This is a genomic window from Aliihoeflea sp. PC F10.4 (genome assembly GCF_054612275.1).
Genome location: NZ_JBTSWH010000001.1, coordinates 1,201,073 through 1,655,116, shown reverse-complemented (window position 1 = coordinate 1,655,116; position 454,044 = coordinate 1,201,073). Strand labels below are relative to the sequence as shown.

451 protein-coding genes, 6 tRNA genes, 2 pseudogenes and 1 riboswitch (2 of these 460 only partly in view) are annotated in these 454,044 nt (G+C 60.5%); of the genes and pseudogenes, 206 read left to right on the top strand and 253 right to left on the bottom strand.

Going from position 1 to position 454,044, the window contains the following annotated elements; genetic code table 11:
* Positions 1–424 carry the 5' portion of an antirestriction protein gene (locus ACX82Z_RS08245; protein WP_037519553.1) on the bottom strand. The gene continues 14 nt to the left of window position 1, outside the view, so 424 of the gene's 438 nt are visible here — the first part of the coding sequence; the start codon lies at positions 422–424; its stop codon lies off the left edge, out of view.
* Positions 425–663: 239 nt separating this feature from the next.
* Here ACX82Z_RS08245 and ACX82Z_RS08240 point away from each other — a divergent pair, with 239 nt between their 5' ends.
* Positions 664–1,023: a hypothetical protein gene (locus ACX82Z_RS08240; RefSeq protein ID WP_202902432.1), complete on the top strand. Its 360-nt coding sequence runs from the start codon at positions 664–666 to the stop codon at positions 1,021–1,023.
* A 6-nt stretch (positions 1,024–1,029) separates the two neighbouring features.
* On the opposite strand, the gene ACX82Z_RS08235 is transcribed toward ACX82Z_RS08240, so the two are convergent.
* From ACX82Z_RS08235 to ACX82Z_RS08125, 23 genes are all read right to left on the bottom strand, one after another.
* The gene (locus tag ACX82Z_RS08235) at positions 1,030–1,266 is read right to left on the bottom strand and encodes a DUF6117 family protein (protein WP_037519555.1); all 237 of its coding nucleotides are present in this window, start codon (positions 1,264–1,266) and stop codon (positions 1,030–1,032) included.
* Positions 1,263–1,676: a hypothetical protein gene (locus tag ACX82Z_RS08230; RefSeq protein ID WP_037519560.1), complete on the bottom strand. Its 414-nt coding sequence runs from the start codon at positions 1,674–1,676 to the stop codon at positions 1,263–1,265. Before ACX82Z_RS08230 ends, ACX82Z_RS08235 begins: the two co-directional genes overlap by 4 nt.
* 71 nt (positions 1,677–1,747) lie before the next feature.
* A complete protein-coding gene (locus tag ACX82Z_RS08225) occupies positions 1,748–1,969 on the bottom strand; it encodes a hypothetical protein (RefSeq protein ID WP_037519563.1) in 222 nt (73 codons plus the stop codon).
* Positions 1,970–2,027: 58 nt separating this feature from the next.
* Positions 2,028–4,166 (bottom strand): ParB/RepB/Spo0J family partition protein, encoded by a 2,139-nt coding sequence (locus ACX82Z_RS08220; protein ID WP_037519566.1) that lies wholly within the window; start codon positions 4,164–4,166, stop codon positions 2,028–2,030.
* Between the two features lie 172 nt (positions 4,167–4,338).
* Positions 4,339–5,535, bottom strand: coding sequence for a hypothetical protein (locus tag ACX82Z_RS08215; protein ID WP_037519568.1), 1,197 nt, complete (start codon positions 5,533–5,535; stop codon positions 4,339–4,341).
* 172 nt (positions 5,536–5,707) lie between these two features.
* Complete coding sequence (locus tag ACX82Z_RS08210) at positions 5,708–6,457, bottom strand: hypothetical protein (protein WP_037519570.1); 750 nt, start codon at positions 6,455–6,457, stop codon at positions 5,708–5,710.
* A 5-nt stretch (positions 6,458–6,462) separates the two neighbouring features.
* Entirely contained in the window at positions 6,463–7,110 is a 648-nt protein-coding gene (locus ACX82Z_RS08205; RefSeq protein WP_037519572.1) for a DUF2971 domain-containing protein, read from the bottom strand.
* A gap of 74 nt (positions 7,111–7,184) precedes the next feature.
* A complete protein-coding gene (locus ACX82Z_RS08200; protein WP_037519573.1) occupies positions 7,185–10,457 on the bottom strand; it encodes an error-prone DNA polymerase in 3,273 nt (1,090 codons plus the stop codon).
* Entirely contained in the window at positions 10,454–11,965 is a 1,512-nt protein-coding gene (locus ACX82Z_RS08195) for a Y-family DNA polymerase (protein ID WP_037519577.1), read from the bottom strand. Before ACX82Z_RS08195 ends, ACX82Z_RS08200 begins: the two co-directional genes overlap by 4 nt.
* Positions 11,880–12,632, bottom strand: a complete 753-nt coding sequence (locus ACX82Z_RS08190; RefSeq protein ID WP_037519580.1) for an ImuA family protein — start codon at positions 12,630–12,632, stop codon at positions 11,880–11,882. Before ACX82Z_RS08190 ends, ACX82Z_RS08195 begins: the two co-directional genes overlap by 86 nt.
* A 172-nt stretch (positions 12,633–12,804) precedes the next feature.
* Positions 12,805–15,435: an AAA family ATPase gene (locus ACX82Z_RS08185; RefSeq protein WP_051886739.1), complete on the bottom strand. Its 2,631-nt coding sequence runs from the start codon at positions 15,433–15,435 to the stop codon at positions 12,805–12,807.
* Positions 15,435–16,202, bottom strand: coding sequence for a helix-turn-helix domain-containing protein (locus tag ACX82Z_RS08180; RefSeq protein ID WP_037519582.1), 768 nt, complete (start codon positions 16,200–16,202; stop codon positions 15,435–15,437). The genes ACX82Z_RS08185 and ACX82Z_RS08180 overlap by 1 nt, the downstream gene beginning before the upstream one ends.
* A gap of 205 nt (positions 16,203–16,407) precedes the next feature.
* A complete protein-coding gene (locus tag ACX82Z_RS08175; protein ID WP_037519585.1) occupies positions 16,408–17,463 on the bottom strand; it encodes a hypothetical protein in 1,056 nt (351 codons plus the stop codon).
* Positions 17,464–17,544: 81 nt separating this feature from the next.
* Positions 17,545–18,393 (bottom strand): hypothetical protein, encoded by an 849-nt coding sequence (locus ACX82Z_RS08170; protein WP_037519587.1) that lies wholly within the window; start codon positions 18,391–18,393, stop codon positions 17,545–17,547.
* A gap of 6 nt (positions 18,394–18,399) precedes the next feature.
* Complete coding sequence (locus ACX82Z_RS08165) at positions 18,400–18,774, bottom strand: XRE family transcriptional regulator (protein ID WP_080727226.1); 375 nt, start codon at positions 18,772–18,774, stop codon at positions 18,400–18,402.
* 3 nt (positions 18,775–18,777) lie between these two features.
* Entirely contained in the window at positions 18,778–19,143 is a 366-nt protein-coding gene (locus ACX82Z_RS08160) for a type II toxin-antitoxin system RelE/ParE family toxin (protein ID WP_037519589.1), read from the bottom strand.
* 40 nt (positions 19,144–19,183) lie between these two features.
* Entirely contained in the window at positions 19,184–19,603 is a 420-nt protein-coding gene (locus tag ACX82Z_RS08155; RefSeq protein WP_037519592.1) for a thermonuclease family protein, read from the bottom strand.
* Positions 19,600–20,853, bottom strand: coding sequence for a tyrosine-type recombinase/integrase (locus ACX82Z_RS08150; protein WP_037519595.1), 1,254 nt, complete (start codon positions 20,851–20,853; stop codon positions 19,600–19,602). The genes ACX82Z_RS08155 and ACX82Z_RS08150 overlap by 4 nt, the downstream gene beginning before the upstream one ends.
* A gap of 117 nt (positions 20,854–20,970) precedes the next feature.
* Positions 20,971–21,702, bottom strand: coding sequence for a JAB domain-containing protein (locus ACX82Z_RS08145; RefSeq protein WP_459587914.1), 732 nt, complete (start codon positions 21,700–21,702; stop codon positions 20,971–20,973).
* A 7-nt stretch (positions 21,703–21,709) separates the two neighbouring features.
* On the bottom strand, positions 21,710–22,534 hold the full coding sequence (map, locus tag ACX82Z_RS08140) for a type I methionyl aminopeptidase (RefSeq protein ID WP_459911671.1): 825 nt from the start codon (positions 22,532–22,534) through the stop codon (positions 21,710–21,712).
* A gap of 150 nt (positions 22,535–22,684) precedes the next feature.
* A tRNA-Glu gene (locus ACX82Z_RS08135) sits at positions 22,685–22,759 on the bottom strand.
* Between the two features lie 113 nt (positions 22,760–22,872).
* Positions 22,873–24,033, bottom strand: a complete 1,161-nt coding sequence (locus tag ACX82Z_RS08130; RefSeq protein ID WP_459587913.1) for a YcbK family protein — start codon at positions 24,031–24,033, stop codon at positions 22,873–22,875.
* Between the two features lie 214 nt (positions 24,034–24,247).
* A complete protein-coding gene (locus tag ACX82Z_RS08125; RefSeq protein WP_459587911.1) occupies positions 24,248–26,071 on the bottom strand; it encodes a PHA/PHB synthase family protein in 1,824 nt (607 codons plus the stop codon).
* 100 nt (positions 26,072–26,171) lie between these two features.
* On the opposite strand from ACX82Z_RS08125, the gene ACX82Z_RS08120 reads away from it, so the two are divergent.
* The 4 genes from ACX82Z_RS08120 to recJ all read left to right on the top strand — a co-directional run bounded on the left by ACX82Z_RS08120 (position 26,172) and on the right by recJ (position 30,946).
* On the top strand, positions 26,172–26,507 hold the full coding sequence (locus ACX82Z_RS08120) for a hypothetical protein (RefSeq protein ID WP_459587909.1): 336 nt from the start codon (positions 26,172–26,174) through the stop codon (positions 26,505–26,507).
* A gap of 78 nt (positions 26,508–26,585) precedes the next feature.
* Positions 26,586–27,803, top strand: a complete 1,218-nt coding sequence (locus ACX82Z_RS08115; protein WP_459587906.1) for an LL-diaminopimelate aminotransferase — start codon at positions 26,586–26,588, stop codon at positions 27,801–27,803.
* A gap of 31 nt (positions 27,804–27,834) precedes the next feature.
* On the top strand, positions 27,835–29,148 hold the full coding sequence (locus ACX82Z_RS08110) for a homoserine dehydrogenase (RefSeq protein ID WP_459587904.1): 1,314 nt from the start codon (positions 27,835–27,837) through the stop codon (positions 29,146–29,148).
* Positions 29,149–29,167: 19 nt separating this feature from the next.
* Positions 29,168–30,946 (top strand): single-stranded-DNA-specific exonuclease RecJ, encoded by a 1,779-nt coding sequence (gene recJ, locus ACX82Z_RS08105; protein WP_459587903.1) that lies wholly within the window; start codon positions 29,168–29,170, stop codon positions 30,944–30,946.
* A gap of 1 nt (position 30,947) precedes the next feature.
* On the opposite strand, the gene ACX82Z_RS08100 is transcribed toward recJ, so the two are convergent.
* Positions 30,948–31,916, bottom strand: coding sequence for a patatin-like phospholipase family protein (locus ACX82Z_RS08100; protein ID WP_459587901.1), 969 nt, complete (start codon positions 31,914–31,916; stop codon positions 30,948–30,950).
* Positions 31,917–32,124: 208 nt separating this feature from the next.
* On the opposite strand from ACX82Z_RS08100, the gene mgtE reads away from it, so the two are divergent.
* A complete protein-coding gene (mgtE, locus tag ACX82Z_RS08095; protein ID WP_459587899.1) occupies positions 32,125–33,534 on the top strand; it encodes a magnesium transporter in 1,410 nt (469 codons plus the stop codon).
* A 72-nt stretch (positions 33,535–33,606) separates the two neighbouring features.
* Positions 33,607–33,993: a MerR family transcriptional regulator gene (locus ACX82Z_RS08090; protein WP_459587897.1), complete on the top strand. Its 387-nt coding sequence runs from the start codon at positions 33,607–33,609 to the stop codon at positions 33,991–33,993.
* A 500-nt stretch (positions 33,994–34,493) separates the two neighbouring features.
* Here the strand turns inward: ACX82Z_RS08090 and ACX82Z_RS08085 are convergent, their stop codons facing one another.
* Both ACX82Z_RS08085 and ACX82Z_RS08080 read right to left on the bottom strand, forming a co-directional pair.
* Positions 34,494–34,970 (bottom strand): methyltransferase family protein, encoded by a 477-nt coding sequence (locus ACX82Z_RS08085; protein WP_459587895.1) that lies wholly within the window; start codon positions 34,968–34,970, stop codon positions 34,494–34,496.
* Positions 34,967–35,956, bottom strand: coding sequence for a DUF1624 domain-containing protein (locus ACX82Z_RS08080; RefSeq protein ID WP_459587893.1), 990 nt, complete (start codon positions 35,954–35,956; stop codon positions 34,967–34,969). The genes ACX82Z_RS08085 and ACX82Z_RS08080 overlap by 4 nt, the downstream gene beginning before the upstream one ends.
* Positions 35,957–36,026: 70 nt before the next feature.
* Between ACX82Z_RS08080 and ACX82Z_RS08075 the strand changes: the two genes are divergently transcribed.
* On the top strand, positions 36,027–36,857 hold the full coding sequence (locus ACX82Z_RS08075; RefSeq protein WP_459587892.1) for an aldo/keto reductase: 831 nt from the start codon (positions 36,027–36,029) through the stop codon (positions 36,855–36,857).
* A 2-nt stretch (positions 36,858–36,859) separates the two neighbouring features.
* On the opposite strand, the gene ACX82Z_RS08070 is transcribed toward ACX82Z_RS08075, so the two are convergent.
* Together ACX82Z_RS08070 and ACX82Z_RS08065 are read right to left on the bottom strand one after the other, a co-directional pair.
* The gene (locus ACX82Z_RS08070; protein WP_459587891.1) at positions 36,860–37,564 is read right to left on the bottom strand and encodes a TIGR02281 family clan AA aspartic protease; all 705 of its coding nucleotides are present in this window, start codon (positions 37,562–37,564) and stop codon (positions 36,860–36,862) included.
* A 2-nt stretch (positions 37,565–37,566) separates the two neighbouring features.
* Complete coding sequence (locus ACX82Z_RS08065; RefSeq protein WP_459587890.1) at positions 37,567–37,803, bottom strand: DUF1289 domain-containing protein; 237 nt, start codon at positions 37,801–37,803, stop codon at positions 37,567–37,569.
* A 128-nt stretch (positions 37,804–37,931) separates the two neighbouring features.
* Between ACX82Z_RS08065 and ACX82Z_RS08060 the strand changes: the two genes are divergently transcribed.
* Entirely contained in the window at positions 37,932–38,921 is a 990-nt protein-coding gene (locus ACX82Z_RS08060; protein WP_459587888.1) for a nicotinate-nucleotide--dimethylbenzimidazole phosphoribosyltransferase, read from the top strand.
* 10 nt (positions 38,922–38,931) lie between these two features.
* On the opposite strand, the gene ACX82Z_RS08055 is transcribed toward ACX82Z_RS08060, so the two are convergent.
* Positions 38,932–40,452, bottom strand: coding sequence for a sensor histidine kinase (locus ACX82Z_RS08055; RefSeq protein WP_459587886.1), 1,521 nt, complete (start codon positions 40,450–40,452; stop codon positions 38,932–38,934).
* Between the two features lie 136 nt (positions 40,453–40,588).
* On the opposite strand from ACX82Z_RS08055, the gene ACX82Z_RS08050 reads away from it, so the two are divergent.
* The 4 genes from ACX82Z_RS08050 to ACX82Z_RS08035 all read left to right on the top strand — a co-directional run bounded on the left by ACX82Z_RS08050 (position 40,589) and on the right by ACX82Z_RS08035 (position 43,033).
* The gene (locus tag ACX82Z_RS08050; RefSeq protein WP_459587884.1) at positions 40,589–41,149 is read left to right on the top strand and encodes a thermonuclease family protein; all 561 of its coding nucleotides are present in this window, start codon (positions 40,589–40,591) and stop codon (positions 41,147–41,149) included.
* Positions 41,150–41,203: 54 nt separating this feature from the next.
* Complete coding sequence (locus ACX82Z_RS08045) at positions 41,204–41,815, top strand: glutathione S-transferase family protein (protein WP_459587882.1); 612 nt, start codon at positions 41,204–41,206, stop codon at positions 41,813–41,815.
* A complete protein-coding gene (locus ACX82Z_RS08040; RefSeq protein ID WP_459587881.1) occupies positions 41,816–42,439 on the top strand; it encodes a uracil-DNA glycosylase family protein in 624 nt (207 codons plus the stop codon).
* A 99-nt stretch (positions 42,440–42,538) separates the two neighbouring features.
* Positions 42,539–43,033: an Lrp/AsnC family transcriptional regulator gene (locus tag ACX82Z_RS08035; protein ID WP_252910794.1), complete on the top strand. Its 495-nt coding sequence runs from the start codon at positions 42,539–42,541 to the stop codon at positions 43,031–43,033.
* An 80-nt stretch (positions 43,034–43,113) separates the two neighbouring features.
* Here ACX82Z_RS08035 and ACX82Z_RS08030 read toward each other — a convergent pair whose 3' ends face one another.
* The 6 genes from ACX82Z_RS08030 to moaA all read right to left on the bottom strand — a co-directional run bounded on the left by ACX82Z_RS08030 (position 43,114) and on the right by moaA (position 48,402).
* Positions 43,114–43,977 carry an NAD(P)-dependent oxidoreductase gene (locus ACX82Z_RS08030; RefSeq protein ID WP_459587879.1) on the bottom strand — a complete coding sequence of 288 codons (864 nt, stop codon included), beginning with the start codon at positions 43,975–43,977 and terminating at the stop codon, positions 43,114–43,116.
* Positions 43,978–43,988: 11 nt separating this feature from the next.
* A complete protein-coding gene (gene mobB, locus ACX82Z_RS08025) occupies positions 43,989–44,504 on the bottom strand; it encodes a molybdopterin-guanine dinucleotide biosynthesis protein B (RefSeq protein WP_459587878.1) in 516 nt (171 codons plus the stop codon).
* Positions 44,501–45,088, bottom strand: a complete 588-nt coding sequence (gene mobA / locus ACX82Z_RS08020; RefSeq protein ID WP_459587877.1) for a molybdenum cofactor guanylyltransferase MobA — start codon at positions 45,086–45,088, stop codon at positions 44,501–44,503. The genes mobB and mobA overlap by 4 nt, the downstream gene beginning before the upstream one ends.
* A complete protein-coding gene (locus tag ACX82Z_RS08015; RefSeq protein ID WP_459587876.1) occupies positions 45,085–46,299 on the bottom strand; it encodes a multidrug effflux MFS transporter in 1,215 nt (404 codons plus the stop codon). Before ACX82Z_RS08015 ends, mobA begins: the two co-directional genes overlap by 4 nt.
* 66 nt (positions 46,300–46,365) lie before the next feature.
* A complete protein-coding gene (locus tag ACX82Z_RS08010; protein WP_459587874.1) occupies positions 46,366–47,286 on the bottom strand; it encodes a DMT family transporter in 921 nt (306 codons plus the stop codon).
* Positions 47,287–47,370: 84 nt separating this feature from the next.
* Positions 47,371–48,402 (bottom strand): GTP 3',8-cyclase MoaA, encoded by a 1,032-nt coding sequence (gene moaA / locus ACX82Z_RS08005; protein ID WP_459587872.1) that lies wholly within the window; start codon positions 48,400–48,402, stop codon positions 47,371–47,373.
* Between the two features lie 109 nt (positions 48,403–48,511).
* On the opposite strand from moaA, the gene ACX82Z_RS08000 reads away from it, so the two are divergent.
* Positions 48,512–48,862 (top strand): gamma-butyrobetaine hydroxylase family protein, encoded by a 351-nt coding sequence (locus ACX82Z_RS08000; RefSeq protein ID WP_459587870.1) that lies wholly within the window; start codon positions 48,512–48,514, stop codon positions 48,860–48,862.
* 11 nt (positions 48,863–48,873) lie between these two features.
* Positions 48,874–49,485 carry a pyridoxamine 5'-phosphate oxidase family protein gene (locus ACX82Z_RS07995; protein ID WP_459587869.1) on the top strand — a complete coding sequence of 204 codons (612 nt, stop codon included), beginning with the start codon at positions 48,874–48,876 and terminating at the stop codon, positions 49,483–49,485.
* 4 nt (positions 49,486–49,489) lie between these two features.
* Here ACX82Z_RS07995 and ACX82Z_RS07990 read toward each other — a convergent pair whose 3' ends face one another.
* Together ACX82Z_RS07990 and ACX82Z_RS07985 are read right to left on the bottom strand one after the other, a co-directional pair.
* Positions 49,490–49,885 (bottom strand): rhodanese-like domain-containing protein, encoded by a 396-nt coding sequence (locus ACX82Z_RS07990; RefSeq protein WP_459587867.1) that lies wholly within the window; start codon positions 49,883–49,885, stop codon positions 49,490–49,492.
* Positions 49,886–49,917: 32 nt separating this feature from the next.
* Positions 49,918–51,537, bottom strand: coding sequence for a fumarate hydratase (locus tag ACX82Z_RS07985; RefSeq protein WP_459587865.1), 1,620 nt, complete (start codon positions 51,535–51,537; stop codon positions 49,918–49,920).
* Positions 51,538–51,825: 288 nt separating this feature from the next.
* On the opposite strand from ACX82Z_RS07985, the gene ACX82Z_RS07980 reads away from it, so the two are divergent.
* Positions 51,826–53,913: a L,D-transpeptidase family protein gene (locus ACX82Z_RS07980; RefSeq protein WP_459587863.1), complete on the top strand. Its 2,088-nt coding sequence runs from the start codon at positions 51,826–51,828 to the stop codon at positions 53,911–53,913.
* A gap of 88 nt (positions 53,914–54,001) precedes the next feature.
* On the opposite strand, the gene ACX82Z_RS07975 is transcribed toward ACX82Z_RS07980, so the two are convergent.
* Positions 54,002–54,076: transfer RNA gene (locus tag ACX82Z_RS07975), tRNA-Val, on the bottom strand.
* 73 nt (positions 54,077–54,149) lie between these two features.
* Positions 54,150–54,851: a phosphoglycolate phosphatase gene (locus ACX82Z_RS07970; protein WP_459587861.1), complete on the bottom strand. Its 702-nt coding sequence runs from the start codon at positions 54,849–54,851 to the stop codon at positions 54,150–54,152.
* Between the two features lie 121 nt (positions 54,852–54,972).
* Here ACX82Z_RS07970 and rpiA point away from each other — a divergent pair, with 121 nt between their 5' ends.
* The 3 genes from rpiA to gor all read left to right on the top strand — a co-directional run bounded on the left by rpiA (position 54,973) and on the right by gor (position 57,739).
* On the top strand, positions 54,973–55,668 hold the full coding sequence (rpiA, locus tag ACX82Z_RS07965; RefSeq protein WP_459587859.1) for a ribose-5-phosphate isomerase RpiA: 696 nt from the start codon (positions 54,973–54,975) through the stop codon (positions 55,666–55,668).
* Positions 55,669–55,697: 29 nt separating this feature from the next.
* Positions 55,698–56,234 (top strand): DUF2059 domain-containing protein, encoded by a 537-nt coding sequence (locus ACX82Z_RS07960; protein WP_459587857.1) that lies wholly within the window; start codon positions 55,698–55,700, stop codon positions 56,232–56,234.
* 113 nt (positions 56,235–56,347) lie between these two features.
* Positions 56,348–57,739 carry a glutathione-disulfide reductase gene (gene gor / locus ACX82Z_RS07955; RefSeq protein WP_459587855.1) on the top strand — a complete coding sequence of 464 codons (1,392 nt, stop codon included), beginning with the start codon at positions 56,348–56,350 and terminating at the stop codon, positions 57,737–57,739.
* A gap of 7 nt (positions 57,740–57,746) precedes the next feature.
* On the opposite strand, the gene ACX82Z_RS07950 is transcribed toward gor, so the two are convergent.
* Positions 57,747–58,460 carry a hypothetical protein gene (locus ACX82Z_RS07950; protein WP_459587853.1) on the bottom strand — a complete coding sequence of 238 codons (714 nt, stop codon included), beginning with the start codon at positions 58,458–58,460 and terminating at the stop codon, positions 57,747–57,749.
* Positions 58,461–58,633: 173 nt separating this feature from the next.
* Here ACX82Z_RS07950 and ACX82Z_RS07945 point away from each other — a divergent pair, with 173 nt between their 5' ends.
* Both ACX82Z_RS07945 and ACX82Z_RS07940 read left to right on the top strand, forming a co-directional pair.
* On the top strand, positions 58,634–60,010 hold the full coding sequence (locus tag ACX82Z_RS07945; RefSeq protein ID WP_459587851.1) for a class II 3-deoxy-7-phosphoheptulonate synthase: 1,377 nt from the start codon (positions 58,634–58,636) through the stop codon (positions 60,008–60,010).
* Positions 60,011–60,021: 11 nt separating this feature from the next.
* The gene (locus ACX82Z_RS07940) at positions 60,022–61,254 is read left to right on the top strand and encodes an FAD-dependent oxidoreductase (RefSeq protein ID WP_459587849.1); all 1,233 of its coding nucleotides are present in this window, start codon (positions 60,022–60,024) and stop codon (positions 61,252–61,254) included.
* Here ACX82Z_RS07940 and ACX82Z_RS07935 read toward each other — a convergent pair.
* Positions 61,171–62,148 (bottom strand): lipid kinase, encoded by a 978-nt coding sequence (locus ACX82Z_RS07935; protein ID WP_459587847.1) that lies wholly within the window; start codon positions 62,146–62,148, stop codon positions 61,171–61,173. The genes ACX82Z_RS07940 and ACX82Z_RS07935 overlap by 84 nt on opposite strands.
* A 137-nt stretch (positions 62,149–62,285) precedes the next feature.
* Here ACX82Z_RS07935 and ACX82Z_RS07930 point away from each other — a divergent pair, with 137 nt between their 5' ends.
* On the top strand, positions 62,286–62,876 hold the full coding sequence (locus ACX82Z_RS07930) for a hemerythrin domain-containing protein (RefSeq protein WP_459587845.1): 591 nt from the start codon (positions 62,286–62,288) through the stop codon (positions 62,874–62,876).
* Here ACX82Z_RS07930 and ACX82Z_RS07925 read toward each other — a convergent pair.
* Positions 62,830–63,420, bottom strand: a complete 591-nt coding sequence (locus tag ACX82Z_RS07925) for a DedA family protein (protein WP_459587844.1) — start codon at positions 63,418–63,420, stop codon at positions 62,830–62,832. The genes ACX82Z_RS07930 and ACX82Z_RS07925 overlap by 47 nt on opposite strands.
* Positions 63,417–63,965 (bottom strand): DUF1003 domain-containing protein, encoded by a 549-nt coding sequence (locus ACX82Z_RS07920; protein WP_459587842.1) that lies wholly within the window; start codon positions 63,963–63,965, stop codon positions 63,417–63,419. The genes ACX82Z_RS07925 and ACX82Z_RS07920 overlap by 4 nt, the downstream gene beginning before the upstream one ends.
* Positions 63,966–64,069: 104 nt before the next feature.
* On the opposite strand from ACX82Z_RS07920, the gene ACX82Z_RS07915 reads away from it, so the two are divergent.
* On the top strand, positions 64,070–65,746 hold the full coding sequence (locus tag ACX82Z_RS07915; protein ID WP_459587840.1) for an NAD+ synthase: 1,677 nt from the start codon (positions 64,070–64,072) through the stop codon (positions 65,744–65,746).
* Positions 65,747–65,748: 2 nt separating this feature from the next.
* Positions 65,749–67,122: a glutamate--tRNA ligase gene (gltX, locus tag ACX82Z_RS07910; RefSeq protein WP_459587838.1), complete on the top strand. Its 1,374-nt coding sequence runs from the start codon at positions 65,749–65,751 to the stop codon at positions 67,120–67,122.
* A gap of 20 nt (positions 67,123–67,142) precedes the next feature.
* On the opposite strand, the gene ACX82Z_RS07905 is transcribed toward gltX (ACX82Z_RS07910), so the two are convergent.
* The 3 genes from ACX82Z_RS07905 to ACX82Z_RS07895 all read right to left on the bottom strand — a co-directional run bounded on the left by ACX82Z_RS07905 (position 67,143) and on the right by ACX82Z_RS07895 (position 71,197).
* Positions 67,143–69,458 carry an NADP-dependent malic enzyme gene (locus ACX82Z_RS07905; RefSeq protein WP_459587836.1) on the bottom strand — a complete coding sequence of 772 codons (2,316 nt, stop codon included), beginning with the start codon at positions 69,456–69,458 and terminating at the stop codon, positions 67,143–67,145.
* 83 nt (positions 69,459–69,541) lie between these two features.
* Complete coding sequence (locus ACX82Z_RS07900) at positions 69,542–70,387, bottom strand: fumarylacetoacetate hydrolase family protein (RefSeq protein ID WP_459587834.1); 846 nt, start codon at positions 70,385–70,387, stop codon at positions 69,542–69,544.
* 30 nt (positions 70,388–70,417) lie between these two features.
* On the bottom strand, positions 70,418–71,197 hold the full coding sequence (locus ACX82Z_RS07895; protein WP_459587832.1) for an SDR family oxidoreductase: 780 nt from the start codon (positions 71,195–71,197) through the stop codon (positions 70,418–70,420).
* A gap of 139 nt (positions 71,198–71,336) precedes the next feature.
* Between ACX82Z_RS07895 and ACX82Z_RS07890 the strand changes: the two genes are divergently transcribed.
* Positions 71,337–72,146 (top strand): UDP-2,3-diacylglucosamine diphosphatase, encoded by an 810-nt coding sequence (locus ACX82Z_RS07890; protein WP_459587831.1) that lies wholly within the window; start codon positions 71,337–71,339, stop codon positions 72,144–72,146.
* A gap of 1 nt (position 72,147) precedes the next feature.
* Here the strand turns inward: ACX82Z_RS07890 and dgcA are convergent, their stop codons facing one another.
* On the bottom strand, positions 72,148–73,131 hold the full coding sequence (dgcA, locus tag ACX82Z_RS07885; protein ID WP_459587829.1) for an N-acetyl-D-Glu racemase DgcA: 984 nt from the start codon (positions 73,129–73,131) through the stop codon (positions 72,148–72,150).
* Positions 73,132–73,208: 77 nt separating this feature from the next.
* On the opposite strand from dgcA, the gene ACX82Z_RS07880 reads away from it, so the two are divergent.
* The 4 genes from ACX82Z_RS07880 to ACX82Z_RS07865 all read left to right on the top strand — a co-directional run bounded on the left by ACX82Z_RS07880 (position 73,209) and on the right by ACX82Z_RS07865 (position 77,524).
* Positions 73,209–74,396: an MlaE family lipid ABC transporter permease subunit gene (locus ACX82Z_RS07880; protein WP_459587827.1), complete on the top strand. Its 1,188-nt coding sequence runs from the start codon at positions 73,209–73,211 to the stop codon at positions 74,394–74,396.
* Positions 74,397–74,403: 7 nt separating this feature from the next.
* On the top strand, positions 74,404–75,237 hold the full coding sequence (locus ACX82Z_RS07875) for an ABC transporter ATP-binding protein (RefSeq protein ID WP_459587825.1): 834 nt from the start codon (positions 74,404–74,406) through the stop codon (positions 75,235–75,237).
* The gene (locus ACX82Z_RS07870; protein WP_459587823.1) at positions 75,238–76,836 is read left to right on the top strand and encodes an MlaD family protein; all 1,599 of its coding nucleotides are present in this window, start codon (positions 75,238–75,240) and stop codon (positions 76,834–76,836) included.
* Between the two features lie 88 nt (positions 76,837–76,924).
* Positions 76,925–77,524 carry an ABC-type transport auxiliary lipoprotein family protein gene (locus tag ACX82Z_RS07865; RefSeq protein WP_459587821.1) on the top strand — a complete coding sequence of 200 codons (600 nt, stop codon included), beginning with the start codon at positions 76,925–76,927 and terminating at the stop codon, positions 77,522–77,524.
* 21 nt (positions 77,525–77,545) lie between these two features.
* Here ACX82Z_RS07865 and ACX82Z_RS07860 read toward each other — a convergent pair whose 3' ends face one another.
* On the bottom strand, positions 77,546–77,842 hold the full coding sequence (locus tag ACX82Z_RS07860; protein ID WP_459587819.1) for a hypothetical protein: 297 nt from the start codon (positions 77,840–77,842) through the stop codon (positions 77,546–77,548).
* A 295-nt stretch (positions 77,843–78,137) separates the two neighbouring features.
* Here ACX82Z_RS07860 and ACX82Z_RS07855 point away from each other — a divergent pair, with 295 nt between their 5' ends.
* Complete coding sequence (locus ACX82Z_RS07855; protein ID WP_459587817.1) at positions 78,138–79,841, top strand: MFS transporter; 1,704 nt, start codon at positions 78,138–78,140, stop codon at positions 79,839–79,841.
* Positions 79,842–79,987: 146 nt separating this feature from the next.
* On the opposite strand, the gene gltA is transcribed toward ACX82Z_RS07855, so the two are convergent.
* Positions 79,988–81,277: a citrate synthase gene (gene gltA / locus ACX82Z_RS07850; protein WP_459587815.1), complete on the bottom strand. Its 1,290-nt coding sequence runs from the start codon at positions 81,275–81,277 to the stop codon at positions 79,988–79,990.
* A gap of 154 nt (positions 81,278–81,431) precedes the next feature.
* The gene (gltX, locus tag ACX82Z_RS07845; RefSeq protein ID WP_459587813.1) at positions 81,432–82,850 is read right to left on the bottom strand and encodes a glutamate--tRNA ligase; all 1,419 of its coding nucleotides are present in this window, start codon (positions 82,848–82,850) and stop codon (positions 81,432–81,434) included.
* A gap of 114 nt (positions 82,851–82,964) precedes the next feature.
* On the opposite strand from gltX (ACX82Z_RS07845), the gene ACX82Z_RS07840 reads away from it, so the two are divergent.
* A complete protein-coding gene (locus tag ACX82Z_RS07840; RefSeq protein WP_459587812.1) occupies positions 82,965–85,328 on the top strand; it encodes a ComEC/Rec2 family competence protein in 2,364 nt (787 codons plus the stop codon).
* A gap of 103 nt (positions 85,329–85,431) precedes the next feature.
* Here the strand turns inward: ACX82Z_RS07840 and lexA are convergent, their stop codons facing one another.
* The gene (lexA, locus tag ACX82Z_RS07835) at positions 85,432–86,136 is read right to left on the bottom strand and encodes a transcriptional repressor LexA (RefSeq protein ID WP_459587810.1); all 705 of its coding nucleotides are present in this window, start codon (positions 86,134–86,136) and stop codon (positions 85,432–85,434) included.
* A 104-nt stretch (positions 86,137–86,240) separates the two neighbouring features.
* On the opposite strand from lexA, the gene ACX82Z_RS07830 reads away from it, so the two are divergent.
* Positions 86,241–86,600: a DUF423 domain-containing protein gene (locus tag ACX82Z_RS07830; protein WP_459587808.1), complete on the top strand. Its 360-nt coding sequence runs from the start codon at positions 86,241–86,243 to the stop codon at positions 86,598–86,600.
* On the opposite strand, the gene recG is transcribed toward ACX82Z_RS07830, so the two are convergent.
* A complete protein-coding gene (gene recG / locus ACX82Z_RS07825; protein WP_459587806.1) occupies positions 86,578–88,686 on the bottom strand; it encodes an ATP-dependent DNA helicase RecG in 2,109 nt (702 codons plus the stop codon). The two genes, ACX82Z_RS07830 and recG, sit on opposite strands and share 23 nt — an antisense overlap.
* Positions 88,687–88,775: 89 nt before the next feature.
* On the opposite strand from recG, the gene ACX82Z_RS07820 reads away from it, so the two are divergent.
* Both ACX82Z_RS07820 and mfd read left to right on the top strand, forming a co-directional pair.
* A complete protein-coding gene (locus ACX82Z_RS07820; RefSeq protein ID WP_459587804.1) occupies positions 88,776–89,063 on the top strand; it encodes an FAD assembly factor SdhE in 288 nt (95 codons plus the stop codon).
* A 7-nt stretch (positions 89,064–89,070) separates the two neighbouring features.
* On the top strand, positions 89,071–92,565 hold the full coding sequence (gene mfd, locus ACX82Z_RS07815; RefSeq protein WP_459587802.1) for a transcription-repair coupling factor: 3,495 nt from the start codon (positions 89,071–89,073) through the stop codon (positions 92,563–92,565).
* A 336-nt stretch (positions 92,566–92,901) separates the two neighbouring features.
* Here the strand turns inward: mfd and rpmG are convergent, their stop codons facing one another.
* The 6 genes from rpmG to topA form a co-directional block, all read right to left on the bottom strand.
* Positions 92,902–93,069, bottom strand: a complete 168-nt coding sequence (rpmG, locus tag ACX82Z_RS07810) for a 50S ribosomal protein L33 (protein ID WP_459587800.1) — start codon at positions 93,067–93,069, stop codon at positions 92,902–92,904.
* A gap of 102 nt (positions 93,070–93,171) precedes the next feature.
* Positions 93,172–94,353, bottom strand: coding sequence for an MFS transporter (locus ACX82Z_RS07805; RefSeq protein ID WP_459587798.1), 1,182 nt, complete (start codon positions 94,351–94,353; stop codon positions 93,172–93,174).
* A 6-nt stretch (positions 94,354–94,359) separates the two neighbouring features.
* The gene (locus ACX82Z_RS07800) at positions 94,360–95,100 is read right to left on the bottom strand and encodes an NUDIX hydrolase (RefSeq protein WP_459587796.1); all 741 of its coding nucleotides are present in this window, start codon (positions 95,098–95,100) and stop codon (positions 94,360–94,362) included.
* Between the two features lie 23 nt (positions 95,101–95,123).
* Positions 95,124–95,552: a DUF983 domain-containing protein gene (locus ACX82Z_RS07795; protein ID WP_459587794.1), complete on the bottom strand. Its 429-nt coding sequence runs from the start codon at positions 95,550–95,552 to the stop codon at positions 95,124–95,126.
* Positions 95,549–97,864 (bottom strand): ribonuclease R, encoded by a 2,316-nt coding sequence (gene rnr, locus ACX82Z_RS07790; protein WP_459587792.1) that lies wholly within the window; start codon positions 97,862–97,864, stop codon positions 95,549–95,551. The genes ACX82Z_RS07795 and rnr overlap by 4 nt, the downstream gene beginning before the upstream one ends.
* A gap of 3 nt (positions 97,865–97,867) precedes the next feature.
* A complete protein-coding gene (gene topA, locus ACX82Z_RS07785; protein ID WP_459587790.1) occupies positions 97,868–100,525 on the bottom strand; it encodes a type I DNA topoisomerase in 2,658 nt (885 codons plus the stop codon).
* Between the two features lie 275 nt (positions 100,526–100,800).
* On the opposite strand from topA, the gene ACX82Z_RS07780 reads away from it, so the two are divergent.
* Entirely contained in the window at positions 100,801–101,001 is a 201-nt protein-coding gene (locus ACX82Z_RS07780; RefSeq protein WP_459587788.1) for a hypothetical protein, read from the top strand.
* On the opposite strand, the gene dprA is transcribed toward ACX82Z_RS07780, so the two are convergent.
* The 4 genes from dprA to ACX82Z_RS07760 are packed head-to-tail and all read right to left on the bottom strand — an operon-like array spanning position 100,963 to position 104,968.
* Positions 100,963–102,108: a DNA-processing protein DprA gene (gene dprA / locus ACX82Z_RS07775; RefSeq protein ID WP_459587786.1), complete on the bottom strand. Its 1,146-nt coding sequence runs from the start codon at positions 102,106–102,108 to the stop codon at positions 100,963–100,965. The two genes, ACX82Z_RS07780 and dprA, sit on opposite strands and share 39 nt — an antisense overlap.
* Positions 102,105–102,686 (bottom strand): glycerol-3-phosphate 1-O-acyltransferase PlsY, encoded by a 582-nt coding sequence (gene plsY, locus ACX82Z_RS07770; RefSeq protein WP_459587784.1) that lies wholly within the window; start codon positions 102,684–102,686, stop codon positions 102,105–102,107. The genes dprA and plsY overlap by 4 nt, the downstream gene beginning before the upstream one ends.
* A 48-nt stretch (positions 102,687–102,734) precedes the next feature.
* A complete protein-coding gene (locus ACX82Z_RS07765; RefSeq protein WP_459587782.1) occupies positions 102,735–104,024 on the bottom strand; it encodes a dihydroorotase in 1,290 nt (429 codons plus the stop codon).
* Entirely contained in the window at positions 104,021–104,968 is a 948-nt protein-coding gene (locus ACX82Z_RS07760) for an aspartate carbamoyltransferase catalytic subunit (RefSeq protein ID WP_459587780.1), read from the bottom strand. The genes ACX82Z_RS07765 and ACX82Z_RS07760 overlap by 4 nt, the downstream gene beginning before the upstream one ends.
* 156 nt (positions 104,969–105,124) lie before the next feature.
* Between ACX82Z_RS07760 and ACX82Z_RS07755 the strand changes: the two genes are divergently transcribed.
* The gene (locus ACX82Z_RS07755) at positions 105,125–106,753 is read left to right on the top strand and encodes an acyl-CoA dehydrogenase family protein (protein ID WP_459587779.1); all 1,629 of its coding nucleotides are present in this window, start codon (positions 105,125–105,127) and stop codon (positions 106,751–106,753) included.
* Here ACX82Z_RS07755 and ACX82Z_RS07750 read toward each other — a convergent pair.
* A complete protein-coding gene (locus ACX82Z_RS07750) occupies positions 106,735–107,673 on the bottom strand; it encodes an AEC family transporter (protein WP_459587777.1) in 939 nt (312 codons plus the stop codon). The genes ACX82Z_RS07755 and ACX82Z_RS07750 overlap by 19 nt on opposite strands.
* A gap of 179 nt (positions 107,674–107,852) precedes the next feature.
* Between ACX82Z_RS07750 and ACX82Z_RS07745 the strand changes: the two genes are divergently transcribed.
* A complete protein-coding gene (locus ACX82Z_RS07745) occupies positions 107,853–108,359 on the top strand; it encodes a hypothetical protein (protein ID WP_459587775.1) in 507 nt (168 codons plus the stop codon).
* The gene (locus ACX82Z_RS07740) at positions 108,356–108,682 is read left to right on the top strand and encodes a DUF6105 family protein (RefSeq protein WP_459587773.1); all 327 of its coding nucleotides are present in this window, start codon (positions 108,356–108,358) and stop codon (positions 108,680–108,682) included. The genes ACX82Z_RS07745 and ACX82Z_RS07740 overlap by 4 nt, the downstream gene beginning before the upstream one ends.
* On the opposite strand, the gene ruvX is transcribed toward ACX82Z_RS07740, so the two are convergent.
* On the bottom strand, positions 108,603–109,103 hold the full coding sequence (gene ruvX / locus ACX82Z_RS07735) for a Holliday junction resolvase RuvX (protein WP_459587771.1): 501 nt from the start codon (positions 109,101–109,103) through the stop codon (positions 108,603–108,605). The genes ACX82Z_RS07740 and ruvX overlap by 80 nt on opposite strands.
* A gap of 77 nt (positions 109,104–109,180) precedes the next feature.
* Here ruvX and ACX82Z_RS07730 point away from each other — a divergent pair, with 77 nt between their 5' ends.
* The 5 genes from ACX82Z_RS07730 (at position 109,181) to ACX82Z_RS07710 (ending at position 113,022) form a co-directional block, all read left to right on the top strand.
* Entirely contained in the window at positions 109,181–109,888 is a 708-nt protein-coding gene (locus ACX82Z_RS07730) for a metal-dependent hydrolase (RefSeq protein ID WP_459587769.1), read from the top strand.
* An 87-nt stretch (positions 109,889–109,975) separates the two neighbouring features.
* The gene (gene gatC / locus ACX82Z_RS07725) at positions 109,976–110,263 is read left to right on the top strand and encodes an Asp-tRNA(Asn)/Glu-tRNA(Gln) amidotransferase subunit GatC (RefSeq protein ID WP_459587767.1); all 288 of its coding nucleotides are present in this window, start codon (positions 109,976–109,978) and stop codon (positions 110,261–110,263) included.
* 2 nt (positions 110,264–110,265) lie between these two features.
* A complete protein-coding gene (locus ACX82Z_RS07720; protein WP_459587765.1) occupies positions 110,266–110,736 on the top strand; it encodes a GNAT family N-acetyltransferase in 471 nt (156 codons plus the stop codon).
* A complete protein-coding gene (gene gatA, locus ACX82Z_RS07715; protein ID WP_459587763.1) occupies positions 110,733–112,214 on the top strand; it encodes an Asp-tRNA(Asn)/Glu-tRNA(Gln) amidotransferase subunit GatA in 1,482 nt (493 codons plus the stop codon). The genes ACX82Z_RS07720 and gatA overlap by 4 nt, the downstream gene beginning before the upstream one ends.
* Before the next feature lie 19 nt (positions 112,215–112,233).
* On the top strand, positions 112,234–113,022 hold the full coding sequence (locus ACX82Z_RS07710; protein ID WP_459587761.1) for a YdcF family protein: 789 nt from the start codon (positions 112,234–112,236) through the stop codon (positions 113,020–113,022).
* On the opposite strand, the gene ACX82Z_RS07705 is transcribed toward ACX82Z_RS07710, so the two are convergent.
* Positions 113,019–113,711 carry a DUF599 domain-containing protein gene (locus ACX82Z_RS07705; RefSeq protein ID WP_459911669.1) on the bottom strand — a complete coding sequence of 231 codons (693 nt, stop codon included), beginning with the start codon at positions 113,709–113,711 and terminating at the stop codon, positions 113,019–113,021. The two genes, ACX82Z_RS07710 and ACX82Z_RS07705, sit on opposite strands and share 4 nt — an antisense overlap.
* A gap of 273 nt (positions 113,712–113,984) precedes the next feature.
* Here ACX82Z_RS07705 and ACX82Z_RS07700 point away from each other — a divergent pair, with 273 nt between their 5' ends.
* From ACX82Z_RS07700 to ACX82Z_RS07680, 5 genes are all read left to right on the top strand, one after another.
* Positions 113,985–114,119 carry a hypothetical protein gene (locus ACX82Z_RS07700; protein ID WP_459587759.1) on the top strand — a complete coding sequence of 45 codons (135 nt, stop codon included), beginning with the start codon at positions 113,985–113,987 and terminating at the stop codon, positions 114,117–114,119.
* A 176-nt stretch (positions 114,120–114,295) separates the two neighbouring features.
* Positions 114,296–115,696 carry an L-serine ammonia-lyase gene (locus tag ACX82Z_RS07695; protein ID WP_459587757.1) on the top strand — a complete coding sequence of 467 codons (1,401 nt, stop codon included), beginning with the start codon at positions 114,296–114,298 and terminating at the stop codon, positions 115,694–115,696.
* Between the two features lie 61 nt (positions 115,697–115,757).
* The gene (locus tag ACX82Z_RS07690) at positions 115,758–116,192 is read left to right on the top strand and encodes a DUF1489 family protein (RefSeq protein WP_459911668.1); all 435 of its coding nucleotides are present in this window, start codon (positions 115,758–115,760) and stop codon (positions 116,190–116,192) included.
* A 46-nt stretch (positions 116,193–116,238) separates the two neighbouring features.
* Positions 116,239–116,967, top strand: a complete 729-nt coding sequence (locus ACX82Z_RS07685) for a VWA domain-containing protein (RefSeq protein WP_459587754.1) — start codon at positions 116,239–116,241, stop codon at positions 116,965–116,967.
* 2 nt (positions 116,968–116,969) lie between these two features.
* A complete protein-coding gene (locus tag ACX82Z_RS07680) occupies positions 116,970–117,656 on the top strand; it encodes a DnaJ domain-containing protein (RefSeq protein WP_459587753.1) in 687 nt (228 codons plus the stop codon).
* A 46-nt stretch (positions 117,657–117,702) separates the two neighbouring features.
* Here the strand turns inward: ACX82Z_RS07680 and ACX82Z_RS07675 are convergent, their stop codons facing one another.
* On the bottom strand, positions 117,703–119,190 hold the full coding sequence (locus ACX82Z_RS07675; protein ID WP_459587752.1) for a serine hydrolase: 1,488 nt from the start codon (positions 119,188–119,190) through the stop codon (positions 117,703–117,705).
* A gap of 231 nt (positions 119,191–119,421) precedes the next feature.
* Between ACX82Z_RS07675 and ACX82Z_RS07670 the strand changes: the two genes are divergently transcribed.
* The 5 genes from ACX82Z_RS07670 (at position 119,422) to ACX82Z_RS07650 (ending at position 123,977) form a co-directional block, all read left to right on the top strand.
* Positions 119,422–119,751, top strand: a complete 330-nt coding sequence (locus ACX82Z_RS07670) for a phasin family protein (RefSeq protein ID WP_459587750.1) — start codon at positions 119,422–119,424, stop codon at positions 119,749–119,751.
* Between the two features lie 287 nt (positions 119,752–120,038).
* A complete protein-coding gene (gene clpS / locus ACX82Z_RS07665) occupies positions 120,039–120,317 on the top strand; it encodes an ATP-dependent Clp protease adapter ClpS (RefSeq protein WP_459911666.1) in 279 nt (92 codons plus the stop codon).
* Positions 120,318–120,325: 8 nt separating this feature from the next.
* On the top strand, positions 120,326–122,779 hold the full coding sequence (gene clpA, locus ACX82Z_RS07660; protein WP_459587749.1) for an ATP-dependent Clp protease ATP-binding subunit ClpA: 2,454 nt from the start codon (positions 120,326–120,328) through the stop codon (positions 122,777–122,779).
* 62 nt (positions 122,780–122,841) lie between these two features.
* On the top strand, positions 122,842–123,624 hold the full coding sequence (locus tag ACX82Z_RS07655; protein ID WP_459587747.1) for an AzlC family ABC transporter permease: 783 nt from the start codon (positions 122,842–122,844) through the stop codon (positions 123,622–123,624).
* Positions 123,621–123,977: an AzlD domain-containing protein gene (locus ACX82Z_RS07650; protein ID WP_459587746.1), complete on the top strand. Its 357-nt coding sequence runs from the start codon at positions 123,621–123,623 to the stop codon at positions 123,975–123,977. Before ACX82Z_RS07655 ends, ACX82Z_RS07650 begins: the two co-directional genes overlap by 4 nt.
* Here ACX82Z_RS07650 and ACX82Z_RS07645 read toward each other — a convergent pair.
* The 4 genes from ACX82Z_RS07645 to ACX82Z_RS07630 form a co-directional block, all read right to left on the bottom strand.
* Complete coding sequence (locus ACX82Z_RS07645; protein WP_459587745.1) at positions 123,968–124,399, bottom strand: HIT family protein; 432 nt, start codon at positions 124,397–124,399, stop codon at positions 123,968–123,970. The genes ACX82Z_RS07650 and ACX82Z_RS07645 overlap by 10 nt on opposite strands.
* A 68-nt stretch (positions 124,400–124,467) precedes the next feature.
* Positions 124,468–125,646 carry a GNAT family N-acetyltransferase gene (locus ACX82Z_RS07640; RefSeq protein ID WP_459587743.1) on the bottom strand — a complete coding sequence of 393 codons (1,179 nt, stop codon included), beginning with the start codon at positions 125,644–125,646 and terminating at the stop codon, positions 124,468–124,470.
* 65 nt (positions 125,647–125,711) lie between these two features.
* On the bottom strand, positions 125,712–126,440 hold the full coding sequence (locus tag ACX82Z_RS07635; RefSeq protein WP_459587741.1) for a glycerophosphodiester phosphodiesterase: 729 nt from the start codon (positions 126,438–126,440) through the stop codon (positions 125,712–125,714).
* Position 126,441: 1 nt separating this feature from the next.
* A complete protein-coding gene (locus ACX82Z_RS07630) occupies positions 126,442–126,912 on the bottom strand; it encodes a RidA family protein (protein ID WP_459587740.1) in 471 nt (156 codons plus the stop codon).
* A 110-nt stretch (positions 126,913–127,022) separates the two neighbouring features.
* Between ACX82Z_RS07630 and ACX82Z_RS07625 the strand changes: the two genes are divergently transcribed.
* The 14 genes from ACX82Z_RS07625 (at position 127,023) to ACX82Z_RS07560 (ending at position 141,110) form a co-directional block, all read left to right on the top strand.
* A complete protein-coding gene (locus ACX82Z_RS07625) occupies positions 127,023–127,841 on the top strand; it encodes a cell envelope integrity EipB family protein (protein ID WP_459587738.1) in 819 nt (272 codons plus the stop codon).
* Positions 127,842–128,011: 170 nt separating this feature from the next.
* Positions 128,012–128,794 carry a 30S ribosomal protein S2 gene (rpsB, locus tag ACX82Z_RS07620; protein WP_029660070.1) on the top strand — a complete coding sequence of 261 codons (783 nt, stop codon included), beginning with the start codon at positions 128,012–128,014 and terminating at the stop codon, positions 128,792–128,794.
* Between the two features lie 94 nt (positions 128,795–128,888).
* Positions 128,889–129,812 (top strand): translation elongation factor Ts, encoded by a 924-nt coding sequence (gene tsf / locus ACX82Z_RS07615; RefSeq protein ID WP_459587736.1) that lies wholly within the window; start codon positions 128,889–128,891, stop codon positions 129,810–129,812.
* Positions 129,813–129,912: 100 nt separating this feature from the next.
* Positions 129,913–130,632, top strand: a complete 720-nt coding sequence (gene pyrH / locus ACX82Z_RS07610; RefSeq protein WP_459587734.1) for a UMP kinase — start codon at positions 129,913–129,915, stop codon at positions 130,630–130,632.
* Between the two features lie 58 nt (positions 130,633–130,690).
* The gene (gene frr / locus ACX82Z_RS07605; RefSeq protein WP_459587732.1) at positions 130,691–131,251 is read left to right on the top strand and encodes a ribosome recycling factor; all 561 of its coding nucleotides are present in this window, start codon (positions 130,691–130,693) and stop codon (positions 131,249–131,251) included.
* 40 nt (positions 131,252–131,291) lie between these two features.
* Entirely contained in the window at positions 131,292–132,011 is a 720-nt protein-coding gene (locus ACX82Z_RS07600; protein WP_459587730.1) for an isoprenyl transferase, read from the top strand.
* Complete coding sequence (locus ACX82Z_RS07595; protein WP_459587728.1) at positions 132,008–132,847, top strand: phosphatidate cytidylyltransferase; 840 nt, start codon at positions 132,008–132,010, stop codon at positions 132,845–132,847. The genes ACX82Z_RS07600 and ACX82Z_RS07595 overlap by 4 nt, the downstream gene beginning before the upstream one ends.
* Before the next feature lie 77 nt (positions 132,848–132,924).
* On the top strand, positions 132,925–134,061 hold the full coding sequence (gene rseP / locus ACX82Z_RS07590) for an RIP metalloprotease RseP (protein ID WP_459587727.1): 1,137 nt from the start codon (positions 132,925–132,927) through the stop codon (positions 134,059–134,061).
* A 215-nt stretch (positions 134,062–134,276) separates the two neighbouring features.
* Positions 134,277–136,691 (top strand): outer membrane protein assembly factor BamA, encoded by a 2,415-nt coding sequence (bamA, locus tag ACX82Z_RS07585; RefSeq protein ID WP_459587725.1) that lies wholly within the window; start codon positions 134,277–134,279, stop codon positions 136,689–136,691.
* Positions 136,692–136,740: 49 nt separating this feature from the next.
* Positions 136,741–137,802 (top strand): UDP-3-O-(3-hydroxymyristoyl)glucosamine N-acyltransferase, encoded by a 1,062-nt coding sequence (lpxD, locus tag ACX82Z_RS07580; protein ID WP_459587723.1) that lies wholly within the window; start codon positions 136,741–136,743, stop codon positions 137,800–137,802.
* Entirely contained in the window at positions 137,795–138,262 is a 468-nt protein-coding gene (gene fabZ / locus ACX82Z_RS07575; RefSeq protein ID WP_459587722.1) for a 3-hydroxyacyl-ACP dehydratase FabZ, read from the top strand. The genes lpxD and fabZ overlap by 8 nt, the downstream gene beginning before the upstream one ends.
* Positions 138,263–138,266: 4 nt before the next feature.
* Entirely contained in the window at positions 138,267–139,091 is an 825-nt protein-coding gene (gene lpxA, locus ACX82Z_RS07570) for an acyl-ACP--UDP-N-acetylglucosamine O-acyltransferase (protein WP_459587720.1), read from the top strand.
* A complete protein-coding gene (locus tag ACX82Z_RS07565; protein ID WP_459587718.1) occupies positions 139,078–139,935 on the top strand; it encodes an LpxI family protein in 858 nt (285 codons plus the stop codon). Before lpxA ends, ACX82Z_RS07565 begins: the two co-directional genes overlap by 14 nt.
* A 2-nt stretch (positions 139,936–139,937) precedes the next feature.
* Complete coding sequence (locus tag ACX82Z_RS07560) at positions 139,938–141,110, top strand: lipid-A-disaccharide synthase (RefSeq protein WP_459911664.1); 1,173 nt, start codon at positions 139,938–139,940, stop codon at positions 141,108–141,110.
* Between the two features lie 61 nt (positions 141,111–141,171).
* Here ACX82Z_RS07560 and glnA read toward each other — a convergent pair whose 3' ends face one another.
* A complete protein-coding gene (glnA, locus tag ACX82Z_RS07555; protein ID WP_459587716.1) occupies positions 141,172–142,581 on the bottom strand; it encodes a type I glutamate--ammonia ligase in 1,410 nt (469 codons plus the stop codon).
* A gap of 49 nt (positions 142,582–142,630) precedes the next feature.
* Positions 142,631–142,969, bottom strand: a complete 339-nt coding sequence (locus ACX82Z_RS07550) for a P-II family nitrogen regulator (protein ID WP_459587715.1) — start codon at positions 142,967–142,969, stop codon at positions 142,631–142,633.
* A gap of 245 nt (positions 142,970–143,214) precedes the next feature.
* On the opposite strand from ACX82Z_RS07550, the gene ACX82Z_RS07545 reads away from it, so the two are divergent.
* Positions 143,215–144,696, top strand: a complete 1,482-nt coding sequence (locus ACX82Z_RS07545; protein ID WP_459587713.1) for an NAD(P)H-hydrate dehydratase — start codon at positions 143,215–143,217, stop codon at positions 144,694–144,696.
* Here the strand turns inward: ACX82Z_RS07545 and ACX82Z_RS07540 are convergent.
* The gene (locus ACX82Z_RS07540) at positions 144,691–145,497 is read right to left on the bottom strand and encodes a DUF72 domain-containing protein (protein ID WP_459587711.1); all 807 of its coding nucleotides are present in this window, start codon (positions 145,495–145,497) and stop codon (positions 144,691–144,693) included. The two genes, ACX82Z_RS07545 and ACX82Z_RS07540, sit on opposite strands and share 6 nt — an antisense overlap.
* On the bottom strand, positions 145,494–148,415 hold the full coding sequence (gene uvrA / locus ACX82Z_RS07535) for an excinuclease ABC subunit UvrA (RefSeq protein ID WP_459587709.1): 2,922 nt from the start codon (positions 148,413–148,415) through the stop codon (positions 145,494–145,496). Before uvrA ends, ACX82Z_RS07540 begins: the two co-directional genes overlap by 4 nt.
* Positions 148,416–149,022: 607 nt before the next feature.
* On the opposite strand from uvrA, the gene ssb reads away from it, so the two are divergent.
* Complete coding sequence (gene ssb / locus ACX82Z_RS07530; protein WP_459587707.1) at positions 149,023–149,541, top strand: single-stranded DNA-binding protein; 519 nt, start codon at positions 149,023–149,025, stop codon at positions 149,539–149,541.
* A gap of 231 nt (positions 149,542–149,772) precedes the next feature.
* On the opposite strand, the gene ACX82Z_RS07525 is transcribed toward ssb, so the two are convergent.
* The 13 genes from ACX82Z_RS07525 to coaD form a co-directional block, all read right to left on the bottom strand.
* Positions 149,773–150,579 carry an MBL fold metallo-hydrolase gene (locus ACX82Z_RS07525; RefSeq protein ID WP_459587706.1) on the bottom strand — a complete coding sequence of 269 codons (807 nt, stop codon included), beginning with the start codon at positions 150,577–150,579 and terminating at the stop codon, positions 149,773–149,775.
* Positions 150,576–151,358: a TatD family hydrolase gene (locus ACX82Z_RS07520; protein ID WP_459911662.1), complete on the bottom strand. Its 783-nt coding sequence runs from the start codon at positions 151,356–151,358 to the stop codon at positions 150,576–150,578. Before ACX82Z_RS07520 ends, ACX82Z_RS07525 begins: the two co-directional genes overlap by 4 nt.
* 2 nt (positions 151,359–151,360) lie before the next feature.
* Positions 151,361–152,908, bottom strand: coding sequence for a methionine--tRNA ligase (gene metG, locus ACX82Z_RS07515; RefSeq protein WP_459587705.1), 1,548 nt, complete (start codon positions 152,906–152,908; stop codon positions 151,361–151,363).
* Between the two features lie 72 nt (positions 152,909–152,980).
* Positions 152,981–154,018, bottom strand: a complete 1,038-nt coding sequence (locus ACX82Z_RS07510) for a DNA polymerase III subunit delta' (RefSeq protein ID WP_459587703.1) — start codon at positions 154,016–154,018, stop codon at positions 152,981–152,983.
* Complete coding sequence (gene tmk / locus ACX82Z_RS07505) at positions 154,008–154,676, bottom strand: dTMP kinase (protein ID WP_459911661.1); 669 nt, start codon at positions 154,674–154,676, stop codon at positions 154,008–154,010. Before tmk ends, ACX82Z_RS07510 begins: the two co-directional genes overlap by 11 nt.
* A gap of 113 nt (positions 154,677–154,789) precedes the next feature.
* Entirely contained in the window at positions 154,790–155,917 is a 1,128-nt protein-coding gene (locus ACX82Z_RS07500; protein ID WP_459587701.1) for a D-alanyl-D-alanine carboxypeptidase family protein, read from the bottom strand.
* Positions 155,918–156,036: 119 nt separating this feature from the next.
* The gene (locus tag ACX82Z_RS07495) at positions 156,037–156,447 is read right to left on the bottom strand and encodes a DUF2177 family protein (RefSeq protein WP_459587700.1); all 411 of its coding nucleotides are present in this window, start codon (positions 156,445–156,447) and stop codon (positions 156,037–156,039) included.
* Between the two features lie 41 nt (positions 156,448–156,488).
* Positions 156,489–157,619, bottom strand: a complete 1,131-nt coding sequence (gene tgt, locus ACX82Z_RS07490; protein WP_459587698.1) for a tRNA guanosine(34) transglycosylase Tgt — start codon at positions 157,617–157,619, stop codon at positions 156,489–156,491.
* Positions 157,616–158,692 carry a tRNA preQ1(34) S-adenosylmethionine ribosyltransferase-isomerase QueA gene (gene queA, locus ACX82Z_RS07485; RefSeq protein WP_459587696.1) on the bottom strand — a complete coding sequence of 359 codons (1,077 nt, stop codon included), beginning with the start codon at positions 158,690–158,692 and terminating at the stop codon, positions 157,616–157,618. Before queA ends, tgt begins: the two co-directional genes overlap by 4 nt.
* Before the next feature lie 6 nt (positions 158,693–158,698).
* The gene (locus ACX82Z_RS07480) at positions 158,699–159,082 is read right to left on the bottom strand and encodes a hypothetical protein (protein ID WP_459587694.1); all 384 of its coding nucleotides are present in this window, start codon (positions 159,080–159,082) and stop codon (positions 158,699–158,701) included.
* Entirely contained in the window at positions 159,082–159,591 is a 510-nt protein-coding gene (locus ACX82Z_RS07475) for a peptidylprolyl isomerase (RefSeq protein ID WP_459587693.1), read from the bottom strand. Before ACX82Z_RS07475 ends, ACX82Z_RS07480 begins: the two co-directional genes overlap by 1 nt.
* 32 nt (positions 159,592–159,623) lie before the next feature.
* Positions 159,624–160,199, bottom strand: coding sequence for a peptidylprolyl isomerase (locus tag ACX82Z_RS07470; RefSeq protein WP_459587691.1), 576 nt, complete (start codon positions 160,197–160,199; stop codon positions 159,624–159,626).
* Between the two features lie 17 nt (positions 160,200–160,216).
* Positions 160,217–160,714 carry a pantetheine-phosphate adenylyltransferase gene (gene coaD / locus ACX82Z_RS07465; protein WP_459587690.1) on the bottom strand — a complete coding sequence of 166 codons (498 nt, stop codon included), beginning with the start codon at positions 160,712–160,714 and terminating at the stop codon, positions 160,217–160,219.
* A gap of 163 nt (positions 160,715–160,877) precedes the next feature.
* Here coaD and ACX82Z_RS07460 point away from each other — a divergent pair, with 163 nt between their 5' ends.
* A complete protein-coding gene (locus ACX82Z_RS07460) occupies positions 160,878–161,009 on the top strand; it encodes a hypothetical protein (protein WP_459587688.1) in 132 nt (43 codons plus the stop codon).
* On the opposite strand, the gene gyrA is transcribed toward ACX82Z_RS07460, so the two are convergent.
* Positions 161,010–163,808 (bottom strand): DNA gyrase subunit A, encoded by a 2,799-nt coding sequence (gene gyrA / locus ACX82Z_RS07455; protein WP_459587687.1) that lies wholly within the window; start codon positions 163,806–163,808, stop codon positions 161,010–161,012.
* A gap of 238 nt (positions 163,809–164,046) precedes the next feature.
* On the opposite strand from gyrA, the gene ACX82Z_RS07450 reads away from it, so the two are divergent.
* Positions 164,047–164,685 (top strand): MarC family protein, encoded by a 639-nt coding sequence (locus ACX82Z_RS07450; RefSeq protein WP_459587685.1) that lies wholly within the window; start codon positions 164,047–164,049, stop codon positions 164,683–164,685.
* A gap of 3 nt (positions 164,686–164,688) precedes the next feature.
* Here the strand turns inward: ACX82Z_RS07450 and ACX82Z_RS07445 are convergent, their stop codons facing one another.
* The 4 genes from ACX82Z_RS07445 to ACX82Z_RS07430 all read right to left on the bottom strand — a co-directional run bounded on the left by ACX82Z_RS07445 (position 164,689) and on the right by ACX82Z_RS07430 (position 166,989).
* Positions 164,689–165,147, bottom strand: a complete 459-nt coding sequence (locus ACX82Z_RS07445; protein ID WP_459587683.1) for a DUF4168 domain-containing protein — start codon at positions 165,145–165,147, stop codon at positions 164,689–164,691.
* Positions 165,148–165,640: 493 nt separating this feature from the next.
* Positions 165,641–166,144, bottom strand: a complete 504-nt coding sequence (locus tag ACX82Z_RS07440) for a hypothetical protein (protein ID WP_459587681.1) — start codon at positions 166,142–166,144, stop codon at positions 165,641–165,643.
* Positions 166,145–166,150: 6 nt separating this feature from the next.
* Positions 166,151–166,558 (bottom strand): helix-turn-helix domain-containing protein, encoded by a 408-nt coding sequence (locus tag ACX82Z_RS07435; protein WP_459587680.1) that lies wholly within the window; start codon positions 166,556–166,558, stop codon positions 166,151–166,153.
* Positions 166,555–166,989 carry a hypothetical protein gene (locus ACX82Z_RS07430; protein ID WP_459587678.1) on the bottom strand — a complete coding sequence of 145 codons (435 nt, stop codon included), beginning with the start codon at positions 166,987–166,989 and terminating at the stop codon, positions 166,555–166,557. The genes ACX82Z_RS07435 and ACX82Z_RS07430 overlap by 4 nt, the downstream gene beginning before the upstream one ends.
* 302 nt (positions 166,990–167,291) lie before the next feature.
* Between ACX82Z_RS07430 and ACX82Z_RS07425 the strand changes: the two genes are divergently transcribed.
* Entirely contained in the window at positions 167,292–167,507 is a 216-nt protein-coding gene (locus ACX82Z_RS07425) for a hypothetical protein (protein WP_459587677.1), read from the top strand.
* On the top strand, positions 167,504–167,677 hold the full coding sequence (locus ACX82Z_RS07420; protein WP_459587675.1) for a hypothetical protein: 174 nt from the start codon (positions 167,504–167,506) through the stop codon (positions 167,675–167,677). The genes ACX82Z_RS07425 and ACX82Z_RS07420 overlap by 4 nt, the downstream gene beginning before the upstream one ends.
* A gap of 62 nt (positions 167,678–167,739) precedes the next feature.
* On the opposite strand, the gene ACX82Z_RS07415 is transcribed toward ACX82Z_RS07420, so the two are convergent.
* The 5 genes from ACX82Z_RS07415 to ACX82Z_RS07395 form a co-directional block, all read right to left on the bottom strand.
* A complete protein-coding gene (locus ACX82Z_RS07415; protein WP_459587673.1) occupies positions 167,740–168,957 on the bottom strand; it encodes an O-antigen ligase family protein in 1,218 nt (405 codons plus the stop codon).
* A gap of 197 nt (positions 168,958–169,154) precedes the next feature.
* Positions 169,155–169,625 carry a Ros/MucR family transcriptional regulator gene (locus tag ACX82Z_RS07410; protein ID WP_459587671.1) on the bottom strand — a complete coding sequence of 157 codons (471 nt, stop codon included), beginning with the start codon at positions 169,623–169,625 and terminating at the stop codon, positions 169,155–169,157.
* 82 nt (positions 169,626–169,707) lie between these two features.
* Positions 169,708–170,022 carry a hypothetical protein gene (locus ACX82Z_RS07405; RefSeq protein ID WP_459587669.1) on the bottom strand — a complete coding sequence of 105 codons (315 nt, stop codon included), beginning with the start codon at positions 170,020–170,022 and terminating at the stop codon, positions 169,708–169,710.
* Positions 170,022–170,477, bottom strand: a complete 456-nt coding sequence (locus tag ACX82Z_RS07400) for a hypothetical protein (RefSeq protein ID WP_459587667.1) — start codon at positions 170,475–170,477, stop codon at positions 170,022–170,024. Before ACX82Z_RS07400 ends, ACX82Z_RS07405 begins: the two co-directional genes overlap by 1 nt.
* Positions 170,474–171,427 (bottom strand): lysozyme, encoded by a 954-nt coding sequence (locus tag ACX82Z_RS07395; protein WP_459587666.1) that lies wholly within the window; start codon positions 171,425–171,427, stop codon positions 170,474–170,476. The genes ACX82Z_RS07400 and ACX82Z_RS07395 overlap by 4 nt, the downstream gene beginning before the upstream one ends.
* A 909-nt stretch (positions 171,428–172,336) precedes the next feature.
* On the opposite strand from ACX82Z_RS07395, the gene ACX82Z_RS07390 reads away from it, so the two are divergent.
* Positions 172,337–173,458, top strand: a complete 1,122-nt coding sequence (locus ACX82Z_RS07390; RefSeq protein WP_459587664.1) for a methyltransferase domain-containing protein — start codon at positions 172,337–172,339, stop codon at positions 173,456–173,458.
* Between the two features lie 5 nt (positions 173,459–173,463).
* On the opposite strand, the gene asnB is transcribed toward ACX82Z_RS07390, so the two are convergent.
* On the bottom strand, positions 173,464–175,353 hold the full coding sequence (gene asnB / locus ACX82Z_RS07385) for an asparagine synthase (glutamine-hydrolyzing) (RefSeq protein WP_459587662.1): 1,890 nt from the start codon (positions 175,351–175,353) through the stop codon (positions 173,464–173,466).
* Between the two features lie 12 nt (positions 175,354–175,365).
* On the bottom strand, positions 175,366–176,658 hold the full coding sequence (locus ACX82Z_RS07380; protein WP_459587660.1) for a lipopolysaccharide biosynthesis protein: 1,293 nt from the start codon (positions 176,656–176,658) through the stop codon (positions 175,366–175,368).
* A gap of 252 nt (positions 176,659–176,910) precedes the next feature.
* Between ACX82Z_RS07380 and ACX82Z_RS07375 the strand changes: the two genes are divergently transcribed.
* Positions 176,911–177,087: a hypothetical protein gene (locus ACX82Z_RS07375; RefSeq protein ID WP_459587658.1), complete on the top strand. Its 177-nt coding sequence runs from the start codon at positions 176,911–176,913 to the stop codon at positions 177,085–177,087.
* 109 nt (positions 177,088–177,196) lie between these two features.
* Here the strand turns inward: ACX82Z_RS07375 and ACX82Z_RS07370 are convergent, their stop codons facing one another.
* From ACX82Z_RS07370 to ACX82Z_RS07250, 25 genes are all read right to left on the bottom strand, one after another.
* The gene (locus ACX82Z_RS07370) at positions 177,197–179,788 is read right to left on the bottom strand and encodes a right-handed parallel beta-helix repeat-containing protein (protein ID WP_459587657.1); all 2,592 of its coding nucleotides are present in this window, start codon (positions 179,786–179,788) and stop codon (positions 177,197–177,199) included.
* A gap of 64 nt (positions 179,789–179,852) precedes the next feature.
* Positions 179,853–181,667, bottom strand: coding sequence for a phage tail protein (locus tag ACX82Z_RS07365; protein ID WP_459587655.1), 1,815 nt, complete (start codon positions 181,665–181,667; stop codon positions 179,853–179,855).
* The gene (locus ACX82Z_RS07360) at positions 181,668–182,042 is read right to left on the bottom strand and encodes a DUF6950 family protein (RefSeq protein WP_459911659.1); all 375 of its coding nucleotides are present in this window, start codon (positions 182,040–182,042) and stop codon (positions 181,668–181,670) included.
* An 11-nt stretch (positions 182,043–182,053) separates the two neighbouring features.
* Positions 182,054–182,644 carry a hypothetical protein gene (locus ACX82Z_RS07355; RefSeq protein WP_459587654.1) on the bottom strand — a complete coding sequence of 197 codons (591 nt, stop codon included), beginning with the start codon at positions 182,642–182,644 and terminating at the stop codon, positions 182,054–182,056.
* Complete coding sequence (locus tag ACX82Z_RS07350) at positions 182,644–183,165, bottom strand: hypothetical protein (RefSeq protein ID WP_459587652.1); 522 nt, start codon at positions 183,163–183,165, stop codon at positions 182,644–182,646. The genes ACX82Z_RS07355 and ACX82Z_RS07350 overlap by 1 nt, the downstream gene beginning before the upstream one ends.
* A gap of 156 nt (positions 183,166–183,321) precedes the next feature.
* Positions 183,322–186,345 carry a tape measure protein gene (locus ACX82Z_RS07345; RefSeq protein WP_459587651.1) on the bottom strand — a complete coding sequence of 1,008 codons (3,024 nt, stop codon included), beginning with the start codon at positions 186,343–186,345 and terminating at the stop codon, positions 183,322–183,324.
* Positions 186,345–186,467 carry a hypothetical protein gene (locus tag ACX82Z_RS07340; RefSeq protein ID WP_459587649.1) on the bottom strand — a complete coding sequence of 41 codons (123 nt, stop codon included), beginning with the start codon at positions 186,465–186,467 and terminating at the stop codon, positions 186,345–186,347. Before ACX82Z_RS07340 ends, ACX82Z_RS07345 begins: the two co-directional genes overlap by 1 nt.
* Before the next feature lie 17 nt (positions 186,468–186,484).
* Positions 186,485–186,889, bottom strand: a complete 405-nt coding sequence (locus ACX82Z_RS07335; protein ID WP_459587647.1) for a gene transfer agent family protein — start codon at positions 186,887–186,889, stop codon at positions 186,485–186,487.
* Positions 186,889–187,341, bottom strand: a complete 453-nt coding sequence (locus tag ACX82Z_RS07330; protein WP_459587645.1) for a phage tail tube protein — start codon at positions 187,339–187,341, stop codon at positions 186,889–186,891. The genes ACX82Z_RS07335 and ACX82Z_RS07330 overlap by 1 nt, the downstream gene beginning before the upstream one ends.
* A gap of 75 nt (positions 187,342–187,416) precedes the next feature.
* Complete coding sequence (locus ACX82Z_RS07325) at positions 187,417–187,626, bottom strand: hypothetical protein (protein ID WP_459587643.1); 210 nt, start codon at positions 187,624–187,626, stop codon at positions 187,417–187,419.
* A 1-nt stretch (position 187,627) separates the two neighbouring features.
* Positions 187,628–187,834 carry a hypothetical protein gene (locus ACX82Z_RS07320; RefSeq protein WP_459587641.1) on the bottom strand — a complete coding sequence of 69 codons (207 nt, stop codon included), beginning with the start codon at positions 187,832–187,834 and terminating at the stop codon, positions 187,628–187,630.
* On the bottom strand, positions 187,831–188,247 hold the full coding sequence (locus ACX82Z_RS07315) for a DUF3168 domain-containing protein (RefSeq protein WP_459587639.1): 417 nt from the start codon (positions 188,245–188,247) through the stop codon (positions 187,831–187,833). The genes ACX82Z_RS07320 and ACX82Z_RS07315 overlap by 4 nt, the downstream gene beginning before the upstream one ends.
* Positions 188,244–188,675 carry an HK97-gp10 family putative phage morphogenesis protein gene (locus tag ACX82Z_RS07310; protein WP_459587638.1) on the bottom strand — a complete coding sequence of 144 codons (432 nt, stop codon included), beginning with the start codon at positions 188,673–188,675 and terminating at the stop codon, positions 188,244–188,246. Before ACX82Z_RS07310 ends, ACX82Z_RS07315 begins: the two co-directional genes overlap by 4 nt.
* On the bottom strand, positions 188,675–189,013 hold the full coding sequence (locus ACX82Z_RS07305) for a head-tail adaptor protein (protein WP_459587636.1): 339 nt from the start codon (positions 189,011–189,013) through the stop codon (positions 188,675–188,677). Before ACX82Z_RS07305 ends, ACX82Z_RS07310 begins: the two co-directional genes overlap by 1 nt.
* Entirely contained in the window at positions 189,013–189,567 is a 555-nt protein-coding gene (locus ACX82Z_RS07300) for a head-tail connector protein (RefSeq protein ID WP_459587634.1), read from the bottom strand. The genes ACX82Z_RS07305 and ACX82Z_RS07300 overlap by 1 nt, the downstream gene beginning before the upstream one ends.
* A gap of 2 nt (positions 189,568–189,569) precedes the next feature.
* Entirely contained in the window at positions 189,570–189,785 is a 216-nt protein-coding gene (locus tag ACX82Z_RS07295; RefSeq protein ID WP_459587632.1) for a hypothetical protein, read from the bottom strand.
* Between the two features lie 63 nt (positions 189,786–189,848).
* Positions 189,849–191,288, bottom strand: coding sequence for a phage major capsid protein (locus ACX82Z_RS07290; RefSeq protein WP_459587630.1), 1,440 nt, complete (start codon positions 191,286–191,288; stop codon positions 189,849–189,851).
* Between the two features lie 33 nt (positions 191,289–191,321).
* Positions 191,322–192,014 carry an HK97 family phage prohead protease gene (locus ACX82Z_RS07285; protein WP_459587628.1) on the bottom strand — a complete coding sequence of 231 codons (693 nt, stop codon included), beginning with the start codon at positions 192,012–192,014 and terminating at the stop codon, positions 191,322–191,324.
* Complete coding sequence (locus ACX82Z_RS07280) at positions 192,014–193,282, bottom strand: phage portal protein (RefSeq protein ID WP_459587626.1); 1,269 nt, start codon at positions 193,280–193,282, stop codon at positions 192,014–192,016. The genes ACX82Z_RS07285 and ACX82Z_RS07280 overlap by 1 nt, the downstream gene beginning before the upstream one ends.
* Positions 193,279–194,991, bottom strand: coding sequence for a terminase TerL endonuclease subunit (locus ACX82Z_RS07275; protein WP_459587624.1), 1,713 nt, complete (start codon positions 194,989–194,991; stop codon positions 193,279–193,281). Before ACX82Z_RS07275 ends, ACX82Z_RS07280 begins: the two co-directional genes overlap by 4 nt.
* Positions 194,978–195,469: a hypothetical protein gene (locus ACX82Z_RS07270; protein WP_459587623.1), complete on the bottom strand. Its 492-nt coding sequence runs from the start codon at positions 195,467–195,469 to the stop codon at positions 194,978–194,980. The genes ACX82Z_RS07275 and ACX82Z_RS07270 overlap by 14 nt, the downstream gene beginning before the upstream one ends.
* Before the next feature lie 110 nt (positions 195,470–195,579).
* Positions 195,580–195,957: an HNH endonuclease gene (locus ACX82Z_RS07265; protein WP_459587622.1), complete on the bottom strand. Its 378-nt coding sequence runs from the start codon at positions 195,955–195,957 to the stop codon at positions 195,580–195,582.
* 138 nt (positions 195,958–196,095) lie between these two features.
* Complete coding sequence (nusG, locus tag ACX82Z_RS07260; protein WP_459587620.1) at positions 196,096–196,767, bottom strand: transcription termination/antitermination protein NusG; 672 nt, start codon at positions 196,765–196,767, stop codon at positions 196,096–196,098.
* Positions 196,736–197,986, bottom strand: coding sequence for a helix-turn-helix domain-containing protein (locus ACX82Z_RS07255; RefSeq protein ID WP_459587619.1), 1,251 nt, complete (start codon positions 197,984–197,986; stop codon positions 196,736–196,738). The genes nusG and ACX82Z_RS07255 overlap by 32 nt, the downstream gene beginning before the upstream one ends.
* Entirely contained in the window at positions 197,983–198,141 is a 159-nt protein-coding gene (locus ACX82Z_RS07250) for a hypothetical protein (protein WP_459587617.1), read from the bottom strand. Before ACX82Z_RS07250 ends, ACX82Z_RS07255 begins: the two co-directional genes overlap by 4 nt.
* A gap of 71 nt (positions 198,142–198,212) precedes the next feature.
* Between ACX82Z_RS07250 and ACX82Z_RS07245 the strand changes: the two genes are divergently transcribed.
* Positions 198,213–198,551: a DUF982 domain-containing protein gene (locus ACX82Z_RS07245; RefSeq protein WP_459587615.1), complete on the top strand. Its 339-nt coding sequence runs from the start codon at positions 198,213–198,215 to the stop codon at positions 198,549–198,551.
* A 41-nt stretch (positions 198,552–198,592) separates the two neighbouring features.
* Here ACX82Z_RS07245 and ACX82Z_RS07240 read toward each other — a convergent pair whose 3' ends face one another.
* From ACX82Z_RS07240 to ACX82Z_RS07195, 10 genes are all read right to left on the bottom strand, one after another.
* The gene (locus ACX82Z_RS07240; RefSeq protein ID WP_459587614.1) at positions 198,593–198,853 is read right to left on the bottom strand and encodes a hypothetical protein; all 261 of its coding nucleotides are present in this window, start codon (positions 198,851–198,853) and stop codon (positions 198,593–198,595) included.
* On the bottom strand, positions 198,850–199,359 hold the full coding sequence (locus tag ACX82Z_RS07235; protein WP_459587612.1) for a hypothetical protein: 510 nt from the start codon (positions 199,357–199,359) through the stop codon (positions 198,850–198,852). Before ACX82Z_RS07235 ends, ACX82Z_RS07240 begins: the two co-directional genes overlap by 4 nt.
* Positions 199,359–199,640 (bottom strand): hypothetical protein, encoded by a 282-nt coding sequence (locus tag ACX82Z_RS07230; RefSeq protein ID WP_459587610.1) that lies wholly within the window; start codon positions 199,638–199,640, stop codon positions 199,359–199,361. The genes ACX82Z_RS07235 and ACX82Z_RS07230 overlap by 1 nt, the downstream gene beginning before the upstream one ends.
* Positions 199,637–201,037 carry an SAM-dependent methyltransferase gene (locus ACX82Z_RS07225; RefSeq protein ID WP_459587609.1) on the bottom strand — a complete coding sequence of 467 codons (1,401 nt, stop codon included), beginning with the start codon at positions 201,035–201,037 and terminating at the stop codon, positions 199,637–199,639. The genes ACX82Z_RS07230 and ACX82Z_RS07225 overlap by 4 nt, the downstream gene beginning before the upstream one ends.
* Positions 201,038–201,042: 5 nt before the next feature.
* Positions 201,043–201,963 (bottom strand): DUF2303 family protein, encoded by a 921-nt coding sequence (locus tag ACX82Z_RS07220; RefSeq protein WP_459587607.1) that lies wholly within the window; start codon positions 201,961–201,963, stop codon positions 201,043–201,045.
* 29 nt (positions 201,964–201,992) lie between these two features.
* Positions 201,993–202,343, bottom strand: a complete 351-nt coding sequence (locus tag ACX82Z_RS07215) for a hypothetical protein (protein WP_459587605.1) — start codon at positions 202,341–202,343, stop codon at positions 201,993–201,995.
* Positions 202,344–202,506: 163 nt separating this feature from the next.
* A complete protein-coding gene (locus tag ACX82Z_RS07210) occupies positions 202,507–203,265 on the bottom strand; it encodes a GcrA family cell cycle regulator (protein WP_459587603.1) in 759 nt (252 codons plus the stop codon).
* Positions 203,265–203,759: a hypothetical protein gene (locus ACX82Z_RS07205; RefSeq protein ID WP_459587602.1), complete on the bottom strand. Its 495-nt coding sequence runs from the start codon at positions 203,757–203,759 to the stop codon at positions 203,265–203,267. The genes ACX82Z_RS07210 and ACX82Z_RS07205 overlap by 1 nt, the downstream gene beginning before the upstream one ends.
* A gap of 119 nt (positions 203,760–203,878) precedes the next feature.
* Entirely contained in the window at positions 203,879–204,211 is a 333-nt protein-coding gene (locus ACX82Z_RS07200) for a hypothetical protein (protein WP_459587600.1), read from the bottom strand.
* Entirely contained in the window at positions 204,208–204,450 is a 243-nt protein-coding gene (locus tag ACX82Z_RS07195) for a hypothetical protein (protein WP_459587599.1), read from the bottom strand. The genes ACX82Z_RS07200 and ACX82Z_RS07195 overlap by 4 nt, the downstream gene beginning before the upstream one ends.
* Before the next feature lie 85 nt (positions 204,451–204,535).
* Between ACX82Z_RS07195 and ACX82Z_RS07190 the strand changes: the two genes are divergently transcribed.
* From ACX82Z_RS07190 to ACX82Z_RS07160, 7 genes are all read left to right on the top strand, one after another.
* The gene (locus ACX82Z_RS07190; protein WP_459587597.1) at positions 204,536–205,225 is read left to right on the top strand and encodes an XRE family transcriptional regulator; all 690 of its coding nucleotides are present in this window, start codon (positions 204,536–204,538) and stop codon (positions 205,223–205,225) included.
* A gap of 81 nt (positions 205,226–205,306) precedes the next feature.
* Positions 205,307–205,594 carry a hypothetical protein gene (locus ACX82Z_RS07185; RefSeq protein ID WP_459587595.1) on the top strand — a complete coding sequence of 96 codons (288 nt, stop codon included), beginning with the start codon at positions 205,307–205,309 and terminating at the stop codon, positions 205,592–205,594.
* Positions 205,594–205,800 (top strand): hypothetical protein, encoded by a 207-nt coding sequence (locus ACX82Z_RS07180; protein WP_459587593.1) that lies wholly within the window; start codon positions 205,594–205,596, stop codon positions 205,798–205,800. Before ACX82Z_RS07185 ends, ACX82Z_RS07180 begins: the two co-directional genes overlap by 1 nt.
* Position 205,801: 1 nt before the next feature.
* On the top strand, positions 205,802–205,933 hold the full coding sequence (locus tag ACX82Z_RS07175) for a hypothetical protein (protein WP_459587591.1): 132 nt from the start codon (positions 205,802–205,804) through the stop codon (positions 205,931–205,933).
* Entirely contained in the window at positions 205,930–206,130 is a 201-nt protein-coding gene (locus ACX82Z_RS07170) for a hypothetical protein (protein ID WP_459587590.1), read from the top strand. Before ACX82Z_RS07175 ends, ACX82Z_RS07170 begins: the two co-directional genes overlap by 4 nt.
* The gene (locus ACX82Z_RS07165) at positions 206,130–206,864 is read left to right on the top strand and encodes a DUF7666 domain-containing protein (protein WP_459587588.1); all 735 of its coding nucleotides are present in this window, start codon (positions 206,130–206,132) and stop codon (positions 206,862–206,864) included. Before ACX82Z_RS07170 ends, ACX82Z_RS07165 begins: the two co-directional genes overlap by 1 nt.
* Positions 206,865–206,866: 2 nt before the next feature.
* Positions 206,867–207,097: a hypothetical protein gene (locus tag ACX82Z_RS07160; protein WP_459587586.1), complete on the top strand. Its 231-nt coding sequence runs from the start codon at positions 206,867–206,869 to the stop codon at positions 207,095–207,097.
* Here ACX82Z_RS07160 and ACX82Z_RS07155 read toward each other — a convergent pair.
* Together ACX82Z_RS07155 and ACX82Z_RS07150 are read right to left on the bottom strand one after the other, a co-directional pair.
* Positions 207,057–208,418, bottom strand: coding sequence for a DUF6538 domain-containing protein (locus ACX82Z_RS07155; RefSeq protein ID WP_459587585.1), 1,362 nt, complete (start codon positions 208,416–208,418; stop codon positions 207,057–207,059). The genes ACX82Z_RS07160 and ACX82Z_RS07155 overlap by 41 nt on opposite strands.
* Before the next feature lie 146 nt (positions 208,419–208,564).
* Positions 208,565–208,649: transfer RNA gene (locus ACX82Z_RS07150), tRNA-Leu, on the bottom strand.
* Between the two features lie 165 nt (positions 208,650–208,814).
* On the opposite strand from ACX82Z_RS07150, the gene lipB reads away from it, so the two are divergent.
* A complete protein-coding gene (gene lipB, locus ACX82Z_RS07145) occupies positions 208,815–209,525 on the top strand; it encodes a lipoyl(octanoyl) transferase LipB (protein ID WP_459587583.1) in 711 nt (236 codons plus the stop codon).
* A gap of 567 nt (positions 209,526–210,092) precedes the next feature.
* On the opposite strand, the gene ACX82Z_RS07140 is transcribed toward lipB, so the two are convergent.
* Together ACX82Z_RS07140 and tpiA are read right to left on the bottom strand one after the other, a co-directional pair.
* On the bottom strand, positions 210,093–210,533 hold the full coding sequence (locus ACX82Z_RS07140; RefSeq protein ID WP_459587581.1) for a Ros/MucR family transcriptional regulator: 441 nt from the start codon (positions 210,531–210,533) through the stop codon (positions 210,093–210,095).
* Between the two features lie 176 nt (positions 210,534–210,709).
* The gene (gene tpiA / locus ACX82Z_RS07135; RefSeq protein WP_459587580.1) at positions 210,710–211,468 is read right to left on the bottom strand and encodes a triose-phosphate isomerase; all 759 of its coding nucleotides are present in this window, start codon (positions 211,466–211,468) and stop codon (positions 210,710–210,712) included.
* A 138-nt stretch (positions 211,469–211,606) separates the two neighbouring features.
* Between tpiA and ACX82Z_RS07130 the strand changes: the two genes are divergently transcribed.
* From ACX82Z_RS07130 to ACX82Z_RS07105, 6 genes are all read left to right on the top strand, one after another.
* Positions 211,607–213,496: a SurA N-terminal domain-containing protein gene (locus ACX82Z_RS07130; RefSeq protein WP_459587578.1), complete on the top strand. Its 1,890-nt coding sequence runs from the start codon at positions 211,607–211,609 to the stop codon at positions 213,494–213,496.
* A gap of 13 nt (positions 213,497–213,509) precedes the next feature.
* Positions 213,510–214,535, top strand: coding sequence for an anthranilate phosphoribosyltransferase (gene trpD / locus ACX82Z_RS07125; RefSeq protein WP_459587576.1), 1,026 nt, complete (start codon positions 213,510–213,512; stop codon positions 214,533–214,535).
* A complete protein-coding gene (gene trpC, locus ACX82Z_RS07120; RefSeq protein ID WP_459587574.1) occupies positions 214,532–215,326 on the top strand; it encodes an indole-3-glycerol phosphate synthase TrpC in 795 nt (264 codons plus the stop codon). Before trpD ends, trpC begins: the two co-directional genes overlap by 4 nt.
* Positions 215,323–215,805, top strand: coding sequence for a cyclic pyranopterin monophosphate synthase MoaC (moaC, locus tag ACX82Z_RS07115; protein ID WP_459587572.1), 483 nt, complete (start codon positions 215,323–215,325; stop codon positions 215,803–215,805). Before trpC ends, moaC begins: the two co-directional genes overlap by 4 nt.
* Positions 215,802–217,013, top strand: a complete 1,212-nt coding sequence (locus tag ACX82Z_RS07110) for a molybdopterin molybdotransferase MoeA (protein WP_459587570.1) — start codon at positions 215,802–215,804, stop codon at positions 217,011–217,013. The genes moaC and ACX82Z_RS07110 overlap by 4 nt, the downstream gene beginning before the upstream one ends.
* A gap of 120 nt (positions 217,014–217,133) precedes the next feature.
* On the top strand, positions 217,134–217,652 hold the full coding sequence (locus ACX82Z_RS07105; protein ID WP_459587568.1) for a BA14K family protein: 519 nt from the start codon (positions 217,134–217,136) through the stop codon (positions 217,650–217,652).
* A 51-nt stretch (positions 217,653–217,703) separates the two neighbouring features.
* Here ACX82Z_RS07105 and ACX82Z_RS07100 read toward each other — a convergent pair whose 3' ends face one another.
* From ACX82Z_RS07100 to pcsA, 12 genes are all read right to left on the bottom strand, one after another.
* Positions 217,704–218,432 carry a peptidase gene (locus tag ACX82Z_RS07100; RefSeq protein WP_459587567.1) on the bottom strand — a complete coding sequence of 243 codons (729 nt, stop codon included), beginning with the start codon at positions 218,430–218,432 and terminating at the stop codon, positions 217,704–217,706.
* Between the two features lie 34 nt (positions 218,433–218,466).
* Positions 218,467–219,261 (bottom strand): transglutaminase family protein, encoded by a 795-nt coding sequence (locus tag ACX82Z_RS07095; protein ID WP_459587565.1) that lies wholly within the window; start codon positions 219,259–219,261, stop codon positions 218,467–218,469.
* Between the two features lie 9 nt (positions 219,262–219,270).
* Entirely contained in the window at positions 219,271–220,212 is a 942-nt protein-coding gene (locus tag ACX82Z_RS07090) for an alpha-E domain-containing protein (RefSeq protein ID WP_459587563.1), read from the bottom strand.
* Positions 220,213–220,226: 14 nt separating this feature from the next.
* Entirely contained in the window at positions 220,227–221,639 is a 1,413-nt protein-coding gene (locus ACX82Z_RS07085) for a circularly permuted type 2 ATP-grasp protein (RefSeq protein WP_459587562.1), read from the bottom strand.
* Positions 221,640–221,823: 184 nt separating this feature from the next.
* Positions 221,824–223,002 (bottom strand): septal ring lytic transglycosylase RlpA family protein, encoded by a 1,179-nt coding sequence (locus ACX82Z_RS07080; RefSeq protein WP_459587561.1) that lies wholly within the window; start codon positions 223,000–223,002, stop codon positions 221,824–221,826.
* 207 nt (positions 223,003–223,209) lie between these two features.
* A complete protein-coding gene (locus ACX82Z_RS07075; protein WP_459587559.1) occupies positions 223,210–223,587 on the bottom strand; it encodes a hypothetical protein in 378 nt (125 codons plus the stop codon).
* A gap of 137 nt (positions 223,588–223,724) precedes the next feature.
* Positions 223,725–224,798: a BMP family ABC transporter substrate-binding protein gene (locus tag ACX82Z_RS07070; protein ID WP_459587558.1), complete on the bottom strand. Its 1,074-nt coding sequence runs from the start codon at positions 224,796–224,798 to the stop codon at positions 223,725–223,727.
* Positions 224,799–224,850: 52 nt separating this feature from the next.
* Positions 224,851–225,765, bottom strand: coding sequence for an ABC transporter permease (locus ACX82Z_RS07065; RefSeq protein WP_459587556.1), 915 nt, complete (start codon positions 225,763–225,765; stop codon positions 224,851–224,853).
* A complete protein-coding gene (locus ACX82Z_RS07060; protein ID WP_459587554.1) occupies positions 225,758–226,852 on the bottom strand; it encodes an ABC transporter permease in 1,095 nt (364 codons plus the stop codon). The genes ACX82Z_RS07065 and ACX82Z_RS07060 overlap by 8 nt, the downstream gene beginning before the upstream one ends.
* Complete coding sequence (locus ACX82Z_RS07055; RefSeq protein WP_459587553.1) at positions 226,852–228,429, bottom strand: ABC transporter ATP-binding protein; 1,578 nt, start codon at positions 228,427–228,429, stop codon at positions 226,852–226,854. The genes ACX82Z_RS07060 and ACX82Z_RS07055 overlap by 1 nt, the downstream gene beginning before the upstream one ends.
* A gap of 129 nt (positions 228,430–228,558) precedes the next feature.
* Positions 228,559–229,536, bottom strand: a complete 978-nt coding sequence (locus ACX82Z_RS07050; RefSeq protein WP_459587551.1) for a quinone oxidoreductase family protein — start codon at positions 229,534–229,536, stop codon at positions 228,559–228,561.
* Between the two features lie 3 nt (positions 229,537–229,539).
* A complete protein-coding gene (pcsA, locus tag ACX82Z_RS07045; protein WP_459587549.1) occupies positions 229,540–230,307 on the bottom strand; it encodes a phosphatidylcholine synthase in 768 nt (255 codons plus the stop codon).
* 149 nt (positions 230,308–230,456) lie between these two features.
* On the opposite strand from pcsA, the gene ACX82Z_RS07040 reads away from it, so the two are divergent.
* Positions 230,457–231,680, top strand: a complete 1,224-nt coding sequence (locus ACX82Z_RS07040) for a UbiH/UbiF family hydroxylase (protein WP_459587547.1) — start codon at positions 230,457–230,459, stop codon at positions 231,678–231,680.
* Here ACX82Z_RS07040 and ACX82Z_RS07035 read toward each other — a convergent pair.
* The gene (locus ACX82Z_RS07035) at positions 231,643–232,602 is read right to left on the bottom strand and encodes an AEC family transporter (protein ID WP_459587545.1); all 960 of its coding nucleotides are present in this window, start codon (positions 232,600–232,602) and stop codon (positions 231,643–231,645) included. The two genes, ACX82Z_RS07040 and ACX82Z_RS07035, sit on opposite strands and share 38 nt — an antisense overlap.
* Positions 232,603–232,716: 114 nt before the next feature.
* Here ACX82Z_RS07035 and hspQ point away from each other — a divergent pair, with 114 nt between their 5' ends.
* Positions 232,717–233,049, top strand: coding sequence for a heat shock protein HspQ (hspQ, locus tag ACX82Z_RS07030; protein WP_459587543.1), 333 nt, complete (start codon positions 232,717–232,719; stop codon positions 233,047–233,049).
* Positions 233,050–233,111: 62 nt separating this feature from the next.
* Here the strand turns inward: hspQ and ACX82Z_RS07025 are convergent, their stop codons facing one another.
* Positions 233,112–233,768, bottom strand: coding sequence for an invasion associated locus B family protein (locus ACX82Z_RS07025; RefSeq protein WP_459587541.1), 657 nt, complete (start codon positions 233,766–233,768; stop codon positions 233,112–233,114).
* Positions 233,769–234,028: 260 nt separating this feature from the next.
* Between ACX82Z_RS07025 and ACX82Z_RS07020 the strand changes: the two genes are divergently transcribed.
* Together ACX82Z_RS07020 and ACX82Z_RS07015 are read left to right on the top strand one after the other, a co-directional pair.
* Complete coding sequence (locus ACX82Z_RS07020) at positions 234,029–235,858, top strand: extracellular solute-binding protein (protein ID WP_459587539.1); 1,830 nt, start codon at positions 234,029–234,031, stop codon at positions 235,856–235,858.
* Position 235,859: 1 nt separating this feature from the next.
* The gene (locus ACX82Z_RS07015) at positions 235,860–236,540 is read left to right on the top strand and encodes a DsbA family oxidoreductase (RefSeq protein WP_459587536.1); all 681 of its coding nucleotides are present in this window, start codon (positions 235,860–235,862) and stop codon (positions 236,538–236,540) included.
* Positions 236,541–236,549: 9 nt separating this feature from the next.
* Here ACX82Z_RS07015 and ACX82Z_RS07010 read toward each other — a convergent pair whose 3' ends face one another.
* A complete protein-coding gene (locus ACX82Z_RS07010; RefSeq protein ID WP_459587534.1) occupies positions 236,550–237,923 on the bottom strand; it encodes a PleD family two-component system response regulator in 1,374 nt (457 codons plus the stop codon).
* A 32-nt stretch (positions 237,924–237,955) separates the two neighbouring features.
* Positions 237,956–238,327, bottom strand: a complete 372-nt coding sequence (locus ACX82Z_RS07005; RefSeq protein ID WP_024585493.1) for a response regulator — start codon at positions 238,325–238,327, stop codon at positions 237,956–237,958.
* 153 nt (positions 238,328–238,480) lie between these two features.
* On the opposite strand from ACX82Z_RS07005, the gene ACX82Z_RS07000 reads away from it, so the two are divergent.
* Genes ACX82Z_RS07000 through ACX82Z_RS06990 form a run of 3 tightly spaced genes read left to right on the top strand, consistent with a single transcriptional unit; the run spans position 238,481 to position 240,815 of the window.
* Positions 238,481–238,795: a DUF3572 domain-containing protein gene (locus tag ACX82Z_RS07000; protein ID WP_459587532.1), complete on the top strand. Its 315-nt coding sequence runs from the start codon at positions 238,481–238,483 to the stop codon at positions 238,793–238,795.
* Positions 238,792–239,445 carry a hypothetical protein gene (locus tag ACX82Z_RS06995; protein ID WP_459587530.1) on the top strand — a complete coding sequence of 218 codons (654 nt, stop codon included), beginning with the start codon at positions 238,792–238,794 and terminating at the stop codon, positions 239,443–239,445. The genes ACX82Z_RS07000 and ACX82Z_RS06995 overlap by 4 nt, the downstream gene beginning before the upstream one ends.
* Positions 239,446–239,504: 59 nt before the next feature.
* A complete protein-coding gene (locus tag ACX82Z_RS06990) occupies positions 239,505–240,815 on the top strand; it encodes a DNA polymerase IV (RefSeq protein ID WP_459587528.1) in 1,311 nt (436 codons plus the stop codon).
* Here the strand turns inward: ACX82Z_RS06990 and ACX82Z_RS06985 are convergent, their stop codons facing one another.
* The 3 genes from ACX82Z_RS06985 to ACX82Z_RS06975 all read right to left on the bottom strand — a co-directional run bounded on the left by ACX82Z_RS06985 (position 240,816) and on the right by ACX82Z_RS06975 (position 245,357).
* On the bottom strand, positions 240,816–241,310 hold the full coding sequence (locus ACX82Z_RS06985; RefSeq protein WP_459587526.1) for a hypothetical protein: 495 nt from the start codon (positions 241,308–241,310) through the stop codon (positions 240,816–240,818). It lies immediately after the preceding gene.
* 78 nt (positions 241,311–241,388) lie between these two features.
* The gene (gene dnaE / locus ACX82Z_RS06980) at positions 241,389–244,844 is read right to left on the bottom strand and encodes a DNA polymerase III subunit alpha (RefSeq protein WP_459587524.1); all 3,456 of its coding nucleotides are present in this window, start codon (positions 244,842–244,844) and stop codon (positions 241,389–241,391) included.
* A gap of 93 nt (positions 244,845–244,937) precedes the next feature.
* Positions 244,938–245,357, bottom strand: a complete 420-nt coding sequence (locus tag ACX82Z_RS06975; RefSeq protein WP_459587522.1) for a DUF2267 domain-containing protein — start codon at positions 245,355–245,357, stop codon at positions 244,938–244,940.
* An 85-nt stretch (positions 245,358–245,442) separates the two neighbouring features.
* Between ACX82Z_RS06975 and ACX82Z_RS06970 the strand changes: the two genes are divergently transcribed.
* The 9 genes from ACX82Z_RS06970 to gcvP all read left to right on the top strand — a co-directional run bounded on the left by ACX82Z_RS06970 (position 245,443) and on the right by gcvP (position 254,490).
* On the top strand, positions 245,443–246,570 hold the full coding sequence (locus ACX82Z_RS06970; protein WP_459587521.1) for an S-(hydroxymethyl)glutathione dehydrogenase/class III alcohol dehydrogenase: 1,128 nt from the start codon (positions 245,443–245,445) through the stop codon (positions 246,568–246,570).
* 116 nt (positions 246,571–246,686) lie between these two features.
* Entirely contained in the window at positions 246,687–247,490 is an 804-nt protein-coding gene (locus ACX82Z_RS06965; protein ID WP_459587520.1) for a hypothetical protein, read from the top strand.
* Positions 247,487–247,948: a YaiI/YqxD family protein gene (locus ACX82Z_RS06960; RefSeq protein ID WP_459587518.1), complete on the top strand. Its 462-nt coding sequence runs from the start codon at positions 247,487–247,489 to the stop codon at positions 247,946–247,948. Before ACX82Z_RS06965 ends, ACX82Z_RS06960 begins: the two co-directional genes overlap by 4 nt.
* Positions 247,945–248,559: a DUF1345 domain-containing protein gene (locus ACX82Z_RS06955; RefSeq protein WP_459587516.1), complete on the top strand. Its 615-nt coding sequence runs from the start codon at positions 247,945–247,947 to the stop codon at positions 248,557–248,559. Before ACX82Z_RS06960 ends, ACX82Z_RS06955 begins: the two co-directional genes overlap by 4 nt.
* Before the next feature lie 8 nt (positions 248,560–248,567).
* Complete coding sequence (gene fghA, locus ACX82Z_RS06950) at positions 248,568–249,416, top strand: S-formylglutathione hydrolase (RefSeq protein WP_459587514.1); 849 nt, start codon at positions 248,568–248,570, stop codon at positions 249,414–249,416.
* A 136-nt stretch (positions 249,417–249,552) separates the two neighbouring features.
* Positions 249,553–249,960: a helix-turn-helix domain-containing protein gene (locus tag ACX82Z_RS06945; RefSeq protein ID WP_459587512.1), complete on the top strand. Its 408-nt coding sequence runs from the start codon at positions 249,553–249,555 to the stop codon at positions 249,958–249,960.
* A 27-nt stretch (positions 249,961–249,987) separates the two neighbouring features.
* Positions 249,988–250,073: riboswitch (glycine riboswitch) on the top strand.
* A 150-nt stretch (positions 250,074–250,223) separates the two neighbouring features.
* A complete protein-coding gene (gcvT, locus tag ACX82Z_RS06940) occupies positions 250,224–251,321 on the top strand; it encodes a glycine cleavage system aminomethyltransferase GcvT (RefSeq protein ID WP_459587510.1) in 1,098 nt (365 codons plus the stop codon).
* A 5-nt stretch (positions 251,322–251,326) separates the two neighbouring features.
* Positions 251,327–251,695, top strand: coding sequence for a glycine cleavage system protein GcvH (gene gcvH, locus ACX82Z_RS06935; protein ID WP_459587508.1), 369 nt, complete (start codon positions 251,327–251,329; stop codon positions 251,693–251,695).
* Between the two features lie 14 nt (positions 251,696–251,709).
* The gene (gcvP, locus tag ACX82Z_RS06930; protein WP_459587506.1) at positions 251,710–254,490 is read left to right on the top strand and encodes an aminomethyl-transferring glycine dehydrogenase; all 2,781 of its coding nucleotides are present in this window, start codon (positions 251,710–251,712) and stop codon (positions 254,488–254,490) included.
* Here gcvP and ACX82Z_RS06925 read toward each other — a convergent pair.
* Positions 254,487–255,656: a GGDEF domain-containing protein gene (locus tag ACX82Z_RS06925; protein WP_459587504.1), complete on the bottom strand. Its 1,170-nt coding sequence runs from the start codon at positions 255,654–255,656 to the stop codon at positions 254,487–254,489. The two genes, gcvP and ACX82Z_RS06925, sit on opposite strands and share 4 nt — an antisense overlap.
* Before the next feature lie 238 nt (positions 255,657–255,894).
* Here ACX82Z_RS06925 and parE point away from each other — a divergent pair, with 238 nt between their 5' ends.
* Positions 255,895–257,949, top strand: a complete 2,055-nt coding sequence (gene parE / locus ACX82Z_RS06920; RefSeq protein ID WP_459911657.1) for a DNA topoisomerase IV subunit B — start codon at positions 255,895–255,897, stop codon at positions 257,947–257,949.
* Here parE and ACX82Z_RS06915 read toward each other — a convergent pair.
* Complete coding sequence (locus tag ACX82Z_RS06915) at positions 257,946–259,058, bottom strand: DUF2336 domain-containing protein (RefSeq protein WP_459587502.1); 1,113 nt, start codon at positions 259,056–259,058, stop codon at positions 257,946–257,948. The genes parE and ACX82Z_RS06915 overlap by 4 nt on opposite strands.
* A 105-nt stretch (positions 259,059–259,163) precedes the next feature.
* Between ACX82Z_RS06915 and ACX82Z_RS06910 the strand changes: the two genes are divergently transcribed.
* Positions 259,164–259,616 (top strand): MaoC family dehydratase, encoded by a 453-nt coding sequence (locus tag ACX82Z_RS06910; protein ID WP_459587500.1) that lies wholly within the window; start codon positions 259,164–259,166, stop codon positions 259,614–259,616.
* Positions 259,616–260,488: an HpcH/HpaI aldolase/citrate lyase family protein gene (locus ACX82Z_RS06905; protein ID WP_459587499.1), complete on the top strand. Its 873-nt coding sequence runs from the start codon at positions 259,616–259,618 to the stop codon at positions 260,486–260,488. The genes ACX82Z_RS06910 and ACX82Z_RS06905 overlap by 1 nt, the downstream gene beginning before the upstream one ends.
* Here the strand turns inward: ACX82Z_RS06905 and ACX82Z_RS06900 are convergent, their stop codons facing one another.
* Both ACX82Z_RS06900 and ACX82Z_RS06895 read right to left on the bottom strand, forming a co-directional pair.
* A complete protein-coding gene (locus ACX82Z_RS06900; protein WP_459587498.1) occupies positions 260,489–261,115 on the bottom strand; it encodes a flavin reductase family protein in 627 nt (208 codons plus the stop codon).
* Entirely contained in the window at positions 261,115–261,699 is a 585-nt protein-coding gene (locus tag ACX82Z_RS06895) for a nitroreductase family protein (protein WP_459587497.1), read from the bottom strand. The genes ACX82Z_RS06900 and ACX82Z_RS06895 overlap by 1 nt, the downstream gene beginning before the upstream one ends.
* Before the next feature lie 279 nt (positions 261,700–261,978).
* Between ACX82Z_RS06895 and ACX82Z_RS06890 the strand changes: the two genes are divergently transcribed.
* A complete protein-coding gene (locus ACX82Z_RS06890; protein WP_459911655.1) occupies positions 261,979–262,965 on the top strand; it encodes a hypothetical protein in 987 nt (328 codons plus the stop codon).
* 10 nt (positions 262,966–262,975) lie between these two features.
* Here the strand turns inward: ACX82Z_RS06890 and ACX82Z_RS06885 are convergent, their stop codons facing one another.
* The 4 genes from ACX82Z_RS06885 to ACX82Z_RS06870 all read right to left on the bottom strand — a co-directional run bounded on the left by ACX82Z_RS06885 (position 262,976) and on the right by ACX82Z_RS06870 (position 266,728).
* Positions 262,976–263,803: a lysophospholipid acyltransferase family protein gene (locus ACX82Z_RS06885; protein WP_459587496.1), complete on the bottom strand. Its 828-nt coding sequence runs from the start codon at positions 263,801–263,803 to the stop codon at positions 262,976–262,978.
* Between the two features lie 75 nt (positions 263,804–263,878).
* Positions 263,879–265,840 carry a threonine--tRNA ligase gene (gene thrS / locus ACX82Z_RS06880; RefSeq protein ID WP_459587495.1) on the bottom strand — a complete coding sequence of 654 codons (1,962 nt, stop codon included), beginning with the start codon at positions 265,838–265,840 and terminating at the stop codon, positions 263,879–263,881.
* A gap of 95 nt (positions 265,841–265,935) precedes the next feature.
* Entirely contained in the window at positions 265,936–266,277 is a 342-nt protein-coding gene (gene yidD / locus ACX82Z_RS06875) for a membrane protein insertion efficiency factor YidD (RefSeq protein ID WP_459587493.1), read from the bottom strand.
* A 4-nt stretch (positions 266,278–266,281) separates the two neighbouring features.
* Positions 266,282–266,728, bottom strand: a complete 447-nt coding sequence (locus ACX82Z_RS06870) for an iron-sulfur cluster assembly scaffold protein (protein ID WP_459587491.1) — start codon at positions 266,726–266,728, stop codon at positions 266,282–266,284.
* A 222-nt stretch (positions 266,729–266,950) separates the two neighbouring features.
* On the opposite strand from ACX82Z_RS06870, the gene folE reads away from it, so the two are divergent.
* Both folE and hisI read left to right on the top strand, forming a co-directional pair.
* Positions 266,951–267,589 (top strand): GTP cyclohydrolase I FolE, encoded by a 639-nt coding sequence (folE, locus tag ACX82Z_RS06865; RefSeq protein WP_459587489.1) that lies wholly within the window; start codon positions 266,951–266,953, stop codon positions 267,587–267,589.
* Positions 267,590–267,605: 16 nt separating this feature from the next.
* Positions 267,606–268,043, top strand: a complete 438-nt coding sequence (hisI, locus tag ACX82Z_RS06860; RefSeq protein WP_459587487.1) for a phosphoribosyl-AMP cyclohydrolase — start codon at positions 267,606–267,608, stop codon at positions 268,041–268,043.
* Here hisI and ttcA read toward each other — a convergent pair.
* From ttcA to ACX82Z_RS06845, 3 genes are all read right to left on the bottom strand, one after another.
* Positions 268,034–268,882 (bottom strand): tRNA 2-thiocytidine(32) synthetase TtcA, encoded by an 849-nt coding sequence (ttcA, locus tag ACX82Z_RS06855; protein ID WP_459587486.1) that lies wholly within the window; start codon positions 268,880–268,882, stop codon positions 268,034–268,036. The two genes, hisI and ttcA, sit on opposite strands and share 10 nt — an antisense overlap.
* A gap of 81 nt (positions 268,883–268,963) precedes the next feature.
* Positions 268,964–269,581 (bottom strand): 30S ribosomal protein S4, encoded by a 618-nt coding sequence (gene rpsD / locus ACX82Z_RS06850; RefSeq protein WP_459587484.1) that lies wholly within the window; start codon positions 269,579–269,581, stop codon positions 268,964–268,966.
* Between the two features lie 210 nt (positions 269,582–269,791).
* Positions 269,792–271,081: a DUF445 domain-containing protein gene (locus ACX82Z_RS06845; RefSeq protein WP_459587483.1), complete on the bottom strand. Its 1,290-nt coding sequence runs from the start codon at positions 271,079–271,081 to the stop codon at positions 269,792–269,794.
* Between the two features lie 120 nt (positions 271,082–271,201).
* Here ACX82Z_RS06845 and ACX82Z_RS06840 point away from each other — a divergent pair, with 120 nt between their 5' ends.
* Positions 271,202–271,663, top strand: coding sequence for a phasin family protein (locus ACX82Z_RS06840; RefSeq protein ID WP_459587481.1), 462 nt, complete (start codon positions 271,202–271,204; stop codon positions 271,661–271,663).
* A gap of 54 nt (positions 271,664–271,717) precedes the next feature.
* Here ACX82Z_RS06840 and ACX82Z_RS06835 read toward each other — a convergent pair whose 3' ends face one another.
* On the bottom strand, positions 271,718–272,263 hold the full coding sequence (locus ACX82Z_RS06835) for an N-acetyltransferase family protein (protein WP_459587479.1): 546 nt from the start codon (positions 272,261–272,263) through the stop codon (positions 271,718–271,720).
* 223 nt (positions 272,264–272,486) lie between these two features.
* Here ACX82Z_RS06835 and rirA point away from each other — a divergent pair, with 223 nt between their 5' ends.
* Positions 272,487–272,951, top strand: coding sequence for an iron-responsive transcriptional regulator RirA (gene rirA, locus ACX82Z_RS06830; protein ID WP_459587477.1), 465 nt, complete (start codon positions 272,487–272,489; stop codon positions 272,949–272,951).
* Here rirA and ACX82Z_RS06825 read toward each other — a convergent pair whose 3' ends face one another.
* From ACX82Z_RS06825 to hemP, 5 genes are read right to left on the bottom strand one after another with little or no spacing between them, the layout of a single operon-like run.
* A complete protein-coding gene (locus tag ACX82Z_RS06825; RefSeq protein WP_459587475.1) occupies positions 272,952–273,740 on the bottom strand; it encodes a heme ABC transporter ATP-binding protein in 789 nt (262 codons plus the stop codon).
* A gap of 7 nt (positions 273,741–273,747) precedes the next feature.
* Positions 273,748–274,839 (bottom strand): FecCD family ABC transporter permease, encoded by a 1,092-nt coding sequence (locus ACX82Z_RS06820; protein ID WP_459911653.1) that lies wholly within the window; start codon positions 274,837–274,839, stop codon positions 273,748–273,750.
* Position 274,840: 1 nt separating this feature from the next.
* On the bottom strand, positions 274,841–275,701 hold the full coding sequence (locus tag ACX82Z_RS06815; protein ID WP_459587473.1) for a heme/hemin ABC transporter substrate-binding protein: 861 nt from the start codon (positions 275,699–275,701) through the stop codon (positions 274,841–274,843).
* Between the two features lie 16 nt (positions 275,702–275,717).
* Positions 275,718–276,770: a hemin-degrading factor gene (locus ACX82Z_RS06810; RefSeq protein WP_459587472.1), complete on the bottom strand. Its 1,053-nt coding sequence runs from the start codon at positions 276,768–276,770 to the stop codon at positions 275,718–275,720.
* 7 nt (positions 276,771–276,777) lie between these two features.
* Entirely contained in the window at positions 276,778–277,026 is a 249-nt protein-coding gene (gene hemP / locus ACX82Z_RS06805) for a hemin uptake protein HemP (protein WP_459587471.1), read from the bottom strand.
* Between the two features lie 171 nt (positions 277,027–277,197).
* Between hemP and ACX82Z_RS06800 the strand changes: the two genes are divergently transcribed.
* The 4 genes from ACX82Z_RS06800 (at position 277,198) to ACX82Z_RS06785 (ending at position 279,500) form a co-directional block, all read left to right on the top strand.
* Positions 277,198–277,686, top strand: coding sequence for a hypothetical protein (locus ACX82Z_RS06800; RefSeq protein ID WP_459587469.1), 489 nt, complete (start codon positions 277,198–277,200; stop codon positions 277,684–277,686).
* A gap of 233 nt (positions 277,687–277,919) precedes the next feature.
* Positions 277,920–278,906 carry an energy transducer TonB family protein gene (locus ACX82Z_RS06795; protein ID WP_459587468.1) on the top strand — a complete coding sequence of 329 codons (987 nt, stop codon included), beginning with the start codon at positions 277,920–277,922 and terminating at the stop codon, positions 278,904–278,906.
* Between the two features lie 7 nt (positions 278,907–278,913).
* Positions 278,914–279,186 carry a hypothetical protein gene (locus ACX82Z_RS06790; protein ID WP_459587466.1) on the top strand — a complete coding sequence of 91 codons (273 nt, stop codon included), beginning with the start codon at positions 278,914–278,916 and terminating at the stop codon, positions 279,184–279,186.
* Positions 279,186–279,500: an antibiotic biosynthesis monooxygenase family protein gene (locus tag ACX82Z_RS06785; protein WP_459587464.1), complete on the top strand. Its 315-nt coding sequence runs from the start codon at positions 279,186–279,188 to the stop codon at positions 279,498–279,500. Before ACX82Z_RS06790 ends, ACX82Z_RS06785 begins: the two co-directional genes overlap by 1 nt.
* 6 nt (positions 279,501–279,506) lie before the next feature.
* Here ACX82Z_RS06785 and putA read toward each other — a convergent pair whose 3' ends face one another.
* Complete coding sequence (gene putA, locus ACX82Z_RS06780) at positions 279,507–283,106, bottom strand: bifunctional proline dehydrogenase/L-glutamate gamma-semialdehyde dehydrogenase PutA (RefSeq protein ID WP_459587462.1); 3,600 nt, start codon at positions 283,104–283,106, stop codon at positions 279,507–279,509.
* 138 nt (positions 283,107–283,244) lie between these two features.
* Here putA and ACX82Z_RS06775 point away from each other — a divergent pair, with 138 nt between their 5' ends.
* The 3 genes from ACX82Z_RS06775 (at position 283,245) to ACX82Z_RS06765 (ending at position 285,273) form a co-directional block, all read left to right on the top strand.
* A complete protein-coding gene (locus ACX82Z_RS06775) occupies positions 283,245–283,694 on the top strand; it encodes an Lrp/AsnC family transcriptional regulator (RefSeq protein ID WP_459587460.1) in 450 nt (149 codons plus the stop codon).
* Between the two features lie 131 nt (positions 283,695–283,825).
* Complete coding sequence (locus tag ACX82Z_RS06770) at positions 283,826–284,437, top strand: PilZ domain-containing protein (RefSeq protein WP_459587458.1); 612 nt, start codon at positions 283,826–283,828, stop codon at positions 284,435–284,437.
* 224 nt (positions 284,438–284,661) lie between these two features.
* Positions 284,662–285,273, top strand: a complete 612-nt coding sequence (locus ACX82Z_RS06765) for a transglutaminase-like cysteine peptidase (protein WP_459587457.1) — start codon at positions 284,662–284,664, stop codon at positions 285,271–285,273.
* A gap of 85 nt (positions 285,274–285,358) precedes the next feature.
* Here ACX82Z_RS06765 and ACX82Z_RS06760 read toward each other — a convergent pair whose 3' ends face one another.
* Positions 285,359–285,883: a gamma carbonic anhydrase family protein gene (locus ACX82Z_RS06760; RefSeq protein WP_459587455.1), complete on the bottom strand. Its 525-nt coding sequence runs from the start codon at positions 285,881–285,883 to the stop codon at positions 285,359–285,361.
* A gap of 112 nt (positions 285,884–285,995) precedes the next feature.
* Here ACX82Z_RS06760 and ACX82Z_RS06755 point away from each other — a divergent pair, with 112 nt between their 5' ends.
* The gene (locus ACX82Z_RS06755; protein WP_459587454.1) at positions 285,996–286,727 is read left to right on the top strand and encodes a hypothetical protein; all 732 of its coding nucleotides are present in this window, start codon (positions 285,996–285,998) and stop codon (positions 286,725–286,727) included.
* Here ACX82Z_RS06755 and ACX82Z_RS06750 read toward each other — a convergent pair whose 3' ends face one another.
* Together ACX82Z_RS06750 and cysE are read right to left on the bottom strand one after the other, a co-directional pair.
* Entirely contained in the window at positions 286,728–286,937 is a 210-nt protein-coding gene (locus tag ACX82Z_RS06750) for a DUF3126 family protein (RefSeq protein WP_459587453.1), read from the bottom strand.
* Positions 286,938–287,033: 96 nt separating this feature from the next.
* Positions 287,034–287,864 carry a serine O-acetyltransferase gene (gene cysE / locus ACX82Z_RS06745; protein WP_459587452.1) on the bottom strand — a complete coding sequence of 277 codons (831 nt, stop codon included), beginning with the start codon at positions 287,862–287,864 and terminating at the stop codon, positions 287,034–287,036.
* Positions 287,865–287,964: 100 nt separating this feature from the next.
* On the opposite strand from cysE, the gene ACX82Z_RS06740 reads away from it, so the two are divergent.
* A complete protein-coding gene (locus ACX82Z_RS06740; protein WP_459587450.1) occupies positions 287,965–288,765 on the top strand; it encodes an enoyl-CoA hydratase/isomerase family protein in 801 nt (266 codons plus the stop codon).
* Here ACX82Z_RS06740 and ACX82Z_RS06735 read toward each other — a convergent pair.
* Genes ACX82Z_RS06735 through ACX82Z_RS06720 form a run of 4 tightly spaced genes read right to left on the bottom strand, consistent with a single transcriptional unit; the run spans position 288,754 to position 291,521 of the window.
* Positions 288,754–289,641: an alpha/beta fold hydrolase gene (locus ACX82Z_RS06735; protein WP_459587449.1), complete on the bottom strand. Its 888-nt coding sequence runs from the start codon at positions 289,639–289,641 to the stop codon at positions 288,754–288,756. The two genes, ACX82Z_RS06740 and ACX82Z_RS06735, sit on opposite strands and share 12 nt — an antisense overlap.
* Positions 289,638–290,399 carry an alpha/beta fold hydrolase gene (locus ACX82Z_RS06730; protein ID WP_459911651.1) on the bottom strand — a complete coding sequence of 254 codons (762 nt, stop codon included), beginning with the start codon at positions 290,397–290,399 and terminating at the stop codon, positions 289,638–289,640. The genes ACX82Z_RS06735 and ACX82Z_RS06730 overlap by 4 nt, the downstream gene beginning before the upstream one ends.
* An 11-nt stretch (positions 290,400–290,410) precedes the next feature.
* The gene (locus tag ACX82Z_RS06725; RefSeq protein ID WP_459587447.1) at positions 290,411–290,917 is read right to left on the bottom strand and encodes a DUF192 domain-containing protein; all 507 of its coding nucleotides are present in this window, start codon (positions 290,915–290,917) and stop codon (positions 290,411–290,413) included.
* A 43-nt stretch (positions 290,918–290,960) separates the two neighbouring features.
* Positions 290,961–291,521: a cold-shock protein gene (locus ACX82Z_RS06720; RefSeq protein ID WP_459911649.1), complete on the bottom strand. Its 561-nt coding sequence runs from the start codon at positions 291,519–291,521 to the stop codon at positions 290,961–290,963.
* A gap of 254 nt (positions 291,522–291,775) precedes the next feature.
* Here ACX82Z_RS06720 and gloA point away from each other — a divergent pair, with 254 nt between their 5' ends.
* Positions 291,776–292,216: a lactoylglutathione lyase gene (gene gloA / locus ACX82Z_RS06715; protein WP_459587445.1), complete on the top strand. Its 441-nt coding sequence runs from the start codon at positions 291,776–291,778 to the stop codon at positions 292,214–292,216.
* Between the two features lie 16 nt (positions 292,217–292,232).
* Here gloA and ACX82Z_RS06710 read toward each other — a convergent pair whose 3' ends face one another.
* On the bottom strand, positions 292,233–292,670 hold the full coding sequence (locus tag ACX82Z_RS06710; RefSeq protein WP_459587444.1) for a hypothetical protein: 438 nt from the start codon (positions 292,668–292,670) through the stop codon (positions 292,233–292,235).
* A 168-nt stretch (positions 292,671–292,838) separates the two neighbouring features.
* Between ACX82Z_RS06710 and ACX82Z_RS06705 the strand changes: the two genes are divergently transcribed.
* Both ACX82Z_RS06705 and ACX82Z_RS06700 read left to right on the top strand, forming a co-directional pair.
* Entirely contained in the window at positions 292,839–293,009 is a 171-nt protein-coding gene (locus ACX82Z_RS06705) for a hypothetical protein (protein WP_459587441.1), read from the top strand.
* 96 nt (positions 293,010–293,105) lie between these two features.
* Positions 293,106–294,152 (top strand): DUF1176 domain-containing protein, encoded by a 1,047-nt coding sequence (locus ACX82Z_RS06700; protein ID WP_459587439.1) that lies wholly within the window; start codon positions 293,106–293,108, stop codon positions 294,150–294,152.
* A 9-nt stretch (positions 294,153–294,161) separates the two neighbouring features.
* Here the strand turns inward: ACX82Z_RS06700 and ACX82Z_RS06695 are convergent, their stop codons facing one another.
* From ACX82Z_RS06695 to ACX82Z_RS06665, 7 genes are read right to left on the bottom strand one after another with little or no spacing between them, the layout of a single operon-like run.
* Positions 294,162–295,028, bottom strand: coding sequence for an alpha/beta hydrolase (locus tag ACX82Z_RS06695; protein ID WP_459587438.1), 867 nt, complete (start codon positions 295,026–295,028; stop codon positions 294,162–294,164).
* On the bottom strand, positions 295,028–296,644 hold the full coding sequence (locus ACX82Z_RS06690; protein ID WP_459587436.1) for an NTP transferase domain-containing protein: 1,617 nt from the start codon (positions 296,642–296,644) through the stop codon (positions 295,028–295,030). The genes ACX82Z_RS06695 and ACX82Z_RS06690 overlap by 1 nt, the downstream gene beginning before the upstream one ends.
* Positions 296,641–297,345: an XdhC family protein gene (locus ACX82Z_RS06685; RefSeq protein ID WP_459911647.1), complete on the bottom strand. Its 705-nt coding sequence runs from the start codon at positions 297,343–297,345 to the stop codon at positions 296,641–296,643. The genes ACX82Z_RS06690 and ACX82Z_RS06685 overlap by 4 nt, the downstream gene beginning before the upstream one ends.
* A gap of 2 nt (positions 297,346–297,347) precedes the next feature.
* Positions 297,348–297,680 carry an XdhC family protein gene (locus ACX82Z_RS06680; RefSeq protein ID WP_459911645.1) on the bottom strand — a complete coding sequence of 111 codons (333 nt, stop codon included), beginning with the start codon at positions 297,678–297,680 and terminating at the stop codon, positions 297,348–297,350.
* Between the two features lie 35 nt (positions 297,681–297,715).
* The gene (locus tag ACX82Z_RS06675; RefSeq protein ID WP_459587434.1) at positions 297,716–298,933 is read right to left on the bottom strand and encodes a vWA domain-containing protein; all 1,218 of its coding nucleotides are present in this window, start codon (positions 298,931–298,933) and stop codon (positions 297,716–297,718) included.
* Positions 298,934–299,863, bottom strand: a complete 930-nt coding sequence (locus ACX82Z_RS06670) for an AAA family ATPase (RefSeq protein ID WP_459587432.1) — start codon at positions 299,861–299,863, stop codon at positions 298,934–298,936.
* A gap of 18 nt (positions 299,864–299,881) precedes the next feature.
* On the bottom strand, positions 299,882–300,409 hold the full coding sequence (locus ACX82Z_RS06665) for a flavin reductase (RefSeq protein ID WP_459587430.1): 528 nt from the start codon (positions 300,407–300,409) through the stop codon (positions 299,882–299,884).
* Between the two features lie 109 nt (positions 300,410–300,518).
* Here ACX82Z_RS06665 and ACX82Z_RS06660 point away from each other — a divergent pair, with 109 nt between their 5' ends.
* The 3 genes from ACX82Z_RS06660 to purB are packed head-to-tail and all read left to right on the top strand — an operon-like array spanning position 300,519 to position 303,930.
* Positions 300,519–301,559, top strand: a complete 1,041-nt coding sequence (locus ACX82Z_RS06660; RefSeq protein WP_459587428.1) for an ABC transporter substrate-binding protein — start codon at positions 300,519–300,521, stop codon at positions 301,557–301,559.
* The gene (locus ACX82Z_RS06655) at positions 301,559–302,569 is read left to right on the top strand and encodes a P1 family peptidase (RefSeq protein WP_459587426.1); all 1,011 of its coding nucleotides are present in this window, start codon (positions 301,559–301,561) and stop codon (positions 302,567–302,569) included. Before ACX82Z_RS06660 ends, ACX82Z_RS06655 begins: the two co-directional genes overlap by 1 nt.
* Positions 302,570–302,628: 59 nt before the next feature.
* Positions 302,629–303,930: an adenylosuccinate lyase gene (gene purB / locus ACX82Z_RS06650; RefSeq protein ID WP_459587424.1), complete on the top strand. Its 1,302-nt coding sequence runs from the start codon at positions 302,629–302,631 to the stop codon at positions 303,928–303,930.
* 171 nt (positions 303,931–304,101) lie between these two features.
* Here purB and ACX82Z_RS06645 read toward each other — a convergent pair whose 3' ends face one another.
* The gene (locus tag ACX82Z_RS06645; protein ID WP_459587422.1) at positions 304,102–304,905 is read right to left on the bottom strand and encodes a VOC family protein; all 804 of its coding nucleotides are present in this window, start codon (positions 304,903–304,905) and stop codon (positions 304,102–304,104) included.
* A 153-nt stretch (positions 304,906–305,058) separates the two neighbouring features.
* Here ACX82Z_RS06645 and ACX82Z_RS06640 point away from each other — a divergent pair, with 153 nt between their 5' ends.
* On the top strand, positions 305,059–305,613 hold the full coding sequence (locus ACX82Z_RS06640) for an RBBP9/YdeN family alpha/beta hydrolase (protein ID WP_459587421.1): 555 nt from the start codon (positions 305,059–305,061) through the stop codon (positions 305,611–305,613).
* Here the strand turns inward: ACX82Z_RS06640 and ACX82Z_RS06635 are convergent.
* Together ACX82Z_RS06635 and ACX82Z_RS06630 are read right to left on the bottom strand one after the other, a co-directional pair.
* Complete coding sequence (locus tag ACX82Z_RS06635) at positions 305,603–306,364, bottom strand: HpcH/HpaI aldolase family protein (protein ID WP_459587419.1); 762 nt, start codon at positions 306,362–306,364, stop codon at positions 305,603–305,605. The two genes, ACX82Z_RS06640 and ACX82Z_RS06635, sit on opposite strands and share 11 nt — an antisense overlap.
* On the bottom strand, positions 306,361–306,678 hold the full coding sequence (locus ACX82Z_RS06630) for a DUF1476 domain-containing protein (RefSeq protein WP_459587418.1): 318 nt from the start codon (positions 306,676–306,678) through the stop codon (positions 306,361–306,363). The genes ACX82Z_RS06635 and ACX82Z_RS06630 overlap by 4 nt, the downstream gene beginning before the upstream one ends.
* Before the next feature lie 247 nt (positions 306,679–306,925).
* Here ACX82Z_RS06630 and purC point away from each other — a divergent pair, with 247 nt between their 5' ends.
* The 9 genes from purC to ACX82Z_RS06585 all read left to right on the top strand — a co-directional run bounded on the left by purC (position 306,926) and on the right by ACX82Z_RS06585 (position 314,028).
* Positions 306,926–307,717, top strand: a complete 792-nt coding sequence (gene purC / locus ACX82Z_RS06625; protein ID WP_459587416.1) for a phosphoribosylaminoimidazolesuccinocarboxamide synthase — start codon at positions 306,926–306,928, stop codon at positions 307,715–307,717.
* A gap of 15 nt (positions 307,718–307,732) precedes the next feature.
* Positions 307,733–307,975, top strand: a complete 243-nt coding sequence (gene purS, locus ACX82Z_RS06620; protein ID WP_459587413.1) for a phosphoribosylformylglycinamidine synthase subunit PurS — start codon at positions 307,733–307,735, stop codon at positions 307,973–307,975.
* Positions 307,972–308,502 (top strand): hypothetical protein, encoded by a 531-nt coding sequence (locus ACX82Z_RS06615; RefSeq protein WP_459587411.1) that lies wholly within the window; start codon positions 307,972–307,974, stop codon positions 308,500–308,502. Before purS ends, ACX82Z_RS06615 begins: the two co-directional genes overlap by 4 nt.
* Before the next feature lie 4 nt (positions 308,503–308,506).
* Positions 308,507–309,175, top strand: coding sequence for a phosphoribosylformylglycinamidine synthase subunit PurQ (purQ, locus tag ACX82Z_RS06610; RefSeq protein WP_459587409.1), 669 nt, complete (start codon positions 308,507–308,509; stop codon positions 309,173–309,175).
* The gene (locus ACX82Z_RS06605; protein ID WP_459587408.1) at positions 309,172–309,579 is read left to right on the top strand and encodes a hypothetical protein; all 408 of its coding nucleotides are present in this window, start codon (positions 309,172–309,174) and stop codon (positions 309,577–309,579) included. The genes purQ and ACX82Z_RS06605 overlap by 4 nt, the downstream gene beginning before the upstream one ends.
* Positions 309,580–309,593: 14 nt before the next feature.
* Positions 309,594–311,813 (top strand): phosphoribosylformylglycinamidine synthase subunit PurL, encoded by a 2,220-nt coding sequence (gene purL, locus ACX82Z_RS06600; RefSeq protein ID WP_459587406.1) that lies wholly within the window; start codon positions 309,594–309,596, stop codon positions 311,811–311,813.
* A gap of 12 nt (positions 311,814–311,825) precedes the next feature.
* Positions 311,826–312,059 carry a BolA/IbaG family iron-sulfur metabolism protein gene (locus ACX82Z_RS06595; protein ID WP_459587404.1) on the top strand — a complete coding sequence of 78 codons (234 nt, stop codon included), beginning with the start codon at positions 311,826–311,828 and terminating at the stop codon, positions 312,057–312,059.
* 278 nt (positions 312,060–312,337) lie between these two features.
* Complete coding sequence (gene grxD / locus ACX82Z_RS06590) at positions 312,338–312,670, top strand: Grx4 family monothiol glutaredoxin (RefSeq protein WP_459587402.1); 333 nt, start codon at positions 312,338–312,340, stop codon at positions 312,668–312,670.
* A 104-nt stretch (positions 312,671–312,774) separates the two neighbouring features.
* Entirely contained in the window at positions 312,775–314,028 is a 1,254-nt protein-coding gene (locus tag ACX82Z_RS06585; protein WP_459587400.1) for a multidrug effflux MFS transporter, read from the top strand.
* 7 nt (positions 314,029–314,035) lie between these two features.
* Here ACX82Z_RS06585 and ACX82Z_RS06580 read toward each other — a convergent pair whose 3' ends face one another.
* The 10 genes and pseudogenes from ACX82Z_RS06580 to fdnG form a co-directional block, all read right to left on the bottom strand.
* Positions 314,036–314,422, bottom strand: a complete 387-nt coding sequence (locus tag ACX82Z_RS06580) for a hypothetical protein (RefSeq protein ID WP_459587398.1) — start codon at positions 314,420–314,422, stop codon at positions 314,036–314,038.
* A complete protein-coding gene (locus ACX82Z_RS06575; RefSeq protein WP_459587396.1) occupies positions 314,409–314,894 on the bottom strand; it encodes a hypothetical protein in 486 nt (161 codons plus the stop codon). Before ACX82Z_RS06575 ends, ACX82Z_RS06580 begins: the two co-directional genes overlap by 14 nt.
* A gap of 17 nt (positions 314,895–314,911) precedes the next feature.
* Positions 314,912–315,007: transfer RNA gene (locus tag ACX82Z_RS06570), tRNA-Sec, on the bottom strand.
* Between the two features lie 66 nt (positions 315,008–315,073).
* Positions 315,074–316,900, bottom strand: a pseudogene (gene selB / locus ACX82Z_RS06565) (selenocysteine-specific translation elongation factor); the annotation flags it as partial.
* 44 nt (positions 316,901–316,944) lie between these two features.
* On the bottom strand, positions 316,945–317,706 hold the full coding sequence (locus tag ACX82Z_RS06560) for a tetratricopeptide repeat protein (protein WP_459587394.1): 762 nt from the start codon (positions 317,704–317,706) through the stop codon (positions 316,945–316,947).
* Positions 317,693–319,087: an L-seryl-tRNA(Sec) selenium transferase gene (gene selA / locus ACX82Z_RS06555; RefSeq protein ID WP_459587392.1), complete on the bottom strand. Its 1,395-nt coding sequence runs from the start codon at positions 319,085–319,087 to the stop codon at positions 317,693–317,695. The genes ACX82Z_RS06560 and selA overlap by 14 nt, the downstream gene beginning before the upstream one ends.
* 5 nt (positions 319,088–319,092) lie before the next feature.
* The gene (fdhE, locus tag ACX82Z_RS06550) at positions 319,093–320,010 is read right to left on the bottom strand and encodes a formate dehydrogenase accessory protein FdhE (RefSeq protein ID WP_459587390.1); all 918 of its coding nucleotides are present in this window, start codon (positions 320,008–320,010) and stop codon (positions 319,093–319,095) included.
* 143 nt (positions 320,011–320,153) lie between these two features.
* Positions 320,154–320,852: a formate dehydrogenase subunit gamma gene (locus ACX82Z_RS06545; protein WP_459911643.1), complete on the bottom strand. Its 699-nt coding sequence runs from the start codon at positions 320,850–320,852 to the stop codon at positions 320,154–320,156.
* Positions 320,853–320,893: 41 nt separating this feature from the next.
* A complete protein-coding gene (gene fdxH, locus ACX82Z_RS06540; RefSeq protein WP_459587389.1) occupies positions 320,894–321,871 on the bottom strand; it encodes a formate dehydrogenase subunit beta in 978 nt (325 codons plus the stop codon).
* Between the two features lie 13 nt (positions 321,872–321,884).
* Positions 321,885–324,965, bottom strand: coding sequence for a formate dehydrogenase-N subunit alpha (gene fdnG / locus ACX82Z_RS06535; RefSeq protein ID WP_459587387.1), 3,081 nt, complete (start codon positions 324,963–324,965; stop codon positions 321,885–321,887).
* Positions 324,966–325,159: 194 nt separating this feature from the next.
* Here fdnG and selD point away from each other — a divergent pair, with 194 nt between their 5' ends.
* The 3 genes from selD to ACX82Z_RS06520 all read left to right on the top strand — a co-directional run bounded on the left by selD (position 325,160) and on the right by ACX82Z_RS06520 (position 327,545).
* Complete coding sequence (gene selD / locus ACX82Z_RS06530) at positions 325,160–326,203, top strand: selenide, water dikinase SelD (RefSeq protein ID WP_459587385.1); 1,044 nt, start codon at positions 325,160–325,162, stop codon at positions 326,201–326,203.
* 62 nt (positions 326,204–326,265) lie between these two features.
* Entirely contained in the window at positions 326,266–326,904 is a 639-nt protein-coding gene (locus ACX82Z_RS06525; RefSeq protein WP_459587384.1) for a hypothetical protein, read from the top strand.
* 212 nt (positions 326,905–327,116) lie between these two features.
* The gene (locus tag ACX82Z_RS06520; protein ID WP_459587382.1) at positions 327,117–327,545 is read left to right on the top strand and encodes a hypothetical protein; all 429 of its coding nucleotides are present in this window, start codon (positions 327,117–327,119) and stop codon (positions 327,543–327,545) included.
* A 19-nt stretch (positions 327,546–327,564) separates the two neighbouring features.
* Here ACX82Z_RS06520 and ACX82Z_RS06515 read toward each other — a convergent pair whose 3' ends face one another.
* Positions 327,565–327,990, bottom strand: coding sequence for a LuxR C-terminal-related transcriptional regulator (locus ACX82Z_RS06515; RefSeq protein ID WP_459587380.1), 426 nt, complete (start codon positions 327,988–327,990; stop codon positions 327,565–327,567).
* Between the two features lie 673 nt (positions 327,991–328,663).
* Here ACX82Z_RS06515 and ACX82Z_RS06510 point away from each other — a divergent pair.
* A complete protein-coding gene (locus ACX82Z_RS06510) occupies positions 328,664–329,071 on the top strand; it encodes a hypothetical protein (RefSeq protein ID WP_459587379.1) in 408 nt (135 codons plus the stop codon).
* A gap of 85 nt (positions 329,072–329,156) precedes the next feature.
* On the opposite strand, the gene ACX82Z_RS06505 is transcribed toward ACX82Z_RS06510, so the two are convergent.
* The 4 genes from ACX82Z_RS06505 to ACX82Z_RS06490 form a co-directional block, all read right to left on the bottom strand.
* Positions 329,157–330,467: an HlyD family type I secretion periplasmic adaptor subunit gene (locus tag ACX82Z_RS06505; protein WP_459587377.1), complete on the bottom strand. Its 1,311-nt coding sequence runs from the start codon at positions 330,465–330,467 to the stop codon at positions 329,157–329,159.
* A 23-nt stretch (positions 330,468–330,490) separates the two neighbouring features.
* Complete coding sequence (locus ACX82Z_RS06500) at positions 330,491–332,872, bottom strand: calcium-binding protein (RefSeq protein ID WP_459587375.1); 2,382 nt, start codon at positions 332,870–332,872, stop codon at positions 330,491–330,493.
* Complete coding sequence (locus tag ACX82Z_RS06495; RefSeq protein ID WP_459587373.1) at positions 332,869–334,626, bottom strand: type I secretion system permease/ATPase; 1,758 nt, start codon at positions 334,624–334,626, stop codon at positions 332,869–332,871. The genes ACX82Z_RS06500 and ACX82Z_RS06495 overlap by 4 nt, the downstream gene beginning before the upstream one ends.
* 77 nt (positions 334,627–334,703) lie before the next feature.
* Positions 334,704–341,462, bottom strand: coding sequence for a peroxidase family protein (locus ACX82Z_RS06490; RefSeq protein ID WP_459587371.1), 6,759 nt, complete (start codon positions 341,460–341,462; stop codon positions 334,704–334,706).
* Between the two features lie 364 nt (positions 341,463–341,826).
* Here ACX82Z_RS06490 and ACX82Z_RS06485 point away from each other — a divergent pair, with 364 nt between their 5' ends.
* From ACX82Z_RS06485 to ACX82Z_RS06475, 3 genes are read left to right on the top strand one after another with little or no spacing between them, the layout of a single operon-like run.
* The gene (locus ACX82Z_RS06485) at positions 341,827–343,137 is read left to right on the top strand and encodes a sensor histidine kinase (protein WP_459587369.1); all 1,311 of its coding nucleotides are present in this window, start codon (positions 341,827–341,829) and stop codon (positions 343,135–343,137) included.
* Complete coding sequence (locus ACX82Z_RS06480) at positions 343,134–343,793, top strand: response regulator (protein ID WP_459587367.1); 660 nt, start codon at positions 343,134–343,136, stop codon at positions 343,791–343,793. Before ACX82Z_RS06485 ends, ACX82Z_RS06480 begins: the two co-directional genes overlap by 4 nt.
* Before the next feature lie 50 nt (positions 343,794–343,843).
* Entirely contained in the window at positions 343,844–344,236 is a 393-nt protein-coding gene (locus ACX82Z_RS06475) for a GFA family protein (RefSeq protein WP_459587365.1), read from the top strand.
* Between the two features lie 18 nt (positions 344,237–344,254).
* Here ACX82Z_RS06475 and ACX82Z_RS06470 read toward each other — a convergent pair whose 3' ends face one another.
* Entirely contained in the window at positions 344,255–345,235 is a 981-nt protein-coding gene (locus tag ACX82Z_RS06470; protein ID WP_459587364.1) for a type VI immunity family protein, read from the bottom strand.
* A gap of 185 nt (positions 345,236–345,420) precedes the next feature.
* On the opposite strand from ACX82Z_RS06470, the gene ACX82Z_RS06465 reads away from it, so the two are divergent.
* Together ACX82Z_RS06465 and ACX82Z_RS06460 are read left to right on the top strand one after the other, a co-directional pair.
* Positions 345,421–345,957: a dihydrofolate reductase family protein gene (locus ACX82Z_RS06465; protein ID WP_459587363.1), complete on the top strand. Its 537-nt coding sequence runs from the start codon at positions 345,421–345,423 to the stop codon at positions 345,955–345,957.
* Positions 345,954–346,577, top strand: coding sequence for a TetR/AcrR family transcriptional regulator (locus tag ACX82Z_RS06460; RefSeq protein ID WP_459587362.1), 624 nt, complete (start codon positions 345,954–345,956; stop codon positions 346,575–346,577). Before ACX82Z_RS06465 ends, ACX82Z_RS06460 begins: the two co-directional genes overlap by 4 nt.
* Here ACX82Z_RS06460 and ACX82Z_RS06455 read toward each other — a convergent pair.
* Both ACX82Z_RS06455 and ACX82Z_RS06450 read right to left on the bottom strand, forming a co-directional pair.
* Entirely contained in the window at positions 346,570–347,214 is a 645-nt protein-coding gene (locus tag ACX82Z_RS06455) for a Vgb family protein (protein WP_459587360.1), read from the bottom strand. The genes ACX82Z_RS06460 and ACX82Z_RS06455 overlap by 8 nt on opposite strands.
* Before the next feature lie 9 nt (positions 347,215–347,223).
* Positions 347,224–348,444, bottom strand: a complete 1,221-nt coding sequence (locus ACX82Z_RS06450; RefSeq protein ID WP_459587358.1) for a helix-turn-helix domain-containing protein — start codon at positions 348,442–348,444, stop codon at positions 347,224–347,226.
* A gap of 101 nt (positions 348,445–348,545) precedes the next feature.
* Here ACX82Z_RS06450 and ACX82Z_RS06445 point away from each other — a divergent pair, with 101 nt between their 5' ends.
* Both ACX82Z_RS06445 and ACX82Z_RS06440 read left to right on the top strand, forming a co-directional pair.
* The gene (locus ACX82Z_RS06445) at positions 348,546–348,839 is read left to right on the top strand and encodes a hypothetical protein (protein WP_459587356.1); all 294 of its coding nucleotides are present in this window, start codon (positions 348,546–348,548) and stop codon (positions 348,837–348,839) included.
* Between the two features lie 2 nt (positions 348,840–348,841).
* Complete coding sequence (locus ACX82Z_RS06440) at positions 348,842–349,552, top strand: DUF899 domain-containing protein (RefSeq protein WP_459587355.1); 711 nt, start codon at positions 348,842–348,844, stop codon at positions 349,550–349,552.
* Between the two features lie 138 nt (positions 349,553–349,690).
* Here the strand turns inward: ACX82Z_RS06440 and ACX82Z_RS06435 are convergent.
* A tRNA-Ser gene (locus ACX82Z_RS06435) sits at positions 349,691–349,780 on the bottom strand.
* A gap of 268 nt (positions 349,781–350,048) precedes the next feature.
* On the opposite strand from ACX82Z_RS06435, the gene ACX82Z_RS06430 reads away from it, so the two are divergent.
* From ACX82Z_RS06430 to ACX82Z_RS06400, 7 genes are all read left to right on the top strand, one after another.
* Entirely contained in the window at positions 350,049–350,576 is a 528-nt protein-coding gene (locus tag ACX82Z_RS06430) for a DUF992 domain-containing protein (protein WP_459587353.1), read from the top strand.
* 177 nt (positions 350,577–350,753) lie between these two features.
* Positions 350,754–351,725 (top strand): glutaminase, encoded by a 972-nt coding sequence (locus ACX82Z_RS06425; RefSeq protein ID WP_459587352.1) that lies wholly within the window; start codon positions 350,754–350,756, stop codon positions 351,723–351,725.
* Entirely contained in the window at positions 351,725–352,471 is a 747-nt protein-coding gene (locus ACX82Z_RS06420) for a class I SAM-dependent methyltransferase (RefSeq protein ID WP_459587351.1), read from the top strand. Before ACX82Z_RS06425 ends, ACX82Z_RS06420 begins: the two co-directional genes overlap by 1 nt.
* 87 nt (positions 352,472–352,558) lie before the next feature.
* Positions 352,559–354,022: a cryptochrome/photolyase family protein gene (locus tag ACX82Z_RS06415; protein ID WP_459587349.1), complete on the top strand. Its 1,464-nt coding sequence runs from the start codon at positions 352,559–352,561 to the stop codon at positions 354,020–354,022.
* Positions 354,019–355,362 carry an NAD(P)/FAD-dependent oxidoreductase gene (locus ACX82Z_RS06410; protein ID WP_459587348.1) on the top strand — a complete coding sequence of 448 codons (1,344 nt, stop codon included), beginning with the start codon at positions 354,019–354,021 and terminating at the stop codon, positions 355,360–355,362. The genes ACX82Z_RS06415 and ACX82Z_RS06410 overlap by 4 nt, the downstream gene beginning before the upstream one ends.
* Before the next feature lie 8 nt (positions 355,363–355,370).
* Positions 355,371–356,219 carry a DUF1365 domain-containing protein gene (locus tag ACX82Z_RS06405; RefSeq protein ID WP_459587346.1) on the top strand — a complete coding sequence of 283 codons (849 nt, stop codon included), beginning with the start codon at positions 355,371–355,373 and terminating at the stop codon, positions 356,217–356,219.
* Positions 356,220–356,244: 25 nt separating this feature from the next.
* On the top strand, positions 356,245–357,498 hold the full coding sequence (locus ACX82Z_RS06400) for a class I SAM-dependent methyltransferase (protein ID WP_459587345.1): 1,254 nt from the start codon (positions 356,245–356,247) through the stop codon (positions 357,496–357,498).
* On the opposite strand, the gene ACX82Z_RS06395 is transcribed toward ACX82Z_RS06400, so the two are convergent.
* Positions 357,499–358,242, bottom strand: a complete 744-nt coding sequence (locus tag ACX82Z_RS06395) for a sulfite exporter TauE/SafE family protein (RefSeq protein WP_459587342.1) — start codon at positions 358,240–358,242, stop codon at positions 357,499–357,501.
* 492 nt (positions 358,243–358,734) lie between these two features.
* Between ACX82Z_RS06395 and ACX82Z_RS06390 the strand changes: the two genes are divergently transcribed.
* The gene (locus ACX82Z_RS06390) at positions 358,735–359,382 is read left to right on the top strand and encodes a hypothetical protein (RefSeq protein WP_459587341.1); all 648 of its coding nucleotides are present in this window, start codon (positions 358,735–358,737) and stop codon (positions 359,380–359,382) included.
* Between the two features lie 124 nt (positions 359,383–359,506).
* On the opposite strand, the gene ACX82Z_RS06385 is transcribed toward ACX82Z_RS06390, so the two are convergent.
* Both ACX82Z_RS06385 and ACX82Z_RS06380 read right to left on the bottom strand, forming a co-directional pair.
* Complete coding sequence (locus ACX82Z_RS06385; protein ID WP_459587339.1) at positions 359,507–361,483, bottom strand: bifunctional 2',3'-cyclic-nucleotide 2'-phosphodiesterase/3'-nucleotidase; 1,977 nt, start codon at positions 361,481–361,483, stop codon at positions 359,507–359,509.
* A gap of 123 nt (positions 361,484–361,606) precedes the next feature.
* Positions 361,607–362,080 carry an Lrp/AsnC family transcriptional regulator gene (locus ACX82Z_RS06380; RefSeq protein WP_459587337.1) on the bottom strand — a complete coding sequence of 158 codons (474 nt, stop codon included), beginning with the start codon at positions 362,078–362,080 and terminating at the stop codon, positions 361,607–361,609.
* A gap of 137 nt (positions 362,081–362,217) precedes the next feature.
* Here ACX82Z_RS06380 and ald point away from each other — a divergent pair, with 137 nt between their 5' ends.
* Both ald and ACX82Z_RS06370 read left to right on the top strand, forming a co-directional pair.
* Positions 362,218–363,333, top strand: a complete 1,116-nt coding sequence (gene ald, locus ACX82Z_RS06375; RefSeq protein WP_459587336.1) for an alanine dehydrogenase — start codon at positions 362,218–362,220, stop codon at positions 363,331–363,333.
* Between the two features lie 127 nt (positions 363,334–363,460).
* Positions 363,461–364,075 (top strand): inorganic diphosphatase, encoded by a 615-nt coding sequence (locus tag ACX82Z_RS06370; RefSeq protein WP_459587334.1) that lies wholly within the window; start codon positions 363,461–363,463, stop codon positions 364,073–364,075.
* 3 nt (positions 364,076–364,078) lie between these two features.
* Here the strand turns inward: ACX82Z_RS06370 and ACX82Z_RS06365 are convergent, their stop codons facing one another.
* The 4 genes from ACX82Z_RS06365 to ACX82Z_RS06350 are packed head-to-tail and all read right to left on the bottom strand — an operon-like array spanning position 364,079 to position 367,222.
* Positions 364,079–364,633 (bottom strand): GNAT family N-acetyltransferase, encoded by a 555-nt coding sequence (locus ACX82Z_RS06365; RefSeq protein WP_459587332.1) that lies wholly within the window; start codon positions 364,631–364,633, stop codon positions 364,079–364,081.
* Positions 364,591–365,436 carry a 3-mercaptopyruvate sulfurtransferase gene (sseA, locus tag ACX82Z_RS06360; RefSeq protein WP_459587330.1) on the bottom strand — a complete coding sequence of 282 codons (846 nt, stop codon included), beginning with the start codon at positions 365,434–365,436 and terminating at the stop codon, positions 364,591–364,593. Before sseA ends, ACX82Z_RS06365 begins: the two co-directional genes overlap by 43 nt.
* A 13-nt stretch (positions 365,437–365,449) precedes the next feature.
* Entirely contained in the window at positions 365,450–366,187 is a 738-nt protein-coding gene (locus tag ACX82Z_RS06355) for an alanyl-tRNA editing protein (RefSeq protein ID WP_459587328.1), read from the bottom strand.
* Complete coding sequence (locus ACX82Z_RS06350) at positions 366,188–367,222, bottom strand: cysteine synthase A (protein ID WP_459587327.1); 1,035 nt, start codon at positions 367,220–367,222, stop codon at positions 366,188–366,190.
* 209 nt (positions 367,223–367,431) lie between these two features.
* On the opposite strand from ACX82Z_RS06350, the gene ACX82Z_RS06345 reads away from it, so the two are divergent.
* The gene (locus ACX82Z_RS06345; RefSeq protein WP_459587326.1) at positions 367,432–368,073 is read left to right on the top strand and encodes a ChrR family anti-sigma-E factor; all 642 of its coding nucleotides are present in this window, start codon (positions 367,432–367,434) and stop codon (positions 368,071–368,073) included.
* 3 nt (positions 368,074–368,076) lie between these two features.
* Positions 368,077–368,904: an SDR family NAD(P)-dependent oxidoreductase gene (locus ACX82Z_RS06340; RefSeq protein WP_459587324.1), complete on the top strand. Its 828-nt coding sequence runs from the start codon at positions 368,077–368,079 to the stop codon at positions 368,902–368,904.
* Positions 368,905–368,907: 3 nt separating this feature from the next.
* Here ACX82Z_RS06340 and ACX82Z_RS06335 read toward each other — a convergent pair whose 3' ends face one another.
* From ACX82Z_RS06335 to ilvA, 4 genes are all read right to left on the bottom strand, one after another.
* Positions 368,908–370,212, bottom strand: coding sequence for an MFS transporter (locus tag ACX82Z_RS06335; protein WP_459587322.1), 1,305 nt, complete (start codon positions 370,210–370,212; stop codon positions 368,908–368,910).
* Between the two features lie 59 nt (positions 370,213–370,271).
* A complete protein-coding gene (locus ACX82Z_RS06330; RefSeq protein ID WP_459587320.1) occupies positions 370,272–371,468 on the bottom strand; it encodes an MFS transporter in 1,197 nt (398 codons plus the stop codon).
* A 61-nt stretch (positions 371,469–371,529) separates the two neighbouring features.
* Positions 371,530–372,852, bottom strand: coding sequence for a DEAD/DEAH box helicase (locus tag ACX82Z_RS06325; protein WP_459587319.1), 1,323 nt, complete (start codon positions 372,850–372,852; stop codon positions 371,530–371,532).
* A gap of 281 nt (positions 372,853–373,133) precedes the next feature.
* Positions 373,134–374,396: a threonine ammonia-lyase IlvA gene (ilvA, locus tag ACX82Z_RS06320; RefSeq protein ID WP_459587317.1), complete on the bottom strand. Its 1,263-nt coding sequence runs from the start codon at positions 374,394–374,396 to the stop codon at positions 373,134–373,136.
* A gap of 102 nt (positions 374,397–374,498) precedes the next feature.
* Between ilvA and ACX82Z_RS06315 the strand changes: the two genes are divergently transcribed.
* Positions 374,499–375,956 carry a TrkH family potassium uptake protein gene (locus tag ACX82Z_RS06315; RefSeq protein WP_459587315.1) on the top strand — a complete coding sequence of 486 codons (1,458 nt, stop codon included), beginning with the start codon at positions 374,499–374,501 and terminating at the stop codon, positions 375,954–375,956.
* 58 nt (positions 375,957–376,014) lie between these two features.
* Positions 376,015–377,184, top strand: a complete 1,170-nt coding sequence (locus ACX82Z_RS06310; protein WP_459587313.1) for an alpha/beta hydrolase — start codon at positions 376,015–376,017, stop codon at positions 377,182–377,184.
* A 15-nt stretch (positions 377,185–377,199) separates the two neighbouring features.
* Here the strand turns inward: ACX82Z_RS06310 and ade are convergent, their stop codons facing one another.
* Positions 377,200–379,005: an adenine deaminase gene (gene ade / locus ACX82Z_RS06305; protein ID WP_459587312.1), complete on the bottom strand. Its 1,806-nt coding sequence runs from the start codon at positions 379,003–379,005 to the stop codon at positions 377,200–377,202.
* A gap of 303 nt (positions 379,006–379,308) precedes the next feature.
* Here ade and ACX82Z_RS06300 point away from each other — a divergent pair, with 303 nt between their 5' ends.
* A complete protein-coding gene (locus ACX82Z_RS06300; protein ID WP_459587311.1) occupies positions 379,309–379,773 on the top strand; it encodes a tripartite tricarboxylate transporter TctB family protein in 465 nt (154 codons plus the stop codon).
* A gap of 10 nt (positions 379,774–379,783) precedes the next feature.
* Positions 379,784–381,289, top strand: a complete 1,506-nt coding sequence (locus tag ACX82Z_RS06295; RefSeq protein WP_459587309.1) for a tripartite tricarboxylate transporter permease — start codon at positions 379,784–379,786, stop codon at positions 381,287–381,289.
* 2 nt (positions 381,290–381,291) lie between these two features.
* Here ACX82Z_RS06295 and ACX82Z_RS06290 read toward each other — a convergent pair whose 3' ends face one another.
* Both ACX82Z_RS06290 and ACX82Z_RS06285 read right to left on the bottom strand, forming a co-directional pair.
* The gene (locus ACX82Z_RS06290; RefSeq protein WP_459587308.1) at positions 381,292–381,459 is read right to left on the bottom strand and encodes a hypothetical protein; all 168 of its coding nucleotides are present in this window, start codon (positions 381,457–381,459) and stop codon (positions 381,292–381,294) included.
* A gap of 39 nt (positions 381,460–381,498) precedes the next feature.
* A tRNA-Leu gene (locus tag ACX82Z_RS06285) sits at positions 381,499–381,583 on the bottom strand.
* Positions 381,584–381,706: 123 nt separating this feature from the next.
* On the opposite strand from ACX82Z_RS06285, the gene bcsS reads away from it, so the two are divergent.
* On the top strand, positions 381,707–382,288 hold the full coding sequence (gene bcsS, locus ACX82Z_RS06280) for a cellulose biosynthesis protein BcsS (RefSeq protein ID WP_459587306.1): 582 nt from the start codon (positions 381,707–381,709) through the stop codon (positions 382,286–382,288).
* 4 nt (positions 382,289–382,292) lie between these two features.
* On the opposite strand, the gene ACX82Z_RS06275 is transcribed toward bcsS, so the two are convergent.
* Both ACX82Z_RS06275 and wrbA read right to left on the bottom strand, forming a co-directional pair.
* On the bottom strand, positions 382,293–383,279 hold the full coding sequence (locus ACX82Z_RS06275) for an alpha/beta fold hydrolase (RefSeq protein WP_459587304.1): 987 nt from the start codon (positions 383,277–383,279) through the stop codon (positions 382,293–382,295).
* A gap of 99 nt (positions 383,280–383,378) precedes the next feature.
* The gene (wrbA, locus tag ACX82Z_RS06270; RefSeq protein ID WP_459587302.1) at positions 383,379–383,978 is read right to left on the bottom strand and encodes an NAD(P)H:quinone oxidoreductase type IV; all 600 of its coding nucleotides are present in this window, start codon (positions 383,976–383,978) and stop codon (positions 383,379–383,381) included.
* 159 nt (positions 383,979–384,137) lie between these two features.
* Between wrbA and ACX82Z_RS06265 the strand changes: the two genes are divergently transcribed.
* Positions 384,138–384,878 (top strand): competence/damage-inducible protein A, encoded by a 741-nt coding sequence (locus ACX82Z_RS06265; RefSeq protein ID WP_459587301.1) that lies wholly within the window; start codon positions 384,138–384,140, stop codon positions 384,876–384,878.
* A gap of 78 nt (positions 384,879–384,956) precedes the next feature.
* Positions 384,957–385,793: a universal stress protein gene (locus ACX82Z_RS06260; RefSeq protein WP_459587299.1), complete on the top strand. Its 837-nt coding sequence runs from the start codon at positions 384,957–384,959 to the stop codon at positions 385,791–385,793.
* Here the strand turns inward: ACX82Z_RS06260 and ACX82Z_RS06255 are convergent, their stop codons facing one another.
* Positions 385,794–386,831, bottom strand: a complete 1,038-nt coding sequence (locus ACX82Z_RS06255; protein WP_459587298.1) for a phosphatidylglycerol lysyltransferase domain-containing protein — start codon at positions 386,829–386,831, stop codon at positions 385,794–385,796.
* Positions 386,828–387,508: a class I SAM-dependent methyltransferase gene (locus ACX82Z_RS06250; protein ID WP_459587296.1), complete on the bottom strand. Its 681-nt coding sequence runs from the start codon at positions 387,506–387,508 to the stop codon at positions 386,828–386,830. Before ACX82Z_RS06250 ends, ACX82Z_RS06255 begins: the two co-directional genes overlap by 4 nt.
* A 168-nt stretch (positions 387,509–387,676) precedes the next feature.
* Here ACX82Z_RS06250 and gpt point away from each other — a divergent pair, with 168 nt between their 5' ends.
* The 5 genes from gpt (at position 387,677) to ACX82Z_RS06225 (ending at position 396,036) form a co-directional block, all read left to right on the top strand.
* On the top strand, positions 387,677–388,174 hold the full coding sequence (gpt, locus tag ACX82Z_RS06245; protein WP_459587295.1) for a xanthine phosphoribosyltransferase: 498 nt from the start codon (positions 387,677–387,679) through the stop codon (positions 388,172–388,174).
* Between the two features lie 202 nt (positions 388,175–388,376).
* Positions 388,377–388,871, top strand: coding sequence for an NUDIX hydrolase (locus ACX82Z_RS06240; protein ID WP_459587293.1), 495 nt, complete (start codon positions 388,377–388,379; stop codon positions 388,869–388,871).
* Between the two features lie 70 nt (positions 388,872–388,941).
* The gene (locus ACX82Z_RS06235; RefSeq protein WP_459587291.1) at positions 388,942–390,495 is read left to right on the top strand and encodes an inorganic phosphate transporter; all 1,554 of its coding nucleotides are present in this window, start codon (positions 388,942–388,944) and stop codon (positions 390,493–390,495) included.
* Positions 390,496–391,053: 558 nt separating this feature from the next.
* Positions 391,054–394,836 carry a vitamin B12-dependent ribonucleotide reductase gene (locus ACX82Z_RS06230; RefSeq protein WP_459587289.1) on the top strand — a complete coding sequence of 1,261 codons (3,783 nt, stop codon included), beginning with the start codon at positions 391,054–391,056 and terminating at the stop codon, positions 394,834–394,836.
* 270 nt (positions 394,837–395,106) lie between these two features.
* Positions 395,107–396,036, top strand: coding sequence for an RpnC/YadD family protein (locus ACX82Z_RS06225; protein WP_459587287.1), 930 nt, complete (start codon positions 395,107–395,109; stop codon positions 396,034–396,036).
* 134 nt (positions 396,037–396,170) lie between these two features.
* On the opposite strand, the gene ACX82Z_RS06220 is transcribed toward ACX82Z_RS06225, so the two are convergent.
* Together ACX82Z_RS06220 and ACX82Z_RS06215 are read right to left on the bottom strand one after the other, a co-directional pair.
* The gene (locus ACX82Z_RS06220; RefSeq protein ID WP_459587285.1) at positions 396,171–397,082 is read right to left on the bottom strand and encodes an ImmA/IrrE family metallo-endopeptidase; all 912 of its coding nucleotides are present in this window, start codon (positions 397,080–397,082) and stop codon (positions 396,171–396,173) included.
* The gene (locus ACX82Z_RS06215) at positions 397,079–397,405 is read right to left on the bottom strand and encodes a helix-turn-helix domain-containing protein (protein ID WP_459587283.1); all 327 of its coding nucleotides are present in this window, start codon (positions 397,403–397,405) and stop codon (positions 397,079–397,081) included. Before ACX82Z_RS06215 ends, ACX82Z_RS06220 begins: the two co-directional genes overlap by 4 nt.
* 248 nt (positions 397,406–397,653) lie before the next feature.
* On the opposite strand from ACX82Z_RS06215, the gene ACX82Z_RS06210 reads away from it, so the two are divergent.
* The 9 genes from ACX82Z_RS06210 to ACX82Z_RS06170 all read left to right on the top strand — a co-directional run bounded on the left by ACX82Z_RS06210 (position 397,654) and on the right by ACX82Z_RS06170 (position 408,680).
* Entirely contained in the window at positions 397,654–398,841 is a 1,188-nt protein-coding gene (locus ACX82Z_RS06210) for a nucleotidyltransferase domain-containing protein (protein WP_459587282.1), read from the top strand.
* Complete coding sequence (locus ACX82Z_RS06205; RefSeq protein ID WP_459587281.1) at positions 398,838–399,281, top strand: hypothetical protein; 444 nt, start codon at positions 398,838–398,840, stop codon at positions 399,279–399,281. Before ACX82Z_RS06210 ends, ACX82Z_RS06205 begins: the two co-directional genes overlap by 4 nt.
* Positions 399,278–400,312 (top strand): CBASS cGAMP-activated phospholipase, encoded by a 1,035-nt coding sequence (locus ACX82Z_RS06200; protein WP_459587279.1) that lies wholly within the window; start codon positions 399,278–399,280, stop codon positions 400,310–400,312. The genes ACX82Z_RS06205 and ACX82Z_RS06200 overlap by 4 nt, the downstream gene beginning before the upstream one ends.
* A gap of 290 nt (positions 400,313–400,602) precedes the next feature.
* The gene (locus ACX82Z_RS06195) at positions 400,603–401,064 is read left to right on the top strand and encodes a hypothetical protein (RefSeq protein ID WP_459587277.1); all 462 of its coding nucleotides are present in this window, start codon (positions 400,603–400,605) and stop codon (positions 401,062–401,064) included.
* Positions 401,065–401,807: 743 nt separating this feature from the next.
* A complete protein-coding gene (locus ACX82Z_RS06190) occupies positions 401,808–402,266 on the top strand; it encodes a hypothetical protein (protein WP_459587276.1) in 459 nt (152 codons plus the stop codon).
* A 70-nt stretch (positions 402,267–402,336) separates the two neighbouring features.
* A complete protein-coding gene (locus tag ACX82Z_RS06185; RefSeq protein WP_459587274.1) occupies positions 402,337–404,580 on the top strand; it encodes a hypothetical protein in 2,244 nt (747 codons plus the stop codon).
* Positions 404,573–405,586: an ATP-binding protein gene (locus ACX82Z_RS06180; RefSeq protein WP_459587272.1), complete on the top strand. Its 1,014-nt coding sequence runs from the start codon at positions 404,573–404,575 to the stop codon at positions 405,584–405,586. Before ACX82Z_RS06185 ends, ACX82Z_RS06180 begins: the two co-directional genes overlap by 8 nt.
* The gene (locus ACX82Z_RS06175; protein ID WP_459587270.1) at positions 405,583–407,493 is read left to right on the top strand and encodes a TniQ family protein; all 1,911 of its coding nucleotides are present in this window, start codon (positions 405,583–405,585) and stop codon (positions 407,491–407,493) included. The genes ACX82Z_RS06180 and ACX82Z_RS06175 overlap by 4 nt, the downstream gene beginning before the upstream one ends.
* A 155-nt stretch (positions 407,494–407,648) precedes the next feature.
* Positions 407,649–408,680: an ROK family protein gene (locus ACX82Z_RS06170; RefSeq protein WP_459587268.1), complete on the top strand. Its 1,032-nt coding sequence runs from the start codon at positions 407,649–407,651 to the stop codon at positions 408,678–408,680.
* A gap of 315 nt (positions 408,681–408,995) precedes the next feature.
* Here ACX82Z_RS06170 and ACX82Z_RS06165 read toward each other — a convergent pair whose 3' ends face one another.
* Positions 408,996–409,214, bottom strand: a complete 219-nt coding sequence (locus ACX82Z_RS06165; protein ID WP_459587266.1) for a hypothetical protein — start codon at positions 409,212–409,214, stop codon at positions 408,996–408,998.
* Between the two features lie 102 nt (positions 409,215–409,316).
* Between ACX82Z_RS06165 and ACX82Z_RS06160 the strand changes: the two genes are divergently transcribed.
* Positions 409,317–409,871, top strand: a complete 555-nt coding sequence (locus ACX82Z_RS06160; protein ID WP_459587265.1) for a PIN domain-containing protein — start codon at positions 409,317–409,319, stop codon at positions 409,869–409,871.
* A 194-nt stretch (positions 409,872–410,065) separates the two neighbouring features.
* On the opposite strand, the gene ACX82Z_RS06155 is transcribed toward ACX82Z_RS06160, so the two are convergent.
* Complete coding sequence (locus tag ACX82Z_RS06155) at positions 410,066–410,395, bottom strand: alpha/beta fold hydrolase (protein ID WP_459587263.1); 330 nt, start codon at positions 410,393–410,395, stop codon at positions 410,066–410,068.
* A 76-nt stretch (positions 410,396–410,471) separates the two neighbouring features.
* Here ACX82Z_RS06155 and ACX82Z_RS06150 point away from each other — a divergent pair.
* A protein-coding gene (locus tag ACX82Z_RS06150) for an IS3 family transposase (protein ID WP_459587262.1) occupies positions 410,472–411,598 on the top strand; the annotation gives its coding sequence in 2 pieces (ribosomal slippage) (positions 410,472–410,712 and positions 410,712–411,598; 1,128 coding nt in all).
* A gap of 38 nt (positions 411,599–411,636) precedes the next feature.
* Here ACX82Z_RS06150 and ACX82Z_RS06145 read toward each other — a convergent pair.
* A pseudogene (locus ACX82Z_RS06145) lies at positions 411,637–412,158 on the bottom strand (alpha/beta fold hydrolase); the annotation flags it as partial.
* Between the two features lie 202 nt (positions 412,159–412,360).
* Positions 412,361–414,076 (bottom strand): AAA family ATPase, encoded by a 1,716-nt coding sequence (locus ACX82Z_RS06140; protein WP_459587261.1) that lies wholly within the window; start codon positions 414,074–414,076, stop codon positions 412,361–412,363.
* An 803-nt stretch (positions 414,077–414,879) separates the two neighbouring features.
* Here ACX82Z_RS06140 and ACX82Z_RS06135 point away from each other — a divergent pair.
* The 5 genes from ACX82Z_RS06135 (at position 414,880) to ACX82Z_RS06115 (ending at position 420,090) form a co-directional block, all read left to right on the top strand.
* Positions 414,880–416,205, top strand: a complete 1,326-nt coding sequence (locus ACX82Z_RS06135; protein WP_459587259.1) for an NAD(P)/FAD-dependent oxidoreductase — start codon at positions 414,880–414,882, stop codon at positions 416,203–416,205.
* Between the two features lie 13 nt (positions 416,206–416,218).
* A complete protein-coding gene (locus ACX82Z_RS06130; protein WP_459587257.1) occupies positions 416,219–416,671 on the top strand; it encodes a thiosulfate oxidation carrier protein SoxY in 453 nt (150 codons plus the stop codon).
* Positions 416,668–416,994: a thiosulfate oxidation carrier complex protein SoxZ gene (soxZ, locus tag ACX82Z_RS06125; RefSeq protein WP_459587255.1), complete on the top strand. Its 327-nt coding sequence runs from the start codon at positions 416,668–416,670 to the stop codon at positions 416,992–416,994. The genes ACX82Z_RS06130 and soxZ overlap by 4 nt, the downstream gene beginning before the upstream one ends.
* Before the next feature lie 186 nt (positions 416,995–417,180).
* The gene (locus ACX82Z_RS06120; protein ID WP_459587254.1) at positions 417,181–418,482 is read left to right on the top strand and encodes a hypothetical protein; all 1,302 of its coding nucleotides are present in this window, start codon (positions 417,181–417,183) and stop codon (positions 418,480–418,482) included.
* 141 nt (positions 418,483–418,623) lie between these two features.
* Positions 418,624–420,090: an ATP-binding protein gene (locus tag ACX82Z_RS06115; RefSeq protein ID WP_459587252.1), complete on the top strand. Its 1,467-nt coding sequence runs from the start codon at positions 418,624–418,626 to the stop codon at positions 420,088–420,090.
* A 305-nt stretch (positions 420,091–420,395) separates the two neighbouring features.
* Here ACX82Z_RS06115 and ACX82Z_RS06110 read toward each other — a convergent pair whose 3' ends face one another.
* The gene (locus ACX82Z_RS06110) at positions 420,396–421,607 is read right to left on the bottom strand and encodes a hypothetical protein (RefSeq protein ID WP_459587251.1); all 1,212 of its coding nucleotides are present in this window, start codon (positions 421,605–421,607) and stop codon (positions 420,396–420,398) included.
* 278 nt (positions 421,608–421,885) lie between these two features.
* Here ACX82Z_RS06110 and ACX82Z_RS06105 point away from each other — a divergent pair, with 278 nt between their 5' ends.
* The 4 genes from ACX82Z_RS06105 (at position 421,886) to ACX82Z_RS06090 (ending at position 427,254) form a co-directional block, all read left to right on the top strand.
* Positions 421,886–422,353, top strand: coding sequence for a DUF2269 family protein (locus tag ACX82Z_RS06105; RefSeq protein ID WP_459587249.1), 468 nt, complete (start codon positions 421,886–421,888; stop codon positions 422,351–422,353).
* Position 422,354: 1 nt separating this feature from the next.
* Positions 422,355–423,689 (top strand): SDR family oxidoreductase, encoded by a 1,335-nt coding sequence (locus tag ACX82Z_RS06100; protein WP_459587248.1) that lies wholly within the window; start codon positions 422,355–422,357, stop codon positions 423,687–423,689.
* Between the two features lie 394 nt (positions 423,690–424,083).
* Positions 424,084–426,816 (top strand): Hsp70 family protein, encoded by a 2,733-nt coding sequence (locus tag ACX82Z_RS06095; RefSeq protein WP_459587246.1) that lies wholly within the window; start codon positions 424,084–424,086, stop codon positions 426,814–426,816.
* A 267-nt stretch (positions 426,817–427,083) separates the two neighbouring features.
* The gene (locus ACX82Z_RS06090) at positions 427,084–427,254 is read left to right on the top strand and encodes a hypothetical protein (protein ID WP_459587244.1); all 171 of its coding nucleotides are present in this window, start codon (positions 427,084–427,086) and stop codon (positions 427,252–427,254) included.
* A gap of 114 nt (positions 427,255–427,368) precedes the next feature.
* On the opposite strand, the gene ACX82Z_RS06085 is transcribed toward ACX82Z_RS06090, so the two are convergent.
* Positions 427,369–427,542, bottom strand: a complete 174-nt coding sequence (locus ACX82Z_RS06085) for a hypothetical protein (RefSeq protein WP_459587242.1) — start codon at positions 427,540–427,542, stop codon at positions 427,369–427,371.
* Here ACX82Z_RS06085 and ACX82Z_RS06080 point away from each other — a divergent pair.
* The gene (locus ACX82Z_RS06080) at positions 427,541–428,563 is read left to right on the top strand and encodes a DNA cytosine methyltransferase (RefSeq protein WP_459587241.1); all 1,023 of its coding nucleotides are present in this window, start codon (positions 427,541–427,543) and stop codon (positions 428,561–428,563) included. The genes ACX82Z_RS06085 and ACX82Z_RS06080 overlap by 2 nt on opposite strands.
* Here the strand turns inward: ACX82Z_RS06080 and ACX82Z_RS06075 are convergent.
* Positions 428,467–430,686, bottom strand: a complete 2,220-nt coding sequence (locus tag ACX82Z_RS06075; protein WP_459587239.1) for an ATP-binding protein — start codon at positions 430,684–430,686, stop codon at positions 428,467–428,469. The genes ACX82Z_RS06080 and ACX82Z_RS06075 overlap by 97 nt on opposite strands.
* Before the next feature lie 43 nt (positions 430,687–430,729).
* On the opposite strand from ACX82Z_RS06075, the gene ACX82Z_RS06070 reads away from it, so the two are divergent.
* The 3 genes from ACX82Z_RS06070 to ACX82Z_RS06060 all read left to right on the top strand — a co-directional run bounded on the left by ACX82Z_RS06070 (position 430,730) and on the right by ACX82Z_RS06060 (position 433,112).
* Positions 430,730–431,188, top strand: coding sequence for a very short patch repair endonuclease (locus tag ACX82Z_RS06070; protein WP_459587236.1), 459 nt, complete (start codon positions 430,730–430,732; stop codon positions 431,186–431,188).
* 330 nt (positions 431,189–431,518) lie between these two features.
* Entirely contained in the window at positions 431,519–431,938 is a 420-nt protein-coding gene (locus ACX82Z_RS06065; RefSeq protein WP_459587234.1) for a hypothetical protein, read from the top strand.
* A 253-nt stretch (positions 431,939–432,191) separates the two neighbouring features.
* Positions 432,192–433,112 carry a DMT family transporter gene (locus ACX82Z_RS06060; protein ID WP_459587233.1) on the top strand — a complete coding sequence of 307 codons (921 nt, stop codon included), beginning with the start codon at positions 432,192–432,194 and terminating at the stop codon, positions 433,110–433,112.
* Between the two features lie 3 nt (positions 433,113–433,115).
* Here ACX82Z_RS06060 and ACX82Z_RS06055 read toward each other — a convergent pair whose 3' ends face one another.
* Positions 433,116–433,364 carry a ParB N-terminal domain-containing protein gene (locus ACX82Z_RS06055; protein WP_459587232.1) on the bottom strand — a complete coding sequence of 83 codons (249 nt, stop codon included), beginning with the start codon at positions 433,362–433,364 and terminating at the stop codon, positions 433,116–433,118.
* 106 nt (positions 433,365–433,470) lie between these two features.
* Here ACX82Z_RS06055 and ACX82Z_RS06050 point away from each other — a divergent pair, with 106 nt between their 5' ends.
* Positions 433,471–434,355 carry an MBL fold metallo-hydrolase gene (locus ACX82Z_RS06050; protein ID WP_459587230.1) on the top strand — a complete coding sequence of 295 codons (885 nt, stop codon included), beginning with the start codon at positions 433,471–433,473 and terminating at the stop codon, positions 434,353–434,355.
* Here the strand turns inward: ACX82Z_RS06050 and urtE are convergent, their stop codons facing one another.
* The 6 genes from urtE to cckA form a co-directional block, all read right to left on the bottom strand.
* Positions 434,356–435,051 carry an urea ABC transporter ATP-binding subunit UrtE gene (gene urtE, locus ACX82Z_RS06045; protein WP_459587229.1) on the bottom strand — a complete coding sequence of 232 codons (696 nt, stop codon included), beginning with the start codon at positions 435,049–435,051 and terminating at the stop codon, positions 434,356–434,358.
* 2 nt (positions 435,052–435,053) lie between these two features.
* Positions 435,054–435,803 (bottom strand): urea ABC transporter ATP-binding protein UrtD, encoded by a 750-nt coding sequence (urtD, locus tag ACX82Z_RS06040; protein WP_459587228.1) that lies wholly within the window; start codon positions 435,801–435,803, stop codon positions 435,054–435,056.
* A gap of 5 nt (positions 435,804–435,808) precedes the next feature.
* Positions 435,809–437,011 carry an urea ABC transporter permease subunit UrtC gene (gene urtC, locus ACX82Z_RS06035; protein ID WP_459587227.1) on the bottom strand — a complete coding sequence of 401 codons (1,203 nt, stop codon included), beginning with the start codon at positions 437,009–437,011 and terminating at the stop codon, positions 435,809–435,811.
* Positions 437,008–438,627, bottom strand: a complete 1,620-nt coding sequence (gene urtB, locus ACX82Z_RS06030; RefSeq protein WP_459587226.1) for an urea ABC transporter permease subunit UrtB — start codon at positions 438,625–438,627, stop codon at positions 437,008–437,010. The genes urtC and urtB overlap by 4 nt, the downstream gene beginning before the upstream one ends.
* A gap of 72 nt (positions 438,628–438,699) precedes the next feature.
* On the bottom strand, positions 438,700–440,004 hold the full coding sequence (gene urtA / locus ACX82Z_RS06025) for an urea ABC transporter substrate-binding protein (protein WP_459587224.1): 1,305 nt from the start codon (positions 440,002–440,004) through the stop codon (positions 438,700–438,702).
* A gap of 187 nt (positions 440,005–440,191) precedes the next feature.
* Positions 440,192–442,762, bottom strand: a complete 2,571-nt coding sequence (gene cckA, locus ACX82Z_RS06020; RefSeq protein ID WP_459911641.1) for a cell cycle histidine kinase CckA — start codon at positions 442,760–442,762, stop codon at positions 440,192–440,194.
* Positions 442,763–442,953: 191 nt separating this feature from the next.
* Here cckA and ACX82Z_RS06015 point away from each other — a divergent pair, with 191 nt between their 5' ends.
* The gene (locus tag ACX82Z_RS06015; RefSeq protein WP_459587223.1) at positions 442,954–443,694 is read left to right on the top strand and encodes a hypothetical protein; all 741 of its coding nucleotides are present in this window, start codon (positions 442,954–442,956) and stop codon (positions 443,692–443,694) included.
* A 4-nt stretch (positions 443,695–443,698) separates the two neighbouring features.
* Here the strand turns inward: ACX82Z_RS06015 and dksA are convergent, their stop codons facing one another.
* Positions 443,699–444,115 carry an RNA polymerase-binding protein DksA gene (gene dksA / locus ACX82Z_RS06010; protein WP_459587221.1) on the bottom strand — a complete coding sequence of 139 codons (417 nt, stop codon included), beginning with the start codon at positions 444,113–444,115 and terminating at the stop codon, positions 443,699–443,701.
* A gap of 161 nt (positions 444,116–444,276) precedes the next feature.
* Between dksA and ACX82Z_RS06005 the strand changes: the two genes are divergently transcribed.
* The 4 genes from ACX82Z_RS06005 to ACX82Z_RS05990 all read left to right on the top strand — a co-directional run bounded on the left by ACX82Z_RS06005 (position 444,277) and on the right by ACX82Z_RS05990 (position 448,028).
* Positions 444,277–444,771, top strand: a complete 495-nt coding sequence (locus tag ACX82Z_RS06005; protein WP_459587220.1) for a SixA phosphatase family protein — start codon at positions 444,277–444,279, stop codon at positions 444,769–444,771.
* Between the two features lie 70 nt (positions 444,772–444,841).
* The gene (locus ACX82Z_RS06000; RefSeq protein ID WP_459587218.1) at positions 444,842–446,299 is read left to right on the top strand and encodes a YcjX family GTP-binding protein; all 1,458 of its coding nucleotides are present in this window, start codon (positions 444,842–444,844) and stop codon (positions 446,297–446,299) included.
* Complete coding sequence (locus tag ACX82Z_RS05995; RefSeq protein WP_459587216.1) at positions 446,296–447,360, top strand: YcjF family protein; 1,065 nt, start codon at positions 446,296–446,298, stop codon at positions 447,358–447,360. The genes ACX82Z_RS06000 and ACX82Z_RS05995 overlap by 4 nt, the downstream gene beginning before the upstream one ends.
* Before the next feature lie 119 nt (positions 447,361–447,479).
* Positions 447,480–448,028 (top strand): hypothetical protein, encoded by a 549-nt coding sequence (locus ACX82Z_RS05990; protein WP_459587214.1) that lies wholly within the window; start codon positions 447,480–447,482, stop codon positions 448,026–448,028.
* Positions 448,029–448,031: 3 nt separating this feature from the next.
* Here the strand turns inward: ACX82Z_RS05990 and folK are convergent, their stop codons facing one another.
* The 3 genes from folK to folP are packed head-to-tail and all read right to left on the bottom strand — an operon-like array spanning position 448,032 to position 449,772.
* Positions 448,032–448,550 (bottom strand): 2-amino-4-hydroxy-6-hydroxymethyldihydropteridine diphosphokinase, encoded by a 519-nt coding sequence (folK, locus tag ACX82Z_RS05985; RefSeq protein WP_459587212.1) that lies wholly within the window; start codon positions 448,548–448,550, stop codon positions 448,032–448,034.
* The gene (gene folB, locus ACX82Z_RS05980) at positions 448,534–448,893 is read right to left on the bottom strand and encodes a dihydroneopterin aldolase (protein ID WP_459587210.1); all 360 of its coding nucleotides are present in this window, start codon (positions 448,891–448,893) and stop codon (positions 448,534–448,536) included. The genes folK and folB overlap by 17 nt, the downstream gene beginning before the upstream one ends.
* Before the next feature lie 18 nt (positions 448,894–448,911).
* On the bottom strand, positions 448,912–449,772 hold the full coding sequence (gene folP / locus ACX82Z_RS05975) for a dihydropteroate synthase (protein WP_459587209.1): 861 nt from the start codon (positions 449,770–449,772) through the stop codon (positions 448,912–448,914).
* Positions 449,773–449,893: 121 nt separating this feature from the next.
* Between folP and ACX82Z_RS05970 the strand changes: the two genes are divergently transcribed.
* Positions 449,894–450,508 carry a DUF922 domain-containing Zn-dependent protease gene (locus tag ACX82Z_RS05970; protein WP_459587207.1) on the top strand — a complete coding sequence of 205 codons (615 nt, stop codon included), beginning with the start codon at positions 449,894–449,896 and terminating at the stop codon, positions 450,506–450,508.
* Here the strand turns inward: ACX82Z_RS05970 and ACX82Z_RS05965 are convergent.
* Together ACX82Z_RS05965 and ACX82Z_RS05960 are read right to left on the bottom strand one after the other, a co-directional pair.
* Positions 450,499–450,819: a 2Fe-2S iron-sulfur cluster-binding protein gene (locus ACX82Z_RS05965; protein ID WP_459587205.1), complete on the bottom strand. Its 321-nt coding sequence runs from the start codon at positions 450,817–450,819 to the stop codon at positions 450,499–450,501. The two genes, ACX82Z_RS05970 and ACX82Z_RS05965, sit on opposite strands and share 10 nt — an antisense overlap.
* Positions 450,820–450,916: 97 nt before the next feature.
* Positions 450,917–451,255: an Hpt domain-containing protein gene (locus tag ACX82Z_RS05960; protein ID WP_459587203.1), complete on the bottom strand. Its 339-nt coding sequence runs from the start codon at positions 451,253–451,255 to the stop codon at positions 450,917–450,919.
* A gap of 252 nt (positions 451,256–451,507) precedes the next feature.
* On the opposite strand from ACX82Z_RS05960, the gene ACX82Z_RS05955 reads away from it, so the two are divergent.
* Positions 451,508–454,044, top strand: the beginning of a protein-coding gene (locus tag ACX82Z_RS05955; protein ID WP_459587201.1) for an apolipoprotein A-IV repeat region-like domain-containing protein. Its footprint extends 2,812 nt past the window's final position; 2,537 of the gene's 5,349 nt are visible here — the first part of the coding sequence; its start codon is at positions 451,508–451,510; the stop codon falls past the right edge of the window.

The following is a 454,044-nucleotide window of genomic DNA, read 5'->3' as shown; positions in this document are numbered from 1 at the left end:
GGAAGATCTCGGCGGACTCGGGGTGCTCCGCCGCATAGTCGTAAAGGCGGCTGTATCCCTCCGCCATCAGGTCGACGGGATATTGGAAGGAGAGATGGGAAAAGGCGAACAGCGTCGCGATGATCCCTGCCGCCCCGGCGGACACCTCGCCTTCATAGCCGTTCGTGTCGCATATGATCTGAAGGCGGGGCTTGGAGGCTGGCGCGAGGTAAAGCGGCTTGCCATCGCGCTGATAGAAGTCCCAGAGACCGCCTCGATAATCGCGCGGGCTGAGACGCTCCATGTGATAATAGACCGTCATCTCTCCGATCAGGAAATGCTGGCGGCCGAAGAGGGTCGGAAGGAAATCTATTCGACGAGCATCCGGAACAAGCACCGCCGAGCGGTCGACGGGTTGTTCAGCGTGGGCTGTAGTCTCGGTCATGGGGGGCACCTCGGAGAGCGGGAAACGGAGGAGCCGTCGGGCGCTCTCTCTCGACCGCACCGGCTCGACCCCGTCTCGGCCGGCCTCTCACTCTGGCGTGCGGAATGACCTTTTGGCCGCTTCATCTTCCGAGGCGGGCCGCGCGCCGCTACACTTGTTCATCCGACACATGGCGGGCGGCAGCCTCGACGATCGAGGGCGCGCGCTTGCTTCACCGAGAGAGGTCAAGGGAGACGGAGATGAAGGGAAGCGCGATCGGCATGCTGGCGGCGGGGTGCCTCGTGGTGGGGTTCGGCGCGGGATTCGTCGCGCGACCGATGATCTCGCCGGGCGGTTTGTCTGCCGCGGCCGTCGCCGGCGTCGCGCAGCCGAGCGAGGAAGAAGCGATCGCCGCAGTCCGCCGTCACCGGCTGTTCACGGGAACGTCGCTTGCCAATGCGACGCTGAAACTCGGCGATTGCTCTCCGGGTGGCGTCGGTCCTGGCGTGACGTGCATGACGCAGCTCACGATGGACACGACGCGGGCCAACGCCACACCGCAGAACCGGCCGGTCGGCTTCGCGCGCGTGAACGGCCAATGGGAAGTCGCGGTCTGGTAGCGGATATCAATCTTCGATGCCGTCACCGCCACTTGGGGGCGTGTACGCCTCGTAGGGATCGCCGTCGGCAAGGTGACCGAATGGCGTGAACACGTAGGCGCCATCATCGCGGCCGACCGCGCAGATGACGTAGCGGGTCTGCCCGGTGGCAGAGTCCGCGCATTCCATAAGCGCGAGGTTGCCGTCCGCTGCGGCGCGAAGCAGCGTCTTGAAATTGGAGCGCGCATGATCCGGGATGCTCATGACGCGCCTCCCGCAGCTAGGCGGTCGGCGAGCCAGCGGCCGCTGCTCATCCATTCGACGGTCTGCCCCGTCGTCAGGTCGAGGACATGGGCACCTCCGGAGAAGCCATCGATGCGCGGCTCGGAGGCGACGCCCGCCCATTGGAATCCCCAGCGTCCGGCGAGGCCAAAGGTCTCGGCGCACCGCGTCACGAAGGTGATGAGGAGCTGGGGGTCGGCGGTGCCGGGATCGCGCATCCAGAGGCGCGTGGCACCATGCTCGGGCTCGATGGACAGTAAAAACGGCTCGGCCGGAGGATCTTCGGCGGCATTCTGCGCCATCAGGTCGTTGTAGATGTCGAGCGCGCGAGCAGCGTTCTCGACCGTGCCCACGTCCAGCAGGCACGAGAAGCGTGTGAAATAGTCCGCCATGGCGGTCTCCTGAAACGAAAAGAGCCCGGCGTAGGGCCGGGCTCGAGGTGGATGTTGGGGTGTGGTTTGGTTCAGTAGCCGAACTGCCAGGACGGCCACGGCTGACCGTCGTCGGAGGCGCGCACCGCGTCCTTGAGGTAGGCGCTGTCGCCTTCGACGACGGTGGGATCGAGCACGGGCGTTTCGTCGATCACCGTCACGCGGCAGACGAGGCCATCTTCGACCTCGACGTGAACCGGGACGAGATATTGGAAGACGACGCGGCGCGGCGCGTCGGTGCCGGATGTTTCCATCTAAGGCTCCTTGAGACAAGCAACGGGGAGCGATCAGCGTCGCTCCCCGCCAAGTGGCCTATTCGGCAGCGATCAGGTCGGACGCATCCTCGTCGGCTTCGATCACCTCGTCATCGTCACCAGCGAGGAAGTCCGGCAGCGCCTCGGCGTCACCGGCGTCGCCGCCCTCAGGCTGATCGGCAACATCAGCGAGCCGCAGCGGCTCGGGCAGCCAGCCACTATCGGCCAGGAGCCGTTCGGCCTCCTTGGCCATATCGCCCTTCTTCAGGTGGTCGATGAGTTGGGCGGCCTGTTCGCCCTTCGCCTCGCGGACTGCTTCGAGGATGCGCGGCTTGGTTACGCGATTGAGGTAGTTGCCGAAGGTCGGACGCCAGCCGGCCTCCACCATGTCCAGCCCGGTCGCGCGCGTCAGGCGGTCGGCCTGGGTGAGCCGCATGTCGAGCGTATGCTGCGACACACCGCTGGAGCTGTGCGGATTCGGCCGCTCGTAAAGGGCGTTGACGCCGTAGCTGACGCAGTGGGCCAGCAGCGCCATGCGGCTGGTGTCGTCCAGGCCAGCCAGCCAATCCCAAAGCGCATCGTCGTCTTTCGGGATGTCGCTCGCCCAGGCGTCGTGCCGCTCCTGCACCGCACGGGCGGGAGGGCTGTCGGCGAGACTCTCGTCCTGCGCGGGGAAGTAGATGTGCTTCACGCCCGCTTCCATGGCGCCGTTATACATGCGGGTCATGAACCGGTCCGAGACGAACTTGTGCAGCAGCGCCGTCATGGCGACATGCGGGTTGTTCGCGACGGCGTCGCGAAGCGCGAGCGTGCGGTAGGCGGTCAACTCGATGACCAGGCGCTCGGGCAGCGGCTTGATGGCGTCGTCTTCGTCGTCATCTTCAGTCTCGGTGGGCTGGCCGCCGATGGTAATGACGGCGCGCTGGACCGTCTGGCCGGCGGTTGCGCCCGATACGCTATCGGTCTCCGAGCCGCTGTCGCCGTCGCCGTTGCCGTCGACCGGGATAACTGGAACGTCCTCGGGGCGGACAAAGCCGCGATCCACCGTCAGCGAGCCGTTGGCGTCGATGCTGACAAACACGCCGGCGATGGCGATGTCAGCCAGCTCGTAGTGAACCGGACGATCCTCGAAGCTCGCGAGCGCGGTCTCGATTTCGCCCAGACGCTGATCCACCTCATCCGGCAGCTCGTCGGCGTCCTGATACTCGGCTTCCAGCTTCGCCATTTCGGCGTTCAGCGCGTCAATGGTCGCCTGCTCTTCGGGCGAGAGGTCGAGCGGCGTGCCGGTGATCTCCTGCAGGCCGCGTGCCGCATCGTACGGGAAGCTCACGGCCACTTCGATCCACTTCCACCCTTCGGCCGCGATCGTCTCGGCTTCGGCCTTCAGCTTCTCGCCAACGAGGCGGTCGAGGAGGCCCGCGTCCTGAAGCCATCCGCCGTCGTCGGACTGGAACAGGTCGCGCATGACGGTGCCGCCCGCCGCTTCATAGGCCTCGATGCCGACGAAGATGGCACGCTTGTCGGAAGCGCGCACCGTCGTCTCGGTCAGCATACGCCGGATCTGGTAGGGTTCCTTGGACCAGGCGTCCTTGATCGTGTCCCAGACCTGCTGCTGGCGCGCATGGTCTTCGGAGACCGTGAACGCCATGAGCTGCTCCAGCGTCATGCCGTCGTCGGCATAGACGTCGAGGAGCGCCTGCGAGACCGAGGCAAGTCGCAGCCGCTGCTTGACCATGTTGACGGGCACGAAGAACGCCGCGGCGATTTCCTCCTCGGTCATATGCTTGGCGCGCATGTCCTGAAAGGCGCGGAACTGATCGAGGGGATGGAGCGGAGCACGCTCGATGTTCTCTGCGAGCGAGACCTCTTCGGCGAGGATCTCACTGTCATTGTCGCGTACGATGCAGGGCACCGGTGCGATCTTGGCGAGGCGCTTCTGCTTCACCAGCAGTTCGAGGGCGCGGAAGCGACGGCCACCGGCCGGAACCTCGAACATGCCGGTCTCAACACCTTCCGCGTCGATGACGGGCTGGACGCTGAGGCTCTGGATCAGGCCGCGACGGGCGATCGAGGCCGCCAGGTCTTCGATCGAGACGCCGGCCTTCACGCGCCGGACGTTGGACTGGGACAGAACCAGTTTGTTGAAGGGGATGTCGCGCGAGGACGACAGGGTGATCTTCTGAACGGCAGTAGCCATCGGGGTAGTCTCCGCGACGGGCGCCGAGAGACTCTCTCTCAGCCCTAAACCCGTCACGAAGCGAAGCGCCGCCCTCTTCCTCTAAAGGGGGCAGCGCCGAGGACCGGAATTGAGGACACGCGGAAGCGCAAAGCCGGAGACACGGAAATCCGCATCTCCGGCTTTGCGGATGTCAGGCGGCTCGATCGAGCAGCTTCTTCGCCTTAGCCTCCATGTCGAGGCGAGCGTCCTGATGGGGCTTGTCGCGTGCGACGGCGGTGATGCCCTGCACAAAATCGAAAATGCTCTCGGGCGGGCGACCTTCCTCCGTCAGGACCGCGTCGATGATCTTGCCGGTCTCGGCCTTCGAGAAGCCACGGCGGCGCAGGAAGTCGGTACGATCCTCGTCGGTGCGCGCCACGATCCGCTCGCGGGCCATCTTGATGCCGTTGACGAAAGGCAGCGGAGAGGAGTTGGCGAAGTTCGCCAGCGCCGGCGCGGCCTCATGGGCGAAGCGATTGGCGGCGTATTTGGAGTGGCGGATCGTGATCTCCTCGAAGTCCTCGACGCCCCACAGATTGCGGTTCTGGCAAACCGCGCGCAGATAGAAGCTCGCCATCCCGAGCGTCTTGGCGCCGACCTCTGAGTTCCAGCAGTAGAAGCCCCGGAAATAGAGATCCGGCGAGCCGTCCGGCAGCCGTCCGGCCTCGATCGGGTTCAAATCGTCGACGAGGAAGAGGAAGACGTCGCGATCTGAGGCATAGAGGGTGGTCGTATCCTTGGTGATGTCGACGCGCGGATTGTAGATCCCGGTCGACCAGTCGAGGACGCCGGGCACCTTCCAGCGCGTGTCGCCAGTGCCGTTGCCGGCGATGCGCTGCACCGCCTCGACCAGCTCGTGATCGAAGATGCGGCCGTAATCCGGCCCGGTGACGGCGCGCAGCTCGAGCCGACCGGTATCGGTTTCGAGCGTCTTGATCTGCTCCGCCCGATTGGACGTCAGGCCATATTGCAGGTTGATCGCGGCCAGCGGCGCCGGGAGCTGGCGCAGATATGCGGCCGGCGCACCGACCAGGCTGGCCAGTTGGCCGAAGCTCCAGTGCGTGGGTGCAATCGGCGTATCTGTGCCCGGCAGGATGAGCGCCAACCGCTCCGGGTCGCTGCGGTTCGCCTCCACATGGATGAGCGGGCTTTCCACAACGCGCGTGCGGCTGCGATCGGCGCGGTTGCGGACGGAGCGCGCCAGCTCGGACAGTGACAGATATCGCTCGTCCGCGGGCCGGGAAAACCACTCTGACGAGACGCGGCCGATCCGCTCTCCGCGGCCGACATCGACCTTGTAGCCGCCGCTGGTGTCGCGGCGCGCGTCTAGAACTGAAACCTGGGTCATGGGACCAATCTCCATGACGGGCGCCGGAGACCTCTTCTCCAGCCCTCAACCCGTCACGGAAAATCCCTCCGCACTCTCACTCTCAGCGGGGCGTTGTGGGGCAGCCGCCCCGCAGAAGGGGTCGACCGAGACCGACGGGCTCGGGCGCAGGGGAAGGCTTTCCCCTCAAGGTCTAGTCCAAGGTAGACGCGGCGGCCGGATAGAATGTACCGATCCATCGCTGCTTGAGCGTAGCGAACGCTAGTCGGCTTGGAAGGCCGCTACCCCACGTCGGTGGAAAGAACACAGTGAGCTGCTCGCCGACCTGAACCGCGAGTTTCCCGATTTCCGAGACAACCGCGTCCAGGGTGGTCGACTCTACAAAGGGACCGATCACGGCGTTGCCTTCGCGCTGTGGCCTGATCATGAACGCGGACTTCATCGTCGGGTGGCCAGCGAGTTCGGAAAACATTTTGTAGGTTTCGTAGCGCTTTTTGCCGGTGAAGCCGTCGCGAGCGTCGATGGCTTCGCGCACCTTTACCGGCCCGAATTCTTTCTGACGCGCCTTCTCATCAGCGAGACGCCAACGTCCAATCAGACTTCGATCGCCGGCGAAATAGCTTAGGAGGAAAGTCGTCTCGAGCACATCGCGAAGAATGAGCGCACTGTTCTGGCTGTAGCCTGACAGCGCGAGTTTGATGCTTGCCCCAAATGCGTTGAACGTGCGCATGCCGAGAATTTGAACGACCTTCAAATCTTCGTCGGCGGTTTGGAACTGTCGCAGTATGTCGGCGAGGTCCATCGCTGCCTCGGTCACCGCCAGATGCAGTCCCAGGCGGTCGTCCGCTGCGATCATCCCCAGAGCCTTCTCTCGAAGCTCCTCTTCGCCGGCGTGTAGCCGTGCCAGATTGGCCGATAGGAGGTCGGCCGCGCTCGGTTCCATCGGTGTCACCTCCAGAGGGTGTCGTTCTTGTTCCTTACTACGTTGAAGCTCCCGAACGCCGGCCGTGCCTTATAGGAGGTCACATGAGTGAGGGCGTCGCCCAGCGCTTCAGCCAGGTCCGCCCTGGTGATCGTCGAACGATCGCCGACGATCACCTCCACCGGCTTCAACTCGTCGGTGAAGGCCTCGAAGTACAAGTTCCCTTCGTGGATACTGTCGGCAAGGCGGCTAAAGCAACGGTATTCGGACTCGTACCTCCACGCGGTGAACTTGGTGAGCAGCAGATCATCGACGTCTGCGCTGATGATTTCGCGGTCGGATGGTGCCGGCAAACGTGCTCGGCGGTACTTCACGGGATGATAAGTGTCGTTCCCGTCCGGCACATCAAAGCCGATAGCCATGCCATGGTGCTTTTCGGCGTAATGGCCCCAAAGCATGGGGTGGGACCATTTGCGGCTAAAACATACGATGCCGAATTCGCGATCCCGTTCATTCTTCCAGTTGCGCATAAACGCGCGGACGCGCTTGTCGCGGAGGTTCCATCCAAGAAATTCGAAGGGATCGTTCAGCTCGTTGATGCGTGCAATCTTCAGACGACGTTGCTTGAGAGCGAGCAACCCATATTTCTGCGAAGTGAAGTGATAGAGGCGCATATTCGTTCAGGTCGCTTCGCTTCCTAGAGTTGCGTGGTCGCGGCATGAGTCGCGCAGAAGCCTATTCTACACTTTTATCTAAAGTCTCGGGTCTTCACCTTGATCGAGTCGATATGCAGATCGCGGACGTACATGTCGCGCGTGCGCAGTCCCTTCGGCGCAAGGCCGCGCGGGTCGGGCGTCGGGGAGGCATGATGGAATTCGTCGCCCCGACCGTGTGGCAACGGAAAGGCCGTGTCGCGCTCGCCGACGCTCGCCAGCTCAGCGGAGAGATCGGTCAGCCGTTGGACTACGAGGTGAACGACTTCGCCTTCGCGCTGAACGCGCCCGCGCACGGCGATCATGCCGGCCGACAGGATGGTGCGTCGGTTCTGCTCGAAGACCTTGGGCCAAACGACGAGATTGGCGATTCCGCTCTCGTCTTCGAGCGTGATGAACATGACGCCCTTGGCGCTGCCAGGCCGCTGTCTCACCAACACGATGCCGGCCGCCTCCAGCGACCGGCCATCTTTCGCGTCCATCGCCTCTTGGCAGGTGACCATGCGACGACGGCGCAGCTCCCGACGCAGGAACGAGACGGGATGGTCCCGCAGCGACAGGCTGACATGCCGATAGTCCTCAACGACTTCACCACCCGCCGTCATCGGGCGGAGGATGACCGCCGGTTCGGCGACCTCCGGCACGATCTCCGTCTCTCGGGCCGACGCGGCGGCAAAGAGCGGGAGCGGCTCATCGCGCAGAGCCTTGATCGCCCATAGCGCCTCGCGGCGTGCCAGGCCGAAGGGCGGTCGAAATCCGTCCGCTTCGGCGATCTGCGTGAGCGCCGCGACGGGGATGCCGGCACGGCGCCATAGATCGTCTACCGAGCCGAAGGGCTGATCCGCCCTGGCCGTGACGATCGCCGCGGCGTGGGCATTGGCGAGGCCTTTAACCATGCGCAGACCCAGGCGAACGGCGAACCGCTCTTCGCTGCCGGCGGGCTCGAGCGTGCAGTCCCATCGGGATGCGTTGGCGCAGACCGGACGGATTTCGACGCCATGATCACGCGCGTCACGCACGATCTGCGCCGGCGCGTAGAAGCCCATGGGCTGACTGTTCAGCAGCGCGGCGCAGAACACTTCAGGATGCCAGCATTTGAGCCAGGCTGAGGCGTAGGCGATCAGCGCAAAGGAGGCTGCGTGGCTTTCCGGAAACCCGTAACTGCCGAAGCCCTCCAATTGTTTGAAGGTCTGCTCGGCGAACGCCTGCTCGTAGCCGTTGGCCACCATGCCGCCGATCAGCTTGTCCCGGAAATGCGAGACGCCGCCCGTGAACTTGAAGGTGGCCATCGACTTGCGGAGCATGTCGGCCTCGCCGGGCGTGAAGCCGGCGCATTCGATCGCGACCCGCATCGCCTGCTCCTGAAACAGCGGCACGCCGAGAGTCTTGCCGAGCACCTTCTCCAGCTCGGGCTTCGGGTAGTGGACGGGCTCAAGGCCCTCCCGGCGACGAAGATAGGGATGCACCATGTCGCCCTGGATCGGACCTGGTCGGACGATCGCGACCTGCACGACGAGATCGTAATAAGTGCGTGGCTTGAGCCGCGGCAGCATCGACATTTGGGCCCGGCTCTCGATCTGGAAAGTGCCGAGCGTGTCCGCCTTTCGTATCATCGCGTAGGTGCGCGGGTCCTCGGCCGGGATGGAGGCGAGGTCGAGATTGACACCCTTGTGCTCGGACAGAAGATCCAGCCCCTTCTTCATGCAGGTCAGCATCCCGAGCGCCAGGACGTCGACCTTCATGAACTTGAGCGCGTCGATATCGTCTTTGTCCCACTCGATGACCTGCCGGTCCTTCATCGCAGCGGGCTCAATCGGGACCAGATCGTCGAGCCTGTCATGGGTTAGGACGAAGCCGCCTGGATGCTGGCTGAGATGGCGTGGCGCGCCCATGAGCTGTCGCGCGAGATCGAGGGTCAGGCGAAGGCGGCGGTCGGCGAGATTGAGGTTCAGCTCCTCAACATGCTTTGGCTCGACGCCTTCCTCGGACCAGGCCCAGACCTGCGACGACAAGGTGCCGATCAGATCTTCGGGCAGGCCGAGCGCCTTGCCGACATCACGCAGCGCGCCCTTAGCGCGGTAGCGAATGACGGTGGAGCAGAGCGCGGCGTGGTCACGGCCGTAGGTGTCGAACACCCATTGCATGACGATCTCGCGCCGCTCGTGCTCGAAATCGACATCGATGTCGGGCGGCTCGCGCCGCTCCTCGCTGACGAAGCGTTCGAAGAGAAGATCGTTGCGGCCGGGATCGATCGAAGTGATGCCGAGGACATAGCAGACTGCGGAGTTGGCGGCCGAGCCGCGACCCTGGCAGAGGATGTCTTTCGATCGGGCGAAGCGAACGATCGAATTCACTGTCAGGAAGTAGGGCGCGTAATCCAGCTTTTCGATCAGCCGCAGCTCATGCTGGAGCGCGGCGGTCACGCTGTCGGGTACGCCCTCGGGATAGCGCTCCGACGCGCCTTCCCAGGTCAGCCTCGCCAGCGTTTCTTGCGGCGAGAGCGCCGGATCGTCACGCTCCTCCGGATATTGATAGGCAAGCTCGTCGAGACTGAAGCGGCAGCGATCAGCGATCTGGAGAGAGCGAGCAAGCGCTTCCGGATAGCGGCTGAACAGCCGGTGCATCTCCTCCGGCGGCTTGATGTAGCGGTCGGCGTGACGTTCGCGCCGATCGCCGAGGGTGTCGATCGTGACGTTGTGGCGGATGCAGGTCACGACGTCTTGCAGGATGCGGCGACCCGGCTCGTGAAAGAGGATGTCGTTCGTCACCACCGCGGGCACGCGCATTTGCGCGGCGAGGTTCGACAGCTCGTGAAGGCGAAGCTGGTCATTGGGGCGACGGTGTAGCGTGAGGGCGACGTAGGCGCGGTCACCGAACGCGTCGCGAAGCCGGCGCAATCTGAAGCCGCACTCGTCATCGGCCAAGTCGGGCACAAGGACGGCGACCAGGCCATCGCCATAAGCTACGAGGTCCGGCCATTCGAGAATGCACTTGGCCTTGCCGCCGCGACCCTTGCCGAGCGAGAGCAGACGGCAGAGGCGCGAATAGGCGGGGCGGTCGGTCGGATAGACCAGCACCGACGTGCCGTCGGCGAGGTCGAGGCGGCATCCGACGATCAGGCGCACGCCGGTCGTCTTCGCGGCCTCATGAGCGCGCACGATGCCGGCGAGGGAGTTGCGGTCAACGACGGCCACCGCCTCGATCCCGGCAAGCGCCGCCTGGGCGAACAGCTCCTCGCAGGACGACGCACCGCGCAGGAAGCTGAAATGCGAGGTGACCTGAATCTCGACGTAGCGGGGCTCACTCATCCGAAGACCCCATGGATGAACCATCGGTGCGAGCCCGTGGCCGTGTCCTCGCCATCGCCAGCGCGGTAGAGCCAGTAACGCTCGCCGGCGTCGTCCTCGACCCGGAAATAGTCGCGCACGGCGACCAGCTCGGCGTCACGCTTCCACCATTCGCCGAAGACGCGCTCCGGGCCGTCGCCGCGACGCAGGCGCCGGCGCACGCCGCGCCAGGTGAAGGAGACCGGCGGATGGTCGGGCAACAGCGCCACCGTCTCGACCAACTCGGGATGAGGCAGGAGGCGCGAGGGCCTCGGCCAATGGCCGGGCCAGCCCGCCCCCGTGTCGGCCGCCATTGCCGGGATGCGGCAGACGGATCGCTCGGGAACGTCGCTTGCGACGGGAGCAAGCCGATAAAGGGCGCGCTCGCCCACCCGGTTCATCAACGTGTCGATGAGATCGGAGACGTCCGGTGTGCTTTCCTCGATGAGGGAATTGACGATCTGTCTGCGCTCAAGCGGCTCGGCGACGCTCGCGGCGAGCGTCATCACCTCGATGCCAAAGCCGGGTTCGATGGTCTCGATCCTGTCGCAGAGCAGACGCGTCAGGCGCTTAACGTCGCGGACCGGCGTTGCCATGCCGACCCTGACGGCTTGGGCGCGGCTGTCGACGCGGTGGCAGATGAGGTCAAGTCTGCGAGCGCCCAAGCCGCCGGCCTCGAGACGCTCGCAGAGCTGGCCGACGAGCTTGGCGATATACCGGGCTATGGTCTCGGCCGCGGCGATCGGCTCGGCGAAGGCGCGGCGCACTTCGATGAGATCGACCGGCCGGACCGGCTCGATCGGCTCGGCCGCCTGGCCGAGGGCTTGATCGATGCGGCGGCCGATTTGGGGGCCGAAGCGCAAGGTGAGCGGCGCCCGAGGCTGCGCGAGAAGGTCGCCGACCGTATCGAAACCGAGTGTCCGCAGGGCGGCGACGGTGGACGCGGCGATGCGCAGCGCTGCGAGCGGCAAAGGCTCCATTATGGATGCGCCATGTCGGTCCGGTGCGATCTGCGGGGCATAGCGGGCCAGAGCGTGCGCAGCGCCCCAGGTGTCGGCGATCGCGCCCCGAGCCGCGATCCCGGACATGGCAAGCCGGCCGATGAGGCCGTCCAGCATCGCACTTTCGCCGCCATGGAGATGATCGGCGCCCGTCGAGTCGATGATGATCCCGTCCGGCGGATCGGGAGCGACGACGGGAGCGTATCGGAGGAGCCAGGCCGCGAGCCGGTCGAGCGCCTCGGCGTCGCCTACCGGGTCGGCGTCCTGCACGATGAGTCCGGGCGCCAGGACCTGGGCCTTGGTGACGGGCATGCCAACGCGCAGGCCAGCAGCGCGGGCAGCGGCGTCAGCCGCCAGCACCACCCGCCTGTTCCCGTCGCGGCCAATCAGGACGAGCGGCGCCTCAGCCGGAGGCGCCGCGTCGCCAGCCTTCCGCCGTAGCCGGTCGGTGGACCAGCTCGGCAGGAAGAGCGAGACGACCCGTGTCATCGCACGCCTCCACTTCGAAATCTGCACTTTCGCCCGCGCGAGCGCGGATCAGTTCGACCAGCCAGCGGGCTCGACCCACGCCCGGAACGGGAAGCGATGTCGAAGGCAAAGCGGAGACGCGCCAGCGCGTCATCGCCGCTGTAGGCTGGCCGAAGTCTGTAGCCTCTGTCTGTCGCCGCCAGCGTCGCAGCGCGATCCCGATCGATCCGGTGCCTTCGGCCGCCAGTTGCAGGCGCCGCGAGGCGGTCATGGAAAGTCGGGCCACTTCACCAAGGACGGCGCCCAGGCCACCGTGGCGCAGGCCTTCCTCCATGCAGGCGAGCACGGTCTTGTCGTCGCCGGCTTCGAGATAGATCACGCGATCGGATGCAAGGCCTGCTTGGGCGATCGCTGGCGCGAAGAGGTCGGGGCGCGTGATGCACCAAAGGATCTTGCCCTTCGTGCGGGCGGCGATCCCGGCGCTGAAGAGGGCGGCAGCGGCTCCATCGATCGCGCCGTTGCCGCCGCCGGCGATCTCATGCAGGGCGCCGAGCGCGAGTCCTCCGCCGGGTAGGCGCGAGTCGACCTCGGCAATCCCGAAGGGGAGAACCGATTTGGCGCGCCGGCTGCGACCTTCGATCTTTTCGATCTGCGCGCGCAAAGACTCTATGGCGGGCTCGGGCCGCAAGCTCGTTCTTGACCTCCAAGGGCGGGTTCTTCGTCATGTTCGCTATTTGTTCTATCTTTCAGGAACGAGAGTCAAGCCCGGATCGGCGTGAGCGAGGGTGCGCGACACGGTTTTACTGTCTCGTGGCTATCTGAGCGCCGCTGGGCGGTCGAGGCGCATGCAGCGAAATCGCTTAAGCATAGGAGGTGACGGGAGCCTTGGCCTCCTTCTGGCGCTGCTGGATGCTACCTAGCCACGTCTCCAGTTTCACGACTTCGGCTATCAGATCGGCATGAGAAACAGTCTCAGGGTTCAGGGTTTCCGCGGACGTATGCATCTCTTCCGACAACCGGCCTCGCGCTGCTGTTACGGTCTTAACGTCGTCATCGCTGATGATCGCGAGCTTGAATAGACTGTTGCCCTTTATGGCGTTATCGAATCGAGCAAGGACCGGAAATACAAAGTCTGCGATGCCTTGATCCCAAGATTCTCGAAGTTGCTCGATGATGCCTTTGCAGAAGATAGTCCGCCGAGCATCCGGCCATGTATCAAATTGGTGCTTTGCTTCTTTCAGCTCCGAGCGCAGGGATTGCGCCAATTGTTGCGCTGATTTCGCCTTCATCGGCAGCTCTGACTCCACAAAGCCGGGTCGGCTCTGTTTGCGACAAACTGTCTGATACTGGATGGAGCGCGTTTTTGCGTCCGCTTCGCGACGCAACTCGAAAAGAAACGTCAGATCGTGTGTAAACACGATGACCTGCCGGTGCTCAGCCTCCTCTACAAGTCGCGCTGCTACCGCCCTGCGATGAATGTGATCGAGCGATGACATAGGGTCGTCGAACACAATACTGGAGTATTGTTTGGATGTGACAAGCTCGGCCAGGAATGCAGCGAGTGCGACGCAACGATGTTCGCCCTCGCTGAAAATCTCGCCCACAGGCTCATCAGGTTTCTCAACGAGACAAACTTGAAAATATGACACAGCATTCGAATCTTTGACTTTCCGAAGCTCGACCGGCATTCTAGCCAACTTGAGCTTATCAATCTCACGCGCGAATCGACCGCGTAAGGCGTTCGTAACAAGCTTGTCAGACAATTCCTTATTCTTAGTCGTAACGGATCGTTTTGCCGTATCCTTTGCGGCCTTGGTTATGATTTCGGCCTCTTTGCGCCTCTCAATCTCGGCTTTAATGTCCGCGAGTAGAGGGCCGAGTGCCTCTCGATCTTTCAGTTCTCGATATTCCTTCACCAAGGCAAGGTGCTCTGGGCTGTTTTGATCGGCTGACAGTTGAAGCGCACGACTCGCAAGGCGGACAGATAGCGCGGCGAGTGCAGTGGCTGGGAAGGCAGTGAGTTGCTCGGGAGCGGTCTTGCTACGGACGAAAGATCGAAGCCGCCAAGCCGCCCGCGTACTGCATTCTCTCACAACACCGGCAAGAGAGACGTCCCCGATCTCGGTCTCAATGAGGCTAACGAACTGGCGGCGGGCCGCAGCGCTCATATGCTTAGCGGCGGCTTGTTTTATCGCATCGCTATAGGCCTCTTCCGCGGCGTCTTCGTCGGCTTTTGTCGAGCCCTTAACGAACGTCTCGAACGTCACGAGGCGCTCAATCGCATCTTTTTCCATGGGCTGTTGGCAAAGCACGCACAACTCATCATGGCCCGTTGGATGCGGGAATGTCCTGCTCGGATATGCGATGCCATCGGAGTATTTCCGGGCGGCCTCCCAAAGAGCGCGCCATGTCGCCTTCCCCACGTCAGGAAGCGGCGAAGCGGCGAACAACGCGTCGGATGCCAATTTCGCGCTCTCGGCTTTGGTTTCCCAGTCGGATTTCAAGGAGGAGCGCATCGCAAACGCCGCAGGAGATGCCGTGTCGACCAGATTCTTGAGCTTGCCGATGCCATCATCAAGGCGTGCTTTCTGCGCGGTGATTTTCGCAGCGGCTCGTTTCGGTTCTTGTGCGAGATCGCTTTCCAGCGCGGCGAGGTGGGAGGTTTCCGCCTCTGACAATTGCGCCAGCAGGTCGAGCTGAGCGATGCTTGATTTTGTGGAGAGGCTGCGCACGAAAGCGCCGGCAGCGGTATCGGCACCAAGTTGGGGCTCTTTAATTGCCAGCGGCGTTTTCGCATTGATGGCGGCAAGCCGATCATCGAGCTTTGCCTTGACCTGATCACAGGCCGTAGCCAACGCTTCCAAGACACGCATTGGCTGGGGAATGTAGGCCACGGCGTTCGTCTTCTCGACGTGCACGTTGGCGCTTCTGGAGTCGAAAATGCTTATCGACGGAAGGTCAGCGTGGCTCGGCGCTTCCGGGCTCCATGCGAATTGATCCTCCGTGGCACCACGTAGGAACACAATGTTGGCGGTCTGCGGGGTAGCTGCCGCATCTTCCACGTCACGCAAGATCTTGTTGTTGCGGTCGCGTGTCCGGCAGGCGTGCTTCAGGATACGGACATAGCCAGATTTGCCTGACCCATTGTCGCCGTACACGATCGACAGTCCCGCCTGCGCGAATTCGAGTTTTTGATCGAAGGCCAGGGCATTGACGCCGGTTGGATTCTCGATACGCAACACGCTGACCGGTGCACCTAAGATACTTTGTGACGAGACATCTGCGTCTGACAACGGCGTGTGAGGCAGCGCTGGATCAAGGCAAATTTCGAGAAGTTCGTCGATCTCCTCGCTGCCAAGGATGCCGCTCTGAACAAGTCGGCGCAAAGCATCTCGTTGCCAAGCCGGACGCGTAGCAGACCAAGCAAGCACCTCGGCAAAAGCGAGGTTTTCGGTCAGCGTTTCTTCGTTGGTAGATTGAGCCTCAGCCATCAGCCTTTGCCACCTTTCTTGTCGGAGTCCCAGGCCGGGAGAATGAACGGCTGGCCATGGTCGATAGGAACGCGAATTGACGTTTCCCCCCACTCGGCGGGCGCTGCAAGCGCGATGATGAAGCGCGACGAGAGGTCGGCATATTCGCCTTCCGGCATGGGCGTATGTCGTTCGGGCAAGCGGCGGAAAAGATGAGTATGATAGACCCAAACGTCATTGCCCCTGAGCAAGACCAAGAGCTGCTTGATCCGGCGGCGAACGGCGATTTCTTCGCTTGGGGCCACCTTCTCTAGGATGCTCCGGACGGACCACGTTAGGCCGTCCAAAATGCCGATCAGCTCTTCCGCGTACTCAGCCGCCTCATCCGTCAGCGAGATCATAATTTCGCAAGCGAAGTCGTTCGAGCTGTTTGCCTGCTTGAACAGCAGACCTTCATCCATCGTCACATTTGCGAGGTCGTAGTCGTACCGGGAAACCAAACGCTCTTCGCGCATCTCAGCAATGACAGCAGAGAAAACCTCGCCGGCGCCCGCGGTCTTTGATTGAGTGGCATCACAAGGAAACGAGATTTGCTCCCGGCGGACGTTCAAAACCTTCGCAAGTCGGTCAAGAACGTCTACTGGTACAGGCGCATTTTTGTTTTCGATCTCGCGAAGCGTCCGTTCGCTGACCCGAACCTCATAGGCCAATTCTTTCTGTGTCGAGACACGCTCGGCGTTGGTGCGGAGCCTCTTTATTTGGCTTCCATCGGGGGTAACTTTCTTCACTGTCGCCTCGGTTTGTAATTGTCGATTTAGGCACAGTATAACAGTCGACCTGCGAGTAGTCGGCAACAAACCGGCAGCTAACCGGCAAGCGCGCGGCAAGCCTGCGAGCGCGGCGGCTTTCACTCGCAGATCGATGCCCCAAAATCCCGGCGGGGCGGTTGAAACAGCACATCGACAGCAGCCGTTCCGAATGGAGGGCCTTGCCTCATCGGCGATCCATGGCCAGATCCTCCTGATACTGATGCCAGCCGTACATATCTTGTATGGGCTCGGCCATGACCTCATCGAGGTCGTCGATTTCCTGATGGAGCCGAGCATAGCAATCCAGGACAGCGAGATCGTCCATGCCGAGCCGCAGCTTGGCTGCTTGCCGACGCCAACTGGCAAACGGCAACTTCTTATGACGGGGCTTCCATTCAGGAAGAAGCCTTTGGTTCGCCTCGATCAGAACGCTGCTTCCGCGGGCGATGGAAAGCCGATCCGGATCGAACGGTTCAAAGGGAGTCTGGGTCGCTTTTAACTGGCGCTCACGCTCACGATGACGGCGCACTACCTCCGCGATCGTGTCGGCCTCGAGTTGAACACGACGTAGGGTCTGAGTGGGGTCATCCTTACCGCTGCGACCCTTAGCGATTATTCCGAAATCGGTTTCCGATTTCCCTGCGAGGCCGATTAAGTGCTCCGCCAATGCATTGCCGAGCAGAAGAGGGTCGGGATCGACGCGCGCGGCGACGCGCATGCAGAACGCCGATACGTCGACCTTGCAAGCATACCGCCGCGTCTCCGCAAGCTCGGGAAAATGTTCGATGATCTCACCCCGGGAGAGTGACTCCTCCCAACGCAGGAAACGCACCGGCCTCAGCAATTGCGGCGCGTAGCTCAGTACGAGTTTGAGGTATAGGCGGGCGAGGGGGCCGATGACAGGGTCGTCGCGCAGACCAACATGGTAGAGCTGATTGCGATAGCCGTGAAGGATCTGAACAGATCTGACGTCAACGTCCGCGAAATAGCCTGCCCGCTTTAACAGGGACGTCTTCGCATCAAAATTTTGCCCACGTCCAGCGAGCTTATCTTTCAGGGTCAATTTTGGGCTTGCTAATCTGCTATCTTCTTCGATCAGTTCTAAGCATCTTTGATGGCACATCAGCTCGAAAGCATTGTCGATTAAGATCAGCGCCATCCGGCTGCTGAGCGGACGTGCCGCCGATAGTTCCGCGGCCGCTCTGTCGAGTTGCTCAGCAAGAGGTAGGATGAAGCGCATCAGACCTCCGGCGAGAGGTACTTGCGAGACAGCATCGCTTTCAAAGTGCGCCGAGCCCCCACGTTTTGATTATTCGAAGCGTCACGCGACCCGCCTAGCCAGGCGCTCATGCTCTGCGATGAGGAAAGTCAGATAGCTTCGTATGAGGTTGCAGTAGAGGCGTGCCTCATCGATCTGGAGCGCAAGGCCCTCCCTGAGATCGACCCCGTGACGGACGCCACCACCCGTCGGCGAGGAAAGATAGCCATGCAACGTCATCATCCATTGCAGGATTTGCTCTTGATGCCCGCGGCCGCGCTGGCGTAGTTCGCCGATGATTTCGTTGAAGTACCGACCCTGGATGCTGCCGTCTAAGATCTCAGGACCACGAAACGCCGTCGAGATCGTCTCCAGCAGCCAAAGGACCTCTTGGACGGCCTGACGGCCGTTGCCTTCGCTCAACGAGTGCTGGGAGGCATCAAGAGATTCGTTGATGATCGCTTGCGCCTGCACATCGAGAGATGGGGGAGCGTCGGGTACGTTGATCGGAATGTGGACCCGCGTTGCGACCAGCATGGGAGGGTCGAGCTGATAGCCAGCGTCTGCGTCCGCGAGGATGCGGTTTATCCGCCCGGCATCCGGCACGACCATGGTAGGATTGCGGGCGCGAAGTTCCTGGCATGCATCCCAGAATGCCTCGATGAATATGGGGGCGTTCGTCTCCGCACGCGCCATATCTCGGTCGAGATCTTCGGATGCGAACCGTTCGTTGGTGCTCGGCCAATACTCTGTGTTGGCTGCGGCGCAGAAGCGAGCCTTGAAATGCTCCAAAATAGCCTTCCGCTGGCCTTGCCCGCAAACGCGGTTGATGAGATCGCGAAAGCCCTCTTGGACGGCGGCTTCTATCGGGCCGGGACTGTCAAAACGCCATCTGCCATCGAACTGGAGCATCGGGTGTCACCGCGCTGCCGCCGACTTTCGGCGTGCTACGGTGCGCATAGGTCTGTCGTGGGAGACGGTTCCATCGCTGAGACGCTGGAGCCGGATGGCCGGCCGCCCCGGCAGATTCACCGTCAGCTCAAGTTTTCCGCCGATCGCCTCAACGTAGCTGCGCAGTGTCGATAGGTACATGTCAGCCTGCTTTTCGATCTTCGAGACCGACGGTTGCTTTATCTTCAGCGCCGCAGCGATGTCCTCCTGCGCCTTCCCGGCGATCTGACGCATCTCGCGCAGGCCCTCAACCTCCTGCTTCAGTTCCTCATAACGGGCTTCGATCTGCTCCTGCTGATCGCGGGGCAGAGAAGCAATGACGTCGTTAAGGCTCCGGCCCATCGATCAATCCTTCTTTGCGGATTTCAGGCTTTCCAGATGTGCGGAAAACCGACTGTCCGCCTTTGCGATAAGCTGCTTGTAGAAGCGCTTCTGGCTGCCGCCGGATTTGTCGCCTGCAACGAGAAGGATGGCCTTCCGTTCGGGATCGAAGGCGAAGGCAGCACGCCATTCGCCGTCGGCGGCAGAGAAACGCATCTCCTTCATATTGGCGTGCTTCGAGCCGTTGAGCGTGTCGGCGTATGGCCGACCGAGCTGCGGACCGAATTCGCCGAGCAGTTTCGCAACTGCCAGCAATTGGGTCTGAACCTCGCGCTCAAAAGCCAGGAACTCCGCCTCGAAGGCGTCATGCAATCTAACATCCCAGGTCATATAGCTTCCAAGCTATGTTGAGTCAATGGCGAGCGGGGCATTAGTTGCCACCCTCGGCCACGCCAGCCTGGCGAAGCAGATCGCCAAGGCTCTTTCCACCGATCCAACATCGCGCAATGACGCGGTCAAAGGAGCGGACGCGGCCGCCGCGCCCACGTTCGGCCGTGCAGGTGATCTCGCGCCGAAGGGCGACGCGTTCGAGCGCCGCTTTCGCCGCGGGACCGCCTGGCGTGTGCAGCTCCGGGGCATCGAAGTCGGCAAGGCGCACCTCGATCCACTCGTTGGGGTCCGATGTACGCCCGACGCAAAGACCGTCGCCGTCGCCGACATAACGGACCAAGCCGGAGAACTCGACTCCAACCTGCGAGGGGACAGGCGCCTCGCATGGATCTGCATGGGCCGGGACCGCAAAGCAGGCCGTGACGAATGCGCCGGTGACAGCGATGAAGCGACCGCTCACGCGGCCTTCTTCAAGGCGCTGCCGCCCTTCTTCTTCGCTAGCAGCGCCCGGACGAACTTATCCCACTTGGCCATGCCGGCGCGCTTTTCGACCATGTAGTTCCAGCGATCGTAGTGCTTCGAACTGACGTCCTGAAGGGCGTGGTTCTGAAGCCGATCGCGGATTTCCTTCGGCACACCAGCTTTTCCGGCGAGCGTCTTGAAAGTGCGCCGGAGATCGCGGTTCGTGACGTAGGGGATCACGCCGCGATCGCGCTGACGCCACATGAACGAGTATAGAGTGCCATGGCTGACCGGCTTTGACTGGTCCGTGGCGGAGGGGAAGAACCATCCATATTCGTTGGGCTTGATGGACTCGATCAGTTCGGCCGCGAGCGACGGGACCGGGACAGCGTGCGGCTGGAGGTTTTTGGTCTTCGACCAGTCGATGATCCGCTCTTTGGCGTCCCACTGGTCGACATGGAAGCGAGCGATCTCCTCAACGCGCTGTCCGGTCAGCATGAGAAGCTGCACGGCGCGGAGGTAGGAGGGAGTGACTGGCACATCGGGGCATTCGAGCCAACGATAGAGCTGCAGGAACTCGTCCTCATCCAGCCAGCGCGTGCCCTGGACCTTGGGCTCCGTCGGGATGCCGGTGGCCGGATTAAAAGGGATGCGGAAGCGGCGAGCCGATTGCTGTCGATAGTCGTTGTCGGATTTCATACCCCAGCCAAAGGCCGCGTGGAGATACGACCGCACATGATCGGCCATCGACTTCGCGCCACGATCATAGATCGGACGGATTAGCTCGATGATCTCCTCGGCCTCGATCTCGCGGGCGAGGCGGTTTCGTCCGAGCGTATCGGCAATCTTGTTCAGGCCTTTTTCCGTCTCCTTCCACGATGGCTTGCCGGCGGCCTTGAGCGACGCGACATAGCCCTCGAATAGGTCCGCGACCGTGCCAGGACGCGTATCCGTTGCGATCTTGATGCTTCGGCCCTTCTGGATCACATCCGCGAAGTCGCGCTTGAAGACCGCGCGCGCGTCAACGAGGGACATCGAGGGATACGCACCGATCTTCTTCTTGGTGCGCTTGCCATCACGCCACTGCTGGGCCATCCAATCGGCGGTCACGCGCTTGGGCATTGGCTTGAGGACAAGGACGAGACGGCCGGTGCCGCGTCCATCGCCGTCGGCGAGATTTTCTTGCTTCTGGCTCACCTCGACGCGCTTGAGCGCATGCCGGATGGCGGTGTCGGTCAGGCTGGGCATCGCGATTCTCCTGTTCCGCAACTGGGATCGGTTCAGGAGAAACAGGGGTCGCTTGCTGGGAGCGGAGAGCCGTTTTCTACCCCTTAAACCGCCCCCAGTTTGCCAAAACCGTCCCCACTACGCAATGCCAAAAATGCCCGAGTTTGCTAGTGTTTCAGCGTGCTTGTGCGTGCTCCAGCGTGATCTTATTGACCGAGTGGGATGGTTGTGCACAAGGATGATCGCCGTTGCCGAGAGCTCCAGCGCGCGCTTGATTACCTCGCGCGGGTAGACGGGGGTGTGATCCACCGTTCCGCGCTGCTGCACCTCGTCGGCGATCAGCGCGTTTTTCTTGTCCAGAAAGAGAATGCGAAACTGTTCCTTGGTCTCGAACGCCATTGCCGCGCGGCAATAGTCGATCACCTGCCGCCACGAGCCAAGCACTTCGCGGGTGCCGACTTCGCCGCGCGCGAGCAGGCTGCCGGCCGCTGCGACGATCTTCAGGTCGAGCGCGGTGGACAGGCCGACGCCTTTCACTTCGGCGAGCAGCGCCACGTCGGCCCCCAAAACCTCGGCGAATGAGCCGAAACGCGCCAGAAGCGCCTTCGCGGTGCCCTTGGTGTCAGCGCGTGGGATGGAGCGGAACAGGATCAGTTCCAGAAGCTCGTAATCGGCAAGCGCGGTCGCCCCAGCGTCGGCGAAGCGGGCACGCAGGCGGTCGCGATGTCCGTGATAATGCGGCTTTTCAGGCTTGGTCCTGGCCTTGGGCTTTGCGACCGGCGGATTTTCGGTAGCAAACGCAAGCGCGTCCGGTGGAAACGGTCGTTCGGCGAAAAAGCCGCGCTCGTCTTCCCCATCCGCTCCCGTCATTGCGATGTCAGCCCAGTCCGGGGCGGTCGAGGCCGCCCGGCGAAAGGGTGAACACTTCGCAGCCATCCTTGGTTACGCCGATGGTGTGCTCGTACTGCGCCGAAAGCGAACGGTCGCGTGTGACGGCTGTCCAGCCGTCCGAAAGCACTTTCACATGCGGGCGTCCCAGATTGATCATCGGCTCGATCGTGAAGATCATGCCTTCGCGCATTTCGACGCCCTCGTTCGGCGAGCCGTAATGCAGGATGTTGGGTGCGTCGTGGAAAAGCCGGCCGACGCCATGGCCGCAAAAATCGCGCACGACCGAACAACGCTCACCTTCGGCGAATGACTGGATCGCCGCGCCGATGGCGCCTGTGCGTGCGCCGGGCTTTGCGGCCGCGATACCGCGCATCAGACATTCATGCGTGACTTCGAGAAGACGCTCCGCCGCGCGCTTGATCTGGCCGACCGGGTACATCCGGCTCGAATCGCCATGCCAGCCGTCCAGAATGTAGGTGACGTCGATATTCACGATGTCGCCCTCGCGCAGCGGCTTGGCGTCGGGGATGCCGTGGCAGACAACATGGTTGATCGAGGTGCAGGAGGATTTGGTATAGCCGCGATAGTTGAGCGTCGCCGGTAGCGCGCCGTGATCCATGCCGAACTCGAACACGAACCGATCGATCGATTCCGTCGTCGTTCCGGGCTTCACCATACCGGCGAGCTCGTCGAGACAGCGCGCGGTCAACTGGCAGGCTTTACGCATGCCTTCGAATGCGTCTTCGTTATAGAGCCGGATCTGTCCGGTATTGCGCAAGGGCGCGGCGTCCGCCTCGAGATAGGTGACCATCGTGCGATATTCCTGCCGATCAGTATGAAAGTTATCCGCGACAAGATTTGGCATCATGCGCGTCTGCATTCAACCCCTGATAGTTCAGAGGCGATCTAGCGCGAATGCGCACTTACGTTGCAATCAGACCAAAATTGAATGGAGGTTTGTTGGTACGCCCAAGGGGAATCGAACCCCTGTCTGCGCCGTGAAAGGGCGCTGTCCTAACCGCTAGACGATGGGCGCGTTCCAACGAGGCGGTTTATAGTAAGCTTCCCGGATGGACACAAGGCGCGAACCGGTAATTTCGAATTTTTTCTGCGCGTGATTGCGTTACGCAACGTCGCAAATGGAGACGTTCAGCCCTTGCGGCGGCAGCGCCAGTTCCAGTCGCGCTCCGGTCCGGTATCCACGTGAATCGCTTCGGTGTGGCAATAGGTGCCGACGCCGCCACGGCGCGGCATGGCGCGCACGAATTCGGCCACTTTCAACTTATGGACGCCCGGCACATGGATGTCAGCCGCCGCGCACGCCATGTGCTGCGAAGCGCGTGCGCCGCGAACGCGCCGGTTATGCTCGGGGCTGCGATAGCCGGACGTGACGATGACCTTCTTGCCGAATCGGCTTTCGACGGCCCTGAGAATCGCGACGAGTTCGGGACGGAAGCAGCCAACTTCGACGTCTTCGCGTTGCCTCAGGAGGCCGTTGGGTGCGAGGCGCGCAAGGCCCGGCGCATACGCGACCTGATAAAGCCCGCCGCCTTCGAGCATGTCGATGTCGCTGTCGTCGTCGATGCCGTTGCGCCGGCTGATCTCGAAAAGCCCAGCATTGTCGCGAACGCCGGGGAGCGCGTCGTTGCCGAAGGAAGCGGCGTCGACCATTGCCGGGCGTGCGGCTGTCGCTGCCGATGCGAGCGCAGGCTGGTTATCTTCCAGATCGACGATAGGGCGCGAGGCCGGAGCCGGTGCTGCCGTATTCTGCTGCGGGGCGAGGGCGGCGGGCGCGGCAGCAGTTTGCTGGGGAGCCAGCGCTGCCGGTGCCGGCGCAGTCTGCTGAGGTGAGAAGAATGCGGACAGGAAGCCGCGTTTGGCAGGTTCGGCTTTCGGCTCTTCCGCTACTGTTTGAGCTTCGCCGCCTGAAGCCGCCGCTTCCCCCTGCACTGGCTCCGAAGGCGGGGCGTCCGCAGTATCGACGGACGTATTCTCTGCCGAAGGAGCGGCGTCGTTCAAGGCCGCCGTTTCAGCTGTTGGGGACGCGTTTTCCGCTTCGCCGGCGGATGCAGCCATCTCGGCTTGCTGCGGCGTGGCCGTATCTGTGCCGTCAGCGGCAGGCGCTTGAGCGGTCTCGGTTGTCTGCTGTGGTGCCTGGCCTGGAACGCCGGCCGCGCCATATTCGGGTGAAAAGCCGAACAGCGCTCCGTCCGTGTCCGACGTCGCAGAGCAGGATGCGAGCAAGGTGGCTGTCAGCGCTGCAAGCATGATACGACCGAAAGCGCTCGGGCGCGCGGCGTTTGCAGACAAGGCTTATCCCCTCGAATGTGCTCCGAAGAGCGAGGCGTTCACATCCCACGAACGCAGGTTCGAGAACCTGACGACTGGTGACCTAGCGGAAATGGACCCGAAACACAACACTGGTCCGGTTTGGTCGGCCGTACTGTCAAATCGCGGTTTCCACCTGCGCAGACTGCGGCCCGTACCGATCAGCGTGGAGTATTGGGTAGTTCGCCCGATCTGTCTATACCCGAACCTTGACGTACTCGCCCGGAGCTTCCGCCAGAATGTCCGTTGACTTGCCGACCTTCCGTGGCTTCGTCATCGCGTCGTCGCGGGCACGAATCCAGGTGTCCCAATGCGGCCACCACGATCCTGCCGCCTGCTCGGCCTCTTCAATCCAATCCTCGAAGTTTCCTGTCGGGGCTTTCCCCGTCCAGTACTGATATTTGCCGGACGTGGGCGGATTGACGACGCCAGCGATGTGTCCCGAACCAGCCATCACGTAATCGACCGGGCCGCCGAAAAGCGCGCTTCCAACGAAAACGGACTTTGCCGGTGCAATATGGTCCTCCCGCGCGGCCAGATTGTAGATCGGGATCTTGATGTCCTTCAGCGCGATCTTCTTGCCGTCCAGAACCATTTTTCCGGCAGCCAGATTGTTCTCCAGATAGCAGTTGCGCAGATAGTAGGAGTGGTTAGCTGCGCTCATGCGGGTCGAATCCGAATTCCAGTAAAGCAGGTCGAACGGCATCGGGGCCTTGCCGCGCATGTAGTTGTTAATGACGTATGGCCAGATAAGGTCACCCGCGCGCAGCATGTTGAAGGCGGTCGCCATCTTGGTCCCGTCGAGATAGCCGCGCGTTTCCATGGCCTGTTCGAGCGCATTTATCTGATCTTCATCGACGAACACCTTGAGATCGCCGGCATAGGTGAAGTCGACTTGCGTGGTAAAAAGGGTCGCGGACACGATGCGTTTTTCGCCGGTTTCCGCAAAAAGGGCGAGGGCGGCGGTCAGAAGCGTGCCGCCGACGCAGTAGCCGATCGCATTCACCTTTTTTTCGCCCGTCGCTTTCTCGATCGTGTCGAGTGCAAAGCGGATGCCTTGGTCGATATAATCTTCCCATCCCATGCGCGCATGTCGCTCGTCGGGATTGACCCAGGAAACGACGAAGACCGTGTGACCTTGCTCGACTGCCCAGCGGATGAAGGATTTTTCCGGGTTCAAGTCGAGGATGTAGAACTTGTTGATCCAGGGCGGGCAGATGAGGAGAGGGCGCTTCAGCACCTCCTTCGTGGCCGGCTCATACTGGACGATCTCGGCGAGCTCGCTGCGCGCGATCACCTTGCCGGGGGTCATTGCGATATTCTCGCCGATCTTGAAACGGGAAGCGTCCGACTGGCGCAGCTTGAGGTCGCCCTTGCCCTCGTTGATATCCTCGGCAAGCATTTTCAGCCCGCGCACCAGATTGGCGCCGTTGCTGGCGACGGTCTCGCGGAAGAGTTCCGGATTGGTCAGGATGAAGTTGGAAGGCGAGATCGCCTGGCTGATCTGCCTGACATAAAATTGCGCCTTATGGCGGGTGTGCTCGTCGAGGCCGTCTGCATGCTCCACCAGATCGCTCGCCCATCGCGAGGTCACGAAATAGGTCTGGCGCAGGAAGTCGAAGAACGCGTTGCGGCCCCAGTCCGGGTCGTTGAAGCGCTTGTCGGCCGGTTGCGGCGCTTCCGGCGCGTCGGGATTGGCCATTTTCGTCAGCGAGCGCGTCCAGGCTTCCATATAGCCCGAATAAAGGCGCGTTTGCGCTTCCAGTGCGCGTGACGGGTCGGAGAGCCAGTATTCGGTCAGCTTGGAGAAGGTCTTGACCATGTCGGCGATCGGCTCGGCGACGGTGTCGCGCACGTCGCCTTTTTCGCGCGGGCTTGTCCAGGCGGAGGCGACTTTTCCCGCTTCCTCCATCATGTGGGAAATGTTGACCGCGAACTCTTCGGGGTTCTTGACGAGATAGTCGTCGATGTCGGACGCGCCGAGTTCCGGCTTTGTTTGCGATGTCTTGCGGCCGGCCATGATTTTTAAGCTTCCTCCCACAAGCATTTTCTTTACACAGTAGCATGGCGTGGCCGAACCGGTCCAATAAAGTGCACGCGAATTGCGGGAAGAAAGAACGATGGTCGGAACAGTGTTTGCCGTGCGTGGGGTCGCCCTGTCGGCGCTTGTCGTCATGGCCGTGGGGTTGAGCGGTTGCGGCACAGCAACGAGCGGGCCGGCGACGGCGGCCTCGACCGCTTCGACCGGATCGGGCGTCTATCCCAACCTCAACGTGCCGATGACGCCTGCCACGGCGCAACTGACGCCGGAGGAGCGCGCCGAGACTGCTGCGGACCTGCGCGGACGCCGGCAAACGGGCGGCTCGCCCGCGCCAGGCTCATCATCGGCGGACGATCTGCGACGGATCGGCAGTACGCATGCGCAGGATGCAATTCGCCGCATTGAAAGCGAGTAGCCCGTTCGCTCGTCTCGACCCTCGCCGAAAACAGGTGTATAGCCGGCGCCGTCGCCCTCCCGTTCCGGAACCGTTGCCATGGAAGAATTTCACAAGGTTCGCCGCCTTCCTCCTTATGTGTTCGAACAGGTCAACCGCCTGAAGGCGTCGGCGCGCGCGCAAGGGGCCGACATCATCGATCTGGGCATGGGCAATCCCGATCTGCCGACGCCGAAGGCGATCGTCGACAAACTCGTCGACGTGGTGCGCGATCCGCGTACGCATCGCTATTCGTCCTCGCGCGGCATTCCGGGTCTGCGCCGCGCGCAGGCCAATTATTATGCCCGCCGTTTCGGTGTGAAGCTGAACCCGGATACGCAGGTCGTGGCGACGCTAGGCTCCAAGGAAGGCTTTGCCAACATGGCGCAGGCGATCACCGCGCCCGGCGACGTGATCCTGTGCCCCAACCCAACCTATCCGATCCATGCCTTCGGCTTCCTGATGGCGGGCGGCGTCATCCGCTCCATGCAGGTCGAGCCGGACGACAAGTTCATTCCCGCGCTGGAGCGCGCCATCCGGCATTCGACGCCCAAGCCGATTGCCTTGATCCTGAACTACCCGTCCAATCCGACGGCCTATGTCGCAACGCTCGATTTCTATAAGGAAGTCGTGGCCTTTGCGAAAAAGAACGACCTCGTCATCCTCTCCGACCTTGCCTATTCGGAGATCTATTTCGACGGCAATCCGCCTCCTTCGGTGCTCGAGGTGCCGGGCGCGCTCGACGTGGCGGTGGAGTTCACGTCGATGTCCAAGACCTTCTCCATGCCGGGGTGGCGCATGGGCTTTGCGGTTGGAAACGAGCGCCTCATCGCGGCGTTGACGCGCGTGAAATCCTATCTGGATTATGGCGCTTTCACGCCCATTCAGGTGGCTGCGACTGCAGCCCTCAACTCCGACGGCGCGGAAATCGACGAGGTGCGCTCGATCTATCACCGTCGCCGCGACGTGATGGTGGACACCTTTGCCCGCGCCGGTTGGGACATTCCGGCTCCGGCGGCGACGATGTTCGCATGGGCGCCCATTCCTCCTGCCTTCCGTCATCTCGGTTCGTTGGAATTTTCCAAGCTTCTGGTGGAAAAGGCCGATGTCGCCGTGGCGCCAGGAATAGGTTTCGGCGAGCATGGTGACGACTATGTGCGCCTCGCGCTGGTCGAGAACGAACATCGCATCCGGCAGGCTGCGCGTTCGATCAAGAAGTTCCTGAGCGCCGCTGCGCCTGCACCCGACAATGTGGTGCAGATCGGCGCGCGCCGCTAATTTTCAAAGCTGGATTGGGGTTTTCGAGGGTATGAGCGAAGCATTGCGCGTGGGTATTGCCGGTCTGGGTACGGTCGGCGCATCGGTCGTCCGTCTTGTCACGGAACGAGCGGCCGAACTCACCCGCCAATGCGGCCGCCCGATCGAAATCGCTGCCGTCTCCGCGCGTGACAAAAAGCGCGATCGCGGGATCGCGCTCGACGGCTTCCAGTGGTTCGATGATCCGGTCGATCTTGCAAAATCGGCCGATATCGATGTTTTCGTCGAACTCATCGGCGGCGACGAAGGGCCGGCGCGGCAGGCGGTTAAGGCCGCGCTTGAAGCGGGCCATCATGTGGTGACCGCCAACAAGGCGCTGCTCGCCAAACATGGCGTTTCGCTTGCCGAAATCGCGGAAAAGCGCGGCGTCCTTTTAAATTACGAGGCGGCGGTCGCAGGCGGCATTCCCGTCATCAAGACCATGCGTGAATCGCTGGCCGGCAACACCGTCCTGCGCGTCTTCGGCATTTTGAACGGCACCTGCAACTACATCCTCACGCGCATGGAAGCCGAGGGCATCTCCTTCGAGGACTGTCTCGCGGACGCCCAGCGTCTCGGCTACGCCGAAGCGGACCCGACTTTCGATATCGAGGGCAACGACACCGCCCACAAGCTGTCGATCCTGACCAGCCTTGCCTTCGGCACGAAGATCGCGGCCGACGACATCTATCTGGAAGGCATATCCAATATCACGCAGGCCGATATCCGCGCCGCTTCCGAGCTTGGCTACCGGATCAAGCTGCTCGGTGTGGCGCAGAAGACCGATACGGGCATCGAGCAGCGCGTCCATCCCACGATGGTGCCGACCGCTTCCGTTATCGCGCAGGTCCATGGCGTGACGAACGCCGTCGCCATCGAGACCGATATTCTTGGAGAACTTCTCCTGTCCGGGCCGGGGGCAGGCGGCAACGCCACCGCTTCGGCGGTCATCGGTGACATCGCCGACATCGCCAAGAGCCGCCCGGGCTTCCAGCACGGCCCGGTTTTCGGACGCCCTGCAAAGGAACTGGCGCCCTGCAAGAAGGCGAAGATGCGCAGCCACGAAGGCGGCTACTTCATCCGCCTGACGGTTCATGACCGTGCCGGCGTTTTCGCCGCGCTCGCCCGCCGCATGGCGGATAACGACATTTCGCTCGAATCGATCGTCCAGCATTCGAACGGAAACGCAATTCCCGACCAGAAGACCGTCATCCTGGTGACCCACGAGACAACCGAGGCCGCCGTGCGCAAGGCCATCGATGGCGTGACCAAGGATGGTCATCTCGTCGACACCCCTCAGGTGATCCGCATCGAACGGGCCGGTTGATGCCCCGCATGGCAAGTTGATGTCCGAACGTCGGCACTTTCTCGATGTGCGGCGTTCGGCGCGCGGTCTTGCCTGGGTGCATCGCCTCGATCCGCGGCAGGAAAACATCGCGCTTGCGATCGCGCAGACGCATGGCGTGACGGACATCGTTTCGCGCGTCCTTGCCGCGCGCGGCGTCGGGCTCGACGAGACCCCGCGCTTTCTCGATCCGACGATCCGCGATCTTATGCCCGATCCGTCGTCGCTGACCGACATGGACCAGGCGGCCGAACGCATCGCCGATGCGATCCAGCGCCGCAAGCCGGTCGCGATCTTCGGTGATTACGATGTCGACGGTGCGTGTTCGTCGGCGCTGATGAAGCGCTATCTCGATCATTTCGGTGTCCAGTCCGAAATCTATATTCCCGACAGGATATTCGAGGGTTATGGACCGAATCCTGATGCGATGCGTGAGCTCGTATCGCGTGGCGCAAGGCTGATCGTCACCGTCGATTGCGGCACCAACAGCGCGCCTTCCATCGATGCGGCGAACGACACTGGCGCCGATGTCGTAGTGCTCGACCACCATCAGGTCGGCGGGCCGCTTCCCGCGGCCCGCGCCGTCGTCAATCCGAACCGGGAGGACGATCTGTCGGGGCAGGGACATCTGTGCGCGGCCGGTGTCGTGTTCCTGACGCTGGTTCGCGTGTCGAGCGTGTTGCGCGCGCGCGGCCGCTCCGATTTGCCGGACCTTCTGGCCATGCTCGATTTGGTCGCGCTGGCGACCGTCTGCGATGTCGTTCCGCTCACCGGCATCAATCGCGCCTTTGTCGTTAAGGGCCTTCTCGCCGCCCGACGTCTCGGCAATCCGGGCATCGCCGCGCTGGCGCGGGTTGCACGCATCGGCGAACCGCTCAACGTCTTTCATTTTGGCTTCGTCATCGGTCCGCGCATCAATGCGGGCGGGCGCATCGGTGACGCGGCGCTCGGCTCGAAGCTGCTCGCCTGCACCGATCCGATCGAGGCCGGCACGATCGCCGAAACGCTCGACAGGCTTAATCAGGAGCGTCAGGCGATGGAAGCGGCGATGCTGCTCGATGCCAAGGCGCAGGCCGACGCCGAACTTGTGCGCGGCGATGGCCCGGCCGTGCTCGTTGCCGTTTCGGACGATTGGCATCCGGGCATTGTCGGCCTGCTTGCTTCGCGCCTGAAGGACCACGCGCGCCGCCCCGCCTTCGCGATTTCCTTCAACGCCAATGGCGTCGGGACTGGCTCCGGCCGCTCCGTGCCGGGCCTCGACCTTGGCCGTCTGGTACGCGATGCGGTCGAGGCGGGCCTGTTGGTCAAGGGCGGTGGCCACGCGATGGCGGCAGGCATTACCGTTCAGCGCGAAAATCTGGGCGCATTGCGTGCCTTCTTCGAAGAGCGGGCAGCAATCGAAGTGAAGCGCCTGCGCGAGGACGAAACGTTGAAGATCGACGCGGCTCTTTCGGCCGAGGGCGCGCGTTTCGAGCTTGTCGACGCGCTGGAGGTCGCCGGACCGTTTGGGGCAGGGCATTCGCAGCCCGTCCTCGTCCTTCCGCGCCATCGCATACTCGACGCCCGCGCCGTCGGCACCGGTCATCTGCGCGTCGATCTTGCGTCGGAAATGGGCGGTCGCATTCAGGCGATGGCTTTTCGCGTGGCGGACAGCGATCTCGGCAATTTTCTCGCGACCGGCCGGGGCTCGACGATACATCTCGCCGGCTCGCTAGGCTCGAACTACTGGAACGGCTCGCGCTCGGTGCAGTTTCGCATCATCGACGCCGCCAAGGCCTAGCCTAAAGCACGTTTTGAAGTCGCGTGAGTTCGCTGATCTGTGATTTCGTTGCCTCGTAGCCAAGCCGGATCAACTCGTCCGCGCGGTGAAAATCAGCAAGTCCGATATGGCCGAGCTTGGGCTGAAGCGACAAATCCGGCGGGTCGCCTGCAAGGCGCGTGCGCGAGATGCGGTCCTGCATGATGTTGAACGCTTCCACCATCACACCAGCGATGCCGAGGCGCGATTCTCGAGCATGCGGTCCCTTGTCGACAACGAGTGGCGTCTTCGCTCCTGCCTTTGCTTCGCCATCTGCGGGCATGTCCGCAGAATGCTTGATGACGGCTGCGCGCCCGAAAAGGTCGTAGTGAAGATTGACGGCGACGACGAGCGGCTGCTCATATGCGCGGCAGACGGAAACCGGAACGGGATTGACCAGCGCCCCGTCGACAAGAACGCGGTTGTTGCACACGACAGGCTCGAACACGCCGGGCAGCGCGTAGGACGCGCGCATCGATGTGATCAGCGACCCGCTCGACAGCCAGATTTCGTGACCGGTTCTGATTTCGGCGGCAACGCAAACGAACGGGCGCGGCAGGTCGGCAAGCGTCAAGCCGTCGAGATGGTCCTGCATTTTCGCGGTCAGTCGCATGCCGCCGAGAAGGCCCGAACCACGAATGGTGAAGTCCATGAGGCCGAACATCCGCCGCCGGGTCAGTGAGCGCGCAAATTCTTCCAGTTCATCGAGCTTTCCGGCGAGATAGCATCCGCCGACCAGCGCACCGATCGACGTTCCGGCAATCATGTTGATACGGATACCTGCTTCGTCGAGCGCACGCAGGACACCGATATGGGCCCAGCCGCGCGCCGCACCTCCGCCAAGCGCCAATGCTATCCCGACAGGCTCACGTTGCGCATCCGGCGGTAAGTCGTCGGCATTTGCTGCCCTTGCGCCTTCATGCCTGTGTCGAAAGGGCACCCAGTCGAGCATTACGCGCTCCAGTTTCGGATCGGTCTCATCTTGCTGAAATAGGGTAACCGAAAGCTGAAGACGAGGTTTCCGATGCTCGTATCGGACATGAAATTCGTTGTCAGGCGACCTTGCGATTTTTCCGCCTTCGGCCTACCCGTGATGCCTGACGCTGGCGCGCGTTCCCGCGTGCTTACTGGATACTCCAGACATATCGATGGAGATGCCGATGACTGCCGCTGAAAACGAAGATCACGGCGGCGATGACGCCTCGCTCGACATCTATAATGAGAACGGCGCTATCCGTGCGGACTTCCTTTCGACGGTAAGCGAGGCGGTCGAAGCCGGCGACGACACGGCGCTCAAGGCAGAGCTTTCGGGCCTGCACCAGTCCGAGATCGGTGATCTTCTCGAGGCGCTCGACGCTGACGACCGGCGCAACCTCGTCATTCTCATGGGCGACGAGTTCGACTTTACGGCCTTGACGGAAGTTGACGAAGCCATTCGTCTGGACATCGTCGAGCAACTTCCCAATGCGCAGATTGCGCAGGCCGTTCAGGAACTCGATTCCGACGACGCCGTCTACATTCTGGAAGACCTCGACCCCGAGGATCAGGACGAGATTCTGGCGCAGCTTCCGTTCACGGAACGGATCAGGCTGCGCCGCTCGCTCGACTATCCGGAAGAGACGGCCGGCCGCCGTATGCAGACGGAGTTCGTCGCCGTGCCGCCTTTCTGGACGGTCGGCCAGACGATCGACTACATGCGCGAGGACAAGAACCTTCCCGACAGCTTCCATCAGATTTTCGTCGTCGATCCAACGTTCCGTCTCGTTGGCGCGGTCGATCTCGACCGCATTCTGCGCAGCCAGCGCACGGTGCGTATCGAGGACGTGATGCACGAAACGCGGCACGCGATCCCGGCCACCATGGATCAGGAAGAGGCCGCGCAGGAATTCGAGCAATACGATCTTCTGTCCGCCGCCGTTGTCGACGAGAACGAACGCCTCGTCGGCGTCCTGACCATTGATGACGTCGTCGACGTCATTCAGGAAGAGGCCGAGGAAGACTTGCTGCGCATGGGCGGCGTCGGCGACGAAGAGCTTTCCGATACCGTGATGACCACGTCGCGACTGCGCGTGCCCTGGCTGCTGGTCAATCTGGTGATGGCTTTCCTTGCCGCATCGGTCATCGGGCTTTTCGATGCGACGATCCAGGAAATCGTCGCGCTTGCTATCCTCATGCCGATCGTCGCTGGAATGGGCGGAAACGCTGCGTCGCAGACGATGACCGTCACCGTGCGCGCGCTCGCCGCCCGCGACCTCGACATCTACAATGCAGGCCGCATCATTCGCCGTGAAATGGGCGTAGGCCTGATCAACGGCGTGCTGTTCGCGATCCTGATCGGCTGCGTGGCAGGGTTCTGGTTTTCGAATATCGATCTGGGTGGGGTCATCGCGGCGGCCATCCTGATCAATTTGTTCGTGGCAGCACTTGCCGGGATTCTGTTGCCGCTCGTTCTCGACAAGTTCGGTGCCGACCCTGCAGTGGCTTCTCCCGTCTTCGTCACGACCACTACGGACGTCGTCGGTTTTTTTGCCTTTCTGGGGCTGGCGACCTGGTGGTTCGGGCTGAGTTAGGCGTGCCTGATTGACTTTTACGTAAGTGCCGTGGCAATTTCATTCAGGTTCAAGTGCCTGATTGGAAACGAGATGCGGGAATTTTACACGATTACCGAGCTCACGCGCGAGTTCGGCGTATCGACCCGCACCTTGCGGTTCTACGAGGACGAGGGCCTGATCCTTCCCGTGCGCCGTGGCCGTACCCGCTTGTTTCGTCCGGCCGATCGTCATCTGATCAAGCAGATCATGCGCGGCAAGCGGCTCGGCTTCTCCATCAATGAAATCCGCGAGATCATCCAGATGTACCGCACCCCGCCCGGCGAGGTGGGACAGCTCAAGCTGATGATCAAGCGGATCGAGGAAAAGCGCGAGGATCTGCGCCAGAAGCGGCGAGATCTGGAAGAGACGCTGTCCGAACTCGACAGTGCCGAGGAAGCCTGCGTCGAGCGGCTTGCGGAACTGGGCGTAAATACCTGATCAGCGCGTCAGGCTGAACCGCTGAACTCCAAAACTTATCCCCCTCTGCTCGACCTCCGCCATACTCCGTCGCATCGCCTTCGTGGGAACCGGTGCGCACCGGGTATCGGGAGGGCGGCGATGACCTCCCCCCGATGGCGTCGGACACCATCGGGCATGTGAAGGGGTGAGGAGTGATCGGCCAAAGGCCGAGAGAAAGCCAACGATTTGGCTTTCTCAACGACGAACGCCCAGAGCCATAGCGAAGGGCTAAAGAACAGGCCGGCGTGGCGGGCCGCTTGCATGTCGCAAGCCGTACACCATGCGGAAAAGCCGCTGAGGCTAATGTCTTTCGGGGCAAAAGCCTTCGTGACCGGTCGAGAGCCAGACAGCCATCGGTGGGGTGCGTGGTTCGCGCCACTCTAAACACCATAGGAAGGCACGGCCCGCGCGCCCCGCTTCCCGTTCTTTGACAATGGGCCGGATGCTGAAATGCAGGCGCGGCGACGAGTAGGTGCGCCTCAGAACCAGCGCCGCACGCGTTTGGAATAATCGCGATAGGCCTTGCCGAAGCGTCGCTCCAAATGCCGCTCTTCCGGACGGATCGCGAGAAAGCTGACCGCGAATGCCGTTGCGACGCCGAAGATCACGAACCAGAGATTCCCGAGGATGAGTGCAAGGGCGAACAAAACCGTCACCATGCCCAGATAGATCGGATTGCGGCTGATCGCGAACGGGCCATCGGTCACGAGATGTACGGCTGCGGCGTAAGGAGCCACAGGCGTCCGCCGGTTGCGGAATTTCACGATCACGACGACGATCAGAACGAGCCCGCCAACGGCAAGCAAGGCACCCAACCCTGCCAGAAATTCGCCGAAGGGACCGTGAAACCATGGCAGCGGGAAGAACGCCCCGGCGACGAGCGCCAGCGCCGCGAATGCGAGGAGGATCGTCACCGGCCAGGGAAAGCGCATCGGCGGCTTTTCGTTCGTCGTCATTGATCCCCCTCAAAACCATCCTGCCCGGTCGAAATCGAGCATTGAGCGGCAATCCCGCCGAGCCATGCATTCATCGCATCGTCAGGCTCGCGCGTGAAAAGCTCGTCAACGCGCGCATCGCCCTCGATCTCCCCCATCACGCAATCGCAATAGGCCGGGCAAAAGGTTTCGTCCTGCGTTTCAAGGCACTGCGCGACGCAGGCGCGTTCGAAACCGACGAGCGGCGGTTCGGCCTGCGGCGGCACGACCTGTGAGAACAGGAAGACGATGCCGATCAAAACCGGCTGGTGGAGGAGATAAAAGGCAAGACTGTGCTGCCCGATGAATTGCAGCGGCCGCGTCCAGCTTGCAAGTGGCTTGCCGGCGGCACGTTCCGTCCAGCCTTGCGCCATGGCGATTTTCGCTGCCGCCACGCCGAGCAATGTCGCGGCGAACCATGGAAAAAGCGGTACGAAATCGTTCGATCGCGGCGGTGCGGCCGCCAGTCCTACCCAGGCTAGAAGCAGCGGATTGAAGAAATCCCCTCTCCAAAAAAGAGGCAGAGCGATAAATGCGACCGCAATCGCGACGAGGACGAGCGCTGGTAGTCGCAAAAAGGCGAGGCCAATGAGGCTGGCCACAGCGATATGATGGAGAATGCCGAAAAAGATGAAAGTGTCGGGCGTAACGAACCACGTGACGGCGGTGATGGCCGCTGCCGCTGCCGCGACCTGCGCCATGCGCTTCCAGAATGGCCGCCACCTGATTCCGCGCCAGTGAGCGAGGAAAAGGCTGAAGCCGACCAGAAAGAGAAATGAGGACGCAATCGAGCGGGCGAAGATGCGCCATCCGCCTTCGGTTGTCATGCCGGCGGGTGCATATCCGAAGAATTCGAGATCCCACGCGAAATGGTAGATCGCCATGGCGATGAGCGCGACGCCGCGCGCGGCATCAATCGCCTCGATGCGCGATTTGTTTTTCTGCGATGGCTGCACTAGTTCGGTCATGGAAGATTCGCGGTTGATATCTGTCGGTAGCATGAAACGCGAACGAAGAGCCAAGGATAAGGATTACCAGATGCACTCGGTGGAAGCGAACGGCGCGAAGATTCCAGCGCTCGGCCTTGGAACATGGACCCTCAAGGACGAGGATTGCTCCGAACTCGTCGTTCATGCCCTCGCGAATGGCTATCGCCATCTCGATACGGCGGCGAAATACGAAAACGAGGAAGCCGTGGGGGAAGGGCTTCGCCGGTCCGGCGTCTCGCGCAACGATGTATTCGTCACCACAAAAGTTTGGTGGACGGATTTGGCGGCCAAGGATTTTCGCCGTTCGGCTGAAGCGAGCCTAAAAAAGCTGGGTCTCGACGAGGTCGATCTTCTGCTGATCCACTGGCCCAATCCGGCGATACCGCTCGATGAAGCGATCGGTGCGCTCAACGCAGCGAAAAACGACGGCCTGACCCGTCATATCGGCGTGTCGAACTTTCCGACTGGTCTTCTCTCGCAAGCGATCGAACTTTCTGATGCACCGCTTGTCGCCAATCAGGTCGAGCACCACCCCTATCTCGATCAGTCCAAGGTGCATGCCGCGTGCCGCGCGGCGGGCATGGCGATGACCTCGTATTGCCCGCTGGCCAGAGGCGCCGATCTCTTCGCCGAACAGGCCGTGATCGATGCCGCGCAAAAGCATGGCAAGTCGCCGGGGCAGATCGTTCTTCGCTGGCACGTGCAGCAGGACGGGGTCGTCGCGATCCCCCGCACCACGAAGAAGGAACGGCTGTTGGAGAACATCGCCATCTTCGATTTTGCCCTGACAGACGCCGAGATGCAGGCGATTTCTGCGCTAGGCGCGCGCAACATGCGCATTTGCGACTTTGACTTTTCGCCGACCTGGGATGCCGCCTGAGATCAGTCGCGTAGGATCAGGCGTTCGCCGCGCATCTCGAAGCCGGATAGCGAACTGATGAAGTTCATGCCGAGGAGCGTTCGGTCGAGTTGGCCGTCCGCTGCGACCAGAGCAGGCAGGCGCGCTCGCGAAATGTCGCCGATGCGGATTTCGTCGATGGTGATGCGTGCCGCCTGCGCCGGTCCGTTTGCTGTCATGATGGAAACGGTGAAGCTCAGCGCTTCCGGATCGATGCCCGCGCGCCTTGCGACGGCGTCGCTCAGAACGGTCACCGTCGCGCCGGTGTCGACGACCGTGTTGACCGCCGTGCCGTTGATTGCGGCCCGGATTTCGAAATGACCGTTCGCCATCCGGTCAACCATGACTGCGGCGCGGCCGTCGTCGGAAATCATCGAAAGCGGGCTGCCGGGCACCAGACCGGCGGTAAGGCGGCTGGCGACGTCCTGCAATTCGTAGCGATATTGGTAGCCGATCATCAGCGCCATGATGATGACGAGCCAGATGGCGAGCGTGCGCACCATCGGCCCGAAACGTTGCCCGGAGCCAAGAAGCCCGACGCCTACGACCGCGCCGAGAACGCCAAGATAGAGCGTACGCGCCAGCCCGTCTCCATCGAGACCGAACAGCGTCCCGCCATCTTCCATCGCGATCAGCCCGATAAGCCCGAGCGCCATAACCGCGAGAATGATCCAGAAGAAGCGGCCCATGGTCAGTTCCCCACCGGTCTGCGCTCGCGCGCCATGCGGCTGCGCTTGGTTTCGCGTCGCGGACGGCGTGCCATAGTCTCTAGTCGGGCGCCAAGAAGCGCCATGGTGTCACGCCGCTCCTGCGGCGTCATGGATGTCCATGCGCCGATTTCCTCGCGCGTGCGTCCGCACCCGAAACAGTAGCCGGTCTTCTGGTCGATCGAGCATATGAGAATGCACGGAGATTCGATCGGCGTCATTGTGTTGTCCTGAACATCCCTCACAGATGGGCCAATCGGCCATGCGAAGCAAGAAGGCCGGTTTCTTCGCCATTGAGATTGCATCGCAGCGGCGTTATTGCGCTAGCCACTCAGACAAGGAGCACCTGATGACGAGCGGCCTGCCATTCGACGATTATCGCGACCTTTTGCGCCGGCTGCCCGAGCCGGACGGCAAGGCCCGGCGCGAAGCGGAGGCGAGGTTACGGCTTCTGGACGCGCAGGGCGTCGGGCTTGGTCGCTTGGGCGAACTCGCGGTCTGGCTGGCCGGCTGGCAGGGGCGCAGCGAACCGCTCATCACCCGTCCGATGGTAACGCTTTTTGCCGGGACGCACGGCATCGCGCGTCACGAAATCAGCACGCGCGGCCGCGACGAGACGCAGGCGATGGTCGAGTTTTGTGCGGCCGGCGGAGCGGCGATCAACCAGATCTGCGCGGCGAACGATTTCGGCCTCAAGGTCTTCGACTTGGCTCTGCACATGCCCGTTGCCGATATTTCGGAAGGCCCGGCATTCGACGAGCGCGGCTGTGCCGTCACCATGGCGTTCGGCATGGAGGCGATCGCCGGCGGCGCGGACCTGATCTGCGTTGGATCGCTCGGCGTTGGGGGTGAGACCGTCGCCGCAGCTTTGTTGATGGCTCTGCATGGCAAGGCGGCGCTCGACTGGATATTGCCGCAGGGCGACGCCGATATGACGGAGCGGCGCATCCGCCTGATTGATCAGGCCGTTGCGCTGCATGGCAGCCACGCCAAGGACCCGCTGGAGGCTCTGCGCAGGCTTGGCGGGCGTGAGATCGCGGCGATTGCGGGGGCGATACTTGCCGCGCGAATGGAGCGCATCCCGGTCGTGCTCGATGGGATTGTTTCGCTTGCCGCCGCTGCGGTCCTGCAAGCCGTGCGCAAAGATGCGCTCGATCACTGCGTTCTCGGCCATTTCACTGCCAATCGCGGTCAGCGAAACGCGGCCGCTGCGCTCGGATTGAAGCCGCTTGTCGATCTCGGGATCGGCGAAGGGGAGGGCGTCGGTGCCGCTATGGGTGCGCTCGTCCTGAAGAACGCAGCGCAGGTTCACGCCTCGATGACGATCCGGCAGAACTGATCGCAAATTTTTAGCGACGGCCTGCAATCGCCAGCTTCGTTGGCAGTGCGGGCAAAGCTTCCATGACGCGCGAGGGCGGCAGAATGGCGATTGCCTCCGTGCCCTCGCGCAATTTCGAGCGAAGCTGGAATTCACCGCCGTGAAGCTCGATCAGGCCCTGCACGATGGGAAGTCCGAGGCCAGTTCCCTGTTCTGCGCTTTTGATCGCGATGGAGCCTTGGCCGAATGCCGAAAGCACGATCGGAATTTCTTCGGCCGGAATGCCGGGGCCGTTGTCTTTCACGGAAATGTATTGGCCGCCGCCCGCCGTCCAGCCGACGCGCACCCGCACTTCCGAGCCGTTCGGCGCAAACTTGATGGCGTTGGAGAGCAGGTTGAGGGTGATCTGGCGAAGTGAGCGTTCGTCGGCAAGAAGGCGTGGCAGGACCGGCTCGAACTGCTGCACGATGCGGATATTCTTCTTGTGGGCCTTCAACTCCATCAGGTGACAGCATTCCTCCACGACGCCGCCAAGCGACAGCGGTTCCTCATTGAGCTGGTAGCGTCCCGCCTCAATGCGCGAAAGGTCGAGAATTTCGTTGATGAGGTTCAACAGGTGCTGCCCGGACGCATTGATGTCGCGCGAATAGTCCCGGTAGGTCTCGTTGTGCATCGGGCCGAGCACTTCATTGCCCATGACTTCCGAAAACCCGAGGATAGCGTTCAGCGGCGTGCGCAGTTCGTGGCTCATAGTGGCCAGAAAGCGGGACTTGGCGAGGTTCGCTTCTTCGGCGCGGCGTCGCGCCTCGTCCGACATCGAATTCGCGGTCTCGAGTTCGCCGATCAACTCGTCCTTTTCGGTTTGATAGGACAGGAGCATCACCGCCGAGCGGTTCATCTCCCGGGCGACGAATGTGAAGAAGCCGAGCGACAGTGCCAAAAGCGCGACCATGACGGCCTCGATCGGCTCCGACACGCTTATTGTTTGCCAGGCGAAGACTGCTACGGGCAGCGCGAAGGTGAAAAAGACGGCGCCTCTCAACGTATGCGTAATCAAAGCGGTCGAGGCGATCGCGATGAGGATGATGACCGTCTTGAGAAAGGTGAATTCGTCGAGGCGGCACTCCGTGCATTCCATGGTCGCGAGATAGGCCCAGCCCAGCCCGCTGACGAAATGGCCGAGCAGAAAACTGCGCTTGACGCCCACCGCGTCGAGGTCGTTGATGTCCGCTTTGTCCACGCGGCGGGCGATGAGCGCCAGACCGAGATAGCAGGCGACGGTGATGACGGCCCAGACCACCATCTGAGGGCCGGTACCCAGGAACACACCAGCCGCCGTGATGACAAACACCATCAGCGGGATCGCCGCTGCCGTGTTGATCATAGCGCGGGCATGAAGCTTCAGGAGTTCGCGATCGAAAACCGGATTGCCGTCGCGCTGCGACAGCCGTTCGCGCGTGCGTCGAACCGCCTTGGCGACATCGGTGTTGCGATGCGCCTGACGACGGTCCACGATATTCTTGTCGGCAAGCTGTGTGCCTGAAAACGCCATACGAAATATCAGTCAATGCGCGCCAATGATCTGCGCAAGATCCTATACGCAGAAGATTAAGAGACCCTTCGCATTGCTTCGTCGAAAAATCCGCAGTCATAAAACGGCTTCGCGTCCCCGCCGCGGTGGCGGCCGCTTGCATGCGCCCAAGTTGCACGACTATGCGCTGACCATTACGTTGTTCATCGTCCTTGGCGCACTCGCGGTGCATTTCGAGAATCGGTCGGCGCACGAGATCGATGGCATCATGCGCGTGGTCGACGGCGACACACTGGCGATGGGTGCAACCCGCATTCGCTTGCGCGGGATGGATGCACCGGAACTCGGCCAACAATGCACGCGCGGCGGTGCACCATATGATTGCGGACAATATGCGCGCCGGGCACTCGTTGCGGCGATCGGCGGCGAAGCGGTGACATGCACTGCGCGGCGCAAGGATCGATATGGCCGCTTCGTCGCGACATGTTACAGAGATAATTTCGACCTGAACCGCATGATGGTGGAGGAGGGTTGGGCAGTCGCGTCCGGGGACTACGACCTTGCCGAGCGCCATGCACGATCGGCAGGACGGGGCATATGGGCGGGCGATTTCGAAAGCCCGCGCGACTGGCGCGCGCGGCGGGGAATGCTGAGTGAGGATGGTGGGTTCTTCGATGCGTTTGTCGACCGCCTGCGTCTTCTTTTCGATAGGTCGTGACCGGCACCCGCCGGGTAAAGACGTGCTAAGAGAGACTGAACCGGGAGAGAGATCATGAAGCTTTACGATGGCGGACGCGCCCCGAACCCGCGCCGGGTGCGCATTTTCCTTGCCGAAAAAGGCATCGAGGTTCCGCTCGTGCCTGTCGACATGGCCACAATGGGCCACAAATCGCAGGAAGTGACGGCGAAAAACCCGCTCCAGCGTCTGCCGGTTCTCGAACTTGACGATGGCACGGTCATCACCGAATCCGTCGCGATCTGCCGCTATTTCGAGGAAATTTACCCCGAACCGCCACTTTTCGGTGAAGGGCCGGTCGGAAAGGCGCTGGTCGAGATGTGGCAGCGACGGATGGAACTGAACTTCGTGTCCGCGGTCGCTCAGGCGTTCCGTCATATCCATCCCGCGATGAAGGAGTGGGAAGTGCCGCAGATCGCCGAATGGGGTGAGGCGAACAAGCCGAAGGCGATCGAGTTCCTCCGCTTTCTCGACGGGCACCTCGCCGACAGCCAATTTATCGCAGGCAACGCCTATTCGATTGCGGATATCACCGGCATGGTCGGTGTGGAATTCATGAAGCCGGCGCGTCTGGCCGTACCGGATGAACTTCAAAACGTGAAACGCTGGTTCGCAGAAGTGTCTTCCCGGGCAAGCGCGCAGGCCTGATTGAACGACCCGCATAAGATCGCTGACAGGATTCGACTGTGCCGAATCTGCCGTGATGCGCCTTTGAAGACGCCGCTGCCGCATGAGCCGCGCCCCGTCGTCGTCGCTTCGTCCATGGCGCGCGTTTTGATCGCAGGGCAAGCGCCCGGAACGCGCGTTCATGCGACGGGGATTCCATTCAACGACCGCTCCGGTGATCGGCTTCGCGACTGGATGGGCGTTTCGCGCGATGAATTCTACGACTCGATGAAATTCGCCATTGCGCCGATGGGATTTTGCTTTCCCGGACAGGACGCCAAGGGCGGCGATCTGCCGCCACGACGCGAATGCGCGCCCGCATGGCGCGCGCCACTGATGACGGCCATGCCGCAAATCGAACTGGTTCTCGCGATCGGCCTTCATGCGCAGCGATGGCATCTTGGGCGCGCTTGCGGCGCATCCTTGACGGAAAACGTCCGCAACTGGCGCGACATCTTCCTGCGCAACGAACAGCCGCGCATCTTGCCGCTGCCGCATCCCTCATGGCGCAATACGGGATGGTTGAAACGTCACCCTTTTTTCGAAACCGAATTGCTCCCGGTGCTGCGCCGCGAAATCCGTTTGTTCGTTACCGAAGAGAGTTAGAACAATTTTGCTCTTGTTTGGCGGTCAGGCTGCTCTTCATGCTTGGCCAATGCGTAAAGTTCGGCCATTTTAGGATGAGTTTTCATCTGGAGCTTCGATATGGATCGACTCGACCGCAAAATCCTGCGTCTTTTGCAGGAAGATTCCACTCTGGCCGTCGCCGATGTCGCCAAGAAGGTGGGTCTGTCGACGACGCCGTGCTGGCGCCGTATCCAGAAGCTGGAAGAAGAAGGCGTCATCCGCAAGCGCGTGGCGCTGCTTAATCCTGTGAAGATCAACGCACGCGTGACGGTATTCGTATCGATTCGGACCAATTCGCACAGCCATGAGTGGCTGCGCAGGTTCTCCGAAGTCATCCAGGAATTTCCCGAGGTGATCGAATTCTACCGCATGAGCGGTGACATCGATTATTTGCTGCGTGTGGTCGTGCCGGACATCGCCGCATATGACGCGTTCTACAAGCGCCTGATCGCCAAGATCGAGATCCGCGACGTATCGTCGTCATTCGCGATGGAGCAGATCAAATACACGACCGAACTGCCGCTCGACTACATGGTTCTGGACAAGGAATCAGCGTCCGCCAGCGCGGCATAGGAATTTTCGTGCAGGCGGGCTGCAAAAGTCCGTCTTCTGAGCTTTTGCTTCTTCCTAATGAAAATTGGCGATCGTGACCCTCAGAGGCGCGAGATCAGGGACGACGTGTCCCAACGCTTTCCGCCCTTGCCCTGAACGTCCTTGTAGAACTGGTCGATTAGGGCGGTGACGGGAAGTTGCGCGCCGTTGCGGTCGGCTTCCTCAAGGCAGATGCCAAGATCCTTGCGCATCCAGTCGACCGCAAAGCCGAAGTCGAATTTGCCATCGTTCATCGTTTTCCAGCGATTTTCCATTTGCCAGGAACCGGCGGCACCCTTGGAAATGACGTCGACGACCTTTTCGATGTCGAGTCCGGCGCGCTTGCCGAAGGCGATCCCTTCGGAGAGCCCCTGAACCAGTCCGGCGATGCAAATCTGGTTGATCATCTTGGTAAGCTGGCCCGCGCCAACCGGCCCCATCAGGCCGACCATGCGTGCATAGGCGTCTATGACCGGCTTTGCCTTTTCAAAGGTCGCTTTATCGCCGCCGCACATGACGGTAAGCACGCCGTTTTCCGCGCCGGCCTGTCCTCCTGAAACCGGCGCATCGATGAAACCGATTCCTTTTCCGCCGGCGGCGGCTGCCAGTTCGCGCGCGACCTCGGCCGACGCGGTCGTGTTATCGATGAAGACCGCGCCGGAAGCCATTGACAAAAAAGCACCATCTTCGCCAAGCGTGATCGCACGAAGGTCGTCGTCATTGCCGACGCATGAGAATACGAAATCGGCGCCACGCGCGGCTTCGGCAGGCGTGGCGGCAGCGGACCCGGAAAATTCCGACGCCCATTTGTCGGCTTTGGACGCGGTGCGATTATAGACGGTGACGTCATGGCCGCCCTTTACCTTGAGATGACCCGCCATCGGGTATCCCATCACACCCAGTCCCAAAAACGCTACCTTGGCCATCGTCGTCTCCCTCAGCTTTTTCCGGCAAGCCCAAATCGGGCTGAAATGAAATCCGCGATATCGGCTATGTCATCGATACCGAAGACGGGCAAGGTTTCGTCCGGAATTGCGCGATCCGAGGCGACGGCGATGATATTCGGATCGTCCTTGGAAAGCGGGCGTGTGTCCTTCGCATCTGTGCGGCGCAACTCGATCTTCGGGTGCGCCTCGCGCTTGTAGCCTTCGACGATGACGAGGTCGCAAGGCGAAAGACACGCGAGAATAGCGGAGAGGTCTGGCTCCGCCTCATCGCGCAATTCGTGCATCAAGGCCCAGCGGCTACCCGAGACGATCGCAACTTCATCGGCTCCTGCCGCGCGGTGGCGAAAAGAGTCCGTTCCCGCCTTGTCGATGTCGAAGGCGTGATGCGCGTGCTTGACCGTCGAAACTCTCAATCCGCGCGCGACGAACTCGGCGACGAGGCGCTCCGTCATCGTCGTCTTGCCCGAGTTCTTCCATCCGGTGATGCCGATGACGCGATGGTTCATGGCGAAAGTTTCGCGATACGTGTGGCCGTCGTCAAATCCTGAGGCGTATTGATGTTGAAGAACGGGTCGAACGGGTTGTCTTCGAAATCGACCGAGACATAGCCGTAATTTTCGAGAAATGTCATGACCCGCCGCGTGTCGCCACCCGCGAGGAACGTTTCGAGGGGTTCCAGAGCGGCAAGTGGCCACAACGCGAACACTGGGTGATGACGGCCGCCGCTTTTAGCCACGACGATTCCGGAAGATGCGTTGTCAGCCAGACGCTCCACCAGATTTGCGGGAAAGAACGGCGTATCGACGGCGATTGTCGCAAGACGCTCGCACCCATTCGCCTTTGCCCAGTTCATGCCGGCCAGAACGCCTGCCAGTGGCCCGTCGAAGGTAGATGTGGCGTCGGGAAGGACCGGAAGTGATTGGCCGGTGATCGGCGTGTTCGCATTGATGGCAATTGCCGTGACCTGCGGTGCCAGGCGAGCGATCGCGCGTTGAAGCAAGGAGACGCCGTCGATTTCGACAAACGCCTTGTCGGGGCCTTCCATGCGTGACGACCGGCCCCCGGCCAGAATGACGCCCGCGATGCTCATTGTGCGAGTTCGCCTTTACGACGCGCGACATTGAGTACGTAGAATGTTGCCAGCACGGCGAAGACGGACGATCCCAACATGACGAGCATGAGCGGGGAAGGTCCGGTGGTCGGGCCGAGAAGAAAACCGGCCAACAGCGCGAGACCGGCACCGCCGCCGATCTGAAGGGAGCCGCCGAGACCAGATGCGGAGCCCGCAATGTGGGGACGCACGCTGACGATGCCGGCGATGGCGTTTGGCAGCGCCAGCCCGTTTCCCATGCCGACGAAGATCATTGGCAGGAATATGGTGAGGGTGTTGACCATGCCGAAGGCTATGAAAGCCAATGCTGAAAGGGGACCCAAGATGCTGACGATGCTTCCTGCCAGCATCATCGAATTGATTCCGATCTGACGCGAGAAGCGGCCCGACAGGAAATTGCCGACGATATACCCCATCGAGACGAAGCCGAAGTAGAACCCGTATTGCGATGGCGACAGGCGCAGTATTTCGCTGGCGACATAGGGGCCGCCGCCCAGAAATGCGAAAAACGAGCCCGACGTAAACGCGGCCGCAAGCGTATATCCCCAGAAGCGTTCGGACGAAAACAGATCCGGATAGGCGTGAAATTGCTGGAGAATCGAACTGGTCGGGGCATCGTTTGTTTCGCCAAGGTCGAGCCAGATAATGAGTGTGGCGACGAGACCGAAACCGAGCGTCAGAAAGAAGGTCGAACGCCAGTCGAACAATTCGTCCAAGACGCCGCCAATGGCTGGTGCAATCATCGGAACGAGCGCCATGGCCATGGTGACGTAGGCGATACGGCTTGCCGCTTCGTCCGGCCCCACAGTGTCTCGGATGATGGCTCGGCTAAGCACGATGCCGGCTGCTGAAAATGCCTGCAGCACGCGGCAAACCATCAAGGCTCCGAGCGATGGCGCGAAGGGGGCGGCAGCCGTGCCGACAAGAAAAACGGCGAAACAGCACAAAAGAACCGGACGCCGGCCGAAGCGGTCGGAGGCGGGACCGATGAGAAGTTGAAGAATGGCGACCGCGAAAAGGTAGAGCGTGACCGCGAACTGCACGACGGCATATGGCGCGTCGAAATGGCGTGCCATCGCCGGCAGCGACGGCAGGAATACATTCATGGCGAGCGCGCTGCTTGCCGTGGCCATGATCAGCGTGAAAATATGGGGAGGCGTCATAGCGCGCCGACTGGGCGCGGCGCTCATCGGGGCACGCTGAACAGGTTAATCATGGCGTTTACCACGCCGTACATCGCCATGTAACAAGCCATCTCAAACTCCGTCCGGTGCCATGGCGGGGCCGGTCGCTTCGGCGGCTGGCTGGCTCTTGCCGACATTGCGCTCCCGGTAGAGCGTATAGATTCCAGAGGCGACCACGATCGACGCGCCAAGGATCATCATTGCGTCCGGCACCTCACCGAACATGACGAAACCGAGCAGGATGGCCCATATGAGAGCCGTGTAGCGAAAGGGCGCGACAAACGAAATGTCGCCAGCGCGCATGGCCATGATGATGAACTGATAGCCGACGATGACGAGAACCGCAGCAGTGAGCAGGGGAACGGTGGTCGGCACGGTAAGATCGGTCCAGCCGCCATAGGGAACGATCAGAGCGCCGCCCGCGAGCGTCACGAACAGAGCGGTGGCGAAGGAGATGGCAAGCGAGGGAATTTCATCGGGTATGCGCCGCGTAATCAGATCGCGCATGGCGCAGAAGGCAACGCACAAGAGCACAAGCATCGAATAGGAGTTGAACCCTTCGAAGCCCGGCCGCACGATGATCATCACACCGGCGAAGCCGACGAGAATCGCGGTCCACCGCCGCCAGCCAACGGGCTCGTTCATGAAAAGCGCCGCCCCCATCGTAACCGCCAGCGGCAACGCCTGCAGGATCGCCGAGACATTGGCGAGCGGCATGTGCGCAAGGGCGGCAAGAAAACAAAGCGTACCGCCGACTTCGCCGAGCGCGCGTACAGCGACCAGCGGCCGGCGCAGCGACGCGAGCGATGACAAAACGCGCGCATGCCAGGCGAGCAGGCCGATCATCGTGGTGGCGAACATACCCCGCACGAACATGACCTGCGCCGCGTTCAACTCGTGGATGACCGTCTTCGTCAGCGCGTCGTTGACCGTAAAACCGGCCATCGAGATGGCCATGAACATCGCTGCACGCAGATTGGGAGATGAGGTCACGGCACGGCCCGGTAACAGGAGGTGCCAATGCCACTAGATTGATCGGAGCGCCCATGCAATGGGCAGCGCACGCAATGCGTTAGCTCAGCCCCCGGTCACGCTCATATGGCGCGAAACGGATGGGCGGTTGGTACGCCTGTCGATGACGAAATCATGCCCTTTCGGCTTGCGGCCGATAGCTTCGTCGATCGTCTGCGATAAAAGTTCGTTGCCTTCCGAGGCACGCAGTGCGGCACGCAAATCCGCCGCGTCGTCCTGTCCGAGACACATATAGAGCGTACCTGTACAGGTCAGCCTCACGCGGTTGCAGCTTTCGCAAAAATTATGGGTCATCGGCGTGATGAAGCCGAGGCGACCTCCCGTCTCGGCGACCTCCACATAGCGCGCTGGCCCGCCGGTCTTGTAGGGAATGTCGCTGAACGTGAATTCTCGTTCCAGATCGGCGCGCAGAACCGAAAGCGGCAGATACTGATCCGTTCGGTCCTCGTCGATCTCGCCCATCGGCATTGTTTCGATGACGGTCATATCCATGCCGCGACCATGCGCCCAGCGGAGCATGTCGGGAATTTCGCGGTCATTGAAGCCTTTAAGGGCAACCGCGTTGATCTTGATCTTGAGGCCCGCCGCCTGCGCGGCGTCGATGCCGGCCATAACCTTGCCGATCTCGCCCCAGCGCGTGATCTGCTTGAATTTGACCGGATCGAGCGTATCCAGAGACACGTTGATCCGCCGTACGCCATGCGCAGCAAGCTCGGAGGCAAAGCGTGAAAGCTGCGAGCCGTTTGTCGTCAGCGTCAACTCTTCCAGCGCACCGCTATCGAGATGCCGCGCGAGATCGCCGATGAGATGCATGATGTTTTTGCGTACCAGCGGCTCGCCGCCGGTCAGACGCAGTCTGCGCACGCCCTTTTCGATGAAGACTGTGCAGAGCCGGTCGAGTTCTTCGAGGCTCAATAGGTTCTTCTTGGGCAGGAACGTCATGTTTTCCGCCATGCAATAGGTGCAGCGGAAATCGCAGCGATCCGTCACGGAAACGCGCAAATAGGAAATCGCTCGTCCGAAAGGATCGATCATCGCCGGGTTGGCGGCCGAAATGGTGTTGCCTTCAATGCCCATGGCCGCAATTTCGTTATCTTTGTCGACTTATGCAAGCCTCGCGCCCTTCAAACTCTGGCAAATCACGCCGAATTCAGGCAAATCCGGATCGTTGATAAAGGGGAAAACCATGCGGGCACCATCCGAATTGCGCGTTTCGAAGGATCGGCGCATGCTGACCGTGATTTTCTCCGATCATGCGCCGATCGCGCTCGACGCCGAACTGCTGCGCGTCACCTCGCCGTCGGCGGAGGTGCAGGGCCACTCCCCGGAACAGCGCGTGACGGTGCCCGGCAAGCGTAATGTCGCGATCTCTCGCATGGAGCCTGTTGGAAATTACGCAGTGCGTATCATCTTTGACGATGGACACGACACCGGCATCTTTACATGGGCCTATCTGCATGAATTGGGGCATGAAAAAGACGCCCGCTGGCAGGTCTATCTGGACGAACTTGCGGCAAAGGGCCTTTCACGCGGCTGAAAGGGGAGACGATGACGCGGATCACTACCGTCGAGCAACTTGAAGAACTGTACGGCCAGCCCGGTCAGGCCGCGCTGGTCAAGGAACTGGACCGGATCATTCCCGAATATGCGGCTTTCATCGAAGCCTCGCCGTTCGTTGCGCTCGCTACGGTTGGCGATGAGGGGCTCGATTGTTCGCCGCGCGGTGACAGGCCGGGTTTCGTGCGCATTGGCGATGAGCGCACGCTCCTGATGCCCGACAGGCGTGGAAACAACCGCATCGATTCGCTGCGCAACATTGTCCGCGATGGTCGGGTTGCGCTGCTTTTTCTGGTTCCGGGATCGGGAACGATGCTGCGCATCAATGGCCGCGCGACGATCGAGACGGATGCTGCGCTGCGTGAGACTTTCGCGGTGAACGAGGCCGCGCCGCGCTCGGTCATCCGTATCGCCGTCGACGCCGTCTATTTCCAGTGCGCTCGTGCCGTCCAGCGCTCGAACCTTTGGAAGCCCGAGCTATGGGATGACATTGACAACCTGCCGACGCCCGGCAGGATTCTGGAAGTCACCAGCAGGCGCGAGATCGACGGTGCCGCTTACGATGCCGAATGGCCCGGCCGTGCAGCAAAGAGCATGTGGTAGGCGATTAGCTCTTCGGCTTAGGCTCCTCGATTGGCAGCCCGGCTTTCTTCCAGGCGCCGAACCCGCCCTCGATATGCTTGACCGGTTCGAGGCCCATGTCCTGCGCTGTCTTGGTGGCAAGGGCGGAGCGAAGCCCGCCCGCGCAGAAGAAGACAAACGTCTTGCCCGAGGCGAAAACGTCCTTGTGATAAGGGCTTTCCGGGTCGATCCAGAATTCGAGCATGCCGCGCGGCGCATGGAATGCGCCGGCGACCCGGCCGTCACGTTCCAGTTCACGCGGGTCGCGGATGTCGACGAGCACCACGTCATCGCGTTTTGCCAGTTCGCTCGCTTCAGCCGGTGAGACCGCCTCGATCTCGGCATTGGCCTCGGCCACCAGCGCCTTGTAGCCCTTCTTCATGTCTTCCTCCCATCAATCCTCACGATTTCATCCTAGCTCAGATTGAGCGCCTTGAAGAAGTCGTTGCCCTTGTCGTCGATAACGACGAAAGCCGGAAAATCCTCAACCTCGATACGCCAGATCGCTTCCATGCCAAGTTCGGGATATTCGACGACCTCGACTTTTTTGATGCAGTCCTGCGCGAGTCGAGCGGCCGGGCCGCCGATCGAGCCGAGATAGAACCCACCATGCCGCCCGCATGCCTCGCGCACCTGGCGCGAACGGTTGCCCTTGGCGAGCATCACCATCGAGCCGCCGAAGGACTGGAACTGGTCGACATAGGAATCCATGCGACCGGCCGTCGTCGGCCCGAAAGAGCCGGACGCGTATCCCGTCGGTGTCTTCGCGGGTCCGGCATAGTAGATCGGATGGTTCTTGAAATAGTCGGGCATCGGCTCCCCGCGCTCCAGCCGCTCGCGGATTTTCGCATGCGCGAGATCGCGTGCCACGATGATCGACCCGGAGAGGGAAAGTCTCGTCTTGACCGGATATTGCGAGAGTTCCTGCAAAATGTCCGCCATCGGGCGATTAAGGTCGATCTTGACGACATGCGAGGTCAGCTTGTCCTCGTCGATATCGGGCATGTAGCGGGCGGGGTTGGTCTCCAGCTCTTCGATGAAGATGCCGTCTTTCGTGATCTTGCCCTTGGCCTGACGATCCGCCGAGCAGGAGACGCCAAGGCCAATCGGCAGTGACGCGCCATGGCGGGGCAGGCGGATGACGCGCACGTCGTGGCAGAAATACTTTCCGCCGAACTGCGCGCCGACGCCCATCTGCTGCGTCATCTTGTGGACCTCGGCTTCCATTTCGAGGTCGCGGAAGGCATGGCCGGTCTCGTCGCCTGACGTCGGCAACCCGTCGAGATAGCGGGTCGAGGCGAGCTTGACGGTCTTGAGGTTCATCTCAGCAGAGGTGCCGCCGATCACGATGGCGAGGTGATAGGGTGGGCAGGCGGCGGTGCCGAGCGTCAGGATCTTCTCTTTCAGGAACTCGAGCAGCCGCTCGCGCGTCATCAGCGAGGGCGTGCCCTGATAAAGAAACGTCTTGTTGGCTGAGCCGCCACCCTTGGCGACGAACAGGAATTTGTAGGCGTCCTCGCCCTCTTCATAGATGTCGATCTGCGCGGGCAGATTGTTCTTCGTATTCTTTTCCTCGAACATCGAAATCGGTGCGAGCTGAGAATAGCGCAAATTCTTTCGTTCATAGGCATCGAGCACGCCCTGGCCGAGCGCGTCGGCATCGCCGCCTTCGGTCCATACGCGGCGCCCCTTCTTGCCCATGATGATCGCGGTGCCCGTGTCCTGGCACATCGGGAGCACGCCGCCAGCCGCGATGTTCGCGTTCTTCAAAAGGTCGTAGGCGACGAAGCGATCATTGTCGGTTGCTTCCGGGTCTTCGAGGATCGAGGCAAGCTGCTTGAGGTGGCCGGGCCGCAGGAGATGGTTGATGTCTGCAAACGCCGTTTCGCTAAGCAGGCGCAGCCCCTCCGTATCGACGGTTAGCACGTCCTGACCACGAAAGCGCTCCACCGAGACGAAGTCGGATGTCAGCTTGCGGTAGGGCGTCTCGTCGGCAGACAGGGGGAAAAGTTCGGCGCTCGCGTAGTCGGCCATGAAATGGGATCTCCTCAGGTAACCGGTCGCGCGCTTCTTAGAACCTTTCTCATCTGGTTTGAAGTGCGATGAGCGTGGCATTCGTGCATGCATCTGCCGCTAAAATGCCGTTGCGTAAAAATGCAAGGTTGCCCGAATCGGCGACCTCGCCATAGCGTCATCGTGATCACGAAGGGGCGGGGGTTTGCAATTTGGAAACCATATCGGGTTCAAGGTCTGCGCTTGTGCCGGCAGGAGAAGTCAAGCTTGCCGTCGTCCATTTCAACTCATGTCGCGGATTGCTTTGATATGAACGCCGATAGACGCCGCAAGGCTCTGGCCCTTGCCTCAACAGCCCTGATTGCCGCTTTCACGGTTACGGACGCATCCGCGCAAGGTTTGCTCGAACGGTTCTTCGGGAACAATCAGCATAACCGCCCGGTGACCCAGCAGGTCGCGCCGCAGCAGGCTCCAGCGCAGGTTCAGCAAACCCGCCGCGCCCCGGCGCAGGCGCCGCGCGTGACAGGCCCGCAATATTACACCTACAAAACCGATACGCTTTCGAAGGTCGATTTTTCAGCCATAAAGATCATGCCTGCGGCCCTCGTTACGCCGGGGATCGATCATGGAACGGTCGGCGCGACGCGCAAGGCTTCGGCTGACGAGACGGCGCGAAGCGTCTCACTCGATGAAGGCAGCCTCGAGGACGCGGTGGAAAAGGTGCTGGCGAACGAAGCCGACGCGCCGTCGAGCGAAATGCGCCGACGCATGAGCGCCCGCGAAGGCGAGGCGGTCAGAACGATCGCTAGCGCCAGCCCGAAGCTTGAGATCGATGTCGTCCGCGCACCAGACATCACCGAAATATCGGTTCCGATGCTGGCGAATGCGCTGGATGATCTCGTTTCTTACGAGCTTTATGCTGAAAAGTCGGTCGGTGACGCGATTGTCGCGCATTATTCGCAGGTTCCCGATTTTATCTGGACGACCGACACGCAAATCAGCGACGCTGGCCGTGCCGTGATGCGCGAGCTTGCTGATGCGGACGCGTACGGTCTCAATCCTGGTGATTATGCCGTGAGGATGCCATCTGGACAGGATGCTGCCGCGCTGGCGAAATTTGAGATGGCGCTTTCGGCGCGTATCCTGCGCTACGCCCGTGATGTCCATGGCGGCCGTGTCGATCCAAACCGCATTTCCGGCTATCACGATTTCGAACTGAAGACTGTCGACTACGCCAAGCTTCTGGCGTCGCTTGCTGCCGGTGACGATACGCGTGAGGTGCTGCGCGCGCTGCACCCGCAAAATGCGTTTTACAAGGCCATGCAGGTCGAGCTGGAAGAACTGCGTGCGAGCCAAGAAAATTCCATCGTCATCGCGTCGGACACGTTCGTACGTCCGGGCCAGTCGAACGTCGAACTGCCGAAAATCGTCCAGCTCATCGAGAAGGAGGCGGATGCCGAGTTCCTTGCTGAACATGGTGCCGCCATCGATCGAAATCGCACCAGCGAATTCTACGGCGATGATCTTGTGCCGGTGATCCGCGCGGCACAGGCCAAGCGCAATTTGCAAGTCGACGGCATTATCGGGCCGCGCACGGTTGTCGCCTTCGCGGGTGAAACAAAGGCATCCCGGATCGAAAAGGTGAAGCTTGCCATGGAGCAGCTTCGCTGGCTGCCGTCCGATCTCGGCGAGCGCTACGTCTTTTTGAACACGCCGTCGGCGAAGGCGACCTATGTGGAAGACGGTCGCGAGAAATTCTCGATGCGTACGGTTGTCGGCTCGAAGGCGACGCAGACCTACTTCTTCGATGACGAGATTTCATACGTCGAGTTTCACCCCTATTGGGGCGTGCCACGCTCGATCATCGTGAACTCACATCTGCCGCGTCTTTACAACGACCCGTCCTATTTCGACCGCAACGGCTTCGAGGTGACAGATCGCAACGGACGACGCATCCCCTCGTCCGCGATCAACTGGACGCAGTATGGCGCGAACATTCCCTACAATGTGCGCCAGCGCCCGGGCCCGAACAATGCCCTTGGCGAACTGAAGATCATGTTCCCCAACGAACATGCGATCTATATGCACGACACGCCCGACAAATCGTTGTTCAAGCGAGACAATCGCGCGCTTTCCAACGGTTGCATCCGGCTGGAAGACCCACGCCTTATGGCGGCCGCCGTACTCGGCTGGGACCGTGCGCGCGTTGACCAGCGTCTGGCGGGAGAGCACGGTCGCAACAATCTCGACATCAAGTTTCCCGTCTATGTGGCCTATTTCACGGCTTGGCCCGAAGCTGGCGGCAAGATGGGCTACTATCCCGATGTCTACGATCGCGATTTGAAGACGCGCGAAGCCATGGAGCGCATTGAAACCGCAAGGGCGCCGTCGATCTGACGGCGTTCGCTAGCCCGCCTGGGCGTCGTGTGGCCAGCGCGCCCGCCGAATGCGTGAGCGCAGCGGATCACCGTGAGATATGAAAGAATGGTGGGCGCGACAGGGATTGAACCTGTGACCCTTCGCGTGTGAAGCGAATGCTCTCCCGCTGAGCTACGCGCCCTCGAACGACTGGCGCTCGAAGACGTCCGGCGAACCGGACGTGGCCCGCGTATAGGGGCAAGCGGCGGCGTCCGTCAAGCGGTCTTGAGCGGTCTTCCCGCTGCCGCAGCGAGCAGTCGATCGGCAAGGTCGATGGTCAGTTCGTCATAGTGCGAGATGATGTGCGACGGCTCGAATTCGCGCACATGCCGGTCGGTATATCCGAAATCGACGGCAACGACTGGAATGCCGGCCGCTTGCGCGGTTTTGATGTCCGTTTCCGAATCGCCGACCATGATCGCGTTGGCCGGATCGCCGCCGGCGCGCGCGATCGTCTCGATCAGATGTCGTGGGTCGGGCTTGCGGAACGCGAAAGTGTCCTGTCCGCAGATGGCGCGGAAGCGCTCGTGAAGGCCAAGGCCGGTCAGGAGAGTTACCGACATCACCTCTAACTTGTTGGTGCAGACAGCGGTCAGATAGCCGGCCGCCTCGAACCGATCGAGTGCGTCGACGACACCGCCATAAGGCTTGGATTCTCCGGGCATGCCGTTCGTGTAGTGTTCCAGAAAGATATCGAACAGTTCCTTCAGCCGGGCGTCGGAAAGCACCTTCTGCTTTGCGGCATAGGCCCGTTCGATCATGACCTTCGCGCCCATGCCGACATAGCGCGTCATCTTGATCTTGTCGGCAATGGGAACGCCGTCCAGTGCAAGGCAATGGTTGAGGCTCGCCATCAGGTCGGGCGCGGTGTCGACGAGCGTGCCATCGAGGTCGAAAACGATGATGGGAGCGGTCATGAGAATCTCACAGATTGACGTTGCGGCGGGTGTATCGGCTCGCTGGAAGGCACGCAAGACGACGGAACCGGTTTGCGCGAAACCTTGAAGATGCTAGAGCCTTGCCGGAAAGAGGACCACCATGGACGCAAGAGCGCTGAAAATCGAAGCCGCACGGATTGCCTTGTCGCATGTCGAGCCGGGCATGAAGCTGGGTATCGGAACCGGCTCGACAGCAGAGGAATTCGTCCGACTGCTCGCGGCGCGCGTTTCGGAGGGGCTGGAGATTATCGGGGTGCCGACATCCGAACGCACCGCGCAGCTTTGTCATGATCTGGGTGTTCCGCTGGCAACGCTGGACGAGGAGCCGGCGCTCGATCTGACGATCGATGGCGCGGACGAGATCGGTCCCGGTCTTTCGCTGATCAAGGGCGGCGGCGGAGCGTTGCTGCGAGAGAAGATCGTTGCATATGCGTCGAAGCGCATGATCGTGATCGCCGATTCGTCGAAACTGGTCGAGACGCTCGGCCGGTTCCCGCTCCCGATAGAGGTGAACGCGTTCGGCATGCGTGCGACGCAAAGCGCTATAGAGGCGGCCGCAGCCGCGCTGGGGCTGTCCGGTGCGATTGCCACGCGCATGAAGGATGGCGCGCCGTTCACGACCGATGGCGGCCATTTCATTTTGGACGCATCTTTTGGCCGTATTCCCGACCCACAGGCATTGTCGGATGCGTTGCATGCGATCCCCGGGGTCGTCGAGCATGGCTTGTTTCTGCAATTGGCCGATCTGGCGGTCGTGGCCGAACCGGATGGCGTGAAGACAATCGACGATCTGTGAGCGTCGACCAACAAGGAGATTTCTCGAAAATGAATTTGAGATATGCCGGCATGGCGTTCGCTGCAGCGGCGGCGATCACGATTGGAGCACAGGGCTCCGTTTACGCGCAGGATATTTCCGCCGGCCATCTGAGCGCCGCGCGCACTGCCGTAGGCGCGATCGGTGCGACGGACGAGTTCGACAATATCCTTCCACAGGCGGCAATGATGCTGAAGGGTGAACTCACCCAGAACAACCCCGACCAATCGCAACTGATCAGCCAGACGGTCGATGAGAAGGCCCTGGGGCTGGCCTCGCGGCGCTCCGACCTCGAAAACGAAGCGGCGACTGCCTTCGCGCGCGTTTTCAGCGAGGAAGAACTGAACGCGATTTCGGAGTTCTACAATTCCGAGACGGGACGCAAGTTGATCGAGCAGGGCCCGCAGGTGACGCGCGAAGTCCTGCAGGCAGCCAATATCTGGCAGTCGGGGGTTATGCGCGATCTCGCGACGCAGGTAGGCACCGAACTGCAAGGCCAGCTTGCCAACCCCGTCGAAGGGGCTCCGGCGCAACCCGCGCCGCAGTAAGCTGACATCCTGCCAAATGAAGCCCGGCTACGCGCCGGGCTTTTCTTTTTGCGGTCGCATACCTATTCCTTCGGCTTCGCGATTGCATTCCATCCGCATAGAAAGGCTGATCCATGACCCAGTATGACTACGACCTTTTCGTCATAGGCGGTGGATCGGGCGGCGTGCGGGCAGGGCGCGTCGCAGCTTCGCTCGGCAAGAAGATCGCAATCGCCGAGGAATATCGTTTCGGCGGTACATGCGTCATACGGGGCTGCGTTCCAAAGAAGCTCTTCGTCTACGCTTCGCAATTTCCCGAGCATTTCGAGGACGCCGCCGGTTACGGCTGGACCGTCGGCGAGCGCAGCTTCGACTGGAAAACGCTGATCGCCAACAAGGACCGTGAAATCGCTCGGCTCGAAGGGCTTTATCGCAAGGGGCTCGACAATGCCGGCGCGACGATGTTCGAGAGCCGCGCCGTTCTGGAGGATGCCCATACCGTTCGCATTCTCGCCGAGAACCGCACGGTCACGGCCGAGACGATCCTGATCGCGACGGGCGGGCATCCAAGCCTGCATCCTGCTCTTCCAGGCTCCGAATACTGCATCACATCCAACGAAGCGTTCCACCTCGACGAACTGCCCAAGTCGATCATAATCGCGGGCGCGGGCTACATCGCCATCGAGTTCGCCAATATCTTTCATGGGCTGGGCGTCGAAACGACCATCGTCTACCGCGGCAAGGAAATATTGTCGTCCTTCGACAAGGACTTGCGCACGGCACTTCATGTCGAAATGGAAGCCAAGGGCATCAAGTTCGTTTTTGGCGAGATTTTCAAAAAGGTCGAGAAGCGCGACGATGGAAGGCTTGATGTCCATACGAGCGGCGGCCGCACACTGACCACCGATCAGGTCATGCTGGCGATTGGCCGCAGTCCGAATACGGTCGGCCTCGGCCTGGAAGCCGCCGGCGTCGGGACCGGCCCGAAGGGCGAAGTGATTGTCGACGAGTATTCGCGCACCAATGTGGAAAACATCTACGCACTCGGCGATGTGACCGATCGCGTCCAGCTTACGCCGGTCGCGATCCATGAAGCGATGTGCTTCGTGGACACGGTCTATCGCGGCAAGCCGAGCAAGCCGGATCACGAGACGATTGCGACGGCGGTTTTCTCCCAACCGGAACTCGGCACTGTCGGGCTGTCGGAAGAAGATGCCGTTAGGCGCTACGACGAACTGGAAATCTACACAGCCACATTCAGGCCGATGCGCCACACGCTCTCCGGCCGCATGGAAAAGATGGTGATGAAGCTCGTCGTCGATGCGGCGAGCCGTAAAGTCGTCGGCGCGCATGTGCTCGGCGTCGATGCGGGCGAGATGGCGCAGCTTCTGGGCATCGCGGTCAAGGCAGGGCTGACGAAGGAAGACTTCGACCGCACGACGGCCGTGCATCCAACAGCGGCCGAAGAACTCGTGACAATGTACCAGCCAAGCTACCGCGTGAAAAACGGCGAGCGGATCGACTGATCCTCGATTAGTCGGTCAGCCCGATTGCCTGGCGCAGCGCGGCATCCGATACGTCGCCGCTGCGAAGGAGGCGGGTGCCGTCCTTATAGGTAACAGCGATCAGGTCGTAGTCTGCGAACAGTGCGAACGTTTCGCATGGGAGCCGTTCACCTGCCGTCGTTACAAGCCCGGCGTCGCCCCGGCACGTAAAATCTCGCAGCGATTGCGATGCCGTGGGCCCGAAGAATATGCCGGCAATGGCACATACGCCGAGAATTACGACCTCGCGCCAAGGGCGTTTGAGATTGAAAGCGACCGGCAGCAGGACGATGGCCGCAAGCACCGTTAAGATGACCATGGCTACTTCCAGCATGACAAAGGCGACGCCGGTAATGACAACGACCGTCATGGCCAGAGCATACCAGGCAAGAAAGCGCCGACGCGCAAATGCCACCCGGATCGCGCGACCCAAATTTTTGAAGGACCGGGATTTCGTCGTGTGCGCACGGCCTGCGCGCCATTGCAGCAGAAGAAAGACGGGTACAGTGAGACGGAACGTGTGCCAGACGAAAATGCCGGCAAGTATGGGAAGGCTGAAGATCTGTGGTGTTCTCAACTCTGGAATGAAAACGATCGAACCGACGATGCCGCCGATTGTAAAAACGAGAGCACCTGCAAGAGACAGGAGGATCGGTGTTTTCTCCCATGATTGCGTTTTGCCCGCTTCATTGCTTAATGCCAATCGATCATTCCTTATGGTGTGGCGACCACTTATCTAACCCATAGCGGCCAAGGCGAAACCCGCACAGGGCGACATTCACGCCGTTTGCCGAACTGGAAACGGGTCTTTGCATGGTGTAACGATGATGCCCAACGGCGCAATGAACGTCGTGAACCATAAGAACAGGTGCAATGATGACGAAGTGGACACCGAATTCCTGGCGCGGCATGCCGATCAGCCAAGTTCCTGCCTATCCGGACTCTGCTGCTCTGGCTGACACCGAACAGCAGCTTGCCAGCTATCCGCCGCTCGTCTTCGCAGGCGAGGCGCGCAAGTTGAAGAAGCAGCTCGCGGCGGTTTCGGCCGGCGAGGCGTTCATGCTTCAGGGCGGCGACTGCGCCGAGAGTTTCGCCGAGCACGGTGCCGACAATATTCGCGATTTCTTCCGCGTCTTCCTGCAGATGGCGGTCGTTCTGACTTTCGGCGGCGCGCAGCCGGTGGTTAAGGTCGGGCGCATCGCCGGCCAGTTCGCTAAGCCGCGTTCGTCCGACACCGAGACGAAGGATGGCGTTACGCTGCCAAGCTATCGCGGTGACATCATCAACGGAATCGAGTTCACGCCCGAGGCGCGCACCCCTGATCCGGCGCGCCAGCGCATGGCGTATCGCCAGTCGGCCGCGACGCTGAACCTTTTGCGTGCTTTCGCGCAGGGCGGCTACGCCAGCCTTGAAAACGTGCATCAGTGGATGCTCGGCTTCGTTTCCGACAGCCCGCAGGCCGAGCGCTACCAGGCGCTCGCGCAGCGTATTTCGGAGACGGTCGATTTCATGCGTGCGGTCGGCATTACGTCCGAAAGCCATCCGGCGCTGCGCGAAACCGATTTCTACACCAGCCATGAGGCGCTTCTTCTGGGCTATGAAGAAGCGATGACGCGCGTCGATTCGACGAGCGGCGACTGGTACGCGACCTCCGGCCACATGATCTGGATCGGCGATCGCACGCGCCAGCCTGATCATGCTCACATCGAATATTGCCGCGGCATCAAGAATCCGCTCGGCCTCAAATGCGGTCCGTCGATGACGCCGGACGGTCTTATCCGGCTGATCGACCTGCTCAATCCGCAAAACGAGGCTGGACGGCTGACGCTGATCGCGCGGTTCGGTTCGGATGCCGTCAGCGAACATCTGCCGAAGCTCATTCGCGCCGTCGAGAAGGAAGGCCGCAAGGTCGTCTGGTCATGCGATCCGATGCACGGCAACACGGTCACGGCGGCGGGCTACAAGACGCGTCCGTTCGACCGTATCCTCAAGGAGGTTCAGTCCTTCTTCGAGGTGCATCAGGCCGAGGGCACGCATGCCGGCGGCATCCATGTCGAGATGACGGGCAAGAACGTGACCGAATGCACCGGCGGTGCGCGTGCCGTTCGTGACGAGGATCTTCAGGATCGTTATCACACGCATTGCGACCCGCGCCTCAATGCGGATCAGGCGCTTGAACTGGCCTTCCTCGTCAGCGAGTTCCTGAACAAGAAGAAGAGCAGCGCGCCGCAAAAGGTCGCCGTCAACGCCTGAGGTTTGATCCTATGGCTTCACCGGCGATCCGCACGACGTGCTGTATCGCCGGTGGTGGCCCGGCCGGAATGATGCTCGGCCTGCTTCTTGCGCGGGCCGGCATCGATGTCGTCGTCATCGAGAAGCACGACGATTTTCTCCGCGACTTTCGTGGCGACACCCTGCACCCGTCCACACTGGAAGTGATGCATGAGCTTGGCCTGTTGGGCGAGCTTCTGAAACTGCCTCATCAGCGGATCGAGGAAATCTCGGCCGAAATGAACGGCCGCCGCTACCCGGTCGGCGATTTTCGTCATCTGCCTGTGACGTGCCCGGCAATCGTGCTGATGCCGCAATGGGATTTCCTCGATTTTCTAAAGCGCAAGGCCGGTGCCTATCCGAATTTTCGCTGCCTGATGAATTGCGAGGCCAAGACACTCGCCAGGCGCAATGGACGCGTCGTCGGTCTTGAAGCAAAGCATGATGATGGGCAGTTAACGATCGAAGCCGATCTCGTCGTGGCGGCGGATGGTCGACGTTCGGTTTTGCGCGACGAGGCAGCGCTTGAGGTCGAGACGCTGGGCGCGCCCATAGATGTGATGTGGTTCAGGGTATCGAGATTAGCGTCAGACACGGACGCGACGGCTGGTCGGTTCGGCGATAAAGGCATTTTCGTTCGCATCTATCGCGGCGACTATTGGCAATGCGGATACGTCGTTCGCAAAGGCGAAGCCGACCACGTCATAGCGCGCGGGATCGATGTTTTCCGCCAAGCGGTTGCCGCTCTGACGCCGTTCGACGAAAAGCGTCTGCGCAAGGACTTGCCGGATTTCGACCCGGTCAGCGTGCTTTCGGTCTCCGTCGACCGGCTGCGCCAATGGCACCGGCCAGGATTTTTGTGCATCGGTGACGCCGCCCACGCGATGTCGCCCGTCGGCGGCGTCGGCATCAACCTTGCCATCCAGGACGCGGTGGCAACTGCGAATATTTTGTCCGGTCCTTTGATGGCAGGGCGGGTAATGGATGCCGATCTTGCTGCCGTCCAGAAACGCCGTCTGTTGCCTGCGCGACTGACGCAGGCAGTGCAGGTCGCTATTCAAAACCGCGTTCTGGCGCCTGCGCTGAAAGGTCGTCGGGCGAATACGGTACCGCTGCCGCTGCGCCTTCTGGACCGGTTTGCGCTATTGCGCCGTATTCCCGCTCGCATGGTCGGCATGGGCGTGCGTCCCGAACACGTGCGGTCGCCGCAAATCATGGCCAAATAGGTCAGGAGCAGCATGCTTTTCGGGTGCGAAAATCGACACCGCGCCAGGATGCACCTTGAAATGCGCGGGCGTCGCGGTGACGATCTCGCCGTCAGTGTTGACAGGCATCGGCCTTTCCGTTTCGACGTCGAATTCGATACAGCGCGCGGTGCGCACCTCGTTCCAGGCACCATGGCGGCCCGAACGGAACGAGCGCATCATCAGCGCGAGCTTCCAGACGTTCGACAATTCGAGGCTGTAGAGATCGAGCGCGCCGTCGTCGATTTCGGCTGATGCCTCGACGACGTTGCCACCACCATAATGACGACCGTTGCCGACTGCGATCTGATAGGTGGACACCTTGATGGGTTCGCCCTTTTCCCTGATGCTCGCCTTGAACGGCCGTGCATTGGTCAGGACGCGGCCGGCGGCAACCGCGTAGCCAAGGCGTCCCCAGCGCTTTTTTGTCTGAGGGTCGAGGGATTGCGCCAGTTCCGTGGAAAGCCCGATGCTGGCGACGTTGAAAAAGGCATGGCCATTCACCGTTCCGACATCGACCTTGCGCAGATGACCGGCCGCGATGACGTCGGCTGCCTGTTGCAAATCCATCGGGATGCCAAGCGTGCGGGCGAGATCGTTGGCGGTTCCCATCGGCATGATGCCCATCGGCAAGCCGCTTTCCATCACGGCAACCGCCGCAGAAGAAACGGTGCCGTCTCCACCGCAAACGACGACGATGTCGGCGATATCGCGAAGCCGCACGACGTCGCGCGCAAGTTCCGGCAACGCTTCGAAGGGCTCGATCGTCACGCTGAGACCGCCGCTACGCAGGCGATTCAATATCGGCTCGATCGGCTCGCCGCCGCGCCGCGCTTTCGGGTTGATCAGGAAAAGGGCATTCTTGCCGTCTTTCACGCGCACATCCTTTTGGTAGCCGGCCCAGCACCGGCTTCGGCGAGATAGGCATCGCCTCCGGTGATTACCAGTCCGAAACCGGGTTACGCGAATGTGCCTTCTGGCGAATGATCGTCCCGGATCGTATGTGAGGCGCCATGACAAACGATCTCGATCCCTCACTGCTGCTGCAGGCGCGTTCCGGCCTGCCGGATGATTTGCGCGTTCTCGTCGAAAAATATCCGCGCGAGGATTGGACCGCACATCCCAATATTCACGGCATGGCGTCGATGTGGCTGCAGCGACATGCCATGTTTCGCGAATTGGGGGGTGTTTTGACAGGCGCGATCACGGATTACCGAGAGGGGCGCAACGACGCCAAGCAATTCGCGCAGTTCTTTGCGCCGCGCCTCAATTTCTTTCTCGGGCAACTCGACGGTCATCACAATATCGAGGACCATCACTATTTCCCGATTTTCGCGCAGGCCGAAAGCCGGTTGAAACGCGGGTTCGAAATCCTCGATTCGGATCATCATCTGATCCACGATGCGCTCGAAATGAATGCACAGACGGCGAATGCATTTTTGCAGGCGCTGGACGGCGATGATGACGCGCAACGCTATGCAGCTGACGCGTATGCCGACGAGAACGCACGGCTTGTCGCGATGCTCGCACGCCATCTCGATGACGAGGAGGATCTGATCATCCCGCTGATACTTGATCGCGGCGACCGCGAACTCGTCGGCTGATGAGGCTAAAGGCGGCAGCGCTGATGAGAATGAGAACCGCAGCGCCGATCAGCTTTTCGTGGGAGCGCAATTCACCGCCGACGAAACGCTCCGCGCCGAGCCCTATGAAGTAGCCGAGGCCGACGAAGAGGAACGTCCACAGAACGCAGGATGCGGCATTGACCGTCACGTATCGCGCGACGGGAATGTCCGACAGGCCGGCGGTGACGGCGCCGACGGTACGCATCCCATAGATATAGCGGTTGAAGAACACGAAGCTGTTCGGATGCGTGCGGACCAGACGCGCTGCATGCGAAAAGCCCGGACGTTCGCGCAGTTTCCGAACGAACGAGTGATTTGCCCACCGCCGCCCGGCCAGGAACATCGCCGTATCGCCGATCAACGCGCCGGCGAAAACCGCTGGAAAGGTAGCGAAAAGATTGACGAGCTTTTGATGGGCGAGAAAACCGGCAGCCAACGCGGCGGTTTCGCCTTCAACGACGCAGCCGATGAACAGGGCGAAAAGCCCGAACCGCCCGATGAGGTCGGTGAGAATGTCGCTCATCGAGGCGTGAGCCTACTCTCGATGCGCTCCAACGCTTCCGTCAGTTGCAAGACGCGCTCGTGCAGAGTGGCGATTTCGCGGTCGCGTATGGCGTCAAGCTTTTCGTGAAGTGCCATGATCTCCAACTCGGCCTTGAGATTGACCGCGTAGTCGTGTTCGGCCTCCAGTCGATCCCGCGCGCCTTGCCGGTTCTGGGACATCATGATGATCGGCGCTTGCAGGGCGGCGACCATCGACAGAACGAGATTGAGAAAGATGAACGGGTAGGGGTCGAACGCGTCGCGCGTCAAGATAATCGTGTTGGCGACGGCCCATACGACCAAAAAGGCTATGAAACCCAGAATAAAGGTCCACGAACCGCCGAACCGCGCGACGATATCGGCAACGCGATCTCCGAACGAGAGCTTTTTATCGTAACTTTCGTTTCGGTTTCGAGTGATTGATCGCCGCTCGGCGGCGGATCTGAGGATGCGGCTTTCGACCTGGTTCGGTGCGCGGCCTTCGCGCTTCGTCCATCGCCTTGCAAGTTCTTCGAGCGTTGCCATCGGTCTTCCATCGTCGCCGGCGTTTCGCGGCGAGAATGCATGGCCGCGCGTCCACCCGCAAGGCGCGGTTGCCGTGCGTTTCGCGGCGCGCTACACGAAGCCGCATGAGCCAGACGCCCGAAATTCTTCGCATCGCCATAGCCCAACTCAACCCGACGGTTGGCGACATCGCCGGAAACCTCGCGAAAGCGCGTGAGGCGCGGGCGGATGCGGCTCGGCAGGGCGCTGACCTCATTCTGTTTACCGAGCTTTTTATCGCCGGCTACCCGCCCGAGGATCTGGTGCTCAAGAAGGCGTTCGTCGCGGCCTGCGAAAAAGCGGCAGGCGAACTGGCGGCCGATACGGAAGACGGCGGACCGGGCATTATTGTCGGCACGCCCCTGAAACGCCAAAGCGGCCTGCACAACGCGGTCATCATTGCCGACGGCGGCAAGATCCTTGGCGAACGATACAAGCTCGACCTGCCGAACTACGGCGAGTTCGATGAAAAGCGCGTATTCCAGCCGGGACCCGACATGCCGGGACCGGTGAATTTTCGCGGCGTGCGGCTTGGCGTGCCGGTATGCGAGGATATCTGGGGCGAGCTTGGCGTGTGCGAGACGCTGGCGGAGGCAGGCGCGGAAATCCTGCTCGTGCCGAATGGTTCGCCCTATTATCGCGGCAAGCAGGATGTGCGCCAGCAAGTCGTTCTGAAACAGGTGATCGAAAGCGGCCTGCCGCTTATCTACGCCAACCAGCTCGGCGGGCAGGACGAACTCGTCTTCGACGGTGCATCCTTCGCGATCAACGCCGACAAGACGTTGGCATTCCAGATGGACCCGTTCGAGGAAGCGCTTGCGCTAACCACATGGCAGCGGGACGGCGAGGGCTGGCACTGCACGGAAGGGCCGTCCGCCACATTGCCCGATGCGCAGGGGAGCGACTATCGTGCCTGCATGCTCGGCCTGCGTGACTATGTGAACAAGAACGGCTTCGACAGCGTCGTTCTGGGGCTTTCCGGCGGCATCGATTCAGCGATCTGCGCGGCGCTCGCGGTCGATGCGCTCGGCGCGGATCGCGTTCGTACCGTCATGATGCCGTATCGCTATACGTCCGAAGGCTCGTTGACGGACGCGCAGGATTGCGCCGCCGCGCTTGGCGTGAGCTACGAGATCATTCCGATCATCGATCCCGTGGAAGGGTTCACCAAGGCGCTCGCGCAGCTGTTCGAAGGCACGAACGAGGGCGTCACCGAAGAAAACCTGCAAAGCCGCACGCGCGGTACGATCCTGATGGCGATCTCCAACAAATTCGGCTCGATGGTCGTGACCACCGGCAACAAGTCGGAAATGTCGGTCGGCTACGCCACGCTTTATGGCGACATGAATGGCGGCTTCAATCCGATCAAGGACCTCTACAAGATGCAGGTCTACGCCCTGTCGCGCTGGCGCAACGCGAATGTGCCTGCCGCGGCGCTCGGCCCGTCCGGCGAGGTGATCCCGCGGAATATCATCGACAAGGCGCCATCGGCAGAGCTTCGCCCGGACCAGACGGATCAGGATTCATTGCCGCCCTATCCGGCGCTCGACGACATTCTCGAATCGCTCGTCGAAAACGAGATGAGCGTCGACGAAATCGTGGCGCGTGGGCACGACCGCGACCTCGTCCACCGGATCGAGCATCTTCTCTACATCGCCGAATACAAGCGCCGGCAGGCCGCGCCCGGCGTAAAGATCACCCGAAAGAATTTCGGCCGCGACCGACGCTATCCGATCACCAACCGTTTTCGCGACAGGACTTGAAAATGACCATCACCGTCCGTTTCGCGCCGTCGCCGACCGGCCATATTCATATCGGCAATGCGCGCACCGCGCTGTTCAACTGGCTGTTCGCGAAGAAAGCGGACGGGAGTTTCATCCTTCGTTTCGATGATACGGATGTTGCGCGCTCTAAGCAGGAATATGCCGATCAGATCCAGAAGGACCTGTTCTGGCTCGGGATTGCACCGGACGTGACTGCGCATCAGTCCGCGCGTTTTGACACATATGACGCGGCGGCCGAGAAGCTCAAAGCGAAGGGACTGCTTTACCCTTGCTACGAGACGGCAGACGAGCTGGAGCGCAAGCGTCGGCTGCGTCTGTCACGACGTTTGCCGCCCGTTTATGGTCGTGATGCGCTGAAGCTGACGGATGCCGAAAAGACGGCGTTCGAAGCCGAAGGACGCAAGCCGCACTGGCGCTTCCTGCTGCCGAATTTCACGTCCGACCCGTTCGCGCCGCAGCGCACGGAAGTTAACTGGAATGACGTGGTGCGCGGTCCGCAGACCGTAGATCTCGCCTCGATGTCCGATCCGGTGCTCGTGCGTGAGGACGGCACCTATCTCTACACGCTCCCGTCGGTGGCGGACGATATCGAGATGGGCGTCACACACGTCATTCGCGGCGACGATCACGTGACCAATACAGGTGCGCAGATTGCGCTTTTCAAGGCGTTGGACGCTGAACCTCCAGCATTTGGCCATCACAATCTCCTGACGACCAGCACCGGCGAGGGGCTTTCGAAGCGCACCGGATCGCTGTCGATCAAGGGATTGCGAGAGGCCGGGATCGAGCCGCTCGCGGTCGCATCGCTCGCCGTCCTCATCGGAACGTCGGAAAGCGTTGTGGCGGTCCACTCGATGGACGAACTGGTGAAGCGTTTCGAGCCGACCGCGACCTCCAAATCGGCATCGAAGTTCGACCCTACCGATCTTGACGGGCTGAACCGGGACATTTTGCACACAATGCCGTTTGCAACTGCCAAGCTGCGCCTGGCGGAACTGGGCATCGACGGCCCGCAGGCGGAAGCGTTCTGGCTTGCCGTTCGCGGCAATCTCGACCGTTTCGATCAGGCAGGCGAATGGTGGACGGTGATTTCGAAGGACGGCCGGCCGTCAGGCGAGTTTTCCGCCGAAGACCGTACCTTTTTCGAGCAGGCTTTCGCCGAGTTGCCAGCTGAGCCATGGGACCAGATGACGTGGAAGGTCTGGACCGATCGCGTCAAGCAGGTGACGGGCCGTAAGGGCAAGGGGCTGTTCATGCCCCTGCGCCTGGCGCTGACAGGTCGCGAATCCGGACCGGAGCTTGCTAGTCTCCTGCCGCTTCTTGGACGAGAGGAGACGCTGGCGCGGCGTCCCTGATTGCCGCACCAGTTCGCTCTTTAGCCTTCGACGGCCTTAGCCGCATTCTGCGTCGCTTCGACCACCGCAAGCGCCGTCATGTTGACCACGCCGCGCGACGTCACCGACGGCGTCAGGATGTGCGCGGGCAGGGCGGTGCCAAGCAGGATCGGCCCGACGTGAAGTGCATCCGTCATCGCCTTGATCGTGTTCAAGGCGATGTTGGCGGCGTCGAGATTGGGGAAGACCAGAAGGTTTGCTTCGCCTGTGAGCGTCGAATGCGGGAATACGCGGTGGCGCAGCGTTTCCGACAAGGCGGAATCACCATGCATCTCGCCATCGGCGACCAGATCGGGCGCGCTTGCCTTCAAAAGTGCTGCCGCCTTGCGCATCTTGAGCGCGCTTGCCGAGTCCCGCGAGCCGAAATTCGAATGTGAAAGAAGAGCAGCTTTCGGCTCGATGCCAAAGCGGCGAATCTCGGCCGCCGCAAGAACCGTCATTTCGGCGATTTCGTCGACCGACGGGTCGATGGTCACATAGGTGTCGGTGAAGAACGTCACGCCGCGCTGGGAGATCAGCATGGAAAGCGCCGACATTTCCGCAACGCCATCACGTCGGCCGATGATCAGTTCGACATTGCGCAAATGCCGTTCGAAGCGGCCTTCGAGACCGCAGATCATCGCGTCCGCTTCGCCGCGCATCATGGCGAGAGCGGCAATCACGGTGTTGTTGGTACGCACCATGGTGCGGGCAGCTTCCGGCGTTACGCCGCGGCGGCCGGCAAGGCGCATCAGAAGATCGACATAATCGCGGTAGCGCGGATCGTCCTCTGGATTGATGATCTCGAAATCGTAGCCGGGGCGGATTTTGAGGCCGTAACGCTGTAGCCGTGTTTCGATCACCGCCGGTCGGCCGATGAGAATGGGAGCGGCGATCTTCTCCTCGATCACGACCTGTGCGGCGCGAAGAACCCGTTCGTCCTCACCGTCCGAATAGATAACCCGGTTGCCGGCCGCATTTCGCGCTGCGGCGAAGACTGGCTTCATCACCAGCCCCGAGCGGAATACAAAGCGCGTCAACCGATCGACATATGCGCCCATATCCTCGATGGGCCGGCTTGCCACGCCGGTCTGCGATGCAGCTTCCGCAACAGCAGGCGCGATCCGCAGGATCAGGCGTGGATCGAATGGCGAGGGGATCAGGAAATCGGGGCCGAAGATCGGGGTTTCGCCCGAATAGGCGCGTGCTGCGACATCCGAGGGCTCCTCTCGCGCCAGTCCGGCGATGGCGCGCACCGCCGCCATCTTCATCGTCTCGTTAATCGCGGTCGCACCACAATCGAGCGCGCCGCGGAAGATGTAGGGGAAACACAGAACGTTGTTGACTTGATTGGGAAAATCCGACCGGCCCGTGCAGATCATCGCGTCCGGCCGAGCCTTGCGGGCAAGGTCGGGCATGATTTCGGGCGTCGGATTGGCAAGCGCTAGGATTAGGGGGCGCTCGGCCATGTTCTCAAGCAATTCGGGCTTCAGGACGCCGGCAGCCGATAGCCCGAGGAAGACGTCCGCGCCGCCGATTACATCGGCCAGTGTCCGCGCGTTCGTATCCTTGAGGTAGGGTTCCTTCCAGCGGTCCATTTCCTCCACGCGGCCCTTATAGGCAACGCCGTGGCGATCCGTGATCCAGATGTTTTCGTGGGCCGCGCCGAGTTCGACCAGAAGGTTGAGGCAGGCGAGTGCAGCCGCGCCCGCACCGGATGTGACGATCTTCACGTCGCCGATTTTCTTTCCAGCAAGCTCCAGAGCATTGAGAACCGCCGCCGCGACGATGATGGCCGTTCCATGCTGGTCGTCATGGAAGACTGGAATCTGCATCCGGGCCTTGAGTTGCTCCTCGACCTCGAAGCATTCGGGCGCCTTGATGTCTTCGAGATTGATGCCGCCGAATGTCGGCTCGAGCGCTGCGACCGTTTCGACCATACGCTCGATTTCAGGCGCGTCGATCTCGATGTCGAACACGTCGATGCCGGCGAATTTCTTGAACAGGACCGCCTTGCCTTCCATCACGGGCTTGGAGGCGAGTGGGCCGATATTGCCCAGGCCGAGAACGGCCGAGCCGTTGGAGATGACGGCGACGAGATTGGAACGCGACGTGTAATCGGCCGCCCGCGCCGGATCGTCATGGATCGCAAGGCACGGCGCGGCGACGCCGGGCGAATAGGCGAGCGCCAGATCGCGCTGATTGCCGAGCGGCTTCGTCGCCTGAATTTCCAGCTTACCCGGCGCGGGGTAGCGATGGTAAAAAAGAGCCGCCTCGTCGAGGTCTGCGGGTGGCGATTTCGACGTTTCATCCATCATTGTGAATCGCACCCTCTGTCCGTGCCGTGTTGCGTCGGCCCGCGCACGAATAGGCGAAGGCCAGTCTTTTGCGCCGACTCTCGTCAGTCGCGCGCGATCACCTTTTGGCGCTGCTCGCCCAGACCTGCAATAGCCAGATGCATCTCGTCGCCGGCTTTCAGGAAGCGCTGCGGCTTCATGCCCATGCCGACGCCGGGCGGCGTACCGGTCGTGATCACGTCGCCGGGCTCCAGGCGCATGAAGCGCGACAGATAGGAGATGATCTCGGCGACTGAAAAGATCATGGTGGAAGTGCTGCCCGTCTGGGCGCGTTCGCGATTGACGTCGAGAAACATGTCGAGCGTCTGCGGATCGTCGATCTCGTCACGCGTGACGATCCAGGGGCCGAGCGGACCGAAGGTCGGCGCGCTCTTGCCCTTGATCCACTGGCCGCCACGTTCGGCCTGATATTCACGTTCCGAGACGTCGTTGCAGATGGCGTAGCCGAGGACATGCGACAACGCGTCGGCTTCCTCGATATATTCGCCGCCCGTGCCGATCACGATGGCAAGTTCGACTTCCCAGTCGGTCTTGACCGATCCGCGCGGTAATACGACCGGGTCGTCGGGGCCGGACAATGAACTCGGCGCTTTTGAAAAGACGATCGGCTCGCTTGGAATTGGCATTCCGGATTCGGCCGCGTGATCGGCATAGTTGAGCCCGATAGCGATGAAATGCCCGATCCGCGATAGCGGCGCGCCGATGCGCATGCCTGCCGGCACTTCCGGCAGCGTCGATAGGTCGGTTTCGGCAAGCGTCTTGACCAAAGCTTCGCCAAGCGTCTCAGGCGCGTAGTCGCTGACGATAGTCGACACGTCCCGAATCGTCCCATTTGCATCGATAATGCCCGGACGTTCCGCGCCCGGATTTCCAAATCGCAACAGTTTCAAATCGTTTCCTCCGCTTTCGCGTAAATTGCGTTAAAAGGCGCTCGTGTAGAGCCCGCCGTCCAGAACAAGGTTTTGACCGGTGATGTAGCCCGCATGCGACGAACACAGGAACGCGCAAGCCTTGCCGAACTCTTCGGCCGAGCCGAGGCGTTTCGCGGGTATGGTCTGTGCCGCCTTGTGCGCCGCCGCCTCTTCGCTTTCGCCCGCTTTTTCGGCGCTGAACCGGATGGTTGTGCGGATGCGATCGGTATCGAACTTGCCCGGCAGGATGTTGTTGATGGTCACGTTCTTCGACGCGACCGTCCGCGCGATCCCCGCAAGAAAGGCGGTCAGGCCCGCACGTGCGCCCGACGAAAGATCGAGGCCGGGAATCGGCTGATAGACGGAGAGCGAAGTGATGTTGACGATGCGTCCGAATTCCTTCTCCGTCATGCCGTCGACGACCGCCTTGATCAGTTCGATCGGCGTGATCATGTTCTGCGTCACGCCTTCCAGCATGTTTTCGCGCGTCAGTTCGCGAAAATCGCGCAGCGGCGGACCGCCATTGTTGTTGACGAGAATATCCGGCGCTGGGCAAGCTTTCAAAAGCGCTTCCTGAATATCGGTCTTCGAAACGTCACCGGCGATTTCGGTCACCGACACGCCGAATTTGCTGCGCAATTCCTCGGCCGTCTTCGCCAGCACAGCCGCGTCGCGACCATTGACCACCAGGTCGCAGCCGGCCTCTGCCAGCGCCATCGCACAACCGCGGCCCAGCCCCCGGCTCGATGCACACACGATCGCCTTTTTCCCGCGTATCCCAAGATCCATGTTCGGCCTCTCCCATTCACGTTTTTCGTTGCTAGGGGTTTATCGTGCCGCGACGGGAAAACACAACCGTCACACGGCTGTGACGTGAATCACGTCATAGGCCGGGTAACGAAATGTTCCCGTTACGCCGAGGCCGATCATGACAGCCAAACCTCGCCGCTTCCGCACGATTTTCCTGTCGGACGTGCATCTTGGGTCCAAGCCTGCAAAGGCCGAAGAACTGATAGATTTCCTGCGCCATCACGACGCCGAAGAGATCATTCTTGTAGGCGACATTGTCGATGGCTGGCGGCTCAAACGCTCCTGGCACTGGCCGCAAACCCACAACGATGTCGTCCAAAAGCTGCTCAGAAAAGCGCGTAAGGGTAGCCGGATCACATATATCGCTGGCAACCATGACGAGTTTCTGCGTGATTTTCAGGGAACGCATTTCGGCGGCATCGTCGTCACCGACCGGATCATTCACCGGGGAGCGGACGGCAGGAAATATCTGGTCATCCATGGCGATCAGTTCGACGCCGTCGTGCATAATATGCGCTGGTTGAGCTATCTCGGCGACAAGGCATATGATTCCGCGATCGTCATCAGCCAGATCATCACGCGGCTGCGCCGCTTGCTGGGCTTGCCGTACTGGTCGTTTTCTTCATGGGCGAAGCTGCGCGTGAAAAAGGCGGTGAACTTCATCAGCGCCTTTCAGCGTGTCTTGGCGGAAGAGGCGCGCCGGAGCGGTGTCGACGGAGTAATCTGCGGTCACATCCACCACGCCGTCATCTCGGAAATCGAGGGTGTCCGCTATATCAATACCGGTGACTGGGTCGAAAGCTGCACGGCGATCGCAGAGCGGTTCGATGGTGGTTTCGAACTGATCCACTGGGCCGATACAGGACAGATGAAGGAGACCAAGCTTGTGCCGATCTCCATTCCTGCCGAATTGGCCAACGCAGCCTGAATCACCCCCAAAGTTCTGGTTCGGGCGGTGAAACCAGCGAATCGGCATAGCTGAGCGCCGGGGTCCGATCTTTTGCCAGAAGAAGCGGCCCGTCGAGATCGACGAAGTCTGCATCCTGCGCCAGTAGCACGGCAGGCGCCATCGCCAGCGACGTACCCACCATGCAGCCGACCATGATCGAAAAGCCGTGCCAGCGCGCGCGGTCGCGCAAATCGATTGCGGCCGTCAGACCGCCCGTCTTGTCGAGCTTGATATTCACCGCATCGTAGAGCCCGACGAGTTTGTCGAGATCGTCGGCTCCATGGACGCTTTCGTCCGCGCATATGGGAACCGAATGCGTGACCGTGCGCAGGAATTCGTCGTGGCCTTGCGGCAGCGGCTGTTCGATGAGCGCGATCCCGTATTGCGCCGCGACGGCGAGGTGTTCGGCGATATTGTCCGGCGTCCAGCCTTCGTTGGCGTCGAGAATGATGCGGCTTTCCGGTGCGGCTTCCGCGACGGCGCGGATGCGTGAACGGTCGTCCGGGGTTCCGACCTTGACCTTCAGCAAGGGACGAAACGCATTCTTGCGAGCGTTCGCCGCCATTTCCTCCGGCTCTCCCAGCGAAATGGTCATTGCGGTTGTCAGCGCCGTTGGTGGCGCGGAACAGATGATATTCTGAACCCGGCGGCCCGACATCTTCGCTTCCAAATCCCAGAGCGCGCAGTCGACCGCGTTTCGTGCTGCGCCCGCTGGCATCAGTTTCAAAAGCGCTTCGCGATCCGCCCCGTCGCGAATCGCGGGCGCAATCGATTCGATTGCGTTTTTCACCTGATCGAGGCTTTCGCCGTACCTTGAATACGGAACACACTCGCCGCGTCCCGTTGCGTTACCATCGGTGATCGTGCAGGCCACGACTTCCGCCTCGGTCTTCGCACCCCTTGAAATCCGGAAACTTCCGGCAATCGGGAACCGTTCTATCTCGGCAGAAATGTCACGCCGCATAAGGAATTCTCCAGTGCTGAAATCGCGCTCCGGTTGATAAAGTGACAGCCGGAACTTTCGTGAGTAAGACTTGCCCCATGTTCAGGAAACCCGGACCGGAAGCAAGTCAGACACAGGCCGAATCCGACCTCAAGCGCCCGACGATCGAGCGGCGCGAAGAGGACGGCCGGCTTGTCTGTGTCCTTTCGGGCGATTGGGATACGCAGACAGTCGCGCTCGTCGATACACAGATGCGCGATTTGGAATCGGCGCAATCCGCCGGAGCCGTCCGGATCGACGTGTCGGGAATCGGTCGCATGGATACGGCGGGAGCCTGGTTAGTCGAGCGGCTTGCCCACGCGCTTCGTAACAACGGTGCCGATGTCGAACTGACCGGGCAGAGCGAATCGGTCGCGACGCTTTCCGAGGCCGTCGGTGCGGTGCTGACGAAGCCGGACGAAACCGGACCGGACGACAGGACGCCGTTTCTGCTGAGACTGCCCGAATCGCTCGGCCGCGCGATGTACAGCATGTATGGCGACTTCCTCGCCTCGATGCACATTTTGGGCGCGACGATTCGCGGCGGACAGCTCAAGCTCGGCCGGGGGCATTCGGTCAACCTCGCAGCGATCTTCAATCAGGTGGATCGCATGGGCGTAGGTGCGATCCCCGTCGTCATCCTGATGTCCTATATCGTCGGCGCGATCGTGGCCCAGCAGGGCGCGTTCCAGCTCCGCTATTTCGGCGCGGAAATCTTCGTCGTCGATCTCGTCGGCATTCTCGTGCTGCGTGAAATGGGCGTGCTTTTGACCGCCATCATGGTCGCGGGCCGCTCGGGCAGCGCCATCACGGCCGAGATTGGCTCGATGAAAATGCGCGAGGAAGTCGATGCGTTGACCGTCATCGGGCTCAACCCGGTCGGCGTCTTGGTATTCCCAAGGCTCGTCGCGCTCGTCATCGCGTTGCCCTGCTTGACGATTCTCGCCAATTTCGCCGCGATCGGCGGTGCGATGACCGTCGCTTGGATCTATTCGGGGATCGCGCCGGAAGCGTTTCTGGACCGCATGCGCGCATCGATCGATCTTGGCACCATCTTCGCAGGCCTTATCAAGGCGCCGTTCATGGCGCTGATCATCGGGATCATCGGTTCGGTAGAAGGCATGAAGGTTGGTGGCAGCGCCGAATCGCTCGGTCAGCACGTCACGTCCTCGGTGGTGAAGTCGATCTTCATCGTGATCGTGCTCGACGGCCTCTTCGCCATCTTCTTCGCAGCGATCAACTTTTGAGGCGGCGATGAGCGAAGCGATCCTCCAGGAAAAGCCATCCGCACCAGAGCCCGAAAAGAAGGGTGACGTCGTTCTCAGCGCACGGGATGTCACCGTGCGCTTCGGCAAGACGACGGTTCTGGAAAACCTGTCGCTTGATGTTTACAGGGGCGAAATCCTCGGCTTCATCGGGCCTTCGGGCTCCGGCAAGTCGGTTTTGCTGCGCACCGTTCTCGGCCTCAACGCCAAGCAATCCGGCACGATCGAACTTTTCGGTGCCGACATCGACAAGATTGCCGAGCAGCAGCGCGTGGCGATCGACATGCGGCTTGGCGTGCTCTTCCAGCATGGCGCGCTGTTTTCGGCCCTTACAGTCAGGGAAAATATCCAGGTGCCGATGCGCGAATATCTGGACCTGCCGAAAAAGCTGATGGACGAGCTTGCCATGCTCAAGCTCGAACTTGTCGGGTTGAAGCCGGAGGCTGCCGACAAATTTCCGTCGGAGCTGTCGGGCGGCATGATCAAGCGCGCCGCACTTGCCCGCGCGCTTGCGCTTGACCCCGATATCGTGTTCCTCGATGAGCCGACATCCGGCCTCGACCCGATCGGCGCGGCCGATTTCGACGACCTTGTCGCCAAGCTGCGCGATACGATGGGCCTGACCGTCTACATGGTCACTCACGATCTCGACAGTTTGTTCTCCGTATGCGACCGAATCGCAATTCTCGGTGGCAAGAAGGTCATGGTCGATGGCACCGTCCGCGAATTGATGGATTACGACGAGCCGTGGGTACAATCCTATTTCCGCGGCAAGCGCGCGCGCCAGATCGATATGTCGGCGCGGTCGAACGAGAGAAGTTGAATGGAAACTCGGGCCAACTACGTCACCGTCGGCATTTTCACGCTCGTCGCGATCCTGTCGGCATTCGCCTTCGTCTACTGGACGGCGGCGGTGGGCGAGCGCGGTGAGACGGCGACTGTTCGCATCCTGATCCCCGGCTCAGCCTCTGGATTGGGACGCGGCAGCGCCATCTTGTTCAACGGCGTTCGTGTCGGTGACATTCGCCGCGTCTATATCGACCCGCGAAATCCAGCGGCTGCAATCGCAGATGCGGAGATCGATCGCCTGACGCCGATCACCCGTTCGACGCAGGTCGATGTCGGTCTGGCCGGCCTCACCGGGCAGGCGAATATCGAACTGCGCGGCGCAAATCTCGACGAGCCGAACCTTCTCGAAGAGGCGGAAGAACAGGGACGTACGGCCGAACTTACCGCCAATCCATCGGCCGTGACGAACCTGCTCGAAACGGCGCAGTCGATCTTCCGCCGTGCCGATGCCGTCTTGTCGGAGTTCGAAGGTTTCGCGACGGATGTTCGCGGGCCGCTGACCCAGTCGGCTCGCAACGCCGAGATGTTCACTGACGCGCTCGCCAACAATGCCGAAGGCATCGACACCTTCCTTGCAAGCGTTTCGGACCTGTCCGGCACGCTGTCGAGCGTGTCCGGCCAGTTGCAGTCGACCCTGGCAGCCGCAGAGGACTTCATCCGTGCCGTCGATGCCGAGCGCGTCAACCAGATCATGGCGAATGTCGAGGATTTCACGGGCGATCTACGCACCGCCGGCAACGGCCTCCAGCAGATCATGACAGATATGTCGACCGCCACTGCAGCCGTGGCGACGATCACGACGCGCGCCGAAGGCACGATGAACACGATCGACGGCGTCGTCGAAAGTGTTCAGGGCGTGGTCGCTGCGGTTGATCCGCAGATGGTGCGCGAACTCGTCGAGAATTTCGATCAGGCCAGCGCCGCCATTCGGGGCGCCTCGAACGACGTCCAGAATATCGCAAGCTCCATCAACGAACGCTCCGGCGATATCGACAAGATCATCGCCGACGCCCGCCTGCTTGGCGAACGTCTCAATCAGGCAACCTTGCGCGTCGACGGCGTTATCATGCGCGTTGACGAACTGTTGGGGTCGGGCGAGACGGATGGGCTGATCGCGGATACGCGCGGGACGCTGCTAAGCTTCCGCCACGTTGCGGACAATCTCAATGCGCGCATCGACGAATTGCTCGGCTCGGCTGATACGGAAGGGCTGATCGCAGATGCCCGCGTCACGCTCGATTCGTTCCGCCAGATGGCCGACACGATCGACACCCGCGTTGACGAGGTGCTGGGTTCCGAAAATACGCGCGGCCTGATTCAGGATGCGAGCGCGACCCTGGCGGCTTATCGTCAGGTTGCCGATACGCTCAACGCCCGGATCGGTGCGATCACCGAAAATCTCTCGCGTTTCAGCGGGCAGGGGTTGCGTGAAGTCGATGGTCTTGTCCGCGACACGCGCCAGTCGATCAACAGGATCGAGCGGGCGATCACCGATATCGAGCGCAATCCGCAGCGTCTTATTCAAGGCGGGGCGGGGGAAGTGCGCCAATATGACGGACGGCAGCGTCGATGAGCAACCAGCCTTGCCATAACGCGCTTTCATGGAAAGACTATACTGCCGGCAGGCAGAACGGATCAGAAGTCAGGTCGGGGGATTATCAGTGAGATTGCATCTTTCCTTTCCGGTTATCGCCGGACTTGCCTTTTCCCTGTCCGGTTGCGCGCTTCTGGGCGGCGGGCCTGCCCCCCTCGACACGTTCGAACTGACGACGGCGGCAACGGCCGCTGCCGGTCCGCAGCGCGGGCGAACGCAAATCCTGATCGCCGAGCCGACAGCGATCGGTTCGCTCGACAGGCAGGAAATCGTCATCCGCACCGCTCCGGGGTCGATTGAGTATCTCGGCGGTGCGCAATGGTCCGACCGTCTGCCGCGCGTCGTGCAGATGCGTCTTCTGGAAGCTTTCCAGGCGTCCGGACGGTTTGCGGGCGTGGGACTGCCGGGGCAGGGCCTTGCGATCGACTATCAGATCGTTACCGAGCTTCGCTCCTTCGGCGTGCGCGTCGATGGTGGCGCACGCGCGGAGGTCGGCCTGTTCGTCAAGGTACTGAACGACCGCAATGGGTCGGTACGCGCATCACGTCTGTTTATGGCGCAGGCACCGGTCACCGGATCGGGAAACGCCGCCTATGCCAGCGCAATCGATCAGGCTTTCGGACAGGCGATCAGCGAACTCGTTCCGTGGGCAGCGTCCGCGATGTAGTGCGGCAGGCAACGACAGCCGTCAGGCTTGTCCGTTGCCATCTTTCTTGACCGGGAAGAAATAGGTCGAAATCGCGACGAGAGCAGCGACGATGATCGTGTTCGTCACGATTCCGGCGACAACGAGATTCCACCAGTTCGGCGCTTCCGGCGCGAAAGACAGCGGTATCAACACGGCGACGAAGAAGATGCCTGCCGCAAGCGGCATGAGCATTCCCGTCACCGCAGAGGTGTTCCGCGCTGTCAGCACAAGAAAAAGCAGCAACCCGGCGCGGAACGGGTCGAAGAACTGCTCGCTGAAAATTTCGCCCCAACCCATGCAAAATTCCTCCAAATGCCATGACCCTCTCAAGGGCCTTTTTCTCATTTTTGAAAGTTGTAGCGGATCGATACCTGCAATGAAAGTTGTCCGCCTAGGAAAAAGAAAAGCAGAACACGACCGATACTGCCACCAGCGCGCGATTTATTAGACTAAAGTCATAAGCATAAAGCATCGCTGCCCATTCGCCCTGAGTTCTGACAGATTCCGACACGATGCCGCCCGAATCTCTGGAGGACGCATTCGTGCGTTAGGGCGGAAATCGCGAATTTTTTCGCCATGGGGAGGATTGAAAATGGCAAATGTTGCCACCGATGCGGGGCATAAGCACCGCGCCATGACCAGGGAGGAGCGCAAGGTCATCTTTGCGTCCTCGCTTGGTACCGTTTTCGAATGGTACGACTTCTATCTTTACGGCTCACTGGCGGCCTTTATCGGCGCTGCCTTCTTCTCGGAGTATCCTGAAGCCACGCGCAACATCTTCGCGCTTCTGGCCTTTGCCGCAGGCTTCCTCGTGCGCCCGTTCGGCGCGCTCGTCTTCGGCCGTCTGGGCGATATCGTAGGCCGCAAATATACTTTCCTCGTGACCATCGTGATCATGGGCGCGTCGACCTTCCTGGTCGGTCTTTTGCCGGGTTCCTCTACGATCGGCATCGCGGCCCCGATCATCCTCATCGTCCTGCGCATGCTTCAGGGTCTGGCGCTCGGCGGCGAATATGGCGGTGCGGCGACCTATGTCGCCGAACACGCACCGGATGGGCGGCGCGGCTTCTATACGTCGTGGATTCAGACGACGGCGACGCTCGGTCTCTTCATGTCGCTATTAGTCATTCTGGCCGTGCAAACACTGATGGGGCCGGACGCCTTCCGCGCATGGGGCTGGCGCATTCCGTTCCTGTTGTCGATCTTCCTGCTCGGCATTTCGGTCTGGATTCGTCTGACGCTCAACGAATCGCCGACGTTCCAGCGCATGAAGGCGGAAGGGAAGACGTCGAAGGCACCGCTCTCCGAAGCATTCGGCCAGTGGAAAAACGCCAAACTCGCTCTTCTGGCCTTGTTCGGCCTCACCGCCGGTCAGGCCGTCGTGTGGTATACAGGCCAGTTCTACGCACTGTTCTTCCTGCAGAACGTACTCAAGGTCGACGGCGTCTCGGTCAACATCATGATCGCGATCGCTCTGGCCATGGGCACACCGTTTTTCGTGTTCTTCGGCTGGCTGTCGGACAAGATCGGCCGCAAACAGGTTATCATGGCCGGTCTGGCGCTCGCCATCCTGACCTACTTCCCGCTGTTCTCGGCTTTGACCCACGCCGCCAATCCGGCGCTGGCTGCGGCCCATGACAACGTGCAGGTAACGGTCACGGCCGCGCCGGGCGACTGTAACTTCCAGTTCAACCCGACCGGAACCGCCCGTTTCACGACGTCGTGCGACATTGCGACCGCGTTCCTGACGCGCAACTCGGTGCCGTATGACGTCAGCCAGACGGCCGCGGCAGGCACGCCAGCGGTTATCACGATCGGCGACGAGACGATCGAATCGTACGACGCCAATCAGGTCGGCGATCAGGCGGCAACCCGCAACACCGAACTGTCGAACGCGACGTTCGCGGCCCTGCAGGACGCAGGCTACCCGCTCGTCCAGAACGACGCCGGTGCCTACACCATGGTCGCCAATCCGGACGAGGTACAGTGGGGCCGCATCATCGCGATCCTGTTCGTCCTCGTTCTCTACGTGACGATGGTCTACGGCCCGATTGCGGCCATCTTGGTCGAGATGTTCCCGACCCGCATCAGATACACCGGCATGTCGTTGCCCTATCATATCGGTAACGGCTGGTTCGGCGGTCTGCTCCCGGCGACGGTGTTCGCCATGAGCGCGGCACGCGGCGACATCTACTTCGGCCTTTGGTATCCGATCGCAATCGCCGCGATGACCCTCGTCATCGGCGTGCTCTTCGTCCGCGATACGAAAGACACGAACCTCGACGCCGTCGAATAGGACAACGTGTTCATACGAAGCGAAAAGGCCCGGGAAATCCCGGGCCTTTTCTTTTGAGGCCGTTGCCCTTCGAACTATCGTCGGCATTGCCGCGGCATAAAAAAACCCCGGCAAATGCCGGGGCTTCGATCTTTGTGGTGAGCCGATCAGCGCTTGGCGATCGGCACGTAATCGCGTTCCGTCTGGCCGGTATAAAGCTGACGCGGGCGCCCGATGCGCTGGCCCGGGTCCTCGATCATTTCCTTCCACTGGGCCACCCAGCCGACGGTGCGCGCGAGCGCGAACAGGACGGTGAACATGGTCGTGGGGAAGCCGAGCGCCTTCAGCGTGATACCCGAATAGAAGTCGATGTTCGGGTAGAGCTTCTTTTCGATGAAATACTCGTCCGTCAGCGCGATCTTCTCAAGTTCCATCGCGACGTCGAGAAGCGGATCGTCCTTGATACCGAGTTCGGCCAGAACTTCATGCGTGGTCTTTTGCATGATCTTGGCGCGGGGATCGTAATTCTTGTAGACGCGGTGTCCGAAGCCCATCAGGCGGAACGGATCGTCCTTGTCCTTGGCGCGGCCGATGAACTCGGGAATACGGTCCACCGAGCCGATTTCGGCCAGCATGTTGAGAGCGGCTTCGTTCGCACCGCCGTGAGCAGGGCCCCACAGGCATGCGATGCCAGCGGCGATGCAGGCGAACGGGTTCGCGCCCGACGAACCGGCGAGGCGAACCGTCGAGGTCGACGCATTCTGCTCGTGGTCGGCGTGAAGGATGAAGATGCGCTCCATGGCGCGCGCCAGCACCGGATTGACCTTATAGTCCTCGCACGGCACGGCAAAGCACATATGCAGGAAGTTGGCGGCGAAGGAGAGTTCGTTCTTCGGATAAACGAAGGGCTGGCCGATATGGTATTTGTAGGCCATCGCCGCGATCGTCGGCATCTTCGCGATCAGACGGATCGAGGCGACCATGCGCTGATGCGGATCGGAGATGTCCGTCGAGTCGTGGTAGAACGCCGAAAGTGCGCCGACGACACCGCACATGACGGCCATCGGGTGCGCGTCACGGCGAAATCCGGTGAAGAAGCGCGACATCTGTTCATGCACCATCGTGTGATGCGTGACGCGATAGTCGAAATCTTCCTTTTGCGCCTTGGTCGGCAGTTCGCCGTAAAGCAGCAGATAGCAGGTTTCGAGGAAATCGCCGTGCTCGGCGAGCTGGTCGATCGGGTAGCCGCGATGAAGCAGGATGCCTTCGTCGCCATCGATATAGGTGATCTCGGATTCGCAGCTCGCGGTCGAGGTGAAACCCGGATCGTAGGTGAAAGCGCCGGTATTCTTATAAAGCGCCGAAATGTCGATGACGTCCGGGCCGACCGAACCTTTCCGTACCTTGAATTCGTGGCTGTCGCCGCCGAAATCCAGTTTCGCCGTCCCTTCAGTCATATCAACACCTCATTCATGCGGAACACTCTTATTGCGGGCGTAATTTAGTGAAATTTCACGCGAACCCGTATGGTGCGCGCTTTAGCTATCGCATTTGGTTCAGCGTGCCAAGTTCGTCGTCAGTCGTATGCTGCAATGCGGCAAGTCATGCAAATCACAACTGATCCTTCAGCCGCGCGAGGCTCTCTTCACGCCCAAGAACGGCAAGAACGTCGAACACACCTGGCGACACCGAACGGCCGGTCAAGGCGGCTCGCAGGGGCTGCGCAGCCTTGCCGAGTTTCAGCCCGGTTTCCTCGGCATAGGACCGCACGGCCGCTTCCGTGGTCTGTGAGCCCCAATCGTCGACGGTTTCGAGCTTCGGCATGAGGCCGGCGAGCGCATCGCGCCCACCATCGGAAAGAATCTGAGCGGCTTTTTCATCCAGTTCAAGCGGACGTTTGGCAAAAAGGAAGCTGGCGCCGTCCTTGAGTTCGACGAGCGTTTTGGCGCGGTCTTTCAAGCCCGCCATCGCGGCGCGTAACTGGTCTCGCTTCGGCAAATCAAGCTTCGCCAGCATCTCGTCGCCATCGGGCAGATAGGGCAGAGTGGCTTCAAGCTGATCCAGAAGCTCGCCATCGTCGCTCTGGCGCATATAGACGCCGTTCAGCGCCTCAAGCTTTGCGAAATCGAAACGCGCCGCGCCTTTGTTCACGTCCTCGATCTCGAACCATTCGATCATCTGGTCGAGCGTCATGATCTCGTCGTCGCCATGGCTCCAGCCAAGCCGTACTAGGTAGTTACGCAGTGCGGCCGGCAGATAGCCCATCTCGCGATAAGCCTCTACGCCGAGCGCACCGTGGCGTTTGGAAAGCTTTGCGCCGTCCGAGCCATGGATCAGCGGGATATGCGCCATTACCGGCACATCCCATTCCATCGCCTCGTAGATGATGCTCTGGCGCGCGGCGTTGGTCAGATGATCGTCGCCGCGAATGATGTGCGTGACGCCCATGTCGTGATCGTCGACAACGACGGCGTGCATATAGGTCGGGTTGCCGTCCGAGCGCAGGATGATGAAATCGTCGAGGTCCTTGTTGGGGAAGCGCACCTCCCCCTGCACCTTGTCTTGAACGATAGTATAGCCATCCTGCGGCGCCTTGATCCGCACGACCGGCTTGACGCCCGCAGGCGCTTCGGATGGATCGCGATCGCGCCAGCGACCATCATAGCGCGGCGGCTTGCCTTCGGCGCGGGCCTTTTCTCGCATTTCGGTCAATTCGTCTTGCGAGGCGTAGCAGTGATAAGCCTTGCCGCGTTTCACGAGCTCCTGGGCGATTTCCCGATGTCGCTCGGCGCGCTCGAATTGCGATACCGGCTCTCCGTCCCAGTCGAGGCCGAGCCATTTAAGCCCGTCGAGAATGGCGGCCGTCGCCGCATCGGTCGAGCGCTCGCGGTCCGTATCCTCGATGCGCAAGAGCATCTTCCCGCCCGTGTGTCTGGCATAGAGCCAGTTAAACAGCGCCGTGCGTGCGCCGCCAATATGCAGATAGCCAGTGGGCGAGGGAGCAAAGCGTGTGACGACGGGACGGGTCATGGATGTTCCTGATTTTCGCAGCCGTATCGCCGAAGCGATATGTGGCGTTCTCGTGGCGCTCATGTAGCATAGGCAAGTCGCGGTGCAAGCACCGGGAACGGCCGTGGGGGCACGATGGGGGACAGACGGGAGACGATCGTCATCGACGAGCGGCGCTTATTAGGCGGTGTTCAGGATCCGTTTGTTTCGGCACAGTCGATCACTGCCGCCGGAAAATCTTCATATGCGGTGCCGGCCCGGTTGCGGCACCGGATCGGTCGGTTCGGGTTCAGTCTCGCTTCACTGCAACGATCGGTGGAATATGAACTTGACCATGGAATGGCGTTCCTGTTCGTGCCGGTGTTGCTCGCATTGGGAACGCTCATCTATTTCAACCTGCCTTGGGAGCCCGGTTTCGTCAGTCTCTTGGTACCGGTTCTGATCAGCCTCGCCCTCCTGCCGGCAACCGTTGCCGGAGGGGTGACGCGCGCCGCCATCGCCGCGATTCTCCTGACGTTTGCGGGAATGATGGCGGCGAAGGTCGAGACGAGGCTAGCCGATACAAAAGTTCTAGGATCGGAGATCACGATCCAGCTCACTGGACGCGTCGTGCGCATAGAGCATCAGGAAAGCGGCCGCGTGCGGCTTACACTCGATGTCGTCTCGACCGGCCGTCCAGAACTGCGCTATGCGCCCGACCGGGTCCGCGTCACGGCGCGTTCGATTCCCGATGGCCTCGTGCCCGGCGCAGGCGTTGTCGGCATCGCCCGCCTGATGCCGCCGTCGGGGCCGGTGCGCCCGCAAAGCTACGATTTCGCCTTCAAGCGCTATTTCGACGGCATTGGCGGTAGCGGCTTTTTCATGAGAGGACCGGACGCAACGGAACTCGCGACGGCATCGACGCGCAAGGAGCGCCTTGGCACATGGATCGAAAGTCGGCGCGGCGATGTGGCCGAGCGGATCGTCGCGCGTATCGGCGGCATGGAAGGCGGCATTGCAGCCGCGTTGATCACAGGGATACGAACAGGCATTCCCGAAGCTGCCAATGAAGCGATGCGGATTACCGGACTCTACCATGTCATATCGATCTCGGGGCTGCACATGGCGCTCGTCGGCGGCACGATCATGGTCTCCATCCGCACGGCGGCTGCGTTTTTTCCCGGTCTTGCCACGCGGCATCCGGTGAAAAAATACGCCGCCGGCACCGCCCTGTTCGGCACAGGATTTTACCTCATCGTGTCGGGCGGGGACATCGCCGCACAGCGCGCGTTCCTGATGCTTGCCGTCATGCTGATCGCGGTTTTGTTCGATCGCGCGGCGCTGACGATGCGCAATCTGGCGATATCGGCACTGATCATCATCCTCGTCTCACCGCATGAGGTGATCGGCCCGAGCTTCCAGATGTCGTTTGCCGCGACCGCCGCGCTGATTGCCGCATATGGCGCTTGGAGCGCACGCAAGCGCGATCGTCTTGAAGATCGCGGCCCACCGCCGAAGGCGGGTCTGCTCCGCTCCGGTTTGTCCAACGCAACGGCACTTGCGATGACATCGATCATAGCAGGGGTGGCAACGGCGTTGTTCACCGCCTGGCACTTCCAGCAGATCTCTCCATTGGGCGTCATCGCAAATCTCACAGCGATGCCGCTCGTTTCCATCATCATCATGCCCATGGCGGTGCTCGCGACAGTCTTGATGCCGGTTGGTCTCGATGGCCTGCCGCTCGACCTGATGGGGATGGGCATATGGGGAATGACGACGATCGCGTTCTGGTTGGCCGAGAGATCGGCGTTCGATGCGACCGGTGCCATACCGCTTTCCGCGGTGCTGGTTCTGACTTGCGCACTCGTCATTTTGACCATGACGGGAGGTGTCCTGCGCTGGGCGGCGGTACCGCTGATCGCTGCTGGCATTGCGCTGCTCGCAACACGCCAATTGCCGGACGTGTTGATTTCAGAAGACGCGCGGCTGGTTGCAGTTAGCACGACAAGCGGCGGCATCGCGGTCAATCGCCAGCGTCCGAACCGCTTCACGATCCAGAACTGGCTACGAGCCTTCGACGTGCAGAATTTCGAACGGCCATTAGGGCCGGAACAGGTCGTGCCTGGGCAGACTGACGGCGTCTTCGTCTGCCATGAAGGGCTTTGCACCGCGACGAGTGCGAAAGGAAACGTCATTGCTTATGCCGAAACAGCAGAAATCGCTGAACAGGTTTGCGGCGAGGCAGGGCTGATCGTCATTGCGGACGCGACCGCCGAAAACCCATGTCGCGCCCCTTCGGTGAAGGTAATAACCGCGCGCGATCTGGCAAGAGGCGGCAGTGCGCAGATCACATGGCGGAGCGAGGGAGCGGCACAACCTCACATACGATATGCGATCACCGAGCCATATCGACCCTGGCACGATCATCGCCGCTTCTCACGCGCCGCGCGCGGAATGGGACCTTACGTCCGTCCCGAACGACCGGCACCAGCCGAGCCATCGCAAGCCGAAAACGACTGATCATTGATGCGTTGGCATATAACCACCCATCGAACCGAACACCGGCTTCCTTCTCGATAACCTCGCTCGCCCTGTGTCAACCCAGGTCGTATCAGCTTCCAGTTCAGTATTTCCGGATCAGCCCGACCAGCTTGCCCTGCACCTTCACACGGTCCGAGCCGTAGATCTTGGTCTCATAGGCCGGATTGGCGGCCTCGAGTGCAATCGACGCGCCTTTGCGGCGAAAGCGTTTGAGCGTCGCTTCCTGATCGTCGACGAGTGCGACCACGATTTCGCCTGGCGTCGCGGATTGGCCCGAGCGGATGATAACTGTGTCACCATCAAGGATACCGGCCTCGACCATTGAATCGCCGTGAACTTCCAGCGCGTAATGCTCGCCACCCGTCAGCATGTCTGGCGGGACGGTAACGGCGCGTGTTGCGTGCTGGATGGCGTCGATCGGCACACCTGCCGCGATCCGCCCCATGACTGGAACCTCGATGGGACCGCGGGTCGCGGGCTGTAGCGGCTGTCGTTCCGGCTTCGCCGCAGGCTTATCCGAGAGGCTGCCCTGAATGACGCTCGGTTGAAAGCGTTTCGGAGGCTGAGAAATCGACTCCGGCAGCTTGATAACTTCCAGGGCGCGCGCCCGGTTTGGCATGCGGCGCAAGAAGCCTCGCTCCTCAAGAGCGGTGATCAGCCGGTGAATGCCGGATTTTGAAGCCAACCCCAGCGCTTCCTTCATTTCGTCGAAGGAGGGCGGCACACCGCTCTCCTTGAGGCGCTGATGGATGAAGAGAAGGAGTTCGTGTTGCTTGCGCGTCAGCATGGCTGGCCTTAAAAGGAATCGTTAAAACAAAACCAGAACAAACCTACCTGTTCCAGTTGTGTTCTGCAAGAGTCACGACGAAATTGCATGAATCAGGGGCTGAAATGATTGAACCGGGGCGGATTCTCTTCGCAATAGGGGCGCTGTTCGGTGCAAGCGGCGTGGCCTTATCGGCGGTTGCAGCGCATCGCACAGGTGGCGATCTCGGCACGGCCGCGTCGTTCCTGCTTATCCATGCACCGGCCCTGCTGGTGGTATCGGCGGGGTGGTTCGGTCGATGGCAGATCGCGGGCGGCTGGACGATCGTTGCCGGCATTCTCTTATTTTGCGGCGATCTTGTCGCGCGCTCGTTCCTCGAAACGCGGCTTTTCCCGATGGCCGCTCCGGCAGGTGGCCTACTCCTGATCGCGGGCTGGCTGCTCGTGGCGCTTTCGGCATTCCTCAACCGGCGCGAATCAACCTGATCGCGTCGTCGCGGCCAAACAGATAGAGAAGCGTGCGGATTGCCTTGCCACGCGGACCGGTAAGGTCAGGGTCGCGGTCGAGCAAAAGGCGTGCGTCGTCGCGTGCGATGGCGAGAAGATCGGCGTGGTGTTCGAGCCGTGCAAGCTGGAAACCCGGCGTGCCGGACTGGCGCGTGCCGAGCAATTCGCCTTCGCCGCGCAGTTTCAAATCCTCTTCGGCGATGCGGAACCCGTCTTCGGTGTCGCGCATGACCGAAAGGCGCTGCTTCGCGATCTCGCCGAGCGGAGATTGATAGAGAAGCACGCAACTCGAAGCCGCATCGCCGCGCCCGACCCGTCCGCGCAACTGGTGCAGTTGCGCAAGGCCGAACCTTTCGGCGTGTTCGATGACGATAATGGTGGCGTCCGGCACGTCGACGCCGACCTCGATGACAGTCGTTCCAACGAGAATACGGGTGCGTCCGGCTTTAAAATCGGCCATCGCCTCGTCTTTCGCCGCGCCCGACATGCGGCCGTGAACCAGCCCGACATCGGAGCCGAAAATCTCGGCCAGCGCTTTATGCCGGTCGGCGGCGGACATCACGTCCATGCCTTCGGCTTCCTCCACGAGTGGGCAGATCCAGTAGATTTTCTGGCCTTCGCTCACTGCACGTCGAATGCGTTCGATCAGGTCCGACAGGCGTTCGAGAGGTAGCGTGACGGTCTGGATCGGCTGACGCCCGGCAGGCTTTTCGTCGAGGCGCGAGACATCCATGTCTCCGAACGCAGTCAGCACCAGCGTGCGCGGGATCGGAGTCGCTGTCATGACGAGAATGTCGACTGCCGCGCCTTTCGCGCCGATGGCAAGCCGCTGATGAACGCCGAAGCGGTGCTGCTCGTCGATCACCGCGAGCGCGAGGTCGCGGAAGGCCACCGCGTCCTGGAAGATCGCGTGCGTGCCGATGACGATATCGATGGACCCGTCGGCGATGGCGGCCAGCGTCTGCGCCCGTTCACGACCCTTTTCCCGGCCAGTCAGGATGGCGGCAGTGAGGCCGGCTTTCTCGGCCAAAGGAGCAATTGTCGAAAAATGCTGACGCGCGAGAATTTCGGTCGGAGCCATCAGCGCTGATTGCGCACCTGCCTCGGCGGCGCGCGCCATCGCCATCAGGGCGACCACCGTTTTTCCGGAGCCGACATCGCCCTGAAGCAAGCGCAGCATCCGGTCGGGCTGGGCAAGATCGGCCTCGATCTCACGAACCGAGCGTTCCTGCGCGCCGGTCAGGCCATAGGGCAGGGCGGCTCGCACCGCCTCGCCGCGCGACCCGTCGCCAGTCAGCTTGCGTCCTGCTAGTTTGCGCATCCGCATGCGCACCATCGCGAGCGCGACCTGTCCGGCAAGGAGCTCGTCATAGGCGAGACGCCGCCATGCCGGGCTTGTCGATTCGCAGTCGGCCGCGTTTTCGGGTCGATGCAGTTCGACAAGCGCCTCGCCGAATGTCGGGAATCGGTGACGGTCGAGGACGGACGCATCCTGCCATTCGGGCAGAGCGGGAAGGCGTTCGAGCGCGGACGAAATCGCCTTGCGCAGGAGCTTGGCCGAAAGTCCCGCCGTCATCGGATAGACGGGCTCGATCAAGGGCAGGGAGGCGGCATCTTCCTTGGCGACGATATGATCGGGATGGACCATGGACGGGCGGCCATTGAACCACTCGACCTTGCCCGAGACGACGATCTCGCTTCCCTCGGGCATCAGCTTTTCCAGCCATTGGCCTTTGGCGTGGAAAAAGGTCAGCGCGATCTCGCCCGTCTCATCGAATGCGAAGACACGGTAGGGCACCGAGCCACGTCCGCGCGGTGGAGGCTGATGACGGTCGACGGTCAGGTTGAGTGTGACGATGGAGCCTTCGCCGGACTGCGCTATGCCGGGGCGTCGCGTCCGGTCGATCACCGCATAGGGCGGCACGAAGAGAATATCGGCGGCGCGCAAATCACGGCCCGTCGTGTCGGCTGTCACGATGCGACGCATGAGGTCAGCCGTCTTCTCGCCGATGCCGACGAGCGAGGTGACAGGCGCGAAAAGAGGATCAAGTTCGGTGGGACGCATGGTGCGATACTATCGACGCGGTTCGAACGCGCAAAGGCTGACATCGGCCCTGTCAGACGCTATATGCGCGGGCCAACCGGATTTTCCCCATGTCAGACATCACCTTTCGCAACGACCCGCTCGAAATCCGCAAGCGCAAGGCGCGCTTTCGCGCCTGGCATCGCGGCACGCGCGAGGCTGATCTGGTCGTCGGCGGCTTTGCGGATCGGGAACTGCCAAGCCTTGCAAACGCCGAACTCGAACTGTTCGAATCGCTCCTCGGCGAGGCCGACGCGGATATCGTCAAATGGGTGACCGGCGAACTGAATGTGCCGGCTCATCAGGACAATGCGGTCGTGCGCCGGATGATCGACCAGGCCCGCAGCCTTGCGAACTGACAGAGCCATGACACTTCTCAATCCCATCCATCTGCCCGCGAAGATTTCGGGCGAGCCGGTCATCGTAGACGGCGTGTCGGACGGTTACGAGGCGTTCGCGATTGCGGCGATTGCGGCGGCACAAGACGGACCGATCGTTTTCCTCGCGCGCGACGGACAGAAGATTCCCGCGCTCGCCGACGTGTTGCGCTTCGCCATGCCCGGCCTGCCGGTTCTGGAACTTCCGGCCTGGGATTGCCTGCCTTACGACCGCGTCTCGCCCGGCTCGGACACGGTTGCGCGCCGTCTCGATGCGATGGCGTCGATTGCTGCGCTGCGCGACAAGCAGCATCGTGCAGTCGTCCTCGTCAGCGCGAATGCTGTGCTCCAGAAGATGCCGCCGCTCGATTTCGTGGCAGCGCAAACTCTCATCGCCCGGCCGGGTAATCAGGTCGATATGAAAGACCTTTCTGCGCGGCTCGAAACGAGCGGTTTCGAGCGCGTAGCGACCGTACGGGATGTCGGAGAATACGCCGTGCGCGGCGGCATTCTCGATCTGCTCGCGCCCGGAGCGGACGAAGCCCTTCGACTCGACTTTTTCGGCGATACGCTGGAATCGATCCGCGCCTTCGATCCGGCGTCGCAGCGCACGACCGGCCAACGCAAGGAAATGCGTCTTCAGCCGATGAGCGAGATTGCTCTGACGCCTGAAACGATCAGCCGGTTTCGCCGCAATTATATCGAGCTTTTCGGCGCGCCATCCCGCGAAGATGCGCTTTACGCTTCGATCAGCGAGGGCAAGCGCTTTGCGGGCATGGAACACTGGCTGCCGCTGTTCTTCGAAAAGGTCGAAACGATCTTCGACTATCTGCCGGACGCGCCAATTGTGTTCGACCATCTATCGAAAGAAGCGCTTTCGGAACGCCACGCGCTGATCCTCGATCACTACGAATCGCGAAAACGGCAATCCGCCGGCAGCGTCGGCGAGGCGGTGCCCTATAAACCGGTGCCGCCCGCGCGGCTTTATCTTTCCGACGAAGATGTAAAGGACGCCGCAACCGACCGCACGGCGCTTGAACTGACCCCGTTTGCCGCGCCCGAGATCGAGCGCCGTCGCATCATCCATGCAGGAGCCGAATCCGGACGCAACTTTGCGGAAGAACGCGCCGATCCATCGATCAACGTGTTCGAACGCGCGGCGCGCTACATCGCCGACATGCGCGCGGCCAAACGCAAGGTCGTCGTTGCCGGCTGGACCGAAGGCTCGGCAGACCGGCTTGCCCAGATTCTGGGCGAACATGAGTTGGAAGGTATTGCGCCAGTCACCTCGCTCGACGAGGTGGAAAAACTCGATGCCGCGAAGGTCGCGCTGGCTGTCCTGCCCCTGGAGACGGGCTTCCAGACAGAAAAGCTGATCGTTCTCGCCGAACAGGATATTCTCGGCGATCGGCTCGTCCGTCGCGCGAAGAAGCGCAAGAAAGCGTCTGACTTCATTGCGGAAGTCGCTGCGCTGAACGCCGGGGACGTCGTTGTGCATGCCGACCATGGCATCGGGCGCTTCGTAGGTCTTCAGACGATTACGGCAGCAGGCGCACCGCACGACTGTCTCGAACTGCGCTATGCAGGCGATGACCGCCTGTTCCTGCCGGTCGAGAATATCGAGCTTCTGTCGCGCTATGGCGCGGAAGGCTCGGAAGCGAGCCTAGACAAGCTCGGCGGTGGAGCCTGGCAGGCGCGTAAGGCCAAGCTGAAAAAACGTCTGCTTGATATGGCTGGCGACCTGATCCGCATTGCGGCGGAACGCACCATGCGGCCCGCGCCGGTGATGATGCCGCCAGAAGGCGTTTATGGCGAATTCGCCGCACGCTTTCCTTACGAAGAAACGGACGACCAGCAAAACGCCATCGACGCCGTCATGGACGATCTTTCGCGCGGGCGGCCGATGGACCGGCTGATTTGCGGCGATGTCGGCTTCGGCAAGACGGAGGTAGCGCTGCGCGCTGCCTTTATCGCGGCGCTCGAAGGCTTTCAGGTCGCTGTCGTCGTGCCGACGACGCTTCTGGCGCGCCAGCATTTCAAGACGTTCTCCCAACGCTTCGCCGGCTTGCCCGTGAAGGTTCGGCAGGCCTCGCGACTGGTCGGTGCCAAGGAACTGGCCGAGACGAAGAAGGGTCTGACGGACGGAACGATCGATATCGTCATCGGTACGCACGCGCTGCTCGGTTCCGCCGTGTCGTTCAAGAATCTCGGCCTTCTGATCGTCGATGAGGAGCAGCATTTCGGTGTCAAGCATAAGGAGCGGCTGAAAGATCTGAAAACGGACGTCCATGTGTTGACGCTGTCGGCGACGCCGATCCCACGCACGCTGCAACTGGCGTTGACGGGCGTGCGCGAACTCTCGCTGATCACCACGCCACCGGTCGACCGCATGGCGGTTCGCACCTTCGTCTCGCCCTTCGATCCGCTGGTCATTCGCGAGACGCTTTTGCGCGAGCGCTATCGTGGCGGGCAAAGTTTCTATGTCGTGCCGCGCATTTCCGATCTTGCCGAGATCAAGGAATTTCTGGACAGCCAGGTCCCGGAACTGAAAGTAGCGACGGCGAACGGCCAGATGCCGGCCGGCGAACTCGACGACATCATGAACGCCTTCTATGACGGGCAGTATGACGTGCTCCTGTCGACGACGATCGTGGAATCGGGCCTCGATATCCCGACGGCGAACACACTGATCGTACACCGCGCCGACATGTTCGGGCTGGCGCAGCTTTACCAGATCCGTGGACGCGTCGGCCGCTCCAAATCGCGCGCCTATGCCTTGCTGACGCTGCCCGCCAAGAAGATGCTGACGCAGCAGGCAGACCGGCGACTGAAAGTTCTGCAATCGCTCGACACGCTTGGTGCCGGCTTTCAGCTTGCCAGCCACGATCTCGATATTCGCGGCGCGGGTAATCTGCTCGGCGACCAGCAGTCCGGCCATATCAAGGAGGTCGGCTTCGAGCTTTACCAGCAGATGCTGGAAGAGGCCGTTTCGGAGGTGCAGGGCGTGTCGGAAGCCGATTCGGGCGAATGGTCGCCGCAGATCGCGGTCGGAACCGCCGTCATGATCCCGGAAGGATACGTGCCTGACCTGCAATTGCGTATGGCACTTTATCGTCGCCTTGGCGAACTGGACACGCCACAGGAAATCGATGGTTTCGGTGCCGAACTGATCGATCGATTCGGCCCGCTGCCGCAGGAGGTCGAGCACCTGATGAAGATCGTCTTCATCAAGGGGCTGTGCAAGCGCGCCAATGTCGAGAGACTCGATGCGGGACCGAAGGGCATCGTCATCCAGTTTCGCAACAAGAGCTTTCCCGAGCCGACCGGGCTCGTTCGTTATATCGGCGAGCAGGGCGTTGCGGCAAAGATCAGGCCGGACCAGTCCATCGTTCTGGTGCGTGACTGGCCGACACCTGCAAAGCGGCTGCAAGGCGCTGCGGTTGTGATGACGCAACTGGCCAAGATCGCTGCCGAGGCAGCGTAGAATAAAAGTCTAGATTGGCTGTGAGCGGGGCAGAAGCGGTCTAAAGGCACGTTTACCCTAATTCGCGTTAGTCGCGATCAGGGTTAAGAAACTATTGATTTTCGATTAACCGTGCGCAACTGTAGCGGAACAGGGCAGCAGACGCCCTGCCGAGTTACCTCATGATGCTCAGGTCCGCCGCATCTCCTGGGTCCGTGAGGTCGGCTGACCGGCGCTGGTGATCTCAGTGGCCTCCTCGTACCACTTTGCCAACGCCGGTCGGCCTCTTACCCAACACCAGAAATGCAAAACGCCGCCCGAAGGCGGCGCTTGATGAAAGATCGAAAGCGAGAACGCTTACTTGATCTTCGTCTCCTTGAACTCGACGTGCTTGCGCACGACCGGGTCGTACTTACGCTTCACCATCTTTTCCGTCATCGTGCGGCTGTTCTTGGTCGTCACGTAGAAGGTGCCGGTATCGGCAGTCGACAGAAGCTTGATCTTGATGGTCGTAGCTTTGGCCATTTTCGTCGTCCGTTTTTAAAATGATATGTTGCCGCATACGAACGGGAGCCAGGCCCGGTGGCGGAAAACTTGGCGCGAGACATACTCTATACCGGTCGATTGTCAACCCCGCACAGGCCGCGATCCGAGTCGCATGAAGCCGAGCGCAAGATATCCGGCAAAAAAGACCATGATTGCGTAGCCGAAACCGTTCGGGCCGAAAAGATCCATCCCGATACCGATCGCCTGCGGACCGGCAAGCATCCCGATTCCATAGCAAAGAACGAAGGCTGCGTTTGCCGAGGCGAGATCGCGGCCGGACAGGCGCGAGCCCAGATGGGCGAGGCCGACGGTGTAAAGCCCCGCCACGACGCCGCCCCACAGAAAGAGAAGCCCGGCGGTCAGATACCAGTCATGCGCGGCGAAGGGCAGGAGGAACATCCCTACTAGGCCGATCGCGGCGCACGCTATGAGCAGATGGCGCCGGTCGCCGATCCGGTCGCTCAAAAGCCCGAGCGGTATCTGCATCATGACGTTGCCGAGCCCCACAGCCGTCAGCAGCAGAGCGGCTTCTGCCTCGGTGTAGCCGATGCGTGTGCCGTAGACCGGGAACAGGGCGAAGCCGCCAGTTTCGACCGCGCCAAAGACGAGGACTGCGCCCGTCGCCATCGGAACGAGCCAGATATAGCCGATGAAACGCGTACCCGTCGGTTGCGCATCGAGGCGCGGGCTTTCCTTCAGCGCGGCCAGCACGGGGATGGTGGCTAGCATGACGATGGCGAAGGTGATGCCGAATGGCAGGAACCCTTGGCTGCCGACCTGCGAGAAAAGCCATGGGCCGAAGGCGAAGCCGAGCGAGAGCACCGTCGCATAAACGCCGAGGATGAGACCGCGCTTTGCGGGCGGTGCCGATGTGGCGATCCAGAATTCGGAAAGGATGAAAACAATGGTGATCGCGAAGTGCAAGATCGCGCGCAGGGGAAACCACATCCAGAAATGCGGCAGGAAATAAAAGCCGGTGAAGGCACACGCGCCGACAACGATCATCGCGAGCATTGTCAGGCCCGTCCCGAAGCGCGCGGCGAGCGGCGTGGCGCAGGGTGCCGCCGCGATGGAAGCGAGGCCGGCGACCGCCGTATTGAGGCCGATCATGGTCGCCGAATGACCGCGACTTTCCAGAATGACGCTTAAAAGCGGTACGCCGAGGCCAATGGCGATGCCGACCACGCTGATCGCCGCAATGGCTGCCGAAACCGACAGCCAGCGGATCGTCTCGTCACCGGAGCCGGGAAGGGCGGTATGCATGGAGACCTACAGGATTTCGCGCTGAAAACGGTTGTTGCGCAGGTAATAGAAGGGCACTTCGCCGCCGGGCTTCAGCTCAGGATCGGCGGCAAGACGCTTTTCCAGATCTCCAAGAACCGTGCGGGTGATCGTGGGGATGTCGGCTTCCTTGGCCTCGCCGATCGACAGCCAGACGAGTTCCTCGAGTTCCTTCGTCGGACCGCCGTTCTCCAGTTCGAGTGCGACCTCATCCTTCCAGACCGAAAGGAAGCGCGTATCGAACCGGCGCACGCGGCCGGGCGGCGTTATTGCGCGGGCGACGAAACGCATACCGGCCAGCGATGGCTGGATGCCGTGCTCGGCAAAGCCCTGCCAGTCCGACTTCTTCGTGGTGAACGGACCGCGGCGGCCGATCAGCAGCCCGGCTTCCTCATAGGTCTCGCGTATAGCCGACAGCGCGATGGCGCGGGCACGTGCGGCGGTAGCCCGGCTTCCCGTACCTATCAGCTTGACCTCTTCCGCGGGATCGAGCGGGGAAACGGCCTCGATGCGGCTGTCGCTCGGATCGGTGCGCCCGCCCGGAAAAACGAATTTGCCCGGCATGAATGCGTGCTTGCGGCTGCGCCGGCCCATCAATACACGCACCTCGCCGCCCAGACGGTCGAGCAGGATCAACGTCGCAGCGTCCCTCGGTCGCTTCGGTCCGGTGCCGAGCGCGAAATCCTTGTTCTCGGCCTTGTCGATCTGACCGCGCGTCCACCCTTCCAAAGCCGATCCTCCCAAAAACGGAGCTAAAGCTCCGGATGCGATTCCAGTTCGTCCTTTTCGCCGCCGAAGCCATGCATGCGCAAGGCCCATTGCAGGCCGATGACAGCGCCCTTGACAGGCTGGAGCAGCGCGACGGACGACATTATGGTGAGCGGCACCCATATCGCCAGATGCTGCCACAGGCCAAGGCCACTCGTCATTTCGACGCCCATGAAGCCGCCAACGACGATGTGACCGACGATCATGATAACGAGATAGGCGGGCAGGTCGTCGGCTCGATGATGGTGAAATTCCTCATTGCAGACCGAGCAGGACGGAGTGGTCTTAAGGAACTTGCCGAAAAGCTTACCTTCGCCGCAATTGGGGCAGCGGCACAAAAAACCACGCCACATGGACCGAATGAGCGGTCGGTCGCCTTGCGCCGCGACGCCGCCATACTGGATTTCGCTCATCGTCTGCTCCTGCTCGATCCGCGCCCGCCACCGCGCGGTTGCTGCGCCCGCCGCCGACCCTTGGTCTTGTGAAGCGAATTGCGCGAGCCGGAAATCGGCGTCGGATCACTCATCATCGCGAAGCGCAGACTGCCAGCCATCGGCGCGATCTCGACGAGCTTCACCTCGACGGTGTCGGCGAGACGGTAGCCCTTTCGGGTACGGTCGCCGATCAGCGCGCGCCCCGCTTCGTCGTAGATATAATAGTCATTGCCGAGTGTTGACACCGGCACGAAGCCATCTGCGCCAAATTGCGGCAGTTGCACGAAAAGACCGGCCTTGGTGACCCCGGAAATCCTGCCTGTGAACGTTTCTTCGAGACGGGTCGCCAGATGGCCGGCGATCAGCCGGTCGACCGTGTCGCGTTCTGCCGCCATCGCGCGCCGTTCCGTCGCGGAAATTAGCGCGGAAATCTCTTCCAGCCTTTCTTCCTCGCCTTGCGTGAGGCCGTCCTTACCAAGGCCGAGCGCCGAAATCAGTGCACGGTGGACGATAAGGTCGGCATAGCGGCGGATCGGGGAGGTGAAATGCGCGTAGCGGCGCAAATTTAGCCCGAAATGCCCGGCATTGTCCTTCGAGTAGATCGCCTGGCTTTGGCTTCGCAGAACGACCTCGTTGACGAGTTCGTCATGTTCGCTGCCCTCGACGGCCTTCAGGATGCCGTTGAACTGGGAGGGCCGCATGTTGGAACCACGCGCCAGCGACAGACCCACGGTGGCGAGAAACTCGCGCAGCGATTCCTGCTTCGCCATCGAGGGCTCGTCGTGGACACGGTAGATCAATGGCTGGCGCTTCGCCTCGAGCGTTTCGGCGGCGGCGACGTTCGCCTGAATCATAAACTCTTCGATGAGCTTATGAGCGTCGAGCCTGTCGGGAACGATGACGCGGTCAACGGTACCGTCATCCTTCAGCACGATCTTGCGCTCCGGTAGATCGAGTTCCAGCGGTTGGCGATGGTCGCGGCCGCGTTTCAGGACGCGATAACCTTCCCACAGCGGTTTCAGGACGTCGTCGAGATACGGCGCGGCTTTGTCGTCCGGTACGCCGTCGATCGCCGCCTGTGCCTGTTGGTAGGACAGTTTGACATGGCTGCGCATCATAATGCGATGGAAGCTGTGCCGGATTTTCCGGCCTTCGGCGCTAAAGGTCATGCGCACGGCAAGGGCAGGGCGGTCTTCGCCTTCGCGCAGTGAACACAGATCGTTGGAAATGCGTTCGGGCAGCATCGGCACGACCCGATCCGGAAAATAGACCGAATTTCCGCGCTTCAGCGCCTCCCGGTCCAGTTCGGAGCCGGTTCGCACATAGGCGGCGACATCGGCGATCGCGACGGTTGCGACGATCCCTCCGGGATTGGCCTCGTCATCGTCCGCAACCGCGTATACGGCGTCGTCATGGTCTTTCGCGTCGGCCGGATCGATGGTGATCAGCGGCAGGTCGCGCCAGTCCTCGCGCCCATCGAGCGTCGCCGGGCGGCACGCTTCCGATTCGGCGATCACGACATCGGGAAAGACATGCGGAATGTCGTGGCTATGAATGGCGATCATCGAGACCGCCTTCTCACTCGTCAGCGAACCGACGACCTCGACGATCTTGCCCTTCGGCAAGCCGTAACGCGCATGGCGCAGTGGCGCTACCTCGACGAGATCGCCCGGCTTGGCGCCGTTCAGATCGTCCTCGTCGATGATAAGTTCGGGCTGCCGCCGCTCGACCGGCTCCATGCGAAACCCGCCGTCGGCGACGTGGCGCAGAACGCCGAGCACCGCGTCACGCTGCTTGTCGAAAATCTTGACGACGCGCGCCGTATAGGCCGCCCCGCCTTTGTCTTCGTTTGGGAAAGTCTTGGCCAGAACGCGGTCGCCGATACCCGGTGCAGGTCCCTTGCCCTGGCGCTGAGTGCGGATCGCGACCATCGGCGATGCGCCCAGATGGGCGGGCCACTCCGCAGGGCGCGCGATCAAAAGGCCATCAGCGTCGCGGCTGATGACATCGAGCACGACCATATGCGGCAGATCGCCTGGACGTTTAAGCTTCTTGTCCTTCTTTTCCAGAAGCCCGTCGTCCTGAAGATCGCGCAGCATGTCCTTCAGCCATGTGCGATCATCGCCCTTGAGGCGAAACGCCTTGGCGATCTCGCGCTTTCCGGCAGCGTCCGGATTGTCGGAAATGAAAGTCAGGATCTGCTCGCGGCTGGGCCGGAAATCGCCGGATACGGTCGAGCCCGGATCTTTAACGGGGCTCGCCGACTTTCGCCCGGAGATTTTTCGCGCCAAGTCCTAGTCCTTCGTCTTCTTGGCAGCAGGCTTCTTTGCGGCCGCCTTCTTCTTGGGTGCCGACTTGGTTTCACCATCCGCCTTGGCGGCTTTTGCTTTCGCCTTCGGGGCAGCCTTCTTTTTCGCGGTCTTGCCGCCGCCCTTCGCCGCTTTTTCCGCAATCATCGCCAACGCTTCCTCGACCGTCACGGTCTCGGGCGCCTTGCCCTTCGGCAATGTCGCGTTGATCTTGCCCCAGTTCACGTAAGGCCCGTACCGACCGTCACGAACGGTGATCTTGCCGCCTTCGTCGGGGTGGTCTCCAAGTTCCTTCAATGCGGTGGCAGCGGCGCGTCCGCCGCCATTGGCAAAGCGCGACTTCTTTTCTGCGATGACCGTGACGGCGCGATTGATGCCGATCGAGAACACATCCTCAATGGATTCCAGATTCGCGTAGCTCCCATCGTGAAGGACGAATGGTCCGTAACGTCCAAGCCCGGCCGAGATCATCTTGCCGGATTCAGGATGCTTGCCGACATCGCGTGGCAGCGAAAGCAGAGCCAGCGCCTTTTCGTGATCGATATCCTCGACCTTCCAGCCCTTAGGCAGGCTGGAGCGCTTGGCTTCCTTGCCTTCACCGCGCTGGACGTAAGGACCGAAGCGACCGCTCTTCAGGACGATTTCCTCATTGGTGTAAGGATCGGTGCCGAGCGACTTGTCGCCGTCTATTGCCGCCCCGTCACCGTCTCCGGCGGGACCGTCAAGCTGACGGGTAAACCCGCACTCGGGATAGTTCGAGCAGCCGACGAACGCGCCGAACTTGCCAAGCTTCAGCGAAAGCTGGCCGTTGCCGCATTTGGGGCAGATGCGCGGATCGCTGCCGTCCTCGCGCGGCGGGAAGGCGATCGGTGCGAGTTCCTCGTTGAGCGCATCCAGAACTTCGGTGACGCGCAACTCCTTGATGTCGTCGACATGGCCGGAGAAATCGCGCCAGAAGTCGCGCAGCACGTCTTTCCAGGCGAGCTTGCCGTCCGAAATCTGATCGAGCTTTTCCTCAAGGCTCGCCGTGAAATCATATTCGACGTAGCGCTCGAAGAAGCTTTCGAGAAACGAGGTGACAAGCCGGCCCTTGGATTGCGGAACCAGCTTGCGTTTCTCGTTGGTTATGTAGTCGCGATCCTCCAGCGTCTTCAGCGTCGCCGCATAGGTCGACGGGCGGCCGATGCCGAGCTCTTCCATCTTCTTGATGAGCGAGGCTTCCGAATAACGCGGTGGCGGTTCGGTCGAGTGCTGGGTGGCGTTGATCGCGTGGCGCGAAAGGCTCTCGTTCGCGCCGATCTGCGGCAGGCGTTTTTCGTCGTCGTCGCCTTCAGGCGCGTCTTCATCCTTCTGCTCGGTATAAGCGGCGATGAATCCATCGAAGCGGATGACCGAACCGACGGCGCGTAAGCCGGCCGTCTTCGCGCCGTTTGCCGCCTCGATCTCGACTGTCGTTCGCTCGATTTCGGCGGGCACCATCTGGCTGGCGATGGCACGCTTCCAGATCATCTCGTAAAGGCGCGCCTGATCGGCATCGAGATATTTGCGAACCTGATCGGGCGTGCGCCAGAAGTCGGTAGGCCGGATCGCCTCGTGCGCTTCCTGTGCGTTCTTGGCCTTGGTCGAGTAGAAACGGGGCTTTTCAGGCCGGTAACGATCACCGAAACCCTTGCCGATCTGCTCGCGGGCAGCAGCGATCGCCTCCGGCGCCATCTGGACGCCGTCGGTTCGCATATAGGTGATGAGGCCGGTCGTTTCGCCGCCGATGTCGATGCCTTCGTAAAGGCGCTGCGCGACCTGCATTGTGCGCGAGGCCGAAAAGCCGAGACGCGACGACGCGGCCTGCTGCAGAGTCGAAGTGGTGAAGGGCGGTGCGGGATTACGCTTTGTTGGCTTAGCCTCGACCGACGCGACCTTGAACGACGCGCCGTCGAGCATCGACTTGATCTCTTCGGCACGTTCCTTGTTGCCGATGTCGAGCTTTGCCAGCTTCTTCCCGTCATAGGCGGTCAGGCGCGCTTCGAAGCGATCCTTGCGCTCGGTGTCGAGGAGGGCGGCGATCTGCCAGTATTCTTCACGAACGAACCGCTCGATCTCGGATTCGCGGTCGCAAACGAGCCGCAGCGCGACCGACTGAACGCGACCGGCCGAACGCGCCCCGGGAAGCTTGCGCCAGAGCACGGGAGAAAGCGTGAACCCCACGAGATAGTCGAGCGCACGTCGCGCCAGATAAGCATCAACCAGCGGTGTATCGATTTCGCGCGGGTTGGCCATGGCGTCCGTCACGGCCTGCTTGGTGATCGCGTTGAAAACAACCCGCTTGACTGGCTTGTCCTTGATGGCCTTCTTCTGACGCAGGACCTCCAGTACGTGCCAGGAAATCGCCTCGCCTTCGCGATCCGGATCGGTCGCAAGGATCAGGCTGTCGGCTTCTTTCATCGCCTTGGCGATGTCACCGAGCCTCTTCGAGGACGGCGAGTCGACTTCCCACGACATGGCGAAGTCCTCATCCGGCCTCACCGAACCGTCCTTGGCCGGCAAATCGCGGACATGGCCGAACGAGGCCAGCACCTTATAGCGCGAGCCCAGATACTTGTTGATGGTCTTTGCCTTGGCGGGGGATTCGACGACGACGACGTCCATGTTTTCGGGAAATCTCCTAGCCGCGGACAGCAATGCGGCCTCTCGCTAATATTGGAATGCGTGGCCCGTCACATGGCGGCGCGGCGCGTCTTGGTCAAGGGAAAAGCGTAACACCTCGCATTGGGCATAGCTGAAATACACGCATTGGTTGTGATAATTTGAAGTTGCAATCTCCTCGTTGCCGATCCATTCTCGATTTATCAGAAGTTGTGACGCGGAATCGAACTGCAACCCATAAAATGCAGTTCCGACGCCGTAACGTCGAGGGAGTGGGAATGCGGCAGGCACTTAACCGGAACGTAGAGACGCTTGAATTCATGCACTCCATGTTGGGCCAGCTGCGTCGCATGGCGGAGAATGAGCGTTACGAAGTTCTGGCCTACATGATCGAAATGGCCTGCATAGAAGCCGACGACATCATGCGGCAGGAAAGTGACTCATCCATCCGAAGCGACAAGGGAGACAGCGCCGCCTGAATGGCGTTCAAGTCGTCCGGCAAGATCGAGTTCAAGCAAAAGAACCGAGACTGTGCGGGACGGCAATCCGGTATGTCGGACGATTTCGTCAAGCGACACTGGCACCGGTCCAAGCGCGTGCATCACGGCATGCTGGGCATCGACGGGGGGCTCGTCGTCCGACGCCTCCTCCGTAGGCATGATGACACTCGCATCCGGCTCACGGAACGATGGCTGTGGCGCCCTTTCGATCATCGGCTTCAGTTGTTCGATCACATCTTCAGCAGACAAGGTCAGCACTGCGCCGTCCTTCAGCAGACCGTTCGAGCCGGCAGCGCGCGGATCGAGTGGCGATCCCGGAACGGCGAAAACCTGACGACCGAGATCGCCGGCAAGTCGCGCGCTTATGAGCGAGCCTGAACGCTGTGCGGCCTCGACAACCACGAGCCCGAGCCCAAGTCCGGCAATCAAGCGATTGCGGCGCGGAAAGTCCCGCGCACGCGGCTCCCAGCCGAACGGCATTTCCGTGATCACAGCACCTTCCCGCGCGATCTTGCCGACGAGTTCCAGATTTTCGGGCGGATAGGGCTTATCAAGACCGCCGGCCAGAACAGCGATCGTGCCGGTTTCGAGACTTGCCCAATGCGCGGCCGCGTCAATACCGCGCGCGAGCCCTGAAACGACCGTGAAATCGGCGCGTCCTAAATCGGCGGCGAGTTGCCGCGCCATCTTCGCGCCGGATGCCGAAGCATTGCGCGCGCCGACGATCGATACGGCCGGTGCTTTGAAGACATCGTCGCGCCCAATGACGGTCACCAGCGGAGGCGGAACGTCCATATGGCGCAGCATGGGTGGATAGTCAGGTTCGCCGATGGCCACGATCCGTCCGCCGAACCGTGTCACGCGATCGAGTTCGGCTTCGGCCTCGGCACGCGTTGCGACACGGATCTTTCGCTTGCCGCCACGTGCCGCAAGACCGGGCACGGCGTCGAGTGCAGCATTGGCCGATCCGTATCGGTTGATCAGGTCACGAAAGGTCGATGGGCCGACATTGTCCGAACGAAGAAGCCGCAGCCAGTTCAGCCGCTGCGCATCAGAAAGCCTGAGCGGAGCAGCTGGCGCGTTCATCCTTTCGAACCAATACGGCTTTCCGTTCCCGATATCAGTCGGCTGATATTCGCCCGGTGCTTGGCAAAGACGATCAGGCTCATGATCGAAAAGGCGATGGCCGCGTCACCGAACCCAAGCATCAAAAGCGTGATAGGCACTGCAACGCAGGCAATCAGCGCCGAAAGCGATGAATAGCGGGTGAGATATGCCGTTGCGATCCAGATGATGGCGAATACGAGTGAAGCGAGGCCAGAAATCGCAAGCAGAATACCGAGATAGGTCGCAACGCCCTTGCCGCCCTTGAAGCCCAGCCAGACGGGAAAGAGATGGCCCAAAAATGCGCTGAAACCGGCGATGATGCCGAGGCCGACCCCATACTGGTTGGCGATGACGACTGCGGCTGTGCCTTTCAGCGCATCGAGAAGAAGGGTCGCGGCAGCAAGCTTCTTGTTGCCTGTTCGCAGAACGTTCGTCGCGCCGATATTGCCCGATCCGATCGATCGCACGTCGCCCAGCCCAGCGAGACGGGTCAGAACAAGACCGAAGGGGATCGATCCAAGAAGGTAGCCGAAAAGAAGGGCAGCAATAAAAATCATCGATTGTCCATGCGCGCGGCTAAATCTGAAGGGGCGGACTCCCCGGAATCATTCATGCGCGAAGACTGTTCGGCCTGCAACCAGCGTACGCATCACGCAGCCCTGCAATCGTGCGCCTTCAAAAGAGGTATTCTTCGAAAGCGAGACGATTTCGGCCTCATTGACCACCCACGGTGCGTCGAGATCGACAATTGCAATATCCGCCGATGCACCGGCGCGCAACGTACCGCCTTCTATTCCGAAGCGTTTCGCAGGGTTCGTTGACAGCACCTCGACGAGGCGCATCAGCCCAACATCGCCATTGTGGTGCAGCCGCAGCGCGACGGCGAGCAGCGTTTCGAGGCCGATCGCCCCGCTCGCAGCTTCCGCGAAAGGAAGGCGCTTGGTGTCGACGTCCTGCGGGTCATGCGCCGACGTGACGATGTCGATCGTCCCGTCACGCAGCGCCTCGATCATGGCGAGCCGGTCGTCTTCGGCGCGCAAGGGTGGCGACAGACGGAAGAAGGTGCGGTACTCGCCGATATCGTTTTCGTTCAGTGCCAGATTGTTGATCGAAATACCAGCGGTGACGTTCGCGCCGTCATCCTTGGCGCGGCGGATCGCGCGGGCCGACATAGCGGCCGAAATTCTGGCGGCGTGGTAGAGACCGCCGGTCAACCGCGCAAGCATCAGGTCGCGCTCGAGCGGAATGGCTTCCGCTTCGCGCGGACTTCCGGGCAGGCCGAGCCAGCTTGCAAAAAGGCCTTCATTCATCACGCCCGACGAGGCGAGGTCCCGATCCTGCGTCGCATGCGCGATCACCGCGCCAAAATCGCGCGCATAGGTGAGGGCGCGGCGCATGACGAGCGCGTTGTGGATGGTCTCGCGTCCCTCTGTGAAGAACGCCGCGCCGGCCTGCTTCAAAAGGCCGAACTCGGTCATTTCGACGCCGTGCAAACCCTTCGTGACCGCTCCCGTCGGCACGATATTGACGCTCGCTGTGTCGCGAGCCGTGCGCAGCACGAACTCGACCAGCGACACATCGTCGATCACGGGATCAGTGTCGGGCATCATGGCGATGGTCGTGACGCCGCCCGCTGCCGCTGCTGCACTCGCTGACGCGATGGTCTCACGGTGTTCCGCGCCAGGTTCGCCGATATGAACGCTCGTATCGATCAGGCCGGGGATGATCGTCAGACCCGCGCAATCGACGATTGCCGCTCCATCGGGCGTACCTTGATTGAGCGCGGACGCGCCCGCTTCGGCGATCTTTCCATCGAGAATGACGACGGTGCCGGTCTCGTCGAGGCTGCGCGACGGATCGATGATCCGTCCGCCCTTGAGAATGATCGGCTTCAAAAGTTTTTTCCTTCGAGCAGCGCTTCCATGACGGCCATGCGCACCGCGACCCCCATCTCGACCTGTTCCTGAATAACGCTTTGCGGGCCGTCGGCAATGGCCGACGCGATCTCGACGCCGCGGTTCATCGGGCCGGGATGCATGACGAGCGCATCGGTTTTCGCATGGGCGAGCTTGGCTTGGTCGAGGCCGTGATAGCGGAAATACTCCCGCACGGACGGCACGAACGCGCCGGCCATGCGCTCGCGCTGAAGGCGTAGCATCATGACAACGTCGGCACCCGAGACAGCGTCTTCCAGCCGCGCGAAGCGCTCGACGCCCATTTGTTCGATGCCGCTCGGCAAAAGCGTCGACGGTGCGGCGACCCGCACCCGCGCACCGAGCGCGTTCAAGAGCACGATGTTGGATCGGGCAACACGACTGTGCAGGACATCGCCGCAGATCGCGACGGTCAGTCCTGCGATTCGTCCCTTTGTGCGGCGGATGGTGAGTGCGTCGAGCAGTGCCTGCGTCGGATGCTCGTGCGCGCCGTCGCCCGCATTGACGACCGCGCAGCCGACCTTCTGCGCCAAAAGCGCGGCCGCGCCCGCAGCCGAGTGCCGGATGATAAGAATATCCGGTCGCATGGCGTTGAGCGTCATCGCCGTGTCGATCAGCGTCTCGCCCTTTTTCACGGACGAACTTGCGACGGACATGTTCATCACGTCTGCGCCGAGCCTTTTGCCGGCCAATTCGAACGAAGCTTGCGTGCGCGTCGACGCTTCGAAGAAAAGGTTGATCTGCGTTCGCCCGCGCAATGTCGCGCGCTTCTTGTCGGCACCGCGCGAAATGGCGACGGCCGCTTCGGCGCGGTCGAGCAAGTTTTCAATATCGAGAGGCGACAGCCCCTTGATGCCAAGCAGATGGCGATGAGGGTAGGGCGGGAAGGGCGCTTGCGCTGTCATGTCAGGCGCTTCCTATAGGCAAGCTGCGCGCGCCCCGCAAGCGAGTGCCGTCTCACGACAAATTTCCTCCCCGGGATTTTCATCGACGGGGCGGGCGTGCTTTGATCGGATGAAGCGCCTGAGACGGCGGATTCGAGGATTCGGGAAGGACGACAAGTGAACCACGAGGTTACGAACCAGACGCCGCCTATCGCGGGATCGAACGCCTGGCGCTCCGACCCGCTCCTGATGCAGCTTGGCGAAAGCTTTTCCGACACGGCGCGCAAGGATCTCGACCTTCTCGGCAAATTCGTTCGCAATGGCGAGGCGCTTGACCTCGCTCGCCTCGCCAATACCGAAATGCCTAAACTGCGTACGCACGACCGGCAGGGGCGGCGGCTCGATCAGGTCGAGTTTCATCCAGCTTACCACGCCCTGATGCGCCGCTCGGTCTCGCTCGGCATTCATTCGTCGATCTGGGAAAATAACGAATCGGAGAAAGGCAAGCGCCATCAGGTGCGAGCCGCCCGCTTTCACATGACTGCCGGGTTGGAATGCGGCCATCTTTGCCCGATCACCATGACGAGTGCGGCGCTTGCGGCGCTGATGGCAAGCCCGAAGCTTTTCCGCGAATGGGCACCACGCGTCACGACTCGCAAATACGACCAGGCTTCGAAACCGCCCGTGGAAAAGACCGGCCTGACGATCGGCATGGGCATGACCGAGAAGCAGGGCGGCACGGATGTACGGACCAACACGACGAAGGCCGAGCGCGTGGGAACGGGCTTTTATCGGCTGACCGGCCACAAATGGTTCATGTCCGCGCCGATGAGCGATGCGTTTCTGGTTCTGGCTCTGGCACCCGAGGGGCTTTCCTGTTTCCTCGTCCCGCGTGTGCTCAGTGATGGTTCCGCCAACGGACTGGAATTTCAGCGCCTGAAAGACAAACTCGGCAACCGCTCGAACGCTTCGTCCGAGGTCGAGTTCAACGGAGCGATCGGCGAGATTGTCGGCGAGCCGGGCGCGGGTATCAAAACCATCATGGATATGGTGACGCTGACGCGGCTTGACTGCGCGCTCGGCAATTCTGGCATCATGCGAGCCGGGCTGGCCGAGGCAGTGCATCATACGCGCCACCGCCATGTGTTCGGTGCGCCTTTGATCGATCAGCCGTTGATGCAGCGCGTGCTTGCGGACATGGCGCTGGACGTGGCGGCCGCGACCGCGCTTTCGCTGCGGCTTGCCCGCGCTTTCGACGAGGCAGCGAACGACCGCACGGAGGCGGCTTTCGCCCGCGCTATGACCCCGGTCGTCAAATACTGGACCTGCAAGATCGCACCGGCATTGCTCTACGAGGCGATGGAATGCCTCGGCGGCAACGGCTATGTCGAGGAAGGAACGCTTGCGCGGCAGTATCGCGAAGTGCCGGTCAATGCGATCTGGGAGGGCTCGGGCAACGTGATGGCGCTCGATGTCCTGCGCGTGCTTCGCCACGGTGTCGGCCCGTTCGAGGACGTTCTGGCATCGATAGAAAAGGAACTGGGCGCGAGTGGTCCCGGCACGACGCAGGTTCTGCGCGCTGCGATGGACGTTGCCATCAATGACGAGGGTTCGGCGCGCATCCTTACCGAACAGCTTGCGCTTGCGGCAGCGGCAGCGGAACTGCGCCGGCTGGGCGCAGGACAGATCGCCGACGCCTTCGCCGAAACGCGCCTCGGCGGCCAGTGGCGCACCACTTACGGAATGCTCGACGCCAGATACGACGCGCGCATGATCGTAGATTCCCTTTATCCCGAGCTCAACTGAGCGGTCACGGCGAGGACGAGAGGGATCGTCAGGAAAGACAACGCCGTCTGGATGGTGGTCGACGCAGCATAGAGTTCTGCGTCACCGCCAAGCTGGCGCGCGAGAAAATAACCGTTCATCGCGGTCGGCACCGCTGCGCATAATGACAGATACAGCAATTGCTCGCCCTGAAGTCCCATCACCAGTCCGAACGCGACAAGAACCAGCGGAAAGAGCAGGAGTTTGATGGCGACCGGAAGCCAGATTGCGAAGCGCAGTGACGCCAGATCACCCACGCGCAGGCCAGCGCCGATGGTCAAAAGGCTCATGCCCAGCGCCGCGTTTGCCACAAGTCGCATGGTTTCGTTGACCGGTCCGTAGATGCCAAATGGCGTGGCCTTGATTGCAATGGCCAGCGCGCAGGCGACAATCAACGGATTTATGAGAACGGATATACCGATCCGCCGCCAGTTGACCTCGGCGCTGGCGAAGCGCGTGACCACGATTACGGACATGATGTTGAGCGGAATGATGATGACCGCCATGACGAGCGCAACCACCGCCGATCCCTCCGGCGGAAAAAGTTCCTGCGCGATCGCCAGTGCCATGAAGCCGTTCCACCGCAATGCGGTTTGAAAAACGGATGAATACTCGCTCTTTTTGACAAGCCCTGTTTTTCTCAGAACAGGCCACATGCCGCCGACCACCACCGTCATAAACGCCAGCGTCATCAAAAGCGCGACGAGCATGCTGTCGATTTCGAGACTGGAGAAATCGGCGTTGTAGATCGAACTAAAGAGGAGCGCCGGATAGAGAATCCAGTAGGATATCTGTTCGAGGCCCGGCCACACCTGCTGGTCGATGATCGGTGTACGGCGCAGGACCATCCCAAGCGCTATGAGCAGAAAGATGGGCAGCGTGCTTTCGAATATCGCGATCATGGAGCTGGGAAACCGGAAATTGTCGGCGCAGGAAGGATTAAGAGGCAAGGCCATCTGCCATAGCGCTCGGTTGCCGATAGATAAACCGTCAATCGGCGGGCGTTAACCTTAATGGAAGGTTTCGTTTGCCGTTAAGGAGTGCGAAGTCCAGTTTCCCTTATGGTTAAGAAAGGGATTCGATGCGTCGCGCGCTGACAATCATCATAGCGTTTCACTGGGCTGCGATATTGTGCGTAGCCAGTCTGGCTCGTGCAGACAGCGGTCTGCTCGCCAATGGTGCAAGCCTGACGGACATGGCATTGCCAATCATCGCCGTCGCCGCTCAGTTTCTGGCGGCGCTCGCATTCTTCTGGGCCTTCGTTTCTGTGCTTTTGCAGAGCGACAGCGAGGCAGCCGGGCAGGGCGACGTGTGCAAGATCGCGATCGGGGCAGGTTTGATGGCGACGACCATCGGTGCACTCACGAGCTTCGCGGATATCGCGGCTTTGCAACTCTACGCCCTGCAATTTGCCGCTCTGCTCGTCAGCCATCTGATCATGCAGTCCGAACGCGCCGTTTCCCGGCAAATGGTCGGCGCAAACGATAACAGCCGGGCGTCCGCCCGCCGTCTGGCAATCCTGGCGGCGACCAATGCCAGGCTCAGCCGGATGACGCGCCAGGCGATGCGCGGGGATCACATGCGATGAAATACATCCTGCTTTTCTGGGCGTTGCCGATGGGCCTCTTCTGGGGCTGGTACTACCTTTCTTACAACGACATGCATTTCGGCTATCTGATGCTGAGCCGGCTGCTGCACGACCACGTCTTCGAGATTTACGGAAACATACTCGGAGTCGATCCCGCGACCCTGCCGCCTCTGATTATCCGGGCGAGCATCGTCGATACGGGCCTGATTTTCGCGATCTTCGCCTTTCGAAGACGCAAGCAGATCAGGGAGTGGGTGCGTCGACGCCGGGAAGGTCGTCCGGTTGCAATCCATGAAGCCGGTCAAGAACGCCCTGCAGGATAAAGGCAGCGGCGGCCGAATCGATGCGCTGTTCGCGCTTTGCCCGCGACACGTCCATTTCCAGTAGCGCGCGTTCGGCCGCAACGGTCGAAAGCCGCTCGTCCCAGAGCATAAAGGGCAGGGCCGTCAACCTTGCCATGTTGCGTACAAAAGCCTTAGTGGCCTGCGCGCGTGGCCCTTCGGAGCCGTCCATGTTGATCGGCCAGCCGATGGCGACCGCCACCACACCGTCTTTCGTCAACTGGTCGATGAGCGCCGCGCCGTCCTGCGAGAACTTCCTGCGCATGATGACGGGACGAGGATGGGCGAAACTGTGCCCGCGATCCGACACGGCGATGCCGATCGTCTTCGTTCCAAGGTCCAGCCCGGCAATCGGTTTGCCCTCGGACAGTTCAGCCAGTCGGTCCAGATCGATCAGGTTCATTTCGTAATCCGTCGTCTTTGACAATCATTGGCCGCGTCCTATCCTTTGTCGCACCGAAAAGCGAAGAGAGGATCGACATGAAGCTCACATGGTACGGGCATTCGGCGTTCAAAATTGAAACCGGCGACGCAAACATCCTCATCGATCCGTTCCTGAGCGGCAATCCTTCCTGGGAAGACGGATGGGAGGGGCCAGCCGAAGGCGTAACGCATGTCCTCCTCACCCATGGCCATAACGATCATCTGGGAGATGCGCTGCCGATCCTGAAGAAGACGGGTGCGATGCTGGTCGCGAACGCCGAGATCGCCAGCTATCTGGGTGGGCAGGGTGTCGCCGGCGACAAGCTCAATCCTGGCAACCACGGCGGCACGGTTGACTGCGGGAGTTTCACGACGACCTTCGTCGATGCGAAACATTCTTCGTCCTGGACGAAGGACGACGGCGGCAATGTCTATCTCGGCAACCCGAACGGTCTCGTGCTGCATTTTCCAGACGGCAAATCCGTCTATCACATGGGCGATACGGACATCTTCGGCGATATGGCCCTGATCAACGAATTACATCAGCCGCAGGTCGGGCTCGTTCCAATCGGCGACCGTTTCACGATGGGCGGTGCGGTCGCCGCGATGGCCTGTCACCGCTTCTTCAAGTTCGAGACGACCGTTCCCTGCCATTATGGCACGTTCCCGATCATCGACCAGAATGCGGACAAGTTCGCCGAAGGCATGAAAGGCACGTCTGGCAAAGTCGTCGTGCCTAAGATCGGCGAAGCCTTCGAAATCTGAACGAAGCGGCTCCTGCGTGTTGCACGGCAAGGCCCGCGCCTTTATAGCGCGGGCTTGTTCTTTGTTCACGCTCGTTGCGGAGACCCAATGTCCGTCGATATCGCCACTGTTCGCCGTGTCGCGCGCTTGTCGCGCATCGCCGTCACCGATGACGAAGCCGAGCGCATGACCAGCGAACTCAACGCTATATTGGGGTTCGTCGAGCAATTGGGCGAAGTGGACGTTTCGGGCGTCGAACCTATGACGTCTGTCACGCCGATGGAGATGAAGAAGCGGGTCGACGCTGTGACGGACGGCAGCAAGGCTGCCGACATCGTCGCCAACGCGCCTGCATCCGACGAAAACTTCTTCCTCGTTCCCAAAGTGATCGAATAGCCATGCCGGTCTCGATCGCGCATGAAAGCCCGCTTCAGGACGATGTGCGCCGGCTCGTCTCCGAACTCAACGCCTACATGCAGCCGCTAAGCCCGCCGCAATTCCAGTTCCAGTTGACCGTCGAGCAGATGGCCGAGCCGGGCGTAACCGTCTTTGTCGCCCGTGACGATGCCGGCGAGGCTGTCGGCATGGCTTCACTGAAGGTTCACGACGCCGAACTCGGCGAGGTCAAACGCATGTACACGCTGCCCAAGGTGCGTGGACAGGGTATCGGCTCCGCGCTTCTCCAGCGCGTCGAAGCGTTGGCGCTCGAAAACCGCTTGCCGCGCCTCGTCCTCGAAACCGGCGAAGCACCTGGCTTCGAGGAAGCTTGGCGCGTCTACGAGCGCGGCGGATATACGCAATGCGGTGCCGTTCTCGATTATCCCGATTCCGGCTTTTCCCGTTTCTACGAAAAGAAGCTTGCCCAATGACCGACCTGACCCGACTGACGATATCCGAAGCCCGCGCTAGGTTGCGCGCAAAGGACTTCACCGCGCTCGAACTGACGGACGCCTATCTTGGCGCGATCGACGCGGCGAACGGCGAACTCAATGCCTATGTGAAGGTCACGCCCGATCAGGCCCGCAAGATGGCCGCGCAGGCTGACGAGAACCTCGCCGCCGGCAAGAATGGCGATCTCGAGGGCATTCCGCTCGGCATCAAGGATCTGTTCGGCACTGAAGGCGTGCACACGCAAGCCGGCAGCCACATCCTCGACGGATTCGAGCCGCGCTATGAATCGACCGTCACGGCCAATCTGTGGGCGGACGGCGCCGTCATGCTCGGCAAGCTCAACATGGACGAGTTCGCCATGGGCTCGTCCAACGAGACAAGCTACTACGGACCCGTCAAGAATCCTTGGCGCGCGAAGGGTTCGAATGTCGACCTCGTTCCCGGCGGCTCGTCCGGCGGCTCGGCATCGGCCGTCGCCGCGTGGCTTTGCGCCGGCGCGACCGCGACGGATACCGGCGGTTCGATCAGACAGCCCGCCGCCTTTACCGGCACGGTCGGGATCAAGCCCACATACGGGCGCTGCTCGCGCTGGGGTGTCGTCGCCTTTGCGTCTTCGCTCGATCAAGCCGGACCGATCGCACGCGACGTGCGCGATGCGGCGATCCTCTTGAAGTCGATGGCGTCCGTCGACGACAAGGACACGACATCGGTGAACCTGCCCGTTCCTGACTACGAGGCGGCGATCGGCCAGTCGATCAAGGGCATGCGCGTTGGCATTCCGAAAGAATACCGCATGGACGGCATGCCCGGCGAGATCGAGACGCTCTGGCAACAGGGCATCGCCTGGCTGAAAGATGCGGGCGCGGAGATCGTCGACATCTCGCTGCCGCATACGAAATATGCGCTGCCAGCCTATTACATCGTCGCGCCGGCCGAAGCGTCGTCCAACCTCGCCCGCTATGATGGCGTACGCTACGGGTTGCGCGTGCCGGGCAAGGACATCACCGATATGTACGAGCAGACCCGCGCCGCCGGGTTTGGCCGCGAGGTGAAGCGCCGCATCATGATCGGTACCTATGTTCTTTCGGCGGGTTACTACGACGCCTACTATCTGCAGGCGCAAAAGGTGCGCACTTTGATCAAGAAGGATTTCGAGGACGTGTTTGCGGCTGGGGTCGACACGATCCTGACGCCCGCGACACCGTCCGCCGCCTTCGGCATCGCAGATCAGGAGATGGCGTCAGACCCAGTGAAGATGTATCTGAACGACATCTTCACGGTAACGGTCAACATGGCCGGATTGCCGGGTATTGCCGTTCCCGCCGGTCTCGATTCCAAGGGACTTCCGCTCGGCCTTCAGCTCATCGGCCGTCCGTTCGAGGAAGAGACGCTTTTCCGTACGGCGCATGTCATCGAGCAGGCCGCAGGTCGTTTCGAACCGACGAAATGGTGGTGACGCATAGGGCGGGCAGCGGATGTTTTTCTATCTTTCCAAGATATTCTGGCTATTCGCTCACCCGCTTAATCTGACGGGAATTCTTGTCGGAGCAGGACTGGTCCTGCTTTTCTTACACTGGACGCGACTGGCCGGGGCGACCTTCACGATCGCTTTCGTGGTTATTGCGCTTTCCACGTGGACTTCGCTGGGCGCTTTGGCGATGCATCCGCTCGAAGATCGCTTCGCACGCCCCGATCCGGCGCCCGCAACGATTGACGGCATCATCGTTCTTGGCGGCGGTTTCGAGGGCGCGGTCAATCTGGCGCGCGGAGGGTACGAACTGAACGCGAGTGGCGATCGCTTCGTGGAGACTGCCATCCTGGCCAATCGCTATCCGAACGTTCCGGTCGTGATCACTGGTGGCAGCGGCTCGATGATTCTGGACGGCGAGGGCGACGCGGACACTGCGCCTCGGCTTCTCGCCGCACTCGGCGTCGATCCCGCGCGGTTCGTGCTTGAGAACAGTTCCCGCAACACCGACGAGAATGCACGCTTCACGCGCGACATGATCGATCCGCAAGCCGGCCAGACTTGGCTTCTGGTAACGTCGGCCTTCCATATGCCGCGTTCCGTTCTGCTCTTTCAAAAAGCAGGCTTCGACGTAACGTCATGGCCGACGGATTATCGAACCGCCGGCACGGAAAGGCTTGGCCTTGCCCAAAGCAATGCGATTACGAACCTGCACATCACGACGATCGCGATCCGCGAATGGATCGGTCTGGTCGCCTATCGGCTGACCGGCCGCACCGATCGGCTGTTACCCTAATCGAGCAGGGCCTGCCGCGCGGCGGAGAAAAACTGACGCCGGACGAGAACGAAGAGCGTGCAGGTCGTCGTGGCGATGAACGCCCATGGTCCAAGAAACCAGCCCAGATAGCCAAGCGCGAAGAATATCGCACGCAGGCCGGCATTGAAATGCTTGCCGCCAAGCTGGTTCATGCGTGCCGCGCGCATCACGGCCGTCTCGAATTCGTCGTCGCTTGCAACATAATCTTCGCGCATAGGAACCGCGCCGATGAGGATCGAGCAATAGTTGAAGATGCGATACGCCCAGCCGAACTTGAAGAACGCGTAGGCCAGGATCGCTGCAAGGCCGAGAATTTTCGCTTCGAAAGCAGGCCCCGCAACCTCGTCCGTAGCCGGCAGGTCCCCGATCACAGCCACGACGCGGTCGCTGGAACCCAGCAGCGCGAAACAGCCGCCAAGCGCGATCAGTGACGACGAGGCGAAAAACGCAGTGCCCTGCTGCAATCCCATCATGATATTCGTGTCGATCATTCGTAAATCGCGCCGCGCCATCGTGCGTATCCAGCGTTCCCGCTGCGTGTTCATCAATGAGGTGAGCGTGGGGCGTGAAAGGCGTCCCTGCGTCGAGTGGGCGAACAGAACCCAGCCGACGAGGAAATAGACGAGCGCGATTATGTCGAGCGGATCGTGGAGGATGGAATCGAGCATCATGCGCACATACTAGGATATTTCACTGCCTGCCGCGCGCCATGCTTTCGCCAAAGCCGTTACTGAATTCTCACCGTGAATTTCAATCTAAGTGACGGATTTTATTAAAATCCAGTCCGTTAAGAATGGTTGAACATCTGCTTACGTCACGAATTCGCCACGATTGTGCATTGCAAGGCGCGCCGAAGACGTCTACCGGTTTGAACGCCGAAGCGAAAAAACGCGATGCGTTTCGGGGACGAAGGCAAACGATAATCATCAAACGGGAATTAAATGGACGATAGCGTTCAGAGATCCTGCTGGGGCGTAACCGCCAAGGCAGTGATCGGTTTCGCCGGTATTCTCCTTCTGGCCTGGTTGGTCGGTGGAGCCGGTGCGGACGCCGCGGTCACTCTCGCCGCCGGCTGATCTCAAGACACGATCCTTAAATGGCAGGTTCTGCCGTAGAAACTCGAGGCCGCGGGGCATATCCCGCGGCCTTTTTCATTTCCGCAATGTCGCGCGCTGATTATGTAACGTCGGACGGCGTCTGGTTTCATGTCGACCGTTGAGCGATGATCGCGCCGCAACCGCGTGGAGTTTAAATGTTCCTGTCAGTATTCGACCTCTTCAAGATCGGGATCGGACCGTCGAGTTCCCACACGATGGGTCCGATGTCGGCTGCGGCAAGGTTCCTCGATGAGATATCGGGCGGTGACTGGCCACGCCCTGCCGGGGCCTCTGTTGACCGGTTGGCGGTCAGCCTTCATGGCTCGCTCGCCTTCACCGGCATTGGGCACGGCACGGATCGCGCGGTCATCCTGGGGCTGACAGGCGAGACGCCGCAAACGGTGAATCCGGACAGCATGGACGCTGCGATCGAAAAGGTCGCCACCGAAAAAACCGTTACGCCACGCGGGCATCCCGCGTATCGCTTCGATCCGGCGACGGATCTCGTCATGGACCGAAAGCAGCCTTTGCCCGGACATGCGAACGGCATGGCGTTCTATGCTTACGACAAAGACGACCGGCTCCTTTTGAAGCGCGTCTACTATTCGATCGGCGGTGGTTTCGTCGTTTCGGAAGAGGAGTTGCAGCGGCTGGCTGCGCGCGGACCGGAAGGCACGGCGAGCGAAGTGCCTTACCCGTTCCGCAATGCGAACGAGATGCTGCAGATGGCGGCAGCATCAGGCAAATCAATCACCGAAATGAAACGCGCCAATGAGGAAACGCGCCAGTCGCGCAGCGAACTCGATGCAGGTCTCGATTCGATTTGGGACGCGATGCGCGGCTGCATCGAGCGCGGACTGAGCCAGGACGGCATCATGCCGGGCGGCCTGAAGGTCCGCCGCCGTGCGCGCCATCTGCACGACACGTTACAGGAACAGTGGCGTCAGAACCGCCCGAACCCATTGCTCGCCAATGATTGGCTCTCCGTCTATGCAATGGCCGTCAATGAGGAGAATGCTGCGGGTGGACGTGTCGTAACAGCGCCGACGAACGGTGCCGCCGGTGTCATGCCAGCTGTCATGCGCTACTGGCTGCATTTTCACCCGGAGGCCGATCAGGCCGGCATTCGCGATTTTCTTCTGACGGCGGCGGCCATCGGCGGGATCGTCAAGCACAACGCGTCGATCTCCGGCGCAGAAGTCGGATGCCAGGGTGAAGTCGGCTCGGCGTCGGCGATGGCCGCAGCAGGGCTTGCGGCCGTTCTCGGCGGAACGCCCGAGCAAATCGAGAATGCCGCCGAAATCGCGCTCGAACATCATCTGGGCATGACCTGCGACCCCGTCGCCGGCCTCGTTCAGGTGCCGTGCATCGAGCGCAATGCGCTGGGTGCGGTCAAGGCGGTGACGGCCGCATCGCTTGCAATCAAGGGCGACGGCAAGCATTTCGTGCCGCTCGACGCAGCAATCGAGACCATGCGCCAGACCGGCCTCGACATGAACGACAAATACAAGGAAACGAGCCTCGGCGGTCTTGCCGTCAACGTCGTCGAGTGCTGATCCTGTGGACAGACGCGCTCCCGGCCTTTGAGTTGCCGCGATGAAGCGCCTAACTACACCGATGGCATTGAACATCCTGAAGCTGTGCGTGGGCTGCGATTCGATCGAGGACCTCCAATCCTGGATCGATGAACGTGGCGCGCGCATGCGGGCGGCGGGGCAGCCCGTCGAGCATTTTCACACGACACGTATGGTGCCGAAGCGCGTCGACGACCTGCTGGACGGCGGATCGCTCTACTGGGTGATAAAGGGCGGCGTTCAATGTCGTCAAAAATTGATCGACGTGCGTCCCTTCACCGACAGCGACGGCGTCGGGCGTTGCCAACTGGTTCTCGACAGCGAATTGACGCCGACCAACTGGCAGCCGCGCCGGCCATTCCAGGGCTGGCGATATCTGCGTCCCGAGGACGCGCCGGCAGACATCGGCGGCGGATCGGCCATGCACGAAATGCCGCCGGAGCTTCGCCGTGAACTGGCCGACCTCGGCCTTCTTTGAAACGCCACACCTTGCCTTGTTCGCTTCCGAACCTCATTTTTCTGAAATGAGCGACAAGACCCCGATCAAGACGACGACGAACACACCGGCGGAGCGGAGCGATCCCGATGCGGTTTCTGCGTTTTTGAAGCAGGCGAGGGCGCTTGCCGAGACACGCGCGCCCGGTGCACGGAAAGGCCGGCTGATTCTCGCGCTCGACGCGACGATGAGCCGCCAGCCGACATGGGACCTTGCCTGCACGCTTCAGGCAGACATGTTCGATGCGGTGGGCAAGACCGGTCGCCTTGAAGTTCAGCTTGTCTACTTCCGTGGGTTTGGCGAATGCCGATCGTCGCAATTCGTTGACGATACCGCGCGGTTGAAGGACCTGATGGTCAAGATCGACTGCCGAGGCGGTCACACGCAGATAAGCAAAGTTCTGGCCCACGCGCTGAAGGAAACCGACAGCCGGAAGGTCGACGCGCTCGTCTATATCGGCGATGCGATGGAAGAAGAGATCGACGATCTGGCCGACAAGGCGGGCAGGCTCGGGCTCAAAGGCGTGCCGGTCTTCATTTTTCAGGAAGGGCACGACGCAAGCGCGGAAACTGCCTTCAGGGAAGTCGCTCGTCTGACACGCGGCGCATGGTTTCGTTTCGATCGAAACGCGGCTTCCACACTCGCCGGACTGCTGTCGGCCATTGCGGTCTATGCGTCGGGCGGATATGCGGCGCTCGATGCGCGAGGCAAGAAGGAAGATCGATTGCTTATCCAGAACATGCGCGGCCAGTCCTGATCATGGCGTCTGCGCTGATCGGAACTCTCGTCGCTCTCGGGCTTCTTTTCGTGTTCTTGAAGGCAGACGCGGCCAAGATCGCGACAAGCCTTAGACTCGTCGGCCCGATCGTCCTCGGCATCTTCGGTCTGGGAATGATTTTGATCGGCCGTGTCGGCATTGGCGGCATGGCGCTGTCGGGAGCCGTAGGCTGGTACGGCGCAGGGCGTGTTCGCCGTAACGCGCGCCCGTCGCCGGGGAAGAGATCGCACGTACGAACCGCCGCTCTGGAAATGGAGCTCGACCATGCCAGCGGCGAACTGGACGGCGTCGTTCTGGCAGGCCGCTTCGATGGCATTCCGCTGGCCAACCTCAGCGAGGAGCAACTCTTCGAACTCCACGCCGAGCTTGAAGGCGACGGCGAAAGTCGCCAGCTACTTGAGGCGTATCTTGACGGCCGACTGCCCCTCTGGCGCGAGCACCCGCAGTCGGACATCGGCGGCGGGGAAGCTGGCGCGCCAGCTTCTGGCCCCATGACCAAGCAGGAGGCCTACCAGGTCCTTGGTCTTGAAGCGGGTGCCAGCGCGGCGGACATCCGCAAGGCCCATCGCCGCCTTATGCAAAGGCTTCATCCCGACCTTGGCGGCAGTTCCTTCCTGGCCGCGCGGATCAATGAAGCCAAGGACGTTTTGCTGTCCACTCACGGCTGATTCTCCTTCGACACGTTTACAAATCCCGGAGAACGGGAACTCGAAATTACATCTGCACCGCGTAGCAGGCGATGTTGTAGTTCTTCAGCGAGCCGCACGCGTTCCATGCCTGATCCTTGTTGGAGAAGCCGGAGAAACGGGCGCGGTAATAGGTCTGGCCGTTGTGCTGGAATGTTTCGGTGAAGGGTTCGGCGCCGCCGAGCACATTCGAAGCACGCGACTTGGCCGAGGCCAGGAACGAGTTCGCTTCGGTCTCGGATGGCATCGAGGCAACCTGAATCACCCAGCCGCTTGCCTGCGTGGAAGCCGTCTGCACCGGATCGACTCTGGCCTGCTCCTTGATCGCGTTCAGCGCCGCCGGCACGGACTGCGAAGGGATGGGAGCGGGCGGCGTTGGGCGCGATGAAGGCACCGATCCAGCAAACGCCATCTGGATTCGTTCGGCGACTTCGTCACGAGCACCTGATGCCGGTGCGACGGGGACAGACGCCGGCATGGGAACGACCTGGGGCACGGCCGGCTGCGGGGTCGATGTCGGAGCAAGCGCGAGTTCCAACGGCGCAGCCTCGGCCGACATCGCCGGGCGGAACTGCGGCGCATCGATGGTCTGAGGAAGCTGCTGCGGCGAAGCGGCAGCGGCGACGATCTGGCTTGCAGCCCCACGGGCAACCAGCATCTGCTTGCCGCCGCGCGATGCACGAGGCAGATGCTCGCGGACCAGTTCGACCATATGGTCATCACGGGTACGGGCTGAACGACCACCCATGACGACGGCGACGATCGAGCGGCCATCGTCCTGAACGGATGAAACGAGGTTGAAGCCGGACGAACGGATGTAGCCTGTCTTGATCCCATCAGCGCCACGCACGCGACCAAGAACGCGGTTGTGGTTGCCGAACTTCTGCTTGCCGAGCGTGAATTCGCGCGTGCTGAAATACGAGTAGTATTGCGGGAAGTGCTCGCGCAACGCGATGCCGAGGATCGCCATGTCGCGCGCCGTCGTCACCTGCTTGTTGTTGGGCAGGCCGTGCGCGTTCTGGAAGGTTGTCGAGTTCATGCCGAGCTGGCGCGCTTTCGTCGTCGTCAGTCGCGCGAAGTTCTGCTCCGAACCGCCAAGGAATTCGCCGATCGCTGTGGCGATGTCGTTCGCGGACCGGGTGACGAGCGAATAGATCGCATTCTCCGCCGTGATCGTCGAGCCAGCACGCAGGCCGATCTTTGTCGGGGGTTCGGCGGCCGCTTTCGCGCTGATCGGGATCGGCGTCGACTTGGCCACGCGACCGGACTCCATCGCCTCGAAAAGCATATAGAGGGTCATCATCTTGGTCAGAGAGGCAGGGAAGCGCTGCGCGTCTCCGTTGCGTGAAAACAGCACCTGCCCGGTCTTGGCATCCATGACATAGGCTGCGTAGAGCGGATTGGCCGATGCTGGGCCGGCGAGGCCGGCAAGCAGGGCAAGCGCTGCGAGGAAGGAAACGAAGGCCTTGAAGATGGCCTGATGATGCGGACGCATTCCGACGAACGACTGACGCACAACTATACCCTTACAGATTTTGTTGGTCGCATTCTGGCGAGCTTTACATTGCCCTAGGATTATCGCCCGGAAGTTACCGATCCGTTTATGGTAACCGCTTCGTTCATAATTTCGGCTCAATCGGAGACTTGTCAGCGTCCATCCGACCGAAATTTGACCGATTGTGCGTTGCAAGATAATGTTTGGCGGCGCAGCATTTTCGCGCATAGCAATCGGAAGGTTCTCTGTTTCATGATTCAATCGTTCGAGGATGCCGGCAAGCTGGGCAACGAGATAACCGATACGGGCCTCAGGAGCTTCGCTTCAGTTTCGAAGAACATGCAGGCGATCGCCGTCGAAGCGACGGAATTTTCGCGCCGGTCCTTCGAGCAGTCGAATTCGGCGGTCGAAAAGCTTTTTCAGGTAAAGTCACCCGAAAGCGCCGCGCAGGTCCAGATGGACTTCGCCAAGCAGGCCTATGAAAGCTTCGTCAGCCAGACGACGCGCATGGGCGAACTCTACGCCGACATGGCGAAGGAGGTTTACAAGCCTTTTGAAATGCTCGGCGCAAAAGTACGGTAAAGACGGCTTTCAACAAGTCTCCGGACAGCGGGAGGCCGTGCGTATGCGCGGCCTTTTTCTTTGCCGTTGGCAGGGCTGAAAAATATTGTCGTCGACGTGATCCCCAGCCGTATTGTCACCACCTGCGAAGGGCTTACAATCGAGTCGTGACGATCCTACATGACGCTTCCGAGGCGGGAGTGGATGGAGTGGAAAGGCGAGTGACGAGCAGCAAATTCGGCAGCAATGCGCCAAAGGCGCAGGCAGGCGACAACGAGAACGGTGGCAACGGCCGCGGAACGGCTGTCATCACCCGCACCAAGGCGAAGACCAAGAAGCCCAGCCTTTACCGCGTGCTGATCCTGAACGACGACTACACCCCGATGGAGTTCGTCGTTCATGTGCTCGAACGCTTTTTCCAGAAGGATCGCGACGCTGCGACCCGCATCATGCTTCACGTCCATAACCACGGTGTCGGCGAATGCGGCGTCTATACTTTCGAGGTCGCCGAAACCAAAGTGACGCAAGTCATGGACTTCGCCCGACAGCACCAGCATCCGCTGCAATGCGTGATGGAAAAGAAATGAGGTATTGAATGCCGGCATTTTCCCAAGGCCTCGAACGGGCGCTGCATCAGGCGCTCACTTTCGCCAATGAACGGCACCACGAATACGCGACGCTGGAGCATCTGCTTCTGGCGCTGATCGATGACGGCGACGCAGCGGCTGTCATGCGCGCCTGCAATGTCGATATCGACGAACTCAAGCAGACCGTGCTTTCTTACATCGACACCGAACTCGACAATCTCGTCACCGGTTATGACGAGGATTCCAAGCCCACCGCCGGTTTCCAGCGGGTCATCCAGCGCGCGGTGATCCATGTCCAGTCGTCGGGGCGCGAAGAAGTGTCAGGTGCGAACGTGCTCGTCGCGATTTTTGCCGAGCGGGAAAGCCATGCGGCTTATTTCCTGCAGGAACAGCAGATGACCCGCTACGACGCGGTGAATTATATCAGCCACGGCATAGCCAAACGTCCCGGTGCTTCCGAAACGCGCGCGGCGCGCGGCGCAGAAGAAGAGGCGGCCAGCCCCGCCGCTGAGAATGAGGAAGGTGCCAAGAAGAAGCAGCAGGACGCGCTGACCGCCTATTGCGTCAATCTCAACGAGAAGGCCAAGACCGGCAAGATCGACCCGCTGATCGGGCGCACCGAAGAGATCAATCGGACCATTCAGGTCCTGTGCCGCCGTTCCAAGAACAACCCGCTTTATGTGGGTGATCCGGGTGTCGGCAAGACGGCGATCGCCGAAGGGCTTGCAAAGCGCATCGTTGAGGGCGACGTTCCTGAAGTGTTGCTCGATGCGACGATCTTTTCGCTTGATATGGGCTCGCTTCTGGCCGGCACGCGCTATCGCGGCGATTTCGAAGAGCGTCTGAAGCAGGTCGTCAAGGAGCTCGAGGATTATCCGGGCGCGGTGCTGTTCATCGACGAGATTCACACCGTCATCGGTGCGGGTGCCACATCGGGTGGCGCGATGGATGCGTCGAACCTTTTGAAGCCGGCGCTGTCCTCTGGTGCGATTCGCTGCATCGGCTCGACCACCTATAAAGAGTTCCGCCAGTTCTTCGAAAAGGACAGGGCGCTCGTTCGCCGCTTCCAGAAGATCGACGTCAAGGAACCCACGATCGAGGACGCGATCTCGATCATGAAGGGCCTGAAGCCGTATTTTGAGGACTTCCACAAGGTCAAATACACCAACGAGGCGATCAAGGCCGCGGTGGAACTGTCCGCTCGCTACATCTCCGACCGCAAGCTTCCCGATAAGGCGATCGATGTCGTCGACGAGACCGGCGCTTCGCAAATGCTTCTGCCCGAAAACAAGCGCAAGAAGACGATCAGCGTGAGGGAGATCGAGAACACGATCGCGACCATGGCGCGTATCCCGCCGAAGACCGTCTCGGCAGATGACGAGAAGGTGCTGGCGACGCTTGAGGACGAACTGAAGCGCGTCGTCTATGGCCAGGATACGGCGATAACCGCCTTGTCGTCTTCGATCAAGCTGGCGCGTGCCGGCCTTCGTGAGCCGGACAAGCCGATCGGTTCCTACCTGTTCTCAGGTCCGACGGGCGTCGGCAAGACGGAGGTCGCCAAGCAGCTTGCCGCTTCGCTCGGCGTCGAACTCCTGCGCTTCGACATGTCGGAATATATGGAGCGCCATACTGTCTCACGCCTGATCGGCGCGCCTCCCGGCTATGTCGGCTTCGACCAGGGCGGGTTGCTCACCGACGGCGTCGACCAGCATCCGCACTGTGTCCTCCTGCTCGATGAGATCGAGAAGGCGCACCCGGACCTGTTCAACATCCTGTTGCAAGTGATGGATCATGGCTCGCTGACAGACCACAACGGAAAGAAGATCGATTTTCGTAATGTGATCCTGATCATGACGACCAATGCGGGTGCGTCGGACATGGCCAAGCCGGCAATCGGTTTCGGTTCGACCAAGCGGGAAGGCGACGACATGGAGGCGATCAATCGCCTGTTTTCGCCTGAGTTCCGCAATCGTCTCGATGCGATCATCCCGTTCGGCTCGCTGCCGGTTCCGGTCATCCATCAGGTCGTGCAGAAGTTCGTCATGCAGCTCGAAGCCCAGCTTGCTGAGCGCCGCGTGACATTCGAACTGACGCCTGAGGCGATCGAGTGGCTGGCCGACAAGGGCTATGACGAGCGCATGGGCGCGCGTCCACTCGGCCGCGTCATCCAGGAGCACATCAAGAAGCCGCTTGCGGAAGAAGTGCTCTTCGGCAAACTCAAGAAGGGCGGCACGGTCCGCGTTCTCGTCGAGGAGGTCGACGGCGCGAAGAAGATCGTTCTCGAAAGCCTGGCCGACGACACTCCGGTCAAGCCGAAGAAGGAACAGCCCGAACAGGCGGTTAAGAGCAAGAAGCCTGCCGCGAAAAAGGCCAAGAAGGTGCCGGCGGCAGTCGGGGCCGGAGCCACTTCGGACAAAGGCGGCAAACGCGCCAGCGTCCCGCAGCTTCCGCGCAAGAACTAAATCTTGACAAAAACCGGCGCCGAGAGGCGCCGGTTTTTTAACATCGCAACGATCGTCACGGCATGGTAGTCAGCCGTCAAATGCCAGACGAGAACGATTCCGCACAAGCCGATATCTCATCACCGCCGACCGCGCAGGAACGCCTGCTGTGGTATTTGCGCGGTTGCCGGGCGATCATCTCGATTCCTGCAGTCATCCTTGCCAGCAGCTTCGTCGGCTTCGGCGCGCTGGCCGTCGAGGCCGGCTTCACGATGGGCCAGGCGGTTTTCATGACCGCCGTTGTCTGGGCGCTGCCGGCCAAGGTCGTCCTGATCGGCGCGGTGCTTGCCGGAAACGGTCTGGCTGCCGCCGCTTTCGCGGTTGCGCTTTCATCCGTGCGTCTGGCTCCGATGGTCGTCGTTCTCGTGCCTGAACTACGCGGCCCGCGCACACGAAATCTGACGCTCTACGTTCTTTCCCATTTCGTTGCCGTCACCTCATGGGTGATCGCTCTCGAACACGTACGCAGCGTCCCGCGCGATTTCCGAACGAGTTGGTATGCCGGCGTCGGCTCATCGCTCGTCCTCCTGAATATGCTCGTCGTCGCGGTCGTCTTCATGGTCGCGGACGATCTTCCCCCGATCATCTCGGCGGCTCTCTTCATGCTGACGCCGATCTATTTTCTTACGTCGCTCTGGGCATCGGCGCGTGAGCGGGCAGGGCATGTGGCCATGGTTCTGGGCCTTGTCATGGGACCGATGTTCCATCTGGTCATACCGGACTTCAGCCTTCTGGCGACCGGAGTAGCAGGCGGTGGTCTCGGCTATGCCTATCATCGCTTCATCGCGAGAAAGGGCACGTCGTGACGTTCACCTGGATCGACGCCTGGTGGTGGCCATATCTTTTCATCCTGATTGCGGGCTGGCTCGCAACGGATAGCTGGCGATTTTTGGGTGTCTATCTGGGTGGCCGCATTTCCGAAGAGTCCGATCTTCTGGTGCTCGTCCGTTGCGTGGCGACCGCGCTCGTCGCGGCCGTCATCGCCAATCTGATCGTGTTTCCCGCAGGGCCGCTTGCCGAAACCACGATCGGCCTACGCGTGTTTTCCGCGGCGACTGGCTTCGCCGCCTTCCTCTGGTTCAAGAAAAACGTGCTCGTCGGTATCGTCGTAACGGAAATCGTACTTCTGTCCGGAATGGTTCTGGCGACCTATAGCTGATCGAGTGCTGCCCGGATCTTTTCGGCGTTGGCTGCCAGAACTTCCGGCTTTTCCATGTCGCCGCTATGCGGCTTCAGGTCCACGCCCTCGAAGCGAGGGATCACATGGAAATGCAGATGGAACACGACCTGTCCGCCAGCCGCTTCATTGAACTGTGCAATGGAGGCACCATCCGCATCGAATGCCTTTACGACCGCATGCGCCAGCTTCTGGACGGTCGCGATAACGGCGGAGAGGCTTTTCGCGTCGACATCGAGGATGTTGCGGGCCGGCTGCTTCGGAATCACCAGACAGTGACCTTCGCCGCGCGGCATGATGTCCATGAATGCAAACGTCGCCTCATCCTCGTAAAGCTTTTCGGCGGGAAGCTCGCCTCGGAGGATTTTGGCGAAGACATTCGTATCGTCATAAGCAGCGGGCATCGGGCACTCCCTCGGTGGATAATCAGCCTGCATAGTGAATGGATGGGGCCGAACGCAACAGGCTGGCCTCATCCCTTTTTGAAGGGAGCGTGCTCGGTCAGATATTCGCCGATCTCCTCGACGTCCCGTCGCTCGCGTTCAAGATAGTCCGCGACGGCGCGGCGAAGGCCCGGATGCGCGATCCAGTGCGCAGAATGCGTGGTGACGGGAACGTAGCCGCGCGCCAGCTTGTGCTCGCCCTGCGCGCCCGCTTCGACGACTGATAGCTTGCGCTCGATGGCGAAATCGATCGCCTGATGATAGCAGACCTCGAAATGCAAAAAGGGATGGTGCTCGATGCAGCCCCAGTTGCGCCCGAACAGCCGGTCGCTGCCGATGAAGTTGATCGCACCGGCGATGTACCGACCGTCACGCTTCGCCATGACGAGCAGAATGTCGTTGGCCATGCGTTCGCCGACGAGCGAGAAGAACTGCCGGTTGAGATAGGGACGGCCCCATTTGCGATTGCCCGTATCGCTGTAAAACTGGAAAAAATCGTCCCAAACGGCCTCGGTCAGGTCAGCGCCCGTGAGGCGGTCGATCGTGATGCCGTTCTCGAGCGCCTCGCGCCGCTCCCGTCGAAGGGACTTTCGTTTGCGCGAGGCAAGCGTGTCGAGGAAATCCTCGTAGCTGCCATATCCCTCGTTGCGAAAATGGAATTGTGTATCGGTGCGGTGCAGATAACCGGCATCCACCAAAAGTTCCGCTTCCGATTCCGGGGCGAAGGTGACATGGGCCGAAGAGGTGCCCAACCGCTCGTTGAGCGTTTTCAGTCCTTCGGCAAGCGCTGCCTGAATCGGAGAAGCGTCCAGATCGGCATCGACCAGCAGGCGCGAACCGGTTGCCGGCGTGAAAGGCACCGAAACCTGGAGCTTGGGATAATAATGGCCGCCGGCGCGTTCGAACGCATCTGCCCAGCCATGATCGAAGACATATTCGCCCTGACTGTGGGATTTGAGATAGCAGGGCGCCGCGCCGATCAAAAAGCCATCCGGTGATTGGAGCGCGAGATGCTGCGGCAGCCAACCGGTTCGGCCACCGACACACCCGCTGTCTTCCAGCGCAGACAAAAAGGCATGGGAAAGAAACGGATTGTATGGTTGAGCGGAAGCGCTGGCGGTACCGGAAAGCCTGTCCCATTCCTCGCGCGAAATGCCGGTCATCCCGTCCATAACGCGGATGACGAACCCGGCTTCATTTTCATTCATCGACCAGACATCCCGACCCGCAAACCTTTAGGTTTAGATACGTGCCGGGATGGCTGTTGCAAGGGTCAGAGCGTTCCGTGACCGTCCGGATCGAAGCCCTCGAAAGTCATCTGATCGGCGTAGAGCTGCGTCACCTGTCGCGATTCTTCATTTCGTACCGTCCATGTGATGACGGGCATCGAAAGCTCATCGCGGACGAAGGCGACGAACGGGCTCGGCAGATCATGCACGCCCCACGAGACGAACGAGATCGGATGCGCGAGCATGGAAAAATGTGCTTCCAGTTCTTCCGGCTTGTTGCCATGGGCGGTCAGCCCCGCCGGGATGCCCGGTGCATGCGTGGCAAATTGGCGGATCAGCCAGTGATCGAACGACATGATGGCTGCGGGGCCGGAATAATCGCCCAGGAGAGCGGCGACAGCCGCGACAAGCCCCTCGTCCTTGCCCTCGATGCCCTTCAGTTCGATGACCAGCGGTACCCGACCGGCAACGAGATCGAGCACCTCCTTCACTGTCGGCGCATGGTCGTCCGTGCCGCCGATCTTCACGGCAGCCATTTCCGCGGCAGTCTTTTCGAAAATCGATCCTTCCATACCGGCAAGGCGCTTCAGATCGTCATCGTGAAAGACCACCGGCACGCCGTCTGATGACAGATGTACGTCGCACTCGATTGCGTAGTCGTGGTCGATCGCGGCGCGAAATGCCGAAAGCGTATTCTCCCAGCGGGTCTTGTTGAGGTCGTGGAACCCCCGATGCGCGATTGGGCGCTTGGTAAGCCAGTCTATGTTTGTCATGTCAGTTCTTTATGATTTCGAAGATCGCTTCGACTTCGACCGCCGCATCGAGCGGCAGCGACGCGACGCCGACGGCAGAGCGGGCGTGTTTGCCGGCTTCGCCCAGAACCTCGACCAGAAGATTCGACGCGCCGTTGGCGACGAGATGCTGTTCGGTGAAATCGGGCTCCGAAGCGACGAACACGGTGATCTTCACCACGCGCGCGATCCTTTCAAGGTCGCCGAGCGCCGCCTTGGCCTGCGCCAGAACGTTGATCGCGCAATAACGCGCCGCTTCCTGTGCGGTCGCGACGTCGAGTGAGCCGCCGACCCGGCCCTTGGCGACCAATGCACCATCCTTCAGCGGCAACTGGCCGGATGTGAAAAGCATGTCGCCACTTACCGTAAAGGGAAGATAGTTGGCGGCGGGCGCGGCGGCCTGCGGCAACGAAATGCCAAGCTTTTCAAGGCGGCTATTGATTGTATCGGTCATCCTGTGATCCTTGTCGCTGGAAGATGGCGGCAGAACAATCGCCTCGCTTCTGCCATGAAAACGCATTCAGGTGCCCGCGTATCACGCTCGCACCCAATCGGGAGAACCGGATGTCCCTGCCACGCCTTGCGATCCTGGCAAGCTGCACGCTGCCGTTCCTGCCAGTCGCGGTCTCGGCCACGCCACTTCTTCCGCACCGTGCGGTTTATGATCTGGGGCTCGCCGACGCAACGGACAGTTCGGGTGTTACGGGACTTTCGGGGCGCATGGTCTACGAGTTCAACGGATCGGTGTGCGACGGATATACGGTGACGTTCCGCTTCGTCACGCGAATCGAGGCGAGCGAGATGGTTCGCACGACGGACCAGCAAACGACCACGTTCGAAGCTGGCGACGGTTCCGAATACACATTCGTCACGCGCTCTTTCGTCGACACCAATCTCGACAAGGAAGTGCGCGGCTCTGCCGAAATGACCGAGACGGAAACGCAAGTGGTCATGGAACAGCCCGAGCCCGTCGAATACGAGCTTGAGCGGTCCCAATTTCCCAATCAGCATCTGCTTGAGGTTCTCGAAAAGGCCAAGAGCGGCGAGAATTTCTACGAGACGACGATCTATGACGGCTCTGAAGATGGCGACAAGGTGCTGACGACCACAGTCATTCTCGGCCAGAAGACAGCGGCGACGGAGAACGATCCCGAGCGCGATGCGATCGCGCCGATCGAGGCCGAAGAGTTCTGGCCCGTGGATATAGCCTATTTCGATCTGAGCGAATCGGTCGGTGAGGGGACGCCGACTTACCGCATTTCGTTCAAGCTCTACGAAAGCGGAATCACGCGCGACCTGACGATGGATTACGGCGACTTCTCCATCCAGGGCCAACTCGTCGATCTCGAGATTTTTGACGCGCCGCAGGATTGCGACGAATAGGTCGCAGCGACGTATCGCTCCGCCGGGTTGCATCCTCGATCCATTGCCGCTATATGCGCGGCCATTCCACACACGGGTGATGGGTTGGCGTCGGGAGAAATCCGGCGCGACCTCCGGTGGCGGTTTTCCGCCTGACATCCGTGGAGGCCAACCGGAAAAGGAAAATAACGATGGCTACGCCTGATTTCAGCATGCGCCAACTTCTTGAAGCTGGTGTTCACTTCGGTCACCAGACGCACCGCTGGAACCCGAAAATGGCACCTTATATTTTTGGCGCCCGCAACAACATCCACATCATCGATCTGTCGCAGACGGTTCCGCTTCTGAACCAAGCGCTGAAGGTCGTGTCGGACACCGTCGCCCGTGGCGGCCGCGTTCTGTTCGTCGGCACCAAGCGCCAGGCGTCCGAGATCGTAGCGGACGCTGCCGAGCGTTCGGCTCAGTATTACGTTAATTCGCGTTGGCTGGGCGGCATGCTCACCAACTGGAAGACGATTTCGAACTCGATCCAGCGTCTGCGCAAGCTCGATGAACTGCTCGCCGGCGAAGCACAGGGCTTCACCAAGAAGGAGCGCCTGACGCTCGACCGCGAGCGCGAGAAGCTCAACCGCGCACTTGGCGGCATCAAGGACATGGGCTCGACCCCGGACCTGATGTTCGTGATCGACACCAACAAGGAAGCGATCGCCATTCAGGAAGCACGCCGTCTCGGTATCCCGGTCGTCGCGATCATCGATTCGAACTGCGATCCGGACAAGGTCGACTACCCGATCCCGGGCAATGACGACGCCGCGCGCGCCATCTCCTTCTACTGCGACCTGATCGCGAAGGCCGCCATCGACGGCATCGCGCGCCAGCAGGGCGCCATGGGCGTGGACGTCGGCGCTTCGGCCGAAGCGCCGGTCGAGCCGGCCCTCGACGAGACACCTGCCGAAGAAGGCAAGGCCAGCTAAGCCGTCCGCTGACCGGACGAGGCGAACGGCGCACCTGGAATTCTCCACGGTGCGCCGCGCCATTTTATGAATTGATGAAATTGAAGAGGCGACGATGAGCATTTCTGCTGCACTGGTCAAACAGCTCCGTGACATGACGGGCGCGGGCATGATGGACTGCAAGGCCGCGCTGGCCGAAACCAATGGCGACATCGAGGCCGCCGTCGATTGGCTGCGCGCCAAGGGCATTGCCAAGGCTGACAAGAAGGCAGGCCGCACGGCCGCCGAAGGCCTGATCGGCGTTGCTGCCGATGCGACGAGCGCTGTCGTCGTCGAAATCAACTCCGAAACCGACTTCGTCGCGCGTAACGACGCCTTTCAGGATATCGTTCGCAAGATCGCCGAAGTGGCGCTGACGACCGATGGCTCGACGGAAGCCGTGGGCGCAGCGACCTATCCGGGTGGCGAGAAGTCGGTCACCGACACGATCAAGGACGCGATCGGCACGATCGGCGAGAACATGAATCTTCGCCGTGCGCAGAAGCTTTCCGTATCGAACGGTGCGGTTGCCAGCTATGTGCACAACTCGGTCGCCGACAACCTCGGCAAGCTTGGCGTTCTCGTCGCCATTGAGACGACCGGCAATGCGGACGCTGCCCGCGCTTTCGCGCGTCAGGTCGCCATGCATGTCGCCGCGACGAACCCGCTGGCGCTGACCGCCGAGGAAGTCGATGCGTCCGCCGTCGAGCGTGAAAAGGCTGTCTTCTCCGAGCAGGCCCGCCAGTCGGGCAAGCCGGAAAATATCATCGAGAAGATGGTCGAAGGCCGCATGCGCAAGTTCTACGAGGAAGTCGTCCTTTTGAAGCAGGGCTTCGTCATGAATCCTGACGTGACGGTCGAAAAGGCGCTGGCCGATGCCGAAAAGGAAATCGGCGCGCCTGCCAAGCTGACCGGCTTCGTTCGCTTTGCGCTCGGTGAGGGCATCGAGAAGGAAGAGACGGACTTCGCTGCCGAAGTGGCCGCTGCCGTCAAAAAGTAATCCCCGCTTCTCGCAGCGAAAAAACATGGAAGGGCATCGCATGGCGGTGCCCTTTCGTGTATCTGACATGCGCCTTTCAGACCCATCATGCGAGAGATTCATGAACGCACCGAAATACAAGCGCATCCTTCTCAAGGCTTCGGGCGAAGCGCTGATGGGCACCCAGGGATTCGGTATCGACGTCTCGGTCGCCGACCAGATCGCATCGGATATCGCTGAAGCACGCTCGATGGGCGTCGAAGTAGGTGTCGTAATCGGTGGCGGCAACATTTTCCGCGGCGTCGCCGTCGCCTCCAAGGGTGGGGATCGGGTGACGGGCGACCATATGGGCATGCTCGCCACCGTGATTAACTCGCTTGCGCTGCGCACGTCGCTGATCAAGCTCGGCGTCGATGCGGTGGTGCTGTCTGCGATCGCCATGCCTGAACTGTGCGAGAGCTTCTCACAGCGCCAGGCGACGGCCTACATGGATCAGGGTAAGGTCGTGATCTTCGCCGGCGGCACGGGCAATCCATTCTTCACCACGGATTCCGCTGCGGCGCTTCGCGCTGCCGAAATCGGCGCACATGCGCTTTTGAAGGGCACGCAGGTTGACGGCGTCTATTCCGCCGATCCCAAGAAAGACCCGACCGCAACCCGGTACGAGACGATCACGCATGAGGAAGTGCTCGTAAAGGGCCTTGCAATCATGGATACCGCCGCGATTGCGCTTGCGCGTGAGAACCACATTCCGATAATCGTCTACTCAATTCACGAACAGGGTGGCCTCGGTGCCATTTTGCGCGGAGAAGGGCGTTGCACGATTGTTGCCGACGCCTGACGAACAGGGCATTCCTGAAAAACAAGACTGACCGGCGTGCCGGAATGAGGAGATGACGATGAGCGAAGGCGTGGACTTCAAGGATCTGCAGCGCAGGATGGATGGGGCGATTTCGGCGTTCAAGAACGATCTCGCATCGCTTCGCACAGGGCGTGCCTCCAGCAACCTCCTCGATCCGGTGATGGTGCAGGCCTATGGCGCGCCGATGCCGATCAACCAGGTCGCAACCGTGACCGTTCCCGAATCGCGCATGCTGGCCGTCTCCATCTGGGACAAGCAACTCGTCGGTGCCGTCGACCGCGCGATCCGCGAATCCAATCTCGGCCTCAACCCCATCGTGGACGGCTCGAACTTGCGCATTCCGCTGCCCGAGCTCAACGAGGAACGCCGCCGCGACCTCGTCAAGATCGCGCATCAGTACACCGAGCAGGCGAAGGTCGCCGTGCGCCACGTGCGACGCGATGGCATGGAAATCGCCAAGAAGGCCGAAAAAGACGGCGCTATCAGCCAGGATGATTCCAAGGTTCAGTCCGAACGCGTCCAGAAGCTGACCGATGAGACGATCAAGCAGATCGATGCGTTGCTTTCTGAAAAGGAAGCGGAGATCATGCAGGTCTAGGGTCGGCCCTGACCGCTCGCATATGTCGATTGGAGGGTTGGTGACCGGTCCCGCACATATCGCAATCATCATGGACGGCAATGGGCGCTGGGCGCAGTCGCGCGGCCTGCCGCGTAGTGCCGGCCATCGGGCGGGCGTCGAAGCCTTGCGGCAGACGGTCCAAAATGTCGGCAATAGCGGCGCGAACTGGCTGACCATCTACGCTTTCTCGTCTGAGAATTGGTCGCGTCCGGCATCCGAGATCAGCGATCTCATGGGGTTGCTGAAGCTTTTCATCCGGCGCGATCTGGCACAGCTTCACCGTAATGGCGTGCGCGTTCGCATGATCGGCAATCGCGATACGCTCGCACCGGACATCCTCGGCCTCATCACGGATGCCGAGGCGCTGACGCGCGCGAACAGCAAGATGAATCTAGTCATTGCGTTCAACTACGGCGCAAGAGACGAGATCGTCCGTGCGACGCGGCATCTGGCGAAGCTGGCTGCGGACAATCGTTTGGACCCCGGTTCCATTACTCCGGAAATGCTTTCGGGGGCGCTGGATACGGCAGACATTCCCGATCCCGATCTCATCATCCGTACCAGTGGCGAACAGCGTTTGTCGAACTTCCTGCTGTGGCAGGCGGCTTATTCGGAATTCGTATTCCTGCCGTGCTACTGGCCGGACTTCGATCGCACGCAACTCGATCGCGCTCTGGCAATCTATGCAGACCGGGATCGCCGTTTCGGTGCGGTTGCCGCACGCGAGGCCGTGACGTGACGGGGACAGGCGGCGCGTTTCTGACCAAAGAACTGCGATTGCGGATCGTCTCGGCGCTCGTGATGATCGTTGTTGCGTTGATTGCAACATGGATCGGCGGACTTGCCTTTCGATTCCTGTGCGTAGCGATCGTCGCGGCGGTTTTCTACGAATGGCTGCAAATGGCCAAGGCTTACATCTCGACTACGGACCAGCAGCTTTCCGTAGGCTTGGTCGTCGCGATTTGCATGGTCATACTGGCGCTGCCGGGCGCTGCCACCGGTTTTGCCATCGTCGTGGCGCTCGCGGCTCTCTCGGCAATGGCGGCTGGAGCGCTGGGCTCGTCGCGCTGGAGTGCGGCCGGTCTCCTTTATTCCGGCATTGCGGGGCTGTCTCTGGTCCTTCTTCGTGACACGGGTCTTCCCGGGTTCAAGACGGTCGTCTTCCTGTTCGTCGTGGTCTGGGCGACCGACATCCTCGCCTATTTCGTCGGGCGAGCCGTTGGAGGCCCGAAGCTCGCGCCTGCGATCTCGCCGGGAAAGACATGGAGCGGCGCCTGCGGTGGAACACTTGCGGCGCTGATCCTTGGACTTGCGGCGGCATTGGGGATGGATACGCGGCTGCCGCTGACGGGGCTGATCCTGCTGATCATTCTACTGTCTGCCGTGTCGCAGGTGGGTGACCTGTTCGAATCGTGGCTCAAGCGCCGTTTTCAGGTGAAAGATTCAAGTCACATCATTCCAGGTCACGGTGGTGTGATGGATCGCGTCGACGGTCTGGTTGCGGCAAGCGTCGTCCTTTATGTCATCGGTGTGATTCTCGCCGATTCCGACGCGCCGGCATTGGCGTTTTTCTGATAGCGATCGAGAGATCACTGAAACGCCGCGATTGACCTTCAGGCAATTGCGGCACACGACATTCGAGGGGCAACGCAGTGGATTTCCTGGCGGGTATATTCGGATCGGGCGGGCTTATCCTTGGCACGCTCGTGCCGTTCTTTCTTGTGCTCGCCGTGGTCGTGTTCGTTCACGAGATGGGTCACTATCTCGTCGGGCGGTGGTGTGGAATCGGTGTGCAGGCGTTTTCCATCGGTTTCGGCCCCGAAATCTTCGGCTTCAAGGACAGGCACGGCACGCGCTGGAAGCTTTCGGCGATCCCGCTTGGCGGCTACGTGAAGTTCGTCGGCGACATGAGCGTGACGAGCGAGCCGAGATCCGACGAAACGGAACGACTGACCGAGGCCGAGCAGCGCGTCGCCTTCCATACGCAGCCTGTCTGGAAGCGCGCGGCTACCGTCGTTGCGGGACCCCTTTTCAATTTTCTGCTGACTATCGCCGTCTTTGCCGTGATGTTCGCCATCTATGGCCGGTTCGTTTCCGAACCCATCGTGGCGGAGGTACGCCCGGACACCCCAGCCGCCGAAGCCGGCTTTGAGCCCGGAGACAGGTTCGTGACCGTCAATGGATCGCGGATCGCGACCTTCGGCGACGTGCAGCGTGTGGTATCGGCTCGCGCGGGCGATCCGCTGCGCTTCGTCATGCTACGGAACGGTCAGGAGATCGAACTGACGGCAACGCCGGAACTGTCGGAACAGACCGACGGGCTCGGCAACACGATTCGCATCGGCATCATCGGCGTCGTCAACAACGAAGAGCTCGGCCAGCCTCGCCAGATCAGCTATGGACCGATCGAGGCGCTCGGTGAGGCCGTGAGCGAAACCGGCTATATCATCGCCCGCACGGGACAGTTTCTCCAGCGATTCGTTGCCGGGCGCGAGGACAGGTGCCAGCTTGGCGGACCGGTACGCATCGCGGAAATGTCGGGGCAGGCCGCTGCGCTGGGGCCGATGTGGCTCGTCCAGCTCATCGCGCTTTTGTCGGTCGGGATAGGTTTTCTCAACCTTCTTCCCATCCCCCCACTGGACGGGGGGCATTTGGTCTTCTATGCCGCTGAAGCCGTTCGGGGCCGCCCGGTTTCCGAACGCGTGATGGAGGGTTTCTACAAGGTCGGGATGCTTGCGGTGCTCGCCTTCATGGCGTTCGTTTTCTGGAACGATATTTTTGGATGCTGAGGACCGCCAGGATCGCAAATCCGGCGAAATTCAAACTCCATTTACCATGCGGGACGATTGGCGTGACGCGAATGCCACGCTTTCGGACTTAGTAAATGCAAATTAACCGGCAGCCTTGCTTGTAGGGAAAATCCGGTTAATACCGTACGGAGTTTTGCGGCTAGTCCGGTCCATTCTCGGCACGGGGACAACGAGAACAAAGGTTTGTAAGCCAAATGAAGGCAGCTTCGAGTTTCAAGAGCGCCGCGTCGGCGATTGCACTTTCTGCAGCGATCGTCGTAACCGGATCGGTAACGGCTCAACTGGCTGCGACGAATTCGGCCTACGCCGCCGTCGTGAACAGGATCGAGGTGCGTGGCAACCAGCGCGTCAGTAACGAGACCATCATCGGCAACCTTGGCATCCAGCCCGGTCAGCAGTTCAGCAACGCAGACATCAATGCGGCTGTCGTTCGCCTTTTCGAGACGCGCCTGTTCTCCGACGTACGGATCAATCAGAGCGGTTCGACACTGGTTGTCGAGGTCTCGGAATATTCGATCGTCAATCAGGTGATTTTCCAGGGCAACCGGCGCGTCAAGGACGATGCGCTGACCGCCGCAGTCCAGCTTCGTCCGCGCGGCGCCTATTCCGCGGATGCGATGAACTCCGACATGGAGGCGATCCGTCAGGCTTATGCGCGGGTCGGCCGTGAAAACACGACCGTGACGGCGCAGACCGTCGACTTGGGCGAGAATCGCCTCAACGTCGTCTATCAGATCGACGAGGGCGGCCGCACGAAGATCGGATCGATCACGTTCGAAGGCAACGAAGCGTTCAGCGACGGCCGTCTGCGCGACATCATCGCGACCAAACAGTCGAACTTCCTGTCCTGGCTGACGCGCAACGACATCTATGACGACAATCGCCTGCGCGCCGACGAAGAAGCGCTCCGTCGCTTCTACTTCAATCGCGGCTACGCCGATTTCCGCATCCTGTCGGCCGACGGCCAGTTGAACGAGCAGACGAACGAATATTCGATCGTCTTCACGATCGACGAAGGCGAGCGCTATACGTTCGGCAACATCGCCGTCGAGAGCACCGTTCCAGGTGTCGAAACTGAAGCGTATCAGCGCAGCCTCGACACACGTGAAGGTCGCGTCTACAGCGCCCAGAACGTCGAAACCTCCATTGTCGGTCTGACGGAAGACGTGGCAGGCTCCGGTTATGCGTTTGCGCAGGTCACCCCGCGCGGCAACCGCAACTTCGAAAACCGCACGATCGACGTCACCTATGTGATCGACGAAGGTCCGCGCGCCTACATCGAACGCATCGAAATCCGTGGCAACACGCGAACGCGCGATTATGTCATCCGACGCGAATTCGATCTGAGCGAGGGCGACGCCTTCAATCAGGTTCTCGTCCAGCGCGCGCGCCGCCGCATCGAACGCCTCGACTACTTCGAAACCGTGAACATCGCAACGGCTCCGGGCTCGCAGCCCGATCAGGTCGTGATGATCGTCGAGGTCGTCGAGAAGCCGACGGGTGAGTTCTCCATCGGTGCCGGTTACTCGACCGGTGAGACGAACAACCGTGGTGCCGGCTTCTCGCTGGAAGGATCGGTTCAGGAGCGCAATTTCCTCGGCCGTGGTCAGTTCATCCGTCTTTCAGCAGGTGGCGGTCGTGACTCGCGCGACATCGCGCTGTCCTTCACCGAGCCTTACTTCCTTGGACGCCGCATTTCTGCGGGCTTTGATATCTTCCGCAACACGCGCCGCTTCGACAATTACGAGAGCGAAGCGACCGGCGGCACGATCCGTTTCGGTCTGCCGATCACGGAGGCGCTGAGCACGCAGTTCGCGTATAACTACACGCAGGAAGAATACGACTTCCGCAATGGCTGTGAGCCGATCGGCGGTGTTCTGCCCCCAGACTGCGCGTTGAACATCTCGCCGATCCTGCAGGATGCGATCGTCAATCAAAGCCCATGGCGCAAGTCCTCGGTCAGTGCCGGCCTCGTGTTCAACACGATCGACAACATGCAGAACCCGCGCAGCGGCATCTACTCGACCTTCACGACTGAAGTCGCTGGTCTTGGTGGCGACGCGCAGTGGGTGAAATTTACCGCGCGCGGCAGCTACTATCATACGCTGTCCGAAGAACTCGATCTCGTCGGCGTCCTGACCGGTGGCGCAGGCCATGTCGAAGGCTTCGGCGATGACGGCCTTCGTGTGTTCGACCTGTTCCGTTCGAACGACCGCATCATTCGCGGCTTCGACTTCAATGGCATGGGTGCTTACTCGCTTGCTGATAACGGCCGGATCGACCATATCGGCGGCACGACCTATTTCCACGCATCGGCTGAAGCGCAGTTCCCGATCCCGGGCATTCCGGAGAGCCTCGGTTTCCGTGGCGCCGTTTTTGCGGATGCGGCAACGCTTTACGGTGTGCCGAATTCGGTTACGGAGAACCGCAGTGGTGGGCCTGACTTCAACGTGCTCGGTGACGCGTCGGCTCTGCGCGCTTCGGTCGGCGTCGGCCTGATGTGGGCCTCGCCCTTCGGTCCGATCCGTGTCGATTACGCAGTGCCGGTTGCCAAGGAAGATTCGGACGACGTCCAGAACTTCAGCTTCGGCATGTCCACGCGTTTCTAGGGACTTTAGAGCTTTCGGGGCGCAAAACGCCCCGAAAGTGCAGGCATGAATGACTGATCCGCTCTTCTTTGAGCCGGCAAAAACCTTCACGGTTGGCGAGATCGCGGCACTGACAGGTGCCGATCTCGCCAATGCCGCTTATGCGCAAACGCCGGTTGAACGTATCACCTCTCTCACCGACGCGGGCGAGGGAGCACTGGTCTTTGTCGATGGTAAGCGCAACGCACATCACATGGCCGGGCTCAAGGCGACCGCAGTTTTGTGCACGGTCGATATTGCCGACCAGGCTCCGTCCGGCATCGCCGTTCTGATTTCAAAGAAGCCGCAATACGCTTTTGCGACCGTGGGTCGCTTGCTGTTCCCAACGGCCGTTCGGCCTGCGCCGCTTACATCAGAAACGGGCATTTCGGACCGGGCCTATGTCGACCCGTCCGCCAAGGTCGAAACCGGTGCCATAATCGAGCCGGGAGCCGTCATCGGCGCAGGGGCGGAAATCGGTTCCGGTACGGTCATTGCTTCGAACGCCGTCATCGGACGAAATTGCCGCGTCGGCCGCGACTGCTATATCGGCCCAAACGCGACGGTGCAGTATGCACTACTTGGCAACCGCGTGTTCGTTTATGGCGGCGCGCAGATCGGCCAGGACGGTTTTGGCTTCGTCACAGGCCCGCGTGGGCCTGAAAAGATGCCGCAGATCGGCCGTGTGATCATCCAGGACGATGTCGAGATCGGCGCAAATACGACCATCGATCGCGGCGCGCTATCCGACACGGTTATCGGCGAAGGCACGAAGATCGATAATCTGGTCCAGATCGCTCATAACGTAAGGATTGGTCGGGGCTGTGTCATTGCAGGCCATAGCGGACTGTCCGGCTCCGTAACACTCGGCGACTACGTCATGCTGGGCGGGCGTGTTGGACTTGCCGATCACGTCACGATCGGATCGGGCGCTGCCGTAGCCGCCGCAAGCGGCGTCATGCACGACGTTCCCGATGGCGGGCGGTGGGGCGGCATGCCTGCCCAGCCGATGAAGGATTTTTTCCGCGAAGTCACCTATATCCGAAAACTCGTTTCCGGCTCACGCAAGATCAGGGAAGGCGACGATGACTGAAACCGCTATGACGACGCTCGACAGGTTGAATGTTCAGGACCTGTTGAAGCTGCTGCCACATCGCTATCCCTTTCTGCTGATCGACCGGATCGTCGAAATTCAGGGCGACGAGTCGGCGGTTGGCATCAAGAACGTCACGATGAACGAGCCGCATTTCACCGGCCATTTCCCCGAACAGCCGGTGATGCCGGGCGTCCTCATCGTCGAGGCTATGGCCCAGACGGCCGGTGCGATCTGCGCCCACAATGCCGGCGGGTCTGCACCACCGCTCGTCTATTTCATGACCATCGACGGCGCGAAATTCCGCAAGCCGGTCGTTCCGGGCGACAGGCTGGAGCTTCACGTCAGAAAGCTTAAGCAGCGCGGCAATATCTGGCGATTTGCCTGCGAGGCGAAGGTTGAAGGCGCAAAGGTCGCGGAAGCCGAGATTTCAGCGATGATGTCGCCCAAGCAGGGCTGACGCAATGCAGGGCGAAACATTCATTCATCCGGCCGCAGTGGTAGAGCCGGGCGCCAAACTTGGTGTCGGCGTCCACATCGGCCCTTTCTGCCACATCGGCCCGGAAACTGTGATCGGCGACCGCGTGAACATGGTCGGCCATGTCACGGTGCTCGGAGCAACGACCATCGGAGCCGAGTGCCGTATTTTTCCGAACGCCGTCCTCGGTGGCGCGCCGCAAAGCGTGCGCCACAAAGGCGGTCGGACGACATTGAGCGTCGGCGCCAACTGCCTTATCCGCGAAGGCGTGACGTTCAACGTCGGCACGGACAGTTCGACCGGTGCGACGACCATCGGATCGAATGGTTACTTCATGGCACAGTCGCACGTCGCACATGATTGCGTCATCGGCGACAATGTCACCATGGCGAATGGTGCGGTCCTCGGCGGTCACTGCGAAGTGGGCGATTTCGTCACGTTCGGCGGACTGTCGGCCGTGCACCAGTTCGTGCGCATTGGACACCACGCGTTTATCGGCGGTCTGTCCGGCGTGGAGCGGGACGTCATTCCCTATGGTATGGTGACCGGTGACCGCGCAAAACTGCGGGGATTGAACGTCATCGGGATCAAACGATCCGGCTATTCGCGCGCCGACCTTCTGGCGTTGCGCGCAGCGTACAAGCTCCTGTTTTCCTCCGGTCGGCCGCTGTCCGATATGATCCCGCTGGCAGCGGAGCAATATGCCGGCTCGGCAGCGGTCGCCGATATCCTGTCTTTCCTGCAAGTGAGTGGAAAGCGGCATTTCACAATGCCAGCCGACCGCGGCGTCGGCGTCGATGAAGACGAGTGAGGCAGGACGCCTCGGTCTGATCGTCGGCAGCGGTCGTCTGCCGGTCGAAATTCTCGAAAGTCTCGGCCGTCAGGACATAAGCCCTTATCTGGTTCTGATAGATGGAGAGGCGGACGATCTTGCCATTTATCGCGATCATGAGCACGTTCATGTGCGGCTTGAAGATTTCGGCACGCTCATTCCACTCCTGAAGTCGGCGAATGTCGGCCGGCTGATCATGGCGGGCGGTGTCGCGCGCCGTCCCGCACTGCGAAATGTGATCTGGACATGGTCGTTGCTCGGCCTGCTCCCGCATCTGGCGAAAGCGCTGAGCTCGGGAGACGATGTGCTCTTGCGCACGATCATCGGACATCTGGAAGCCCATGGCATAAAGGTCGTCGGTGCGCATGAAATCGTTCCCGATCTTCTGGCCGGGGCAGGGACAATCGTTGGCGCCGCGCCGGGTAAAAACGAGATGCGCGATATACGCGCCGCTGCTGAAGCGGCACGCGCAATCGGCGCGCTCGATATCGGGCAGGCTGCGATCGCGATCGGGGGCCGCGCGATCGCGCTGGAAGGGATCGAGGGAACGGAGGGCCTGCTGGAGCGCGTTGCTGCCATGCGCGGTCACGGTCGACTCGCAGGGCGCACAGGCGGTGTGCTGGTCAAATGCGCGAAGCCCGGACAGGAATTGCGGGCTGACCTGCCGGCCATCGGCCCCGATACGGTCGAGGCCGCATTTGCGGCCGGTCTGACAGGTATCGCGATCGATGCAAACCGTGCCTTCATTCTCGATTGCGCATCGACGATGGATCGCGCAAAGCAGCGTGGACTCTTCATCTACGGCATGGAAGGCGACGCTTGACGATGCAGCCATTGAAGATCGCCATCGTGGCGGGGGAAGAGTCCGGCGATTTGCTCGGGCTCGATCTCATTGACGCCATCGCGAAGCATACGGGCCGGCCGATCGAACTCGTCGGTGTCGGCGGGCGGCATCTGGAGGCGAGGGGGCTGCACTCCCTGTTCGATGCATCGCAAATCGCTCTCATGGGCGTAACGGCAGTGCTGCGCGATCTGCCTCGGCTAATTGGTCGCCTCAATCAGACCGCACGCTCGATCGCTGCGGAGCGGCCCGATTGCCTCATTACGATCGACAGTCCCGAATTCTCGTTGCGCGTCGCACGCAAGGTGCGCGCGATCCTGCCGGACGTGCCGACCGTTCATTATGTGTGTCCAAGCGTCTGGGCCTGGCGCCCCGGACGGGCGGCCGAGATGAAGCCATATGTCGATCATGTGCTTTGCCTGCTGCCGTTCGAGCCGGCGGAGTTGCAACGTCTGGGTGGGCCGGACGGCACCTTCGTTGGACATCGCCTGACGCGTGACGCGGGGCTTCAACAAGCGGCGGCTGCGCAGATGACACGGGGAGAACCGTCATGGGGCGTGAAATCGCTTCTGCTCCTTCCCGGATCGCGCCGTTCCGAGGTTAAAAGCCTGATCGGTCCCTTTGGTGAAACGATCAGGGAACTCGCGGCACGGGGCAACCGGTTCGAAATCGACATTGCAACGGTGCCAAAGGTAGCCGCGCTCGTCCACGAGGCGATTGCCGAATGGCCGGTTCCAACGCGCGTTCATGTCGATGCAAACGAGAAATACGCTGCATTCGGGCGCGCTGACGCGGCGCTTGCGGCTTCGGGAACCGTCACACTTGAACTGGCGCTTGCGCGTGTTCCCCTCCTTGCCTGCTACAAAACGGATGCGTTTTGGCGCGCATTGATGCGATACGTGACGGTGTGGTCCGCGTCACTGCCCAACCTGATCGCGGACTGGCCGGTGGTTCCTGAATATTACAACGAGTATGTGCGGCCCGCCTTTCTGGCGCGCGCGATAGAGCAGATCTGGGCGGCAACACCGGCACGTTCGACGCAATTGCACGGCTTCGACATCATCGCGCAGCGGCTCCACACGGAAAGACCGGCGGGCGATATCGGTGCCGAAGCGGTTCTGACGACCATCGCCCAGCGACATCGCAGCTGGAACTGATCAAACGGCATTAAAAAAGGGCGGCTCGAAGCCGCCCTTTTCCTTAGATATCCGATCCGGATCAGACCGAGTAGTACATGTCGAACTCGATCGGGTGCGGCGTCATTTCGAAACGCAGAACCTCGGCCATCTTCAACTCGATATAGGCGTCGATCTGGTCGTCGTCGAAGACGCCGCCGGCCTTCAGGAAGCCGCGATCCTTGTCGAGCGACTGGAGCGCTTCGCGCAGCGACGCACACACGGTCGGGATCTTCTTCAGCTCCTTCGGCGGCAGATCGTAAAGATCCTTGTCCATCGCCTGGCCCGGATGGATCTTGTTCTTGATACCGTCGAGGCCGGCCATCAGCATCGCGGCGAAAGCAAGATACGGGTTCGCCGTCGGATCGGGGAAGCGAACTTCCACGCGCTTTGCCTTCGGCGAGTTGCCGAACGGAATACGGCAGGAAGCCGAACGGTTGCGTGCCGAATAGGCAAGCAGGACAGGAGCTTCGAAGCCGGGAACCAGACGCTTGTAGGAGTTGGTCGACGGGTTCGTGAAGGCATTGAGCGCCTTGGCATGCTTGATGATGCCGCCGATGTAGAAGAGGCAGCTTTCCGACAAACCGGCATATTCGTTGCCTGCGAAGGTCGGCTTGCCGCCCTTCCAGATCGACTGGTGAACGTGCATACCCGAACCGTTATCGCCATAGATCGGCTTCGGCATGAACGTCGCCGTCTTGCCGTAAGCATTGGCAACCTGATGGATCACATATTTGTAGATCTGCATCTTGTCGGCGTTGCGGGTCAGCGTGTCGAACTTGATACCGAGTTCGTGCTGGGCTGCGGCAACTTCATGGTGATGCTTTTCAACGACGACGCCCATTTCCGACATAACCGAAAGCATTTCGGAACGCATGTCCTGCAGCGAATCGATCGGCGGGACCGGGAAGTAGCCGCCCTTGACGCGCGGGCGGTGGCCGAGGTTACCGGTCTCGTAATCGGCATCGTCGTTCGAGGGCAATTCCGTCGAATCGAGCTTGAAGCCGGTGTTGTACGGATCGGCCTTGTACTTGACGTCGTCGAAGACGAAGAACTCGGCTTCCGGACCAACGAAAACCTCGTCGCCGATGCCTTCCGAACGCAGGAACGCCTCGGCCTTCTTGGCCGTGCCGCGCGGATCGCGGTTATAAGCCTCGCCGGAGACCGGATCGAGAATGTCGCAGACGATGACCATGGTCGACTGCGCGAAGAACGGATCCATATGGGCCGTTTCGGTGTCGGGCATGAGAACCATGTCGGACTCATTGATGGCCTTCCAGCCACCGATGGACGATCCGTCGAACATGACACCGTCGGCGAACATGTCTTCATCAACGGCGACGACGTCCATCGTGACGTGCTGCCACTTGCCCTTCGGGTCGGTAAAGCGCAGGTCGACGAATTTGACGTCCTCGTCCTTGATCCGCTTCAGGATGTCATTTGCTGTGGTCATTTATTTTTTCCCTGTAGTTGGCAGTAAAAAAGTTTAGGGGCTCTTCGCGCTATATCGCGTCGACGCCCGTTTCCCCGGTCCGGATACGTACGACTTCCTCGACGCTGGAGACGAAAATCTTTCCGTCGCCGATTCGCCCCGTCTGGGCCGCCTTGCGGATAGCCTCGATCGCCTGCTCCACCTGATCGTCGCCCAGAACGACTTCGATTTTCACCTTGGGAAGGAAATCGACGACGTACTCCGCGCCCCGATAGAGTTCGGTGTGCCCCTTTTGTCGGCCAAAGCCTTTCGCTTCGGTTACGGTGATGCCTTGCAGCCCCACGTCCTGAAGGGCTTCCTTCACCTCATCGAGCTTGAAAGGCTTGATGATCGCTTCGATCTTTTTCATGCGAATGTGGCCTCCGATAAGCTAAAAACGGGGCATTCAGTCCCGTTTCACCCTAGAGTAAGCATGGTTCATGCCAGTTTTTCAGAAATTTGCGTTGGATTTTCGCTTTTTCGCGTTGTTCGCAGACTAGTGCGCCTGCCACGGGTGGGGAACGATTGGGACAAACGAGCAGGTGGCTCAGGTCAAGCAGCCCTACAAATCAAACAGCACAAATAATGCGCCATTTGCACGAAAAATAGGCACTAATGATCAAGCCAGATGAAATCCTTAATCCTGCAGAAATGGCGATCGTCGACCAAACAGCAGCTGGCGATCCGGAAGGCAGCTACAGCCTGATGCTGAGGGCAGGGGCGGCCGTATTGCGCGCAGCCCTGACGTCCTTTCCGGATGCGACGGGGGCCGACGTTTTGTGTGGGCCCGGCAACAATGGCGGCGACGGATATGTCGTGGCCCGGCTTCTGGCCGAAACGGGTTGGAACGTCCGTATATGGGTGTTCGGAACACCAGTGCCGGGAACAGATGCCAGCCGGGCTTTAAAAGAATGCCCGATACGGCCCAAAGAGCTGGAAGATTTCGCTCCATCTCCCGGCGCGCTGGTCATCGACGCGTTGTTCGGAGCAGGTTTATCGCGAAAACTGCCCGACATGGTGGCCGAAATCGCGACGCGTATTGCGGCGGCAGAAAATGCAGTGCTCGCCGTCGATCTGCCATCTGGCGTATCGGGCGACAGTGGTGCGGATTTCGGCAATGCATTTCAGGCCACCGAAACGGTGACCTTTGCTCGCATGAAGCCGGGCCATCTGCTGTACCCCGGCCGCGCACTATGTGGCCGACTTACGGTCGCCCATATCGGCATAGAGGACAGACATGTGAAGACCGTCCAGTGCCGAACATGGCAGAACAATCCGGCGCTATGGACGGATCAGCTTTCCCGGCCGGCCGCGGATGCCCATAAATATCGGCGTGGACATGTGCTTATGCTGTCGGGGCCGCGCCATCAGACGGGAGCTGCAAGGCTTTCCGCCATGGCTGCAGCGCGCAGCGGAGCAGGGGCGGTAACACTCGGATCGCCGCAAGACGCACTAGACATCAACGCAGCACACCTGACCTCGACGATGCTGGTCGAAACGGAGGAAATCGATGATCTAAGGAAGCTTCTCGTCAGCCGGCAGCCCAGTGCTTGCGTGATCGGGCCAGCTTTCGGAATCGGCGAGCGCGCACGCGCATTTGCGGCAGCCATACTGAGCCACGAAAGTGAGATGTCCGTTATTCTCGACGCAGACGCGCTGACCTCCTTCGAGGAAATGCCTGAGACGTTGTTTTCCATGGTGGGACGGTCGGCTTCGACGGTGGTTCTGACACCGCATGAAGGCGAGTTCCGCCGGCTATTCCCGGACATCCAGGATGGGTCCAAACTGGAACGCGCCCGACAGGCCGCAAAGCGGGCTGATGCGATTATCGTTTACAAAGGACCAGACACCGTCATCGCAGCTCCTGATGGACGCGCCGCCATCAATGCAAACGGGTCACCGTGGCTTGCGACTGCGGGATCGGGAGACGTGCTTGCCGGCATCGTGGCCGGGCTTGCGGGACAGGGGATGCCGGCATTCGAGGCCGCCTGCGCGGCAGTGTGGATTCACGCCGAAGCCGGCAACCGGTTTGGCCACGGTCTGATCGCAGACGATTTGCCCGCTCTCCTGCCGCAGATTCTGCGCGAACTTCTATGAATCGACCCGGGTTTGTAGCGCCATCGCGCCATGCGGAGCGCGCTCCTTGCCTTCGGTGATAAAGTAGACGAACACGTCGCGTGGCTTCAGTTCGGCCTTATGATCCGTATCCGTGAGAGACAGGTCGTCCGGCAAGGCCCCCTTTGCCCAATCCGCCACCCGTTCCGCCCATTTGTCGAGGTCTTTGGCAGGATAACAATCGGGGTTCTCATCGCTCCCGCGCTGCAAGCGGGCATAGACGAAGTCGCCGGTGACGTCGGCGATCTCCGGGTATTTTTCATGATGCGCGTAAACGATAGATGCGCCGTACTTGCGTGCCAACCCAACGAATTCGGGAGCGGCGAATTTATCGTTTCGGACTTCCAGCGCGTGACGCAGCTTCACGCCATTCTGCTTTTCTGGCAGAACCTTCAAAAATCCCTCGAAATCGTCGGCATCGAACTTCTTGGTCGGCGCGAACTGCCAAAGGATGGGCCCGAGCTTCGACCCCAGTTCCGCCACGCCTGAATCGAGAAAACGTTGCACGGACTCGCCCGCTTCAGCGAGCACACGTCGATTGGTCGAAAAGCGAATTGCCTTTAGCGAAAAGACGAAATCGTCCGGCGTGTCTGCGGCCCATTTGGCGAACGTCGCGGGTTTAAAGGTCGAGTAGTAGGTGCCGTTGACCTCGATCGTCTTCACCTGCCGGGACGCATAGCGAAGCTGCTTCGCCTTCGCAAGCTTGTCGGGATAAAAGGTCGTGTCCCAGGGCTCGAACGTCCAGCCGCCCATTCCCGCGCGGATCGTGCCGCTTTCGCTCATTCCGCAGCCTCGCGTTTCTGGCCCGGCCGACGCTCCAGAAGTTCTTTCAGGAACTGTCCCGTGTAACTTTTCGGTTCGGCAACGACATCTTCGGGCGTCCCGGACGCCACAAGCTGTCCCCCGCCGTCGCCACCTTCCGGGCCGAGGTCGAGAACCCAATCGGCAGTCTTGATGACCTCCAGATTGTGCTCGATGACGACAACCGTGTTGCCCTGGTCGACGAGTTCGTGCAGCACTTCCAAAAGCTTGGCGACATCGTGGAAATGCAGGCCCGTCGTCGGCTCGTCGAGGATATAAAGCGTCTTGCCCGTCGCCTTGCGCGACAGTTCCTTGGCCAGCTTGATGCGCTGCGCTTCGCCGCCCGATAGCGTCGTCGCCTGCTGGCCGATCTTGATATAGCCTAGCCCGACCTTTTTCAGGGTAGCAAGTTTGTCGCGCACGGCAGGCACGGCTGCGAAGAATTCGACGCCTTCCTCGACCGTCATGTCGAGCACATCGGCGATCGACTTGGTCTTGAACGTCACATCCAGCGTTTCGCGGTTGTAGCGCTTGCCGTGACAAACATCGCAGGTCACGTAAACGTCCGGCAAGAAGTGCATCTCGATCTTGATGACGCCGTCGCCTTGGCAGGCCTCGCAGCGACCGCCCTTCACGTTGAAGGAAAAGCGCCCAGGCTGATAACCGCGCGCCTTGGCTTCCGGCAGGCCGGCAAACCAATCGCGGATCGGCGTAAACGCGCCCGTATAGGTCGCCGGATTGGAGCGCGGCGTGCGCCCGATCGGTGACTGGTCGATATCGATGACCTTGTCGAGAAATTCGAGCCCCTCGATACGGTCATGCTCGGAAGGATGTTCGCGCGATCCCATGATGCGGCGCGACGCAGCCTTGAAAAGCGTCTCGATCAGGAAGGTTGACTTGCCGCCGCCCGAAACGCCGGTGACGGCAGTAAAGGTGCCAAGCGGGATTTCGGCCGTGACATTGCGCAGATTGTTGCCGCGCGCACCGACGACCTTAATCCGCTTGCTCTTTTTTGCCTTGCGCCGTTCGGCCGGCAACTCAATTCCCATCCCACCCGACAGATATTGACCTGTCAGCGAGTTCGGATTCGCCATGACATCGGCTGGTTTGCCTTCTGCGATCACGCGCCCGCCGTGGATGCCGGCTGCCGGACCGATATCGACGACGTGGTCGGCTTGCAGGATCGCGTCTTCGTCGTGCTCAACCACGATGACCGTGTTGCCGAGGTCGCGCAGATGCTTCAGCGTATCGAGCAGGCGCGCGTTGTCGCGCTGATGGAGACCGATTGACGGCTCGTCGAGTACGTAGAGCACGCCGGTCAATCCCGACCCGATCTGCGAGGCCAGCCGGATGCGCTGGCTTTCACCGCCCGACAGTGTGCCGGAGTTTCGCGACATAGTCAGATAATCGAGCCCGACATCGTTCAAAAAGCGCAGCCTCTCGCGAATTTCCTTCAGGATGCGAACGGCGATCTCTGCCTGCTTTGCATTGAAGGACGCGGGCAACTCCTCGAACCAGCCCACCGCGTTCCGGATCGACATTGCGGTCACTTCACCGATGTGAAGGCCATCGATCTTGACCGCCAGCGCCTCAGGCTTCAACCGATAGCCATTGCAAGCCGGGCAGGGGGTTGCCGACATGAAGCGCTCGATCTCCTCGCGCATCCAGGCCGATTCCGTCTCTTTCCAGCGCCGCTGCAGATTGGTGATCACGCCCTCGAACGTCTTCGACGTCTTGTAGCTGCGCATGCCGTCATCATAGGAAAAATCGATCTTGCGCGTGCCGGTGCCGTGCAGGATCGCGTTCTTCGCTTCGTCCGGCAGGTCGCGCCAACGGTCGCCGATCTTGAAACCGTATGCCTTGCCGAGTCCCTCCAAGGTCTGGACGTAGTAAGGCGACGACGATTTCGCCCACGGCGCGACCGCGCCCTCGCGCAGGGAGACATGCTCTTCCGGCACGATCAGCGACGGATCGATCGCCTGCTGATGCCCAAGACCATCGCAGGTCGGACACGCGCCGAATGGATTGTTGAAGGAAAACAGCCGCGGCTCGATCTCCGGGATCGTGAATCCAGACACCGGACAGGCGAACTTTTCGGAGAACAGTATCCGCTCATGCGTCTCGTTCTTCGACTTGTTGACGGCGTCCGCCCCGGTCATTTCCGCGCCGAGCGGCTTGTCGGCGAACTCGGCGATGGCAAGGCCATCCGCTAGCCGCAGCGCGGTTTCCATCGAATCCGCCAACCGCGTCCCGAGGTCGGCGCGAACCACGACACGGTCCACGACAACATCGATATCGTGCTTGTACTTTTTGTCGAGCGCAGGCACGTCGGCGATCTCGTAGAAAGCGCCGTCCACCTTCACGCGCTGGAAGCCCTTCTTCATCAATTCGGCAAGTTCCTTGCGGTATTCGCCTTTGCGCCCGCGCACGATCGGCGCGAGAATATAAAGCCGCGTGCCTTCGTCGAGCGCCAGAACACGATCGACCATCTGGCTGACCGTCTGGCTCTCGATCGGCAGACCCGTCGCTGGCGAGTAGGGGACGCCGACGCGCGCGAACAGGAGGCGCATATAGTCATAGATTTCGGTGACCGTGCCGACGGTCGAGCGGGGGTTCTTCGAGGTCGTTTTCTGCTCGATCGAGATGGCCGGCGACAGACCGTCGATCTGATCGACGTCCGGCTTCTGCATCATCTCGAGGAATTGGCGCGCGTAGGCCGACAGGCTTTCGACATAACGGCGCTGGCCCTCTGCATAGATCGTATCGAAGGCGAGCGAGGACTTGCCGGACCCCGACAGGCCCGTCATCACGATCAGGCTGTCGCGCGGCAGGTCGAGATCGACATTTTTTAGATTGTGCTCGCGCGCGCCGCGCACGGAAATGAACTTGTGGTCCGCCATGGGCCGAACGCCGCCTCTTGATTGCGAAACCGGACCGTAAGCTGTCCGGCAAGCCGCACATGTAGGTATTCACGCGCAGCAGTCGAGGGCGCGCTGTCGATCAAGCGCTTTTCAGCCTTTTCCGCCATGCTTTCAAGTGAAAAGAACGAATAATGAACATGCTCCTGACAATCAATTTGTAATTGACGCAAGGGAATGTCGGGCGCACGGTATGAAAGTCGGCTTCTTGTAGGCGTCCGCGACAAAGCATGAGGTGAGGCATGACTCCACCGGACATACTCTGATTGCCACGATGCAATCGCGCCGAAAAACACTCGGCGATTGATCAAAATTCCAGACAATTATCGAACGGCGTCAAGCCGCTTTCGAAAATCCAGTATAGATAACACCGTCATCGAACGGCTCAGTGGCCCTTGAACCTTAACGGTCAAGGGCCTTTGTCTGCGGACGAACACTGTTTCGGGTCGGGTTGATTTTCCAGTTATACCGAATTAGAACAAATATGGAACATTATTGTTGTGGACCAAGATAATTTGCGGCAGGCGACCAAGGTCGGCATGTCCTATGTTGCGGCCCGACAATCGATCACGCGTTTTTGGAGAGCGATATGGCAGGCAGTGTCAACAAGGTCATCCTGGTGGGAAATCTGGGAGCCGATCCGGAAACCCGCCGCCTGAACTCCGGCGATCCGGTCGTAAATCTGCGCATTGCGACGTCGGAAAGCTGGCGCGATAAAAACTCGGGCGAGCGCCGCGAAAAGACGGAATGGCACCAGGTCGTTATCTTCAACGACAACCTTGCCAAGGTCGCGGAGCAATATCTGAGAAAAGGCATGAAGGTTTATATCGAAGGCGCGCTGCAAACCCGGAAATGGGAAAAAGACGGCGTCGAGCGATATACGACCGAGATCGTGCTGCAGAAATTCCGTGGCGAACTCCAGATGCTGGATTCGCGCGGGCAGGGTGGCGATCAGGGTCAGGTCGGCTATGGCGGTGGCGGCGGCAATTATTCCGGCGGCGGCCGCAGCGACTTTGGACAGTCCGGGCCGTCGGACGATCGCGGCAGCCGTGGCGGTTCTGGCGGTGGCGGCTACGGCCGCGATATGGACGACGAAATTCCATTCTGATTTCGACGAAGGGTCGCTGCACCGTTCGCTTCACTGGAGCTCAAAAGACCGCCGCAAGCCGGCGGTCTTTTTATGTTTCAACTGGCGTTAGCCGGATGCCTGATGATTTTACGACGCCCATAAGCACCCGCATCGATTTCATAGCGGGGAGCGAATTCCCAATACGCAATCGGCAACGCAAGATGCGACACATCAGTCGCATAAGATGGATTATGGAACTATAATGTGTGGTCAGATTTGAAAATCGATGACCATACCGTCATAGGCAGGCTCGACATTGCCTGGCGTTTCCTTTTGCACGGTCTCGTAATCCAGCGGTATGTGCATGTGGGTTAGCACCGCACGTTCCGGCTTCAACCTGTCGATCCACTCCAATGCCTGTCCGAGAGAAAAATGGCTTGGATGGGTTTTGTATTGAAGCGCGTCGACGATCAGCACCTCCAACCCTACAAGCTTTGCAACCGTTGCATCAGGCAAATCACTGACATCGGAACAATAGGCCAGCGGGCCGATGCGAAAGCCGAGCGAGACAATATCACCGTGGAGTTGCGGCAATGGCGTAAACTCGATCGGTCCGCCAGCTCCATCTATATGGAACGGCTCGTCATGAGCGATTACATGCGGCGTCAGGATCGGCGGATAGGCACTTCCGGGCGGTGTTTCGAAGCAATAGCGGAATGATTCTATCAGTCGCTCAAGCGTCGAGGTGTCGGCATATATGTCCATGCGTCGGCGTTGCACGAGTGCAAATCCGCGCAAATCGTCGACGCCGTGAATGTGATCGGCATGCGGATGCGTATAAACCGTCGCGTCCAGACTATCGACGCGCGCACTGATCATCTGGCTTCGAAAATCAGGACCTGTGTCGATCACGACGCGCGTCACACCTGCCGAACCGATCCGTTCCACCATGGCGGCGGCACGGCTACGCCGATTTTTAGGATTGGACGGATCGCAATTGCCCCAGTCGCCCGTGATGCGCGGCACACCGGGCGACGAGCCGCATCCGAGAATCGTGAAGCGATAGCGATCGCTCATTGCGGCCGCGGCATCTTCGAAAAGAGCCGAAAAAAGTTGTCGGTCGTTAGCGTTCGGATATCTTCATCGCTGATCCCAATCGTATCGGCCAGAACGGCCGCCGTACGCGCGACAAAGGACGGCTCATTGCGCTTGCCGCGATACGGGACCGGTGCGAGAAACGGCGCGTCCGTTTCCACCAGCAGTCGATCATGCGGAACCTGCCTCGCAATCTTGCGAATGTCCTCCGAATTCCGAAATGTCAAAATCCCGGAAAAAGATACATATCCGCCCAGCGCGACGCCCGTTCTTGCGAGCTCCGCGCCCGACGAAAAGCAATGTAGAACAAAGGGAAACGCGCTGTTTTTCGATTCGTCTTCCAAGATAGTCGCCATGTCGGAATCGGCCGACCGAGCGTGGATGATCAGCGGCAAACCGGTAATACGAGCAGCAGCGATATGATTGCGAAAGCCCTCAGCTTGAGCGTCTCGCGGCGATTTGTCGTAATGGTAATCGAGACCCGCTTCGCCGATGGCGACCACTTTGGGATGTGAGCTAAGAGACACGAGATCGTCGGTAGAGACGTCGAGTTCCTCGTGAGCATTGTGCGGATGCGTGCCAACAGAACAATAGACCCCGTCATGCGCCTCGGCGATGGCGCGCACCTGATCGAAACGGCGCACACGCGTCGAGATCGTCACCATACGCTCGACGCCGGCTTCGCGTGCCCGCTCGATGATCGCGTCGCGTTCGCTCTCGAACTCGGGAAAATCGAGATGGCAGTGGCTATCGACGAGCATTTTCACGCGTTCGTGGCCTCGCTCTCCACGTATCGCGGGAAAATTCCCTGGGGCACCGGCAATTCCATCCCCTCGCCCAGCCAACCATCGGCCAGCTTCGCGAATTGACGGTCCCTTTCCGACACACCGAGCAGGTCGAGCAATTTCTCGGCCGATTGCGGAATGAAGGCCAGACACAAAATGGCAACCCGACGCAGCAATTCGGCTGTCGTGTAGAGTACCGTTTCCATGCGCGCAGGGTCGGATTTGCGCAACGCCCACGGTTCCTGACCGGCAAAGTAACGGTTAGCCTCGGCAACGACCGCGAAGATCGCGGCCAGCGCATTATGCAGCGCCTGTTGCCCCATGGCCTTGCGAGCGGCATCAAGCGCCTCGACCGATTGCGCGAGCATCGCCTGATCGACGGCTGTCAGCTCGCCGCGCGAAGGCACCCTGCCCGCGCAATTCTTGGCGATCATCGAAAGCGAACGCTGCGCGAGATTTCCAAGGTCGTTGGCAAGGTCGGCATTCGTGCGGTTAACGATCGCCTCATGACTATAATTGCCGTCCTGGCCGAACGGCACCTCGCGCAGCAGGAAATAGCGCAACTGATCGAGCCCATAATGTTCGACCAGCGAGGCCGGATCGACCACATTTCCGACCGACTTCGACATTTTTTCACCACGGTTGAAAACGAAGCCGTGGCTAAAAACGCGCCTTGGAAGCGCGATCCCGGCCGACATCAGGAACGCAGGCCAGTAAACGGCGTGAAAGCGCGTAATGTCCTTGCCGATGACGTGAACGTCCGCCGGCCATTGCGCCCAAAGTGGCGCGTTTTCATCCGGATAACCGACTGCGGTGAGGTAATTCGTCAGCGCGTCGACCCACACATACATGACGTGCTTTTCGTCACCGGGAACTGGAATCCCCCAGTCGAACGTCGTGCGCGAGATCGACAGGTCCTTCAGGCCTGATTTCACGAAGCTAACCACCTCGTTACGGCGCTCGACAGGCCCGACGAAGTCAGGCTGTTCGTCGTACAGCGTGAGCAGGCGATCCTGATATGCCGAGAGGCGAAAGAAATAGCTTTCCTCCTCGACCCACTCGACAGGCGATCCTTGCGGTCCGTATCTCACGCCCTCTCGAACTTCCGTTTCATCCTCGCCGTAATAGGCTTCGTCGCGAATGGAATACCAGCCGGCATATCCGCCCTTGTAAATGTCGCCGTTCTTTTCCATCGCGCGCCAAATAGCCTGAGAAGCAACCTTGTGACGCTCCTCGCTGGTGCGGATGAAGTCATCGTTCGACGCATTGAGAAGTTGCGCCATCTTTTTGAATTCGTTTGAATTCCTATCCGCAAGCTCGCGCGGCGTAATGCCTTCCTTGCGCGCCGTTTGCAGCATCTTGATGCCGTGTTCGTCGGTGCCGGTCAGAAAATGGACGTCCTTGCCGTCGAGGCGCTGGAAGCGCGCCAGCGCGTCTGTCGCGATCAATTCATAGGCGTGACCGATATGCGGCTTGCCGTTCGGGTAGGAAATCGCGGTCGTAATGTAAAATTTCTCGGCGGCCATGCTCTGCTCGGTCCTTCATGCGTGTCGCGGTCACATAGACCACGAACCGGGTTTTGACCAGTCGGAGCCAGCTTAGCGCGCGCTGGAAAGACGGCCGAGCAGGGAGACGACGTGCTGCCGCTTGTCGAGATTGTAGGTGTCGGTATCGCCGATTTGCTGACGGATAGCGGCCCAGTCTTCCGCCAGCCGCGCGGCTGCTTCGGGGTCACCAGTCTCACCCGCCGAGCGCGCCCTCGCCTCGGCAATCGTCGCGATATGCTCGTTGAAAAGCTGAAATTGCACGGTAGCGTCACGGCCACCGACTGCGTCGGCAATCTTGTAGGCACTGGCGACATCGAAGCGAGTTGCCGAGACGAGCGCATCAACCGCTTCTGCAATGTCCAGCCCACCGAAATGCGTCATCAAGAGTGCGTCGCGCACGCTGCCGCCGGCACGCCGGATCAGGGTTTCTGGGCTATCCGTGCCGGGCGAAATGGATTGAAGAGCTTGCCCAAGAGCGCGCTCGTCCAGCGGCTTGAGCTTCACGAGTTGGCAACGTGACCGGATGGTTGGAAGCATACGCCCCACCGAATGAACGATCAGTAGAAATAGGGTGCGCGGCGGCGGCTCCTCGAGGCTTTTCAGAAGCGCGTTCGCGGCATTCCGGTTCATGTCGTCGGCGGCATCGACGATCACAACGCGATATCCGCCATCATGCGACGTCATTGACAGAAAGCGTCCGACTCGCCTGATCTCGTCGACGGTGACGGCGGATTTGAAACCGGTTCCGCGTTCAGCGGCGGGCCGCGTCAGATGAAGCAGCGAGGGATGCGCGCCTTGCGCCATCAGTCGGAAGAGGGTCGACGCCGTATCGACATCGGTCAGCGCCGCAGGCGCCTTCGAGGCGTCCGGATTGAAAAGGATGTGATAGGCAAGTCGGAAGGCAAGTGTAGCCTTTCCAATGCCTCGGGGTCCGGAGAGAATAAGCGCGTGGTGAAACTTGCCGTCTGCATAAGCGCGCGCCAAATCCTCCGCCTCGCCGCGATGACCAAAGAAATGGCCATGCTCAACAGGCTCCGGGATGTCCGGGATCGTGTCATATTGCTCTGGCGCTATCCGCTCAAAGCTCATCTGCCACCTGAAGCAGACTGTCGGACGGGGAGAGGACCTTGGCAACACGATGCCAAACCGCGTCGGCAACAGCGGCTTCATTTTGCGCCGCATCGACGATCACGCACCGCGCGGGCTCTGCGCGGGCGATATCGATGTAGGCTTCGCGTCGTTCTTCATGCAGCACGAGATTTTCCTTCTCGTAGCGGTCGGCGTCCTGCGAACCACGGCGGACTGCGGCTCGGCGCATCCCCTCAGTCGGATCGAGATCGAGGATGATCGTCAGGTCCGGCATCATTCCATTGATGGCGACGGCTTCGAGCGCGCGCATGAAATCCTTGTCGAGCCGCCCTGAAACGCCCTGATAGACACGTGATGAATCCAGAAACCGATCGCACAGGACGATCTTTCTGGCATCGATTGCGGGTCGGATAATCTGCTCGACATGATCGGAGCGCGCCGCCGCAAAAAGCATTGCCTCCATCGCCGGTCCGAATGGTTCGGCAGCACCAGATAGAAGCACGTGGCGTACGGCTTCGCCGCCGGGCGAACCGCCTGGTTCACGCGAGACAACGACCTCGTGACCTTCAGCCTCCAAACGGTCTGCAAGGATACGGATCTGGGTCGACTTGCCGGCACCCTCGCCGCCTTCAAAGGTGATGAAATGGCCCTTGGGCATGCGCATCCTTTCGCCATCCGCCATATCGGACGCAGCCCTTCAAATAGGCGAAATGCGCCATGAATGCGACCCGGGAAAGCAGTGGTGTTCGCGGCGATCCCCAGATAGGGCTCTTAACGCAACCAGCCGATCGCGAGTTCTTCAACGGCGTCGAGCGCACGTTGATGAAGTGCACCCTGCCCGATCGACTCGGCAGCATAGAGCGGCGTTTCCTGGCTGATCGAATCGCCGATCCATATTCTCAGGGCACCGATGGGCGTGCCCTCTTCCACCGGCGCAACAACCGGTCCGTCATAGACGATGCGCGCGACGAGCCGGTCCCGGTTCGTCAGAGGCACGAACAAAGAGATGGGGCCATCAGACCGCAGGGCGATACCGGACTTTGCGCCGCCATAAACCTTGGCTTCCCCCACAATCTCGTCGGCTGCAAAGATTTCGTATTTGTCGAAGGCGCGCATGCCCCAGTCTATGATCTTGCGAGCTTCCTCGGCGCGCTGGGCATCGCTTTCCATGCCGCTCAAGGCCACGAAAAGACGCCGGTCATCACGCGCGACGGACCCTACAATGCCGTAGCCCGACTCGGTGGTGAAGCCAGTCTTCATGCCGTCCGCGCCGATATTCATGCGCAGCAAGGGATTGCGGTTGCGCTGAGTGATGTTGTTCCAGGTGAAGTCGGGCTGCGCATAATATCGATAATATTCGGGATATTCCGACCAGATATGGCGCGCGAGCATGGCAAGTTCCCGAACCGTTACGACCTGCCCTTCCGCTGGAAGTCCGGTCGAATTCTTGAATACCGAACGAGTGAGCCCGATCTCACGCGCGCGCTCATTCATCAACAGGGCGAAGTTGTCTTCAGAGCCGGCCATACCTTCCGCGATGATGATGCAACCGTCATTGGCGGACTGCACGATGACGCCCTGGATCAGGTTTTCGAGCGTGATCGACGAGCGCACTTCCGCGAACATGGTCGACCCGCCGGACATTGCACCGCCGCTGCGCCACGCATTCTCGCTGACATAGAACTCTTCCTGAAGCGTCAGCCGTCCGGTCTTCAGGGCGTCGAAGACGACCTCCATGGTCATCAGCTTTGCAAGCGAAGCCGGCGGGATCAGCGCGTCCGGGTCCTTCGAAAACAGGACCGTGCCGGTATCGGCATCGATCATGAAGCCCTGCTGGGCTCGCGTTTCGAACAATTGGGCAGCAGCGATCTGCACTTGCGAGAAAAGCAAGGCCAGCATGAGCAAAATGCCTGAAAGACTCCGACCAATCATCACTGCCCCCTGTCCGTTGCCCTCGCGACGAAGCTACCACCGGGCCGAAACCCAAAGCAACTCAACTCACGGCGATCTCAAGCACGTTATTTCACGTGACCGAGCCATTGGAGGGCCGCAACCGTTCCTGCAGAAACGGCAGCGCTCATCAAGGTACCCCATGCGGTATCGGCAAACGCCAGCGTCGTGTCGAAATCGCGAACTACGGAAAGATTGGTGAAATTATAGGTCAGATAGCAAAAGAACCCGTAGAGCGCGCCGTTGAATGCGGCTGCTGTCCAGCTAGCATTCGTGATACCGACGGATATTGCGAAATAGACCAGGCCCACGAGATAGAAAATGTAAAAGACCGCCGCCATGCCCCATCGCGGACTGTCCGACATCAGATCGCCCATACGAACGGCGTAAAAATTTCGCGCGACGATGCCGAGCCACAGCCCGTCGATGATGAGAAACAAGACGAGCGCTATGCCGTAGGCCGAAAAATATTTGGTCATGAAGGCAACCTTGGTCAGTATCGATCGCCTTTTCTACGTAGCTAAAGCGTCGGCAGATCGCCTCTATTCCAGCTTTCGGTGATTTCCCCTGCTCGGGCTTCGAAGCGACCGGCCTCGATCGACGTACGAATGTCACCCATGAGGCTCTGATAGTAAGCAAGATTGTTCCACGTCAGAAGCATCCCTCCGAGCGCCTCACCCGACTTCACCAGATGGTGAAGATAGGCGCGGCTGTAGTCACGCGCCGCCGGGCAGTTGCTTTCCTCGTCGAGCGGTCGGTGATCTTCCGCGTGGCGGGCATTCTTCAAATTGACCTTGCCGCGACGCGTGTAGGCAAGTCCGTGTCGTCCGGCGCGTGTCGGCATAACGCAATCGAACATGTCGATGCCCCGCGCGACAGATTTCAAAATGTCGTCTGGCGTTCCCACTCCCATCAGGTAGCGCGGTTTGTCCTGCGGCAGGAGCGGTGTCGTGACCTTAAGCATATCGAGCATCACATCTTGCGGCTCGCCGACGGCAAGGCCGCCAACCGCATAGCCTTTAAGGTCCAGTGCGGCGAGCGCCTGTGCAGAGCGCTCGCGAAGCGCGGGCACATCTCCACCTTGAACGATGCCGAACATGGCTTTGCCAGGCTGGTCTCCGAACGCGACCTTGCAGCGCTCCGCCCAGCGAAGCGACAATTCCATCGCCTTTTCGATCGCATCGGGCGCCGCCGGCAGCGCGGTGCATTCATCGAGCTGCATCTGTATGTCGCTGTCGAGAAGGCCCTGGATCTCGATCGACCTTTCCGGCGACATTTCGTGGACCGTACCATCGACATGCGAACGGAAGGTGACGCCCTTTTCGGTGATCTTGCGAAGCTGAGCCAGCGACATGACCTGAAACCCGCCGGAATCGGTCAGGATCGGATGCGGCCAGCGCGCAAATTCATGGAGGCCGCCAAGCCGCGCCATGCGTTCGGCTCCGGGGCGCAGCATCAGATGATAGGTGTTGCCGAGAATGATGTCGGAGCCGAGGTCGCGCACTTGATCGAGATACATCGCCTTGACCGTACCGCCCGTGCCGACCGGCATGAAGGCGGGCGTGCGCACGGTTCCGCGCGGCATGGTGATCTCGCCGCGGCGCGCCATCCCGTCTGTCGCAAGCACGCTGAACTGGAAAGTTTCGGTCATGAAATATCGGCTTTGAAGAGCAGGCTCGCATCACCATAGGAATAGAAGCGATAGCCACCTGTGATGGCATGTTGGTAGGCGGCGCGCATGCGCTCCTGCCCGGCAAAGGCGCTGACAAGCATGAAAAGCGTCGAACGCGGCAGATGAAAATTGGTCATCAGCACGTCGACTGCCTTGAAGCGGTAGCCCGGCGTGATGAAAATGTCGGTCGGTCCGGTCCATGGCTCTATCGTGCCATCGGGACGCGCGGCACTTTCCAGAAGTCGCAGCGATGTCGTTCCCACAGCCACGATGCGGCCACCGGCAGCCTTCGCGGCGTTCAGGCGCTTGGCAGTCGCGGCGTCGATCGTGCCGATCTCCGCGTGCATCTTGTGATCGTCTGTGTCATCCGCCTTGACCGGCAGGAACGTTCCCGCACCGACATGGAGCGTTACGAACGCGATTTCTGCCCCGGTTGCCTCGACCGACTGCATGAGTTCCGGCGTGAAATGAAGCCCGGCGGTCGGTGCGGCAACTGCCCCCTCCTCACGCGCATAAACGGTCTGGTAGTCCGCGCGGTCCCGCGCGTCTTCGTTTCGCTTTGAGGCGATGTAAGGTGGAAGAGGAATGTGGCCGACCGCGTGGAGGGCTTCGTCCAAAGCGGGTCCGGAAAGATCGAAGGCGAGCGTCACCTCCCCCGCATCGCCTTTTTCGACCACGTCAGCCGACAGCCTGCCTGCGAGGCACATCGAGCCCGAGTGTCCGAACTCGATACGGTCGCCTTCCTTCAAACGCTTGGCGGGACGTGCAAACGCTTTCCAGCGATCGGGCGCAACGCGCATGTGCAAGGTCAGGTCGATCTCGCTGACGGCCTCGCCGCGGCGACGCAGACCCGTCAATTGCGCCGGGATGACTTTGGTGTCGTTGAAGACCAGCACATCGCCGTCACGCAGAAAGGACGGTAGGTCTTTGACCAAACGATCCGAAAGTTCATCGCCGTCAACGACGAGCATACGTGCTGCATCGCGCGGTTCGGCCGGGCGCAAGGCGATGCACTCTTCGGGAAGTTCGAAATCGAAAAGATCGACGCGCATGGCAGATCAGGGGCCGACGCAGGTCAGCGCATAGGCGCCATCGCCTGCGATCCGAAGCGTGCCTGCCATTGCGTGGTCGCGCTCCTCAAGCGCTTCGAAAAGGCGCAATTCGGCAACGATGCGCTCGATGTTCGGGTCGGTGAAATCCACCATGATCCTGTCATTTTCGCGAATGGCCTGCCCGACGACGATGGCTTGGTCGCCATCCGCGCCTATGCCGCGGTACTCTTTGCCCACGGATATTTGCGCCGCCACAATGGAAAGAACCGGCAAGCTGCCGATGGTCAGGTCGACCGAAACATCCGGCTCACCCGCGCAAGAAATCGTGCCGGAAGCGTGAACGCTCCCGGCACTTGTCATCACCAATGCTGCAATCAGCAACAGGCGCATCAGGCGTCAGCCGCAACCTTCATCGAGACAATCGAATCAGGGTCCTGAACTGGCTCGCCGCGCTTGATCTTGTCGACATGCTCCATGCCTTCGATGACCTGACCCCAGACCGTGTACTGACGGTTGAGGAAGGCGGCGTCGCCGAAGCAGATGAAGAACTGCGAGTTCGCCGAATTCGGGTTCTGCGACCGCGCCATCGAGCACGCGCCGCGGCCGTGGTTGGCGTTGGAAAATTCTGCCTTCAGGTCCGGCTGGTCCGAACCGCCCATACCTGCGCGGCTGGGGTTGAAGTCCTTGCCGCCCTTCTTGCCGAACTTCACGTCACCCGTCTGCGCCATGAAACCGTCGATCACGCGATGGAAAACGACGCCGTCATAAGCGCCTTCGCGTGCCAGTTCCTTGATCCGAGCGACATGACCCGGCGCCAGATCGGGATAAAGCTCGATCGTCACCGTACCGGTCGTCGTTTCCATGACGATCGTGTTCTCCGGATCCTTGATCTCGGCCATTTGAAGTCCTTCCTTTTTTAGTTTGGAGTCGATCAATCGTCCGCGGCGATGCGGACATCGATCATGCGATCGGGATCTGTAACCGAGCCGTTCATGGCCGGGTCGCCCTTCTTGATGTTGTCGACGAATTCCATGCCGCTTTCGACTTCACCGACGATCGTATAGGCGCCGTCGAGCGGAGGTGCAGGTGCAAACATGATGAAGAACTGCGAATTTGCCGAATTCGGATCCTGTGCGCGCGCCATTCCAACCGTGCCTCGCACGAAATTCTCCTGGCTGAACTCTGCCGGAATATTGCCGAGGTCAGAGCCGCCGGTACCGGCGCGCTGGCTGTTATAGCCGTTTTCCATGTCGCCAAACTCGACGTCGCCGGTCTGCGCCATGAAACCGTCGATTACGCGGTGAAACGACACATTGTCGTACGCGCCCTGACGCACGAGCGTCTTGATCTGCTCGACATGGCGCGGCGCCAGATCCGGTCGCAGCGCGATCGTCACCTCACCATCCTTCAAGGTGATGATCATCGTGTCCTCCGGCTCGGCAGCAAGCGCCGAGGAAGCCAACAGCGCGGCAACAAGCGTAGATGAGGCGAAGCGAACGAAGGACATGTCGAACTCCCTTGTATCTAATTGAATTTGTTGCGCAGCGCAGGCGCGACGGCCTTTGGAACGAAAGCCGTAATGTCACCACCCATCGAGGCTATCTGGCGCACGAGTGTGGCGGTAATTGTGCGGACCGACGGGCTCGCTGGAATAAAGATTGTTTGCAGATCCGGCGCTATCGTCTCGTTCATGCCGGCCATCTGCATTTCATAGTCGAGGTCGGTGCCGTCGCGCAGTCCGCGGATCATCAACGAGGCTTTCTGCTCCCTTGCGGCGGTCACGACAAGCCCATCGAATGCGACAACTTTCAGCCGTTTAGCCGCATCGCCCATTTCATCGTTGCAGGCGCTCTCGATCAGTTCGACCCGCTCGTCGAAGCTGAAAAGCGGTTTTTTGGATGCCTGAACGCCGATGCCGACCACAACATTGTCGGCAATGGTCAACGCGCCCTTCAGGACATCGAGATGTCCGTTGGTAAGCGGATCGAACGATCCAGCATAAAAAGCGATGCGCTTCGTCATAGCAGGCTTCTACTCAGACAGATGAAGGAAGGCAAATGGATGGAGAAGAATGAACGCTGAATGAATGCGAGGATCAGCGCCGGTTCAGTGCGGTTGAGCGAATGTCAAGCCGTGGATGAAACTTTTTGATTCATTCCTCGTTAAGCCTGCAAGGAGACCTATCATGATGATCATCATGCTCGCAGCCACCATGACCCTCGCAATGCTGATCGCCACAGCATTCAGCCTGCATCAGGAAGCCCAGCGCGTGCGTATCCGGAACAGACAGCGCCAGATTGAGCGCCGCCCGTTCTGATTACTGGTCGCCAGGTTCGTCGGACGCCGCATCAGCGGCAGCCTGCGCAACGACTTCGGCCTCGCTTTCCAGTTCTTCGTCGTCCCCTTGCGGATCGGAAATACGCTCTACCGAAACAACCTTTTCGTCTTTCGCCGTGTTGAAGATTGTCACGCCCTTTGTCGCACGGCTCGCGATCCTGATGCCGTCGACCGGCACGCGGATAACCTGCCCGCCATTTGAAACCATCATGAGTTGATCCTCCGCGTCGACAGGGAAAGCCGCGACCAGAGAGCCGATCTCGCTCAGCTTCGATACGTCCGTGGCACGAATGCCCTTGCCGCCCCTTCCGATAACGCGGAAATCGTACGATGACGAGCGCTTGCCGTAACCCTTTTCGCTGACGGTCAGAACGAACTGCTCGCGCGTCTTCAGTTCTTCATACCGCCCGGAATCGATCTGCGTATCCTCCGAAACTTCTTCGTTGGTCAGCGCGATCTCCTCGTCCTCACCCGTCATTGACCGGCGCTCTGCCGCTGACTGCTTCAGATAGGCAGCGCGCTCGGCCGGCGTTGCATCGACATGATGCAGAATCGCCATCGAGATGACGCGGTCGCCTTCGCCAAGATTGATGCCCCGCACGCCCGTCGAATTGCGGCTCTGGAAAACGCGAACATCCGTCACGGGGAAGCGGATGCACTGGCCGGACCCGGCCGTCAGCAGGATGTCGTCATGCTCGGTGCAGGTGTAGACGCCGAGAATTTCGTCACCTTCCTCGTCGAGCTTCATCGCGATCTTGCCGTTGCGGTTGACCTGCGTGAAGTCGGACAGTTTGTTCCGACGCACGGTTCCGCGTGTCGTCGCGAACATGACGTCGAGATTTGCCCAGCTTTCTTCGTCCTCGGGAAGCGGCATGATCGTCGTGATCCGCTCGCTCTCCTGGAGAGGCAGCATGTTGCGCAGGAACTTCCCGCGCGATTGGGGCGTGCCGATCGGCAGACGCCAGACCTTTTCCTTGTAGACGATGCCACGCGAGGAAAAGAACAGGATCGGTGTGTGCGTGTTGGCCACGAAAAGCCGAGTGACGAAATCCTCGTCCTTGGTCGACATGCCTGAACGGCCCTTGCCGCCACGACGTTGCGCCCGGTAGATCGAAAGCGGAACGCGTTTGATATAACCGGAATGACTAACGGTGACGACCATGTCCTCGCGCGCGATCAGGTCCTCGTCGTCCATGTCCGCACCGCCCTCGACAAGCTCGGTGCGACGTGGCGTTCCGAACTCGTCGCGCACGGCGATCAATTCGTCCTTGACGATCTGCTGGATGCGCGCCCGGGACGACAGGATGTCGAGGAAATCCTTGATCTCGTCCCCGATCGAATTCAGTTCATCCGCGATCTCGTCACGTCCGAGTGCCGTAAGGCGCTGCAGGCGCAGTTCGAGAATCGCGCGTGCCTGCTCCTCGGAAAGGTTGTAGGTGCCGTCCTCCGCATTGATCCGGTGACGCGGATCGTCGATCAGAAGAATGAGCGCCTCGACCTCATGGGCGGGCCAGCGCCGCGTCATCAATTGCTCGCGAGCCGTCTGAGGATCTGGAGCCTTACGGATCAGCGCGATAACTTCGTCGATATTGGCGACCGCGATCGCCAGGCCGACGAGGACGTGAGCGCGCTCGCGCGCCTTGCGCAGAAGAAACTTGGTGCGACGGCTAATGACGTCTTCGCGGAAGAACACGAAGGCGCGCAGCATGTCGAGCAGGTTGAGCTGCTCGGGCTTTCCTCCATTGAGCGCCACAACGTTCGCGCCGAACGAGGTCTGCAGCGGCGTGAACCGGTAAAGCTGGTTCAAGATGACGTCGGCGACCGCGTCCCGCTTCAATTCGATGACGACACGGTAGCCCTGTCGATCGGATTCGTCGCGAATGTCCGAAATGCCCTCGATACGCTTGTCACGCACGAGTTCGGCCATCTTCTCGATCATCGAGGCCTTGTTCACCTGAAAGGGAACCTCGGTGACGATGATGGCTTCGCGATCGTTGCGGATCTGCTCGATGTGAACCTTGCCGCGCATGAGGATCGAGCCACGCCCGGTCTCGTAGGCGCTACGGATCCCAGCCTTGCCCAGAACGATGCCACCGGTGGGGAAGTCAGGCCCGGGGATGATCTCCATCAGATCGTGGAGTTCGATCGCGGGATTGTCGATCAGCGCGATACAGCCGTCGACCACTTCGCTGAGGTTGTGCGGCGGAATGTTGGTCGCCATGCCGACCGCGATACCGCCCGACCCGTTGACCAGAAGGTTCGGAAAGCGCGCCGGAAGAACCTTCGGCTCCTGATCGGATGCATCGTAGGTGTCCTGCCAGTCGACCGTATCCTTGTCGATGTCCTCGAGAAGCTCGTGCGCGACTTTCGTCAGGCGGGATTCGGTGTAACGCATCGCTGCTGGCGGATCGCCATCGATTGAACCGAAATTGCCCTGTCCGTCGATCAGCGGCACGCGCAAAGACCAGTCCTGCGCCATGCGCACAAGGGCGTCGTAGATCGAGGCGTCGCCATGCGGGTGATACTTACCCATGACGTCGGCGACAGGGCGAGCCGATTTCACATATTTGCGGTTCCAGTAGTAAGCGCTCTCATGGCTGGCATAGAGAATGCGCCTGTGGACCGGCTTCAGACCGTCGCGGACATCGGGAAGCGCACGACTCACGATCACGCTCATCGCGTAGTCGAGATAGGAGCGCTGCATTTCCTCGATGATGGAAATCGGTTCGATGTCGTCGGGGCCACCCTGTGGCCCGCGCGGTGTCGTCAGGTCGGTCAACTGGTTGTCACGATCGTGCTGATTGAATCACGTATAATCTATATAGGATCGGCAGTCGAAACACCAAATGCCCGAGCCTTCGACCGGCTAGAATTCTGCCTTTGAAAACAATAAATTAGAATAGCTGCGGCAATTTAGGCAATCAAGTTGGGGAAAACGTCTCGCTTAAGGAGCAACTGGAGAGCGCGACCATCTCCGCAAACTGCGTTAAGAGCGTGAGCCTTCCACTCCAGCCAGGATGAGCCTTGCGGTGATCGACAACATTTTCAACGCTTTCGTGACGCTGCTCGTGACGATCGACCCACCGGGGCTCGCACCGCTCTTTCTGGCGCTGACCGCCGGCATGAATCGCAGCGAAAGATCGCAGGTCAGCTTGCGCGCAAGCCTGATCGCCTTCGCCATTCTCGCCCTCTTCGCCGTGGCTGGAACGACCATCCTGGCTGTGTTTGGAATTACGTTGCCCGCATTCCGTGTCGCGGGCGGCCTGCTTCTCTTCTACATCGCCTTCGAGATGATTTTCGAACGCAGGCAGGATCGGAAGGAAAAGAGCGCGGACGCCGCCATCACAAGAGACCACATCCGCAACGTCGCGGCCTTTCCGCTGGCACTGCCGTTGATCGCCGGTCCGGGTGCTATTTCGGCAACCGTCCTGCTTTCAAGCACCTTTCAGTCGGCGTCACAGCGGGCACTGCTCGTGGCGATTCTCGCCGCATGCATCATCGTGACCTGGCTGTTTCTCGTCCTTGCAGACAGAATCGACCGGTTTTTGGGCGAAACCGGTCGATCAATTCTCACACGGCTGCTCGGCGTCATTCTCGCCGCTCTCGCCGTTCAGTTCGTCGCCGATGGCGTCAAAGCACTGATGACGGCGACCTGAGCTTTATTCGACGGGCGCAGGCTCGGCCGGTGCCGCCGGCTCCGTCGGTGCCGCGCCTTCAGCCGGAGCGCCGACTGCCTGCTGGATATAGCCGTTGATCTGCTCGGCGAGCGCAGGGTCGGTCTGTGCCTGCTGAATGATCTCACCATACTCCTCCACGGTAATGCCATCGACCGATTCGACGGCCTGCATCATCTGCTGGCTTGCCTCTTCTCGAACGGCGCCCTGCGCTTCTTCACCTTCGGCTTGCTGAAGCTGCGGCGCGTAGGTGCGGTTGATCTCGTCAACCTGCAGGAAAGCGACCACAAAGGACTGAAGCTTGCCTTCATCATAAGATGCACCGGCGGGAGCCTCGACCGGTGCCTGCATGGTGTCCTGAGCCAAAGCAGGTGCAACGGACAAACCCGACACGCCGAGTGCAGCGGACAAGATTGCGGTACGAATTGTTCGGTTGAATGCCATGATAAAAACCATTCCCTTCTTTCGGCCGAGTAAATTTCAGCCGGCTGGGTTTATGACGAAAAGACGGGTTAGGTCGTCTTGGGTCTTCCTGAAACCAACATCTCTGCGTCAACTACACACTGACTAGCCCAGCGTGATCGAGCATGGTGAATTTGGCATCCATATCTCGAAATGCCACTCAATTGATCTGAGGGTGTGAGACAAAAATTCAGAATTACTGCCACAATCCGCGCAATTTTCTGCGCGTGCAAAAACGGACGCACGCAAGTGCGCCGATATACGAAAGCTGTGAGAGAGGTGGCCAATAGCCTCGGGCTTCGAACGAAGCCGTCATGGTGCGGTCGAGAAGCAACCGCACCATATAAGCGACATTGAATTTATTAGAGAATAGCTAGGTTTTCTGCTTCAACGTGGCGCGATCTGTGGCACACTAAGTGGCGCAAAGGTGCGTCACGAATTCTTTGGCTTCAGTTTGGATAAAGGGCCGTTCTGACTACGCTTTATCCACCCTCTTGGCTGGACCCTTCGCCTTCTCGTCCCCGCGCTCGCGAAGAACTGGCAGCGGTGGCAACTGCGTTGTCGCAGCCCAGTCAGCAGTAGCAAAGTAGCTTCGGAAATACGGGTATGCAGCAAACGTAGCCACTTTTGAGACGAACGCCCTGACCGCTTTTTCATCGCATCCGGCAAGCCCCTCGTAAATGACCAAATAGTCCCCAGTGCATCCGAGGAGCTTCTTACGCTTCGCGCGAGCCTCCACCTCAAAGCTAAGATAGGCCATGGCCACCCCTCGCTCAGCAGAGAATTCTATGTTCGCGATATCAACGGTGACCGAGAGTCCTTGCCTGACCAATGGGTCGCCAAAGAAGCCTGGCTTCACCTCGAATACCGACTTGATTAGCTGAATTGAAACAAGCTCAGCGTTGTCAACAACTCGGTGATAGTCATCGAGCATCTGCTGCCTTGAGACTTTCAGCTCGTCACCAGTGTTATTTTCCATAATCTATCAGGCCGCCTGCAATTCGAGCTCGGCAAAATTCTCATTAGCCGCATCACTTGTGTGGCGCATGGGCTGCCACTTGAAAGCGGTTGCCCATGCGTGCTCCTCGAAGAAGCGGAAGTCGCTCTTCGCCTCGCGCGAGGAAGCCTCCGACGCAGATGCAGCAGATGCCGTTTTATAGTCTGCGAAAAGTCCCAGAACCTTCAGAGCGCGAGCGGTAAGCTTCAGCGTCGGGTTGGCATCAGGCGAGAGCATCTGGCTAACTCGCGAGTTGGACACGCCGAGAGCCTCCGCCAGTTGCTTCTGACTCCAGTCACGTGCTTCCAATTCATCAAGGATTGCGAACTGGAAATCCATCAGCGCGTTTTCTTCAGCTTCGATGAAGTGATTGTAGGTCGCCTTGACATCGCTCATTTAAACATCCTCACGTAAATCTCTACCGCCCGTTTCACGATCGCCGATTTAGCACTATTCTGCTTTTTCGAGGGATCAACCGAGCATCCGATGAAAGTCCTCTGGCCTCCGCAATCCACCACAACGCCGTAAATTCGGAACTGCCGGCCTTTGAAGGCAAACACTTGCATGGTCACGTAACCAACAGTCTTTTCGCCTTGCGGCTTGAACTGTTGATCCGAGAGACGGTGCCCGTCAGCGTACCGCTTGAAGAACCGTGGTAGCTGCGTTTTCGCTTTTCGGGCATCATCGTCGTTGCGCTTCTCTAGAGCACGATATTTTTCGAGCGCTTCGTCCACCAGCCAAACATCTGCGTGGTTACCGGATGCGACGCGCTCGCCGGCAGACACCAGCAACTGACTGAGACTTTTTTGCTGGGCCTTGTCGGTCATCATCGTCGCCAAGAGTTAAGGCATACCTAAACTCTCCGCAAGTCCCCCATCGGTTTAAACCGATAGATTGTCACCGCAACTCCCATCGGTTTGAGCCGACGGTTAAGCGCCGGCGTGACAGGCCGGTGAAATTCCCTGCCCTTTCTAAGCGCGGTTTCAACATCGCCTTTGCGATATCGGGCGCTAAAACCCGCCCCAGTTGAAACCGATCATCCAGAACGAAATGAGAACAAATTCCTTGCCAACCGATCGTGTCGATGGCAGGCTTATCCGCATCTGAACGTCACGAACTGGATACGGATATGAGACCCGAGCCCATCACGGAATCGGACCGCCAAGCTATGCGCGATGAGATGTCGACCGAAGCTGTGCTGGCACGGTTCGATGGCAATGCAACGGCTGCGCTCGACGCGGCACTGCACGACATCGTCTATCTTCGACACGAACTGATCCTTGCTGGCCTTGCCATGAGCTACGGCTACGCGCGAGGCTGGAAGCCGAAGGTGCTGGCACATTGAGCGAAATCGAGGAGAAGCGTACCGAGATGATCCAGCACGTTCTTGCAGCCAAGCAGCTCGCGCGCGAGGTCAATGAGCAGACGGTTGAATTCTATCTCGAAAATACGTTGGTCGAGGTGCTCGGCGATGGCAAGGCGAGCATTGCGGTCAGACGCCTTGCGGTTGATTAGTCCACTACGGTCCGCGTCGGGCAGTAACTGAAAAAGTCAAATTCTAATGCGACAATTATCCATCACCGACAGACGTTGAAAGTTATCCGGTGCCGAGCCGTGTGCGCCATCAGGACACCGATATACAGGAAGATTGCTGCAATGGTGGTCTCGTGCAGCATCGGATTGTGAACCATCCCATAACTCAGCACCGTAACGGTCACGTAGGCGATGTTTAGCCTGACGGATGTGTCTGCATTTCGGCGGTACAGATGCGCAACTGCCGTCCATAGCGCGCCGAAGAGCAAGACGAATCCGATCAGACCCTGCGAGATCAGTTCGTCGAGAAAGATATTATGAACATGCTGGTACTGAGCGATGGCTTCGTTCATCGCCGGCGCCAAGAGCACGACAGCATCCATGCGCTCCGCCCCCAGACCAATAAGCGGGCTCTGGAGAAACGCCTTCAGTGCACCAAGCCACATATACAGTCTAATGGTGTCAGAGTCGCCGCCGCCCCATTCGGGCGCGTTACCGAGCGCGAATTGGATGGCGGGCACAATCCGTCCGTGGAGAACACTGGAGAACGGATCGATGAAGCTCAGCGCGACGAGCGCGGCAAAACCTGCGGCGGCTGCCGCTGCCCTAACCGTCCAGTTCTTGTTCGAAAGCCACCGCGCGGCTTCCACCAGCACGATGAGTAGAAGCGGTGCAAGCACGGCGCGCGTTTCGGATGCCGCGACCGCCAGGATTCCCGCCAGAAGATAAAGGCTCGAATTGGGTGCCCAGGACGGTGCCGATTTCATCGGCATGATGGCGGCTACCGCACAAATGGAGACGATCAGCGCCCAGGGCGCAGGATTTCCGCCCATTCCGAAGCGAGATTCCCAAATAAATCGAGAGATTACACTAATAATCGCAGCTAAAATAACTCCAATGCGGCTTCCGACTACAAAAGCACAGACGGGCCTTCGAACAAGAACCATTCCACTGCCGCAAAAAGCTAGAATACCTATAAGTAGACTGTAAGTTATCTGACGATTACCTAAAATTGGTTGATCGCGAATGACGATCAGTGAAATACTCCAAATAAAATATCCGACAGTCAGTCCAATATACATCCATGATTGATAACGCGTCGATCGATGACGTGCCGCAGCAAGGTAAATACCAATAACGGCAAAGATAATCGCGATTACAGTAGTGACGCCATTTCTAAATGGCAGACCTGCCGCCCCAAGGCTAAGAAAATAGTGCTCATATCGGCGTCGGAAGAGCAAGAGACGCTTAACCCACATCATGCTCCGCCTTTGCCCTTCAGAATCTCTTTTGCGTTTCCTGGCCTTTCACAGATGCCTCGCAAGAAGGCAGATAGGCGAAAATCCGCCGACCTATTATCAGACAGCAGGCCATGCATCCGCATTTTACTAAAAATAACTTTACGAGGAAGTACGTCAATGACTGCGAAAGTAGCGCATCAATGCAAGCGAACGGATGATTACGACCGCTTTGGGCGCCCGCGCTCAACGGCTCGCTTAGCAGCAGTGTTGTTTCCAGATTTTCGACCGAGACCTATTTCTTTAGCCATGACAGATCGCGCGGCAGCGTAGCTCGGGGCTACCATCGGGTAATCAAAGGGTAGGCTCCACTTCTCACGGTACTCATCTGGCGTCATGCCGTGAGCCGTAAGATGGCGCTTAAGTGTCCGATATTGCTTTCCGTCCTCGAGGCTGATGAGGTAGTCGGGCGTGATCGACTTCTTTGGGTTTACGGCTGGCTGTTGAACTGTCTCCGGCGCGACTTCCGAAGGACTGGATAACGTTTTGAGCATAGAATGGACCGTTGCGATAAAGCCAGGTACATCGCCTGCTGGAATGGGATTATTTGACACAAAAGCCGAAACGATTTCCGTCGTCCGGCTGATGATCTCGTCCGTAGCAGGTGCGGATTTGGTAGTTTCTTCGCTCAACAGCCTATCTCCCTAGAATGTGCTTGCCTTCTAGCATTCCGTTGGGCAAGCGCAAACGAAAGTGTGACTGATCCGTCGCTGGTTAGCGCCGCTGCATTCGCATCTCGGCACGCATTTCGCTCATCTCTCGCGTCATACCCTCCATCGCGTCGACAAGCTCATGCCCGATCTTACGCGCGCGTTCCTGATCCTGCCGATAATGCTCGACGACTTCCGCAAGCTGCCGCACGGACGAGCCGTCAACGAGTGCGCCGGCGACTGCGACAGTCGCATCTTCTGGCTTAGGCTGAGGCGCGCGCTTGCCCGATCGCCAACCCAGCCCGGCTGCTAGACCGACGATCAGGATGACGAGGGCATTGGCAGCCTGGACGAGATCGATCTTCGTCATCCATTCCATCAAGCCCGCTCCGCTGCATTCTTCCCCACGTCCGACCAAGAGCGGTACGTGTTCATGATCTCAAGAAGCACCATCGTCGACCACGCCACCGCGCCCGATGGGGCGCCGCCGACCTTGATCCACGCCATCAGGAAGCCGAGCGAGATCTGAGACCAAATCGCAACGCCGACGATCGAGGCGACGGCGCGGATATGTGGTGAGAAAGCGAATCCCTTGAACGTGCCGTTGATGGTCAGCGCGAGAAGACGCATCAGCCCGCATAGGCCGATGATCGCGGCCCATGTCCGCTCGTCAGCCCAATGCGCCAGATACGCGAATGAGTTCGAAGTCTGAAACATATCCGGCGATGCCTGCAATCCGATCCACAGGCCAAGCGCCGGCCACAGCATCACCCATTCCGACATGCGGATCGGGAAATGATCCGTGACGCCACGGATGACGCGGACGATAATCATGCTTGGAAGCGCTTGTCAGGCGCGCGGTATGACCCAACAAAGTTGCCGACCAAACCGCCAAGCCAGGGCACGACAATACCGAGCGCCAGCATTGCGTCCGGGCTGGTTGTCCATGCTGCTGGAAGCCACCCGGCCGTCGAGGCGAGGACAAGAAGCGCCGCGCCGACGCCGCCGGCAGCGAGGTTGCCTTTGGCACCTTGCACCGGCTTGTTCATCTGCTCGATCGGGGAAAGGTCGTCAGTGATGGCAGGGCCACCATTGTGGCCGACAGGTGCAGGCATGGTGTTGTCCTCGATGATGATCGGATCGTTTGAAGCGACGGGCTCGCCGCCTTCCGGCGATAGCGTCGGCCCGGCCGGCACGGCATCGGGATCCGGCTGCTGATCGAGCACGACATCGGCGGCTTCTGCGAAGGCGTTGCGCAGTTCGGTGGCGACGTTAATCTTGATGCCGCTCGACCAGTCCGGCGCCATGCTGGCGCGCACGCGAGTAAACTCGGTCATCCGTCCGTCATTCGACCACTTGCCGTCGAAGAACAGATCACGCTCCTTGCCGCGCCGAGTTGCGATTTCCTTCGGCGTGATCCAGTTCATGAAGGCCTTGCGCGCCTTCTCGTCCTCGCCGCGCAGCCAGTAACGCACCCACGTCGCGCTCTTGATCGCGCCTGTGTTCCAGTGAAATGAGAGGGCAGCGGCGAACTGCTCCTGCGTCAGCGGGCGAGTAGCGAAAGCTTCCTGCACCTGCCGGGCATAATTCGTCAGCGCCCACGCAAAGACGTTCATGCAATGCTGGAGGCTGGCCGGTTTGCCGATATAGCGCTCGACGCGATGACCGGTCGCGTTCGTCATGCCGACGCACCAGGTCTTCACCTTCTTGCTGTCGAGATACGTCTGGCGCACAAGCGCCTCATGCGCGGCGACTTCCATCGCCACGTTGAAATCAACGCGCATAGCGGTTTCTCCAATGTCAGGTAGATTTAGCGAAGCTGGTCTGTCACAAGCACTCCGGACGCGACTGCCGTTTATTCAAGAACGGGGTCGGGCGACGGATTGACGTCAAGTTGCTGCCGCGAGATCACGCTCGCCGTCCGCGAAATCCCATGAACTCGCGCCTAAAAGCTGAGGCCCTATGGCAATCAAGTTCACTGAAAAAGTTGGCAGCAAACCAGTGTCGGACGAGCGCCGAAAAAAGTCCGAGGTAGCGAAAAAGCCGGCGAAGAAGCCAAAGCGCTCCTAACGACATTAGCGAGTGCCGAAACTTCGGTCCCGCCCCTGACGTAGTTTTCTTTCGCAGTGGGAGAAGCAATCTATGGCAATCAGCGAGGATGTGCGCGAACAGGCGCGACGACTTTCTTACCAACAGCGCAGAGGCTTGAGATTCATCGGGATGGGTCAGCCCCACTGCGTTGGCCCACTGTCCTTGGTCACGATTGTTCAGTCTGGCTGGGCGATAGCCCTCGGCCCTGATGTGACCGATCTACAATTCACCGAGCAAGGCAAAGCGTTGCACGACGCGCTGCACCAACTTGGATGGTTCCCACCCGGGTGACGGGGCTTCCATATTGCTGACCGATTGCTGAAATTCCGCCGGCGACGCAGCAGTTGCCAGCGAGGCCGGTGGCGTAGCCCTCCAGCTGAGAAGCCGGCTTTCGAAAACCGTGATTGGGGGATCAGCGATCCGAAATGCATACTTTGCCGGTGTCTTCCATTGGGTTCGCTAGAATGACCGGAAAAGACGCACCGCGAACTTCACCACTCGAACGTGGTTCGATTGAAAGCAATTGCGCAATCCAATCGATGATGTAGGTTTTCGTCGCGAACCCTTTCAGCGCAAGGCACCATCAATCAGCAGGAAGATTCATGAAACTTTCTAATATTTCGCGGCTATGCTGCCCCATCTGCCGGGGTGAAAATGGTCTGTCACTAAGAGCGTTTGAAGAACCCACAGATGGTGAGGTCGCGGATGGGATTTTGATTTGTGACGGGTGTATGACTTGGTTTCCAGTGATGGGCCGAGTTCCCGTTTTGCTCGACTTCACCACTGATTTTCATAAGACATTTGCAAATCGGTTTGAAGGTAAAATACCTGATAGCCATAGAATGCCTTCTGGTCAGCCGCGCCCTGGGGAGGCGTCGGTGCAGGAGACATTTTCAGACGAATGGGATCTCGTTCAAGAAAACGATTTGTCATTCAGTTATACCGCTGATGATCTAATCAAATTGCATCGTGACGTCTGGCTCGGCTGGATGGATGATAACGTCAAGCCAGCAAGTGTTCTTAATGTAGGTTGCGGTTTAGGGCGCGAGTCAGCAGCTCTACAAGATGCAATAGGAGACCAAGTCGAAGTATATGGAATTGATTTGAATTTTGCCGTCCTTAAAAGCGGCAATGTTTACAAAGATCGGCCAAACTTACATCTTATAGTCGCATCTCTGTTCGCACTTCCTTTTCGGGATTTTGACTTCGACTTAGTATACTCTCAAGGCGTTATTCATCACACCTACTCAACAAAGGCAGCGTTCGATTCCATCTCAAAGCATGCGCGGAAAGATGGGCACATTTTTGTTTGGGTATATGGCTTAGATGATCATCTCGTATCGGGTGGTGTGAAAGGTGCTGTTACTCGAACTATGTGGCACGTGGAAAGCATATCACGTCCGATTATAAGCCGAAGCCCTCGCGCCATTCGAAACGCAATGCTCGCGGTAATGACAGCTGCGGCTCACCCCATTTTTCTCCAAGCGCCATCTGTCAAGCGACTGGATGGCAAGTGGGAATGGAAAAACACTGATCATGCCTTGCGAGATCGGCTGTCACCTATGTTCGCTCATCGGCATAGCTTCAATGAAGTCATCGAATGGTATGAGAGAGGCGGGTTCGATGTCATTGATGTACAACGAGCAAGCAAATTTCTCGATTATTTTGGCCGACCTGTATGGGGTGTTGGCATGACTGGAAGGCGGACATCGCGAGATGCGTAGCATCTTCAGCTCTGCATGCCTGCCAATCGATACCACCTGACATAATTGATCCATCGCCACACCTGCCAAGAAAATGACCTTCGGCCGACGACAACATCATCAAAGGCTTCGAGAAGCTGCTGTTGCCTCAAGAAAGGCACTTCTCCAGATTCTCGGAGCCAACCACGCACTTGAGGGGCGATCGAAAGCAACCATTCGCGTTCAGGCGTAGCAAAACCAATTTTGTCTTTGCGATCTAGGATTGCGGATGGAACGATGCCCCGCATAGCTTCTCTAAACACTGATTTCGTCTCGCCGCCGTCTGATATGAGAAAACTCTCCGGCAACGATAGCAAAAGCTCAGCAAACTGCGGGGTCAAGAAGGGGACGCGGCCCTCGATTGAGAAGCGCATGGCGTTTCGATCGCTATGTCGCAGTAGACTAGGCAGGACACGCTCCTGTGCTTCATAAGCCAATCTCTCCACAACACGGCGTCCATGCCCGTGTGGCGCACCACTCCAAAGTCTTTCCTCAAATTGAACGCCGGCATCAGTTAAGGCCGCCACATCGAGCCACTTTGGTCTCGCGTCTCGACCAAGCAAAGCCCGTCCTCGAGCATGCATGCGGCCACGCAGCACTGTGGCTGCATAATACATTATCGCGCGGTGATAGCTTCGTCCCGGCCACGTGCTCCAGTGTTTGGCGAAGCGGTGTGCCCGGGCGAACTCTTTAGACTCAACAAGGCTGCGAATTCGATAACCTGGATACCCCCAATAGCCGGCCAAAAGTTCATCCGCACCTTGTCCTTCAAGCGTCACAGTCATGCCACTCTCACGCGCGAGCTGAAATACACGGTATTGAGCGTATATACTGGTGCTGCCAAATGGCTCGCCCTGAGCAAGAATCATCGCATCGACATCACGCGCGAAATCATTCGCCGTCGCCGTCACTTTGTGACTTACCGCTCCGACATGTTCGTTGATGCTGTCAATCCAACTCTCTTCCGACAAGCCTGCCCCGGATGCAACGTAGCTAAAGGTATGTATTGGAGCGTCGGGAGCTACATGGCGCATGGCGCAAACGATTGCTGACGAATCAATGCCCCCAGATAAAGCTGCTCCGAGCGGTACATCAGATCGCAAGTGGAGCTTCACGTTGTGCAAAAACGCGTCACGCACCATCTCAGCAGCTTCGCCGAAATTAATATTTGGACGCTCTGCGAACTTTGGCCACCACCAGCGCCTCGCTGACTTGATACGTCCAGATATTATATCAACCTCTACGATATGACCCGGCTCTAGGTGACGCACTCCATCAACAAAACTATTTGGGCCATTGTCGTAATCTCCATTTACAAGGTAGTCGTACGCTCGCTGGAGATTTGCTTTTGGAGGTTGAGTACGCATCGATAAAAGCGCGGGCTGTTCAGAAGCAAATACGAACCCGTTGGTAGAATCATAGAAGAATGGCTTTATACCGAATGCGTCGCGCACACAGGTCACGGTGCCTGCATCTACATCGGCTATAGCAAACGCAAACATACCCTCACAGCGCATCAAGCATGATTCACCCCAGTGAACCCATGCTTTGAGAAGGACTTCCGTATCTGAAGCGGTGCGGAATATGTGACCGCAATCAGCGAGCTCAGCTCGTAACTCTTTGTAATTGTAAATCTCGCCATTAAAGACGATCGCATACTTTCCGTTGTCGCTCCACATTGGCTGATGCCCGCCAGAGCTCAGGTCGATGACCGACAACCTAGTTTGGGCTAGTGCAACCGTGGAGGTAGATACAGTAAATATCTCCACTCCACTGTCATTCGGCCCACGATGACGCATAGCCGCCAAAGCTGAATTAACCTTATCGTCAATCCGATTAACTTCTTCAGCCCATATTCCACCCGCTATACCACACATATCTTATCTTTCTTATACTTTACGATTTTCTAAGTAATAATTATTTGCATGATTTATTATTACAAATATCGACAAACCATATCCAATCGAATTTACAATAGATATAAGCGCTACAGTAAGTATTGGACTTGAAAAGGTTGAACCCACTATAAAAGCCGCTAACTTTCCGAGCAAAACAGTCGAATGGACAACCAAATTTACTCTCTGTCCATCTGTCGCCATCAAGACTACCGAGATAGAACTATAAATGAACTGCACACATATTCCAATGATCATGTAGCTAGCGAAAGTTCCTGCCTGCCCCCACATCTTGCCGAAGATGATTGCAAAAATATGCTCACCGACGAAAAAGAGCAGGATTGCCGGGGGTATTGAAAGCACACCCAGAACCATCGCGACTTTGGTCGCAAGGCGCCCAAGCTCCCCCGATCGGGCACCTTCACCTCCTCGTGAATACAGGACTTGCCCGACTGCTTGGCCAACCAGCGACAGGGGTGCGGAAAGTACGCGATCAGCGACAAGATAGAAGCCGGCCACTGGCGCACTAAAAACTGCTGCGAGCAAGACATTGGGCAGCTGAACACCAACAACGTCAACGAGCGAACCCGGGACATCAAACTTAGGAAAATTCGAATGACGACGTGCAAGTCCGCGCATTCGCCTTCGCAGATTTTCATCCATAAAATTGATGGCTTGGAGATTCGCTCCACGAGCCAGGCGAAACGTACCAGCCGCAAATCCGAAGAGCTGCCCCACCGCCAAACCGAAGGCGCCCCAACCGAGGAGGCCGCCTGCTAGTTGTGCGATGACGTAGGCAATTCCTTGAGCTATTCTCGTATGCGCGATCGCACGAAAATCCGATTGTCGAATTGCCCAGTAATTAAGTGCCTTATAGCAACCGCCACAAAAAACAACGATTGGCAAGAGGAGTAACAGGTTGGCTATTCCATCAACTGCGAACCATTCCTCGATCGCCCTTCGCCATATTAAAATTAATAAAAAAGCGACGATAGATATTAATAAATTGATGAATAGCGATAGTATCAATACGGATCTTGCATTAATCTCTTTTTTATTTAAAGGAATTGCGATCTCATAACGCAGGCTAGATATCACAAGTATTGCCGCACTTATTCCACCAAAAAGCGCAAATAATCCAAAATCGTCCGGTGTATATATTCGCGTCAAAAGCGGCATCGCAGCGACCATTACGAATTGGCCAATTGCGGCAGCAGATGCAAGGATTGAGATAGCGCGAATAAACCGGCTCGTAGTTAGCTGTAGCACGAAGCGCTTGATAGCCATAAATTGCGTTAATCTCCTGGTCGGCGCCCTGAAGAGCACACTCCCACGCACTGACGCGTTCGACTACGGGCTATAAAAGCATCGGTCAAGCCGAGCCACTTCCAGATATCCGGCTATTCGCCGTTAAAGCGTTCTTCAACACCAACCCAGCGAGTGGCAGCTCGTTGGCCTTTCCGGTTCGAGTGTGGATCATCGTTGCAGCCGCCGTGAATGTCGGGTAGCCAGTACATCAGAGAGGCTGGAGACGCACATATGAGCGAAATCGACACTTCAAGAATGATGCGTATTCTGTTCTCAGTTGATACAGGATTAGACTGGGACAAGGCATCGCTAGAGAGTAAGGAAAAATGGCGACAGGACGTTTCAGAAAATCCGGATCGAGTAATTAGGTATGCATCCCTTTATCCCTCTCCGACCGACTTAAACTGAATGTAAGTACTTTAATGCAGCTTGTTTTTCACGTCTCTTGCATCGGCAACCTTGAACGAAGTAGAATGCGGTCAACGTCTTTGGCAACGGATCTCTCTAGCGCAACTTTTTACTGAATGATCCTCGCGCGACATGCCTCTCCACCTGCATTTGCAGAACCGTTCGCCGCCGCAATGTTGAAATCATTGCCATTAGGGCTGGTGTAATACCCCACCGCAGCGTTCCGGGTCGCGAAGGTCGCAGATATAGGTATCAGGTCGATTGTCGCATGTGAGGCGATGCCGCCGTGAGTGATCGTGTTCGTTGCCGCAGCCGTCAGCGTCACGGGCACCAGGAGCGGCGCGGCTGTGAATTGATTGCCCTCAGCGTAGTTGTTGTTCTGACCAAACACAAAACCCTCGATGCCGATATTGGTAAAGCCGCTGCCCTTATTGTTTCGGAAGGTATGACCGCTGCCCGGAACAACGGACATGAACCACAGCCCGCCATCGCCCTTATTGCTTTCGATGACGCAACCCGAGCCACCTTCAAGGCGAATGAGCCGGCCCGTGCAGGCTCGGAACTTATTGTCTTCAACGTAGCCACCAACATTGCGCGAGACGCGGATGGCGTCACCACAAGAGATGAGGCGGTTATTCTTGACAGTATTCGCATAGCCAATGCGTGGCGTCGGTGCGGTCACTTCGATCGCATAAGAGTCGTTAAACCCGAAGCCTTGAACAAGGTTGTCCTCAACCGCGCAAAGCGAGACATCCACAGCATCATTGGCGAGAACACGGATACCGAAGCGTCTGCCGGTAGAGACACCATCCCACGTGATATGGTTTCCTCGCACCTCGTTAAGCGATATGCCCAAAGCGTACGAGGCAGAGAAATGCTGTACGTTGATGCCCGTGGACCCGCAACGAAGGAAGTTATTCCCGAAAATTTTATTGCCACGTCCGTCGAGGCACTGCACCCCGGCTGCGCATCCATCGGTGATATTTCCAAAAACCTCGCAGAATGAACCCCACACACGGATCGCGTCTGTTAGCGTCGGGCCCTGCGTGTAATTGCCGAAAATCCGGTGATAGTCGCCGTAGCCGTACCAAAGCTTCTCCCACGGCCGATCAGCGTAGCAAGAGGACACAACACAGCGATTCGTTACACCGCTGTTGCCGCCGTTAAAAATGCCTTGGGTCACCCGACCGCCGTCAGCGCCAGCGATAAAGCGCAGATTATGGAAGGTGTGCCCTGCTCCACCTGAAGTCGTGATCGCGCACAGATAAGAACCAACATAGTTCGGGTTAGGCGATCCGTCCGGCAGCGTTGAAAATTCAAACGTTGGCGTTCCACCCTCAAAAACGGCGGTATCGAACGTGCCATTGAATGAATTGACGATATAGACGCCGATTTTTGGCGGCTTGATCATCCGCAGATCGCGGTACTTGAAATTGTGCGTTCCGAGAACGTAGACCAATCCCGGATAGATCGCACTGCTGCCGCCCGCGCTGGTGACGTTGTCGAAGCCGTTGCCCTCCAGTGCTCCAGTGCCACAAAACTCGACATTGTGCGCCGTCACCCGAAACATGAACGAAGGGTTTGGCTCATTCGCCGCATAGTTGGACTTTAGATGGCCATCGATCTGGACACGCGTGTTTGGCTTGTCGATGTGAATGGCTGCCGTCAGACCACCCGTCGTATCAACTTCCGCCATGGCTCCAAGGTTGGGAACCAAGAGCGTCATTCCGGCAGCGAGGAAAGACGCCGCGAGCCTTAGACAAGCTTTCGCTGCCAGCGCTGACATCCCCGATTTCAGACCGAACGATGCGGCGCTGATGGTCGGCCCGACCGGCTTGTAGCCGACGACTGTTTCGCCATCAGCAAGCGTGATCGTGATCGGGCCATCACTGGTTCCGGTAGGCGCATAGAGATCACCGGAAGAATTTAGATACGTACTGTCGTAAAAAGCCGTGCGAACAAACGCCGGCGCGGTTTCAGGAGTGCGATCTTCAGCGACGGCCTTCGTAACAAACTCAGTCAGTTCGACTGACGAAAGCGCGTCAAGAGCCGCCTGAGCCGATGCTGCTGCGTCAGCAGCAAGCGCTTCTACGGCAGCAATGATCCCTGCGCTCGCTTGATCCGAGATCAGCCGGAACGTCGAGCCGATCCTGTAGCCGGCGACGAGCATTCCGGCCGGAAGGCCACCAGCTATCACATCATTGCCGCTCGCGGTCTTCACCGTCAGTGCTTGCCCACCGTTGAACGCTACGGTGACAGGCGAACCCGTGTTCTCACGAAAGATGTTCAGCGCGACGAGCGCACCACCGTCAGCGGTTGGAACTGGAGTGCTCGTCGTGGCCTGAATTGCGTTCGGAGTGCCTGCCCCGACGTCGCTGGCGCGGACCGAGGAATACGGCAGATCGGCACGTTTCACCCAACTGCCAGAACCCAAGGCGCCGAGCTTCTGATAAACGCCGTTATTTGCTGCAACTGGATCACCGATCACCCAAGCCATCGTCGCAGCAGGATGAGTTAAGGTGGCGCTTAAGCTTGCGAGCGACGTGAACAGAACGCTGGCACTGGCAGCACCGGCCGAGAGATATCCTTCGAGGTTGGCGCCCCACTCGCGGATTTCGACCTTAAGCGGTTCGTGCTTACCCGAAGCAGGTATGCCGTCAGTGGTGAAGTCGCGAAAGATCGTTTCGGCTGTCTGCGGCATGCGGTTCTCCATGCGAAGGCGGCCCGCAAATGCAGGCTGGATGAGGTGATGCGGTTGGTTCAGATCAGGGCGTGGTGACGGAAGTCGTTGGGCCCCACGCACCGGGGCGACCCTTCTCGGTCACGAGCCGAAGAGCAAAATCATAAACGGTTGCGTCTTCGAGCGAGCCGAGCGTGATACTGGTCGCGTCATTCGAGAGGTCGTCCGTGACAAACCAGTCCTCGCCATTCTCGCGGTAGCGGGCCTGATAGAACAGGATCGGGCTGGGCGATGGTGAGAAGGACAGGCGTGCGCGCGTCGGGCTGGTCAGCAGATCGACGGTCGGCGCGGCCGGCACGGGGATCGTATCGTCGCCTTCACTTTCGTCCATGACTGGCGCGGTGCCTTCTTGGCTCGGGTCCCACTGGCCTGAGACTGCCGGCATCGACTGCACCTGAAGCGTGACGCCTGTCAGGATGCCACCTTCCCCGATGTTGAACCGGAAGTCCTGCACTTCGAAGACAGAGTTGATCCCGAACAGAGGGTACTGGATGCGCACGAAGCGCTTGCCGATCGCTTCCAGCGCGCGAAGGTTCATCTGGAACGTGCCGACCCATGCCGGGTTTGCGCGGTAGTAAGCGAGCTTCATCAGCCGTCGTGTCTGCCCATGCGATGGAGACATGTGGAATTGCAAATCCGAACTGATTTCGCCGCGCTCGGACACATCGTCCTCATCGGCCCATGGATCGGCGTCGGCTGCCTGATAGTCCTGGTTCGGTTCGAGATAGGTCGCGCGGATCGTGTTCGCGGTGGAGAGCACATCACGGCCCCGGCCAAGTTCCGAAAACCCGGTGATCGCATCCGGCCCGAGAACGACGGTCGGTTCTTCCCATGCCCCGATATCCAACGCCAGGCCGCCGTCAGGCGTCGGCACCAGCCTGCCATCACACGATTGCAGCATACGGCCGAGAACGTCGGCCGGACGCTCGTTAAGCTGATACGAACCCCAAAGGCGATAGCGCGGCTCCGTGCCGCCTGCCGCACGTGGAATCGCCTGCGCAGCACGGTTGAACGCAGCGACCCAACCAGCCTGCGCTAGAGGCGTTCCGATAATGGAGGCGGGCAATCGCATGCCGTCGCGGTGCGTGAGATAGTCGCGAATGATCGAAGCGGCGTTGTCGCTCCATGACACCGTTGCCGTAACCGGGTCATGCACCCGCGCGCCGCGAAGCACGACGCGGAAATTGGTGTTGATACCGTTCGAAAATAGGCCAGCGTAGTATTCTGCCGCGACCGCGCGCTGCGTGATGAACAGCGAGGCGACACCATCTCCCCGATGGGCCGAGGTCCAGCCCGCAAACAGGCTCGTCAGTTGCGAGTAGCCCGTCTCAACCGCCTGCCCCAACCTGCTCAGCACGCGGACATAGGATTCGCCTTGCCCACCGACCCACGGACTTTGCTGGATTTCGCCCGACGCCGAGAACGTCACCTGCGTATCGTCGAGCCAGAACTGCTCGATCGCATCGATCGGTCCTTGCCCGAGCGCGATGACCTTGTAGAAATTACCTTGGCTTGCCTCGGCGAAGACCCACGGCCCGGAAGCCTTGACGCGACCGTAATGGCGAACGCGCGGATGTGTCGGCTGGCGAACCGATTGCTGCACGTCTTCCGGCTTCGGTGCGCTTGGTCGAAACAGCGATTGCGCGAGGAAGCTGAGGCCGGTCGAAAGGGCGATGCCGGCGACACCGGTCAGTATCGCAGTCGAGACGCCCAGCGCCGCGCCGGTCACGCCGGCAGACGTCAGTGCGGTAAGGATGATCCCTTCGATGATGCCCGTTCGCGGCGCGTACCAATAGGAAAGCGCCGTCGTCGCGTAGAGCGCGCCATACCGTCCACCCATCTACACCGCCCACGCTTTCCAGAAATTTGCCCACGGCGCGCCGACAAGCCCATCCTCGTGACGGCTAAACCAGAGTGAGCCGACCAAGATGCCGATGCACATGCGCCCGTCGAACAAGACCAAACCGACAGCGCCATCGGTCGGACAGCCAACCTTCGTCAGCCGGCTTGCGCGCATGACGCGGTTGAAGTGAACTTCGAAGTTGCCTTCAGCCAGCCAGGCGCGGGCCTCGGCCTCGTCCGAATGCTTGCGGCCGAACCGATCCATTGGTGAGAACCCACGCCGATGCTGCACCCAACGATCCGCGATCGAGGCGCAGTCCGTCTTTCCCCACGCGAAAGGCTCCGCAGCGACATTGCGGATGAAATCTTCCACCTCTGACACGGCTAGAAGTCAGGCCAGTTGAACGTCTTGAAGAGCAGCGATCCGATGAAGCTGAAAAAAGGGTCACCCGGTGAACGGCGCTGCTGATCGCGGTCCGTGTAGCGGCCATGCGGTGGACGCGAGCGATTGAAGAAAGCGTTTTCGGCGGTCACCGATATGGTCTGGATTGCGCCCTCGGTTTCGGACATTGCCGAGCGGGTCACACGCGGCGGCTGCATGAAGCCCCACCACAGACCGATCGGCGATCCTGCCGGCTGCCAGTCGGCATCGAACAGTTGCACGAAGATCGAGACAAGCTGCTGATCGGCATCTTGCGTTTCGCCGATGGCGGCGGCGAGGAGTTCGGTTGCTGCATCTGGCACACCACTCAGCGTCAACGTGACGGATTCCGACGCACCCGTTCCGGCATATCCCAATCCGTCGATCGAGCCGCGACCATGCAGCGGTCGCCACGTCTGCCCACCTGTCATCAGATCCGTGTTGCCGTTCCAGTATCGACCGGTGCCGGATTTGAATTGCATCTCAAACAGCAGATCGAGCCGCACCGTCGACGCCGACAGATGCGCGACCTGGTCAGGCGTGAAGAAGTCCATCAGACATCCTCGACGAAATTGACGGTCGGCGAGCCGAAGCGGCGCAGCGCCAATTCGAGATCCATGGCATCATCGGTGGCAAGCCGCATGCGACAGACGGGGTCGTCGAAATTGAGCCGAACGCCGGACGCGGCAGCCTCACGCAGCGGCGGCCGGAAGGTGATCGCAGCAGCCTCTGCCCCGGTGTAGACGATCGTTCGCAACGCATACATCCGTTCGCCGATCGAGAACCGCTGGCTGGGCTCCAGCTGGGCTGCGTGGCGCACCGATATCGTTGCCGACACCGCACGGGCAGCGACCGAGGCAGTCAGTGTCGCATCAATCACCTGCCCCTGGTACCCAGAGCCGTCACCGAACGGCGCACCGTCTAAATGTTCGACCGGGTCATAGAGCGCCAGATCCTTGGCGATCTGGGTGACCGGCTGATAGCCCCGGCAGTTCGGCACAAGGATTGCGCCGAGCCGTCCTTCCAGCAATGTTTGAATGCCACGCCACGTCAGCACATGATCGCGCGCGTTCATCACAATGCTTCCGAACGTGGCCTTCCAGATACCCGCATCGGAAGCGGCGACCTGCACCGCGCCGGAAACGGACGGCGGGCCGGAGAGTGACCGCGATGCGATGTCAATCCCAACATTTTGCGGACGCAGGACACGTTCAGGCCAACGAATGGTCATCTACATTTCCCGCGTCTGGGCATTGGCGATCAGGCCCGGAAGCCCACTCTTGACCGCCTGCGTGCTCTTGCGCACCGAGACTTCGACGATTGCCCCGGCCGACGTTTGAATGCGCTGGTCGGCAATCGCAGCCATCCGGCCGCTGTCATCTTGAAGAACCACGCGAATAGTTTCGGATGATCCCCGGCCAGACCCGATCGGCGTGTTGATTTGCACCGGAACCTTGCCGCCGGCCGGCAGGGGGATGACGGCTTCCTGCCCATGGACGACGCCGCGTGCTTCTCCGCGTCGACCGCCGGTGTTCGGAGTGCCCTTGGAAAATCCGAAGATCTTTCCGATCGATCCAAAGATGCCCCCGAAGAACCCACCGCCCCCACCCTTCGGCTCGAACATCGCCGCGAGCGACATTTCGAAGAGCTTGTCGGCAACCTTGCTCAACGCGTTCGCCAGTGCCTCCGCACCCGATTTCCCGGCGCGCAGATCCTTGATAAAGCCGCCGAGGGTCTCGCGGCCGAGGTCGCGCATTTCCTCGGCGCGTTGTCGGATCTGATCCTGACTCTCGCTGAGCTGCGCAGCCTCGACGGTGGCTGCGGCATACTGATGCGCAAGCTGCGCGATCTGCTCGCGCAATTCCGGCGTGACGGTGATGCCAGCCTGCTTGGCCGCATTCAGCAGTTCCTGCTCGGTGCGGGCCTTTTCGACCGCATAGCCGTAATCGTCGAGCAGCGGATTGAGACCACGCTGCACTTCGGTTTCGGCGACGAGATTTGCAGTGCTTTCCGCGATCCGTTCGGCCAGACGCTGATATTCGTCGGCCCGTTCTTTCGTTGATTTTCCACCGCCGCCGCCACGCCCTTTACGGCCAGATGCCGTACGGTCGGCATTGCCACCGAGATTGATTTCGGCGACGCGCCGGATCTGGTCGTCGGTCAGTTGCTCGCCATCTTTCAGCGACCGTTCACGGACACGGGCGATTTCGGTTTCGAGATCGAGCTGCGTCTTGGACAGGCCGGCGCGACGCTCGGCCTCGCGGATGTAAGCTTCGCTGCTGCGGCGCACATCTTCGCCGGCAACGCGGGATGCACCGTATTGGCGATAGCCCTCGATCTGATCGCGCGACAGACCGCCACCGGTCGCTTGCCCGATGGCAGCGGCAGCCGCCAATGCCTCCTGCCGAACGGTGCCGAGCATCGAGACCAGAGGCAGAAGCTGGTTGACGAGATATCCGATCCGCATATTCGTGCTGCCGATCGCGGCGAGCGCGGATGACGTATCGTCGGCGCTGCTTTCGGTTTCGACGAACTGGTCGATAATGCCTTCGAGCTGGCGGCGCTGATCATCGCTGATCAGTTCCTCCGATGCCAGATAGGCCACTTCCTGACGCACCGATGCAATCTGTTCAAGCAGGCCGTCGACGGCTGACGTATCGCCATTGGCGAACGCTGCCGTGCCCAGCTCCCCGAAATACTGGATCGAGGCGATGAGCTCGTCGTTCAGCCTGCGCACCGGCTCGCTGAGATTTGTCGCGCCAAGCTCACGCGCAGCGGCGAGCGCTTCTTCGGTGGCGATCTTCTGGTCGCGCACCGCAGCGGCGAGCTGCATGATCTGCTGGTAGGCCGCACCATCGGCACCGCCCCCGCCGAAGACCAGCTGGTTTCCGGCCTCGCGGACGATGATGCCAAGCTCTTTGGCCTGCCCCTCGATATCACCGAACCAGCTTTCAAACGGGTTCCACGAGCCCGAACCGCGCATGCGCTCAAGTTCGGTGTTGATGTCGCGGAGGATCTGAACGCGCGTCTCGTCGACTGCGCTATCCAAAGCTTCAGTCGTCTCGTCGACACCTTCGGCCGCTTGCTTACCACGAAGGCCCAGCCGCTCAAACTCGACGTTGAGCCGGTTAGTGCGGTCCTCGGCAGCCTGTGCGCTGGCATGCGCGGCGACCAGCGCGGTGGCGAGACCGGCACCGATGACGACGCCGGCTGGTCCGGCAGCGGCCGACAGACCGGTGAAGGCAGCGGAAAGCGAGGCCATCGACCGTGCCACGGTAAGCGCACGCGAGAATTCAAACAGCGCCCGCGAGCCGAGGCCGAGCGTGCGCACCATGCCGGCGATGGAGCGACCAAGGAGGCCCGCAGCAAGAACGGCTGCGACTTGAAGGCCCGCATCTGCGACCTGGTCGAAATTGTCAGCGATGATGACCAGCGCTTCACTGATCCGTGCCGATACGCCTGTCGCCTGATCGCCGTTGCCGACATATTCCAGCAGAGCATTGTTGAGCAGGGTGAAGCCATCGGTGATCGTCGCTGGCATTTCCTCGGCTTCCTGCCGAAGAGTTGCCATCTGCGAGGTCAGCGCCTGAACGACATCACGGCCGGTGATTTTGCCTTCGCTGCCAAGGGCACGAAGGCCGCTGACGGTTGTACCGAGCCCGGCTGCCAGAGCTTCGGCGACACGGCCACCGGACTGGATGACGGTGTTCAGTTCGTCGCCCTGAAGCTTGCCGCCGGCCATTGCCTTGGTGAGTGCTTCGGTAATCTGCCGCGCGCGATCACCGCGCGCGTTCGAGATCACCAGCGCGTTGTTCAATGATTCCGTGTAGTCGAGCTGCTGCCGGGTGGAATATCCCAGATCGGCCAGCGGTCGGGCATTGGCGATGAAGCTTTCGACCGTCTGTTCCAGCGACGAGTATGTCTGCCGGGCAGTGGTGCCGAGCCGAGCGAGCGCATCGTCGCCAAGCTCGACACTGCCAACCGCATTACGCACGCGGCTTTGCAGATCGGTCCAGGTATCGGCCATGCGGCCGAGTTCACGGACGCCGAGCGCCGCGCCGATGCCGGCGAGTGGTGCGACCGACGAGCGGAGCAGGTTCTGAAACGAGCGATTGATGCTCGTGTTCATCTGCGCAAACCGCCGCTCGATCTGCGTCGTGCGCTGACGCGCGACGCCATTGGCCCGGTTCATCGCGTTTTCGAACGAGCGTGTACGGGCCTCCAGCGCAACGATCAGACGCTCGACATCAGCCATCAGAACCCCTCGATACCGAGATCGGCGAGACGCGCGTCATCCATCGAAGGCGCAGGCGCCTCTCCGGTTTGCCGCGATTTGTTGAAGCCCTCGACCGCGCAGGAAAATTCCCACACGGACATGCGGCCGACATCCAGTCTCAGGACGCCGGCCCACTGGTAGAAGTCGGCGAAACGCCATTTGCCTCGGGGTCGCGGGGATCGGCGGTCTTCTCCGTCCCCGCGCCGGCTTCCCCCGGCGCGTCATCCGGGTCGCCGTAGAGGGCGAGCATTAGGATGCCACTTGCCAGCACCACCGATTCTGTCAGCGGCCGGTCTTCGACGAAGCGTTTGACGAGCTTGCGCGCGTTTTCCTTCGCCATGCCGCCACCCTCGAGCCCCAGCCGGATCGTCGAGACGACATCGTCGACATGCCACTGCTTGTTGCTGAGGCGCGCCAGTATCCATTCCGGGCCGGCGTCGCACAGATCCTGAAGCGCGCGAAGATGCTCGATCTTCAGCTCGAACGGATGTTCGCCACCGGCCCAGGTCAGGTCTTTCGACATCAGGCAGCCTTCGGCGTGCGGATCGGGATACCGTCGAACTGGATTTCCAGCTCAGCCGTGACCTTTTGCCCGCGCTCGGCCTGATTGTTCAGATTGACGAGGAAGGCCGGGCCGGTTTCGTATTCGGTATCGCCGACCGCAGCGTTGAGGTGCGCGATGCGGATGTTCTTGGTCTGGCCGGAATACCACCAGTCCATCATCATCTCCTTGCTTTGCCGGGCATAGACGCCCGAGCCGGAGACCGTCACTTCAGACGACTGGACGTTGCGCTCGACAGCGGCCGGTTTGCTTTCGTCGTCGCAGGGCGGAACTTCCGAGGTCTGCATATTGTGGGTGCGGTTCACACCGCGCGAGGTGATGCCGCAGATCTTGGCGAAGGTGCCTTCGGTTGCGGTCTCGACCTCCAGTACCATCTCATGAAAATTCGCGGTCTCGGCGTATTCGGTGGGCATGTCTTGCTCCATGGCAAAGGGGCCGGTCACGACCAGCCGATGACGATGGGCCGAAGCCCGGTTACTGGGGATGGGCTACTTCGCCCGTTTGCGGCCGGTGATGGCCTTCTTCTCGTCGCGGTTGGGCGACGAAACTTCCTCGGCCGCGCCGGCAGTGACGGCAGCCTCGATGAAATCGCGCGGGCGCTCCTGCGGATCGACAGATGCTTTCGCGTTGAACGAATAGATCGAGCGCGGCCGGCGCCAATTGAACTCTGTGCTGAAGATTGCCCAGGCCATAGCCATCCTATTCTCCCTGCGTTGTGGACACATCGAAGCGGATGCCGCGCTGCGCAAGAAACGTCATGCGCGCGTCAAGCCAGTCATCGAGGCGATCATCATCATCGCCAACCGCCCATCCGACCGACCAGGCGAATGCCACCACGAGCCAAAAGAGCGGCCAGAACCACCAGCGAAAGCGGACCGATACCGACATCGATGTGACAGCCATCATGCTCTCTCCTCAATCATCGCGGTGACCATCACGATGCCATGCGACGTGAGGCCATCCGGGTCAGGAAGGGCACGGCGCATCGTGACGCGCATCTGCACCATTGCGTTTTCGGTCAGCTGAATATCCCGATCATGCAGCGCGGCCTTGACCGCATCGGTCATGCGCTTGGCATGGACAACGCCGACCTGACGCGACCAGCAGTCGATCTGGACGGTGTGCGTCCCGCCGATGATGCAATCAGCGTCATCCTCGACGACGTCGTGCGGGCCGAAGCTGATATAGCCATTCTTTGATTCTGGGCCCCACGGGCTATCCGACACCCGGTCATAAACGCCGTTGGCCAGCGCCATGACAGCAGCATTTGCTTTGAGCGTGTCGAGGATCAGCTTTTGCAGTTCCGCCTGCACGCTCATTGCGATCCCTCGCGAATACCTTTGCGCATCTGCCGCTTGATCCGGTTGCCCGCGCGGCGACGAAGCGCGCGCCACGACACAAAGAAGTAGGGTTGAGCCGCCATCTTCTGCGTCCCGAATTCGACGAACCGCGCATAATAAGCATCGAGGTCACCGAGGCTCTTGTCGCGGGTGCCGGCGTAGATCGTGATCATCAGGCCGTCAGAACGCGGATTGCTGCGCGCAATGACCATCGCACCCTTCGGCGCATCACCCCATGTCCAACCGATGCTGTCGCGCAGCGCGCCGGTATCTGCCGGCACAAGGCGGCGCATCATGCCGACGATTTCTTCGGCGCTCTGCTCCATCGCGCGTTTCGTCAGCTCGATCGCCTTCGCCGGAATGGTCTTTTTCAGCTTGCGCTCAAGCCGGTCCAACCCCTCGACCATCAGACAGCAACCCCGGATTCGGCTGTGATCTCGAACCCGGCACGGTCTTTCGTCGGCACGATGGTGCGGATGTTGTAGACCTCATCCGTCCGAGCGTTGCGCGCTTTCCAGTCGGTTGTAATCCCGCGTGTGCTAGCAGACTGACGAACCACGATGACGACTGGCTGACGCCCTTCGAGACGCGAAGCCATGACGGCCTCTGAACCTCGCAGATAGGTCACGCCAGCCCAGACCGTGAACCGATCCTCAAAGGGACCGCTCACCTTGTTGCCGTAACCATCGTCGATGCTCTTGCGGCTGAGAAAGGTGAACCGCTGATCAAGATTGCCCGCTTCCATCAGCGATACACCCGATAAGGCTGCAAGAGCGCGTCGACGGCGAACGGCATTTCATTGACGATGTTGCCGATATTCACTGCCGCGCGGGCCATATACCACTGCGCAACGAGCATCATTACCGCGACCTTGATCGGTGGCGGCGCGGCCACGACCCAATCGCCTGCATCGTCACGCTTGCCATAGCCTGCCCAATATTGAACTCGGATCGACTGGCCTGCGTTCATCTGTATGCCGAAGCCGAATACCGGCGCACCTGGACGATAAGACGAAACGTCGACGGCATCATTGCCGGACCATGCTTCAACAATGTCGAGCACGGGGCCATAAGGCAGCGCCACGAATGGCGAACAAGGGTCATCGTCGCGGAATTCAAGCAGCTGCGGGCCGACAGACCGGCGAAGGATGCCAGCAGGGCCATCGATCCAGCCCTGAGCCGCAGCAATCAGCCCCTCAACATAGCCCCTCTCATCGTCACCATCGAGACGCAGATGACTCGCGGTTTCGTCGAACGTGACGATCGGCGACGGCGGCTCGATGACAACGACGCTCTTCATGATCAGCCGGCCTTATTCTGAGCCGATTGGTCAGCCTTGTTTGCAGGCTTCGGACCTACCTTTTTCTGGGGCGCAGTCTTGGCCGCCTTTGCTCCGGCAGCGGCAAGAACGCCTTTCTTCACCAGGTGCTCCACGTCACCCTCCTTCGCTTCTCGAATATCACCCGGCTTGTAGGATTTGTCGCCGATGTGTGGTCTCAGGACGTCATACTTGGGCATGGTCTTTCTCCTTCGGTTCATAGAGAGGGCGAACGAATCCGCCCTCCTTCATGAGCCGAACGATCAGCCTTCGCCGCCACCAGGTGCAGCAGCGATCGGCGCGACATCGCCGAAGATGAAGGCTTCCGGACGGAAGACAGCGAGCGCGAGCCGTTCCTCGGCAAGGACGGTGACCTTGTTGCGAACGAAGTCATCGTTCTGGAATCCGACTTCGATCCGGCTCTGCCACTGATCGAAGATCTGCGCACCGAGCTTGAAGGCACCCGTCAGGAACTTGCCGACGGTCATCTTCGGTGTCGCAACGACTGGGAGTCCCCAGAGCGTCGGGGACGTCGTTCCCTGCGGATTGCCGATGATGTAGCGGCCGACGTCATCCTTCGTCGTTTCCATGGCCGTCCAGTCGATCGGGTGCATGACATGCCCGGTCGCCGGATATTCGGCCAGCACCGCTTGAAGCTGGGCCACACGCATGGTGTCGATGCTGGTCGCCTTTTCCGGCGGGATGAACCCGGTCGGTACAGCGAATGGCGACGCCTGCGGAATGATTCCGTGCAGATTTTCGCCGGTACCGTCGCCAAGCAGAAGTTGCTCTTCTTCGATCAACGCGAGACCGTACAGCAGACGGCCATCGATGAGCGAGCGGATCTGCGGGAAATCCGACAGGATCTGCTTGGAAGCGCGAATCCAGTGCGCGATAACCTTGGTCGAAATGTCCTTGTCGGTGAGCTTCAGGCTCGACTGCGGCTTGAGCCCGCCCTCGGCAACCGGAGCAGCAAGGTTTGCGAACCCCGTCTCCTGCGTATACTGGATCAGCGGACTGTCGGTGTTGCCGGGGGTCAGCAGATCACGAACCGTCAGGCGGGTCTGCGGAAGCTCCAGGACACCCGGCAATCGGTTGGCGACAATACCGGCACCAGCCGACCCATCGGCGTCAGTGGTCGCGGTCGTGATGTCGGCTTTCACCGACATGCTTGCCGATGCGCCCGAGCGCGGCGAATCGGCCAGCGCTTTCAGTTCGGGCGTCTCGACGAACTGCTGACCGAAGGACTTGCGCTGCTCCAGACCAGCCGAGCCGGCGCGGGCGAGCTTCTGCTCGAACTCTGCAACCTGCTCGGTCAGCCCGTTCATCTTCAGCAGCGCTTCGTCGGCCTGCTCTTTCAGCGAGCTCGACATCTGTTCGCCAGCCTTGGCCTTGCCCAGCGCTTCATCGGCGATCGACTTCACGTCGCCAATCGCCTTCTCATGCGCGGCCTTGATCTCGTTGGCGAGTTCGGATGCAGATTTCGTACCGGTTCCAGTCTCCGGGCCGAAGCAAATTCCCGCGCCAAAAGGCGACGAGGCAACATGCGCGATGCCGCCAGCGACGGCGATGGCAGCATACGGGGCGAGACCGACAAGATCGCCGGCCCCGATCGAGCCGACAGCGGCGTGGGCAGAGCTGACGGCAAACATGCTGATGACAGCAAGCATCGCGACCGCGATGCCACGGAAGTGAAGTTTCATGGTGATGATTCCTGTGTTGAGGGAGAAGGGCTATCAGCCCAGCATTGCCCGACAGAAGTCGAGCGCTTCGTCCGCTGCGGCTGGTTCCCCCAGCCCCTTCAGGTGGTTGCGCGCGGCACGCTCCGCCTGCGAGTTCGTGAAGCCCAATCCCTTGAGCCACAATTCGAACTCCCGCTCCGAAAGCCGGTCCCCGGCCTTGAGCTTGTCTGTCATTTCGTGGACAGCCTTCGCCGCCTTGACGCTGCCGATCGTCGCGTTCTCATTCGCGCCGATCGAGACGATCGACACTTCGCGAAGGTCGATGTTCTCAAGCGTCCAGATGTTCGTGTCAGTATCGACCGAATATTCCTTGATCCGATAGCCGATCGACAGGCCGTCAATGTCGCCTTCTTTCAAGAGCGCATAGGCTTCTCTCGCCCGCTGGACGCTCATGTTGAGCTTGCCCTTCATGAGCAAACCCTTGTCGTCTTCGCTGGCCTCCAGCCATTTGCCGACCGGCTGCATCGGATCATGCTGCCAGAACATTTTCGGCATCGTGCCGGCCGCGCGGTGAGACGAAAGCGATTCTGCAAACGCACCAGGCGCGATCACATCTCCGTAGCTGTCAGGCTCACCACCAAACGTCGAGCCGTACCCTTCGAACTCGCCGGTTTCCTTGAGCGCCTTGATAGCGAGGCACGGCACCGACTTCATGAACGGCCGGGCATTCACGTCTTCGATGTTCATCAATCACTCTCCTCAGCGATCAGCTGGCGCACCAGCTCGCGGGTTGCGTCGTCATCACCATCGGTGATCGGGACGTTCTGCATCTGGATGCGCGGTACATTGCCGCCGTCGACCGGTGACAGGTTCTCGCGCTTGCGGACCTCGTTGATGGTCATGGCGCCGATTGCGGTCATGCGCTGATAGAAGGTTGCGCGGCCGGCGCTGTCGGCGCGCAGAAGCCCCTCGATATTGAACTCAATGGTAATGCCGGCAGCGCGATCGACGGGTGTCAGCAACTGCTTTTCAAGCGCCTGCTCGATGCGCTTCAACCGCCGGCGCAACGTGAACTTCTGAAGGATCAGGCCTTGCTGTTCCGTCGATGACGGCCAACTCGATGTCTTCGAGGTGTGTCCGATCATGACAGGCGGAACCTGAAACAGCATGCAGATCTGCTCGACCGACAGTCCGAGGATCTCCAACATCTGCGCATCAACTGGATTGATGGACAGCGCCTTCAGTTCTGCGCCACCTTCCGCGATGTACGGACGGCCAGCATTCATGGCGCCCATGTACTGTTGAATCAGCCGGTCGTTAACGAGTTCGAACTGCGGCTCCGTCAAGAACTCCTTGAACGACAGCTGGACAGACGGGCGCATGCCATTTCGGAACGTCGACCCAGCCGCTGCCTGCGCAGCTCGCGCCAACCCGAACGCCTGAACGCCGAAATGCAGTGTCGACATGCCTCCCAGCGGATCTCCGCCGAAGCCTCGAATATGCAGCATGGTCTTGTCGGTCTCGACGTAGTGCCGACCGGCCTGCGACCAACGGTATTCGATAGTGCCGTTGGGCAGGCGGCGCGGCACCATCAGGGCCGGGTTGACCGGCAGTAGATTGACCACCTTGCCCGCCGTCCGCTCGACGCGGGCATATGCATTGCCCCACAACTCGAGCGATGTCGCGATGAACTCCCAGAAGTCGACAGCCGTTTGATCGAAATTCGGGCTGTCATGCAGGAGACGGTAAAGCGCGTGATCACGCGCCACCGACCGCTCGCCGGCCGCATCCGTCCGGTAGACCATGAGCGGCAGGCTGGCGACGGTCCCCGCCAGAAGATTCACGCATGCCCAGACCGCAGGCAGGCCAATGACCGTTCGGTCCGAAAGTGTTTCGCCAGCGTCAGAACCACCGCCCTGCTTACGCTGCCATTCGAGACTATCTGGCTCGCGGACTGCCAGATTGCGGACAACGGCGGTCGCCGCTCCCAGCGCCATTTTGCGAAGCAAGTTCATGCAGCCGTCCCCGCCAAGCGCTTGAAGAATGCATCCATGCCGACGCCCTTTGCCTCAGGATTTTGGAACATCAGCATGGCGGCGTTGAAGAGAGCCATGAGGGGATCGATCTTCGCCGCGCCCGAGACTTCCTTGGTCACAACGTAATTCGAGCCGCGAAGCGTCTGTTTCGCATTGCCCACGGACCAAGCCATGATCGGTTGCCCGCCATGCAGGAATCGCCGGTCTTCCAGCTTGAGCGGCACCGAAGATATGGCCGTCTGCAGCTTCCAACCCTGAGCGACGGCTTGGATCAGCGGCTGCTCAAGTCCCTGCTCTTCGAGAGCATCGAGCAAAAGCGCGACGCCGGCGCTATCCAAACCTATGCCAGCCTGTTCCGGCAACAATCCCGCATCGAAAACTCGCTTGCAGATCTCGGCAGCTGACCGCGCCTGGTCTTCGCCAGACTGCGCAATGATCAGATCGCCGCACTCTTCAAATTCGCGCAGGTGGTGCGCAATACCCTTGCGTTGCTCGAACACACTATTGCGGGCCCAAGCCTGCCCCCAGCCGAGCCACCGTTTGTTTTTACGGCATCGGCCAATGACATAGAGCGCGGCGAGGTCGTCCGCGCCACCCCAGTCGATGCCGATCGTCGCGACCTCGCAGCGCGCCAGCAGTTCATCGAGCGTACGCAAGTTCTCATCGAGACACCCGTCCCAGTGCGGCGCCCCTGACCATCCATCCCCGGCAAGACCGATGCCGATCTCGATATTGAGATGCTGGCTGGCCCAGATTTGTTCGGTCTCTTTCGATATCCGACCGTTGTTCTCGTAGTCCTCGATGAGCCTCTGCGGGCTAATCGAGCGGCCGAGGTTCGGAAGCAAATGCTTCCAGTTGCTCTGGTCTCGCCAGTATTCCTGATCCCGCTGTTTCTCGACCGGGAACTCGTAGAGCACCGGGAGCAGGATTGGCGATGGACCACCCTTCCCGTCGCGCACCGCGCGCGCCTTGTCCAACTCGGTTCGCCAGATCCCGGCCGGTGCCTCATCCGACTGCGTGGTGATCATCAGCACCTGACCGCCCTGCATGGTGATGCCGCCGCCACGGATCTGTTGCATGACCTTCGCAGCCTTGGCCTTTTTGCCGAGCTCATGTACCTCATCGATGATCGTCAGGATCGGGATTTCGCCGGTGACGATCGACGTGTCGAAGGTTTTTACGTTCAACTTAGTGCCGGTCTTCATCCGAGTGATGCACTTGAGATGATCCTGCACGTCGAAGATGTGGGTCAACTTCTCGTCCAACTGGATCATGCCCTGCCCCTGCCCGAAGCATCGCTCGGCGATATTCTGGCTGGGCGCGACGAGCAGCATCTGTCGGTTCGGCGCTTCCTCCATGTAGAGCGCAGTCAGGCCAAGCGCGGCGACATATGTCGTCTTCGAATTTTTCTTCGGGATCATGCACAGCAGCTCCCACACCAGCCGCTGCTTTGTCTCAGGATCTTCGCTCGCCAGGAACGCCACAAGGATGTCGCGGAACCAGTCGCCGCAAGCTTCGGCAAGGCGCGGCGTGCCGGGCACATCTGGCAGCCGAAGCCGATTGAAAAACGCCAGTGCTTTCGCGGCCTTCTCGGCGTTGAACGGCACGTCGGCCATCGGCGTTTCGCCAGCCTGAATTTTATCCCACCAGTCTGGGCACGAGAACCGGGGGCTGTCAGTGGCGTCCATGCTGGCTGGCTTCGCTTTCCAGTTCGGCCATCAGATCCGCGTCGGCATCCAGGGCACGCTGCGCATCCATGGCTTTCTTGCCCAGGCGCTCTGTTGGTTTGGCTTGCGCCTCGGGCTTTCCAACTTCCCGCTCAGCCATGCGTCGGCGGCCTTCGACGGCGACTTCACGCAACTGGCGAACTGAAGGTGCGTGCCCTTCACGCGTGCGGCGAAGCAATACGTCCAGAATGACGCCCTCGACCAACACCGCCCCGGCTTCCAGCTCACGGGAAAAATGTTTGCGAAGCGTCTTTTCGTCGATGCCCATGTTCTCAGCAATGCGCTTCTGGCTCCAACCAGCGGCAATACGGACGGACACAAAATCCTGATTTTCCTTGTCTTTCTTGAACAGCGGTCGGCCCCGCCTGTCACGGATCGGGGTCAGCGGGTTCCCGAACATGTCGAAGCCAAGGTCGTCGTCGGAATCTTCGTCACTCACGGGAAAAAATCTCCGAATGAGAGGGGGGCGGGTCTAGCGGTTGGGGCGGTCCAGACTTTCGACCCGCCCCCCCCTTGAGGGGTCTGGGGTCGGTCACGACCCTCGCGGTCTCAGCCGCCTCGCCGCTCTTCGGCCTGCTTGGTGCTGTCGTGATAGGCCTTCGACACGGTCATCAGGTTCGTCTCGTCCCAGAACAACCGCTCGTCACCACGATGAGCATGGACGTGATCGACCACTGGACTGTTCGGTGCGGGATGTTTGCCGACCAGCAGCACGCCCGTCTTCTGGCAGGTGAACAGATCACGCGCGAGGATCTTCTCGCGCAGCTTTTGCCATCGGCTCGTCTTGTACCAAGAGCGCCAGCCGACCGTCTGGTCGCGCATGCGCGATCGCGCCTGCTCGTCACCGCTCGCATAACCGATGCGTGGTGCGAGCGCTCCGACACGCGGAGCGATCGTCTTCAGCCTGCCCATGATGATGATGTCCAATGCTTCCGCACTTGACCTGAGTCGGGAGCGGATCGCTCTCACAGGTCTGGGCGGGCAGGAGCACTTTCGCCGTTGGCGATGGCTACGCTGGTCGGAGGATGTCTCCCCACGGTCGACCGGGTCCATGGGGAGGATTCGCTATCCGAGTCTTTCGAGATGCGCAAGCTTCACGTCGACGACGATGTCGTGGCCAAACAGATAGGTCAGCACGCGCGCTGATCGCGCCTTGGCGTAGCCCTCGAATATGCCGGTGAAATCGGCATAGGGTCCAACATTGATTTTAACGCGGGAACCGACCTTGAGGCCCGTTGGCGTCACCCGTTCGTCGAATGCGCCACGCTCGGCCAAGTGCATGAATCCGTTCATTTCCTTGTCAGCGATCGGATACGCACGATCATCTGAACCGACCGCTGCGACAATGCCACGGACCCGGCGCAGTCCAGCCAGCGCGTCATCGCTCGGCACCACCCGTACGAACACTAGATTGCGTAGAACGGGCTTGTGGACAACCTTGCGCGATCGAGATGAGAACCGACGAGGCGCTGGCACCGTCTTCTGCGGAACGACCGCATCGATCTTCATGCTCACCAGCGAATCGCGGATTTCGATCTCACCACGATTCGCCGTTCGGAAGGCGAACCAGCGACGTTCACCCTCAACCTCCATGCCTGCCGCATCTAGAAGCACCGCATCAATCTCGCGTTGCCGTTCGGCTGTGACGGCCTTGCTAGGCATCACGTAGGGTTTTCCATCGCGATCGAGCCAGACCCGCTCTCCGCTATTCAGCTGCTTGCGCTCGATCGCCATCATCACCGCTTCCCTCGTTGCCCCTCAGGGCGTGTTCAAATTCGTGCAGATTGTCCGGCCCGCCAGCCGGGAAGTAGACGACCGGCATGCTTCCGGGATCAGGTATCCAAGGCCAGCCCTGCGCAGCGTAGAACCGCTTCCACGCGTCAAAGAGTGGATCGGTCGGCTTCACCGGCTCCATCAGATGATCGAACGCCTTGTCGTCGATCGTCGCGGCTATGGACTTCCGGTCCGAAGCGGCAGCGTGCCATGCTCTCACCTGCGGCCATCCATAGTCCGCCTGCCGGCGTAGCCGCTCTGCCCTGCCCTGTTCGTCGTCCTGCTGCACGAGCTGGCGCAGATAGGCCGAGCTTGGAGCAGGCGATGGTTGCGGTGCATCGAGCAGCAAGGCCCGGTGGCATTTCATTGCCCATGTCGGACCCCATGGCCCGGCACTGGCGATCTCACCGGCTGGCCTTGCAGCGGCAGCCTCGGCTTTCGCCTTGAACGCATCGTCGAAGCGCTCCCACGCCTTGTCGCGCAGGAATGGTCCGACGAAGTTCGCCTTGCCGCCGCTGACGAGAAGATACGGGTCACGCCAGCGCTCGGCCTCTGCACGCTCGTCAACCGTGAGCTTGGCGAACTGGCTGACGATCCAGCTGAACGAGGGCTTCTCCCAGCCCGGCCACGGACCGGCCTGATAGCCCTTGCCGTTGCAGAACCGCTGCACACGCTTTTCGAAATCAGCCCGACCGGGCGTTTCCGAAGCAGGCAAATCGTCTTCCCGCTCGCTTCCGCGCGCCCCTCTCTCTATCGGTTCTTCTGATGGTTCCTTTGACGGTTCAGCCTTATAGGGGGGTGTGGGGGGAACGGCACCATTTGCCGGTGGTGACGGCGTCATTTGCCGGTGGTCGCGGCACGATTTGCCGGTGGTCGCATCGCTTTCACCACCGGCAGAATCTGCCGGTGGCCGCCGATCCATGGCGAGCATGATCACGTCGATATCGAAATCGCCGCCCGGCTTGCGCCGCCGCGAAATCGAGATCAGACCGGCGTCGGCGAGCTTGCGCTTCCAGTCTCGGACGGCACGCTCGGAAAGCTCGGTATCGCGCATGATGCGCCCATCGCCGGCGAAGGTGCGTCCGTTTTCGTCTGCATAGTTCGCGAGCGCGTAGAGCAGCAGCTTGCCCGACGCACCACCCGCCTCAATCGTCGAAACCCATGCGGTAGCCTGCCAGCTCATTCCGCACCGCCTTCCGGCTGATCAAGCCGCTGCGCGATGGCTGTCATGCACTCGTCGGCCGTGCGCCGTCCATGACGCCAATCACGCAGGAGCTTGCGCAGCCATGCCCGTGTCTTTTGCGAACGGTCCTCGCGGGTGCGTTTCGGCGCGCTCATCGCCCTGCCCTCGCAACTGATTCGCGCGGCGCGCATTGAGTCGCGTTCCTGTGCGCGTGAGGTGAGTTTCCATGCCCTTCGATGAGGAAAAGCCGTTCGATCAGCCGGTGCGCGTTTTCGCCGATGCCAAGGGCGGGGTGGCGAAGATCCTGACGACGACGGCGCAGGCCGCGCAGTTTCTGCTCGACGACTGGCCGGCGAACAACGACACGCGAAAGCACCTTGCAGCGCGCAAGGCGTGCATTGCGGTGCTGGAAGGCATCAAGGACGCCCGCGCAGCCAGAAAGGCGTTCGAGGCAGCAGCCGACGAGGCGAACATTCTGCTGAAGCCGTTGCCGATCAAGACGCGCGGCACGGACGGCCCGACGCTCTGGAACAAGCGGACACGGAAACTGAAGCGCGACAGGTAGGGTCATGCTGCCTCGCTCCGTGAGCGTGCTTTGAACGCCGGTCATCGGGCGCCATCCTGTCCGGTCCAAGGTGAGCCGGGGCGCTTGTATGGCCGCACGCCTTCCGAGGCGAGCGCCATGCGCTCCAGATGCCACGACTTGAACAGCAACGTCGACGCGTGCCGCTCATCGTCGGTGATGTCGCCATGCTGGCCGTTGCGCAGCTTCAAATCGTACTGCCGCGACCGGCGACGCACGAGACAGCCCTTGCTGGTCTCGTCACAGTCCGGCAGCGTGCATTGCAAGCAAGGATCGTCGTTCACCGCCCCACCCTCTTCCAGTTCGCAAATTCGCTCCGCAGCGCTTTCCAGCGCTCCTGCGCGGCCTCGTCGTTGTTGACTTCGCGGCGGGATGAGACGCGCAGCATCGAGCGCACGCGCGAAACCACGCGTTCGTCAGTTGCCTTGTCTTCCAGCCGGTGCTTTTCGATCAGAAAGGCCTTGAAGGCCGGCTCCTGACATTTCATCGCGATCTCGGCCGCGTAGTCCTTGGTCTGCGGCGGCTCGGCGGCGCGCTTGCGCTTGTTCGCATCCGCAATGGCGCGGTCGATAAGACCGAGCAGAAAACCGACATCATCAGGTGCGGCGACGGCGAACATCTGCTCGTCCACGGTCGATTTGCCGTCGAAGGTCGCGATCCGCACGATCGAGCCGTCGCGCCCGCGCGCCTCGATCATCTTCGCCGCGCCATCGTCCGAGAACAGCCAGGCCGCGCCATCGAGCGCCGCATGACGTTGCCGTATCTGGTTGAGCCGCGCCATGTCCGACATCAGCGATCACCGTTCGCAAATTCGGACATCGCTTGCCGCGCGTCTTCGAATAACGGGTTTTTGTGCCTGCCATCATCACCGCGCACCGCGTGCCAGGATGCCCGGCGCACGTCGATATACTGCCGCCCGATTTCGAACTGCGCCCGCGCGCACGCCCGTTCGAACACCTCACGATGCCGCATCAATACCGTGTCTGACACAGCGAGAAGAACGCGCGCCCGCGCGCGGTCATCGGCGGCATCGTGCATCTGGCGGATGATTGGGAGCAGAGTCGCGCTCATGCGCCACCGCCGATCCCGGCACGCGCCATGAACGCGGTCCAGCGTGCTGTTAGTGCCAGCTTGGCCGCGCCTTCGTTCTTGGCCTTGTGCGATGGGCCGACCGACGCCTCGGGACCGATAAACATGCGCCATTCGAAGCCTGTGTCGCGCGCGAAAATCGCCCCGACCTCAACATCGCCAACCATGGCGAGCAACCGGCCCGGGTCCTCATGCCAGACAAGCCCCCGAGCCGCTTGCTGCACAACCACTGCGCCCTCACCCGGCTCGCGCGCCGGCACATCCTGAAGCTCTTTCCAGTCGACACGGTTGATAGTCGTCGGCCCGCTATATCGGCCGTCGGCATCCAACTCCCACACGAACCACGCGGTGTTCATGCTGGAGGAAACCTTGCTCCCCTCCCAGCCGTCGCGATGCATCATCGGCAGGCGACGCGTGAAGACGTGGACACGCGCGGGTGGATTCTCGTCCATGGCAAAGCAGCGCTCGGGATCTTCGAAGCCGCAGAGGAAATTGAGGTTCAGTAGCAGCGCCATCTTACGCGGCCGGTGCTCGCGCAGCGCATGGGCGACGAAGCTGTTCAGAGCCTCGCCATAGGGCGGATTAGTGACGATATCGCAGCGATGATCCATGCCAACCGCGACAGCGCCGGCACGGTCGATCTGCCGAAAATCGCCGATCCTCTGCATTTCACCGAGCCGGTCGGTCGTCTCACGATCAATCAGATCGGACAGAAAAACCTCATACCCGGCATCTTCCAGAACGCGGCTGATCGCGCCCTTGCCGCAAGCCGGCTCCCATATTTCCAGCCCGAAACTTTCCAGCGCCAGCAATGCGCGCGTCGCTTCGACTGGCGTCTCATAGAAATTGTCGCCGCGCTCTTCCTTCGTGCCACTCTTGGTCCCGATATTGGCCTTCAGGCTCGCGCGCGTCGGCTCTAGGCCTGCCTCAAGACGCGCCTGAATGGCGCGCTCGACGATGCCCGGTGCCCCGCGCTCGGCATCGCGCAGCTTGCGCGCCTCGTGAATCTCCTGCCGCGAAAGGCCAATATCCTCGGACTTTGCCGGAGAAATGCTGTCATCGTCCGCGACAGCTTTTCCGCGCTGCCCCGGCTTGCGCACGTCGCCGCGCTCCTGCGCTGCATCATACTCGTCGGCAATGCGCATCTTGGCGCGCGATTCGATCAGCAGCGCATCACCTTGCAAGCGGCGGGCTTTCTCGACGAGGCGTTCGGCCGCCCCGAAACGATCGGCAAAGCCGGCGGCCGCCTTCGCCTGATCATAAGCGCCGACCGCCAGAAGACGCGCAGCGATGACATCGCCATCATCGAGCAATGCGCGAGCGCGCATTACCACGGCAGCGATATCGGACGCATCTGATATGGCGACCGGCGCATTCATGGCGGTCAGGCCTCCGGCGAACCTTCGAACGACGGAAGGCCCGTTCGTTCGGCTGACTCACGAAGGTCGCGACCGACCTGTTCACGCAGGAAGAATTCCCACCGGTAGAGCTGGTAGAACCACTTGATGTCGCCGCCCGCGATCCGGTAGCGCAGTCGGGCCGGAATGCGCACCGCCTCGCCATCGATGAAGGCTGGAACGGACACCATGAAGATGCCAGGAATCGTGACCTTCTCCCCCTTCGCGTTCTGATGCTCCTCGATGAACTCGACGACCCGCTCACCCGTCTGAAGGCGGACGCCCTGCTTGGCCTTGGATGCGACGAACACTTCCAGATGACGAGACAGTTCAAGCACTTCGGACGGCGTTGCGAAGTGCTCCTTGAACAAGCGCTCATATTCGCTGACTTCGCCATCCATCGGCGCGGCAAGCTCGGCGGCATGCTCTTCGAGGAAGGCCGCGAACACGTCCTGCCCCATCGCGACGCCGCTATTGTTCACCCATGCCTTGAATTCTTCAGTGAGCGGAAACTCGTAGGCCACGCGGTGGTCGCGCCGGCGGGCATCGACGCCTTCGCGGTCGTAGTTCAGCACCGCCGTCAACGCCGGCTTCGGCCACGTGGTTTTGCCGAAGATGACGGAGTTTTCGTCCTTATGGCGATCAATGAGATCGACGAAACTGTCGAGCGTGTCGGCGCGAGCGGTGCCTCGGCGCTCGTCAGGTGCCACGCGGTATTCTTCGATCAGGCTTTTCAAGGAGTGGAAGCGCTGCGTCTTCGCGTCGAATCCGATCTGGATTTCGTCAGGCAGCCCCTTGCCAAGCCCCTCGGTATTCAGCGTCACGACTTCTGCCGTCGCCGCCTCGGTCGCAAGTTCAGAAATCAGTTTGATGGCGGTGCCATCGAGCGTCGTCGTCGTTTCGGCCATTGTCGTCTCCTTTCAGGTGTTGAGGGGGTTCAGCCGTTGACGGCTTCGTCGTCGGGATCCTGAGAGCCGACCGAGCGCGCCGCGAACATGTCGATCTGGTTGGGGTGCTGGACCGAAAGCTGCCCATCGATCACCCAGAAGGGTGTCTTCATGAACTTGGCGGTTTCCGGCAGCTTGGTTTTGACTTCCGGCTTGATGTCGATCCGGCCCAGCTCGTATTCGAGAACCACCTTCACGGTGATCTCGGCCTTGCACTTGTCGGCAGGGCAGCTTTCGAGCGCGACGAGCGCCTCTTCCATTTTCTCGTCGAGATGACGCGAGAAGTCGCCACGCGAGACGAGACCGATCATTTCGCGGAAGGTCCGCAGCATACGGCTCATTGCGTATTCCTTTCGTGGTTACGGAGATGGAGAAGCACCCGCACGGCGCAGGCCGATCCGCATTCGACGGCAGCCATGGCAAGCCGGTCGACATAGGTTTCGGGACATTCCGCAAGCGGTCCGAAGCTGCTAAATTTGGGCTGGGTCGAGCGCGTCCAGGACATCACGCTGCCCTCTTCGCTTCGTTGCGCAGCACGCGCGCGGCCGAGCGTTCGCCTTCGGTGCCACTCCCGACACAGCGAGCGGCATGATGCGCGCAGTAGAGAACCTTGCCGCCAACGACCGGCTTGCCGCAGAACAGATGCGTTTCGCCACGCTCAGCCTCGTTCACCGGAAAGCGGCAATCGCTCCAGTCGAGGTTGGGAAGCGGCAGGCGACGGCTGGCTGCGTCATAGGCGCGGGCCGCATCCTTGGTGACGGTCGGCTGATAGGCATCGGGCCGCGAAAGGTTGGCGACGATCGACGGTGCGGTCGCCCTGCCCCGTTGCAGCTCACCTTTGACCCGCTGCCTGAACACATCCGGCCGGTCGCGAACGAGCGTCGCGATAGAAAACCGCGTGACATGCTTTGCGAATTTGTCGCCGATCACCTCTGCGATGCGCGTTGCCGTATGACCGCGATTCCACATATCGGCCGCGAATTTGATCTCGTGCGGCAGCAGCTTTTCCGAAACCGTGCGCTTGCGCGGCTGCGCCACTTTGTAGACGTGGCCGATCGGGCGGCCGTCATTGCCCTGCCGTTTTTGAAACAGCAGCGATTTGCGGTTGACCAGCCCGGCGACCGCACAGCGCGACCGGCCGGAGCCGAACTCGTCGCACAGTTTCTTGGCGATCTGCGAGCAGGTCAGCCCGTCGACGTTCCAGAGGTGAACCGTCCGCTCGATTTCGGCGTCGGTCCAAACGATTTGCGCAGATGCCGGCATCAGCCCTGCCCTCCACCCGAGACGACCTTGAGCGGCCCGTCGACCTGCACGCCGACCAGCTGATCCTTGATTGCCGGAATCAGACGCTCGGCGCTGGCGAGAAGGTCGAGCAGGCGCGTGGCCTCGGCGCGCGTGACGATGCCATCGGCTTTGGCGCGGGCAGTCTCGACGACGAGGCGGCTCGCATACTCGACCATCTCGGCTACATGCATGGTCAACGTCCCGCACGTAGCGTCGCCCGATGGCGTGACCGTCATCTCGGCACCACTGAAAAGCGCCATTTCACGCGTGACGATCGGGCGACGCGTATAGCCTTCGACGCGAAGGACTTCAGGGATCGACATGATGTCGTCCGCCGTTTCGTCCTTCCATCGATAAACGACGCTTTTCGATTTGTGCGTCAGTTCGATCGTCTTTGCGACGCCGGCCTCTTCGACGAGTTCGGCTTGCGCATTACGGATCTTGCGGCGGGTACGATCGGTAAACTCGATCATCGAATTTCCTCCGGGCAAATGCTTTCCCGCGCCGGGAAAACCCGGCGTGTTTTCCCGTGGCGGGAATGCTTGGATTGATTCAGATTGCGGTCATGGAAAACCGCACGAAAAAGATCAGCTCATGGCGGCCCCTGCGGCAGCGGAAGGACGCCCGATGGCACGCCCTTCCGCTCCATGCTGGGCTCACAAGTGTGGCTTGGATAATCGAGGACCGCCCGCGCCAGGCGAGACAGGCCGAGGGATTTGGCGCGGCCACAGGCAAGCTCGGTGACGAGCTGCTCGACGCTGACGCGATCATGTGCGGCCATGGCTTTGAGCAGAACCATGGTGCCAGCTGGAATGGAGACCGTGCCGGAAGAGTCGCGGGAGGAGACCGCCTCTCCCGGCACGGCGGAGCGCTGCCCGACAGGGGATGGCGGCAGCGAACGGAATGGATGAACCGAGGCGCTCATTCGGCTGCCTCTAAAGTCGGTCGAGCAACATTTGCTGGCCAGAGCGCATCAGCAGGCCAATTCTCAGCGAACCATATGAGCGCAGCGTTGAACCGGCCAACCGTAATATCTGCGCCGCTGCGTAGAGCCGCGAGCTTCTTACTGTCATTGAAGACCCAAAAGCTGAGCGTAACGTCCTTGGTGCCAGTAGCATCAAGGTACGCATCGGCAAGCGTGGTCAGGTTGGCTGTCTCGATCATGCCGCGACCATCGGTCTTTTTCCCGAACTAGTCAACGGTTTTCTTCCCGAATGCGGGGCTACTCTAAATCGGGAATAATACCGGCATGTTAGAAGATATCCTCTCCCGTATCGACCAGAAGCTCGAAGCACTCGGCCTAACAGAATCGCGTGCCGCGAAAGTTGCCGGCTTAAGTGACTCGGCAATCCGAGATATGCGGCGCGCCATTAAGAATGGCAGACAAGATGCTGGCGTCTCGACGCGCACGCTCTTCGCGCTCGCGCCAGTGTTGGAAAGTTCGGTCGAGTGGCTGTTAACTGGGCGCGATGAGCCATCATCTATAGTCTCCCTTGTCGGGCACGTCGGCGCGGGGGCAGAAGTGGAAGAAGATTTCGAACAGATCCCTGAAGGCGGATTGGCAGAGATCGAGGTGCCATTCACTCTACCCGCCGATATGGTGGCTTTTGAGGTGCGCGGCGATTCAATGCTGCCGATGTATGATCCGGGCAACGTCCTGATCGTGTACCGCGAGCAGCGCAAGCCTCTCGAAAGTTACTTTGGTCAACGTGTGATTGTCAGGACCGATGATGGCCGGCGCTTTGTCAAGACAATGATCAAAGGCGACGGCGATACCGTCAGCTTAATCTCTTGGAATGCTAGCCCAATCCAAAACGTCCGCGTCACATGGGTCGGAGAAATCTTCTCCGTCTTTCCTTCGGAGCAGGTCAGGCGTGTCGCGCGCCAGATTGACAGGCAAGGTGGGATACAAGGCCAATTGACGCTCAAACGCGCTTAATTCGGTTTTATTCCCGACATCTATTGCATTTCGGTTTTATTCCCGACATACTCTCTCCATCACACCTGATGGAGAGAGTGCATGCCGTCCGAGTTTTCCTTCCACGCCGACCCGTCCACCGCGCCGGCCATCCACGCGCAGGTTGCTGCTGATCGCCGCGCGAAGATGCTGGCCCGCGCCGACAAGCGCCCGGCCAAGATCCGCATCGCCGAGATCATGGTCGCGCTTGGCGATCCCGACCAGCCGGATCATTCCTGCAACGAGCAGGATCTGATCCTGCGTGGCATCCGCCGCGCCGAACTCACCGAATCGAACATCGCCGCTGCGCAGGAAATCGCGACGCGGCATCATCGCGGGCAGCGCAACTGATGCGCCCGCGCCCGCTCCCGCCCATCGGCGGCGCGGAACTCGTCAAGGCCGGCAACCGCGAGGCGGCCGGCGAGAGCTTCCGCGCCTACTGTCCGCGCATTGTCATCTGGCTGGCGATCTCGCTTGCCTTCGGTCTGGTCTTCACGCTGACGGTGATGACGCTGATGGCGCAGGAGCGGGCCTATCACATCGCGGCGAGGGTCTGACTTGCAGACCGTCGCCATCCTCATCATCGTCCTGATCATACCGGCCATCGCGCTGGTGCTTGTCGTGCGCCAGATCCGCAGCCGTCCGCAGGACGATTTTCTCCAAGATCGAAACGACTGGGGCGCGCAATGAAGATCAAGATGGCCCACGGCATCAACGTCTTCATGTGTGACAAGTGTGCTGCCGTGCATATCGGCCTTTGGCGAAACGGGAAGATGTTTGCCGAGGCGATCCCGTTCGACCCGAAGGTTTTCGCGCAGGATCTTAACGAAGCGATTGCTGAAAGCGAAGCGCTTCAATCCGGCCAGCCGACCGGGAGCAAGCACTGATGATCGAGCGCCACGGAGGCCGCCAGCAGGTCATCTGCGACACCTGCCCTGCCTCCTACCCCAACACATACGCAGATGAAGATTTCCGCGTGATGATCGCCGACGCGAAGACGACCGGCTGGCGCATCACCAAGGTCGTCGCCGACGCCTCGCGCGGCAAGGACACCGCCGACCTGTTCGGCAGCGCGCCGCGCATCGCCGGCCCGACGAAGCCGCAAGACTATTCCCACAAATGCCCGAACTGCCAGCACGCGCAGCCCTGGAAGGCCTGCGCGGCGGGCTTCCATGCCTGCGAGCATCCGCTCGATGTCCTGAAATACTACCCGCCAGCCACCAGCCGGTTCGCGGTCGTCGAGCTTGCCGGTGCCACGGCGCGCGAGAGCGGCGGCGATTCGAAGATCGCAGCGGCCGAGATTACCATCAAAGCGGAGATCCGCTTGCCGGAGCTGATCGCTGCTGCCGTCAAGTTCGTGACTGACCGTGCCAAGTGGATCGACGGTCATTTCGCGACGGGTGAGAAGGAAGGCGTCAGCAACAAGGCCGACGGTGGCTCTGCCACCGCATCGGGATTCGAAGGCAAGGCGCGCGGCAATGCTGGGTGCGCCATCTTCCTCGTAGAGCGAAGCAACTCAGGTGATATCGTCAATGCATGGACTGGCATCGCCGGCCGTGACGGCATCGAGCCGAACACCTTCTATCGCCTCGTCGACAGCAAGCCGGTCAAGGTCGACTGATCATGCCGCGCCGAGGCAAGCCTATCAAGATCACCGCCGAGCGTGTCGAGCTATATCTCGACAAGCTCGCGGAGATCATGGACCGGATCGGAGATCGCGCACATCTCGCCGTACCGCTCTGGAAACGACTGGAGCGCGAGCGCGATCGGCTGCGCGATGAAGAAGACGTGCTTGCGGCGGCGCGCGCCCGGCTCAAACGATCGACGGATCGAAGGGAAGTTCGATCCGCTTGAGTTCGGTGTGCCGCCATTCAAGCGAGCCACCCGAACCATAGCGGGGCCGTTCGATCGAATGGCCCATCAGTATACGGCGCAATTCATCATCGAGATTTGCTTCCTTCATCCGGTCCTCGAACGAATGCCGAAATGAATATATTTTATGAGAAGGCGTCGGAAAGAGCTTGTTTGCCTTGAAGAATTTGTTCAGCGCCGCCGACAGTTCGTTCTCGCGGTTCCGGTAGCGCGGGAAACCTTGCTTGTGACGCTTGAAGACTTCCAGTGCGATGCCGATCAGAGGGACGAGGCGCTCAGACGACGACGTCTTTATCTCACGCGGATCGTCAGGATCGTCACGCGGCTCGATCGCCAGATGCGGGATCTTGTGCGACAGGCGGATGGCCGATGGATGCAGGTTGCAGATTTCACTTGGCCGCGCGCCGGTCTCGATCAAGGCCAGGACGATTCCGCGCGCCTCTTCGTTAAGGCCGGCAAGCGCATCGGGCTTCATGATCGTGTCGATCATCCAGCTTGTGGGGAATGGCGGACGGGACCGCTTTTTCTTGACGAGGAAGCTGAGGCGGTCGAACGGGTTCTGCCGCTCGGTCTCGCCGATATGCGAGAAGTAGGCACCGTAAAGAACACGCAGATTGCCAATGTCGCGATTTCCGGACGACGAAGAGTGCGTCGGCCGGCCTTCCTTGGGCGCGATGCGTTTCAGCCAGTGACGATAGACGCTCATCGCATCATCGCGCGATATGGCGGTCATCGCTTTGTCACCCACAAGGGTCACGAAATTCTTGACCGCTCGCTTTTTGACCTTCTTCCATTGCGCTTTTTGGACCTCGCTTTTCCCGAGCAGTTCGTCCGGCACGATCTCGTCGACGTATATGTCGAAGGCCTCACTGATCGTGACTGGAGGTGTTTCGACGACACCGACAAGGGCGTCTTCAGTCGGAGGCGTCATCCGGCCACTCAACATCGTCTCAAACCGTGCTGCGATATCGTCCATAGACGACGATGCAGCGATCGCAGCGGACGAACGATAGGTATAGCCGAGAGCCTCGACGCGGCGCATGGCGGCACGATAGCGCGCCATGGCGGGATCGGTTGGCTCATCGAGCAGATAGCTTGCCCACAACGCATCGTCTGCCGCTTCGAGAAGATCCCGCTTCGCTCGTGCGAGCGCCAGGTCGCTCGTTTTCAACGAGATTCGCACATGCGGAGCGCGTGGATCGCGATGCGCGATCGAGGATGGCACTCGTCGTTTGTAGTGATAATTGCCCGCCCGTTCGGCCAGATGCCGGTCAAGGTTTGCCTGAGAGCTTTGACGACGCATGTCGCACCCCGAAAACGGCCGCGAGTGGCCAGTTGCGTGGCGCGTAAAGTGGCACAAAAAGGTGCGCTAAAGCAAGAAAGGGCCACGCAATATCTTGCGAAGCCCTTTGTTTACAACGCCTTAAGAGTATAACAGGCGGTTATCATTGGTGCGGTCGAGAAGACTCGAACTTCCACGGGTTGCCCCACAGCGACCTCAACGCTGCGCGTCTACCAATTCCGCCACGACCGCACGCCATGACAAAGCCGGTCTCGACCGGCCCGGCGCAATTAGCAAATCACTTTGGGGCGCACAAGTGCGACTGCGGCTTAAATGGCATTATTTTGCCGAACTGGCGCAGACGTTGCGGAAGACTGCTGGACGCCCCGCCAACGATTTCATACATCCCGCACTATCATGAGCACTCGCGATACCCTGCCGTCCCGCTTCATTCCGATCGTCGGTTCACCCCCCGTCGAATGGCGGACTGAAAGCGGCTTGACCGACTATCCTCAGGCGCTCGCCTTTATGGAAGAGCGGGCCGCTGCCATTCGTGACGGCACGGCGAGCGAACTTATCTGGCTGGTGGAACACCCACCGCTCTACACGGCCGGCACGAGCGCGGACCCAGCCGACCTTCTTGTCGATGACAGGTTCCCGGTATTCGAGGCCGGTCGTGGCGGCGAATATACATATCATGGCCCCGGCCAGCGCGTGGCTTATGTCATGCTCGACCTGAAGCGCCGACGAGAGGACGTACGCGCCTTCGTGGCCGCGCTTGAAGCATGGATCATAGGAGCGCTCGACAGGTTCAACGTCAAAGGTGAGCGGCGCGATGATCGGGTCGGCGTCTGGGTCGTCAGGCCGGACCGCCCACCCCTGCCCGACGGCACGCCTTCAGAGGACAAGATCGCCGCCATTGGCATTCGCTTGCGCAAATGGGTGTCGTTCCATGGCATAGCGATAAATGTCGAACCCGATCTGTCGCACTTCGGCGGCATCGTGCCATGCGGCGTTCGCGGGCATGGCGTGACGAGCCTTGTAGATCTTGGTCTGCCGGTGGCGATGGCTGATTTAGACGTCGCACTTAAAGATGCGTTCCGCGACGTTTTCGGCGACGTATACTGATTACGCAAATCGATCGGCCATTAAACGGCAACAAGCCACAATGCCAGCGTGGTGATGAAAGCGCCGATCGAGACAAGGGAAACCAGATCGTGAATGATAGCGGACATAACGTGTTCTCCTGATGTTTTCCACATTATGTTCATGTTTTGTTCTTTTTGCAAGAGGGCGGGTTGAAATTCGTGCAACCCGTTGCAACGAGCGCCATCCAACGTTTCAGGCTGCTAGGTTGCTCATAAGTGCCCAGCGCGAACGTGCCTCGGCAAACGTTGAGGCGAAGATGATTTGTTGCGGCTTACTTCGGCCATATCGTTGGCTCGGACTGCTGCCGCTGGTCCGCGGATATTTATTGGGACTGGCTGGAGGACGTAACCCGAAAGCAGGATCAGCCGCTGACGTGCGAGCGCCGTCGATGCATCGCGAGTGACGCCTTGCGTAACGCACAAAAGATCTGGCCCGCGCACTCGAAAAACGAATATGCACCGACAGACTATTGATGTTGCTGGATTCGCTGGCGGCGAGCGTCAGGCTTACCCTCGCACGCGCTCCCCCTACCGGCAGGGCTATTCCCTAGTCGTCGGCATTGCCAGTATCGGGCCGCCCCAGTCCCATGGATTTCGCGATCTTGGAGCGTTCGACGGCATAATTGGGCGCGACCATCGGATAGTCGTCCGGCAAGCCCCATTTGCGGCGGTATTGCTCGGGGGTCATCCCGTAGCGTGCCATCAAGTGGCGCGACAGGGTCCGGAACTTGCGCCCATCTTCCAGGGAAATGATGTAGTCGGGCGTTACAGACTTCTTGACCGGCACGGCAGGTTCAAGATCGGCCTCTACCGGCGCAACCCCTGCGCGAGAACCGATCGACTGATGAATCGAACCAATCAGGCCCGGCACTTCGGATGCAGGTACGGGATTATGACTGACATAGGCGCATACGATTTGCGCTGTCAGTTCCAACAGTCGTTCGAGGCGTTCTGAATCAACGCCACCCGCCGCATTTTTTTCGTTCATTACGCATACTCCGCCGCTCGATACAAACAGCGTTCAAGCCAAGCCCCTCAATCAGCTCGCCGAATCGCTATATGACTGCGCCAGTTCTAGATCGCGAATGAAGCCACGTCAGGTCACCTGATATTTCCTCTTGTCAGGTAGTGAATACTAGATGACCGGCAAGCGGATATTTCAATTCAAATCGTCTCGAATTTGTCGGCAATCCCCAGGAAATCTACGGCTTTCAGGCTGGCGCCCCCCACAAGAGCGCCGTTGACATCGTCCACAGCCATCAGTTCTGCCGCGTTCGAGGGTTTGACCGAGCCGCCATATAGCAAGGGGATCGTGGCGGCTGCTTCGCCGAGCTTTTTGGCAAGCTCCGTCCTAATATGTGCATGGGCGACGCCGACATCTTGCGCGGTCGGCGTCAGGCCGGTCCCGATGGCCCAGACGGGTTCATAAGCGACGAGCGTGTTTTCGCCGTTGGCTTGTGCCGGAACGGATGCGCTGATCTGCGCTGTGAGAACATCGAGCGTTTTGCCCGCTTCGCGCTCTGCCTGCGTTTCACCGACGCAAATGATAGCTTTGAGACCTGCGGCCCAGGCGGATTGCGCTTTTTTGGCGACCGTCTCGCTGGTTTCACCGTAATCGGCGCGCCGTTCCGAGTGGCCGATGATGACATGGGTGGCACCTGCGTCGACAAGCATCTCAGCCGCGATATCGCCCGTATGCGCGCCCGACGCTTCGAAATGACAATCCTGTCCGCCGATGGCAACCGCAGCATCCGGCGCAAGCGCATGCGCCCTACTGATCAGCGTGGCGGGTAAGCAGACGACGAACCCGAGGTGGGTAAAGCGCGCTGCTCCTTCGACGATCGTCGACAGTTCAGAAAGGGAAGCGCCAAGGCCGTTCATCTTCCAGTTTCCGGCAAGGACGGGTCGGATTCGTGCGCTCATCTGTCATCTCGCTGTCGGTTCGTGTCTATGGGAACGCTGCTTGGTACCAAAAAGCGTCGACAAAGCAATCGACAGCGTCGGCTCGTAACGGTATTCCGACACTCGACGAATGATTGATCCAATGCGGGAAAGTGGAAAATGCTGACTTGGTTGCGCGGCAAGACCGGCTCTTTGATGGTGAAGCTTTTGCTTGGCCTGCTCGTGATCAGTTTCGCGGTCTGGGGAATTTCCGGTCAAATATTCACCGGCGTCGGCAATCACGTCGCCCAGGTCGGCAACACACGTGTTTCCGCAGACGAATATCGCCTCGCATATGATCGCCAGATGAATCTGCTTTCGCAACAATTCGGAACGCGTATAACGCGCGAGCAGGCGCGGGCTTTCGGCCTCGACCAGCAGGTGATGGGGCAGTTGATCGCTGGCGCGGTACTGGACGAGCAGGCGCGGGAAATGCGCCTCGGTCTTTCCGAAGATCGCCTTGCTGCACTGGTCGGCGAAGACCCCGCCTTCCTCAATGCCAGCGGCCAGTTCGATCGCAATCAGTTCAATTTCGTGCTTCAGCAGGTTGGCATGCAGCCGCGCGATTATCGCCGCACCCGCGAGCAGCTTGCGGTTCGTCAGCAGATCGTCGAAGCCGTCGCCGACGGTATGGGTGTGCCTGATGCGTTTCTGACCGCGATGGCGCTCTATCAGGGCGAAGATCGCACGGCCGAATACCTGATCCTGGACAGCGCGCATATCGATCCTGTCGAAGAGCCAACTGACGATGTCCTTCAGGCCTGGTTCGATGAGAACGCGGCAAGCTACGGCGCGCCGGAATACCGCTCGATCGAGTATGTCAGGCTGGAACCGGAAAACATCGCCGATCCGTCAGCCGTCAGCGATGAAGATGTGGCGGCGTTCTATAAAACGCACCGCGCTTCGTTCGGTGAAGAAGAACGGCGCACCATCAGCCAGATCGTCTTTCCCGATCAGGCTGCGGCCGAAGCTGCTGCCGAACGTCTGGCGAATGGCGAAGCGACCTTCGAGGAAATCGCCGAAGAGCTTGGCCGTTCGGCCAACGACATAACGCTTGGCACGTTCACCCGCGAAGAAATTCCCGATGCGGCAATGACCGACGCAGTGTTCACGCTCGAGGAAGGCCAGACGAGCGGTGTCATCGCCGGGGCGTTCGGATCGCTGATCGCGCGCGTCGATCGGATCGAGGATGAGTCCGTTCGCCCCATCGAGGACGTGGCGGACGAAATTCGCGAGGAACTTGCCCTCGACGAGGCAAACCGTATCCTCCTCGATGTTTACGACGCTTATGAAGACGCGCGTGCAGGCGGCGCCAGTCTCCGTGAGGCTGCCGAGCAACAAAGGCTCGAGGTCGTGACGGTCGAGGCGATCGATGCTGTCGGCCTCGATCCGGACGGTAACGAAATCAACGACATACCGGCCGCACAAGAAGTGCTCCAACAGACGTTCGAAGCCCAGCCCAACTCTGAAAACGCCCCGATCCCGCTTGAAGGCAACGGCTACGTCTTCTTCGAGGTGACCGACATAACGCCCGCCCGCGACCGGACACTCGATGAGGTACGCGATAACGTTCTTGCCGACTGGCGCGCGCAGGAGACGGCCCTTAGGCTCTCCGAACGAGCGAACGAGATCGCCGGACGCGTCGAGGACGGTGCCGCTTTGAACGCTGTTGCCGAAGAGTTCGGCATTGACGTGCAGACCAAGCGCGGGCTGAGGCGTGGCGCGGATGATGTCGATCTTGGACGCGAAGGCGTCGCGGCTGCGTTTGCCGTGCCGCTGCGTGGCGTCGACACCATCGCCTCGAATGAAGGCAACCGGCAGATCGTGTTTCAGGTGACGGAGGTTTTCGCACCGGCCAACGCATCGGGCGATGCACTCGGTACCGATGTCGCCGAGAACCAGGCCGGAGCGCTCGCCGACGATCTGCTCGACCAGCTTATCGAGCGACTGCAAACGCAGTATTCGGTAAGCGTCAATCAAAGCGCGGCTCAACAGGCATTGAACTTCTAGGACCGGCGTTCGAATGGCGGATCTGAAAACACATATCGCACAGGTCGCTTCCGGCCGAAGCCTGTCTTTCGATGCCGCGCGCGAAGCGTTCGATATCATGATGTCGGGGGAAGCCACGCCTAGCCAGATCGGCGGCTTCCTGATGGCGCTTCGTGTTCGTGGAGAAACCGTTCCTGAAATCTCAGGCGCCGTGGCCACGATGCGGGCAAAGATGCTGCGCGTAGATGCCCCGGTCGACGCAGTCGATATCGTCGGTACGGGCGGTGACGCTTCCGGCTCCTATAACGTGTCGACCTGTGCGGCGTTCATCGTTGCCGGCGTGGGCGTTCCCGTCGCCAAACATGGCAACCGCGCGCTGTCGTCGAAATCCGGCGCTGCAGATGCCCTTGCCGCGCTCGGGGTCAATATCGAGCTTGGACCGGCGCAGATCGCTGCCTGCATTCGCGAAGCCGGCCTGGGCTTCATGTTCGCGCCGGCACACCACGCCGCCATGCGTCATGTCGGCCCCAGCCGCGTCGAGCTTGGCACACGTACGATTTTCAATCTGCTTGGCCCCCTTTCCAACCCGGCCGGCGTCACGCGCCAGCTCGTCGGCGTCTATTCTGCCGACTGGCTGGAGCCGCTAGCGGAAGTGCTCCGAAAGCTGGGTTCAGACCATGTGTGGGTGGTACATGGCGATGGCCTCGACGAGATGACGACCACCGGAGTGACGCAGGTGGCGGCGCTGGAAAATGGCGAAATCCGGACATTCGAAATCGACCCGGAACGGCTTGGATTGACACGCGTGCGCCATGAAGACCTGAAAGGCGGCGATGCACAGGTAAATGCGCTTGCGCTGAAAGACGTTCTCGATGGCGCAACCAATCCATATCGCGATATCGCGATGCTGAATGCCGCAGGCGCTCTTGTCGTTGCAGGACGAGCAAAGACGCTCGAAATCGGCATCGAGCTTGCACGCGACTCCCTGGATGCGGGTAAGGCGCGCCAATGCCTTGCCGATCTGATTACTGTTTCCAATCGCTCCGGACGGACCTCATGACCGACATCCTGCAAAGGATAGAAGCCTACAAGCGCGAAGAGATCGCCAGCGCGAAGGCAATGCGACCGCAGCCGGATGTGGAGGCTGCCGCGCGCAACACTGAGCCTGCGCGCGACTTTGTCGGCGCGCTTCGGACGAAGCATGCGGCCAACCAGCCGGCCCTCATTGCGGAAATCAAAAAAGCCAGTCCGTCAAAAGGTCTGATAAGAGCGGATTTCGACCCGCCCGCACTCGCGCTTGAATATGAGGCAGGCGGGGCGGCATGTCTGTCCGTGCTGACGGACGGGCCGTCTTTTCAGGGCGCGGCTGATTATCTCACCGCTGCCCGAAGCGCGACCACCCTGCCCGCTTTGCGCAAGGATTTCCTGTTCGATACCTATCAGGTGTTCGAGGCGCGTGCATGGGGGGCGGACGCGATCCTGATCATTATGGCGAGCGTCGACGACACGCTGGCAAGCGAACTCGAAGAGACGGCGTCGGAACTCGGTATGGCATCCGTCATCGAGGTGCATGACGAGGACGAAACCCAACGCGCGCTTAAACTTCGCTCACCGCTCATCGGCATCAACAATCGCAATTTGAGAACCTTCGATGTCGATCTCGCGACATCCGAGCGTCTCGCCAAACTGATCCCGGACGATCGGATCATTATCGCAGAGAGCGGCATCTTTACGAATGCGGATTGCGTCCGTCTCGGTCGATCCGGCATCGAAACGTTTCTGGTCGGCGAGAGCCTGATGCGGCAAAACGACGTCGCGGCGGCAACCCGCACTTTGCTTGGTGCCGTATGAGTGAGCTCACCCATATCGCACCAGGCGGCGAAGCCCATATGGTCGATGTGGGCAGCAAGGACGTAACGCAGCGTATTGCGGTCGCCGAGGGGCAGGTCCAGATGACGGCTGAGACGCTCGCAGCCATCCTCGCGGGAAACGCGAAGAAAGGCGATGTGCTCGGCACCGCGCGGCTGGCGGGCATCATGGCCGCGAAGAAAACGGCCGATCTCATACCGCTTTGCCATCCGCTGATGCTGACCAAGATCACCCTCGATATCGAACGCGCAGATGATCTTCCCGGTTTACGCGTGCGTGCCGAAGTTCGAACGTCCGGTCAAACCGGCGTCGAAATGGAAGCCCTGACCGCCGTCTCCATCGCATGCCTGACGGTCTACGACATGGCCAAAGCGCTCGATAAGACCATGACCATCGGCGATATCCGCCTCATGGAAAAGAGCGGCGGCAAGTCGGGCGACTTCCAGCGATTACAGCCATGAGCCTCGTTCCGGTCGATGAAGCTCTTGCTCGCCTGCTGGACGGCGTTGAGCGAGTCGAACTTGAACAGGTGCCCCTTCCCGAAGCGTTTGGCCGCATTCTTGGCGGTTCAGTGACGGCACGCCGCACCCACCCGCCTTTCGATGCCTCTGCCATGGATGGCTATGCCGTGCGCGCGGCTGATATCGCATCGGTGCCTGCCGAACTGAACATCATCGGTGAATCGGCCGCAGGTCGCCGTTTCGATGGTCGGGTCGAAGCTGGTCAGGCCGTTCGAATTTTCACAGGCGCGCCGGTTCCAAACGGTGCCGACACGATCCTGATTCAGGAAAACGCACAGCGTTCTGGCGATCTTGTAACCGCGATCGAAACGGTCGCTGAAGGCCGCCATATCCGTCGTGCCGGCTTGGACTTCGAAGAGGGCGAGCAGCTTCTCGGGCCGGGCAGACGCATCGACCCGGCTGCGCTTGCTTTGATCGCCGCAGCCGACCTGACTGAAATCGCCGTGGTAAGGCGTCCAAGGATCGGCATCATTGCGACCGGTGACGAACTGGTCGAACCGGGCAGCACGCGGGCTGACGATCAGATCGTCGCGTCGAATAATTTCGGTGTCGCGGGTATCGTTCGCGAGGCTGGCGGTGAAGCAATTGATTTCGGAATTGCCCCGGACGATGAAGCGGCAATTGGCGCAATGCTCGAAAAAGCGACGGAAGCAGGCTGCGACATCGTAGTCACGCTCGGCGGGGCATCGGTTGGCGATCACGACCTGACGACCAAGGTGTTTGCCGACAGAAGCGTCGATCTTGCATTCTGGAAGATCGCGATGCGTCCCGGAAAGCCATTAATGGCGGGACGGCGTGGCAATACGCATTTTCTTGGGCTGCCGGGAAACCCGGTATCGGCGATGGTTTGCGCCCATTTGTTTCTTCGCCCGCTGATCGCGAGAATGCTCGGAGTTTCCGAGGCGACACATATTCAACGCGCGACACTCGGCGCGTCCATGGCGGAGAACGATCATCGCCAGGATTATGTACGTGCAATTGCGCACGCTTCACCCGGCGGCACCGTGGTGAAGCCATTGTCGATCCAGGATTCGTCAATGCTGAAAAGCCTCGCTACAGCAAATGCCCTGATCGTAAGGCCTCCCAATGCTCCGGCAGCTTCCGCAGGCGATGTTTGTGACGTCGTTGTTCTGCGCCCTTTTATCTGAACACGTACACATCCCACGTAAGTGATGACGTGGCGGAACTTGCGTGGCAGCAAATGCGTTTCACGCATAAAGGGACTTTGGAGGCTTTGTTCGCCTCCGGGCTAACTAAGGAAAAAATCCATGAAAAAGTTGATGTCGAGCATTTGTGCCGCTGCAATGCTGGCGACGTTCAGCATTTCTGCGCCTGCTTCAGCCGCAAGTATCCCCTCGCCCCTGATCGCACCTACCGTGCAAAGCCCGGTGCAGACCGTGCAGCGTGATTGGGCGAACGATAACAATCTCAGGCCGCGCGGAGGCGGTGAACGTTGGAGCGGGCGCGGTAATCGTGACCGTTGGGACGGGCCGCGATACCGGGATCGCGGTCGCGATTATGGCTGGTACCGAGGTCATCGCGGATACCGCGACTATCGTCCGGGGTACCGTCGCCACAATGGATACTGGTTCCCCTCGGCCGCTTTCATCACGGGAGCGATCGTCGGTGGTGCGATCGCATCGCAGCCGTCACGCGAATACAGCCGAGACTATGGCAGCGCGCATGTGAACTGGTGCTATGATCGCTATCGCTCGTACCGGGCTTCGGACAACACGTTCCAGCCATATAATGGGCCACGACGTCAGTGCCGTTCCCCCTATTATTGATCGCCTGTTAGCAGTGATCGGAAAAGCGGCCGCATTGGCCGCTTTTTTCGTTCAGCCGGGAAAATCCGGCAAGCTGCGAAAAGCACTGCGAAGCGCCTCCGACCACCCATCCGATATCTGGCGGTAATAAGGATCGTCGGCTCCGACGCGCTTTTGCAACGCGATCTTGTAGGCGTCACGCTCCAGAAAAAGCATGTCGAGCGGGAGTCCGACCGACAGGTTCGATTTGAGCGTGGAATCGAACGAAACCATCAGGAGCTTCGCCGTTTCGGCAAACGTCATCTGTGGATCGTATGCACGAACCAGGATCGGCTTGCCGTATTTGGCCTCGCCGATCTGAAAGAATGGCGTATCGTCCGACGATTCGATAAAATTGCCTTCGGGATAGATCATGAACAGACGCGGTTCTGAGCCCTTCATCTGTCCGCCAAGAATGAACGAGGCACCGAACGCATCGGCGCTTTGCCCGACGGGTGCCGAATTCGTGATGACCTCCTTGACGGTCTCGCCGACCAGTCGCGCCGTCTGAAACATCGACGGAGTTTCAAGGATTGATGGCGCGCGCTCGGCATGGGCTTTGCTGCGTTCGTCCAAAAGGCTGACGACGGCCTGCGTGGTGGCAAGATTTCCGGCAGAAAGCAGGACGATGACGCGTTCACCGTCCTTCTTCCAGACTTTCATCTTCCGGAAACTGGAAATGCTGTCGATGCCCGCATTCGTCCGCGTATCGGACATGAACACGAGCCCTCGATCGATCTTGAGGCCAACGCAATAGGTCATATGAATCGCTGTCGAGAATAAGCGCTGGAAGCGATTACTGCTCGACAGTTATGCGGACTTCAAGCTCTTCATTTGCTTGTCCCTGCCGAATTCCCGAAATGGGCGTCGCATCGCGATAGTCGCGGCCAAACGCCAGCCGGACATAGCGCTCATCGGGCGACATGCCGTTGGAAATATCGAATCCGACCCAGCCGAGAGCCGGTACATGAGCTTCGGCCCATGCGTGGCTGGCAACCTGATGGTCGGTATGATCGAGCAGCAGATAGCCGCTTACATATCGACCCGGAATGCCGGCAGCACGCAGCACCGCGAGAAAGATATGGGCATGGTCCTGACACACGCCCTGGCCTGCCGAAAGAGCATCGTTCGCGGTCGTCGCAGCTGTCGTCGCGCCTGTGACATATTCGACCTGTGTCCGGATCGCCTCCATCAGATCGTGTAGCCGCGCAAGCGTATCGGTCCCGTTCAGTGATGCGGCGAGATCATCGATCTGCGGCGAGCGTGCAGTCAGCGGCGTTTCACGTTCGAAAAGCCAGAGAGGCGCGAAGCCGGCATGCGGGCCGGCAACCCCCGTACGGTCGTTCGTCGTAACCAGTCCCTTGGCCGTCACGATAATCGATGACGTAGCCGGTTGCGTGCTCAACAATCGGCTCTGATTACCGAAATGGTCTGTGAACTGCGTCTCTTCCTGAGCCCCCTCATAGGTGAGGTCCCAGCGTTCCACTGTCTGTAAGGCATCGCTACGCGGTGTCAGGCGAACACGCTGCAACGCATAAGGCAAACCCTGATCGTAGGTGTAAGTGGTCTGATGGACGATGTTCAAAAGCATGGTCCGGCCTCAAAAGAAACGATAGTCGCGGGCGACCTGATCGCCCAGACGGTTCGTGCGCATGATGACGTCTGTCAAAAATTCGTGCAGGCCCTCATCGAGCACATCCTTGATCCGCATCGCCTTGAGCTTGGCAAGCATGTCCGCGCACATCTCATGCGACGGATGTCGGTTACCGTAGTCGCTCGCCAGATTTTCGAGACTGTCGTCGATCATCCGGAAGCAGAAGGCGAGCGAACGGGGCATACGACGAGACAAAACGAGGAATTCGGCGATGTTGGTGGGCTTATAGGCCGCGTCATACACCCAACGATAGGACCGATGCGCGGAAACGGACCGCAGGATCGACTCCCACTGATAGTTATCCATCGACGAGCCGACCCAAGAGATCGACGGCAGCAGGACGTAATATTTAACGTCGAGAATGCGCGCGGTGTTGTCAGCACGCTCGATGAAGATTCCGAGTTGCGAGAAATCGTAGATTTCGTTGCGCAGCATCGTGCCCTGAAACGCGCCGCGAATCTGCGCCGTTTCTCGCTTGATGGCGTCGAGCACCTCAGGAACCTCCCGCTCGTCGAGCGGACCCGACAACATGCGCCGGAACGACATCCACGCATCGTTGATGCTTTCCCATGTCTCACGCGTCAATGCGGTTCGCACCATGCGCGCATTCATGCGCGCAGTTTCGATCGACGACAGGACGCTCGACGAGTTTTCGGTATCGCGAAGCAGGTAATCGCACACGTTGGCGGCGTTGAATTCGTCGTGCTTGCTGCGATATCCAGCCTCGACGCCGCTCGACATGATGACGGAAGTCCATTCCTCCGCATCGCTTTCGTTGCGCGTCAACGCCATGCGCAGTCCTGCATCGACCAGACGCGCCATATTCTCGGCGCGTTCGATATAGCGGTTCATCCAGTAAAGGCCGTTGGCCGTACGTCCAAGAAGCATGCCCGTCCCTCGCCTTAATCGTCCAGAACCCAGGTATCCTTCGTGCCCCCGCCTTGCGAGGAGTTGACCACGAGGGAACCGGGCTTGAGTGCGACGCGCGTCAGGCCGCCGGGGACGATGCGAATGCGATCCGAGACCAGCACGAACGGACGAAGATCGACGTGGCGCGGAGCAAGGCCCGCATCCGTCAGGATCGGGCATGTCGAAAGCGCCAGCGTCGGCTGCGCGATGTAATTGCCGGGCCGCGCTTTCAGTTTGGCCGAAAAGTCCTCGCGCTCTTTCTTCGAGGCGGCTGGACCGACCAGCATCCCGTAGCCGCCGGAGCCGTGAACCTCCTTGACGACGAGTTCGCCAAGATGTTCGAGGACATAGGCAAGGCTGTCCGGTTCCGAACAGCGCCATGTGGGTATGTTGCCAAGGATCGGCTTGCGCCCCGTATAGAACTCGACGATTTCGGGCATGTAGGAATAGATCGCCTTGTCATCCGCGATACCTGTTCCCGGAGCATTCGCGATGGTGATATTGCCGGCCCGGTAAACGTCCATGATGCCCGGCACGCCAAGGATGGAATCGGGGTTGAAACTCAACGGATCGAGGAAATCGTCATCCACGCGGCGATAAAGCACGTCGATCTGCTTGTAACCTTCGGTCGTGCGCATCGCGACGTGTCCGTCGACCACCCTAAGATCCTGCCCCTCGACAAGTTCAACGCCCATATGGTCGGCGAGAAACGCATGTTCGAAATAAGCCGAATTGAAGCTGCCGGGCGTTAGAACTGCGATGGTCGGCTGCTCGTCAGCCGAGCGCGGGGCGACCGCTGCGAGCGATTGGCGCAGCAACTGCGGATAATTCTCGACCGGGCGAACCTTGATGCGTTTGAAGAGCTCGGGAAAGAGCTGCATCATCGTTTCACGGTTCTCGATCATGTACGAGACGCCTGAAGGCGTGCGCGCGTTGTCTTCCAGAACGAAGAAATCGTTCTCGCCCGTGCGCACGATGTCGGTGCCGATGATGTGCGTATAGACGCCGGCAGGCGGACGAAGGCCGATCATCTCGGGAAGGAAGGCTTCGTTTCCGGCGATCAGTTCCTTCGGAACGCGCCCCGCCCGCAAGATTTCCTGGCGATGGTAGATATCCTCGAGAAAGGCGTTGAGCGCCTGCACGCGCTGCTCGATACCGAGCGTCAGGCGCCGCCATTCCGCACCAGCCAGAATGCGCGGAACGATATCGAAGGGGATGAGGCGTTCGGCGGAGTTCTGCTCGCCGTAGACGGCAAAAGTAATACCGGTGCGTCGGAAGACGTTTTCGGCGTCTTTCATTTTTTGGCCGAGACGGCTGGTGTCCTGCTCGGTCAGCCAGCCATCATAGTCGGAATACGGATTTCGCAGCCCATGTTCTTCCGGCCGCATTTCATCGAATGCTACCACGCGACAACTCCCCTGTTGCCACATTCGACAGTCTTGTTTTTAAAAAAGCAAGTGATCGAGATCGGCAAGCGTCCTTTTTTGCTTGTCCGACAATGGGTTGCACAAGCCTTAGGCAAACGCCTACCGTCAATGCCGGATCATCAGCGAAACGCGCCGTCTAACGACTTGTTCCAGGAAGGTTCGCTCAGTTGCGAACGATCATGGCGTCCGTTGCGCCATTGGCCCATGCATGACGCAGGATGGAATCGAGCGAGGTCGTTCCGTTCTCGGTAACGCTGACGCCATACCACTTCCCGGCAGGATCAACTTCGATCGAAGCATTGCCGACCGAGGCGAATTGCGCAGCAGCCATCGATGCCTCGGCCTTCGATGCGAAAGTACCCGCATTGACGAATGCGGCGACGCCTGTGCCCTGACGGGCAGCATCGGACCGGGCGAACGATGCAACGACCGCATCAGCGTCGAGTTTATGAGCGGAGAAGCTTTGAGCGGCGCTCGCTTCGCCGATGCGTTGATCGGCGTAGGACAGGAGTGCAAGTGTTGTCTCGGGTCGCGCCGGCGCAACCGGCACGACATCCGGAAGAACGATGTGGCCGAAAGCCGAATTGTCTGTCTGGCGAACCTCGAACGGAACCGGCGCAGCATTCGGGACCGGCGCCGTCGGAGTCACGCCGTTCATAGCCATCATTACACCGGTCGGCAGGCCATCGGACGCTGGGTCGGGCGCATTTCCGGAAGGCCGGTACGATGCCATCAGATAAGCGTCATCGAGGCCGTGCAGCGGCGCGCGTCCGACATATTCGACGGAAACCTGCGCTACACCGCTGCCTTTATAGTCGAGCATCTCGGCCGCGCGCTGCGACAGGTCGATCACCCGCCCTTTGGCGAACGGGCCGCGATCGTTGACACGCACGATAACCGAACTGCCGTTTGTCTTGTTGGTCACCCGTGCATAGCTGGGAAGCGGCATTGTGGGGTGGGCGGCGGTCAGATGCGTCTTGTCGTAAACTTCACCATTGGCCGTCAAGCGGCCATGGAAAGCATCACCGTACCAGCTGGCAAGCCCGGTGCTGCGGTAATTCGGATCTGCCTTGGGGTGATACCACTGGCCGCGAACCTGATAGGGGCGGCCGACCTGATCGCGTCCACCGCCACGCGGGAGGTTCGTACGCAGACTGGAAACGCGCGGGCTGGCCTTTACGCCATATTCGGATTCGGCAAAATATTCGGACGACCGCGTCGGCTTCTTGCTCGCGACCTTCGTCGAGCTGGCGGAGCATGCCGCAAGAAATGCCGCACCGGATATGACGAGCACGACGGATGTGAGCGTCTGCGAAATGCGGCGGCGCCTTGCTTCGGCCATACGATGTAGTCCCCGGTCCCCAATGCGGCTGAAATCCGCAGCGCAAAATCTATTGGGACGACAATCGATCGTCCACCGCGTATCGATCTGTGGATCGCACGAATTGTTTAGTTGTGTATTAATCGATTGTGTTCGGATACCGGCAGGATTGAGGCAAGCGTGAGCGCCGTCTCGACATGGTTAAAGTTAGACTAAAATCTGCTGCGATCACTCTATCGTCGCCGTACCTTCAAGACCGTCGTTCCGTTTCCAGACGATCGCGTTTTCGCCCGTTTTCTCGATCGTAAAGCAGAAGGTCGCGCCATCGTACCAGGTCGGAAATTGCTGGCACATGCTCGCACCTTCCGTCCACCACTGGCCTGTTTCGCTGGGCGTGAACATAGAAGCCATGCTGAAACCGGAGATATCGCCGGTCACGCTTCCGCCAGACTCATATCGAAGCGGCAGTCGCAATCCATAGGGTGTCGACAGCAAAACGCGTTTGCCGGATATCATTTCCTCGATCGCCGGGCCGTCCAGTTCCTGTGCAGACGCCGAAACTGCAGACGCCAGTACGATCGAGACGGCAAGACCTGAACGATACATGCGAAACTCCTGTGTTTCCCGCGCATCTGACAGTTACGATAAGAATCCGGCTTTGGTTTCGTGCTGTCCGCATTCAGGCGTTTGAAAGAAAAAGGGCGCCTAGCTAGGCGCCCTCTCCCGATGCAGTGTTGTTGCAATTATTGCGGCAACTGATCGTCGATGCCTTCGACATAAAAGTTCAGGCCAAGAAGAACGCTGTCTTCGGCGACTTCGCCATCGGCGAGCCAGACCGAACCGTCCTGCTTGTTGACCGGTCCGGTGAATGGGTTGAACTCGCCCGAGCGGATGCTTTCCTCGACTTCGCCGGCCGCCGTAGCAACGTCCTCCGGCATGTTCGTATAGGGCGCCATAACGACGTGGCCCTCGGCCAGACCGTCCCAGACATCGACCTGCTCCCAGGTTCCGTCCATGACGGCCTCGATGCGTTCGATATAATACGGACCCCAATCGTCGATGATCGAGGTAAGCTGGGTTTCGGGGCCGAACTCGATCATGTCGGACGCCTGCCCGAAAGCGGGGATGCCGCGTTCGGCCGCGACCTGCATGGCGGCGGTGGAGTCGGTGTGCTGGGTGATGATGTCCGCACCCTGGTCGATCAACGCCGTAGCGGCGTCGGCTTCGCGGGCGGGATCAAACCATGTATTGGCCCAGACGATCTTGAGCTGGAAGTCCGGGTTGACCGACTGCGCGCCGAGCATGAAGGCATTGATGCCCATGACGACTTCGGGGATCGGGAACGATGCGATGTAGCCCGCAATACCCGCTTCCGACATGCGCCCGGCGATCACACCTTGAATGTAGCGGCCTTCGTGGAACTTCGAATTGTAGGTCGAGACATTCGGATGCTCACGCTTGTAGCCGGTCGCATGCTCGAACTTCACGTCCGGGAAGCGGCCCGCGACTGTGTTGGTCGCGTCCATATAGCCGAACGACGTCGTGAAGATGATGTCGCAGCCCGAACGAGCGAAGCGCTCGATTGCGCGTTCGGCGTCCGCGCCTTCCGGAACGCTTTCCAGATAGGCGGTTTCGAGCCTGTCGCCGAAATGCTCCATCGCGTCGAGACGGCCCTGGTCGTGCTGGTAGGACCAGCCGAAATCGCCGATCGGGCCGACATAGATAAAGCAGGCCTTCGTCTGCTCGTCCTGTGCGGAGGCGACCGCCGGAATGAGCACTGCCGCCGAAGCAGCAAGAGCAAGCATGATGTTTTTCATTGAATTCAGTCCTCTGTTGGTCACCCGGGGCCTACCCGTCTCGTTTTATTGGTTAGCGATCTGGAACAAACGGCCGCCCCAAAGATGCCGGTGTGTTCACCATTGTCAGTCGCCGATTTCGAGAGATTAGAACAAGTACGACGATCGTCGCCAGATAGGGAAGCGCCGAAAGAAGCTGCGAGGGCACACCTATCCCCAACGCCTGCGCGTGAAGCTGCCCGATCGACACGGCCCCGAAGAGATACGCGCCCGCCAGCACGCGGAGCGGACGCCATGATGCGAAGACGACCAGCGCGAGCGCGATCCAGCCGCGGCCCGCCGTCATGTTCTCTACCCATTGCGGCACATAGACGAGCGACAGATGCGCGCCGGCAAGCCCCGCGCAGGCACCGCCGAACAGCACCGCCATATAGCGGATACGCACGACCTTGATGCCGAGCGCATGTGCGGACGCATGGTTATCGCCAACTGATCGCAAGGTGAGTCCCGCCCGTGTGTAGAAAAGGAACCACAACACACCGACTGTCAGGAATACCGAGACGTAAAAAATCAGGTCCTGGCTGAAGAGCAGACGGCCGACGATCGGCAGATCCGAAAGCACGGGCACATCGAGGCGCGGTAGTCGCACGCCCGGTCGTCCGACAAAGCTTTCGCCGATCATACCGGACAGGCCGAGGCCGAGCAGCGTCAATGCCAGTCCCGTAGCAACCTGATTGGTGACGAGCGTGAGCGTCAAAAAGGCGAAGAGCAGCGAGAACAGCGCACCGACGATGATGGCCGCGAACGCGCCGAGAAACGGATTGCCGGTCATCAGCGCGACGCCGAAGCCGGTCACCGCGCCCATGATCATCATGCCCTCGACGCCCAGATTAAGAACCCCGGAACGTTCTACCACGAGTTCGCCGATAGCCGCCAGAAGCAGCGGCGTCGCCGCCATGGAAACAGTGAGCAGAATGGCTTCAAACATTGGCGGCCTCCGCTGGTGCGGCGTTCGGTCGAACAAGCCTGATGCGATAGTGGATCAGCGTGTCGCAGGCGAGCACGAAGAACAGGATCGAGCCCTGGAAGGCGCGCACGACCTTGTCGGAAAGCCCGACGGATATCTGCGCCGCCTCACCACCCAGATATGTCAGCGCCAGAACGAGGCCGGCCGCGACGATACCGAGCGGGTTCAGCCGTCCAAGGAAAGCGACGATGATCGCAGTGAAGCCATAGCCCGGCGAAATGGACGGACGAAGCTGCCCGATCGCGCCAGAGACTTCCGAAATGCCTGCAAGACCCGCCATTGCGCCCGACACGAGGAAGGCGAAGATGACCATTCGCCCCGCCGAAAAGCCTGCGAACCGCCCTGCCCGCGGACTTTGCCCAATCAGCTTGATTTCAAAGCCCTTCAGCGTCCGCGACAGAACGAACCACAGCACGAGCGCCGCGATGAGCGCGAAGGCGAACCCGTAATGCGCGCGGCCGGATTCGGCCCAGATTTCCGGTAGTCGCGCATATTCATGGAAGCTGCGCGTTTCGGGAAAATTAAAGCCGCCGGGATTGCGCCACGGACCGCGCACGAGCCAGTCGAGAAATAGCTGAGCGACATAGACCAGCATCAGGCTCGAAAGGATTTCGTTGGTGTTGAAACGCACCTTGAGGATGGCAGGGATCGCAGCATAGGCCGCCCCGCCCGCAATCCCCATCAAAAGCATCAGGGGCAGCACGAGCCAGAACTGGAAGTCGGGAAAGACGACCGGCAGGATCGAGCCTGCGATTGCGCCCATGATGAACTGACCTTCCGCGCCGATATTCCAGTTGCTCGACAGGAAGCAGACCGACAGCCCAACCGCGATCAGGATCAGCGGCGCGGCTTTGATGGCGAGTTCGTGCAGCGACCACGTCTCGGTCAGCGGATCGATGAAGTAGTAATAAAGGGTCTCGATCGGGTCCTTGCCGAGCGCCGCGAAAAGAATCGCGCCCGCGACGATCGTCAGGCCAAACGCCATGAAGGGCGACAGCGCGCTGAAAAGCGTGGAATGCTGTGCGCGCTTGACGAGTTCAATGCGCATCACAGAGCTTCCTTCTCGAAGGGACGCGGCGGATGCGCGTCATCCGCTCCGCCCATCAGAAGACCGATCTTCTCGTAAGTCGCTTCACTTATCGGCATGGGAACGGAAAGCCGACCGTCATGCATGACGGCAATGGAATCGGAAATCTCGAAGAGTTCGTCGAGGTCCTGACTGATGACGAGCACCGCCGAACCGGAACGCGCAAGGTCGATCAATGCCTGGCGAATGCGTGCGGCCGCTCCTGCATCGACGCCCCATGTCGGCTGGTTGACGACCATGACCTTTGGCTCACGGTCGAGTTCCCGACCGATGATGAACTTTTGCAGATTGCCACCGGAAAGCGCGGACGCCTCGGGGTCCTCGGCGCTTTTTCGAACGTCCATCATTTCGACGATTCGTTTTGCCGCCGCCGCGATCCTGCCTGAGCGGATTGTACCGGCGGTGCCGAGATAATCCTTCGCGTCGGTTCGATAGCGGGACAGAAAGAGGTTTTCGGACAGCTTCATCGCAGGCGCAGCACCGTGGCCAAGCCGTTCTTCTGGTACGAACGCAGCGCCTTGCAGGCGACGTTTCGAAATGCCTTGCCGGCCGACCCCTTTACCCGCGATACGCATGGTTTCGGCCTTGTCCTGCAGACTTTCGCCGGAGATCGCTTCGAAAAATTCGCCCTGCCCGTTCCCCGCAACACCGGCGATACCAAGGACCTCGCCGGTCTGAACGCTGACTGAAATATCGCGAAGGGGCACTGAGAACGGCGTGGCAGGCTTGCGGTTCAGATTCTCGATCTGGAGGAGAGGTTCGCGCCCAGTTTCGACGACCGGTCCTTCGCGTACCACGTTCTTGACCTCGAGCCCGACCATCATGCGCGCAAGCGATGCGGCTGTCTCCTGACGCGGATCGGTATGGCCGACGACCTTGCCGTGCCGCAAGACGGTCGCACGGTCGCAGATGCGCTTCACCTCTTCGAGCCTGTGCGAGATATAGAGGATCGACTTGCCCTCACCCTTCAGCCGCTCCAGCGTCTCGAAAAGCCGTTCCGCCTCCTGTGGCGTCAGCACGGAGGTGGGCTCATCGAGGATGATAAGTTCCGGTTCCTGCAAGAGGCAGCGGATGATTTCGATCCGCTGGCGCTCGCCCACCGAAAGGTCGCCGACATGGCTGGATGGGTCGAGCGGCAACCCATAGGCTACCGACAGCGAACGGGCGCGCTCGGCGATCTTCGAGATCGGCGTATCGTCATCGATCGACAGGGCAATGTTTTCAGCGACGGTCAGTGCTTCGAACAACGAGAAATGCTGGAAGACCATGCCGATGCCGAGATGACGCGCCTGCCCAGGACTGGATATGCGAACATTCTCGCCCTTCCAGTAGATTTCGCCGGAAGCCGGTTCGAGCGAGCCGAACAGCATCTTGACCAGGGTCGACTTTCCCGCGCCGTTCTCGCCGAGCAGTGCGTGAATTTCACCCTTGCCGATCGTCAGATCGATATGGTCGCATGCCTTGAGCGTGCCGAATATCTTCGTAAGGCCGCGCACGGCCAGCAAGGTATCGGCTTGGCTCAGCTCGGACTGATCCACTCAACCCCCATTTGGCGACCTTTGGTCTGCCTTCATCTGTTCCCGAACCGACCTTAGGCCCCTGCGGCGGCGAGCGCAAAGCGCCGGTGATTTTGAAAGTGCTTCAAAGCCGGGCCGGGTGATCGTCCGCTACGGAACGAGGACCGTCGTGCCGGTCGTCTTTCTTCCTTCGAGATCCGCATGCGCCTTCGCGACGTCTGCAAGCGGATAACGTTGGTTGATCTCGATCTTTACGATGTCGTTTTTCACCACATCGAACAACGCGGTCGCCGATTCCTCGAGTTCGGGCCGTGTCGCAACATAGTTGAAAAGCGTCGGGCGCGTCATGTAGAGCGAACCCTTCTGCGAAAGCAGGCCCACATTCATCGGCGGGATGGGGCCGGAGGACTGACCGAACGACACGAACAATCCGCGCGTCTTGAGGCAATCGAGCGACCCTTCATACGTGTCCTTGCCGACCGAATCATACACCACGTCGCACTTCTTGCCGTCGGTGATCCTGGCCACTTCCTCAACGAAGTTTTGCTCGCGATAATTGATCACGTGGTCGAAGCCGTGCGCCTTGGCAAGCGCCACTTTGTCCGCCGAGCCGGCCGTGCCAATGACGGTTGCGCCGAGGTGTTTCGCCCACTGTCCGAATATCAGGCCGACGCCGCCGGCCGCTGCATGATAAAGAACGGTGTGGCCGGGCCCGACCTTGAAAGTCCGGCGCAGGAGATATTCTGCGGTCATGCCTTTCAGCATCATGCCGGCGGCTTCTTCGTCCGAAACGCCATCGGGAATTCTGACCAGCCGGTCGGCCGGCATCGTGCGCTCGGTGGTGTAAGCGCCGATTGCGGACGCATAAGCGACGCGGTCGCCAACCTTGACGTTTTCGACGCCCGGTCCGACTTCCTCGACGAGACCGGCGGCTTCATGGCCGGGCGTCAGCGGCAAGCCGTTCGGTGCCGGATAGAGGCCCGTGCGGAAATAGACGTCGATGAAGTTCACGCCAATCGCGGTATGGCGGACTTTGACCTCACCCGTGCCGGGCGCGGCGACATCCACGTCCTCAAGCTTCAATACGTCCGGGCCGCCATGCGTGCTGATGCGGATCGCTTTTGCCATCGGTCAGACCTTTCTCATTCCAAGTTTCGGAAAAATCTGCATCACGATGCCGATGCAGAAAAGATAGATACTCAGGATCGCGATCGAGACCTGCACGAATTCCGGCGGGTCCATATCCATTACGAGCGCATAGAAGGAAAGCGCGCACCAGCCGAGGAACACGCTCAGATTCAGCGGGCGCAGACGCGCCACGCGCACCGGATGGAGGAAATTGAGCGGCAGGAAGGTCATGATTGCCGCGATCACGACGACGGCGAACGACACCCACTCGCCCGGTTCGATGACGAACAGCGTGAAGACCACCATGTTCCAGACCACAGGAAACCCCTTGAAGAAGTTCTCCTTCGTCTTCATGCCCGTGTCGGCGTAATAGATGGCGCTCGAAACGACGATGATCGCCGCCGAGATGAACGAGAGCCCTTCGCCCATGAAGCCGCTTTGATAAAGCGCGAAGGCCGGAATCAGGACATAGGTGACATAGTCGATGATGTTGTCGAGAAGTTCACCCGACCATGTCGGCAGAACTTCCTTGACGTCCAGCTTGCGCGCGATCGGCCCGTCGATGCCATCGACAAAAAGCGCCAGTCCCAGCCACAGGAACATCGCCGTCCATTGCCGTTCAGCTGCCGAAACGAGCGACAGGAAAGCAAGAAACGAACCCGACGCCGTAAGCAGATGCACCGAAAAGGCGCGCGCCTGAGGCCAGGTCACCTTTTTCTTCGGCTTGGGGATGCGCTGCGACAAGGGCTTTCGATTGGTATCCTTACTCACGGGCCACGCCAGTCCAGCTTATACAGAGGCGGAAAGGAAGATCGTTCCTGCCGCGGTTGAACGTTCCCCATCGCAATGGGCCAAATCGCCCCGTTGATCAATCCCGCGGCGAAGAACATATATCGGTTTCAAAAGGAAAGCGGACGGGAATGACGGACCGAAACGAATACGAGATACTTGTCGCCGGCACCGGCCCTGTTGGAATGATAGCTGCCCTCGCGGTCGCACAAGCTGGATTTCGCGCCGCAATTGCCGGCCCTAAAACCTCGACGGCCGATGCGCGAACAACCGCGATCATGCATCCCGGAATCCAGTATCTTGCATCCCTGTCGCTCAATTCCTTTCTTGAAGAGCATGGCGCACCGCTCCGCACCATGCGGATCGTCGATGCAACCGAGCGGCTTATACGCAGCCCGACCGTGACGTTTCACGCTTCCGAGCTTGGCTTGTCAGCATTCGGGCGAAATGTAGCGAATGCGCAGCTCAACGCGGCTCTTGAGAAAGCCGTCCTCGCGCATTCCGGTATAGGTCGCATCGAGGGCATGGTTGAAAGCTGGCATCCGGCACAGACGCACGTCACCGCGACGATGTCGGGCGGAACCGAACTTTCTGCCGGCCTCGTCATTGCGGCGGATGGGCGCGGATCGTCGGCGCGCCTTGCGGCCGGCATAGACGTCGACACCAAGCCGACGGGCCAGACCGCCATCGTTCTGAGCTTCTACCATACACGTCCGCATGAAGGCATATCCACGGAATTTCACACGGCATCCGGGCCGTTCACGCAGGTTCCGCTCGCCGGCAACCGATCGAGCCTTGTTTGGGTGGTTCGCACAGAGGATGCGCCCGCCATCCTCGCGCTCGATCGGCCAGAACTCGCCGACCGGATCGAACAGCAGAAGAGGTCAATGCTCGGGCGTGTGACGGTCGAAACGGAGCCGCAGACCTTTCCGCTGACGACATCGCGGCCACGGCACTATGCAACGAACCGCATCGCGCTCGTCGGCGAAGCAGCCCATGTGTTCCCGCCGATCGGCGCGCAGGGACTGAACCTCGGCATCCGCGACGTGGAAGCCCTGGTCGCGGTTGCCGAACGTTACCGTGCCGATCCCGGTTCGGCAGAGGCGATGGAAGCGTATGCGTCGAAACGGCGTCCCGATATCGCCTTGCGTTCGGGCGCAGTCGACCTGCTGAACCGTTCTCTCCTGTCCGATCTGCTGCCCGCGCAGGTCGCCAGAAGCGCGGTCTTCGAGGCGTTGCGCGCGCTGCCGCCCATGCGCAATTTCTTCATGCGCGAAGGTATGAAGCCGGGCAGCGGCCTGAACGCGTTTCTACCGCTCAGGACCAGGGATCGGCAGGCAGAAGGCCGGACTTGATCGCATAGAGGAAGAACGTGACCGTGGCGATCGACACGACGGTCGTTACGAGCACGCTCGCTGACGCCCGCTGCACCCACACACCATATTGCTGAGCGATGATGAACACGTTGGTTGCCGTCGGCAACGCCGCCAGAAGCATCGCCGTATAGATCCAGACCGGCGGAAAATCTCCGATTGCGGTCAGGATCGCGTAGCAGATCAGCGGATGGACGACGAGTTTCAGCAATGCGATCGGCAGGATATCGACCGGCATCCTCTTGAGCGGTCGTAACGCTATCGTCACACCCATGGCGAATAGCGCGCATGGCGCAGCTGCACGCGCGAGATATTCGAGCGTGGTGTCGAGCGCGACGGGCGGACGCCATTGCAGCCATGCGGCCAGCACACCGACCACGGTTGCGATGATGAACGGATGAAACGCGATCTTGGCGCCGACATCTCGCGCGACCTTCGACCACGTTTCCTTTCGTTCACCCGAAATGGCCATCATGAACGGCGCAACGGCGAAGTGCAGCGCATTTTCGAAGGCAAAGATCAGCGCGACAGGCACCGCCGCCTGCTCGCCGAATGCGAGAAGCGCTATGCCGGGTCCCATGTAACCGATGTTGCCGTATGACGCGGCAAGCGCCTTGACCGTCGACTCCGGTATGCTGCGATCCCCCAGCCACGACATCGCAAACATCAGGCCGAAGACGATGTAGGTTGCGGCAACCGACCCCAGAATGAAGGTCCAGTTGGTCAGTTCCTCGAACGGTGTCCGCGACAAAAGCTGGAAGAAGAGTGCTGGCAAAGCGAGGTAGAGGATGAAGATATTCATCCAGCCGAGCGCTTCGAGCGGCTGTTTCGTCAGCAACGCGACCAGCGAGCCGAGAAAGATCATGCCGAAGAACGGCAGCACGAGTGCAATGATATCAGACATGGTTCCGCGCGGCTGGATACATGTCGCGCTTACGAAGCGGGAGGCCGACCGTCAAGGCATGCGGGATTGAATTCGCGGTTCGGGTGGGCCAAATAGACCATTGAGGTCAATTACATGCCATACGCAAGACAAGCCAGATTCGCCATCGGACAAGTCGTCCGCCATCGCATCTTCCCGTTTCGGGGCGTCATCTTCGATGTCGATCCGGAATTTGCAAATACGGAAGAATGGTATCAGTCGATCCCGGCCGACATGCGTCCCCGCAAGGACCAGCCTTTCTATCACCTTCTCGCCGAAAACGACGAGACCGAATATATCGCCTATGTTTCGGAGCAGAACCTTTTGCCGGACGAGACCGGCGAACCTGTCCGCCATCCGCAACTTGCCCGCTATTTCGGGTCCATGCGTGATGGACAGTACGAGCCCAAGCCCCGCGCGAGCCATTGAAGCGTTGAACACCCATGAAAAAGGCGGCCTTAGGCCGCCTTTTCGCATATGCCGTGGTATCGTTATTCAGCCGGTGCCGGTGCTGGAGCGGCGGCTCCACCGCTTTGCACAGCGCGCGATTGCTCGTCACGCAGACGACGGTTGAATTCCTCGGTGTTGCGGCTGACGAAATCCTGCAGCTGACGCTGGCGGTTCTCGATGTCAGACTGCTGCAAAGGCGCGCCGTCATAGGCCTGCGTGAAGCCGCTCAGGGACATCTGGATCGGATTCGGCTGGTTCTGGAAATTGACCGATGTCAGGCGCAGATTCGAACCGCGCTTGAACGAGTTCACGAGCTGGTCCGTCAATTGTCCTTCGGCGATACACCGGTCGGGCAGGCAAATGACGTAGTCGAGCTTCTGCGTCTCTCCGCCGTCGATCTGGAGACCGAGACCTGGAGGCAAGAGGCGGCCCGGGGGAACCGTGATCTGGAACACGCGACGATCCTGCCCGCCTTCCATCTGGATCAGGCTGACGCCGGTCAGCAACTGTCCCGTTTCCGAAACCATGATGTTCTGCACGTTGCAGATCGTCGTTTCCTCCTGCTGGCTGCAGGCCTTGAACCAGCCCTCGGGCAGTTGGGGCTGCTGCTGCGCGCTCGCAGAGGAAGTTGAAATTGCCAATCCCACCAGGCCGGCAGCAATCGCTGACAAAGTGGTAGCGTTGGTAAGGGTCGTCATCCGAAGCGATCCTTTCGCATAAAGATTCGAGTGCCGGAACCGGCCACAGCCCCGTCTATTGGCGTCGTGTTGGCCAAATACGGCAAGAGCATGACTGCAAGTGCGGCTCCTACACGTTTGCCCATGTGAAATCCAGAGCGCTCGCCGTTTCGCCTGAAACTGCGCCCACATATCGCGGTTTCGCCCCTGGATGAGCGGTTCAACTCCATCTGTGGATCGACTACCCTTTGGCGAATCATACTCATCGGAGCGTTTTGGTCATGCGGGGACTTTTGGGCATTGCAGCCGCAGCGCTCGTTCTGGCGCCTTCAGTCGCAAACGCCGAACCGCGCAATGCGCTGGCGATGCATGGTGACCCGGCCCTGCCCGCGGGCTATACGCATCTTCCCTATGCGAATCCGATTGCCCCCAAGGGCGGCAACGTCACCTATTGCGTGGTGGGTACGTTCGACAATCTCAATCCGTTCATAGTCAGAAGCCTGCGCACCACCGCGCGTGGCGTCATCGACACGATTTTCGGCAATCTCGTTTTCGAAGCCCCGATGACGCGGAACATGGACGAAGCATTCGGCCTCTACGGACTCTTGGCCGAATCCGTCGAGATGGACGAGGCGCGAAGCTTCATCGAGTTCAATTTGAACCCCGACGCAAAATGGTCGGACGGAGAACCGGTTACGCCCGAGGACGTCATCTTCACCTACGAGGTCTTCACCGAAAAAGGCCGCCCACCCTTCCGCGACCGCATGCGTCGCGTGGAAAAGCTGGAGAAGACCGGCCCGCATACCGTTCGCTTCACGTTCAACGACGAAGCGGACCGCGAATTTCCGCTGATTATCGCGATGACGCCGATCGTGCCGAAGCATGCATTCGACATGGAAACTTTCGATCGCACGACCCTGCGCCCGGTCGTGGGAAGCGGACCTTACAGGATCGCGGATGTGGCGCCGGGCCAGCGCATCGTCTTCGAACGCAACGAAAACTACTGGGGCAAGGATATCCCCGCCAAGCGCGGCTTCGACAATTACGACCGGATCACCATCGAGTATTTCCAGAACCAGAACGCGCAGTTCGAAGCCTTCAAAAAGGGAATCTGCGACATTCACCTCGACGCCGACCCTGTGCAGCGCGAGCGCGATTTCGACTTTCCCGCCTATCTCGACGGCCGGGTTGTCGGCGAGACATTCGAAGTGGGCATTCCGCCCGTCGTGACCGGCTTCGCCTTCAACACGCGCCGTCAGATCTTCGCGGATGTGCGCGTTCGTCGCGCTCTGGCCATGCTCTACGATTTCGACTGGGTGAACCGGAACATCTATTCGGGACGGTACACCCGCACGGAAAGCTACTGGCAAGGCTCCGACCTTTCGGCGCTTGGTGTTCCGGCATCGGCACGCGAAAGGGAATTGCTCGCGCCGTTTCCTGATGCCGTGACGCCACAGGTCATGGACGGAACATACGAGCCCGCACATCTCGAAAACGCCACTGACCGTCGCAATGTTCTGCGCGCCGCGCACGATCTGTTGGCCGAAGCAGGCTATCGAGCCGAAGGCGGCCGCATGTTGCGCCCTGACGGGCAGCCCTTCACATTCGAAATCTTGACGGGGTCCCGATCTGAAGAACGGCTCGCCTCGATCTTCCAGCGTACGCTCGCGCGGCTCGGCATCGACATGTCGATCCGCACGCTGGACGACGCGCAGCTTCAGCAGCGCAAGCAGCGGTTCGAGTTCGACATGCTGATCGGCACGACTGGCTTTTCAGGAACGCTTTCGCCGGGCATCGAACTTCTCAACCGCTGGGCGTCCCCGTCGCGGGACGTGGAAGGATCGTTCAATCTGGTCGGTGCCGCCGACCCGGCGATCGATGCCATGATCAACGCTATGCTTGCCGCGCGCAGCCGCGAAGATTACGTTGCGGCCGTCAGGGCACTCGACCGCGTGCTGATTTCGGGGGCGTATATGGTGCCGATGCAGCATAATACCGAACAGTGGGTCGCCTACTGGAATCGTCTCCGGCACCCCGATCACACGTCGCTCTATGGATACCAGTTGTCGACATGGTGGAGCGCAAGCGCCAACCCGGAACAGGAGAACTGACATGATCACGCCCCTGCCCGTTTCCATCGATGTCGTCTCGGACGTCGTTTGCCCATGGTGCTATATCGGCCTGAAGCGCCTCGACGCCGCGATTGCTGATGCGAGTGACGTCGCCGTCGAGGTTCGGTGGCGCCCATACCAGCTTGACGTCACGATCCCGGCCGGTGGTGCCGATCGCAAGCAATATATGCTGGCCAAATTCGGCAGCGAAGAGAAGCTGGCTGAAATCCACGCAAGGGTTTCGGATGCAGGCAGGGATGCGGGTATCGCGTTCGACTTCGATGCGATCCGCGTCTCGCCCAACACGCTCGACGCGCACCGCGTCATCCGCTGGGCGGGAACAGAAGGAGCCGACATACAGTCGAAGCTCGTCCGCCGCCTGTTCGCGCTCTATTTCGAGGAAGGGCAGGATATCGGCAATTCAGCCGTGCTCGTTGAGGCGGCGCGCGAAAGCGGCATGGACGGCACGGTCGTGGAAACGCTGCTGGCGTCGAACGCGGATACGGATGCCGTCCAGGCAGAAATCGATACGGCCGCGCAAATGGGCGTGCGCGGTGTGCCCTGCTATCTGGTCGAAAGCCGCTACGCCATCATGGGCGCGCAGGAACCGGCCGTGCTGGCCGATGCCATCCGGCAGATTGCTACCGCCAAGGCGAACGGGGAGCTTGGCCCCGCAGCCTGAAACGGCAGTTCAGGCAGCGCTGGCGACGACGCGGTTGCGGCCGGCATTCTTCGCCTCGTAAAGCGCGATATCCGCACGTTTCATCATGGCTTCGACTGTGTCAGGCTCGCCCTTCAGGAAGGCCACACCGACCGAAATCGTGATGTCGAGCCGTTTGTCGCCGTCACCGACCGGGAATGGATTGCGCTCGATCTCGGCCCGGATGCGCTCGGCGACCTTTTCGGCAAGCATCGGCTCGGTGTCCGGCATGACGATGACGAATTCCTCGCCGCCATAGCGGCATGCGAGGTCGAAACCGCGCACGCTTTGGCGCAGACGCATGGCGAACTCGCGCAGGATGTCATCGCCCGCGTCATGTCCGTGCAGGTCGTTGATCGATTTGAACCGGTCGATGTCGGTTATCAGGAGCGAAAGCGGTTTCTGGCGCATTCGCGCCTTCCCGGCGAGGCTGGCAAGATGGCTGTCGAGATAGCGCCGATTGTGAAGCCCGGTCAGGCCGTCCGTCACAGCCATTTCGATGGTCTGCGTGACGCTGGAGCGAAGCTGATCGTTGTAGCGCTTGCGCTTCACCTGCGTGCGCAGGCGCGCGACGAGTTCCTGACGGTCGACAGGGCGGGTCACGTAATCGTTGATGCCGAGTTCGAGCGCGCGCGCAAGGCGCTGGTTCTCGTCCGGCCCGGCAATCAGCATGATCGGCAGGAAGCGCGTGCGGTCCAGCGTGCGCAATTGCGAGCAAAGCCGCAACGGATCGTGACCCTCAAGAGCGGTGGAGATCAGCACGCATTCGTAATTATGTTCCCCGGCTTCGAGAAGACCGGCTTGCGGATCGGCAACGACATCCAGCGTGCAAATGCCGCGAAGATATTTTTCCATCTGCTCGATGGAGGACGCCCGGTCGTCCACCAGCAGCGCGCGGATCGGGGCATCTGCCGCAATATCGCGCTTTTTCAAAAGCTCCTCGATGCCGATATTTCGGGTCGTGGACGCACGCATGCGCAATTCGTCGGTCAGCGTCTTCAGGCGTACGAGGCTCTTGACGCGAGTCATCAGTTGCAGATCGTTGACCGGTTTGGTCAGGAAGTCGTCGGCACCTACTTCGAGACCGCGTACGCGGTCCACCGCCTGATCGAGCGCCGTCACCATGACGACCGGAATATGGGCGGTTGTATTGTCCGTCTTCAGCCTGCGGCAAACCTCGAAACCGTCCATATCGGGCATCATGACGTCGAGAAGGACAACGTCCACGCGCCCTCCCTCGCAGATTTCGAGCGCGTCGCGGCCGTTGCTTGCCGTCAGCACCTCGAAATACTCGGCCAAAAGCCGCGCTTCGAGCAGCTTCACATTCGCCGGAACGTCATCGACAACCAGTATACGCGCCGTCATTTCAACCCCTGCCCGACGTTTCCGCCATGTCCCTATGCATCGCCCAGATAGGATTTGATCGTCTCGATGAACCTGGCCACCGAAATCGGCTTTGAGATATAGGCCTCGCACCCGCCCTGCCGAATTCGTTCCTCGTCGCCCTTCATCGCGAATGCCGTTACTGCAATGACCGGAATCGACCGCAGATCGTCGTCGTCCTTCAGCCATTTGGTGACTTCCAGTCCCGAAACTTCCGGAAGCTGGATGTCCATCAAGATGAGGTCGGGCCTGTGCTCGCGCGCAAGATCGAGAGCCTCCAGCCCGTTGCGCGTGCGCACGGTCTCATAGCCCGACGCTTCGATGAGGTCGCGAAAGAGCTTCATGTTAAGCTCGTTGTCCTCGACGATCATCACTTTCTTGGTCATAAGCCCTCGACTGTATTCGGCGCCGAACGGCTTCGACCCCGCCGAACCTTAGCGCGATTTGATTGATGAAACGCAAACTCTTGAAAACAACATCGCTGCGCAATGCTTGATCGCGCGCAAGTCACGGGCTAACCCAGCCGCATGAAGATGACCATGTCGGATTCGATCCGTAACGACAAGAAGCTGACGCCGGAGGCGGCGGAGGGCATTGCTATTCAGGCGCTCGGTTTCATTGCCGCCGACGCGCAATTGCTGCCGCGTTTTCTCGATCTGACCGGCATCGCCGCCCACGAGATCAGGCGTGCGGCCGGAGAGCCGGGCTTTCTCGCCGGTGTCCTGCAATTCGTTCTGGCGCATGAACCGACCTTGATCCAGTTCTGCGAAGCGAGCGGTGTCGCTCCCCAGGATGTCGGCCGTGCGCTGCGTTCCTTGCCTGCCGGCGATGATCGCTACGAGATCAACATATGAGCGACGATCCCGAAACGTTGCGCCAGATCGAGGAACTGGCCGCCGACGACCGACCGCTTCTGATCCTCGATGTCGACGATGTCATCCTCGATTTCATCAAGCCTTTTCCGCGCTACCTTGAATCGCGCGGTTTCGGGCTGCGCCTCGATTCGTTTCACCTCCATGGCAACATCTTTCACGTCGAGAACGGTGAAGTGGCCGCCACGGGACACGTTACCGAACTCATCGACGAATTCTTCCATGGTCAGGCCGACTGGCAAACGATCACCGAAGGCGCGGCGGACGCCATGGAAAAGATCGCAAGAAGCGCCGAAATCGTTCTGCTGACAGCCATGCCACACCGGTTTCGCGAAGCGCGCCGCAAACACCTCGACGCGCTCGGCCTCTCCTACCCGCTGTTGACGACGGAGATGGCCAAAGGCCCAGCCGTTGCGCGTCTGCGTGGACCGACAAAGCGCCCCCTTGCCTTCGTCGACGACCAGCCGCGCAATCTCGTCTCGGCGCACGACTATGTGCCGGATGCAGCTCTCTTTCATCTGATGGCCGACAATTCGCTCCGCGAGCTGATCCCGCCGCCTCCTGATTTCGCAATCGTCGTCGACGACTGGAAGGACGCGCTGCCGAAGATCGAGCACGCGCTGGGCATCTGACGACACTTGCCCTGCTCATGCAGGACGAATAAGATCGCGTTCCGGTTCCGTTCCAGAATATGCGCCCTTTACTCAATGCCCCGACAAGCGGCTTTTGCCGCGATTGCCTGACGTTCCAGCGCGACCGCGCTGTGCGCTGCCATGCATGCGGCAGCCCGCGACTTATTCGCCACGACGAACTGTACGATCTGCATCTGGCTCATATCGATTGCGACGCGTTCTACGCGGCCGTCGAAAAGCGCGACAACCCGGCCCTGCGCGATAAGCCGGTGATCATCGGCGGCGGCACGCGCGGTGTCGTGTCCACGGCCTGCTACATCGCGCGGATCAAGGGCGTGCGTTCGGCCATGCCGATGTTCAAGGCGCTCGATGCGTGCCCCGAAGCGGTCGTCATCAAGCCCGACATGGAAAAATATGTTCGCGTCGGTCGCGAAATTCGCCAGATGATGGAAGCACTCACGCCCCTCGTCGAACCTCTGTCGATCGACGAAGCGTTTCTCGATCTGTCCGGCACCGAATCCCTGCATGGTCTGCCGCCCGCTGTTGTTCTTGGTCGTTTTGCACAACAGGTCGAAAAGGAGATCGGGATTTCGGTCTCCGTCGGGCTTTCCTATTGCAAGTTTCTCGCCAAGGTGGCGTCCGATCTGCGCAAGCCGCGCGGCTTCGCGGTGATCGGAGAAGCCGAGGCACTAGAGTTCCTTGCGGGGCAGCCTGTGACGCTGATCTGGGGCGTCGGAAAGGCATTCACGACGACATTGGAGCGTGACGGCATTCGCACGATCGGACAGTTGCAGCGCATGGAGCAGGGCGATCTTCTGCGCCGCTACGGCACGATGGGCGAGCGTCTCTATCGCCTCTCGCGCGGCGAGGATGTGCGGCGCGTATCCGCCGATCGCGAAGCAAAAAGCGTTTCGGCCGAAACGACGTTTGATGTCGATCTATCGCGGCCGGACGATTTGGTGCCCGTCCTGCGAGCACTGAGTGAAAAGGTCTCGCGCAGACTGAAGAAGCATGGAGTGGCGGGGCGAACGGTCGTGCTCAAGCTGAAGACGAGCGATTTCAAGACACGGACCCGCAATCGTGCCCTCTCCGATCCGACCCAGCTTGCCGAACGGATGTTTCGAACCGGCCTCGACATGCTGAAACACGAAATGGACGGCACCCGTTTTCGCCTGCTCGGCATCGGCGTCAGCGATCTTGCCGACGCGGCTCGGGCCGATCCACCCGATCTCGTGGATGTGCGTGGCGCAAAATCAGCAAAGGCGGAAGGCGCGATTGATCGCCTGCGCGAAAAATTCGGCAACACCATCGTCGAGACGGGCTACACATTCGGGCGGCCGCGCAACGGCAGGCCTCCCCGGCCGCAATGATTATTGACGCTGAAACGAAAGTTGCGCCGTAACGACCTGCTCGCCGGTGTCGGGGCGTTCCTCTATGGTGACGATCTGTAAGGTGTTGCCACTCGCCGACACAGTCATTGTCGCCTCGCGCCCAACTTCCGGCCATAAAACCGAAAGATTCACGGTATCACCCGAGCGCGACCCGGAAAGATCGGCCTCGCCATGGGTCGAACCGACATAACTCCCCGAGTACGAGCCGTTATCGACGATCAAGCTGGCACCGATGCGCCGGGACACGATGATTGCGGCAGTGCAGGCACCTTCCATCATTACCGATCGTGTGTCGGCAGACGATGACAGGTTACAGTTCACATTGATCGGATTTTCGTCGGGATTACGCCTGATCTCGCCGCCGCCGGACCATTCGCCCGCAAGGGAGGTCAGAAAGTCCGCGTCCGACGCCATTGCCGGAGCCGGAACACTCAGAACCATGCCAAGAGCGGCAGCGTGCAAAATCCTGCGCATGACGATCTTCTCCCGATCCAAAAACCATCAACGCTTCGGACGGCATTTCGGGTCATGGAGCCGGAAATTTTCTCTTCGTCAGACCAGTTCCACGTCAACGACGCCCGGCACCGCCTTCATCGCGGATGCGATCTGCGGCGACAGACGGTAGCGATTTGGAAGCTCGACCTCAATCTCGCCCTGCCCGTCGTCGCGAATGACGACGAAGCTCACATGCCCCTCACCGCGTTGGGAAAGCTGGCCGGTCAGTGTTCCCAGCGGCGAGGGATCGCGCAGAAAGATACGCAGCGCTTTTTGGATGCGTGACGCTTCGTCCTCCAGCGACATCATGGTCTGGACACGCAGATTGACGCCCTCGGGCCGGTTTTCGGCCGCGACAGTCACGACGACGGATTTGCCCGGCTCCAAAAGATCGCGATAGGCCGCGAGCATTTCGGAAAACAGCACCGCTTCATACTGGCCAGTTGCGTCCGATAGCTGGACGATTGCCATCTTGTTGCCGGTCTTGGTGCGCCGCTCCTGTTTGGACGTGATCGTTCCGGCAAGACGCCCGGCGGATGCGCCCCGCTTCACGGCCGCCTGAAACTCCGTCCAGTTTTGAACGCGCAGCTTTTCGAGCGTCGCCTTGTATTCGTCGAGCGGATGCGCAGACAGATAGAAACCCACGGCATTGAACTCGCGATGCAGCCGTTCGGCTGGAAGCCATGGCTCGGCCAGCGGCAGATGCAGTTTTTCCGGTTCGGCGCCCATCGCCGCGCCGAAAATATCAGCCTGGCCGCTCGCCGTATTTTCACTGACGCGCGCGGCAAGCCCCATCATCCGGTCGAGGCCGCTCGCAAGCGCCGCGCGATCATGCCCGAAACAATCGAACGCGCCGGCCGCGATCAGGCTTTCGAACACCCGCTTGCCGACAATCTTCGGATCGACCCGCGAACAGAAATCCTCAAGGCTTTGGAACGGGCGCTCCTTTCGTACCTCGACGATGTGATCGACCGCGCCTTCACCGACACCCTTGATCGCCGCCAGCGCGTAGAAAATCTTGCTGTCGCCGACTTCGAAGGGGCGATGGCTCGTCATCACCGAGGGCGGCACAACGTCAATATCGAGCCGCATCGCATCCTGTCTGAAATCGGACAGTTTCTCGGTGTTATTCATGTCATACGTCATCGACGCGGCGAGAAATTCGGTGGGGTAGTGCGCCTTGAGATACGCCGTCTGGTAGGAGACGATCGCATATGCGGCCGCATGCGACTTGTTGAAGCCGTAATCGGCGAACTTCGCCAGAAGATCGAAGATGAAGTTCGCCTGCGGCTTGGTCACGCCGCGCTCGACCGCGCCGTCGACGAAGCGAACCCGCTGCTTGTCCATCTCCGCGCGGATTTTCTTGCCCATGGCGCGGCGCAACAGATCGGCTTCGCCGAGCGAATAGCCGGCAAGCTCCTGCGCGATCTGCATCACCTGTTCCTGATAGACGATAACGCCCTGCGTTTCCTTTACCAGATGATCGATCTTGGGATGGATCGAATCGATCTCCTCGTCACCGTGCTTGCGCGCGTTGTAGGTCGGGATGTTCTCCATCGGGCCGGGACGGTAGAGAGCCACCAGCGCGATGATATCCTCGATGCAGTCGGGCTTCATGCCGACCAGCGCCTTGCGCATGCCCGCCGATTCCACTTGGAACACGCCGACCGTTTCGCCGCGCGACAACATCGCGTAGGTCTCGGCGTCATCGAGCGGAATATTCGAAAGGTCGATATCGACGCCGCGTCGTTTGATCAGGTCAACGGCGGTTTGCAGCACCGTCAGCGTCTTCAGGCCGAGGAAGTCGAACTTCACCAGCCCGGCCTGTTCGACCCATTTCATGTTGAACTGGGTGACGGGCATGTCCGAGCGCGGATCGCGATACATCGGCACGAGTTGCCAAAGCGGTCGGTCGCCGATGACGATACCGGCGGCATGCGTTGAAGCGTGGCGGTAAAGTCCTTCGAGCTTCATCGCGATGTCGAGCAGGTTCTGGACGACCGGCTCCTTTTCCACCTCCTCGGCAAAGCGCGGCTCAGCTTCCACCGCGTCCTTCAGCTTGACTGGATTGGCGGGGTTGGCAGGCACCATCTTGGTCAGACGATCAACCTGTCCGTAAGGCATCTGTAGCACGCGCCCGACGTCGCGCAGCACGGCCCTCGCCTGCAGCGTTCCGAAGGTGATGATCTGCCCGACCTGCTCACGCCCATATTTGCGCTGAACGTAGCGGATCACCTCTTCGCGCCGATCCTGGCAAAAATCGATGTCGAAATCCGGCATCGAGACGCGCTCGGGATTGAGAAACCGCTCGAAAAGCAGCGAAAACCGAAGCGGATCGACATCGGTAATCGTCAGCGCATAGGCGACAAGCGAGCCCGCGCCCGAACCACGCCCCGGCCCGACCGGAATCCCCTGCGCCTTGCCCCATTTGATGAAGTCCGCGACGATCAGGAAGTAGCCGGGAAATTTCATCCGGGTGATGATGCCAAGCTCGAATTCCAGCCGCTCGCGATATTGCTCGACCGTGTAGCCGGTCGTCGGCCCATGTGCGGCAAGGCGTGCATCCAGCCCCTCGCGTGCCTGGCGCGAAAGCTCGTCGGCTTCCGCCTGCAATGCCGCTTCCGCGTCTTCCGTATCGCCGCCAGTGAAGCGCGGCAGGATCGGCGCACGCGTCTGCGTATAATAGGAGCAACGCTTCGCGATCTCGACGGTCGATTCGAGCGCTTCCGGCAAGTCCTGAAAGAGGGCCGCCATTTCCGTCTGCGAGCGTAGGAAATGGTCGGCGGTCAGCCGTCGCCGGTCGTCCACCGCCACGACGGAACCTGCCGCGATGGCCATCAGCGCGTCATGGGCGTCGTAGTCGTCCGATATCGGAAAGAACGCTTCGTTGGTGGCGACAAGCGGAAGATCGTTCGCGTAGGCAAGATCGATGCTGGAAGCCTCGATGACGCGGTCATAGCCGGTCGGCCGCTGCAGTTCGACATAGAGCCGGTTGCCAAACCAGCCCTTGAGCTTCATCAGCCGCTGCGCCGCCAAGGCAGGCTGGTCCGCTTTCAGCGCCGCACCGATCGGCCCGCGCTCGCCGCCCGTCAGGCAGATGATGCCTTCCGCGCGCGGCGCGAGCCATTCGGCCATGACCTGCACGGGTTCGCCCGCCGGCACGTCGAGATACGACTTGCTGACGAGGTCGACCAGATTGGCATATCCCGTCTCGTTCGCCGCGATCAGCACGAGCGGCGTCAACCCCTTGTCGGAGCGCCTGTCGTTACCGCGCCCGCTTTCAGCCAGATCGGCGAAGTTCACGTCGATCTGGCAGCCGATGATCGGCTGGACGCCGTCCTTGACGGCCTTTTGCGCGAATTCGAGCGCTCCGAAAAGATTGTTCGTGTCCGCGATGCCGATGGCGGGCGCGCGATCCTTGACCGCATGGCCGATGATCTTGCCGACCGGCAGCGCCCCTTCCAGAAGCGAATAAGCGGAGTGAACACGAAGATGGATGAAAGTCGCCGACATGAACCGTTCTGAGTTGGAAAATTCGAAGCAAAAGGAATCCGCTTGCTGATGCGCCGATTGTCCGCCCTGGAATCTTTCGTGTCGAGTCCGATGTCACACTTTCCAGAACTCGCGCGCCTCACCCGGGAGACAGGCCAGAACACTTTCGAATGCGACCGGATCGACATGCGCATGCAGCGCCTTTGCGACGAGGCGAATAGCGTCAGGCGGCGAAAAGTCATGATTTCTTCGAAATTCGCGTACCTCGCGGTTCAACGCCTCGAAGTCGCTGAATGGTTTTCGGGCGACGCTGGTGTCCCAATCCTTGACGAAGATCGATCGGAGTACCGACGGTAGCGCATCGGCGAACGCTATGGCTTCGGATAGAGACAATCTCAGCCGGAAGACGCGCAAGACCGACTCGACCGTCTGATAGGTTTGATGCCGGGTGTCATGACCGAACGAAACTCGCAGTTCCTCCATAAAACGATCGAAATCCGCACTGGCGCGAGCGTATTCCAGCGGCATCGGCATGATGAACTCCCATTCAGCGGGCTTGTCAGTGCGCTCGAAAGCTGTGACATCTGCACCAAACAGCCATCGAGGAGATTTTGATCCCATGAAGACACGCGCCGCCGTCGCAATTGCCGCAGGAAAGCCGTTGGAAATCATGGAAGTCGATCTCGAAGGCCCGCGCGAGGGCGAGGTGCTGGTCGAGATCAAGGCGACCGGCATTTGCCATACGGACGAGTTCACGCTGTCCGGTGCAGACCCGGAAGGCATCTTCCCGGCGATCCTCGGCCATGAGGGAGCGGGCGTCGTGGTCGATGTAGGACCAGGCGTCACGTCTTTGAAGAAAGGCGACCACGTCATCCCGCTCTATACGCCCGAATGCCGCACCTGCCCGTCCTGCCTGTCGCGCAAGACCAACCTGTGTACGGCGATCCGCTCGACGCAGGGTCAGGGGCTGATGCCGGACGGCACGTCGCGCTTCTCGATCGGCAAGGACAAGATTTTCCACTACATGGGCTGCTCGACCTTCGCCAATCACACGGTCCTGCCGGAGATCGCGCTCGCCAAGGTCAACCCCGACGCCCCCTTCGACAAGATCTGCTATATCGGCTGCGGCGTGACGACGGGCATCGGCGCTGTGATCAACACGGCAAAGGTGGAGATCGGCGCGACGGCTGCCGTGTTCGGTCTCGGCGGCATCGGCCTCAACGTCATTCAGGGCCTGCGTCTTGCCGGAGCCGACATGATCATCGGCGTCGACATCAACAACGACAAGAAGGAATGGGGCGAACGCTTCGGCATGACCCATTTCGTCAACCCGACTGAAATCGACGGTGACGTCGTTCAGCACATCGTCAACCTGACCAAGCGCGGAGCCGACCAGATCGGCGGTGCGGACTATACGTTCGACTGTACCGGAAACGTGAAGGTCATGCGGCAAGCCCTTGAATGCGCACATCGCGGCTGGGGTGAATCGATCGTCATCGGCGTTGCGGGCGCAGGTCAGGAAATCGCGACGCGCCCGTTCCAGCTCGTTACCGGCCGCACCTGGAAGGGCACGGCTTTCGGCGGCGCACGCGGTCGCACGGACGTTCCGAAGATCGTTGACTGGTATATGGATGGCAAGATCGAGATCGATCCGATGATCACCCACACCTTATCTCTCGACGAGATCAACAAGGGCTTCGACTTGATGCATGCCGGCGAGTCGATCCGCTCGGTCGTCGTCTATTAGCGTTCGGTGAAAAAAGCGCTGCAGTCCGGCACGATTCCCCGTGTCGCGCGTTCCTCTGAGCGCCTGAGCAATGTTCAGGCGCAGCATAGGGACGTAGCTACGACAGGACCGCTTCGATGAACCTTTCCAGAACCTTCCTCGCGCTTGCGCTTGGCACTTCGCTTTTTGCATTGTCGGCTTGCGGCGAGGAGCAATCAACCGAAGCGACGCCGCCGCCGGCCCAGCAACAGGACGATGCCGGTCAGGCGTTGGACGACGCAGGGGATGCAGCCGGAGATGCGCTCACGCGTCTCCGCGACGCTGCCGGTCAGACAGCGGAAGAAGCCGGGCGTCTTGCAGGCGAAGCGCGTGAGCGTGCAGGCCGCGCGATAGAAGATGCCGGACCCGCGCTCGACCGGGCGCGCGACATCGCAGGCCAGATCGGCCAGTCCATCGAGGAGATCGCCCAGCAGGCGCGTCAGGATTTGACTGACGCCGCCGCCGCGCTGGAGCGGCGCATCGCTTCGGAGACGGACGGTCCGGTTCCGGACGAGCCCATCGGCGACCCGCAGGCTTTGCTTGGCTCCGAAGACGAGCTTCAGGCCGACACCCGAGCGGCCGCGCGTGCCTCGATGGCTCATGTCGGGGCCGACTATGTCGGCGCATGGGCGGCAAGTGCGGAAAGCTGTGCGCGCATCGACCGTGAGCCGCTCGAAATGTTCGCCGTCATCACGCCAACGACGATGCGCCGCTATGAAAGCGTCTGCAACATCGATCCCGCCGAAACTGTTAACGGAGAGACGACGGTCGCCGCATCCTGCATCGCGGAAGGCATGGAAGAGGAGCGCCAGATCAGTTTCGACACGAGCGAGCCGAACGTGCTGCGCATTTCGCAAGGCGACAATGACGGCATTCCACTTGTCAGGTGCAGCCTGCCGTGAGCAGTCCTTCGATCTTCGTCGATGCAGATGCCTGTCCGGTGAAGGATGAGGCGATCAAGGTCGCCGAGCGCCACGATCTCGTGATCACATTCGTTGCAAATGGCGGGTTGCGCCCCTCGCGCGATCCGATGATCCGCAATATCGTCGTTTCCGGAAAATTCGATGCTGCCGACGACTGGATCGTCGAGAATGCGGCGGCAAACGATATCGTCATTACTGCCGATGTTCCGCTTGCCGCGCGCTGCGTTGAAAAGGGCTGTCATGTCCTCGGCATGAACGGAAGGGCCTTCACGCCGGAAACGATCGGCATGGCTGTTGCGATCCGCGACCTGAAACAGACCTTGCGCGAATCGGGCGATATCAAGGGCTACAACGCACCGTTTTCGCCGCGCGATCGTTCTGCGTTTCTGTCGTCACTCGATCAGACCGTGCGCCGTGCGTTAAACGCAGTGGCATGAGACGGCACCGGCGCCATTTTCCCTTCTATGTCGCGGCATTGGTCGCCGTGGCTGGACTAGGCGTCGGCACGGTGTTGCGTCTTCCATCCGCCCCGGTCTTGTCGGCGAACCTGTTTTTCATGAGCTACCTCGTCTTCGCGCTGAGAGCATTGGCGCGCCTTGAGCCGCACGATTTGAAGAACGCCGCCAAGGACGACGATCTGCCAGTGACGCTGATCTTTCTCGTCACGCTGACAGCGGCAGGCGCATCACTGGCCGCACTGTTCGTTCTGGTCAATTCAGATGAGACACCGGGCCTGGCCAATCTCGTCATCACCCTCGCCGCCGTCCCGCTCGGCTGGCTGACCGTCCATATCATGGCGGCCGTACACTACGCGCATGTCTACTGGAGCGGCAGGAAGGGAATCGACTTCCCGCAGAGCAACGAGCCGTCCGGTATCGATTTCATCTACTTTTCACTGACGATCGGCATGACGGCACAAACGTCGGACGTGGAAGTGACGACGCCGGCAATGCGACGCCTCGTCGTCATCCACGGCGTCGTGTCCTTCTTTTTCAATACGGTTATTCTGGCTGCCGTCGTCAATTCGGCCGTCAGCATCGGCAAATGAGGAAAAGCATGAAAACCATCTCGACCGCGAAATCTCATGGCGGCGTCCAAGGCGTCTATTCGCATATGTCCGAAAGCTGCGCCTGCGAGATGACATTCGCGGTCTTCGTTCCGCCACAGGCGAAGGACGGCCCCTGCCCGGTGCTTTGGTATCTGTCCGGCCTGACCTGCACGCATGCCAACGTGATGGACAAGGGCGAATATCGGAAGATGGCGGCCGACCTTGGCGTGATCGTGGTATGTCCGGACACGAGCCCGCGCGGAGACGATGTCGCAGATGAGCCGGACAATTGGCAATTCGGCAAGGGCGCGGGTTTTTATCTCGACGCGACAGAAGCACCCTATTCCAACCACTACCGAATGTACTCCTACATCACCGATGAACTGCCGAAGCTGATCAGCGAAAACTTTCCGGCAGATATGTCGCGGCAGTCGATCTTCGGTCATTCGATGGGCGGGCATGGCGCAATGACGATTGCGCTCAAGAATCCGGAACGCTTCAAGTCATGCTCGGCCTTTGCGCCGATCGTGCAACCCTCCACCGCCGGATGGTCAAAACCTGCGCTGGAGAAATATCTGGGTGCCGATGAAAGCAAATGGCGGGCGTATGATTCGACCGCTCTTATCGAAGACGGCGCACGCTTTCCCGAATTTCTGATCGATCAGGGGACCGCTGACGGATTTCTCGACGAGGGTCTGCGCCCTTGGCTTTTCGAGGAAGCCTGCAAAGGAACGGATATCGCCCTGACCCTGCGCATGCATGAAGGATACGATCACTCCTATTTCTTCATCTCGACCTTCATGGACGATCATTTGCGTTGGCATGCCGAACGCCTTGGCGTTAATACGCACTCATAACATTTCCACCCAATAGATTGATTTTCATCGGTTGTCTCTTGGTCGGTTGCGATCAACCGCACCTTCCGTCATGCTTGCCTCGCGCCACTTGACGGCGCGAGGCAACAATTCCGAAGACACTGAAAAGGGGTGGCAGGTGCCTGACACCACGACGATCTATTCCGAAAATCCGGACCTCGATACGCTTGGCGGGCGGCTGTCGCGGGCACGCGATGCGGTCGGCATGACGACCGCGCAACTTGCGCGCCGCCTCGGTGTGCAAACCTCGACGTTGCAAGCGTGGGAAAGCGACCGTTCGCAGCCGCGCGCGAACCGGCTATCCATGCTGGCGGGTGTTCTCAACGTCAGCCTGTCATGGTTGCTCTATGGCGTCGGCACGGCGCCGGTCGATGAGGATTTGCGCGACGAAACCGTCCGCGCGATCTCGGCACAACTTTCCGAGTTGAAACGCCTTCATGCGCAAAGCGCTGCCGTCATCACGCAAATCGAGGAAGAGTTGAGGATATTCGCCCGCGAGGGTGACAAGGCAGAACCGATCGGCTAGGTTCGCGGCGTCAGGAGCCCAAGGCTCCGCCGGTTTGCGGGAGAGAGCAGCATCGCTGCCGCCGAAGGGGAAATCGCCCGAAATCTCTCAGGCAAAAGAACCGTTGGCCGGTCAAGACGCTCTGGAAAGTCGAGGTTCGTCCTCGCGCCGAAGGTGTAAGCGTTGCCGACAGAGTTCCGGCCGCGCAAGTCTCTCAGGCTTCCGACAGAGGGGCACGAACAGGCCGCCTTAGCGGCGGAACGCGTGCGACTTCTGGAGGCCGGATGGCTGATACGGGTGAGCTTAGACAACTTCCATTGAAACCGCTGCATGAGGCGGCTGGCGCGAAATTCGGCGGCTTTGCCGGCTGGTCGATGCCGCTGACATATCCAGCGGGCGTCATGAAAGAACACCTGCATTGCCGTGAGGCTGCAGGATTGTTCGACATTTCCCATATGAAGCTCTTCGCGGTCTCCGGCCCGCAGGCAGCCGACGCGCTGTCGCGCACATGCCCTCTCGACGCAGGCGCGCTGCCCGTCGGGCAAGCGAAATACACGTTCTTCCTGAACGAAAATGCCGGAATTCTGGACGATCTGATCGTGACACGCACGGGCGATGAGCGGTTCATCGTCGTCGCCAACGCCGGAAACGCCAAAGCGGATGAAGCGCATTTGCGCGAGGTTGCAAGCGCGTTCGACTGTGCCGTCGAAGCGCTCGACCGCGTGTTTCTCGCCGTTCAAGGACCGGCAGCAGCCGATGTGGCAACACGTACCGGCATCGACGGCGGTGATCTCGTCTTCATGCAAGGCAAGGAAACGAGCGACGGCCGGTTCATCAGCCGTAGCGGATATACCGGCGAGGACGGATTCGAGATCGCCCTTCCCGTCGAACAGGCTCAGGCCTTCGCCGAAAAGCTTTTGGCCGACGACAGCGTCGAATGGGTCGGCCTTGCCGCGCGCGACAGCTTGCGGCTCGAGGCGGGGCTGTGCCTGCACGGTCAGGACATTTCACCCGATACGAACCCGGTCGAGGCCGGGCTTATGTGGGCAATCCCGAAGCCTTTACGCTCAGGTGGCGGCTACATCGGAGCAGCAGCGCTCGAAAAGGTGATTGCCGAGGGCGCGGCACGCAAGCGCGTCGGGCTGAAACCTGAAGGCCGCCAGCCGATCCGCGCCGGTGCCCCGCTTGTCGATGCCGACGGCAAGGAAGTCGGCACGGTCAATTCGGGCGGATTCGGTCCTTCTTTCGGCGCGCCTGTCGCCATGGGCTACATTGCCGTCGAGGCGCAGGACAACCCGATCTTCGCCGAAGTGCGCGGCAATCGACTACCCATTTCGATCCACTCCCTTCCCTTTCAGCCACATCGCCAGCGCAAAGGATGACGCTCATGGCAACGACCTATTTTACTTCCGATCATGAATGGATCAGCGTCGAGGGCGATGTCGCGACGGTCGGCATCACGAATTATGCCCAGGAGCAGCTTGGCGATCTCGTCTTCGTCGAACTGCCGGAGACCGGCCGCGAAATCGCAAAGGGCGACACGGTCGTGGTCGTCGAATCAGTGAAGGCCGCATCGGACGTCTATGCGCCCATAGCCGGTGAAATCACTGCGGTGAACGACGCACTTTCGTCCGATCCCGCACTCGTCAACTCGGCGGCGGAAAAGGACGGCTGGCTCTGGAAAATGAAGCTTGCGGACATGAGCGAGCTTGAAGGGCTGATGGACCGCGCCGCCTACGACGCCACGACGGCCTGACAGGAGATACGCCGATGAGCTTTGCAAACCGCCATATCGGCCCCGGCCCCGGCGAACAGCGCGAAATGCTGAAGACTTTGGGCCTGACCTCGCTCGACACGCTTGTCAGCCAGGCCGTTCCGAAATCCATCCGGCTCGATGGCCCGCTCGACCTTCCCGCCCCCGCCGGCGAGCAGCAGGCCTTGGCCGAACTGGCATCGATGATGGAGCGCAACGTCGTCGCCAAAAGCTTCATCGGCACCGGCTATCATGGAACCTATGTTCCGCCCGTCATCCAGCGCAATCTCTTCGAGAACCCGGCCTGGTACACGGCTTATACGCCCTATCAGGCTGAAATCAGCCAAGGCCGTCTGGAGATGCTCTTCCATTTCCAGACGCTCGTGACCGAGCTGACCGGCCTTCCCGTCGCTTCATCCTCTTTGTTGGACGAAGCGACGGCCGTGGCCGAGGCCATCGGCATCGCTTGGCGCCATCACCGCATGAAGCGTCCCAAGATATCGATTGCCGGCGCGCTTCACCCGCAGGTGATGGATGTGATCGAGACGCGCGCGGACCCGTTGGGTATTGAAATCGGGTCTGGTGACGTGGATGGCGAAACGGCAGCGCTCGTCATTCCATGGCCTGACACGGCAGGCATTTTCGGCGACCACGCCGACAGAATCAAACGCGCGCGGGGCATGGACATCGTCGTCATCTTCGTCGCCGATCCTCTGGCACTGAGCGTTACGCAATCCCCTGCCTCGCTCGGCGCGGATATCGCAGTCGGCTCCATGCAGCGCTTTGGGGTTCCGATGGGCAATGGCGGCCCGCACGCGGCCTATTGCGCAGTCGCTGACAAGTTCACCCGGCTGATGCCGGGCCGGATTGTCGGCCAGTCGGTCGATACAGGCGGGCGCGTCGGCTATCGCCTTGCCCTGCAGACTCGCGAACAGCACATCCGCCGCGACAAGGCGACATCCAATATCTGCACGGCGCAAGCGCTTCTCGCCAATATGGCTGCGGCCTATTCGATCTGGCACGGTCCGGAGGGTCTTCAAGCCATCGCCCAGCGCATGCACGGCCTTGCCGCCCGGCTTCACGCGGGCATGAAGTCCAAAGGCATCGAGGTCGCCGGCGACCTTTATTTCGATACAGTTACGGTGAAATCCAAACACGCCGAAGCCATTCTTGAAAAGACGATGGAGCGCGGACTATGGCTGCGCGACTTCGAGGATGGCCGCATCGGCATCACCTTCGACGAAACCTCGACCGAGGCCGATCTTCTGGCAATCGCTGATCTTTTCGGCCTCAAGCTTGGCGAGGAAGCAGCGATGCAGCTTCCCGGTCAGCGTGAGGGCGATTTCCTCAGCCAGCCCGTTTTCCACGAGAACCGCTCGGAAACAGAGATGATGCGCTTCCTGCGCCGTCTTGCCGACAAGGACCTGGCGCTCGACCGCGCGATGATCCCGCTCGGCTCCTGTACGATGAAGCTCAACGCCGTAGCCGAGATGATGCCAGTGAGTTGGGCAGGCGTTGCCAACCTTCATCCTTTCGCACCGGAGGGCAGCGCCGAAGGCTATCGCGCCATGTTCGACCAGCTCGAAAGCTGGCTTGCCGAAATCACCGGCTTCGACGCCGTCTCGCTTCAGCCGAACGCCGGTAGCCAGGGCGAATATGCCGGGCTTCTGGCAATCCGGCGCTACCACCGCGCAAATGGCGACGACCAGCGCGTCGTCTGTCTCATCCCGTCATCCGCGCATGGCACCAATCCGGCAAGCGCTTCCATGGCCGGAATGGAAATCGTCGTCGTCAAATGCACAGATCATGGCGATGTCGATGTGGATGACCTGCAAGCGAAGGCAGCGCAGCATGCCGACAGACTTGCCGCTTTGATGATCACCTACCCTTCTACCCATGGCGTCTTCGAGGAAGGCGTGCGCGACATCTGCAAGATCGTCCACGATCACGGCGGGCAGGTCTATCTCGACGGTGCCAACCTCAATGCGATGGTCGGCCTCGCCCGCCCGGGCGATCTGGGGGCGGACGTCTGCCACATGAATCTGCACAAGACCTTCTGCATTCCCCATGGCGGCGGCGGCCCCGGCATCGGCCCGATCGGCGTCAAGTCGCATCTTGCGAAGTTCCTGCCGGGACATGTCGCGGAAGGCTCGCGGCATGCCGTCTCGGCCGCGCCGTTCGGTTCGGCCTCGATCTTGCCGATCACATGGATGTATATCCGCATGATGGGCGCGAGCGGACTGAAGCGGGCGACCGAGCTTGCGATCCTGTCGGCCAACTACATCGCCGAACGCCTCGAGGCGCACTATCCCGTGCTCTATCGCGGACGTAACGGACGCGTCGCACACGAGTGCATCCTCGACACGCGCGTTCTGAAGGATAGTGCCGGCATTTCGGTCGAGGATATCGCCAAGCGCCTGATCGACTATGGCTTCCATGCACCGACAATGTCGTGGCCAGTCGCCGGAACGCTGATGGTCGAGCCGACGGAATCCGAGCCGAAACCCGAACTCGACCGTTTCTGTGACGCGATGATCGCGATCGCGAAGGAGGCCGACAAAGTCGCATCGGGCGTCTGGCCGAAGGACGACAACCCGCTCATCAATGCACCGCATCCGGCTATCGACCTGATGGCGAATGAGTGGACGCATCCCTATACGCGTTCGGAAGCTGCGTTTCCGGCCGGCGACGAGAATATGGCATCGAAATACTGGCCGCCGGTCTCGCGCATCGACAATGTGGCGGGCGACCGCAACCTTGTTTGTTCCTGCCCGCCGCTGGAAGCGCTGGCGAGTTAGATCGCCAGCCGAAGATTGCCTTCTATTTCGACCCTGTTGCGGCCAGCCTTCTTGGCCGCATAAAGGGCGCTGTCGGCACGTGCGAGGACATCGCTGACGGATGGATTATGGTCATCGCCAAAACCGATGCCGGCACTGACCGTGCATCGGAACGCGCCGTCGCCGCTGAATTCTTCCTCGGACAGCGATTCACAGATGTGCCTGACGACAGCGGCAGCGTGATCGCTGTCGGTACGCGGCATAAAGAGCGCGAACTCTTCACCGCCGATACGGACGGCGATGTCCCGGTTGCGCTTGCCGTCTTCGAGAAGATTGGCGAAGCGAACGAGCACATCGTCCCCGCTTGCATGACCGTGCCGGTCATTGATCTGCTTGAAATGGTCGAGATCGAAAATGGCGATGGCCGCATATGAGCCGAGCGCCTTGTCGGGCACTGTCAGCATCATCCCACGACGATTGAGAAGACCGGTGAGAGGATCGGTAACGGATTCGGATCGGTGATGTTGGGCAAGGCGGGTCTGATCAAGGGCGACCGACAGCGCACCCGCACCAGTCATGCCGACGATAGCGACGATGATGTTCACGCGCTCAGCCCAGTTGTCTGGCACGCCACCGATGACCCATTGGCCATTCGCGAGCAGGACAAGACCGCAAAGTGCAAAGGAGGCGGACGCCATGGCATAAAGCGCAGTCATCAACAGAAGCGGTATCGGAGCTTCAGCGCGCCTTATGAAGTAAATGCGGCCGGACATGGCAAGCAATGTCGCGGCAGCGGTATTTTGGAGGATGAACGCAACGCCGTCATAACCGGCAAACAGCGCCGACAGCGGAATACCGACCGCCAGAACGGAAATGATCGCGAGCTCTTTCTTATCAACCGTTTGGCCGAAAAATTGCTGCGCGGCACCGTAAAGAATGGCCGTTCCGAGAGGCAGGAAGCCTATGACGATCGTTCCCAAAAGAAGCGCGGGCGCAGCGGCATAATAGGAATAGGCGATGACATGTATGACGAGAATGAGAATGGCCAACGACCATGTCAGCTTGAACTCGTCGCGCCGCGCCGTCATCCAGAAGGCGAACATGGTGATGGAAAGGCACGCACCGGATATTGCTGTGGCCAGCAGGAGTGATACGTAATCGATGGCCATTGCCGAAAACCCCGCCATTGATGCCTGCTTTCGCAGTCAAGGACATTTAGCCCCTAATCGTTCGCAATAGATTACAGTTGGCACGACCATTTGACAAAGTAGTCATGTGTTTTGTGTGTCACCGCTTCGGCTGTGGACGAACCGCAAACGACGCTCTTCAATTTCACCATGATTTCCTGCATTAGACGGTTCTCTTCTATGATGAAGCGCTTTGGACATTCCGTCCGCTGATTCGCGAATGGACGACCCTGCCGAAATGGACGACAACAACGATCTCTTTGGCGACCTGGCTTCCGCCGCACCGGCCAAGCCCGCGCCCCGCCCCGTCGATCCCATCGTTGCGGCGGCAAAGCGAGCTGCTGCCCCTGCCCCGCGCGAAGCCAGCGACGGATACAGTGCGGCCGACATCGAGGTTCTGGAAGGCCTCGAGCCGGTGCGCCGGCGGCCGGGCATGTATATCGGCGGCACCGACGAAAAGGCGCTCCATCATCTCTTCGCCGAAGTCATCGACAATTCGATGGACGAGGCGGTTGCCGGCCATGCGACCTTCATCGAGGTGGAGTTGACAGCCGACGGCTTTCTTTCGGTCACAGACAACGGGCGCGGCATCCCGGTCGATCCGCACCCGAAATTCAAGGACAAGTCCGCGCTCGAAGTCATCATGACGACGCTTCATGCGGGCGGAAAATTCGACTCCAAGGTCTACGAGACCTCCGGCGGTCTTCACGGTGTCGGCGTTTCGGTCGTCAACGCGCTGTCTGACCAACTCGAAGTCGAGGTCGCGCGCGGCCGAAAGCTCTATCGCCAGCGCTTTGCCCGAGGCATCCCACAAGGCGGGCTGGAAGTTGTCGGCGACGTGCAGAATCGTCGCGGCACCAAAGTACGCTTTCATCCGGACGCACAGATTTTCGGTGACAAGGCGAAGTTCGAGCCGGCCCGTCTCTACAAGATGGCGCGCTCAAAGGCCTACCTTTTCGGCGGCGTCGAGATCCGCTGGTCGTGCGACCCGTCGCTGATCGGCGAAAAGGAGCAGACACCGGACCGGGCGACGTTCCACTTCCCCGGCGGACTGAAGGATTACCTCCTTGCCTCGCTGGGTAACGACTATCAGGTCACGCGCGCGCCCTTCGCCGGCAAGAGCGAGAAGTCGGGCGGCCATGGCTCCCTCGAATGGGCGGTAACTTGGCACGGCGGCGACGGCTTCCTGAACTCCTACTGCAACACGATCCCGACGCCCGAAGGCGGCACGCATGAAACGGGTATGCGCAACGCGCTGTTGCGCGGCCTGCGAGCCTATGCGGAACTGACCGGCAATAAGCGCGCCTCGATCGTCACCGCCGAAGACGTGATGATTTCGGCGGCTGGCATGCTGTCCGTGTTCATTCGCGAGCCGGAATTCGTCGGTCAGACCAAGGATCGTCTGGCAACCGGCGAGGCGCAGCGCATCGTGGAAAACGCGGTTCGCGACCCGTTCGATCATTGGCTGGCCGACAACCCGCAAGAAGCCTCGAAGCTGCTTGACTGGGTGATTGCGCGCGCGGACGAACGCGTGCGCCGCCGGCAGGAAAAGGAAGTCAGCCGCAAAAGTGCCGTGCGCAAATTGCGTCTTCCGGGCAAGCTGGCGGATTGCACGCAAAATGCCGCTGCCGGTGCTGAAATCTTCATCGTCGAGGGTGATTCGGCCGGCGGCTCCGCCAAGCAGGCACGCGACAGGGCAAAGCAGGCGATCCTTCCGCTACGCGGCAAGATTCTCAACGTCGCCAGTGCTGGCCGCGAGAAATTGACGGCCAACCAGCAGATCGCAGATCTTATTCAGGCGCTCGGCTGCGGCACGCGTTCGAAATACCGGGAAGAGGATTTGCGCTACGACCGCGTGATCATCATGACCGACGCCGACGTGGACGGCGCCCACATCGCATCGCTCCTGATCACCTTCTTCTATCAGGAAATGCCCGAATTGATCCGTGGCGGGCATCTCTATATGGCGGTTCCACCGCTCTACAAGCTCAGTCAGGGTGGCAAGACCATGTATGCGCGCGACGACGCGCACAAGGACGAGCTATTGCGCACAGAGTTTACCGGGCGCGGAAAAGTGGAACTTGGCCGGTTCAAGGGTCTTGGCGAAATGCTGGCTTCACAGCTCAAGGAAACCACGATGGACCCGAAGAAGCGTACGCTCCTACGCGTCGAGGTTCAGGAAGCCGATGATGAAACCCGCGCTTCGGTCGACGCGCTCATGGGCACGAAGCCAGAGGCTCGATTCCGCTTTATCCAGGACCGCGCCGAATTCGCGAACGAACTGGATATTTAGGCTGCAATAGACCTGGATGTCTCGATCGCGACGGCGCGAATCGCGTCCGATTGAATCTGCCGCAACAGGCTGACAATCGCGGCCGACTGCGGTTCGGCGGTTTCTGCGAAACAATCGATCATGATCCGGCTCGCTTCGCGTGAGCCACCCGCACTTTCGCCTCGCCAGTGATGGATTGCGGCGACCAGCGGCCGGTAAATAGGCGATGCGAAACCGGCTTTTTCGAACATTGCGGCTAAGGCCAGATCGCGACCAGACACAATCAGCGTTCGCACGCGCTCCTGCGGCATCGAGGCCAGATGCGCTGCAAGATGGATGAAGAACTCCATTTTGCCACTGGCCACGCAGCGCAGGACGAGCGCCGTCGTCAATTCACCCGACTGACGCAAACGTTCGATCAACAGTGAAAACTCGGAAGCACGCGACCGTTCGATCAGCGCGAGTGACGAGCGCGCGCAGGCATCACGTGTGATCTTCGCGGCGCGTTCGCTCCCGATGAATGCCTGTATAAAAGGTGACTGTCCGAGAACCTGACCAAGTCCCGCCAAAAGGCGATGCCGGCAATCGACCGGCAGCCGCGGATCGCAAATCAGGATTTCGCGCAATTCCCCGTCCGTTCCAAACCGATCCACCATGCGGCGAAAGCTCGACGGGAAAATTTCCGCATCCTCGTTGCGGGCAAGTTCGATGACGGCCTCCAATGCGCCAAGTTCGCTCAGCGCACCCACCACGCCGGACGCGAGGCTCGGGCGGCGCGCGATCATGGCCTGGCCTTTTGCGTTCGACGTCGCGGCTAGCTCGATCAAATCCCCTTCGCTCAGCAATGGCGATCGCAGCAAAATGGGCCCGGCGACGCCTGGCTGATCTTTGGCGAGATGGAGGACGATATGAAGCGGCGCACGACGACTGCCTGCCAGCGACATGGCGATCGTCGCGCGCACCTTGGGCGACGGGTCGTCGCTCAGAAGCGTCAACGCGCATTCGGCTGCGTGACGCTCGTCGCGTGGCGTATCGATATCGATGCAGAGATTTGCCAGATATTCGGCGGCCGTGGCGCGTTCGCTTGCACGCGTAGAGCGCAAAAATGGTTCCGCTGTCGCCGTCGTCACTTTCGCCCCCATAACAAACTCCGGTGGACGGTAGCGGGAATTGGTTTACGAACGGTTCACCATGTTCTTTAAGCCTTCAAAAGGCGAAACGGAGGAGGCGTACGCATGGCTGGGCTTTATCTGGAGGAGTTCGTCCCGGGCAAGGTGATCCGGCATACACTCACCAAATCGGTCACCGAAAGCGACAACATGCTTTTTTCGGTGATGACGCTCAATCCGCAGCCGCTTCATATCGATTTCGATTTCGCCGCCAAAAGCGAATGGGGCAAGCCGCTCGTCAATTCACTGTTCACCCTTGGCCTGATGATCGGTATTTCGGTCCATGACACGACGCTCGGCACTACGATCGGGAATCTGGGAATGACCGATACGAGTTTTCCGCATCCCGTATTTCACGGCGATACCATCCGCGTGGAAACGGAAGTCATGAGCGTTCGTCCTTCGAAATCGAAGCCCGATCGAGGCATCGTCGAGTTCGAGCACCGCGCCTATAACCAGAACGACGCGCTGGTGGCCAAATGCACCCGCCAAGCCATGATGCTCGCGAGGCCTGCCTGATGCGCTCTTTGCTGTTTGTCCCAGGCGATTCGGAACGCAAACTGGAAAAGGGCCTCCAATCGGGTGCCGACGCACTGATCGTCGACCTCGAGGATTCGGTGTCGGGCGCCAACAAGCCGGCCGCGCGTGAACTGACGGCAAAGTTTCTCGCGGAGCGGAAGGAAAACGGACCGATCCTCCTCGTGCGGGTCAATGATCTGTCGACCGGATTGACCGACGATGATCTTGCCGCCGTCATGTCGGCTGCGCCAAATGCGATCATGCTACCCAAATGCAGCGGGCTCAACGATGTCGAGCACCTTTCCGCCAAGCTGCGCGTTCATGAGGCCAATCACGGCCTGCCGGATCGTGCGACGGGCATTCTCCCGATCATCACCGAAACGGGCGCGAGCGTCCTGAACGGCCATAGCTACACACCGCAGTCGCGCCTCATCGGCGTGACCTGGGGTGCGGAAGATCTGTCGGCCGAAGTCGGCGCATCGGCCACGCGTCGCCCGGACGGCGAATATACCGACGTTTTCCGTCTGGCGCGGGCGGTCACCATTCTGGCGGGAAGCGCCGCACAGGTGGCCGCCATCGACACCGTATTTCCGAATTTCCGCGACGAAGACGCCTTCCGGCGCGATTGCGAAAACGCTATTCGGGACGGCTTTACGGGCCGCATGGCGATTCACCCCGCACAGGTCCCCGTCATCAATGACGTCTTCACCCCTTCGGATGCGGCGATTGCCCATGCGCGAGCGGTCGTCGACGCGTTTGCGGCGGCCGGCAATCCGGGCGTCGTCGGCATTGATGGTGAAATGTACGACCGGCCGCATCTCAAGCGCGCCGAGCGGTTGCTCGAACGCGCACGCGCGGCCGGCCTTGGCTGATCAGCTGGCTTTAGTAGATTTTGCACCGTCCCAGCGTGGGCGACGCATCTGGAAGGTTTCGGTCACGGCTGCGTAGTCCATATAGCCGAGCCGCGAGACCGTGCCGGCCTTGACGATATCGAACATGCCGTCCGTCATCGCGGCTTCGTCAATGTGAACGCCGACTACCTCGCCGAAGACCACGAAACGCTCACCGGTCTTGCCATCGAGGCCCTTGGGTTCGAGGATTTCCGTGACCTTGCATTCGAGTGCGGCGAGCGCTTCTCCCACCCGTGGCGGCTTGACCATGGTCGAGGCGACGGGCGTGAGGCCGGCATAATCGAACTCTGAAACGCCGCGCGGCGCATCGACCGAGGATGCGTTCATCTGCTCGATGAGCGCATGGCCGACGAGATTGGCGACGAACTCCCCGCTCTCGCGTGCGAACACAACGCTGTCCTTCTCGCCCTCCGACGAGAACATCACGAGATGCGGATGCGTCGAAAGTGCGTTGAAGAACGAGTACGGCGCCAGATTGACCTTGCCCGAAGGGCTGATCGAGGAGATCCAGCCGATGGGCCGCGGCGCGACGATCGCCTTGAACGGGTCGTGCGGCAGTCCATGGCCCTTTGAGGGTTCGTAGAACATCATATCTCCTTGGGGCCGGAATAATCGGAAACGATGGCGGCGAGATCGGGACGCGGACGTTCGAACGCATCTCCATCGAAATTCCCGATATGAACGAATCCGATGACCCGTTCATCAGGCTCCAGGCCGAGTATCGCCCTGCCCTCGTCCACGTCGGAATACCAGTTGGTGATCCAGTTCGCACCGTAGTCCATCGCGTTCGCCGCAATCAGCAGGTTCATGGCCGCCGCGCCGCCCGACAAAAACATCTCCCATTGCGGAATTTTCGGATTGTCGCGTGGCACATGGACGATGCCGACGACGAGCGGCGCACGCGAAAAACGTGTCAGTTCCTGTTCGCGGCGCGCATCCGTCAGCGGCCCTTCACGTTTCTCGGCAAGGCTGGCTAGCCGCTTGCCCACATCTACGCGCGCGTCACCACGATAAAGAATGAAGCGCCATGGCGCGAGGCGTCCATGATCCGGCACGCGTGCGGCAATGGTAAGCAGCGTGCCGATTTCTTCTTCGGAGGGTCCGGGTCCGCTCAATTCGGCTATCGGCGCGGATTTTCTGTTGAGAAGGAACTCGATCGTCGGTGACGTCAAACCTGAACTCCTAACGTTTGAGATGAAGCAGCCAAAAATCCACGGTCACGGACGCGTGCTCGGCTTTCGGAGAGTCTTGAAATTGCCACCGGTTTCAGGTTCAAGGCAAGGTATGATTGCATGTCCCGACCGTTCACCATGCGAGTTTTAAGCGCTGTCGTCATTGCCGCGTTGGTCGCGGCCTCGCCCGTTTTCGCACAGAACGGTGAGGGTGGCATGTTCGGCGGCGGGCCGGGTCCAGGTTCCAATCTCGAGCCAGGTCGGTCGGTCGGCGGCGGCATGCCTCGACTGGAACTTCCCGGTGGCGCAACGCCTCCTCCGCTTTCGCTGCCCCCGATCCAGTCCGAGCCCGGCGCGCAGATCGACGGGTTGTCGTCATTGCCTCTTCCCGTTCCGCTTCCGCAGATCGAACTGCCCGGCATTACCGGTTACGCGGCCCCGATCATCGGCGCGCCTCTTGCCGTTCCGGGCGCGGGATCGCTGACATTGTCCGCGCGTTTGACGCCGGAAGGCGACGCGATCGAACGCGGTATGGTCTGGCGCGTCTTCAACCCGGAACCCGGGCCCGACGGTCGTTTGCAACTTGTCGCCACGGCGCAAGGTGGCACCAGCAATTTCCAGCTTGGCCCCGGCAGCTATCTCGTCCACGCCGCCTTCGGGCGAGCCGGCGCGACCAAGCGTCTGACGGTCGGCCCCAATCAGCGCGACGAACAATTCGTTCTTGACGCCGGCGGCCTGAAACTTGATGCCGTCATAGCGGGCGGGGCCAATATCCCGTCGGAAAAGCTGCGCTTTTCGATCTTTGAAGGCGGAGGCGACGCATCCGGTGATCGCGCCCTCATCATTCCCAATGTCAGCCCGCAAACGGTGGTCCGTCTGAACAGCGGCACATATCACGTCGTCTCGACCTACGGAAACGTCAACGCGGTAATCCGATCCGACATTCGCGTCGAAGCCGGACAGCTCACTGAAGCGACGGTCGAGCACAAGGCGGCCGAAGTGACGATGAAGCTCGTTCGTGAGGCAGGCGGCGAGGCCATCGCCGACACGTCATGGGCCGTCTTGACCGATTCGGGCGACATCGTGCGCGAAAGCGTGGGCGCGTTTGCCACGATGGTGCTGTCGGAAGGCAAATACGTCGCGGCAGCGCGCAACCGCGAGCGCTTTTACGAGCGCGAGTTCAATGTGGTTGCGGGTCGCGACAGTGAAGTCGAGGTCATTGCCGACGAGAATGGCGCGCGTGAGGCATCTGGTTCAGGCGATTGATCCGTTTTCGTTATTTTCCCAGGGAAAATACGGCATTTTGCATGGCGTGAAGGATGGCCTTGCGGTCGCCTAGCCTTGCCAGTTCGTCGGCATGTAGAACCGGCCCGATCGCCACATCGATCGGCTTACCCATACGCCGTACGAATTCGGGCACCAGCAACGACAGGCGCAGGGTCATCGAAATCCGGGTGGCAAGATGGAACAGGAAACTGTTTTGCCCCGCGAAATGGAGCGGGATGACCGAAGCCCGCGCATCCTTCACCAGACGTGCTGCAAAGGTTTTCCAGGGCAAATCCTCTGCCTTTCCGAACCCGCGTGCGGCAGTCGATACGCCGCCAGCCGGAAAGATGACGACGGTCACACCCTGGCGAAGCAGCGAAAGGGCCTCGTGGCGAACGGCGAGATTGTTTGCTATCGCCTCGCGGGATTCGGAAAAATCAACAGGCAGGGCATAGGGCCGCATTTCCTCGACCTTCAGGAGATCGGCATGGATCATGACGCGAAATGGCCGGCCAAGACGTTCGGCCAACGAGAGGATCGCAATACCATCCGCGATACCGAATGGATGGTTGGCCACCATGACGAGTGGCGTATCCGGCAGGGAGGCAGGTAAAGCTCCCGCCAGTCGCAACTCGATCCCGACCATGCGCAGCATGTTCTGGAACACCGCATTTCCCTGCGGAACGACCTCGCTGCGCCAGCAATCATAAAGGTTCGCCAGCCGATTACGTCCGGCAAGCGTTTCGATCCCTTCGATGACGAGCCGCTGCATACGGTTGTGACCGTCATTCGCATAGGTCAGTTCGGGAAAAAGGGAATGACCCGCGACGTTTTTCATGCGCGCAACATGAATCAGTTGCGTGACAGTCATATGAAGCGGGGCGACCATCGCCGCCCCGCTTCCGTCAAAACATTATTGCTGGCGCAAATCCGGCGGGATCGCCTCGCTTGAAAGCGTTTCGAGCGCATCCACAAGCGACAGCGACTGCTGGTCGCGCGAGCCGAGCCGGCGCATGTTGACCGTTTCCTCTTCGGCTTCGCGCTTGCCGCATACGAGAATCACGGGAACCTTCGCGAGGCTGTGTTCGCGGACCTTGTAGTTGATCTTCTCGTTGCGCAGATCGGTTTCCGCATGAAGACCGGCCGCGCGAAGTTTCGCTACGACGGATTTCGCGTAATCGTCTGCATCGGATGTGATCGTCGCCACGACGACCTGCACCGGCGCGAACCAGAGCGGGAAGTGACCGGCGTAATTCTCGATCAAAATGCCGAGAAAGCGCTCCATCGACCCGCAGATGGCCCGATGGATCATGACCGGCTGCTTTTTCTCCGAATCGGAGTCGATGTAGAATGCGCCGAAGCGTTCTGGCAGGTTGAAATCGACCTGTGTCGTTCCGCACTGCCATTCGCGGCCAATTGCGTCCTTCAGCGTATATTCGAATTTCGGCCCATAGAACGCGCCCTCGCCTTCGAGAATGCCGGTCTTTATCCGACCGCCAGACTGCGCCTCGATTTGCGTGAGAACATCCATCATCACGGCTTCGGCGCGATCCCAGAGCGCATCGGAACCGACGCGTTTTTCCGGCCGTGTCGAGAGCTTCACGACGACTTCGTGGAAGCCGAAATCCTCGTAGACAGACAAGATCAGGTCGTTGATCTTCAGGCACTCGGCCGCCATCTGCTCGTCGGTGCAGAAGATGTGCGCATCGTCCTGCGTGAAGCCGCGCACACGCATCAGCCCATGCAACGCGCCTGAAGGCTCGTAGCGATGCACCGTTCCAAATTCGGCAAGGCGAATAGGCAGTTCGCGATAGGACTTCAAGCCATGCTTGAAGATCTGCACGTGACCCGGGCAGTTCATCGGCTTCAGCGCGAACACGCGTTGGTCCTCAGCCTTGGGATCAGCCGACTGAACGGCGAACATATTCTCCTTGTACCAGCCCCAGTGACCCGAGGTCTGCCACAGAGACGAATCGAGCACCTGTGGCGCGTTCACCTCGTCATAATCGCCTTCGAGCCGACGCCGCATATAGGCGGTCAGCTTCTGGAACATGCGCCAGCCCTTGGCATGCCAGAAGACGACGCCCGGCCCCTCCTCCTGAAAGTGGAAAAGGTTCATCTCACGACCGAGCCGGCGATGGTCGCGCTTTTCCGCCTCTTCCAGCATGTGGAGATAGGCGTCGAGTTCGGCTTGATCCGCCCATGCGGTGCCGTAGATGCGCGTCAGCATCGGATTGTTGGAATCGCCGCGCCAATAGGCACCGGCGACCTTCATCAGTTTGAACGCGTTGCCGACTTGCCCCGTCGAGGCCATGTGCGGCCCACGGCAAAGATCGAACCAATCGCCCTGCGCATAGATTTTCAGGTCCTGATCCTCGGGGATCGCATCGATCAGTTCGACCTTGTAGCTCTCACCCTTGTCCGCAAAAACCTGCCGCGCCTTGTCACGGGTCCACACCTGCTTGGTGAACGGCTTGTTGCGCCCGATGATCTCGCGCATCTTTTTCTCGATGACCGGAAGATCGTCGAGCGTGAAGGGCGTGTCTCGGGCGAAGTCGTAGTAGAAACCGTTTTCGATGACCGGCCCGATCGTCACCTGCGTTCCCGGCCACAATTCCTGCACGGCTTCAGCCAGAACGTGCGCCGTGTCATGCCGGATGAGTTCGAGCGCACGCGGATCGTCGCGCGTGATGATTTCGACAGCGCCGTCGCCGCCGAGCGGGTCGGAAAGATCACGCACGGTGCCATCCATCACATAGGCGACGGCTTTCTTGGCGAGCGACTTTGAGATGGAGATGGCAAGATCGGCACCTGTCGCGGCCGCATCATGGGCGCGCACGGAACCATCGGGAAATTTCAGGGAAACGTCAGGCATGGGAATGCTCCTATCCAGTCCTGCAAACGAGCGCAGGTGGTTGTCGAAGACGCGCCTTTAGCGGATCGATCCGGCAGCGGCAAGGCTTGGAAGGATCAGGCTTTGCGGCTGACGCGCCACAGCCGCCACGGTGCGAACCAGTATTGGTCGGCGTCGAGCACTTCCGGCACAAGGTCTATGCCGTGCGTTCCGCCCGGCCCGCAGCGCGCTACGCGAAAAAGCCCCATCCAGCCACCATGCCACAAACCGTGGCGTGCAATGGATTCGTATGCGAACTCGGAACAGGTCGGATAGTGCCGGCACGAATTGCCGATAAAGCCGGACAAGGTAAGCTGGTAAAAACGTACGAAAGCTGTGCCGAACACGCGCCCGGGTGTACGCGGCCAATCGCCCGACCAGTTTCGAGACCGGTTTGACTTGCCAAGCGGTTCGTTCACCGGCTCACGCCGCCTCGCCTGCCCGCTTCTTCTCGATCTGGTCAATCGCATCGACGACCGCGTCGAATGTCAGCATGGTCGACGCATGACGCGCCTTATAGTCACGCACGGGTTCGAGATAGTGCAGATCGGCAAACCTCCCATCAGGCGGCGCGCCATTCTCCTTCAGCATCTTTCGCATCGTCTCACGCACGGCACGCAGTTCCTCGGCCGACGCGCCGACGACATTGCGCGCCATGATCGAAGATGAAGCCTGCCCAAGCGCGCAGGCCTTCACCTCGTGGGAAAAATCGGAAACGATTTCGCCATCCATCTTGAGGTCGATAGTTACCGTCGATCCGCAGAGCTTGGAATGTGCGGTTGCGGACGCATCGGGCGCGTCGAGCCGCCCCAGCCGCTCTATATTCCCCGCGAACCCGAGAATTTTTGCATTGTAGACATCGTTGATCATGAAAAATCGTCCCATTTTGCGCTATCGGCAAACCAGATGACGCGCGGGCGTCTTTCCATCATTGGCTCAATGTCTATATAATGATCGTGATGTCGGCTCGGCAAGGCATGCAGCCAACCCACCCGACAGCATACACGCCGTATCGGCCCGTTCCGAAAAAGGCTGTGGTCCGTTCAACTCGTTCCTCCGTATCAGAGAGGAACTACGGGAGACGCCTTTTCCATGGACGCCATCGTGAAATCATTCCCCAATCGCGCCGAGAGCGAACCGAAATCCGACGCGCTGCCGCGCCCCACACAGGCGGAAGTGGAAAACGCCGTCAGCGTTCTGTTGCGCTGGACGGGCGACAATCCCGCGCGTGAAGGTCTTCTCGAAACGCCAAAGCGTGTCGCCAAGGCTTACCGCGAGATGTTCGGGGGCTATGACGAGGACCCGGCGGAAGAACTCGGCCGCGTCTTCGAAGAGGTCGCAGGCTATGACGACCTCGTCCTGATCCGCGACATCCCGTTCTATTCGCATTGCGAGCATCACATGGTGCCGATCATCGGCAAGGCGCATGTGGGCTATTTGCCGGACGGCCGCGTCGTCGGCCTGTCGAAAATTGCGCGCGTGGTCGACATCTTCGCCCGGCGCCTCCAAACGCAGGAAGCGATGACGGCACAGGTCGCAGGTGCGATTCAGGATTCGCTCAATCCGCGCGGTGTCGCGGTGGTCATCGAGGCCGAGCACATGTGCATGGCCATGCGTGGCATCCGCAAGCAGGGTTCATCTACGCTGACCTCGACGTTCACCGGCGCATTCCGCAACCATCCTGAAGAGCAGGCGCGCTTCATGATGCAGTTGCGCGACATGCGCGCCTGAGATTCGGCGATCTCTCATGGAATTTCCGGCACAGCCCGCTTCGAAGTCAGAGCTTGAAGAAGGTACCGTTTTCGCTCCCCGCTTCGACGCCTCCGGCCTTCTAACCGCAGTGGCGACGGATGTCGGCGACGGTTCTGTCCTGATGGTCGCGCATATGAATGCCGAAGCACTGGCCTTGTCGATCGAAACGGGCGTTGCCCATTACTGGTCGCGCTCGCGCAACACGCTCTGGAAAAAAGGCGAGAGATCGGGAAACCTGCAACGGATCGTCGAGATGAGAACCGACTGCGATCAGGACGCCGTCGTTCTCAAGGTCGATGTCGCCAGGCATGACGCGACCTGCCATACCGGCCGCCACTCCTGCTTTTATCGTCGCATTGAGAAGGATGGCGATAAAGCACAACTCATCATCGATTCGGAACCGAAATTCGATCCCGCGAAAATCTATCGCTGATCGTCCAGGCCGGCAAAGTCGAACAGTTTCGTGTCGAGAAGGTGGGACGGGCGCACATTGGCGAGCGCGCGGATCATCGCTTCCTTGCGGCCGGGCATGCGCTTTTCCATCTCGTTGATCATTTCCTTCATCGCATTGCGCTGCAATCCATCCTGGCTGCCGCACAGATCGCATGGAATGATCGGAAAACGCATTGCATCCGCGAACTTGGCCAAATCCGCCTCAGCGCAATAGCTGAGCGGACGCAGCACCATGAGGTCGCCCTCGTCGTTCAGGAGCTTGGGCGGCATTGTCGCCAGCTTCGCGCCATGGAAGAGATTGAGAAAAAACGTCTCCAGAATGTCTTCCCGGTGATGGCCGAGCACGACGGCAGAGCAGCCCTCCTCCCGCGCAACGCGGTAGAGATTGCCCCGCCGCAGGCGCGAGCAGAGCGCGCAGTAAGTTGCGTTCGCGGGCACCTTTTCCGTCACGATGGAATAGGTATCGCGATATTCGATCCGGTGCGCGATCCCGTGTGCGTTCAGAAAATCCGGCAGGACATGCTTTGGGAAATTGGGTTGGCCCTGGTCGAGGTTGCAGGCCAGAAGCTCGACCGGTAACAGCCCGCGCCATTGAAGATCGAGCAGGACCGCCAGCAGACCATATGAATCTTTGCCGCCGGACAGCGCAACGAGCCATTTTTCGCCGGGCTTCACCATCGCGAAATCGTCCAGCGCTTCGCGCGTCTGCCGCAACAGCCGTTTGCGTAGCTTGTTGAATTCGACCGAGCGCGGCGCACCCGCCATCAATGGCGGCGCGGCAGGGGCGGCAAAATCGTCATCGTTCGGCTGGATCGTCATGACGGACTTATCCCGCAAGGCCAGGCAAAAAGAAAGGCCGCGTAGAAACGCGGCCTTTCTCGTGAATTCGTGTGGCGTCGCTTAGCGCGAATAGAACTCGACGACGAGGTTCGGTTCCATTTGGACGGCGAACGGAACGTCGGCAAGACCCGGCGCACGAACGAAAGTCGCAGTCATCTTCGAGTGATCCGTCTCGATATAATCCGGAACGTCACGCTCTGCGAGCTGAACGGCTTCGAGAACGACGACGAGCTGCTTCGACTTCTCGCGAACCTCGATGACGTCGCCCGGACGGCAGCGGTAGGAACCGATATTCGTGCGGCGGCCGTTGACGTTCACGTGGCCGTGGTTGACGAACTGGCGCGCGGCGAAGATCGTCGGCGCGAACTTGGCGCGGTAGACGATCGCGTCGAGACGCGACTCGAGCAGACCGATCAGATTGTCCGGCGTATCGCCCTTGCGACGGTCGGCTTCCTCGTAGGTCTTGCGGAACTGCTTCTCGGAGATATCGCCGTAGTGGCCCTTCAGCTTCTGCTTGGCGCGAAGCTGCAGACCGAAGTCCGACAGCTTGCCCTTGCGGCGCTGGCCGTGCTGGCCGGGGCCGTATTCACGCTTGTTGACCGGGGACTTCGGACGACCCCAGATGTTTTCGCCAAGACGGCGGTCGAGCTTGTACTTTGCGGATTGGCGCTTGCTCATCGCATTCCCTTTCAAACGATTGCACCCGAAGCTCACGCTTCGGGTGAAGGAAACGCGCCCTCCTCTGGCCTCCGTTTTCGAGACCTGACAGGACCATTCCCAACGCTGCGGGCCGGTCCACGGGACACGTTAAATGAAACACCGCGCTTTGCGGCGCGGCGTTGGGCTGTCTGCTATGCGACCATGTATAAAATGTCAAGCGCAGCAGCCTCAGCCGAAAATCGCCCGCTCGCCGATATGCAGCAGTAATCCGGCGATGCCGCCGATGATCATGCCATTAAAGCGTATATATTGCAGGTCGCGGCCTATATTGAGTTCGATAAGACGCGTGGTCTGCGCGATGTCCCAGGCCTTGACCTGATCGGCGATGAAGATCGCGACACCCGCCTTCTGCTCCTCCACGAACGACGACAACGCCACGACGAAGCCGGCATTCATGTCGGCGCGAATGGCCTCGTCGTCGGCCAACCTTTTTCCAATCTCGACGAACATCGACGCCAGATGCGTGCGAATGATCGAGTCCTTTGCTTCTGCGTCTTCCTTCAAAAAGCCTGACAGGCTTTTCCAGATTTCATCCGCCAGATGCGCAAGTTCGGGGCGGGCAAGAAGATTGGCCTTGATGCGTTCGGCCCTCGCGACATAGGCGGGATCGGTTTTCAGGTCTTCGATGAAGCGCTGGGCAAAGTCGTCGAACTCCCGGCGCAAAGGATGATCGGGGTCCTCACCCGCCTCCGTCATCAAACGGCCGGCCGATGCGACGATCTTGTTCAAAAGATATGCGTCGGCGCGAAAGAGATTGGCCAGCGTTGGAAGTTCGGCACGAATGCGCTCGCGCATGACGCCAAGCGTCTTCTCTTCGTTGAGGATACCGCCGAGAACGTGCAGCAGACCATCGAAGAGACGCTGGTGACGACGCTCGGCCGTTACCGCCGATAACAGTTCCGCCGCCACTGGCGCTATGTCGATCCGGTCGAGTCGCTCGATAACACGCTTACCCAGGAAGCCGCGCAGGTTCGAATTTTCAAGTGCCGCGAGAGCCTGAGGCGTCATGCGGCTGACGAAGCCCGCAAGATCCTCGGCGTGCTGCCGTTGGCCGAGCCATTCTGCGACGAGGCGCGCGAAATCGACCTCCTTCAGCTTTGCCCGAACCACCTCTTCCTTCAGGAAATTGCCCTCGATGAACCGCCCCAGATTGTCGGCGATCCGGTCCTTGTTACGCGGGATGATCGCGGTGTGGGGGATCGGCAACCCCATGGGACGTTTGAAGAGCGCGACGACCGCATACCAGTCCGCGATACCGCCGATAGCGGCAGCTTCGGCGAAGGCCGCGAGATAGGCCAGCGCTGGGTAGTCGGGCTGAAATGCCCGCGCGAGAAGGAAAGTCATCACGCAGAGGACAAGCGATACGGTAGCGAACGCCTTGGTGCGCCTTAGCGCCCGCGCCTTTTCCGCATCATCTAAAGCTGCGATTTGCTCGCGAGCATCAGTCTGCTTCAACATATTTTGCATCGCACACTGGTTTTATGTTGCATTGCACAAAATCATCGCTATATACGCCTCAGCCTCGAGCCATCATGGGCGAGGCCCAACCATGGCTCAACGAAGAGAATGGAGATTGAAATGACGAAGACCAAGACCGAGCAGACCGCAGCTTCCTTTTTCAATGGCTTCACCCGCGCCTTCGACGATTTCGGCGCGACCGTGCAGGTCCCCGAAGCCGCCCGCGATTTCGTTCGCAATCAGGCTGTCGCCGCTTCCAAGCGCGCTGAAGACGCCCATAAGCAGATTGCAACTTTCGCGGATCAGGCCAAAAACGCGTTCGGCCCGTTCGCAGGCAGCTACGCAACGGTAACGAACTCCATGCTCGAAGGCACGCTCGCAAATACCCGGCACTATTTCGCGACTGTCGAAAAGCTTGCTGACGCCAATTCGTTCGGCGATGCCGTGACGATCCAGAGCGATTATATGCGCGAGGCGACGACTGCCAATATCGAGCGCATCCGCAGCGCCGCCGACCAGGCGAAGTCGCTCATGGAGCAGAATGCCAAGATCGTTCAGGATCAGGTGAAGACCGCCGCCTGATACACTTCATTTTCCGAACAAAAAAGCCCGGTCATTCGACCGGGCTTTTTTTATTCATGCCGCCAGAAACCTGGGTTGAAGCATCACCTGTGGCGCGAGCACTTCCTCCACGGGCTCCAGCTCGATGAGGCCGACGGTTTCGCCGCCTTCGAACCGAAGTCGTGCGTTGAAACGCGACGCAAGCCGTTTCATCGCCTGATTTTGGGGATGGGTGGTGACGCGTAGCTGCGTATATCCGAGCGCATGCGCGTGCCAGATCAGGCGTTGGAACAGACGGCTTCCGATGCCGCGATGCTGGAGCGTCCGCTCGACGGAAAAAGCGATTTCGCCGGTCGGCTGTTCGTCCCCGTCGATTTCGTGAAGTTCGGCCGCGCCGAGCACTTCGCCATTTTCGACATAGCCGATCACGGTCGTTCCCGCGCGAAACGCACGGTCTGCGTAGGCCTCCACAAAAGCGTCGCTGGACGGACCGTTGAAACGGTCGCGACGGCTCTCGATATCGAGGCGGCCAAGATGCGCGCGAAATTTGGAAAGGTCCGACGGCCGAAGCTGCCGTATGACGCCCGAAGCGCCTATATTCGATGTTGCCATGTCACTCATGTCGCCGCTCTCTATCAAGGGCTCCTCCCCTGAATCGAAGCATTCGACCCGTCTCTAATATTGTGCATTGCAGCATTGATTTTCAAGTGCCATTCGGTCGCACATGGCAGCCATGCGCGATAAAACATGATATCTAAATTCATGTTTTAAGTTGCACCTTGTCTGGAATGGTTCTAAGAAATACATTCGACAAAGCCGGTTATGGAATCGCGAGAGGCATGCCATGAGACTGACCCGTCAGACCAACTACGCAATTCGCATCCTCATGTATTGCGCGGCAAATAATGGCCGCCTTAGCCGCATTCCTGAAATCGCCAGCGCCTACGGCGTATCGGAACTGTTTTTGTTCAAGATTTTGCAGCCATTGGTCGAACACGGAATGGTCCAGACGGTTCGCGGCCGCAATGGCGGCGTGCGTCTTGGGCGTACGGCGAGCGAGATCACCCTTTTCGATGTCGTGCGCGTGACGGAAGACAGCTTCGCCATGGCCGAGTGCTTCGAGAAGGACTCCACCGATTGCCCGCTGGTCGATTCCTGCGCACTCAACGAAGCGCTGCGAAAGGCGCTAGGTGCGTTCTTCGAGGTTCTTGAAGGCTACACGATCGAGACACTGATCGATGCGCGACCGAATGTTCGCTCATTGCTCGGCATCGAGGTCGAACCGCCCCATCAGCTCGCTGTGAACTGATCAGGCAGCCGATTGCGGCAGCACGAACGGTGTACCCGGTTGCGGCGTCCGGCTGACCCGCAGCCGGCAGTCGAACACGCGCTCGATCGTCGCGTCGGTCAGGATCGCCGCTGGCGAACCGCAAGCCGCCACCCTGCCCTCATGCAGCATCGTCACCTCGTCGGCGAACATCGCCGTCAGGTTCAAATCGTGCAGCACCGCGATGACCCCGCCGCCCTGTCGGGCATAATCACGCGCGATTTCCATGATGACGAGTTGGTGCTTGATATCGAGGCTGGACACTGGCTCGTCGAGGAACAGGAAGCGCGCCGTTCCATCGACAACCGGGCACCAGACTTGGCAAAGCACACGCGCCAATTGAACACGTTGCTGCTCACCGCCAGACAGTTCCTGATAGTAGCGTCCCGCAAAGCCGGCCAGATCGACCCGCGCCAACGCACGGTCGGGGAGTGTGTCGAGTTCACGCGCCGAGACGCCTGACCGTCCGCCCATCAAGCCGAGACGCACGATCTCGCGTACGGTGAACGGAAACGACAAGGTCGTCTGCTGCGGCAGCACCGCTCGTAGCCCCGCCGCCTGCCATGGCTTGATTGCGCTAAGTTTGCTGCCGGCGAATGCGATATGCCCCGTCGAAGACAGATCGCCCGAGAGTGCTTTCAAAAACGTCGATTTTCCCGAGCCGTTCGGTCCGACGATCGCTGTGACCTCGCCTGCCCGCGCGACGAAATCGATCCCGTGAAGAATCTGTCTGCCGCTTAGCGAAACCTTGACGTCCCGTGCTTCGATCATGGGGTCCTCAAAGATCCAGCACGCCGCGACGCCGCAGCAATATCCAGAGGAAGAACGGCGCGCCGACAGCCGCCGTGACGATGCCGATTGGCAGTTCGGCAGGCGCAACGATGGTGCGCGAAACGGCATCGGCCAATAACAGAAGGCTTGCGCCGAGAAGTGCGGATGCGGGCAAAAGGTAGCGATGATCCGGCCCGATCGAAAGGCGCAGCAGATGCGGCACCACGATCCCGATGAAACCGATGCCGCCTGATACAGCAACGGATGCGCCGACGGCCGCGGCAACGGCGACGATGGCGATGTTCTTGAGCCGTTGGACGGGCACGCCTAGATGATGGGCCGACGCCTCGCCTAGGGCCAGCGCATTCAGCCCCTTCGCCAGAAAGGGCGATGCGACAAGCGCCAGGATGATGATTGGCCCGGCAGCAGCGATCTTCGACCATGTCGCGCCCGCCAGCGAGCCGAGCCCCCAGAATGTCAGGTCACGCAACTGGTTGTCGTTCGCCATATAGACGAGCACGCCGGAGAAGGCTCCCGCCATGGCTCCCAGCGCAATGCCGGCCAGAAGCATGGTCGCGACCGAGGTTTGGCCCCGCCGGGTCGCAACCTTGTAGAGGAGCAGCGTCGTTGCCAGCCCGCCGCAAAAGGCTGCGAGTGGAAGCGCATAGATGCCGAACAGGGCGACGACTGGTCCGAGCGCGGTTCCTCCCAGAACGATGATCGAGATCGCGCCGAGCCCGGCACCGGCCGAAACACCGACAAGGCCCGGATCGGCGAGCGGATTGCGGAAAAGCCCCTGCATCACCGCGCCCGAAACGGCCAGAGCCGCCCCGATCAAAATGCCAAGAGCGATTCGCGGGAGGCGAATCTCATAGATGATTACCCTGTCGCGGGCAGAAATTGCCGCATCGTCGGAAAACCACGCCCGGATGAGATCGGTAACGGATGCGTCTGACGCGCCCGTCGTCAGGCTGAACAGCGCAACGAAAACCAGGGCGACTCCGAGCGCGCCGATCACGGCCTTCGCGAAAGCCGAGCGATCGCCATCCGCACGCATTCGCCCAAAGCGGCCGGTCTGCAAGTTCTGCACCAGCGTCATCTCAATCGACCGCAGCCGTGCCGTAGATTTCGCTCGCAAGCTCATGGGCTGCCGCACCCGTGCGCGGGCCGAAACCGAGATGATAGCTGCCGTCCACGCGGAAGACGCGGTTGTTCTCAGCCGCTGGCGTCGCCGAGAGTGCGGGCTGCGCCGACAGGTCTGTGGAGGTCGGATCGAGTTCGCCGCCGCGATTCATAAGAAGGATCACGTCCGGTGCTGCGGTGATGATCGCTTCGTCGGTCAATTGCTTGTAGCCGGAATAGTCGGTGATGGCGTTTTGCGCACCGGCCAGTTCGATGATCCCGTTTGCTGCCGTTCCTTTGCCGGACGCGAGCACGCGGCCGCCTTCCATGGAAAGAATGAACAGCACCTTCGCGCGATCATCTATTCCGGCGGCAGCGTCCTCCGCTGCCCGCAGATCGGCATCGACGCCGTCTGCAAGCTCGGCAGCCTCGTCCTCAACGCCGAGCGCCTTGCCGACCGCCTCGATCTTGGCGAGCACGCCTTCCCGGTCAAAGCTTTCCGGCACAGTGACAACAGGCACGCTCGCCGAATTGATGACCCCAACGGCTTCGGGCGGCCCCGCACCCTCGAGCGTCAATATGAGGTCGGGGTCGACGGACAGAACCCCTTCTGGCGAAAGCGCGCGCATATAGCCCACATCGGGAAGATCGAGCGCTTCCGAGGGAAACAGGCTCGTGGAATCGCGTGCGATGAGGCGATCTTCCTGTCCGAGCGCGTAGACGATCTCGGTCAGCGACCCGCCGATCGAAACGATGCGCTGGGGCGTGTCCTGCGCCGTCGCCGGAAATGCGAATGAAACCAGCGCGACGGACAGGATATTGCGGGCGATTGCCATCATGGAAGTCTGTCCGGGATCAAGCTGCGGTGGAGCGCGGAATGCGCGGCAGGTTTTCGGCGATCATGCGCCAATCGCCGCGTTCGTCCTCACCCTCCCGACGCTTGCCGAAGAACTGGATGATCAGTTCGCCGCGTGCATCATAGGCCTCGATGGATGTGACGTGCCCTTCCTTGGTCGGCTTGCGCACGCCCCAAAGTTCGGCGACGTGATCGGCCCGTAGATGAAGGTGGAAAGTCGGGTCCATGACATTGATCCACGGTCCCATCGGCTTGACGTTCGCGATCGGCCCGGAGTGGATCTGGATGCATCCGTGATTGCCGACGAAGCACATGATCGGAAAACCTTGCTCGACCGCATGGCTGAACATCGCATTCAGTCCGCTCACGTCCAGCTGCCAGGCATAGTCGTCGCCGACGAGTCCGACGGCTTCGCGCCGCGACAGTTTCAGCGAACGCAAAAGTCCGACGAACTGATGCGGGTCGGTCATCGTGCTCCAGCGTTCGCGAACGGCATTACCATCGGCATCCGCCGGAATGACCACCGAAGGCACGAACGGATCGGTTTCGATTTCCTGCACCTGCTCATCGCTGACAAGCTCGGCCACAAGTTTGTGAAACGCGTAGAGATTGGACGCCGGACGCAGATGGACCTTGTGGACGGCGTTGCCGAACTTGTCGAAAAACTGGAGGCTGCGGCGAATATCGTCACCGTCGCGCTTTTCGACCGCGAAACCATGTGCCCAGGCCTTGGGAAAAATCCGCAGATCGATCTCGCCGCCCAGCACCATGGCGCTGTGCGTTCCCGGATGCACATTGTCGTAAAAGCCGATCTTTTCGTGAACGGCGCTTTCATTGCGCGTGAGTGCCATCACTTCGCCGACCGCATCCAGCCCCGCAAGAAGGTCGTTCACACGTGGTTCGATACAGGTCACGCCTTCGCCGACATGCGCCGCCACGAGTTGCGCTTCGCTGATACCGAGTTGCGCCGCAAGATCGCGCTCGCGCATTTTGGGATTGTCGGCCCGCGCCTGGCGGATTTCGCGCGGCGACGGCTTGAGGACACTCGTCATGAAACACCTACTTATTGAGAATCAGCTTGCCCTGACGGGTGATCTTGAGGCGATACAGCGATCCGCCATGATCGATGCCGATTTCCGTTTGTCCGTTAAAGAGATCCGAGCTCTTCAAACGGCGCATTTCCAGATAGGTATCCTTCGGCTTCCAGTCGGTCTTCGACCGATCCGAGAATGCGCCGGGTGCATTGGTCATGTTCACGTCTCTTACCCCTTGAAGTGCCGGGCTTGCCGAAGGCTGGCTGGGCGACATGAAAGTTTGTATTCTTGACACCAATAATCAGGTTTTATAGGGGATGGCAATACCGGAGTATTTTACTCAACAATCACACCCTGCCTGACGCGTCGACAACAAGTTCGACGTAAAATACGCTGAACCCGTTTCCTTGACGGTCACGATCCTGTTTCCAACCCGGAGAGCTCCATGTCCTTGATTTCTAAGCGTCTATCTGCCGGCCTGATGATCGGAGCACTGTTGTGTTCCTCGGCTATGGCGCAGCAGGACACGGCGCCGGAAGAGGCAGAGGGCACGGCCGCGCCGCAAGCCGCCGAAGACAACCAGCCGGGAAAGCTTTCGCTGGAGCTCAACTCGCTTCAGCCCTCGGATGGCGGATGTCGCCTGACATTCGTCGTGGAAAACGGCCTCGGCAGCGATTTGTCGCGGGCCGCCTTCGAACTTGTTCTTTTCAATTCGGAAGGCACGGTCGAGCGTATCACCGTCGTCGATTTCCAGGACCTGCCGGCGTCCAGAACGAAAGTGCGCCAGTTCGACTTCAGGGGCACCCAATGTGACGGGCTCGGCCGCGTCCTCGTCAACGACACGACAGACTGCACCGGCGACGGCGTGGAGCCGCAGGCATGCCTGCGCAATCTGGAAACGTCGACCAAGGCCTCCATCGAATTCGGAACCTGAAGCGGCGCAGAACCGTAATCGGGTAAATGTGCAAAAGGTGTTCTCATGATACCGACATGGCTACGAACGGCATCACGACGGACTCGCGAAGCCGCTCTCGTTCTGGCTGTCAGCGTCGCGATGGTCGCCTTTGCATTGATTGGAAATTCCATGACACGACCGCTTGACGGTCTGCTGGACGCCGGCGACAGGGATGCCGCTTCGGTTCAGGTCGTGACGCAGCATGTGAGCCGATGACAACACGCCACCTGAAATGGACTGCCGCCTTTGCCGTCTCGACCGCGCTCCATGCCGGAGCCGTCGGGCTTTTCATGATGCAGTCGGAAGAGACCGTGCAGATCGCAGGCGGCCAGCCTGTCGTTCTGAGCATTCAGGGCAACGCGATGGAAGACCAGGTTTCTGCCGGCGAAGCGGTCGAGGCAACCGACACCGCAGAACCTGTCGAACCGGATCAGGAGGTCGCGGCGGTCCAGCCCGAAACGGTGCAGCCGCAGGCAGAGCCCGTTCAGCCAGAAACCGTCGAGCCGGAACCAGTCGAAACACCGCCCGATGACGTTGCCGAACCCGTCGAACGCGAGGAAACGCCACCGGAGCCGGTCGAGGAGGCCGTGCCTGTTCCTCCTGATGCGGTGCCTCCGCCGGAAGCACAGGATACCGCCGCGGTCGAGCCTGAGACGCTCGCGCCTTTGCCCGAGGACGAGTTGGCGCTGGTCGACGTGCCGGTCCCGACCCCCCGGCCCGAATATACGCCCCCGCCGCCCCCAAGGCAGCAAGCCCAGCGCACGGAGCGACCGCGCCAGCAGCAGCCCGCCCCGCGCCAGCAGGGATCGAGCGGACAGAATCAGGCGGACACGCGGCGCGGAACCGATCAGGGAAGCACAAGCGGATCGAGCGCGCCTTCGGGCGCTGGACAAGCCAACGCGGCTGGCAATGCGGCGGTCTCCAACTATCCCGGCCAGATCGCGACACGCCTTCGGCGCGCGCTGCAATATCCCCGGGAAGCGCAGCGGCAGGGCATTCGCGGCGAGGTCCATGTGCGCTTTACGGTCAGTGCGGGCGGACAGGCTTCCGGCATAACGGTTGCCCGCAGTTCCGGTTCGCCCGTTCTCGATCAGGCGGCCATTGCCACCGTGCAGCGTGCCTCTCCCTTTCCCGCCATTCCAGCCGGTGCCGGCCGCGCATCATGGCCGTTCACCGTGCCGCTTGTGTTCTCAAGGTAGCCGGCTCATGTCCCTGCTCGGTTTCCATACATTCGCGGTGACGCGGGGCGACGGACTTCACCCGGCACTTCGCGAACTTCTTGAGAGCCGGCAGGCGATCGAGACCGATACACGCGTCATCGATCTCGCTTCTCGTACCGGATCGATGACTCAGGCTGGTCCCAATCCGGTTCCTCGCGACGATGAATTTCGGCCGGGTAACGTGGTCGGCTTTGCGAACAACAGAAAACAAATCGCGCTCTGCGCACAATCCACGAAAAGCATGAAGGAAAAGGCCTGATGTATATTGCGATGAACCGCTTCAAGGTGAAGAACGGCTCCGAAACCGAATTCGAGGACATCTGGAAGAACCGCGACTCCACCTTGTCCGAAATGAAAGGATTCCGTGAATTTCACCTTCTGCGCGGCCCCGTGAACGAAGCGGAAGGCTATACGCTTTTCGCCTCGCACACGGTTTGGGAAAGCTTTGACGATTTTTCCGCCTGGACCAAATCGCAGAATTTCCGCGATGCCCACAAGAATGCGGGCACGACGAAGCCGGCTTATATCGGGCATCCCCAGTTCGAAGGCTTTTCTGTTGTGGAAGGCGCCTGATCTAATTCACTCGGCCGCCGCAAGCAGGCTGGCATTGCCGCCTGCGGCGGTCGTATCGACGCAAACCGAACGTTCGGCGGCATATGCCGCCGGATAGATCGTTTCGGTGACGAGCGGTACGATCGCACCATTTCTTTCCGCCAACGCCTTGCGGATCGGGCGCAACGCGTTGCCATCGGCGGCACAGGCAACGAGATCGATAGCCAGCAAGGTCAGATGATCGGGTTCGACGGAGCCGTCGATCGCCGCGAGTGGCAGCCCCTTGGCAAGAAGCAGCTTCAAGGCCGCATTCGCGCGGGGCGCAACGGCCAGAACCGCATTGCCAGCGGCGAGCGCCTGAACTGTCTGCGCGAGCACTGCCTCCTCAGATGGCCCTAGACAAAGCACGCGCCCGCGCGGAGCAAGCCATAGCGAATTGCCCTCGCCTGTCGGCCCCGGCAGGTCAACAGGCCCGAATTCAAGCGTTGCCGACGCACCCATCGCATCGGCTGCCTTGCCACGCAGATGCTTTCGAAGAACCGCGATGCGGTCCGCGCGCATCGACCACCCACCATGCACCGGGTCCGGCAGATGATCGCGCAGTTTTGCAAGCGACGCCGACGCGGCTGCCGCCATCGCCTGACCAGCCACGGCACTCTTGCGGAACCGACGCAAATAATGCGGTCCGCCGGCTTTCGGACCCGTTCCCGAGAGGCCTTCGCCGCCGAATGGCTGCGACCCGACGACAGCGCCGATCTGGTTGCGGTTGACGTAAATATTACCCGCATGAACACGGTCGACAATGTGCTGAACGCGCGCATCGATCCGTGTGTGAAGCCCGAACGTCAGGCCATAACCTGTTGCGTTTATGCGAGAAATGACGCGATCCATGTCCTCGGCTTTGAAGCTCGCGACATGCAGTATAGGTCCGAAGATTTCACGCTCCAGTTCTTCGATTCCCTTCACGGCAAAGATATGCGGCGCGACGAACAGCCCGTCAGTGGGCGTTTCGCGCCTCGCGATCAGCCTGCCCTCGGTCTCCATCTGTCGGCAATAATCGGCGATCGCCAACTGTGCCTCCGCGTCGATTACCGGACCGATATCGGTCGCCATATGCCACGGATCGCCAATCGTCATGGCGTCGAGCGCACCTTTCAGCATCGCGAGCATATGTTTTTCGACGTCCTTCTGGACGTAGAGCATGCGCAGCGCCGAGCAGCGCTGTCCGGCAGACTGGAAGGCCGAAGCGACGATGTCGCGCACGGCCTGCTCGGCGAGCGCGGTCGAATCGACGATCATGGCGTTCAGCCCGCCGGTTTCCGCAATCAGCATGGCATCGGGCGCGGCGGTCTTGGCCAGTTGCTTCTCGATCAGCCGCGCAACGTCGGTCGAGCCGGTAAAGCACACACCCGCAATGCGCGGATCGGCGTTCAATGGCGCGCCGACATTTGGCCCGTCTCCGATCACCAGTTGCAACACATCGCCGGGCACGCCTGCCCGATGCAGAAGTTCGACCGCCCGTGCCGCGATCAGCGGCGTCTGCTCGGCGGGCTTGGCGACAACCGTGTTGCCGGTGACGAGCGCGGCGGCGACCTGTCCAGTAAAGATCGCGAGGGGGAAATTCCAGGGCGAAATACAGGCAATGACGCCGCGTGCCGTGCCCGTCTTTTCCGCCTCGGCAGCGCTGGCGGCATAGTAGCGAAGGAAATCGACTGCCTCGCGGACTTCGGCAATGCCGTCGGCAACGGATTTGCCCGCCTCGCGCGTGGCGAGTGCGAAGAATTCGGCGGCGTTTTCTTCGTAAAGATCGGCCGCATGGCGCAAGATGTCGGCCCGTTCGCCGACCGGACGCGCTGCCCAACCGGGTGCAGCATCAACGGCAAGACCGACAATCGACGACATCGCCTCACCCGACGTTTCGACAACCGTTCCGACGACCTCCTGCGGCCTTGCCGGATTATAGACGGCCCGCCCTTCACCATCACCACCGGCTCGCCAGCGATGCGGCGCGGCGAAAGCGGCGCGGCCGGCCTCTATCCGCTTTTCGGTCAAGGGATCGGTAATGTCCCAACCCTTGGCGTTGACGCGCTCTGCCCCGAATATTTCGGCCGGACGCGGCAGCGCGGGATTGTGAGCCCCACCTTGCTTTTCCACGACGTGGAACGGGTCGCGCGCGATCTCTTCCGGACGCACGCTTTCGTCGACGATCTGGTGAACGAAGGAAGAATTTGCGCCGTTTTCAAGCAGGCGGCGAACGAGATAGGCCAGCAAATCTGAATGTGCGCCGACCGGCGCGTAGATGCGGCAGCGCGTTCCTTCGGCCTTGCGAACGGCCTCATGCAGCGCATCGCCCATTCCGTGCAGCCGCTGGAATTCAAACGTGTCGCGATCATCCGCCATTTCGAGGATCGCGGCGACCGTGTGGGCATTGTGCGTGGCGAATTGCGGATAGATGCGATCCGTCATGCCGAAGAGTTTGCGCGCGCAGGCGATATAGGAAACGTCCGTGTTCGGCTTCCGGGTGAAAACCGGATAGCCGGTCAGCCCCATTACCTGCGCGCGCTTGATCTCGGTGTCCCAGTAAGCGCCCTTGACGAGACGGATCATGATCTTCCGATCAAGCCGTTTGGCAAGATCGTGAAGCCAATCCAGAACGGGCGAAGCGCGTAATCCATAGGCTTGGACAACGACACCGAATCCGTGCCAGCCAGCCAGCTCGGGATCGGCCAAAACGGCCTCGATCACATCGAGCGAGATATCGAGCCTATCGGCCTCCTCCGCATCGATGTTCAGCCCCATGCGCGCAGCCTTGGCCGCCAGCGCCAGCGAGCGCAGGCGCTCGATCATTACGGGCAGCATCGCTTCGCGCTGCGGCCGCTCGTAGCGCGGATGAAGCGCCGACAATTTCACCGAGATGCCCGGGTTCCTGCGAATGTCGTCGGAACGCGCTTCCTTGGCGAGCGCGGCGATCGCGTCGGCATAGGCGCGGTGATAGCGCAGCGCGTCATCCTCGGTGCGAGCCGCCTCGCCCAGCATGTCGTAGGAATAAAGATTGCCTTTCTTCACCTCGCCCGCGCCGCGTTTGACCGCCTCTGCGATGGTCCGGCCGAGCACGAAATTTTCTCCCATTTCGCGCATTGCAGCTGCAACGGCACGGCGAATCACAGGCTCGCCTACCCGGCGCACCATCCCGCGCAACGTCCGTTCGATGCCGCCCTCGCCTTCGTCCAGCACCTTGCCCGTCAGCATCAGCGCCCAGGTCGAGGCGTTGACGAAGATGGAACCCGAGCCGCCCGAATGTGCCGACCAATCATGCGGCGCGATCTTGTCGCGGATCAGATCGTCGATCGTATCGGCATCCGGTACGCGCAGCAGCGCTTCGGCCAGACACATCAGGGCAACGCCTTCGCTGGTCGAAAGGCCGTATTCCGCTAGAAACACTTCCATCAGCTTCGGTTCAGCCGAGCCGCGAACCTGGCTTACGAGCTTGACAGCGCGTTCTTCGATGCGTCGCCGTGCGGCGGCGTCGAGGTTGGCCTGTTCCACGAGACCGGTCAGTACCTCCGTCTCGTTAGCGAGATAGGAGGTACGGATACGCGCTCGAAGTTCTTCGCTCGAAACTGTCATGCCGGAACCTTCAAAGGGACGATATGGCACGAAAGTACCACGCGCAGGTTTTCTGCGACGTCCAAACAGATGGACCAGACAATCCAAACGGATTATTTTATCATCGTTATAAAGCGCATATGAACCAGGAAATGCGACTTGGAAGACCAAATCGATAGATTGGACCGTAGCATCATCGCGGCGCTGGCCGGCAATGCGCGGCTATCCATGGCCGAACTTGCGACGCAGGTCGGCTTGTCCAAAACGCCGGTCATCGCACGGGTGAAGCGTCTTGAGGCCGACGGCTACATTCGAGGCTATTCGGCCATCATCGACCGGGAGCGAATGGGCGAAGGTCACATCGCCTTCGTACAGGTGAAATTATCGGACACGCGCTCCGCTGCTCTCGACGCCTTCAACCGCGCCATCATGTCGGTTCGTGAAATCGAGCAATGCCACATGATCGCATCCAGCTTCGATTATCTGCTCAAGGTTCGAACCCGCGATATTGCGAGCTATCGGCGAGTTCTGGGTGAACGGATCTCCGCCCTTCCGCATGTCGCGCAGACGTCGACATTCGTGGGGATGGAAACCGTCAAGGATCGCTGAGACCGGTTTGCAGCAGGCAATCCGCATGCCGCGTTCGATCAATTTGGCTTACGGCATGTTAACGACTATGGCAGTAAATTAGCATCAGTTAATCGGACACGCTCGATAGCGTCAGCGGGACTGAGGTTGAGATGAATTCAGCGGCAGTACAGGTCGCTCCTGCACGGACCGAGCGTCGCAGCTTTCAGCGCGTTCGCGTGAAGATTTATGGCCGCTACATGCTGGAGGATCGCTCCGAGCACCCCTGCCAGGTCATCGACATGTCACCGGGTGATGCCGCAATACGGGCGGATCGACCGGGGGAACCGGGCGAACGAATCATCGCCTATCTCGACCATATCGGCCGCATCGAGGGCGTCGTAACACGACTGACTGACGACGGCTTTGCCATGACCGTCGTCGCATCGGAGCGCAAGCGGGAAAAGCTTGCGGCCCAGTTGACATGGCTTGCCAACAAACACGAACTCGATCTTCCCGAAGATCGCCGTCATCAGCGTGTCGCGCCGCGCAATCCAATCACGGTTCTTCAGCTTGAGGATGGCCGGCAGTATCGCTGCCGCATTCTCGACCTTTCGCTTTCGGGTGCAGCAGTCGAGATCGACGTACGCCCTGCGATCGGCGTTCAGGTTACGCTCGGCTCGATGCGAGGCCAGATCGTTCGACATTTCCAGGACGGCGTCGCCGTCGAGTTCGCTGCGCTTCAACGCGAGGATTCACTGGAAGCCGCCTTTACGAGCCAGTAGCTCCACCAGACATCACGCTTGCAAGGCCGGCCATGTGCCGGCCTTTTTGTTTTGCGCAACCGCAGCATGGTTAATTATAAGTCGCCGATAACGCGAAAATTAGAATAAGTATTGTTTCCAAATTACTTCTATTTCTGCTTTGTTTTTACTCGAATATACGCTTGACTTTTCGCGTGGAATAAATGCGAGCCTGTCATTGTCTCTTCGAACGGGGAGACAAAAACATGGCGGCTTCAAAATATTTTCGCGGCGGAATAGCGTTCATGCTCTTCGTAGCGTTTTCGGCAACGGCAGCGGCGGCACAGCCATTCATGCATGTCGGTGGTCTGACGACGCAGCCCGTCGGTCACTACGATTTTTGCCAGCGCAAGCCGGACGAATGCCAGCCAACCGCAAGCACTGACAAGCCCGTCGAGCTCAGCCGCGATTTGTGGGCCGAAATCGTCAATGTGAACAACATGGTCAACCTATCGGTACGCCCGCGCACCGATATGGAAATGTGGGGCGTCGAGGAATACTGGTCCTATCCGGTCGGCGGCTTCGGCGATTGCGAAGACTATGTACTCGAAAAGCGCAAGCGCCTCATTGAAGCGGGCGTCCCCGGATCAAACCTCCTCATTGCCGTTGTCCGCCAGCCGAATGGCGACGGCCATGCCGTTCTCGTCGTCAACACCTCGATGGGCGACTTCATCCTCGACAATCTGGAAATGCGCGTCATGCGCTGGAACGAGACCGAATATACCTACCTCAAGCGCCAGTCGGCTCGCCATGCCGGCATGTGGGTCACGATCACCGACGATCGCGACATTCTCGTCGGCAGCGTCGTCAATCGCTGATTTCAGCACAAGCCCGGTCGAGCCCCACTCCCCGTCCGTTCGACCTGGCAGAGCCGGCCCATCCCCGTGGGTCGGCTCAATTTTTTCAGTCGATGCGCTTCAGGCCGCCTTTGAACCGCTTGCCGTTGGCGACATAGGAAGCCGCAGATGCGCGCAAAACGTCGTCGCTTGAAATCGTGCGAATGGCTTTCGCCGGCGCACCCACGATCAGCGAATTGTCTGGAAATTCCTTTCCTTCCGTTACCAGCGCTCCAGCACCCACGAGCGAGTTTTTTCCGATCTTCGCGCCGTTGAGAACGATCGCACCCATGCCGACCAGCGAATTGTCGCCGATCGTGCAGCCATGCAGGATCGCGCGATGGCCGATCGTGCAGCCTTTGCCGACCGTCAGCGGCATGCCGGGATCGGTATGCATGACCGCGTGCTCCTGAATGTTCGATCCCTCACCGATCGCGATGCGCTCATTGTCGCCGCGCAGAACAGCGCCGAACCAGATGCCGACATCACGCCCGATCGTAACCTTGCCGATCATCTGAGCATCGGGAGCGATCCAGTTGGTATTGCGGTCCTCGAATTCCGGCGCAACCTCGTCAAGTTCGTAGATCGCCATGAGATTCTTTCCTCCAATGCGTTTGAATGCAGGCACCTTTACACCGCATTTACCATGATCGGCGAGATTTGAAGCAGCCGACTCGGCCTTTCAAAACCCTAGCAAGTGCGCGATGACCGATTTCACCCGTTTCGACAATGCCACGATCGAACAGGTCGGGGCGAATTTCATGATGAAGGTGTTCTACGCCTTCCTGGCGCTGGCCCTGCTTTCGGTCGGCATCAGCTATGCGGGAAAAACGATCGGGCGCACGATCGCCTTGGCCGGGCACACGACAGATACGACTATTCAGGGCGTCGTCATCGATGGCGAGATGCTGGCAGTTCCATCGAACATGATCCGGTTCGCATCCGAACGTCGTTCGGGCGATGCCAGGAAACTCGATGTCTATTTGTCCTGGCCGAACCTCGAAGGCTACTCCGAGGAGCAGCGGGGTTTGTTCAACCATGCCGGCACCGACAATCGCATCATCTTCGCAACCTTCGAGCCGCGATCGATGCCGCGCGACATGTCGCAGCGCCTCAATCCGATCTATCGTTTGCTGATCGAGGAGCCGGCCGAACCGGTTGAAGCGGAGCTGGTCGCACACCGCTTCATCGAGGCATCCGGCTATGGCGACGAAATGCTGATCGTCGATCCGACGCGTTTTCGCGCACCGTTTGTCGCCCGATGCCTGTCAGGGCCTGAGGCCGCTACCGCGCTGGCACCATGCGAGCGCGATATCGATGTCGGAGCCAATCTGTCGATGCGCTATCGTTTTCCACGTGCGCTTCTGACGGATTGGCGTGAACTGGACGCTTCGATGCAGGCATTTGCCGTGCAAGCCCTGCAGGCGTCCGATTGATCAGGCGAGATCGACGTCGAGAATCGCCATCGAGAAATTGTAGGAAAGCTCGCCCTCTTCCTCATCCTTGAAGATGATGCCCAGGAACTCGTCTCCCACGTAAAGCTCGCAAGAATCGTCCTTGCGCGGCCGAGCTTTGACCTCGAGCGTCGGGTTGTTGAACGTCCGCTTGAAATAGGCGTCGAGCTTACGGATTTCTTCCGGTTTCAATGAATTACTCCGGTCCTGGTGTTCAAAGAGAGGCGCTTCTGGCACGCGTTCGAAGCGCATGTAAAGCCCGGACGCCCTCTTTCAACCGAGGCCGACCTATTCGGCAACGCCTTTGGCTCCGAAAAGCTGATCCATCGCGCGTGACGGTTCCGCGCAACCCGCCTCGCCAACGACACGGCCCGGCACGCCGGCCACGGTCTTGTTGTTGGCGATCGATTGCAGGACGACCGATCCCGCCGCGATCTTCGTGCAATGGCCGATCTCGATATTGCCCAAAATTTTCGCGCCGGCGCCGATCAGCACGCCGTGGCGAATTTTCGGGTGACGGTCTCCACCAGCCTTGCCGGTGCCGCCAAGCGTAACGGCGTGGAGGATCGACACATTGTCCTCGATCACGGCGGTTTCGCCAACGACGAGGCCGGTCGCATGGTCGATGAAGATGCCCCGCCCCATAATCGCGGCAGGATGGATGTCGGTCTGGAACACCGCCGACGAGCGGCTTTGCAGATAAAGCGCGAAGTCTTTGCGTCCGCGCGCCCACAGCCAATGTGCCAGCCGATGCGTCTGGATGGCATGGAAGCCCTTGAAGTAGAGAACCGGCATCAGGAAGCGGTCGCAGGCCGGATCGCGATCGAAATAGGCCTGGATGTCGACGCGCACCGTCGTCGACCAGTCCGGATTGTCGCGAAGCATTTCGCCATAGGTCTGGCGAATCAAATCCGCGCCGAGATCGGCATGATCGAGCCGCTCCGACAAGCGATGGATCACCGCCGCCTCGAGGCTCTCTTGATTGAGAATGGTCGAATATAAAAATGCCGAAAGGATCGGATCGGTAGCGACCGCATCGGCCGCCTCCCCGCGCACGGCGCTCCAGATCGGATCGACCGGCTGCACGGCCGGGCTGCGCGGCGTCATCGAGATCGTCATCTTCCACCTCTGTCGTCAGGCTTGGCAGTGGAAATATTGTAGTTCAAACAGAACGCTCTTTGAACTCAGTTTTCCTTATTCATCGTTCAGGTGGCGACAATTGGCCGAAATTCAAGACATCTCGGTAAAGCCCGGCTTTCACGTCGAGCGCAAGGGGCATGTGCTCGTCGTTGAAATAGTGCGACCGGAGAAGAAAAACGCGCTGACGGAAGCGATGTGGATCGCGCTGGCGGAGATTTTCGACGCAACCGCGCAGGACAACGGCGTCCGCGCTATCGTTCTGACGGGTCGCGGCGGGTCGTTTTGCGCTGGTGCGGACATCGCCGAGTTCGATACAGCCCGGCGCGGCGAACGTGCTGCGACCTATGAAGCCGCCAATTCACGCGCCTTTGCCGCCATTCGCAATTGTCCGGTTCCAACGATTGCGGCCATCGATGGCGTCTGCTTTGGCGGTGGTTTCGGGCTGGCGGCCGCATGCGACATCCGGATCGCATCGAACGAGGCGCTTTTCAGCGTGCCTGCGGCGCGGCTTGGACTGGCGTATCCGGTAGATGCCATGGCCGATATCGTGCACACGCTCGGCCCACAGCTTGCCCGCTACCTGACATACTCGGCCGGGCGACTCGATGCCGCAACGGCGCTTGCGACAGGCTTTCTGCTGGAAATCACCGATCAAGCGCCGGCGCGAGATCGAGCGCTCGACCTCGCTCAGTCCATTGCCATGAACGCACCGCTGTCGATTAGGGCGTCCAAGGCGTCCATCCGTGCCGTCCTGTCAGGATCGCCGGAAGACATGAAAGTGGCCGCCACGCTCGGTGCTGCAACTTTCAAAAGCGATGATTACGAAGAAGGCCGGCAAGCGTTCAAGGAACGTCGCGCACCGCGTTTCTCAGGCCGCTGACGAACTTGGCCCGCGAGCCTGCTCCTCGAAAAACGCGATGACGGCGGACGAAAAAAGATCGTTTCGATCCCCGGCCACCATGTGTCCCGCACCGCCTATGTCGACATAGCGCGCATTTGCAGCCCGGGCGACGAAGCTACGGGCGGCGGCCTCGTCGACCAATTCCGACTGCATCCCGCGCACAAGCAGGATCGGCAGATCGAGTTCAGGCAACTTTTCCAGAACACCGGTCAGAAGCGCTTCACCATTCGTATCGATGCTCGTTTCACCGCGCACGAAGGCAGGGTCCCAGTGCCAGCGGAAACGCCCATCTTCGCCCAGCCGCAGGTTCTTGCCCAATCCGTCGAGGGAACGCGGTCGTCTGCGGTTGGGCAGATAGGCGGCGATCTCGTCGGCCGCTTCTTCCAGCGATCCGAATCCGTCTTCCAGCCGCGATCCCATAAAGCCGATGATCCGCGCCACGCCGGCAGGATTCATCTGCGGCACGATATCGACGAGGACAAGAGAATCGATAAGTGGTCCGAAACGGCTTTCCGCCAGTAGCGAGGCAAGACCGCCGAGCGAAGCGCCGACGATCGCCGGTCGCTCGCCGAACCGGCGCTCCAGATCGACGATCAAAGTGCGCAGATCTTCGGCGTAATGCAGAAAAGTGTAGTTTCCGGACGGCACCCAGTCGCTCTCGCCATGCCCTCTTATATCCAAGGTGATGGCGCGTTTGCCTTTTTCCGCCAGATGCTCCGCCGTTCGCTGCCATGCGTGGCGGGTCTGCCCGCCGCCATGAAGAAGAAGAACGGGCTGGCCACCGCCATCCCAAAGCGAACCGATAAGCGCGTTGTCTTCCGACCCGCGAAATTCGATACGCCTTTCCTCGATCACAACGGATGTTCCTTCAGGAATTCGAGAGCGCGCGCCTTGAAGGTCCGATCTCCGACCGAAAGCATGTGGTCGCGGCCGATGATATCGAAAGCCGTCGCATGGGGCATCAGGTGCGCAAGCTTGTGCGCGTCGCCGGCAATATCGTCCGTAGTCCCGACGGCGACGAGCGTCGGCTGTTCGATCTTGCCCATATCCGCTTCGGAAAGCTCCTGCCGCGATGTCGCGATGCAGGCGGCGAGCGCTTCGCGATCGCTCTTCGTCTGGTCCGCAAATGCGCGAAACATGCGCCCACGCGGATGCGAAACATCGTCCAGCGAAGACGCGCGCAGCGCTTCTGCGATGGGGTCCCAATCCCCCACGCCGTCAACCATGCCCATGCCCAGCCCGCCGAAGATCAGGCTGGCGATGCGGTCGGGGTATTCCAGCGCCATGAAGGCCGAAACGCGTGCGCCCATCGAATACCCGAACACATGCGCGCGTGCGATCCCAAGATGATCGAGCAGCGCGACCGCGTCGGAAGCCATCGCGGCAGGCGTATAGACCGATGTGTCGTAGCTTTTCGTGGTCTCGCCGTGCCCGCGATGATCGAATGCGATAACGCGGTAACCGGCTCGGCTCAGCGTCTGGATCCAGCCCGGCTGCACCCAGTTGATGCGATAGGTTGAGGCAAAGCCATGAATGAGAAGGATCGGTTCGCCGTCCCGGTCGCCCTCGTCGATATAGGCGATGTCGAAACCGTCATGATGAAAATGCTGCACGTTTCTATCGCTCACTGATCCGCCACGGCGTCGATTGCAGGATGATTAAGCCGCGTTCCTGCCACCATACCGACTTGTTCGGCGGTGCCTTCATGAAGTTCGAGGACGAAGCGGCTCGCTTCGCCCGGATCGATCGAGGCCGTGGAAAACGGTTCACCCGGCAGAATATCAATCACGACGCCGTCTTCGCCGATGAAGACGAGATCGAGCGGCAGGGGCGTGTTTTGCATCCAGAAGCCGACCTGACGCGTCTCGTTGAATACGAACAGCATCCCGCGATCTTCCGGCAGATCGGTGCGGAACATCAGGCCACGGGCACGCCGCTCCGGCGTGTCGGCGATTTCCACTTCGAATGCCACGGTCTCGCCGTTCGCCTCGAAGGTCAACGATGTGGCGTCGACGGGAAGCTCCATCGCAGCACCCTCAACGGCCGGCTGCGCGATTACCGGCGAGACCGGCATCGCGATTCCAAGGACGCCCGAGAGCGCGAATGCCAAAGCTGCGATACGTTTGTTCACGGGAAAAATCCTTCGGCGTTGGCGGCGCGCGATGACGAAGGTGTCAGTGCGGGGCCGGCAAGGTCCCGATATCGGGGTGAACTTCGGCAGCCATAAGGCCTTTGTCGCCACGCCCGAAGCGCACGAGGACGACCTGCCCGGGACGCAGCTCCGTCACGCCGAAACGGCGCAGCGTTTCCATGTGGACGAAAATGTCCTCCGTGCCCTCGCCGCGCGTCAAAAAGCCGAACCCCTTGGTTCGGTTGAACCACTTGACCAGCGCACGCTCAAGCCCGCTCTCCGGCGTCACCGCGACATGCGTACGCTCTGCTGGCTGTTCGGATGGATGGACCGCAGTCGACATATCCATGGAGAGAATACGGAAGGCCTGAAGACCACGGTCGCCACGACGAACCATGCAGTTCACGCGCGCGCCTTCGAGTGCCGTCGAGTAGCCGTCCCGGCGCAGACACGTCACATGGATGAGGATGTCGCCCAGAGACGAATCGTCGGCGTTGATGAACCCGTAGCCCTTGGCAACGTCGAACCACTTGATCGCGCCAGAGGCCTCGATCAATTCCATGCCGTCGCCTTCGCTATCGGAAACACTGCCTGCTGCCGACATATCTTTCGTCGAGGCATTTTCCCCCATGCCCGAACCCCTTCCAAGACACACCACACCTGATTCTTGGACTGCAAGATAGCACTGCGCCTTCGGGTGCGTGCAAGGCCTGTTTGTGGCTTTTTCGCAGCAAGCGCGACGGAATACTTCATCGCGGCTGTCGGTTCCATCGCCGTCCTGCGGTTGCCGACCACTGCATACCGCCATATGTAGCGCGGACCGGCCGTCACGGACGCGGATAGAAAAAGGACAGGAAAATGCGCTACTTGCACACAATGGTTCGGGTCAAGGACATCGATGAGTCCCTGGACTTTTATTGCAACAAGTTCGGCATGCAGGAGGTACGGCGCGTCGAAAGCGAGCAGGGCCGTTTCACGCTTATCTTTCTTGCCGCAAGGGAAGACGTTGAGGCGGGCAAGTCCAAAAAGGCACCGCTTCTGGAGCTTACCTACAACTGGGACCCGGAAAACTATCAGGGCGGGCGCAATTTCGGCCATCTCGCCTTCGAAGTCGACGACATCTACGAGACCTGCCAGAAACTTTCAGATCAGGGCGTGACGATCAACAGACCGCCTCGCGACGGCAACATGGCGTTCATCAAGTCGCCTGACGGCATCTCAATCGAACTGCTGCAAAAGGGTCCAGCGAAGGATAAGGCCGAGCCATGGGCGTCCATGGAAAACACCGGCACCTGGTGACTTTTGATGGCGGCGGTCAGTCGACCGCCGCCTCTTTGGCGGTGTCTATCAGACCGTTTGCAATGCTCATGCGCTGCACCGCGCGCTCGCGCAAATGTGGTGCCAGCCGATCCGGATGATTGGCGAATGCAAAGCGGCGGCGTGCACGGTCGAAATCCGCGGCGGTGCGAAGATTGCCGATTTCCAGTTCGCGGGCAATGATCTCGGGGTCGGTGGAAAGATCGGGCATCAACGCATCGAGCGCCTCGATCACTTCGGGCGCGAGCGTCGGCTCGCTATAGGCGCGGCGGGCGGAATGGTCGAAGAGCGGTGCATTTTCGCCCTGCAGTCGCTCGATCTGATCAAGCAGATCGCCCTGAAGCGTTGGTGTCGACCCAGTTTCGGCACGCTCCGGCGCGTTCGATATCAGTTCGTCGAGCAGATCGCCGAAGCTCTTGGCATTACCGCCTGCCATTCCCGGCCTCCCAGCCGATCTCGTTTTGCTGGGATACTAATCATCAATTCCTAATAAAGGTTCCGTCGTCGGGACGAAGCGCATGGCAGCCCTGCAAATTTTCGACTGCCCCCGCTTCGAATGTGATGTCATTTTCTCTTCGGAGGATCGAAACTTCGGAGACGATCCATGGGCATCCTGACTGAACTCTTTTCGCGACCGCGAGCGCTTCATGCGCAATGGCAACGCGGCATGCTGATCCTCAACGCGATGAGCAGCGCCGAACTGTCCGATCTTGGCATCAAGCCTGCGGATTTCCCTCATATCGCGCGAGACATGGCATCCAAGCGACGGGCCTGAGGTCGGAATCAACATTTCGGTGATCCGCTGGATTTTCCATGCGTCCCGTGTCTCACTCGGCCCGATCCGAAGAGACACGATTCGCGAGGTTACATCATGCGCGCGCTCTCCCGGCTTCTTGCCCCGGCTCTTATCCTGTGCGGCACGACGGCAGGTGCCCAACCTGCCTATATCGACGATCGGTCCTCGCCGGATACGCTTGTCCGTTCGCTCTACAACGCCATCGAACGCAAGGAATTCGCGCGCGCCTGGAGCTATTTCGCCGAACCTCCTGCTGACAGCGTGGAAGATTACGCGTCTGGCTTTGCCGATACCGCGTCCGTTGAAGTGCTCGTCGGCGGTGCTTCGGAGGAAGGCGCGGCTGGCAGCGTCTACTACCAGCTTCCCGTCGTCATCCGCTCTGTCGCCGAAAATGGCGACCAAACGGTTTATGCGGGCTGCTACACGCTGCGCCAGCCGAACCCTGCAAACAGCCCGGAAGAATTCACGCCGCTCGGCATAGAAGAAGGCGCGCTGGAGGAAACAGACGCCACTTTCGGCCCGGACGCCGTGCCTACGCGCTGCACGCCTGACGGTGCCGAACTTCCCGAACAGAACACCGCGCTGATCGAGGCCGAGCGTGTTTTCGAGGCGACATTTGCCGACCGGTGCACCGGCCGCGATCGCGAAGGCATGGGCGAAGATGCCGAAGCGCAAAACTACGACATTCCGTTCCGGTATATGCACGAAACGGGCGACGACCCGATGAGTACGGCACACCTTTTCAGGTTCGCCTGCAATTTCGGGGCGTACAATGTGACGCATATCTACATGATGAGCACGGGCGACGGATCGGCGGAGCCAGTCTATTTCGCGGTGCCGGAACTCGATATCCGCTACGAGAACGACGATATGGAAGCCGGACTACAGGAGATGACGCAGATCGGCTGGATTACCCGTGCGGAACTGGTCAACTCGGAATACGACGCCGATACGCAAGCAATCACGACGAACGAAAAATGGCGCGGTGTTGGCGACGCCTCCTCGTCGGGTCGCTGGATTTTCCGCTACGGCGCGTTCTCTCTGGTCGAATATTCAGTCGACCCCACCTACGACGGCGAGATAAACCCGCAAGAAATACTCAACTTCAACGAAGCGCCGTAATTCGATGGGTTATCGTGCGTCGTTCATCCAGTTTATGACACTGCGCCAATCGGTCATACGGATAGGCGTGCCGTGGGTGCCTTCTTCGAACCGCACCATTCTGGCCGGATAGCCTGGGGCAGCGGCAAGAATGGAACGGAAGAACGCTTCCTGGCGCTCGACAGGAAATACGCGATCGCGGCTGCCGTGCCCGAAATAGACCGGAACGCGTGCCCGAAAGGCGCTGCTTCGCAAAAAGCGCTCGTCCCAATGCGATCCGAGAAGCAAAAATCCGCCCAGTCGATTCGTCAGGCTCTCGTTCTGTGCCAGTTGCCAGCAGATAGCCCCACCGGCCGACCCGCACGCGACGAAGATGGGTGCCTGCGGCGACAATGCCGCATATGTTGCCAACATGGCCGCCACCTGCCCCGCCCCTGCCGAACTGAAATCGGCAAAGTCCGGCGAAAGATAAAGCCCGCCGTTTTTCGCGCTCAGATTCTTGATGCGGTTGAAATTGCCGCCAAACGAAAAATCGTCCGCACCTTGCCCTCGATTGCCGCCCTGCCCGTGCAGATAGACGACGATGAGGCGCGCATTATCGGGTTGCCCGACCGCGATATGCCGAACTGGCCCCGCGGAGGTTTCGATCACCGCATCGCGCTGCGCGCGCCTGACGGAGAGATCGACATAAGCGGCGTGCGCGCGGCGCTCGGGGATTTCATCGCGCCCATTAATGTCGCGCATTTCGCGATAGTCGACCGCGATCCGGGCACCATTGTCGGTGGTTTCGAGCGTTGCGGGAAGCGCGAAAAGCCGATCCTTGAAGGGCGAGAGCAAATCGGCCGCCGCCGGTGCGATGCTCGCGAGGAACATCGCCAATGCCATGGCAACGCGCATCACGCGCCCTCCACGATCCGCCCGCCTGCCTGGCGAACCGCGTCTTGCGTGTCGAGATCGAGGCTCGCCGCCTCGCCCAGTTCGATATCTACGACCGGCAGCCCTGAGTTCTCGACGAGGTGACGCGCACCGACATCGCCCTCGATCTTCTCGATCTGTGCGAACAGCGCACGCGGAAGGAGGACGGGATTGCCGCGCTTGCCCGCATGTGTGGCGCGTACGATCGCCGAGCCACCGGATCGCTCGAAAGCCTCGATCATCAGGTTGAGAATCTGTGCCGTGACGCCGGGCATATCGCCCAGCACCACCAGAATGCCGTCGGCCTTGGCCGGCATCGCCAGTGCCGCGGCCTTCAGCGAGGTGGAAAGTCCGTCCGCGTAATCAGGATTCTCGACGATGTCGATTTCCAGCCCTTCGACCGCCTGGGCGATCCGGTCCCGTTGGTGCCCGACGACGAGATGCGCGCGCGCCACCCGCGCCTTGCACGCCGCCTCCGTGACCCGCCGGATCAAGGGCACGCCGTCGAACTCCGCCAAAAGCTTGTTCGGCCCTTCCATGCGGCTTGAGCGACCAGCGGCGAGAATGGCGGCGTGAACGACCGCCCTGCCCGACCCGCCGGTCGTTTCGCGTGGCTGCGGCCGCTGCGGGATTTCCATCAAGAGTCCTCCGACGCCCATGCGCGCGATATCGTCCTTGGTGACATCGATACCAGCGAGTATCCGGTCGAGAACCCAGTCGAAACCGTTCGTTTTTGCGCTGCGCGCGCAACCGGGCGCGCCGATGACCGTTTTGCCATCCAGTTCGCCAAGGACAAGCAAATTACCGGGATCGACAGGCATTCCCGTGCGCTCGACACGTCCGCCCGCACGCCGGATCGCGGCGGGTATAATGTCATCGGCATCGCAAACCGCAGATGCGCCGAAGACCAGCATCAAATCGCAGCTTGAACACATTGCTCCGATGGCATCGGCAAGCGCAAGTTCGTCATGCGGGACGCGCACTTCATGAACGATTTCGCTGCCCGAACGTGCAAGCCGCTCGTCTGTAACACGGGCGGTCTTGTCGAGAACGCTCGGCTTCACGCCGGTCAGCGTCGTCTGAATGAGCCCCACACGTGCTGCCTGAAACCCCTCGACCGCGAAAACCTCACCCGATCGCGCGACCGCGACAGCTTGTGCGACCGCCGTTTCGGCGACCCCGAATGGAATGATCTTGATGGTCGCTACCATCTGGCCCGCCTGAACGCGCTCGAAGCGCGGCAAGGTCGCGATCGTAATCGCCGGGTCAACAGCGTTGAGCGCATTGATCCGCGCTTCGTCGACCGCGAAGACGCCCGGTTGCGCCGCATGGATATTGACGCGTCCCGTTGTAGCCTCGCGTATATCCACGCCGCGCACCGACATGGCCGCTGCCAGTTCGGCGGCCGCACGATTCTCATCGAGATCGCCGGCTTCGAGGCGAGCGGCTATGACCGAACGTACGCCAGAAGCCGCCAGCGTTTTGACATCCTCAGCCGAAAGGCGATGCGCCTTTCTGAAACGGTTGCCTTCAATGACAAGGGAGTGCGCGAGGATCGTGCCTTGGGCCGCCTCGATATCGACGGGCCCGAACTTCACGCTGCGCGCTCCGCCTGTCGCTTTCCGCGCGAGCGAAGCGACTGGATCACTTCGGCGAGCACTGCCACGGCGATCTCCGCGGGGGTAGCGGCGCCGATAGGCAATCCGACAGGTGCGTGAATGCGCGCGATCTGTTCGTCCGAAAGTCCTTTTTCCGCCAACCGATCGATCCGCTTCGCATGTGTCTTACGGCTGCCGAGCGCCCCGACATAGAAAGCGTCCGCTCGCAGCGCGGCTTCGATCGGCCAATCGTCGATTTTTGGGTCATGCGTCACCGCTACCAGCGCGGTAAAGGCATCAAAAGGTCGCCCGGAAGCAACCGTTTCCGGCCAGTCTGCGTTCAAAACCGTATCGGGAAAACGCTCCGGCGTCGCAAAGGCGGTTCGCGGATCGATGATCTCCACGTCCAACCCTGCGATCCGTGCCATGGGGGCCAGCGCCTGGCTGATATGAACCGCGCCGATAATGACGAGCCGTGCCGGCGGCAAATGGACGTTGAGGAACAGATTGCGCCCATCGACTTCGACGAGGCCGGATTTGCCGGAATCGAAGGCGCTTGCCAGTGCCGCGCCAAGCGCGCCATCCTGCCTGTCGGCTTCACGGTAAAGGGTCGTCGAGGCGTTTTCGAAATCGCTTGCCAGGATCACTGCCCGGCGCGCGGCGCGTTCAGTGTTAAGCGTTGTCAGGACACCGACTTCCATGATCAAGCAACCGGCTCGACATGGACCTTGATGCGGCCGCCGCAGGACAGGCCAACCTGCCAAGCGGTTTCGTCGGCAACACCGAATTCGAGCGTCTTGGCCGCACCGCCGACGATTACATCCATAGCTTCGGTGACGACAGCCCCTTCGACGCAGCCGCCCGAAACGGAACCCTCGAAATTCCCCTCATCGTCGATCACCAGATGGCTACCAACCGGACGTGGCGCGGAGCCCCACGTTTCGACGACTGTCGCCAAGGCGACCTTGCGGCCTTCTGTGGCCCAAAGCTGTGCGATCGCCAGCGGATCGCTGTTTCGTCCCAGATCGTCGGTCATGGTCATCGCACGATCCTCCTTGGCATTGGATATGGTCACGCGACCTGCTTCTTGCCAAGGGTGCCGCCACGTTTCACGTCGCCCGACAGCGCCTTGACGAGATCGCCAAGGGCGTCGAGCGAATGGACCGCGCGAAATTCGTCGACATGGTCGAGCATGACTCGCACGCCGCGCGCACGCGGCTCGAACCCATCGAACCGCAACAGGGGATTGAGCCAGATCAAGCGCCGGCAGGACTTGTGAAGACGCTCCATTTCGCGCGCGAGCAGCACTGTATCATCGCGTTCGAGCCCGTCCGTGATGAGCAGCACCGTCGCGCCCTGCCCCAGCACACGGCGCGACCAAAACCGGTTGAACTCGTGCAGCGTTTCGCCGATGCGCGTACCGCCGGACCAGTCCTTTACGACCGCCGTTGCCTGCGCGAGCGCCTCGTCCGGATCGCGTTGGCGCATCTGGCGCGTCAGGTTCGTCAGACGCGTGCCGAATACGAAGGTGTGAACACGGGCCCGTTTTTCGCTCAGCGTATGAAGAAAATGCAGAAAGATACGGGAATACTGGCTCATCGAGCCTGAAATGTCGGCGAGCACGACGAGAGGCGGATGCACGGTCCGCACGGACTTGAAACGCGGCAACACAAGATCGCCGCCCGTTCGCAGCGCATGGCGCATCATTGCGCGCGGATCGGTGCGCGCACCGCGTGGGTCGGGTCTGAAGCGCCGCGTCGCAATCCGATCGGCAGGCAAAGAAAGGCGCGAGATTGTCTTGCGGGCATCAGTGAGTTCGCTCGCGCTCATCTGCGCGAAATCCATTGCCCGCAGAACCTCGTTCCCGGAGACGGAAAACCGCGCGTCGAATTCGATCTCCGGCGCTTCCGGCGTCGTCTGTCGCTCGTTACGGCCGAAAAGCGCCTCCGCAGCGCGGTTTTCGGCAGGTCTCGGTTTCGATCGTTCGCGCATGTCGGGCGCTACCGGCGAGAACATCGCGATCATCTTCTCGACCAGTTCGCGCGAACGCCAGAAAAGCCGGAACGCCTCATCGAAGGTGGCGTGATCCTCGCGCCGATTCACGAGAACGGCATGGAGCGTCCAGTAGAATTCCTCGCGTGTGCCGATGCCCGCAGCAAGCACGGCTTCGATGGCGTCCTTGACCGCCGCCGGACCGACCCGCATGCCGGCCGCACGAAGCGAGCGCGCGAAATAGACGATGTTGTCAGCGATGCGACCGTCGGCCTGCGCTTCGCCGGTCGCGCCCATCTACTCCGCCGCGGCGGCCAGTTCCGCCTTCACCTCGGAAAGAATGCGCCGGCCTTCGCCATCGGAGATGCGGGCGATATCGTCCTGATATTTGAGGATCACCCCGATCGTGTCCGAGATCGTTTCGGGATCGAGCGCCAGTTTGTCAAGCTCGGTCAGCGCGCTTGCCCAGTCGATCGTCTCCGCCACGCCCGGCACCTTGAACAAATCTATCTGCCGAAGACGCTGGATGAAGGCGACGACTTCTTCCGAAAGGCGTTGGTTCGCCTGCGGCACCTTGCGCGCGACGATTTCCAGTTCTCGTTCGGCATTGGGATAGTCGACCCAGTGGTAAAGGCAGCGCCGCTTCAGCGCGTCGTGGATTTCGCGGGTACGGTTGGTCGTGATGACGACGAGCGGCGGTTCCTTCGCCTTGATCGTGCCAAGCTCGGGAACTGTGACCTGAAAATCGGAGAGGATTTCCAGCAGGAACGCCTCAAATGCCTCGTCGGTGCGGTCGAGTTCGTCGATCAGGAAGACCGGCGCCGCGCCCGCCTCCCCGCTCAACGCGTCGAGCACCGGGCGGCGAACCAGATATTTCTCGGAAAAGACGTTGCGCTCCATCGCGTCGCGCCGCACTTCGCCCGCCGCCTCCTCCATGCGGATTTCGATCATCTGCGCCGCGTAATTCCATTCATAGACGGCGGAGGAAACGTCGAGCCCTTCATAGCATTGCAGCCGGATTAGCCTGCGGCCGAGCGCCGATGCCAGAACCTTCGCTATCTCGGTTTTGCCGACACCCGCCTCGCCTTCGAGAAAGAGCGGTCGTCCCATCTTGAGACTAAGGAAAAGAACAGTCGCCAGCGCACGATCACCGACATAGCCCGCACCCGAAAGCATTTCGAGCGTCTCGTCGATGGAACCGGGCAAAGGCTTTGCACTGGTCGGCATGATGTCTCCGACGAAAAATCAGGCTTCGAGGATGTGATATCGCCGATCCTGATAAATCAGGGGCTGGAGCCTATCGCCGATCCTGATGCCTGTCACTTCACCGAAAAGTATTCGGTGCGTGGCGACATCCTTGGTCTCGACGATACGGCAGTCGAAGGATGTGAGCGCACCGGTCAAAACGGGCGCGCCGGTCGAAACGCTCTCCCATTCGCCGAGCGCGAAACGCTCTTCCTGGGTGAGCTTCGTCAGGCCCGAAAAAGCGTCGGCAAGCGGCTTGTGCTCGGCAGCGAGCGTATTGAGTGCGAACACGCCGTTCTCGGCGAAGACGTCGTTCTCCGGCTTCACGCGGCTGAGGCAGACGAGCACCGTCGGCGGCTCGTCGGAAACGGAACAGCCCGCGATGATCGTAACGCCGCGCCGGCCGGCCGGCCCGTCCGTCGTCACGATATGAACCGCGCCGCCGAAACGGCTCATCGCGTCGCGATAAAGCTGCGAATCCACTTGTCGCTTGTCGAGCACCGCCGCCCCTTCTTCGTTTCGCCGCATATAGGTTGCCGCCTGCTTCTCACAAGCGGCCACAACCCGATTAGCCGGTTGCGCGGCTGCCCGCCACCCTTTACCTGTGAACGCACCTTCACTGTACCCGATACGGCTCATGCGGCACGGCCCGGCAAACTTCCTCCTTTTCGCAAGCCTGCTCGTGGCCATGCCAGCCGCCGCCGAGGGCCAGATCGGCTTGTCCGTGCCGCTCGGCGATACGTCACCGCTTCTGGCGGCGCAGATGGAAGCTGGCGCGCGGGCCGCTGCCGCACGGCTTGAAGCCGACATCCTCGTTAAGGACGATGGCTGCACCACCGAAGGCGGCGAGCGTTCCGCACGCGCCTTCGTGGAAGCGCAGGTAAATGCAGTGGTGGGATATCTTTGCACACCGGCAATCGAAGCGGCCCTGCCGATCCTCACGCAAGCCGGCATTCCCGTCATCGCGACGGGCGTGCGCACCGACAGTTTGACAGACCGACGCGAGCGTACCGGCTGGCAGGTCTTCAGGCTCGGACCGCGCGCCGCCGGCGAGCACGAGGCTGCATCGCGCTACGTCGTGGAAAACTGGCGCGAGACCCTGTTCGCGATCATCGACGACGGTACGATCTACGGGCGCGAACTGGCCGAGGCGATACGCAACGCCGCCGAACAATCCAGCCTCTCGCCGGTCTTCGTCGATACGTTCCGGCCGCAGCTCGACAACCAGATCGGTCTTGTCGGTCGCCTTCGCCGTTCCGGCGCAACACACGTCTTCGTCGGCGGTGACCGCGAGGACATCGCGATCATTGCGCGCGACGCGCAAGGCCTCGACTACGACCTCGAAATCGCCGGCGGCGAAGCGCTGCGCGCCGCGCCGGGCGAAACCGACCTGCCGGATGGCGTCATCATGATCGCCGCGACGAGATGGGCGGACGATGCCGCGCAGCAAAGCGAGATATCGGCCGAACGGCACGGATATTTCCTGCCGACCGAGGCGGCCGTCGAAATCGTGGTGGAAGCCACTTTGCAAGATGGCAACCTTGCCGACGCCATTGCCACCGGCAGCTTCGAAACGGTCCTCGGCCAGGTCACCTTCGACGCAAAAGGAGACATGCAAGGCAATCTCTACCGCGTCTATCGTTATGACGGTTCCGATTTCGTCGCGGTCGAGGACTGATGTTCAAGGCCGGCCCGCGCAATCTGATCACTGATGTCGGCGGGCTGAAGGTCGGCAATATTCACGACGCCGCGCTCAAATCGGGAGTAACGGTCGTTCTGCCCGACGAGCCGGCAGTCGCAAGCTGCAAAGTACTCGGCGGCGCTCCGGGAACGCGCGAGACGGACCTTCTTGAGCCGCACAATTCTGTTCAGACCGTCAACGGTCTCGTCCTGTCAGGCGGCTCGGCCTTTGGACTGGATGCCGCATCCGGCGCGCAGGCAGCGTTGCGCGAACGCGGCGTCGGCTTTGCCGTGCGCGATGCGATCGTGCCCATCGTACCGGCCGCGATCCTCTTCGATCTCATCAATGGCGGCGACAAGGATTGGGGCCGTTATGCGCCTTATCGCGAGATGGGTTATGCAGCGGTCGAGGCTGCGGCGGCCGATTTCGCGATCGGCAGCGCTGGTGCCGGCTTCGGCGCGCTGACCGCCGGTCTTAAAGGCGGTCTCGGCTCTGCCTCCACTGTATTGCCGGGCGGCATCACCATCGGCGCGCTCGTCGCGGCCAATCCGGTCGGCGCGACGACGATCGGCAATACAAGGCACTTTTGGGCAGCGCCGTTCGAAATCGGCGACGAATTCGGAGGTTTGGGTTTGCCCGCGTCCATGCCGGGCGATGCGCAAACCGTCCGCCTCAAGTTCGGCGACGCGCTCGACGGAGCCAACACCACGATTGCGGTCATCGCCACCGACGCGATCCTTACCAAGGCGGCCGCGAAGCGTCTCGCCGTCTCGGCCCATGACGGTTTCGCGCGTGCAATCTGGCCCGCGCACACGCCGCATGACGGCGATCTTGTGTTCTCGATGGCAACTGGAACGGCAGGCCGCGCGCTCGATCCGGCGGAAGAAATGGATTTCCACGCCGCTGCCGCCGCGACCATGGCACGCGCCATCGCACGCGGCGTTCATGCAGCTACCTCGTTCGATGGCGACCTCATGCCGAGCTGGTCCGCGCGCTTTGCACGTTGAGCCGAGCGGCTGCGTCTGTTAGGGAGCGGCCATCCCGCATCCCAACTCAGGAAATGTCGATGATCCCGCGCTATTCGCGGCCCGAAATGGTCGCAATCTGGTCTCCCGAAACCAAGTTCCGCATCTGGTTCGAGATCGAGGCGCATGCCTGCGACGCGTTGGCCGAAATCGGTGTCATTCCCAAGGAAGCGGCGAAGACGATCTGGGAACGAGGCGGCACAGCAAAATTCGATGTCGAGCGCATCGACGAGATCGAGCGCGAGACCAAGCATGATGTGATCGCCTTCCTGACCCATCTGGCCGAGTTCGTTGGACCGGATTCGCGCTTCATTCATCAGGGCATGACGTCGTCGGACGTGCTCGACACCACCTTGAACATCCAGCTTGTCCGCGCTGCCGATCTGCTTCTGGCCGACATGGATCGCGTGCTCGCCGCGCTGAAGAAGCGCGCATTCGAGCACAAGGACGACGTTCGCATCGGCCGCAGCCACGGTATCCATGCTGAGCCGACGACGATGGGCCTGACCTTCGCGCGCTTTTATGCCGAAATGGCGCGCGGACGCGACCGCCTCGTCGCCGCGCGCGCCGAGATCGCCACGGGCGCGATTTCAGGAGCGGTCGGCACATTCGCCAATATCGAGCCCTTCGTGGAGGAGCATGTCTGCGCCCAGCTTGGCCTTACGCCCGAGCCGATCTCGACGCAGGTGATCCCGCGCGACCGCCACGCCATGTTCTTTGCCACGCTCGGCGTCATCGCCTCGTCCATCGAAAACGTCGCGATCGAAATCCGTCACATGCAGCGCACCGAAGTCCTTGAGGCCGAAGAATATTTCTCGCCCGGCCAGAAGGGCTCGTCGGCCATGCCGCACAAGCGCAATCCCGTGCTGACGGAAAACCTGACGGGCCTCGCCCGCCTCGTGCGCATGTCGGTGACGCCCGCGCTTGAAAACGTGGCGCTTTGGCATGAACGCGATATTTCGCATTCCAGCGTCGAGCGCGGGATTGCACCGGACACGACCATCACGCTCGACTTCGCCCTCAACCGCCTTGCCGGCGTGATCGAAAAACTCGTCGTTTATCCCGACAACATGCTGAAGAACATGAACAAGTTCCGCGGCCTCGTCATGAGCCAGCGCGTGCTTCTGGCGCTGACGCAGGCCGGTGTGTCCCGCGAGGACGCCTACCGCCTCGTCCAGCGCAACGCCATGAAGGTGTGGGAACAGGGAGCCGATTTCCTCGAGGAACTGCTCAAGGATACCGATGTGCGCGCGGCGCTGCCGGAAGATGAAATTCGCGAGAAATTCGATCTCGGCTACCACACCAAGCACGTCGACACGATCTTCAAACGCGTCTTTGGCTGAACCGCTCACACCCTTGTGAATTCGCGAAACCAGCCAAGTGTGGGAACCTAATCGGTGACGGTGCATTTTTGATGCACAGCCGCACGGCTCCCCTCACCGGCGCGGCAAGATTGAGAAGACCTCCATAAAGAAGTCCGCGTTTCCCCTGACGCGGACTTCTTCTTTTGCAGGTCAGGCTGAAGTGACGCGAATCTCCGTTCCCCACGGATCTTGCTTTGAAAATGGCGCGTGGTCACGCGAAGCGAGTTCGACGAAGGACAGACCAGCCCGGTCGTCATCGCGCAAGCCCGCCCCGGCGCTCTGCCAGGTATTCGCACCGATATGATGGTGATAGCCGCCCGAGGCGAGAAACACAGCTTGTGAGCCGTATTTCGTCATCGTGTCGAAGTCGAGCTCAGAGTGCCACCACTCTTCCGCCACGCGCGGATCGCCCACCCGCAAATGGACATGACCGACAACCATAGCGTTCGGGGCCGTTTTCCATTCAGGCGTATCCTGGTCGATTTCGCCCAGCAGATTGTCGATATCGAGCCGGTTCGTCGCCATGGCGATCCCGCCATTTTCATGCGTCCAGTCTTCCTTCGGCCGATCGGCGTAGATCTCGATTCCGTTTCCTTCGGGATCGTTCAGATAAAGCGCCTCGCTGACAAGATGATCTGACGCGCCGCTTATCGGTAACCGGCTTTCGCTGGCATGATGGACCCAGCGCGCAAGATCGCGTCGGGTCGGCATCAAAAAGGCAGTATGAAACAGGCCGGCGCTGCGCGGATCATCGGGCTTCGCGGACGGTGTGTTCTCGATTTCCAGCAATTCGCGATCGCCCGCCGCAAGGATAATCGTACCGTCGCGGCGCGCCTTTTCATCGAGGCCGAGCAGGTTTCGATAAAACGCAGCAAGCGTCTCCGCATCCCGGGCCTTGAGGCCGACTTTGGCGATATGTGTAGGCGTGGTGGCAGAAAATGGCAGTTCGGTCATGATGATCTCCTGTGCGGCGCAACCCGCATTCGCGATCAAAGATCACCATCGCCACCGTTCAATGCAATCGCTATCGCAAAGACAGCTCGTTCAACAAAAAGAAACACACGCCTGCGGTTGCGAAATCGCCTCTTGCTGGCTACATGCCGCGCCATGAAAGCGAAAGACGCCGAAATTCTCATCATCCCCGGTTATATGAATTCGGGCTCCGATCATTGGCAGACCCGATGGGCGGCGAAGCTGTCCAGCGCGCGCCGCGTCGAGCAGGCGGAATGGTCAAAACCCGTTTTTGAAGACTGGAAAGAGCGCTTGGTCGAGGAAGTGCGACGCGCGGAAAAGCCGGTCGTACTGGTTGCTCATTCGCTCGGAGTCGCGACAGCCATTCAGGCCGTGCCGGAATTCGAGGACAAGATTGCGGGCGCATTCTTCGTCGCACCGCCCGATGTCGCCAACCCGAATATTCGTCCGCGCCATCTGATGACGTTCGGGCCATACCCGCGCGATCCGCTCCCGTTTCCGTCGATCACCGTGGCGAGCCGCAACGATCCGTTTTGCGACTTCAACGTCGCCGAAGACATCGCGGCCGCCTGGGGTTCTCTCTTCATCGACGCTGGCGAATCGGGCCACATCAACGCCGAGTCGGGGCACGGCCCATGGCCGGAGGGCACGTTGACCTTCGCGAAGTTCGTCTCAAATCTCAGCCCTTAGCTACATTGAGAAGCGATTGCGCGCCGAGCGTCATCAGTCGCGCTTCTGCTCCCATAGCGAGGAAACGGTAGCCCATACCGCGAAAACGCGAGCCGAGCGCCGGATCGACGACATAGATCGCGGCCAGTTTTCCGGCGGCCGTTGCTCGCGCGGCGATTTCGCCGACCGTGTCCATCATGTCAGGTAATGAAGGATTGATCGTCTCGCCATTGGCCCATGCGATCGAAAAATCGGCGGGACCGACGAAAACGCCATCGATGCCGGGCACGGCCAGAATACCGTCCAGCACGTCGAGCGCCTGCCTCGTCTCGATCATGGCAAACGCCAGCGTCGCGTCGTTTTCGTCCCGAAGCCACGCAGCCATATCCGGCGCGCGCCGTCGTGACATGGCGAAAGTGGGACCCCACGATCGCTGCCCGATGGGCGGATATTTCATCGCCGCGGCGAAAGCCTGCGCGTCCGCGACCGAGTTGACCATCGGTGCGATGACGGCCTCGGCTCCGAAGTCGAGCGCACGGCTCGCCATGTCGAAGCGGCCGACAGGAATGCGCACGACGGGATGCTTTCCCGCCGCGATGATCGGCAATTGGCTGCGCAGCACGCTGTCTTCGTGATGGCCGCCATGCTGCATGTCGAGCGTCACGGCATCGAATGCCGTGGCAGCAAGCGCTTCGACGGTGATCGCGTCGGGAATCGCCGACCAGGCCGTGAATATGGCTTCGCCGGCCTTGAGACGCGCGGCGAGGCTCACGATGCTTCGATCTGGCTGATGGCAGTTGCGAGCAACTCTTCCATCGTGCGCCGGATCTGGTGATCCGACTGCGTCACGCCGCCGGCATCGAAATCCTTGCGGATCTTGCGGAAGACATCGTGATCGCCCGCTTCCTCGAAATCGGAAGCAACCACTTCGCGCGCATAGACATCCGCGTCGTCGCCGCTCTTGCCCAGCTTTTCGGCCGCCCACAGGCCAAGCAGCTTGTTGCGGCGCGCCATGGCACGGAACCTCAGTTCCTCGTCATGGGCGAATTTGCGCTCGAAACCTTCTTCACGATCCTTGAAGCTCATCGACAAAACCTCGTTCTGCTTGCGTTACGCGACCAGACCAGACGGTCGCTGTCGGGTCAATATGGGACGCGATGTTCGAAGGTTGAAGTGGAATTGCCGGTTCTGCCCTTGTGGGCAGGGCTTTTTTCATGATTGAGCGCGGAGGCCTATTGCGCTAGAGAGCGGGCGAGTTCAGTACCGTGCGCAATTCCTGCACACGGAAGGCTGCCGGACCCTTTCGCTCCGGCCACCGAGACCAGAGACCGCCATGAACCGTCGCCGCCGCATTTACGAGGGTAAGGCCAAGATTCTTTATGAAGGCCCAGAGCCCGGCACGCTGATCCAGTTCTTCAAGGACGACGCCACAGCCTTCAACAAGAAGAAGCATGAGGTCGTCGACGGCAAGGGCGTGCTCAACAACCGCATTTCCGAACACATCTTCAACCATCTGAACAAGATGGGTATTCCGACGCATTTCATCCGCCGGCTGAACATGCGCGAGCAACTCATCAAGGAAGTCGAGATCATTCCGCTCGAAGTCGTCGTGCGCAATGTCGCGGCCGGCTCGCTCGCAAAGCGCCTCGGAATCGAGGAAGGCACCGTCCTGCCCCGCTCGATCATCGAATTCTACTACAAGGCTGACGCGCTCGACGATCCGATGGTTTCGGAAGAGCATATCACGGCGTTCGGCTGGGCCGCCCCGCAGGAACTCGATGACATCATGGCGCTCGCCATTCGCGTCAACGACTTCCTTTCCGGGCTGTTCCTCGGCGTCGGTATCCAGCTCGTTGACTTCAAGATCGAATGCGGTCGCCTATATGAAGGCGACATGATGCGCATCGTCGTCGCGGATGAGATTTCACCCGATTCGTGCCGCCTGTGGGACGTGTCCACCCAGGACAAGCTCGACAAGGATCGGTTCCGCCGCGACATGGGCGGCCTCGTCGAGGCCTATCAGGAAGTTGCGCGACGTCTGGGCATCATGAACGAGAACGAGCCGCCTCGCCCGTCAGGCCCCGTTCTGGTTTCGACTGGTAACGGCAAGGGCAAGCCGCACTAATTTCTGGAGTTCGAAGTGATCAAAGCGCGCGTCACCGTTACGCTCAAGAACGGCGTTCTCGACCCTCAGGGCAAGGCGATCGAAGGCGCGCTCGGCGCGCTCGGTTTCGATGGCGTCGGTCAGGTTCGGCAGGGCAAGGTGTTCGACATCGAGCTGGACAGTGCCGACCGCGCTAGAGCCGAATCGGAGCTCAGGGCCATGTGCGACAAGCTCCTCGCCAATACGGTCATCGAAAACTACGCGGTCGAGGTTCGATGAGCGTAGGTATCGGCTATGCGCGGAACTTGACGGCGGGCGCGGTGCTGGCAGCGCTCGCATGTTCGCCTGCGTTTGCGCAAATGCCGGCGGACGATCTGCGCAATGTGAATATGGATGCTTTCCCCTCCTCCGAATGGGACGTGCAGGCCGAGGCCGAGCGGCTGGTCATCGCCTGCGCCGAATGCGACGACTTCACCGCCATCGACGTTCAGTTGCTTGAGGCCGACGATACGACAGAGGCCGGCATTCGCGACGGAAACGTCACCACGCAGACGATGATGGAAGGCTGCGAAGCGAATGCGCGCGACACGGAGGCCGAATGCTACGGCGTGCGTATCGCCGACTTGAAGGGCGCTGTCGGCTTCGTCAACGACGTCAAGGTTTTCGAAGGCACCTATTCCAATACTTATGCGCTCTATCAGGACGAAATTCTGCTCCTGATGCGCGGCGTGGGCGCCAGCCGGGACGAGGCGCGCCGCGTCGGAGACCTTGCCTATCGGCACATCGCCCCGCAAATCTTCCGGTGAGACCATGAAATCAGCCGTCGTCCTCCTTCCCGGCCTCAATCGCGACCGCGACATGATCGCTGCGCTGACGAAGATCGGCGGCAAGCCGCCGGTTACCGTATGGCAGACCGACAACGAGATTCCCGATGTCGATCTGATCGTCATCCCCGGCGGTTTTTCCTATGGCGACTATTTGCGCTGCGGTGCGATTGCCGCACGCATGCCGGTCATGCGCGCCGTCGCGGAAAAAGCGGCCAAGGGCGTCACGGTCATGGGCGTGTGCAACGGTTTTCAGATTTTGCTGGAAGCTGGACTTCTGCCCGGCGCGCTGATGCGCAACGCCTCGCTCAAATTCGTCTGCCGCGAAGTGAAGCTCGAAGTCGCAAATACTCAGACCCGCTTCACCGATCGTTACGAGCAGGGCCAAGTCATCCGCTGCCCCATCGCGCATCACGATGGCAATTATTTCGGCGATGCCGAAACGCTTGCACGCATCGAGGGTGAGGGTCAGGTTGCGTTCCGCTATGCGGACGGCACCAATCCGAACGGCTCGCTCAACGACATCGCAGGCATTGTAAACGACAAGGGCAATGTGCTCGGCATGATGCCGCATCCCGAAAACCTCATCGAGGACGCGCATGGCGGCTCGGATGGTCGCGCGCTCTTCGAGGCCGCGCTCGGGCGGGCGGCGTGAGGGCTGTATTCGCTGCGGTCGCAGTCGCGCTCGCGCTTTCGGGTTGCCGCGCTTCGGCTCCTATAGCCGAAACGGCTTCGCAGCCCGGTGATGCGTCCGCGCTGTCGACCATGGAGCGTGTTGCGGTCGCCGCACAGCGCTGCTGGTTCAGAGCCGGCGATCCCCGCTTTTCGGACCTTATCATGTCCCCGGAACTGACGTCGCATTCGGGCAAGCCGCGCATCCTTGCAGTGCCGCGTGGCAATATCGGCGGCCTGCCGAAGCTCGTCGTCGAAGCGTCCGGCAGCCCGGCCCGTATCAATACGTTCGGCCCGCTGATCGACGGCGGGTCCGAATCCGACCGTATCTCGTCCGACATCACCAGATGGGCGTCGGGCGCCACCACCTGCTCTCGCCCCGCCTGACGGAGACGTTCCGCGTGACCATTTCGAATTCGATCCCGATCACCGATGAGTTGATCGCTTCCCACGGTTTGAAGCCGGACGAGTATCAGCGCATTCTGGACCTGATCGGACGCGAACCGACCTTCACCGAACTCGGCATCTTTTCGGCGATGTGGAACGAGCACTGCTCGTACAAATCCTCCAAAAAGTGGCTGAAGACGCTGCCGACAAAAGGTCCACGCGTGCTTCAGGGACCGGGCGAGAATGCCGGTGTCGTCGATATCGGTGACGGTCAGGCCGTCGTCTTCAAGATGGAGAGCCACAACCACCCGTCCTATATCGAGCCTTATCAGGGCGCGGCGACGGGCGTCGGCGGCATTTTGCGCGATGTGTTCACGATGGGCGCGCGTCCCGTCGCGGCGATGAACGCGCTGCGCTTCGGCGCACCGGACCATCCGAAGACGAAGCATCTCGTCGCAGGCGTTGTGGCCGGCGTCGGCGGCTACGGCAATTCCTTCGGCGTGCCGACCGTCGGCGGCGAAGTCGAGTTCGACGCCAGCTATAACGGCAATTGCCTGGTCAACGCCTTTGCCGCCGGACTTGCAGATACCGACAAGATCTTCCTGTCGCAGGCCAAGGGCGTCGGCCTGCCTGTCGTTTATCTCGGTGCCAAGACGGGTCGCGACGGTGTCGGCGGGGCGACGATGGCTTCGGCCGAGTTCGACGACGACATCGAGGAAAAGCGCCCTACCGTTCAGGTCGGCGACCCGTTTACCGAGAAGTGCCTTCTCGAAGCATGCCTCGAACTGATGAAGACCGGCGCGGTCATCGCCATTCAGGATATGGGCGCGGCGGGTCTCACCTGCTCGGCCGTCGAAATGGGTGCGAAGGGCGATCTCGGCATCGAGCTTCAGCTTGATGCCGTTCCTGTGCGTGAAGAGCGCATGTCGGCCTATGAGATGATGCTATCGGAAAGCCAGGAGCGCATGCTCATGGTGCTCAGCCCCGAAAAAGAGGCCGAGGCCGAGGCGATCTTCAAAAAATGGGGTCTCGACTTCGCCATCGTCGGCAAGACGACCGACGATCTGCGCTTCCGCGTTCTTCATCAGGGTGAAGAGGTTGCCAACCTGCCGATCAAGGAACTCGGCGACGAGGCTCCTGAATATGATCGGCCATGGGTCGAGACGCCCAAGCCTGCCATGCCCGACTTCGCCGATCTTCCGGCAATCGACCCGGCCGACGCGCTGTTGAAGCTGATCGGCTCGCCGAACCTCGCCTCGCGCCGCTGGGTGTGGGAACAGTACGACACGCTGATCCAGGGCAATTCCCTGCAGCGCCCCGGCGGCGATGCCGGCGTCGTGCGCGTCGAGGGCCATGAAACGAAGGCGCTTGCCTTCTCGTCGGACGTGACGCCGCGCTATGTCGAGGCCGACCCGTTCGAAGGCGGCAAGCAGGCGGTCGCCGAATGCTGGCGCAATCTGTGCGCGACCGGCGCGCTCCCCCTTGCCGCGACCGACAATCTCAATTTCGGCAATCCGGAGCGTCCCGAGATCATGGGCCAACTCGTCGGTGCGATCAAAGGCATCGGCGAAGCATGCCGCGCGCTTGATTTTCCCATCGTCTCGGGCAACGTGTCGCTCTACAACGAGACCAACGGCAAGGCGATCATGCCGACGCCCACGATCGGCGGCGTCGGCCTCATCGACGATTGGTCGAAGATGGCGCGCATCGCGTTCGCGGCCGAAGGCGATGCGATCCTGCTCGTCTGCGCAAGCCCGCAATGGGGCTCCCATCTGGCACAGTCCACCTATATGCGCGACCTTCACGAGCGCCGCGACGGGCCCCCGCCACCCGTTGATCTCGATCACGAGCGCCGCGCGGGCGATTTCGTACGCGATGCGATAAGCGATGGACGCGTAACGGCCTGCCACGACATTGCCGATGGCGGGCTTGCCGTCGCGGTCGCCGAAATGGCGATGGCGGCAGGCATCGGCGCGGCCATCAGCCTGCCGACGCCGGGCGATCCGACGCCGGTTCTTTTCGGCGAAGATCAGGGCCGCTATCTTCTGACCGCCCCGCGTGCCGACAAGCAGCTTTTGCGCGAAATCGTGGACGCGGGCGCGACGCGCGGGCTCGTTGTCGCGTGGATCGGCGAGACGGGCGGACGCGAATTGCAACTGCCTGGCACGCGTGCCATATCCGTTGAAGAACTCAAGGCACGCCACGACTCGTGGTTCCCCGAATTCATGGACTAAAAGGCACGCATAATGGCTATGGACGCTCGCGACATCGAACGCATGATCAAGGACGCGATTCCCGACGCGCAGGTGACGATCCGCGATCTTGCCGGCGACGGCGACCATTATGCGGCTGAAGTCGTGGCCGAGAGCTTTCGCGGCAAGAGCCGCGTCCAGCAGCACCAGATGGTCTATGACGCGCTGAAGGGCAATATGGGCGGTGTCCTCCACGCACTCGCGCTTCAGACCAGCATTCCCGAGTAGCGCACCCCGGTCGAGGGCTTTGACGACGCAGATCGACGCCAGATCGATCGTCCTTCGGATCGGACGGATTTGCACGGGGTGCATTGTCACACGGTCTTGAAAGGCTACGGCCTTCCGGCGACCATGCTCCGCGCATCCGCACAAATCCGCTCCGACCATTCAATTCAAATTAACAGATCCTGACCCCCAACTCGACATTCGCCGCCCCATCGCTTATCTAGAGGCAATCCATTTTTGTTACGCTACCGGCCTTGAACCGGCAGACGAAAGGCAGATCCATGACCGCGATCAACCAGTTCATCGACAATGAAGTGAAGTCGAACGACGTCGTTCTGTTCATGAAGGGAACGCCCGGCTTCCCTCAGTGCGGCTTTTCGGGTCAGGTGGTTCAGATTCTCGACTATCTCGGCGTCGACTATAAAGGCGTCAACATCCTGACCTCGGACGAGCTTCGTCAGGGCATCAAGGACTATTCCAACTGGCCGACCATCCCCCAGCTTTACGTGAAGGGTGAATTCGTCGGCGGCTGTGACATCATCCGCGAAATGTTCCAGGCTGGCGAATTGCAGTCTTTCATGAGCGAAAAAGGCGTCAGCGTAAAAGCTGCCTGACCCGGAGGCGCGCAAGGCGCGCCGAACCGAAATCGAAATCCAGACAATGCGCCGGTTCTTGACCGGCGCATTTTCGTCTTTGAAATCTTGCTGGATCAAAACCGATGGATCAGACATCTCCGCGCACAACGGTAGCCGGCAAGCTGCCGCTCGGACGCAATGAACTCATAGCGCTTGCCGCCGCACTGATGGCGCTCAACGCGCTGGCGATCGATATCATGCTGCCCGGTTTGCAGGAGATCGGGGCGAGCCTCGGCGAGCCGGACGAGAACCGGCGCCAGCTTGTCATCACCGCCTATATAACCGGCTTCGGTCTGGCCCAGCTCGTTTTCGGTCCATTGTCGGATCGTTTCGGCCGCCGAAATCCGCTGCTCGCGGGTCTCGTGGTCTATGTCATCGCGGCTTTCGCCTGCGCGGTGTCGCCCACATTCGGTGCGCTTCTGATTCTGCGTTTCGTTCAGGGAATGGGTGCGGCGGCCACGCGTGTCATCGCCATTTCAGTCATTCGTGACATTTTCGGCGGCCGCGCCATGGCCGAGGTCATGTCCCTCGTCTTCATGGTGTTCATGGTCGTTCCGGTCATCGCGCCCGGCGTCGGTCAGGTCGTCATGCTGTTTGCGAACTGGCACTGGATCTTCGTCTTCATCGGCGTGATGTCAACGCTGGTTCTCGTCTGGACGGCCATGCGCCTGCCAGAAACGCTCCGTCCTGAAAACACGCGCGCCTTCACCGTTACCTCGATCATGAACGGTTTTCGGATCGTCCTGACGAACCGCGTCGCCGTCTGTTATACCGCCGCGCTGACCTTCGTTTTCGGGGCGCTGTTCGGCTTCATCAACTCCGCCCAGCAGATTTATGTCGGGCTTTACGGCGTTGGCGCTTGGTTTCCGGTCTTCTTCGGCGTCGTCGCCGGTTTCATGGCGATTTCGTCCTATCTGAATGCCCGGCTTGTCGGACGGTTCGGCATGCGCAAGCTCGCGCACGGCGCGCTGCTCGGCTTCCTCGCAGTGACGACGCTCGGCTTTGTCCTGGCACTGCTTGGCCCGGTGCCGCTTTGGCTGTTCACGATCGTCTATGCCCTCGCGATGGTCCAGTTCGCGTGGATCGGTGCGAATTTCAATTCCCTCGCAATGGAGCCGCTCGGCCATGTCGCAGGCACCGCGTCATCTGTGCAGGGCTTCTTGCAGACGGCTGGTGGCGGCCTTATCGGCGCGATGATCGGGCAATCCTTCGACGGGACGATCCGCGCCTTTTCGGCCGGATATTTCTTCGCCGGCCTGTTCGCCCTCGCATTGGTATTGGTCGCCGAGCGTGGACGCCTGTTCCAGGCTCAGAACGAGCCGCCGCAGCATGGCTGAGCGATAGTCAGTGAAGGAGCTCTTCGACCTTGAGGCGCCTGCCTTTGCGGTCGAAGAAATGTCCTTCATTGAGAACGCGGCGATCTTCGCGAAGCCGCGCCTCCAGTTCTTTCAATTCGGAGCGTGCGACATCGTTCGGCACCGGTCCGTTGAAATAGCTGTTCACCGGGAAGAATGCCGCGCCGCTCCACGCAACGCCGGAACCAGCGAACAATTCGCGCAAATCAATCCAGCGTGTCTCGTCGCCGATGACGTTCATGAAGGTCGAGCGCAACAGTTCGATCGCACTACCGTCCATCGAGACCAGCACCACGAGCACGGTGAAATCGCCGCGCCTGCGATATTCGCCGGAAAGCCATGGGTCGAAACGGTTCGGACGCTCAGAAGTCGACAAGCTGCGTCTCCGGCATGTAGTGCTCGAACAACACCCAGAACGGCTTGCCGCGTGCTTCGACATACCAGTCTTCGAAGGCTTGAAGCGCGGCCTCCACATTCGGCGTCTGCGTGACGGACACCGTCACGATTTCATCCTCGTCGTCCTCGACTTCATGCGTAGCGGCATATGCCGCCATTGCGATCTTTGCATATTCCGTCAAAACCTCGTTTCGCGCATCGCTGTCGTCGCGCCAACCGAGACGGTTGCGCAATGCGGCAACCGCTGCGGCGGTCGCGATCTCTTGGCTGTCGGCCTGTGCGACTGTGGCGAACAGTGATTTCATCAAGTTCATGCGCCGATTTGCAAAGGCGCGCGCCTCGGCGAGCGTGGCGACCCGCGTAGCCATGGTGCGGCGGAATTCCTGTTCCTCGTGCTCGCATGCGGCAGCGTTCTCGCTCAACCGGGCGATGAATGGGTGCATTTCGCTCATGTGGATTTTCCGGAAACTGGCGGAGGAGAGTGGGAGTCGAACCCACCTGGGACCGTCTCACGGCCCCACCCGGATTTGAAGTCCGGACGCCCCACCGGGGACGCTTCTCTTCCCTTGTCTTCATTCTCTTGGACCGAATCCCCGAAAAGGTCGAGGCGGTGCGGATTTAGCCGGCGAAGATCGCCTCTGCGCAACGTCACGCCATGCCGGTCGAGAAACTCGAGAATCTCAATAGAGACCTTTCGTCCATTTTCCAACCGGTCGCGCAGATCGGCGGCGACGAATTCACCCTTTGGCTTCATTGAGGCGACATCGGCGAGGATACCAACGATCTCGCTCATCACGTCCCGCGCAAAGAAGCTGTCCTGCGCAACCTCATGAACGCGGCCCATGCGGCTTGCCCGCTTCAAAAGCCCGCGCATCTGCTGCTCTCGTATGCCGAACATCGCCGCGAAATCGCGTGTGCGCGGTGGCCGGAAGCGTTCGGAGCCGGTCAGATGCTGTTCGACATCGCCCCACAAAGCCTCGTCTTCATCAGACAGACGCACGACGTGGCTTGCCCGTCGCACCCACGCCCCGTCGAGCGAGATTTCGCCCTGACGCTGCAATCCCTGCAAGGCAGAGCGGAAAATGGGCGCTGGTAGTCGCACGTCGCCAAGCAGACGCAGGCGCTCAAGGCCGATACCCGGCTGGTCGGGGTTGTCCGCATGGAATGCGTCCAGATCGGCAAGGAGCCGTTGGCGAAAGCGCAGCCAGCGTCCCGGCGCCATGACGACCGAGCCCGTTTCGGGCGGGATGCGGATCGTGTCGGCTGCAAGACGCGCGGTTTCTTGCGCACCAAGCGCGCGATCGCGCGCAAACGCGTCGATATCCAGAAAGAACGGTTTGATGTCGAGAAGGGCACTGAGAGCGGCGCGCACGTCGATTGCCGCCATGGCTCGGACCTGTTCCAGCCGCTCAGGCGAACGGCGGCGTCGCGCCGGCGCGCGAAGATCGAGAAGCACCCCGCCGCCGATCGTGCGTTGCGCGGAGGTATCGCGAATGACGAAGCGGTCTCCGACCGCTGCCGCGATCGGCCGTTCGATAACAAGCTGGACCAGCGCTCGCCCGCCGGGCGCGATTGGCTCTTCCTGAAGAAGAACGATACGCGCCGGCACCTCGCACGAGGCATGGTGAAGATGAACCGGAAACCATTGACCGATCGGGCGCGGCTCAGTCGCCAGAACATCGAGTTCGGCGTCGATCCGCAACGTCGGCGCATGAAGCACCGGATCGACGACCATGTCGCCGCGCGCAATCGCGTCCGCGCCGATGCCCTCGCCTGCAAGATTGAGCGCGCAGCGGTCCCCTGCCCGTCCGCGTTCGGCCTTTTCGTTCTGCGCATGGATGGCGCGCACGCGTGCCGTCAGTCCGGCCGGACTGACCGTCACCGTGTCGCCGATACCGATCTCCCCCGAGAGCACGGTGCCGGTGACGACTGTTCCCGCACCCTGGATGGTAAAGGACCGATCGACGGCCAGCCGGAAGCGGCCGGCTGCGCTGCGCCTGCCGATTTCGAGAGCCGCCGCCGAAAGCCGTGCTTCGAGTTCTGAGACGCCTGCGCCGGTTGCGCTCGAAACCGAAAGAACCTCAACGCCTTCCAGAACGGTTCCCGCAAGCGCCGCTTGGATCTCGATTTCAGCGGCCAGCAGCCGGTCCTCGCTCACCAGATCGGCCTTGGTCAGCGCCACCACGCCGCGCCGAACCTTGAGAAGATCGAGAATCGCAAGATGCTCGCGCGTCTGCGGCATCACGCCATCGTCAGCCGCGACGACGAGCAGCGCGAAATCGATCCCGCCTGCGCCCGCCAGCATGGTGTGGATGAAGCGCTCGTGACCGGGCACATCGATGAACCCGATCCGCGCACCATTCGCCAGCGTGCGGTAAGCGAAGCCGAGATCGATGGAAATGCCTCGCGCCTTCTCCTCCTTCAGGCGATCGGTCTCGACGCCCGTCAGCGCGCGCACCAGCGAAGTCTTGCCGTGATCGATATGGCCCGCCGTTCCGACGATCACGATAAAGCCCCCAAGGGTTCATCTGCCCGGCGCGCGGCCTCTTTGCGCTGATCGGGTGACAACATGCCATTGGCGGGAGGGATGAAGTTCGCCGCCAGTTTCGAGCCGCCGTCGCGCGCGCGAAGCAGCCAGACAAGGGCATCGAACGGATCGGCGGCAACGCCCGCGCCAGTCAGATAGGCTGCGCCAAGTCGCGCCTGCGCGTCGGCATCGCCGAGCATGGCAGCCTTCCGCCACCACTGCGCAGCCTGGCTCACGTCACGCTCGACGCCCAGCGCATCGTGATAAAGATTGCCGAGACGCGTCATCGAAGCGGCGACGCCCTTTTCGGCCGCCTGCTGCGCCAGTGCGAACGCACCCTCATAGTCGCCGCGCTCGGCCAACATCCAGGACAACATGTCCTGCGCGGTCGCATCGCCCTGATCGGCCGCAAGACGGTAAAGCCGTATCGCTTCGCCGTCGTCCTGCGCGACCCCTTCACCGCGAAAATAGAGCGTTGCAAGGTTGCGCTGACCAACCGGATCGCCCGACGCGGCCGATAGTTCCAACCATTTCGCTGCCAGCCCGGTATCTTCCGCTACACCGTACCCGGCCGAAAAACACGCGGCGATATTGTTTTGCGCGCGCGCGTTACCCGCCCGCGCCATCGGCTCCCAAATTGCAAGTGCGGCCGCGTAATCGCCAGCCTTAGCGGCGGCAAGCGCACTTGCCATCGCGTCGTCCGGCGCGGGCTTACGCAAACGGTCAAGCCAGCCCACGGTCGAGCCCTTCAAGGTTCTGGACGAACGCTTCGCAATTTTCGAGGCAGCGCAGATCGAGAACGAGAGCGCCGTCAGCGATACGGCCGATCACCGGCGTCGCCAAACGGCGAAACGCCGCCGTGAGCCTCTCCAATGCCTGTCCCGAGCCGTCGGCAGCACGGATCGCAAGGCCGGCGGAGGGCAGCGTGTCGAGTGGCAGCGCGCCCGAACCGATCTGGCTTGCGCAATCGACGAGTTCCACACGCCAAGCCTCGCCCAACGCAGCGTTTACGCGCGGCAACAAAGCTTCCGCCATTGCGGCGATCTCATCCTGGCTGCGGGCCAGAAGCCGCAATGTCGGCAAGCGATCCGCCAGCCGGTCCGGATCGCGGTAGAGCTTCAGCGTGGCTTCCAGCGCCGCCAGCCGCATCTTGTCGACACGCAAAGCGCGCTTCATCGGATTGCGGTTGATCCGCTCGATCAATTCCTTGCGACCGACGATGAAACCAGCCTGCGGCCCGCCCAGAATTTTGTCGCCGGAAAAGGTCACCAGATCAGCGCCTTCTGCAACCGCCTCGCGCACGGTCGGCTCGCGCCGCAAGCCCCATTTCGCCAGATCGACGAGCGTACCGGAACCGAGATCGTTGACGAGCGGCACCTTCTTTTCCCGGCAGATCCCGGCAAGCGTCGGAGCTTCGACCTCCTTCGTGAAACCTTCGACGCGATAGTTGGACGTATGCACCTTTAGAACCAGTGCGACATCTCCCTGCGCCAGTGCGGCTCTGTAGTCCTTTTCGTGCGTCCGGTTCGTTGTTCCGACCTCGACAAGCCGCGCCCCGGCCTGCCGCATGATATCGGGCATACGAAACGCGCCCCCGATCTCGATCAGTTCGCCGCGTGAGACGACGGCACCCGCACCATCGCCAGCCAGCGTATTGAGAACGAGGAGAACGGCAGCCGCATTGTTATTAACGATTGTAACGTCTTCCGCACCGGTCAGGTCGCACACCAATGCGCGCAGATGGTCATCACGCTCACCGCGCTTTCCCGTTTCGAGATCGAATTCGAGCGTGACCGCGCTGCGCATAGCCTCACTCGCCGCCTCAATAGCAGCTTCGGCCAGAACAGCGCGGCCCAGATTGGTGTGCAGCACCGTTCCGGTCAGGTTGAAAACCGGTCGCAGGGTGGATGCCGCGTTTGCTTCGAGGGCGGCTAATGCATGCGCCGCGATGGCTTCCGCATCCCGCGCAGCACGTCCTGTCCGCAGTTCGGCTCTCTCGCCATCGAGCACCGTGCGTACGCTCGCAGTCGTCTCGGCGCGTCCGAAACGCTCGATCCCGGCCTGTCCGATCGGACTGCGCAGGACGACGTCGACGGACGGTATGGCGCGAAAGTCCATGACGCCTAATATCCAAGCAAAAACGGGTTGAACGCGCCGCGCCGATATGTGGTCTCGCGCATCAGGAGATCGACGCCAAGGCTACCGACATCGTCAGCGAAAGGATCGAGCGTCTTGTCCTTCTGCTGGTTGAGGATTTTGACGTAACATCCGCATTCGTCGCAGGTTTCCGCTTTGATGGTACCCGGTCCGTCTTCGATTTCCTGATAGCGGATGCCCTTTGTCGAGGAGCAGATCGCACATTTGATGCGTACATGATGCCACAGCGTCCCGCATAGCGCGCACGAGCAGAAGCGCGCGCCGCCCGCATGCGGCCAGCCGACGATGAGCGACGTGACCGGCGGCCCGCCACAAGACGGGCACGCACCATCGCCGACCGATTTCAAACGGCGTTCCGGCAGCACCGACGCCGCGCGGACAAAATGAAGCTGGAGCGCCGCGGCAACATAGGCATGCTCCGCCATCGTCTCGGTCGGCACCGAATCGGCCATCAGGTCGCTAACGATCGTAGCGAGACGTGCCTCGCCGCCTTCCCTGACGGAGCGCAACGCATCCTTCGCCGCAGCCGGTTTTTCGACTTCTTCCAGCGCACCGAACAGTTCTTCGCTCAGCGAGTGGAAGCCGGCGTCGGGCTTGAACGAACTGCGGTCGAGCGGCGGCATGCCATGCTCAACGGCACGGTTGAGGACCGCATCGTCCATCGCGTCGGGTTCAGGCAGTTTTTCGGCAAGTGCCTGCTGCTGTTCGGCGATACCGGCGAGAAGGCCGAGATAGGGACCGATCCCGTCGGGACCGGAGAGCTGGCGAAAGCGCTCCGCGCGGCGCTCGAAAAGCCGGACGGAGTCCGGCACGCGGGCGAAAGGCGGCGTCTTGACCTCGCCGATCGCCGTCATGTCTCCCGAAACGGGAATTTTACGGGGCATTTATACCTCCACGAGCCGCACGGGCCACGCGGCAATCTAATCATGTTTGGAAACGGCCGGAAACTGCCCGCTTCGTCGCGGCTTATCCGGAACGGAAAAGGCGGCCGGCGAGTGGTCTTCGCCGGCCGCCCGATTTTACGAGATCAGCCTTTGCGGTCGTCTGCCTGATCGTCGCGCTTGCCGTAGGTTGCCAACGCACGCAGCCATTTGCGGTGATGCCGCCATGCCCAGCCGCCCGAAACGTTGCCGCGTGTCATCGCACGCATCGTGCCCTGCACCCAAAAGGCAGCGTAAACGTGGATGATCCACACGCAGATGATGGCGACGGCTGCGATCGCATGGATGAGGACCGCCACACGAAGCTGCGGAATTGTCAGGTACTGCGAGAAATACTCCTCCCAGATGGCGAGGCCCGAGGCGATCAGGATCATGATCAGCACCGACATTGACCAGAAAACCATCTTCTGGCCGGCATTGTACTTGCCGACTTCAGGAAGCTTTTCTTCCTGGTTGGTCAGCACGTCGCCGATCTGCGAGGCCCACTGCACGTCCTCGCGCTTCGGCAGGTTCAGGCGCCAGAAGCGGATGAACAGGCCGAAGAACGAGAAGAACAGGACGACACCGAACCACGGATGCAGCATGCGCGTCAGCTGCCCGCCGCCGAACAGGCTGGTCAGCCAGAAAAGCGACGGATGGAACAGCGATAGCCCCGAAAGCGCGAGCAGGATCAGGCTGATCGCCGTGATCCAGTGATTGATGCGCGCCCACTTGGTGTAGCGGTCGACGACGACCTCGCGTCCGACATGAAGCCGGTCCCCGCGGTCGATCTCCGCTTTCGTCACTTCCGGAATCGGCCTGTTGTGGCCGTGCAGGGAAGCGTCACTCATGACAGCGGCTCCTTGTCCGGATCGAGCGGCGCGGCGCCCGGGGCAGTCCGCGTCAACTGACGGGCTTCCTCGTCATCCTCGACGGTGACGCGGTTGCGCCCGGCGAACGCGATGTGGAAGACACTGGCTGCAGCCGCCAGACCCATGACCGCGAGACCGGCATATTTGGTCACGCCCTTCCATGCCTCGACCAGCGGCGAGATGCGCGGATCGTCCGGCAAACCGGCATAGATCGATGGCTTGTCGGCATGATGCAGCACATACATGACGTGCGTGCCTCCAACCCCCGGCGGATCGTAAAGCCCGGCATTGTTGTAGCCCCGCGACTTTAGGTCCTCGATGCGCTCGGCCGCGTGGGCCTTCATCTCTTCCTTTGTACCAAACACGATGGCCTTGGTCGGGCACGCCTTTGCGCATGCCGGCCCCTGGCCGACCGCGATACGGTCGGAGCAAAGCGTGCATTTGTAGGAGCGGTTGTCGACCTTGGAAATGCGCGGAATGTCGAACGGACACCCCTTCACGCAATAGCCGCAGCCGATGCAGTTTTCCTTCACGAAATCGACGACGCCGTTGGAATACTGCACGATCGCGCCCGGTGCCGGACACGCCTTGAGGCAGCCCGGATCGGCACAGTGCATGCAACCGTCCTTGCGGATCAGCCACTCGAGATTGTCCGTCTCCGGATTCACCCATTCGGTGAAGCGCATGAGCGTGAAGGTGTTCGGCGTCAGATCGTGCGGATTGTCGTAGACACCCACATTGACGCCGACTTCCTCGCGCAGATCGTTCCACTCGAGGCACGCCGACTGGCAGGCCTTGCAGCCGATGCACTTCGACACGTCGATGAGCTTGGCGACGGCTTCAAGCTGGCGAGCCGGCTGCGGCACCGAGGATGCGGACCGCCTTATGTAATCCTGCGGCCCCATCTGCATGGCGGTATCCGGCGCGACGGGCGGATTGACGTTAATGGTCATGTCTTGTCCTCCCTTATGCCGTTGCCGGGCCGCTGGACGGCTCGATATTGACCAGAAACGCCTTGAATTCCGGTGTTTCGATATTCGCATCGCCCACGAACGGGGTCAGTGAATTCGGTCCGTTTCCGTTCTTTGCCGCGCCGGTGAACCCCCAGTGCAGCGGAATACCGACGATATGCACCGGCTTTCCGTCGCAGATGAGCGGCTGGATGCGCTTGGTGACCACCGCCTTGGCTTGCACGGAGCCACGCTTCGACCAGACACGGCACCAGCCGCCCTTTTCGATACCCTTCTCCGCGGCAAGTTCTTCCGAAATCTCGACGAAGAATTCCGGCTGGAGAACGGCGTTCACCCACACATGCTTCGTCCAGTAGTGGAAGTGCTCCGTCAGGCGGTAGGAAGTCGCCGCATAAGGGAACTCCGACGCCTCACCGAAGCTGTCACGATCGGATTCGAAGATGCGGGCCACCGGATTGCCCCGGACAGCCGGCGCAATCACGTTGACGACCGGCGATTCGAACGGCTCGTAATGCGCCGGGAAAGGCCCGTCCCGCATCATGCCACGCGTGAACAGTCGCGACTGTCCTTCGGGATTCATGATGAACGGACCGACATCACGTGGATTGGAGGTCGGTGGAATGTCGGGTATGTCGTAGCCCGCCCACTTTTCTCCGTCCCATTCGATGAGCTTGCGCTCGGGGTCCCACGCCTTGCCATCCATGTCAGCGGAGGCGCGGTTATAAAGAATGCGCCTGTTCGCCGGCCATGCGAACGCCCAGTTGAGATAGGCACCGGTCGCATCGGGATCGGAATTATCCCGGCGCGCCATGTTGTTCCCGTTCTGGGTGTAGCAGCCCGAATAAATCCAGCAGCCGGCGGCGGTCGAGCCGTCGTCGCGCAAGGCGGCGAAGCCCGGCACTTGCTGTCCCGCTTCGACCGTAATCGTGTTCGGATCGTTGGGATCGCGCAGCGTCTCGACGGCATAACCGTTGAGTTCGCGGGCAATCTCGTCCGCCGTCGGTTCGCCCGGATCGGCGTAGGGCCAGTGCAGGTTGAGGATCGCGTCCGGAAAGACGCCGCCCTCTTCCCTGTAAAGCTCCTTCAGCTTCAGGTGAATCTGCGCCATGATCCAGGTATCGTGCTTGGCCTGCCCGGGCAGGTTCTGCGCCGGCCAGTGCCATTGCAGCCAACGACCCGAATTGACCAGCGCGCCCTCGTCTTCGGCAAAGCAGCTTGTAGGAAGCTGATAGACCTCGGTCTGGATCGACGCCGAATCGACATCGTTGAACTCGCCGTGATTTTCCCAGAAACGCGAGGTTTCCGTTTCCAGCGGGTCCATGATGACGAGATAGTCGAGCTTCGACAGCGACCGCGTGATCTTGCCACGATCCGGGAAGGACAGAAGCGGGTTGAAGCCCTGGCAGAAATAGCCGTGCATCTGCCCCTGGTCCATCATCTCGAAGGCACGCAGGATGTCGTATGCCGGCAGGTCGAGCTTGGGCAGGTAATCGTAGGCGAAGTCGTTCTGCGCCGTCGCCGCCGAGCCCCACATCGCCTTCATGAAGGAGACGAAGAACTTCGGATAGTTCTGCCAGTAGCTGACCTGGTTGGGCCGGAGCGGCTTGAAGCCGCGTGACGAGATATAGGTCTGATAGTCCACTTCCCGTTCGGTCGGGATATTGAGATAGCCCGGGATCAGGTTGGACATCAGGCCGATATCGGTCAGGCCCTGAATGTTGGAGTGACCGCGAAGGGCATTCATGCCACCGCCGCGCACGCCGATATTACCGAGGATGAGCTGAAGCATCGCCATGGAGCGGATGTTCTGCGAACCCTTGGAGTGCTGCGTCCAGCCAAGCGCGTACATCGACGTCATCGTCTTCGTCGGCGTGGAGCACTCCGAGATCATCTCGGCGACCTTCAGGAACTTGTCCTTCGGCGTGCCGCAAATACGCTCGACCATCTCGGGCGTGTAGACCGCGATGTGGTCCCTCAGCATGTTCCAGACGCAGCGCGGATTCTGCAGCGTCTCGTCCATGACGACGTAGCCGTCCTCGCCGATCTCGTAGTCCCACGTCGTGCGGTCGTATTCGCGCTTTTCCGCGTCATAGCCCGTGAAAAGGCCATCGGAATAGGCGAAGCCTTCCTTGACGATGTAGGCGGCGTTGGTGAAGCCGCGCACGTATTCCCACTGCACCTTGTCGTTATCGATGCAGTATTTGATGACGCCGAGCAGGAACGCGATGTCCGAGCCTTGACGGATCGGCGCGTAATAGTCGGCGACGGACGCCGAGCGCGTATAGCGCGGATCGACGACGACGAGTTTCGCGCCACGGTTGGCTTTCGCCTCCGTGACCCATTTGAAGCCGCACGGATGCGCTTCTGCGGCATTGCCGCCCATGATCACCACAAGATCCGTGTTACGGATATCCGTCCACGAATTCGTCATTGCACCACGACCGAAAGTTGGGCCCAGACTGGACACCGTGGGGCCGTGTCAGACTCTCGCTTGGTTGTCGAAAGCCACAATGCCGGTCGAACGAACGGCCTTATATGTCAAGAACGCGGTTTCGTTGGTCGTGGCCGACGCGGCGAGGAAGCCGGTCGTCGTCCAGCGGTTCACCGGAACGCCATCCATATTGCGTTCGATGAAGTTCGCATCGCGATCCGTCTTCATGTGACGCGCGATGCCTTCGATCGCCTCATCCCACGAAATTTCCTCGAAACGGTCCGAGCCCGGACGACGCACCTTCGGATTCATCAGGCGCGTATCTGCCTTCACGAAGTCGAGCAGAGCCGCGCCTTTCGGGCACAAGGTGCCGCGATTGGTCGGGTGGTCGACGTCGCCCTCAAGGTGCACAGCCTCGGCCGTGCCCTGCTCGAGATCACCCTTCGAATAGATGATCACGCCGCAGGCGACGGAGCAGTAAGGGCAAGTGTTGCGCGTTTCCGTCGTGCCCGCGAGCTTGTATGCTCTCAGCCCTTCGACGAACGCGGCTTCTGCCTCCGAGAAGCCGAAAGCGCCGAGTGTCGTCGCTGCGACACCCGCGCCGGCTCCTTTAAGGAAGCTGCGCCGTGAGATTTCCATATTCATTCGGAGAACCTCCCTCCATATGTTGCCGCCGTGGCGGATTCTTCTGTGTCTCAAAGCTACAGTCGAGCCAAGACGATGTCAAAATATTAAAACATGACAAACGCACTCAAGAATAGTATTGATCAAGTAACGTTTGGTCAGTCTTCTACCGACGGTATAATGATTCCATACTAAAGTGCGAGGAGCAGACCGATATGTTTGATCGAATACAACGCTTGACAAGCCTTGCGCATGGCGGTGGGTGCGGATGCAAGATCGCTCCGTCAGTTCTGAAAGACATTTTGAGCGGAATGCCGGCGGCAGGTCCCTATGCCAATCTTCTGGTCGGCACAGAAACCGCCGACGACGCCGCCGTCTGGGATCTCGACGGCACGACATCGATCATCGCCACGACCGATTTCTTCATGCCGATGGTCGACGACCCCCACACGTTCGGCCGGATCGCAGCGACCAACGCGATTTCCGACATATACGCCATGGGCGGCACGCCGATCTTCGCGCTGGCCATCGTCGGCATGCCGATCGACAAGATGGACCCGGCAGACATCCGCGAGATTTTGGCGGGCGGTGCATCCGTTTGCACCGAAGCCGGCATTCCGGTTGCCGGAGGCCATTCGATAGATTGCCCCGAGCCGGTCTACGGTCTGGCTGTGATCGGCACCTGTCCGACCGCTCAGGTAAAGAAGAACTCCGTCGCAAAACCGGGTGACAGACTGATCCTGACAAAGGCACTCGGTGTCGGCATCTATTCGGCCGCGTTCAAGAAAGAGCAGCTCGGTGCCGGTGCCTACGATGAAATGGTCGCTTCGATGACGCTGCTCAATCGCATCGGCTCCACTCTGGGTGCTGACCCGGCCGTTCATGCAATGACGGATGTTACCGGCTTCGGCATTCTGGGCCATGGGTTGGAAATGGCGCGCGGCGCGGGTGTGAGCGTACGTCTCGATCTGGCGTCCCTTCCCTTTCTCGATGAAGTGACCGCTCTTGCAGAACAGGGATTCGTTACCGGCGCCTCGCATCGCAACTGGAAGAGCTACGCGGACAGCATACGATTGCTTGAAATGGAGGATTGGCGACGTCATCTCCTGACTGACCCTCAAACCTCGGGTGGCCTGCTCGTCGCAGTCGACCCAGCCGCCGCCGACCGCGTTTTGGTGGAGATCCGCACGGCGGGATATCCATGCGCTGCGATCATCGGAAAAATCGAGGCTGGAGATCCCATGGTGGTCGTCACATAAGACGAACGGCAACGAAATCCGGGCTCGCGTGTTTCATAGATCACTGAAATCTGGAGGATGAAATGAGACGTTTGCTTATCGGCTTGCCGCTCGCCGGTGCGATGATGACCGCTTCGATAGCCTATGCACAGACGCCGCCATCGCCGGATACGGCAACAGAACCGCCTGCTGCATCGTCGACCGATGAGCCGGCTGGTGACGCTTCCGATGCGACGCAACAAGACAGCGTTCAGCCGGAGAGGGCCGATTGCGTGGACCTGAGCGAAGGTCAGGCGACGCAGGGCACGACGGACGAAATGCAGACGCGGCTGCGCAGCGATGACGGCGCTGGCGCCGGGACCGAGGCGGCACCTGCGGACGACACGACCGCTCAAACCGAAACGGAAGGACAGGTCAACGCATCGGAAGAAGAAGCGACTTCCGAAACACCTCCTGTGGAAGGCTCGGATTCGGGTACAGCTCCGGGCGGCTCGGGATCGAGCGGCTGGACAGGCGGCCTCGGCGGCTCAGACATAGGCACGAGCCAGTCGGAAGAACTCGAAACGTCGCCTGCGCCGGAGCCACCTGCCGTCGCTTCGGGGCTTGATCCCATTAGCGGCGAAACCGCCGTCGAAGGACCGCAGGCCCCGCCGCCTCCCCCTGCCGACGACACGGCGGCAACTCCGACGACCGACGATGCACAGGCTGCGCTCGACTGCTGACCACCGATTTCGCTCACCGGCGAAGTCAGATAATCGGAGATCGCCCGCGCCGGATAATGCGCGGGCGACGACGTTTTTACACTATGTCAACCGTATCTGCACTTAGCGCCGTCGAGCTTTGACAGCCATTTCCCATCGTGCATGATGATTTCAATCGCAGAAGACATCACTTGGCTGACGCCGATTAACGAACGCGGAAGTGACCTGCGCCGATGGAGCGGATTTCGGAGATCGCGAACACCGTGATCATGCCTGGTGCTTTGGCATTTTATGATGCCGCACTCTCGGCGATCTTCGAAAAGCCGGTCAGCGCCGTCATTCTTTTCGCGATTGCCGCCCTCGCGGCTGCTTTGGCGCGAAGCTTTCTCATTCTGGCAGCGACATGCGCGGTCGCACTACTCGCGCTTTTGGCAGGCAGCGATACGGATGCGTCCGCGCAAGTGATCGCAACAGTTTTGGGCATCGTTTCGCTGGCGATATTGTGTGTATGGACGCTAGCCATTCGCGAACGCTTTTCGCGCATGAAGGCAAAGCTGAATTCCGCTCTGGCGGAAAACGTCGCAACGAAGGATATGTTGGACCGCGAGATCGCCTGGCGTAAGGCTGCGGACGAAAAATCGCCCGCGAGATTGCCATTCTAAGGGCCAACCAAATTGCCGGTCAGGAAATCCATTCCCGGCTGCCGCCATGCGTCGCCATATTCGCCTGCGCCGCCAGAACGACTTCCGTGCGATTTCGTGCATTCATCTTCTGCATCAAGATGGTCATGTAATGCTTGACCGTCTTTTCGCTTATCGCAAGGCGCGATCCGATTTCCTTGTTGGTTTTTCCATGCAAAAGAAGCTTCAGAATTTGTTCTTCACGCAGGCTGAGACGCAGATTTGCAGGCTTGCGGCTGGCGATCGAAGCCATGCGCATCGCATTGATCACCGACATCGCAAGACTGTGCGTGATGAAAATCTCTCCGCGCGCAACGCAGCGGATAGCATCGACAAGCTGCTCACCGGTACTCGTCGAAAGGATATAGCCGGCAGCGCCTGCCTCTAGAACCTTTACTGCACCGGCGACTTGCGTCGAGCTGGTCATGAGCACCAGCTTCGATTTGCAAGCTTTCTGGATGCTTTGGCGGATGAGGGCATTATCCTCTCCCGCCAGACGCCCACAGACGATGACAACGCAATCGTGAGCGTCAGGCGATGACAGAAAAGACTGGAGATCATCGGCAGAACGACCTGAGCCGATAATGGCCAGATCGGAACAACTGTCCAACTCTGCCTCCAAACCGCGCAACCGGATCGGCTGATCATCGAAGAACGCTACACGCGTTGTCATCTGGAATGCCCCGCTCGCTCCCTTTCACATACAATAGCCACATCCGAGCAAGTCGTAAACGAATTATTTACTGCATTAGTTAATCGACACCGCATCGATGACGCTTGAGCGAATGTAAATCGGCGCCGATAAACATTGCACTGCAAAAAGGGAACAAATTCCTTCCGCTTCAAGACCGCAAAGATAGCCGCGCTCTTTAGAATTTTGCTTGGACGCTTTTATCGATATTCGACCGAGCGGTCGGTTGGAACCTCCACGCTCAGGCTGTCCCGATCGATCTTTGCGCCAATCCGCACGGATTTAGTTGCCCATATTTGAAAAGATAGATAAATTGTATCAAGTAATCGATGTGCTAAACGGTTGAGCGCGTTATTCTTCTTCGTTCCGCAGTCGCGATATGTAGCGACATGCCTTCAAGGGGGTCACCATGGCGGGGGATTTCGGGATATTCCGGTCCAGAAACGGTCATCGCGGCCGGACGTCCGTCTCTGTCGAAAAGGACGGCCGTCCCAACGAAACGAGAACCCAGCTTCAACAAAAAATACTGACGGAGATTATGGTCACGTCGTCATGTCACCCTGATGGCACCATTTATCCATGTCCCGCAGGTATTGAGGACGCTGTCCTCGATGTCATGTTCAAGGAAAACCTGCTTGTCGGCGTACCGATTGACGAACTGGTGATCCGCTCTTTCGACTTATTGATGAATGAAGACGAGCCGTCTGCCAGAGAGCAACTGATACGGATGCGTCAAAGGCTTCTGATCGCGATGGCCGCCGTCGATGATCGGCTACGGACAGGACCGGAGTCGACGGCTGGCGGACTGCATTCCTGAAGCAGACTTCACGAATACGGTCCGTACAAATCCGCAACCACCATTTCAACGGAACTGGCAGCCCCGCACCAGCGGAGGTCCTTGATTACCGCTCGCGAAGTGCGCGTTCGAACTGGTCCGTAAGCGGCTTGGCCAGATAGGACAAGGCGGTTCTCGGCTCCGTTTCCACGAATGCCTCCACCGGCATTCCGGGGATCAGTGCCTTTCCATCGAGCTTTATGATTTCGCTATGCTCGATTTCGACGTCTGCCAGATAGTAGATTTCGCCCGTGGCGGTGTCGCGCGTCGTTGCCGGCGAAACATGTTGGACGGTCGCCTCAAGTTCGGGCGTCGTACGCTGATTGAAAGCGGAAAACCGCAATCGTGCCGCCTGCCCTGCGGCAACCTGGTCGATCTGCGCCGGCGCGATCTTCGCTTCGATCTTCAGGCGCGCGTCGAGCGGGACGATCGTCGCCAATATCTCTGCCGGTGTGATGACCCCGCCAATCGTATTGACGTTGAGCTCGTTGATCGTTCCGGCGATCGGCGCTTTGATGTCCGTGCGGGTAAGCCGGTCCTGCGCAGCCGTCTTGCGTTCGCGAAGCTCTGCCAGGCGCGTTTCGACAACGGACAATTCGCGCTGGGCTTCTGTGCGCGCGTTCTCGTCGATCGCGATGATTTGAAGCCGCACTTCGCTCATCCGGGCCTTGGCGCGCGCGATCGCCGCGTCGATCTCACCGCTTTCGCCCCTCAAACGTGCGCGGTCCCGCGCGCCGGCTGAAGCCCGCGAGCCCTCGACAAGCCCCTTGTCGGCCAGGCCCTTGATCTTCGAATACTCGTCCTCGACCAGAACGAGCTCGTCGTCCTTGGCAAGCTGTTGCGATCTGAGGCCCGTAATCTCCTCGCCGATCTGCGTAATCGAGAGTTCGAGTTGCTGCTTTTGGCTTTCACGATGCGAGCGGTTGCCGGTGAAGAGACGCATTTCGCCCCTGATCAGCAATTTCACCGCCGGATCGTCCTGATCGAGAATCTCGTCCACGATCATCGTGCCCTCACCGTCGCGTTCGGCGAACAGGCGCGCGCGACGCACGGCAAGCTCGTCGATCTGAGTTTTGAGGATGGCGATTTCCGCGCGTGTTTGCGCGTCTTCCAGGCGGATGAGAACATCGCCTTCGCGTACCAGATCGCCCTTTCGCACATTGATGAACGAGACGATGCCGCCGTCGCGGTGTTGTATGCTTTTCAGATCCTGATCGACGGCGACGATGCCCTGCGCGATCACGGCGCCGGAAAGTTCGGCGGTCGCGGCCCAACCGCCGACGCCGCCGATCAGAAGCGCTCCCAGCGCTCCGCCTGCCAACATGCGACCGCGCAAAAGATAGCCAGTTTTCTTTTTGCCATTTGCCTGAGGTGCCATGTTCATTGTCCCCCTTGTTGCGCTTACGCGGTTTCGACCATCACGAGAACGTGCCGCCCATCGACGATGATCGTCGTCTCAAAGAAATCGTCGCGATTGAAGTCGGCCTCGATGATTGTCTTCATCCGCCCGTCTACGTCCTCGATCCGGGAACGAACGGAAAAATCGTCTTCGTCTACCCGCTTGCCGTAGACCTGCTTGAATTGATCCTCGAGATTGTCGAACACCTTCTCGAACAGGTCGTACTTGTCCATGCGGATACGGTCGCCGGCCTTGAAGTCGTTGATCTCGAAGATGCGAACCTGTTCGGTCTGCTCATGTGGTGCGAGAAATTCGAACACGTTCTCGCCGGCACCGCCATAAAGAGCGACCTCATCCGAGCCGACGATGAAATGGTCGTCACCAGCACCGCCGATGATCGTCTCGAAGCCGGAAATGGTGTCGCAGCCGATCTCGATGCCGCTCGCCTGGCCTTTTTCGAGATCGATCAGGAGATCGTCGGTCGCCGTGGAATAATCCAGCGTGTCGCAACCCTCGCCGCCGTCATAGATATCGTTCGCGCCGTCCATGGCCGCAATGACGACATCGTCGCCCGCACCTGCAATGATGACGTCGCTACCCGCGCCGTCCTCGATTATGTCGTCACCATCGCCGGCCTCGACATGATCGTCACCGGCTCCCGCCACGATATGATCGTTGCCGGTGCTGCCGGTTATGATGTCGTTGCCCGCGCCCGCGATTATTTTTTCGAAATTGGAAATCGTGTCGTCGCCGATTTCCTGGCCGGCGGCGGTGCCTGCTTCCATGTCGATCGCGAGATGGAACTGGGCAAGCGAATAGTCGAGCGTGTCGTATCCGGCACCGCCGTCATAAATGTCGTCCGCGCAATCCATCGCCGCGAGCACAGTATCGTTACCCGCGCCCCCGTAGACGATATCCCTGCCCGCTCCGTCAGAGAGGAAATCGTCACCGGCCCCGCCATCGAGCAGGTCGTCGCCCGCTCCTCCGAAAAGCCGATCATTTCCGGCCCCGCCGTAAAGCCTGTCATTGCCGGCACCGCCGTCCAGATGATCGTTTCCGGCATCGCCATAAAGGGCGTCGTTGCCGGCCCCGCCGAAAAGCATGTCGTTGCCGTTACCGCCCGAGAGGAAATCGTCGCCATCTTCTCCGTGAAGGATGTCGTCGCCGTCTTCGCCGAAGATGCGATCGTTGCCTTTTCCACCCCACACGATATCGTTGCCCCGCCCGGCGAAAATCACGTCGTCGCCGCTTCCGCCAAAGATCGTGTCGTTTCCGTCGCCGCCCCAGATGCGGTCATTGCCGGCTCCGCCATGGATGACATCGTCGCCACCATGTCCCTCGATGATATCGTCGCCGCTCCCGCCCTCGATATCGTCCGCGCATCGCGTGCCGATGATCGTGTCGTCACCATCCGTGCCGGCGAACCAGCCACGCTCCAGAACATTGAAATGCGCGGTCTGGACGATGGAATGAAAACCGTCCGTGATGGTGTAGGTCAAAGTCACGGGGCCGTATCCGTAGGGAGCGGCCTGAAATGTCCAGCCGAACGCTTCTCCCTTCAGGATGCCGCTCGACGCCGTGACCCCAGTGATCGACAGAACATCCCCATCTGGATCGCTCGCACCCCTCAGAAGATCCAGAAAGCCGATCGCCAAAATTGCACAGGCGGTTATGTCGTAGAGTTGGACAGGCCCATTGACGCGTGGAGGTCGGCGGACCGGATCGACGTCATCGTCTTTGTCGCATGGTCCGCCCGTGCCCGGCCCCGCACAAACAGGGTCTTCCGGATCCGTCTGATTGCCGGGATTGTTGGGCTCCGAACCGTCATCCGGCCCCGGGTCGGTGCCGGGTCCCGGATTGTTCGTACCGGGATAAGAAGGGTTTCCCGGCTGCGGGCTGCCTGACGACGAGCCGGGCATATTGTCGTTCGTTGCGCGAACGCTTTGACGGTACGGCTCGACAAGATTGAATGCGTCGACATCCACCTCTGGCAAAAAGAAATCCACGTCCGGCGACTGTATGAACTGGAATTTGGCCGGCGGCTGAAGCGGGATGAGCTTGCTTCCGCTGAAAATCCCAGGCCCCGGATCCGCCCCGACAGTTCCCGTCGTCATCTCTTCCTGCGGAGCGAAGGGCTGCGAGGCCAGTTCGATTTCGGCGACCTGGGGGGCGTCCAATTCCGGTTCGCGCAGCGGAGCATCCTCCTCGACCGGTCGCGACCAGCCGGGGAAGATGGACTTGAGGTAAAGGCCAAGCCCCATGAGCATCAGGAACAAGGCATAAGGCGTTTTAGACTTCTCATATCCGTTCTTCAGAACGTAGGCCTGTGCCGGATTGGAGGCGGATGCGCCTTGTGACTGTGAGCCTTTGACGGTGATCATCATGCCAACACACGCGCCGAAACACGGGCGCGAGCCTCCTTGTGCTGGGGTTGGGAACCTGGATCGCTCTTCGGCTGCCCGATAATCTCGTCGCGCGGACCGAATGCGGCGAGTTTGCCGGACTGGATCACCGCGATCATGTCGACTGCGGCCAGCGCACTGGGGCGATGCGCGACGACGATCGCGATGCCCCCACGCGCCTTGACGGACTGGATAGCCTCGGTAAGAGCCGCTTCCCCTTCGGCGTCGAGATTGGAATTCGGCTCGTCGAGCAGAACGAGGAACGGCTCTCCGTAAAGCGCTCTGGCCAGACCGATACGCTGACGCTGTCCGCCAGAGAGAGCCATGCCCTGCGGTCCAAGAGCTGTGTGGTAGCCGTCCGGCAGGCGCACGATCATCTCGTGAACACCGGCCGCGCGCGCCGCGGAGACGATCGAGCGTGGCTCGGCTTCCGGATCGAGCCTTGCGATATTCTCCTGAATATCGCCGTCGAGCAGCGCGACATCCTGAGGCAGGTAGCCCATATGGCGGCCAAGCGCTTCCGGGTCCCATTGTGTCAGTTCGGCTTCGTCGATGCGAACCGCGCCGCGTACGGACGGCCATATGCCTGTCAAAGCCCGCACCAGCGTAGTTTTGCCGCCGCCGGACGGACCGATGATGCCCAGAGCCTGCCCCGCCTTGATCTCGAAGGACACGTCGCTGAGGAGAACGCGGCCGGAACCCGGCGCGGCGACGGTAATGCCTTCGACGCGCAGCGAAGAGGTCGGAGCCGGCAACGGCATCTGCGGTTGCGCGTCGGCAAGCGCGATCACCGTTTCCTTGAGGCGTGAGAAAGCGGCGCGGGCAGCAACCACGCTCTTCCAGTTGCCGATCGCCAGATCGATCGGTGCCAGCGCGCGGGCGGAAGCGACCGACGCGGCGATGATCGCGCCCGGCGACAACTCGCCCAGAATGGTCAGGTATGCACCAAGTCCGAGAACGGCCGATTGCAAAATCATGCGCAGAACGCGCGACAATGCGCCGAACGTTCCAGAAATGTCATTGGTGCGGGTCTGCAGGTCCAGATGATCGTCATTGGCGCGGGAAAAACGCGTGACCGCGCGCCGCGAAAATCCCATGGCCTTCACGATATCGGCATTTCGCGCATTCGAATCCGCGATCGTGTTGCGCGTGACCAGCGCCTGATGGGTCGAACTCGACAACCGGCGCGTGAGCAGTTCGGTAACGAGCGTAATGATCGTCAACAGCACCGCGCCGCCGAGCGTCAGCGCGCCGAGAAGCGGATGCAGCAGATAGACGAAGATCAGGAACACCGGCACCCAGGGAAGGTCGAACAGCGCGACCGGTCCCTGGCTACCAAGAAATCCGCGAACCGTATCCACGTCGCGGCCGCGCTCCAGCGCCTCGGTGGTCGAGAAGCCGAAACGCGGCATGTCGATCGCCACCTCATGCGCCAGTGGCGCGATGCGTGCGTCAAGACGCGCGCCGACCCGAACCAGTATCTGCGAACGGATGACGTCGAACACGCCCTGAAAGACATAAAGCCCGATCGCCAGGATCGAAATCGCTGCCAGAGTGGGCATGGAGCCACTCGTCAGCGCGCGGTCGTAAATCTGCAACATATAGAAGGCGCCGGTCAGCGCCAGGATGTTGATGATGCCCGAGACCGTGAACAGATAGAATACGATTCCCCGGAACCCCTTGGTAAGCTCTTCCGCCTTGCGCCGTGCGGCGGCGGATTTCGTTGCCTTGCTCATCGCCTTTTCCCCCAATCAAACCCGACCAGACCAGACCTTGGCTCCCGCCGCGTTTTCACGACGGGAGCTGCTGGTTTCTAGAGGTGGAAATCGCTCTCGGTCAGATTGTGAGACCCCTTGATCGCGAACTTGTAGTCGGCCTGATCGCCACCGGTCGTGTTGAGGTGGACGATCGTATAGTCGCCGTCTTCACGGGCCTCGTAGCTCACGATCAACTGTCCGCGGCCGGTAAACGCATCTCCCGTCACCAGTTGGAATGACTGGTTGCCAGCAGCGCAGGCGTCTGCATCGGCCATCGACAGATCGATGCGGTCGCCAGGCTCGAAGCCGAGGATCACGTCTCCGTCCGCGTCGGATGCGGAAAGGAACCGGAAGGTGTCCTGCCCTGCCCCGCCATCCATGATGTTCACCGCCTTGTTGGCCGTGATCGTGTCGTTGCCCGACCCGGTGATGATGTTTTCGAAGCCCCAGATCGTGTCATTGCCGGTCTGGACCGAGTACACCGATCCGCGTCCCATGAAGCCGGTTCCAAGATCGGCGACGATGTCTGCGGTGATCGTCGACATGTCGAGCGTATCGTTGCCGCTGTCGCCGTTCCCGTCGCCGCCGTAATAGACGTCGTCTCCATCACCGATCTGCGCCACCACGATATCGTCACCCGCCCCGGCGAACACGATGTCGTTGCCCGCTCCGCCATTGATGTAGTCGTCGCCAGCCCCGCCATAGATGCGGTCGTCTCCTGCATCGCCGAAGAGCGTGTCCTTGCCGGCCCCGCCGAAGATTTCGTCGTTTCCGGCACCTCCATGGATGGTGTCGTTGCCGTCTTCGCCGAAGAGATAGTCGTTACCGTCACCGCCCAGAATGACGTCGCCGCCAGCCCCGCCGAGGATCGTGTCGTCCCCGCCATGTCCGATCAGCGTGTCGTTGCGCGCCGTTCCGATGAGAACGTCTGCCGCAGCGGTTCCGATCTGATGCGAAGGGCCGGAAGTTGCAGGCGGTGGCGCGGTCGTGCCGTCATCGCCATCGCAACGATCGTCATCATCATCATCATCATCATCGTCGTCATCGTCATTGCCGATGGGCGACGTGTCATCATCATCGTCATCCTCGTTGCCGACCGATGGCGTATCGTCATCATCGTCATCGTCGGAGTTGTAGCCTTTGCTAGCAAAGGCCGGCGCGCCGAAGAACGTAACGCTGTGGCCATCGCTCGTGATCGTCGTGCTGCCGTCCTCATTGGTAACGTTGGTGTAGTCTTCGATGGTCTTTCCTTCGGAGAGTTCCACAACGTCCTGCGGACGCATCATGCCGATGATCGTGTCGTTGCCGCCATTGCTCTTGAACACGACACGATGCGCGGATTGCAGCGCGGAGATGTCGACCGTATCGTCCGCCTCGCTGCCTTCCAGCGTGATCGTGCTGTAAGCTAGGCTTGTCGAGCCGAAATCGCCGTGCGGCGTGAACGTGTCGCCGCCGCCACGACCGTCGATGACGATCTCCTCGATATTGTCGAGTTCGGCGATCACCACGCCATTGCGGGTAATGACGATTTCGGTCAGCGCGTTTTGAATGGCAATTCCTGCGGCCAATGCCGCGGCACGGCTGTATATGTCGTAGGTCTCTGCCGTCGCATCGCCGGCAATATGCAGCGTGTCGGTTCCCAACCCGCCATCGACGAAATCGCGACCATCTCCAGCACGCCAGAGTATCAGGTCGTTGCCGGCACCACCATTGATGGTATCGTTTCCTGCGCCGCCGACGAGGATGTCATTGCCCGCGCCACCATTGAGCGTGTCGTTCCCGCCAAGGCCGAGCATGAAGTCACGGCTTCCGGTCTGGGTGCCGCCATTGAGTGTCTGGCCGGCATTGCTGCTCTGACGAAGCGTGTAGTCGACCCCGCCGAACCGCAGCTGCTCAATGGAGATTAACGTGTCGGTGCCCTCGGCGCCGGACATGTCGATCACCTGCAACTGGCCGCTGCCATTGAGGGCGAAATTGAAATTATGGATGTTGCCGGCATAGACAGCGGTATCGGTTCCGCCCGCTCCATTCAGTACGTCGTTGCCGCCATTGCCCTGCATGACGTCGTTTGCGCCAAATCCAAGCACGCCACTGGTGCCGTTGGCGATATCGTCGCCCGCAGTTCCAACGAAACTATTGTCGGCAAAGGGGATGCCGTTCCAGTTCGCACCCACGACGAGCGTTGGCTCCGAGAACAATATCTCCTGATGTCCGTCATTATCGGTGTAGCTGACGCGCAGCCGGAGGATGTCTCCGACCTGACCACCAATACCCAAGATACCGTTGTTCGGCGTGAAGTTTGCGCCCGTAGCGCCAAGTATGTTTGTCCATGTCTGGCCACCATTGCTGGAAACCTGCCACTGGAAGGCATAGGCGTTTGCGCCGGCCGGAAGCCCGTTTGCATCCTGGATCTGCGTTAGGCTGCTCGTCAGTTGCTGCCCCTGTGTCGGTGACACCAGCCCGTTCGTCGGAGTCGGATCGACGATGATCGGTAGCCCCGTTGCCGGGCTGTTGACCAGACCGGCAGTGTTGACGATGCCGTCGGCAAACATGAGCCTTTCGATGTTGTAGAGCGTGTCCGTCCCGTCGGAGGTGCGATTGTTGCCGGTTATCGGATCGACGGCTCCGGCGGTCTGGGTGACATGCCGGACAATGATCGATCCGTTGGCGCCGCTCGTGATCTCGTAATTGGCGCGAACATCCCAGTAGAAGGCGGTGTCCACACCGCTGTTGTCCCAGAAGATTTCGCGCTGGATCGAGAGCGCGCCCGGGTTGACCGTGCGATCCAGCATCAACGAGTCGAGCGTTCGTCCCGCGAACTGCGTCGCCAGCCCACTCACATTCCCCTTTGCCGCGACATACTCATCTTCAAGCCAGACCTTGCCGGCCATCGAGTCGGCGGTATAGGCGACACCGTTCAAGTCGAAGCGGATGCGTGCATTGAGCCAGGCATCGCCATCAATGACGTCGTCGCCGCCGCGACCCTCGATCAGATCGCTTCCGCCGCCGCCGAGGAGGACGTTACCGCCGTCGAAGATCATCTTCGACTGGCCGGACCCATCCGCCCAATATTCGCCCATTCGCATCATGTCAGGGGTGATGATCTGGTCGAGTCCCCGGATACGGTCGATACCCGCCTGATCCAGTTCATTGTGCTTGAAATTGCCTTCGGGGGTCGGATCGGCAACGACCGGCACACCCTCTTCTTCTACGCTGGTGCGGTCGTCGCCGCGCAATACGTCATCGTTCTTCCAGCCGGAGAGCGCTTCGACCTGGCTGTACCGGTCGCGTAAGACTTCAAGAGGAATAGTTGGGAAGACCGGGAAATTCATATCGGCATTGGCGCCACTGGACTGCCCCTTATGGGTAACCCAATCGTGGCCCCACATCCCGATGAACTTCTGAATGCCCTCGCCGGCGAACATGATGTCGTCGCCCGAATCCGCATCGTAATCGGTGTCGCCGGACCCGCCGTTCAAAACGTCATGGCCGATGATCGTCGAGTTGAAGAAAAGCTCGCCATTGTCGCCTGCGATATATTCGAAGCCGCCGGCGCCCTCGATCCAATCGTTGCCCTCATTGCCGAAGAGCATGTCGGCGCCGTTGCCACCCATGATGAAGTCGTTGTCGGTGCCGCCCCGGATTTCCGACCCATCCGGGCCGGTCATCAGAAAGTCCTGACCCGAACCGCCAAAGATCAGCGCCATGCCGGAACCGCCATGGATCACGTCATTGCCGGCCTCGCCGTGCAGCATGTCGGTTTCACCGATATCGGTACCGGCATTGACGATGATGTCGTCGCCATTGCCGCCCATGATCTTGTCGACGCCGTAGCCGGCCTCGATGTAGTCATCGCCGTCGAAGCCCCAGACGGTATCGTCGCCTCCCCCTGCGATAATGTAGTCGTTGCCTGTGGTACCGGCGATGACCACGTGATCCGCCCCGTTGTAGCGGATGAAGTTCGCGTAGAAGGGGTCCGCAGGCGTGCCGCGCTCAACGAGCGGACCGAGCGCCTGAAGCATCGGGTTGTCATGCTGAGGGTCTGCCAGGCCGGTCATGGCCAGTTGCTTGGCGTAGTCCACATAAAGCACGTGATCGGGCGTGGAGAACACGTCTCCGGGCAGCGCATAGCCGGTCTCATAAAGATCGGTGGTGCGCATGATGATCTTGGCGAGCGAGTTGTTTTCCAGCTCGGTCAAGAGGTTCAGGCCCTGCACGCGCGACAGGTAATAGAAGCGATCCGCGTGCTGGAGGTTCTCCATCTGCAATTCGAAGATGAAGGCGAAGGTCGAACCCAGCATGCCGCCGAACGGCATTTTCTTTTCGGCAAGACCACCGACCCAAAGATCGACATTGTCGAGACCGCCCTTGTTGTCGGCGTAAATGCCCCGGCCATTGATGAAATCGGCCCGGTCCGCGGGCGCGTCGGTACCGCCGAACACCAGAGCCATCGCGGCGTCGCGCTTGGCTTCGAGGGTCGTCGCGCCGGTTATGGTCGCATGCGTACCGTAGGCCGCAATGAAGTTGACGATCGATTCCGGGTTCTTGAGATTGACCGCGAAATCGATCCAGCTTTCGTACGGCTTCAGCTGGGTGTCGCCGCCTGCCATAGCCATGAACTGTTCGCGCGCCTCGTTCAGCGTCGGCATGCCGGTATCGCGGCCGCGTGCAATGTTGATGGCGGCCAGATCGAGCGGAATGCCGACAAGCTGGTTGCGCAGCACGTTCGTCACGAACTCGTCGATCTCGTTACCGATCTGCGATGTCATTCCGCGAATGATCGCTCCAGCGGCAAGATCCTGATCGACCGTGTGTCCGTCAGGCGTCACGGAGCCGAAGGCGAGCGGATTGAGGAAGGCGTCGAACAGATCGAGATCGGAGCGCGTTCCATCGGCATTGATACGGTCGACGGTCTCGTTCAGCATCGAGTGGCCGAAGCGATAGACGACGTGAGCGAACTCGGCGAAGATCGCCGGGTCGATATCGACATCGGGCTGAACCATGAAGACGTCGATGTCGGGCTGCACCTTGCGGGCGAATTCCTCGAAGACGAGATGCTGATACTGCATTTCGGTCGAAAACCGCGCCGCCTGAAACAGCCGTTCGCCATCCCAGTTCAATCCGTCGACGCTCGACGGAACGCTGGTCACGTCGGTCAACAACCACTCGTTGATGAACGCCAGATCACCCGAAGCGAGGATTACCGCCTTGGTATGCTCGACGAGACGATTGTGTTCGGCGTGGAAGACGAAGTGAACCGTCGTCAAACCGATATTCTCGTTACCGCGACCATCGCCAGTGATGTAGTGCGCGTCGAGCAGCTCGTTATCATAGGCAGTTTGCTGTCCACGTACATTTACGCCGCCGCTATAGCCGACAGCATCGTCATCGTCCTGTTGCAGGACGCCATTGAGCAACACAGGCACCGCTGAATGCGCGATGTCGTCGAGGAAGGCGTTGTCGATACGAACAGCGCCTGCAAGGCTGACGGGGGCGTCCGGCGTGCCGGAGATGACGACATCGTCGGCCGTGTTCGGAATGCCATCAGCGCCAAGGCCTGTGACGACCTGCGCGAAGCCGGTCACCGGGTGCGGAATGAACTTGCCGTAAGCATCGGTAAGGATCAGCGGAACGGCAAAAACATCGGCATCGGTAAGTTCGATGCCCAGCATCTCGCGAGCCTGAGCTTTGACGTCGGCCCATGTCGCCAGACCGCCGCCCTGACCTTCGAGAAGATGACCGGTTGCGACCGGGCGACCGTTGGCATCCAGCTCGTACTCACGAAGGAAGACCTGATGCGACGCATGCGAGGTGTATGTCTGGTTTTGATCGACCCAGGGAGTCGTGACGTTGGCAGCCCCGTCGCCAATCGTAGCACGTGTCATGACCATAAAATTGGTATGCGGCGAGGCCGGATCGTAGAGCGGGTCATCCGGCTGCAGCGGAATGTAGACCGTGCCGTGGCCGCCTTTCTTGACCAGATCGAGCCCATGGTCGAAGAACTGGCCGAACAACGTGAACCACGCATTGTAAGGTGCCGACAACCCTTCGTCGGGCGACACGTTGGGAAGAAGGACTGTCGGACCGTCCATCTGGATGCCCAGATCGTCCAGCAGCGCATCGAGCGCACCGGCATCCTCCACGGCGGCGTCACGTACGGCAATCGCCTCTGCCTGGGCCGTCTGCGCGTCTGCGAGCGCTGCCAGAAGCGGCGGGAGATCGGCCGGGTCGCTTACATCTGCGATTGCCTGAAGAGCGGCGGCGACATCGGCCTGCGCGTCGAGCACTCCCTGCTCCGCTTCAGCAAGAGCGGCCTGAGCGGGAGCGTGAGCGACAAAAGCGGCCCGGACCTGACCAACGCCGTCGAAGATGTCAGCCTCGGAATGCCCGGCATGGCGTAGCGCCGCGGCGATCGCAGCCGGATTGGCAAGCGTCTGATCGACGATCAGGTTCGAAATGATGCGCGGATCGGCGTCTACGACCGTTCCCGGCTGGATCGATGGAGGCGTTATTCCGCCATCCGCGCCGGGCGTGTAGTCGTTCTGCCCATAGTTGATGGCTCCATTGCCGAAAGAGATGTTTCCCGTGCCAGAGCGCCAGGACGCTTCCGTCAAAAGAGCGAAAGGCTGACCCGAAGCACCCCACTGCTCGCGGCCGGGCAACAGATTGTTGTAGCTGCCGTCAACCGTGCGCAAGCCCGAAGGCAGCAACGGGCTGTCGATAAGTTCCGTCAATGGCGTGCCTGCCGCATGCGCCTCGGCGATCTTGATTTGCTTGAGAATGAATTCCAGGTCGTGACGAACGAGCGTAACCATGACTGTCTCCCCTTGATCCCCTGATCGGGACGCCGGCGGATTTGCCGCGCAGTCCCACATGGCCTGGAGTGTGGAGAAAAAGGCGCGCGCCCATAATGACGATAGGTCTGATGACTTGCTTCACCTTTAGGGGAAATTTCGTCGAGGGTATTGGTACAGCCGTTACCTTGACTTTAGTCGGGGTCACCCCTTGACTTTGGCCCATAGCCTCGTGCGCACAGAGACGATATTCTTCGGGACAACTTAACCGGAGAAGAAACGAAGCGTGGCCGCAGCACGTCTATCCTTCCCCACATTCGCTTTGCAGAAGTGGCGCCTGCCGGCAAGCATGCGTGCGCGGTTTGCAATCGCCGGCGGAGGATTGATGCTGCTCGCGATGATCGTTGGCGGTCTATACATTTCGCGCACGGCAATCGCGAAGGATATCGAGAACGCCGCCGCCTCGACCGGGCTTCTCGTCAGTCGTCTCCTCGACCCTTATGTCGACGAACTCAGTACTGACGGAGAGCTCGGGCCGTCCGGCAAGGCCTCGCTCGATGCCCTCCTTAGCCTTCCGCGGCTGACGGAACGCTTTCCCCATCTGGACATCTGGCACAACGGCGCGACGATCGCCTATTCGCGCCACGCGCCCATCATCGGCAGGACTTTCGAGCAATCTGACGCGCTTCGGGCGGCTTTCTCGGGTCAGATCACAGCGCGGTTGACCGACCTCGAGGCGGACGAACACATCGTTCGCGCGTTCGAGGAGCAGTTCCTCGAAATCTACATCCCGCTTCGAGAGGCAGTAACGGGCGAAGTGGTGGCCGTCGCCGAAATCCATGAAATCACGGACGCGCTCCACGATCAGGTCATCTTCATTCAGCGGCAGGTGTGGACCGTTCTTGCCTTATCCACACTGCTTCTGATGGGCTCGCTATACGGCATCGTCGCCCATGGAACACGTGTGATCGCAAATCAGAATAAACAACTTCGCAGCCAGCTCGACGAACTGAGCAGCGCGAACGATCAGATCGAACGGCTCAATCATCGGGTTCAAAGGGCATCGCATCACTTCGTGGAGAACACCGAACGCGTCATGCGGCAGGTCGGCGCGGATTTGCATGATGGCCCCGCCCAACTCGTCGCGCTGGCTGCCATGAAGGCAAACCGGCTTGCCGATCCCGACCACCCGCAGCGCGAAGCGATGGCAACACGAATGAAATCCCTTCTCGACGAGGCTATGGCCGAGATCCGGGCGATCTCGAAGGGCCTGATGCTGCCGGAAATCCAGCATGCCGCCCTCAAAGACGTCATTCGCCGGGCTGGCAGCCTGCATGAACTGCGCACGGCGACTTCTGTCACCTACCGGCTTTCCGGCGCGTCGAAAGTGCTGCCGCCTGCCCTGAATGTCTGCATATTCCGTTTCGTTCAGGAAGGTTTGAGCAATGCATTCTGGCATGCCGGTGGCCAGGACCAGACGGTCGGTTGCCAGGTTGAAGTCGCCTCCGTTGAGGTGACGGTGAGCGATAGCGGAGGCTGCGGGTATGGCGCACCGGACCGTGATGGTGGGCTTGGCCTTGACGCGATGCGCAACCGCGTCGAAAGCCTTGGCGGCCAGTTGAAGGTTCAGCCCCTTGCTCATGGCGGAACGCGCGTTGCGATCCGCCTGCCGATCGACGAGGAGCGCGACCCGTGAGCGAACCGCTTTCCGTTGTCGTCGTGGACGACCATGCGCTTTTTCGCGCTGGCGTTATCGGCTGTCTTGAGCAGGACCCTGAAATCCGGGTCGTCGCGGAAGGCGCCTCCGGCGGGGATGCCGTCGCATTATGCGCGGCAAAACTGCCGGCAATCGTGCTTCTCGACATATCAATGCCGGATGACGGCATAGCTGCCGTAAGGCAGATTGCGTCGATGGACCTCGGCACGCGCATCGTCATGCTGACGGTGTCGGAAAACGAGGACGACGTCATGCGCGCGCTGGATGCCGGCGCGGTCGGTTATGTCCCGAAGGGCGTTTCCGGGGCCGAACTGGTAGCGGCGGTCAAGACCGTTGCCGCAGGCGAAACCTTCGTTTCTCCCAATCTGGCCGTGCGTCTGGTCACGACACTGGCCGGTGGCCGACGGCCCAAGCAGGTCGATGCCCTCTCACCTCAGGAAAAGCGCACCTTGCAACTGGTCGCCCTGGGCCTGAACAACCGCGAATGCGCAACAAAACTCGCCGTCACAGAACAGACCGTCAAATATCATATGACCAATGTGATGAAGAAGCTGGGTGTCCGAAATCGCGTCGAAGCCGCCTTGATCGCACGAACGGAGTGGGGACTGAAAGCGCCCGGCGATCTTCCAGAGTAACTGCAGGAAAGCTAGAACGGCATTTCTACGGAAACGGGGGAGGCGACGAAATGAAGCGATTGATCGGTGGGTGTCTGTGCGGCCGCGTCCGGTTTGTGGCATCCGGATCGCCGTACCGCGTCGGTATCTGTCATTGCCTCGACTGCCGCAAACATCACGGCGCGTTCTTTCATGCATCGGCAATATTTCCGCACGACGCGGTGACGGTCGAAGGCGAGACGGGCGAGTATGCAGGCCGGTTTTTCTGCACCCGCTGCGGCTCATCCGTGTTCTCGCGAACTGCCGACGAAATCGAGATCAACCTTGGATCGCTGGACGCACCGGATCAGTTCATCCCGACCTACGAATTGTGGACGAGCCGTCGGGAGGCATGGCTACCACCATTCCCGGTCATCCGGCGATATGAACGGGATCGCGATGCGATGAGCCGTTTCGAGACGTAAATGTATGCGCGTCCCGCTTCAGTCGAAGCGCTGAAGCCATTTACGCGTTTCCTCCCGCTCATCCTCGCCGCCGCCCAGAACGAACAGCCCGCGCTTATAGGCGGAAAAGCGGATCGGCCGAACCAATTCCGCAACCCGTCGATATTCGTCGAGCACGATGGCCCGATTGCGATCGCCAAGCTGGGGAACGTCGCCTGCCTGAAGGATCGCACCACCGGGATACGAGTGAACCTGACACGTCGGTCCAAGCTTCTGCGCGACGGCATCCGGACCGCCAAGCTTTGCCAATGCGTCATCGCCCAGCACTGTCAGCCAGTTGATCGACTTAATCGATGTGACATCTGCCGCCGAGGCTTCTACGAGAAACATTCCCGGATCGGAAAAATCGAGGCCAGGAAAGCGCTTTAGGGCGGGCATCAACGCCATCACGCCGCCCGCGCCGAACTCGCCCTGCTCCAGCAGCACGCTGTAACCTGCCGTACCATGCGCGGCCTTCAGAACAGATGCCCATTTACGCGTGATTTCGACGAGATGCGCATAGCCGTGCGCCGCGACGAACGATGCCGGGAAATAGACGTTCAAATAGGAAAGCCCGAGCGGCGCGAGCGGATGTGGGCCGGCAGCGCTGAACGACATGGAAACCGGAACCGGCTCGTCGACAACCGCGCCGCCGGGATAGCCGAAGATGCTGGCGTCCAACGGCTCGTTCGGTTTCAGGGTAGCGGCTTTCCCCGCATAGTAGTCGAGATAGGCATCGCCATCGATCCGGCTCAGCCGGCTCGCATCCACCTTGAGATAGTGCGAAAGCTCGCCGGCGAAGTAACCGTGATATTCTCGCGCGATGCCCACGAGCGCCTCACGCCGTTCGACCGTGTCACCATTCTCGAAATAAAGTTCGACCGCAAAGCCGACCCGCCCGATCGTGAAGCCGCGATCATCGGTGAGTCTGATCTCATCGATGGCGGACGAATGGATCTCGTCGAGAGTGTCGTCAGTCATGTCTTTTCCCATTAAAACGCCGCACCGACGGAATATAAACCACCGCGTTGGCGATCGCGCGCTTCCCGGCCATTTCGAATGCCGCGCATGGCTTTCGTGATGTCGTGGCGTACGGGTTGGCATCCAGATAAATTGACAATCTCAAAGCACCGTAAATTATACATCGTATAATTATGGAGTTGATAATGGTCACCGCACACATATTCATCGCAACAAGCCTCGATGGGTTTATCGCTCGTGAAAATGGCGAAATCGATTGGCTTTTGAAGCACGACCAGGCCGGTGAGGATCATGGCTATGACGACTTCATAAGCGACATCGACGTTATCGTAATGGGTCGAGGGACCTACGAGTCGGTTCGAAGCATGGGAGACTGGTTCTATACCCGTCCTGTACTGGTTTTGTCGGCACGGCTCGCCCGAGAGGAGGTGCCGCTGGCGCTGAAAGACAAGGTCCGCTTTTCGGACGGGTCACCGGAAAGGGCGATGGCGATGCTTCAATCGGAAGGGGTAAAGCGCGCCTATGTGGATGGGGGTCGCGTCATTCGATCCTTTCTCGAGCGCGATATGATCAGCGACATGGTAATCACGCGGGTGCCGATCTTGCTTGGCACCGGTCGCCCGCTTTTTGGTGGCTGTCAGCGCGATTTGCCGCTTGCTCACAAGGGCACAAGGTCTTTTCCTTCCGGGCTGGTCCAGTCGCGCTATGAAGTCCTGAAATGACAGGGCGAAAAAGAGGCCGGCCGCGAGCCGACGCAAAGGCCGTTTCGCCAAAGCAGATCCTGGAAGAGGCCTTGGGGATACTCGATGCCGACGGTCTCGATGGCTTGAGCATGCGCGCATTGGCAACACGTGCGGGCATCAATCCCATGACGATCTATCACCACTTCGAAGACAGGAACGGGTTGATCAAAGCAGTGGCGGAAATTGTCTATGCGGATGTCATAATGCCTGAAACGGGCGAAGCCTTTGACCGTGCCCGTAATCTCCTGACGGACTACTACGCCAAAGTGGTTCGTTACCCATCGCTGACTTTGGCGATCTTCGCCCGGCCGGCTATTTTCCCCGATCACGCCAGGAGGATCACCGCTGAGTTGACCGCCCTGCTACAGAACCGCGATCATCCGCCTTGTCACGCAGCTCGTTGGACAAATATCCTTGTCGACTACACGCATGGAGCCGCTCTGGCCGTGGCGATACGCGACAAAACCACGTCGCCCCAGCTCTCAAGAGAAGCAATGCTTTCCAATTTCCAAGGCGGACTTACCGAACTGCTGGAGGCGTTCAAGAGAAGAACCTGTGAAGTTGACGAACTGGTCCTGATCTGGACAAAGCTCACTTGACGCTTTGCCTCGGCCGGCGGACGGCCCTCACCTTTCCACTGCTCCCGCCGCCGCAAAACAAGCGGTCGCCGCCATCGGATTCGAGCCCTGAGACGCCGGTTCCAGCCGGCATATTCAGTCGCTCGAGCACATCGCCTGTTTCGGGGTCGATACGACGAATGTCGCTGCCGTCATCGTCCCACGTGCCGTGCCACAGCTCGCCATCAAGCCATGTGACGCCGGTGACGAACCGATCGGATTCGATCGTGCGCAGCACTTTTCCGGTTTCGGTATCTAGCTGGTGGATCTTGCGGTTCCCATGCTGCCCGATCCACAGCGAACCGTCCGCCCACGCCAGCCCCGAATGGTCGCCGCCTGCCGGTGCCGGTATCGTGGCGATAACCTTGCCGGTCGCGGGATCGATCTTGCGGATCACGGCATCCCCTATCTGGAACAGGTGTTCGCCGTCGAAAGCCGTCCCCGCGTCGGCAGTGACATCGATCGATCGGAAAACCTCGCCATTTTCAGGATCGAAAGCGTTCAGCCTTTTGCCGGCGGCGAACCACACATGGGTGCCGTCGAAGCTCACGCCGGCTATGTGGTCGACATCGGGAAAGGGACCATATTCACGGATGATCTCTGCGGCTGAATTCTTCATGTCTTCATCCTAGCCGGAAATCCCGGTGACGGGGAGCAACAAGCTTGTCGGGAATCCCGGCACGCCCAACGCGATCCAACGGCAGGCCCGCCCGCGTCCGAACGCTTCGACCTTGCCGTCGCGCGCAAGATTCTCAAGTGCCCGTTGCACTGTGCGTGGGCTTACACTCAACGCCAGCGCCATTGCCGAAGTCGACCAGGCTTCTCCATCGCCGAGCAGCGCGAGCACCTCGCAATGCGCACCTTCGACGGGCGGCGCAAGAACGGCGACACGATCGGTGGTGAGCGGCCGCAGAACAAAACCATCGCTCGTCGCGCTCAGCATCGCGACCGACTTGACCGCCTCGCGCAGCCGAGCGATTTCGACACGCAGCCGGGCGCGATGCGACTCGTCCGCATGCTTTGCCTGGAAAACGCGTTCCAGAAGTGTCTCCCGTTTGACATCCTTCGGCCATGCTTCGGCAAGAGCGCGCATAAGTCGAAGCAGCACCGGGCGTGAGGCAACCGACACGATTGTCGTCCCCAAGCGCACGACGTTACGGCAGGCGTCGACGATGAGCGTGTCGGAAGCAAACTGCTTTTCAACGTCTTCCAGATGAAGCAGCCGCTCTGCACCGCGCATGAAAATGCGTGCCACCGGCGCTTCGAACGCTCGGATCGCCTGATCGACCTCGGATGCAAGCGCGGGAATGCGCGCATCTTCGCTCATCCGTCTCGCCCGTTCCAGAGCGGCCCTGGCCGGCGCCGCCCTGACACGGCGGATAGCGATTCCGGCCACGACGAGTTCGTATCCGACCCGTGGAGCGCGCGGCAGAACGGCAGCATCGAACGCGTCGAGCACCTTTTCGGCATCGTCGAGGCGGCCGATCAGGAGAAGATGCCGCGCTTCGAGATAGCCCGCATGTGCGGCATTGCGTCTGTCACCGGCAGCCTCGAGCACTGACCGCGCGGTACCAAGCATTTGCAATGACCGCCCCAGATCCCGGGAAACAAGGGCGATTTCAGCTTCGGCAAGCGCACAACGCGCACGGGCGACAGGCTGCTTGGCGCTGAAGGCTCGCGCAGCGCTTCGCAGAAGCTCCCTGGCTCGGTTAAGGTCACCGAGTTGCGCCATTGCAATGCCGCGCATCGCCAGCGCGGGCGGGTCATCGCGCAATGCAACCCTTTTCAGCGCAGTGAGGGCGTCACCGGTCAAAAGTGCAAGTGCGGCGGAGGCGATCAGCGAATCCATTGAAATCCCGTCACGCTTGTAACTCTTACTCGCCCCTACGCCCGGGGTAGCGTCCTTGTACCGCAACCGCCGGCAACGGCGAATTCGATGGGAGACGCGAAATGCCTATGTACGCAGCAACGGACAAGGTCGCCTCGTCGCCCGTACCGCTTATCGACGCGACCGGTCGGTTCGCACTCGCCGCTGCGCCCACATTCGCGTTCATGGCATGGATTTCCGCAATCAACGCACCGGACATGACGATCTGCTCCGCCATCTCTGCCTTCGTGCCCATCAACGACATGGCTTTGATGTACGCGCTCATGAGCCTCTTTCACCTCGTGCCTTGGCTGAAACTTCTTTCCGCCCGTCTGCGCGGCGTCGATCTACCCAACATTCGAACAAAAGGAGACTGACAATGCAACACGATGTTGTTTCACACGACGACTGGCTGGCCACTCGTCGAAAGTTCCTGAAAGCCGAAAAGGAACTCACCCGTCTTCGCGACAAGGTCGCACGCGAAAGGCTTGCCCTTCCTTGGGTTCGCATCGACAAGGAATACGTATTCGACACACTGGAAGGTCCACGCACGCTGAAAGATCTCTTCCATGGTCGCACGCAGCTACTCGTGCAGCATTTCATGTTCGCACCGGGCTGGAACGAGGGCTGCCCCAGTTGCTCCTATATGGCCGATCATAGCGACGGCATGATCCAGCATCTGGCGCATCACGACGTCACCATGATCGCCGTTTCGCGCGCACCCCTTGCCGAAATCGAGCAATACCGCAAACGCATGGGGTGGCAGTTCGAATGGGTGTCGTCCTTCGGCAACGACTTCAACTACGATTTCCGCGTCAGCTTCACGCCAGAGGAAGTCGCCAGTGGAGACATCGACTACAATTTCGGCGAATGGCATGAAATCGGCGAAGAGTGGCCGGGCGTCAGTGCCTTTTACAAAAACGACGCGGGCGAGATTTTTCGCACCTACTCCACTTACGGACGCGGCGTCGAGGTGATGATGGGCACCTACAGCATGCTCGACCTCGCCCCGAAGGGCCGCAACGAGGCCAGCGGAATGGACTGGGTGCGCCGTCACGATCGGTACGATGAGCCGTCCAAAAGACGATAATCGACCGGCAGCGAGCAAGCGAAGTGAACGCCGCATTTCCTTTGAGTCAGCCAGTTGCCATTAACGTGAAATCGCCGGATCGCTTTGGTGCTCGGTAGCGATCTGCGGTTGGAGGGCAACCTCAAGCAATTGGGAAGTTGGCGGAGGGAGTGGGATTCGAACCCACGGAGACATTGCTGCCTCGCCGGTTTTCAAGACCGGTGCCTTAAACCGCTCGGCCATCCCTCCGGCTTTGAGAGCGCAGCCTTCAGGCTTGGTCCCGTCTTGCTACCGGGCCTTTGCCGCCATTCGCTACTCAATGCGATCACGCTTCGGCTTTACCGCTGGACGGATTACCGCGTCAACCTGTTCCGGTATCGCTATCCGACTTCCCGCATATCCAGAACGACAGAGCGCATCGATCGTACCGACTGCTGTCATGGATCGATTTTCAGCTTCGCCCGTTTGGGCACCGATGGCGGCTCGCACCCGCCCGGAATGAGTTGGAGAAAAGTTCATGAAGAAGATTGTAGCGGCGGCTTTCGTTGCACCCCTGATCCTGACCGGCGGCGTCGCCTCCGCTGCCGATTCCGTGCAATATGCCCAGCCGGTTGCGGCTTATCCGGCCGGTGACCGCGATGGCGTGAAGATCGGTTATCTCGATTGTCGCATCGGCGGCGGTGTCGGCTACGTTATTGGTTCGGCAAAGGAACTCGAATGCGCGTTCCAGTCGACGACGGACAGCAGGCAGGCAGAAGCCTATGTCGGCACGATCCGCAAGATGGGTGTCGACCTCGGCTTCACGACGGAAGGCCGACTCGTTTGGGCCGTTTTCGCCCCGACCGCCGGATATCACCAAGGCTCGCTGAGCGGCCTTTATTCGGGCGCAACGGTCGAAGCGACGCTCGGCGCAGGCGTCGGCGCGAACATCCTGGTCGGCGGAACATCCGGCTCGGTTCATCTGCAGACCGTGAGCGCGACGGGCCAGTTGGGCCTCAATGTCGCGGCCGCCGGCACGTCCGTCACGCTCGAAGCGATCAATTGATCTGAGAGCGCATTTCGGCACTGCCGACGCATCAAAGGCTCCTCCTGCCTGACTGGCGGGAGGAGCTTTTTCATAACGCCACCTGGCAGCTTGGCCCGACGAGCTTCTTTCCGCGTTGACGGTTGCTGCGACAATGCCGGGCTCTATGTTGCAGGCGGGACAATTGCAGGAATTTTCATGACGGCAAACGGCAGGACGGGCATCGACCACGAGCGCTTGAAAAAGGTCGTGGAAGGCATTGCGTTGGAGATCGGCAACGCGACGGAGTGGGGCAAAGCGGCGGACTACATTCCCGAACTGGCGAAGATCGACACGAAGCAGTTCGGCATCGCGGTGCTGACGCGCGACGGTCAGACGATTATTGGTGGTGATGCCGATACACAGTTTTCGATCCAGAGTATTTCGAAGGTTTTCGCCCTTGCCATTGCGCTGAAGGCGAAAGGAGAAAAAGTCTGGAAACGGGTCGGCAAGGAACCGTCCGGCGACCCTTATAATTCGATTGTCGATCTGGAACGCCACAAGGGCTATCCGCGCAATCCCTTCATCAATCCCGGCGCTCTCGTCGTTGTCGACATGCTGCTCGATGCCCGCGAAAACGGCGACCTGCCCGATACCGTTCGCGACTTCATCGCGGACATGATCGGCGGTGATGGAATCGGCATCGACGAGGACGTGGTTCGCTCCGAACATACATCCGGTTATACGAACAAGGCCTTGGCCAACCTCGCCAAATCCTTCGGCAACCTCTCCCACGAAGTCGACGACGTGATGCACGTCTATGTGCGCCAATGCGCGATCGCGCTGTCGTGCCGGCAACTGGCGGCAGCGGGCCGATTCTTGATGCTCGACCGCGAAGACATCGACGACAAGGTGACGAAGACCGACGCCGAGCGCGCCCGGCGCATCAACGCCGTGATGCTGACATGCGGACAATATGACGGGTCCGGCGACTTTGCCTACCGGGTCGGCCTGCCGGCCAAAAGCGGCGTCGGCGGCGGCATTCTCGCTGTCGTGCCGAACACCGCCACGATCGCGGTGTGGTCTCCGGGTCTCGACGCGAACGGCAATTCGCTTTTGGGCACGCGCGCGCTCGAACGCCTCTCCCAACGAATGGACTGGTCGATCTTCGGCGCGGTGCGCCGCGTCTGATGTCAGCTATTTTCGATCACATCGCAGTTCTGCACGGCAACCGGAACTGGGGCAATGTGCTCGACGCCGGCACGGGCATAAACTCCCTGCGCTGGCTGCGGACGCTGCCCACCGAGCAGCTGACGGCCGTGACCGGCGCGGACCTGATGGTGCGGCGCATCCATGAGGCGATTGGCCCCTCGCCTGACCATGAACGCATCGTCGCGGGCAACTGGGCCGACCCGAACTTTCTTTCGAACCAAACGTTCGATGTCGTCTTGGCCGACTATCTGATCGGGGCGATGGACGGTTTCGCGCCCTATTTTCAGGATGAAATGATCGAGCGGTTGCGCGTGCTTTGCGCAGGGCGGCTCTATCTCGTCGGTCTTGAACCCTATGTGCTCGATAGGCCCGCGACACCCGAAGGCGAAATCGTCTTTCGCATCGGGCGTCTGCGCGACACGTTCCTGCTTCTGTCCGGCCAGAAGACCTATCGCGAATTTCCGCTGAACTGGGTCACGCGACATCTGGGACGTGCCGGCTTTCGCCTCGTGGACGTTCGCAAATTCCCGATCCGCTACCGGGCGCGCTTCGTCAACGCGCAACTCGATATGTGCGTCAACCGCCTGCATCTGGTGCCGGAAGATCTGCGTGACGCCCTCGCCGCCCATGTCGAGGAACTTCGCCAGGAGGCGCTGGGCCTCGAAGCAAAAAACGACGGGCTGCGTCTCGGGTTCGACTACGTCGTCGCTGCGGAAGCCGCCTGAACATGTGGGTTAACCAATCCGATCCGTATGCGGTGACGTACTTCATCGAAACCCGTGACGACACCGCAGATCGAACATCAAGCCTCCATGACAGCCGCCAGGGATAGCAATCCTCAGTCTCCCGCAATCGTGCTCTTTCGCCACGATCTGCGCCTTGGCGACAACCGCGCGTTGCGTGAAGCTGTCGACACCGGCAAGCCGCTTGTGCTGGTCTTCGTATTCGACGAGATGAGCGAAGGTATTCGCAAGATCGGCGGTGCCCGGCGCTGGTGGCTGCACCATTCGCTGGAAGCGCTGGCGAAATCCGTGAAGGATGTGGGCGGCAGTCTTATCCTGCGCGCCGGCCCTATGGCCGATGTGGTGCTCGACTTCGTCGAGGAAACGGGTGCCGACAGTGTTTTCTGGAACCGGCGCTACGACCCGTCTGCCATTCTCGCCGACAAGGAGATGAAGACCCGCCTCGAAGAACTGGACGTCGCGACAGCCAGCTTCGACGGGCATCTGTTGCACGAGCCATGGCGCATCAGCACCGGCTCCGGTGGCTTTTACAAAGTGTATACGCCATTTTGGCGTGCCCTCGCCGCCAGTGGCGATCCGCGCGAACCGGTTGCCCGACCGCAAAAACTCCGTCCCTTTGCCGGCAGTCTGAAATCGGATCGGCTTGCCGACTGGAAGCTTTTGCCGACGAAGCCCGACTGGGCCGGCGGCCTGCGCGATAGCTGGACACCCGGCGAAGACGGCGCGCACAATGCTCTGAACTTGTTTCTTTCTGGCCCGGTCGATGGCTATGGCGAAAACCGGGACCGACCCGACATGCCCTCGACGTCGCGCCTGTCACCGCATCTGGCGCATGGCGAGATTACGCCTTTCCAGATCTGGCACGCGCTCGAAACACGCAAGATCGATGCGCCTGCAAACGATATCGAAAAATTTCGCGAGGAGATCGCCTGGCGTGAGTTTTGCTATCATCTCCTGTTCCACAATCCCGATCTCGGCCGTACCAATTTCAACCGGGATTTCGACGCCTTTCCGTGGAAGCGGGGCAAGAAAGACCTCGAAGCCTGGCAAAAGGGCGAGACCGGATATCCGCTTATCGACGCAGGGATGCGCCAACTTTGGAAAACGGGCTGGCTGCACAACCGCGTGCGCATGGTCGCCGCCTCCTTCCTCGTCAAACATCTTCTTCAGGACTGGCGGCGCGGCGAGGAGTGGTTCTGGGATACGCTGGTGGACGCAGACCCTGCGAACAATACGGCGAACTGGCAATGGGTCGCCGGCTCAGGTGCCGACGCAGCGCCGTATTTCCGCGTGTTCAATCCCGTCCTGCAAAGCGTAAAGTTCGATCCAACGGCAGCTTATGTCCATGAATACGTGCCCGAACTGGCGAAGCTGACCGCGAAGGAAACCCATGAGCCTTGGAAAGTCTCCAAAGACGGACTTTCGAGGGGCGGGGTGAAACTCGGCGAGACTTATCCCGTAGCTGTAGTCGACCATGGCGAAGCACGCGATCGCGCACTCGAAGCCTATAAAGATATGCGAGGGAATTCATGAACATCGTCCCGATCAGCCGCACGGCGGACGGCCGCAGAAAGATTGCCGTCATCGGTTCGGGAATATCGGGCGCCTCCTCGGCCTGGGCCTTGCGCGAGGTCGCCGATGTCACACTGTTCGAAGCGGACCGGCGCGCCGGGGGGCACACCGCGACGGTCGATATCGACTATGACGGAACGCCGATTTCGGTGGATACCGGCTTCATCGTCTACAATGAGCACAATTATCACGACCTGACCGCCCTCTTCCGTCACCTCGACGTCGCCACGCATGAAAGCGACATGGGGTTTTCGCTGTCGCTCGATGGCGGCCGGCTGGAATGGAGCGGACAGAGCTATTCGGCGATCTTCGCGCAGCGGCGCAATCTCTTTTCCCCGCGCTTTTTGAAGATGCTCGGCGAAATCCTGCGCTTCAACAAGCAATGCGTCAGCGACCGCGATACGGGGCGGCTTGCCGGCATGACGATCGGCGATTACCTCGTCGCGCGGCGCTTCTCGCCCGGCTTTCGCGACAATTATCTGATCCCGATGGCGGCGGCGATCTGGTCGACCCCGCGCATCCGAATGCTCGACTATCCCGCATCGTCCTTCGTCAATTTTTTCCAGAACCATCGGCTGATCCATCACGAGAGGCCGAAATGGCGCACGGTAACGGGAGGCGCGAAGTCCTATCTGGAAAAGCTGCTCGCCCCACTTGGCGATCGCGTCAGGCTCGGCAGCCCGGTCGAGACCATCATTCGCGATTCCCTTGGTGTCACGATCTGGGCACATAACGCCGCGCCCGAGCGCTTCGATGCCGTCATCATCGCGGCCCATTCCGATCAGGCATTAAAAATGCTCGGCGACGCATCGCCGGTGGAGCGCGCCGTCCTCGGCGACATTTCATACCGGCCGAACCGCGTCGTGCTTCACCGCGACGAAAAGCTGATGCCGAAGCGCCGCGTCGCATGGTCGGCATGGAATTATCTGCGCGCGAGCGGCGACGAAGAGGAACGCGAGGTTTCCGTCACTTACTGGATGAACCGCTTGCAGGGCATCGATGCGAGAAAACCGCTTTTCGTGTCGCTCAATCCCACGTCGGAACCCGACCCTGAGACTATTTTCGGAGAATGGTCCTACGCGCATCCGCAATTCGACGCCCGCGCGCTCACCGCGCAATCGCGACTGGACGAGATTCAAGGTGCGCGCCACACATGGTTTGCCGGCGCATGGACGGGGAACGGGTTTCATGAAGACGGTCTGCGGTCGGGCCTCGATGCCGCTGCCGCGCTCGGTGCTATAATTCCGTGGGAACGCACCAACTCGAGCGACTTGTCCGAACTGCCCATGGCGGCCGAATAGGCAAAACGATGATCCGCAAGGAGCGCATCACGACAATGGCAGAAAACGGCGATACGCCGGGCGATGCCGTGTCGCTTTACGTCGGCGAGGTGATGCACGCGCGCCTGAAGCCCTTTGCGCACCGCTTTACCTATCGCGTGTTTTCGCTGCTGATCGATCTCGATCGACTGGACGAAGCGGATCGACGTAGCAGGCTTTTCGGCGTGGATCACGCCGCGCCCGTTTCGTTTCATCAACACGATCATGCGGATCGCGAAGGCGAAAATCTGCGCGCCAAGGCCGACCGGCTGCTTGCCGAAGCCGGCCTGCCGGTGCGAGCTGACCGAATCCTGCTTTTGGCCTATCCGCGCATTTTCGGATACGTCTTCAACCCGATCTCGGTCTATTTCGCCTATGACGACAAGGGTGCGCTCGTCGCCGCCATCTACGCGGTTCGCAACACATTCGGCGAACAGCACACTTATGTGGCCCGCGTAGAACCGGATGAGTTGACCGCGGCGGGTTTGCGACAGACACGAACCAAGATTTTCCACGTCTCGCCCTTCATCGACATGGGTGCGCGCTATCATTTTCGCCTGCTTCCCCCCGGCGAGGTCGTGCGATTGCGCATTCACGAGACCGAGGCGGGCGAGGCGCTTCTTTCGGCAACCTTTGCCGGCGAAGGTTGCCCCCTGACGACGCGATCTCTGGCGAACGTCCTCTTGCGCATTCCGCTGATGACATGGAAAGTGATCGCAGGGATACATTACGAAGCGCTCAAGCTTTGGTGGAAGGGTGCGCGTTTCCACACAAGCCCGCTGCCCGGCAAGCCGGTCAGCTTCCGGGATGAGGGCCCGGACATGACCGCTGCGGAGTGATGTGGATGCACGTTGGGAGTGAGGGATGAACGAAACCGCGACGATACCCGTCCGTCAGGACGCCGTCAGTCTCAGCGAAACGAATTTCGACGACGCGACACGCGACCTGCCGGCACGCGCGCGGCTGGCGCTTAAGGTCGGCATGGCGCTTCCATATGGTTCGCTCACCGTAGAGGTTCCCGAAGGATCGATCTTCAAGGTCGGCGGCAACGGACCGGGCCCCAACGCGGTCGTGCGGCTTAGAAACTGGAACCTCGTCACGCGCGCCTTTTCCGGCGCCACGATCGGCGTTGCCGAATCCTATATGGACGGCGACTGGGACAGTCCCGACATCACCACCTTCCTCGAACTCTTCGTCGTCAACGAGGAAGCGGGCGAGGTCGTCGCCGGCGGCACGAACTGGATGCTGACGCTCTTCCAGCGTCTGCGCCACTGGTTTCATCAGAACTCGCGTTCCGGCTCGAAGCGCAACATCGCCGCGCATTACGATCTCGGCAACGAATTTTATCGCGAATGGCTCGATCCTTCGATGACCTATTCGTCCGCGCTCTATGAAACGGGCGCGAACGATCTCGCCGGTGCGCAGGCGGAAAAATACCGCGCTCTCGTGCGCGATACCGGAATCGGTCCGAACGACCACGTTCTGGAAATCGGCTGCGGATGGGGCGGCTTTGCCGAGTTCGCCGCACGCGAGGTTGGTTGCAAGGTGACGGGCCTCACCATCAGCCGCGAGCAGCATGATTTCGCCCGTGCACGCATTCAAAAGGCTGGCCTTTCGGAAAAGGTCGACATCCGCTTTCAGGACTACCGCGACGAAACCGGGCTCTATGATCGCATCGCGTCGATCGAGATGTTCGAGGCCGTCGGCGAGAAATACTGGCCTATCTTCTTTTCCAAGCTGCACGACTGCCTGAAGCCGGGCGGCGCGGCCGGCATGCAGATCATCACGATCAAGGACCATATTTTTCCCAGCTATCGTGCGCGGCCGGACTTCATCCAGCGTTATGTCTTTCCCGGCGGCATGCTTCCGTCCCCGTCGATCCTGCGTTCTCTCGGCGCCGACCACGGACTGAAGCTCGCGGCAGAGCGTGTTTTCCCACAGGACTATGCTCGCACGCTCGCCGAATGGCGTGACCGCTTCCACGCCTCATGGCACCGCATTGTACCGCTGGGCTTCGACGAGCGTTTCAAGCGGCTATGGGAGTTTTACCTTCACTATTGCGAGGCCGGTTTCCGCGCCGAATATATCGATGTGCGGCAGGTCATCTACCGGAACTGATCACCGGACGAGATTAGGCAGAAGATAAAGCCCCATCACGAGCAATGCCGAAAAGAGCGCGGTTTTGAAACGCGCTTCCGACATGCGCCCCCTCACCTTTTGGCCGATCACCATGCCCGCGATCGCCGGAACGAGCGCAGCCAGAGAAAGCAGACCAAGGTCGGCATCGAGCAGACCGTTGCCGCCGAGCGCCAGCCCGAGCGCCAGTGTCGACAGCGTGAACAGGATGCCCATAGCCTGCACGAGGTCGTTGCGCGAAAGACCGATGGCCTGAAGATACATGACGCCCGGCACGACAAACGAACCCGTCATTCCGGTTAGAACGCCGTTTGCCGCCCCGAATGTCGGACCGAGCCATGATTGATGCGCGGCAGGTATCGCAAGCTTGAGGCCACTCAGACTGACGATGGCGTAAACGACGAGAAGGACACCGAGCAGCCCGCTCAGGAAGCCCGTCTCGAGGCGTGTCAGGGCCATGGCGCCGAACCAGATCATCAAGGTCGCCAACAGGAAGAACGGCGCGTGCCGACGCAGGATAGCGCCCGCATTTCCACCCGCCAGCGCCTGCCAGAGGTTCGTCGCAAAGGAGGGCACGAGAAGCAGCGCCATGGCCTGCGGCAGGCCGAGCGTGGCCGTCAAAAGCGCGAGCGAGACTGTCGGCAGACCAAGCCCAACGACGCCCTTGACGAAACCGGCGAGAAGGAATGTGGCCGCCACGGCCAGCAAAATACCCGCATCGAACATCGCACGTTCCCCTCCACCGCATCGGTCGAAACGATGGACCGATCATTCGCCATTGGCAAGACGATACGGTTGAGGTCGTTTATAGCGGCATTGGACAATCACGGACTCGTGAGGCCAAAAACCGCGCCAGACATACGGCCACCTAGATGCAGGCTACGAATACATAAATCCATCAAGAAGAGATATTGACCAATCAAAGCACCAAGATTTTCGTCCATGACACGTTTAATATTCATATTAATTTCTCATTAACGAAAAGTAGACACGGAGTGAATATATGAAACTATCTTTGCGTTCATGACGTTGCGTCATTGCAACCTAACCAAGGAGGAAGCAATGATAGCTTCGAAGTTGAAATATTTCAGCGCCGCTTCAGCCATTGTACTAGGCTCGAGCTTGGCATTCCCATCGATCAGCTACGCCAATCTGTGCGACCTTCCTGCGCGCTCTTTAAGTGCTGCGCAGATGCAGGCTATCGCAGAGAACGGATGCTTGCCTGAGAATGCCCCGTCGGCAATCAGCCGTGCCGGCAATCCGGGAACGCCAGGTAATCCGGGAAACCCCGGGAACCCGGGTAATCCCGGCAACCCAGGCAACCCAGGCAATCCGGGAACGCCCGGCACCCCGGGCGCTGAAGGCCCAGGCGGCGTCAATGTCGGCGTCGGCGGCGGTGCCGTCGATAATACCGGTGGCGTCAATGTCGGCGCGGGCAGCGGTGCTGCTTCCGGCAATACCGGCGGCGTCAACGCTGGTATCGGCACCGATGCCGGTGCAGGCAATACGGGCGGCGTCAATGTCGGAGCCGGCTCTGACGCGGCGTCCGGAAACACCGGCGGCGTCAATGCCGGAGTTGGCAGCGGTGCTGCGGCCGGTAACACCGGAGGTGTGAGCGTCGGTCTCGGCGATAATGCTGCAACCGGCAACACCGGCGGCATCAGCGCAGATATCGGCGGCGGCGGCACCGGCGCGGGCAGCAACAACAGTGGCGGCATCGGCGTCGGTCTCGGCGGCGAAGGCGGCATTGGCGTCAGTGTCGGCCGCGGTGGCATCGGTGCCAGCATAGGGGGCAACGATATCGGCCTCGGTGGTGGCAGTGGCGGAAGCAGTGGCGAAGGCCGCGGCGGGCTGTCCCGCAACTAACCATTCGCCAAAGACAGGCAGATCACCTTCCAGGTGAGAGGTCTGATCGTTCGGGAAATCGACTCTCGATTCGGCCTGAAGAGCGCCCGCCGTCCTATCGACGGCGGGCGTTCGCTCGACTGGCTTAAAGCGTGATGCGGTAGCGTGCGAACCCGTTTTCGCCCTTGCCCGCTTCCTCGATCGAAACGCCTTCGACCTCGTCCATGAACGCACGCGCCTTCGGGCCTGTGTCGAACACGACGGTCGTTCCCTCCATCGGCGCGAAGGCCCAGTTCGCATCGGCAGCCGGATTGATCGTGCCTTCCTCGACAATGTAGCGCACGATCACATCGCGATTGGTGTCCGGCGCTTCGTAGACGACCTTGTCGGGACCGATCTCTGGGAAACTCCCGCCGCCGCTCGCGCGGTAATTGTTGGTCGCAACCACGAATCGCGCCTGCGGGTCGATCGGCTGTCCGTCGAACTGGAGATCGACAATACGGCTGGCATCGGCATTTACGGCCTCGCCGTCGCTATCGTATTTCGCAGGCTGCGACAGGTCGATCCGGTAATTCACCCCGTCGATCACATCGAAATTGTAGGACGGAAACCCTGCGTTGATCAGCGGAGCGTCCTGCGCGCCCGGCTCTATCTTATTGAACATGCCCGCCGACATCTCCAGCCATTCCTTGACCTGCGCGCCAGTGACGACCACGGCCTGCACGGTGTTGGGGTAAAGATAAAGGTCCGCCACATTGCGGATCGCAACATCACCGGCCGGAACGTCCGTATAATAATCCGGGCCGCCGCGCCCGCCAGACTTGAACGGCGCTGCCGCCGAAAGCACCGGCAGATCGGCATATTCGGAATTCGCCAGCATGTCGGTGATGTACCAGATCTGCGCCTGGCTTACGATCTGAACGGACGGGTCGTCGGCAACCAGCGCGAAATAGGAATGCAATGGCGCTTCGGTTTGCCCGACGGGCGTGTTGACATAGGCTATGGTCGCCTCATGGTCTTCGCGAACGGCGTCTTCCACTTCCACCTTGCTCTCAACGAGCGGATTGACCTGCCTTTCGACCCGCTCGAAAATCGGCCGCGCCTCGCTGGTGTGCGAGACGACATGCCAGCTATCGCCTTCGCGCTCCAGAAGCAGGTCGATCAGGCCAAGATGCGAGCCCCAGAACCCGGCCATGACGGCCGGCTTGCCGTTGATCGTGCCGGCTTCGTTGTCGACGCTGTCGACATCGTCGAAGTCCGAACCGGGAAAGACGAGATGGCTGTGACCGGTCACGATCGCGTCGACGCCTTCGATACCGGCGACCAGATACGCCGCGTTTTCAAGATTCTCCTGATATTCGGTTGGCCCGACACCGGAATGCGAAAGCACGATGACGATGTCCGCGCCCTCCTCTCGCACCTTCGGCACCCAGGCTTCGGCTGCCTTGACGATGTCGCGTGCTTCGACCTTGCCGTCGAGATGCCGCACATCCCAGTTCATGATCTGGGGCGGCACGAAACCGATGAGACCGATACGGATCGGGTGTTCCTCGCCCGCCCCGTCGGTCACTGTGCGGTCGAGAATGACGAATGGCTCCATCAAAAGGTCGTCGTCGAGCGGGTCTTCGGCAAGCGTTCCATTGGCGACGTTGGCGCATACGAACGGAAAATTCGCGCCGGCCAGCACCTTGTCCATGAATTCGAGCCCGTAATTGAACTCGTGATTGCCGAGCGTCGAGCAGTCGAAATCGAGCGCGTTCATCGCCTTGATGATCGGGTGAACGTCGCCGTCCTCCATGCCGCGCTCATAGGCGTAATAGTCGCCCATCGGGTTACCCTGAAGGAAATCACCGTTGTCGACGAGGAGCGCGTTGGTCGCCTCGGCGCGGATTTCGTCGATGATCGAGGCCGTGCGCGCAACGCCCATCGTGTCGTTTTCCTGATCGGAATAGTAGTCGTAAGGGAAAACATGGACGTGAAGATCGGTCGTTTCCATGATCCGCAGATGCGCCTGATTTTCCTGCGCGCGCGCCGAAAACGGATGCAGCATGACGGCTGCGCCCGTGGCGGCGGTGCCTGCAAGAAAAGTGCGGCGGGAAACGGCGAGGGATGTCGCGGTCATCTCGTTCTCCAGTCAGGTGAAATGTCCTCGGTGGTTTTGCGAACGGACGCACTGTCGCCTTCGCCCGCGCGCCAGTCCACCAACTTTTCATGACGGGCGGGCGACGACGCGAACGACGCTGGGTCAGCCGAGTTCGGGATCGATCCCCATATGGGTGCGATCGATCACCTCGCGCAGCGCGAAGGACGAATTGATTTTCGTCACATGCGGCATCGCCGTCAGCCAATCGCGGTGGATGCGCTCGTAATCGGCAAGGTCGCGTGCCGCGATGCGCAGCACGTAGTCATATTCGCCCGACATCAGATGACACGACAGGATGTTGGGGCAGCGCTTCACCGCGGCCTCGAAATCGGCCAGCGTCTTTGCGAACTGGCCCGACAGCGAGATATGGACGATCGCCGTCATCATGTGGCCGAGCGCGGCGTTGGAAAGACGCGCGTGATAGCCGTGCACGACCCCTTCCTTTTCAAGAATATCGAGCCGGCGCGAACACGCCGATTGTGACAGGCCGACCCGCTCGGCCAGTGCGGCATTGGAAATCCGTCCTTCGGCCTGCAGCGCCTCCAAAATGGCGACATCCGTCTTATCGAGTTTCATTTGCAGAGAAATCACCGAATAATTGTGTATATCGCGCAATTTTGCACGAAATTCATGCCTTGTCATGCTCGCTCGCGCAAACACGTTCGACGCTTGTTGCGTTAAACTCTCTAAAAACGAAACACTGGGAGACTTTCATGCGCGTCGGCTGTCCGAAAGAAATCAAGAATCACGAATACCGCGTCGGCCTGACGCCCGGTTCTGTCCGTGAATATTCCGCCCACGGCCATGACGTGCTGGTCGAAACCGGCGCGGGCGCGGGCATCGGTGCGGATGACAACGCCTATCGCGCAGCCGGCGCGACGATTGCGAAGACGGCGGCTGAAGTCTTTGCGAAATCTGACATGGTCGTGAAGGTCAAGGAGCCGCAGCCGTCTGAATGGGTGCAGCTTCGCCCGGACCAGATTCTCTATACCTATCTCCACCTCGCCCCCGATCCGGCGCAGACCAAAGGACTGGTGGAATCCGGCGTCACCGCCGTTGCCTATGAGACCGTCACTGACGATCGCGGCGGACTGCCGCTGCTTGCACCGATGTCGGAAGTCGCAGGCCGCCTGTCGATCCAGGCCGGCGCGACCGCGCTCCAGAAGGCAAATGGCGGCCGCGGCGTTCTGCTCGGCGGGGTGCCTGGCGTTCTGCCCGGCAAGGTTACAGTGATCGGCGGCGGCGTCGTTGGCCTGCACGCTGCAAAGATGGCGGTCGGCCTTGGTGCGGACGTGACGATCCTTGACCGCTCGATCCCACGCCTGCGCCAGCTTGACGATATTTTCAACGGACGCGTCCATACCCGTTATTCCACGGTCGAGGCGCTGGAAGAGGAATGCTTCTCCGCCGACATCGTCGTCGGTGCCGTGCTCATTCCCGGCGCGGCCGCGCCTAAACTCGTCACGCGCGAGATGCTGTCCGGCATGAAAAAGGGCGCGGTGCTGGTCGACGTCGCCATAGATCAGGGCGGCTGCTTCGAGACCTCGCACGCCACGACGCATGCCGAGCCGACCTATGAAGTCGACGGCATCATCCACTATTGCGTGGCGAATATGCCGGGCGCGGTGCCGGTCACGTCGGCGCATGCGCTCAACAACGCCACGCTTCACTATGGCTTGCAGCTTGCAGATCGCGGCCTTAAGGCGATCCTCGATGACCGCCATTTGCGCAACGGTCTCAACGTCCACAAGGGGCGCATCACGAACGCACCGGTCGCTGAAGCGCTTGGCTACGAGATGGTCGAGCCGCAAAAGGCGCTCGCAGCCTGATCCTTCCACCACCTGTATGAATGAACGGCCGGTCGCACGATCGGCTGTTTTCGTTTGCGTGTCACAGCACCGTTACATGCCCGCCTTACCTAAGCGCGGACATTCCTTCTCAAACGGACGACGCCCCATGAACACGCTCAAAATCCTTTCGACCACGGCCATCGCGGTAACGATGATGCTCGGCGCCGTTCAGGCGCAGGATTACGTTGCGCCATTCGCCTACCCGCAGCCGGAAGAGAAAGGCGAGTTCAACACGCTGATCGAGATTCCGGCCGGCGAAATCACGAAATACGAGGTCGATGCCGATACGGGCCATCTGATCGTCGACCGCTACATGTCAATGCCGGTCGCCTACCCGACGAATTACGGCTCGATCCCGTCGTCACTCGGCGGTGACGGCGATCCGCTCGACGCGCTGGTCATCACGCGCGTTCCGGTCGTGCCGGGCGCGATGATCCGCGTGCGCGCCATCGGCATCATGAAGATGATCGACGGCGGCGAACAGGACGACAAGATCGTCGCCGTGCCGGTTTCGGACGTCGACCCGACCTATGACGCGATCCGTGAGATGGACGACCTGCCGGAGATGGAGCGCAATCGTCTCGAAGCCTTCTTCCGCGTTTATAAAGACCTTCCCGAAGGCTCGAAGGTCATCGAACTCGGCGGCTACGACACGGCCGAAGCTGCCAATACGGCGATCAGCGAAGCGATCTCGAACTACCGCGCGCAGGCCGGCGAGTAACGTTCACGCCCACGGCTCGACGTCTTCTTCGTCGAAGCCGTAGGGCGCAAAGCCCATGCGCTGGTAGAGTTGCAGCGCGCGCGGGCTGTCGAGCGTGTTGGTATGGATCACGAGCCGTGCCGGTTCGTGATCCCAGGCGGCGTGAATGGCTTCCGACAGGAAGAATTTCGCCAGCCCCCGCCCCTGAAATTCGGAGATCAAGCCGAAATAGAGAATCTCTGCTTCGCCGGGCAACTGCGCCAGATCGAGTTCGCAAAAACCAGCCGGCGCGCCGTCGACATAAAGCACGTCGATCTGCGTCGTCGCAGCATGAATCGCTTCGGAAAGCTCAGTGTCACCGTCATCACGGCGCAAAAGCCAGTGATGCGGCTTCCCCACTTCCCGGTAAAGATAGCGATAGAAGGAAATAGGAATCCTTGCCGGCCGCATCAGCGCCACCCGCTGGCCGTGCGGCATCGCGACCCGCGTGGCAGGCCGCTCCAGCATTTCCAAATGTGTGATGCGGGCGTGGAGCGTCACGATCCGGTTTCGACCGGCGTATCCGACCGGCCGCCCCATTCGGTCCAGGAGCCGTCATAAAGCCTGTTGTTACGATGACCTACCGATTCCAGCGCCAATGTGATGACCGCAGCAGTCACGCCGGACCCGCAACTCGTCACGACGGGCCTATCGAGATCGACACCTTTTTCGTGAAGAAGGTCACGCAATTCATTGACCGGAAGAAGCTTTCCGTCTTTCGACAGTCCCGTGGCCGGAACGTTCACCGCACCGGGGATATGACCGGAGCGCATGCCTGCGCGCGGTTCAGGATCGGTGCCGGCAAACCGACCGGCAGGGCGCGCGTCGGCGATCTGGCTCGATTTTGACGCCGCGATCGCGCGCATATTGTCGAGCGACGCCACGCGTGCCTCATCCAGCTTCGCATCGAAGAAGGACGGCGCGATCTTGGTCGGCTCGCTTGTCACGGGACGGTCATCCGCCTTCCAGCGGTCCAAACCGCCGTCCAGCACATAGACTTCCTTTGCGCCCATGACGCGGAACATCCACCACACGCGCGGTGCGGAAAACATGCCCGGACCGTCATAAACGACGATGGTGTCGTCAGTGGAGATGCCCATCGAACTTGCGAACTGCCCGAAAATCTCTTCCGACGGCAGCGTATGGGGCAGTTCGGCTCCCGGTTGAACCACGAGATCCTGATCGAAAAACACCGCGCCGGGAACGTGCCCGGCATCGTATTCGGCCTTCGCATCGCGCTTTTGTGCCGGCAGATACCAGGACGCATCGACGATCGAGACACCCGGCTTGCCGATCCGGCTTTCGAGCCAGTCGAAATCGACGACGAACGGACTGGTTTCCATCTGATTTTTTCCTTCAGGCTGGCATCGGACCGAAGCGAAGGCGAAAGCGGCGATTCTCCCGGCCCTTCTTCTCGATCTTGCCGATATGCATTTCGCCGATCTCGCCCGTCGAGCGGACATGCGTGCCGCCACAAGGCTGGCTGTCGATTGCCCCATCCTCGCCGATAAGGACGAGTCGGATACGTCCGGTCCCCATCGGTGGACGCACATTCTTCGATTTTACCAACGATGGATTGGCGGCCAATTCGTCATCGCCGATCCAGCGATAGGAAACGGCATGATCGGCAGTTATCAGCGCCATCAGCTTCGCCGTTACGTCTTCTTTCGTGAATCCGGCATCCGGCAGATCGAAATCGACGCGGCTGTCTTCTTCTGAAACGGCCGCTCCGGTGATCGGATAGGGGCAGATCGTCGTGAGCAGATGGCAGGCGGTATGCATACGCATCAGCTTGAACCGCCGGTCCCAGTCGATCGCAAGCTTCACCGCCTCGCCTTCGGCCGGCAAAGGCTGCCCGGGAGCGGGAACGTGGATGATTTCGTCCTTCGTCGCACCCGTGATCGTGCCTGCAATCTCGATTGCCTCACCGTTCGCGCGCGTGATCCGGCCGGTATCGCCCGGTTGGCCGCCGGATGTCGCGTAGAAGATCGTCCGGTCGAGCAGAATGCCACCACGGTCGTTGACGGCAACCACATGCGCCTCCGCCTCGCGCAGATAGGCGTCCTCGCGAAACAACGCCTCGGTGGTCGCCATTTACGCGACGTCCTCGAATGGTATCTCGATCCGGCTCTTTTCTTCCATCCAGCCCGGAACCGGCAGGTTCTTGGAGCGCAGGAAGTCCGGATTGAACATCTTCGACTGGTAGCGCGTGCCATAATCGCAAAGGATGGTCACGATCGTATGCCCCGGCCCCATTTCCTTCGCCATGCGGATCGCACCGGCGATGTTGATGCCACTGGAGCCGCCAAGGCACATGCCCTCTTCCTGCACGAGGTCGAAGACGATCGGCAACGCTTCATCGTCCGGGATCTGGTACGAGAAGTCGGGTGTAAATCCCTCCAGATTGGCCGTGATACGCCCCTGGCCGATGCCTTCGGTGATCGAGGAGCCTTCAGATTTCAGTTCGCCTTGCGTGTAAAAGCTGTAGAGCGCCGCACCCAGCGGATCGGCGAGCGCGACCTTCACTCCATTGCTTTTCTGGCGCAGTCCAGCCGCAACGCCTGCCAGCGTCCCGCCCGTACCGACGGCCGAAACGAAACCGTCGACCTTGCCGCTCGTCTGCTCCCAGATCTCAACCGCCGTCGTCTCGACATGACCGTCGCGGTTGGCGACGTTGTCGAACTGGTTGGCCCAGATCGCGCCGTTCGGTTCGGTTTTGGCAAGCTGTTCGGCAAGACGACCAGAAACCTTCACGTAATTGTTCGGGTTCTTGTAGGGCACCGCCGGAACTTCGATCAGCTCGGCGCCGAGAACGCGCAGCGCGTCTTTCTTTTCCTGGCTCTGCGTTTCGGGAATGACGATCACGGTCCGATAGCCGAGCGCCTTTGCGACGACGGTCAGTCCGATGCCCGTATTGCCGGCCGTTCCCTCGACGATCACGCCGCCCGGCTTCAGCAGCCCTTTCTTCTCCGCATCGCGGATAATGAACAGCCCTGCCCGGTCCTTGACCGACTGGCCCGGATTCATGAATTCCGCCTTACCGAGAATGGTGCATCCGGTTTCCTCGGATGCGCGCTTGAGCTTGATCAGCGGCGTGTTGCCGATGACATCGATGACGGTGCGGTCCATGAAACGAAATCCTCGAATGTTATGGCTTCGAAACTAGGAACCGGCAGACAGGCTGGCAAGGACTGAATTGGGGATTGGAGCCGTTCGCTCGTTCTTTTGGGCGTGATCCGAAGAGGCTTGCGCGACGTATTGCACGCATGGTGCGCACGAACCGCATTGAATCGGATCGGGGTCGCTCTTATTGAAGGGCAAATGGCAGCGGGCGAAAGATGACGGCTGAGACAATCGACACGATCGACGTGCTGATGGCGCGCTATGTTGCGGGGTCGCTTCCCTATCCCGCCCATGTGCTGGTCAGCGCCCATCTGGAAATCACGCGCGCCAATCACGGCTTCGTCGCCGGATTGGAGGATATGGCGGGCGACGCGCTGCAATCGGCCGATGCACTCCCGCTGACGCAGCGGTCGGACCGGCTGTCGGCGATTTTCGAAGGCGCTCCGGCAAGCGATGTAATGCCGTCACCACCTGCAAGCGGTGCGTTTCCCGCTGCCCTTCGCGACTTCGTCGGTTTCGACGAAACGAACATTCCATGGCGCACGAAGATGCCCGGCTTTCGCGAGTTCGAATTCGAATCGGACGGTTGCCATGCGTCCATCTACTGGATCAAGCCGGGCCGCAAGATTCCCGCCCATACCCATGAGGGACAGGAACTGACCCTCATTCTGGACGGCGCTTTCGCAGACGGCCACGGACGTTACGGTCGCGGCGATATCGCGATTGCCGACGACACCATCGACCACCGCCCGATCGCCGAAACCGAACGCCCCTGCATCTGCTTTGCCGTCACCGACGCGCCGTTGCGGTTGACCGGGCCGCTGGGGCAGCGGCTCGGCGATATTCTGGGTTTTTGACCGATGAGCCTTTATCGAGCCAGGCCGCAGGACGGCGTTGCATGGATAACGGGCGCTTCGACCGGTATCGGCCGGCAGGTCGCGATCGACCTTGCTCACGAAGGCTATGTCGTTGCGATCACCGCGCGTGACGACGACAAGCTCGAAGAGGTCGTCGTAGCTGCGTCCGGTGCAAAAGGGCGCGTCGTCCCGATCATTTGCGATGTCACGGACGATCGCGCGATGGAAGAGGCGGTCGCGCGGATCGAGCAGGAACTCGGACCAATCGTGCTCGCGATCTTCAATGCCGGCACCTATTCGCCGACGCTTGGCGAGCGGCTCGAAACGCACAATTTCCATTCCGTCTTCACGGTCAATCTGTTCGGCGTCGTGAACGGGCTGGTGCCCGTGGCCGACCGCATGCGCGATCGCGGCTTTGGCCAGATCGCGATCACCGGCTCGGTCACCGCCTATTTCGGCCTGCCTTCCGCTGCTGCCTACGGCGCGACGAAAGCTGCGCTCAACAACATGGCGCGCGGCCTGAAATACGATTTCGACAAGCTCAACATTCGAATCCAGATGTTCAATCCCGGCTTCGTCGATACGCCGCTGACGGCAAAAAACAAGTTTCCGATGCCCGCGCTGATGCCGGTCGAAAAGGCCGCCGAGCGCTATATCGCTGGCCTGAAGCACGGCGGCTTCGAGGTGACGTTCCCGCGTCGCCTCTCCTGGCTTCTCAAGGCTTTCTCGTATCTACCTGAATCGCTTTATTATATGATTGTTCGCAAAGCGACCGGATGGGACAAAAGACGTGTTGCGTCCGGTAAGGACAACCGCCGTATGCCGGGCTGATTTTCAGGCCTCGATGCTGGCCCGAAGGTCGGTTTGCGCAATTTCATCGAGCGGAAAATTCCACATTAACGCAATCGCGACGAGCTTCAGCGCCACCGGCACCCAGGCGTAGATTACCGCCAGTGCCGTCAGCGCGGTTGCGTCATTGTCACCGCCGGCCGCAAATCCAAAATAGGCAAGCAGCGGAAAGGCGATGCCGACCGCCAGCGCCAGCGCCAGTTTGGTGGCAAGGCTCCATGCCGCGAAATAGAGCGCGGACCGCTGTTCGCCGGACGCGGCGGTGTCCACGTCGATGACATCGGCCTGTATGGCGGCCGGCAGCGCGAGGTCGAAACCGAGCGTCAGTCCCGTTGCCAAAGCCAGCGCGCCGAAAGCGATCCAGTCGCCCTCGGCTATCAGTGGCGCGAATGCGAAGACGGCGCATGTGAAAAGCATCGCGAGGCACCAGGCGCGATGCTTGCCGAACCGTTTCGCCGCCGCCAGCGCCAGCGGCATTCCGGCAATGCCAGCGAGAAAGTAGGTGAAGAGAAGCGGCCCGCGCATCTCCGGCAGGCCGAGGCGATCGGAAATGAAGTAGAGAAAAAGCGTTGCAGGAATGCCGTTGGCCAGCCCGTTGATGAGAAACGCGGCGATGAGGCGCAGGAACGGACCGTTGCGCGCCATATGCGCCAAGCCCTCGCGAAGTTTCAGGCGGGTGCGCGAATATTCGCGCGGCTCGGGCACGCGCCAGACTGTCAGCCCGCCGAACAGAACCAACATCGCGGCGACGGCAAGTCCGAGAACGGCAAGGCCATGCAGCCCCTCGGCGCTTTCCATGCCGACGGTGAACGGCAAAGCGACGGCGATCAAGGTTCCGATGAGCGTAAACCCTTCGCGAAAGCCTGCCACGCGCGACCGCTCCCTATAGTCGCCAGCCATCTCCGCGCCCCATGAGGTCAGCGGGATGATCGCCATCGTATAGCCGAGCGACAGCACCGCGCCCCAGACGATGAGATAGGCAGCACCCGCATTGGCGGGCGGCCAGAACAGCATGACGACCGAGAGCGCCGCGACCGGAAGCGACAGAAGAAACAGCGCGCGCCGCCGGCCCATGCGCGGGTGCCAGCGATCGGCGCTCCACCCGACCAGCGGATCGCTCACTGCGTCGAACAGGCGAACGGCAAGAAGCGCCGTCCCGACGACAGCCAGCGGCAATCCGAGCGTTTCGGCATAGAAGGTCGGCACGATGATGTAGAGAGGCAGCGTCAGTGCCGCCAGCGGGATTGCGGGCAGCGCGTAGAAGATCAGTCGTGATGTGGGAATGCGCATGCATAACGCCCTGAGACGAGAACTCTCAGACATCTACGTTGCAAAGGGGCGGCCGGTTTCTAGGCGGTCGCCCGCTCCGGCTTTGCATCGCGTACGAAGAGATACGCGATCAGCGACAGCGCGAGCATCACCGCATAAAAGACGAACAAGGCTTGGTAGCCGGGCACAGGATCGCCGGGAACCGCGTTCCCCGATACAACCGCCCCGGTCGCGAACTGCATGAAGCCGACGCCACCGATCGAGAAGAAATTCAAAAGCGTCACGCCCCGCCCTGTCAGATGCGCCGGAAGAAAGGCGCGTCCATGCGCCATCAAAAGGCCGTAGGCCGCGCCCGTCACACCGATCAAAACGAAGATCACGGTGGTCTGGAAAATGCTCGTGACCGGATTGAGGGCGAGATAGGTGATGACGGCAAGGCTCGCCGAATTGCCAACCACCGCGACCCATTTGCGCGTGCGGAAGATCGTGTCGAGCGGGCCGTAGATGAAGCCGCCGACGACCATCGCCAGCGCCATGAAAAGCGTCACCTGACCGATCATAAGCGCATCCGCTCCATATACGTCGGCAAGATAGGGACCGGACCAAAGTCCGCGAATGCCCGCAGCGGCGGCGTAGTTGATAGCCGTCAGCGGAAAGAGTGCCCAGAGCGCCGTCAGTTTGAAAAGTTCGATATAACCTGCGAACCCGGCGGAGCCGGCATCTGCATGGCGTTCGGGATCGCGCACGAAGGAGAGGATCGCAAAAGCCGTTGCCAGCGTGACAACGCCAAGACCCGTCATGACCTGCCGCCAGCCGAACGCCTCGGCAGCCGCCGCCAGCGGCGATGCGCCGACGACATTGCCGAGCGAGCCGAATGCGACGAGCCATGAGGTGAGGATCGCCAGACGCGCCGCGCTGTAGCGATGCGCGAAGATGAAAACGGATGCCATCAGAACCGGCGAACAGCCGATGCCGATCAGCGCCATCGCTGCGATCACCATCCAGGGCTGCGTTGCGGTCGCGAACAAGAACGCGCCGCCACCCCCGCCGAGCGCAAGCAAAATCGCCGCCGTGCGCTTGGGTCCATAGCGATCGAGCCCGACGCCAACCACGAACTGCATCGCGGCGAAGGAGGCGAACCATGCGCCTGAGGCTATGGAAAGATCGGTGTTGGTCGCGCCGAGCTCGACACCCAGAACGGGTGTCAGAACCGCCAGAAACGAGCGGTAGAATTGCGACAGCACATAAGCCATCGCAAGCGCGGCCAGACCAGCCATGAAACGTCCCCCCGGTTTTCACTCCGGGGGAACGCTTAGTTTATGGAGCGGTCGAGCGCAATCAGGCAGCCCGGCGCGATTGTCCGCCAGTCTTTGGTCCACGGCGCTTGCCACGGAACGGACGCTTCTGGCCGTTGGCCGGCTTGCCCGCTCCGCCCGGCTTGCCCGAATTTCGCGGCTTGCCGTTCGAATTGGCAGGCGCGGGCTGCTTCGGCAGAACCGGGTCCGGCTGGCCGGTGTGATCGGCCGTCACCGGCAGCTTCATGCGGATGATCTTTTCGACCTGACGCAGCTTCGACGCCTCATCGGGATCGCAAAGCGTGATCGCGATACCATCCGCGCCGTTGCGGCCCGTGCGACCGATCCGGTGAACGTAGCTTTCCGCTTCGTCGGGCAGATCGAAATTGATGACATGCGTGATGCCCGGAACGTCGATGCCGCGCGCGGCGATGTCGGTCGCCACGAGAATGCGCACTTCGCCGTCACGAAAGCCGTTCAGCGCGCGCTGGCGCGCGTTCTGGCTCTTGTTGCCGTGGATCACGGCCGCCTCGATGCCGTCACGCACGAGGTCGCGCGTCACGCGGTCGGCGCCGTGCTTGGTGCGGGCGAAAACGATCACGCGTTCCATCGCCGCATCCTTGAGCATGGTCGACAACAGCACGCGCTTTTGCTTGAGGCGCGCAACGACGACGCTCTGATGGATTTCGGAAGCGGTCGTGCCCTGCGGCGCGACTTCGACGCGCATCGGGTCCCGCAAAAGCGTTTCGGCAAGCTGCGCGATTTCCTTCGGCATCGTCGCCGAGAAAAGCGCCGTCTGGCGCTTGGGATGCGTTGCGCGCGCGATCTTCTTGACCGCAGGCAGGAAACCCATGTCGAGCATGCGGTCGGCCTCGTCGAGCACCAGCCAGCGCGTCTCGGTCAGGACGATGGCACGGTCGTTGACGAGGTCGGTCAGCCGGCCCGGCGTTGCAACGAGAATATCGACGCCCGGCGCCATGCGCTTGATCTGGCTACCGCGCGAAACGCCGCCGAGCACCAGCGCCGTTGCGATATGCAGACCCTTGGCGATTTCGCGGATCGTCTCTTCGATCTGCACGGCGAGTTCGCGCGTCGGTGCGAGGATCAGGGCGCGGCAGGTCTTAGCGGTGCGCTTGTCGCCGAGCGCGACGATATGCTTGAGGATCGGCAGCGCGAAGGCAGCCGTCTTGCCCGATCCGGTCTGGGCGACGCCCAGAATGTCCTTGCCCGCGATCTGCGCGGGAATCGCGGCGACCTGGATGGGCTTCGGCTCGACGAAGCCGGCTTTCGCCGCGCTGTCGAGCAATTTTCCGTCGATGCCGAGCGGGCCGAAGCCGCCAGCGGTCTTTTGAGTTTCAGTCGTCAAAACAAATCTTCTTTCACGCGCCGATCAGTTGATGGCGCAAACGAAATCCGCGGGGCGCAACCTCGCGAACATGAATTTATGGGAAACGACAAGGCGGCGGGCATGAAGCCCGCGCGGCTGCGCTGTCGCCGCCGCGATTATCGCGGCTCGCCGCTCAAATGAGCGGCAAAGACGCAACCAGCCCGTTAGGAAAGCCGGAAGTCCGACCCATGCGCCTTGAGCCGCTCATATGGGCCGCTTCGCCCGAAAATGCAACCTAAACCTGTTGCAGTGCAAAAACGTCAGATCACCAGACCGGCAATGGTCTCGTTTTCCGTGATGTCCTGATAGGTCCATCCCGCCGCATCGAACTTCTGGCACAGAAGTAGGAAGTTGCCCGCATCCTTCGTCTCGATGCCGATCAGGACCGATCCGAAATTACGCGCCGACTTCTTCAGATACTCGAAGCGAGCGATATCGTCGTCGGGACCGAGCAAATCGAGGAAGTCGCGCAACGCGCCTGGCCGCTGGGGAAAGCGGAAGATGAAATACTTCTTCAGCCCTTCGAAGCGCAGCGCGCGCTCCTTGACGTCCGGCAGGCGTTCGAAATCGAAATTGCCGCCAGACACGACCAGCACGACCGTCTTGCCCGCGATTTCGTCGGCATTGAGGTCCTTGAGCGCATCGATCGCCAGCGCGCCGGCCGGCTCCAGCACCACGCCTTCGACATTGAGCATTTCGATGATCGTCGCGCAGACGCGGTTTTCGGGAATGCGTGTCACGTCGTCCGGCGAAAAATGCGACAGCGCCGCGAAGTTTGCTTCCCCGATCTCGGCGACAGACGCCCCGTCGACGAAATTGTCCACCTGCGGCAGGCGCACGCGCCGTCCTTCGGTCAAACTCGAATGCAGGCTCGACGCGCCAACCGGCTCGGCAAACAGAAACCGTGGTCCCGAATTGCCGAAATATCCCGTCACGCCGGCTGAAAGACCACCGCCGCCGACCGGCAGGACGATCAGATCGGGCTTTACCCTTTCGGGCAGTTGCTCCTCGATCTCGAACGCGACCGTCGCCTGCCCCTCGATGATGTCTGCATGATCGAAAGGCGGCACCATCAGTCCACCCGATTGCGCGGCGAAATCCTGCGCGGCGCGATAGCAGGCATCGAAATAGTCGCCCGTCAGCCGAATTTCGACGAACTCGCCCCCGAAAAGCCGCGTCTTGTCGATCTTCTGCTGCGGTGTCGTCACCGGCATGAAGATGACGCCGCGCTTTCCGAGATGCCGGCACACATAGGCAAAGCCCTGCGCATGATTTCCTGCCGACGCGCAGACGAACACGTCGGGTTGCGCCGCACCGCTCTCCAGCACTTTGCGGAAGAAATTGAACGCACCGCGAATCTTGTAGGAGCGTACAGGCGACAGGTCTTCGCGCTTCAGGAAAATGCGCGCGCCCGTCTTTTTGGAAAGATAAGCGTTCTCTTGGAGCGGCGTTTCGGGAAAAAGGCTGCGCATGGAAGCTGCGGCCGTTCCTACGCCATGGCGGAAATCGCGCGTCACTGTCATCAAAACCCGTATCGTCTTCATTCGGACCGCGCTATTGCATATCGGCGCGGGCAAGGCCACTCTCGCCATTCGCGCTGCGGCACGCAATCACCTGGGGTACTCGTGCACTATCTGGCTATCCGTACCGCGCTCCACGTCGCCGCGCTCCTTGCCATCTATCTGTCCTTCGCGATGTTCATTCCCGCGGCGGTCGATCTGTACTATGGCAGCCCCGACTGGCAGACCTTTGTATTCGCTGCGATATTCACCGGCGGCATCGGCCTGATCGCGGCTGCCGCGACGCAAGGGCCACCGCCCGTCATATCTGCCCGGTTCGGATTTCTGGTGGTCAACCTTTTGTGGCTGACGACCTGCGTCGTCGGTGCGGTCCCGTTTTTGACGTCATCGCTCGAAATCGGTGTCGCCGACGCGATCTTCGAATCCGCCTCCGGCATCACCACGACCGGCGGCACCGTTCTTTCCAGCCTCGACACCATGCCGCCGGGCATTCTCATCTGGCGTTCCTTGCTGCAATGGATCGGCGGTCTTGGCGTGATAGCGCTCGGACTTTTCGTACTGCCGCTCCTCAATGTCGGCGGCATCTCCTATTTCAGGATCGAATCCTCCGACATCATGGACCGCCCGTTCGCGCGCCTGTCGACCTACACAGTAACGCTGATCAGCATCTATATCGGCATGACGGTGCTGTGCGCGATCAGCTACACGGCCGCCGGCATGGGCACTTTCAATGCGGTCAATCACGCGCTGACGACGATATCGACAGCCGGATTTTCGACCCACGACGCCTCGATGGCTCACTATGAGGGCAACCGCGCGATCCTTTGGGTCGGCACGATCTTCATGTTCATCGGCGCTTTACCGTTCGTCGTCCTCATCCTCTTCATGACGAAGGGAAACCTCGCCGCCCTGCGCGACCCGCAGATCAAGGTGTTTGCTGGCTACACGGCGTTTTTCATCTTCACGGTCACGATCTACATCATCCTGACGAACCCGATCACACCGTTCGACGCACTCACGCACACGGCCTTCAACTTCATGTCGATCATCACGACGACCGGCTATGCCAGTTCGGATTACACGGCATGGGGGCCGCTGGCGTTCGCCTGCGCGTTCGTGGCCATGTTCTTCGGCGGTTGCTCGGGCTCGACGACCGGCGGCATCAAGGCTTATCGGTTCCTGATCCTGTTCCAGCTCGTCAGAAACGGACTGCGCCGCCTCCTTTATCCGAACGTCATGCAAAGCGTGCGGTATGGCGATCGTATCGCCACCGACGCAATGCAGCGGGCGATCGTCCTTTTCATCTCGCTGTTTTTCATGTTGTGGCTGTTCTTCACCATGGTGCTCGCGGCGATCGGTCTGGATTTCCTGACCGCCATGTCCGGCGCGCTGACCGCGCTGACCAATGTCGGCCCCGGTCTCGGCGACATCATCGGGCCGGTCGGCAATTTCTCCAGCCTGCCGGATGCAGCAAAGTGGGTTCTGGCAGCCGCCATGCTCATGGGCCGTCTCGAAATCCTCGCGGTCATGGTGATCTTCACTCCGACCTTCTGGAACCGGTAAGACATTGCCCTGTCATACCCATGCCGCTAACCTGCCGGCCTTACAGAGGGGACCCGTATTGATCGCGGCACATTACCAAACCGGCTTGCGAGTGTTTTTCTTCGTGCCGCTGCTTTTTCTGGCAGCCTGCGGCAGCGGCGCGTCCCACGACATGCTCAACGTCCTTCCCGCTGCCGAGGGCACCATCTCCGCCGAACATCGTATCTTTGTCGCCACCACACGCGAATCGGCGGCCAACGCCAATGAAATCTATGGTGGCGGGCGTTCCGGACGGCTCGATTTCGTCGATCTGGAGGTGACGATCCCGGCCACACACCAGATCGGAAGGATCGAAAACCCATCCGGCAACGCGCCACGAGACCCGGCGCAACATTTCGCGGCAAGGGACATCCAGCTCATCAGCGAGGAAAGCGTTTTCGAGCGCGAATTGCGCGCCGATATAGCCAAAAACAACGGCCGCGCGCTCGTTTTCATCCACGGCTATCGCACGCCATTCGACAAATCCGTCTACCGCGCCGCGCAGATCAAGAACGACGCTGCATATCGCGGCACGACGGTCCTGTTCTCATGGGCCTCGACGGGGCGGACCGTGGATTATCTTTACGACAACAATTCCGCTTCCGTCGCGCGTGACGGGCTGGAACGCACGCTGAGCATCGTGAAGAACGCGGGCGCGACCCGTATCGATATCATCGCGCATTCGATGGGCAACTGGATATTGATGGAAGCCTTGCGCCAATTCGCGATTTCCGGCCGCACGGATTTGCGCGACGCGCTCGGCGACGTGGTGCTGGCTTCGCCCGACATCGACGTCGACGTTTTCCGCAGCCAGATGGAGCGGATCGGACGGCCCGACCGCCCCTTCGTCATCATGCTTTCTGATGATGACCGCGCGCTGCAGATTTCGAGCATTCTGGCGGGCAACCGGCCACGTGTCGGAGACTATGGCGACAGTGCGGAACTTGCCGGGCTTGGCGTTACGGTCGTCAATCTTTCGGCCGTTCGCGTCGAGGATCGGCTCAACCATACGAAGTTCGCCGAGAATCCGATCCTGATCCAGATGCTGGGCGAGCAGCTTGCCCGCGACGATCTTTCCGAGGAAACGGTAATGCCTCTCGATCAGCAGATCGCGCAACTGGCGGGCGGTGTCGGTCAGACGGTCGGATCGGCCGCCGCAATCGTCATTACGACGCCGCTGGAAGTGATCAACGTCGCCATCGGCCAGTGATCGGATGAAACGCGATCAGACGAACAAGTCGACCTTTTCAAACGTCCGCACGTCGACCAGCCCCTGATCGGAAATGCGCAACTCGGGTATGACCACCAGCGCCAGAAGCGAGTGTTGCATATAAGCGTTGTTGAGGTCGCAGCCGACGTCGCGCATCGCCTGCGTGAGCTTGGCGGCTTTCGCGGCGACGACTTCCGCCCGCTCGTCGGACATAAGCCCGGCGATCGGCAGTTCGACCAGCGCGAGTTCCCTGCCTTCAGAGATCAGCACCACGCCGCCGCCGACTTCCGCGAGGCGGTTCGCAGCTTGCGCCATATCGGCCTTGTTCGTGCCGACAACGATCATGTGATGGCTGTCATGGGCGACGGTAGATGCCATCGCGCATGGCTTGTCGTAGCCGAACCCGGAAACGAGCGCGTTGACGACACCACCCGTCCCGCGATGCCGCTCGACGAGCGCGATCTGGCACACGTCGTTTTCGCCATCCATCGCCACGAGGCCGTTTTCGACCGGCATATCCATTTCGAGCGCACGCGTCGGCGCCTGATTTTCGATGACACCGATTACCCGCGCGCGCACCGCATTCGCGCCTTCCGGCGCGGCGATGTCGAAATCCGTTGCCGCCAGCATCTTGCCGAGCTTCACCGAAGCTTTCACTTTCGCGGGATAAGGATATGGCTCGATCTCGGCGACGAGCCTGCCCGCCTCCGCCAGAAGCTGCCCATGGGCGTAGACGCTGTCGATCTTCAGGGCCGCAAGATCGGAAACGATCAGCAGATCGGCGAGCCGTCCGGGCGCAATCGAACCGATCTCGCGGTCGAGGCCAAAATGCTGCGCGGTGTTCAGCGTCGCCATCTGGATCGCCGTCACCGGCTTCAGCCCCTGAGCGATCGCATGACGCACCACCCGGTCCATATGGCCTTCATCGACCAGCGTGCCGGAATGGCAGTCGTCGGTACACAAGATGAAATTGCGCGGATCGAGGCCCGATTCCGTGACGGCCTTTACCTGTTCGGCGACATCGTACCAGGCCGAGCCAAGCCGCAGCATGGCCCGCATGCCCTGCCGCACGCGGGCGACGGCGTCTTCGGCGCGCGTGCCTTCATGGTCGTCCTGCGGCCCGCCCGCGACATAACCGTGGAAGGCCGGCCCCAGATCGGGCGATGCATAGTGGCCACCGACTGTCTTTCCGGCCTTCATCGTCTCGGCAATCTCGGCGACCATCTTCGGATCGTTGGCTGAAACGCCCGGAAAATTCATGACTTCGCCGAGCCCGATGATGTTCGGCCAAGTCATCGCCTCCGCGACATCCTTCTCGTCGAGCGTCGCACCCGGCGTTTCCAGTCCCGGAGCGGACGGCACGCAGGATGGCATCTGCATATGGACGTTGATCGGCACAGCCATCGCCTCGTCATGCATCAGCCTTACGCCTTCGAGGCCCAGCACATTCGCGATCTCGTGCGGATCTATGAACATGGATGTGGTGCCGTGCGGGATCACGGCACGGCTGAATTCCGTCACCGTCACCATGCCGCTCTCAACATGCATATGCCCGTCACACAGGCCCGGCACGAGATAGCGCCCGTCCGCGTCGACGATTTCGGTCCCCTCGCCGATCGTATGGCTTGCATCCGGCCCGCAATAGGCAAACCGCCCGCCAGCTATCGCGATGTCGGTTCCGGCGATGATTTCGCCCGAATGGACATTGACCCAGCGCCCGTTGCGGATCACGAGGTCGGCAGGTTTTCGGCCTGTCGCGACATCGACCAACACCGCCGCCATTTCGTGCCAGGGTCGCGGTCGGGGCGCATGTGTCGTCATCGGAAATCCTCATGGAAATAGATGCATGTTTGCATCGCAAGCCGCGCTCGCCGACGCAAGCACTCGTTCGTAACGGCCGTTAAGCGCAACGTGATTTGACAGAATGTCGCACCTGTCTCTTGGATGAATTTACTCCAGCCAGCCCGACTGCCGGTCTCCGACGCCGAGCCCCTCTGGAGCATCTTTGTCGGGAGGACAGCCGGGTATGTCGCTTTTCGTGTGCGCCAGCGCATTCGCCGCTGCGCGTTTGCTTGCGCCTGCAATCTTTGACACCTGTTCCACGTCGGATTGCGGAGCAATCCGATGACGCTGAGCTATTCCCTGAAAAACGTCTTCGCCGGCCTGATCTTCATCGGCATTGGCGCGGCCTTCGCCTATGCCTCCTTCGGTTACGAGATGGGCCGGGCCGTGCGCATGGGGCCGGGCTATTTTCCGCTCGTCCTTGCAGGCATCCTGATGACGTTCGGCATCATCATTTTCGTCCAGGCGCTGTTTTCCGGCCCGGACGAGGTCGCCATATCGGCGGTGCCGTGGCGTGGTCTCTTCCTCTTGATCGGCGCGCTCGTCTTCTTCGGCCTGACAATACGCGGTCTCGGACTGGTACCGAGCCTCTTCATCACGGTGCTGATGGCAGCGTTGGCAAGCCAGCGTACCGGCCCGCTCGGCGCACTCGTCATGGCGCTCGCCATCACGCTCCTTTGCCTTGCTCTTTTCGTGTGGGCGCTCGGCCTCACCCTTCCGCTTTTCGGCCCTTGGACGGCCTTTTGAGGACCCGACGATGGATCTCATCGCAAATCTAGCGCTCGGTTTCGGAACCGCGCTGACACCCACCAACGTGCTCTACTGCTTCGTCGGCGTCTTTCTCGGTACGCTGGTCGGCGTCCTGCCCGGCATTGGCCCGACCGGTGCCATCGCGATCCTCCTGCCCATAACCTTCTCGTTCGAACCGGTCACGGCCATCATCATGCTCGCCGGCATCTATTACGGCGCACAATATGGCGGCTCGACGACGGCGATCCTGATCAACCTTCCGGGCGAGTCCTCTTCGGCCGTCACCGCCATCGACGGATATCAGATGGCGAGACAAGGCCGCGCCGGCCCGGCACTGGCGACCGCGGCGCTCGGCTCGTTCTTCGCCGGCACGGTCGCGACCATGCTGGTGGCGGTCGCAGCGCCGCCGCTGGCGGCCATGGCGCTGCAATTCGGTTCGGCGGAATATTTCGCGCTGATCGTTCTGGGACTGATCGCCTCCGTCGCACTCGCTCATGGATCGATCATCAAGGCTCTCGGCATGATCCTCGTCGGTCTGCTGCTCGGCATGGTGGGTCAGGACATCTATACGGGCACGCCGCGCTTCACCTTTGGCTTTTTCGAGCTTTACGGCGGCATCAGCTTCGTTTCGGTCGCCGTCGGCGTGTTCGGTCTGGCCGAAATCCTGCGCAATCTGGAAAACGAGCACACCCGTTCCGTGCTCGTGAAAAAGGTCGAGCGGCTGTGGCTGTCGATGGACGATTTCAAGCGCATTATCATGCCGGTTCTGCGCGGTACCGGACTTGGCTCCATCCTCGGCGTCCTGCCCGGAGGCGGGCACGTGCTCTCGTCTTTCGCGTCCTATTCGATCGAAAAGAAACTTTCCCCGCGCCAGCATGAATTCGGCAAGGGCGCGATCGAGGGCGTGGCCGGACCTGAATCGGCCAACAACGCCGCCGCCCAGACATCCTTCATCCCGCTTCTGACGCTCGGCATTCCGGCACATCCGGTGATGGCGCTCATCATCGGCGCGTTCATCATTCAGGGCATCACGCCCGGACCGCAGGTCATTTCCAGCGAGCCGGCGCTGTTCTGGGGCGTCATTGCCTCGATGTGGGTTGGAAACGTGCTGCTCGTCGTCCTGAACCTGCCGTTGATCGGGCTATGGGTGAAGCTCCTGCTGATCCCCTACCGCATCCTTTTCCCGGCCATCATCGCCTTTGCCTGCATCGGCACGTTCTCGATCAACATGAACGCGTTCGACATCTATGCGATCGCGTTTCTGGGCATGCTTGGATATGTGCTGGTCAAGCTCGATTGCGAACCGGCACCTCTCCTGCTCGGCTTCGTGCTCGGGCCCCTTCTGGAAGAGCACCTGCGCCGCGCGATGATGCTCTCGCGCGGCGATCCGCTGATCTTCTTCGAGCGGCCGATCAGCGCCTCGCTCCTCGCTCTGGCCGCGCTCGCCATCATCCTCTCGGTGATGCCGTCGATCCGCAGGAAGCGCGACGAGGTCTTCGTGGAAGAAGACTGAGCCTATTCGCCGCGGTCGTCGCGCCCGCGCGTCACCATCGCGCGCCGCGCTCCTTCATTCAGCGCAGCTTGATTGCTCGCGCCCTGATCACCGCGCGTTTCAAGACGCATGGGAGAACCAGCACATCCGGCGACTGCGAGAAGGGCGACGATCACGATCAGCTTTTTCATCCGGAAGTCCTTGATGTTCCAATGCTTGGCGCGTGCAGATGGTGCGGGCGGCGGGACTTGAACCCGCATGGCCGAAGCCGAGGCATTTTAAGTGCCTTGAGTATACCAATTCCTCCACGCCCGCAGCGTTTCTCTCGGTAGAATATCCGATACGTCGAGGCAACTGCGCAATGCACCGGCCCACGGATTTGCGGCTCGGCCGAAAATTAGCACTTGCGTATGAAGGTTGCCGCAATACGATAATGAAATGAAAGCCTTGCCCGTCTCCGCTCTGATATTTCTTGCAACCGCATCGACCGCCATCGCGGACAATTCCACCAGCCTGCTTTTCATGTCGTTCGAGGGTGCGCGCGATGCCAGGTATGCCGGTGTCGGCTGGATCGAGGCTCCGCGCGGTCTGGATAATTCAGGCCTGGTTTTTCTCGTCGAACTTGGCGCGGGAGACGAATGGCGCTCGCATGGGTCGGCCATGGCGGGCTGGCGGCATATTTCCGGGCGCACCGTGACAACGCTGTTGGGCGGCGTCGAGGTCGGATCGCGCATTCGCCCCAAGGCCTCGGCCGATATCTGGTGGGACGATGCCGGCTGGATGGCGAGTGCGCGGGCCGAAGCGACGACGGATCATGAATCCGTGCGCGCCGCCGCCGGTTGGCGCCGCGAGCAGGCGCTGCCTTGGGTGGGTCCGGAAGTGTCCTACAAGAACGACGAATTCCGCTTCGGCGCACATGCAACCGGTATCCAGCTTCCGGCTAGCTTCGAGGCGCGCGCCTCATCCGGATGGTCAGCCGGAAATGTCTATGGCGATCTTTCGCTGTGGCGGCGCTTCTGACGCGTCAGCCTGCCGATGCGGATTGCCCGCCGAAGGCGCGTTCGGCGATCCGACGTATGAAGCCTACGACCTGATCGGTCACCGCATATTGCGGCATATGCCCGATGCCTTCGGCGATTTCGAGATCGAGATTTGGTATCTTTTCGCGCATCGAAAGACCGTGGCGGCGGTAGTTCAGCACACGGTCCTTGTCGCCGAACAGGATACCGACCGGCATGTCGATCTCGTCATAGCGATTTTCGTATTCCGCCAGATCGTGCCGAAGCGCCACGAGATCGGTCGAGGTCGCATAAATGTGGCTGGGCCTCAAGCTCGCCAACGCCCCGCCCGCGACCGCGAAATCGGCCGGAGGCTTTTGAGGGCTAAAAACGAAGTCGAGCGTGCGCGGCGCATTTTTCGCCGACATCGGTACCGCGACGGTCTGCGCGATCAGCCGTCGCACCACGCGGTTCGGGATATAGAGCGGCGCGAATTCCGGCGGCACCTCGCTATAGGCCTGCGTCAATGGTGAAAGCAGCGCGAGGCCGCGCACCTTGCCCGGATGACGCAACGCGGTTGCGAGCGCGACCGTACCGCCAAGCGAATGTCCGACGATCAGCGGCCGGTCGAGTTGCAGTTCGTCGATGAAACGCGCGATGAAGTCGGCCTGCTGGGACAATCGCCCGTCGCCCCTCACCCGCGTCGAATAGCCGGAGCCCGGCCGGTCGAGGGCGATGATGCGATAGCCCTCACCGAATTCTTCCATGAGCGGCCGGCGCATATGATGAAGATGACCGCCAAGGCCGTGGATCATCAGGATCGCCGGTCCTTCGCCGCTTTCGATGTAGTGGATGTCATGGCCGTCGACCCTGACGCGCTTGCCCGCCGCCGGTACGAGCTTTTCAGCTTCGCGCGAAATCCGCCGCGTGACATGCATGAAAAAACCGGTCGCCAGAAGCGCCATCGTAACGACGACGACGGCAAGCCAGAACAGAGCGTAGGCGAAACTCATGGGTGATCTCCGGTTCGAGCCGAGAGATAGTCGTCCCGTACCGCAAACGCAAAGGGCGCGGCCAAAGCCGCGCCCTTTGTCACGTTCGAAACGAGCGGATCAGCCGTGCAGCTTGGCCGCGATTTCTGCAACGCGCTTGCCCTGAAACTTCGCGCCGTCCAGTTCCTGCTCGGAAGGTTGGCGTGAGCCGTCGCCTTCGCTCGTCGTCGTCATGCCGTAGGGCGCGCCGCCGCGCACCACGTCGTTGCCCATCTGGCCCTGATAGGCATAGGACAAGGGCACGATGACCATGCCGTGATGCTGCATCCAGAGCTGGCTGGTGACGAGCGCGATTTCCGCGCCGCCGTGCTGCGTCGCGGTCGAGGCCATGACGGAGCCGACCTTGTCGAGAAGCGCACCGCGAGCCCACAGCGGACCGGTCTGGTCGATGAAGTTCTTGAGCTGTGCAGCCATCATGCCGTAGCGCGTGGACGCGCCGAAAATGATCGCATCGTAATTTTCGAGTTCGAGCGGATCGGCGATGGGCGCGTCCTGGTCGAGCTTGTAATAGGCGGCCTTGGCCACTTCCTCGGGAACGAGCTCGGCCACGCGCTTGATGGTGACGTCGGCACCGGCTTCGCGCGCGCCTTCGGCCGCCTTCTTCGCCATCTGCTCCATATGTCCCCAGCTCGAATAATAGAGAACGAGTACCTTGGCCATCTGCGGAAATCTCCTTGGTGAAACGGCAAGAAATAGCACCGTTACACCTAAGGCACGCACCCGATCTGGCAACATGGAATAAGCAGCACGCACTGTTCACAGATTGCACGGCAGCGCGTGCGGGCGTAAGCCTCGTTCGCCAAACAGGATGGATAGCGAATGAGCGAAATCGTCACCGCCGCCATGATCGTCATCGGCGACGAAATTCTTTCCGGACGCACCAAGGACCGCAATATTGGCCATCTGGCTGACGTGCTGACCGCGATCGGCATAGATCTTCGCGAGGTGCGCATCGTCGCCGACGACGAGGATGCGATCATCGAGGCCGTGAATGCCCTGCGCGCGCGCAACGACTACGTCTTCACGACCGGCGGCATCGGGCCGACGCATGACGACATCACCGCCGATTCCATCTCGGCCGCCTTCGGCGTCGAATGCCGATACGACGACCGCGCCTATTCCATGCTGGAAGCCAACTACGCCGAACGCAGGCTGGAGTTCACCGATGCACGCAAGCGCATGGCCCGCATGCCGGTCGGCGCGGAGCACATCGACAATCCGGTCTCGCTCGCACCTGGCTTCAGGATCGGCAACGTCCATGTCATGGCGGGCGTCCCCGCGATCTTCCAGGCGATGCTCGACAATGTCGTGCCAACGCTGAAAGGCGGTACCAAGCTCCTATCGACAGCGGTTCATCGCCCGCATGGCGAAGGCACGATCGGCGGGCCGCTTGGCGAAATCCAGAAGCGCCATCCCGATACGATCATCGGCTCCTACCCGAAATATCAGGATGGCTCGTTCTGGACCGAACTCGTCATCCGTTCGCGTGACCGATCGAAGCTCGATGCGGCGACGGCCGAAGTGCAGGCGATGGTCGATGCTATCGATGTAAAGGCTTGATCCCGATCACGCAGCGTCACATCATGAGGCTTAGGGTCGAAAACCCTAGTCGCAAGGCTTTCCGCCATGGAGGCGATCATGACCTATAAGACCCTGCTTGCCGTTCTTCAGGACGAAACCGATGCACCACGCGTGCTCGATTGCGTTGCTCCGCTGGCCGAGCGGTTGTCCGCCCATGTCATCGGCGTTCATGCCGAGGGGTTGCCGATGCCCTACGCGACGCCGATGGGCTTTCCCGACGCCGATTTCATGATCACCAGCGCCGAGGTCAGCAAGGAGCGTTCCAACGCGCTGATGGAGACCTTCAATGCGCGCATGCAGCGCTCCGGCCTGTCGGCGGAATGGCGCGCGCTGGAAAGCTTTTCGGGCGACAGCGCGGCCTCGTCGCTAGAAAGCGCGCGCGCCGTCGACCTGATCGTCGTGCAGCAGAACGATCCCGACGCCCCATCTGCCGGAACCAATGTCGACGCGCTTCTTCTGGAAACCGGCCGCCCGGTCCTGTTCGTTCCTTACGCGCTGCCCGTAAACACCGCGTTCGAGAAAATCCTGATCGGCTGGAATGGCACGCGCGAGGCCACTCGCGCCGTCTTCGATGCCCTGCCCTTCATTCGCGAAGCGCGGCAGATCGAGATTTTCACCGTCGACCCGGACCGTTATGGCGGCCACGACGCCATGACGGCCGGAACGCAGATCGCTGCCGCCCTGTCGCGGCACGGGGCGAACGTGACGGTGAACAGCCAGCCGAAATCCGATTTGAGCCATGGCGAAGCCGTTTCGAACCGCGCAAGCGAGTTCGGCGCCGACCTTCTCGTCACCGGTGCCTACAGCCAGTCGAAGCTGAAGGAATTCTTCTTCGGTGGCGTGACGCGGTCCATTTTGAACGCCATGCCGACGGCGACGTTCATGTCTCGATGACTAGAACGCCTTGGACAGCCGCATCAGACTAATGAAGTGCATGAAGGGCGATCCGCCCCGCCAGGCAAAATAGCGCGGCTCCGCGCAGCCGTGAAACCGGCGTTTGAACGCCGCATGGCCCTGAAGGTTGAAAACCTTCCGGTTGACGACGCCGGATTTGTAAAGTCCGCGCAACATGGCTCGAAAAGGCGTGCTCTCGCTGAACCCGCTTGGCTCCACATTATGTAGGGGCGACAGGCCCAGCATCACGCGTTCGCGCCCCTCGGCCTTGAAGACGTCCACGGCGCGCTTGGTCAAGCCAATCTCCGCGTGGGATGTCGTATCCGGCAGTTTGCGTTTGAACGCGGTCAGATAACCGACAGTTTCGCCATCGCGGCAGATCGGGTCGAAATAAAGGATGCAGCCGATCCGCCCGTCGGGCTCGATCAGCACGAATCGTCGCATCATGGGACCGCCAGCCTCGGCAAGCGGGCGATTGAGAAACTGCATTTCCCGCTTCTTGACGATCCGCGACTGCCTCCATCTGTCCGAAAGTTCGGCGATCATGTCGTCGGCGTTCTCCACCTCGTCGGCTTCAGCGATGCGGTAGCCCTTCTTTTCCAGCCAGCGCTCGGAATAGCGAACCGTTTCCTTGCGCTTGCCGGCAAAATCGTAAGTCGAAAGGTCGAGTGTCGTATCGACACCGATGACGGCCACACGAAAATCGCGTTTGGCCAGATGTTCGGCGGTTTCGCGCCCGATCTCCGCAAAGCACGGCGTCTTCGCCACACCGATGAAGGCGTCGAGCAAATCGCCCCGATCCGCCGTCGCGCAGACAGGGTCGCCCAGCGCGATCAGGGAACCCATTTTCCTGGCGTGGGCGATATAACCCCGGCAATCGCCGAAATGCGAAAGTCCCGCTTGCACGGCGCTCGAATAGGCAAGCGAAAAGTCTCCATGCCGGCGAAACAGCGCCAGCCGTTCGGCCACCGTCAATTCCGCCTTCGGCAGTTCGGCAAGGCTGCGGTCGAGAACGCGGTCGAAAAGTTTTCGGCTCACGCGCCGGCCTCCGGTTTGCGGAAAATCGAAGTGCGATAAAGCGCCGGTCCGATGCCAAGAAGGCGATGGTCGACAGTCGCAATTTCATCGAGGCCGAAACGCCCCGCCTCCACACGATAATCGTAGATCGGATGCTGCGAGGCCAACCCCAGCAGCCAGAAGAAGGTCAGCCCGAATTTGAGATAAAGCCAGGCGAGCGGCGCGAAGATTCCGGATGGCGGCGCCATGTCGGCGATCATCAGGAGGCCACCGGGGCGAAGATAGGTCGCTGCTTTTGCCAGCACGGCCGGCATGTCTTTCGGGCCGAACACATTGAAGAAATAATTCCCGCAAACCGCATCGAAAAGCGGCTGCGGCCGCAGGGCGAGCGCGTCGCCGGCGATCAGTTCCGCCTTCGCATCCTTGCGCGCCAAACGTCGACGCAGCCGCTCGATCATTCGCTCCGAAATATCCACGGCCGTTACCTGCGCGCCAGCGCGCGCTGCCGCGATCGCATCCTCGCCCGATCCGGCACCGAGATACAGAACTCGGTCGCCCGCATTCAGATACGGCAGTTGCGCCATCTTTGCTTGGCGGATCAGCCCGAAGGAATAGAAATGGGCGACCGTTTCATAAATACCGGCGACGGCATCGTAATTGCGACTTTTGACGGTCGTCGTATCTGCGGAAGATGGCAAGCGGCTGCCTTTCGGGTGGCTTTTGTCGGGGCTTCTAGATTAATTCGGGCAAAAGTACGAAACGGTTTTGCGCATGACGGGCAAAAAGCTTGCCAAGAGACGCAATGTACGTCTAATTCCGCGCGCATTCCGCTTTTCCAGACAAATCGCCGCCGGAGTGCACGTTTCATGTCCCTTCCTGACAAAGCCTTTCCCGTTTCCTGGGATCAGTTCCATCGCGATTCCCGCGCGCTCGCCTGGCGTCTTGCCGGCGTCAACGGGAATTGGCGGGCCATCGTTTGCATCACGCGCGGCGGTCTCGTCCCTGCGGCCGTCATTTCGCGCGAGCTCGGCATACGTCTGATCGAGACGGTCTGCGTCGCCTCCTACCACGACTACACCTCGCAGGGCGAACTGCAGGTTCTTAAAGAGGTGTCGCCTGCGCTTCTCGAGAACGAAGGCAAGGACGTTCTCATCATCGACGACCTGACCGACACCGGAAAGACCGCCGCGATCGTGCGCGCAATGATGCCGAAAGCGCATTTCGCGACGATCTACGCCAAGCCCAAGGGTGTACCGCTTGTCGACACTTTCGTAACGGAAGTGTCGCAGGATACGTGGATATATTTCCCCTGGGACATGGGCTTCACCTATCAAAAGCCGATTTCCGAGGATCATCGCGGGTGACCTAAGGTCGATTTCGCTTTGAACGGCCAATTTCCGGATCAAACGAAAGCGAAGCGAAACCCGTCGAAACTTGAGCGGGCCTTGCGCGAATCGGAAAAACACCCCATTTTGGCGCGATCCGTGAGGAAAAAGGACTTTGAAACAGCCGACTTGGGGATAATACTCCTTGAGTTGGCAAAAGAATCGAGCGCGAAACCAAACGATGTTCCTGACACACCAGACCCGCATACGCGTCACCGAAAGGTTGCGCCGGCTGATCGGCGGCCTGCCGTGCAGGACGCAGGTCGCCGCGCTTCCGTGGCGCGTCTCCAAGGATGGTTCGTGCGAGGTACTTCTGGTCACAAGCCGCGGCACGGGTCGATGGGTCATACCGAAGGGCTGGCCGGAAGGTTCGGAAGCATTCTGGAACGCCGCCGCACGCGAGGCGGGCGAGGAAGCTGGTGTCACCGGTGAAGTGGCGCAGAGCGCGCTCGGGCGCTTCTATTACGACAAGCTGCTTGCTCGCGGTCGCCAATGGCGCTGCGAAGTGCTCGTCTATCCGCTTCGGGTCACCGATATCGCCGACAGATGGCCGGAAAAGAAAAAGCGGCGGCGGCGCTGGTTCGCTCCCGAAGACGCCGCGAGATTGGTCAACGAGCCTGATCTGGCGGAAATGATCGGGCGCTTTGCACCGAATCCTCAAAAAACTGCCGCCTGAAGGTCGCCTTTCCACGTCAGATGGGTTAGCCGGCTGACCGGAACCATGGCTGCGACCATATAGGGCATTGATGACAGATACGACGATCCGCAAGGACACGCTCGACAAGGATCTCGACAAGCTTGTTCATGTCGAGGAAGCCGCGACCGTCGTCGCGCGGCCACTGGTTGCGCCAGGCATCGCGCTTCTGTTCATCGCCATGAGCGCGGTTTTTGCGTCGGTCTATGTATTCGACGAGCCGCGCGCCGTCCTCATCGTCGCCGCTGCCGCCATCGGCGGCTATATGGCGCTGAATATCGGCGCGAATGACGTCGCAAACAATGTCGGCCCGGCGGTCGGCGCCAAGGCGCTGACCATGGGCGGCGCGCTGATCATTGCCGCCATCTTCGAAAGCGCGGGCGCCTTGATTGCCGGCGGCGACGTGGTCGGCACGATTTCGAGCGGCATCGTCGACCCCGCAAATTTCGAAAACCCGGAAGTCTTCATCCGTCTGATGCTCGCCGCCCTTATCTCTTCGGCGTTGTGGATCAATCTGGCGACATGGATCGGCGCGCCGGTCTCGACGACCCATGCCGTCGTCGGTGGTGTGCTTGGCGCAGGTGTAACCGCAGCAGGGTTTGCGACCGTCAACTGGCCCGTCATTGGCGCGATTGCGGCAAGCTGGGTCATCTCGCCTTTCCTGGGCGGCGTGATAGCCGCCATTTTTCTCGGCCTGATCAAGACAGCCATCATCTATCAGGACGACAAAATCGCTGCGGCACGGCGCTGGCTTCCTCTCCTGATCGCCATCATGGCCGGAACGTTTTCGGCTTACCTTGCCAGCAAGGGTTTGCGGCGAGTCGTCAGCCTGTCGACGGCATCTATAACGCTTCTTGGCATCGGCAGCTTTTTCGCGGTCTGGGTGGCGGCACATTTTTACATCGCGCGACGGGCGATCGGCCTTGAAAACCGAAACCAGTCCCTGCGCGCCCTTTTTAGCGTACCGCTGATATTCGCGGCCGCCCTCCTTTCCTTCGCGCACGGAGCGAACGACGTGGCGAATGCGATCGGGCCGGTCGCGGCGATCGTTCAGGTCGCTCATTCGTCCGAGGTAACGAGCGCCGTAGCCATTCCCTTTTGGGTCATGGTGATCGGAGCGCTCGGCATTTCGTTCGGACTGGTGCTGTTCGGCGCCAAGCTGATCCACATGGTCGGCGAGCAGATCACCAAGCTCAATCCGATGCGTGCCTTTTGCGTCGCGCTCTCGGCAGCCTTGACGGTGATCGTCGCATCGGCGCTCGGCATGCCGGTCAGTTCGACACATATCGCAGTTGGCGCGGTGTTCGGCGTTGGCTTCTTCCGCGAGTGGTACACGACCAACTCCTCGCGCCGCCGCCGCTATATGGAGCGCAAGAACGCAGCTTACATCGCCGCGCGTGGACAATCCGCTAACGACAAGGATGCCCCACCCGTCCCGTCGGATGACGATCTCGATGCTGCCCCTGCATCGAGCGAAGAAATCCGCCGACGCCGTCTTGTACGCCGCGCGCATGTGACGACGATTGCGGCCGCCTGGGTAACCACCGTTCCGGCGGCTGCCCTCCTCTCGGCGGCGATTTTTCTGGCACTCAACCTGTTCGCATAATCGCGAAGAGGCAGGACCAGACGTCGCCGTGTCTTCTCCCCGTTATCCACATACCCACCCACAATATCTAGCGGTCGGCTAAGTATCGTAAACGATCCCTTGACGCTTTTGCCGAGTCGCGTTGTTATGGATCGCGCGCATCGTAGTCATGCGCTGGAGCGGGTTTTACATCGGGTCGGGGTTTTTTCGGTTTTAGGTGGGAATTCTGGTCGGCGGGGCATTTTCCAAGCCCTTCCGGGCGGCTGTTCGCGTGCGATTTTTTGAATTTCGTCGTCGATTTTTTTCATCGTAAACACTATATTTAGTGTTGCAGCGATATCCTGACCCAAGATAGAGTTGAGTTCTGGTTTTCGAGAATCGGATGAGGGTCGTTCCCGCCGGTTCAAACAGCGAGCATGAGGCGCGCGTCGAGGATCGGCCAAGCGTAGGATTTGCAAAGCGTTTTCGAGGAAATGGCTGTTGCGCGTATCGCGCCGGCCGGATGCGGACAACGGGGATTTTCGCGACCAGAAACGGGCCGCGCCACCCCACAACATATAGACGGATGGGACACCCAAGATGCGTATCGAACGTCGCTTCACGAAACCCGGTCAGTCGGCCTATGCCGAGATCGAATTCCGCAAGGCGCTGAGCGAAATCAAGAACCCGGACGGTTCGGTCGTCTTCCGCCTCGCCGACATTGATGTGCCGTCGCAGTTCAGTCAGGTTGCAGCCGACATTCTGGCTCAGAAATATTTCCGCAAGGCTGGCGTCCCGGCACGCCTGAAGAAGGTCGAGGAGAACGATGTTCCGTCCTTCCTCTGGCGTTCGGTCGCCGACGAGGCCGCCCTCGCCGATCTGCCGGAAGGTGCGCGCTACGGCTCCGAGACCGACGCCCGTCAGGTCTTTGACCGCCTTGCCGGCACCTGGACTTATTGGGGCTGGAAGGGCGGCTATTTCGCTTCCGAAGACGATGCGAGCGCGTTCAAGGATGAACTCGCCTACATGTTGGCCACCCAGCGCGTCGCGCCGAATTCGCCGCAATGGTTCAACACCGGCCTTCACTGGGCCTACGGCATCGACGGCCCCGGCCAGGGCCACTATTACGTCGACCCGTTCACCGCCAAGCTGGTCAAGTCGAAGTCGTCCTACGAGCACCCGCAGCCGCATGCCTGCTTCATTCAGGGCGTCGAGGACGACCTCGTCAATGAAGGCGGAATCATGGACCTTTGGGTCCGCGAGGCGCGCCTGTTCAAATATGGCTCGGGCACCGGCTCGAACTTCTCCTATCTGCGCGGCGAAGGCGAGAAGCTGTCGGGCGGCGGCCGTTCGTCGGGCCTGATGTCGTTCCTGAAGATCGGCGACCGCGCCGCTGGCGCGATCAAGTCGGGCGGCACGACCCGCCGCGCCGCCAAGATGGTCGTCGTCGACGTCGATCATCCCGATATCGAGGACTATATCGACTGGAAGGTGAAGGAGGAGCAGAAGGTCGCCTCGCTCGTTGCCGGCTCCAAGATCGTCCAGCAGCACCTCGCCGCCATCATGAAGGCCTGCCTCAATTGCGAGGCCGACGGCGACGACTGCTTCGATCCGTCGAAGAACCCTGCCCTCAAGCGCGAGATCAAGGCGGCGAAGAAGAACTTCGTGCCCGAAAACTACGTCAAGCGCGTCATGCAGTTCGCCCGTCAGGGCTACACCTCGATCGAGTTCAAGACCTACGATACCGACTGGGATTCGGAAGCCTATCTCACCGTTTCGGGCCAGAACTCGAACAACTCGGTCTCGCTCAAGGATGACTTCCTGCGCGCCGTCGAGACCGACGCCGACTGGCACCTGACCGCCCGCAAGGACGGCAAGGTGATGAAGACGCTGAAGGCGCGTGACCTTTGGGAAAAGATCGGCCATGCCGCATGGGCGTCCGCCGATCCGGGCCTGCATTTCAACACCACGATGAACGACTGGCACACATCGCCCGCCGCCGGTCCCATCCGCGCGTCGAACCCGTGCTCGGAATACATGTTCCTCGACGACACGGCCTGCAACCTCGCCTCGATCAACCTTCTGACCTACCGCAACGCCGACGGCTCGATCGACATTGCGCGCTACGAGCACACGGTTCGCCTGTGGACGCTCGTTCTCGAAATCTCGGTCATGATGGCGCAGTTCCCGTCAAAGGAAATCGCGCGCCTTTCCTATGAGTACCGCACGCTCGGCCTCGGCTACGCCAATATCGGCGGCCTGCTGATGACCTCCGGCATTCCCTACGATTCAAAGGAAGGTCGCGCCATCGGCGGCGCGCTCACCGCGATCATGACGGGCGTGTCCTACGCCACGTCCGCCGAAATTGCCGGTGAACTCGGCGCGTTCCCGGACTATGAGCGCAACGCGGCCAACATGCTGCGCGTCATCCGCAACCACCGCCTCGCCGCCCATGGCCTGTCGGACGGCTATGAAGGCCTGTCGGTCAACCCTGTCCCGCTCGTTGCGGACGATTGCCCGCACGCGGACCTCATCACCCACGCCAAGCTCGCCTGGGACAACGCACTGTCGCTCGGCGAAAAGAACGGCTACCGCAACGCGCAGGTCTCGGTCATCGCACCGACCGGCACCATCGGCCTCGTGATGGATTGCGACACGACCGGCATCGAACCCGACTTCGCCCTCGTGAAGTTCAAGAAGCTCGCGGGCGGCGGCTACTTCAAGATCATCAATCGCGCCGTTCCCGAAGCACTGCGCACGCTCGGCTATTCGGAAAGCCAGATCGCCGAGATCGAAGCCTATGCGGTCGGCCACGGCAACCTCAACCAGGCACCCGGCGTCAACCCCGGCTCACTTAAAGCCAAGGGCTTCACCGACGAGAAGATCGCCGCGCTCAACGCCGCGACCGCCTCCGCCTTCGACATCAAGTTCATCTTCAACCAGTGGACGCTCGGCGCGGACTGGCTGAAGGAGACCTTCGGCTTCACCGACGAGCAGCTCTCCGATTTCTCCTTCGAGCTTCTGCCGGCGCTCGGCTTCTCGAAGAAGGACATCGAGGCGGCCAACATCCATGTCTGCGGTGCGATGACGCTGGAAGGCGCTCCCTTCCTCAAGGACGAGCACCTGCCCGTCTTCGATTGCGCCAATCCCTGCGGCAAGATTGGCAAGCGCTACCTGTCGGTCGAAAGCCATATCCGCATGATGGCTGCGGCTCAGCCCTTCATTTCCGGTGCGATTTCCAAGACGATCAACATGCCCAACGAGGCGACCGTCGAGGATTGCAAGGAAGCCTACATGCTGTCGTGGAAGCTGGCGCTCAAGGCCAACGCGCTCTATCGCGACGGCTCCAAGCTCTCCCAGCCGCTCAACGCCTCGCTGATTTCCGACGACGAGGACGCCGACGACCTGATCGAAGAACTGATCGCCGCGCCTGCGGCACAGCAGGCCGCGATCGTGACCGAGAAGATCGTCGAGAAAATCATCGAGCGCGAAGTCCGCTCGCTGCGCGACAAGCTTCCGAACCGCCGCAAGGGTTACACCCAGAAAGCGGTCGTCGGCGGGCATAAGGTTTACTTGCGCACCGGCGAATTCGACGATGGCCGCCTCGGCGAAATCTTCATCGACATGCACAAGGAAGGTGCCGCCTTCCGCGCGATGATGAACAACTTCGCTATCGCGATCTCGATCGGCCTGCAATATGGCGTGCCGCTGGAAGAATATGTGGAGGCGTTCACCTTCACCAAGTTCGAGCCGGCCGGCATGGTTCAGGGCAACGACGCGATCAAGAACGCGACGTCGATCCTCGACTACGTCTTCCGCGAACTGGCCGTCTCCTATCTTGAGCGCAGCGACCTCGCCCATGTCGACCAGTCGGATTTCTCCAACACGGCGCTCGGCAAGGGCATTTCGGAAGGCAAGGCAACGCCCTTCTCGCGTGGCCTGACCCGCGGTGCGTCGCCCTTGAAGGTCGTCGCCAGCTCGGCGGAACCGAAAGGTCTTGGAGGGGGTTCGAGTCCCTCCGGGGCTGCCATCCCTGCCCGCGCTTCGAGCGGCTCGAACGTCCGCGCTATTGCCGGCACGTCGGCAACCGTCACGGCCCTGAAGCAGGTCTCGTCGGAAGCGGTCGCATTCAAGCGCGACTATGAAGAACGCGCCGAAGAACTGGCCGAGGAAGCCGCCAACGACGAAGCGTCGGCCCTCTTCACGGATGCCGCCGCCGACGAGGCAGCGGAGGCCAAGGCCATCGCCGCCCAGCGCCGCGCCAAGTCGATCATGCAGGGCTACACCGGCAACATGTGTACCGAGTGCCAGAACTTCACGATGGTGCGCAACGGCACCTGCGAGAAGTGCGACACCTGTGGCGCCACGAGCGGGTGTTCGTAGGCAAGACGGCATGGTAGCGAACCCAAAGTTTCGTACTTAGGAGCCAAAGTTCCAAACTGAGCGGTGAATAATCAATCTGTTAGCGAAGCGCCCCCTCGCACGACTGGTGCGACGGGGCGTTGTATTATTGAGGTAGCAGCTAGCGTAAATCCGTGGAGCTCAATGGATATTTTTTTTGATGCGAGAAACGGATAGGGATGGTGCCTCCAAATCCGGCACAGGAGGCAAAAATCGTTCTCCCTAAACATCGCTAAAAAAATAAGGTACCGCATGTCTTCGAATCCAAAGCAGCAGATGCAGTGGGATGCGGTTTTCAAGTCCCTGATCCCACGTGCACACCGGCTTCATTATCTGATCGAAACGCTTTTGGATGTGGACTTGGATGGCGTTTCAATTATCGATTCGCTCCCAACGGATTTGTCGTCATCGACAGTAGCGGACGCATTGCATCAGTCAGCCCGATACAAAGGACTGCGCAGTGATGGTATGTTTTGGACACGCGACCAAGTCATCTCTTTTGAATATCAAAGCACCCCAAATGCCGGGATGCGATTGCGCTTTGCAATGTACAAAGAAGCACTTTTAGATCACCTGCCGAACCTAAAGAACGACCGATGGATCCACGTTCTCATATACAGTGGAAGACCTACCAAGCACCACGTTCACGAAACGATTGATCCTGATTACATACCGTATCTGACGATCGATCTTCACCGTGTTGACGATCAATGGCTCGACCAAGGCACACTAGCTGACGCCATACTGCGACTCACACGTAAGGATGCTCGTTCGATCGATGATTTTCGGCGCGTACTAGAAAGGATCGACTCAGACGATTCGTTAGATGCAAGAGAGGCCTCTACACTTCGTTCAGCGTTGGCGCTCGCTAGCTTCAACAAATCTGGCTTGTGGGATTTACTGCAGAAAGAAATGCTAATGGATGAAGATCTGAAAGAAACGTTCGAAAAATTTCTTCCGGAATTTGCTCAACAACGAGCACATGAATTGCGTGATCAGGCAATTGAAAAACAGCGACAGCTGTTTCTAGATCTTATCGAAGAGCGAGGTGGCTCAAGCGATTTTGCAGTCTCGATCGCAGAAATGGATTTGGAAACATTTTCATCGCAAGCTCCTGAGATTATCCGTAGGATTATGAGTAACGATATGGATTCCGCTCTGATCATCCGTCCAAGCTGGTAGGAAAAATTGTGATACACGGTGAATGTGTTCGGCAGCAGTCGAAGGCTGACCAACGAGACCCCTTGTGACTGAATCCCTACTGGGTTCGCGGAGTTCTCGCCGCGCATCTTAGACTGCTGCTGCAGATGCTGTCGTTAAACCCGACCACCCGTAACAAACCTGTCGTATGCATCATCCTCAGCCTCTTCGCCTTGCCAGCGCGGACCGAGGTCTTCAAAGTGAAGAAGCGTGATTTCCTGATCGTAACGATCGGAACGCATACACATCTCAATGACGGGCTCCTTGAACCAAACCCCAGCGGATTGGGCAAAGCCTTGTTTGGTCTCGTCCGTGTAGTCCTTCCGGACAGCGGCTGCCCTGTGGGGAAGCTCGTACATGACGTCCTTAGTTTTTATGTAGAGCCCTGATTTGAGCGCTGCTTCGCTCGGTCTCGCCCAATGCGCGAATCCTTCGTTGGATACGACCATCATGGCCCTAGTCTCTGTGTACTCGAGCCAGCGTAGGATCGCCGCAGTCAGAGATACTCCGTAGCGGTCTGCGACAGCGCCAAGCATATCGAAATTCGCCTTCATCTTCGCTGGAATCTGCTTTCGGAAATCATTCAGCGGCATCAGTAGGTTAGCAGCGAAAATGTCGGCTTCCTTTTCGATACCACTACCGGCACGACGCAAAACACTGTCTTCACTGCAGTAGATCCCGTCCTCGTACTCGTCACTTTCGTCGATAAGCGCGCGATGCAGGATGAAATGACCAAACTCGTGTGCGATCGTAAACGCGCGCCGACCCACTGATTGTCCCCTGTGGCAAACGATACTCCATTGCCGGGGCCGGGATTCAGAGAACACCAATGCGCCCATACACCCCGGAATATCAATATCCTGTACGTCGTGAATGGGACCATCCGGCGAGATGTCGCGAGAGTAGGTCAGCGCGATATGCTCGACCGGGACGGGTCCTCTTTCAAAACGGTTCGTTCCGTAAACCAAATCGAGCATCTGGGTGATCTTGTTCGACTCTCTCAGCGGCTTGGCGTCAACTTCGTTCATTTAGTGGGCTTGGCTCCAAGCGTTCGGGCAATTTCACGCAACTGTTTCTTGGTACTATCTGGCAAGCCACTGTACTCGCGAAAGAACGCGGTATCTTCTGCAATCTCGAGACTGGTCTCTCCTTTGCCCAACAAATAGTCGACGGTAACACTCAGCGCCGCCGCAATTGACGAGAGCTTTTCGGCAGAAGGTCGCGGCGGATTTTTATTTTCCAGCTCCCAAATGTAGCTTTTTGACGATTCCGTCATTTGCGCGAGCTGTTCAAGCGTCAGGCCTTTGTCAACGCGCAATTTCTTGATTTTTGGGCCGAATGTAGAGGTCATCACAGGGTAAGTCCAAGTGTTCTGTGGGTGTTCGGAGTAGCCACACTCTATGCCCCTTGACTCCGGCATTCAAGGTAACCATTTTGTTCGGAGTAGCGAACTTTCTCTTTAGGTAAAGAGAACGCTTACAAGGGGGCTAGAAGTGACAACGACCAACTGGATGCGGCCGAACGACGGCCGGGAGAACAAATATGAATATCCGCGTACAGCATACTGGGATTGACCCCTTCGAAGACCATCTGGACGGCTTGCTGGCGAAGATCGCCTTCATTATCCAGCTACCCCCCTCTCTTCATGAGAAGGCGACGAGCCGCTACAAGGCGGTCAGAGAATACCTTGAGGGAACCGCCGCGTTTCACGACCAGATCGAGCACTTCTACGCACAGGGCTCGATGGCGATCGACGCCACGATTTCGACTCGCGGCACCGAAGACGAATATGACATCGATATCGTAGCCCAGCTTGGCGGACGTTTTCTGCCAATGTCGCCGCTCCAGACACTCAAAGAACTTGAACGCTCGCTTGACGGCTACAGGGGCATGCAAGCGGTCCGACAGACGCGTTGTGTGACGCTGAACTACGCCGACAACATGCACCTCGACATCACCCCTGCGCTCCGCGATCCTGGCACGCCCGAGCGCCAGAGCCGCATTATGCATGCGAAGGGTCCGAATGCTTCGGCGGATGACGACGAAATTCCGATGAATGCTTACGGCTTCGCGGAATGGTATAAGGATCGTACGCCTTTCGAACTGCGCGTCCACGATGCCTTCAAGCGCCGCTGGCAGGATGCAGCAATTCTTTCCACTCGCGCTGACGCAGAGGTCGACGAGGTCGAGGAGCAGTCAGACTTTGTGGTGAAAAACACCGCCACCCTGGCTCTGCAGTTGCTCAAGCGCTACCGGAACATCATGTACGCCGGAAGGTCGGGTCGCATGCCTCCCTCGGTTATGCTCGCATACTATGCCGGCCTTATGGCAACGCCCGGCCTGAGACTCTCTGACATGCTGATCCGCGTTTGCGAGGCGATCGTGCATGACATTGAAGTCGCCGAGGCAAAAGGTATCCTCCTGCACGTTGAGAACCCTTGCTATCGCGAAGACGTCTTCACAGACCGCTGGCCTGCCGACCGTTCACAGCAGGTCCGGTTCGCCAAGGACCTGCAAAGCCTTCTTGAGGGACTGCGGCGCGCCCGAAAGGGATTGCTGATGCCGGACGCTCTGCGGGACTGGCTGCGCGAAACCTTTGGCGACTTGGTCGTCACGGAAGCCGTCCGCCGGCTGTCGGAAGTGACTGGAAAATCGGTCCGCGATGGCCAGCAATCATATGCCAGGACAGGAGCGTTCATCCTTCCGACGGCTACTTTGGCGACGCCGGCGATGGCGTCGCCAGTGAGCGCGACCAAGCATACGTTCTTCGGAAAGATCGTGAGATGACCCGGATGACGATCACTCAGCAGATCGACCAGATGAAGGCGGACTGGCCCGCCTTCAAGGTCAAGAACATCAATCGTGCAGTGCCATCGGCCCGATGGGTCGGGACAGTGAAGCCGCATCTCGTCGCCTACCTATTGGAAATCAGGCTCGTAAAGGGTTGGCCGGAAGTCCGAGTTCTGTCGCCTGAGTTGAAGCGGTTGCCCGATAATCTGGAAGGTCAGCTACCGCATATCTTCCCTCCGATCGAGGACCCGACGCTCTGCCTGTTCGATCCAGAGAAGGACGAGTGGGTCTCGACCATGCCAATTTCAAAGACGATCGTGCCGTGGTCCATCGATTGGATCGCCTGCTACGAGTTCTGGCTGATGACCGGAACGTGGGAAGGCGGCGGCCGACATCCGGTCGTCGAAGACGCGCCAGTGGAAGGAACGTTACAATGAACTATATGCCACCCCGCCGCTCCGACGGTACCATCCAGCATACCCGCGTGAAGTTGCCGTGGCCCAAGGACAGGCTGTTTAGAATCCTGTCCATCGATGGCGGAGGCATCCGCGGCGTGTTCCCCGCAGCCTATCTCGCCGAGATCGAACGCCGCTTCCTTGGTGGCGCGTCGGTCGCCTCACATTTCGACATGATCGCGGGAACGTCGACCGGCGGCATCATTGCCCTCGCTCTTGGACACGGCATGACGGCGCAACAGGCACTCGAAATCTACACTGAACGCGGAGAGCGGATTTTCCCGACGAAGGGCCGTATTGGTACTGTCGCACGCGCCCTTCGCTGGATCACGAAGCCAAAGCACGACCAGAACGCTCTGAAGAACGAACTTCTGAAGGTTTTCGGGGACAAGGTTCTTGATCTCTCGACCAAGCGGCTCGTGATCCCGAGCTTCGAGGGACTGCACGGCGAACCCTTCCTGTACAAGACGCCGCATCATCCCGACTACAATAACGACCGCCACAAGCGGTTCGCACACGTCGCCCTGCATACGACGGCAGCACCGTCATACTATGCCGGTGTCGATGACGACGGCTTCATCATGATCGACGGTGGCGTTTGGGCGAACAATCCCGTGATGAACGCTGTGGTGGACGTGCTGGCCTGCTATGACGTCCCACGCGAAAACATCCGCATACTGACTATCGGCACAGGCGAGTCCAAGTTCACGGTAGACAAGAACGCCCGGAATGGTGGAGCCGCCACTTGGGCCTTCATTCGCTCCTTCAACGCAGCGGCGCGGGCCCAATCGAAGAATGCGCTTGGACAGGCTTACCTGTTGGTCGGCAAGCAGAATGTGTTGCGCATCGACGTTCCTGAGAGCGATCATCAGATCGCGTTGGACGATGTTGAGCGCTCGTTAAGAGAGCTTCCCGATGTCGCTAGGAGTCTCGTCGAAGGCTCGGGCCATTGGGTCAAGGATATGTTTCTGCAAGACGAAGTCGACCAGTATTTCAAATGCCCTTTCACGTAAGACACGAGCGCAGAGGTCGTCCGCATTTTCAACAAGTCCACGCGGTTCGAACTCGGCCGGACGTATTTTCCGTGCTTGAACGCCGAACGCCCGTGCATCTCGACGGATTGGGACGACGAACTCAACCAGCGGCGAGAGCGTGAAGTGCTGAAACGCTGGAGCGAAACGACCGTACCTGACGAAGAATCTGTGGGATCGGCAGGGCTTCGCTAACCCGCCAGGCAACGAGCTTGAGGCGATTAGTTCAGGGCATTCATCAAACGCTAAGAAGACCCCGTTACCAAGCGGTGATGACAAACTTAAGCGAGAACGGCATTCAGCCAAGTCCCAATGCGACGGTCAGGGGTTGGGGCATCAATGCACCCGGCTGGTCGCCCATCATCAATAGGTTTTTTCGGAGTCTGGACGATCGCTCGAGCGAGGCCGGACTGATCGTGTCGTCCGTCGACATCAAGTACGGAAGCTTGAGGATCGAGGCACATTGGTCAGCACAGACCTCGCCCGAAAACAAGCTGGAACTGGTCAAAGCGATCTACCTCGCAGAGGCAAGATCATTCCGTACGTGCCCTGACTGTGGCGAGCCGGCTCGCTATTACGATGGCGCATTCTCGCCCTATGTCGCATGCGAGGAACATGCGCCGAAGGGGCGCACGCCGGTAGATCGCATCGTCGGCTTCAAGAATTGGGACGGGGTCAGATACGTTTATGATCCAGCAACGGACGATCTTGTTCTCGGCGCTAGAGCCGACTGATCTCGACCGCGTCCGGACAAATGACAAGTAAGCACCGCGGTCAAGTTGATGTAACCGGAGCGACAAGCTCCGCACATACAGAATTTTGCGAACCCGGAACCGCTACAATTTGAACAATCTGGGTCGCGTTGCGCTAACCGTAACCGGCGCTTCTAGCAATCTTGACGCTATTTCATTGGACGCCCAGCTTGGTCACGACTATATCAGCTTTCCCCGGTCCAGGGGTTGGAGAAGTAGATGTTCCGTTTGCTCATATACGATCTATGTTGGCAAGACGTCGCGCCGTAATTGGGTGATTGGCAGTCTTATGCCAGCAGCCCTTTCGGGGTGTTCGTCTCTGCGAACCTAACCTATGGTTTGGGAGACATAGTCGTGAGCAATCAGAGGCCTCTTCTTAACGCCGCGCTTCAAGGCGTCGGCTTTGGAATCCGTCATCGTTCCATCCAGAGCTGCTTCGCGGCCGCGCACGGTTTCGACCGTGAGTATCTTGGTGACGACTGCGACGAGATGGGCGCGATACCGACGCAACCGCCGGACATCGGATCCCGGCGATTGAATACGGTCCGTCCGTAGCGCATCGCGTTCCGCAGCCTCGCAGGCATGGGCCGCATGTCGGCCACGTCCTCGATCCTTTCAATCGGCGTATCGTCCACTTCGAAGGGCGGGCGGAGAAGCGCAACATCGTCGCGCTTCTTGCAAGTCCGGATGTCGCCGAGATTCGCGAGCAGCAGTCGATCGACTACGTGAACCGCGCCGGACGCCGCGCTACCCACACGCTCGACCTGCTCGTGATCTTGAATGACGGGACGCGCCGCGCATGCTCGGTCAAGCCGGAGGAACGTGCAGACGCTCATGTCGAGGAGTTCGTTCAAGTGGTTCGTGGCGTATGCGGATTTGAAGCCGACGAGTTCGTCATTCTCACGGACTGGGACGTCAGCGACGTGGAGTTCGCAAACGCGACCGCGATCCTCCATAGCGCAAGCCTGCACGACGTCGCCGGACAGAACCAGGTGCGCGAGTGTGCGGCCCGGCTTCCCGGACGGGTGTCGTTGGCGGACGTGGCGCGAGCATCCCGCTTGGGCGAACGTGGATATCGCGCCGCGCTCGTCCTTTTGAAGACGGGTGAGCTGGCTTTCGACGGGGTCGATGAAATCTCGCCCCGGTTGCAAGTCGAAAATCGTTTGAACCAGCCGGTGTATTAACCGGCTGGTCAGACGTAGCGGGCAACTTCCCGAGCGGACCTTTCGGTCCCAAAAAAACAGGGGGATGGACATGAGAGTTCGCGCAGAGCGGGCCCATCGTTTTCGCCGTTACGACAGGATCGTCATCAACGGCGCGCACTACCGTCCGGTGGGCAAGATCGGGGAAACGCACGAGTTTCAGCTGGTTGTCGACGACGTAGTCGAGGAGATGACGATCCTCAAGACGGATCGGGAAATCAACGTGTTGACTCGGCGCGGGGCGTTCCGGTGCGATGTGAACCACTATTCTCGCGTCATGGCTAAGCTGCGAGCGACGAACGACAGCACCGACCTGGACTCTCTGGACGACAAGAAACTTTCCACGATCGCCTGGAAGCGCGAGTGGTGCGTGCGTTTCATCCGCGCAGCCTCGGATCCAAAACGGAAGTGGCGGCCGCGATGGACTTTGACGGATATGCGCCGTTTCATCGCTGCCGAGCTTCCCGCGATGGAGGCCTGGTACCTCGAGGAATTCGGCGAGCGACGCCCGCCCGGCCGGCGCAGGGCGGGCCAGCCGCGGAAGTGTTGCGATTATCCCGGCGGAAGCACCTTGCGGGACTGGTTGTTCGCGTATCGCGAGAAGGGCTTTCGCCTGGAGGCGTTCGTCGATCGATATGATAGATGCGGTAATCGGAACCAGCTCGACCCCGAACTGGCGGAAATCGTCGGCATGGGCGTCCAGCATTGGCTAAGCCGGCGACAGCCGGCCGTCTCGGACGTCAAGACATTCGTCGAGGTCAAACTCGAGCGGCTACGCCAGGAACGCGATCTGCCGGTCGCGCCGAGCGTGAGCGAGAAAGCGATCCGGAAGCGCCTGAACGAAGTCGACGTATTCAGGCGTGACGCGGCAAGGATCGGTCCGGATGCCGCGATCCGCCGGCACGCGCCTGTCGGCCGCGGATTGCTGGTGCGAAATCTCCTCGAGCGGGTTGAGATGGACGATTGGGAGTTCGACCTTATGGCGGTTCTCGAGGATACCGCGGTGTGGCGCAGCATGAGCGCAAAGCAACGCAAGATCGTTCGCAGGGTCAGGTGCACGGTCACCGCCGCTATCGATCTGGCATCGCGTTGCATCGTCGGTTTCAACATCACGCCGTCCGCACCCTGCACCCCGGCTACCAAATCCGCCCTGAGGTCGATCTTCGTGGACAAGACCGGCTACGCGCTATCCGCGGGTGCCGAGTCCCCATGGGACATGTACGGGCCGCCCGGATCCGTGGTGACTGACGGCGGACCGGCGTTCAAGGGCGACTTTTCATTCAGCCAAAAACAGCTCGTCGGTCGCCTCGAGCCGTCCCAAGACCCCCGGATGCGCGGCACGATCGAGAGCTTTTTCAGAACTTTCAAGCGCTTGTGCAGAATGTACGTGGGGCGGACGTTCTCGAATGTCGTCGAGAAAGGCGACTACAACCCCGAAGCGATGGCAGCATTGACGTTCGACGAATTGCAAGCCGCAGCCGTCAGGTTCGTCGTCGACGATTACCACAACCGACCGCATCGCGGGCTCGAAGGCCGCACGCCCGCGAACACCTGGAACCATCTGATGAAGAGCCGTGGCGGACTCGACCCCCTGCCCTCGCGAGCCAAACTGATCCAGGCCTTCGGAATGCGCGGCAAGGCGCGCCTTCAAAAAGACGGCATTACCTATCTTCACGGCCGGTACGGTAGCCAGCCCCTAGCACGATTGCAGTGCATGATCGGCAACGTCGACCTGCCGCTCGTCGTGGACCCGGACGACCTGAGCCAGATCCTCGTCGCGATCCCGCCGAGGCTGCGTCACAGAGACGATATCGTAAATGAGCGGACGGAATTCGCCCAGCGGGACGGCGACTATCTTATCGTTCCATCCGTGGACGACAGGCCGCCGGGAACGACTTTGGCCGACGTCGTCTATGCGTTCGCCGAACTCAGAAAATTCGTTCGTGAGGAGAACGAAGCCGGCCGGCTGATCAGGCTTCGGCTATATGAAGGATCCATGTTGCGTGCCGAACAGGCGAGAATCGCAGCGGGCGTGCCACAGCATGAGTTGACGCAGGATGCCTACGAGCGCCTGGTGGCCCAGATCGAACGTTCGGCAAAATTTGCTTTCCACGTACCGGATAAGATTCCTGCTTCCACTACGGCGAAGCCCATCGCGGAGCGCGGCCGAAAAATCTCCCGGAACGCCAACGCTACCGATCATCAAAGCGCGATCGCGCCTGGCACGACTTCTACGGAATCTCGCCGCCCTTTCGGCGGAAGTGTCAACATGTACGGGATGGAAGACGATGACTGACAACGGATTCAGCGACGAAGATTTCCTTTCATTGGTGAAATCTCGCCTGCCTGCGACCGGACAAGCGACCGTGGACAGGCTTGCGCGGGTGAAGGACGTCTACGTCGAGTGTGGACGAGACCGATTGCTGGCCGACCAGTTCGAGAGGTTCTTCACCTTCATGCTGGCCACCCGTGACGGTCGGAGGGATGATGGCCGCGCGTTTTTCGTGACGGGCGAAAGCGGCACCGGAAAGACCCGCGCGATCGAGCGCATGCTGCGCAACTTCGAGCCGCTCGCGCCGAGCAGGACTTCTTTCGGAGTGGTCAACCCCGTCGTGTCGGTGAGCCTGCGAGGGCCGTGCACGCTCAAAATGCTTGGCGGGCGCATCCTGAAGGCCGCGGGCTACCCGTTCCGGCAGGACATCGAACAGGGAAAGCTCTGGGATATGCTGCCTGAGCAACTCCACCACCGGAAAATCCTTCTCGTCCATATCGACGAGACGCAACACATGATCAAGCAGACCGAAAAGGACGTCGAACGAAAGAACCTCGGCAACGCTTTCAAGAGCGTCATGAACTACGACAAGTGGCCGGTCAGTTTCATCATGTCGGGAATGCCGCAGACCATCGAGTTGTCGCGTCTCGACGAACAGATCGAGCGTCGCGGGGCGTATATCGAATTCCCTCCGATCAGCATCCCTGACGAACTTCCCTTGGTCGTTCGCATACTCAAGAAGCTCGTAGCGGCGGCCGAGTTATCCCCGCCCGACATTTCCGGTTCGGACCTTCCCGAACGTATCGCTCACGCCGCTCGATACCAATACGGCCGGGTGGCGCAAGTCATCGTCGCCGCGATCGGCATCGCGCTGGATCGCGACGCGTCAGAACTCACGCGCGAGCACTTCGCCCTCGCCTATCTCGATCACTCCCACGCTCGCGGTCGCGACGAGACCAACCCGTTCCTGGCGGCGAGATGGCGCAACATCGACCCGGGATATTTCTTGCAGGCGGCACCGCGAGCATGAAGAGGCCCCTCGCCCCGATCGAACCCGTCGCCTGGCGGCATCCGCTTCAAGTTAACGAACCTGCAGCAGGCTTCGCCTCCCGGTTGGCGGCTCTTAACGGCAAAACGCTCTCCCGCTTCTTGCGCGACATGAAAGTGGATGTTCGAGGTCTCGATCACGGGACGAGCTCCGCCATCGTCGAAGTCGCGAAACTGGGAAACGTCGATCCGGCACCGCTTCAGCGCGTGACGCCACGCCGTCTGGAAAATGGACGGTTCGAAATCAACGGACAGAAGCTTGAAAGACTTTCGCTAACGCGAACCTACTTGTGCTTCTGCCCTCACTGCGTGGCGCGGGACGTTTCGGAATTCGAAGGGCCGATGCCCGCCCGTCCCTGGCTGCGGCTCGAGTGGATGGTGTCGCACTTTCGCCAATGCGACGTTCATGGGGTTCCGCTGGAGCGGGTGACGCCACAGCGACGGCCGTTCGAGCCCTGCGATTTCAACCACGGACTGTCGGCGCTGCTTGCAGGGCTTCCACGGGATCTGCCGACGCCGCTCCCACCGTCACCATTCCAGAAATGGTTGCGCGACAGACTGACGACCTCAGTTGCGGCCGGCGGATGGCTTGATGAACCTCCCCTCTACGCCTCCATCGCATTCTGCGAGACTCTCGGCGTGTCCTCGCTTCAACCATCGAAGGTACCAACCAGCCGGCTTACGGTCGATGATTGGCGGAAAGCCGCGGACGAAGGATACACGATCGCAGCGTCCGGACCGGACGGGGTCAAGAGCCTCCTCCAACGTCTCAACGAAGGTCAACGTGGCACGAGAGGGGTCTGGGGTCCTCGCGACACATACGGCGTCGTCTACGGAATGCTCCAGCGGACGGTGCAGGACCATGGATATGCCGTCTTCCGCCAGCTTGTCGGTCAGTTCGCGATCGATACGATGCCGATCGAGCCGGGAACCGACGTGCTCGGTCTTTCGGTTCGAACGCGGCAGGTGCATACGGTCCGGACGGCCGCCACGGATACGGGGGTCCATCCTGGAACGTTCAAACGCTGGGCGGCGCGATCCGGAGTGGCGATCGACGATAGCGCGCGCGAAATGGACCACCGGATAACGCTCCAGGGGGCCAACGTCGCCGCTCTCGTCGACGCGCTGAAGGGGTCGCTCACGACCCCCCAAGTCATCCGCAAGACCGGGATCTCGCGTCTCTACATGGACGAGATCATCGCCGCAGGCCACATCGAAACGGTTTCGAGATCGAACGGTATTCCCGACGCCAAGCATCGCTTTACCGAGGCGGCGGTGTCCGACTTGATGGCGCGGTTTTTCGACGGCGCTGAAGACCTGAACCAGCCGTCTGCGGGGCAAGTCAATCTCGTTCGGGCGCGGCACGTATCCAGATGCACGATCGCCCAAGCCCTGGACGCGGTCTTCGGCGGAAAACTCAAATGGAAGGGCCGCCTGCCCGGCGGCAGTTTCGACGACCTTCTCGTCGACGCCGACGAATTCGTCCGTCTCATCCGTGACAGCCTTCCACCAGCGCCTGGATACACGAAGAGCGAAGTTGCAGAGATGATCGCCGGCTTGCCGGATATGAACGTTGAAAAATTCGTCGCGGCCGGGCTGTTGGAGGCGATCGAGGCTTTCCATCCAGAAGCACAACGAGTCATGCGCCTTGTATCCATGGCGAGCGTCGCTCGGTTCACCAAGGAATACGTGATGCTCGGCGAACTAAGCTCGACATACGGGCTTCATTACAAGACCATCAAGTCGCGGCTGGAGAAGGCGTCCGTCGATACGGTTCGCGAACCGCGGACGGTCGGTTGCTATAGCTACCTTCGGCTCGAGGCGCATCGGGCGCTGGGTCTTGGCGGCGCGGTCACCAACGAATTCGAGCGCGACACGCAGGCGTTCTGACACATTGGACAGCAACTCATCTCCATCCATCGCTGGATTTCAACCGACGCCGGACGTGATCGAACGGCTTCTGTGCAGTCGGGTATGTTGATTCATCATAGGAACTTCCCCGCCGGCGGCGTGTTGCCGTGCACGATCCACTCGAGACATGCACAATGGCCGTCCACGGCTCCCACGAACTTCCCGGCGTCTCAGTGACAAGTTACAGTCTCACCCTCAAAGAGGGTGGCGGCTTTGTCGGCGACCGGGCGAACGGCAGGGCGTTCTTCGCGATCCTGGACGAGTTGAGAACCCCGCTTTGCGAGGCCGGCACCGACCCGTTCGGCGGCGTGGCGACCGACGATCTGTCGAATGACGACATCGACGAAGCGTGGCGGACGGGCGACGCCTTCGCCGCCGGATTGATCCACACAACCATCGAAGAGTTCGCACAGCGGCTGGCCAGCGTGGTGCGTGCCTATAGCAGCGCCGACGATCAATGGGCGAAGGTCAGCCGCATCGTCGTCGGTGGCGGACTGCGCGACAGCCGGATCGGCGAGATCGCCATCGGACGGACGACGGCGATCCTGCGCCTCGAGGGCGTGGGGGTCGATCTCGTGCCTATCGAGGAGGACCCTGACGAGGCTGCCTTGCTCGGCGGGCTCTGGCTGATCGAATCCGATCGTTTGCGGGGCTCATCACAGATGCTCGCGGTCGATATCGGCGGCTCAAGTATCCGCGCAGGTCTGATCGACTTTGATCCCGAGCTACCGCACAACCTCTCGCAAGCGACGGTTATCGAACTCGATCAATGGAAGTATGACGAGGAATCGAAAGAGCCGAGCCGTGACGAGGCCGTCAAGCGGCTGGCCGGGACGCTCGAGGAGCTACAAAAGCGATCGAACAAACCTCTCGCCAAATTCATCACAGTCGCCTGTCCCGGGCGCATCCATGAAAACGGAGATATCCGCGACGGCGCGCAAAACCTGCCGGGAGACTGGGAAGCGGACGACTTCAACCTGCCCGGCGCGCTCTCCGATGCGCTCGATAACAAGTACGAGATCGTCCTGCACAACGACGCGGTGGTGCAGGGTCTAAGCGAAGTGGAGAGGATGGGCGATGTCGAGCACTGGGCGGTAATCACGATTGGCACCGGACTAGGGAACGCTGCTTATAAGAACCGTTTCTTCACGAAGACGGACGACTGAAACGCCACTCTTGATCGTCGACAGGCAAAGGATGTTCAAAACCGCCATCCGCCTTCGATCGGTTTCGGTCACGCTACTCGCAACCGATAGGTCCGAATGCGGGAGGCGTCGCCGACGATCCTTTACCGTTTATCGTGGATGCGGTCTGTTCCACGACAGTTTATCTCGCACGCTTTCTACTAAAAGGCATCTTGAAGCCGTCACACTTTTGAAATTGTCAGGTCTCATCATCGCGCCCTTGCGAGAATTGCGCGAAAATTCCGATGCCGACAGAGTTCAGCCGAGCAACGTTCACGTTAGTGGCGGCACCGTTACTCAATCATTCTGTTGAGGGAACGAGTCGGGACCACCTGCGGCCAGGTAGTTCTTCGCCGAACGGGATTGCTTCGGATCCTGTACCGTCACCTCGTAAACGATCCCGTCAGCCTCCAGTTCTTGACGACCGAACTTGCGGACGTCCTCAAACATTTCGGACAGATCGTTCGTCGCGTCGTTCACTTTCCATCGATGAAGTTCCATCCGCCGAATCTTCATCGGACCGGCTCCGAGCGTGCTCGAAGGTCGTCGGCACCGTGTGTTTCGCCAATGTCTTCAGGGAAGGCGTATGCGTGGCGTTGCAAGTTCCGGACCGGCCACATGGGTAGCATCTTCCTGCTGGACACCAACGTGGTGAGCCAGTTCTCGCTCCCTCGTCCGCCACCGGCGCTTCGCAACTGGCTGCTCTCCGACGACGTCGAAGGCGTCGTGCTACCGTTCGGCGCGATGGTAGAGCTCGAGCGCGGCATCGCCTGGATCGAGTCGAGCAGTCCTGAAAAGGCCGGCCGATTGCGAGATTGGCTCAATGGCCTCCTGGGAACCGACATCGCCTGGCCTGAAATTGACGTCGAAACGGCGAGACTGTACGCACGAATGACGACGTGCATGCCGCTTCGAGACCTATGGCAACCACAAGCCAGACGTCGAAGGCCCGGGTTGGGTATGGATGTCCTCATCGCCGCGCAATCCATCGTAACCAACGCTCCCGTGGCCACGCTCAATGATAAGCATTTCAAGCTGATAGACCAGCATTTTCCGATGCCCGGAATCTACAATCCACTCACTGACGTATGGACGTCGTCGACGATCGCTATGGGACTCGTCGGGTATGGTAGTCTCCCGTCGAGGCAAGACGTCGCGATGGACGAAATTTGAACGCCCCCTAATCCATGTGCAACCAATGCGACCGCGCATCCGCGAGAGGCGGAAGACTGCGGCCGTTGCCGTCGAGATGCGGCATGGGTCGCGAACGGTCCGGTGCCGGAAACAGAGTTCGCAACACGATCGCCGATGAATGGGGAAGCAATCCGGCTGATCTGAAGGTACTTCGTGTGGAGAACTGATCCACCCTAAGACGTTCGGAAGAACGCGGCCAGCTCGGCGGTCAATTCTTCGGGTACTTCTTCGGCCATGTGGTGGCCGCAGTCGATGCTTCGGCCGCTGACGTTAGACGCCCACCCGCGCCAGATGCCAAGGATATCGCCGTGGAGATACTCCAGATCGTCGCGAGCTGACCAGAGCACAAGGAGTGGGCAAGTGAGCTTGCGGCCAGCCAAGCGATCATCCTCGTCATGTCGGCGATCAATGCCTAATCCCGCCCGATAGTCCTCGATCATGCCATGAACCGTTGCCGGATCGTGGATGGCGGCATGAAAGTCAGCGTAAGCTTCCGCTCCCATTGCCTCCAGACTGGACTTGTAACGGTTTTGTGCCGGTCACCTGAGCGATTTAAGCTCGCAAGAGGAGACCGTCGAGATGATGAAGCATTCAGAAGAGTTCAAGCAGGAGGCGGTGCGGATTGCGCTGACCAGCGGGTTGTCGCGCGAACGGGTCGCAGCGGATTTAGGGATCGGCAAATCGACGCTCGGCAAATGGATTGCACGATATCGGCCGGGAGAATTGGTGGCCGCGCCGCAGGCTGATCTGGCGCGGGAGAATGAACGGCTTCGCCTGGAGAACCGCGTGCTGCGGGAGGAGAGGGAAGTGCTAAAAAAGGCCACGCAGTTCTTCGCGAGCCAAAAGCCGTGAGGTTCGCTTTCGTGCACAGCTGGCGGCACCGTTGGCCCGTGGAATTGATGTGCCGTGTCCTGCAGATCAGCGAGCGCGGCTATCGGTCTTGGCGCTCGCGCCCGATCAGCCGGCGGGAACGAACGGATATGAAGGTGCTGGCGCATATCCGCGAGCAGTACAGCCTGAGCTTGGGCAGCTATGGCCGCCCTCGCATGACGATGGAACTAAAGGAGGCTGGCCTCGATGTCGGCGAGCGCCGGGTAGGACGGTTGATGCGGATCAACGCCATCAAGCCGGTTCGCACCCGCAAGCACAAGGTCACGACCGACAGCCATCATCGCCTGGGTGTCGCCGCGAACTGGCTCGATGGCGATTTCGTCGCCGATAAACCCAACCGTAAATGGGCTGGCGACATTACCTATGTGTGGACGCAGGAAGGCTGGCTCTACCTTGCCGTCATCCTCGATCTGCACAGCCGCCGCGTTGTGGGCTGGGCGGTCAGTGATCGGATGAAGAAGGATCTGGCGATCCGGGCGCTGGACATGGCGGTGCGGCTGCGCAATCCGCCGCTAGGCTGCTTTTTCCATTCCGATCGCGGCAGCCAATATTGCTCGTATGATTATCAGAAGAAGCTGCAGGCCTATGGCTTGCGACCATCGATGAGCGGCAAAGGAAACTGCTACGACAATTCCGCTGTCGAGACATTCTTCAAATCGCTGAAGGCAGAGCTGATCTGGCGGCAGAACTGGCCAACGCGGCGCCAGGCTGAAGCCGCCATCTTCCAATACATCAACGGGTTCTACAACACCCGCAGACGCCATTCATATCTGGGCGGCATCAGCCCGCTCGCGTTCGAAGCCAAGGTGGCTTAGTGAAATAGGTGACCGGCACAAAACCGTTACAAGTCCAGACTGCCTCCGTACCACGCGTCCGGATCAGCCAGGATCGCCCGCTCGGGTTTCTCGGCTTGAGCGAAGAAGAACCAGTGCCACCATGCAGAGGCGAAGCGGGCGTCGCACCGTTCGAGCGCGTCCACGATCGGGATCGCGTCGAGGATCGCGAGGCGACTGACCGACGCCGGGTGATCCATCGCGGTTCGAAAGGCCGTATAGGCTCCTCTGTCGTGCCCCACGAGGCCGAAGCGATCGAAGCCGAGTTGATGCATGAGCGCGACGCAGTCTCTCGCCTTGGCTCGCTTCGATGAGCCGGAGTGATCGGGTGTGTCGGCGGGCTTTGTGGACTGGCCGAAGCCGCGCAGGTCCGGGCAAACAACGGTGTATTGCTCGGCGAGGATGGGAGCAACTCGATGCCAGGTCGCATGTGTGCGTGGGTGACCATGCAGCAGCAGAAGAGGCTCTCCTCCGCCGCCAATCCTGATCCGGAGCGTCGCTTCCGGAAGCTCTATCCATTCAAGTTTGAATCCTTCGAACATGCCTTTATCCCAAGTGCCGCTCACGCAACGTTCGCGCGCGAGAACGGTTTCGGCGCGAATTACCGAGAGCCTCGTTTGGATGTCTGGCCGCGGAAGAGGTCGATGGCCATGGTACGATGCCCTCTCAAACTATCGCGCGGCCTTGATGGGATGTGGCCGTAAGATGTATGGCCGGGCGGCGTTCGTGCCGCCCGGAAAAACGCTATGCCGCGACTTTCACCGGTCGCCGCCTCGGGCGGACCCGCCGATCGGCAGCCTCGCGCTTAAGGATGGCGTCGATTTCCCCGCCGCTAAGGCTCCCCTTCTCGACGAGTTCGCCGGCGATTCGGTCCAGTTGGCGGCGGCGTTTCGCGAGGATCGCGCCCGCCGCTTCGAAGCATCGCTCAAGCAGTTCCGAAACCCATAGACGCGCCGCTTGGTCATACGCCAGTCCACCCGTGTTCGGCGATGCGTTCTCCATAAACGTCAGCCGCCCGCCCAGACCCCAAGACCTATGCGCGGCGACGGCGAGCGCCGTGGCCTGATGAAGGTCGGAACCCTTTTGCCCCCCTACTCCGGCCGAATGGCCTCCAAGCACGAGCGCCTCCGCGGCGGCACCGGCCAGAAGCGTTTTGATTTCGGTCTCCACCCTTGAGAGGGTACGGCATTCTTTCTGGTCGAAGTGAAACTCGACGCGGCCGTCGCTTTGGATGTCCGCGTCGAAATAAACCGGAACGACGACTTGGTCGATCTTCCCATATCCGAGTTCCCGCCCGACGACGGCGTGGCCGGCTTCGTGCAACGCGATCCGCTGGCGGTACTCCGAAGGCATCGCCTCCCGAGGCGGCATCGATGCTTCGACGTCCGCGATCGAAGGGGGCGCGCCGCGTCTCCGCGCCCGCCGTTTCGCGTCGCGCGCGAGTTTTTCGAGATCGGCTCCCGAACGTCCGGGAAGCCTGGCAGCGACTTCGTCGAGCGCGGCGGCGTCGATGCCGTGGTCGAGCAGGCGGTAAAGGATCTCACGTCGCGCCGCTCGGTCGGGGAGCGAGACCTTTACGTGCCTGTCAAGCCGCCCGGCCCTGGTGATCGCTGGATCGAGGCGCTCGGGGAAGTTCGCCGCCCCGACGACGACGACCCCCTCCCTGCCTTCAACGCCGTCGAGACATTCGAGCAAACCGGCGACTACCTCGGTGCAGTACTGAGCGTTATGATTGTCGAACGCGGCGCGGTTTCCGAAAGAGTCGACTTCATCGATGAACAGGATGGCAGGAGCGTTCTTCTTCGCTTCGTCGAACGCCGTACGCATCGCTTTCAGAAGCGCGTTGAGGTAGCCGGCGGCTTGCCACTGGGCCAACGATCCCGTTACGAGCTCGACGCCGCAGGTGTTCGCAAGGCCCTTCGCGAAGGTTGTTTTTCCGCAGCCTGGAGGACCCGAAAGCAAGATGCCGCGGTCGACTGCGGACCATGGGATCGTTCCGTTTTTCCAGTCGCGCAGGTCCTGAGCGAGCTCACGGCCCCACTCGTCGGCTTCGCCCATCCCGACGAGGTCGTCGAGGGTCGGACTGCGGGAGCGGCCGCCCTTCCCCGTCCCAGCCTGGTCGGCGTTCGAAAGGTCTTCGGCAGCTTCGATGACCCTGCTGACGACTTCCGCCGCGGATCGACCGGCGCGGGCCGCCGCGTCGAGGATCGGGAACGAAACTTCGCGAAGCTGCGTGGCTTCGAGTTCGGAAAGCAGGCCTCGCTGGCCCATCTTCCAGGCCCCAACGACGTCGCGTACCGTAGGCGTCGGAAGGTCCAGCACCGCGTCCGCGGCAAGCCTAATCTGGAATGGAATTTCTTCCGTGGAATGGCAGATCGCGACGATGCGCGTCGGCTGTTCGAACCATTCGGCAATGTCCTTAGGCCAGCCGTCGAGTTTGCCGGGACCGATGACCGTCACGTACGGACCCGTTGCAAGATACTTATGGTGCCGAGTCTTGTCGACGTAGGTCTCCGTCGCTGACTTATAGTACGCCGCTGTCGCGTCCTGCGGCAAGCGCAGAACGATCAACGCGGATCCGAAACGGTTGAAACGATGTTGGGTCCGCAGCGTCCGCGCGACGCCGCAGTAGGCAATAGCCCTCGGGAGCGAAGACGACATCTTCGCGATGACTTTCCGTGATTTTTTCATGATCTCTGTCTCTGAGGGCGGCTTGAAACTAGCCGGGTTCGCAAACGAAATGTTCGAACCGCGCGTGAGGGCGCGTTAGAGACGTATTATTATGAGACCCGTATTCCGGGCGGTCGTCGGAATGAACATCGACATACAGGCTCCGCTTGAGCGATAGAACAAATCATGAACGAACGTTTTGGTCAACCGGTCCGGCTGAACAAGGATGGCCCATGGTTAACGGTGACGTGGTTCCGGAGATCCGGCGCATCTTCCCGTCGCTGCGCGAAAGCGCCCGCATGCCGCAGAGGATTTTTGATCCCAAGGGCCCAGCCTGTCGCCCCTATATGCACAAGCGCCGTTCCTGACTTCGGTATGATTTTTCGCCATTTGACTTATTGGTAGAAATCGGTTGCTTAAGAGGCATGGCAATCACCGTGCTCCCGCGTGCCGGGGCGCAAGCTCAAAGCCTTGAAGCGATGACACGTGTCGTCGGTCGCTGTCTGCCGTTTTCATACTCGATCGCGTGACTCCGCCGCAGTGCAGGCTGCGGTACCGAACGTGCTCGCCATATTTTCTTGGGGAGGAAAAAGATGATCAACCGTCGTACGTTTCTGGCGTCCGGGGCGTTTGCCGGACTATCCACCGCCGCGATGGCGCAACCGAACATAGTGACCGGCGAGACGATGCTGCGCCAGAAGGGCTCGGCTCCGCGCATCGTCATCGCGGGCGGCGGCTGGGGCGGGCTGACGGCGGCACGCTATCTGCGCGAAAAGGTGCCGGACGCCGAGGTGATCGTCCTCGAACGCAACCCGGTGTTCTGGTCCTGCCCGATCAGCAACAAATGGCTGATCGACATCGTCGATACCGACTATCTGCTGCATGACATGCTCAAGCCTGCGGAAAAGTATGGCTACGACCTGATCCAGACCGAGGTTACGGCGATCGAGCGAAACGCCAAGCGCGTGCGCACATCGAACGGCAGCATCGATTACGATTACCTGATCCTCGCGGGCGGCATCCGCAACGCCTATGAGGCGTGGTACGGCAACGACCACAAGGCGATCGCACATACCCGGCAGGCGTTTCCATCCGCCTATGTGCCGAACGCCGAGCACATCGCGTTGAAACAGAAGATCCACAATTTCGAGGGTGGCACGATGGTGATGACCTTGCCGCCGCCGCCGCATCGCTGCCCGCCTTCGCCCTATGAGCGCGCCTGCGTCATGGCGTGGCACTTCAAGACCAACAACATTCCGGCGAAGATACTGATCCTCGATCCAAAGCCGCGTGTGATGCCGATCAATGGCGGCTTCACGGCAGCGTTCGAGGAGCTTTATCCCGACATCATCACCCATGTCCCGAATGCCGGGGTCAAGGAAGTCGATCCGTTCAACAAGACGATCAGCACCGAGGCGGGCGATTTCGAGTTCGACGATGCCGTCCTGATGCCGCCGCATCAAGCGGCCGACATGGTCTGGTATGCCGATCTGATCGCCAAAAATGGCGAAGGCAAGCCGACCGGCTGGGCCGATATCCATCCAACGATGCTGCATGCGCGCGACGACGAGGACGTTTACGTGATCGGCGATGCGATGGGCGCGATCTCGCAACAGTTCGGTCATTATCCGAAGAGCGGCCATGTCGCGAACTATATGGGTCGCATCGTCGCGACCTACATCGCGCAGCGCATCGCCGATGAGGAGGTGAAGACACTCCTGCCGGACAATCTCTGCTACATGCTGGTCAACGGTGACCCGCGCGAGGCCATCTCGGTGGAGTTCGAGTACGAATTGCTCGATGACGGCACCGTCCATCAGACCCAGATCGACATCGACATTCGCGGTACGGACCTTTTGGAGGAAGACTTCAAATGGGCGCAGGGCATGTATGCGGATTTTCTGGCACGACCGGCGTGATTGGAGAACGCTCATGATCATGTTTTCGAGGCGGCAGGCGCTGACACTGTTCGGCGCAATCGGTGCGGCCGCCCTCGCTGGCTCCGCACTGGCCCGCGAACAGTTGCAGGACCTGCTGGCCGATCTGTCGAGCGCCGACACGCAGGCCGTCGATTGGCTGAGGATCGACATGCCGACCCTCGCCGACAACCCGGGGGCTGTTCCGATTACCGTCTCGGTCAATGCGCCCGACGATCTGCGGTGCGAGGAAATCCTCCTCGTCGCGCCGAACAATCCGCGCCCGGCTGTCTGCCGGTTCGTCTTTTCCACCCATGCAGTGCCGGAGGTCTCGACGCGTATCAGGCTTGCCGAAACGCAGGATGTGAAAGTCTATGCCCGCATGAGCGATGGCTCGATTGTCTCCAACTCCAGGGCTGTCACCGTTGTCGGTGGTGGCTGCGGCATGATCATCGAGGAGCCTACATGAGCCGTCCGCCCCGCATCTGGGTGTCGAACGACACCCCGGCCGATGGAGAGGTCGTCACCGTCCGCGCCATGGCGATCCATCGCATGGAAACGGGTATCGGCATCGAGGGCGGCGGCAAACCACGGCCGCGCAACGTCATCCATGAGTTCGACTGTACGCTGAACGGCGAGCCGATCATCTCCTGGAAGCTGGACACGGCCGTCTCGCCGAATCCCTATATCGAATTCAAGTTCGTCGCCTCGCAAAGCGGAAAGCTCGTATTCCGCTGGGAGGATGAGGACGGCGAAGAATGGTCGGCAGAGCAGGAAATCGAGGTCACATGACGTCACTAATGCTGTCGGGCAACTGCCGGCTCGTTCGTTGCGCGGTCCTAAATTGATGGTATGAAATCGCAAGGAGTGGGCGGACTTCGTCCTTCGCTTGTTGCCAATGGAGACTACACCAATGGCGAAGGGTGACCGCGGCCCGCAGTATCGAGAAGAGAAAATAATGGGCTGTGTTTCGACGAGATGAGACTGGAGCATCGTCAGGCCGCACATCTGAATCATATACTCACGGCCGAGATTGATGGATGCATTTGCGCCGTCGAGCTCGCCTTCGATGCGGCTTGGCTGGCCGCCGTAGGCGATCATCGGATTCAAAAATTATGGAAGCGGCAGGACGCTGGAGCGACCAACGAACTTGTCAATCTGGGCTATATCTTAAAGGAGGCCGAGAAGAAGAAGCCCGGGCTTGCCGCGACGTTTGCGAGCAAGATCAAAAAGCAGGACAGCAACAACCAGAGAGGCTTGCTTTTTGAACTCCTCGTTATCGGGGGAATGGTCGCCCAACACGGTAAGGTGGAACCGACGTCGGCGAACCTACCTGGCTACGACTTGCGCATAAAGTACGACGATGGAGCAGAACTCTTACTGTCTCTGAAAAGCTGGGGAAGTTCCCAGCACGAGCGTATTTTTCGGAAGAAGGCTTCGGATCTCGAACAGTATATTCGGAAGCTCGCTATTCGTTACAAATGCTACGCGGTGAATGTCCGGGTGGCCGCAGAAGGCTGCCCCGACGAAAAGGCTTGGGACGCGCTACGCTTGGCGATCACCGAGAAACTAAGGGAACAACCTCTCGTACGCTCATCGTTCGCGGTCGGAAGCGAATGGGACTTGGTAGTAGGACCGGTTTGGTCACCAAACGGTCCACTCAGCCGAAGCAACCTTTCCCATGAGGTATTCGTCCTGAGTCCATATCATCGCAACGAGATCGCGAACTTCAAGGATAAGTTCAAAGGCGCGATCGCGAACGCGGAAAAGTATGCGATGACGAAAGATGGCCGGATGCATGGCATCGTCGTTCGGGTACCGGGAAACCTGTCTTGGTCGGATGCGAACGACGTCGCTTCTACTTACCTCTCCGACAATCAGTCCGGTCTGGTTGGAATGATTTCCCTCGTCCAGGCCGCAGTCGTCACCGATGCCGACGGTCGATCGAGCCAGCATGTCTACGTTAAGTCGCATGCCTCAGCATCGTATGTGGCGTGGTTATCTCCTAAGCGGGCATTCGGTTTGAGGTTGAAGCTGGCAACGATCGGTAGCGAAGCCTCCCGAAACGTCCTTGTGATCGACGACGGGCACCAAGTCGAACTGAGCAACATGTACCATTATCATTCGGGCGACATCTTCGTACGTTTTGACGGAAGCGACGCGACCGTTTCGCGCCTTGCGCCTGGTCTCCGGCAGCATGCCGTTATCACAGTTGGGGAGGAGGAACTCGTCGTGTCGGGTCGATTCGCTGATAACGACGACCTGGTTTTGTTCGATTAGTGTACGTCTCAACGCAGCCTGTGCCTACGTCGGCGCATGCTACCGCCACTTTACAACTTTTCCCGATGGCTCACACCGCAGCGGGATATTGCACTCTTTATAATCTCGATTATAATAATCCTGATTATAAAGGATGCCGGTATGGCCTCGTTCGTGGGTAGGAAAAGAGAACTCGAGCAACTCGAACGCGAGTACAGCAAGCCATCGGCATCGCTGGTCATCGCATTCGGACGTCGCCGTATCGGCAAGTCGAGGCTGCTGCGCCAAGCTGCAAGTGGGCGCGCCGAAATATACTTCCAGGCGACCCGGGTCTCGTCAGTCCTAAATATGGAGCAGTTCAAGCGCGAAATCGGCCGACTTGTCGGCACTTCGCATATACTGGCTTCGATCGATAGTTGGGAGGGAATCTTTCACTTCATGGCAGGCGCTGCCAAAGAAAGCCCTGGCATGGTCGTTACTATCGACGAGTTCCCCTATCTGGTAGATCAAGATCCCGCATTGCCATCCGTCATCCAGCGGTTCTGGGACTCGGGGGCGGGGCGACATGGCAACCTAAAACTCGTGCTTTGTGGTTCGGCAGTCGCACAAATGGAAGAACTCCTGGCGGAGAAGAACCCGCTGCACGGCCGCGCCACCATGCGGATGGAAGTTAAGCAACTTCCCCTGCGCGACATCCGCGGCTTCTTTCCCGACTACTCGGCCGAACAGTTGGTTGAAACTTACGCTGTTTTCGGAGGCGTACCCCATTATCTGACCCTTTGCGACGGCAACGCCAGCCTGAGAGAGAACGTCATCAACCTGCTCCTAACAGAAACCGGGGCATTAATCGATGAACCCAACGCGATCTTGCAAAGTGAACTTCGCGAACCAGGCGTCTACGCGAGCATCATCGCCGCAATCTCGGAAGGCCTACATTCAGCCGGAGACATCGCGTCACGCCTTAAGATGCAGACGACCGGCGTTGGGCAATACCTCGACAGACTCGAGCGGCTTCACCTTACACGGAGCGTGCGCTCCCTGGATGCCGCTGAGAAGTCGCGCAACAAGCGTGTAATTCTCAACGACCGACTCATGGGTTTCTGGCACAGGTTCGTGCGGCCCAACCTTACGGCAATCAACGGCGGGTACGGCCCGGAGACGTACGACCAATATATCGCCCGGCGCTTCTCCGACTATATGGGCGGTGCGTTCGAGGCCATATGCAGCGATTATGCAAGCTTCCACCTCGTCGAAGTGTTGGGCAGCCCGGCCCAGGAGGTCGGCGGCATATGGGGACATGCCAACTTCGACATCGATGTCGCTGGTCGTCTTCTCGAAGACACGTTCTTCTTCGGTGAATGCAAGTGGCGCTCGTCAAAGATCGACATGGGCATGGTCCAGAAATTGCAGGAACGAGCGGATGCTACCGACTACGGCAAGGGCGCGAAGGGCAAACAATATCTCCTTTTCAGCCGCAACGGCTGCAAACCCGAGGTGACTAAGCTCGCTGAGACCGACGCCTCGGTCCATGTGATTGGGCTTGAAGATTTAGCCTTCCCGGCGGTCACCGAACCCGCGGTGGCGGCCGGGGAGGCTCCGGCCGGGGCTAACGTCGCCGAAGCATTTTAGCGCTTCTCCGTCGATGCAAGGGCGGACATGGCACCAGCTTCAGCTGCAAGATTCACGGCGGGCGGATTCCCGGCACAGCGACCTTCCCAGCAGCCTGCCCAACGGTGACGGACGAGAACCTATAAGGGCGGGACGAATGTCAGTCACTTCTAGTGGGAATCGATGGCATGTCGAGTAGACCGCAAGGGCGGACTGCAAGGCGTGTTGGCGCTAGTCCGAAGAGGCGGACACGCGAACGATTCCACAATGGCGCGATTTGAGTTGGGGGCTGTCGTTCTGATGTTCGATCGATGTTGCCGCGGACTTCAGTCCAGCCGTCCTTGTTCGTCGTAGTCGATCACGGCCGAGCGGATGCGCGGCCGTACCACGTTGATGAACGCGTTGACCCGTTCGGCGAGCCAGATGAAGGCCTCACGCCTGACGTTTGGATCGTTGAGGGAAGGAAATACGCGACGATCCGCGACCGTCAGGCGGCCATTGCGGTCGATCAGTTCGGCAGTGCCGCCGAGCTCGTTCTTGATGTCGCCCCAAGCGTCGGAAACCGCTGCCATAGCGAACTCCCCCGCGCTGTTTTTCGATGCCGACAAGTAGACGCCGAGCGCATTGGCGTCCCTCGCCCTGTAGGCCGTCAACCAACTGCTGCCGTTCGGTGCGGGCATCATCACGCTGATATTAGGAAGCCTTCCTGCCTTTGGCCTCGGTTGCTCTGGATCGTCGATCTTCAGGTACGGCAGGAACTCCATCCAGAACGCGAGACGTTCGTCACTTGCTGCCTGGGCGTCGGGATCGACTTCGCTATCTGCGCTGGCCGCGCTCTCTCCATCTTCAATCACTGCATGTCCCTCCGGCACTGCGATCACGTTCCTGGTGATCGATGCCGTCCTGGCGAGAACACGCGGCGTCACGAGCAAACCACCGTCAGGAAGGTTGAAGATCGGCATCTCGACGAGGCCCATGCTGAAGTGCAGGCCGGCATGTCGTTGCAGGTATTCGGCGATCGTTTCGACACCTTCGCGGATGCCGTCGCCGACGATGAGCAGCAGAAAGCGGCCACGACGAAGGTTCAAGCTGATCGCATCATTGAACGCCATCTCATCGACGGACGGGTCGACCTCGCGCACCAGCTCGAGCATCGCGTTGCCCGGCCGCCCAAGCCGACGACTGACCTCGCGCTGAAGGTCCGAACAGGTCCAGCGGCTCAGTTCCTTCGCGTAGTCGATGATTTGCCCCACGACCTCGCGACGTCCTTCCGGGTTCCGCCAGAGCTTGCACTCGACGAGGATCGGCAAACCCGACGGCGTGATGAATAGATTGTCGATCGGGCCGGCGGGCGTCATGAGTTCGCGGCACACGGCGACCGGATTCTTGAACGATGGATCGACTTCGTCGATCGGAAGCGACCCCGGATACTTGTGCACCAGATCTTGTATCTGAGCCTCGGAGACGCCGTCCTGCGATGCTGCCAGGCTCAACTGCGATAACGTCGTCGCTGTTTGCCCGTCGCGGTCGAGAACCATTGGTACTGCGTGCTGTCTCGACATTCCCACTCCCCTTGTTGGAGGCGACACACTCGCAGCTAGAAAGTGAATCTGGAGTTTATACGAGATCTATGGGTTATCGCGCTTCGCCGCTGTCGCCGGTTGGCACGCACCGGCCGGATCGATTTCGTGGTCGACTGGGAGGGGATGGTGCTCGTCGTTCAGCGCTACGGAATTCCCGGTACCGGCCCACAGTTTACCTGCCCTTAGCAAGATGCGGTGACGATGAGGCCATCGATCCACGGCCACGGTCCGCCTTGTCATATCTCCTGCTCAAATATCTGCACGTTCTCGGTGCCATCGTCATTCTCGGGACTGGCACCGGGATCGCGTTCTTCATGCTGATGGCACATTTTTCCCGTGACGCTGACTTCATTGGGAGAACGAGCTCGGTCGTGGTTCAGGCCGACAAGCTCTTCACGGCCACCGCCGTGGCCGTTCAACCCGTGACCGGCTACCTGCTGATGCAAACGACGGGCCTTCCGTTCACCGAGGGCTGGATGGTCGCCTCGCTCATCCTTTATGAGGTGGCCGGTATGTTCTGGCTTCCGGTGGTGTGGATACAGGCGCGCATGCGCGATCTCGCGCTCGAAGCGGCGGCCGCAGGCGCACCCTTGCCGCAACGCTACCATCGCCTGTTCCGGACATGGTTCGTTTTCGGCTTTCCTGGATTCGGATCGGTGATGGCGATCGTGTGGCTGATGATCGCGAAGCCGACTTTTTGAGATGACGAACAAGCCCCTTCCGACCATCGCCGTCCTCGGTGCCTCCGGCCTCATCGGCCAGGCTGTCACGATGCAGCTTCTGCAGGACGGCTTTCGTGTCGTTCCGGTCGCTCGCAATTTCGCGACAGCACAAATGACGGCATTCGCAGATGCAGCCGTACAGCGCCCGATCGTTGGCCTCGACAATCAAGCGCTGCAGCATTTGCTTGCGGAGATGGAGGCCGACATCGTGGTGAACTGCATCGGCGTCCTTCAGGACAGCGCGCGGCGCGGGACTGCTCAGGACGCGCATGCCGGTTTCGCCGCCAGGTTGGTCGAAGCGATGGCGTCGGCCGAGAAGCCGTGCCTGCTCGTTCATCTATCTGTACCCGGCAATCAGGAAGACGACCGCACCGCATTCAGCACCACGAAACGGGAAGCCGAGCGCGTCATCCAAGATGGCTCCGTAGCGTTCGTCATCCTGCGTCCCGGCTTCGTCGTCGCGCCCGCTGCCTATGGCGGCAGCGCGTTGGTCCGGGCGCTCGCCGCACTTCCCTTCGAACTGGCAGCACAGGAGGCCCAGCGCCCCTTCGCCGCCACGGACGTCGCGGATATCACGGCCACGATCGCCATCGTCGCGCGGCGCTGGGCTGACGGCGAGCATCGTTGGAATGCCGTGTGGGACGTCGTGGAGCGCGAGCCATCGACAGTCGAGGGTGTCATCGCGGAATTTCGGCGACACCTCGACGGTCCCGCAAGGCGACTCCGTCTGTCGTCATGGCTGATGGGGCTCGGCGCGAAGGCGGGCGATCTGGTCGCGCGACTCGGATGGTCTCCACCCATCCGCAGCACCGCCCTTGCCGAACTGCGGCGCGGGGTAACGGGCGATCCACAGCCATGGATTACGGCCACCGGCATCGAACCCGCCTCGCTCAAATCCACGCTTTCACGCCTGCCCGCGACCGTGCAGGAAAAATGGTTCGCGCGGCTCTATCTGCTAAAGCCGCTGATCCTCGGCGTGCTCGTCCTGTTCTGGGCGGTTTCGGGACTCATTCCTCTGACGGTCGCCTTCGACGCCGCTTCGGCGATCCTTACCGCACATGGGGTTCCGCTGTTCATGGCGCAGGCGATCACGGTAGCCAGCAGCCTTGCCGACATCGCCATCGGTGTAGCGATCGCGGTCCGGCGCACCAGTCGCGTCGGCCTTGTCGCAGGCATTTGCCTGTCGGTCGCCTATATGGCGAGCGCCGCTATCATCACGCCGTCACTGTGGCTGGACCCGCTCGGTTCGCTGGTCAAGACCGGGCCGGCCATCGTTCTGATGCTCGTCGCGCTTGCCATCATGGACGAGCGATAAACCAGCGAACATAGCCAAGAGATCAGTTGCTCCGACCAGCTGTTATCGAGGCATCAAAAATGCATTTCCCGCTGCCCCGCTGATCTGGGTACGAAACAGCTGACGCTACCGAAAATTTGAGACCTTGAGGTCCCGTGACCCGTTCCGCCAGCCGGTTCGCCGCTTCGGTAACGCGCTGCCACGATCCGACGTTCGCTCCGCGGCATTGCTGGCCGACTCTCTGGCACGTCGAGCCGCTGCGTGCCGAACTTCAACGGGTCACGCGGCACAACCAAAACGTCCAAATTTTATGGCAAGTTGGCGCTGGCGTTTGATACAGCCGCTGCTCGCGACCACCGAAGCTTGCAGAAAAATGCTTGATAAGCATATGCTTCTCCAAAACATAGGCGGGTGAATGTCCTTGAAAAAGATACCCTTCATTTCATCAGTTAAACTGGCGAGAGTTGATGAGAGCCACATCATTCCCACTGCTCTATACTACGAGGGTAAAAAGGCATTCGCCGGTAAGGAAGCGAAGGACCGCTGCCCCGGACCGGAATACCTGATTGAAGAATTTAAGGTGGCCTTGGGCTCCACGGATCCGGACGCTCTGGAGCGACGATCAAACGTTGCGGGCAATACACCTCGCCGAACCCCAGTCGGCCTTGCGAAGGATTTCTTCGACGAGACGCTCCGAAAAGTTGATGGTTGGCTGGACGTTAACGGGCTCACGAAACCCACGCGCATTCTCATCGCGGAACCGCTTTCCCTTGGCGGCGATCAAGCGACCGAAGCGTGGCTTGCGAACTATCGGAAATCCATTCGGCGACTGCTTCCGTCGCGCTTCGTCGAGGTAGACTTCCTACCGGAGCCATTTGCCGTTTTCCAATACTACCGCTACGGGTTGCGCCACCCCGTGGTCGCCGAACAGCGCAAGCAAATAGCCTTGGTCCTGGATTTCGGCGGCGGGACGTTCGACGTGTCGGTCATAGAAACAACAAAGCAAGGCGATATCAGCCAGTCCGGCGTCAACTCCAGACCGCTGGGAGCTAAGTCTATTCACATCGGTGGTTTTTACATCAACAGGTTAATCGCGGAGGACGCCCTATTCGCCGTTCTTGACAAGCGGCAGGACAAGTCGGCGGTGCGGAAGGCACTCAACGACTTCTATGACCACAAGAATCAAGGCGAGGAGTTCGTCGCTACTCTCTCGGAGTCTAGGCAAGCCCTATTCCGGCACATGAAGCGGCTTCTGCAAGACGTTGAACGTGCCAAAGTCTCTGTGTGCAACGCCATCGCCAACTGGAATCTCGACGCTGATCTCTCCGGTGCGGTGTCCTACCCGATTGACGTGCCGTCAGATCCGATGTCGGCATCGTCAACGATGGCGGGCGTTCGACTGAATGCTGCAAAGCTGCGCGAGATTTTCGAAAAGCAGGTCTGGATACCCAAACTCCGACAAACTATCAGCCAGACTTTAGAACGCGCCAAGGCAGATTTACGGGGTCAGACTATTTCGGTCGTACTGCTATCAGGCGGCTCTTCGAACTTGCGGTGGCTCAAGCCTTTGCTCGAACGCGACCTCAAGCTTCCGCTACAGGACGCACAAGTATTGGAACTCAACGAAAATTTTCAGGAGATCGTAGCCAAGGGCTTGGCAACCGAATGCGCTCGTCGCTTTTACACCGGAGGTCGCGGCGATTTTCGGGCGGTTACCTATAATCGCCTTTGCCTAGCGCTTCGCGCCGACGGGGGACAGCTCGAGATCAAAAAGTTCAGGCCGATCCGAACGGCGAAAGCCTCGCGGTCAAGCCATGAAGACACGGACGAAGGCGTTCTTCTGCCGGCGGCCAGCAGCCTCAGAGGGCTTACCAATCAAGCCCTTGCCTGGAAAGTTCGACTTTCGGCCGCACCCAAGCGTTCCATTGAATATTTCTTTCTGCGCTCCTCCTTCGATCCCGAAGATCTTGACGCTCTTCATAATGTGGCGAGTACCAGAATATTCACCCCACTTGGCGCGAAATTCCAACAAAGCATCGAGGTCGAGCTCACCGTTCGAGAGGACGGCACGGCCGAGCCAAAGTTCGCTTATGGACGGGACAACCTTAACGAGGGTACCGTGGTCGCTGGCAAGCCTTTCTTCATGGACATGACCTTCGCGGCAGAGGAGGAGAATGGCGAGACTTATTTAGGCTTGGACTTTGGCACGAGCACGTCGTCCTGCTCCTTCATTCGAAGCGATGACGTCCAATTCATCGAGCAGAGGGCGAGAAGCCGCGAGTGGCGAGAATTGGCTGACCTTCTGCAGGATCTGCCCTACCCCACTTCGGCTCCGCTGGCGCGATACATTTCAGAAACCGATAGTCATCGCCGAGTTGAACGCGGCAGAGAGGCTGCCGAAGCACTTCTAACGTTCGCCGCGTATGTCGCATATTGCGAGCGTTCCACCATCAGTTCGGGCCAAGCATTTTTTAAGGGAATGGCCCATCGATCGGCCGGGCCACTTTGGGCCCTGCTGAAAAACTGCTTACGGGGCGCGCGGAGCGATCTAATTTTCTCTGCGGGTTTTAGTGACCTGATCGGGCCAGGAACGTTGGAACAAATCGACGCTTGGGTGTCAGAGTTGGCGGTCAGCAAACACGGAAAGCTGGCCAACATAGACTACGTGACCTTTCTCAGCGTCCTTGCCAACAGCGTTGCGCGGTCCTTGGGCGAGGCAGAGTTCGGCATCTTCGAAGGGGTGACTGCGAAGAGATTCGCCAGCGGCCGGTTTACGGGCAGGTTTCGATCGCTGAGGGGGCAGGGGCAACCGTTCGTTCATGTCTCCGAATACGAAGGGGTTCATGCCTTCTCGGAGGCTGACCCCATGCTTGTGCATCCCGAGAAGAACGTCGGTCTTTGTTTGGCGCCGCTGTATTTCTGGGGCTTGGATCAATCAGAGCAGACAGATCTGGATCTGTTTGAATACGACGGAGCAAAAGGAATAGACTTCTCGTTCAAGGCCGTTCAGTTGCGAGCCGAGTTCATTCTAAAGGCGCAAGGCGACTTAAGGGAAGCTTGGGAGTATGTGGGCGCGCTGCGGCAGGTCGATCAGAAGCGGGACTACCTCGAAGATGTGGAGATCGTTGTTGGGAGATCCCGCGACTGAGAGGACGGCCCTGCTCTCCCGCCCGGTGGGAGCTCAACGAACGGCATGTTTGCGGTTGCGACGAATGCACTCCCAACGGTGACAATGGAGTCGCAAGCGAACTGATCGCTGATCCACTGAAGTTTCGTCCAAAACGGGTGTGAAGCGGTCGTTGCCCGTAGCCTGTTTGGCGCTTTCCGCGTTGGCGGGGTCGGTTCCCGCGAATGCTGTCAAGCGATACGAGAATTGACATGTTTCACCTCCAAGCTCCATTCACCTCCAAGCTCCATGCCCAATGCCATTCGCGAAGAGATCGCCGACGCCAACGTCGAGGCGGTCATACCGGCGAAGAGCAACAGACGCGCCCCGATCCCTCATGACAAATCCAAGGAATCCTATCTCGGCTTCGTCGCCATCGCCGCAGTCAAACTATGGATACCCTTCGTCCACGAGCGCTAACAGGCAGTCCCGAGCGCTCAGGTCGCATCGAGCCCTTCCTATCTCAGTACTTTGGCTGCGCATTAACGAGCGTTGAGGCCTTAAGTGTCGGCAAGTCTTAACGAATGGTGACCGTCAGGTTAACGCGATTGACAGGTTTTCCAACCAATGTCCCGTCATCGCATCGTTGTTGAAAGCCTGCTCGGCAACGATGGCGTTACGATCATGTACGGAACTCTTGATGCCGCCGCCAATGCAGCCATGCCGTCGACCTACATTCATCGATCTGTTCAGCGGTGCCGGTCTCATGAGCGCCGGCTTCCAACGTTCGGGTTTCGTTCCCGTGCAGGCGGTTGAACTTTCGAGAGACGCGGCCGCTACTTATCGCGCGAACGTCTCAGACTGCGTCGATACCGGCTCAGTCGATGAGATTAAGTACAGACTGCCCGCAGACGTCATCGTCGCGGGTCCACCCTGCCAAGGTTTCAGCACGTTGGGTCGCCGCGATCCGACCGACACGAGAAACGAGCTGTCGCTATCGATCGTCCGATGGATCGACGACGTCCAGCCGAAGATGGTGGTGATCGAGAACGTCCCTCAGTTTCTGCGTTCTTTTCATTTCCATTCCCTTCGCCAGCGATTGGCGGACCGCGGATACGCTGTCACGACCTGGGAACTTGAAGCGGCCGATTTTGGAACACCGCAACTGCGCCGCAGGGCATTCACGATAGCCTCCATTATCGGCCTGCCAGAGCGCCCTCCACCCTCGGATTCGCGGATGACGGTCGCGGACGCGATACTGAATTCCGATCGACCGTTGCTGGCAAACGATCCACTTCATGTTTGGCCGACCCCGAAAGGCATCGCGGCCGAGCGGATCAACCTGGTGCCGCCAGGCGGTGACAAGCGGGACATCCTTCTAAAAGCTCCGGAGCTTTGCCCACCGTCATGGGCTAGAGTCGGATGCCAAGCTACAGACGTTTGGGGACGCATGGATCCGCATCAACCATCCAACACGGTACGATGCACCTTCCAGAACCCTTCAAAAGGCCGATACCTGCATCCTTTCGAAAACCGGGTGATCTCCCTGCGCGAGGGCGCTCGCTTGCAGGGTGTCCCAGACCACTGGAACTTCATAGGTTCGCCCTACCCGGTCGCTCGCCAGATCGGAAACGGCGTTCCGGTTCCGCTTGCCGCCGCCGTGGGCGCGTCCCTGATGAGCGTCTTCTCGGATTATGCTGGAGCCGGCAACGACAACGTCAAAGAGTCTGCGGTCTCCGCATCATCGTCACCGAGTTCCTTTTCGATCGCGTCAATCGCAGCCATGTGAGCAGTTCTCGCATCCTTCAGCAGTTCCGTCATTCCGACGATGCGGATGCGTTCACGGGGCTGCTGTTCCGCATATTTTCCGATCAGGTTTATTTCTTCGCGAACGGACGTCTCCGCATCCGGGAGTTCACCGATCAACAGCCCCTGTACGTTGACACGATGAGGCAGATTGGTCTTGCACCAATCCTCGGTGGTCAAGACATAGTCTTCCAATTGTCGCCAGTGCTCTAGCCGCAGCGGAATTGTCGGGCTTTTAAGTTCGACGATCTTGATTATGAACGGTCCGTCCAAAGATGGTTCCGACGCAAGGAAGACGAGGTCGGGGCGTTTGATATCTTCCTTGTCGCCGTCCATGACCGGCGCGTACTCGTCCACCTTCAGGTCCCTTGCGATCTGCGATACCACCTTCGACATCCGCATGTCACTGGTCACGAAATGCGAGAACTCCGGTCGGATCAGCCAAGGATTTTCTTTTAACAGATCGTGGAAATCCTTCTCGTACTGTCTCTTCTTCCAGTCATCGCGGGATTTTTCAAGCAACGACTGAAGCTTAAGGATGCCGTTTTTTCGCGCTCGGTAAAGCTTCAACGAATCCCATCGCTCAATCTCTGCCACCTCCCGCAATTGCCCCGCTAGTTCCTGTATCGTCTTCAAATGAACCCCTGCGGACGATAGCTTGATCAGGATTTCGCTCGAGTTGATCGACTGGATCAGCGCGGGTGCGAGTTCCTTGAACTCGTCGCTGGAGACGTCGTAATCCCTGGCGAATATCTGCAGCAGCTTTCGCGATGGCTCTCGGGTTTTCTTGGGCAGGATTTCGATTTGCTTGCTTATCAGTTTGGCCACCGGATCGCTTTGCAAATCCTGAACGGCTTTTTCATCCCGCCATTTCCCGTGGTCCTTGATGGCGTCCTCCATGACACGGCGGACGGCGTCGAGGAAGCTGTCGACGATCTCGTTGCCCTCTTTCAAGTCTCCGCGGTCGGTTGCGATGAGATCTACGCCGCCGCGATCAAGGATGTCGGCCTCGACCATGCATTCCATATAGTCGCTGCCGTAGAAGTTGTGCATGCCGGTCTTGAGGCCGAACAGGCTGGGGCCGGCTGCCAAACGCTTGTTGCAGTAGATGCGCGCTCCGCGCTCGGAACCTTTGAGCGATCTGTTTCGAAAGCCAACGTAGTACTGGAAGTCGAACGTCCCAACGTCCTGCACGTCAAACGTTGCAGCCGCCATCTCGCCAGTGTCGATCTGTGCCTGCGAAAGACTGCGAGGATGAATGAAAACGTAGTCCGGCCGGTAAGGTTCGAGCGGCTCGCCGTTGATCGAAATCGCGAAGTCGTCCGCTTTGATGCCGAAAAAACGCTGCGCTATCGTGCTCTCGATCTTCTCCTTCGTTTCCTTGAGCGCGTCGGCCCGAAGGTTGCTCAAAGTGATGATCGTGCCCGACTTTGTCGTCTCTTTGGTAAGGTACTCCACGGGCAGCGGCAAAGCGCTGATCGCGGTTGTTTCGTTGACCTCGCGGATGTCGATCGTGATCCGCGTCGCTTCCGGCTCACCCGCGACAGAAGTTTCAACGACCGCGGTGAGTGCCGCGCCGAAGCCGGCGAGTTTCCCTACGCCCTTACGACCCATCACCATTCGCTTGCCGCTTTTCGTGCGCAAGTTCCTTTCAACGCGATTTCTGTCCATGCGTCGCTGGCGGTTTACGGGTAGGAAATTGTCCTGGACCTCGCTCCACGTCATCCCATGGCCGTCATCTTCGATCACGATCGTAACATCGGACCGCATCGTCTGGTGCATAATATCGAAGCTAGCCACAAGATCGGAGGCGTCTTCGTCGTCCGGTCCGGGTCCTACTTCCCTGAGCCGCGCTTTGTACTCGGCTTTGAGTCGTTCGCGTTCTCTCCCTATTTCATCAAAATCAATCTTGATGTCGACTTTCGACGCGTCGGCATCGTAGGCATTCGCCACGAATTCGACGAGGACCTTGCCCAAGTTACTGTACATGTCTGCCCCGAGCGTCCTGAGCGTACTGCTCATGAACTGCATCGTCATTTCGGTCGGACGAGACGACCCGCTCGATACAGATTCGACGACGGAATTCTTCGCCTGATTTTTGTCCATAAAGCCCCCCAAAAGCGATCGCGGACAGGAATCATCTCGCGAAATGGCGGACCATCTTACCCCGTTGCAGCGTTCAGCCAACATGGCAGCCGTAAGGCAACGCGATACAACTCCGGAACTCGTCGTCCGGCGAGCGGCTCACGCGCTTGGCTATCGTTTCAGGCTACATCGCGCCGACTTGCCAGGGCGACCGGACCTTTGCTTTCCTAAACTCCGTCTGATCGTATTCGTCCACGGTTGCTTTTGGCACCGGCATGAGGGGTGTTCGCGCTCGGGGGTGCCAAAATCGAACACGGATGCATGGACTGAGAAATTCAGGCGGAACGTAGCTAGAGATGCCGCGGCCAGTGCTCGCTTGCGATCTGACGGGTGGAAGGTCGAAATCATTTGGGAGTGCGAGACCAAGCGTCCGGCCGTGCTGGCCGGACGGTTGTCTTCGATTTTGTCAGGATCGGCGTCGGCTCGTTACATGCAAGGCGAGACATTGCCTTCTTCACTGTGACCGCCGAGTGTGACGTTGCGCACAAGGTGGGGCTGTCCCGCCTATCCTTCCTCGATCAACCCGCCGATATGGAGGTCCTTGGCCGCGTTTAACCTGCGAGGTACGGAACTTTGGGTTCGAGGAGTACGGAACTTTGGGTATGGAAATAAGGCAGGTCCTGGAAGATGTTTGGAATCAGTGATTTCTGGAGGGGGTAGTTCGAAACTTTGGGTAGGACATCACGGCAATAACAGCGCGATGCGCTCACCTGGCATATCGGGTGAGCGCATCATGCTGGTCGATCAGGCGGGCAGATTGCATGCGAATTGCCGGCTCTGAAAGGTTGGTTTGATGACGTCTCAGAACAGGCGCGGTGTTTTAAGCCTGTGTGTCAGCGCTCTCGTCGTCATGCCATTTGGTCTCGCCGCACCGGCTCATGCGACCGACCAATCGCCACCATCACAACCTCGCCCCTTCCGGGAACCTATCCTTCGCCGCGACCTTGGTGCCGTGCAGCGTCTGATCGACGCCGGAGCGGACATCGATCAGCGGATGTTCAATCGTGCAACGCCATCCATCACGGCAGCCGCCTCCGACAATTGGCGGATCGTTCTCGCTTTCCTCGATGCCGGCGCCGATGCCAGTCTCGAAAATCGAATGGGGTTGACCGTCGCCGAACTGGCGCGGACGTCTCGCGTTGTGCTCGATAGCGATGAGGGGCGCGCGCTGCAGCGCGTGCGTGACATATTGCGCGCTCGTGGGCTGTACTGAAGAAACCTACGCTGCGAGGTGGTCTTTCACTGGACCAAATGCTCGCTCTGGCTGAAATCCAGCTTTGCTGCTAGAGCATTTTGCAGTCAGACGGAATCGTCTGACGTCGCACAAATGCGGCCGGGAAAACGGGCAAGAGCAATTCGGGCATTCATCGGAATGCACATTGCTCTACGTCTTCGACGTTCGCGGCCATATCCCGAACGTTTCCAGATTTACGCCGTGCAAAACGGCCGACCACCCGGACAGCCCATTGAGCCAGTCGACGCCCCTTGCATCCGATCCACGCGCCGGCATGCTCTACATGATCGCGACCTGCGCGGTCTTCGCGGTTCAGGACGGCGTGTCGCGCCATCTGGCCGAAAGCGTCAATGTCTATCTCATCGTCACGCTGCGCTTCTGGTTCTTCGCGCTTCTGGCGATCATGTGGGCGGCGCGGTCGAGCGGCGGCTTCCGAGCTGCTACGCGTACGGCGTTTCCCAAATTGCAGGCCCTGCGCGCCATCCTGCTTATCAGCGAAATCTGCCTCATCATGTTTTCGTTCGTCAGCATCGGACTGATCGCCACGCACGCTGTCTTTATCGCCTATCCGCTCATCATCGCGGCTTTGTCGGTGCCATTTCTGGGCGAAAAGGTCGGCTGGCGCAGATGGTCGGCTATCGTCGTCGGCTTTGTCGGCGTACTGGTCATTATCAATCCCGGCGCATCGATCCTGACGATATGGACCCTCGTGCCGTTCGCCTGCGCGACGCTCTTTGCCTGCTACAGTCTTTTGACGCGCTACGTGGCCCGCAAGGACGCGGCCAGTGTCAGCTTCTTCTGGACGGGCGTTTTCGGCGCGCTGCTCATCACGCCGCTCGGGCTTTGGAATTGGCAATCTATCGCGGCCGCCGACGCCGGCTGGCTGGCCGCGCTCTGCCTGCTTGCGATCACCGGAAACTGGCTTTTGATCAAGGCCTATGAAGTCGCCGACGCGTCGAGCGTCCAGCCTTTCGCCTATTTCCAGTTCCCGTTCGTCTCGATCGTCGGGCTTCTGATTTTCGGTGAGGCGCTGAAGCTCAATCTCGTCGTCGGCGCTGGCATCGTCATGGCCGCGGGCCTCTTCACTCTATGGCGCGAGCGGGTCAAACGCGTGTCGCCGACCGAGCCTGCCGTCCCTGCCGACAGGCCATAGGCCCTAATGCCGCTTGGCTTGCACCAGATAGGCCTCGATCGTCGTTTCACCGAGAAACTTCATGGCCTCCAGCCGGTGCAGTCCCTCCACCAGCACATAACGCGCGCCGTCTTCGCGTATCTGGATCGGCGTCTTCAGCCCGTTCTCCAGAATGTCCTCGGCGAGCACGCGCGCCGTATCGGGATGCAGCGTCTTGCGCCGAGCCGTCGGCACATAGACAGCGTCGATGGGAACAGGCCTTGAGCGCAGCATGGGTACCTCTCCTGACGTTACTACGAAGAAAAGCCGCAAGCGCTTGCCATTGCAACGTCCGGCGCTGACTATGCTATCGAAAGGCGTGAAGAATTGGGGGATTTCGATGGATTCGGGCAAGCCGCTGGTAAAGGGCATTTTCGACAAACGGACATTTTCGATCCAGTATGTCGTGTCCGATCCGGCAACGGGCAAGTGCGCGATCATCGATCCAGTGCTCGATTTCGATGAAAAATCGGGCGCGACGGCAACGACGAACGCCGACGCCATACTCGATTACGTCAAAGCCGAGGGACTTACTGTCGAATGGATTCTCGACACGCATCCCCACGCCGATCACTTTTCCGCCACGCCGTATCTGAAGGAAAGGACCGGCGCACCGACCGCGATCGGCGCGCGCATTGTCGACGTTCAGGAATTGTGGAAGGACATTTACAACTGGCCCGATTTTCCCGCCGACGGTTCGCAATGGGACAAAATCTTTACTGAGGGCGAAACCTTCGCGATTGGCACCATTCCAGTCCGCGTTCTGTTTTCGCCGGGGCACACACTCGCTTCGATCACCTATGTCGCGGGCGACGCGGCCTTCGTCCACGACACGCTCTTCATGCCGGATTCGGGCACCGCGCGATGCGATTTTCCCGGCGGAAGCGCAGCGCGTCTCTGGAACTCGATCCGGAAAATTCTGGCGCTGCCCGACGACACACGCATCTTCGTCGGCCACGATTACCAGCCGGGCGGACGCGAACCGCGTTGGGAATCGACCGTCGCCGAACAAAGGGCGACGAACACGCATATCTCGAAATGCACCACCGAGGCGGAGTTCGTCGCGCTGCGGGAAGGCCGGGACAGGACCTTGCCAATGCCCAAGCTCATCTTGCATGCGCTGCAGGTCAACATGAATGGCGGACGCCTGCCGCCTGTCGAGGCGAACGGCAAGCGCTATCTGAAATTCCCGCTGGACGCTCTCAAGGGCGCGACATGGGATTGATCAGACGGTGAGCATGGCGCGGATCTCGGCGCGGTCGAGGTCTTCGGCAACGCCCGAATGCACGATGCGGCCGCGATCCATGATGTGGATGTCGTCGGCAAGCTCCCGACAAAAATCCAGATATTGCTCGACCAGCAAAACCGCGATGCCGGCACTGTCGCGCAGATAGCGGATCGCACGGCCGATATCCTTGATGATCGAGGGCTGGATGCCTTCCGTCGGCTCGTCGAGCACCAGAAGCTTGGGCCTCAGCACCAGTGCCCGGCCGATGGCGAGTTGTTGTTGCTGACCACCGGAAAGGTCGCCGCCGCGACGGCCCAGCATGTCTTTGAGCACCGGGAAAAGCTCGAAAACATGGTCCGGAATGCTGCGTTCGGAGCGCTTCAGCGGCGCGTATCCGGTTTCGAGATTTTCGCGCACCGACAGAAGCGGGAAGATCTCGCGTCCTTGCGGCACAAAAGCGATACCCGACCGGGCGCGCTCTGACGGCGCGCTCCGGTCGAGCATCTTCCCCTCGAAAGAGATGGAGCCGGTGGTCAGCCGATGATGACCGACGATAGCGCGCATCAGGCTCGTCTTGCCGACGCCGTTGCGGCCCAGAACGCAGGTGATCTTCGCCGGCTCGGCAGTCAGCGAAACGCCCCGCAATGCCTGTGCAGCGCCGTAATGAAGAGTGGCGTCAGAAACGGTCAACATGATCAGCGCCCCAGATAGACTTCGACGACACGCGGATCGGCGCTGACATGGTCGAGCGAGCCTTCAGAAAGCACCGCGCCTTCGTGAAGGCACGTCACCTTGACGCCGAGTTCGCGCACGAAATGCATGTCGTGCTCGACGACGACGACCGAGTGACTTTGCGAGATGTCACGCAGCAAGCGCGCGGTCTCCTCGGTTTCGGCGTCCGTCATGCCGGCCACCGGCTCGTCGACGAGAAGCAGCTTGGGGTCCTGCGCCAGCAACATGCCGATCTCCAGCCATTGCTTCTGGCCGTGCGAAAGGTTTGCGGCGAGCGCGTTTCGCTTGTCGCCGAGACGCACGATGCCGAGAATATCGTCGATGCGCTTTGCTGCGTCCTGCGTCTCGCGCCAGAACAGGGTTGGCAGAATCCCGCGCGGCCCCTTCAGCGACAGAAGGATGTTGTCCTCGACCGAATGGCTCTCGAAAACGGTCGGTTTCTGGAACTTGCGCCCGATGCCCATATTGGCGATGTCCGCCTCATCGTGCCGCGTCAGATCGACCGAACCGTTGAAGAACACATCGCCCGTGTCGGGACGCGTCTTGCCGGTAATGATGTCCATCATCGTGGTCTTGCCGGCCCCGTTTGGCCCAATGATCGCGCGCATTTCGCCCGGGTCGAGCGTCAGCGACAGATTGTTGATCGCGCGGAACCCGTCGAAGGAGACCGAGACGTTGTCGAGATAAAGGATCGTGCTGGTCAGGCTCGCCATGGTCTTCATTCCGCCGGTTGAGGGCGCGCTTCGCCGCGATACGATGCCGAATTTTCAGGTCGCACGACCGGCAAATCCGGCGGCGGCGTGTCGGACGTCTCGACAAGCCTGCGCTCGCGCCGCCCTGTGAAATAATCACCAATAGTGCCGACGATGCCCTTCGGCAGGAACAGCGTGACGGCAACGAACATCCCGCCCAGCGCGAACAGCCACAGTTCGGGATAGGCGGCGGTGAACCAGGTCTTCGCATAGTTGACGAGGATCGCTCCGATGATCGGCCCGACCAGCGTTCCGCGCCCGCCGATCGCCGTCCACACCACGACCTCGATGGAGTTGGCCGGCGCGAATTCGCCCGGATTGATGATGCCGACCTGCGGCACGTAGAGCGCGCCCGCGATGCCGGCGATCATCGCGGAAACCACGAACGCGAACAGCTTCACATATTCAGGCCGGTAGCCGATGAAGCGTGTCCGGCTTTCCGCGTCGCGCACCGCGATCATGATCTTGCCAAGCTTCGATTTCGTGATCGCGCTGCAAATGACGAAGGTGATGGCGAGCGCGATGCAGGTGGCCGCGAACAATCCGGCGCGGTTCGCGGGTGCCTGGATCGACCAGCCGAGGATTTCGCGAAAATCGGTCAGGCCGTTATTGCCGCCAAACCCCATGTCGTTGCGGAAAAAGGCGAGCATCAGCGCGAAGGTCATCGCCTGCGTGATGATCGAGAGGTAAACGCCGGTGACGCGGGAGCGAAAGGCGAACCAGCCGAAGACGAAGGCGAGCAACCCCGGCACGACCATCACCATCAGCGCGGCGAACCAGAAATTGTCGAAGCCCCACCAGTACCAGGGCAGTTCGGACCAGTTGAGGAACACCATGAAATCCGGCAGGTCGGGGTTGCCATAGACCCCGCGCGACCCGATCTGGCGCATGAGATACATGCCCATCGCATAGCCGCCGAGCGCGAAAAACGCGCCGTGGCCGAGCGACAGGATGCCGACATAGCCCCAGACGAGATCGAGCGCGAGGGCGAGCATCGCATAGGTGAGATACTTGCCCATCAGCGCGACCATATAGTTCGGCACGCGCAGCGGATGGCCGACCGGCAGCATGAGATTAGACGCGGGAACGAGGATCGCGGCGGCGAGAAGCAGGCCGACGACGATGTAGAGCTTCGCGCCGAGTGTCCGGTAAAAGAACGCCGTGATCATGCGTCCACCGCCCTGCCCTTGAGCGCGAACAGGCCACGCGGTCGCTTCTGGATAAAGAGGATGATGAAGACGAGGATCATGATCTTGGCAAGCACCGCGCCGGCATAGGGTTCGAGGAACTTGTTGAGGATGCCGAGCGTCATCGCCCCGACAAGCGTGCCCCAAAGATTGCCGACGCCGCCGAAGACGACGACCATGAAACTGTCGATGATGTAACCCTGTCCGAGATTGGGCGAGACGTTATCGATCTGGCTGAGTGCCACCCCGGCAAGGCCAGCGATGCCGGAGCCGAGTCCGAAGGTCATCGCGTCGACCCATGGTGTTCGGATGCCCATAGACGACGCCATGCGCCGGTTCTGCGTCACCGCGCGCATCTGGAGGCCGAGCGCCGTGCGCTTGAGGACGAAGAGCAGCCCCGCAAAGACGACGAGCGCGAAGATCACAATCCAGAAGCGATTCCACGTAATCGCGATGCCGTAGAAATCGAACGTGCCGGACATCCAAGGCGGGTTCGACACCTCGCGGTTCGACGCGCCGAAGGTCGTGCGTACCGCCTGCTGGATGATGAGCGACAGGCCCCATGTGGCGAGAAGCGTTTCGAGCGGTCGGCCATAAAGCCAGCGGATCACGCCACGCTCGATGGCGATGCCGATCAGCCCGGTCACGAGAAAGGCGGCAGGCAGCGCGAAGGCGAGCGACCAGGCGAAAAGCTCCGGGAACGATGCGCGGATGATGTTCTGGACCATGAAGGTCGTGTAGGCGCCGAGCATCACCATCTCGCCATGCGCCATGTTGATGACGCCCATGACACCGAAGGTGATGGCAAGACCGATGGCGGCGAGCAGCAGCACCGCGCCAAGCGAAATCCCGTACCAGACGTTCTGCCCGACATCGAGCAGCGCCAGATGTTGCTGGATTGCGGAAATTCCGGCCTCGATCGTCGGCGTCACATCCTCGTCCGCACTCGACAGGGCCGACTGGAGGATGCCCAGCGCCTGCCGATCGCCGCGCGCGGCGATCACGTCCACGGCTTCGGCGAAGGCGGCGGGTTCGGCGTCGGAACGCAGGACCGCGACCGCGTGCGCCTCTTGCATGACCTGAAGAACGGCCGGATTCTCTTCCTGCGCTATGGCTTCGTCGAGCAGTTCGACATTGTCGGGGTCGCCCGCCTGAAACATCGCCCGCGCCGCGCTCATGCGCGTACCGGCATTCGGGCTCATCAGCGTCAGTTGCCCGACAGCCGTGCGTACCGCGCGGCGAAGAGAATTGTTGACGCGGATGCGCTCCACGCCGGAACTCGCCACCTCGCCGATTTCGTCACCGGTCAAAGCGTCGGTAGCCGTGACGGTATCGCCGCGACCAGATGTGGTGACGACCTGTCCCGTCTCTTCGATCACGTTGAGGTCGCCGGCGGCCAGGCTCTCGAGCAGGGGCGCGACCCGAGCATCATTCGTCGCTGCGAGCGCCTGCACCACGCGGCCCCGGTCGGAAAAACTGCCGTCGGGAAGCTGGCGCACAAGCTCTTCGACCGATTGCGCAAAGGCGCTGCCGCCCGCGGCAAAGAGCGCGAGGACAAGCATCACGGCAAGGCGGCGCATCGTGTGAAGAAGGGTCATCGTTCGTTCCGGCGCGGTCATGGAAGGACGCGAAGGCAGGATTGCCCGCCTTCGCGCGTTTCGAAATACCGATCAGTTGGCGGCCGCTTGTTCGCCACCGCAGGTTTCGGTCTGCGTGTTGTAGTTTCCGCAATTGACCGGGTCGGTCCAGTCGGCTTCGAGCACGGCCGATTCCGGCAGGAAGTCGGACCACGCATCGCCCGGCACGAGGTCTTCGGTTTCCCAGACAACGTCGAACTGGCCGCCGTCCTGGATTTCGCCGATCAGCACCGGCTTGGTGATGTGGTGATTGGGCAGCATGACTGCGGTGCCGCCGGTCAGGTTCGGCACCTCGACACCGACGATCGCGTCGATGACGGCGTCGGCATCCGTGCTGCCGGCCTTTTCGACCGCTCCGACCCACATGTTGAAGCCGATATAATGCGCTTCCATCGGGTCGTTGGTCACGCGGTCCTCATCGCCGATGAAGGCGTGCCACGTTTCGATGAACTCGGCGTTTTCCGGCGTGTCGACCGACATGAAGTAGTTCCATGCAGCCAGATGGCCGACAAGCGGCGCGGTATCAAGGCCGGCCAGTTCCTCTTCGCCGACAGAGAAGGCGACGACGGGAATATCGGCCGCGTCGACGCCCTGATTGCCGAGTTCGCGATAGAACGGCACGTTGGCGTCGCCGTTGATGGTCGAGACGACCGCCGTCTTCTTGCCCGACGAGCCGAACGCCTTGATCTCGGACACGATCGTCTGCCAGTCGGAATGGCCGAACGGCGTATAATTGATCATGATGTCCTCATCCGCGACGCCTGCATCCTTGAGGTAGGCTTCGAGGATCTTGTTGGTCGTCTGCGGATAGACGTAGTCGGTGCCGGCGAGCACCCAGCGTTCGACGCCTTCTTCTTCCATCAGATAGTCGACGGCGGGGATCGCCTGCTGGTTCGGCGAAGCGCCTGTGTAGAAGACGTTGCGCTGGCTTTCCTCGCCCTCGTACTGAACGGGATAGAACAAAAGGCCGTTCAGTTCCTCGAAGACCGGAAGGACCGACTTGCGGCAAACCGACGTCCAGCAGCCGAACACGGCATCGACATCGTTGACCTCATACATCTCGCGCGCCTTTTCGGCAGCGAGCGGCCAGTCCGACGCGATATCGATGACGACGGGTTCGAGTTGACGGCCGAGCAGACCGCCCTTCTTGTTCTGCTCCTCGATGAGCATCAGCATGACGTCTTTCAACGTCGTTTCCGAAATCGCCATCGTGCCCGACAGCGAATGCAGGACGCCGACCTTGATCGGACCTTCATCCTGCGCGACGGCCGATCCGGCCGCCGACATGAGCAAGCTGGCAGCGATGGCTGCCGTGAGCGTGCGACGCATTCCCCTCATTGTTGCCTCCAATGGCATTCTTGTTTGCACCGCAGGATATGGAGCAAACCTCGTGCCAGATGAGTACGCTGGGGGAACCAAAGGGTTTTACGAAAAAGCTATGATAAGCTGGCGAATAAAGGCGCACGGCGACGATGCGTGTGCCTAAAATTTAAGCGCGCCGCTCGCTGCTTACTTTAGAAGCAGATCAATTGGCGTCGAGCATGTCCTTTACCACCGTCGCAAGCTGCTTGAGCGAGAACGGCTTTGGCAGGAACCCGAACTTGGCGTCGGCCGGCAGGTTTTTGGCGAATGCGTCTTCGGCATAGCCCGAAACGAAGACGAATTTGATGTCCGGCGCGATCTTGCGCAATTCGCCCAGAAGCGTCGGCCCGTCCATTTCCGGCATGACGACGTCGGAGACGACGATGTCGACCTGCCCGTCGAGTTCATTGAAGATTTCGAGCGCTTCCACGCCCGACGAGGCTTCGTGAACGGTGTAGCCGCGAGACGAAAGCGCGCGCACGCCGCCCATGCGAACGGCATCCTCATCCTCGACGAGAAGCACGGTCGCAGTGCCGGAAAGATCCTTGGCGGCCTCGCTCTGTTTCTGAATGGGCGCATCAATCGCCGTCTGGCTGTTGGCGTCGATGACGACGACATGGCGCGGCAGGAAGATGCGGAAGGTCGTGCCCGTTCCCTCTTGCGAATCGCAGAAGATATAGCCGCCGGTCTGTTTGATGATGCCATACACCATCGACAGGCCAAGGCCGGTGCCCTTGCCCACTTCCTTCGTGGTGAAGAAGGGTTCGAAGATTTTCGAGATCACGTCGGCCGGAATGCCCGAACCGGAATCCTCGACCTCGACCATAACGTAGTCGGCCGGCGCGAGTTCGCGATAGCCGTAGGCGGCGCAGTCGCTCGCCGCGACGTTGCGCGTACGCACGGCAAGCGCCCCACCCTCGGGCATCGCATCGCGCGCGTTGACGGCAAGGTTGACGACGACCTGCTCGAACTGGCCGATATCGGCCTTCACCGCCCACAGATCGCGTCCATGCTCGACAGATAGCTGGATGTCCTTGCCGACGAGCCGCACAAGAAGCATGCGCAGATCCGCCAGAACATCCGTCAGGTTGAGGACTTCGGGGCGCAGGGTCTGCTTGCGCGAGAAGGCCAGAAGCTGACGCACGAGCGAGGCCGCGCGGTTGGCGTTCTGCTTGATGTTCATAATGTCGGCGAAGGAGGGGTCCGACGGGCGATGGCTGGTCAAAAGCAGGTCCGACGCCATGATGATGGCCGTCAGGACGTTGTTGAAGTCATGCGCGATGCCGCCGGCAAGCTGGCCGACGGCTTGCATCTTCTGGCTTTGCGCCATCTGCGCTTCGAGCGCCTTCAGTTCGGTGGTTTCGACGGCGTAGACGATGGCGGCTTCCTCCGCACCGTCCTCGCCGCCCGCATCCGCAACCGCATTGACGTAGAAGCGCAGATGCCGCTCCTCGTTATCGGGTAGAACGGTGTCGATAGGCGAGATATCGGCTTGCCCCGCCTTGGCGGCGTCGAGCGCCATGCGGAACGCTTCACGGTTGCGCTCGTGAATGGCGCGATCGAGCGGCGCACGGTCGTCGATAGCGTTACGGTCGATGACGGACGAAAAGAGTGACAGGAACGGCGCGTTGGTGCGCAGGATGCGGCCTTCGCCGTCGATGCCGGCAATCGCCATCGGCGTCGAGTTGAAAAAGCGCGTGAACCTGATTTCGGAAGCGCGCAAATCGGCGGAACTGTCCGTTCCCTCGGCCCGGTTGAGAACGATGGTGCGGGCGGTTCCGGCAACGCCGTCGCGGCTCGCGGTCACCCGATGCATGATGCGTACGGGGATCGCAGCACCTGATACCGCCGTCAGGTCGAGATCGATGATCGCATCGCGTGCGCCACCCGGTTCCGCCTTCACGGCCGCAAGAAGGGCCATGCCGTCTCCCGCGACAATCTGCGACAGGCGCAGCGAGCCGGGCGAAAAGCCGGCCAGATCGACACCGAGCCAGTCTGCGAGCGTGGCGTTGAGATAGGTCAGCCTCCCGCCTGCATCCGAAGCGAAGAAGCCAGCCGGCGCGTGGTCGAGGTGATCGATCGCTTTTTGAAGGTCGAGGAAGAAGCGCTCCTGCTCGGCGCGTTCGTCAGAGATGTCGACCAAGGTCCACAACGCCGCCGGCTGGCGCAAATCCGGCGAGCGGAACGTGCGCGCCGCCACGCGATACCAGCGCGCCCCACCCTCGCCGCCGGCGCGCAACGGTTGCGGCAGACGGAACTCGCCGTCGGCGTCGCGCCCGTCACGAACGGCAGTCGAAAGCCTGTGGATGATCTGCGCCGCCTCGCTGCTATCGGACAACAGCGCCTCGATCGTACGGATATCGTCGGCCGAAACCGCGCCCGTGATTTCGGCATAGGCGTGATTCGCATAAAGGATACGCCCCTTGACGTCGGTGACGACGAAACCTTGCGACGCACTGTCGACCAGAGCACGTGCGAGACTGTCGGACGACGACCGGCCGGCGATCTGGATGAAGCCGATGGCGAAGGCGAAGAGAAACCCCACACCGATCATCGCCAGCGCGCCCAAAAGGCCGAGCAACGTGGTCTGGCTCAGGACATCGTTGAAGACGATGAGTGCGATGGCGCAGATGACGAGCGCGATGATGAAGCCGATCAGCCGCGAAAGCGTCGACAGACGCGCGCCTTGATCGACGATCGGGGCCGGGTTGGGCTCGCCAGTATTTTGCGCCATGAAGGCGGCCTCCCAGCCGGTTTTCTTCAGGATAGTTCGTCCCCGCATACATCATCGGCGCACGCTGCCGCAAGAATGCCCTCCCCGCGTGGAAAGCTTGGCATCAGCCTCGACGCAACCTCGCATGTGTCTTATGCGTTCGGGGATTAGCAAATGCTCATGCAGGATTTCAAAGAAGGCGGAAAACGAACATGCCGACATGGTTTGAGGATATCGCGGGGCCGGGCTATGCCGGCGCCGTCATGTGGACGCTGGTCGCGCTCGTCGCGCTTGGCGTGATCATGCTGATCGTCAGGATCGTGAGGAAGGTTTCGTCGGGGTCGTTTTCATCGGCCGGCAACTATCGGGCACGGCTCGCCGTCATGGACGCCGCCGAGGTCGATGCGCAAAGACGCCTTGTGCTCGTGCGCCGCGATGAGGTCGAGCACCTCATCATGATCGGCGGCCCGACCGACATCGTCATCGAGCAGAATATCACCGGCCCCGGCCGCTCCGCGCCGGCTCAGCCCGCACCGATCGCGGAAGCATCCCGTCGCCGCGCGGAACCGGTGGCCCCCTCTTCCGCACGCGTCGAGCCGGCCCCTGCGCCCGTCGAACGCGAGACCCGGACCGCAGCGCCCGCGCGGCAGCCAGTTGCGGCGCCGGTGCCGGAACGCCGTGAACCTGTGGCGGAGGCTCCCGTCGTTCAGGCTGCGGAAACACCGCCGGTCCAGCCGGTTGAAGCGCCAGCGATAAAAGCGGATACGCCGCGCGCCGAACCGGCGATTGCACAGCGCGTCGCAGCCACCGAACCAAACGTGGACGATGCGATGGTATCGGAGTTCGAGCAGGATTTTCGAAAGACGGATGAACCTGCGACGCGCCGCCGCGAACCCTCTATCGAGGACGAGATGGATCGCATCTTGAACGAAGCGCCGCAGGAGCGACGCTGATCGTTCACTCGTCGCGATAGACCTTTTCGCGGCGCTCGTGACGCTCCTGCGCCTCGATCGACAATGTCGCGATCGGCCTTGCGTCAAGGCGCTTGAGGGAGATCGGCTCGCCGGTCTCCTCGCAATAGCCGTAGGTCCCCTCGTCGATACGCTGGAGCGCGGCATCGATCTTGGAGATCAGCTTGCGCTGGCGATCGCGGGCCCGCAGTTCGATCGCGCGGTCCGTTTCGGACGAGGCACGATCTGCGAGATCGGGATGATTGGCGTTTTCGCGCTGAAGGATATCCAGCGTTTCACGCGCTTCCCGCAAGATATCGTTCTTCCAGGAGACGAGTTTGCTGCGAAAGTAAGACCGCTGCCGTTCATTCATGAACGGCTCGTCTTCGGATGGCATGTAGTCAGACTCGATAGCCTTGCTCATAGACTCACCCCACATAAGCAATTTCGGCGCCTGTATATTCGCGGCGCATGCACCACACAAGCGTTAAGAATTGGGCTTTCACGCATTTGTCAGCTTGCGTGTGCAGGCGCGATGAAAGAACGGTGATCTAAACGCCGTTCAGACCAACAACGGGAGCCAGGATGCCGCGTCTTTATCTTCTGCGCCACGCCAAGGCCGGGTGGGCACGCCCCGGCCAGCGGGATTTCGACCGTCCGCTCGAACCCGTCGGCATTGAAGATGCAAGACGACTCGGCGCGACGATGCGCAAGGATGGCCGCCTTCCCGACCGCATCGTGTCGTCGTCCTCCGTGCGCACACGGCAGACACTGGAGGCGCTGGCACTCGAAGACGTGCCGACCGAATATCTGGATTCGCTCTACGAGGCGACGCCGGTGCAGACACTCGACATCATTCGCAAACAAGAGACTAATGGCGGTTTGATGATCGTCGGACACAACCCCGTCATGGAGGATCTGGTGACGGCGCTTGTCGAAGATGCCGAAAGCCATGAAGAGCTTCAGGCCGGATTTCCTACCTGTGGCCTGGCCGTGGTCGCTTTCGGCCAGCCATTCGGAGAAATCACGCCGGGAACCGGCAATCTCGAACTTTTCCTGCGGCCTTCGGACATGAAATAGCGCACGTTTTGTTGCAGAAGAGGGATGTAAACCTATCTCCTTGGCAACAGACCGCTTGGGGCATGGCAATTTGGCATCACAGACCACATTAAGCGATGAGGCCCGGCTCGCACTCGATACCTTCACGGGCCGCGCGACGGGAATTCTATCGCCATCCCTTCGCCTTGGCGTCACCGGCCTTTCACGCGCCGGCAAGACGGTCTTCATAACCTCGCTCGTCCACAACATGCTGCATGGCGGTCGCCTGCCGATGTTCGATGCGATGAAATCAGGGCGGATCGCGAAAAGCTATCTGGAGCACCAGCCCGACGACGCGGTGCCGCGCTTTCAATACGAGGATCATGTCGCTGCACTGGTCGGCGAGCGCATCTGGCCGGATTCGACCCGCGCCATCTCGGAACTTCGCCTAACCATCGAATACGAATTGGCCTCCGGTTGGGGACGGATGTTCTCGCCCGGACGCCTTTCGATCGACATCGTCGATTATCCGGGAGAATGGCTGCTCGATCTCCCCCTTCTGGCGAAGAGCTACGAAGAATTCTCGCGCGACGCGGCCACACTCGCCGAACTGCCCGCCCGAGCCGATCTTGCCCGCGAATGGCTGGAAACGGCAGCGGCAGCAGACCCCGCAGCCGAAGCTGACGAAATGACGGCGCGGCGGCTCGCCGAGGCGTTCACACGCTACCTGAAGGCAGGCAAGGACGATAGCCGCGCCCTTTCCACGCTTCCGCCGGGGCGTTTTTTGATGCCGGGCGATCTGGAAGGTTCGCCTGCCCTCACCTTCGCCCCGCTGCCCGGCCTGAAGCCGGACGCACGGCCCCGGCCCGGCTCGCTCCATGCGATGATGGCGCGGCGTTTCGAGGCCTATAAATCGCATGTCGTGCGGCCCTTCTTTCGCGAACATGTCGCGCGTCTCGACCGCCAGATCGTGCTGATCGATGCGCTGCAGGCGCTCAATGCCGGACAGGAAGCCGTCGCCGACCTCGAACGTGCATTGACGGAAATCCTTTCCTGCTTCCGGCCGGGCGCACGCAGCATCTTCACCGATCTGTTTCTGCGCCGCATCGACAAGATCCTGATTGCCGCGACCAAGGCCGATCATCTCCACCATGAAAGCCACGATCGGCTTGAGGCGATCGTGCGTCGTCTCGCCGAGCGCGCGATCACGCGCGCAAGCGCGACAGGCGCGGATATCGAGGTGCTTGCGATGGCCGCCGTCCGCGCGACACGCGAAGGGTCGGTGCGGGAGAATGGCGACACGCTCCCCGTCATCATCGGCACGCCGCTTGCTGGCGAAACAATCGGCCGCGACCGCTTCGACGGTGAAACTGAAACCGCAATCTTTCCCGGCGATCTGCCGCGCGATCCCAAGGTCGCGCTCGAAGAAAGCGGCAAGCGCGCGCCGATCCGTTTCGTGCGCTTTCGTCCACCGAAGCTGGAGAAGACCGCTGAGGGAATGACGCTGTCGCTGCCGCATATCCGGCTCGACCGCGCCTTTCAGTTTCTCATCGGAGACAGGCTGGCATGACCGGCGAGCGCGAACCCCAGTCCTTTTCCGTGGCCGGCGCACGGCCGCAGCCGCAAGCCGAGCCACCGCTGCGTGAACCGCGTGCATTGTCCGGCGGTGAACTCGGCCGCGTCGAGGAGGCGGAAATCGACGTTTTCGATGTGATCGACACCGACGCCCCGCCGCCGCTGGCTCTGCGCCGAAGGCGCGGATTGCGGCTCGGGCGCATTTTCATGGGCGCGTTCGGATTGCTCGTCAGCCTCGCTGTGGGGCTTTGGGCAAACCGGGTTATCGCCGATCTTTTCGCACGCTCCGAAGCGCTCGGCTTCGTCGGGCTTGCCCTTGCGGTCATCGCCGCCCTCGCCTTGCTCGCGTTGATCACGCGCGAAGCGCTTGCGCTGATGCGCCTGCAATCGGTGGAAAACCTGCGCGTGGACGCAGAACGCGTCTATCGCGACGGCAGGCTGTCCGAAGCGCGATCGTTCGTCGGCAGGCTGAAGGGTTTTCTTGCCACCCGGCCCGAAACCGCCGCCGGACGAGCAGCGCTCGACGCGGTGCGCGATGACGTAATGGACGCAGGCGACCTCGTCGGTCTGGCCGAAATGGAACTGGTCGCTCCACTCGATGCAGAAGCGCGCCGCCTGATCCTCGACGCGGCCAAGCGCGTCAGCGTGGTGACGGCCGTCAGCCCGCGTGCGTTGGTGGATGTGGCGTACATACTGTTTGAATCGGGACGGCTCATTCGGCGTCTCGCCGAGCTTTACGGCGCGCGGCCCGGTACGCTCGGCTATTTCCGGCTGGTGAAGAATGTTCTGGCGCATCTGGCCGTGACCGGCGTCATGGCCGTCGGCGACGAATTTGTCCATCAAATCGTTGGTCAGGGTTTGGCGGCGCGCCTGTCGGCGAAACTTGGCGAAGGCGTGGTCAACGGCGTCATGACGGTTCGCGTCGGGCTCGCGGCGATGGAAGTCGTGCGTCCGCTGCCGTTCCGGGCCGTCAAGCGCCCGAGAGTTGCCGATTTCATTGGCAGCCTTGCGACTTTTGCGACACGGCGCGAGCGAGAAAAGCCGGCGCGTGCATAAGGGGCTTGCGTCTGTCGCCAAGCTGACTCATTCTCGACACGAACTGCTTCGCCGAAAAGTTCCTTAACCATTTGCGGCCAGCCTTTCGACCAGCTCGCTCGCTCACAGGTGTCGATTCGATGACTGCCCTTCGCCTCGCCTCGTCCTTTCTCGCAGCTTCAGCTGCAGCAACGATCGGCTTCGCCGCGCCCGCTTTGGCCTCGGAAAAGGACCGAAAGTTCTTTTCGTCGGTTGAAGGTTCGTGGTCGGGCCCCGGCGAGATCGTCGCGGGAAAATACAAGGGCACGAAGTTCGTCTGCAATTTCACTGGCGCGACGCCAGGCGAAAAGCTCGGAATGTCGCTCGATGGTGGTTGCCGCATGGGCCTTTTCACCCAGCGCATGCAGGCAAGCGTCGAGCATCAGGGGCGTGCTGGCTACCGCGGCAGCTTCATGGACGGGTCGGACGGCACCGGCCTCGATGTCATCGCAGGCCAGGTAAGCAACGACCGCGTGACCTTCACGCTCAACCGCAATCAGTTGAACGGCGCAATGCTTGCTCGCATGGCTGACAGCGAAACCATGACCGTCACGGTTTCCGTGCTCGTCGACGATCAGATGATCCCGGTCATCGGCATGAACCTGAAGCGCGTCGACAAGCGCTCGGTCGGCTCGATCGCCAACCGCTGACGCTCAATCCGTTTTCCACCAGTCGTTTCCGGCATTGAGCCGGATGACGCCGCTTGCGTCGAGCGCTGCCAGCATTTCGGCTATCGGTCGGCGATCGATCGTCAGATTCGGTGCGAGTTCGACCAACGGAACCAGTACGAAGGCCCGCTCCGCAATACGCGGATGAGGAACGGAAAGCCCCTCTTCGTCGATATGGCTGTTCCCAAAGATCAGGATGTCGAGATCGATGGAACGCGGCCCCCAACGTTCGTTGCGGACCCGTTTCAGCGCGCGCTCGGCGTCGAGACAAGCATCCAGCAACTCGCGTGGAGATAGGCTGGTCTCGACTTTGGCAACCGCATTGAGAAAATCCGGCTGGTCGGTCATGCCCCAGGGCGGCGTGCGATAGAGCGATGAAACCCCGACCACCGCGATGCCTTCCAGGGCGTCGAGCGTGCGCAGCGCCGCGGCCATCGCCGTCTTCGGATCACCGAGATTACCGCCAAGCCCAATATATGCAGTGGTCTTATTGGGGCCAGACAATATTGACCTCTACGGAATCCAGCACGCCCGGTACAGGTGCGCCCGGCTTGCGAACCGTGATTGATGCCTTGACGATCTGCGGAAAGCGGGCGCACAGCGCCTTGGCGACGTCGACCGCAAGTTTCTCGATCAGGAACCGCCGCGTACCTGTGACGACCTTCTCAATTTCCACGAAAGCTGCACCGTAATCGACTGTTCCTTCAATCGAATCGCTGTCCAGCGTGCCAGTCGGCTCGACGCTCAGTTCCGCATCGATATAGAAGCGCTGCCCGAGCGTTTCCTCTTCGACGTAGACGCCGTGGCGTGCGAAGAACGCGCAGTTCTTCAGGCGGATTGTATACATGGTTCGAAAAGTCTCCCGTCAGGTCCGCCGGTCGAGGATGGCATCGGCGACCTTGAGCGCATCGGCATTGACCGCAACGTCATGAACACGAAAAACGGCCGCACCGGCAAGCCGTAATGCGACGCTGGTTGCCGCAGTACCGACGTCGCGATCAACCGCTTCTCGCCCCGTGATCTCGCCCAGAAACCGCTTGCGCGACGTGCCCACAAGCAGTGGATATCCAAGCTCGTGCAGTTTTTCAAATCTCGCTAGCAGATCAATGTTTTCGTTTACATTTTTAGCGAAACCAAATCCCGGATCAAGTAGAATTCGGTCTTGTCCGATACCCGCTTGCGCCGCGATTTCGAGGGACCGATTCAGAAAAGCGAATTGATCGGCAATAGGGTCGGCGAGTTTTTCGCGATCGCGGCCCGTATGCATGATGACAAGACCGGCTCCGGTCGAGGCAGCGACATCGGCAATCGCCCTATCCTTTTGCAGCCCCCAGACATCGTTGACGATATGTGCGCCTGCCTCGACTGCCAGAAGTGCGGTTTCCGCCCGGTACGTATCGACCGACAGAAGGATATCGCCGCGTTTCGCCAACGCCTCGATGACGGGCAACACGCGAGCCTGTTCCTCATCCGCACTGATCGGCGCGGCACCGGGCCTTGTGGACTCGCCCCCGATGTCGATGATGACGGCACCTTCTGTCGCCATCCGCTCGGCCTGTGCCACCGCCAGATCGACGGAAATGAAATGGCCGCCGTCGGAGAAGCTGTCCGGCGTGACGTTCAGGATTCCCATGATCAACGCGCGCGGACCAAGGGTCAGCGTGCGGCCATGCGCAAGCTGCCAGATGGTTTCGGCGTTGCGCGGTCGGGAAAAGGAACTCGACATTCGTGGGCTATTGGACCGTCAATGGCGCCAAATCAACGAATTTTCATCGAGGGCAGCAATTCTTCAGGTTTAGATGCAAGAGTGCGCCTAGCGTATTGAAGAAGATGGAAGGAGACGGACCATGAAAACGTCAATGATGACGGCCGTCGCCATGCTTTTTTCCGTGACGGTCGTGGCCGAAGCCGCCACTGTGTCGCGATCCTACAGCTATTTCACGATCGGCGGGCGCACGCTTGGTGAAATCGAGACCGAACTCCAGACACGCGGCCCGCAGCTCGGCACCACCGGAAACCGCCACCCCGGCGCAACGCGCATGGAGTTCAGAACGCGCATCGGGTATCAGGAGGAAAATGGTCGATGCCGCGTCTCGCAGGCGAGCGTCGATATCGCGGCCGAGGTGTTTCTTCCCCGCTGGCGCAACAGAAATTCAGCTGAAATAGATACGGCACTGATGTGGGACACGCTATCCACCGACATCAAGCGGCACGAGGAAGGCCATATCGTCATCGCGCGCAGATACGCCCTCGATATAGAACGCGCGCTTCTCAATGTGCGAAACGCGGCGAGTTGCGTGGACGCGGCGAACACGGCGGAAGGCATCAGCCGACGCATGCTGGCCGAGCACGATGCCGAACAGGCGCGCTACGACACGATCGAAAGCGTCAATTTCGAAAGCCGAATGCTCCGGCTTCTTGACTATCGGCTGCAGCAGATCGAATCCGGCCGTCAGCCCTGACGCTCCGGTACATGGACGGTCAAGCCGTCCAGATCGTCCGACACGCGTATTTGGCATGACAGGCGGGAGGTCGGGCGCACATCATAGGCGAAATCGAGCATGTCTTCCTCCATCGCCTGCGGCTCGCCCACCTGCGCCGACCATTCGTCATCTACATAGACATGGCATGTAGCGCACGCGCAGGCCCCGCCGCACTCCGCTTCGATGCCCGGCACGCCGGCCTTGATGGCATTCTCCATCACGGTCGAACCGTTGTCGGCCTCCACGTCGAAACGCGTGCCGTCGAAGGCAACGAAAGTGAGCTTGGTCATTGAAAGAACCTGTAGGGGAATAGCGGATCGGTGAGTAGCAGCCGCGTTGAAGCAGACCACGAGTGGTCGCGTTCACATAATGGCTGCAAAAAAGCTGTCAAGCCGGCCCGGAGCGACGGCTATCCACTTCGCGGCGCAGTTCGCCTGCAAGCGCTGACAATTGCGATATGGCGGCGTCTGTTGCCTCCGGAGCTTCAAGCATAGCGGCGCAAGCAGCAACTTCGGCGATACCTAGCGAGCGTGCCGTACCTTTGAGCGCGTGCGCAAGCGCCATTCGTCGGTCGACGGAGGAACCGGCCATCTCATACGTAGCGGCGTCGAGTTGTGCGACGAACATATCGAGAAGCTCGGCCGCGAGGCGGTGATCGCCCATCGTCTGTCGCTCGAGCACCTGCTCGTCGATCAGCGCGTGTTCGTTACCGCTAATTTGTGTCATTTCGGGATACCGAAGGGCGCATCTGGACATCGGGTTAATACGTGAATTTGCATTTTCAGCGTCCGCTCAGAACTTCTTTCACATAGGTTGAGGCGCATTAACCCTATATTTAAAGTTTTACACATGGGCCGATTTGCGAGTTCCAATATGCCTTTTGTGCCGATACGATACGAAATGGGCGAGTTGGCCTCAACTGGCGGGTGGTTCGAGCCGAATACGGTGACCCGCTGCGATAGTATAGGGTAGAGCGGCATGGCGACCAAACCGGCGAGCAACATCGAACTCGACACCGATATCGAGAAGGAACTGGAAGACGCTCTCGATATCGAACTCGTCATGGACGAGGACGAAGCGCTTGATGCGGACGAGCCGAGCCTCGACATCGCTGCCTCGATGGAAGATTTCGAGGCGCAGATTTCGCAAGCAGCCGAGGAACTCGCTTTCGAGAACCGGGACAGCGCACCTGCCGGGCATAATGACGTAGCCGAGGCCGCAGCCGTAACAACAGCGACTGCTGCTGCCGTCGCCGCTGCGCCCGCTCTCGCCAAGGCGGCCAATGACGGGCCGACGCGTATCGCCGACCTGAAGCCGGTGGAAACGCAGGCCCCTGCCCGGCCTTCCGCTTTCGCCGCCGCCAATGACGACACCCAGAAGGACTACCGGTCCTTCGCCCAAAGCATCTCGAAGCCCGTTCCCCACACCATCTATTGGGCGGTCGCGCTTCTGTCGGTCGCCTGGGCAGCCGGCGGCCTGCTTATGGGGCACCTCCTTTTCTCGCCGCAGATCTGGCAGATCGGCTCGCTCGCGGATCTGATCGCCGCGCCTTATGCGGTGGGACTTGGCCTGGCCATTGTCGTTCCGATCATCCTGTTCTGGGGCTTTGCGGTCATGATCCGCCGCGCGCAGGAAATGCGCTACGCGGCCCAGTCGATGACCGAAGTCGCCTTCCGCCTTGCCGAGCCGGAGCATATCGCCACCGATCGCGTGATGATGGTCGGTCAGGCCGTGCGCCGCGAAGTCCAGTCGATGGGTGAAGGCATCGAGCGCACGCTCGCCCGCGCCGTCGAGTTGGAAACGCTGGTCCATACCGAGGTCAACGAACTCGAGCGCGCCTATTCGGAAAACGAAACGCGTATTCGTTCGCTCGTCGATGGTCTCGGCAGCGAACGCGAGGCGGTTGTCAGCCATGCCGAGCGTGTGCGTGCATCGATCGCCGGCGCTCATGAAACGCTGAAAGACGAGCTTTCCGCCGCAAGCGACGTGATCCGCCAGAACATCGTCGACGTCTCCGGTCAGCTTTCCGGCACGATCGCCGACAGCGGCCACTCGCTGATCGAGCGCATGAACCAGAACAGCGCGGCCTTGAGCGAGACGCTCGATAGCCGGATCGATACGATTTCGGAGCGCATTTCCACATCCGGCGACGGCGTCGCAAATCTGCTCGACACGCGTATCGCTTCGCTGACCGAAGCCACCGACACGGCCACACGCGCGCTCAATCAGATGCTAGACGACCGTACGACCGGCATGATCTCGCTGCTCGGCAGTGCGTCGCGTTCGCTTTCCGACGAGTTCGACACGCGCCTTCGCGACATCGAGCGTACCTTGGCCGAACGCGGCCAGTCGCTTCTGTCCGAGTTCGAGACCCGCGCACAGGCGCTCGACACCGGCACGCAAAAGCTCAACGCCGCCCTCGAAGCGCGCGCCAAGCAGATCAACGACACGCTCATCGACCGCACAAAAGAAATCGCGGCGACGTTCACCGACGGCAAGGGCCAGATCAACGTCCTCCTCAACGAGACGAAGGGCCAGATCGGCTCCGACCTCGCCGAACTCGTCATGTCGACCTCGACCATGCTCGAAGCACGGGCAAACGACTTTGCCGGAAAGCTGGGCGAAAGCCGCGGCCTCATCACCGCTGCCCTTGACGACGATCTTGAGCGTCTGGCCGAAACGCGCCAGTCGATGGATCATGCGATCACAAGCCATGTCGAGCGCATGGCCGAGGGCCGTTCGCTGCTGACCAGCGCCCTCCAGGACGATATCGCGATGCTCGACGACAGCCGCCGTGGCCTGGAAGGTGCGGTTTCGCAGCATGTGCAGACCATCGCCGACCGTCAGTCCGACCTCACTTCGGCGCTGGCCGCTGGTACCGCGCGTGTCGAGGATGCGTTTGCCGGCCAGCTCGACCGGATGGCCGAGCGCCAGAACGAATTGCAGGCCGCAATCGGCACCGACATGTCGCGGATCGACGAGGCATTCGACCGGCAGGTTGAACGCCTTTCGGAGCGCCAGTCTGGGCTCACCGCTGCCGTCGATGCGGATCTGGAGCGTTTTTCGTCCGCATTCGATCGTCAGTTCGACGCATTGGCCACGCGCCAGAGCGAAATGGAAAACGCGGTGCATCGGGGCGCCGAGCGCTTTGCCGACCTCTATGCCCAGCTCGCAAGCCAGATCGGCGACCGTCAGTCAGACCTGTCGAACGCGATCGCTGGCGATGCGCGCCAGATCGAGGAAGTCTTCGCAGGCCACCTTGCCACGCTCGCGGCGCGTCAATCGGAACTGTCCGGTGCCATCGCGTCCGACATGGGCCGGATCGACGAGACATTCGCGCGTCAGATCGAGCTTTTCGCCGAAAAGCAGAACGACCTCGCCTCGGCCATCAACATCGATATGGACAAGGTGGAGGAAGCCTTCACGCGTCATATCGAAGCGTTGGGTGAACGTCGCGCGCTGATCACGGACACCGTAGGCGCGGACATCGGCCGCATCGGCGAGGCGTTCGACCG

Coding starts and splice junctions, on each gene's coding strand:
- ACX82Z_RS08220 (WP_037519566.1), bottom strand. CDS start 4,166: ATGGCTACTGCCGTTCAGAAGATCACCCTGTCGTCCTCGCGCGACATC.
- pyrH (WP_459587734.1), top strand. CDS start 129,913: ATGAACGCACCGAAATACAAGCGCATCCTTCTCAAGGCTTCGGGCGAA.
- ACX82Z_RS07340 (WP_459587649.1), bottom strand. CDS start 186,467: ATGTCCGTGTGGGAATTTTCCTGCGCGGTCGAGGGCTTCAACAAATCG.
- ACX82Z_RS06365 (WP_459587332.1), bottom strand. CDS start 364,633: ATGGGGCGGCCGGTCGGATACGCCGGTCGAAACCGGATCGTGACGCTC.
- dnaE (WP_459587524.1), bottom strand. CDS start 244,844: ATGTCGGCGACTTTCATCCATCTTCGTGTTCACTCCGCTTATTCGCTT.
- ACX82Z_RS07080 (WP_459587561.1), bottom strand. CDS start 223,002: ATGGCCGAAGCAAGGCGCCGCCGCATTTCGCAGACGCTCACATCCGTC.
- ACX82Z_RS07525 (WP_459587706.1), bottom strand. CDS start 150,579: ATGAGCGATCGCTATCGCTTCACGATTCTCGGATGCGGCTCGTCGCCC.
- purC (WP_459587416.1), top strand. CDS start 306,926: ATGAACCGTCGCCGCCGCATTTACGAGGGTAAGGCCAAGATTCTTTAT.
- metG (WP_459587705.1), bottom strand. CDS start 152,908: ATGGCCGCCGAGAAATTTTACATTACGACCGCGATTTCCTACCCGAAC.
- ACX82Z_RS06115 (WP_459587252.1), top strand. CDS start 418,624: ATGGCCTCGTTCGTGGGTAGGAAAAGAGAACTCGAGCAACTCGAACGC.
- ACX82Z_RS07020 (WP_459587539.1), top strand. CDS start 234,029: ATGCGGGGACTTTTGGGCATTGCAGCCGCAGCGCTCGTTCTGGCGCCT.
- ACX82Z_RS07225 (WP_459587609.1), bottom strand. CDS start 201,037: ATGAATGCGCCGGTCGCCATATCAGATGCGTCCGATATCGCTGCCGTG.
- ruvX (WP_459587771.1), bottom strand. CDS start 109,103: ATGAACCTGATCGATCTGGACCGACTGGCTGAACTGTCCGAGGGCAAA.
- gatC (WP_459587767.1), top strand. CDS start 109,976: ATGTCCGTCGATATCGCCACTGTTCGCCGTGTCGCGCGCTTGTCGCGC.
- ACX82Z_RS06230 (WP_459587289.1), top strand. CDS start 391,054: ATGCGTATCGAACGTCGCTTCACGAAACCCGGTCAGTCGGCCTATGCC.
- ACX82Z_RS06520 (WP_459587382.1), top strand. CDS start 327,117: ATGGAGCGGATTTCGGAGATCGCGAACACCGTGATCATGCCTGGTGCT.
- ACX82Z_RS08035 (WP_252910794.1), top strand. CDS start 42,539: ATGGATCGACTCGACCGCAAAATCCTGCGTCTTTTGCAGGAAGATTCC.
- ACX82Z_RS06925 (WP_459587504.1), bottom strand. CDS start 255,656: ATGGCGGGGTTTTCGGCAATGGCCATCGATTACGTATCACTCCTGCTG.
- ACX82Z_RS06770 (WP_459587458.1), top strand. CDS start 283,826: ATGAATTCAGCGGCAGTACAGGTCGCTCCTGCACGGACCGAGCGTCGC.
- ACX82Z_RS07015 (WP_459587536.1), top strand. CDS start 235,860: ATGATCACGCCCCTGCCCGTTTCCATCGATGTCGTCTCGGACGTCGTT.
- ACX82Z_RS07760 (WP_459587780.1), bottom strand. CDS start 104,968: ATGACAGCGCAAGCGCCCTTCCCGCCCTACCCTCATCGCCATCTGCTT.
- ACX82Z_RS08150 (WP_037519595.1), bottom strand. CDS start 20,853: ATGCCCAGCCTGACCGACACCGCCATCCGGCATGCGCTCAAGCGCGTC.
- ACX82Z_RS07880 (WP_459587827.1), top strand. CDS start 73,209: ATGTTCAGGAAACCCGGACCGGAAGCAAGTCAGACACAGGCCGAATCC.
- ACX82Z_RS07350 (WP_459587652.1), bottom strand. CDS start 183,165: ATGAACGCGCGCGATCATGTGCTGACGTGGCGTGGCATTCAAACATTG.
- ACX82Z_RS07185 (WP_459587595.1), top strand. CDS start 205,307: ATGCCGTCCGAGTTTTCCTTCCACGCCGACCCGTCCACCGCGCCGGCC.
- thrS (WP_459587495.1), bottom strand. CDS start 265,840: ATGCCTGACGTTTCCCTGAAATTTCCCGATGGTTCCGTGCGCGCCCAT.
- ACX82Z_RS08235 (WP_037519555.1), bottom strand. CDS start 1,266: ATGAGCATCCCGGATCATGCGCGCTCCAATTTCAAGACGCTGCTTCGC.
- clpA (WP_459587749.1), top strand. CDS start 120,326: ATGCCGGCATTTTCCCAAGGCCTCGAACGGGCGCTGCATCAGGCGCTC.
- ACX82Z_RS06800 (WP_459587469.1), top strand. CDS start 277,198: ATGTCCTTGATTTCTAAGCGTCTATCTGCCGGCCTGATGATCGGAGCA.
- ACX82Z_RS06055 (WP_459587232.1), bottom strand. CDS start 433,364: ATGCTGCGCTCAAGGCCTGTTCCCATCGACGCTGTCTATGTGCCGACG.
- ACX82Z_RS06180 (WP_459587272.1), top strand. CDS start 404,573: ATGACTGACAACGGATTCAGCGACGAAGATTTCCTTTCATTGGTGAAA.
- ACX82Z_RS06810 (WP_459587472.1), bottom strand. CDS start 276,770: ATGACGAGTGTCCTCAAGCCGTCGCCGCGCGAAATCCGCCAGGCGCGG.
- rirA (WP_459587477.1), top strand. CDS start 272,487: ATGAGACTGACCCGTCAGACCAACTACGCAATTCGCATCCTCATGTAT.
- ACX82Z_RS06700 (WP_459587439.1), top strand. CDS start 293,106: ATGCGCGCGCTCTCCCGGCTTCTTGCCCCGGCTCTTATCCTGTGCGGC.
- ACX82Z_RS07830 (WP_459587808.1), top strand. CDS start 86,241: ATGATTGAACCGGGGCGGATTCTCTTCGCAATAGGGGCGCTGTTCGGT.
- ACX82Z_RS08225 (WP_037519563.1), bottom strand. CDS start 1,969: ATGGAAACATCCGGCACCGACGCGCCGCGCCGCGTCGTCTTCCAATAT.
- ACX82Z_RS08195 (WP_037519577.1), bottom strand. CDS start 11,965: ATGACACGGGTCGTCTCGCTCTTCCTGCCGAGCTGGTCCACCGACCGG.
- ACX82Z_RS06840 (WP_459587481.1), top strand. CDS start 271,202: ATGACGAAGACCAAGACCGAGCAGACCGCAGCTTCCTTTTTCAATGGC.
- ACX82Z_RS07460 (WP_459587688.1), top strand. CDS start 160,878: ATGATGATCATCATGCTCGCAGCCACCATGACCCTCGCAATGCTGATC.
- ACX82Z_RS06910 (WP_459587500.1), top strand. CDS start 259,164: ATGGCTGGGCTTTATCTGGAGGAGTTCGTCCCGGGCAAGGTGATCCGG.
- ACX82Z_RS06185 (WP_459587274.1), top strand. CDS start 402,337: ATGAGAGTTCGCGCAGAGCGGGCCCATCGTTTTCGCCGTTACGACAGG.
- gatA (WP_459587763.1), top strand. CDS start 110,733: ATGACCGACCTGACCCGACTGACGATATCCGAAGCCCGCGCTAGGTTG.
- fghA (WP_459587514.1), top strand. CDS start 248,568: ATGAAAACCATCTCGACCGCGAAATCTCATGGCGGCGTCCAAGGCGTC.
- ACX82Z_RS06660 (WP_459587428.1), top strand. CDS start 300,519: ATGCGGCACGGCCCGGCAAACTTCCTCCTTTTCGCAAGCCTGCTCGTG.
- ACX82Z_RS06120 (WP_459587254.1), top strand. CDS start 417,181: ATGAGACTGGAGCATCGTCAGGCCGCACATCTGAATCATATACTCACG.
- ACX82Z_RS07820 (WP_459587804.1), top strand. CDS start 88,776: ATGTCAGACATCACCTTTCGCAACGACCCGCTCGAAATCCGCAAGCGC.
- tgt (WP_459587698.1), bottom strand. CDS start 157,619: ATGACCGAAACTTTCCAGTTCAGCGTGCTTGCGACAGACGGGATGGCG.
- ACX82Z_RS06675 (WP_459587434.1), bottom strand. CDS start 298,933: ATGGGCGCGACCGGCGAAGCGCAGGCCGACGGTCGCATCGCTGACAAC.
- urtD (WP_459587228.1), bottom strand. CDS start 435,803: ATGGCGAGCCTGACCAGCACGATCCTTTATCTCGACAACGTCTCGGTC.
- urtC (WP_459587227.1), bottom strand. CDS start 437,011: ATGATCACGGCGTTCTTTTACCGGACACTCGGCGCGAAGCTCTACATC.
- tpiA (WP_459587580.1), bottom strand. CDS start 211,468: ATGAGCGCACGAATCCGACCCGTCCTTGCCGGAAACTGGAAGATGAAC.
- ACX82Z_RS06665 (WP_459587430.1), bottom strand. CDS start 300,409: ATGCGGCGAAACGAAGAAGGGGCGGCGGTGCTCGACAAGCGACAAGTG.
- ACX82Z_RS06220 (WP_459587285.1), bottom strand. CDS start 397,082: ATGAACGAAGTTGACGCCAAGCCGCTGAGAGAGTCGAACAAGATCACC.
- ACX82Z_RS07690 (WP_459911668.1), top strand. CDS start 115,758: ATGGCATTGAACATCCTGAAGCTGTGCGTGGGCTGCGATTCGATCGAG.
- ACX82Z_RS06975 (WP_459587522.1), bottom strand. CDS start 245,357: ATGCCGATGCCGCTGGAATACGCTCGCGCCAGTGCGGATTTCGATCGT.
- ACX82Z_RS07670 (WP_459587750.1), top strand. CDS start 119,422: ATGATTCAATCGTTCGAGGATGCCGGCAAGCTGGGCAACGAGATAACC.
- ACX82Z_RS06870 (WP_459587491.1), bottom strand. CDS start 266,728: ATGATCAACGATGTCTACAATGCAAAAATTCTCGGGTTCGCGGGGAAT.
- ACX82Z_RS08210 (WP_037519570.1), bottom strand. CDS start 6,457: ATGGAACCGAGCGCGGCCGACCTCCTATCGGCCAATCTGGCACGGCTA.
- ACX82Z_RS07720 (WP_459587765.1), top strand. CDS start 110,266: ATGCCGGTCTCGATCGCGCATGAAAGCCCGCTTCAGGACGATGTGCGC.
- ACX82Z_RS06885 (WP_459587496.1), bottom strand. CDS start 263,803: ATGAAAAACGTCGCGGGTCATTCCCTTTTTCCCGAACTGACCTATGCG.
- ACX82Z_RS07695 (WP_459587757.1), top strand. CDS start 114,296: ATGTTCCTGTCAGTATTCGACCTCTTCAAGATCGGGATCGGACCGTCG.
- ACX82Z_RS07395 (WP_459587666.1), bottom strand. CDS start 171,427: ATGCGCGTTGATTTCAACGTGGCGATGGAAGTCGCCGCGCATGAGGCG.
- ilvA (WP_459587317.1), bottom strand. CDS start 374,396: ATGACAGTGACGCGCGATTTCCGCCATGGCGTAGGAACGGCCGCAGCT.
- folP (WP_459587209.1), bottom strand. CDS start 449,772: ATGTCGAGTTCCTTTTCCCGACCGCGCAACGCCGAAACCATCTGGCAG.
- ACX82Z_RS07040 (WP_459587547.1), top strand. CDS start 230,457: ATGACGGACCGAAACGAATACGAGATACTTGTCGCCGGCACCGGCCCT.
- ACX82Z_RS06260 (WP_459587299.1), top strand. CDS start 384,957: ATGACCTATAAGACCCTGCTTGCCGTTCTTCAGGACGAAACCGATGCA.
- parE (WP_459911657.1), top strand. CDS start 255,895: ATGGACGACAACAACGATCTCTTTGGCGACCTGGCTTCCGCCGCACCG.
- ACX82Z_RS06215 (WP_459587283.1), bottom strand. CDS start 397,405: ATGACCTCTACATTCGGCCCAAAAATCAAGAAATTGCGCGTTGACAAA.
- ACX82Z_RS07195 (WP_459587599.1), bottom strand. CDS start 204,450: ATGATCGAGACAGCCAACCTGACCACGCTTGCCGATGCGTACCTTGAT.
- ACX82Z_RS06495 (WP_459587373.1), bottom strand. CDS start 334,626: ATGAGCAAGGCAACGAAATCCGCCGCCGCACGGCGCAAGGCGGAAGAG.
- ACX82Z_RS07160 (WP_459587586.1), top strand. CDS start 206,867: ATGCCGCGCCGAGGCAAGCCTATCAAGATCACCGCCGAGCGTGTCGAG.
- ACX82Z_RS06080 (WP_459587241.1), top strand. CDS start 427,541: ATGAGCGCCGGCTTCCAACGTTCGGGTTTCGTTCCCGTGCAGGCGGTT.
- ttcA (WP_459587486.1), bottom strand. CDS start 268,882: ATGACGATCCAGCCGAACGATGACGATTTTGCCGCCCCTGCCGCGCCG.
- ACX82Z_RS07280 (WP_459587626.1), bottom strand. CDS start 193,282: ATGAACTTGCTTCGCAAAATGGCGCTGGGAGCGGCGACCGCCGTTGTC.
- ACX82Z_RS06680 (WP_459911645.1), bottom strand. CDS start 297,680: ATGACCGACGATCTGGGACGAAACAGCGATCCGCTGGCGATCGCACAG.
- ACX82Z_RS07655 (WP_459587747.1), top strand. CDS start 122,842: ATGGTAGTCAGCCGTCAAATGCCAGACGAGAACGATTCCGCACAAGCC.
- mobA (WP_459587877.1), bottom strand. CDS start 45,088: ATGAGCATCGCGGGCGTCATTCTGGCCGGGGGCCGGTCGTCACGCATG.
- ACX82Z_RS08085 (WP_459587895.1), bottom strand. CDS start 34,970: ATGACGACGAACGAAAAGCCGCCGATGCGCTTTCCCTGGCCGGTGACG.
- ACX82Z_RS06005 (WP_459587220.1), top strand. CDS start 444,277: ATGCCGCGTCTTTATCTTCTGCGCCACGCCAAGGCCGGGTGGGCACGC.
- selD (WP_459587385.1), top strand. CDS start 325,160: ATGTTTGATCGAATACAACGCTTGACAAGCCTTGCGCATGGCGGTGGG.
- ACX82Z_RS07540 (WP_459587711.1), bottom strand. CDS start 145,497: ATGAGCGAAAGCGGCACGATCCGCGCGGGAATGGGCGGCTGGACGTTC.
- gcvH (WP_459587508.1), top strand. CDS start 251,327: ATGGCAACGACCTATTTTACTTCCGATCATGAATGGATCAGCGTCGAG.
- ACX82Z_RS07625 (WP_459587738.1), top strand. CDS start 127,023: ATGTCCCTGCCACGCCTTGCGATCCTGGCAAGCTGCACGCTGCCGTTC.
- ACX82Z_RS06705 (WP_459587441.1), top strand. CDS start 292,839: ATGGGCATCCTGACTGAACTCTTTTCGCGACCGCGAGCGCTTCATGCG.
- selA (WP_459587392.1), bottom strand. CDS start 319,087: ATGGACTTTCGCGCCATACCGTCCGTCGACGTCGTCCTGCGCAGTCCG.
- lpxD (WP_459587723.1), top strand. CDS start 136,741: ATGACTGATCCGCTCTTCTTTGAGCCGGCAAAAACCTTCACGGTTGGC.
- ACX82Z_RS07315 (WP_459587639.1), bottom strand. CDS start 188,247: ATGAGCGTGCAGGCGGAACTGCAAAAGCTGATCCTCGACACGCTCAAA.
- ACX82Z_RS07425 (WP_459587677.1), top strand. CDS start 167,292: ATGAGACCCGAGCCCATCACGGAATCGGACCGCCAAGCTATGCGCGAT.
- rpiA (WP_459587859.1), top strand. CDS start 54,973: ATGGACGCAAGAGCGCTGAAAATCGAAGCCGCACGGATTGCCTTGTCG.
- gltX (WP_459587838.1), top strand. CDS start 65,749: ATGACCATCACCGTCCGTTTCGCGCCGTCGCCGACCGGCCATATTCAT.
- ACX82Z_RS07730 (WP_459587769.1), top strand. CDS start 109,181: ATGAAGCTCACATGGTACGGGCATTCGGCGTTCAAAATTGAAACCGGC.
- ACX82Z_RS07895 (WP_459587832.1), bottom strand. CDS start 71,197: ATGGATCTTGGGATACGCGGGAAAAAGGCGATCGTGTGTGCATCGAGC.
- ACX82Z_RS07470 (WP_459587691.1), bottom strand. CDS start 160,199: ATGTCCTTCGTTCGCTTCGCCTCATCTACGCTTGTTGCCGCGCTGTTG.
- ald (WP_459587336.1), top strand. CDS start 362,218: ATGCGCGTCGGCTGTCCGAAAGAAATCAAGAATCACGAATACCGCGTC.
- ACX82Z_RS07430 (WP_459587678.1), bottom strand. CDS start 166,989: ATGACCGACAAGGCCCAGCAAAAAAGTCTCAGTCAGTTGCTGGTGTCT.
- ACX82Z_RS06835 (WP_459587479.1), bottom strand. CDS start 272,263: ATGAGTGACATGGCAACATCGAATATAGGCGCTTCGGGCGTCATACGG.
- gloA (WP_459587445.1), top strand. CDS start 291,776: ATGCGCTACTTGCACACAATGGTTCGGGTCAAGGACATCGATGAGTCC.
- ACX82Z_RS07400 (WP_459587667.1), bottom strand. CDS start 170,477: ATGATTATCGTCCGCGTCATCCGTGGCGTCACGGATCATTTCCCGATC.
- ACX82Z_RS07140 (WP_459587581.1), bottom strand. CDS start 210,533: ATGAACGAAAAAAATGCGGCGGGTGGCGTTGATTCAGAACGCCTCGAA.
- ACX82Z_RS06500 (WP_459587375.1), bottom strand. CDS start 332,872: ATGATGATCACCGTCAAAGGCTCACAGTCACAAGGCGCATCCGCCTCC.
- ACX82Z_RS07905 (WP_459587836.1), bottom strand. CDS start 69,458: ATGATGGATGAAACGTCGAAATCGCCACCCGCAGACCTCGACGAGGCG.
- ACX82Z_RS06380 (WP_459587337.1), bottom strand. CDS start 362,080: ATGAAACTCGATAAGACGGATGTCGCCATTTTGGAGGCGCTGCAGGCC.
- ACX82Z_RS07245 (WP_459587615.1), top strand. CDS start 198,213: ATGCCCTTCGATGAGGAAAAGCCGTTCGATCAGCCGGTGCGCGTTTTC.
- ACX82Z_RS07475 (WP_459587693.1), bottom strand. CDS start 159,591: ATGGCCGAGATCAAGGATCCGGAGAACACGATCGTCATGGAAACGACG.
- mfd (WP_459587802.1), top strand. CDS start 89,071: ATGACACTTCTCAATCCCATCCATCTGCCCGCGAAGATTTCGGGCGAG.
- gor (WP_459587855.1), top strand. CDS start 56,348: ATGACCCAGTATGACTACGACCTTTTCGTCATAGGCGGTGGATCGGGC.
- ACX82Z_RS05995 (WP_459587216.1), top strand. CDS start 446,296: ATGACCGGCGAGCGCGAACCCCAGTCCTTTTCCGTGGCCGGCGCACGG.
- ACX82Z_RS06090 (WP_459587244.1), top strand. CDS start 427,084: ATGCCCAATGCCATTCGCGAAGAGATCGCCGACGCCAACGTCGAGGCG.
- ACX82Z_RS07330 (WP_459587645.1), bottom strand. CDS start 187,341: ATGCCCACCGAATACGCCGAGACCGCGAATTTTCATGAGATGGTACTG.
- ACX82Z_RS07110 (WP_459587570.1), top strand. CDS start 215,802: ATGAGCCTCGTTCCGGTCGATGAAGCTCTTGCTCGCCTGCTGGACGGC.
- ACX82Z_RS07375 (WP_459587658.1), top strand. CDS start 176,911: ATGAGCGAAATCGACACTTCAAGAATGATGCGTATTCTGTTCTCAGTT.
- ACX82Z_RS07925 (WP_459587844.1), bottom strand. CDS start 63,420: ATGAGCGACATTCTCACCGACCTCATCGGGCGGTTCGGGCTTTTCGCC.
- ACX82Z_RS07310 (WP_459587638.1), bottom strand. CDS start 188,675: ATGGTCGAGGGGTTGGACCGGCTTGAGCGCAAGCTGAAAAAGACCATT.
- ade (WP_459587312.1), bottom strand. CDS start 379,005: ATGACGACACATGCGCCCCGACCGCGACCCTGGCACGAAATGGCGGCG.
- ACX82Z_RS06765 (WP_459587457.1), top strand. CDS start 284,662: ATGGCGGCTTCAAAATATTTTCGCGGCGGAATAGCGTTCATGCTCTTC.
- ACX82Z_RS06130 (WP_459587257.1), top strand. CDS start 416,219: ATGATCATGTTTTCGAGGCGGCAGGCGCTGACACTGTTCGGCGCAATC.
- ACX82Z_RS06510 (WP_459587379.1), top strand. CDS start 328,664: ATGGCGGGGGATTTCGGGATATTCCGGTCCAGAAACGGTCATCGCGGC.
- ACX82Z_RS06065 (WP_459587234.1), top strand. CDS start 431,519: ATGACGTCTCAGAACAGGCGCGGTGTTTTAAGCCTGTGTGTCAGCGCT.
- ACX82Z_RS06455 (WP_459587360.1), bottom strand. CDS start 347,214: ATGAAGAATTCAGCCGCAGAGATCATCCGTGAATATGGTCCCTTTCCC.
- ACX82Z_RS06350 (WP_459587327.1), bottom strand. CDS start 367,222: ATGGACCGCACCGTCATCGATGTCATCGGCAACACGCCGCTGATCAAG.
- ACX82Z_RS07685 (WP_459587754.1), top strand. CDS start 116,239: ATGAGCGACAAGACCCCGATCAAGACGACGACGAACACACCGGCGGAG.
- ACX82Z_RS07805 (WP_459587798.1), bottom strand. CDS start 94,353: ATGCATACCGCCCTTCCCGGCTCCGGTGACGAGACGATCCGCTGGCTG.
- ACX82Z_RS06595 (WP_459587404.1), top strand. CDS start 311,826: ATGGCTATGGACGCTCGCGACATCGAACGCATGATCAAGGACGCGATT.
- ACX82Z_RS07230 (WP_459587610.1), bottom strand. CDS start 199,640: ATGAGCGCGACTCTGCTCCCAATCATCCGCCAGATGCACGATGCCGCC.
- ACX82Z_RS06825 (WP_459587475.1), bottom strand. CDS start 273,740: ATGATCGAAGCACGGGACGTCAAGGTTTCGCTAAGCGGCAGACAGATT.
- ACX82Z_RS08110 (WP_459587904.1), top strand. CDS start 27,835: ATGAGCGAAGCATTGCGCGTGGGTATTGCCGGTCTGGGTACGGTCGGC.
- folB (WP_459587210.1), bottom strand. CDS start 448,893: ATGTATACAATCCGCCTGAAGAACTGCGCGTTCTTCGCACGCCACGGC.
- dprA (WP_459587786.1), bottom strand. CDS start 102,108: ATGAACGCGCCAGCTGCTCCGCTCAGGCTTTCTGATGCGCAGCGGCTG.
- ACX82Z_RS07075 (WP_459587559.1), bottom strand. CDS start 223,587: ATGTATCGTTCAGGTCTTGCCGTCTCGATCGTACTGGCGTCTGCAGTT.
- ACX82Z_RS07870 (WP_459587823.1), top strand. CDS start 75,238: ATGGAAACTCGGGCCAACTACGTCACCGTCGGCATTTTCACGCTCGTC.
- ACX82Z_RS08065 (WP_459587890.1), bottom strand. CDS start 37,803: ATGACGCCGATCGAATCTCCGTGCATTCTCATATGCTCGATCGACCAG.
- rpmG (WP_459587800.1), bottom strand. CDS start 93,069: ATGGCCAAAGCTACGACCATCAAGATCAAGCTTCTGTCGACTGCCGAT.
- ACX82Z_RS07025 (WP_459587541.1), bottom strand. CDS start 233,768: ATGACGACCCTTACCAACGCTACCACTTTGTCAGCGATTGCTGCCGGC.
- ssb (WP_459587707.1), top strand. CDS start 149,023: ATGGCAGGCAGTGTCAACAAGGTCATCCTGGTGGGAAATCTGGGAGCC.
- fdxH (WP_459587389.1), bottom strand. CDS start 321,871: ATGACCATTAACGTCAATCCGCCCGTCGCGCCGGATACCGCCATGCAG.
- ACX82Z_RS07095 (WP_459587565.1), bottom strand. CDS start 219,261: ATGCTTTTGAACATCGTCCATCAGACCACTTACACCTACGATCAGGGT.
- ACX82Z_RS06355 (WP_459587328.1), bottom strand. CDS start 366,187: ATGGCGACCACCGAGGCGTTGTTTCGCGAGGACGCCTATCTGCGCGAG.
- ACX82Z_RS08045 (WP_459587882.1), top strand. CDS start 41,204: ATGAAGCTTTACGATGGCGGACGCGCCCCGAACCCGCGCCGGGTGCGC.
- ACX82Z_RS07705 (WP_459911669.1), bottom strand. CDS start 113,711: ATGCTCGATTCCATCCTCCACGATCCGCTCGACATAATCGCGCTCGTC.
- ACX82Z_RS07370 (WP_459587657.1), bottom strand. CDS start 179,788: ATGCCGCAGACAGCCGAAACGATCTTTCGCGACTTCACCACTGACGGC.
- ACX82Z_RS06900 (WP_459587498.1), bottom strand. CDS start 261,115: ATGTTCTACGAACCCTCAAAGGGCCATGGACTGCCGCACGACCCGTTC.
- ACX82Z_RS07250 (WP_459587617.1), bottom strand. CDS start 198,141: ATGAGCGCGCCGAAACGCACCCGCGAGGACCGTTCGCAAAAGACACGG.
- ACX82Z_RS07295 (WP_459587632.1), bottom strand. CDS start 189,785: ATGCCCAAGTATGACGTCCTGAGACCACACATCGGCGACAAATCCTAC.
- ACX82Z_RS07750 (WP_459587777.1), bottom strand. CDS start 107,673: ATGATCGCGATATTCGAAAGCACGCTGCCCATCTTTCTGCTCATAGCG.
- ACX82Z_RS06170 (WP_459587268.1), top strand. CDS start 407,649: ATGGCCGTCCACGGCTCCCACGAACTTCCCGGCGTCTCAGTGACAAGT.
- ACX82Z_RS08075 (WP_459587892.1), top strand. CDS start 36,027: ATGCACTCGGTGGAAGCGAACGGCGCGAAGATTCCAGCGCTCGGCCTT.
- ACX82Z_RS06995 (WP_459587530.1), top strand. CDS start 238,792: ATGAGCGACGATCCCGAAACGTTGCGCCAGATCGAGGAACTGGCCGCC.
- ACX82Z_RS07000 (WP_459587532.1), top strand. CDS start 238,481: ATGTCGGATTCGATCCGTAACGACAAGAAGCTGACGCCGGAGGCGGCG.
- ACX82Z_RS06240 (WP_459587293.1), top strand. CDS start 388,377: ATGTTCCTGACACACCAGACCCGCATACGCGTCACCGAAAGGTTGCGC.
- purQ (WP_459587409.1), top strand. CDS start 308,507: ATGAAATCAGCCGTCGTCCTCCTTCCCGGCCTCAATCGCGACCGCGAC.
- sseA (WP_459587330.1), bottom strand. CDS start 365,436: ATGGAAACCAGTCCGTTCGTCGTCGATTTCGACTGGCTCGAAAGCCGG.
- ACX82Z_RS06135 (WP_459587259.1), top strand. CDS start 414,880: ATGATCAACCGTCGTACGTTTCTGGCGTCCGGGGCGTTTGCCGGACTA.
- ACX82Z_RS06155 (WP_459587263.1), bottom strand. CDS start 410,395: ATGGGAGCGGAAGCTTACGCTGACTTTCATGCCGCCATCCACGATCCG.
- urtA (WP_459587224.1), bottom strand. CDS start 440,004: ATGAGGGGAATGCGTCGCACGCTCACGGCAGCCATCGCTGCCAGCTTG.
- nusG (WP_459587620.1), bottom strand. CDS start 196,767: ATGATGGCGATCGAGCGCAAGCAGCTGAATAGCGGAGAGCGGGTCTGG.
- urtB (WP_459587226.1), bottom strand. CDS start 438,627: ATGACCCTTCTTCACACGATGCGCCGCCTTGCCGTGATGCTTGTCCTC.
- ACX82Z_RS06720 (WP_459911649.1), bottom strand. CDS start 291,521: ATGTCGGCAGCAGGCAGTGTTTCCGATAGCGAAGGCGACGGCATGGAA.
- queA (WP_459587696.1), bottom strand. CDS start 158,692: ATGCGCGTCGATCTTTTCGATTTCGAACTTCCCGAAGAGTGCATCGCC.
- gltA (WP_459587815.1), bottom strand. CDS start 81,277: ATGACTGAAGGGACGGCGAAACTGGATTTCGGCGGCGACAGCCACGAA.
- ACX82Z_RS07365 (WP_459587655.1), bottom strand. CDS start 181,667: ATGGGTGGACGGTATGGCGCGCTCTACGCGACGACGGCGCTTTCCTAT.
- lipB (WP_459587583.1), top strand. CDS start 208,815: ATGAGCACTCGCGATACCCTGCCGTCCCGCTTCATTCCGATCGTCGGT.
- ACX82Z_RS06640 (WP_459587421.1), top strand. CDS start 305,059: ATGAAAGCGAAAGACGCCGAAATTCTCATCATCCCCGGTTATATGAAT.
- ACX82Z_RS07165 (WP_459587588.1), top strand. CDS start 206,130: ATGATCGAGCGCCACGGAGGCCGCCAGCAGGTCATCTGCGACACCTGC.
- ACX82Z_RS07300 (WP_459587634.1), bottom strand. CDS start 189,567: ATGAAGAGCGTCGTTGTCATCGAGCCGCCGTCGCCGATCGTCACGTTC.
- ACX82Z_RS05990 (WP_459587214.1), top strand. CDS start 447,480: ATGACTGCCCTTCGCCTCGCCTCGTCCTTTCTCGCAGCTTCAGCTGCA.
- ACX82Z_RS06195 (WP_459587277.1), top strand. CDS start 400,603: ATGACAAACTTAAGCGAGAACGGCATTCAGCCAAGTCCCAATGCGACG.
- ACX82Z_RS05960 (WP_459587203.1), bottom strand. CDS start 451,255: ATGACACAAATTAGCGGTAACGAACACGCGCTGATCGACGAGCAGGTG.
- ACX82Z_RS07335 (WP_459587647.1), bottom strand. CDS start 186,889: ATGTCGAAAGACCTGACCTGGGCCGGTGGCGAACATCCGTTCGAGCTG.
- ACX82Z_RS06985 (WP_459587526.1), bottom strand. CDS start 241,310: ATGCGCAGGATTTTGCACGCTGCCGCTCTTGGCATGGTTCTGAGTGTT.
- ACX82Z_RS07875 (WP_459587825.1), top strand. CDS start 74,404: ATGAGCGAAGCGATCCTCCAGGAAAAGCCATCCGCACCAGAGCCCGAA.
- ACX82Z_RS06205 (WP_459587281.1), top strand. CDS start 398,838: ATGACCCGGATGACGATCACTCAGCAGATCGACCAGATGAAGGCGGAC.
- glnA (WP_459587716.1), bottom strand. CDS start 142,581: ATGACCACAGCAAATGACATCCTGAAGCGGATCAAGGACGAGGACGTC.
- ACX82Z_RS06755 (WP_459587454.1), top strand. CDS start 285,996: ATGACCGATTTCACCCGTTTCGACAATGCCACGATCGAACAGGTCGGG.
- ACX82Z_RS07920 (WP_459587842.1), bottom strand. CDS start 63,965: ATGGCAACGCTCGAAGAACTTGCAAGGCGATGGACGAAGCGCGAAGGC.
- urtE (WP_459587229.1), bottom strand. CDS start 435,051: ATGTTGACCGTTTCTGACGCCACTCTTCATTACGGCGCTGCACAGGCA.
- ACX82Z_RS07255 (WP_459587619.1), bottom strand. CDS start 197,986: ATGAGCTGGCAGGCTACCGCATGGGTTTCGACGATTGAGGCGGGTGGT.
- moaC (WP_459587572.1), top strand. CDS start 215,323: ATGAGTGAGCTCACCCATATCGCACCAGGCGGCGAAGCCCATATGGTC.
- ACX82Z_RS08160 (WP_037519589.1), bottom strand. CDS start 19,143: ATGACCTGGGATGTTAGATTGCATGACGCCTTCGAGGCGGAGTTCCTG.
- ACX82Z_RS06470 (WP_459587364.1), bottom strand. CDS start 345,235: ATGACTGACGACACTCTCGACGAGATCCATTCGTCCGCCATCGATGAG.
- ACX82Z_RS06695 (WP_459587438.1), bottom strand. CDS start 295,028: ATGCGCGTTGCCATGGCATTGGCGATGTTCCTCGCGAGCATCGCACCG.
- ACX82Z_RS07005 (WP_024585493.1), bottom strand. CDS start 238,327: ATGACCAAGAAAGTGATGATCGTCGAGGACAACGAGCTTAACATGAAG.
- ACX82Z_RS08200 (WP_037519573.1), bottom strand. CDS start 10,457: ATGAGTGAGCCCCGCTACGTCGAGATTCAGGTCACCTCGCATTTCAGC.
- grxD (WP_459587402.1), top strand. CDS start 312,338: ATGACCGCGATCAACCAGTTCATCGACAATGAAGTGAAGTCGAACGAC.
- recJ (WP_459587903.1), top strand. CDS start 29,168: ATGTCCGAACGTCGGCACTTTCTCGATGTGCGGCGTTCGGCGCGCGGT.
- ACX82Z_RS07170 (WP_459587590.1), top strand. CDS start 205,930: ATGAAGATCAAGATGGCCCACGGCATCAACGTCTTCATGTGTGACAAG.
- ACX82Z_RS05965 (WP_459587205.1), bottom strand. CDS start 450,819: ATGACCAAGCTCACTTTCGTTGCCTTCGACGGCACGCGTTTCGACGTG.
- ACX82Z_RS07405 (WP_459587669.1), bottom strand. CDS start 170,022: ATGGAATGGATGACGAAGATCGATCTCGTCCAGGCTGCCAATGCCCTC.
- ACX82Z_RS07630 (WP_459587740.1), bottom strand. CDS start 126,912: ATGACCGATACAATCAATAGCCGCCTTGAAAAGCTTGGCATTTCGTTG.
- ACX82Z_RS07795 (WP_459587794.1), bottom strand. CDS start 95,552: ATGAGCGAAATCCAGTATGGCGGCGTCGCGGCGCAAGGCGACCGACCG.
- bcsS (WP_459587306.1), top strand. CDS start 381,707: ATGAAAGCCTTGCCCGTCTCCGCTCTGATATTTCTTGCAACCGCATCG.
- ACX82Z_RS07855 (WP_459587817.1), top strand. CDS start 78,138: ATGGCAAATGTTGCCACCGATGCGGGGCATAAGCACCGCGCCATGACC.
- tsf (WP_459587736.1), top strand. CDS start 128,889: ATGAGCATTTCTGCTGCACTGGTCAAACAGCTCCGTGACATGACGGGC.
- ACX82Z_RS06890 (WP_459911655.1), top strand. CDS start 261,979: ATGCCTCGACTGGAACTTCCCGGTGGCGCAACGCCTCCTCCGCTTTCG.
- ACX82Z_RS06415 (WP_459587349.1), top strand. CDS start 352,559: ATGACAGCCGCCAGGGATAGCAATCCTCAGTCTCCCGCAATCGTGCTC.
- ACX82Z_RS07545 (WP_459587713.1), top strand. CDS start 143,215: ATGATCAAGCCAGATGAAATCCTTAATCCTGCAGAAATGGCGATCGTC.
- ACX82Z_RS06370 (WP_459587334.1), top strand. CDS start 363,461: ATGAACACGCTCAAAATCCTTTCGACCACGGCCATCGCGGTAACGATG.
- ACX82Z_RS07480 (WP_459587694.1), bottom strand. CDS start 159,082: ATGCGCCTGTTGCTGATTGCAGCATTGGTGATGACAAGTGCCGGGAGC.
- dksA (WP_459587221.1), bottom strand. CDS start 444,115: ATGAGCAAGGCTATCGAGTCTGACTACATGCCATCCGAAGACGAGCCG.
- fdhE (WP_459587390.1), bottom strand. CDS start 320,010: ATGCCCCGTAAAATTCCCGTTTCGGGAGACATGACGGCGATCGGCGAG.
- ACX82Z_RS06760 (WP_459587455.1), bottom strand. CDS start 285,883: ATGGCGATCTACGAACTTGACGAGGTTGCGCCGGAATTCGAGGACCGC.
- ACX82Z_RS07235 (WP_459587612.1), bottom strand. CDS start 199,359: ATGTCGGACATGGCGCGGCTCAACCAGATACGGCAACGTCATGCGGCG.
- ACX82Z_RS08100 (WP_459587901.1), bottom strand. CDS start 31,916: ATGCTCGACTGGGTGCCCTTTCGACACAGGCATGAAGGCGCAAGGGCA.
- ACX82Z_RS07130 (WP_459587578.1), top strand. CDS start 211,607: ATGCTGACTTGGTTGCGCGGCAAGACCGGCTCTTTGATGGTGAAGCTT.
- ACX82Z_RS06655 (WP_459587426.1), top strand. CDS start 301,559: ATGTTCAAGGCCGGCCCGCGCAATCTGATCACTGATGTCGGCGGGCTG.
- ACX82Z_RS07220 (WP_459587607.1), bottom strand. CDS start 201,963: ATGGCCGAAACGACGACGACGCTCGATGGCACCGCCATCAAACTGATT.
- ACX82Z_RS07985 (WP_459587865.1), bottom strand. CDS start 51,537: ATGGCCGACTACGCGAGCGCCGAACTTTTCCCCCTGTCTGCCGACGAG.
- ACX82Z_RS07290 (WP_459587630.1), bottom strand. CDS start 191,288: ATGAAACTTCACTTCCGTGGCATCGCGGTCGCGATGCTTGCTGTCATC.
- ACX82Z_RS07940 (WP_459587849.1), top strand. CDS start 60,022: ATGGCTTCACCGGCGATCCGCACGACGTGCTGTATCGCCGGTGGTGGC.
- ACX82Z_RS06485 (WP_459587369.1), top strand. CDS start 341,827: ATGCTGCTCGCGATGATCGTTGGCGGTCTATACATTTCGCGCACGGCA.
- ACX82Z_RS07890 (WP_459587831.1), top strand. CDS start 71,337: ATGACAGCCAAACCTCGCCGCTTCCGCACGATTTTCCTGTCGGACGTG.
- ACX82Z_RS07320 (WP_459587641.1), bottom strand. CDS start 187,834: ATGATGGCTGTCACATCGATGTCGGTATCGGTCCGCTTTCGCTGGTGG.
- ACX82Z_RS07930 (WP_459587845.1), top strand. CDS start 62,286: ATGACAAACGATCTCGATCCCTCACTGCTGCTGCAGGCGCGTTCCGGC.
- ACX82Z_RS08240 (WP_202902432.1), top strand. CDS start 664: ATGAAGGGAAGCGCGATCGGCATGCTGGCGGCGGGGTGCCTCGTGGTG.
- ACX82Z_RS06820 (WP_459911653.1), bottom strand. CDS start 274,839: ATGACGCTGGTGCAGAACTTGCAGACCGGCCGCTTTGGGCGAATGCGT.
- ACX82Z_RS06410 (WP_459587348.1), top strand. CDS start 354,019: ATGAACATCGTCCCGATCAGCCGCACGGCGGACGGCCGCAGAAAGATT.
- ACX82Z_RS06475 (WP_459587365.1), top strand. CDS start 343,844: ATGAAGCGATTGATCGGTGGGTGTCTGTGCGGCCGCGTCCGGTTTGTG.
- gcvP (WP_459587506.1), top strand. CDS start 251,710: ATGAGCTTTGCAAACCGCCATATCGGCCCCGGCCCCGGCGAACAGCGC.
- ACX82Z_RS06160 (WP_459587265.1), top strand. CDS start 409,317: ATGGGTAGCATCTTCCTGCTGGACACCAACGTGGTGAGCCAGTTCTCG.
- folE (WP_459587489.1), top strand. CDS start 266,951: ATGGACGCCATCGTGAAATCATTCCCCAATCGCGCCGAGAGCGAACCG.
- topA (WP_459587790.1), bottom strand. CDS start 100,525: ATGGACGTCGTCGTCGTCGAATCCCCCGCCAAGGCAAAGACCATCAAC.
- cysE (WP_459587452.1), bottom strand. CDS start 287,864: ATGACGATCTCGATGACGCCGCGCAGCCCGGCCGTGCAGCCGGTCGAT.
- ACX82Z_RS08115 (WP_459587906.1), top strand. CDS start 26,586: ATGGAAGAATTTCACAAGGTTCGCCGCCTTCCTCCTTATGTGTTCGAA.
- frr (WP_459587732.1), top strand. CDS start 130,691: ATGAGCGAAGGCGTGGACTTCAAGGATCTGCAGCGCAGGATGGATGGG.
- ACX82Z_RS06845 (WP_459587483.1), bottom strand. CDS start 271,081: ATGTTGAAGCAGACTGATGCTCGCGAGCAAATCGCAGCTTTAGATGAT.
- ACX82Z_RS06100 (WP_459587248.1), top strand. CDS start 422,355: ATGACGAACAAGCCCCTTCCGACCATCGCCGTCCTCGGTGCCTCCGGC.
- ACX82Z_RS07915 (WP_459587840.1), top strand. CDS start 64,070: ATGAGCCAGACGCCCGAAATTCTTCGCATCGCCATAGCCCAACTCAAC.
- ACX82Z_RS07035 (WP_459587545.1), bottom strand. CDS start 232,602: ATGTCTGATATCATTGCACTCGTGCTGCCGTTCTTCGGCATGATCTTT.
- ACX82Z_RS07960 (WP_459587857.1), top strand. CDS start 55,698: ATGAATTTGAGATATGCCGGCATGGCGTTCGCTGCAGCGGCGGCGATC.
- ACX82Z_RS06400 (WP_459587345.1), top strand. CDS start 356,245: ATGAACGAAACCGCGACGATACCCGTCCGTCAGGACGCCGTCAGTCTC.
- ACX82Z_RS07155 (WP_459587585.1), bottom strand. CDS start 208,418: ATGCGTCGTCAAAGCTCTCAGGCAAACCTTGACCGGCATCTGGCCGAA.
- ACX82Z_RS08230 (WP_037519560.1), bottom strand. CDS start 1,676: ATGGCGGACTATTTCACACGCTTCTCGTGCCTGCTGGACGTGGGCACG.
- ACX82Z_RS06615 (WP_459587411.1), top strand. CDS start 307,972: ATGAGCGTAGGTATCGGCTATGCGCGGAACTTGACGGCGGGCGCGGTG.
- ACX82Z_RS07380 (WP_459587660.1), bottom strand. CDS start 176,658: ATGGCTATCAAGCGCTTCGTGCTACAGCTAACTACGAGCCGGTTTATT.
- coaD (WP_459587690.1), bottom strand. CDS start 160,714: ATGACGAAGCGCATCGCTTTTTATGCTGGATCGTTCGATCCGCTTACC.
- ACX82Z_RS06630 (WP_459587418.1), bottom strand. CDS start 306,678: ATGAGCTTCAAGGATCGTGAAGAAGGTTTCGAGCGCAAATTCGCCCAT.
- ACX82Z_RS06515 (WP_459587380.1), bottom strand. CDS start 327,990: ATGACCAGCTCGACGCAAGTCGCCGGTGCAGTAAAGGTTCTAGAGGCA.
- uvrA (WP_459587709.1), bottom strand. CDS start 148,415: ATGGCGGACCACAAGTTCATTTCCGTGCGCGGCGCGCGCGAGCACAAT.
- ACX82Z_RS08205 (WP_037519572.1), bottom strand. CDS start 7,110: ATGCGCCTCTATCACTTCACTTCGCAGAAATATGGGTTGCTCGCTCTC.
- ACX82Z_RS06460 (WP_459587362.1), top strand. CDS start 345,954: ATGACAGGGCGAAAAAGAGGCCGGCCGCGAGCCGACGCAAAGGCCGTT.
- plsY (WP_459587784.1), bottom strand. CDS start 102,686: ATGATTTTTATTGCTGCCCTTCTTTTCGGCTACCTTCTTGGATCGATC.
- dgcA (WP_459587829.1), bottom strand. CDS start 73,131: ATGCGGCGTGACATTTCTGCCGAGATAGAACGGTTCCCGATTGCCGGA.
- ACX82Z_RS07500 (WP_459587701.1), bottom strand. CDS start 155,917: ATGCTGGCCTTGCTTTTCTCGCAAGTGCAGATCGCTGCTGCCCAATTG.
- ACX82Z_RS06340 (WP_459587324.1), top strand. CDS start 368,077: ATGAGCCTTTATCGAGCCAGGCCGCAGGACGGCGTTGCATGGATAACG.
- ACX82Z_RS06095 (WP_459587246.1), top strand. CDS start 424,084: ATGTCCTTGAAAAAGATACCCTTCATTTCATCAGTTAAACTGGCGAGA.
- ACX82Z_RS08015 (WP_459587876.1), bottom strand. CDS start 46,299: ATGAGCGCCGCGCCCAGTCGGCGCGCTATGACGCCTCCCCATATTTTC.
- trpD (WP_459587576.1), top strand. CDS start 213,510: ATGGCGGATCTGAAAACACATATCGCACAGGTCGCTTCCGGCCGAAGC.
- ACX82Z_RS06430 (WP_459587353.1), top strand. CDS start 350,049: ATGAAGAAGATTGTAGCGGCGGCTTTCGTTGCACCCCTGATCCTGACC.
- ACX82Z_RS07560 (WP_459911664.1), top strand. CDS start 139,938: ATGCAGCCATTGAAGATCGCCATCGTGGCGGGGGAAGAGTCCGGCGAT.
- ACX82Z_RS08125 (WP_459587911.1), bottom strand. CDS start 26,071: ATGGCCGGCCGCAAGACATCGCAAACAAAGCCGGAACTCGGCGCGTCC.
- ACX82Z_RS07090 (WP_459587563.1), bottom strand. CDS start 220,212: ATGCTTCTTGGACGTACGGCCAACGGCCTTTACTGGATGAACCGCTAT.
- ACX82Z_RS07995 (WP_459587869.1), top strand. CDS start 48,874: ATGACGCGGATCACTACCGTCGAGCAACTTGAAGAACTGTACGGCCAG.
- ACX82Z_RS06420 (WP_459587351.1), top strand. CDS start 351,725: ATGTCAGCTATTTTCGATCACATCGCAGTTCTGCACGGCAACCGGAAC.
- ACX82Z_RS06970 (WP_459587521.1), top strand. CDS start 245,443: ATGAAGACACGCGCCGCCGTCGCAATTGCCGCAGGAAAGCCGTTGGAA.
- ACX82Z_RS08030 (WP_459587879.1), bottom strand. CDS start 43,977: ATGGCCAAGGTAGCGTTTTTGGGACTGGGTGTGATGGGATACCCGATG.
- hisI (WP_459587487.1), top strand. CDS start 267,606: ATGGAATTTCCGGCACAGCCCGCTTCGAAGTCAGAGCTTGAAGAAGGT.
- ACX82Z_RS07100 (WP_459587567.1), bottom strand. CDS start 218,432: ATGACCTATTGCGTTGGCCTCAAGATCGATCGAGGGCTCGTGTTCATG.
- moaA (WP_459587872.1), bottom strand. CDS start 48,402: ATGGGCATTGAAGGCAACACCATTTCGGCCGCCAACCCGGCGATGATC.
- ACX82Z_RS06200 (WP_459587279.1), top strand. CDS start 399,278: ATGAACTATATGCCACCCCGCCGCTCCGACGGTACCATCCAGCATACC.
- ACX82Z_RS06450 (WP_459587358.1), bottom strand. CDS start 348,444: ATGGATTCGCTGATCGCCTCCGCCGCACTTGCACTTTTGACCGGTGAC.
- soxZ (WP_459587255.1), top strand. CDS start 416,668: ATGAGCCGTCCGCCCCGCATCTGGGTGTCGAACGACACCCCGGCCGAT.
- lpxA (WP_459587720.1), top strand. CDS start 138,267: ATGCAGGGCGAAACATTCATTCATCCGGCCGCAGTGGTAGAGCCGGGC.
- cckA (WP_459911641.1), bottom strand. CDS start 442,762: ATGGCGCAAAATACTGGCGAGCCCAACCCGGCCCCGATCGTCGATCAA.
- ACX82Z_RS07780 (WP_459587788.1), top strand. CDS start 100,801: ATGCGGCAGGCACTTAACCGGAACGTAGAGACGCTTGAATTCATGCAC.
- ACX82Z_RS07745 (WP_459587775.1), top strand. CDS start 107,853: ATGCGTCGCGCGCTGACAATCATCATAGCGTTTCACTGGGCTGCGATA.
- ACX82Z_RS06685 (WP_459911647.1), bottom strand. CDS start 297,345: ATGGAAGTCGGTGTCCTGACAACGCTTAACACTGAACGCGCCGCGCGC.
- ACX82Z_RS07440 (WP_459587681.1), bottom strand. CDS start 166,144: ATGGAAAATAACACTGGTGACGAGCTGAAAGTCTCAAGGCAGCAGATG.
- rpsB (WP_029660070.1), top strand. CDS start 128,012: ATGGCTACGCCTGATTTCAGCATGCGCCAACTTCTTGAAGCTGGTGTT.
- ACX82Z_RS06490 (WP_459587371.1), bottom strand. CDS start 341,462: ATGGTTACGCTCGTTCGTCACGACCTGGAATTCATTCTCAAGCAAATC.
- ACX82Z_RS07860 (WP_459587819.1), bottom strand. CDS start 77,842: ATGGGTTGGGGCGAAATTTTCAGCGAGCAGTTCTTCGACCCGTTCCGC.
- ACX82Z_RS06955 (WP_459587516.1), top strand. CDS start 247,945: ATGAGACGGCACCGGCGCCATTTTCCCTTCTATGTCGCGGCATTGGTC.
- ACX82Z_RS05970 (WP_459587207.1), top strand. CDS start 449,894: ATGAAAACGTCAATGATGACGGCCGTCGCCATGCTTTTTTCCGTGACG.
- tmk (WP_459911661.1), bottom strand. CDS start 154,676: ATGCCCAAGGGCCATTTCATCACCTTTGAAGGCGGCGAGGGTGCCGGC.
- ACX82Z_RS07740 (WP_459587773.1), top strand. CDS start 108,356: ATGAAATACATCCTGCTTTTCTGGGCGTTGCCGATGGGCCTCTTCTGG.
- ACX82Z_RS07435 (WP_459587680.1), bottom strand. CDS start 166,558: ATGAGCGATGTCAAGGCGACCTACAATCACTTCATCGAAGCTGAAGAA.
- ACX82Z_RS07840 (WP_459587812.1), top strand. CDS start 82,965: ATGGGGGACAGACGGGAGACGATCGTCATCGACGAGCGGCGCTTATTA.
- ACX82Z_RS06290 (WP_459587308.1), bottom strand. CDS start 381,459: ATGAAAAAGCTGATCGTGATCGTCGCCCTTCTCGCAGTCGCCGGATGT.
- ACX82Z_RS07970 (WP_459587861.1), bottom strand. CDS start 54,851: ATGACCGCTCCCATCATCGTTTTCGACCTCGATGGCACGCTCGTCGAC.
- ACX82Z_RS07390 (WP_459587664.1), top strand. CDS start 172,337: ATGAAACTTTCTAATATTTCGCGGCTATGCTGCCCCATCTGCCGGGGT.
- ACX82Z_RS08055 (WP_459587886.1), bottom strand. CDS start 40,452: ATGGCGTTTTCAGGCACACAGCTTGCCGACAAGAATATCGTGGACCGT.
- mgtE (WP_459587899.1), top strand. CDS start 32,125: ATGACTGCCGCTGAAAACGAAGATCACGGCGGCGATGACGCCTCGCTC.
- ACX82Z_RS08080 (WP_459587893.1), bottom strand. CDS start 35,956: ATGACCGAACTAGTGCAGCCATCGCAGAAAAACAAATCGCGCATCGAG.
- rpsD (WP_459587484.1), bottom strand. CDS start 269,581: ATGAGCAAGCGCCAATCCGCAAAGTACAAGCTCGACCGCCGTCTTGGC.
- ACX82Z_RS07980 (WP_459587863.1), top strand. CDS start 51,826: ATGAACGCCGATAGACGCCGCAAGGCTCTGGCCCTTGCCTCAACAGCC.
- ACX82Z_RS06295 (WP_459587309.1), top strand. CDS start 379,784: ATGGATCTCATCGCAAATCTAGCGCTCGGTTTCGGAACCGCGCTGACA.
- ACX82Z_RS06235 (WP_459587291.1), top strand. CDS start 388,942: ATGACAGATACGACGATCCGCAAGGACACGCTCGACAAGGATCTCGAC.
- ACX82Z_RS06710 (WP_459587444.1), bottom strand. CDS start 292,670: ATGGCAGGCGGTAATGCCAAGAGCTTCGGCGATCTGCTCGACGAACTG.
- ACX82Z_RS08165 (WP_080727226.1), bottom strand. CDS start 18,774: ATGGGCCGGAGCCTTAACGACGTCATTGCTTCTCTGCCCCGCGATCAG.
- ACX82Z_RS06265 (WP_459587301.1), top strand. CDS start 384,138: ATGAGCGAAATCGTCACCGCCGCCATGATCGTCATCGGCGACGAAATT.
- trpC (WP_459587574.1), top strand. CDS start 214,532: ATGACCGACATCCTGCAAAGGATAGAAGCCTACAAGCGCGAAGAGATC.
- ACX82Z_RS07945 (WP_459587851.1), top strand. CDS start 58,634: ATGACGAAGTGGACACCGAATTCCTGGCGCGGCATGCCGATCAGCCAA.
- asnB (WP_459587662.1), bottom strand. CDS start 175,353: ATGTGTGGTATAGCGGGTGGAATATGGGCTGAAGAAGTTAATCGGATT.
- purB (WP_459587424.1), top strand. CDS start 302,629: ATGATCCCGCGCTATTCGCGGCCCGAAATGGTCGCAATCTGGTCTCCC.
- putA (WP_459587462.1), bottom strand. CDS start 283,106: ATGACAGTTTCGAGCGAAGAACTTCGAGCGCGTATCCGTACCTCCTAT.
- ACX82Z_RS07355 (WP_459587654.1), bottom strand. CDS start 182,644: ATGGACTTCTTCACGCCTGACCAGGTCGCGCATCTGTCGGCGTCGACG.
- ACX82Z_RS06785 (WP_459587464.1), top strand. CDS start 279,186: ATGTATATTGCGATGAACCGCTTCAAGGTGAAGAACGGCTCCGAAACC.
- ACX82Z_RS07285 (WP_459587628.1), bottom strand. CDS start 192,014: ATGAACATCGAAGACGTGAATGCCCGGCCGTTCATGAAGTCGGTGCCG.
- gcvT (WP_459587510.1), top strand. CDS start 250,224: ATGGCTGATACGGGTGAGCTTAGACAACTTCCATTGAAACCGCTGCAT.
- ACX82Z_RS06795 (WP_459587468.1), top strand. CDS start 277,920: ATGACAACACGCCACCTGAAATGGACTGCCGCCTTTGCCGTCTCGACC.
- ACX82Z_RS06015 (WP_459587223.1), top strand. CDS start 442,954: ATGCCGACATGGTTTGAGGATATCGCGGGGCCGGGCTATGCCGGCGCC.
- ACX82Z_RS06175 (WP_459587270.1), top strand. CDS start 405,583: ATGAAGAGGCCCCTCGCCCCGATCGAACCCGTCGCCTGGCGGCATCCG.
- ACX82Z_RS08090 (WP_459587897.1), top strand. CDS start 33,607: ATGCGGGAATTTTACACGATTACCGAGCTCACGCGCGAGTTCGGCGTA.
- gpt (WP_459587295.1), top strand. CDS start 387,677: ATGTCCCTTCCTGACAAAGCCTTTCCCGTTTCCTGGGATCAGTTCCAT.
- ACX82Z_RS06385 (WP_459587339.1), bottom strand. CDS start 361,483: ATGACCGCGACATCCCTCGCCGTTTCCCGCCGCACTTTTCTTGCAGGC.
- ACX82Z_RS06670 (WP_459587432.1), bottom strand. CDS start 299,863: ATGCCGACCAGTGCAAAGCCTTTGCCCGGTTCCATCGACGAGACGCTC.
- ACX82Z_RS06815 (WP_459587473.1), bottom strand. CDS start 275,701: ATGATGGCAATCGCCCGCAATATCCTGTCCGTCGCGCTGGTTTCATTC.
- ACX82Z_RS06405 (WP_459587346.1), top strand. CDS start 355,371: ATGATCCGCAAGGAGCGCATCACGACAATGGCAGAAAACGGCGATACG.
- ACX82Z_RS06300 (WP_459587311.1), top strand. CDS start 379,309: ATGACGCTGAGCTATTCCCTGAAAAACGTCTTCGCCGGCCTGATCTTC.
- ACX82Z_RS06335 (WP_459587322.1), bottom strand. CDS start 370,212: ATGCGCATTCCCACATCACGACTGATCTTCTACGCGCTGCCCGCAATC.
- ACX82Z_RS06790 (WP_459587466.1), top strand. CDS start 278,914: ATGTCCCTGCTCGGTTTCCATACATTCGCGGTGACGCGGGGCGACGGA.
- ACX82Z_RS07495 (WP_459587700.1), bottom strand. CDS start 156,447: ATGACCAAATATTTTTCGGCCTACGGCATAGCGCTCGTCTTGTTTCTC.
- mobB (WP_459587878.1), bottom strand. CDS start 44,504: ATGAACCATCGCGTCATCGGCATCACCGGATGGAAGAACTCGGGCAAG.
- ACX82Z_RS07645 (WP_459587745.1), bottom strand. CDS start 124,399: ATGCCCGCTGCTTATGACGATACGAATGTCTTCGCCAAAATCCTCCGA.
- ACX82Z_RS07445 (WP_459587683.1), bottom strand. CDS start 165,147: ATGGCATTCAACCGAACAATTCGTACCGCAATCTTGTCCGCTGCACTC.
- ACX82Z_RS07215 (WP_459587605.1), bottom strand. CDS start 202,343: ATGAGCCGTATGCTGCGGACCTTCCGCGAAATGATCGGTCTCGTCTCG.
- ACX82Z_RS07180 (WP_459587593.1), top strand. CDS start 205,594: ATGCGCCCGCGCCCGCTCCCGCCCATCGGCGGCGCGGAACTCGTCAAG.
- ACX82Z_RS06275 (WP_459587304.1), bottom strand. CDS start 383,279: ATGAGTTTCGCCTACGCTCTGTTCTGGCTTGCCGTCGTCGTCGTTACG.
- ACX82Z_RS07640 (WP_459587743.1), bottom strand. CDS start 125,646: ATGAATGAAAATGAAGCCGGGTTCGTCATCCGCGTTATGGACGGGATG.
- ACX82Z_RS06905 (WP_459587499.1), top strand. CDS start 259,616: ATGCGCTCTTTGCTGTTTGTCCCAGGCGATTCGGAACGCAAACTGGAA.
- ACX82Z_RS06965 (WP_459587520.1), top strand. CDS start 246,687: ATGAACCTTTCCAGAACCTTCCTCGCGCTTGCGCTTGGCACTTCGCTT.
- ACX82Z_RS06085 (WP_459587242.1), bottom strand. CDS start 427,542: ATGAGACCGGCACCGCTGAACAGATCGATGAATGTAGGTCGACGGCAT.
- ACX82Z_RS07060 (WP_459587554.1), bottom strand. CDS start 226,852: ATGCGCATTGAACTCGTCAAGCGCGCACAGCATTCCACGCTTTTCAGC.
- lexA (WP_459587810.1), bottom strand. CDS start 86,136: ATGCTGACGCGCAAGCAACACGAACTCCTTCTCTTCATCCATCAGCGC.
- ACX82Z_RS08175 (WP_037519585.1), bottom strand. CDS start 17,463: ATGCGCTTCATCCTACCTCTTGCTGAGCAACTCGACAGAGCGGCCGCG.
- ACX82Z_RS06440 (WP_459587355.1), top strand. CDS start 348,842: ATGCAACACGATGTTGTTTCACACGACGACTGGCTGGCCACTCGTCGA.
- ACX82Z_RS07415 (WP_459587673.1), bottom strand. CDS start 168,957: ATGATGTGGGTTAAGCGTCTCTTGCTCTTCCGACGCCGATATGAGCAC.
- ACX82Z_RS07305 (WP_459587636.1), bottom strand. CDS start 189,013: ATGGAAGCGGGCAATCTTGATCAGCGGTTCACCTTTCTCAGCCGCAAG.
- ACX82Z_RS07200 (WP_459587600.1), bottom strand. CDS start 204,211: ATGAGCGCCTCGGTTCATCCATTCCGTTCGCTGCCGCCATCCCCTGTC.
- recG (WP_459587806.1), bottom strand. CDS start 88,686: ATGCGTCCCACCGAACTTGATCCTCTTTTCGCGCCTGTCACCTCGCTC.
- ACX82Z_RS07065 (WP_459587556.1), bottom strand. CDS start 225,765: ATGTTTGAAGCCATTCTGCTCACTGTTTCCATGGCGGCGACGCCGCTG.
- ACX82Z_RS06575 (WP_459587396.1), bottom strand. CDS start 314,894: ATGAGCGAAATGCACCCATTCATCGCCCGGTTGAGCGAGAACGCTGCC.
- ACX82Z_RS06505 (WP_459587377.1), bottom strand. CDS start 330,467: ATGGCACCTCAGGCAAATGGCAAAAAGAAAACTGGCTATCTTTTGCGC.
- ACX82Z_RS06395 (WP_459587342.1), bottom strand. CDS start 358,242: ATGTTCGATGCGGGTATTTTGCTGGCCGTGGCGGCCACATTCCTTCTC.
- ACX82Z_RS07325 (WP_459587643.1), bottom strand. CDS start 187,626: ATGGCTATGGCCTGGGCAATCTTCAGCACAGAGTTCAATTGGCGCCGG.
- ACX82Z_RS06330 (WP_459587320.1), bottom strand. CDS start 371,468: ATGGCTGGTCTGGCCGCGCTTGCGATGGCTTATGTGCTGTCGCAATTC.
- ACX82Z_RS08070 (WP_459587891.1), bottom strand. CDS start 37,564: ATGGGCCGCTTCTTCTGGATCATTCTCGCGGTTATGGCGCTCGGGCTT.
- ACX82Z_RS06645 (WP_459587422.1), bottom strand. CDS start 304,905: ATGACCGAACTGCCATTTTCTGCCACCACGCCTACACATATCGCCAAA.
- ACX82Z_RS07205 (WP_459587602.1), bottom strand. CDS start 203,759: ATGATCGAGTTTACCGATCGTACCCGCCGCAAGATCCGTAATGCGCAA.
- ACX82Z_RS08120 (WP_459587909.1), top strand. CDS start 26,172: ATGGTCGGAACAGTGTTTGCCGTGCGTGGGGTCGCCCTGTCGGCGCTT.
- ACX82Z_RS06070 (WP_459587236.1), top strand. CDS start 430,730: ATGGCGGACCATCTTACCCCGTTGCAGCGTTCAGCCAACATGGCAGCC.
- ACX82Z_RS07510 (WP_459587703.1), bottom strand. CDS start 154,018: ATGAGCTTTGAGCGGATAGCGCCAGAGCAATATGACACGATCCCGGAC.
- ACX82Z_RS08060 (WP_459587888.1), top strand. CDS start 37,932: ATGACGAGCGGCCTGCCATTCGACGATTATCGCGACCTTTTGCGCCGG.
- ACX82Z_RS07105 (WP_459587568.1), top strand. CDS start 217,134: ATGAAAAAGTTGATGTCGAGCATTTGTGCCGCTGCAATGCTGGCGACG.
- ACX82Z_RS08000 (WP_459587870.1), top strand. CDS start 48,512: ATGCGGGCACCATCCGAATTGCGCGTTTCGAAGGATCGGCGCATGCTG.
- ACX82Z_RS06165 (WP_459587266.1), bottom strand. CDS start 409,214: ATGAAGATTCGGCGGATGGAACTTCATCGATGGAAAGTGAACGACGCG.
- ACX82Z_RS07550 (WP_459587715.1), bottom strand. CDS start 142,969: ATGAAAAAGATCGAAGCGATCATCAAGCCTTTCAAGCTCGATGAGGTG.
- ACX82Z_RS07710 (WP_459587761.1), top strand. CDS start 112,234: ATGTTTTTCTATCTTTCCAAGATATTCTGGCTATTCGCTCACCCGCTT.
- ACX82Z_RS07990 (WP_459587867.1), bottom strand. CDS start 49,885: ATGAAGAAGGGCTACAAGGCGCTGGTGGCCGAGGCCAATGCCGAGATC.
- gltX (WP_459587813.1), bottom strand. CDS start 82,850: ATGACCCGTCCCGTCGTCACACGCTTTGCTCCCTCGCCCACTGGCTAT.
- ACX82Z_RS07450 (WP_459587685.1), top strand. CDS start 164,047: ATGAGCCTTGCGGTGATCGACAACATTTTCAACGCTTTCGTGACGCTG.
- ACX82Z_RS07565 (WP_459587718.1), top strand. CDS start 139,078: ATGAAGACGAGTGAGGCAGGACGCCTCGGTCTGATCGTCGGCAGCGGT.
- ACX82Z_RS07070 (WP_459587558.1), bottom strand. CDS start 224,798: ATGAAAAACATCATGCTTGCTCTTGCTGCTTCGGCGGCAGTGCTCATT.
- ACX82Z_RS06990 (WP_459587528.1), top strand. CDS start 239,505: ATGCGCCCTTTACTCAATGCCCCGACAAGCGGCTTTTGCCGCGATTGC.
- ACX82Z_RS07520 (WP_459911662.1), bottom strand. CDS start 151,358: ATGCTCGTCGATAGCCACTGCCATCTCGATTTTCCCGAGTTCGAGAGC.
- ACX82Z_RS07010 (WP_459587534.1), bottom strand. CDS start 237,923: ATGACGGCGCGTATACTGGTTGTCGATGACGTTCCGGCGAATGTGAAG.
- ACX82Z_RS07345 (WP_459587651.1), bottom strand. CDS start 186,345: ATGGCTGATGTCGAGCGTCTGATCGTTGCGCTGGAGGCCCGTACACGC.
- ACX82Z_RS06445 (WP_459587356.1), top strand. CDS start 348,546: ATGCCTATGTACGCAGCAACGGACAAGGTCGCCTCGTCGCCCGTACCG.
- fabZ (WP_459587722.1), top strand. CDS start 137,795: ATGACTGAAACCGCTATGACGACGCTCGACAGGTTGAATGTTCAGGAC.
- ACX82Z_RS08215 (WP_037519568.1), bottom strand. CDS start 5,535: ATGACCCAGGTTTCAGTTCTAGACGCGCGCCGCGACACCAGCGGCGGC.
- ACX82Z_RS07050 (WP_459587551.1), bottom strand. CDS start 229,536: ATGGCAAAAGCGATCCGCATCAGCACGCATGGCGGCCCGGACGTATTG.
- ACX82Z_RS07700 (WP_459587759.1), top strand. CDS start 113,985: ATGGACGATAGCGTTCAGAGATCCTGCTGGGGCGTAACCGCCAAGGCA.
- bamA (WP_459587725.1), top strand. CDS start 134,277: ATGAAGGCAGCTTCGAGTTTCAAGAGCGCCGCGTCGGCGATTGCACTT.
- ACX82Z_RS06425 (WP_459587352.1), top strand. CDS start 350,754: ATGACGGCAAACGGCAGGACGGGCATCGACCACGAGCGCTTGAAAAAG.
- ACX82Z_RS08185 (WP_051886739.1), bottom strand. CDS start 15,435: ATGGCTGAGGCTCAATCTACCAACGAAGAAACGCTGACCGAAAACCTC.
- hspQ (WP_459587543.1), top strand. CDS start 232,717: ATGCCATACGCAAGACAAGCCAGATTCGCCATCGGACAAGTCGTCCGC.
- ACX82Z_RS06075 (WP_459587239.1), bottom strand. CDS start 430,686: ATGGACAAAAATCAGGCGAAGAATTCCGTCGTCGAATCTGTATCGAGC.
- ACX82Z_RS08145 (WP_459587914.1), bottom strand. CDS start 21,702: ATGACGGGAGCGGATGGGGAAGACGAGCGCGGCTTTTTCGCCGAACGA.
- ACX82Z_RS07210 (WP_459587603.1), bottom strand. CDS start 203,265: ATGCCGGCATCTGCGCAAATCGTTTGGACCGACGCCGAAATCGAGCGG.
- hemP (WP_459587471.1), bottom strand. CDS start 277,026: ATGTCGCCCAGCCAGCCTTCGGCAAGCCCGGCACTTCAAGGGGTAAGA.
- ACX82Z_RS06585 (WP_459587400.1), top strand. CDS start 312,775: ATGGATCAGACATCTCCGCGCACAACGGTAGCCGGCAAGCTGCCGCTC.
- ACX82Z_RS07680 (WP_459587753.1), top strand. CDS start 116,970: ATGGCGTCTGCGCTGATCGGAACTCTCGTCGCTCTCGGGCTTCTTTTC.
- ACX82Z_RS06110 (WP_459587251.1), bottom strand. CDS start 421,607: ATGGTTCTCGACCGCGACGGGCAAACAGCGACGACGTTATCGCAGTTG.
- ACX82Z_RS06225 (WP_459587287.1), top strand. CDS start 395,107: ATGTCTTCGAATCCAAAGCAGCAGATGCAGTGGGATGCGGTTTTCAAG.
- ACX82Z_RS06465 (WP_459587363.1), top strand. CDS start 345,421: ATGGTCACCGCACACATATTCATCGCAACAAGCCTCGATGGGTTTATC.
- ACX82Z_RS06345 (WP_459587326.1), top strand. CDS start 367,432: ATGACGGCTGAGACAATCGACACGATCGACGTGCTGATGGCGCGCTAT.
- ACX82Z_RS06525 (WP_459587384.1), top strand. CDS start 326,266: ATGAGACGTTTGCTTATCGGCTTGCCGCTCGCCGGTGCGATGATGACC.
- ACX82Z_RS07635 (WP_459587741.1), bottom strand. CDS start 126,440: ATGACAAACATAGACTGGCTTACCAAGCGCCCAATCGCGCATCGGGGG.
- ACX82Z_RS08170 (WP_037519587.1), bottom strand. CDS start 18,393: ATGCTCCAGTTCGATGGCAGATGGCGTTTTGACAGTCCCGGCCCGATA.
- wrbA (WP_459587302.1), bottom strand. CDS start 383,978: ATGGCCAAGGTACTCGTTCTCTATTATTCGAGCTGGGGACATATGGAG.
- ACX82Z_RS07275 (WP_459587624.1), bottom strand. CDS start 194,991: ATGGACGCCACTGACAGCCCCCGGTTCTCGTGCCCAGACTGGTGGGAT.
- map (WP_459911671.1), bottom strand. CDS start 22,534: ATGGTCACCTATCTCGAGGCGGACGCCGCGCCCTTGCGCAATACCGGA.
- ACX82Z_RS07190 (WP_459587597.1), top strand. CDS start 204,536: ATGTTAGAAGATATCCTCTCCCGTATCGACCAGAAGCTCGAAGCACTC.
- ACX82Z_RS06050 (WP_459587230.1), top strand. CDS start 433,471: ATGGATTCGGGCAAGCCGCTGGTAAAGGGCATTTTCGACAAACGGACA.